This is a genomic window from Streptomyces sp. CA-179760, assembly GCF_050937045.1.
Taxonomy (GTDB): domain Bacteria; phylum Actinomycetota; class Actinomycetes; order Streptomycetales; family Streptomycetaceae; genus Streptomyces.
In genome coordinates this window covers 5,119,915-5,571,593 of the sequence record NZ_JBNJLZ010000001.1, presented here as the reverse complement: position 1 = coordinate 5,571,593, position 451,679 = coordinate 5,119,915, and the positions used below count along the sequence as shown (strand labels likewise).

Below are 451,679 nucleotides of genomic sequence, written 5' to 3'. Positions count from 1 at the left end.
TGAGCTTCAGAGCCAGTTCGCCGGCCTCCCGCCCCATGTCCGACGGTGACTGCGCGACCGTGGACAGGTCGAACCAGTCCGCCAGCGGCTGGTCGTCGAAGCCGAGGACGGAGATGCGCTCGGGCACGGGGATCTGCGACTTGCGCAGGTTCCAGATGAGGGCGACGGCGACCTCGTCCTGCTCGGCGAAGACGGCGGTAGGCGGTTCGCGCAGGCTCAGCAGCGTGCCGATCACCTCGGCTGCTGCGCGCTTGTCGCCGACCCGGGTGGAGACCACCAGGTCGTCGTCGAGCGGGACACCGGCCTCGGTGAGCGCCTGCTGGTAGCCCAGCAGGCGCTCGTTGGAGCTGAAGGCGAAGCCGCTCGCGCCCTGGGTCTGGACGAAGGCGATCCGGCGGTGGCCGAGGTTGAGCAGGTGCCGGGTGCCGTGCAGGGCACCGGCGACATCATCGACGTAGACGCTCGGACGTCCGTCGACGTGCTGACTGACGTAGATGACGGGCATGCCGAGGTCGTCCAGCCGGGCCGTCTCCTCGTCGGTGAGGTCGAAGGAGAACACCAGGAGCGCGTCGGCGTTGCGGCGCGCCGGGAGGTGTTCGAAGAAGTCGGTGCGCTCGGCCAGGTCCGGGATCTCGTAGACGTTCAACTGCAGGCCCGACGCGCGCAGCAGCGGGGCCAGGCTGGACAGGGCGGCCCCCATGAACCACGAGTCGAGCGTCGGGACCATCACCGCGACCGTCCCGGTCCGGCCCGTGACCAAGCTCGCGGCCTGCCGTGAAACGGCGAAGTTCAGTTCGCGCGCGGCCTTCTCCACCCGGGCGCGCACCTCCGGCGACACCGTGGACAGGCCGCGCAGCGTGCGCGAGACGGTGGAGGCGGAGACCCCGGCCCGTTCGGCGACGTCGGCCATCGTGGGGTGCCGCTGAGCTGGAGGCATGGGCCGGACGTTAGCACAGGGATTCGCTCTTCTGGCTCTGACCGTGACAGCGCTTTCATGGGAGTGAAGCCCAAGCAGTCAGCCGATTACCGTCGCGTAACGCATTGACTTCGGCAAATGGCACCCCTAGCTTGCAAGCGTTGCCCAAGCGACCCTGAAAAGGGCTCCTCAAGGCCCACCAGCAGCGTTCTGACCTGCATATCTTCTTCATTCATTCCATGACAACGCAGTCTCAGCAGGAGTGGCATGACGACCAGAACCACCACCAGAGCCACCGCGCTCGCCGCCACCGGGCTTCTCCTCACCGCCTGCGGCAGCGGCTCCGGGCAGGCCGGGCCACCGTCGTTCGAAGGGCGCGGGCCCATCACATACGTGGCCGGCAAGGACACCACGGGCACCGTCCAGCCGATGCTCGACCGCTGGAACAGGGCGCACCCGAAGGAGAAGGTCACCTTCATCCAGCTGCCGACGGACCCGGACGCGCAGCGCCGGCAGATGATCCAGAACGCGGAGACGAAGTCCGACGCCTACACGGTGCTGTCCCTCGACGCCGTGTGGACCTCGGAGTTCGCCGCCCACCGGTGGATCGACCCGTTGCCCGAGAAGCGGTTCCCGCTGGGCAGGATGCTGAAGCCGGTGGTGGAGACCTCCCGGTACCGCGGCGGTCTGTACGCGGTACCGGGCAGCTCGGACGGCGGCCTGCTCTACTACCGCACCGACCTGCTGAAGAAGGCGGGTGTCGCCCAACCGCCCACCACCTGGGCCCAGATGACCGCCGCCTGCGCCGAGGTGCGGAAGCTGCCCGAGGCGAAGAGCATGTCCTGCTACGCCGGGCAGTTCCAGAAGTACGAGGGCCTCACGGTGAACTTCGCCGAGGCCGTGAACTCCGCGGGCGGCACCGTCACCGACCCCAGCGGCAGGCCGGACGTCGACACCCCCGAGGCCCGGAAGGCCCTGGACTTCCTCGCCGGCTCCTTCAAGGACGGGACGATCCCCGAGAAGGCCATCACCTTCCTGGAGGAGGACGGCCGCCAGGCCTTCCAGTCCGGCAAGCTCGTCTTCCTGCGCAACTGGCCGTACGCGTACTCGCTGGCCCAGAAGAGCGGCGTCAAGGGCAAGTTCGCCACCGCTCCCCTGCCCGGTCTGAACGGGCCCGGCTCCTCCAGCCTCGGCGGCCACAACATGGCCGTCTCCTCCTCCGCCCAGAACAAGGCGACGGCCCTGGACTTCATCAGGTTCATGAGCAGCGAGGAGAACACCAGGACCTTCCTCGAGGACGCCTCCGTCGCCCCGCCGTACGCCTCGCTGTACGACGACAAGGCGCTCATCGCGCGGTACCCGTATCTGCCGGTGCTCAAGGAGTCCATCCTGCGGGCCGTGCCCCGCCCCGGGTGGTGCAGTACGGCGATGTGACCTCGGCGGTCCAGCAGGAGACGTACGCCGCCCTGACCGGGGAGAAGAGCAGCGCGCGGGCGTTGAAGGATCTGCAGAAGGCGCTGCGGAAGGCCGTGGCGCGGTGAGGGCCGGGGTCATGACCAGGACTCCGGCAGAGGCCGATGTCCGTACGGAACCCCGGCGGGCGCCGAAGCCGGGCCGGGCGACCGCCGGTTCCGGGCGGCTGGCCGCGCTGCTGGTCTCGCCGACGCTGCTGGTGCTGACGATCGTCGTGCTCTACCCGACGCTCATGGCGCTGAAGGAGTCGCTGTACGGGCCGAAGGAGCTGGACCCGAGGACCGGGTTCATCAGCGACACCGAGCCGTTCGTCGGGCTCCAGAACTACGTGGAGATCTTCGGTGAGGCCGGGGCGCGCTTCTGGAACGCCTTCTGGAACACCACGTTCTTCACCGTCGTCACGGTCGGCCTGGAGACGGTCGTCGGCGTGGCCATGGCGCTGATCATGCACAAGGCGTTCCGGGGCCGGGCCCTGGTGCGGGCCGGGATCCTGGTGCCCTGGGCGGTGCCGACGGCCATCTCCGGACTGCTGTGGCGGTGGATCTTCAACAGCGACGGCGTGGCCAACGCGCTGCTCGGGCAGCAGATCCTGTGGACCACCGAGGGCTTCCACGCCAAGGTCGCCGTCATCGTCGCCGAGGTGTGGAAGACGGCACCTTTCATCGGGCTGCTGGTGCTCGCCGGACTCCAGGTCATCCCCAAAGAGGTCTACGAGGCCGCCCGCATGGACGGGGCCCGCCCGGTGCGCCGGTTCTGGCACATCACCCTGCCGCTGGTGAAGCCCGCGCTGCTGGTGGCGGTGCTGTTCCGCTGCATGGACGCGCTGCGGATGTTCGACCTGCCCTACATCCTCGTCGGCGCGCAGAAGCACTCGGTGGAGACCCTGTCGATGCTCGCGCAGAACGAGGCGGCCAACGTCCGCTTCGGGCCCGCCTCCGCCTACGCGGTGATCCTCTTCCTGTACGTGTTCCTGATCGCGCTCGCCTTCGTGCGGCTGCTCGGCGCCGACCTCATCGGGGGCGACAGCAGGAGAAGGCGCCGTCGTACGGAGGTGGCGGCATGACCCACACGGCCAAGTGGCGGCAGTGGCTGCCGTATCTGGGGATCGCCGCGGTGGTGGCCTACTGTCTGGCGCCGTTCTACTGGATGCTGGTCTCCAGCCTCCGCCGCACCGAGGACATCTTCGACACCTCGCTCGTCCCGGCCCCGCTGTCCTTCGAGAACTACCGGGCCGTGTTCGACCCCACGCAGGGGTTCGGGCACGCGCTGCTCAACAGTCTCGTCGTCGCCGGGATCACGACCGCCGCGGCGCTGCTGCTCGCCACGTTCACCGCCTACGCGATGGCCCGGCTGGAGTTCCGCTTCAAGCGGCTGATCCTCACGCTGATCATCGCCACCTCGATGTTCCCGGTCGTCTCGATCGTGGTGCCGTTGCTGAAGCTGTTCACGGACATCGGGTGGATCAACACCTACCAGTCGATGATCGTGCCCAGCATGTCCTTCGCGCTGCCGCTGGCCGTGTGGAACCTGACCACGTTCTTCCGGCAGATGCCGGACGAGCTGGAACACGCCGCGATGGTCGACGGCTGCACCCGCGGCCAGGCCTTCCGCAGGGTCATCGTGCCGCTCGCCGCCCCGGGCATCTTCACCACGGCGATCATCACCTTCATCTGCGCCTGGAACGAGTTCCTCATCGCCCTGTCGATGACCAACAAGCCCGGCATGCAGACCGCGACCGTCGCCATCTCCAAGTTCACCGGCGCCACGACCTACGAGACACCGTTCGGCAGCCAGATGGCCGCCGGTGTCCTCGTCACGGTCCCGCTGGTGGTCATGGTGCTGCTCTTCCAGCGCCGTATCGTCGCCGGGCTCACCGCCGGCGCCGCCAAGTAGACCCGCCCCGCATCAGAAGGAGCCTCGTGTCCCCCACCGCCCCTGGTGGCGCAGCGCCGTCATCTACCAGGTCTACATCCGCAGCTTCGCCGACGGGAACGGCGACGGCGTCGGTGACATCGCCGGCCTCCGCTCGCGCCTGCCCTATCTGAAGTCCCTCGGCGTGGACGCCGTCTGGATCAACCCCTGGTACGAGTCGCCCATGGCCGACCACGGCTACGACGTCGCCGACTTCCGCACCATCGACCCGCTGTTCGGCACCCTGGCCGACGCCGAGCGGTTCATCGAGGAGGCGCACGCGCACGGGATCCGGGTGATCCCCGACATCGTGCCCAACCACACCTCCGACCAGCACGCCTGGTTCCGGGCGGCCCTGGCCGCCGGGCCGGGCAGCGCGGAACGCGAGCGCTACGTCTTCCGGCCCGGGCGCGGACCCGACGGCGCGCAGCCGCCGAACGACTGGGTGTCCTGCTTCGGCGGCCCGGCCTGGACCCGGCTGCCCGACGGGGAGTGGTACCTGCACCTGTTCGCACCCGAGCAGCCCGACCTCAACTGGCAGCACCCCGAGGTGCGGGCCGAGTTCGAGTCGATCCTGCGCTTCTGGTTCGGCCGGGGCGTCGACGGCTTCCGTATCGACGTCGCCCACGGTCTGATCAAGCACCCGGAGCTGCCGGATCTGCCACCGCGCAGGGACCCGGACGCCGGGCTGCCCTCGCGACACGTGGACCACCCGCACTGGGACCGCGACGAGGTGCACGAGGTATACCGCTCCTGGCGCAAGGTCGCCGACGAGTTCCCCGGCGACCGTTCCTTCGTCGCCGAGGCCTGGGCCGACACACCCGAACGGCTGGCGGCGTACGTCCGCCGGGACGGCCTGCACACCGCCTTCAACTTCGACTTCCTCATGTCGAGCTGGGACCCGAAGGACCTGCGCACCGTCATCGACGACTCCCTCGCCATGCTCGGCGCGGTGGACGCACCGGCCACCTGGGTCCTCTCCAACCACGATGTGATGCGCCACCCGAGCCGCTACGGACGCCGCACCGCCAAGCGCTGGGTGGCCAACGAGAGCTACCGCCCCGAAGGCCCCCTGGACCTCGAACTCGGCACCCGGCGCGCCCGCGCCGCCGCCCTGCTGATGCTCGCCCTGCCCGGCGGCGCCTACGTCTACCAGGGCGAGGAACTCGGCCTGCCCGAGGTCGAGGACCTGCCCGAGGACCTCCTCCAGGACCCGACCTGGGAACGCTCCGGCCACACCGACCGGGGCCGCGACGGCTGCCGCGTCCCCATCCCCTGGTCCGGCCACACCGCCCCCTACGGCTTCAGCCCCGACGGCGCCACGGCCGATCCCTGGCTGCCCCAGCCCGCCCGCTGGGCCGAGCACACCGTCGAGAGCCAGACCGGCGACCCGGCGTCCATGCTTGAGCTCTACCGTGCGGCGCTGCGCATCCGCCGCGACCGTCCCGCCCTGGGCGACGGCACGCTGACCTGGCTGGACACACCGGACGGGGTGCTGGCCTTCACCCGCGATCCGGGCTTCGTGTGCGTGGTCAACCTCTCCGCCGAGCCGTACGAGCTGCCCGGCCACTCCGGGCTCCTCCTGTCCAGTGGCCCGCTGGAGAACGGCCGGCTGGGGCCGGACCAGGCGGTGTGGCTGGCGGTGTAGGGCACCGGCGAAAAGGAGTTGACCGCTCCCCGCTGTCCACGGGCACGATCACGGTTCCGGTTCCGTCCTCCGTACGCGTGAAGGAGTTCCGTCCGTGCCCTCAGCACTCTTCCCCGACCTGTCCGCCCCCGGCACATGGGTGATCGGCACCCGGTATGCCGACGGCCCCGACCGGCAACAGGCGCTCGCAGAGGAGGAGTCGGCCTTACTGGAGCCACCGCCGGTCGGCCTCGCCGCCGTGAGCTGGTTCCTGAGCACGGACGGGGAGACCGTGCTGACGCTCGCGCGGTGGGACGACGACGCCGGGGTTCCGCCCGTCGGCCCGCCCCGCTATCGCCTCTACCGCAGCCTGGCCGAGGAGCGGGAGACCCGCGTCCCGGGCTGTCTCATCACCGCCGCGTTCGACGTCGACGGGCCCGAGCGGCAGCGATCGTTCACCGACGCGGTGATCGCGGCCCAGCCCCGGGAGGGCGGCCACCCCGGGGCGGTCTCGGCCCACTTCCTGCACAGCGTCGACGGCAGCCGGGTGCTGCTGTACACGGAGTGGACCAGCGCCGAGGCCCATCAGGAGGCCGCCGAGGACGGTGATCACGACCAGGGGCACGAGCTGTTCTCGGGGACGCCCGGGGTGCGGCTCACGCATGGTGGGCGGTTTCGGCTGTATCGCAACCTGCGCTGACCTCAGCGCGCCCAGGTGCGGGGCACGCGCCCAGGTTGCGGGTCACCCCAGGTGCGGGTCACCCCATGTGCGGGTCAGTCGGGCCCGTCGCCCGCCGGGAACCCGCCCACCGTGAACCCGATCACCGTCCCGCCCCCCTCCCGCCGGACCGCGAACGGCGCTCCCCCGTGCGCGAGAGCCACCTCGCGGACGATGGACAGGCCAAGGCCCGAGCCCGGCAGGGAGCGGGCGTCGGCGGCGCGGTAGAAGCGGTCGAAGACGCGGGCGAGGTCGCGGTCGGTGATGCCGGGGCCGCGGTCGAGGACCTCGACCCGGATCGTGCCGGGCCGGGCGGGCCCGGCGACGACGATCTCGACGGGGGCCGTGCCGCGCTGGTCGAACTTCACGGCGTTCTCGACGAGGTTGGACAGCGCCCGGGTCAGCATCCCGGGCCGCCCGTCGGTCGTGGTGTCGCCGCTCGCGCGGAGCGTGATCTCCCGGCCGCTGCGGCGCCGGGCCAGACCGGCCACCTCCTCCGCGAGGCCGGCGACGTCGACCCGCCGGGGCGGCTCGGAGTCGGACTGCCCGGCCGCGAGGTCGACGAGCTCGTTGACCAGGTCGGTCAGCTCACGGGCCTCCTGGCCGAGGTCGGCGACCAGTTCCTCACGGGTCTCCGGCGGCAGCTCGTCGATCCGGCGGAGCATCGAGATGTTCGTCCGCAGCGAGGTCAGCGGTGTCCGCAGCTCATGGCCCGCGTCCTGGACCAGCCGGCGCTGGTCCTCCTCGGACTGGGCGAGCCGCCCCAGCATGCGGTCGAAGGCCCGGCCGAGCCGGCCCACCTCGTCATGGCCGGCGACCGGCACCTGGATGCCCAGACGGCGGGTCCGGGCCACGTCCTCGGCGGCGTCGGTCAGGACGACCAGCCGCCGGGTGATGCGCCGGGCGAGCCACCAGCCGAACAGGCCGGCGGCGATCACCACGGCGGCCATCAGCAGCAGCGTCCGCCGCTGGAGCGCACGCAGCAGGTCCTCGACGTCGCTGAACTCCTGCGCGACCTGCACCGCTCCCCGCCCGCCGCCGAGGGACACGGTCGCGACGCGGTACACGTCGTTGCCCACGTCGACGTCCCTGTGCTCGACCACCCGCCCGGACAGGGACGCGGCGGCGATCCGCACATCGGCCCCCGTCACCGGCAGCCCCGGCCGGCCCGCGTCGACGACCCGGCCGTCCGGGCCGAGCACCTGCACATCGGTACGGGCGGGCCGCACCAGGTCGTGGCCGGGTGCGGCGGAGGAGAAGTCGCCGGGCGTCATCCGGTTCTCCCGGACCTCGTCCCGCAGGTCCTGCACGACCTCGTCGAACACCGTCTGCTGGTCCACCCGCACCAGCCGGGCCGCGGCGCTGTAGGACAGGATGCCGACCAGGACCGTCACGGCCGCGGTCACCGCCGCGAAGGACACGGCGAGCGTCGTGCGCAACGAGACCAGCTTCGGCCGCCGCCCGCTCAGCAGCCGGCGGAGGCGGCCCACTCAGTCCTCCCGCAGCACGTAACCCACGCCCCGCACCGTGTGGATCAGCTGCGGCCCGTCCGGGTCGTCGAGCTTGCGGCGCAGATAGCCGACGTAGACGGCGAGGTTCTTCGAGCCGGGGCCGAAGTCGTAGCCCCAGATACGGTCGTAGATCGTCGAGTGGTCGAGGACGATCCCCGCGTTGCGGACCAGCAGTTCCAGCAGCTCGAACTCGGTGCGGGTCAGTTCCAGCTCGCGCGCGCCCCGCCACGCCCGGCGCGCCTGCGGGTCCATGCGGATGCCGGCGGCCTCGATGAACCGCTCGGGGAACTGGTACCTGGGCGGCTCGGGCACGGGCGGGCTGCCGAGGGGTGCGGCACCGGCCGGTGCGCCGCCGAGGGGCTCGCCCACCCCCACCGGGCTGCTGGTGCGCCGCAGCAGGGCGCGCAGCCGGGCGAACACCTCCTCCACGTCGAAGGGCTTCACCACGTAGTCGTCGGCGCCCGCGTCCAGGCCGGCGATCCGGTCGGCGGTCTCCACGAGGGCCGTCAGCATCAGGACCGGCGTCCGGTCGCCCTCGGCCCGCAGCACCCGGCACACCTGGAGCCCGTCGATGCCGGGCATCATCACGTCCAGGACGAGCACGTCCGGACGGTTGCGGTGGGCCTGCGCCAGTGCCTCGACACCGTCGGCGACCGCCATGACCTGGTAACCCTCCAGGGTCAGGGCGCGCTCCAGGGCGTTGCGGATGGCGCGGTCGTCTTCGGCGAGCAGCACGGTGTGGGGCACGCGTCCAGTGTGCCTGGCGACCGGCACCCCGGGACCGGATGCGCCGCGCCGGAGCGTCCTTCTTACTCCCCTCTCACCCCCGGGCCCGCGCGAGCCGGGCCGCGTGCGTCGGCGCCTCCGGCACGTCCGCCGGGCGGTCCACGGCGAACTCCTTGCGCAGCACCGGTACGACCTCCTCGCCCAGCAGGTCGATCTGCTCCAGCACGGTCTTCAGCGGCAGCCCGGCGTGGTCCACCAGGAACAGCTGCCGCTGGTAGTCGCCCGCGTACTCCCGGAAGGCCAGCGTCTTCTCGATGACCTGCTGCGGGCTGCCGACGGTCAGCGGCGTCTGCGCCGTGAAGTCCTCCAGCGACGGCCCGTTCCCGTACACCGGCGCGACGTCGAAGTAGGGCCGGAACTCGCGCACCGCGTCCTGCGAGTTCCGCCGCATGAACACATGCCCGCCGAGCCCGACGATCGCCTGCTCGGGCGTGCCGTGCCCGTAGTGGGCGTACCGGGCCCGGTACAGCTCGACCATGCGCTTGGTGTGGTCGGCCGGCCAGAAGATGTTGTTGTGGAAGAAGCCGTCGCCGTAGAACGCGGCCTGCTCGGCGATCTCCGGCGAGCGGATCGACCCGTGCCAGACGAAGGGCGGTACGCCGTCCAGCGGGCGGGGCGTCGCCGTGAAGCCCTCCAGCGGCGTACGGAACTTCCCCTCCCAGTCGACGCCCTCCTCGCGCCACAGCCGGTGCAGCAGGGCGTAGTTCTCGACGGCGAGCGGGATGCCCTGCCGGATGTCCTGCCCGAACCAGGGGTACACCGGCGCGGTGTTCCCGCGGCCCAGCATCAGATCCACCCGGCCGTCGGCCAGGTGCTGGAGCATCGCGAAGTCCTCGGCGATCTTCACCGGGTCGCTGGTGGTGATGAGGGTGGTGGCCGTGGAGAGGACCAGCCGCTCGGTGCGGGCGGCGATGTAGCCGAGCATCGTGGTCGGGGAGGAGGGCACGAACGGCGGATTGTGGTGCTCGCCGGTCGCGAAGACGTCGAGCCCGGCCTCCTCCGCCTTGAGCGCGATGGCGACCATGGCCTTGATCCGCTCGCGCTCGGTCGGTGTCCGGCCCGTGGTCGGGTCGGGCGTGACGTCGCCGACACTGAAGATCCCGAACTGCATGGTCGCTCACCCTCCAGGTTGTTTATCCTTCAACCGCACCTGGGGGAACGACAGCGGGCGCGGTGGCATTCCAGGAGGGATCCCTGCCGGTCCGCCCGAGCAGTCGCTCGAAGGCCGACGCACCCTCCGCCACCGGCACCGGCTCCCCGAACACCCCCATATTCCTGGCCGTCGGCGCCAGCTCGTCCACCGCGCCGGACAGCTCCGCCACGACCGCCTCGTCGGCACCCGGGTACTCCTGGCCCGTCGCCCGCGCCAGGTCCCACACGTGCACCGTCAGATCGAGCAGCGCCATCGAGCCGACCAGCCGCGCCGGCATGTTCATCCCGCCCGTCGTGCCCTCCTCGGCACCCGGCGCCGACCAGGCCGCCACCAGCCGGTCCGCCTCCTGGGCGAGCCGCTCACGCCACTCGGGACTCCCGGCGACCGGCTCGGGCGTCCCGCCGAACTCCGACGCCTCCTTCGCGGCCAGCCGCTGGAACTGCGTGATCACCTGGAAGAGGTGATCGACCAGCGCCCGCACGTCGTACTCGGCACAGGGCGTGGGCGCGGCGAGCACCGCGTCGTCGATGCCCCGCACCACCGGTACCGCCCGCTCCCGCGCCAGGCCCAGCAGCTCACCGATGCCGTACGTCTTCACAGGGTTCGTGTCCATGCTCGTGTCCATGCTCCGACCGTAGGGACGGCCACGACCGCCCATCTTGAAGAAACGCGACGTACGATCCGGCCATGGAGGCCCCCCGCCACGACACCCGCGGGATCGTCGACCCGTCCGGGCTGCTGAACCGCGTGCGCTTCCGCCGCCACGAGCCCGCCGAGCCGCTGCGCCGGTACGTCGAGTGGTACTGGCTCATCGACTGGGACCTGCCCGAGCCGTACGCCTCCCACGTCGTCCCGCACCCCTCGGTCAACCTCACCTTCCAGTGGGACGGGGCCGACGAGGAGGACGCTCCGCCCTACGGCGAAGTCACCGGCGTCGCGCTCGGCCTCTACACCAGGAAGCTGACCGGGCGGGGCCGGGTCTGCGGGGCGAAGTTCCGCCCCGGCGGCTTCCGGCCGTACGCCCCCGAGGAGCCGGTCTCCCGCTGGACGGGCCGCACCCTGCCCGCCCAGGAGGTGTTCCCGCAGGTCACCGCCGACACCGCCCGCACGGTCGTCACCCCCGCCGGCGACCACGCCCGGGTCGCCGCCCTCGACGCCTTCCTGCTCTCCCTGCCCCGCGCCCCGGACCCGCAGGCGGACCTCGCGGTCGACCTCGTCGAACGCATCCGCGCGGATCGCGCCGTACGCCGCGTCGGCGACTTCGCCCACGCGCGGGGCCTGTCGGTACGGGCGTTGCAACGGCTCTTCTCAGCCCAGGTCGGCGTCAGCCCCAAGTGGGTCCTCCTCCGCTACCGCATCCACGAGGCCCTCGAACAGGCCGGCCACCGCGACGACGTCGACTGGGCCGCCCTCGCCGCCGACCTCGGCTACGCCGACCAGGCCCACCTCGTACGGGACTTCACGACGACGGTGGGAGTACCTCCGACGGCGTACGCGGCGGAGGCCCGGCGCCCGGCGCCGTCACACGGGTGCGAAGGCCCGGGCGAGGGCATGCGAAGCTGACCACCATGTTCGTGGTCCGCTCCGCCGCCCTCTTCGTCGTCGCGGCCCTCTTCGAGATCGGCGGCGCCTGGCTGGTCTGGCAGGGCGTGCGCGAGAACCGGGGCTGGCTGTGGGCGGCCGGCGGCGTCCTCGCGCTCGGCGCGTACGGCTTCGTCGCGACGTTCCAGCCCGACGCCCACTTCGGACGCGTGCTCGCCGCGTACGGCGGGATCTTCGTCGCCGGTTCGATCCTGTGGGGCGTGGTCGCGGACGGCTACCGCCCGGACCGCTGGGACATCACGGGCGCACTGATCTGCCTCGCGGGCATGGCGGTCATCATGTACGCCCCGCGAGGAGACTGACCGACCCTTCGGCCCGGCTCGGAGAAGCTCAGAGCGCCTCAGAACGGCTCGTCGGGCGGCAGCAGCCCCAACTGCCCCAGGAAATCCATCTCGTCGAAGTACAGCCGGTAGTCGACGATCCGCCCCTCCCGCACGGTGGCGATGTCCACCCCGCGGATCCTGATCTCCTTCTGCGTCGGCGGGAGCGTCTCACCGTTGGGCAGCTCCAGCGGCCCGGTGTTGCGCCCGCTGAAGACCCCCTCGTCGATGGCCGTGTCGCCCACCTCGTAGGAGTGCAACGCCTGGAACGACCCGTCGGGAACCGCGTCGGTCATCGTCCGCCAGTACTCGACGATGTTGTCGCGCCCGTGCAGCTCACCCTCGTCAGGGGTGAGGGCGACCGCGTCCTCGGCGTACAGCTCGCCGATGACCTTCAGATCGGCGTGCGTGGTGATCGCGTCCGTGAGCCGGTCCATGACCGCACGTGCCTCGCCCATGATCCACCTCCAGGGAAGACCGGAATCCAGGGCACCACCCGCCCTCATTCTCCCACCGCGGGGCCGACCTATCCTGACCGGAAGCCGGTACGCAGAAGTCGGTCCACACCACGCCCGAGGAGCTCCCATGGCCACCGCCGCCCCGTCCGCAGCCTCCCGCATCGCCGTCGTCACCGGTGCGAGCAGCGGAATCGGCGCCGCCACGGCCCGGCAGCTCGCCGCGGCGGGCTACCGCGTCGTCCTCACCGCGCGCCGCAAGGACCGCGTCGAGGCGCTGGCGGAGGAGATCAACAAGGCGGGCCACCAGGCCACGGCCTACGCCCTCGACGTCACGGACCGCGCGGCGGTCGACGAGTTCGCCACGGCCTTCAAGACCATCGGCGTCCTGGTCAACAACGCGGGCGGCGCGCTCGGCGCCGACCCGGTCGCGACCGGCGACCCGGCCGACTGGCGCCAGATGTACGAGACGAACGTCATCGGCACGCTCCACCTCACCCAGGCCCTGCTGCCCAAGCTGGACGCGAGCGGCGACGGCACGGTCGTGGTCGTCTCCTCCACCGCCGGCCACGGCACCTACGAGGGCGGCGCGGGCTACGTCGCCGCCAAGCACGGCGCGCACGTCCTCGCCGAGACCCTGCGCCTGGAGATCGTCGGCCGCCCGGTCCGCGTCATCGAGATCGCCCCCGGCATGGTCAAGACGGACGAGTTCGCCCTGACCCGCTTCTCCGGCGACACCGCGAAGGCCGAGAAGGTCTACGAGGGCGTGGCCGAGCCCCTCACGGCCGACGACGTCGCCGACACCATCACCTGGGCCATCACCCGCCCCAGCCACGTCAACGTCGACCTCCTGGTCCTCCGCCCCCGCGCCCAGGCCTCGAACACGAAGGTCCACCGGGAGTCGTGACGGCGGCGGGGACACACCCACAGCCGTGAAAGCGGAGGCATGGAGCCGGGGTGGCCCATAGGGTCGCCCTTCGTGGACATCGACAGACACATAGCGTTCGACGCCCTGCACAACTTCCGTGACCTGGGCGGCTGCACCACCGCGGACGGCAACCGCGTCCGCCGGGCCCGCGTCTACCGCGCCGACTCCCTGGGCAAGCTCACCCAGGGCACGGATGACTGGACGCGCTTCCTCTCCCTCGGCATCCGCACGGTCATCGACCTCCGCTACCCCTGGGAGATCGACTCCCGGGGCCGCGTCCCGGACGACCCGACCTTCACGTACCACAACCTCAGCATCGAGCACCGCCCCTACAACCAGGCGGCCCTCACCCCCGACATCGCCCCCGGCCCCTACCTGGCCGAGCGCTACATGGAAGTGGCGCAGGACGGCACCAAGGAAATCCGCCGGGCCCTGGAACTGGTGACACAGGCGGCGCGGGCCGACGAGCCGCTCGCATTCCACTGCGCCTCGGGCAAGGACCGCACAGGCCTGATCGCGGCCCTGGTCCTGGAGCTCCTCGACGTCCCGCGACCCACCATCGTCGAGGACTTCGCCCTCACGGACCTGGCGGCCCCCGCCCTCCTCGCCGACTGGACGTCCCGCAACGACGGCCGCTCCCCCACCTGGCCGTCGTTCGGCCGCGCCCCCGCCGAGGTCATGCACCTGTTCCTGACAGACCTGACGAACCGCTACGGCTCGACAGCCGGCTATGTGACCAACGCCTTGGAGCTCGACGCGTCAGCCCTCTCGGCGGCCCTCCGGGAGGGCCTCCTGGAGTGAGCCGGCGCGTCAGCCCTTCACGCAGACGACCTGCTTCAGCTTCGCCACGACCTCCACCAAGTCCCGCTGCTGGTCGATGACCTGCTCGATCGGCTTGTAGGCACTCGGGATCTCGTCCACGACGCCGGAGTCCTTGCGGCACTCCACGCCCCGGGTCTGCTCCTCCAGGTCCTTCGTCGAGAACCGGCGCTTGGCCGCGTTGCGGCTCATGCGCCGGCCCGCGCCGTGCGAGGCCGAGTTGAAGGACTTGTCGTTGCCGAGGCCCTTCACGATGTACGAACCCGTGCCCATGGAGCCGGGGATGATCCCGTACTCGCCGGAGCCGGCCCGGATCGCGCCCTTGCGGGTCACGAGCAGGTCCATCCCGTCGTAGCGCTCCTCGGCCACGTAGTTGTGGTGCGCGCTGATCTCCGGCTCGAATGTCGGCTTGGCCTTCTTGAACTCCTTGCGGACCACGTCCTTGAGGAGCGCCATCATGATCGAGCGGTTGTACTTCGCGTACTCCTGCGCCCAGAACAGGTCGTTGCGGTACGCCGCCATCTGCGGGGTGTCCGCCACGAAGACGGCGAGGTCGCGGTCGACCAGGCCCTGGTTGTGCGGGAGCTTCTGAGCGATGCCGATGTGGTGCTCGGCCAGCTCCTTGCCGATGTTCCGGGAACCGGAATGCAGCATCAGCCAGACAGATCCGGTCGTATCCGTGCAGATTTCGACAAAGTGGTTCCCCCGCCGAGCGTTCCCATCTGCTTGGTGGCGCGTTCCGCGCGGAACTTGACCGCCTCGGCGACCCCGTCGAACCGCCCCCAGAAGTCGTCCCACCCGGCGGTAGCCATCCCGTGAAACCGCCCCGGGTCGACGGCGTCGGCATGCATCCCCCGCCCCACCGGAATCACCTGCTCGATCCGCGACCGCAGCCGCGACAGATCCCCGGGCAGGTCGCTCGACGTCAGGGACGTCCGCACGGCCGACATCCCGCAGCCGATGTCGACTCCCACCGCCGCCGGGCACACCGCACCCTGCATGGCGATGACCGAGCCGACCGTCGCGCCCTTGCCGTAGTGCACGTCGGGCATGACGGCGAGGCCCTTGATCCACGGCAGCGTCGCGACATTCCGGAGTTGCTGGAGCGCGCCCTCCTCGACCGAGGCGGGGTCGGCCCACATCCGGATCGGCACTTTCGCACCAGGTACCTCTACATACGACATAACGTCCTCAATCCCCCGTAAGCGAACAGAAGTCTTCAAGAGCAAATACCGGAGCCAAGGTCTACGAAAGGGAATCCGGACCGGCGTTCACGGCAGTGCGTGCGATACACATTGTGTTCATCGGCTGCCCGGCGACGGCAAGCCAATATCCGCCCGAGAGGAGCCACCACGTGCAACGGAAGGCGTACGCACCCGGTATCGCCGCGCTCCTCGCGGCCCTGCTGGCCGGCTGCACCGGCAGCTCGGGCGACAGCGGCCCGACGGACGACTCCAACCCCGGGGACACCGGCACCGCTTCGCCCGCCGCCGAGCCGGGCCGCTACCGCACGCTCCCCGAGCCCTGCACCGCGGTCGGGCAGAGCACGCTCGACGAACTCCTGCCCGGCATCCGGCAGATCACCGACCGCGAGCAGCGCGAGAAGGCCTACGAGGGCGAGCCGACGGTCACGTTCGACACCGACCGCAAGGTCGGCTGCCAGTGGAAGGTCGACGGCACGCAGGCCACCGACCATCTGCTCATCGACTTCGAGCGGGTCGTCTCCTACGACAACGCCGTCAGCGACGACAACCAGGCCGAGCAGCTCTTCGCGGAGCGGGAGGCCGCGGCCCACCTCCCCGAGCCGACGGCCACCGAGTCGGCCGCCACGGAGTCCCCCGCCGCCGGCAGCACCCCGGCCGGCGGTTCCGCCCCCGCCCCGAGCGACTCCCCCGGCTCGGCCTCCTCTCCCTCCGGCACCTCGTCGCCTTCGGCGTCCACCTCCGCCACCCCGACCGAGCTCCAGCCCCGCGTGCTGGAGGATTTCGGCGACGAGGCCTTCATCGACGACGAACTGAGCAGCTCCGGCTCGACGGCCAAGCAGCGGACGGTGACTGTGGCGTTCCGCACGTCCAACGTCATCGTGACCATCGAGTACGCCGAACAGCCGGCCACCGTCGGCGTCGTCCCGGACAGCAAGGAATTGCAGGACAGGGCCCAGAAACTGGCCTCCCAGCTGGCCGATTCGCTGAGCGACTGAGGCCCCTTCACGCCCCCTTCACGCACACCCGCAAAGCACGCGAAGGAAGGCCACACCTCCGCCGCACCGCGTACGGTGACCACTCGGCCCCGTTCCGACCGCAGGGAACCACGAGCGTCATGAGTGAAGGAACCATGCAGCGACGAGCACAGCGAGACCAGCAGGATCAGCGAGCGAAGCGACTCAACCGCGTCCTTGTCTGCGCGGCCGCCGTCCCCGTGATGCTGGTCGCCGCCGGCTGCTCCTCGGACTCCGGCTCCGGCGACACCACGGACAAGGCCGCGAACGCGGCGGCTTCGGCGTCCGCGAGCCCGTCCCCGACCGTCGAGGCGGCGGCGTACGGCAAGCTTCCGGAGTCCTGCAAGGCACTGTCGAGGAAGACGCTGAAGGACCTCGTTCCGAAGAGCAAGTCCGGCAAGGAGGGCAAGTCGGACGATGTCTCCACGCGCGGCAGCTGCTCCTGGAACAGCCTCGACAACAACGGCGTGAAGGGCTCGCAGTTCCGCTGGCTGAACGTGTCGATGCTGCGCTTCGAGTCGGACACCACGCGCGGCTCGGGCGAGAAGCTGGCCCAGCAGTACTACGAGAAGCAGGTCCAGGACGTCCAGGCCGCCGAGGGCGCCAAGGGCGTCAAGTCGGAGCCGGTGCCCGGCACGGGCGACCAGGCGACGGCCGTGCGCTACGACCTGAAGAAGAAGGAAGGCACCTTCAAGCAGCAGACGGTCGTGGCACGCGTCGAGAACGTCGTCGTCACGCTGGACTACAACGGCGCGGGCCTGGCCGGCGACAAGTCCCCGAGCGCCGACGACCTGGCGAAGGACGCGAAGAAGGCCGCGAAGGAAGCGGTGGCCGCGGTGTCCGAGGCGAACGGCGCGGGCGGCGGCAAGGCCGGTGGCGACCCGTCGAAGCCGGCGTCGAAGTCCCCGTCCGAGAAGCCCTCGAAGGGCGCTTCGAAGGAAGCCTCGAAGGACTCCTCCGCGTCGCCGTCGAAGTCGCCCGCCAAGAAGAGCTGAACGCCACCGACCGGAACCGGCCACCCGTCCTCCGCACACATGTGCCACCCTGTTGCGCGCAACAACACGCAAGGGGAGGGGAAGACGGGTGGCCGTGCCACAACTGACTCGGACGCACCGCGTTCTCATCGGCGTGGTCGTGGCCGGTGCCGTGATCATCGCCGGTATCGGCTTCGCCGGTTCGTACGCGGCGGTCCGCGAGTTGGCCCTGAAGAAGGGCTTCGGGAACTTCTCCTACGTCTTCCCGATCGGCATCGACGCGGGCATCTGCGTCCTGCTGGCCCTGGACCTGCTCCTCACCTGGATCAGGATCCCCTTCCCCCTGCTCCGCCAGACGGCCTGGCTCCTGACCATGGCGACGATCGCCTTCAACGGCGCGGCCGCCTGGCCGGATCCGCTCGGCGTCGGCATGCACGCGGTGATCCCGGTCCTGTTCGTGGTCTCGGTCGAGGCGGCCCGCCACGCGATCGGCCGGATCGCCGACATCACGGCCGACAAGCACATGGAGGGCGTCCGCCTCACCCGCTGGCTGCTCTCCCCCGTCCCCACGTTCCTCCTCTGGCGCCGCATGAAGCTCTGGGAGCTCCGCTCCTACGACCAGGTCATCAAGCTGGAGCAGGAACGTCTCGTCTATCAGGCCCGCCTGCGCTCCCGCTACGGCCGCGGCTGGCGCCGCAAGGCTCCGGTGGAGTCCCTGATGCCGCTGAGGCTGGCGCGCTACGGCGTCCCGCTCGCGGAGACGGCCCCGGCGGGCCTGGCGGCGGCAGGCATCGAACCGGCCTTGATCCCACCGCCACCACAGCAGCAGCACCAGTCGGCGCTGGAGGCCGACCCACAGAGAGCGGCACGTCACAGCGAGCAGCGCCTGGAGCTCGACGGCCGCCCCCGCGCCGAGTACGTGGACGACGCACCCGAAGCGGACCAGAGCCCGTGGTTCAACTCCCAGCGCGAGGTCGACTACCAGGGCGGCTACGACCCGGCGTACGACGCCGAGCAGTACGAGCCCCCGTACGAACCTCCATACGAGCCCCCGTACGAGCCCCCTGCCGAACAGGCACCCACCCCGGAAGACACCGGCAGCTTCCCCATCCCGGTAGGCCCCAACCGCACCCGCGAACTCGGCGACGGCGGCGGCCCACCGGAACCGACCGAGGAGGACTACTACCGGGCCTTCCGCGAGTCGACGAAGGGCGGCAACGGAGCCCCACCCCCCGTGGATTCATCGCCGACGTCGAGGCGACCTACGGCATCACCCTGGAAGAGGCCGAATCCAAGCGCATGGTGAACCGCTTCTCCAACCGCCTCAACGCGGAGATGACGGACGAGCACATCGCATGAGAAAAGGGGCCCTGAAAACAGGGCCCCCTCTCACACCGGCGGCTACTCCCCGAGCAGCGCCCGAACCCGTTCCTGCCCCACCGCCAGCAGCAGCGTGGGCAGCCGCGGCCCGGTGTCCCGCCCGACCAGCAGGTGGTAGAGCAGGGCGAAGAACGACCGCTGGGCCGTCTTGATCTCCGGCGGCAGTTCCTTCGGCGTCGCGTCGGCCGAGAACCCGGCCCGCACCTTCGGCACGCCGTAGACGAGATGCGTCAGCCCGTCGAGCGACCAGTGCTCGGCGAGCCCGTCGAGCAGCAGCCGCAGCGACTGCCGGGAGGCCTCGTCGAGGGACTTGAGCAGCTCGGCGTCGGCCTCGTCCCGCACGATCGTCCGCTGGTCGGCGGGCACGTGCGTGTTGATCCAGGCCTCGGCCTTGTCGTACCGCGGCCGCGCCTCGTCCAGCGAGGTCAGCGGCTGCTCCGGGTCCAGCTCGCTGAGGATGCGCAGCGCCTGGTCCTCGTGCCCGGCGGTGATGTCCGCGACGGACGCCAGCGTCCGGTACGGCAGCGGCCGGGCCGTCCGCGGCAGCTCACCGGCGGCCGTACCCACCGCACGCGCGTGCGCGGCGGCGTCGGCCGGCAGGACGCTGCCGTCGGTGACCTTGGCGTCCAGCCGGTCCCACTCGTCGTACAGCCGCTGGATCTCCTGGTCGAAGGCGACCTTGAAGGACTGGTTGGGCCTGCGCCGGGCGTACAGCCAGCGCAGCAGCTGCGGTTCCATGATCTTCAGGGCGTCCGCCGGGGTCGGCACGCCACCCCGCGAGGACGACATCTTCGCCATGCCGCTGATGCCGACGAACGCGTACATCGGCCCGATGGGCTGCTGCCCGCCGAAGATCCCGACGATCTGCCCGCCGACCTGGAACGACGACCCGGGAGACGAATGATCGACACCACTCGGCTCGAAGACGACGCCCTCGTACGCCCATCGCATGGGCCAGTCGACCTTCCAGACCAGCTTGCCGCGGTTGAACTCGTTCAGCCGGACCGTCTCCGAGAAGCCGCACGCGGTGCAGGCGTAAGTCAGCTCGGTGGAGTCGTCGTCGTAGGACGTGACGGTGGTGAGGTCCTTCTCGCAGTTGCCGCAGTACGGCTTGTACGGGAAGTAGCCGGCGGCGGTGGAGCTGCCGTCGTCCTCACCGGCCGCGCCGGAGCCCTCGGCGGCCTCCAGCTCGGCCTCGTCGACCGCCTTCTGCTGCTGCTTCTTGGCCGGGGCCTTCTTCGTCCGGTACTGGCCGAGGATCGCGTCGATGTCGCCACGGTGCTTGATGGCGTGCAGGATCTGCTCGCGGTACACCCCGGAGGTGTACTGCGCGGTCTGGCTGATCCCGTCGAACTCCACACCCAGCTCGGCCAGCGACTCGACCATCGCGGCCTTGAAGTGCTCGGCCCAGTTCGGGTGGGACGACCCCTTGGGCGCCGGGACGGAGGTCAGCGGCTTGCCGATGTGCTCGGCCCACGACTCGTCGACGCCGGCGATCCCGGCCGGGACCTTGCGGTACCGGTCGTAGTCGTCCCAGGAGATCAGGTGCCGCACCTGATGACCCCGGCGGCGGATCTCGTCGGCGACGAGGTGCGGGGTCATGACCTCGCGCAGGTTCCCGAGGTGGATGGGGCCGGACGGTGAGAGTCCGGACGCGACGACGACGGGTTTGCCCGGGGCCCGACGCTCCGACTCCTCGATGACCTCATCCGCGAAACGGGAGACCCAGTCGGTGGTCTCGGTGCTCAGAGCCACGATCGGCACGTCCTTCTTTCTCCAGGGCAGCCGTACGGTCAACGGCCGGTGCCCATTCTCCCAGACGGCATCCCGCCCGGGAAAACCGCTTTTCCCCCCGTGGGATACTGAGCGTGTCTATCGATCCACGAGGAGAACGGCATCCATCCCATGACCTCGGTCACGTCGCTCACCGATCAAGTCCAGCAGCGTCTCGCGAACGCCCTGTCGGCCACCCGGCCGGAGGCCGACGCCGACCCGCTGCTGCGACGTAGCGACCGGGCCGACTTCCAGGCCAACGGGATCCTGGCCCTCGCCAAGAAGGCCAAGTCGAACCCCCGGGACCTGGCGACGGAGGTCGTCGGCAACATCGTCACCGGTGACGTGATCAAGGACGTGGAGGTCTCCGGCCCCGGCTTCCTCAACATCACGATCGCCGACCGGGCGATCACCGAGAACCTCGCCGCGCGGCACGCGGACGGGGAGCGTCTCGGCGTGCCGCTGAAGGAGAACGCGGGCATCACGGTCGTCGACTACGCCCAGCCGAACGTGGCGAAGGAGATGCACGTCGGTCACCTGCGGTCGGCGGTCATCGGCGACGCCCTGCGCGGCATGCTCGACTTCACCGGCGAGCAGACGATCGGCCGGCACCACATCGGCGACTGGGGCACCCAGTTCGGCATGCTCATCCAGTACCTGTTCGAGCACCCCGGCGAGCTGGCCCCCGCGGCCGACGTCGACGGCGAGCAGGCGATGAGCAACCTGAACCGGGTGTACAAGGCGTCGCGTGCGCTCTTCGACGCGGACGAGGCGTTCAAGGAGCGGGCCCGGGGGCGGGTCGTCGCCCTGCAGTCCGGTGACAAGGAGACGCTCGAGCTGTGGCAGCAGTTCGTGGACGAGTCGAAGGTCTACTTCTACTCCGTCTTCGAGAAGCTCGACATGGAGATCCGCGACGAGGAGATCGTCGGCGAGTCCGCCTACAACGAGGGCATGCCCGAGACCGCCCGCCTCCTGGAGGAGATGGGCGTCGCGGTCCGCTCCGAAGGCGCCCTGGTCGTCTTCTTCGACGAGATCCGCGGCAAGGACGACCAGCCGGTCCCGCTGATCGTGCAGAAGGCCGACGGCGGCTTCGGCTACGCGGCCTCCGACCTGACGGCGATCCGCAACCGTGTCCAGGACCTGCACGCCTCGTCCCTGCTCTACGTCGTGGACGTCCGTCAGTCGCTGCACTTCAAGATGGTCTTCGAGACGGCTCGCCGGGCGGGCTGGCTGAGCGACGGCGTCACCGCGCACAACATGGGCTACGGCACGGTGCTCGGCGCGGACGGCAAGCCGTTCAAGACGCGTGAGGGCGAGACCGTACGGCTGGAGGACCTGCTGGACGAGGCGGTGCAGCGGGCCGCCGAGGTCGTGCGGGAGAAGGCGCAGGACCTCACCGAGGACGAGATCCAGGAGCGGGCCGCACAGGTCGGCATCGGCGCGGTGAAGTACGCGGACCTGTCGACGTCGCCGAGCCGGGACTACAAGTTCGACCTGGACCAGATGGTGTCGCTGAACGGCGACACGTCCGTCTACCTCCAGTACGCGTACGCCCGGATCCAGTCGATCCTGCGCAAGGCGGGCGAGACCCGGCCGACCGCGCACCCGAAGCTGGAACTGCACGCGGCGGAGCGGGCGCTCGGCCTGCACCTGGACGCGTTCGGCGACACGGTCTTCGAAGCCGCCGCCGAGTACGCCCCGCACAAGCTGGCGGCGTATCTGTACCAGTTGGCGTCGCTGTACACGTCGTTCTACGACAAGTGCCCGGTGCTGAAGGCCGAGACGCCCCAGCAGGTGGAGAACCGTCTGTTCCTGTGCGACGTGACGGCCCGGACACTGCACCAGGGCATGGGCCTGCTGGGCATCCGGACGCCCGAGCGGCTCTGAACCGGGCCGAACGGCCGAACCGGCCCTGACGACAGGCCGAGGGCGGCACTCCCCCGTGGAGTGCCGCCCTCGGGCGTTGTGGCGGGCCGCCGGTCAGCGGCAGTTGACCCACGTGTTGGACTTCATGTAGCGGCTCGTGCCGCCGGTCTCCTTGTACCCCCTCGGGACAACCCCGCTGGACCCGCCGTGGTTCTTCTCCGAGTACCACTTGAAGTCGCAGGACGCGCCGTGGTTGTACCAGGACTTGAAGCTCTGGAACACGGGGTACTGGGTCAGGTCGCTGTTGGTCCCGGCGACCTTCTGCATGCGTCCGGTGTAGTTCTGCCCGGCCCATACGCAGAACCAGCCCGACGGACAGTCCGACGCCGCCTGCGGCGAGGCCTCCGCCGCACCGGCCGTACCCGCGTTGCCGGCCAGCAGACCACCGGTCAGCGCGATCCCCCCGGCCATGACGGCGAGCTTCCTGGTCACACGCATTGTGTTTGCCCCCTTCGTGTGGGCCGACCGCACCGGCCGGCTCGACAACGAGACTGCGGGCCGGGGACAGGGATCCACCACAGTCGCCGCAGAAGTGACGCACTCACGGGACGTCCCACCCCCTGACCTGCCCGGACACCACCCGCCGGGACGGTACGGCGGGACGCTCGCGGCCTGCGGTGGCCGAATCGGTAGGGGGCGGCAGGGGGATCGGAACCGATGTATGGGGGACCGCGTGGATGCTGATGCAGAATGCGGCGGTAAGGGGACCGCTGACCACGGTCCGCGAACGCGAATGGGGGGAACATGTCGCGTTGGAAAGGGCTGCCCGAAGAACTTGACCCGCGTGTGCGGCAGTTGGTGGTGCGATTACGCCGGGGCAAGGACCACAGCGGACTGAGTCTGCGCGGGCTCGCGGCGAAGACGGGCTACAGCGCGTCGTCGTGGGAGCGCTACCTCGCCGGCCGGTCGCTCCCGCCGAGGGAGGCCGTCGAGGCGATGGCCCGGCTCGGCGGTGACGATCCGACCCGGCTGCTCGCGCTGCACGAGGTCGCCGCCGAGGCCTGGGGCACGGCGGCCGAGCACCGCGGACCACCCGCCGGGCCCGGCACCGGCACACCCCGCCCGCACGGCCGGGCGCTGCGCATCACCCTCATCGCCGGGTCGGTGGCCCTGGTGCTGGCGGTCGCCGCCGCGGTCCTGCTGGCCGTACGGCTCACGGACGGCGAGGGCAGGGCGGCCGCGGCTCCCCCCACCACGTCCGCGGCCGCGCAGCCACCGGGGTCGCCGCAGCAGTCGGAGCGCGAACGTCCCACGTACACCTGCCGGGCGGAGCGGATCGACGGACTCTGGTACGCGGGCAACAGCCGCACCCGGAAGGCCATCCTTGCGAAGGGCCACGCAGGACCGGAGGTCGCCGAGGCGCAGTGCCTGCTGCGCGAGGCGGGCCTGACGCCGGGAGCCGTGGACGGCATCTTCGGCCCGCACACCCAACGCGCGGTCAAGGACCTGCAGAAGCGTTCCGGCCTGGTCGTGGACGGCATCATCGGCCCGCACACCTGGAAGGCCTTGCGGCAATGACGCGGGTCCCGCAGCCCGAACTGCCGCCAGAACGCGCCCGACTGGCCGCCTCGCTGAGGGAGCTGAGGACCGGTACGGGCCTGAGCCTGGCGGCCCTCGCGACGAAGACCACCTTCAGCAAGTCGTCCTGGGAGCGCTACCTCAACGGCAAGACGCTTCCGCCCGGCCAGGCGGTACGGGAGCTGTGCCGTCTGGCCGGCGAACCGGAAGGCCGCTGCCTGGCGCTGTGGGAGCTGGCGGAGTCGGAATGGAGCGGCCGGGCAGCGGCTCAGCCCACGGACGCGCCGGGGCCTGAGGACTCCCCGGGCGGGGACGCCCTGCGTCCCGCCGGCGGCAGGGGCACGTTCATGGCGATCCTCGCCTCGGTCTGCGCGCTGGCGGCCGGTGGTCTCTCGGTCGCCCTGGTCCTCGTCGCGGGCCACACCGGCGACAGCCGCCCCTCCGCACCGCCTTCCTCCGCAGCGACGCCCCGCTGCCTGGGAGCCACCTGCGAGGGCCAGGACCCGATGCCCATGAAGTGCGGCACCCACCCGCTCACCCTCGCCTCGCACCGCACGTCCACCGGAGCCCACCTCGAACTGCGCTACAGCACGGAGTGCGGGGCGAGTTGGGTGAGGATGTGGAGCACCCGCATCGGCGACCGCCTGGAGATGGACCCGGCCGGCGAAGCCACGGGCCGCCCGCACACCGCGAAGATCACGGACGGCATCGCCGCGCAGTCGTACGTCTACACCCCCATGACCGAGGCGAGACCGGGCGCGACCGTGCGGGCCTGCTTCCGCCCGGTGACGGGAGGCAGCCGCGAGTGCTTCGAAGCCCGCGTCTGACGATCGCCGTCTGCGATCGGCCCCCTCCCCGTCTCAGCGCTGAGCCGTGCTGTTCGCGCCGTCCAGTGCCTCCCGGATCATGTCCGCGTGCCCGGCGTGCTGGGCCGTCTCCCGGATCAGATGCAGCAGGATCCGGCGCGCCGACCAGTACTCGCGCTCCGGCGGCGACCAGGGCGTCATCGGCAGGGGCACGCAGTGGTCCAGGTCCGGCAGCCCTGCCAGGGCCTCGTCGGTCGCCCGCGCGGCCGCGGTGTACGCCGCCAGCAGCCCGTCGAGCGTGTCGTCCTCGGCCATGCGGTACTGCCCCATGTCGAGCATGCCGTCCGGTAGTTCGCCGTCACCCTCGACCATGATCCGCGTCCACGCCGCCTCGCCCCGGGCGAGATGCTTCACGATCCCGCCCAGGGTCAGCTCACTCACGGTCGTACGCCGGGCGGCCCGCGCGTCGTCGAGGCCGCGCACGGTGATCAGCAGCAACTCCCGCTGCTCGGCGAGCGCGTACGCCAGGTCGGTCTTCTCCGGGGAACCAGTCATGGCAGGACCGTACGGGGCAAAGAGGTCAGCCGGTGTCCGCTGGTGTCCCCTTGTCAGTGGTCGGATTTACAGTCGCACCATGGCGACACTTCCGAATCCGCTCCCGACCCTGGCGGCAGACCCGAGCGGCCGCGCGCTGGGGCTTGAGCTCCCCGCCGGGACCCTGCTCGACACCACCGACGAGGGCCCCTGGCACGAGCCGTTGCTGTGGTGCGCGCAGGAGCGGGCCCTGCCGGGCGGCTGGACGGCGCTGGAGCCGACGCGGCGGGTCGGGCTGCTGCCGGTCGTGCTCGATGTGGGCGGCGGGCACGGCGGGCCGGACAGCTGGGAGTTGATACCCGGCGAGGTGTCCTACCCCGGGGACCACGACGCCGAGGAGGTGCTGGCGGAGTACTGGGAGGAGTGCGCGGCGGAGGGCGACGCATGGCCCGGGACGGCCGCCCCGGTCGCCCGCGACCAGGACCCTGAGGCGGTCGCCACGGCCGGCGCGGACTCGCTGCTCGAAGCCGGCGGTCCGCTCAAGGACCCCCGCCTCGCACTGGTCCCGGCGCGCCGCAGCGCCGACATCCCGACGGCGATCGGCTGGACGGGCCCGGCGAACCACGAGGGCGACACGGCCCGCGTCAGCGCCGTGCTGCGCTCCTGGGAGGACCGCTTCGGCATACGGGTCGTGGCCCTCGGCTTCGACCACCTGCTGGTGTCGGTCGCCGCCCCGCCCACCACCCTGGCGGAGGCGGAGGCCATCGCCGCCGAGCACTTCGCGTTCTGCCCGGACAACATCCTTCAGAGCACCGACCCCACTCTGCGGGCCTACGCCGAGCGCCAGGTCATGAATCAGCCGACCTGGCACTTCTGGTGGGACTGAGCCCTCCGGCGGTCCAGGCTCAGCCCTTGGCCCCGATCCCCGCGTAGACGTTGATGTCCGCGTCCGTGACGTCGTTGATGTCGCGGTAGCGGACCTTCTCGATGTCGTCGAGGCCGGCGAGGAAGGACTCCTCCGGCTGTTCGGGGACGGGGGCCGCGTGGTCGGGCCGCCAGCGGTGCGCCGGGACGACGCCCGGGTCGGCGATCTCCAGGAAGCTCTCCGTGAAGAAGCGCTCGACATCCGCCCGGGACCGCAGCACGAAGGTGAACCCCCGCTCGGTGTACGTCCGCTGGACCGCGCGGATGTTCTCGGGGTTGAGGTCCTCGGTGAGATGGCTGAGCACCAGCCGGCTGCCGACGGGCAGCGCGTCGAGCAGCTCGCGCACCAGCGGATACGCCTCGCCGTCCTCGACGAAGTGCAGGATCGCGACCAGGCACAGCGCGACGGGCTGGTCGAAGTCCAGTGTCTTCGCGGCCTGTTCGAGGATCCGGGCCGGGTCCCGCAGATCGGCGTCGATGTAGTCCGTACGCCCCTCGGGCCCACTGGTCAGCAGGGCCCGCGCGTGCGCGAGCACGACCGGGTCGTTGTCGACGTACACGACCCGCGACTCGGGTGCGACGCGCTGCGCGATCTGGTGCACGTTCTCGGCGGTCGGCAGCCCCGTACCGATGTCGAGGAACTGCCGGATGCCGTCCTGCTCCACCAGCGTGGTCACCGCGCGGCGCAGGAAGTCGCGATTGTGCCGGACGTCGAGGTACCCGCGCGGATTGGCTGCGAGCCCGGCGGCGGCCGCGTCCCGGTCGGCGGGGTAGTGGTCCTTGCCCCCGAGGAAGACGTCGTAGACCCGCGCCGGGTGCGCCTTGCTGCTGTCGATCCTCCTCTGCAGCTCGGCGGGATCCTGGCTGAGCGCGTCACCGGACATGGACGTCTCCCTGAAGAGTAGGTGGTTCAATCAGCAACCACTCCGACGGTCAACAACCTAACGCCTCAAGTGATTTGATGGTGCCCGTGGAGACCAGCGAGCGAGCGACGACGACCCTGTGGCGTCCCACCGGCCCCAAGGAACTCGACCTGGTGCGGGAGCTCGACTGGCGGGCCTGGCCGCCCCGGCTCCCCGAGCAGCCGATCTTCTACCCGGTTCTCGACGAGGACTACGCCGTCAAGATCGCGCGCGATTGGAATGTCAAGCACGACGGCGCCGGCTACGTCACCCGGTTCGAGGTCGGCTCCGACTTCCTGAGCCGCTACCCGGTCCGGCAGGCGGGCGGGCGGACGATCCTCGAACTTTGGGTCCCGGCCGAGGAACTCGACGAGTTCAACGCCCACATCGTCGGAAAGATCGAACTGGTCCACGAGTTCCGCTGAGAGCCGGCCGGTCACTCAGTGGTTCCGGCCTCGACCCACTTGTCACCGCCCAGCGGGAACTCGTACGCCGGACGCCCGTTGTTCCCGCTCGTGCGGAAGGGCCGGCCCTTGTCGTCCACCGTCAGCGTGCCGCTTCGGCTGCCGCTGGACCAGCTCAGCTCCAGGTACCAGCTGACGTCGTAGGCGGAGGCGTCGGCCCGGATGTAGTAGACCTCCGGATCGGACTGGCTCACCGAGAACGGGAAGTCGTCATGGCCCGCCTCGGGGACGACGGAGGGACGCGCGGCGTCCAGGGCGACCGTGAAGAAGCGCGTCGGGACGCCGCCGCCGCAGCCCACGCCCGGATAGCCCATGGCGTAGTCGTTCCAGGCGAGCGGCGTCCGCTTGCCCGCCATACGGACCGTCAGCCCGTCGACGACCACCGTCTTCTTCCCGGTGCCCTGCACGGTGAGCTTCAGGAACTGCTGCCCCGACGGAACGGCCCCGTTCGCCGCCACCCAGGCGGGCGCGTCCTGCTCCAGCGGCGGCGGCCCGACCTGTCCCGGCGGACGGTTCACCAAGTAGCGCTGGGAACAAGGGTCTTCCCAAGCGTGCGGAGTGGTGTTCACGGTGAGGGGGACAGCGCCGGCGGCGGGGGCGCCGGTACGACCGGGCCGGCCGCTGGTGCCGCCGGCGGCGGGGGCGCGCGAGGCTGTCGCGGAGCCGGACGCCTTCCCCGGGCCCTTGTCCTTGTCCTTGCCCTTGTCCCTGTCCTTCTCCTTGCCGCTGCCGAGGGAGGCACTGCCCGAGGGCGACGCCGAGGCGACGGACCCGTCGGCAGGCGTCCGGCCGCCGTCGGACACCGCGGCAGCACCGCGACGCCCGTCGTCAGCCCCGCCGGAGGGAACGGCCACGGCGAGCCCGACCCCGCCCAGGACGACAGCAGCGGCGATACCGGCGAGGAGGGCGGGCCGAGGACGTCGTGACCGGGACTTCTGCGCGGGCACCGCCTCCGAAGCCGGAGCGTCGGCAACCGGGGCCGGCCCGTCAGCAATCGCAGCCTCTGCCTCTGCCTCTGCCTCTGCCGGCTCGGCCGAGCCCCCGCCCCCCTTGCGCCCCCGCCCTGCATCCGCCAGCACCCACCGCCGATGCAGCTCGACGAGTTCCCCGGGCGACGCCTTGCACAGCCGGGCGAGCCTCTCCACCGGCGCGTAGTCGGCGGGCACGGCATCCCCGTTGCAGTACCGGTGCAGCGTCGACGTACTCATGTGGAGCCGCTTGGCGAGCACCCCGTAGCTCAGCCCGGAGCGCTCCTTCAACTCCCCCAGCAGCGCGGCGAACTCCGCTGCAGCCGTGCCTTCCGACACCCTTCCTCCATCCCCCGTGTCCCGTTCACCCGTTCCAGGGCAGGGACGTTTCCCCAGGTCAAGGCATGTACGGGCGTTCCAGCATCCCTGATGCTCCGCCGGGTGTGGCGGCCGGGACGGATGACCGCACAAGCTCTGGTCATCCAAGCACGCCGCTCCCGGCCGACCGGTCGGCGGCTCGCTCGGTCGTTCTCGCCAACCGCCTTTGTCCGAAAGGGAACCCACTCATGCGCAAGTACCACGCCCTCCCCGTAGCCCTCCTGGCCGCGCTCGCCCTCACGGCGTGCGAGGACGGCACGGGCGCGAAGGACGAGGGCGCGGCCAAGCCCCAGGTGACGTCATCGACGACGGCGGCCACCGCACCCCAGCAGACGGCCACCGACGCGAAGGGCGCGCGTTCCGGGACGACCGGCAAGGCGAACGGCGGGAACTCCGGGGCGGCCAAGCCCACCGACCCCGCCGACCCGGCCAACCGCGTCTCCTGCAACGGCACCAACACCACCGTCACCGCTCAGCCGGTCCGCCGCCCGCTCAACCACATGCTGATCACGGTCAAGAACACCGGCTCGAAGTACTGCGACCTCACCTACTACCCGGTGCTGCGCTTCGACGAGATGCAGTGGGCCCCGCGGCCGATCGAGGACTCCAAGCCGCAGGCGGTCACGACCCTGGCCCCCGGCGAGTCCGGCTACGCGGGCGTAGCGCTCTCGGCGGCCGACGGCAGCGGCGACGGCGGCACCACCGCCCGCAAGCTCACGGTCGGCTTCCAGGGCCGCACGCCGAACAGCAGCGGCGGCCCCTCGGCGCTCCCGCCCCTCCCGGCCAAGGGCGTGTACTACGACAGCTCGCTGACGGCCACGTACTGGCTGCGAGACATGGACGAGGCCCTGACCTACTGAGTAGGCCCTGACCTACTGAGTCCTGCTGAGCCCTACTGATCCTTGAGCTTCTGGGCCGCTTCGGTGGCCCAGTAGGTGAGGATGTTCCGCGCACCGGCCCGCCGGATGCCGGTCAGGGCCTCCATGATCGCCCGGTCCCGGTCGATCCAGCCCCGCTCGGCGGCGGCCTCGATCATCGAGTACTCGCCGGAGATCTGATACGCGGCGACGGGCACGTCCACGGCGTCCGCGACCCGGGCGAGGATGTCCAGGTAGGGCCCGGCCGGCTTGACCATCACCATGTCGGCGCCCTCCTCGAGATCGAGGGCCAGCTCCCGCATGGAATCACGCACGTTCGCGGGGTCCTGCTGATACGTCTTCCGGTCCCCCCGCAGGGACGAGCCGACGGCCTCCCGGAACGGCCCGTAGAAGGCCGAGGCGTACTTGGCGGTGTAGGCGAGGATGGCGACATCCTCCCGCCCGATCTGGTCGAGGGCGTCACGGACGACCCCGATCTGCCCGTCCATCATCCCGCTGGGCCCGACCACATGGGCCCCGGCATCGGCCTGCACCTGGGCCATCTCGGCGTACCGCTCCAGGGTCGCGTCGTTGTCGACCCGCCCCTCGGAGTCCAGCACCCCGCAATGCCCGTGGTCGGTCGTCTCGTCGAGGCACAGATCGGACATGACCAGCAGGTCGTCCCCCACCTCGGCCCGCACGTCCCGGAGGGCGACCTGCAGAATCCCGTCCGGATCGGTTCCCGGCGTCCCGAGGGCGTCCTTCTTCGACTCTTCGGGCACGCCGAACAGCATGATCCCGGAAACCCCCGCCGCGACCGCCTCCGCGGCGGCCTTCTTCAGACTGTCCCGCGTGTGCTGCACGACCCCGGGCATGGCCCCGATCGGCACCGGCTCACTGACGCCCTCGCGCACGAAGGCCGGAAGAATGAAATCGGCGGGGTGCAGCCGAGTCTCGGCAACCATCCGACGCATGACGGGGTTACTCCGCAAACGCCGCGGCCGAGTACCGGGAAAAGATCCGTACGTCGTCATACCCCAACGCTACGCCCGCCCGAAACCTACCGATGCCGACGGGATGTCGGGCGAAGCCGCTCAGCCGCGGGCATGCGGGGCGGCACAGGTGGGCGGTGGGGGTCCCCCCGAAGCCCACAGCCCCACAATGCGCCCCCACCCGCCCAGGTCCATCCTGAAACAGCAAGGACAAGGACCCCGACGGCCGGTCCCACACCCCCGCCGCCGCCGTCCCTCCGTACGCCCATCCACGGAGGACGCGATGACCGCCCCCCACCACACCCCCGACCTCTTCGCCCTCTCAGAAATCAACGGCCCGGTGCTACGCCCCGGCGACCCCGCCTACGCCGACGAAGTCACCGGCTTCAACCTGGCGGCCCTCCACACCCCGGACGTCGTCATCGGGGCCACCGGCCCGGACGACATCGTCACCGCCATGCGCTGGGCGAGGGCCACCGACACCCCCGTAGCCGTCCAGGCGACCGGCCACGGCGCCAACTTCCCCATCGAACAGGGCCTGTTGATCAACACGTCCCGCATGACGGACGTCCACACAGACCCCACCGCCCGCACCGCCACCATCGCCGCGGGCGCGAAGTGGAGCCACGTCATGGCCTCGGCCGCCCCGCACGGCCTGGCCGGCCTCAGCGGCACCTCCACGGACGCGGGCGTCATCGGCTACACCCTCGGCGGCGGACTCCCGGTCCTCGGCCGCGCCTACGGCTACGCCGCCGACCTGGTCCGCTCCTTCCAGGTCGTCACCACGGACGGCATACTGCGCGAGACAGACGCCCAGCACGAACCGGAACTGTTCTGGGCCCTGCGCGGCGGCAAGGGCAACGTAGGCGTCGTCACCTCACTCGTGACCGACCTGCTCCCCCTCCCGCGCCTCTACGGCGGCGGCATCTACACCCCGGGCGAAAACACCGAAACCCTCCTACGGGCCTGGACCGACTGGACCCGCACCGTCCCGGACGAGATGTGCAGCGCGTTCACGATCCTGCGCCTGCCACCGATCCCCCAGATCCCGGAACCCCTGCGGGGCGGCTTCTGGGCCCGCGTGGCAATCGCCTGGCCCGGCCTCCCGGCCGAGGGCGAGTCTCTGATCGCCCCACTGCGCGCAGCCGTCCCCGTGGCCGTCGACACGGTCGAGGTCATGGACCACGCGGCCCTGGACCGTATCCACATGGAACCGCAGGACCCGCTGCCCGCGAGGGAGGCCTGTCTGCTGCTGCGCGACCTGACCCCCGACGCCATCGGCACGTTCCTGGAGCAGGCCGGCCCCACGGCCGGCGCCGACTACCCCCTGCTGATGGTCGAGGTGCGCCACATGGGCGGCGCGATGGCCCGCCCGTCCGCCGTCGAGGACGCGGTCTGCTCCCGCGACGCCCAGTACTTCATCGACTCGGTCGGCATCCTGGCCGCTCCACCCGCCGCCGAGGCCCTCGAACAGGCGACGGCCCGGCTCTACACCGCGATGGCCCCCTACGGCACGGGCCACACCATGGTCAACATCCACGGCACCCCGGGCGACGAACAGGACATCGCCCGCGCCTGGACCCCGGAGGTCTACGACCGCCTACGCCACGACAAGGCCACCTACGACCCGGCGAACCTGCTGCGCTACGGCCACGCGGTGACTCCCGCGTAGCCGCAGCCCACATCCTCGATCCGCCGACGCCCTACCGGCTCAGGTCGTCGAACGCCGCCGCCGAGCCCCCGGCCGCCGCTCGCTCGGCCGGGTGACCGCGTCCCCGGCCTCGACAGCGGCAGCTCTCCGCTTCGCGCCGAAGTCGGCCAGCGCCTCTGCCAGCTTGTGCACGGACGGCTCGGGCGCCATGACGTCCACCCGGAGCCCGTGCTCCTCGGCGGTCTTCGCCGTGGCCGGGCCGATACACGCGATCACGGTCACGTTGTGCGGCTTGCCGGCGATACCGACCAGGTTCCGCACGGTCGACGACGACGTGAACAGCACGGCGTCGAACCCGCCGCCCTTGATCGCCTCACGTGTCTCCGCCGGCGGCGGCGAGGCCCGCACGGTCCGGTAGGCCGTGACGTCGTCGACCTCCCAGCCCAGCTCGATCAACCCGGCGACCAGCGTCTCCGTGGCGATGTCGGCACGCGGCAGGAACACCCGGTCGATCGGGTCGAAGACCGGGTCGTACGGCGGCCAGTCCTCCAGCAGACCGGCGGCGCTCTGCTCCCCGCTCGGCACCAGGTCCGGCTTCACACCGAAGGCGATCAGCGCGTTGGCCGTCTGCTCGCCCACCGCCGCGACCTTGATCCCGGCGAAGGCCCGGGCGTCGAGCCCGTACTCCTCGAACTTCTCCCGCACGGCCTTGACCGCGTTCACCGAGGTGAAGGCGATCCACTCGTAGCGGCCCGTCACGAGCCCCTTGACCGCCCGCTCCATCTGCTGGGGCGTGCGCGGCGGCTCTACGGCGATGGTCGGCACCTCGTGCGGTACGGCCCCGTACGAGCGCAACTGGTCGGAGAGCGACGCCGCCTGCTCCTTGGTGCGCGGCACGAGCACCTTCCAGCCGAACATCGGCTTGGACTCGAACCACGCGAGCTGGTCGCGCTGGGCGGCGGCGGAACGATCACCGACCACGGCTATCACCGGCCGGCCGCCGTCCGGCGAGGGCAGCACCTTCGCCTGCTTCAGCGTCTGCGCGATCGTGCCGAGCGTGGCGGTCCAGGTGCGCTGCCGGGTGGTGGTACCGGCGACGGTGACCGTCATCGGTGTGTCCGGCTTGCGGCCCGCGGAGACCAGCTCGCCGGCCGCCGCGGCGACGGAGTCCAGCGTGGTGGACACGACCACCGTGCCGTCCGACGCCCCGACCTCCGTCCAGCACCGGTCCGACGCCGTCCGCGCGTCCACGAACCGCACGTCCGCGCCCTGCGCGTCCCGCAGCGGCACACCGGCGTACGCGGGCACACCGACGGCGCTCGCGATACCGGGGACGACCTCGAAGGGCACCCCGGCGGCGGCGCACGCCAGCATCTCCTCGGCGGCGTACGTGTCGAGGCCCGGGTCACCGGACACCGCACGCACGACCCGCCTGCCGCCCCGCGCGGCCTCCATGACAAGATGTGCGGCATCCCGCACCGCGGGGACTGCGGCGGTGGTTGACGTGCCGTCAACTACCGTCAGCTGGGGCGTTCCTGTGACCGGAGCCGGCTCCTGGGAAGGATCCGAGTCCGTGTGCACTTCGGAGACGCCCTGCCTGGCGTGCTGACGTACGACGTCGAGCACCTCGTGCTCGGCGACGAGAACGTCCGCGCTCGCCAGCGCCTCTACGGCGCGCAGAGTCAGTAGTCCCGGATCTCCGGGTCCGGCACCCAGGAAGGTGACGTGCCCGTGTTCAGGACCGGCGGAAAGGGTGGTGGGGCTCAATGTGCTCGCTCCCCCATCAGACCGGCCGCGCCCTGGGCGAGCATCTCGGCCGCGAGTTCGCGACCGAGCGCCATTGCCCCGTCGTGCGTCTCGGGCACGGGACCGGTGGTGGACAGCTGCACCATGCGCGTGCCGTCGGTCGTACCGACGACGGCGCGCAGGCGCATTTCCTTGACAATCTGCCCGTCGGCCAGCAAGTCGGCCAGCGCGCCCACAGGGGCACTGCAACCGGCTTCCAGGGCGGCGAGCAGTGATCGCTCGGCCGTCACGGCGACCCGCGTGAACGGGTCGTCGAGTTCGGCGAGCGCGGCGACGAGGTCCGCATTGCCTGCGGCACACTCGATCGCCAGGGCCCCCTGGCCGGGGGCGGGCAAAACCGTGTCGACCGACAGGAAGTCGGTCACCTCGTCACCGCGACCGATGCGGTTCAGTCCGGCGGCGGCCAGCACGACGGCGTCGAGTTCGCCGCTGCGCACGTATCCGATCCGGGTGTCGACGTTGCCGCGGATCGGGACCGCCGTTATGTCCAGTCCGTGGCTGCGGGCGTACGAGTTGAGCTGGGCCATGCGGCGCGGCGAACCCGTACCGATGCGGGCCCCGCTCGGCAGGTCGGTGAACTTCAGCGCGTCCCGGGCGACGATCACGTCCCGCGGGTCCTCCCGCACGGGTACGGCCGCCACGACCAGGTCGTCGGGCTGCGCGGTCGGCAGGTCCTTCAGCGAGTGCACCGCGAAGTCGACCTCGCCCTTGAGCAGCGCGTCGCGCAGGGCGGTGACGAACACGCCGGTGCCGCCGATCTGGGCGAGCTGCTCGCGCGAGGTGTCGCCGTACGTGGTGATCTCGACGAGCTCCACGGGCCGCCCGGTCACCCGGGTCACGGCCTCGGCCACCTGCCCGGACTGGGCCATGGCGAGCCTGCTCCGGCGGGTTCCGAGCCGCAGGGCCCCTGTCTCGTTCGCTCGCCGCGTGTCGTTCATGCCGACCCTCGGTTCTTCTCGGTAGTGCTGTCCTCGGCGCGGGAGACGGCGGCCACCGTCTCGGGGTCGAGGTCGAACAGGGTCCGCAGCGCGTCCGCGTACCCGGCGCCGCCGGGCTCGGCAGCGAGCTGCTTGACCCGTACGGTCGGCGCGTGCAGCAGTTTGTCGACCACGCGCCGCACGGTCTGGGTGATCTCCGCGCGGTGCTTGTCGTCGAGGCCGGGGAGCCGTCCGTCGAGCCGGGCGATCTCGCCTGCCACGACATCGGCGGCCATGGTGCGCAGGGCGACCACGGTCGGCGTGATGTGCGCGGCCCGCAGTGCTGCCCCGAAGGCCGCGACCTCGTCGGAGACGATACGCCGAACCTGGTCCACATCGGCAGCCATCGGAGCACCCGCGGAGGCTTCGGCCAGCGATTCGATGTCCACCAGCCGCACCCCGGCCAGTCGGTGCACGGCCGCGTCTATGTCGCGCGGCATCGCCAGGTCCAGCAGGAAGAGCACGGGCTGCGGCCGCTGCGGCTCCTCGACGGGCTCGGGCCGGCGCCGCTCGGGGATCCGCCCGACGGTGGCCGCGGTCGCGGCGAGCGCGGCGATGGCGTCGGCGTCCGGGGCGGGGTCGAGCGGGTCGATCGTCCCGGGCCTGGCCGCACGCTGGGCGCCGCCGCCCACCGCGCCGTTGTCCACCCACGCCGCGTGCTGCTCCAGATCGGCGGCGGCCATCCCGGCCACGGCCGCCTCGCCCAGCACGGAGAATCCCGCGGTGCCCTGCACCGAGGTCAGGTCCAGCGGACAGCCGTCCTCGTTGCCGAGGCTGGTGGCCGGCAGGTCGTCCCGCTCTGCGCCCGGCCCGGACGAACGATCCGGCTCGCCCTCGGCCACGGACCAGGGCGCGGCCGTACGGCCCACCGCGGCTGCGGCGGCGACCGCCTCGGCCGTCAGGACCAGGCCGGTCGCGCCGGTACAGGAGACGGCGACGTCGGCACGTGTCAGCTCGGCCGGCACCGATTCCATCGGTACCGCGCGGGCCGCCACGTCCGTGTCGTCGCCCTCCATGAGTATCTGGGCGAGGCGCTCGGCCCGGTCGAAGGTCCGGTTGGCGACGACGATTTCGGCGACACCGGCACGCGCGAGCGTCGCCGCTGCCAGGGAGGACATCGACCCGGCCCCGATGACCAGGGCCTTCTTGCCCCGGGCCCAGGTCTCCACATCTCCGCCGGCAGCCATCTGCTCCAGGCCGAAGGTGACCAGGGACTGGCCCGCGCGGTCGATGCCGGTCTCGGAGTGGGCGCGCTTGCCGACCCGCAGGGCCTGCTGGAACAGGTCGTTCAGCAGCCGGCCCGCGGAGTGCAGGTCCTGCGCCCGGGCCAGGGAGTCCTTGATCTGGCCGAGGATCTGTCCCTCGCCGACGACCATCGAGTCCAGCCCGCAGGCCACCGAGAACAGGTGGTGGACGGCCCGGTCCTCGTAGTGCACGTAGAGATAGGGGGTGAGCTCCTCGAGACCGACCCCGCTGTGCTGGGCGAGCAGCGTGGACAGCTCGGCGACACCCGCGTGGAACTTGTCCACGTCGGCGTAGAGCTCGATGCGGTTGCAGGTGGCGAGCACCGCGGCCTCGGCGGCCGGCTCGGCGGCGACCGTGTCCTGGAGCAGCTTGACCTGGGCGTCCGCGTTCAGCGAGGCCCGTTCCAGGACGCTGACCGGGGCGCTGCGGTGGCTGAGTCCGACGACGAGGAGGCTCATGCGGGCATCACGGCGGGCATGTCCCCGTCAGGCCCCTGGTCGGCGGACTCGTTGCGGGCGGCGGCCGGGACGCCCCCGTCGGAGGCGGCGGCCCCCTCGCCGGCCTTGCGCTGCTCGTGGAAGGCGAGGATCTGCAGCTCGATGGAGAGGTCGACCTTGCGTACGTCGACGCCGTCCGGGACGGTCAGGACGGTCGGCGCGAAGTTCAGGATGGAGGTGACACCGGCGGCCACGAGCCGCTCGCAGACCGCCTGGGCGGCTCCGGCGGGGGTGGCGATGACACCGATCGACACGCCGTTGTCCTGGATGATCTTCTCCAGGTCGTCGGAGTGCTGCACGGGGATCCCGGCGACGGGCTTTCCGGCCATGGCGGGGTCGGCGTCGATGAGCGCGGCGACCCGGAAACCGCGGGAGGCGAACCCGCCGTAGTTGGCGAGGGCGGCGCCGAGGTTGCCGATACCGACGATCACAACCGGCCAGTCCTGGGTGAGGCCCAGTTCGCGGGAGATCTGGTAGACGAGATACTCGACGTCGTAGCCGACACCCCGGGTCCCGTAGGAGCCGAGGTAGGAGAAGTCCTTGCGCAGCTTCGCCGAGTTGACCCCCGCGGCGGCCGCGAGCTCCTCGGAGGAGACCGTGGGTACCGAGCGCTCCGACAGCGCGGTCAGAGCACGGAGATACAGCGGAAGCCGGGCGACGGTGGCCTCGGGAATCCCTCGGCTGCGGGTCGCCGGTCGGTGAGTTCGGCCAGTTGCCACGGTGCTCCTGCGGGTAGAGCGGGGCTGTAGGCGGCCATACGTCCCTACATGACCGCCCCGTCGAAAGCAGGCTATGTCTTTGTGAACGCGTGCACAAAGATGGTGTCCGTTTTGCCCGCCCAACGTGACCGGGCTCACGCGCCCCCGGCGCACTCCCGGGGAACCGGCGCACAAGCACCGCCGTTCCTTCGCTTCTGGGGGCAAAACCGCACACTCTCCTCTGTGTATCCCGCCCCCGAGACCAGTCACCCTCGATCCTAAGCGACCCTTACGGCCACTTTGGACTGCTCGGTCAGTCGCCCGAGGGCCGGACTCAGTCGGTCAGGGCCTTGCGCAGCCGCCCCTCGTTCACGCGCCAGAACGTGTGCTGCCTGCCGTCCACCAGCACGACCGGGATCTGCTCCCAGTACAGATCGTGCAGTTCCCGGTCCTCGGTGATGTCCTTCTGCTCCCAGGGGACTCCGAGATCACCGCACACCTTCTCCACAACGACCTGTGCGTCATCACACAGATGACACCCGGGCTTCCGGATCAGGGTGACGAGCCGGTCCCGAGGGGGCGTACGGCGAAAGAGGGGACTCATGTCGGCCATTGTCGCGCGCCCGGGACACGCCGGTCCCTACTCCTCCGGCGGCATCTTTAACGACACGCTCGCCGAGAGTTCACAGGCTCCGAACCTCTCGGCTCCGGAACCCCCGAACAAACTGGCTATGCTCACGCCATGGCCGCTCTCGGATGGCTCACTCCCCGTAGGCGCTCCGCCACGGCGCGGAGCGTTTTGGCAGGCGAGGCCTCGGCGGAGGCAGCCCGCAAATCCACGCAGGAAGCTTCCGGCACGACCGAGGAACCGCAGTTCCCGGTCCACGGCGACGACCGGGCCGCCGCCTTCTTCGACCTGGACAACACCGTCATGCAGGGCGCCGCGCTCTTCCATTTCGGGCGGGGCCTGTACAAGCGGAAGTTCTTCGAGACCCGCGACCTCGCGAAGTTCGCCTGGCAGCAGGCGTGGTTCCGGCTGGCCGGCGTCGAGGACCCCGAGCACATGCAGGAGGCCCGCGACTCCGCCCTGTCGATCGTCAAGGGCCACCGCGTCGCCGAGCTCCAGTCGATCGGCGAGGAGATCTACGACGAGTACATGGCCGAGCGCATCTGGCCCGGCACCCGCGCCCTCGCCGAGGCCCATCTGGACGCGGGCCAGAAGGTCTGGCTGGTGACGGCGGCCCCCGTCGAGATCGCCCAGGTCATCGCCCGCCGCCTGGGCCTGACCGGTGCCCTGGGCACGGTCGCCGAGTCGGTCGACGGCGTCTACACGGGCAAGCTCGTCGGCGAACCGCTGCACGGCCCCGCGAAGGCCGAGGCCCTCCGCGCGCTGGCCACGGCGGAGGGCCTGGACCTGACCCGCTGCGCCGCCTACAGCGACTCGCACAACGACATCCCGATGCTGTCCCTGGTCGGCCACCCCTACGCCATCAACCCGGACTCCAAGCTGCGCAGGCACGCCCGCCAGCTGGACTGGCGCCTGCGCGACTACCGCACGGGCCGCAAGGCGGCCAAGGTCGGCATCCCCGCGGCGGCCGGTGTGGGTGCCGTGGCCGGCGGCACGGCGGCGGCGATCGCCCTGCACCGCCGTCGCCGCTGACGACTCGATCAATCCGGGACACCGGCGTTTGCGGGATGACAACCCCCGTAAATCCAACTGGCGTACCCCCAAAACCCCGTATCCAGTCCTCTTGGCTGCACACGGCCACAACACGCCCTGCACTCAGCAGCAAACCGAACCTTCCCGGTCAACAACCGTTCACAATTCGGCACTTGATCCGGCGTCAATCGGTTACGGAAGCGACGTAATCGATGATTTGAGCAACTCGGTGTAGCAGAGCCTGCACGAAGCGTTATTCTCCTCAGACGCAAACCGGTACCCCTCCGTCGCTACGACGGGTGAAAGGTCCCGCACTGCACGTGATGGAAGCTCTGCCTCTGGGAGTCCCGTGTACCCACACGTCGGGGTTGACGCCTCGGGCCTGGCTACGCTGCGCGCAACGGTCCTCGACCTGCTGCGTGGCCTCGTCCCCACCGCGTACACCGTCCCCGCATTCACCACCGCCGCACCCGTAGGCCCTTGCTACGCACTGGCCGACGGCAGCGCCGCGGTCGGCAGACGAGGGCGCCCGTCCGGGGGGGCCACCGCCCGACGACCCGCGGCGGACAGCGACAGCGCCCGCATGATGGACCTCGTGGAGCGCGCCCAGGCCGGCGAGGCCGACGCCTTCGGCCGTCTCTACGACCAGTACAGCGACACCGTGTACAGATACATCTACTACCGGGTCGGAGGAAAGGCGACCGCCGAGGACCTCACCAGCGAGACCTTTCTGCGGGCCCTGCGCCGCATCGGCACCTTCACCTGGCAGGGCCGCGACTTCGGCGCCTGGCTGGTCACGATCGCCCGCAACCTCGTCGCGGACCACTTCAAGTCCAGCCGCTTCCGCCTCGAGGTCACGACCGGCGAGATGCTCGACGCCAACGAGGTCGAGCGCTCCCCCGAGGACTCCGTCCTGGAGTCCCTCTCCAACGCCGCCCTGCTCGACGCCGTACGGCGGCTCAACCCCCAGCAGCAGGAGTGCGTGACACTCCGCTTCCTCCAGGGCCTCTCCGTCGCCGAGACCGCCCGCGTGATGGGCAAGAACGAGGGCGCCATCAAGACCCTCCAGTACCGGGCCGTCCGCACCCTCGCCCGGCTCCTCCCGGAAGACGCCCGCTGACCGGGCCGCACGCTCGGCGACTCTCAACTCACGTTTCGTGACAGTCCGTTGGCTTCGGCATCCGATCGGCCGGTGTCCGTAACCCAAGTGCCGCGCCGCTCGTTGTGAGGGATGCAGGCTCCCTGTGGTCACCCCCTGGCCGACCCCGATCACTCGATCGTGTGGTTGTGGTCAGGGTGTGCAACCCTCAGGACCCCCTGGGGAGTCGACCGTCATGACGAGAGGAGGTGCCGCCTGTGATCGCGAACGTATCGGCACACCGGCGGGCGAACGCCTTCGCCCAGGCCCTGGAGGAGCAGTCCGAGCAGGGCACGGCGGCCGAGCAGTCCGAAGGTTCGGCACCAGCCCCGGCACCCGCGGAACAGACCGAACCGGCCCGCCTGACGGCGATCGCCTCCGGTCTCGACGCGCTGCCCAAGCCGGAGCTCGACCCGGAGGTCAAGGTCGTCCAGCGGGCCCAGCTGGTGGCCGCCTTCGAGGCCATGCTCCAGGAGGGCACCGCGGGAGGCGGGGCGACGGACCGAGCGGTCCCCGGGCAGCGCTCCCGTGGTGCCCACCGCGCCGGCTCACTGAAGAAACTCCGGCCGCGTTCCCGGCTCGCCAAGGGCCTCACCGCGGGCGGACTCAGCGTCGGCGTGGCCGCGAGCGCCTTCGGCGGAGTCTCCGCCGCCAGCTCCGACGCCCTGCCGGGCGATTCGCTCTACGGCCTCAAGCGCGGCATCGAGGACGTGAAGCTCGGCCTCGCCGACAGTGCCGACGAGCGCGGCCGGGTCTACCTCGACCACGCCTCCACCCGGCTCAGCGAAGCCCGTCGCCTGATGGAGCGCGGCCGCAGCGGCCCCCTGGACCACGAGTCCCTCGGCGAGATCCGCCGCGCCCTGTCCGGCATGCGGCACGACGCGTCGGAAGGCCACCGGCTGCTGAGCGAGGCCTACGCGCACGACCCGGACTCCCTGGGCCCCATCCAGGCCCTGTCGGCGTTCTCCCGCTCCCACCGCGAGGCCTGGGGTGAACTGCGCGAGCGGCTCCCCGTGCAGCTAGGGGACGTCAGTGAGCAGGTGTCGTCGGTGTTCGACGCCATAGAGGAGGACGTCGCCCCGCTGCGCTCCCTGCTCCCCGAGCCCCCGGCCGGGAACGGCGGCGAAGGCAAGCGTCAGGGCGCCTCCGAGTCGGCCTCCACCGGCTCCTCCGCCACCGACCGGTCGGCCCAGCCCGACAAGAGCGGCGGCGGGCGCACCGACAAGGGCGGCACCGGCGGGAGCAGCGGAAGCCCCAGCCGCTCGGCCGGCTCCGGCAGCGACAGCGACGGCCTGCTCGGTGGCAGCACCGGCGGCCTGCTCGACCCGCCGAAGGACAGCGAGGCGAGCACCTCCCCGTCCACGGAAGGCAGCCCAGCCGTCCCCAAGCCGGACGTCACGCTCCCGCCGCTCCTGCCCGGCCTGCTGCCCGGCCTGGGCATCGACGGCGAGGACGCGCGCTAGACGACGCTGGGCGCCCCTGTGCGGGGCGCCCAGCGTCATATGCGAAGCATCAGAAGAAGACCGACCGCCGCTGCACCAGCAGCTTGGTCCCTCCTGTCCGCTGCCCTCGCATTGCTTCGCAAGCTTCGGACAGCTACACCGGACTCCGTCCGGCGACTCCGTGCGAGAGGCATCTGGAGATGTCGGGCAGCCGCCCCCAGCGACATCCGCCGATGTGTGGCCCACCTGTCAGGGCCGGTCGGCGTCAGAAGAACACCGACCGCCGCTGCACCAGCAGCTTGTACAGCGTGTGCTGGATCTGCTCCCTGACCTGATCGGTCAGGTTGAACATCAGCATCGGGTCCTCGGCCGCCTCCGGCGGATAGCCGTCCGTGGGGATCGGCTCGCCGAACTGGATCGTCCACTTGGTGGGCAGCGGAATCGCGCCGAGCGGCCCGAGCCAGGGGAACGTGGGCGTCACCGGGAAGTACGGAAAGCCCAGCAGACGCGCGACCGTCTTGGCGTTGCCGATCATCGGGTAGATCTCCTCGGCCCCGACGATCGAGCAGGGCACGATCGGCGTCCCGGCGCGCAAGGCCGTCGAGACGAACCCCCCGCGGCCGAAGCGCTGCAGCTTGTACCTGTCCGCGAAGGGCTTGCCGAGGCCCTTGAAGCCCTCCGGCATCACCCCGACCAGTTCGCCCTGCTCCAGCAGCCGGGCCGCGTCCTCGGCACAGGCCAGGGTGTGCCCGAGCTTGCGGGCCAGTTCGTTGACCACCGGCAGCATGAACACCAGGTCGGCTGCGAGCAGGCGCAGATGCCGTCCCGCCGGATGGTTGTCATGCACGGCGACCTGCATCATCAGGCCGTCCATCGGCAGCGTGCCGGAGTGGTTCGCGACGATCAACGCCCCGCCCTCGGACGGGATGTTCTCGATGCCCTTCACCTCGACCCGGAAGTACGTGTCGTACAACGGGCGCAGCAGGGACATCAGGACCTGGTCGGTGAGCTCCTCGTCGTAGCCGAAGTCGTCGACCTCGTAGTCCCCGGTGAGGCGGCGGCGCAGGAAAGCGAGCCCGCCCGCGATCCGCCGTTCCAGACCGCCGTCGCCGTCCCGGGACCGCTCCGGCGGCTGTTCCTCAGAAGTCACAGGAACATCATCCTGCGGAACAGCCCTGGTGGGCAGGGGCTGCACCTCACGGACCGGCGCCGACTCCGTGCCCGAGCGGCGGTTCCCCCCGCTCCGGCGCCGCTGGGGGCGCTGCACGGCGCTTCCGCGGGACCGGTCGTCGTCGAACGGAATGACCTTGGCATCCGCCATCGTTGATGCGCTCCTCAGTTGGCGCTCTGCGTCGGGGGGTGGCCGTCGCCCGCGAGGGGCATTGCGGCGATCCGGTCGACGGCCCCCGCGAGGGCCTCCGGCGGAAGAAGTCCGGGTCCCTGGCTGCGGGCGAAGTCCGCGAACGTTTCCGCGGTCGTGTATTTGGGCTGGAATCCCAGCGTTTCGCGCATCTGACCCGTGGCGACGACCCGGCCGTGGGTGAGCAGCCGGATCTGCTCGGGCGAGAAGTCCGTCATCCCCAGCGTACGCACCAGCGAGCCCGCCCAGGTGACGGCCGGGAGCGGCAGGGGCACGGTGGGGCGGCCGAGGCGCCGGGAGCACTGGGAGAGCAGCAGGACGCCGTCGCCGGCGATGTTGAAGGTGCCGCTGTTGAGCGTGCCCCGCCTGGGCTCGTGGCAGGCGATCCGCAGCACCTCGATCACATCGTCCTCGTGCACGAACTGCAGCCTGGGGTCGTAGCCGAACACGGTCGGCAGGACCGGCAGTGCGAAGTAGGAGGCGAGCGGGGTGTCCGCGGTCGGGCCCAGGATGTTGGCGAACCGCGGCACGCACACGGCCACGTCGGGCCGGCGGCGCGCGAAGCCGCGGACGTAGCCCTCGACCTCCACCGTGTCCTTGGCGAAGCCGCCGCTCGGCAGGGACTTGGGCGGGGTCGTCTCGGTGAAGACGGCCGGGTCGCGGGGCGCGGAGCCGTAGACGTTGGTGCTGGACTTCACGACCAGCCGCTGCACGGTCGGGGACTTCTGGCAGGCACCGAGCAGCTGCATGGTGCCGATGACGTTGGTCTCCTTCAGGGAGGCCCGGTTGCCGCTGCCCAGCGGTGTGCCCGTCACGTCCAGGTGGACGATCGTGTCGGCGGCCGTCTCGGCGAGCACCCGGGCGATCGTGGGCTGCCGGATGTCGGCCTGGATGAAGTCCGCGCCGCCCAGATGGTGCTCGGGCGGCACCGCGTCCACGGCGATCACCCGGTCCACCTCGGGGTCCCGCTGGATCCGCCTCACGAACCGGCCCCCCAGCTGGCGGGCCACTCCGGTCACGAGCACGACCTTGCCCAAGATCAGCGCCTTCCTTCCACAGCCTCTTGTCTCCGCCGCGTTCCCCCGTGGGGCCAACTTAGCGGGTCGGTGTTGCGCTGTGATGACCGCCCGATGCGCGAAGTGACGGAACACCGACGGGAAACAGCCGGACGCACATGGCGATACACGTGTGGCCCCCCACCGTTGAGTGGGGGGCCACAACGACGCTCTCGCGGCGTCCGCGTCGCGAACTTACTTCTTGTTGCGACGCTGAACGCGCGTGCGCTTGAGCAGCTTGCGGTGCTTCTTCTTGGCCATCCGCTTGCGCCGCTTCTTGATAACAGAGCCCACGACTACCCTCGCTCACTTCTCATCACTCGGTGCTGGGCGCCATGGGCCCATACGACCTACGAGGGGCTAGCCTACCCGCCCGAGCGCTGAGGTCGTAATCGAGGGGGCCAGGGTGATCCCGAGTGCCCTGTGAGGGATCACCCCGCCCCAGCCGTCAGGCGGTTTCCACCCCCACGTAACTCTCGCGGAGGTACTCGTGAACCGCTTGCTCCGGGACGCGGAAAGACCGCCCCACACGGATCGCGGGCAGATGACCGCTGTGCACCAGCCGGTACACGGTCATCTTCGACACTCGCATCACCGAGGCGACTTCCGCCACGGTAAGGAACTGAACCTCGTTCAGAGGCCTCTCGCCAGCTGCAGCCATGACACACCTGAACCTTCCGCACTCGACGGCCACCGGCTTCCCCTTCCGGTGACTCTTCGTCGCTGCGTGCTCACTCCCCAATGTAGGTGCCAGTGATGCGAGTGGGGAAGAGGTGCACCCATCAACGGCCTACTGTGACAGACACGCCCGATTGAGTACGTAGCGGGTAAGCGGCAGGTAGTAATCAGATCGCACGCCGTCATCAAGTGGAACGACGACGGACACATGCCCCTCCGCCTGCCCGACGAACGGGGCGGGGTCGTCCGTATCGGCCGGCCCGATGACCTCGAACCCCAGCTGACCTGCCCCGCAGACCCACCCGTGGTCCCCGATCACCAGCCCGGGAAGCGGCCCGCCGGCCTCCGCCGCGGCGGCCAGCGCGGTACGAACCGGGAGCGGCGAGTGTGTATGTGCGCCGGGCTCACAACCGGGGCGTTCCACCCCGGCCGCCCGCACCAGCGCGACTCCTCGTACGTAGTCGAGGTTGTACGTACGTAGGCCGAACCGGGTCGTTATGTCGACACAGCGACCCTGCGCGGGGGTGAGAACCGCACACCCCGCCGCCGACAGCGCGTCTGCCAGAGCGGCGTAGAAGCCGAGCAACCGGTGCGGGTGCCCTGTACCGAGAAGCACCGGAGCACCACGCTGGGCGACATCGGCGAGACGGTCCGCGAAGGCGTCCAGCGCCGCCACGGTCCGCTGCGGATCGATCACATCCTGGCCGGAAGTACACCGGGAATCGGCCGAAACCCCGCATCGGTCCGCCATCAGCTCGAGCAATTCCCGCTGGTTCCAAGCCCTTTCGGGATCGATGCCGAGCAGCACACGGGGGTCCCGGGCGGCGAAGAGCCGGTAGCTGCGCAGGCTCTCCTCACGCGATGTGGCCACGGTACCGGCGAGACGCGCACCCACCAGGTGCGTACGCAGGACTTCGGGGGTCAACACCAGAAGATCGTCCGCGACCAGGTCCTCACCTGTCCCGGGAACCGGCGAACACCGCTCGGTCGGCCTACCAGGCCTACCCGGCCAACCAGGCCCACCAGGGGCGCCTCATCACCCCGGCAGCAGCCCCCGAAGCGGGAACACCGCCCGCCGGGCCGCCAGCACCGCCTGGTCCAGCCGGTCCGCCGGGTCGTACCCCGCCTCCCAGCCGGTCCACTCCACCGGCCAGCGCCCGTCCGTCATCCGCGCCGGGGCCAACTGCCGCGTCCGCGCGAACACTTCCTGCCGCCACCCCTCGGGGATCACCGCCTCCGGCTCCACCTCCCGGTGCGCCGCGATCGCGACCAGATGCGTCCACGACCTCGGTACGACGTCCACCACCGCGTAGCCGCCCCCGCCCAGGGCCACCCACCGACCGTCGGCGTACTCGTGCGCCAGGTCGTGACACGCCACCTGCACCGCCCGCTGCGCGTCCAGCGACACCGCCAGATGCGCGAGCGGATCCTCGAAATGCGTGTCGGCCCCGTGCTGCGTCACCAGCACCTGCGGCCGGAAGTCGGCGATCAGCTCCGGCACCACGGAATGGAACGCCCGCAGCCACCCGGCATCCCCGGTCCCGGCCGGCAGCGCCACGTTCACCGCCGAGCCCTCCGCGGAGTCCGCCCCGGTCTCCTCCGGCCACCCGGTCTGCGGGAACAGCGTCCGGGGATGCTCGTGCAGCGAAATCGTCAGCACCCTCGGGTCGTCCCAGAACGCCGCCTGCACCCCGTCGCCGTGATGCACGTCGACGTCGATGTAGGCGACCCGCTCGGCCCCGAGCTCCAGCAGCCGGGCGATCGCCAGCGACGCGTCGTTGTAGATACAGAACCCGGACGCACCGCCCGGCATCGCGTGATGCAGCCCGCCCGCGAAGTTCACCGCGTGCGACGTCTCCCCGCGCCACACGGCCTCCGCCGCCCCCACCGACTGCCCGGCGATCAGCGACGACACCTCGTGCATCCCCGCGAAGGCCGGATCATCCATAGTCCCCAGCCCGTACGACTGATCCGCCGCCCCGGGCTCCGCCGACGCGGCCTTCACCGCCTCGATGTAGTCCTCCCGGTGGACGAGCCGCAGCGTCGACTCCCCGGCCGCCTTCGCGGCGACCACCTCCACCTCACGGTCCAGCCCGAAGGCGTCGACCAGTCTCCGGGTCAGCGCGAGCCGGACCGGGTCCATCGGATGCCCGGGACCGAAGTCATAGCCCGTTACTGCCTCGTCCCACATCAGCTGTGCGCGGCCGCTCATGACCGCCACCGTATCGGTCCGGTTGAGCGGCGAACGACCGGGCGTACACCAGCGTCACCAGCACCAACACCATCGGCACCAGCATGGCCCCGCGGTAGCTCCACAGATCCCCGAGCGCACCCACCAACGGCGAACCGATCAAGAACCCCACATAGTTGAAGATGTTCAGCCGCGCCACGGCCGCATCCGAAGCCCCCGGGAACAACCTGCCGGCCGCAGCGAACGTCTGCGGCACCAGCACACACAACCCCAGCCCCAGCAGCGTGAACCCCAGCATCCCGACCCACGCCCCGGGCGCCCCCGCCACCACGGCGAACCCAGCCGCCGCGACCAGCGCCCCGGCCCGCACCACAGCCACAGCCCCGAACCGCCGCACGCCGAAGTCCCCCAACGTCCGCCCCACCAGCGTGGTGACCATGTACACGTTGTACGGCACCGTCGCCATCTGCTCCGAGCTGCCGAGCACGTCCTGCAGATACTTCGCGCTCCAGTTGGAGACCGTCGAGTCCCCGATGTACGCGACGGTCATCACCAGACACAGCGGCAACAGCAACTTGAACGCGAGGGCCTGCCCCTCGCCCGCCTTCTCCCCCGCCCCGGATTCCGCCACCGGCCCGGTATCACCGCCGTCGACATACCACCGGCTCCCCACCAGCACAGCCGGCAACAGCACCACCACGACCGGCAGATACGAGACCCACAGCGCCAGATCCCAGTGCGCTCCCACCCACGCCAGCGAGGCCCCGACGATCCCGCCCAGGCTGTAGGCCGCGTGAAAACTGAGCATGATGCTGCGCCCGTACGACCGCTGCAGGCTCACCCCGAGCATGTTCATCGACGCGTCCAGCACCCCGACGGCGAGCCCGAACGCCGCGAGCGCCACCCCCAGCTCCACCATCCGCTCCCCGGCCCCGACCCCGAGCAGCGCCAGCAGCACCACAGGCTGGGACCACCGCAGCAGCCGGCTCGGCGGCACCCTCTTCACCAGCCGCTCGGTGCTGACGCTCCCCACCCCGGCAAGGATCGGCACGGCGGCCAGAAAGGCGGGCAGCAGCGCGTCGGAAACCCCGTACCGGTCCTGGATGGCCGGGATCCGCGTCACGAGCAGAGCGAAGGCGACCCCCTGCACCAAGAAGCTGAACGTCAAAGAGCCCCTGCCGCGCCGCAGCACATCAGTCATGGCGGCGAGCGTAGGGCCCCGGCCTACCCGTGGGTAGATCCAGCCAAAGATGAGTTTGCCTCATCTTCCACGGGCTGACATTCCAGGGGCTCACACCAGCAGATCGGCCAGCTCCCCCATGTCGGAGAAGAGCCGGGTGGCGCCGGCGAGCTTCTCAGCCGGAGTCATGGCGGTGAACCCGTACACGTCCATCCCGGCCGCGACCGCCGCCCGCACCCCCAGCGGACTGTCCTCGACGACGACACACCGCTCCGGAGCGACCCCCATCCGCTCCGCGGCATACAGGAACAGATCGGGAGCCGGCTTCCCCCGCCCGACATCCTGCGAGCTGAAGATCCGCTCCTCGTCGAACCACTGGCTGAGCCCGGTCGTCCGATGCCCCACCCGAATCCGCTCATGACTCCCGGACGATGCCACGCAGTACGGCACCCCGTCCGCGGCGAGCTTCTCCAGGACGCCGGAGACCCCGCCCACAGCGACCAGTTCCTGCTCGAAGGCCGCGAACACCCGCGCGTGAAAGACGTCGTCAAAGCTCTCCGGCAGTCGTTGTCCCGTCCGCTCGAGAACCAGCTCATGAATCCGGTGCATCGCCGAGCCCATGTAGTCCCGGATGGACTCCTCGTACGAGGTCGGGTGCCCGAGTTCGGTGAGATACGCAGCCAGCAACCGGTTGGAAATGGGCTCACTGTCGACGAGGACACCGTCGTTGTCGAAGATGACGAGATCGTAGTTCATGTAACGACCTTAAACGCAGAAAACCCCGTGCCGAATGGCACGGGGTTTTCTTTGAATGATTGTTCGGCGGCGTCCTACTCTCCCACAGGGTCCCCCCTGCAGTACCATCGGCGCTGAAAGGCTTAGCTTCCGGGTTCGGAATGTAACCGGGCGTTTCCCTAACGCTAAAACCACCGAAACACTATGAAACTGTTGAACTGCCGCACCACACCATCACCTGGCATGGGGCTGTTCGTGGTTTCAGAACCAACACAGTGGACGCGAGCAACTGAGGACAAGCCCTCGGCCTATTAGTACCGGTCAACTCCACACGTTACCGTGCTTCCATATCCGGCCTATCAACCCAGTCGTCTACTGGGAGCCTTACCCTCTCAAGGAGGTGGGAATACTCATCTCGAAGCAGGCTTCCCGCTTAGATGCTTTCAGCGGTTATCCCTCCCGAACGTAGCCAACCAGCCATGCCCTTGGCAGAACAACTGGCACACCAGAGGTTCGTCCGTCCCGGTCCTCTCGTACTAGGGACAGCCCTTCTCAATATTCCTACGCGCACAGCGGATAGGGACCGAACTGTCTCACGACGTTCTAAACCCAGCTCGCGTACCGCTTTAATGGGCGAACAGCCCAACCCTTGGGACCGACTCCAGCCCCAGGATGCGACGAGCCGACATCGAGGTGCCAAACCATCCCGTCGATATGGACTCTTGGGGAAGATCAGCCTGTTATCCCCGGGGTACCTTTTATCCGTTGAGCGACGGCGCTTCCACAAGCCACCGCCGGATCACTAGTCCCGACTTTCGTCCCTGCTCGACCCGTCGGTCTCACAGTCAAGCTCCCTTGTGCACTTACACTCAACACCTGATTGCCAACCAGGCTGAGGGAACCTTTGGGCGCCTCCGTTACTCTTTAGGAGGCAACCGCCCCAGTTAAACTACCCATCAGACACTGTCCCTGATCCGGATCACGGACCCAGGTTAGACATCCAGCACGACCAGACTGGTATTTCAACGACGACTCCACCCACACTGGCGTGCGAGTTTCAAAGTCTCCCAGCTATCCTACACAAGCCGAACCGAACACCAATATCAAACTGTAGTAAAGGTCCCGGGGTCTTTCCGTCCTGCTGCGCGAAACGAGCATCTTTACTCGTAGTGCAATTTCACCGGGCCTATGGTTGAGACAGTCGAGAAGTCGTTACGCCATTCGTGCAGGTCGGAACTTACCCGACAAGGAATTTCGCTACCTTAGGATGGTTATAGTTACCACCGCCGTTTACTGGCGCTTAAGTTCTCAGCTTCGCCAAGACGAATCTTGACTAACCGGTCCCCTTAACGTTCCAGCACCGGGCAGGCGTCAGTCCGTATACATCGCCTTACGGCTTCGCACGGACCTGTGTTTTTAGTAAACAGTCGCTTCTCGCTGGTCTCTGCGGCCACCCCCAGCTCACCGAGTAAATCGGATCACCGGACGTGGCCCCCCTTCTCCCGAAGTTACGGGGGCATTTTGCCGAGTTCCTTAACCATAGTTCACCCGAACGCCTCGGTATTCTCTACCTGACCACCTGAGTCGGTTTAGGGTACGGGCCGCCATGAAACTCGCTAGAGGCTTTTCTCGACAGCATAGGATCATCCACTTCACCACAATCGGCTCGGCATCAGGTCTCAGCCACAAGTGATCCGGATTTACCTAGACCACGGCCTACACCCTTACCCCGGGACAACCACCGCCCGGGATGGACTACCTTCCTGCGTCACCCCATCACTCACCTACTAACCGCTTGGTTCGGCGGCTCCACCACTTTCCTTTCCCCGAAGGGTCCGGAACGGCTTCACGGCCTTAGCATCACGATGCTCGATGTTTGACGCTTCACAGCGGGTACCGGAATATCAACCGGTTATCCATCGATTACGCCTGTCGGCCTCGCCTTAGGTCCCGACTTACCCTGGGCAGATCAGCTTGACCCAGGAACCCTTAGTCAATCGGCGCACACGTTTCTCACGTGTGAATCGCTACTCATGCCTGCATTCTCACTCGTCAACCGTCCACAACTCGCTTACGCGGCTGCTTCACCCGGCAGACGACGCTCCCCTACCCATCACGATCCCCGTTGGGGGTATATATCGCAATGACACGACTTCGGCGGTACGCTTGAGCCCCGCTACATTGTCGGCGCGGAATCACTAGACCAGTGAGCTATTACGCACTCTTTCAAGGGTGGCTGCTTCTAAGCCAACCTCCTGGTTGTCTCTGCGACTCCACATCCTTTCCCACTTAGCGTACGCTTAGGGGCCTTAGTCGATGCTCTGGGCTGTTTCCCTCTCGACCATGGAGCTTATCCCCCACAGTCTCACTGCCGCGCTCTCACTTACCGGCATTCGGAGTTTGGCTAAGGTCAGTAACCCGGTAGGGCCCATCGCCTATCCAGTGCTCTACCTCCGGCAAGAAACACACGACGCTGCACCTAAATGCATTTCGGGGAGAACCAGCTATCACGGAGTTTGATTGGCCTTTCACCCCTAACCACAGGTCATCCCCCAGGTTTTCAACCCTGGTGGGTTCGGTCCTCCACGAAGTCTTACCTCCGCTTCAACCTGCCCATGGCTAGATCACTCCGCTTCGGGTCTTGAGCGTGCTACTGAAACGCCCTGTTCGGACTCGCTTTCGCTACGGCTTCCCCACCCGGGTTAACCTCGCAACACACCGCAAACTCGCAGGCTCATTCTTCAAAAGGCACGCAGTCACGAGATGGAAGCAAGCTTCCATCCGACGCTCCCACGGCTTGTAGGCACACGGTTTCAGGTACTATTTCACTCCGCTCCCGCGGTACTTTTCACCATTCCCTCACGGTACTATCCGCTATCGGTCACCAGGGAATATTTAGGCTTAGCGGGTGGTCCCGCCAGATTCACACGGGATTTCTCGGGCCCCGTGCTACTTGGGTGTCTCTCAAACGAGCCGTTGACGTTTCGACTACGGGGGTCTTACCCTCTACGCCGGACCTTTCGCATGTCCTTCGCCTACATCAACGGTTTCTGACTCGTCTCACGGCCGGCAGACCGTAAAAGAGAGATCCCACAACCCCGTATACGCAACCCCTGCCGGGTCTCACACGCATACGGTTTGGCCTCATCCGGTTTCGCTCGCCACTACTCCCGGAATCACGGTTGTTTTCTCTTCCTGCGGGTACTGAGATGTTTCACTTCCCCGCGTTCCCTCCACTTGCCCTATGTGTTCAGGCAAGGGTGACAGCCCATGACGACTGCCGGGTTTCCCCATTCGGAAACCCCCGGATCAAAGCCTGGTTGACGACTCCCCGGGGACTATCGTGGCCTCCCACGTCCTTCATCGGTTCCTGGTGCCAAGGCATCCACCGTGCGCCCTTAAAAACTTGGCCACAGATGCTCGCGTCCACTGTGCAGTTCTCAAACAACGACCAGCCACCCATCACCCCACCCTTACCAGGTGAGTGCACTGGGGCCGGCGACTGAGGAAAAATTCGTTCCCTCAGACACCCAACAGCGTGCCCGGCCAGCTCCCGTCCGAAGATCAGCGTTCCACGCCCCGAAGAGCAGTACTAGCAGCCTCCGACCCGAGACCCTGGCCGAATAGTCAACGTTCCACCCATGAGCAACCAGCATCAGACATTCGCTGATGTACTGGCCTCTGACCTCACCCCGGAGGGGATCGGTAAGAAGTGCTCCTTAGAAAGGAGGTGATCCAGCCGCACCTTCCGGTACGGCTACCTTGTTACGACTTCGTCCCAATCGCCAGTCCCACCTTCGACAGCTCCCTCCCACAAGGGGTTGGGCCACCGGCTTCGGGTGTTACCGACTTTCGTGACGTGACGGGCGGTGTGTACAAGGCCCGGGAACGTATTCACCGCAGCAATGCTGATCTGCGATTACTAGCGACTCCGACTTCATGGGGTCGAGTTGCAGACCCCAATCCGAACTGAGACCGGCTTTTTGAGATTCGCTCCACCTCGCGGTATCGCAGCTCATTGTACCGGCCATTGTAGCACGTGTGCAGCCCAAGACATAAGGGGCATGATGACTTGACGTCGTCCCCACCTTCCTCCGAGTTGACCCCGGCGGTCTCCCGTGAGTCCCCAACACCCCCGAAGGGGCTTGCTGGCAACACGGGACAAGGGTTGCGCTCGTTGCGGGACTTAACCCAACATCTCACGACACGAGCTGACGACAGCCATGCACCACCTGTACACCGACCACAAGGGGGCGCCTGTCTCCAGACGTTTCCGGTGTATGTCAAGCCTTGGTAAGGTTCTTCGCGTTGCGTCGAATTAAGCCACATGCTCCGCCGCTTGTGCGGGCCCCCGTCAATTCCTTTGAGTTTTAGCCTTGCGGCCGTACTCCCCAGGCGGGGCACTTAATGCGTTAGCTGCGGCACGGACAACGTGGAATGTTGCCCACACCTAGTGCCCACCGTTTACGGCGTGGACTACCAGGGTATCTAATCCTGTTCGCTCCCCACGCTTTCGCTCCTCAGCGTCAGTATCGGCCCAGAGATCCGCCTTCGCCACCGGTGTTCCTCCTGATATCTGCGCATTTCACCGCTACACCAGGAATTCCGATCTCCCCTACCGAACTCTAGCCTGCCCGTATCGACTGCAGACCCGGGGTTAAGCCCCGGGCTTTCACAACCGACGTGACAAGCCGCCTACGAGCTCTTTACGCCCAATAATTCCGGACAACGCTCGCGCCCTACGTATTACCGCGGCTGCTGGCACGTAGTTAGCCGGCGCTTCTTCTGCAGGTACCGTCACTTTCGCTTCTTCCCTGCTGAAAGAGGTTTACAACCCGAAGGCCGTCATCCCTCACGCGGCGTCGCTGCATCAGGCTTTCGCCCATTGTGCAATATTCCCCACTGCTGCCTCCCGTAGGAGTCTGGGCCGTGTCTCAGTCCCAGTGTGGCCGGTCGCCCTCTCAGGCCGGCTACCCGTCGTCGCCTTGGTGAGCCATTACCTCACCAACAAGCTGATAGGCCGCGGGCTCATCCTTCACCGCCGGAGCTTTTAACCTCCACTCAGGAGAGTGGAAGTGTTATCCGGTATTAGACCCCGTTTCCAGGGCTTGTCCCAGAGTGAAGGGCAGATTGCCCACGTGTTACTCACCCGTTCGCCACTAATCCACCCCGAAGGGCTTCATCGTTCGACTTGCATGTGTTAAGCACGCCGCCAGCGTTCGTCCTGAGCCAGGATCAAACTCTCCGTGAATGTGTACCGGTAATCCGGTGCCACAGCACGAGAGCGGAACAGTCAGGCGGAATAGGCCCGACCGTTCACAGCGTCCTCGCTGTGTTTTTTCAAAGGAACCTCGTCCCAGCCTGACGGCCGGAGACGGGGTATCAACATATCTGGCGTTGACTTTTGGCACGCTGTTGAGTTCTCAAGGAACGGTTGCTTCCTTTGTACTCACCCTCTCGGGCTTTCCTCCGGGCGCTTCCCTTCGGTCTTGCGTTTCCGACTCTATCAGATCTTTCCGATCCGATTTCCTCGGTGCTTTCCAGGTTCCCGCTTCCGCGTTTCCCTTTCCGGCGGTTCCGACTCTATCAGATCCTTTCGGGCCTGATTCCCAGTCAGCGGGAGTTGTCTTTGCGGCTGTTGGGCCGTTCCGACGAGTGAGACTTTAGCGGATTCCCTGGCTCCCGAGCGAATCGGGGGCCGCGCCCTTTCGAACGCAGATTCCTCATTCCGTAAATACGCATACCAATGAAACGACGACAGGTGTACTGCGCGTCGAAGAGTGGTTGGTACTTCCAGAGTGGCTGCCCGGGGACCGACCGGAGTCGGCGCTCACGTCGGGCAACTCGGAGAACACTACGGATGGGGGTTGGGCGTGTCAACTCGGGGGCGGGCGGCACCCCAGGGGCGTAGTCTGCGATGCATGACGACGCGTACGTGCACCCAACTGTGGTGGGCCGCCTGACGGCGGCCGCTCTCGCGTATGCATTCAACGGCCGCCGCTTCGGCGGCCGTTCTTGTTTCTCCCTCCGGAACCACTGAGGGACGGCCGCCCGGGGCGGCGGTCCCGGCCAGGAGGTGGAGGAGAGATGACACGGGTCTTCAGCGGGGTCAAGCCGACGGGGCATCTGACTCTGGGGAACTACTTGGGAGCCATGCGGCGGTGGGCCGCCGTCGACCAGCACGAGGCCGATGCCTTGTTCTGCGTCGTCGATCTGCATGCGCTGACCGTGGAGCACGATCCGGCGCGGGTGCGCCGGCTGAGTCGGCAGGCGGCGACGTTGCTGCTGGCGTCCGGGCTGGATCCGGAAGTGTGCACGGTGTTCGTGCAGAGTCATGTGGACGAACACGCTCGGCTCTCGTACGTGCTGGAGTGCGTCGCCACCGACGGTGAGATGCGGCGGATGATCCAGTACAAGGAGAAGGCCGCGCGGGAGCAGCGGCGGGGTGGGAGTGTGCGGCTGTCGCTGCTGACCTACCCCGTGCTGATGGCGGCGGACATCCTGGCGTACGGGGCCGGTGAGGTGCCGGTGGGGGACGATCAGCGGCAGCATGTGGAGCTCGCGCGGGATGTAGCCGTGCGGTTCAACCAGCGGTACGGGCATACGTTCGTGGTGCCTCGGGCCACGCGTCCCGAGGTCGCTGCCCGGGTGATGAATCTGCAGGATCCGATGTCGAAGATGGGCAAGAGCGACGACGTCGGGCCAGGGATTGTCTATCTGCTGGACGAGCCGGACGTGGTGCGGAAGAAGGTCATGCGTGCGGTGACCGACAGCGGGCGGGAGGTCGTGTACGACCGGGAGGAGCGGCCGGGGCTCGCGAATCTGCTGGAGATTCTCGCCGCGTGCTCGGGTGGGAGTCCGCAGGAGCTGGCCGGGGCGTATCGGTCGTACGGGGATCTGAAGAAGGATGCCGCCGAGGCCGTGGTCGAGGTGTTGCGGCCCGTGCAGGAGCGGCACAAGGAGTTGTGTGCGGATCCCGGGTATGTGGAGCGCGTGCTGCGGGACGGGGCGGAGCGGGCGCGGGGGATGGCCCGGCCGACCGTGGATGCCGCCTATCGCGCGATCGGGTTGCTGCCGGCCGTGTCGGAGGTGGCTGAGGCCGGTGCTGTGCTGACCGTGTGAGGCGGTGGGGGCGGGTGTCCGGCCCGCCCCCGGTGCTCAGCTGTTCTTGCCGGAGGCCAGGGCGCGGCTGCGGTCGCGGGCGGCTTCGAGGGCGGCGATGAGGGCGGCTCGTACGCCGTGGCTCTCGAGTTCGCGGATGGCGTTGATCGTCGTGCCCGCGGGGGACGTGACGTTCTCGCGGAGCTTGACCGGGTGCTCGCCGCTGTCGCGCAGCATCGTCGCGGCGCCGATGGCGGACTGGACGATCAGGTCGTGGGCCTTGTCGCGGGGCAGACCGAGGAGGATGCCGGCGTCGGTCATGGCTTCGACCAGGTAGAAGAAGTAGGCCGGGCCGGAGCCGGAGAGCGCGGTGCAGGCGTCCTGCTGGGACTCGGGGACGCGGAGCGTCTTGCCGACGCCGCCGAAGATCTCCTCGGTGTGGGCGAGGTGATCGGCGGTGGCGTGGGTGCCGGCGGAGATGACGGACATCGCCTCGTCGACCAGGGCGGGAGTGTTCGTCATGACGCGGACGACCGGGGTGCCGGCGGCGAGGCGTTCCTCGAAGTACGCCGTGGGGATGCCGGCGGCGCCGCTGATGACCAGGCGGTCGGCGGGGACGTGGGGGGCGAGTTCGTCGAGGAGCGTGCCCATGTCCTGCGGTTTGACCGTGAGGATCAGGGTGTCGGCGGTCTTCGCGGCTTCCGGGTTGGTGACCGGGGTGACGCCGTAGCGGTTGCGGAGTTCTTCGGCTCGTTCCTGGCGGCGGGCGGTGACCAGGAGGTCGGCCGGGTTCCAGCCGGCGCGGATCATTCCGCTGAGCAGGGCTTCGCCGATCTTGCCGGTGCCGAGGACTGCGACTTTCTGGGTCATGGCTGGGGTGTCCTCCGGAGGGTGCGCGTCGTCCGGTTCATCCTCGCACTCGGGGGCGGTGGGGCGGGGGTCGTGTCCGGTGGACGGGATGTCGGGGGCGTCGTCGGCTCATGCCGTCCGGCGTCGTAGCGTCGCCGCGCCCAGGGTCAGGACCAGGAGGGCGCAGCCCGCCACGATCAGGGCGTCCCGGATGAAGGTGGTGGTCATGTCGGTGTGGTGGAGGACCTCGTTCATGCCGTCCACCGCGTACGACATGGGGAGGACGTCGGAGATGGTCTCCAGGGCCGGGTGCATGGCGTCGCGCGGGGTGAACAGGCCGCAGAGGAGGAGCTGGGGGAAGATCACCGCCGGCATGAACTGGACCGCCTGGAATTCCGATGCCGCGAAGGCCGAGACGAAGAGGCCGAGCGCGGTGCCGAGGAGGGCGTCCAGGAGGGCCACCAGGAGGAGGAGCCAGGGGCTGCCGGTGACGTCGAGGCCCAGGAACCAGACCGCGAGGCCTGTGGCCAGGGCGGACTGGATGATCGCGAGGGTGCCGAAGGCGAGGGCGTAGCCGGCGATCAGGTCGCCCTTGCCGAGGGGCATGGCGAGGAGGCGTTCGAGGGTGCCCGAGGTGCGTTCGCGCAGGGTGGCGATGGAGGTCACCAGGAACATCGTGATCAGCGGGAAGATCCCGAGGAGGGACGCGCCGATGCTGTCGAAGGTGCGGGGGTTGCCGTCGAAGACGTAGCGGAGCAGGAGCAGCATCACGCAGGGGATGAGGAGCAGGAGCGCGATCGTGCGGGGGTCGTGGGTGAGCTGGCGCAGGACACGGGTGGTGGTGGCCGTGGTGCGGGCGATGCTCAGGGCTTTCGGTGGGGTGGTGGCTGTGGTCGTGGTGGTTGTGGTGTGGGTGGCGGTTGTGGTGCGGGGGGTTGTCATCGTGTCGTCTCCTTCGGGCGGGATGCCGCCTTCGCTTCGTCCACCAGGTGCAGGAAGGCCTCCTCGACCGTCTCGGCGCCGGTGGCGGTGCGCAGGGCGTCGGGGGTGTCGTCGGCGAGGAGTTCGCCCTCGCGCATGAGGAGGAGGCGGTGGCAGCGCTCGGCCTCGTCCATGACGTGGGAGGAGACGAGGAGGGTCGCGCCGCGGCTTGCCGCGATGTCGTGGAAGAGGTTCCAGAGGTCGCGGCGCAGGACCGGGTCGAGGCCGACGGTCGGTTCGTCGAGGACCAGGAGTTCGGGGGTGCCGAGGAGGGCGACGGCCAGGGAGACGCGGTTGCGCTGGCCGCCGGAGAGGTTGCCGGCCAGGGCGTCGGTGTGGGTGGTGAGGTCGACGTCGGCGATCGCGCGGGTGACGTTCTCCTGGCGGCGGTCGGCCGCGGATCGGCCGGGGTCGAGGATCGCGGCGAAGTAGTCGAGGTTCTGGCGGACGGTCAGGTCGTCGTAGACCGACGGGGCCTGGGTGACGTAGCCGATGCGGGTGCGCAGGGCGGGGTGGCCTGCGGGGTGGCCGAGGACGTCGAGGGTGCCGGTGATCTTGGCCTGGGTGCCGACGATGGAGCGCATGAGGGTCGACTTGCCGCAGCCGGAGGGGCCGAGGAGGCCGGTGATCTGGCCTCGGGGGACGGTGAAGCCGAGGTTGTGGAGGACCGTGCGGGGGCCTCGGGTGACGGTGAGGTGGTCGGCGTGTACGGCCGTGGGGTCTGTTGTCGGGTTCGCGCCGGGGCGTGGTCGGCCGGGAGCGTTATTCATCATGTGATGAATAATGCTCCCGGTGGTGGGGTGCGTCAAGCACGGAGTCGGGGTGGGGTCAGGCTGTGGCCTTCGCGAGCAGGAGGACTACCTCGTAGACCTCCTCGACGAAACCGTCGGGGAAGGCGCTGAGCAGGTGCTCGCGCTCCGCGGCGAGGAAGGCCGCGGTGTGTTCCTCGTCGTTGACCAGGAAGACCGAGTGGCTGGCGAGGTTGGCCAGGTGGGTGTCGACCGGGACGCGGCGACTCCAGCGGACGATGCGGCGGGTGAAGTCGAGGCGGCCCGTGGGGTCGGCGGCGCGGGCGTTGACGTTCCGCTTCTCGGCGGGGACGTTGATGCCGAAGTGGCGCCCTGTCCGGGCGGCGGCCTCGGCGATCCAGGGCACGTCGAGGGCGTCTGTGTTCCACCAGAGGGCGAGGGCGCCACCGGGGCGCAGGACGCGGAGGGCCTCCGGGACGGCGCGTGCGGGATCGGTCCAGTGCCAGGCCTGGGCGTAGGTGACGAAGTCGAGGGAGGCGGTGGCGAGGGGGAGGTCGTCGCCGGTGCCGCGGATGATCGGGACGGCGGGGAGGGTGCGGCGGAATTGCGCTGCCATGGCGTCGCCGGGTTCCACCGCGATGACGTCCGCGCCTCGGGCGCTCAGGAGAGCGGTCGCTATGCCGGTGCCTGCGCCGATGTCTGCGACGCGGGAGCCGGGGAGGGGGTGGCCGGCCAGGTCTTCTATCGCGTCGAAGAGGGCTGGGGGGTAGGAGGGGCGGTTGGCCGCGTAATGGGCTGCGACGGTGTTGAAGGAGTGGGCTCGGGCGGTTCGGGTGGGCGCGGGTTCGGTGGTGGGTCGTTCCGTGGTGGTGTCGGCTCCGGTGGGGTGGTGGGGGAGGGAGGTGTGGTCATACGGCCATGGTGGCCGGGGGTGAGGTGGGGGGCGGTGAGATTTCGGTGAGAGGCGGCGGCCTATGCGCGGCGGCGCTTCTTCCCCGAGCGGCGGGTGGTGCTCTTCTCGTGTCGCTTGCGGGCTGCCTCGTACTCCTCGCGGTGGAGCTTCTCGCCGGGGGCCTCGGTGAGGGAGCGGAAGAAGTACGCGAGGAGGGAGCCGACGAAGCCGATGGCCAGGAGGCCGCGGAGGGATGCCTGGCGGTCGGGGTCGGGGCGGCGGATGAAGCCGTCCCAGGTGTGGCGGAATGCCATCGCGCTGCAGATCGCGAACATCACGATCATGAGGAGCGAGACGAAGCCGCCGATCGCGGCGATCTGGAGGCCCTGGTAGGCGAGGCGAAGGACCAGGCAGGCCGCGGCCGCGGTGGCCAGGGAGCCGACGGCTGCGGCGATGCGGCGGGGGGTGTAGCCGTTGTCGTGGTTCAGCCAGGTCGTGCCGAAGAAGCGGATGGGTTCGGGGGCCGGGCCGGGGGGTGGGGTGCCGTTTTCTACGCTCACGGGGTGATTATCGCGCGGGGGGTGCGGGGTGCCTGCGGCGCCTGTGCGGGTGTGGTGGGGGTGGGCGTAGCGCCTTCGCGGTGGTGGGTCGGGGCCGCGTCGGAGGGTGTCCGTCCTCGGGACGTCGCGAGGGGGTTGCGTGCCGACTGACTGTTCGTTGACGCGACAACCGCTGCGGGCGGACACCCCCCGACACGTCCCCTTCCGTGCATCGGCGGGTGCGGGCGCGTCGTGGCTCAGGCCCTTCGCACCAGCCGTGGGCGGCCCGCAGTGGGGGTGGGCCGCCCGTGGCCGGGTGCGGGTCAGGAGCAGCGGGGGCGGATGTAGCCGTCGCTGCCTGTGTTCACGTAGGCGTCCGAGATGTACTGGCCGCTCGCGATGTTGTCCCAGATGCTGGTCGTGCCGTACGGGCCCGTGACGCGGGTGCCGGGCGTCTGGCAGTGGATGGCCACCCGGGCGCCTTCCGTCAGGGTCCTGACGATCGGGTAGCCGGTGCCGGGGCCGCCGCGGACGTTGAGGCGGACGCCGGGTGCGACCGAGTAGTACGTGGCCGCGGCGGCCAGTGTGGTGACCACCGGCATGCCGGTACTGGGATTGACCTGTTCGACAGACATGAAAAACCTCCCCCGTTGACCCCATGGCAGCCATGGGGTCCCGTTGATTCCCCTGTATCACGCCATCAAACACTTGTGCGTGATTCGCCAGCGGAGGCTAGCAAGCCGCCTCTGACTCGTACGAGTCATCGACTAGGCTCCGTGCGTCGCGCGCGCGAACGAACAGCACGGGGGTGGTTCCATGGCGGCGCAGGGAAACGCCGGAGCGGGCCCGGAAGCGGAACTTCCTGGACATGCCGGTCACTACCGGCTCGAGGAGTGTCTGGGTTCGGGCGGCATGGGTGTCGTGCATCTGGCCCGGAGCACCTCCGGGATGAAGCTGGCCGTGAAGGTGGTGCACGGGCGGTTCGCCGAGGACCCCGAGTTCAGGGGGCGTTTCCGGCAGGAGGTGGGGGCGGCCCGGCGGGTCAGTGGGGCCTTCACCGCGCCCGTTGTGGATGCCGACCCCGAAGCCGTACGGCCTTGGATGGCCACGCTGTTCATCCCGGGCCCGACGCTGGCCGAAGAGGTGAAGCGGAACGGGCCCATGCCCCCTGCGCAGTTGCGTCGGGTGATGGCGGGGCTCGCGGAGGCGCTGCGCGACATCCATCGGGTCGGGGTCGTGCACCGGGACCTGAAGCCGAGCAACGTCCTGCTCGCCGAGGACGGGCCGAAGGTCATCGACTTCGGCATTTCCCGGCCGAAGGACAGCGAGTTGCGGACCGAGACCGGGAAGCTGATCGGTACGCCGCCCTTCATGGCACCCGAGCAGTTCCGGCGGCCCAGGGAAGTGGGGCCCGCCGCCGATGTGTTCGCCCTCGGGTCCGTGATGGTGCATGCGGCTACCGGGCGGGGGCCGTTCGATTCCGACAGTCCCTACATCGTCGCGTACCAGGTGGTGCATGACGAGCCCGATCTGACCGGCGTACCGGAACAGCTGGCGCCGCTCGTGCTGCGGTGTCTCGCCAAGGAGCCCGAGGACCGGCCCTCGCCCGACGAGTTGATGCGAGAACTGCGGTCGGTGGCGGCGTCGTACGACACGCAGGTGTTCCTGCCGGCGCAGCGGGTGAACGAGGCGCCGAGTGCGGGTGAGCCGTCGGCCGTGGCGCCGTCCGTCGCGTCCCCGCGACGGTTCGGGCTGCGCCTCGGCAAGCGGGCCGCTCTGGGGGCCGGTGCCCTTGGGCTGGCCGTCGTCGGGGGGTTCGCTGTGGTGCCCCTGCTCGGGGGCGGTCCCGCTCCGGCGCCCGCGGTCAGCGCACCGCGGACCACGGCTGCCGCCTTCACGGCGTGGACGGCGACGCCGTTGTCCCGGACGGGTGGCACCCCTCTGTGCTCTTACGCGGCCGGGAAGTTGGTCTGCGCGCAGAGCGGGCTGGTCTTCGCTCTCGATCCGGCCGACGGGCGGCTGCTGTGGAAGTACCCGCTGAAGGGGATCGCCGCCGAAGGGCCGCCGAGTGGGACTCCGGTCGTGTCGGGTGGTCTGGTGCTGGCCGGGCTCGGTCACGGGGAGCGGCTGACCGCGCTCGATCCGGAGTCGGGTGATGTGGTGCGGCGGCAGGCCATGTCCATGTCGGGTGGGGTGCAGGCGGTGGGAGGGATGGTGCTGCTCACCGCGGCCGACGGCACGGTGACGGGTGTGGACAGTGCCTCCGGCGACGTGAAGTGGAGCCAGCCGATTCCGGGGCAGGAGGTGCCGTACTTCACGGCGTTCCCCGGGGATCCGCTGGCGTATGCGGCGACCGTGTCCAGCGATGGGGCCACGACGAAGGTGACGGCGGTGGATCCCCGCACCGGCGAGGTGCGGTGGGACGCGCGGCTTGAGGGGGCGTTGGAGCCGATCGGGGCAGTGGGCGGGTCGGTCGTGTTCCTCTCCGAGGATGCTGTGCGCGGCGAGGCGCGGGCCGTGGTCCGGTACAGCCCAAAGGGGCGGACGAGCGAGCGCGTGCCGTTGCGTATCCCGTTGCAGGGCGTGCAGGGCAGTGTGCGTGGGGACGTCGTCCACCTGATGGCGGAGAGCGGGGGGCTGGTCGCCGTCGACCTGGAGGCGCGCAAGCAGCTGTGGAGTCTGCAGACCGGTGTGGCCCGGGGGTCCGTGCCGGCCGCCGGTGATCAGTACGTGTACGTCACCACGCCGGACGGGCGGTTGCTCGCCGTCGACGGGCGGCGCGGGAGGCTCGTCGGGCAGACGTCTCCCCGGCTTGGGGATCAGTCGGACCGGGTTCCGGCCACGCTGCCCACGCCCGTGGTCGTGGACGACCATGTCTTCGCCGGTGCTCCGGACGGCACCGTCTTCGGCGTGGACGGGCGTGATCCGGCCGGCTGGTAGGGGCCGCCGCCTCGCGGGGCGGCCCCGGGGTGTTCAGCCGAGCTTCGACACGTCCCGGACGGCGCCCTTGTCCGCGCTGGTCGCCATCGCGGCGTAGGCGCGCAGGGCGGCGGAGACCTTGCGGTCGCGGTTCTTCGGGGCGTAGACGCCGTTCAGCGCCTGCTCGCGGCGGGCCAGTTCGGCGTCGTCGACGAGGAGCTCGATGGTGCGGTTCGGGATGTCGATGCGGATGCGGTCGCCGTCCTCGACGAGGGCGATGGTGCCGCCGCCGGCCGCCTCTGGCGAGGCGTGCCCGATGGACAGGCCGGAGGTGCCGCCGGAGAAGCGGCCGTCGGTGACCAGGGCGCAGGCCTTACCGAGGCCGCGGCCCTTCAGGTACGAGGTCGGGTAGAGCATCTCCTGCATGCCGGGGCCGCCCTTGGGGCCCTCGTAGCGGATGACGACTACGTCGCCCTCCTTGATCTGCTTCAGCAGGATCTTCTCGACGGCCTCCTCCTGCGACTCGCAGACGACCGCCGGTCCCTCGAAGGTCCAGATCGACTCGTCGACGCCGGCCGTCTTCACGACGCAGCCGTCGACCGCGAGGTTGCCCTTGAGGACCGCGAGGCCGCCGTCCTTGGAGTACGCGTGCTCGACGGAGCGGATGCAGCCGCCCTCAGCGTCCTCGTCGAGGGCCTCCCAGCGCTCGGACTGGGAGAAGGCCTCGGCGGAGCGGACGCAGCCGGGGGCCGCGTGCCACAGCTCGAGGGCCTCGGGGACGGGGAGCCGCCGCGCACGTCCCAGGTCTTCAGCCAGCCGGCCAGGGTCGGGCTGTGGACCGAGTGCACGTCCTCGTTGAGCAGGCCGCCGCGGTGCAGCTCGCCGAGGAGGGCGGGGATGCCGCCGGCGCGGTGCACGTCCTCCATGTAATACGTGCGGTTCTTCGCGACGTTCGGGGCGACCTTGGCGAGGCAGGGGACGCGGCGGGAGACCTCGTTGATCTCCTCCAGGCCGAAGGGGACGCCGGCCTCCTGGGCCGCGGCCAGCAGGTGCAGGATCGTGTTGGTCGAGCCGCCCATGGCGATGTCGAGGGCCATCGCGTTCTCGAACGCCGCGACGGTGGCGACGTTGCGCGGCAGGACCGTGTCGTCGTCCTGCTCGTAGTAGCGGCGGGTGATGTCCATGACCGTGTTCGCCGCGTCGACGTAGAGCTGCTTGCGCGCGGTGTGCGTGGCCAGGACCGAGCCGTTGCCGGGGAGGGAGAGGCCGATGGCCTCGGTGAGGCAGTTCATCGAGTTGGCGGTGAACATGCCGGAACACGAGCCGCAGGTCGGACAGGCGTTCTCCTCGATGCGGAGGATGTCCTCGTCCGAGATCTTGTCGTTCACGGCGTCGGAGATCGCGTCGACCAGGTCCAGGGTGCGGACCGTGCCGTCGACCAGGGTGGCTCGGCCGGACTCCATCGGGCCGCCGGAGACGAAGACCGTGGGGATGTTGAGGCGCAGGGCCGCGTTCAGCATGCCCGGGGTGATCTTGTCGCAGTTGGAGATGCAGATCAGGGCGTCTGCGCAGTGGGCCTCGACCATGTACTCGACCGAGTCCGCGATGAGGTCTCGGGAGGGGAGGCTGTACAGCATGCCGCCGTGGCCCATGGCGATGCCGTCGTCCACCGCGATGGTGTTGAACTCGCGCGGGATGCCGCCGGCCTCGACGATCGCCTCGCTGACGATCCGGCCGACCGGCTGCAGGTGGGTGTGGCCCGGCACGAACTCGGTGAAGCTGTTGGCGACCGCGATGATCGGCTTGCGGCCGATGTCCGCACCCGGTACACCGGAGGCCCGCATAAGGGCGCGGGCGCCCGCCATGTTGCGGCCGTGGGTGACTGTGCGGGACCTCAGCTCGGGCATCGTCGCTCGCTCCTTCAGAGACTGCGTCAGAGGATTCGGAGACTTCTGACTGCTATCGAGCGTACGCCGGTCATCCAGAGGGCGGGACGGAGTGTCCGTAATGCGGGATGCACTGTCTCGTCGGCAGCGGTCGTGGGCCGCTCAGGGGCCGGTGAGATGTCCCTGTACGACCGGGGCCAGGCGCGCGATGATCTGCTCCGGGTCCGCCGAGGCCAGGGGCTCGACCTTGATGACGTAGCGCAGCATGGCCGTGCCCACGAGCTGGGCGGCGGCCAGCTCGGCGCGCAGTTCGGCGTCCGGCAGATCCAGGCGGCCCGCGATACGGCGCAGTACCTGGGTGGCGACGATGCGGCGGAAGACGGCGGCGGCCGTTTCGTTGGTGACGGCGGAGCGGACGATGGCGAGCAGGGGCGCGCGGGTCGCCGGGTTCTCCCAGACGCCGAAGAAGAAGCGGACCAGGCGCTCCCCCACGGCGTCGAGCGGGCCCTCCTCGATGGCTTTCGGTGCCTCCAAGGCGGGGGCGAAGGACTGGGTGACCGCCGCCTCGAAGACCTGTTCCTTTGTCCCGAAGTAGTGGTGCACGAGCGCCGGGTCGACCCCGGCCTCCTTGGCGATGCCGCGCACGGACGTCTTCTCGTAGCCGCGCTCGGAGAACTCCTCGCGGGCGGCGGTCAGGATGCGGTCCTGGGTGTCGGCCGACTCCGCGCGCGGGGGGCGGCCACGGCGGCGGGGGGTGGTGGTGCCCGGTCCGGTGCCGGTGGCGGGTCCGGTGGTGCCGGGTCCGGTGCCCGTGCCGCTGCCGGGTCCGGTTGGGCCGGTGCCGGTGCCGGTGCCGGTGCCGGTGCCGGTGCCGGTGCCGGTGCCCGTGCCGGGCCTGGCCGAGGGCCGGTTGTTCATCGTCGTGGCACCTTCGCCGCCGAGGCCAGGTGCAGGCGTGTGAAGGCCAGGGCCTCCGCCAGGTCGGCTTCCCGCTCCGCGCTCGACATGGCGCGGCGGGTGTTGACCTCGATGACGACATGGCCGTCGAAGCCGGTGAGGGCGAGCCGCTCCAGCACCTCGGCGCAGGGCTGGTTGCCTCGGCCGGGCACCAGGTGCTCGTCCTTGGCCGATCCCCTGCCGTCGGCGAGGTGGACGTGGCCGAGGCGGTCCCCATGCGGTCGACCATGTCGAGCGCGTCGGAGCGGGCCGTCGCGGTGTGGCTGAGGTCGATCGTGAAGTGGCGGTAGTCGTCCTTCGTCACGTCCCAGTCGGGGGCGTACGCCAGCATCTCGCGGTCGCGGTAGCGCCAGGGGTACATGTTCTCGACGGCGAATCGCACATCCGTCTCGTTCGCCATGCGCCAGATCCCGGCGACGAAGTCCCTGGCGTACTGACGCTGCCAGCGGAAGGGCGGGTGCACGACGACGGCGCTCGCGTCGAGCTTCTCGGCCGCCGCGCGGGCCCGCTGGAGCTTGGTCCAGGGGTCGGTGGACCAGACGCGCTGCGTGATGAGCAGGCAGGGGGCGTGGACGGCCAGGACGGGGATCTGGTGGTAGTCGCTGAGTCTGCGCAGGGCCTCGATGTCCTGGCTCACGGGGTCCGTCCAGACCATGACCTCGACCCCGTCGTAGCCGAGGCGCGCGGCGATCTCGAAGGCCGTGGCCGTCGACTCCGGGTAGACCGAGGCCGTCGACAGGGCGACCTTCGCGTCCGGGATCTTTACGGCTGGCTCTGCCATGCAGGACAGATTACGGGGTGTGGTCGGGGCGGGGCGGGGGGCCTCTTCGCCGTTGTGGTGTTTGCCACGGCGGGGGTGACGGCGGGGGTGCATGTCCTTCGCAGCTCTCTTACGCGGACTCCATGCTCTCTTACGCGGACTCCATGTGGTCCAGGCGCCGCAGGATCACACCCTCCCGCAGCGCCCACGGGCAGATCTCCACGCGCTCGACGCCGAACAGGTCCATCGCGCCCTCGGCGACCAGGGCACCGGCCAGCAGCTGGTTCGCCCGGCCCTCCGAGACGCCCGGCAGCTCGGACCGCTCCTTCTCCGTCATACCGGCCAGCCTCGGGACCCAGGCCTCCAGGGACTCCCGCTTGAGCTCGCGCTGGACGTAGGGGCCCTCGGCGGAGCGGGCGGCGCCGGCGATGCGGGCCAGCTGCTTGAAGGTCTTCGACGTGGCCACGACATGGTCGGGGGAGCCGATGCGGCTGAACTCGCCGACGGTGCGGGCGATCTCGGTGCGCACATGGCGGCGCAGGGCGCGGACGTCGTCCGGGGAGGGCGGGTCGCCGGGCAGCCAGCCGGAGGTGAGGCGGCCGGCGCCGAGCGGCAGCGAGACGGCCGCGTCGGGCTCCTCGTCGATGCCGTAGGCGACCTCCAGGGAGCCGCCGCCGATGTCCAGGACCAGCAGTTTTCCGGCCGACCAGCCGAACCAGCGGCGGGCGGCGAGGAAGGTGAGGCGGGCTTCCTCCTCGCCGGTGAGGACCTGGAGCTCGACGCCGGTCTCGGCGCGCACGCGCGCGAGGACGTCATCGGCGTTGCGGGCCTCGCGCACGGCGGAGGTGGCGAACGGCAGCAGGTCCACTACGCCCTTGTCCTCGGCGGCCTGGAGCGCCTCCTGGACGACCGAGACCAGCTGGTCGACGCCGTGCGGGCCGATCGCGCCGTCGTCGTCGAGGAGCTGGGCGAGGCGCAGTTCCGCCTTGTGCGAGTGCGCGGGCAACGGGCACGCGCCGGGATGCGCGTCCACCACGAGCAGATGCACCGTGTTCGATCCCACGTCGAGGACACCGAGTCTCATGTACGGAACGCTACTGCCAGCCGAACCGTCCGCCGTCCTCGGTGTGGGCACAAGGCCCGTACCCTGGTCATGTGCCAAAGACGAAAAAGGCGAAGCGCGACAAATCGAAGCGCGAAGAGTCATCGGGTGCCGCGGTGTCCGACGAGAAGGGCCTGGACTTCGCCCGCGCGTGGGTGGAGTTTCCTGATCCGGCGGACGACGAGCAGGTCTTCCGCTGCGATCTGACATGGCTGACCTCTCGCTGGAACTGCATCTTCGGCAGCGGCTGCCAGGGCATCCAGGCCGGCCGCGCGGACGACGGGTGCTGCACGTTGGGTGCCCACTTCTCCGACGAGGACGACGAGAAGCGGGTCGCCGGGCATGTGGCGAGGCTCACGCCGGACATCTGGCAGAACCACGCCGAGGGCACGAGCAGCGGCTGGATCTCCGAGGACGAGGACGGCGACCGGCAGACGCGCCCCTTCCAGGGGTCGTGCATCTTCCAGAACCGGCCCGGTTTCCCGGGCGGCGCGGGCTGCTCGCTGCACATCCTCGCCCTGAAGGAGGGCCGCGAGCCGCTGGAGACCAAGCCGGACGTGTGCTGGCAGCTGCCGGTGCGGCGGACGTACGAGTGGATCGACCGGCCCGACGACACGCGGGTGCTGCAGGTGTCGATCGGTGAGTACGACCGACGCGGCTGGGGTCCGGGTGGGCATGACCTGCACTGGTGGTGCACGTCGGCGACCTCGGCGCACGGCGCGGGCGACCCGGTGTACGTGTCCTACCGGCCGGAGCTGATCGAGCTGATGGGCAAGGCGGGTTACGACCGGCTGGTCGAGCTGTGCGAGGAGCGGCTGGCCTCGCAGCTGCCGTTGCTGGCGCCGCATCCGGCGGATCCGGCGGACTGACGACCGTCCCTAGGACGTGGACGGACTCGGGTCGTCGCCCTCCGAGGGCGGGGGTGTCGAGTCCGTCGGGTCGGTCGGGTCCGGGTCCGGGGCCGTTTGCGTCGGGTCCGGGTCGGGTGACGGGGGCGGGGTGGTCGGCGTCGGGTCGGGGTCGGGCGCCGAGGTCGTGGGCGTCGGGTCCGGCTGGTGCGGGGGCGGGTCGCTGGGGTGGGGGTCCGGGCCGGGGCCGGGATCGGCGGGGGTGGGCGCGGTGCCGAAGCCCTCGATGTGGACGACGGCGCCGACGGGTGCCACCGCCACCTGCGCGTGCCAGGGGCCGGCGGGCTCCCGCAGATGGTCGACGTACACCTTGATCGTCAACGACTCGCCGGGCCGGAGCGTTCCCGAGGACTGGCTGAGGTAGAGCCAGTGGGCTCCCGTGGAGGCGGACCAGCGGACCGGGGACGGGCCCGTGGCGGTAAGAGTGATCAGGGTTGTGTCGCCCGTGTTGTCCGCCGTGACGTCCAGAGTGCTCGCGCGGCCGGCGACGGCGACGCCGATGACCTCCACGGACACGTCGGCCTTGCCGTTCTTGCCGAAGCGGGGGCCGGGTCTGGTGCTGGCGTTGCCGGTGTTCTCGTAGCCGCCGCCCGCCATCTCGCCGTCGAGGCCCAGCGGATCGTCCACCTCGAGCGCGGAGGCGGAGCGGCCGTCCTGGGCCTCGCCCACGGGAGTGCCCCGGTAGGCGGCCCACAGGGCGAGGACGGGGGCGGCCACGACGGTGGCGACGACGGTCGTGGTGACGGCACGCGCGCGGAGACGGTCCCGTCGGGCGGCGCGGTCCTTGGGGTCCATCGGGTAGCCGCGCCGGTCGAAGCGGGGGGCCGCTCCACGCGCGCGTGGAGGGTGGGCCATGGCCACGTGCAGGGCCGCGAGGGGTGCGGGCAGGACGGGCAGCGCGGCGGGCGTGACGCTGGTGCCGGGCCAGCGGCCGGGGATGGCGCGCTCGGCGGTGCGGCGGCAGCGCGGGCAGTCGTCGACGTGCCGGACGAGCTCGCGGCGCAGGGCGGTGCCGAGCACGAGCCGGTCGTCGCCGACGAGGTGGGCGACGCTCGGGCACGCCCCGGTCTCGACCACGGCGAGGGCGGCACGCGTGCGTTCGACCTCGCAGGCGGCGGAGGCGAGCAGGTCGCGGGTGGCGGCGAGGTCCATGCCGAGGACGGCGGCGACCTCGTGGGCGGCGAGGTGGTGGCGCACGGCCAGTTCGAGCGCCTCGCGCTGCTCCGGGGTGGTGCCGGCTGCCTCCGGCCAGGCCAGCAGGGCGAGTTCGCCGCGGCGCCGCTCCTGGACCTCCTCGGAGACGGCCGGGACGGCCGGGGGATCGGGGCGCTGTGCACGGCCCGCGGCGTGGCTGCTCGTACGTTTCTGCTTGGCCTCGGCCAGCCCTCGCAGGCATGCCCAGCGGGCCAGCGCGTACAGCCAGGCCCTGCGGTCCGCGGGCGCCTCGGGGACATGCCGGCCTCGGCGTTCGGCGAGGGCGAGGACGTCGCCCAGGGCGGCGGTCGCGGCGTCGTGGTCGCACAGCACGGAGAGGCAGTAGGTGAACAGGCCGTCCAGGTAGGGCTCGTAGCGCGCGGGCGGCCGCTGCACCAGCGTGCGCGCCGCACCGCGGTCACGCGCTTCCCGGTGCGCCCGGTGGGCGCCGGCCGAGCGGGTCGAGATCTCCGGCGTACTGCTCGTCATTCGGCGACCGTAGGGGGCCGGGAGTGTTACGTTCCGGCGGCTTGAGCACATTTAATCCGTACGGGTGAAACGATCCCTCAATAGGGGACAGGAACCAGTTGTTCCGCCGCTGGCGCGGGGTGGCGGGGCCCTGGCGCGCAGCCGGCCGCGCCCTCCGGTCCCCGCGCTGTCAGTGCCTGCGGCTACGGTTTCGTCCATGGCTGCCCGTACGAAGACCACCAAGGACCGTCCGTCCTACCGCTGCACGGAGTGCGGGTGGCAGACGGCGAAGTGGCTCGGCCGCTGCCCCGAGTGCCAGGCCTGGGGGACGGTCGAGGAGTACGGCGCGCCCGCGGTCCGTACGACGGCTCCGGGCAGGGTCACCACCTCCGCCCTGCCCATCGGCCAGGTGGACGTCCGCCGGGCGACGGCCCGCTCCACCGGCGTGCCCGAGCTGGACCGGGTGCTCGGCGGCGGACTGGTCCCCGGCGCGGTGGTGCTGGTCGCGGGCGAGCCGGGCGTCGGCAAGTCGACGCTCCTGCTCGACGTGGCGGCCAAGTCGGCGAGCGACGAGCACCGCACGCTGTACGTCACGGGCGAGGAGTCGGCCAGCCAGGTCCGGCTGCGCGCCGACCGCATCAAAGCCATCGACGACCATCTGTACCTGGCCGCCGAGACGGATCTGGCGGCGGTGCTGGGCCACTTGGACGCGGTGAAGCCGTCGCTGCTGATCCTGGACTCGGTGCAGACGGTGGCCTCCCCGGAGATCGACGGCGCGCCCGGCGGCATGGCCCAGGTGCGGGAGGTCGCAGGGGCCCTGATCCGGGCGTCGAAGGAACGCGGCATGTCCACCCTGCTCGTGGGCCATGTCACCAAGGACGGCGCCATCGCCGGACCGCGCCTGCTGGAACACCTCGTGGACGTGGTCCTGCACTTCGAGGGCGACCGGCACGCCCGCCTCCGCCTGGTACGAGGCGTCAAGAACCGCTACGGCACCACCGACGAGGTCGGCTGCTTCGAACTGCACGACGAGGGCATCACGGGCCTCGCGGACCCGAGCGGACTCTTCCTGACGCGTCGCGCCGAACCAGTCCCGGGCACCTGCCTGACCGTCACCCTGGAGGGCCGCCGCCCGCTGGTCGCCGAGGTCCAGGCGCTCACGGTCGACTCGCAGATCCCCTCCCCGCGCCGCACCACCTCGGGCCTGGAGACCTCCCGGGTCTCGATGATGCTGGCGGTGCTGGAACAGCGCGGCCGGATCAGCGCCCTGGGCAAGCGGGACATCTACTCCGCGACGGTCGGCGGCGTGAAGCTCTCGGAGCCCGCGGCGGACCTGGCCGTCGCCCTCGCCCTGGCGAGCGCCGCGAGTGACACACCTCTCCCCAAGAACCTGGTCGCGATCGGGGAAGTCGGCCTCGCGGGCGAGGTGAGACGGGTCACGGGCGTGCAGCGCAGGCTGGCGGAAGCCCACCGTCTGGGCTTCACACACGCCCTGGTACCGGGCGACCCGGGCAAGATCCCCGCGGGTATGAAGGTTCTGGAAGTCTCGGACATAGGGGACGCGCTGCGGGTCCTTCCCCGGTCCCGTCGCCGAGAGGCCCCACAGGACGAGGAGGGTCGCCGGTAGACTTTGCCCAGGTCTCGCCCGTCCGTGCGAACCAAGTGTGCGACACGGGGCGCCCCAGAACCTGCGACCGGAGGAGTGCAGTGGCAGCCAACGACCGGGCAGCAGCTCCCGGAAAATCCGGTGGGAGTGCCGGTACCGATGGCCTGATGCGCGCTTCACTGAGCGCCGTGGCACCGGGAACCGCCCTGCGTGACGGCCTGGAGCGCGTGCTCCGGGGCAACACCGGCGGTCTCATCGTGCTGGGCTCCGACAAGACGGTCGAGGCCCTGTGCAGCGGCGGTTTCGTGCTGGACGTCGAGTTCACCGCGACCCGCCTGCGCGAGCTGTGCAAGCTGGACGGCGGCATCGTGCTGTCCTCGGACCTGTCGAAGATCCTGCGCGCGGGCGTGCAGCTGGTCCCGGACCCGACGATCCCCACGGAGGAGACCGGCACCCGGCACCGCACCGCGGACCGCGTCAGCAGGCAGGTCGGCTTCCCGGTCGTCTCGGTCTCCCAGTCGATGCGGCTGATCGCCCTGTACGTCGACGGCCAGCGCCGCGTCCTGGAGGACTCGGCGGCGATCCTGTCCCGCGCCAACCAGGCCCTCGCCACCCTGGAGCGCTACAAGCTCCGCCTCGACGAGGTCGCGGGCACGCTGTCGGCCCTGGAGATCGAGGACCTGGTGACCGTCCGGGACGTCTCGGCGGTGGCCCAGCGCCTGGAGATGGTGCGCCGCATCGCGACGGAGATCGCCGAGTACGTGGTGGAGCTGGGCACGGACGGGCGCCTGCTGGCCCTCCAGCTCGACGAGCTGATCGCCGGCGTGGAGCCCGAGCGCGAGCTGGTCGTCCGGGACTACGTCCCCGAGCCGACCGCCAAGCGGTCCCGCACGGTCGACGAGGCCCTGGCCGAGCTCGACGCCCTGACCCACGCCGAGCTGCTGGAACTGCCCATCGTGGCGCGGGCCTTGGGTTACACGGGCTCGCCCGAGACGCTGGACTCGGCGGTGTCCCCGCGCGGCTTCCGCCTCCTCGCCAAGGTGCCCCGGCTCCCCGGCGCGATCATCGACCGCCTCGTGGAGCACTTCGGCGGCCTGCAGAAGCTGCTCGCCGCGAGCGTCGACGACCTCCAGACGGTGGACGGCGTGGGCGAGGCCCGGGCGCGCAGCGTGCGGGAAGGCCTGTCGCGGCTGGCGGAGTCGTCGATCCTGGAGCGGTACGTCTAGCCTTCGGCGCCGCTGACGCGTGAGGGGGGTGTTCCCGGTCGGGAACACCCCCCTCACGCATGAAGGTCACGCGGCCGGCTGAACGACAAGCGGCTAATCGTTCTTCAGCACGAACGAGGTCTGCACCTTCGCGTAGCCCGGAGCCTTGGCTTCCACCAGGTACGTCCCCGCCCCGGCCGACCCGGAGGGAGGCGTGGCGCACTCGGGGGCGCTGGGCCCCGGTCCCACTTCAGCGCGTAGGTAATGCCGCTGCCCGCGGGAACGCGGTAGAGCCGGCTGCCTGCGACCCTGGGGCAGTCCTTGGAGGACCAGTAATCGTCGTCGGCGCTCGCCTCGGTGATGGTGAACACGGCGTTCTTCGGCCCGAGATCGATCTTGCAGTCGTGGCCGGAGACGTTCCGCGCGGTCAGCAGGAACGTGGGTGTCTGCTCGGGGTCGTAGCTGTTGTGCTGGCTGCGCAGGCTGAACTTGACCATGCTCGCGGTGCAGTTGGGGAGCATGGAACCGGCCGGCAGCGTGTCGCCCGCGCCGACGCCGCCCACCGTGGTACCGCCGTCATAGCCACCGGCACCGCCGGAGAGGCCCGACCCGATCGATCCCTCGGACCCGCCTGAGCCGGAACCACCGCCGGAACCACCGCCGGAACCCGTGCCGGAACCGTCTGCGGCTCCCCCGCCCGTACCGTCACCGGAACCGCCGCCTGCCCCTGCCCCGGACCCGGACGACGAGCCGCCGGAGCCCTCGTCGCCCGACTCGTCGCGTCCGCCGGGCGCTTGGCTGATCGCCGGGCCCGAGTTCGACGGGCCGGGAGTGATGGAGGGCGCGGGATTCTTGCCGTTGGCGCCGTTGTCGCGGTCGTTGCCGCCATCGCCGCCCATGGTCACGAGCCAGGTGGTCAGCAGCGCCAACAGGGCAGCCACGGACACCAGTACGACCCTCCGACGCCAGTAGATGGAGGAGGGAAGCGGCCCGACCGGATTGCGCAGAGATCCCACGGCGCAAACCTTACGAGAGATCGGCACGTTCGCCGGTCCCACCCGCCGCTCAGGCTCACAACTTTTCCGGATCATCATGCCGGAGGCAGCCGCCTCACCCCTGTCTTTCGTCAGGTACGGCACCCGACGATCGCTGGGTGTGACGAGATCGTGTCGTCACTTACCGTCCGTGAGCATGGACTTCGAGGACAGCGCGCTCTACCGCGACATCACCGACTTCGCCGACGGCTCACCGATGTGGATACAGCACGGGGCCGGGTTATGGACGGAGGCCGGACTGCTGGTCTTCGCCCTGCTGTTCGCCGCCGCCTGGTGGCGTGCCCGCCGCGACACCTCCCGCGCGTTCGCGATCGCGGCCCTTGCACCTCTGGCCACGGCTGTGGCGTATGTGTGCAGTGAGGTGCTCAAGTCCGCTGTCACGCAGGAGCGTCCGTGCCGGGCGGTCGCCGGGGCGGCGGTGTCCCTGGCCGAGTGTCCGCCGCACGGCGACTGGTCCTTCCCGTCCAACCACGCCACGATCGCGGGCGCCGCGGCCGTCGCCCTGGCCCTGGTCCGGCGGGCACTCCTGTGGCTGACGGCCCCGCTTGCCCTGCTGATGGCCTTCTCCCGGGTCTTCGTCGGCGTGCACTATCCGCACGACGTGGTCGCGGGGCTGGGCCTCGGCATACTCGTCGCCCTCGTCGCCGTACGGCTGGGCACGGGTCCGATGACCCGGCTGGCCGGGGCGATGCGCGGCTCGCCGGCACCGGCCGCGCGGTGGGTCACCGGACCGGGCCCGGCGCCCGTACCGTCGTACGGGAAGCACGCGCGGCCCTGAACCGACGGGGCGTCACGGTTCCACCAGTCCCGCCTCGTACGCCACGATCGCCGCCTGCACGCGGTTGCGCACCTCCAGCCGGTCCAGGACCGCGCTGACATACGCCTTCACCGTGCCCTCGACGAGATGCAGCCGGATGGCGATCTCCGGGTTGGACAGGCCGGCGCCGACCAGGCCGAGCACCTGGCGTTCGCGGGGGCTCAGGGCGGATACGCGGGCGCGCGCCCGCGCCTCGCGGGTGAGCCGGCCGCCGCCGAGGCCCTCGTCGATGACGTACCGGGCCACCTTCGGCGACAGGAACGCGGCGCCCGCGGCCACCGCCCGTACACCGGCGATCAGTTCGTACGGGTCCCCGGACTTCAGCAGGAACCCGGTGGCTCCGCCGCCGAGGGCGCGGGTGACATAGGCACCCTCGGAGAAGGTGGTGAGCATCGCGACGGCCGTGCCGGGCACGGTCCGCACGATCTCGTCCGCCGCCGTGAGGCCGTCCAGGCGCGGCATGCGGATGTCGAGCAGGGCCACGTCCGGGCGGTGGGCGCGGGCCAGCTCGACTGCCTCGCGGCCGTCGCCCGCCTCGGCGACGACCTCCGTCTCGCCGCCGCTGCCCAGGATGGCGCGCACCCCGGCCCGCACCATCGCCTCGTCGTCGGCCAGCAGCACACGGATCACTGTGGGAACTCCTTGTGTTCTTCCCGTCCTTCGCCGGACTGGCCGGCACGCGGGACCACGTCCTTGACGACGAGCCGCCCGGCGTCGAAACACAGTCTGAAGTGGTCGACGGAGACGAACAGCTCACCGCTCGCCCGGTAGTAACGGCAGTCGGCGCCCTCCGGTGCCGGTGTCGCGGCCCGCTCGGCGGGCGGGTCGCGCACGTCCCGTTCGGGCAGCACGCGCCTGACTTCGGCGGCCGGGGCGCCCAGGCGCAGTTTCGCGTACGCGGCGGGGGCGAGCACCGAGTGCTTCTCCACGTACGCGTACCAGCCGAAGGCGGCGCTGACGAGGACGGCGCCCAGACCGGCCGCGGTCCAGAGGGCGGTGGCGACCCGGCGGCGGGCGTGGGTGAACGGAGCTGGGTCGGGGCGTACCGGACTGGTCGCGTGCTGGGCGGGGACGTACGCCCTGACGCGGAAGCCCTCCCCCTGCGGGCCCGCCTCGAACTCCCCGCCGACGGCGGTCACGGCGGTCCGCAGCCCGAGCAGGCCCGTGCCGCCTCCAGAGGGCCGGGAACTGCGCTCGGTGGACGGGCCGTTGGTGAGAGTGACGGACGTCCCCCCGGCCAGGCCGGTCACCGCCACGACCACGGGGGCGCCCGGTGCGTGCCGTGCGGCGTTGGTCAGCGCCTCCCGGGCCACGCGGTACAGCAGCCGTTCGGCGAGCCCGCCGGCCGCCGCGGCCGTGCCCTGCCCCGCGGGCTGCTCCCAGCGCACCTGGAGTCCGGACTCCGCGGCGCGGGCGACGAGTTGCTCCAGGGTCTCGCCCGCGGGGGTCAGCGGCACCGGCTCGTCGTCGTCCTCCCGCAGGACGCCGATGACGCGGTGCAGCCGGTCCGTGGCGTCGGCGGCGGCCGCGCGCAGTTCGGCCGCCGCCGTCCGGTGCTCGCCGGCGAGGCCGGGGGCGACCTGGAGGGCGCCCGCGCGCAGGGCGATGAGGCTGAGCTCGTGGCCGAGGGAGTCGTGCATGTCCTGGGCGATCCGCGACCGCTCGCGCAGCCGGGCGCGCTCCTCGGCGAGGCGCTGCTCGTCCTCCAGCCGGGCCGCCCGCAGCCAGCCCTCCGCGGCCAGCTCGCGGCTCTGCCGCCAGTAGCGCCCGCCGAGCCAGGGGAAGACACAGCCGAAGAGCAGCGTGCCCGTCATGACCAGCCACTCGGGGGCCGGATCGACCCCGGCGAGCACGATCCGCGCGGTGCCCGCACAGCCGATGGCGGCGAAGCACAGCGCCGCGGGGCGGGCCCGGGCCGCCCTCAGCCCGAGGAGCAGCGCGAACACGCCGAGGGCCGCGCCGTAGGAGACGGTGAACAGGGCCGGGGCGGCCACCAGGCTCAGGGCGGCGGTCAGCCCGAAGGCGGCGGGCGGCAGCCGCCGCGACAGGCCGACGGCCGCGGCCAGCACCACCACCCCGGCGGCCTGCTGCCAGGCCGTGCGCGGCTCGTTCAGCCCGATCCGGTCCGCCGTGAGCGCGGGAAGGGCGAGGGCGGCCCAGAGGAGGGCGCCCCGGGCGAGCCGCGCCGAACGAGGTCGTTCCATTCGGCCGACGCTATCGGCGGACGGCGGGGCGGCACTGCTGCCGATCGTCAGGTACCTCGCCCTCTCGGGTGGCGGTGTGCCCGATTCGCGGCTCCCGCGTGGCAGGATCGAATGGCCATGACTGCTCCCACGAACACCCCGCGCACCAGCCCCGGCCCCACCGACACCGCGTCCGGCCCGCCCCCGGGCGATGACCTGCACTCCCCCGTCATCGACTGGTTCGACGACAACGCCCGCGACCTGCCGTGGCGGCGCCCCGAGGCCGGGGCGTGGGGCGTGATGGTCAGTGAGTTCATGCTCCAGCAGACGCCGGTGAACCGCGTCCTGCCCGTCTACGAGCAGTGGCTGGCCCGCTGGCCGCGCCCCGCCGACCTGGCCAAGGAGGCGCCCGGCGAGGCCGTCCGCGCCTGGGGCCGGCTCGGCTACCCGCGCCGCGCGCTGCGGCTGCACGGCGCCGCCGTCGCCATAACGGAACGGCACGGCGGCGACGTACCGGCCGACCACGCCCAGCTGCTGGCACTGCCCGGCATCGGCGAGTACACGGCCGCCGCCGTCGCCTCCTTCGCGTACGGGCAGCGGCACCCGGTGCTGGACACCAACGTGCGCCGGGTCTTCGCCCGCGCGGTCACCGGCGTGCAGTACCCGCCGAACGCCACCACCGCCGCCGAGCGCAAACTGGCCCGCGCGCTCCTCCCCGAGGACGATCCGACCGCTGCGCGCTGGGCCGCCGCCTCCATGGAGCTGGGCGCGCTCGTGTGCACGGCGAAGAGCGAGTCGTGCCACCGCTGCCCGATCGCGGCGCAGTGTGCGTGGCGGCTGGCGGGCAAGCCGGAGCACGACGGGCCGCCGCGCCGGGGCCAGACCTACGCGGGCACCGACCGGCAGGTCCGCGGGCGGCTGCTGGCCGTGCTGCGGGAGGCCCATGCCCCGGTTCCGCAGGCGGCGCTCGACCGCGTCTGGCACGAGCCGGTGCAGCGGGCCCGCGCCCTGGACGGCCTGGTCGCCGACGGCTTGGTGGAGCCGCTGGCGGGCGGTATGTACCGGCTGCCGCTGAGCTGACGTACAGGCAGATCACAGCCATGGGTCTCCCGCAACGGAGACGCAGAGTGGACAAATCGCCCCATAGTCACCCCAACACCCCCACCACTGTTCCCCGTTCCGACGGCCGTTACACAACCGACGGACAGCCGAGTGCTAGCCGAAGGCTGCTTCGGACAGCGCCGTGACAACGCCTCCGTACCTTCAAATGCGTTCCCGGAAGACACGGGACGACCAAGGAACACAGGCAGTGCACGGGCGGCGGGGAGCCGGCCCGAACGGGGAAACGGGAGGCGGTTCACCATGGCGCAGGGCGAGGTGCTCGAGTTCGAGGAGTACGTCCGCACCCGGCAGGACGCGCTGCTGCGCAGTGCTCGCCGCCTGGTCCCGGACCCGACGGACGCACAGGATCTGCTGCAGACGGCGCTGGTCCGGACCTACGGCCGCTGGGAGACCATCGAGGACAAGCGTCTGGCGGACGCCTACCTGCGCCGGGTGATGATCAACACGCGTACCGAGTGGTGGCGGGCGCGGAAGCTGGAGGAGGTCCCGACCGAGCAGCTCCCGGACGCCTCGGTCGACGACGCCACCGAGCAGCACGCGGACCGCGCCCTGCTGATGGACATACTGAAGGTCCTCGCCCCGAAGCAGCGCAGTGTCGTGGTGCTGCGACACTGGGAGCAGATGTCCACGGAGGAGACGGCCGCCGCCCTCGGCATGTCGGCCGGAACGGTCAAGAGCACGCTGCACCGGGCGCTCGCCCGGCTCCGTGAGGAGCTGGAGTCCCGCGATCTGGACGCACGCGCGCTGGAGCGTGAGGAGCGGGAGCGGTGCGCGGCCTGACCGGCGAGGGGTCTGCACGGACCCGGGGCAACATCCAGGCGGTGAGCACGGCATCGGCCGTGGTCACCGCCCTCGCCCTTTTCGTGTCCGGGTGCGGCGCCGGCGGCACCGGCGCCCGTGACGAGGGCCCGGCGCACGCCGACGCGGTGGCGGGCGCCTCCGCCGCCACGCCCTCCGCCTCCCCGTCCAAGACGCCCGACACCGTGAACGCGGTCCGGCTCGTCAAGGACGACCCCGAGGTCTCGCCCGAGGTGAAGCGCGAGCTGAAGCCGTGCGTGGCCGACGAGTATCCCGTCGACGTGTCCTACGGCAAGCTGACCGGCGGGTCGGCCGACGACGTCGTCGTGAACGTGCTGACCTGCGGTGACGCGGTGGGTGTGGGCAGTTATGTGTATCGCGAGCGGGACGGCTCGTACGAGAATGTGTTCAAGGCCGAGGAACCACCGGTCTACGCGGAGATCGACCGCGGCGACCTGGTGGTGACCAAGCAGGTGTACGACAAGGGCGACCCGGTGTCGAGCCCCTCCGGGGAGAACGTGATCACGTACAGATGGGCTTCCGGCCGGTTCAGCGAGAAGTACCGCACGCACAACGACTACGGCAAGGTCGTCGGCGACAGCCCGTCGCCGGTGCCCGCGAGCTGACGCGGGCGCGGCGTGCGTGAACCGATCGGGCCACTCGGACCGATCTCTGGGTGAACGCGATGCATGGACCGTGCGTCCACTGAGAGGACGGACCATGCGTCACGTGAGAAGTACGCACCCCCACGACCCACACGAGGACTGAGAGCACCGGGATGGCAGACCAGACCCACGTCCTGTTCGTCGAGGACGACGACGTCATCCGCGAGGCCACACAGCTCGCCCTGGAACGGGACGGCTTCGTGGTCACCGCGATGCCCGACGGCTTGTCGGGCCTGGAGGCGTTCCGCACGGACCGCCCCGACATCGCGCTGCTGGACGTCATGGTCCCCGGCCTCGACGGGGTCAGCCTGTGCCGCCGGATCCGGGACGAGTCGACCGTGCCGGTCATCATGCTGTCGGCGCGGGCCGACTCCATCGACGTGGTGCTGGGCCTGGAGGCGGGTGCCGACGACTATGTGACCAAGCCGTTCGACGGGGCCGTGCTGGTCGCCCGGATCCGCGCCGTGCTGCGCCGCTTCGGGCACGCGGGCGGCGGCCGGGCCGAGGAGCCGGACTCCCCCGCGAGCGGCGGGATGCTGGCCTTCGGGGAGCTGGAGGTCGACACCGAGGGCATGGAGGTCCGCCGGGCCGGACAGCCGGTGGCGCTGACGCCGACCGAGATGCGGCTGCTGCTGGAGTTCTCATCGGCGCCGGGCACGGTGCTCTCCCGCGACAAGCTGCTGGAGCGGGTGTGGGACTACGGCTGGGGCGGGGACACCCGAGTCGTCGACGTGCATGTGCAGCGGCTGCGACAGAAGATCGGCCAGGACCGTATCGAGACGGTCCGTGGTTTCGGCTACAAGTTGAAGGCCTGAGCAGGGGTTATGAGGGGGCATTTCCGGCGCCTGGTCGCCACGGGCTTGGAGCGTGCGGGGATCCGTACGGGCCTGAGATGGAAGCTGAGCGCGGCCATCGCGCTGGTCGGCGCGCTGGTGGCGATCGCGCTGAGCCTGGTCGTGCACAACGCCGCGCGGGTGTCGATGCTGGACAACGCGCGCGACCTCGCCGACGAGCGCATCATGATCGCCCAGCGCAACTTCGAGCTGTCCGGGCGGATGAACTTCCCCAACACCAAGCTCGACGACCCGGATCTGCCGGAGGCGCTGCGGGACCGGGTCGAGGTGGGCCAGCGGGCGACCTACGTGGCGGACCGGCCGGGCGGCTCGCCGGACATATGGGCCGCCGTGCCGCTGAAGAACGGGCATGTGATGTCCCAGCACTCGGGCTTCACCGACCGCAGCTCGGACATCCTGGACGACCTCGACCAGGCCCTGCTCATCGGGTCCATCGCGGTCGTCCTCGGTGGCAGCGCGCTCGGTGTGCTCATCGGCGGGCATCTGTCGCGGCGGCTGCGCAAGGCGGCCGTCGCGGCGCACCAGCTCGCGGGCGGCGAGACGGACGTGCGGGTGCGGGACGCCATGGGCGGGGTCGTCCGGGACGAGACCGACGACCTGGCGAGCGCGGTGGACGCCATGGCGGACACGCTGCGGCAGCGCATAGAGGCGGAGCGCCGGGTCACCGCCGACATCGCGCACGAGCTGCGCACTCCGGTGACCGGGCTGCTGACCGCGGCCGAGCTGCTGCCGCCGGGGCGCCCCACCGAGCTGGTGCTGGACCGGGCGAAGGCCATGCGCACGCTCGTGGAGGACGTACTGGAGGTGGCCCGGCTGGACGGGGCCTCGGAGCGGGCGGAGCTGCAGGACCTCATGCTGGGCGAGTTCGTCGCCCGCCGGGTGACGGCCAAGGACCCGGCGATCGAGGTGCGGGTCGTGCACGAGTCGGAGGTCACGACCGACCCGCGGCGCCTGGAGCGGGTCCTGTTCAATCTCCTGGCCAACGCGGCCCGGCACGGCAAGCCGCCCATCGAGGTCTCCGTCGAGGGCCGGGTCATCCGGGTCCGCGACCACGGCCCGGGCTTCCCCGAGGACCTGCTCGCCGAGGGGCCGAGCCGCTTCCGCACCGGCAGCACGGACCGGGCCGGTCACGGCCACGGCCTCGGCCTGACCATCGCGGCCGGCCAGTCCCGGGTCCTGGGCGCCCGCCTGACCTTCCGCAACGTCCGCACGCCCGGGACACCGGAGCATCTGCCCGCCGAGGGCGCGGTGGCTGTCCTGTGGCTGCCGGAGCACGCGCCGACGAACACGGGGAGTTATCCGATGCTGCCCGGGGCGGGGTCGTAGGGCCGGTTCTCGCGGACCGGTCTTCGTGGATCAGCAGGACCAGTCCTGGTCCATGTCGAGTCCGCCTTCGCGGGGCTGGGTGAAGGAGAACCAGTTGCCGGAGTCGTCGCGGAACAGCGCCTCCGTGCCGTACGGGCGCTCCTGCGGCTCCTGGAGGAACTCCACGCCGCGGTCCTTGAGCTTCTTGTAGTCGCCGTGGATGTCGTCCGTGGTCAGCACGCCGGCGCCGAGCGCTCCCTTCGCGACGAGCTTCCTGACCATCTCGGCGGACTCGGGGTCCATCGCGGGACCGCCGGGCACCATCAGGGTGAGCTCGACGTCGGGCTGGTCCGGCGAGCCGACCGTGAGCCAGCGCATGCCGCCCTCGCCCATGGTCATGTCCGTACGGACCTCCAGGCCCAGTTTCTGGGTGTAGAACTCCCTGGCCCGGTCCTGGTCGAGGACCCAGACGGTCGAGATGGCGAGACCCTTGATCATGGCGTGCTCCTGCTGCTCGGCGACCGGTTCGTGTGTGCCCTGCCACGGTAGGCAGCGGGGATGTCAGCCCGCTTCTCCGGAATTGCGCTCCTTGCCCGCGCCGGGCGCGGCGCGGAAGCCGCCTGCCCAGAGCATGGCGTAGCAGCCGGGGATGAGGGCGGCTCCCCTGCCGACGTGCTTGGTGCGGTACTCGCTGGGAGTGAGGCCCGTCCAGGTCTTGAAGCGGGCTGAGAACGTGCCGACGCTGCTGAAGCCGACCAGGTGGCAGATCTCCGTGACCGACAGGTTCGCCGTGCGCAGCAGGTCCTCGGCGCGTTCGATGCGGCGGTGGGTGAGGTACTGGCCGGGGGTCTCGCCGTAGGCCTCCTTGAAGGCGCGGATGAAGTGGTACCGCGAGTACCCGGCGTGCGCGGCGACGGTGTCCAGGTCCAGGCCGGGATCGGCCCAGTCCCGGTCCATGGCGTCCTTGGCGAGCCTCAGCTGCCGCGTCTTGTCCATGACGTCGATGGTGGCACGGGGGTCCGACAGCGGCACCGGCCTCGCTCCGCGGCAAGGCGAAGGCCCCGGTCGGGTGTCCGTCCGGGGCCTTGGTCAGGAGTTGGAGCAGTCAGAAGGAACTCGGCGCGAGTCAGACCGCCTCGACGACCGGCGTCTGCGCGGCCGGGCCGTCCGCCTTGTCGTCGTCCGACGCCTTCGGTCCCGCTCCCTTCAGCGGTACCTCCTTCACGAACACGGCCGCCGCGAGCGCGACCACCGCCACCACGGCTCCGAGCAGGAACGCCGAGTGGATGCCGGCGGAGACCGCGTGCTGGTAGGCCTCGCGGACCGGCGCCGGCAGCTTCGCGAGGCTTGCCCAGTCCAGCTGCGCCGACTGCTCGGTCACCTTGGAGCCCAGCGCGCCGCCCCGCTCGGCCATGACGTCCTGGACGCGGTTGTTGAACAGCGCGCCCATGATCGCGACGCCGAAGGAGGAGCCGAGGGTGCGGAAGAGCGTGGTGGACGAGGACGCGACGCCCATGTCCTTCATCTCGACGCTGTTCTGCGCGACCAGCATGGTGATCTGCATCAGACAGCCCATGCCGAGCCCGACCACGGCCATGAAGACACCGGAGGTGACGCGGGAGGTGCCTGTGTCCATCGTGGAGAGCAGGTAGAGGCCGACGATCATCAGGACGCTGCCGAGGACCGGGAAGATCTTGTACTTTCCGGTGTTCGTGGTGACCCGCCCGGCGACCATCGAGGTGACGAGCATCGCACCGAGCATCGGCAGGAGCAGCAGTCCGGAGTTCGTGGCGGAAGCACCCTGCACGGACTGCTGGTACAGCGGCAGGAAGAGTGTGGCCCCGAACATCACGAAGCCGGTGATGAAGCCGATGACCGACATCAGCGTGAAGTTGCGGCTGCGGAAGATGTGCAGCGGCACGATCGGCTCCGCGGCCTTCGTCTGCCAGAACACGAACCCGACGAGCGCGGCGACCCCGATGCCGATCAGCTCCATGATCCGCGCGGAGCTCCAGGCGTACTCGGTGCCGCCCCAGGTGGTGACGAGCACGATCGCGGTGATGCCGACGGTCAGCAGCGCGGCGCCCAGGTAGTCGATCCGCGCCTCGGAGCGCTTCTTCGGCAGGTGCAGGACGACACTGACGGCGGCCAGCGCTACGACGCCGAGCGGCAGGTTGATGTAGAACGCCCAGCGCCAGCCCCAGTTGTCGGTGATGGTGCCGCCGACCAGCGGGCCGCCGATCATCGCCAGCGCCATGACGCCGGCCATCATGCCCTGGTACTTGCCGCGCTCCCGGGGCGGGATCAGATCACCGATGATCGCCATGACGCCGACCATCAGACCGCCGGCGCCGAGGCCCTGGACGGCACGGAAGCCGATCAGCTCGCCCATGTTCTGGGCCATGCCGCTGAGCGCCGAGCCGATCAGGAAGATGACGATGGGCGTCATGAACGTGCCCTTGCGGCCGTACATGTCGCCGAGCTTGCCCCACAGCGGGGTGGAGGCCGCGGTCGCGAGCGTGTAGGCGGTGACGACCCAGGAGAGGTGTTCGAGCCCGCCCAGCTCACCGACGATCGTCGGCATCGCCGTACCGATGATCATGTTGTCGAGCATCGCGAGCATCATCGCGATCATCAGCGCGAGCAGCACGACCCGCACGCTCTTCGGCTGTTTCTCCCCGCTGCCGGCGCCGACCGCCGGTGTGTCCGTCGTGTCCGCCATCGCTTCCCACTCCCCCAGCTACCGCTACTGATGTGCAGCTACCGCTACTTACTTGCCGACCGGCTAGTGACTACACTCGGAAGTTAGCCCCGGAACTAGCCGGGCGTCAAGTAAGTTTTATGGAAAGCGGGCGGCGTAGGAGGATGGGCGGCACCATGGACGGCACCAGGCAGCGGCGCCGCGGGAACACCCGCCAGCGCATCCAGGACGTGGCCCTCGGACTCTTCGCGGAGCAGGGCTACGAGAAGACATCCCTCCGCGAGATCGCCGAGCGCCTGGACGTCACCAAGGCGGCGCTCTACTACCACTTCAAGACGAAGGAAGAGATCCTCGTCAGCATCTTCGAGGACCTCACCCAGCCGATCGAGGACCTGATCGAGTGGGGCCGGCAGCAGCCGCACACCCTCGCCACCAAGCAGGAGATCGTCCGCCGCTACGCCGGCACGCTCGCCCAGGCGGCACCGCTGTTCCGCTTCATGCACGAGAACCAGGCGACGGTCCGGGAACTGCAGGTCGGCGACTCCTTCAAGGCGCGCATCCACAGGCTGCGCGACATCATCGTCGACCCGGACGCGGACCTGATCGACCAGGTCCGCTGCGCCAGCGCGCTCTTCACGCTGCACGCCGGGATGTTCCTGCTCCAGGACCTCGAAGGCGACCCCGAGGAGAAGGACAAAGCCGTCCTCGAGGTCGCCACTGAGCTGGTGACCCGGGCCCACCTGGGAGCCGGGGGCTCCTAAAGCCCCTGCCGGGTCAGAGGGGGGGCGTCAGACCGTCACGCCCTTGGCGCGCAGGAACTTCACCGGGTCGACGGCCGAACCGTAGTTCGCGGTCGTACGGATCTCGAAGTGCAGGTGCGGACCGCTCGAGTTACCCGTGCTGCCGGACTTGGCGATCTCCTGACCGGTCTTGACGATCTGGCCGATGTTCACGGTGACCTTCGACAGGTGGGCGTACTGGGAGTACGTGCCGTTGCCGTGCTTGATCACAACGGCGTTGCCGTAGGCGGGGCCGTCACCGGCGCCGTTGCCGCCGGCCTTGACCACGGTGCCGCCGTGGGCGGCGACGACCTGGGTACCGCTCGGCACGGCGAAGTCCTGGCCGCTGTGGGTGGACTGCCACATGCCGCCGTTCTGGGCGAAGCTCGCGGAGAGCTTGTACTTCTTCACCGGGTCGACCCAGGACGGCTTGGCCTTCTTGGCGGCCGCCTTCTTGGCAGCGGCCTTCTTCTCGGCCGCCTTCTTCGCGGCGGCGGCCTTGGCGGCCTTCTCGGCCTTCACCGCCTCGGCCTTGGCGTGCTTGGCCTGGGCGGCGGCCTGCGCCTGGACGGCACTGGCGGCGCCGGACGCGGACGTGGTGTCGGCGGCGGACGCGACCCCGGCTCCCAGTGCGACCGAGACGCCAAGGCCGGCGGCCAGCACGGTCGCACGGGTGCGGAGCTGGGACGTACGGGAAGAACGGGACGTGACGCGCTGGGACATCGAAACCTCGTATGGAAGGGGACGGAGAAACCACCCGGCGCACAGACGCTCGCCGAATGGCCATCCCTTGGTAACCCGAAGTCCGACAAACCCCAAAAAGCGTGATCTACGACTGAAGTTAGTAATTTGGTTCAGTGTTCTACGTCTCTTGACACAGCAGTCATACGGGACGAATCGGCCCACTGCACCGCACTTTCCCCCACCCTGCGGGGCAAAAGTCCCTTTCCTCACGACCCATCGGCAACTATTCCATCTAGTAACGGACATATCTCCTGTGCGCCATGTCACCGGGGGCCCTCTTCAGCCATTCCGGAAATGTGGCGCACGCCTCTAGGCACCTACCGTTCGGTAACCTTACGGTTCCCCTCGCGCCACCCTCGCGCACGAACATGCACACGACATGTTGCAGCGTCATTGACGTGAGAGGACCCCCACGACATGCAGACCCGACGCCCCTGGTTGCGCCGCGCATCGGTGACCGCCGTATCGGCGGCCGCCCTGGTGGCGATGGCCGCACCGGCCGACGCCACCACCGCCACCCGTGCCTCCACGTCCGCCACCGCCGCCGCCACGGCAGCCGCGGCGGACGTCGACTACACCACCTGGCAGAAGGACTGCCAGGCGGTGATGGCCCAGGCGCTGCCCTATCTGAAGCAGCGGATCGCGGCCGCCAAGCCGGGTGAGAAGCAGGCCATCGTCTTCGACATCGACAACACCACGCTGGAGACCGACTTCGGCTTCAGCTACCCGCAGCCGGCCAACAAGCCGGTCCTGGAGGCCGCCAGATACGCCCAGGAGCACGGCGTCGCCCTGTTCTTCGTGACCGCCCGCCCGGACATCATCTACTCGGCCACCGAGTACAACCTGAAGCAGGCCGGCTACCAGGTCTCCGGCCTCTACGTCCGGAACTTCATCGACCTCTTCAAGAACGTCGCCGAGTACAAGACGGCCCAGCGCGTGAACGTCGAGAAGAAGGGCTACACGATCATCGCGAACATAGGCAACAGCGCCACCGATCTCTCGGGCGGCCATGCCGAGAAGACGTACAAGCTGCCGGATTACGACGGGCAGCTGTCGTAGAGCGCGGCGCCTGCCCGGCCGCCGGGCATGCGAGAAGGGCCGGTGCCATTCAGCACCGGCCCTTCTCGCTCAGTCGTGACGCTTACGCGTCCTTGCTCAGATTCGGCCCGGATCCACCGGCCGCCTGCTCGATCGGCGGAGCGTCCGGCAGGGCCGCCTTCTCCTCACCCCGGAAGGTGAAGGTCTTGGCATCGCCCTCGCCCTCCGTGTCCACGACCACGATGTGACCGGGACGCAGCTCGCCGAAGAGGATCTTCTCCGACAGCGAGTCCTCGATCTCACGCTGGATGGTGCGACGCAGGGGACGCGCACCCAGCACCGGGTCGTAGCCCCGCTGGGACAGCAGCTCCTTGGCGGACTGGGAGAGCTCGATGCCCATGTCCCGGTCCTTCAGGCGCTCGTCCACCTTGCCGATCATCAGGTCGACGATCTTGAGGATGTCGTCCTGGGTCAGCTGCGGGAAGACGACCACGTCGTCGACGCGGTTGAGGAACTCGGGACGGAAGTGCTGCTTGAGCTCGTCCGACACCTTGTTCTTCATGCGCTCATAGTTGGACTTCTTGTCACCCGAGGCCGCGAAGCCCAGGTTGAAGCCCTTGGAGATGTCCCGGGTGCCGAGGTTGGTCGTCATGATGATGACCGTGTTCTTGAAGTCCACGACCCGGCCCTGGGAGTCGGTCAGGCGACCGTCCTCCAGGATCTGCAGCAGCGAGTTGAAGATGTCCGGGTGGGCCTTCTCGACCTCGTCGAAGAGGACCACCGAGAACGGCTTGCGGCGGACCTTCTCGGTCAGTTGGCCGCCCTCTTCGTAGCCCACGTAGCCGGGGGGCGAACCGAAGAGCCGCGAGACCGTGTGCTTCTCGCTGAACTCCGACATGTCGAGGGAGATCAGCGCGTCCTCGTCGCCGAAGAGGAACTCGGCGAGCGCCTTGGACAGCTCGGTCTTACCGACACCGGACGGGCCGGCGAAGATGAACGAGCCACCGGGACGCTTCGGGTCCTTCAGACCGGCACGCGTACGGCGGATCGCCTTCGACAGCGCCTTGACGGCGTCGACCTGGCCGATGACCCGCTTGTGGAGCTCGTCCTCCATGCGCAGCAGACGCGAGGACTCCTCCTCGGTCAGCTTGAAGACCGGGATGCCGGTGGCGGTCGCGAGGACCTCGGCGATCAGCTCGCCGTCGACCTCGGCGACGACGTCCATGTCGCCGGCCTTCCACTCCTTCTCCCGCTTGGCCTTGCCGGCCAGGAGCTGCTTCTCCTTGTCGCGGAGGGAGGCGGCCTTCTCGAAGTCCTGCGAGTCGATCGCGGACTCCTTGTCCCGGCGGACATCGGCGATCTTCTCGTCGAACTCGCGCAGGTCCGGCGGCGCGGTCATCCGGCGGATGCGCATCCGGGAACCGGCCTCGTCGATCAGGTCGATCGCCTTGTCCGGCAGGAAGCGGTCCGAGATGTAGCGGTCGGCCAGCGTGGCGGCCTGGACCAGCGCCTCGTCGGTGATCGAGACGCGGTGGTGGGCCTCGTACCGGTCACGGAGACCCTTGAGGATCTCGATCGTGTGCGGCAGGGACGGCTCCGCGACCTGGATGGGCTGGAAACGGCGCTCGAGGGCCGCGTCCTTCTCCAGGTGCTTGCGGTACTCGTCCAGCGTGGTGGCACCGATGGTCTGCAGCTCACCGCGGGCCAGCATCGGCTTCAGGATGGAAGCCGCGTCGATGGCGCCCTCGGCGGCACCCGCACCGACCAGCGTGTGCAGCTCGTCGATGAACAGGATGATGTCGCCGCGGGTGCGGATCTCCTTGAGCACCTTCTTCAGGCGCTCCTCGAAGTCACCGCGGTAGCGGGAGCCGGCGACCAGCGCGCCGAGGTCCAGGGTGTAGAGGTGCTTGTCCTTGAGGGTCTCGGGCACCTCGCCCTTGACGATGGCCTGGGCGAGGCCCTCGACGACGGCGGTCTTGCCGACGCCGGGCTCACCGATCAGGACCGGGTTGTTCTTCGTACGGCGGGACAGCACCTGCATGACCCGCTCGATCTCCTTCTCGCGCCCGATGACCGGGTCGAGCTTGGACTCACGAGCGGCCTGGGTGAGGTTCCGGCCGAACTGGTCGAGGACCAGGGACGTCGAGGGGGTGCCCTCGGCAGGACCGCCACTGGCGCCGGCGGTCTCCTTGCCCTGGTAACCGGAGAGCAGCTGGATGACCTGCTGCCGCACGCGGTTGAGATCTGCGCCCAGCTTGACGAGGACCTGGGCGGCGACGCCCTCGCCCTCGCGGATCAGGCCGAGCAGGATGTGCTCCGTGCCGATGTAGTTGTGGCCCAGCTGAAGGGCCTCGCGGAGCGACAGCTCCAGGACCTTCTTGGCACGGGGGGTGAAGGGGATGTGCCCGGACGGGGCCTGCTGCCCCTGCCCGATGATCTCCTCCACCTGCTGGCGGACCGCCTCGAGCGAAATCCCGAGGCTCTCAAGGGCCTTGGCGGCGACACCTTCACCCTCGTGGATCAGGCCCAGGAGGATGTGCTCAGTGCCGATGTAGTTGTGGTTGAGCATCCGGGCTTCTTCCTGAGCCAGGACGACAACCCGCCGCGCGCGGTCGGTGAACCTCTCGAACATCGTTAATCGCTCCTCAGAGCGGTCAGGCAGTGGGGGGAACTTCCCCTCCCTGTCCTTCCGCAGCTTAGTCCCGCAAGCGGGGACCGCTCATTCCAACTGCCGACACCGTCGATGGCCTCCTGACCCCGAACGCCGACATCTGCTCCAACCCGATGGTGCGAGACGATGTTCCCGCAGGCCAGGCAGTTACCCCCATCGCCAGTACGCCGATGGCGAACGTGAGACGGCCTTTCCTGCGTGTCGCCCCCTCCCACAAGGGATGTCTTACCCGTAGAGCCCGGATGTCCATGCCGGGTGCCCCGGTTCCCTCCGCTACGGGCGAACAACCTTGCGCCTCCCGGTCCCCCCCACCCGCCCCTGATTCGCCACTCTGTGCGCCCGTGACGACACCCAGCGTAACTCGCACGTCCTTCCGGCGGTTGCACTTGGCATGTTCGGCGCCCCGCACCCCGTGACCGCGTCCGCGTCCCCGCTCGTCCCGCTCCCCCGCCGCCCGCTCGACGAGGGCTGTCAGGTCCGGCGGTGGTACGAGAGGGAACTGGGCTGGCCGACGGTGCCCGGGGATCCGGTGCGGCTGACGGTGGGCGCCCGCTTCGACGTCCTGGACGTGCCGGCCGAGGCCGGGCTCGTGGCGTTGCGGCGGCTGGGGCCGGGGTCTCCCGTGGCCCTGCGGGGCGACCGTGTGCGGCTGCTGGTGGCCTCGGGCAGCGCGGAGGAGTTGCCCGGGCTGCTGGAGTGGCTGGAGTGGGGGGCACTGGTGCCCGACCTGATCGCGATCGGGTCGGGGGGCTTCATCGAGGCGCCGGTGCCGCCCGGAGCGGCTGTGGCGGAGGCGGCGTCCTCGGACAGGGACGCGCCGTGGTCCCCCGGAGCCGTGACCGGTTCGCTGCCCCTGGGCCCGGTCGGTTCCCAGGGGGCCGCCGTGTGGCTGCGGCCCCCCGAGCCGGGATGCGAGGTCGAGGCCTCGCTGCCGACGCTGTCGGCCTTGGGGGCGGTGGGAGTGCCCCCGATCTCGTACGGCTGGTGGACACGGTGGCCACGCACTGCCACCGGGTCCGGCTGCGGCGCGCGTGTGCCCGCCCGCCGGCCCCGCGTACGCAAGGTCGGTAGTGCCGCTGTTCAGCCGTTGGCCTTCTCGTAGGCTTCGCGGATGGTCGCGGGGACACGGCCGCGGTCGTTGACCTCGTAGCCGTTCTCCTTCGCCCAGGCGCGGATGGCCGCGGTGTCCTGGCTGCCGCTCGAAGCCGCGCGCGCCTTTCCGCGCCCGCCCGAAGCACGGCCTCCGGTACGCCGACCGCCCTTCACGTAAGCCTCGAGAAGGCCACGGAGCTTGTCCGCATTGGCGGTGGTGAGATCGATCTCGTACGTCTTGCCGTCCAGCGCAAACGTCACGGTCTCGTCCGCCTCGCCACCGTCGAGGTCGTCGACAAGAAGGACCTGAACCTTCTGTGCCACCGGATTTCCTTTCATCGATATCTTCAGGGCCGGGGAGTGTGCCGGCGTCCGCCGTATCGCCGTCCCCTGTTATATGCAGTACTGCAGTACGTCGGAAAGCAAACCGCTTTTGCCGGAAAAACACAAACCCTCGGCAGAGACCGGGAGCCCTGGCTCCGTCCGGAAACGTGCGCGTTTCGGACATAGGGCACCGGGGCAGGTGTCGATCCCCAATCGCCGACGATCACAGATGCAGAAGCATCCGGCTGTTGCCCAAGGTGTTCGGTTTCACTCGTTCGAGACCGAGGAACTCCGCGACACCCTCGTCATAGGAACGCAGCAGCTCCGCGTAGACATCCGTGTCGACCGGCGTCTCGCCGATCTCGACGAAGCCGTGCTTGACGAAGAAGTCGACTTCGAAGGTCAGACAGAAAACGCGTCGAACACCGAGCCAGCGGGCGGTGTGCAGCAACTTCTCCAGCAACTGGTGTCCGACACCCGCGCCCTTCAGTCCGGGCTTCACCGCGAGAGTCCGGACTTCCGCGAGGTCTTCCCACATCACGTGCAGGGCGCCACAGCCGACGACCTCCGCGTTGTCGTCCCGTTCCGCGACCCAGAACTCCTGGATGTCCTCGTAAAGCGTCACCGTCGCTTTGTCGAGCAGGTTGCCGCCGCGGACGTAGGCGTCAAGGAGACGGCGCACCGCCGGGACATCGCTGGTGCGGGCCCGTCGGACGGTGATGGCTTTTGCGGTGGCTTCGGGGCTCTTCGCGGACATGGGCGGACGCTATCGCCCGCCGTGGTCCTGGGCGGAGGCGGGGTTCTCGAGGTTCTCGGGGGCGGGGTTCTCGGGGGCGGCTTCGGTTGAATCAGACGCTTCGGTCGGTTCCTGGGTTTCCGGGACCTGGACGATGCGTACGGCGTCACGGAGAGCCTGTCGCTGTTCCTCGCTCATCATGCCGAAGAAGGCGACGAGAGCCGCGGCGGGGTTGTCGCTCTGCGACCAGGCGTCGTTCATCAGGGCGGCGGCGTAGGCGGCGCGCGTGGAGACCGCCTCATATCGATAGGCACGGCCTTCCGCCTCGCGGCGCACCCAGCCCTTCTGATGGAGATTGTCCAAAACGGTCATCACCGTGGTGTAGGCGATGGACCGCTCCTTCTGAAGATCTTCCAGGACTTCTCGAACGGTCACCGGGCGGTTCCACTTCCACACCCGCGACATGACCGCGTCTTCGAGTTCTCCCAATGGGCGAGGCACAGCTCAGAACAATAGTGGGAGATCTCGGTAATGGCGTGGCGGACGTGCGCTTCGGTGGCGAAAAGGAACAAAAAGGGCGTACGACTCGCAGGGCGGGCCTCGCGGAGTCGTACGCCGGGTGGGGCGGGCTGGTCAGGCCTTCGGGGTGCTCGTGGAGGACTGCTGGGCGCCCTCCACGCGCGCGAGGGCGGCGTCCACGGCCGCGTCCTCCTTGGCCTTGTTGGCGCCGCCCTGCGTCTTCACGATCACCCGGATCACGCCGATGAAGAAGACGGCCATGACGACCGGGGGCAGAAGCGCGGAGACATAGTCCATGGAGCCAGGGTAGCCACGTCAGCCCGCGGCGAGCTGCTGGGGGTTCGCGGGGGCGGTGGGGTGGGCTTGCGGCGCGGGAAGACCTCGCCCGGGGTGGGGATCGGGCGGCTGGGCTTCGGGGCGCCCGGGGCGGGGGGTGACGCCGGGGCGGGCTTGGGGGCCGGTTTGGGGGCCGGGGCTTTGCGTGCGGGCTTCTTTTCGGGCTGCCGGCCGGGGGTGTCCTTGGCGGACTCGCCGGGGGCGGAGAGACCTGCGGAGAGGCCTGCGGAGCGGCCTCCGGGAAGGGCGTGGAGGCGGGTGCGGGCGGCGGGGACGGTGGGAGCGGGTGCGGGTGTGGTGGGGGGCATCCGGGTGACCGGGGAGTGCTGCGGGCGGCAGCGCTCCAGGAGGGCGGCGGCGGCGGGGTTGCCGCACAGGGCGCGGAGGGCGGTGAGGTCGTGGGGGTGAGGGCGGTATCCGGCGCCCAGGGCCTCGTCCAGGAGGGTGAGGTACCCGGCGGCGGTGCCGGGCAGGGCGGCGCGGTACCGGCCGAGATCGGCCACGAGGAAGGCACGCAGCCTGGCTCCCTCCCGTGTGGCCTCGTCGAGCGACTCCGCTAGGCGGAGGCAGTCCTGGACGTCGTCGGACGAGGCGGAGGTGGGGTGGAGGGCGAGGGCGAGAGCGCGGCGGAGCACACGCAGCTCCTCCACGCCGAACGCCATGCCGCCGCGGGATCCGTATGGCGTGGGCATGCGGCGACGATACGCGCTAATCAGACAAATTCCACATAGGGGGCGTGGGTGTGGCGTGGGGGACCACTCGGGTGGGTGGGATGCCTGCGGCGGCCCGCGCCAGTGGGGTGGGGGTGCGCATAGCGCCTGGTGCCGGGTGGTGGGTGGTGGGTCGGGGCCGCGCCGGGGGGCGTCCGTCCTCGAACGTCGCGACGTGGCGATGCGCGAGGTCGCCCGCCGGACCGGCCCCGACCTCATGCTCGCCGCCGGGGGTTGCGAACCGGCTGACCGTCCCTTGACGCGACAGCCGCTGCGGGCGGCCACCTCCCTAAACGTCCCCTTCCGTGAGCAGGCGGGCGCGGGCGCGTACCGGCTGAGCTGCCGCCGTAGCCGCCCCTGGCTGCGGGCATGCGTGCCTCCCCCGGTGCCTCAAGGGCCTGGGAGGTGTCCCCAGGCCCCGGCACCGACGCCGAGCGCCGGGTCACATGCGCGACACGTTCCGCTCGTACACCAGGCGCAGGCCGATCAGGGTCAGCCATGGCTCGTGCTCGTCTATGACCGACGACTCGCCCAGGACCATCGGTGCGAGGCCGCCCGTCGCGATGACGGTGACGTCCTCCGGGTCCTCCGACAGCTCGCGGGCCATCCGGTTGACGACGCCGTCGACCTGGCCGGCGAAGCCGTAGATGACGCCCGACTGCATCGCCTCGACCGTGTTCTTGCCGATGACGCTGCGGGGGCGGGCCACCTCGATCTTGCGGAGCTGGGCGCCGCGGACGCCGAGGGCCTCGACGGAGATCTCGATGCCGGGCGAGATGACGCCGCCGACGTACTCGCCGCGCGCGCTGATCGCGTCGAACGTCGTCGCCGTGCCGAAGTCGACGACGATGGCGGGACCGCCGTAGAGCTCGACCGCCGCCACCGCGTTGATGATGCGGTCGGCGCCGACCTCCTTGGGGTTGTCCATGAGGATCGGGACGCCCGTCTTGACGCCCGGTTCGACGAGGATGGCCGGCACGTCGCCGTAGTAGCGGCGGGTCACCTCGCGGAGTTCGTGCAGGACCGAGGGGACGGTCGCGCAGATGGCGATGCCGTCGATGCCGTCGCCCAGGTCGTCGCCGAGGAGCGGGTGCATGCCCATCAGGCCCTGGAGGAGGACCGCGAGTTCGTCGGCGGTGCGGCGCGCGTCCGTGGAGATGCGCCAGTGTTCGACGATGTCCTCGCCGTCGAACAGGCCGAGGACGGTGTGGGTGTTTCCTACGTCGATCGTGAGCAGCATGGTCCTTACCCGCTCCCCTACTCCGCCGGCCGCAGGTCGAGGCCGATGTCCAGGATCGGCGAGGAGTGGGTGAGGGCTCCTACGGCCAGGTAGTCGACCCCGGTGTCCGCGTAGGCCTTGGCGTTGCCGAGGGTCAGACGGCCCGAGGCCTCCAGGGCGGCGCGGCCCTGGACGAGGGCGACCGCCTCCTCGCACTCGCCCGGCGTGAAGTTGTCCAGGAGGATCAGGTCCGCTCCGGCGTCCAGGACCTCGCGGAGCTGGTGCAGGGTGTCGACCTCGACCTCGATGGGGACGTCGGGGAAGCGGTCGCGGACCGCCTGGAAGGCTTGGGCGACGCCGCCCGCGGCGACGACGTGGTTGTCCTTGACCAGAGCCGCGTCCGAGAGGGACATGCGGTGGTTGACGCCGCCGCCGCAGCGGACCGCGTACTTTTCGAGGGCGCGCAGGCCGGGGGTCGTCTTGCGGGTGTCGCGGACCTTGGCCTTGGTGCCGTCGAGCGTGTCCGCCCACGCGCGCGTGGCCGTGGCGATGCCCGACAGGCGGCACAGGATGTTCAGCGCGCTGCGTTCCGCAGTGAGGAGGTCGCGGGTGCGGGTGGTGACCGAGAGGAGCTTCTGGCCCGCCTCCACGCGGTCGCCGTCCTCCGCGTGGCGTTCGATCTCCAGTTCCTCTTCGCAGACGACCGAGATGACGGCTTCCGCGACCCGGAGGCCGGCCACGACGCCTGCCTCGCGTGCGGTGAAGTCGGCGGTGGCCACGGCGTCCTCGGGGATCGTCGCGACCGTCGTCACGTCCACGCCGTTGGCCAGGTCCTCCTGGAGGGCCACGTTGGCGATGTCCTCGACCTCGACCGGGTCGAGGCCCGCTTCGGCCAGGAGCTGTGCGAGTGCGGGGTCCAGGCCGCACTCCAGGTACGCCTGCTCGTCCGCGCCGCAGGCACAGCCGTCGCCGCAGCCTCCGGACGAGGCGAGGGGAAGGTCGGGGGTGGTCACGTCGGTCACTGCTCCTGGGGGGCCTGGGTGGGGAGGGTCGGAGGGAAGTGTGTGGTGTCCGTGGTGTGCACGGCCAGCGAGCGGTCCGGGTTCAGGCGTACGACGATGTGGCGCCGCCAGGCCGGGTCGTCGCGCTCGGGACGGTCCTCGCGCCAGTGGCAGCCCCGGGTCTCCTCGCGGAGCCGGGCGGCGGCGACCAGGACACGGGCCACGCACAGGAGGTTGGTGGCCTCCCAGGTGTCGACGCCGGGCTCGGCGGTCTTGCCGTTCTCGGCGAGGGCGTCGCGGGCGTCGGTGTGCAGCCGCTGGAGCTGGTCGGCGGCCTTGGCCAGGGAACCGGCCGAGCGGAGCACGCCAGCGCCGTCGGTCATGATCCGCTGGATGGTGAAGCGGGCCTCGGCGGTGAGCAGGGGGTGCTCGGGGGTCTCCGGGTACGGGAGCGGCCGGGGCACGCGCGTGAGGAGGCCGTTCTCCGCGTGGCTCGCGGCGATGTCGGCCGCGATGCGCTCCGCGTAGACCAGGCCTTCGAGGAGGGAGTTGGAGGCCAGGCGGTTGGCGCCGTGCACGCCGGTGCAGGCGACCTCGCCGCACGCGTACAGGCCGGGGACGGTCGTACGGCCCTGTGAGTCGGTGCGGACGCCGCCGGAGGCGTAGTGGGCGGCCGGGGCGACCGGGATGGGGCTGGTGACCGGGTCGATGCCGTGGGCGCGGCAGGCGGCGAGGATCGTCGGGAAGCGGTGTTCCCACATCTCGGCGCCGAAGTGCCGGGCGTCGAGGAACATGTGCTCGGCGTCCTGCTCCTGCATGCGGCGCGTGATGCCCTTGGCGACGATGTCCCGCGGGGCCAGTTCGGCGAGCTCGTGCTGTCCCACCATGAAGCGCACGCCCTCGGCGTCGACCAGGTGGGCGCCCTCGCCGCGCACCGCCTCGGAGACCAGGGGCTGCTGGCCCTCCGCGTCCGGGCCCAGGAAGAGGACGGTCGGGTGGAACTGGACGAACTCCAGGTCGCTGACCTCGGCGCCCGCGCGGAGCGCCAGGGCCACGCCGTCGCCTGTGGACACGGACGGGTTGGTGGTCGCGGAGAAGACCTGGCCCATGCCGCCGGTCGCCAGGACCACGGCGGGTGCGTGGACGGCGCCCACGCCGTCGTGCTGGCCCTCTCCCATGACGTGCAGGGTGACGCCCGCGGTGTGGCCCTCGGCGTCCGTGAGGAGGTCAAGGACGAGCGCGTTCTCGACCGTGCGCACGCCACGCGCGCGTACCGCGTCGACCAGGGCGCGGGAGATCTCCGCGCCGGTGGCGTCGCCGCCCGCGTGGGCGATGCGGCGGCGGTGGTGGCCGCCCTCACGGGTGAGTTCCAGCCGGCCCTCGGAGGACTCGTCGAAGCGGGCGCCGGTCTCGATGAGGCGGCGTACGGCGTCGGGGCCCTCCGTGACGAGGATGCGGACCGCTTCCTCGTCGCACACGCCCGCGCCCGCGACCAGGGTGTCGTCGAGGTGCTGTTCGGGGGTGTCGCCCTCGCCGAGGGCCGCGGCGATGCCGCCCTGGGCCCAGCGGGTGGAGCCGTCGTCGAGGCGGGCCTTGGTGACGACGACGGTCTGGAGGCCCGCGGCCTCGCAGCGCAGGGCCGCCGTCAGGCCGGCGACGCCGGAGCCGACGACGACCACGTCCGCGTCGATGGACCACCCGGCCTCAGGCGCGTGCAGTCGTATGCCTGTGCTGGTCACGAGGCGGCTCCGAAGGTTCCGAAGGTGAGGGGGAGATTGTCGATCAGCCGGGTCGCCCCGACCCGGGCGGCCACGGCGAGGACCGCCTCGCCGGTGAAGTCGTGCCCGATCTCGGTGAAGTCGGACGGGTCGACCAGCGCGAGGTAGTCCAGGGTCAGCGGCGGATCGAGGCGGGCCGCCTCGTCGAGGACCTGGCGGGCGGCCGCGCGGACGGCCGCCGGGCCGCCCGGGACGGCCGTCGCCACGGCGTGCGCGTCGGCCGCCGCGCGGGACTCGCCGATGGCGCTGAGCGCCTCGGCACGCGCGCGCGTGGCGGGCACCTCACGGGCCCGGGCCCGCAGCGCCTCCTGCGCGGCATGCCGGTCCTGGCCCGCGAACAGGGCGCTGGACAGGGCGAGGGCGGTGCGCCGCTCGGCGGGCGAGAGGTAGCGGTTGCGGCTTGACAGGGCCAGGCCGTCGTCCTCGCGGACGGTGGGGACGCCGACGATCTCCACGCCGAAGTTCAGGTCCCGAACCATGCGGCGGATCAGGGCGAGCTGCTGGGCGTCCTTCTGGCCGTACAGGGCGACGTCGGGGCGGGTCAGGTGCAGCAGCTTGGCGACGACCGTGAGCATGCCGTCGAAGTGGCCCGGGCGGGCGGAGCCCTCCAGGCGCTCGCCCATGGGGCCCGCGGTGATGCGGACCTGGGGCTCGCCACCGGGGTACACCTCGTCCACGGCGGGGGCGAACACGACGTCCGCGCCGGACTCGCCGGCGAGCTCGATGTCGGCGTCCAGGGTGCGCGGATAGCGGTCGAGGTCCTCGCCCTGGCCGAACTGCAGCGGGTTGACGAAGACGGTGACGACGACCTCGCCGTCCCGGCCCGCGATGCCGCGCGCGGTGCGGATCAGCGTGGCGTGGCCCTCGTGCAGAGCTCCCATGGTCATCACCACGGCGCGGCGGCCCGCCCGCGCGCGTGCGTGCAGTTCGCCGGCTGTGCTCAGCAGGCTGGTGGTCATCGGGCGTCCCCTTCGGTGCCGTCGGTGCCATCCGTGCCGTCCGTCCCGTCGGCGAGTACCCCGAGGAGGTCCTCGGCGAGCTCCGGTTTCAGCAGGCCGTGGGCCAGGGCCCGGTCGGCGGTCGCGCGGGCCATCGCCAGATAGCCGGCGACGGTCTGCGGGGCGTGCCGGCGCAGCTCGGTGACATGGGCCGCGACGGTGCCCGCGTCGCCGCGCGCGACGGGGCCGGTGAGGGCCGCGTCGCCGGAGCGCAGGGCGTTGTCCAGGGCCGCGCCGAGCAGCGGGCCGAGCATCCGGTCGGGGGCGGCGACCCCGGCCGCGCGCAGCAGCTCCAGGGACTGGGCGACCAGGGTGACCAGGTGGTTGGCGCCCAGGGCGAGCGCCGCGTGGTAGAGCGGCCGGTTCTCCTCGGCGATCCACTCCGGCTCGCCGCCCATCTCGATGACGAGGGCCTCGGCGGCCAGCCGCAGTTCCTCGGGCGCGGTGACGCCGAAGGAGCAGCCGGCCAGCCGCTGGACGTCCACGGGCGTGCCGGTGAAGGTCATCGCGGGGTGCAGGGCGAGCGGCAGGGCGCCCGCGCGCAGGGCGGGGTCGAGCACCTGCGCGCCGTAGCGGCCGGAGGTGTGGACGAGGAGCTGGCCCGGCCGTACGGACCCGGTGTCGGCGAGTCCGGCGACCAGGTCGGGCAGGGCGTCGTCCGGGACGGTCAGCAGGACCAGGTCGGAGCGCTGGAGGACCTCGGCGGGCGGCAGCACGGGCACGTCGGGCAGCAGTTGCGCGGCGCGGCGCCGGGAGGTGTCGGAGACCGCGGAGACGGCGACCGGGCGGTGCCCGGCGAGCTGCAGGGCGGCGGCCAGTGCGGGTCCCACGCGGCCGGCGCCGACGACGCCGACGGTGAGCCGCGCGGGGCGGTCCTTGGGGTCTGGCTGTGGGGTTGTGTTCACTCGACGGCGGCCTTCCCGTTCCAGTCCGCTCCGGGTACCGGACGATTTCTCGTCATGTTAACGCGATCGGTTCGAGGGGTGTTCGGCCGTCCACAGGGTGTGCGGAAACGCCGTCCACAGGGCGAGCGGGAAAGCCGACCACAGGGCGGGCGGGAAATGCGGGTGCCCGGACGCACGCGCGCGGGGCAGGATCCGGGGCATGACTGACACGGCGGAACAGGACGATCGGGCGACCGGGCAGTTGTCGGACCGGGAGCGGCACGCAGGGCTCCGTGAGCGGCGGCTGGCCGCCCATCGCGGCGCGCGGCGGGTGCTCGCGCGCTTCGCCTTCCACAAGACGCTCCGGGAGCGCCTGGCGGAGCTGGCCGGGGTGGAGGACCTGTACGACCTGGACGAGCTGTCCGACGCGTACGGTAACGGGGTAGTCGAGGTGCTGGAGGCGAAGGTCGCCGGGCTGCTCGGCACCGAGGCGGCCGCGTTCTTCCCGACGGGCACGATGGCCCAGCAGGTGGCCCTGCGCTGCTGGGCGGGCCGCACCGGCAATCCGACCGTCGCCCTGCACGCGCTCGGCCATCCCGAGGTGCACGAGCGGAACGCGTTCAGCGAGGTCGGCGGTCTGCGCCCGGTGCGTGTGACGGACGAGCCGCGGCTGCCCTCGGCCGTTGAGGTGCGCGACTTCGAGGAGCCCTTCGGGGCGCTGATGCTGGAACTGCCCCTCAGGGACGCCGGTTTCGTGCTGCCCTCGTGGGAGGAGCTCACGGAGGTGGTGGAGGCCGCGCGGGAGCGGGACGCGGTGGTGCACTTCGACGGGGCGCGGCTGTGGGAGTCCACCGTCCACCTCGGCCGGTCCCTGGAGGAGATCGCGGGCCTGGCGGACAGCGTCTACGTGTCGTTCTACAAGTCCCTGGAGGGGTTCGGTGGTGCGGCGCTCGCCGGCCCGAGGGAGCTGGTGGAGGAGGCGAAGGCCTGGCGGCACCGGTACGGCGGCCTGGTCTTCCAGCAGTTCCCCACGGCCCTGTCGGCGCTGGCCGGACTGGAGCGGGAGCTGCCCCGGCTGCCGGAGTACGTCGCCCACGCGCGCGTGGTGGCCGCCGCCCTGCGTGAGGGGTTCGCGGCGGCCGGGCTGCCGTGGGCCCGCGTGTACCCGGAGGTGCCGCACACCCACGACTTCCAGGTCTGGCTGCCCTGCGAGGCGGACGTGGCCGGGGAGGCGGCGGTCAGGACGGCCGAGGAGACGGGTGTCTTCCTGTTCGCCGCCGCCTGGGTCCGGGGCGGCCCGGGCCTGGCCCGCACGGAGGTGAGCGTACGGGCCCCCGGGCTGGAGTGGACCGCCGAGGACGTGAAGACGGCGGTGGCGGAGTTCGTCGCCCGGTTGCCCGGGCAGGGCGGCAGGTAGTCGGGAACGGACAGCAGGCCGCCGGCCGTGCACGGAAGCGGTCGGCCGCCGGCCGTGCACGGAAGCGGTCGGCCGCCGGCCGTGCACAGGTGCGGTCGGCCGCCGGCCCGGGCGGTCAGCCGGTAGAGCGGCTTCGAGGGTGCAGCCACCGGCCCAGGGCGTTCCGGATCCGCGTCCGGCCGCCGGCCGGGCGGCCGGCCAGGACCGCGCGGAACCGGCGTTCGTCGCGCCACTCGCGGACGACCCGGCGGTCGTGTGTGCCGGGCGCGGGCGGGGCGGGCTCGCCGTGCTGCTGGGCACGGTAGAGGTCGAGGAGGTGCTGCTGCGTGATGCTCATGAGGAATCGCCTCGGCAGGTCGGGGTGATGGAGGTCCGAAGGCTCCGCGGCTGCCCCGGTGCTCCAACCCTGCGCCCGCTCCCGGGGCGAAGTCGCGCCGATTGACGACGACCGTCAATCGGCGGGGGCGTTGTCAGTGGCGGGGTGCACGATGAAGACATGAGCGTGCACATCGACATCGCGGGGCTGCGGCCGGAGGAGATCGCCGTCGTGCCCTCCCCCTTGGCCGAACTCGGCATGGCGCTGCACGCGCTGTCCGAGCCGGGTCACCACCCGGGCCTCCAGGGCTGGGTGACCGGCGTGACCGCCCGGCTCGACCCGCATCTGGCCGACCGGATGTGCGAGGCCGACTTCCTGTGGCGGTCGACGTTCTCGGACCTGTTCATGCCCTTCGCCGGCGTCCCGGGCCGGAGCACCCTCCCGGGCGGCACGCTCGCCGAGGAGCTGGACCTGCTCGACAAGCTGTCGGACGAACAGTTCGTGGACGCGGCACTGGAGTTCACCTGTGCCCTCGGGTACGGCTCGTGCGGGCCCACCGCGCTGTCCGACCCCGAGGTGCGCCGCAGGGCGCTGGACCTGGCCGCCGCGCGTGGGCCCCAGCAGCTGCGGTTCAGCCGGCGGCTGCTGGGCGACCCGCCCTCGATCCGGGCCTGGCTGCGGCAGTTCCTCCAGGACTGCGACGAGGCGTTCTTCGCGGAGGCCTGGTCCCGGTTGCGCCATCAGCTCGCGGCCGACGCGCGGCTGAAGACGGACCTCTTCCGGCACAAGGGCATGGCCGAGGCGCTGGCCGCGGTGTCCCCGGCGATCACACTCGACGAGACGGCCGCCCGGATCACGGTCGACAAACTGGGCGGCGACGACGGTACGTCCACGGGCGACGGCGGCCTGCTGCTCGTCCCGACGAGCCTGGGCTGGCCGCATCTGATGGTCCTGCACCGGTACGGCTGGCAGCCGGTGCTGCACTACCCGGTCGGCTCCCCCGAGCTCGCCGCCCCGCCCAATCTCGAACAGCTGGCCCTGCGCATGACCGCGCTGTCCCACCCCGTGCGGATGCGGATGTGCCGCAATCTGGCCCGCAGCGCGTACACCACGGGCGAGCTGGCGCAGGTGCACGGCATGACGGCTCCGGAGATATCCCGGCACCTGGCCGTGCTGAAGAAGGCGGGCCTGCTCACCACGCGCCGCCGCGGGCGCTACGTCCTGCACCAGCTGGATGTGTCGGTGGTGGCCCGGCTCGGCAGCGAGTTCCTGGAGGGGATCCTCAGATAGCCGACCGGAGCCGGACCGGTCGCCGCCCGGCTCAGCCGTGCCCGCCGGCCCGTACCAGCCCGGTCTCGTAGGCCAGCACCACGACCTGCACCCGGTCCCTGAGGCCCAGCTTGGTCAGGATGCGGCCCACGTGCGTCTTCACGGTCGCCTCGGACAGCACGAGGCGGGCCGCGATCTCGCCGTTGGACAGGCCCTGTGCGACCAGCACCATGACCTCGCGCTCGCGGCCCGTGAGCCGCTCCAGCTGCTCGTGCTGGGGCTGCTTCGCGGTGCCCGGCAGCATCGGAGCGAAGCGGTCCAGGAGCCGACGGGTGGTGGAGGGCGCGACGACCGCGTCGCCGCTGTGCACGGCGCGGATCGCTGCGAGCAGCTCACCGGGCGGCACGTCCTTGAGCATGAAGCCGGAGGCGCCCGCCTTCAGCCCGGAGAAGGCGTACTCGTCGAGGTCGAAGGTGGTCAGGATGAGCACCTTCGGCGGGTCGGTGTCGGCGCAGATCCGGCGGGTCGTCTCCACACCGTCCAGCTTCGGCATGCGGACGTCCATCAGCACCACGTCGACCTCGGTCGACCGCAGCACCTGGAGGGCCTCGACCCCGTCACCCGCCTCCGCCACGACCTCCATGTCCGGCTGGGCGGCGAGCACCATCCGGAACCCGGTGCGCAGCAGCACCTGGTCGTCGACGAGCATCACGCGGATCGTCATCGGGGCCTCTTCCAAGTCTCTTTTACGGTGGGAGCATTGCCGGTGAAAGCGTTACAGGTGTCAGCGCTGTAGGTGTGCCGGCGTCAGCCGGCGGGTTTGAGCGGCAGCAGGGCACTGATGCGGAATCCTCCGCCGGGGCGCGGTCCGGCGTCCAGGGTGCCGCCGACCATGCCGATCCGCTCGCGCATGCCGATGAGGCCGTGGCCCTGGCCGTCGAAACCGCCCTCCTCGTACAGCTCGTGCGGGGCTCCCTTGCCGTCGTCCTCGACGAGCAGTCCGAGACCGTCGTCGAAGTACACCAGGCGCACGCTCGCGCCCGCCTTGGGCCCGCCGTGCTTACGGGTGTTGGTGAGCGCTTCCTGCACGATGCGGTACGCGGTGAGCTCGACGCCGCTGGGCAGCGGCCGGGGGGTGCCCTCGACCTTGAAGTCGACGGGCAGTCCGGAAGCGCGGCACTGCTCGACGAGGTCCTCGATCTGCTGGACGTCGGGCTGCGGCACGTACTCGCCGGCCTCCTGGTGCTCCCCGGTGCGCAGCACCCCGAGCAGGCGGCGCATCTCGGCGAGGGCCTGGCGGCCGGTGGAGGAGATGGTCTCCAGGGCCTTCTTCGCCTGGTCGGGAGCGGCGTCGAGGACGTAGGCGGCGCCGTCGGCCTGGACCACCATCACCGAGACGTTGTGCGCGACGACGTCGTGCAACTCGCGTGCGATCCGGGCGCGTTCGGCGGCGACGGCGACCTTCGACTGGGCCTCGCGCTCCTTCTCCAGGCGGGCGGCCCGCTCCTCCAGCTGCGCGAAGTAGGCGCGGCGGGTGCGGATGGAGTCGCCGAGCACCCAGGCGAGGGCGAAGGGCACGGCCATGAAGACCGTCAGGGCGATGTTGCCCGCGACGTTCGTGTGGTCGCTCGGCCAGCGCAGCTGGGACACGGGGGCCGCGCACAGACCGGCGCCGAGCGCGAAGCGGGAGGCCCAGCGCGCGCCCTCCGCAGCGACCGTGTAGACGATCACCAGCAGGGCGAAGTCGGCCGGACCCCGCTCCACGTCGGTGATCAGCTGGGCCACCCCGACCGCGGTCGCGAGCAGCAGCATCTTCTCCAGCAGGCGGCGGCGCAGCGCGACCACCAGGCACAGCAGAATCGTGAGTGGAACGGCGGCGGCCGGTGAGCCGTATCCGCCCGCCACTCCGCCGACGAGGGAAATCCCGAGGAGGACCACGGCCCAGGAGCCGTCGACCCACATCGGGTGCCTGCGGAGGAAGTCATAGAGGCGCTGCACGTAACCCAGCGTAGGGAAGCGCGATAGGTGCAGGGGTCAACCGGAGGACCGATCCGCACCGGGCGCACGTACTCCGCAAGGTGGAGTTGCGTTCGTTGTGTGCGCTTAGCCTGGCCCGGTGACACCAGGTACGGGAGCCGAGTTGCACGAGTTGCACGAGTGGCGTGGGTGGCGGGCCGCGACGGCGGAGGCGCTGTACGGGCCGGGTGGGTTCTACCGGCGGGACGAGGGGCCCGCCGGACACTTCCGTACGTCCGTGCACGCTTCGTCGCTGTTCGCAGGGGCCGTGGCGCGGCTGCTGTGCCGGGTCGACGAGGCGCTGGGGCGGCCCGCGGTACTGGACTTCGTGGACATGGGGGCCGGGCGGGGGGAGCTGGCCGACGGGGTGCTCGCAACGCTCCCGGCGGAGGTGGCGGCCCGCACGCGCGCGTACGCCGTCGAGGTCGCCGGGCGGCCCGCCGGGCTCGATCACCGGATCGAGTGGCGGGCCACGCCCCCGGAGGGGATCACCGGGCTGCTGTTGGCCAACGAGTGGCTGGACAACGTACCCGTGGAGGTAGCGGAGGTGGACTCCACGGGCACGGCCCGGCTGGTGCTGGTCCGGGAGGACGGGAGCGAACGGCTCGGGGAGCCGCTCGACGGGGATCAGGCGCGGTGGCTGCGGCGGTGGTGGCCGCTGGCCGGAGAGGCGGGGCTGCGGGCCGAGATCGGCCTGACCAGGGACGAGGCCTGGGCCTCGGCGGTCGCCACGCTGGACCGGGGGCTCGCCGTCGCCGTGGACTACGCGCACACGGCGGATGCGCGGCCGCCGTTCGGGACGCTCACCGGGTTCCGGGAGGGCCGGGAGACCGCCGCCGTACCGGACGGCTCCTGCGACATCACCGCGCATGTGGCCCTGGACGCGTGCGCGCTGCCCGGCGGGCGCCTGCTCCCGCAGCGCGAGGCGCTGCGCACCCTGGGCGTGACCGGCGCACGGCCCCCGCTCACGCTCGCGTCCACGGACCCCACCGCCTATGTACGCGCCCTCGCCGACGCCGGAGAGGCCGCCGAGCTCACGGCCGCGGGCGGGCTGGGCGACTTCGGGTGGCTGGTCCAGCCGGTCGGGATCCCGGACCCGCTCCGGGAATGAGCCCCTACTTGTCGATGTCCCCGACCACGAAGAACATCGACCCCAGGATCGCCACCATGTCCGCGACCAGCGTCCCCGGCAGCAGCTCCGTCAGCGCCTGGATGTTGTTGTACGAGGCCGAGCGCAGCTTCAGCCGGTACGGGGTCTTCTCGCCCTTGCTGACCAGGTAGTAGCCGTTGATGCCGAGGGGGTTCTCGGTCCAGGCGTAGGTGTGGCCCTCGGGTGCCTTCAGGACCTTCGGGAGCCGCTGGTTGACCGGCCCGGGCGGCAGCCCGGCGAGCCGGTCGAGGCAGGCGTCGGCCAGGTCGAGCGCGTTGTGCGTCTGCTCCAGGAGGCACTCGAAGCGGGCCAGGCAGTCGCCCTCCTGCCGGGTCACCACCTTCAGGACGTCGCCCAGCTCGCCGTAGGCCAGGTACGGCTCGTCGCGGCGCAGGTCGAAGTCGACGCCCGAGGCACGCCCGAGCGGCCCGCTGACCCCGTAGGCGTGCACGGCCTCCGGCGAGAGCCTGCCGACGCCCCGGGTGCGGCCCCGGAAGATCTCGTTGCCGAGGACCAGGTCGTCGAACCGGTCCATCCGGGAGCGCACGTCGGCGACGGCGCCACGCGCGCGTGTGGTCCACCCGGCCGGCAGGTCCTCCTTGAGGCCGCCCACACGGTTGAACATGTAGTGCATCCGCCCGCCGGAGACCTCCTCCATGACGTGCTGGAGCTCCTCGCGCTCCCGGAAGGCGTAGAAGATCGGGGTGATCCCGCCGAGCTCCAGCGGGTAGGAGCCGAGGAACATCAGGTGGTTGAGCACCCGGTTCAGCTCGGCGAGCAGCGTGCGCAGCCACACCGCGCGCTCGGGGACCTCCATCCCGAGCATCCGCTCCACGGCGAGGACCACGCCCAGCTCGTTGGAGAACGCCGACAGCCAGTCGTGGCGGTTGGCCAGCATGATGATCTGGCGGTAGTCGCGCGCCTCGAACAGCTTCTCCGCGCCGCGGTGCATATAGCCGATCACCGGCTCCGCGTGCGTGATGCGCTCGCCGTCCAGAACCAGCTTCAGCCGCAGCACGCCGTGCGTGGAGGGATGCTGGGGTCCGATGTTGAGCACCATGTCGGTGCTCTCCGCGGCGCCGCCGATTCCGACCATGGTCTCCGTCGTAGGAGTCATGGACACAGTCTCTCCTACGTACGCTGGCCTCATGGATACGGGGAGTGCGCGGGAGACGGAGCCGACGGCGGCCGTCGAGGGCACGGTGGGGGCGGCGGACGGGGACGGGCCGGTGTGGATCGCGCTGCCGCCCGGGCTGCTGAGGATGCGGCGGTTGCTGCTGGTGGTGTGGCTGGGGCTGATCGCGCTGGCCGCCGGGCTGCTGCCGGGCCTGCTGGCCGGGCCCGCCTGGGCCGCCTTCGCCGTGCTGCCGCTGGCGCTGATGGCCTGGGGCTGGGTGATGATCGACCGCAACTGGCGCTCCTGGCGGTACGCCGAGCGCGCCGACGACCTGCTGATCAGCCGGGGCGTGCTCTGGCGCGAGGAGACGGTCGTGCCGTACGGGCGGATGCAGCTGGTCGAGGTCACCTCCGGCCCCGTCGAGCGGTACTTCGGGCTGGCCAGCGTGCAGTTGCACACGGCCGCCGCGGCCACCGACGCGACCATCCCCGGCCTGGACCCCGCCGAGGCGGAACGGCTGCGCGACCGGCTCACCGAGCTGGGCGAGGCCCGATCGGCGGGGCTGTGACGACGCCCGAGGCCGCGGGGGCCGGCGGCGAGGTGACTGACGGGGGCAGCGGGACGGACGGCGGCGAGCCGACCGGCCGGGGCGGAGTGAGCGTCGGCCAGGGGCTGACCGACACCGGCGGACCGGCCGAGGGCGGCGGGCAGGCCGGCGGAGGCGCGGGGTCCGAGGGAGACGCGGGGTCCGAGGGAGACGCGAGGCCCGAGGGAGACGCGAGGCCCGAGGGAGACGCGAGGCCCGAGGGAGACGCGAGGCCCGAGGGAGACGCGAGGCCCGAGGGAGACGCGAGGCCCGAGGGAGACGCGAGGCCCGAGGGAGACGCGAGGCCCGAGGGAGACGCGAGGCCCGAGGGAGACGCGAGGCCCGAGGGAGACCGCGTGGCCGAGCGGCGGCTGCACCCCGTCACACCGCTGCGGCGCGCCTGGGCACCGGTCGCCGTGGTCATCGGCTGGGCCGTGCACGACCCCGACGGGGCGCAGCGCCATCTGACCCGGCTGACCACGACCACGCTGCTGATCGGCCTCGCCGTGATCGTCCCGGCCGCCGCCCTCTACGGATTCTGCTCCTGGTGGTTCACGCACTTCGCGGTGACGGACACCGAACTGCGCATCCGCACCGGCCTGGTGTTCCGGCGCACCGCGCACATCCGGCTGGAGCGCATCCAGGCCATCGACATCACACAGCCGCTGCTCGCCCGGGTCGCGGGCGTCGCCAAGCTGAAACTCGACGTCATAGGGACCGACAAGAAGGACGAACTGGCCTTCCTGGGCGCGGACGAAGCACGGACCCTGCGGGCCGAACTGCTCGCCCGGGCGGCCGGTTTCGCGCCCGAGACCGCGCACGAGGTCGGTGAGGCGCCGTCCCGGCAGCTGCTGCGGGTGCCGCCCGGTGTCCTCGCCGTGTCGCTGGTGCTGACGGGCGCGACCTGGGGGTCGCTGGCGGCGGCGCTCGTCGTTCCGCCGGTGCTGTGGCTGGTCACCCACAGCCTGTGGACGGTCCTCGCGGTCGCCCTGCCACTGCTGGGCGCGGCGGGCGCGAGCAGTGTGGGGCGGTTCGTCGCCGAGTACGACTGGACGGTGGGCGAGTCGCCCGACGGGCTGCGCATCGACCACGGCCTGCTGGACCGGGCCCACGAGACGGTGCCGCCGGGGCGGGTGCAGACCGTGCGGATCGTGGAGCCGCTGTTGTGGCGGCGGCGCGGCTGGGTGCGCGTGGAGCTCGATGTGGCGGGCTCGTCCAACTCCGTGCTGGTGCCGGTCGCCCCGCGCGAACTCGCGGAGACCGTCGTCGCGCTGGTGCTGCCCGGAGTGACCGTGCCGGAGCCCGCGGCCCTGTCGCCGTCGCCGCGCCGCGCCCGGTGGTGCGTGCCGGTGTGGTGGCGGGGGTACGGACTCGCCGTCACCGACGCGGTGTTCGCGGCGCGCTCCGGCCTGCTGGCGCGGAGTCTGGCGCTGGTGCCGCACGCCAAGGTGCAGAGCGTACGGATGACCCAGGGGCCCTGGGAGCGGGCCCGGGGCGTGGCCGACGTGTGTGTGGACACCGGCGCGAACAAGGTGGTGCGGGCGCGGCTGCGGGACGCGGACGAGGCGCGGGAGTTGCTGGCCCGGCAGGCGGAGCGGTCACGCACCGGGCGCAGGGACGCGCGGCCGGACCGCTGGATGGCCGGACCGGACTGAAACCGGAAGGCTGCCGGAACGAAAAGGCGACCGGACCGCTGGATGGCGCGACCGGACTGAAACCGGAAGGCAGCCGGACCACTGGAGGACGCGACCGGACTGAAACCAGAAGGCAGCCGGACCGGAAAGGCAGCCGGAACCCGAAGCCGCCCCGTCAGGACACCGCGCTGCGCAGCCCCTGCACGTCGATCTGTTCCGTCTCGTCGTGCGCAGTCAGGTCGATGACCTGGCCGATCCCGCGCGACTCCTCGTCCGCGGGCTTGTACCGGGCCTCCGCCTCGGCCTTGTGCAGGGCGAGGGCCTCCTGGCCGACGACATCCGCCAGGTCCTCGTTCTGCACGGCCTCCAGGGCGGCGCGGGACGTCTCCTGCTTCGTACCGAAGAAGTCGAATCCGCCCCCGGTCCGCGGGCGCCGCGCCGGCGTCTGCGGGGCGACGGCCACGGCGGTCGGCACGGCGTAGTGACCGGGTGAGGCGGGCTGCGAAGGTCGCTCGGACTCGGCCCTGGCGGAGGTGTCGTCCTGGGCGGACGTTCCGACGGCCGCGCGCTCGTGGGCGTCGGCCGCCTCGGACCGCTCCTGCGGCTCGCCCTCGCGCGACGGCTCCCGCCGGTCCGGCTGTTCGTCCTTCGCCTCCTGCGCGGGCTCGTCCTCGTCGTCCGGGGCGCCGTCACCGTCGCCGTCCGGGCCGCCGTCCGGGTCCGGGGCCCTGTCGCCGTCGAACCGGGCGAGCGCGGCCGCCGCACGCAGGAACAGCCGGGATCCCTCCGGCGAGAAGACGGCGGGAACGGCCGGCTTCTCCTCGACGGCCAGATCCTCGGCCTCCGCGGCAGCTGCCTCCGCCGGCTCCGCCGAACCGTCCGCCGTCTTCGCCGCCCCGGCGGTCAGCGCGGCGCGCACCGGAACCGTCGCCTCGATCTCCAGCATCCGCCGGTCTTCCAGGACGCTCGCGCGCTCGGTCTCGGACGTGGCGTACCGGCGCAGCAGCGCGGCGTGTTCGTTGCGCAGCCCGGCCAGTTCAGTGCGCTTGGCGCGCAGCCGCTGCTCGAGCTTCACGCGCAGCTCGCGGGACTCCTCGAGGTCGCCCTCCAGTTCGGCGACGCGCTCCTCGAAACGCCACTCGTCGCTCGCGCGCCCGCGCGTGAGGTCGGCGACGCGCTTGCCCGCCTGGGCGTCCCAGCGGCGCAGCACGACCGCGCCGACGACCGCCGTGACCGCGGCGGCCGCGGCCAGACCGCGGAGCGCCATCGGCTCCGTGAACACCCAGGGCCCCAGGGCGCAGACGAGGGAGACGCCTGCGATCGCCGACGGGGGGAGCAGCCTGTGCAGGGGCGGGGAATGGCGGTGACGTCCACGTGGCATGGCCAGAAACTTACCGCGCGTAGGCGAATCATGGTGAGCCACCCCGCAAAACAAAGCCATACCGAAGTGTTCACACCGCATCAGAACTCGGCACGAAGCGGAATCTACCCTTCAATCAATTCTCAAGATCATTCCCAATGGTCCCCGAACGGCCGTCGAGTCGCCCGCTGATCCACTCCAGCGTGGCCGGAATCTCGCGCCGCCAGGTGTTGAAGTTGTGACCGCCGCTTTCGAGGACGATCGACGAGATCCGCGTCCGCCCGGTGTTCTTCACCCGCTCGATGAACCGCAGTGTGTCCTTGAAGTTGGACTCCCCCTCCTTGCTGCTGGTGACCAGCAGCGACGTATCGGGAGCGGGCCGGTGCCTCAGGTACCACCACAGGTCGGCGCGATTCCGCAGTCCCTTGTCGCCCTGGAAGAGATCACCGGTCGTGGCGTCGATCGGCGCCTTGTAGTACGCGGAGAGACCCGCCCCCGCGGCATACACATCGGGATGGTGCATGGCGATCTTCAAGGCGCAGTAGCCGCCCGTGGAGTTGCCGATGATGCCCAGCCGGCCCGGCTTTCCGGTGACCCTGAACTGCGAACGCAACGCGTCGGGCAGATCCCTGGCGAAGAACGACTCGGTCTGCGGTCCGCCCGGGATGTCCACGCACTCCGTGTCCCGGGGCGGCGCCACCGTCGGCCGCAGCATCACGAGGATCGTCGGCCGCATCCGGCCCGCCCGGGCCAGTTCCAGGGCCGTACGCGGGTAGTGGAGCTTCTCCACCAGTGCCGACGCCGTACCCGGGTAGCCGGTCAGCACCACGGCCGCGGGGAACGAACGGGCGCGGTACCGCGGCTGGAAGTACTCCGGCGGCAGATAGACATACGCGGGAGTGGCGATGTGGGTCGTCCGGCCGACGATCTCGACCTCCTGGATCCGGCCGCCGGCCTGGGGCTGCGCGCCACCCGCCCCCGGCACCCGCCGTGTGGCGACCACCTCCAGCGGACCCTCGCCCCGCGCGTGGTCGACCACCACGCCCTGATCCCTCTCCTGCCCGAACAGGTCCGCCCAGCTCGCGTAGAACCCGAAGGCCTGGTTGGCGGCGAGACCCACCGCCGCGAACAGCGCCAACTGGGTGGCCAGCAGCAGGCCGACGCGCCCGCCCACCATCCGCCAGCCGCGCCGGGCCAGCCGTGGCCACAGCCAGACCGTGCCGGCGAACAGCAGCACGGCCGACAGCACCGCCAGCAGCAGCACCTTGTTGCTCGTGAGACCCATGGGTTGGTTACCTGTCCGCGCTCTCCGTCCGGCCGCCCCCGCGACCACACCTTCGCGAGGGCTTGTCCCGGACTTTCCTTGGCCTTTGAAACAGCTTTGCGGTGGGGAGTGAACCTCTCCCCTCGAGACACCGTCCTAGAGGGCGCAATGTCGCCGGATGCCCGAATCGGCACCGGATCCAAGGTCTCTCGCAGAACTACGGGATGCGATGTCTGTCAGGACAGATGAGGAAATGTCGGTCGGGGTTCCGAGTCGCAGAAGCGACACGGCTCCCAGAAGCGACGCGGCTCCCACGGGCCGGGTGAACCGGGTGCGCCAACTGCTGCGCGGACCGCGCCCCGAGGCCGTCCCCGTCCTGGTCGGCAGAGCATGCGCGCTCGTGGGTGTCCTGGACATCGCCGCGGGCGTCTTCCCCCGCTTCCGCCACAGCCGCATGCACGCCATCGCCGAGGTACTGCCCGGCGCGCTCGGCCCCTTCGCGGCCGCCCTGTCGCTCAGCACCGGCGTGCTGTTGCTGCTGCTCGCCCACGGCCTCAAGCGCGGCAAGCGCCGGGCCTGGCGGGCCGCCGTCGCCCTGCTGCCCGCCGGTGCCGTCGCGCAGTTCACGTACCGCCACTCACTGGTCGGCGTACTGATCTCCCTGGCCCTGCTGGCACCGCTGCTGCTCCACCGCGACCAGTTCGACGCCCTGCCCGACCCGCGCAGCCGCTGGCGTGCCCTCGCCAACTTCGTGCTCATGAGCGCCGGTTCCCTGATGCTCGGCCTGCTCATCGTCAGCGTCCACTCCGAGCGCATCATCGGCGACCCGAGCCTGGCCGACCGCATCGCCCACGTCATCTACGGCCTGTTCGGCTTCGAGGGTCCCGTCGAGTACCAGGGCGACACATCCTGGACAGTGGCCTTCTCACTCGGCGCCCTCGGCCTGCTCACCGCCGTCACCACCGTCTACCTGGCCTTCCGCCCCGAACACCCGGCCGCCCGGCTCACCGAGGAGGACGAGACCCGGCTGCGCGCGCTGCTGGAGAAGCACGGCCACCGCGACTCCCTCGGCCACTTCGCGCTCCGCCGCGACAAGGCCGTCGTCTTCTCCCCCAGCGGCAAGGCCGCCGTGACCTACCGCGTGGTCTCCGGCGTGATGCTCGCCAGCGGCGACCCGATCGGCGACGTCGAGGCCTGGCCCGGCGCCATCGAACAGTTCATGGACGAGGCCAAGGCCCACTCCTGGACCCCCGCCGTCATGGGCTGCTCCGAGACCGGCGGCGAGGTGTGGACCCGCGAGACCGGGCTCGACGCCCTCGAACTGGGTGACGAGGCGGTGGTGGACGTCAAGGATTTCTCCCTCGCCGGCCGCGCGATGCGCAACGTGCGCCAGATGGTCAAGCGCATCGAGCGCGCCGGTTACGAAACCCGGGTACGACGTGTCCGTGACCTCGGCGAGGCCGAGCTGGAGCGCATCCGCCGCGCCGCCGACGACTGGCGCGGCACCGACACCGAACGCGGCTTCTCCATGGCGCTCGGCCGGATCGGCGACCCCGCCGACGGCGACTGCCTCATCGCCACCGCACACAAACAGGACGACCACCCCGGCCCCTACGGCGACCTCAAGGCGATCCTGCACTTCGTGCCCTGGGGCACCGACGGCGCCTCCCTGGACCTGATGCGCCGCGACCGCTCCGCCGACCCCGGCATGAACGAACTGCTCATCGTCGCCGCCCTCCAGGCCGCCCCCAAGCTCGGCATCGACCGCGTCTCCCTCAACTTCGCCATGTTCCGCGCGGCACTGGCCCGCGGCGAGAAGATCGGTGCCGGCCCGGTGCTGCGCGCCTGGCGCGGGCTGCTGGTCTTCCTCTCCCGCTGGTTCCAGATCGAGTCCCTGTACAAGTTCAACGCCAAGTTCCAGCCGCGCTGGGAGCCCCGCTTCGTCGTCTACCGCGCCTCCGCCGACCTGCCCCGCATCGGATTCGCCGCCATGCAGGCCGAGGGCTTCGTCAGCCTCGCCCTGCCCCTGCCGCGCGTCCTGCGCCGCCGCGGCCCGGCGGGCCGCCGCCCCTGCGCCCACGGCACCACGACCGAACGCAACGTGCGGGCGGCATGACCGAGCCCCCACACGGGGCCGTCACTTGGGCCGCAGCCCCTGACGGCCCCCGCCTGGGCCTACGCTGAACATATGAGCAACCAGAGCGGACGCGGGCGCGTGGCGGGCCTACCGGATTGGGACCGCTGCGCGGTGATGGGAGTCGTGAACGTCACCCCCGACTCCTTCTCCGACGGCGGCCGCTTCTTCGACACCACGACCGCCGTCAAGCACGGCATCGACCTCGTCACCGAGGGCGCGGACCTGGTCGACGTCGGCGGCGAGTCCACTCGCCCCGGCGCCGCCCGCGTGGACGAGGCCGAGGAACTCCGCCGCGTCATCCCCGTCGTCCGCGGCCTGGCCTCCGAAGGCGTCACCGTCTCCGTCGACACCATGCGCGCCTCCGTCGCCGAACGGGCCCTCGCCGCGGGCGCCGCCCTCGTCAACGACGTCAGCGGCGGCCTCGCCGACCCCCGGATGATCCCGGCCGTCGCCGCCGCCGGCGCCCCCTTCGTCGTCATGCACTGGCGCGGCTTCCTCCAGGGCGGCAACGTCAAGGGCGAGTACGCCGACGTCGTCGGCGAGGTCGTGGACGAGCTGCACGCGCGCGTGGACGCCGTCCTGGCCGGCGGCATCGCCCCCGACCGCGTCGTCGTCGACCCCGGGCTCGGCTTCTCCAAGGACGCCGAGCACGACCTCGCGCTCCTCGCCGGCCTCGACCGGGTCCTGCGCCTCGGCCACCCGCTGCTCGTCGCCGCCTCCCGCAAGCGCTTCCTCGGCCGCGTCCTCGCCGGCCCCGACGGCCCGCCCCCGCCCGCACGCGAACGCGACGCCGCCACCGCCGCCGTCTCCGCCCTCGCCGCCCACGCAGGCGCCTGGGCCGTCCGCGTGCACGAGGTACGCGCCACCGCCGACGCGGTACGGGTCGCCCACGCCATCGAAGGGGCGCGTACGACGGACACCGGCGCAGAAGGAGCCCGGTGAGCGCCCCGCACACCGACGTCGAACAGGTCGAGGCCGCCAACACCGCCTTCTACGAGGCACTGGAACGGGGCGACTTCGAGGAACTGGCGTCGCTCTGGCTGACCCCCTCCGACCTGGGCGTCGACGAGTCCTACCACGACCCGGCCGACACCGGCGTGGTCTCCTGCGTGCACCCCGGCTGGCCCGTGCTCACCGGCCGCGGCGAGGTCCTCCGGTCGTACGCGCTGATCATGGCCAACACCGACTACATCCAGTTCTTCCTGACCGATGTGCACGTCTCGGTCACGGGCGACACCGCCCTGGTGAACTGCACGGAGAACATCCTCAGCGGCGGCCCCGCCCCCGAGGGCGACGAGGAGCTCGGCCCGCTCGTCGGCCAGCTCGTGGTCGCCACCAACGTGTTCCGGCGCACGCCCCAGGGGTGGAAACTCTGGTCGCACCACGCTTCCCCCGTTCTGGCCGAAACCGACGAGGACGAGGGCGAGGAGACCCCCTCCTGAGTGGGTAGGCGGCTCACAAGGGCCGGACGCGGGACGACGACGTGGTTGGAATCACGGACCCCCGGGTATGGGCGGCTACCAACCCATGAGCCGCCGGGTTCGCCAGGGGAAACGCTGGATGAACCCTCCACGGCCCGGCCCGGGCGACCACCCCCGTGGCCCGGCCCCGTCCGGGCTCGCAGGTAGATTCGACTGAGGCCGGTGTGCCGCCCGCACACGGCACGGACCGGCCGTGACCGACGATTGCAGGAGTGATTCGCGTGGATCGTGTCGCGCTGCGCGGCCTGAAGGCCCGTGGGCACCACGGTGTGTTCCCCGAGGAACGTGAGGAGGGCCAGACCTTCGTCGTGGACCTCGTCCTCGGCCTGGACACCCGCCCGGCCGCGGCCGACGACGACCTGGCGAAGACCGTTCACTACGGCATCGTGGCCGAGGAGGTCGTGGCCGTCGTCGAGGGCGAGCCCGTCAACCTCATCGAGACGCTCGCCGAGCGGATAGCCCAGGTATGTCTGAAGCACGAGGGGGTCGAGGAGGTCGAGGTACGCGTCCACAAGCCGGACGCCCCGATCACCGTCCCCTTCGACGACGTGACCGTCACCATCACCCGGAGCCGAGTATGACTGCACCCTTCATCAAGGGCCCCAGCGACCCGACCGTACAGCCGGTACCCGCCTCCGTCGTCGACAAGGTCGACGCCGCCGACACCACGCTCAGCAATCCCAAATGGGCCGTGGTCGCCCTCGGCTCCAACCTCGGCAACCGCCTGGAGACCCTCCAGGGAGCCGTCGACGCCCTCGAGGACACCCCCGGACTGCGCATCAAGGGCGTCTCCCCGGTCTACGAGACCGAGCCCTGGGGCGTGGAGCCCGGCAGCCAGCCCGCCTACTTCAACGCGGTCGTCGTCCTGAAGACCACCCTTCCGCCCTCCTCGCTCCTGGAGCGCGCGCACGCGGTCGAGGAGGCCTTCCACCGCGTCCGGGACGAGCACTGGGGCCCCCGCACCCTCGACGTCGACATCGTGTCCTACGCCGACGTCGTCACCGACGACCCGCAGCTCACCCTTCCCCACCCCCGCGCCCACGAGCGGGCCTTCGTCTTGGCCCCCTGGCACGACCTGGACCCCGAGGCGCAGCTGCCCGGCCGCGGCCAGGTGGCCGGTCTGCTGGACGCCGTCACCCGGGACGGCGTGACACCCCGCAAGGACCTGGAACTCCGGCTGCCCGAGTAGCCGTTAAGGTCAAGACGGCCGCGGAACGGGGCCACCGCCGGGGGAATGAAGGGACACCGTGAGAGAGCTGCGCATCAGGGTGCTGGTCGGCGTCTTCGTCGTGGCCGGAGTGCTGTCCTGGGCCGGGGCCCGCCTGTGGAACTCGGTCGGCACCCTTCCGAGCGTCCCCCTGGCCGCCCCATCGTCCTCGCCCTGATCGCCGTGGTCCTCCTGGCCACGGCGCTCTCGCTCCGCGCCCGGCTGAAGGCCCAGCGCGAGCGGCAGCCCGACGCCAAGGGCGTCGACCCCATGATGGCGGCCCGCGCGGTCGTTTTCGGTCATGCCAGCGCCCTGGTCGCCGCCCTCGTCTCCGGCATGTACGGCGGCACCGGCGTCTTCCTGCTGGAGTCCCTCGACATCCCCGCCCGCCGCGACCAAGCCATCTACGCCGGCCTCTCCGTCGTCGCGGGCATCGCCGTCATAGCGACCGCCATCTTCCTGGAACGCGTCTGCAAACTCCCGGAAGACGACGAGAACGACGGCACGGGCGCGGCCCCGACGACGTGACGACACCCAGGCATCGCCGTATTCGGCCGCGAAGTGCTCCTCGTTGACGACGAGCGACACGCAGTTCTCGCCGACCGTCCCGTCAGGGCACGTGACACCGACGACGTGACCGAACTCACGGCCGGATCGGATCTGCGGCCGCTCCCGGCACAGCTTCCGCGCATGGGTCCGGGCAAGCACGCCGCCCGCCACCTCGGCAGCGGTCATCCACTCTCTCGCTGATCAACGACGGTGTCGGGCATCGCCGACCATCAGGTCAGCGCGCCATGATCAGGCTCATGGCCTCATTGCGGGTCGCGGAATCGCGAAGCTGGCCGCGGACCGCCGAGGTGATGGTCTTGGCGCCTGGCTTTCGGACCCCACGCATCGACATGCACATGTGCTCGCACTCGACAACGACGATCACACCGCGCGGCTCCAGGATCTGCATCAGGGAGTCAGCGATCTGCGTGGTCAGGCGCTCCTGCACCTGCGGACGCCGTGCGTACACGTCGACGAGCCGCGCCAGCTTGGAAAGGCCTGTGATCTTCCCTTCAACGGACGGGATATAGCCAACATGGGCAACGCCGACAAATGGTACGAGGTGATGTTCACACGAGCTCAGGACTTCGATGTCCTTCACCAGCACCATCTCGTCATGCCCGAGATCGAACGTCGTCGTCAGAACATCCTCAGGCTTCTGCCACAGCCCGCCGAATATCTCCTTGTACGCCCGCGCGACCCGCGCCGGTGTCTCCCGAAGCCCCTCGCGGTCGGGGTCCTCGCCGACCGCGATCAGCAGTTCCCGAACGGCGTTCTCGGCTCTCTTCTCGTCGAATTCGCCGAGCTGGCCCTCGCCGGCCAGCGTCACGGGGTCGGTCATCTGGGTGCCTCGTTCCTGTGTCCTTCGGGGCGGCCTGCGGAAATGGCGAAAAGCCGCGCCCCCCAGGCTAAAACCTGGGGGGCGCGGCATCCATTCCGGGCCCGGGGCCGCGGGGAGAGCGGTGATCAGCTCTCGGGGCGGTCCTCCGGGGTCCGCTCGGGCGCCGGGGCGGGTTCCGCCGCAGTGCTCTTCGCGGTGGAGATGGCCGGCGTCGCGCCGTTCGTCCCGTTCGTCAGGGCCAGCTCCTTGGGGGAGAGGACCGGCGGGCGGGTGGACGGCGTACGGCGGGAGGAGCCGGTCCAGGCGGGCCGCGGCGGGCGCTTGACGATCGGCGCGAAGATCTCGGCGATCTCCTCCTTGCCCAGCGTCTCCTTCTCGAGGAGGGCCAGGACCAGGTTGTCCAGCACGTCGCGGTTCTCGACCAGCATCTCCCACGCCTCGTTGTGCGCGGTCTCGATGAGCTTCTTGACCTCTTCGTCGACCAGCGCGGCGATCTCTTCCGAGTAGTCGCGCTGGTGACCCATCTCACGTCCGAGGAACGGCTCGGTGTTGTCTCCACCGAACTTGATCGCACCGAGACGCTCGGTCATGCCGTACTGCGTGACCATCGCGCGGGCCAGGCCGGTGGCCTTCTCGATGTCGTTGGCGGCACCCGTCGTCGGGTCGTGGAAGACGAGCTCCTCGGCCGCGCGGCCGCCCAGCATGTAGGCGAGCTGGTCGAGCATCTCGTTGCGTGTGGTCGAGTACTTGTCCTCGTCCGGCAGCACCATCGTGTAGCCGAGGGCGCGGCCTCTGGAGAGGATCGTGATCTTGTGGACGGGATCGGCGTTCGGCGAAGCCGCCGCGACCAGGGCATGACCGCCCTCGTGGTACGCGGTGATCTTCTTCTCCTTGTCCGACATGATCCGGGTCCGCTTCTGCGGGCCCGCGACCACACGGTCGATCGCCTCGTCCAGCATGTGGTTGTCGATCAGCTTCTGGTCGCTGCGGGCCGTCAGCAGGGCGGCCTCGTTCAGCACGTTGGCGAGATCGGCACCCGTCATGCCGGGCGTACGGCGGGAGACCGCCGACAGGTCGACGTCGGGCGCGACCGGCTTGCCCTTCTGGTGGACCTTGAGGATCTCCAGACGGCCCTGCATGTCCGGGCGGTCGACCGCGATCTGGCGGTCGAAGCGGCCGGGGCGCAGGAGGGCCGGGTCGAGGATGTCCGGGCGGTTCGTGGCGGCGATCAGGATGACGCCGCCCTTGACGTCGAAGCCATCCATCTCGACGAGCAGCTGGTTCAGGGTCTGCTCACGCTCGTCGTGGCCACCGCCGAGGCCGGCGCCGCGGTGGCGGCCGACCGCGTCGATCTCGTCGACGAAGACGATCGCCGGGGCGTTCGCCTTGGCCTGCTCGAACAGGTCACGGACTCGGGAGGCACCGACACCGACGAACATCTCGACGAAGTCGGAACCGGAGATCGAGTAGAACGGCACGCCCGCCTCACCGGCGACGGCCCGCGCGAGCAGGGTCTTGCCGGTGCCGGGCGGGCCGTACAGCAGCACGCCCTTGGGGATCTTGGCGCCGACGGCCTGGAACTTGGCGGGCTCCTGGAGGAACTCCTTGATCTCGTGGAGTTCCTCGACGGCCTCGTCCGAGCCGGCGACGTCCGAGAACGTCGTCTTGGGGGTGTCCTTGGTGATGAGCTTGGCCTTGGACTTCCCGAAGTTCATGACCCGGGAGCCGCCGCCCTGCATCTGGTTCATCAGGAACAGGAAGATGACCACGATGAGGACCAGGGGCAGCAGGAAGGAGATCAGCATCCCGATGAACGGGTTCTGCTTGGACGGCGAGATGGTGTAGCCGTCCGAGATCTGCTTGTCCTGGTACTTGTTCTGCAGCGTGTTGGCGATGTCCACGCCCTGGTCGCCGATGTAGCTCGCCTGGATCTTCGAGCTGCCCTCGACCTTTACGCCGTCTTTGAGCGTGACCTTGATGGTCTGCTCGTCACCGGTGGTCAGCTTGGCCGACTCCACCTTGTTCTGGTTGATCGCCTGGACGACCTGGCCGGTGTCCACCGTCTTGTAGCCGCCGGACGAGCCGACGACCTGCATCAACACGACCACGGCAAGGACGGCCAGCACGATCCACATGACCGGCCCACGGAAGTATCGCTTCACGTCCATCCATACGGAGCGGTGCCGCCCCGTCCCTCCTGCCATAGTGAGTTTGATAAAGGCTGTTCTTCGGACGGTACCCCAGCATTGTCACCTGAAGCTGCGCGGGACGACTGGCGATCCGTCTACGCATGCTCCAACGGCGGGAAGTCCGCTGGGGTTCCCGATCACCGTCACGGCACCCCGGCCGGGATTCAGCCGCCGTACACGTGGGGCGCGAGCGTACCGACGAACGGGAGGTTGCGGTACTTCTCGGCGTAGTCCAAGCCGTAGCCGACGACGAATTCGTTGGGGATGTCGAATCCGACCCATTCCACGTCGATGGCGACCTTCGCGGCCTCGGGCTTGCGCAGCAGGGTGCACACCTTGAGGGAGGCGGGCTCGCGCGAGCCGAGGTTGGAGAGCAGCCAGGACAGGGTCAGGCCGGAGTCGATGATGTCTTCGACGATGAGGACGTGCTTGCCCTTGATGTCGGTGTCGAGGTCCTTGAGGATCCGCACCACACCGGAGGACTGGGTGCCCGCCCCGTACGAGGATACGGCCATCCAGTCCATGGTGAGGGGGGTGGACAGCGCCCGGGCGAGGTCGGCCATGACCATCACCGCGCCCTTGAGGACTCCGACGATCAGCAGGTCCTTGCCCGCGTACTCCGCGTCGATCTTCGCGGCCAGCTCGGCGAGCTTGGCGTCGATCTCTTCTTTGGTGATGAGCACCTGCTGGAGGTCGGCACCCATGTCTTTCGCGTCCACCCGCATCACTTTCGGTCGTCCCACCGGCTGAGCGGCCGGCCCCTCCACGGATTGCCCGGAGGGGTCGTGGTTCAGCCTTGCCGAATCACCAGTCTGCCACCCTGCCGCTGGGCCACGACCTTGCCGGGGAGGTTGATGGCTCCCTGGCCGCGCCAGCCGGTGATGAGCCGGTCGACTTCTTCGATGTGGCGGGCGAACAGCGAGCCGGCCGGCGCACCGGCCGCGATGGCGGCCCGGCGCAGGACGCGGCGGCGTACGGCGGGGGGCAGGGCGTAGAGCTTCGCGCACTCCAGCAGCCCGGTGGCGTCGCGGACGGTGGCCTCGGCCCGGCCGGCCCAGGCGTCGAGGGCGTCGGCGTCGTCGCGGGAGAGCTGTGCCGTACGGGCGAGGGCCTCGACGACGCCCTTGCCGAGGGCCTTCTCCAGGGCGGGCAGGCCTTCGTGGCGCAGCCGGGAGCGGGTGTAGGCCGGGTCGGCGTTGTGGGGGTCGTCCCAGACGGGCAGGGACTGGACCATGCAGGCCTTGCGGGCGGTCTGCCGGTCGAGTTCCAGGAAGGGGCGCCGGTAGCGGCCGCCGGCCCCCGAGACCGCGGCCATGCCGGACAGGGAGCGGGTGCCGGAGCCCCGGGCCAGGCCCAGGAGGACGGTTTCGGCCTGGTCGTCGCGGGTGTGGCCGAGCAGGACCGCGGAGGCGCCGTGGCGTTCGGCCGCGGTGTCGAGGGCGGCGTAGCGGGCGTCTCGGGCGGCGGCCTCGGGTCCGCCGGTGCGGCCGACGGTCACGGCGACGGAGTCGACCGGGTCGAGGCCGAGTTCGCGCAGGCGCTGGACGACGTCCGCGGCGCGTGCGTCGGAGCCGGGCTGGAGGCCGTGGTCGACGGTCACCCCGCCGGCTCTGATGCCGAGTTTGGGGGACTCGAAGGCGAGGGCGGAGGCCAGGGCCATGGAGTCGGCGCCGCCGGAGCATGCCACGAGCACGAGCGGCGGGGATGTGGGTACCTCCCGGCTCGCGCGCGGCCGAGGGCTCGGGGGAGGTTCGTGCGAGGGGGCGTGCGGGAGCGCGGCGGTGGCGCTGTGGTGTTCGGTGAGGAGGTCGTGGAGGACGCGGCGGACCGCCAGGCGTATCGCCGCGACCGCAGGATGGGGACCCATGTCCGGTTCCCTTCATGAAGTTGTCGGGGGGTGAGCCCGAGGCTCGGTCACGCAGAGTGTGTAGATGGTGACAGAACCGGGCCGTTCCCCGAGCATTGCACGCCTACCCCTGCCTCACGGTCCCTCGGACGGGTGATTGGAGGGGCGTTCGCCTGCCGTCCGCCGGTTTCCTTTCACGACCTTGCCGCGATGTTCACTACTCGGCCCTGCGATGCACCCGCGCGATCCAGTCCGCCGGTTTGGCGATCTCCGTCTTGGTGGGGAGGGTGTTGGGCGAGGTCCACACGCGGTTGAAGCCGTCCATGCCGACCTCGTCGACGACGGCCCGTACGAAGCGTTCGCCGTCGCGGTACTGGCGGAGCTTGGCGTCCAGGCCGAGGAGCTTGCGCAGGGCCAGGTCCAGGCGGGAGGCGCCCTTGGCGCGGCGCTGCTGGAACTTCTCGCGGATCTCTCCGACGGTCGGTACGACGTCCGGGCCGACGCCGTCCATCACGAAGTCGGCGTGGCCCTCCAGCAGGGACATCACGGCTGTGAGGCGGCCGAGGATCTCCCGCTGGGCGGGGGTCTGCACGATCTCGACGAGGGAGCGGCCCCCGTCGTCCTCCTCCGCCTCGGGACGTCCTCCCGCCAGGGTCTGGGCGGCTTCGCGTACGCGTTCCAGGACGGTCATGGGGTCGACGTCCGTCTCGCCCAGGAACGACTGGATCTCGCCCTCGAGGTGGTCCCGCAGCCAGGGCACGGCGGTGAACTGAGTGCGGTGGGTCTCCTCGTGGAGGCAGACCCAGAGGCGGAAGTCGTGGGGTTCGACGTCGAGTTCGCGCTCCACGTGCACGATGTTCGGGGCGACGAGCAGGAGCCGGCCGCCGCCGTTATCCGCGGCCGGGAGCCCGGCGGTGGCGGGGGCGAAGGTCTCGTACTGGCCGAGGACGCGGGAGGCCAGGAAGGACAGCAGCATGCCCAGCTCGACGCCGGTGACCTTGCCGCCGACCGCGCTCATCACCGCGCCGCCGGGGGTGTTGCCGCGCCGGTCCTGCATCTTGTCGAGCAGGGGCTTGAGGAGTTCCCGGAAGCCGGCGACGTTCGCGCGGATCCAGCCGGGGCGGTCGACGACGAGGACGGGGGTGTCGTGGCCCTCCTCGGTGCCCAGGCGGGTGAAGCCGCGGACGTGTTCCTCCGAGGCCTTGGCGTGCCGACGCAGTTCCGCGACGACGGCGCGGGCCTCGTCCCGGCTGACGTCGGGGCCCGGCCGTACGAGCCGGGTCGCGGTCGCGACCGCGAGATTCCAGTCGACCATGCCGGTTGAAGCACCACCGATGCTCGTCATGCGTCAACCGTACGTGAGCGCTGGCCGCTGGGGCAGGGCGGCGAGGGTGGGTGACGCCGAGGGTGGTTTGCGGGAGCTCGGCGTTCGCGGGGTCGGCAAGGTCCGGGGTTCCTTGGCCGGTGCTCGGCGTTGCAGGCTGTGCCCACCCGTCCCGCCCATGGGGGTACCTCCCAGGCCCTCAAGGCTCTGGGGGAGGAACGACTGCCCACAGCGAGGCGGAGCAGCGGTCGACTGCCCGCAGCGCGGAACAGCGGTCGGCTGCCCACGGCGAGGCGAAACGGCGGCCGGCTGCCCACGGCCAGGCGGCGGGCCGGCCGGCCGCGGGTCGGGGGGCGGTTATCCGCAGCCGCACCGGGCCAGTGTCGTCGCCGCTCTGTCCAGGGCCTTCTGGGCTGCTTCCGGGTTGGTCGTGTCGTTGGCCATGAACGCGAAGGCGAGGAGGCGGCCGTCCTGGTCGACCAGGGTGCCCGCGAGGGTGTTGACGCCGGTCAGGGTGCCGGTCTTGGCGCGTACGACGCCGGCTGCTCCGTCCGTGTAGCGGCTGGTCAGGGTGCCGGTGAAGCCGGCGACGGGGAGGCCGGTGAGGGCGGGGCGGAGTTCGGGGCGGTCGGGGTCGGCCGCCTTGGCGAGGAGGGCGGTGAGGAGGTCCGCCGTGAGCCGGTCGGCGCGGTCGAGGCCGCTGCCGTCCTTGAAGGCGGCGCCCTTCACGGGGAGGCCGAGCTTGCGCAGCTGGGCGCCGACCGCCCGGTCGGCGCCGGCGAAGTCGGCGCGCTCGCCGGTGGCGAGGGCCGTCTGGCGGGCGAGGGCCTCGGCGATGTCGTTGTCGCTGTTGGTCAGCATGCGTTCGACGAGGGCGGAGAGCGGGGGCGAGGAGACCGTGGCAAGGGTCTCGGCCCGGGTGGTGGCCTTGGACGGGCCGGGGGCCGTGGTCTTGATGCCGTGGGACTTCAGGAGGTCGCCGAAGCGGCGGGCCGCGTCGTCCGACGGGTCGGGGACCCGGGCGACCGGGCCGCGCGTCGAGTCGTCGGTGCGGCCCTCGTCGGCCATCAGGGGGCTGACGAGGGCGAGGTTGGGGTTGACCCCGATCGGGTGCTTTTCGTCGCCCGCGTAGAGCGTCGTGTCGTAGGACAGCGTCACCTCGCGGACGCCCCGCTCGGCGAGGGCGCCGGCCGTGTCGGCGGCCAGGTCCCGCAGGCTCGCCGAGCCGGCGGAGTCCTCGTGGGCGGTGAGCGTGGGGTCGCCACCGCCGACCAGGACGACTTCCTTCGTGTCGGGTTCCAGCGCGGCGCGGGTGGTGACGCGGTGGTCGGCGCCCATGGCGGACAGCGCTGCCACGGCCGTGGCGATCTTGGTCGTCGAGGCCGGGGTGAGCGCGGCGTCGGAGCCCGTGCCGTACAGGCGCCTGCCGCTCGTGACGTCCACGACCGTGGCGGCCGGCCGGGGACCGAGTGCGGGGTCCTTCAGCAGGGGCGTGAGGGCGTCCGCGAGGGCCTGGCCGTCAGGGGCGGACTTCACCTTGCTGATGCCGCCGAGCCCGGTCAGCACCGGGGCGGCGCTGGGGGCGGGCCGGGGCCGGCCGGGGGCACCGGAGGTGCCGCCGTGATCTGTGCCACCCGGGCGGTTCAGGGCGGCGGCCCGGTCCCGCTCGGCCGTACGCTGACCCGAGGAGTCCCAGGGACCGGCGGCGGTCACCACACCGGCGGCCAGTGCGAGACCGGCGGTGGCGGCACCCGCGGTGTACTGCCAGGTCTTCGGCCGCGTGAGCCGCGCGACCTGCGGTTTCCCGGCCCGTGCAAGCCGCGCGACCCGTGGTTTCGCGGCCGCCGCGGCCCGGGCCAGGCGCGGTCGTACGGCGCCCGCGATCCGCACCATGTGCGGTCTCGCGGACCGCCATGGCCTCAGCTCTGGCACGAACACCAGCCCCTTTCGCGATCACACACCTGCGTGAGGGACACTTAACCACCAGAACTATGTGTTGATCATGGAGGAGCCACCGGTGGAGTTCGACGTCACGATCGAGATTCCGAAGGGTTCGCGCAACAAGTACGAGGTGGACCACGAGACCGGTCGTATCCGCCTGGACCGGCGACTCTTCACCTCGACCGCCTACCCGACCGACTACGGCTTCGTCGAGAACACCCTCGGCGAGGACGGCGACCCGCTGGACGCGCTGGTCATCCTGGACGAGCCGACCTTCCCGGGCTGTCTCATCAAGTGCCGTGCGATCGGCATGTTCCGTATGACGGACGAGGCGGGTGGCGACGACAAGCTGCTGTGCGTGCCGGCGACGGACCCGCGTGTGGAGCACCTGCGGGACATCCACCACGTGTCGGAGTTCGACCGCCTGGAGATCCAGCACTTCTTCGAGGTCTACAAGGACCTGGAGCCCGGCAAGTCGGTCGAGGGCGCCGACTGGGTGGGCCGTACGGACGCCGAGGTCGAGATCGAGCGGTCCTACAAGCGTTTCAAGGAGCAGGGCGGGCACTGACCCCTCCCTGGTTTCCTCGGGCCGCACGCCCTGCGCGTGCGGCCCGTTCGTCCGTCTGTGCGCATACTGAAGCTGTGGGGGGTACGAGGCTGACGTGTCGTACAGGGAGCGCCAGGCAGTGACGGACGCGAAGGACCGCAAGCCGAAGTCGGACGAGGCGAGGAGTGGTTTCTCGCCTCCCGGTGGGGCCGCCGTCGACGGGGAGATGTCGACGACGTCGGAGTTCGCGATCCCGGAAGGGCTGGCCGTCCACCGGACGCCCGGTGCGGAGGCCGAGACGACGTCCGAGTTCTCCCTGCCGGAGGGGATGGGCGTCCCGCAGGCGCCCTCGGCGGAGCCCGAGGGGTCGGCGTTCACCACGCCGAGCACCTACAGCGCGAAACAGGCCCCCACGGCGTTCACCCCGCCGAGCGGGATCCCCGTGGTCAGTCTGACCAAGGACGTGCCCTGGCAGGACCGGATGCGCACCATGCTGCGCATGCCGGTGGCGGAGCGGCCCGCGCCGGAACCGAGCCAGCGCAGTACCGACGAGTCGGGGCCCGCCGTGCCGCGCGTGCTCGACCTGACGCTGCGTATCGGCGAGTTGCTGCTGGCGGGCGGTGAGGGCGCCGAGGACGTGGAGGCGGCCATGTTCGCCGTCTGCCGGTCGTACGGTCTCGACCGCTGCGAGCCGAACGTCACCTTCACGCTGCTGGCGATCTCCTACCAGCCGTCGCTCGTCGACGACCCGGTCACGGCGTCGCGGACCGTGCGCCGCAGAGGCACCGACTACACGCGGCTGGCGGCCGTGTACCAGCTGGTGGACGACCTCAGCGACGACGAGACGGCGGTCTCCCTGGAGGAGGCCTACCGGCGGCTGGCGGAGATCCGCCGTAACCGGCACCCCTACCCCGGCTGGGCCCTGACCGGCGCGAGCGGGCTGCTGGCCGGTGCGGCATCCGTGCTCGTCGGCGGTGATCTGCTCGTCTTCGTCGCGGCCGCGCTCGGCGCGATGCTCGGTGACCGGCTGGCGTGGCTGTGCGCGGGGCGCGGGCTGCCGGAGTTCTACCAGTTCACGGTGGCCGCGATGCCGCCGGCCGCGATCGGGGTCGCGCTCACGCTCGTCCATGCGGATGTGAACGCCTCCGCGGTCATCACCGGTGGGCTGTTCGCGCTGCTGCCCGGACGGGCACTGGTGGCGGGGGTGCAGGACGGGCTGACCGGCTTCTACATCACCGCGTCCGCGCGTCTGCTGGAGGTCCTGTACTTCTTCGTGGGCATCGTCGCGGGTGTGCTGCTGGTGCTGTACTTCGGGGTGCAGCTCGGGGCGCGGCTGAACCCCGACGGGGCGCTCGGGATCTCCGACCAGCCGGTGCTGCTGATCGGGGCGTCGATGCTGTTGTCGCTGGCGTTCGCCGTGCTGCTCCAGCAGGAACGATCCACCGTGGTGTGGGTGACGCTGAACGGCGGTGTCGCGTGGGTCGTGTACGGCGCGATGCACCTTGCCGGGGAGATCTCGCCGGTGGCGTCCACGGCCGCGGCCGCGGGGCTGGTGGGGCTGTTCGGGCAGTTGTTGTCGCGGTATCAGTTCGCTTCGGCTCTGCCGTACACGACTGCCGCGATCGGGCCGCTGCTGCCGGGTTCCGCGACGTACTTCGGACTGCTGGCGATCGCGCAGAACGAGATCGACGAGGGGCTGGTGTCGCTGTCCAAGGCGGTGGCGCTGGCCATGGCGATCGCCATCGGGGTGAATCTGGGGTCCGAGATCTCGCGGATGTTCCTGCGGATCGGGTCTGCGGAGAAGCGGCGGGCCGCCAAGCGGACCAGGGGTTTCTAGTGCCGTTGGCGGCCGCGGGCCGGTGGGGTTGTTCGCGCCCCCACGGCGGAGCCGCACATGGATGCAGCCCCGCGCCCCCGAACTGGTCGGCTCAGTAGCCCCCGTTGTAAGGCTGCTGGTTCCCCTGCTGCTGTTGCTGGCCGTAGCCCGGGGCCTGGGGGTACTGGTTGTAGTACTGCTGGTCGTTGTAGCCGTTCTGGTTGCCGTAGGGCTGCTGCTGGTGCGGGGGCTGGTCGTCCGGGGTGATGCGGCGGAGCTGGGTCGTGGCGTCGTCCATGGCGGGCAGCTGGGACTGGGGGGCCTGCGGTGTGGCCGCCGCGCGCTTCTTCTTGGAGCGCTCGCGCAGGTACTCGATGATGATCGGGACGAGGGAGAGCAGGACGATCAGGACGAGGATCGGCTCGATGTTCTTCTTGATGAAGCCGATCTGGCCGAGCCAGTAGCCCGCGAGGGTGACGCCGGTGCCCCAGGCGATGCCACCGATCACGTTGTACGTGAGGAAGGTGCGGTACTTCATGCGGCCGGCGCCGGCCACGATGGGGGCGAAGGTGCGCACGATCGGGACGAAGCGGGCCAGGACGATCGCCTTGGGGCCGTACTTCTCCATGAACTCGTGTGCCTTTTCCAGGTTCTCCTGCTTGAAGAGCTTGGAGTTGGGCCGGTTGAAGAGCTTCGGGCCCAGGAACTTGCCGATCATGTAGCCCACTTGGTCACCGACGACGGCGGCGATCACGATCAGCGTGCAGACCAGCCACAGCGGCTGGGTGATGTAGGTGCCCTCGGCCACGAAGAGGCCGGCCGTGAACAGCAGGGAGTCGCCAGGCAGGAACGCGAAGAGTCCGGACTCCGCGAAGACGATGAGCAGGATGCCGGGCAGGCTGAACGTGGAGATCAGATAGTCCGGGCTGAGCCACTCGGGGCCGAGCGCAAGCGTGGTCACGGGGATGTGGCTCCTGCTGCTGGGGGATACGGGCTGGGGCTGACTGCCTCAAAGTATCAACGCGGCCGTCATGGCCCAGGTTCCATGGGCGTACTCAGGATGCACTGTGAGCGCTCCCGGTCAAAGCTGTGAACCATGGGCATCGACGAATACGGCGGCGGACAGGGCCCTCAGCCCGACGTCCTCGTCGTCACCACGAACGACGTACCCGGCTACCGCGTGCAGGAGGTGCTCGGCGAGGTCTTCGGCCTGACGGTGCGCTCCCGGCACCTGGGGAGCCAGATCGGCGCCGGGCTGAAGTCGATGGTCGGCGGCGAGCTGCGCGGGCTCACCAAGACGCTCGTGCAGACCCGCAACCAGGCCATGGAGCGGCTCGTCGAGCAGGCACGCGCGCGTGGTGCCAACGCTGTGCTCGCGTTCCGCTTCGATGTGACGGAGGCGGCGGACGTGGGTACGGAGGTGTGCGCGTACGGCACGGCCGTGGTGGTCGAGGCCGATCACACAGGGTGATCGAAGCCTCTCCAGTGGTAGCCGCACGCCGTCGGTGTCACCCCTCGTTCCGCGCCTTTCCGGCCAGCTCCGCGCGTTCGTCCCGCTGGGCGAAGACGTAGAGGAGCGCCGGGTGCGTGGCACCGAACGCCAGTACGAAGCGGTTGAGGCCCATGAACTGCCCGATTCCCAGATGGAACAGCGTCATGGAGCCGAGGTAGGCCTTCGCCGCGGGCCTGGGCAGGACGAAGACCAGCGGGAAGGAGACCTCCGCGGCGATCGTCCCCCAGGTCACGAGCTTTCCCACCGTCGGGTACTTGTGCACGAGCCGGTAGACGCGCTGGTCGCCGTAGTTGCGCGTACGGATGACGCCGCTGAACGCCTCTCCGCTGAGCCACACCGGGGACACGAGCTTGACCACACCGGACGCGACATAGGAGATGCTCGTCTCCAGCGCCAGCGCGCGCATCGCGACGTCGCGGGCCTTGTCGCCGTCCTTGAAGGTGCCGGTCGAGGCGAGGGCGATGTTGATCACTTGCTGGAGCTGGTCGGCGCCGTCCCCGCCGAAGGGGGAGCGCAGTCGTCCGGCCGCGCCCGTCGCCGCCAGGACGGCACTGCCCGCCGTGCGCACTCCGCGCTTGTGGCCCCAGATCAGCGTGGCGGCGGAAGCACCCGCCTGTATCCCGTACAGGGCGACCGCCGCCTGCTTGGACTCAAGGGCGCGGGTCAGCCGGGGAAAGCGCTTGGCGAACCTGGGGCGCATGTTCGCCAACTGCCCGCTCAGCATTTCGCCTTCTTCGAACTTACGCGTCTGGCTCAGCATTTCGAGTGCGGAGACCAGCGTACCCAGCGAAGCCACTCTGCGTGCCGTGACCTCGGGCGGAGCGCTGAGGAACATGGATAGGTGCTCCCGTTGGTGTGATGCGAGTACGGTGGATACGAAAAGCGGCGGCACGGTATGCGTATCGGGCGTACCGTGCCGCCGCGTCTTTCATCGGACGGAGCTAGCGATGCCGGTCAGCGTCGCCCGCCGGCCGGCTGTTCAGCCCGCGAGGTCGTTCGTGACCTCGTTGAGGGCGTAAGCGGTCGCGGCGGTCACGGCGACACCCTCGGGGGTCGCGATGGTGGCCGTCGGGGTGAGCATGGTCGGGGTCGCCTCGTTGCCGATACGGCCCGGGGTCACGTCCGCCAGCTCGGTGTTGGCGAAGTCGGCCACAACAGACATTGTTGTCCTCTTTCTCTCAGAAAAGCTCGGAGCGAGTTCTCCAGCCGTTCGGCGGGAGGGCGCGGACTCACGCGGCACGAGGGTGCCGAGTGAGCTCGCGGCTTCCAGTCGAGGGGGTTGATCGACTCGCTATGCGGCTATCCGCGAAGGCGCGTCAGCCGGGGTGACGTCTCCCTCCAGAGGGAATTCCATGGAGACGAAGACGGGTTCGATGTTCCGGTCTTCCGGGCTGGTGGGATACGAGTGCAGCAGCATGAACTGGCTGTGCGAGGCGCCCTCGGCATGCGGCAGATGGAGCTGGATGTAGCGCGCCAGCAGCCGGTACCCGGTCGCCGTCGTCACCGGAAGCACCTCGGATCCGAAGGCGACCGCATGGGTCAGGGCGTGCTGAGTGGCGTCGAACAGGGCCTTCGGGCTCCGGTTGCGGGCGTTCCAGGCCAGCGCGTACCACGGCCGGTCCTGGACGATCGGGACCTCTGTCCACTCACCGGGCTTGCCGTCGTCAAGGTCACGGTAGAGGAGATGGTTGTCCTTGACGCCGGGGTTCGGCCCGAAGAAGCGCCAGTTCGGGGTCGGTATGCGCAGCCTCCCGCGGCTCAGGAGGCCGTCGAAGCGCTGCTCGGGGATCTGGGCCACGGCCGTCGCGACCAGCCATACGGCGAGCGACGTCGTGACGGCGGCGACCTTCACGCGTTCGGCGTTCGGAATCATGGTCATGCCAATTCCTCCTCCCGCTCCGCAGCGCCGTCAACGGCCCGGAGTCCCTTGGTGGACGGCCGCCACGACGTCCCGAGCGGCTCGGAGGGCGGTTCGCCGGCGATCAGCTCCGCCACCTCTTCGGCGTGCGGCCGCACGGAGAGCAGCGACTCGTGATCGGAGCCGGTGACGAAGTGGTGCCGGGCCCGCTGGGAGATGACGGCCAGTCTGGCCTGGATACCGGCGTGCAGGGTGTTGTCGCCGATGTTGTTCTCCGCCGTGATGACCGTCAGCGGGCAGTCGAGATCCGTCAGTTGCGGATAGGTCATCGCGTCCCGGTACTCCCGATGGGCCGTGGCCCAGGTGCGGGGAGTCGTCTGGAAGGCCCGGTAGCTCCGGTTGACGTCCGGGCGGTACTGCTGGTTCCGGTTCATGGCGGGGCGGAAGACCGACAGACCCGTACCGGCGAACACCTGCTCCATCACCATCCGCTGGTTGGACCAGCGGTCGACGTCGGTTCGGCGGGCGTGGCGCAGGCTGACCACTTCGGTGGCGTCGATCATGACCACGTGAGTCACGCCCTCGGCCGCGTCCGGATGCAGCGCGGCATAGGCCGCGACGAGGTATCCGCCCAGGGAATGGCCTGCCAGGACGACCGGAAGGCCGGCCAGGTAGGTGTCCCGCAGTTCCTGCAACAGCTCGAAGTGCGGGTCCAGGCCGTACCGGGAGTCCGGCGTGCTGAGCCCGTAGCCGGGGCGGTTGAACCGCACGTACGCCATGTCCGCGGGAAGTGCGCCACAGACCCAGTCCCAGTATTCCTGAGGCGCACCCATACCGTTGTCGAGCAGAACGGCGCGCTGTGCCTGCGGAGGAATATGGACGTCAACCTCGACGAGACTGCCGTCCGGTCTCTCGTGCAGCTGGTAGCGACGCGCACGCTCGCGTTTGCCAGTGAATCGCGTTACCGCACCGGCCAGCAGGCTAGCGCCGGCCAATCCAGAAATGCCGACGGCAAACTGGCGCTCCAAAGACGCCACATTCCCTCCCCCGTGATGTGAAGTGACTGTCTGCCCGGAAGGCTAACACGCAATCCCGGTCTCAATTTATGAGTTAATTGACGAGCCGACCCGGGCGGGTTCCTTCACGTCGCTGCGGCGGGCGTAGGGCCGTGCTCCGGCCGTACTTCCGCAGTTCCATGTAGAGTTCGCCGATCGTCACCTTGAGCATGGCGTTTTCTTTTGCCATCTCGGCCATTCGGGACGCTTCCTCGGTGGGTTTTCCACCCTCGCCGGCCAGGCCACTGCGGCCGCCCTCAATAAACTGCCGGCGCCAGTTCGATACCGACTGCTCGGACACCCCTGCTTCCCGTGCGGCTTCGGCCGCTGTCAGTTCACCGCTCATCACTCGGACCACCAGGCCGAGTTTCTTGTCTACCGGAAGTACTGGCGGACGCCCCACGTACAACCCCCTTGTAGCCAAACGTGTGTTGTGTGCAGTGCGCTCAGGGTTTGACGTAGGAGCACATGAACATGGGCGCCTCTTGGCTGTAAGGGGTGCCGTCCCATCGGGACATGTGGGCCTCGGGCTCCAGACCAGCCGCGCGGGCGTAGCCGTCGACGTCCTCCGGGGTCGTCAGCCGGGTGAGTTCACTGCCCACCCGGGTGGTGCCGTCGGCCTGGTACAGGATGTGCGAGCAGCGCCACAGACCGCCGTCGAGCAGGGTGGAGTGGGTCTGCACACCCGTCCCGGGCTCCGGGTAGGGGACGAAGTAGGTGGTGCGGTTCCGGCCCTCGTGAAGTTCCAGGATCGGCGGCTTGTTGTGCGTCTCGATGACCAGCCGTCCACCGGGAACCAGCAGGTCGGCCGCGCGTCGCACGGCCCGTTGCTGATCCTCGGGAGTGGTCAGGCACGACAAGGTCGCGCAGACGCAGTACACCATCCCGTAGCGGGAGTCCGAGGTGTAGGTGCGTATGTCCCCGTGCACCGGGGTGACGTCCCCGCCGTCCTCGAGCTTGACGCGCAGCGCGTCCAGCATCTCCGGAGAGGAGTCCACGCCGGTCACCTGGCCGACGCTCCGGGACAGTGGAATGGCGATCCGCCCGGTACCGACACCGAATTCAAGGGTCCCCGCCTCTGGAGCGGGGTGGCGCGCCTGCAACCCCTTTACAGCCTCGGCGGTAATCCTGTCATCCGGGATCAGCCGGTCGTACCACCCTTCGAACTGTCTGCCGTAGCCTATGTCTTCAACTCCGGTTACCACAGAACTTCCCCGTTCATGATGTCCCCACTGCCATACCGATGGGAGCGTCATGAAGCCGAGGAGTTGGAGCCGGGCAAGACGTGAGATGCCGGCTACAGCGGTTGCGGAAAGCTCCGCGACCGCCCGCGTGAATAGTCAGACAGCACGGTAACGCCTCAACGGAGCTTGTGGGGAGCTTCGTTGGCACCACCGTACCAAAGCGATATGGCCAGTTCCATGGATTTTGCGCGCCAATCCCGGAGGGGCGCGCCGCGCATTTATCTGGGATGCCGGAATGCAAGTGGTGCCGAATCGGGCGCCAAGTCGGGTACCTCGCATATCCCGAAACAATGCCGGAGTGCGGAAAGGGCAGCCAGGTATCCAGACATTCCGTGCACACTGGGACCCGGAGGAGTGGACGAGGAGCACAGGAAGACTCCGGGCAGCGGGGTCCGGTAGGGGTCGAGGCGCGGGAGGGGCCGCGCGATGCTCTGATAGAGCGTCATCGCCCCGGAACCGATGTCCCCGCCCACGTAGTTGGGGTTGTAGGCCTCGTACGCGGCGGCGGCGACGGAGCGGTGGGCGACGACGGTGTCCCCGAACCCGGGGGCGTAGCGCTCGATCCGCGCCCGGACCAGGTCGTAGGGGTCGGTGGGGTCACCGTTCGGCACATGCGCGTACGCCCACACCGGGCGCTTGCCGGGCAGGGCCCGCCCGGGGTCGGCCACCGCAGGGTCGACCACGAGGACGAACGGCTCCCCGGTACGCACTCCGCGGGCGTTCGCCGTCTCCTGGCGCACCATCTCGGCGTGTGTGCCGCCCAGATGCACGGTTCCGGCGCGGCCCACCGCCGGGTCGGCCCAGGGGATCGGCCCGGAGACCAGGAAGTCGACCTTGGCGGCGCCCGGGCCGTAGCGGAACCGCTCCAGACCGCGCGCGTAGGCACGGGGCAGCCGGCCGCCCGCGAGGGCCAGCAGACCCTTGGGGCTGGTGTCGAGCAGCACCGCGCGGGCGCCGCGCAGTTCGGCCAGGTCCGTCACGTGGTGTCCGGTGTGGAAGACGCCGCCGTGTGCCGTGATGTCCTCGGCCAGCGCCTGTGCGATGCGTCCGCTGCCACCGCGCGGCAGCGGCCACCCCGTCCCGTGCGCCAGATGGCCCAGCAGCATGGCCACCCCGGCGGACGCCAGGCTCGGCAGCTTGCCGACCGCGTGCGCGGCGACACCGGTGAGCAGGGCGGGCGCCTCCTCGCCGCGGAACAGCGCCGCGCCGAGCCCGCTGCCGTGGACCGCCGCCCGGCTCGCCAGCAGCAGGGCCGCCGCCGAGGTCCGCGGCAGGGTGCGCGGTCCGGACAGGACGAGGTCGACGACCTCTTCGCTGCGCTGGAGCAGCGGGCCCATGAGCCGGCGCCAGCCGGGGCCGTCGGCGCCCAGGTGTTCGCACGTCTTCGCCAGTGAGCGGTAGGCCAGGGCGGCACGGCCCCCGTCCAGCGGATGGGCGTAACCGATCTCGGGCTGCAGGAGTTCGACCCCACGGGCCGGCAGGTCGAACGCGCGGAAGAACGGAGAGGCGGCGGCCATGGGGTGGACGGCGGAGCAGAGGTCGTGCACCACCCCGGAGTCGAAGAGCGAAGCGGTGCGCAGTCCTCCCCCGATGCTCTCGGCCGCCTCGTGGAGCTCCACGCGCAGACCGGCACGGGCCAGGACCACGCCGGCCGCGAGGCCGTTGGGTCCGGTGCCCACGATGGCGACGTCGGCGGTACTCACCAGTGCTCCTCACTCTTGATGGGCCGAAGCTGCATCGTCTGCTCGGCGAGTCCGGCGTACGACGGCCAGCCGACCGCGATGGAGGGCGGGGGCGTCCACGGTTCCACCGGTACCGGGCGGGCCGCCGGGGCGGCGAGGCCGGGCTCGGCGTGCAGTTGCGAGCCGGCGAGGCGCCGGTAGAGCTCGTCACGCTCCATCAGGTCCTGGTGCACTCCGGTGGCCCGGACTCGGCCCGCTTCCATCACCACGATCTGGTCGGCGTCTATCACCGTGGAGATCCGGTGGGCGATGGCGATGACCGCGCACCGCCGGGAGACGCGGCGCAGCACCTCGCGGAAGTCCCGCTCCGAGTCGGAGTCCAGGTTGGAGGTGGCCTCGTCCAGCAGCATGACCGCGGGCTGCTGCAGCAGGGTGCGGGCGATGCACAGGCGCTGCCGCTGTCCGCCGGACAACCCGGTGCCCTGGTCGCCGAGTTCGGTGTCCAGGCCGTGCGGGAGATGGGCGATCACCGAAGTGAGGCCCGCCATCGCCACCGCCTCCCGGATGGCGTCGTCACCGGCGTGGGGATGGGCGTAGGTCAGGTTCTCCCGGATGGTGCCGCGCATGGCCGCACTGTCCTGCTGGACGTAGCCCACCAGCCCGCGGACCGTGTCGAGGGGCAGCGCCTCGACGTTCTGCCCGCCGAGCCGGACGAGGCCGCCGTCCACCCGGTAGAAGCGTTCGAGCAGCTGGAACATGGTGGTCTTGCCCGCGCCCGAAGGCCCGACCACCGCCGTCAGCCCCGGGTCGGCACGCTGAACGAGACGCCGTCGAGGACCTGCGTCCTCTCCGCCTGCTTCCCTCGCCGGTAGGCGAAGCGCACATCGTGGAACTCGACCGCCGGCCAGTGCGGGGCCAGGTGCCCCAAGGTCGCGGAGCCCGCCGCGCCGGCCGTACCGTCGCCCTCCTGGGGCAGGCGGGCGAGTTCGTCCACCCGCTGGATGGCGGCGCGGCCCTGGACGAACTGGCCCACCCCCATGAAGAGCATGACCAGCGGCGACACCAGTTGGAACAGGTACATGATGAACGTGGTCAGACTGGCCATGTCCATCTCGCCGCGAGCCACCCAGGCCATCCCGAAACCCACGACGACGGCCAGGGCGCCTTGCGTGCCGACGTTCATGGAGGGCGTCAGCAACGCGTTGTAGGCGTTGACCCGGATGCCCGAGCGCCGCGTCTTCTCGGCCAGTTCGCCGATGCGGGCTGCCTCACGGGCCTCGGCGCGGGACGCCTTCACCGTGGGCAGCGCGGAGAGCACGCGCTGGATGCCGCCGGCGAAGGCACCGGTGTCGTCCCGGTTCCGCAGAGCGGCCTTGCGCAGCTTCCGGGCGAGCGTGACGGAGATGATGCTGGCGGTTCCCAGGCAGCTCATGGTGATGACCATCAGCCACAGATCGATGAGGAACATCAGCACGATGCCGCCGATGACCGTGGCGCCGCTGACGATCAGCTGGGCGAGGCTCTGCGCGAGGGCAATTCTCGCCAGCGAGGTATCGGTGACCGTGCGGGTGAAGATATCGCCCTGCGACTCTTTCGCGAACGCGGTGAGATCGGCGCGCAGAAGCCGTCCGACCAGGATCCGCCGAACGTCGAGGACGATATTCTCCCCGGCCCGCCCGATGACATAGGCCTGGAGCGAGGAGAACAGCGCGCCCGCGCAGAAGAGGCCGACGAGCTGGGCGACGGGGCCGGTCATCGAGTCTCGCCCGGCCGCGGCCTCGATCAGGTTGCCGATGGCCCAGGGCTGGGCGAGCGAGGCGCCCACCCCCAGCAGACCGAGCAGCACACCTGTGAGCAGCAGCCCGGTGTGCGCTCTGGCGACGCCCGCCACCGACTCCGCGCCGTTCGGGCCCCTCGCTTCAGGGCTCGCGTTTTTCACATGACTCGCCACAAGCGCTCCCCCGCTTTGTTCGAAGCTAACACGCCCCTTCCGGCCTAAAGTTATGAGTAGATTGAGCGATGGGCGGGCGGTCGTCGCATTACCTGAAGCGGCAAGAGGACTCGCGCAAATTAAGCGCTCTCCTTTTTTGCGTGCTTCTTACCCGGCGTGGTGGCGGTCCGCGTTCGCCGCGATCGCGTCCCTCAGGTGCTCGGCGAGGCCCGGGCGCATGGAGTCGTAGAACGCCTTGAAGCGCTCGTCGGCGACGTACATCTCGCCGAGGCAGCGGTGCACGTCGTACGAGCACTCGTAGAACCAGCCGCAGATGTGCTGCCGGTGTTCCTCGGCCATGTCCATGGCCGTCTCTCCGGTCGCGGGCTCACCGGCGTCCATCAGGGCGTTGTAGCGCTCGCCCCAGTCGGCCACCTCGGCCTGCATGCGTTTCCAGTCCTCCTTGGTGTAGCTCGCGGCCCGGCGCTGCGACTCGGCGTAGGAGTCGGTGCCGCCCCAGCGCCGCTCGGCCTCCTCGGCGTACTGTTCGGGGTCCTTGTCGCCGAAGACCTCGAAGCGTTCCTCGGGGGTCAGGTTGATGCCCATCGTGCGTGCCTCCATGGCGTGCTCCACGGCCGCGGCCATCTTGCTCAGCTTCTCGATCCGGGCGGTCAGCAGTTCGTGCTGCCGGCGCAGGTGGGCGCGCGGGTCCGCTGCCGGGTCGTCGAGCAGGGCGGCGACCTCGTCCAGGGGGAAGCCGAGCTCGCGGTAGAACAGGATCTGCTGCAGCCGGTCGAGGTCGGCGTCGCTGTACCGCCGGTGGCCCGCGTGGCTGCGTTCGCTCGGGACGAGCAGGCCGATGTCGTCGTAGTGGTGCAGCGTGCGCACCGTGACGCCGGCGAGGCCCGCGACCCGTCCCACCGAGTAGCTCACTTCCGCTCCCTTCTTCCTTCCGTGCTTCGTGCTTCGTGCTTCGTGCTTCGTGCTTCACGGTCGGGCCTCACGCCACGTGAGGTGCAAGCGTGTTTCCGGTTTGTTCCGTTTGATCCGTTTATCGTGTGCCCGTGGTCCAGGACTCCGAGCGGCAGGCGCCTTCCGTCACCCCCGCGACCCCCGCCCGTACGCTGCTGCCGTCGATCCTGCCCGCACTGGCCGTGGGGGTGATCTCCAGCCTGCTCCTGGTGGGGGTGGAGGTCGCCGCCGAGCAGCTCGAGGACGTGCTGTGGCAGACCGTGCCGGACGCGCTGGGGATCGGCCGGTACTCCGTTGCGTGGATGTTCGTGATGCTGTTCGCGACCGGTGTCGCGGTCGGTCTTGTGGTGTGGAAGGTGCCGGGGCACGCGGGCCCCGATCCCGCCACCCTCGGCCTGGACGCCCCGGTCCTGCCGCCCGTCGTGCTGCCGGGGCTGCTGCTGGCGACCGCGCTGATGCTGGCCGGCGGGCCGAGCCTCGGCCCGGAGAACCCGATCATCGCCGCGAACGTCGGCCTGGCGGTCTGGCTGGGCGGCCGGGCCCTGCCCCGGGTGCCGGGCCGGATCTGGCCCGCGCTGGCGGAGGCGGCGACGCTCGGCGCGCTGTTCGGCACACCTGTGGCGGCGGCCCTCGTCATCTCCGAGGTGCTGGCCCGGCAGGAGACGCGCGGCATGCTGTGGGACAACCTCTTCGCGCCGCTGACCGCCGCGGCCGCCGGCTCCCTGACCGTCTCCCTCGTCGACCATCCCAGCTTCGACCTGAACCTGCCGTCCTTCGGCCGGCCGGGCTGGTCCGACCTGCTGGCGTCGGTCGTGGTCGCCTCGGTGGGCGCGCTGCTCGGCATGTGCGCCGTGCGCGCCTTCCCGTACGTCCACGCGGCCTTCCGCCGGATGCGGCACCCGATGCTGATGCTCCCGGCGGGCGGGGTCGTGCTGGGCGGCCTCGCCGCGCTGGGCGGCCATCTGACGCTGTTCAAGGGACTCGACGAGATCGCCACGCTGGCGCACGACCCGGACGGCCGGTCGGCCGGGGAGTTCGCCGTCATGACCATGGTGAAGCTCGCCGCGCTGGTCGTCGCCGCGTCCTGCGGGTTCCGCGGCGGACGGATCTTCCCCGCCGTGTTCGTCGGCACCGCCCTCGGGCTGTGCGCACACGCCCTGGTGTCCGGGGTGCATCCCTCGGTGGGTGTGTCCGCCGGTGTGCTCGGGGTGCTGCTGGCCATCACGCGGCAGGGCTGGATCAGCCTGTTCGTCGCCGCGGTGCTGGTCGCCTCGCCGGGGATCATCTCCCTGCTCTGCGTCGCCTCGCTGCCGGCCTGGCTGCTCGTGACGGGACGGCCCCAGATGCAGCTGCGCCAGGACGGGACGTCGATCCGCTGACCCCGCTCCCCCACCCACCCTGGAGGCTCCCTTGCCGCTCAACGAAGGCCCCCGTCAGTCCGGCGAACACCGCCTGTCCGTCAACCCCTTCTACGGCCCCGCCAACCCGCTCGGCGACATGGCCGAGGCCCCGCCCACGCACCGGCTCCCGGACCAGCCCGTGGCACCGGCGACCGCCCATCAACTGGTGCGCGACGAGCTGATGCTCGACGGCAACGCGCGGCTGAACCTCGCCACCTTCGTCACCACCTGGATGGAGCCGGAGGCCGGGCTGCTGATGGCGGAGTGCCGGGACAAGAACATGATCGACAAGGACGAGTACCCGCGCACGGCCGAGCTGGAGCGGCGGTGTGTGGCGATGCTCGCCGACCTGTGGCACGCGCCCGATCCGGCGGCGGCCGTGGGGTGTTCGACGACCGGGTCGAGCGAGGCGTGCATGCTCGCCGGGATGGCGCTGAAGCGGCGCTGGGCCAAGCGCAACGCCGACCGGTACCCGGCGGCGCGGCCCAACCTGGTGATGGGCGTGAACGTGCAGGTCTGCTGGGAGAAGTTCTGTAACTTCTGGGAGGTGGAGGCCCGTCTCGTGCCCATGGAGGGCGAGCGGTTCCATCTGGACCCGCAGGCCGCCGCCGAACTGTGCGACGAGAACACCATCGGGGTCGTGGGGATCCTGGGCTCGACCTTCGACGGGTCCTACGAGCCGGTCGCCGAGCTGTGCGCGGCGCTGGACGCGGTGCAGGAGCGGACCGGGCTCGACATCCCCGTGCACGTCGACGGGGCGTCCGGTGCCATGGTCGCGCCGTTCCTCGACGAGGACCTGGTGTGGGACTTCCGGCTGCCGAGGGTGGCGTCGATCAACACCTCGGGGCACAAGTACGGGCTGGTCTACCCGGGTGTCGGCTGGGCGCTGTGGCGGGACGCCGAGGCACTACCGGAGGAGTTGGTGTTCCGGGTGAACTACCTGGGCGGCGACATGCCGACCTTCGCGCTGAACTTCTCCCGGCCCGGCGCACAGGTCGTGGCGCAGTACTACACGTTCCTGCGGCTGGGCCGGGACGGCTACCGGGCCGTGCAGCAGGCCGCGCGGGACGTGGCCACGGGCATGGCCGCACGGATCGAGGCCCTCGGCGACTTCCGGCTGCTGACCCGGGGCGACGAGCTGCCGGTGTTCGCCTTCACGACCACGCCGGACGTGACGGCGTACGACGTCTTCGACGTCTCCCGGCGGCTGCGCGAGAGTGGCTGGCTGGTGCCCGCGTACACCTTCCCGCCGCACCGGGAGGACCTGTCCGTGCTGCGCGTGGTGTGCCGCAACGGCTTCTCCGCGGACCTCGCCGAGCTGCTCACCCAGGACCTGGAACGGCTGCTCCCGGAACTGCGCCGGCAGCCGGGGCCCCTGACCCGCGACAAGCAGGCGGCCACCGGGTTCCACCACTAGCGGGTGTCGTCGTCCGGGAGTACGCCGACGAAGGGGGCGCCCTCGCCCGCGAAGGTGTAGGCGCCGGCGCGGATGCGTTCGATGAGGTCGCGGGTCCACTGCGCGCCCGTGTCGGCCGAGTGGACCCAGAAGTTCATGATCTCGCCGATGTGGCCGAGCTGCTGCGGGCCGTCCTCGGGCAGGTAGTCCTCGACGACGGTCGCGCGCCACTCCTCGATGGACCGCACCCGCTGCTCCAGGAGGCCCAGGGCCTCCTCGCGGCCGAGGTCGACCATGAAGCCGAGCGCGGTGGTGAGCACGTCCGGCTTCTGGTCGTAGGCGGTGAGCGACTGCCGGAGCAGCTTGAAGTACTCCTCGGTGCCCTGCTCGGTGATCTCGTACTCCGTGCGCGGCGGGCCCCCGGCCGTGGACGGGGCGATCTCGTGCGCCACCAGCAGCCCCTGCTTCGCCAACTGCTTCAGGGCGTGGTAGATCGAGCCGGGCTTGGCGTTGGACCACTCGTGAGCGCCCCAGTACTCCAGGTCGCCCCGTACCTGGTAGCCGTGGGCCCGCCCGTGCTGGCGGACCGCGCCGAGCACGAGCAGGCGGATCGCTGACATGGGCTCCAGGTTAGGACCCGGCCGTCTCCCGCTCTGCCTCGGCCACCAGCTCGAAGGCCGTCCTGCCGTCCAGCGACTCGCGGATGATGTCGGCATGGCCTGCGTGCCGGGCCGTCTCGCGGATCAGGTGGAGGCACAGCCAGCGCATCGACAGCCACTCGTCCTTCGGGTTCCAGGACGTCCTCGGCAGCTCGAAGGTGTCGTCGAGGCTGGGCACCGCGCGGATGAACGCCTCCGTCTCGGCCGCCACGTTCTCGTAGTACGCGAGCTGCGACTCCACGTCCTCGTCGCCGACCAGCACGAAACACTCGTGCCAGTTCGACTCGTCGCGGTGCACGGCCGGCGGCTCGCCCTTGGCCCGGGCGATCCAGCCCTGCTCGGCCTCGGCGACGTGCTTGAGCAGACCGGCCAGGGACAGCTCACTGGCGCTGGGGCGGGACGAGGCCTGCTCCTCCGTCAGGCCGAGCAGGGCCCGCCGGATGCCGCCGCGCTGCTCGGCGATGAAGGACAGGAGCGCTCCGCGCTCGTCGCCGGGTGCCTCGGGTCCCACGTGCTTCACCATGGACGGCCGCCTCTCGTCGGTTGGCCTGCTGTCTGACGCCTGCTGCCTGACGCCGATTGCCTGACAAGGACGAAACTACGGACCCTTGCGGTCAGGTTCTGTCCGCAAAGGGCCGGGCCCTGGACGGCCGCGGGAGCCCGTGAGGGCCGCCTAGGGCCTGTCGTTTGGATCAGGTCGCAGGAAACTGACGGTTCCTGGAAATCGCCGGTGAGCGGGGTCTGGTGCGTGCAGCTGCAAGGCGGAGGAGGGCGGCGATGCGGAGCATCGGCAACCGACGACAACGCGGCAGATGCGCGTGCCGGACCCCGCGTCTGCGGCGTGATCCGAACGACAGGCCCTAGTAGTGCTTCGTTAGGTTCTGGGCTGTCTGTGGCTTCTTCGGGGGTTGGGCAGGGGGCGTCCGCAGGTGGTGCAGGTACCGGTCCAGCACCTGAGCAGGTCCTGAAGAATGTCGAGGACCTGGTAGAGGGTCAGGCCGGTGTGCGGACTTTTGGGTCGAGCCGCCTGAGGGTGAGGAAGGCCTGGGCGGCGGTGACGAGGGTGACGTGGTGGTGCCAGCCGCGCCAGGTGCGGCCCTCGAAGTGGTCCAGTCCCAGGCCATGCTTGAGCTCGCGGTAATCGTGCTCGATCCGCCAGCGCATCTTCGCCCACCGCACCAGGTCAGCGGCCGGTGTGGTGGCGGGCAGATTCGATATCCAGTAGTCCGTCGGAGTGTCCTGGCCCTCCGGCCATTCAACGAGGAGTGTCTGGACGGGCAGGACACCGTCCCACTGGTTGCGGCCGCCGCCCGCCGCCTGGGCTGCGGCGAGGGACTGCTTGCCCGCGGGCCGCACGCTCAGCACCGCGAACCGTGAGGTCATCGCGCCTTTGCTGCCCTGCCGCCAGGTCACCTCGGTGAACCGCTCCGCACCCGCCTCCGCTGCGAGGACGCAGACGGCTCGTGGTGGGGTGCGATAGCGGGCAAGGGTGGGCGGCCCGAGCCCACCGTAAGCAGGCTGGTGCGGCTCGGTATTCTCCGGGTGAGCGACTTCCTTCCCGTTCAGGGCCAGGACATAGGACAGCCCTCGCTCCTCAAGGCCGAGCCGGAAGGGGGTGCTGACGCCGTATCCGGCGTCGGCGACCACGACCGGCGCCTTCAACCGCCAGTCGGCGAGCGTGTCCAGCAGGCCGAGCGCGAGACGCCACTTCTCCTGGTGCACCACGTCGTCGGGGACTCCTGCTCTGCGGCATCGGTCCGGCTCATCCGTCCACTCACGCGGCAGATACAACTGCCACTGCAACGGGCACGAGGCGGTGTCGGTGGCGGCATGGACACTGACCGCGACCTGGCAGTTCGCCCGTTTGCCGAGTGCTCCGCAGTACTGGCGGGCCACTCCGGCCGACGCCTTGCCGCACTTGGGGAACGACACGTCGTCGATCACCCACACCTCAGGTGTGATCACCTCGGACAGCCGCTCGGCGATCCGCTGCCTGACCGGCAGCGGATCCCACGGCGACTGGTTCACGAACTGCTGCAGGGCCTGCATGTTCCCGTCCGGCAGACGCTCGGCCATCGGCTGGACCGACTTGCGCCGGCCATCGAGCATCAGGCCCCGCAGATAACACTCGCCCCACCGCCGCTGATCCCGCCGCGGCAACGACCCGAACACATCGGCAACGAACTCCGCCAACTCACCCCGGAGCCGTTCCACCTCCCCCAACCTCACCCCGGGAAGCTGCCCACAATCAACCGAGATCACTCAACGTAACGAAGCACTACTAGTTCTCCAGGTACAGGCTCAGGTGCCGGCCGGTGTGCGAGTGGGCCGCCTTCGCCAGTTCGGCGGGCGTGCCCGTGAAGACGATCTCGCCGCCGGTGTTGCCGCCCTCCGGCCCGAGGTCGATGACCCAGTCGGCCTGGGAGATCACGGCCAGGTCGTGCTCGATGACGATGACGGTGTTGCCCCGGTCGACGATCCCGTTCAGCAGTCCGACGAGGTTGTCGATGTCGGACAGGTGCAGGCCGGTGGTCGGCTCGTCGAGGATGTAGACCGTGCCCGAGCCGGAGAGCCGGTCGGCGAGCTTGAGTCGCTGGCGTTCACCGCCGGACAGTGTGGCCAGCGACTGGCCGAGACCGAGGTAGCCGATGCCGGTCTCGATCAGGGCCTTGGTCTTCGCGCGCAGCGGGCCCGAGAGGAAGAACTCCCCCGCTTCCTCGGCGCGCCGCAGTCCCTGTCCGGTCAGCGTGTCGCTGGTGCGGAGTGCGTCGTAGGCGCCTTCGAAGACGATCGTGCCGCCGTGCACGCCGGCCCGCGGCCCGATCTCGACGACGTGGTCGGCGACCGCCATGACGTCGGGGTCGTGCTCCACGACGAGGACCGTGTTGCCCTTGTCGCGCAGTGCCCGCAACAGGTCGTTGAGCCGGCTGACGTCGCGCGGGTGCAGGCCGACGCTGGGCTCGTCGAAGATGTAGGTCAGGCCGGTCAGTTCGCTGCCGAGGTGGTTGACGAGCTTGAGCCGCTGGCCCTCGCCGCCGGAGAGCGAGGTGGTGGACCGGTCGAGGGTGAGGTAGCCGAGGCCGATGGCCTGGATCTGCTCCAGCTTCTCGATGATGGTGGTGACGAGCGGGGTGTCGAGCCGCTCCCGGAGCGTGGCGACCACGCCGATGAGGTCGCTGACCTGCATCTGGGACCAGTCGGAGATGTTGTGGCCGTCGATGCGGGTGGCGAGCGCCTTCTGGTTGAGCCGGGCACCCTCGCAGGTGGGGCAGACGCCGTCGGTGAAGAACTCGGCCGCCTTGTCACGGGCCGCCTTGCTCATGCCGCCGGTGTCCCGCTTGAGGTGGCGTCGGACGAAGCCGTCCACCAGGCCCTCGTAGCGCAGTGCCAGCACGTTGCCGTTGGGGTAGGTCACCTCGACCGTGCCGCTGCTGCCGTGCAGCAGGGTGTGCGTCTCCTCGTCGGTGTAGTCCGCGAGCTTCTTGTCGGCGTCCAGGTGCTCGTAGTTGGCGTAGAACTGCCAGTTGGCGCTGCCGACGGTGCAGCCGGGCAGGAGGATGGCGCCCTCGGCGATCGACTTGCCGGGGTCGGTCATCAGCTCGGGGCTGGGGCGCCGGGCGCGGCCGAGGCCCTCGCACTCGGGGCACATGCCCTTGGGGTCGTTGAAGGAGTAGAGCCAGGTCTGGCCGAGTCCGTCGTTGCCGTGGTTGGCGAAGAGCACGCGCATCACGGTGTAGACGTCGGTGACGGTGCCGACGGTGGAGCGGGCGTTGCCGCCGAGGGGGCGCTGGTCGACCACGACCGGGGTGGTCAGCCGGGTGACCGCGTCCACGTGCGGCCGTTCGAACTTGGGCAGGTCGTGCCGGATGTTCCAGGGGAAGGTGGCGTTGAGCTGCCGCTGGGCCTCCACGGCGACGGTGTCGAAGACCAGGGAGGACTTTCCGGAGCCGGAGACGCCGACGAAGACCGAGATCCGGTTCTTGGGGATGACGAGGGAGACGTCCTTCAGGTTGTTCTCTCGGGCACCTACGACCTGGATGCCCTCGTCGGTTGCGGTAACCGGCGTCTGGTTCACAACTCATCCTTTCCGCATGGGACTCACTGCACTTGCGTCTGCGCGCGGACGGCGCGCAGCAGTTCGGGGTCCTGCGGGTCGACCGTGGGGCCGAACCGGGCCACGGGTTCGCCGGTGGGCGAGACGAGGAACTTCTCGAAGTTCCAGCGCACGTCGCCGGTGTGGCCCTCCGTGTCGGCCAAGGGGGGCAGGGCGGCGTAGAGGGGGTTGCGGTCCGCTCCGTTGACGGCGGTCTTCTCGGTGAGCGGGAACGAGATCTGAGCCGGCCAGGGCGACGTCCCGTCGGGGGAGGGCGGTGGACAAGCCGGGGAGGGATGTGAGCCGGCCCGGTGGACTGGCCGGCTCACATCCCCGGTTCAGGGTGGGGTCACCGGCTCAGGGAGCGGTACTTGCGGACGGCCAGCGGGAAGAAGACCGCGAAGATCGCGAGCGGCCAGACGAAGGACATGAGCATGGCGTGCTCGGCGATCCAGGAGGTGCCGCCGACCCCGGGGTTGCCGAACAGTTCCCGGGTGGCGTGGGCGGTGGACGACAGGGGGTTCCACTCGGCGATGGTCGCCAGCCAGCCCGGCATCATCTCCGGGGAGGCGAAGGTGTTGGCGACGATGCCCAGCGGGAAGAGCAGGGTGTAGACGGCGGAGGCCGCCTCCGGGGTCTTGATGATCAGGCCGAGGTAGATGCCGACCCAGAGCAGGGCGAAGCGCAGCAGGAGCAGGAGCGCGAAGGCGCCGAGCGCCTGCATGAACCCGTCGCTCCAGCTCCACCCGGCGATGGCCCCGCAGCCCACGAGGATCATCAGGACGACGGTGCTGTAGAGCATGTTGACGATGCTCTGCCCGATGACGACCGAGGCGGCCGACATGGGCATGGAGCGGAACCGGTCGGTGACGCCCTTGGAGGCGTCGGCGGTGACGCCGGCCATGGTCTCGCCGATGCCGAAGGCCATCGACATGACGAACATGCCGGGCATCAGGAAGTCCATGTAGTCCCCGCCGCCCTCGACCTGCATCCCGCTGCCGAAGATGCCGCCGAAGAGCAGCACCATGAGGATCGGGAAGGCGAGGCCTGCGAGGATCTGGGTGGGGTTGCGGGCCCAGTGGGACAGTCCGCGGAGCGTGAGCGTCCAGGAGTCCGCGAGGACCCAGCCCAGTCTGGCCAGCGGGTTCCTGGGCAGTTCGGGCGCGATGATCGCGGTGGTCATGACTGGGCGACCTCCTTGAGGCTCTGCTCGGCGGACGTGGCCGACCCGTTGCCGGTCAGGTTCAGGAACACCTCGTCGAGTGTGGGCCTGCGCAGGGCGATGTCCTCGGCCTCGATGCCGGCGTCGTCGAGCTCCCGGGTGACCGCGGTGAGGGCGGCGACCCGGTTGGCGACGACGACGCTGACGCGCCGGTCGTCGGCGTCCGTCTCGGGCTCGGCCCGCAGCAGCGCGCCGATCATGCGCCCGGCCCGTTCGAGGTCGTGGGCCCGGCGGAGCACAACGTCGATCCGGTCTCCACCGATCTTGTTCTTGAGCTGGTCCGGAGTGCCGGACTCGACGACCCGCCCGTTGTCGATCAGGGCGATCTCATCGGCCAGCTGGTCGGCCTCTTCGAGGTACTGGGTGGTCAGCATGACCGTGCGGCCCTCGGAGACCAGGCCGCGGACGGACTCCCAGACGTCGTTGCGGCCCCGCGGGTCGAGCCCGGTGGTGGGCTCGTCGAGGAACAGCACGGACGGGGCCAGGATGAGGCTGGCGGCGAGGTCGAGCCGCCGTCGCATACCGCCGGAGTACTGCTTGGCCGGCTTTCCGGCGGCCTCGGTCAGGCCGAAGCGCTCCAGCAGTTCGTCTGCTCGGCTCTGCGCTGTGCGCTTGCCGATGTGGTACAAGCGCCCGAACATCACGAGGTTCTGACGGCCGCTCAGGTCCTCGTCCACCGCGGCGTGCTGGCCGAGGAGTCCGATGCTGTAGCGGACCTCGGCCGACTGGGTGGCGACGTCGTAGCCGGCGACCCGGGCGGTGCCCTCGTCGTACTTCAGCAGGGTGGAGAGGATGCGGACCGCGGTGGTCTTTCCGGCGCCGTTCGGGCCGAGAAGGCCGTAGACGACGCCTCGGGGTACCTCCAGGTCGAGTCCCGCGAGGGCCTCCTTGTCGCCGTACTTCTTCTTCAGAGCTTCGGTCTGGATCGCTAAATCGGCGCCGCCCATGCCCGCCCCTTCTTTCGGGTGCTCAAATTTGGGTACCCGGCGAGCTTAGAGGAGGGCGGCCCGGTTATTCAAGTTTTAGTACCCCTGGTGTGCCCCCTGTCGGCACCCCTCGGGTGCCCCTTGTCGGCGCCCTCCTCCCGGACGTCCCAGTGGTCGCGGTGGGCGGCGTACCACTCGACTGTCTCGCGCAGTCCGTCCTTCAGCGACCAGCGCGGCGCGTAGCCCAGTTCGCGGCGGATCTTGGAGTCGTCCACCGCGTAGCGGAAGTCGTGTCCCTTGCGGTCCACGACCCGCCGGACCAGGTCCCAGTCACGCCCGCAGAGCGCGAGGAGACGGGCGGTCATCTCCTTGCCCTGGGTCGGCCAGCACTCCACCGATCCCGATCAAGGGCCGGAAGGACTCCCCGTCAGGCGCCGTTCCGCTCCCCCGCCATGAGGTAGGCGCCCGCCTTCAGACGCTCGATCAGCGCCTCGGCCCAGGCGGACTGACTGGCGGCACCGTGCTCCCAGAGGCCGAGGAGCTCACGGATATGGGCCCGCTGCGGCCGCTCGCCGGCCGCCTCGTCAACCTTGGCGATCAGCTCCGACTGTTCGGCCGAGAGTGACGCGATGCGCTCGCGCAGCAGACCGATGGCCTCCTCGCGGCTGAGCGCGGGCAGCAGAACGAGCGCCGCGCCCAGCGTGTCCGCCCGGTTGTTCCCCTGGCGCAGCGCGTCACGCAGCAGCCGGAAGAACTCCTCGTCGCCCGGCGGCGCCATTTCGTAGTCGACCCGGCCCGGCCAGTCCGGGATTTCGGTCGACTTCAGCAGCCCGTCCTTGGCCAGCTGCCGGAGGGCGTGATAGATCGAACCGAACTTGATGTTCGCCCATTCGTCAGCACCCCAGGACACCAGCTCGGAACGGACCAGATAGCCGTGCGCCCGGCCGTGCATGCGCACGACTCCCAGGACGAGCAATCTCGTGGCAGACATCGTCTCCCTGCTGAATCTCCCTCACGGCACGGACCAGCGACCAGTGCTCCGCCCCTCGCCGGACCCCGCCGACTGGTCCCACGGTAGTACATGACCTGCTGTTCTCCGCGATCGCGGAAGGGACGGACAGCGCGAGAGGGACGGACAGCACGTCTCGCCCCGGACCTGCCGAACGGCACGCGGGACACGGGCTTCGCCGGCCCTGCCGTACCCGAGTACTACCCGGACGCCAGACCAAGCGGTGCGGAAGAGGGAGCTCATCGTTCCAGCAGGCCGAGCAGCCGATTGCCGCCGCCCGGCACCGCGAAGTACGCGTACCGGGTGCGCGGCCGGGCCCCCGCCGACGCGCACTCCCCCGAGCATCGCCGTGGCCGCCTCCTCACCGGAGGCGTCGGACTCCCCTCAGTCCTGTGCGGGCTGCTGTGGCTCCAGCACGATGACGGGGATCTTCCGGTCGGTCTTCTTCCGGTAGCTCTTGAATTGCGGAAAAATCGCGGTCATCGCCTCCCACAGGCGATCCTGTTCCCCCTCTTCCGCCTCCCTGGCGACCGCCTCGAACGTGTCCGCGCCCACCTGCACCCGCACCCGCGGCTCCGCCAGCAGGTTGAGATACCAGTGAGGATGGCGGTCGGATCCGCCGTTGGACCCGACGACGACGTAGTTGCCCTGATCCTCCCCGTAGATCAGTCCGGTCCGCCGCAGCACCCCGGAGCTGCGGCCCCGTGTGGTCAGCAGCAACGTCGGCTTTCCGTACCAGATGTGCCCCTTCGAACCCTCGCTGGCCACGTATCGACGCACATGTGTGGCGACCCAGCCGGTCGGGCTGTCGAGCACCTCGTCCTGTTCGTCCATGCACTCACTCCGTCCGTCGGTGGGCACAACGTACCACCGGGTACTCCAATTTGAGTATTGACCAGCACTTCCCCTCAAACCACTTGGTTCAAGGGGGAGTTGAGCTGATCCACTGCTTCCGGCTGCCCTGACGGACCCGGTAAGAGCATGCTGGGGCCTTGCTGTGGGTGTGCTCCAGGCGGGTGTGCTCTAGAAGGGGAACCCGCTGCGCCCGTGCTGCACCGAGATCCACTTGGTCGTGGTGAACGAGTCGAGCATCGTCTCGCCGTTGAGCCGGCCGATGCCCGAGTGCTTCTCGCCGCCGAAGGGGACGATCGGCTCGTCGTGGACGGTGCCGTCGTTCACGTGGAACATGCCCGTGTCGATCTGCTTGGCGAACGCGACGCCCCGCTCGATGTTCCCGGTGTGGACGGCGCCGCTCAGACCGTACGGCGTGTCGTTGACGAGGCGTACGGCCTCCTCCTCGCCGTCGAACGGGACGAGGAACGCGACCGGGCCGAAGACCTCCTGCTTCAGCAGGGCCGAGTCGGCGGGGACGCCGGTCAGCACGGACGGCTCGACGAGGTTGTCGGTCCGCGCGCCGCGCACCAGGGCGGTGGCCCCCTCGGCGAGGGCCTGCTCGACCACGCCGGAGACGGCGTCCGCCTGGGAGGAGTTGATGACCGGGCCGATGACGGTCTCCGGGTCACGCGGGTCGCCCGCCTTGAGGGTCTTCACCTTGGCGACGAACTTCTCGGTGAACTCGTCCGCGACCGACCGGTCCACCAGGACTCGGTTGGCGGCCATGCAGACCTGGCCCTGATGGACGTACCGGCTGAAGACGGCCGCGTCCACCGCGTAGTCGATGTCGGCGTCGTCGAGGACCACCAGCGCGCTGTTGCCGCCCAGTTCGAGGACCGAGCGCTTGAACAGCCCGGCGCAGACGGTCGCCACGTGCCGGCCGACCGCGTCGGAGCCGGTGAAGGAGATGACCTTGGGGACCGGGTGCTCGATGAAGGCGTCGCCGATCTCCGCGATGTCGGTGATGACGACGTTCAGCAGACCGCCGGGCAGCCCCGCGTCCTCGAAGATCTTCGCGACCAGGGAGCCGCCGACGATGGGCGTGTTCTGGTGCGGCTTCAGCACCACGGCGTTGCCGAGCGCGAGCGCCGGGGCGACGGACTTCAGCGACAGCAGGAAGGGGAAGTTGAAGGGGCTGATCACGCCCACCACGCCGACCGGCACGCGGTAGACGCGGTTCTCCTTGCCGTCCACCGGCGAGGGAATGATCCGGCCCTCGGGGCGCAGCGCCAGATGGACCGCCTCGCGCAGGAACTCCTTGGCGAGGTGCAGCTCGAAGGCGGCCTTCAGCCGGGTGCCGCCGAGCTCGGCGATGATGGCCTCGGAGATCTCCGCCTCGCGCTCCTCGATCAGGCGCAGGGCCTTCTCGAAGACGGCGCGGCGGGCGTACGGATTGGTCGCCGCCCACTGCTTCTGGGCACGGGCCGCGGCCTGGTACGCCTGATCGACCTCGTCGACCGTGGCTATGGTGATCGACGCCAGCTTCTCGTCGTCGTACGGATTGAAGTCGATGATGTCCCAGGAGCCGGTACCCGGGCGCCATTCACCGTCGATGTACTGCTGTGCAAGGTCGGTGAAGTAGGACGACGACATGTGATCCCTCGATCCCTAAGCAGACCTCTGATCGCTTCTTCACGATCTGATCACACGTCATCGTACTTGCGTTTGAGGCGAGTTGGAGGGGTCCTTCAGGAGAGCTGGGGGGCCTCTTCAGGAAAGCTGGAGAAGCCCCCGGAGAAGATCCCGGCTCTCGGAGGGACCCGGACTGTCGCTCTGCAGTTCCTTGAGCGCCTTCTCGTACTGGGCGACGTCCTCCGCCTTGTCGAGGTACAGCGCGCTGGTGAGCTGCTCCAGATAGACGACGTCCGAGAGGTCGGACTCCGGGAAGCTGAGGATCGTGAACGCGCCACTTTCGCCGGAGTGGCCGCCGAGGCTGAACGGCACGACCTGGAGCCGCACATTGGGCCGCTCGGAGATCTCGATGAGGTGCTGGAGCTGACCGCGCATCACCTCGCGGTCGCCGTAAGGGCGGCGCAGGGCGGCCTCGTCCAGGATGATGTGGAAGTCGGGCGCCCGCTCGTCGAAGAGGTACTTCTGCCGCTCAAGACGCAGCGCCACCCGCCGTTCGACGTCGGCTGCGCTCGCGCTCTGCATGCCCCGCCGGACCACCGCGTGCGCGTACGCCTCGGTCTGCAGCAGGCCGTGCACGAACTGCACCTCGTACGCCCGGATCAGCGAGGCGGCGCCCTCCAGACCGACGTAGGTCGGGAACCAGCTGGGCAGCACGTCCGAGTAACTGTGCCACCAGCCCGCGACATTGGCCTCCTTGGCCAGGGACAGCAGGGAGGCGCGCTCCTGCTCGTCCGTGATGCCGTACAGCGTGAGCAGGTCCTCGACGTCCCTCGTCTTGAAGCTCACCCGGCCCAGCTCCATCCGGCTGATCTTCGACTCGGAGGCTCGGATCGAGTAGCCCGCCGCCTCGCGCGTGATGCCCCGCGCCTCACGCAGACGCCTGAGTTGTGATCCGAGCAGCATGCGCCGCACCACCGATCCCGGCTCTCCCGCGCTCACGTTCGCCAGCCTCCCCAACGTCTTCAGGGGCCGAAGTCTGCCACTAAAACACTCCGAGCAGTACTCGTCCGGTTACGGAAACGGAATCGCATCGGAGAACGCACGCGCGCGAATGCAAGAAGGAGGCATGCGAACGGCCGGAGCAGGACGCGAAGATGACGGAAAAATTGACCAACAAGCGGTACGGGACGGCTCATTCCGGTCACGTGCACGTGCATCTGCCCTTGCATCTGCTGAACGCATCCGAAACCATGGTCCCGCACCACCGCCGCATCGCACCGACCGCGAATTCCCGGGAGTGCCTCGCATGGGGACGAATGGATCAACCATGCTCGAGCCGTTACGGCAGGGCCTTCCGCCGCTTGATCCAGCGGCCGTGTCCGACGCCGCCTCCTGCGCTCTGCCCGCCCGCTACGAAGCGGTGCGCGACGCACGGCGGTTCACCCGCGGCACCCTCGACCAGTGGGACATGGGCGACCGCTTCGACGACGTCTGCCTGGTGGTCTCGGAACTCGTCACCAACGCCCTGCGGCACGGCCTGCCGGCCAACACCCCGTGCGCCGCGGGCCGGGAGCCTCCGGTGCGGCTGCACCTGATGCGCTGGACCGAGCGCCTGGTGTGCGCCGTGCGCGACCCCAGCCACGACAGCCCCGTCGCCCGGGAGACCGACGACTTCTCGGCCGAGTCGGGCCGCGGACTGTTCCTCGTCGACTCCTTCGCCGACAGCTGGGGCTGGCAGCCGCTTGCGGGCGCGCTCAGCGGCAAGGTGGTCTGGGCTTTGTTCCGGCTGCCGCGAGCCGGCAGCGAATAAGAAACCGCGGCGCTTCCTGGCGTCGCGGTTCTACGCGCGTTACAGCGCGTAGATTTCCGATTACCCCCGGTTTGCAGGGGGTTTGCCGACGCGTCAGCCGCCCACCAGGTGGTCGAACTCGCCGTCCTTCACACCCAGCAGCATCGCCTCGATCTCCGCACGGGTGTAGACCAGCGCGGGTCCGTCGGGGAAGCGCGAGTTGCGTACGGCCACCTCCCCGCCCGGGAGCCGGGCGAACTCCACGCACGAACCCTGCGAGTTGCTGTGCCGGCTCTTCTGCCAGGCCACGCCGTTCAGCCCGGCGGCCGCCATCCCGTTGTACACGTCGTGGTCCACAGGTCGCTCCCCGGTGGTGCACTGGCTTATGTGGCCATTGATGCAGTGGTCAACTGACCCGGATCATAGCCCTGTTCATGTGCGGATGCATGAGCAGATGCACGTGCACGCGGGGTGGTCCTGCGGTTACAGCTTTGCCGACCGCTGTGCCGAAGCTCTTGCCTGTTTGACGGCCCTGCCTGCTCTCTCGTTCCCGGAGGCGGACGGGGAAGTCGGCGGGTTCGGCGGAGGTCCGGTGGAGGCGGAGCATCCACTCGGCGGCGGGGACGGGGTCCCCGGCGGGGGCGGCGGCCGAGAAGAGGGAGCTGGCGGCGGGCGGCCCGGAGACCGGGCGGCAGCGGGCCGGGCTCGATGCGGAAGACGACCGTGACCTGCGGGAGCAGGGAGAAATGGGCCGCTCGCAGGACCGGGACGTCGTCCTGCGGGCCGGTGTCCCGCTCGCACGATCGGCGGACACGCGGTCGGCCACCCGGCCCTGGCGGTCCACCCTGCGTGCGCCCGATGAAGGCCCGGAACGCAGGCATGAGGTCCCCCGCACGTCAAGCGTGGGGAACCTCACCCGGGTCCTCTCAGCGGGAGGCGTAGGGCAGCAGCGCCATCTCGCGCGCGTTCTTGATCGCCTTGGCCAGCTGCCGCTGCTGCTGCGCCGACACCCGGGTGACCCTGCGGCTGCGGATCTTGCCCCGGTCGGAGATGAACCTCCGCAGCAGGTCGGTGTCCTTGTAGTCGATGTAGGTGATCCCGGCCTGGTCCAGCGGATTGGGACGGTTCTTGGCGGGGAGCTTGCGGTCGGGCTTGCGGGGCATCGGGGATCAGACCTCCAGGAGGGTGTCGAAGGCGTGCGGCAGCCGCTGCCAGGCGTCTCGCCCGGCGGCGTACTCGGCGTCGGTCAGCAGGCAGGACTCCAGCAGCCGCTCCAGGCCGTCCCGGTCGAGGCCGGGCGAGGTGAAGACGAGGTGCTGGCCGCGGTCACCGTGCTCGGGGTGCCAGTCCAGCGCGGCGGCGGCGCGGCGCACCGGCGGGACCATCTCCCAGGCCGCGTCCGGCAGGGAGGCGAGCCAGGGCCCCGCGCTCTCCACGCACAGGGCCCCGCCCGCGGCGTCCCAGTGGAACAGCGTGTCGGTCTTGTCGGCGAGCCAGAAGCGGCCCCGGCTGCGGGCCGCCGCGCAGGTCAGGTCCTCCAGGGCGGCGTAGAGCCGCTCGGGGTGGAAGGGGCGGTACCGGTGCCAGACCAGGGTGGAGACGCCGTGCGCGTCGGCCTCGGCGGGCAGCAGGGCGCAGGCCGGATGCTGGGCGGCCGCGGCGGCCTCCACGTCGAAGCCGGCCAGGGCCGCCTCGGCCAGCGGCGTCAGCGCTCGCCGGCGCGGGGCCGGCACCGTCAGTCCGTCGTCGGCCGGCCTGTCCGCCAGGTCGCCCTGGCCGATCGGGACCTGGCGGGCCGTCGGGTGCAGCTGCGCGAGCAGCTCGCGGTCCTCGTCGTCGGCCTCCGGGGAGTCGGCGAGCGCGAGGACGGGGGCGTACTCCAGCTGGCGCGCGAAGGTGTCGGCGACCGTGCGCTGGTCGGTCGCGGCGGCTGCGAGACCGCCGTCGGCCAGGTCGTCGCCGTTGGCGAGGTACGGCAGGACCAGGGCCGGGTCGACGGCGGTGAGCACGCCGGTGACGGTGAGCCCGCCGGCCGTGACGACCTCGGCCATCGCCTTGGGCTCGACGGAGTCCCACAGCTCGACGACGGCCAGCGGCGTCCGCCCGGCATCGGCGAGTCGCTCCAGCTCCGGGACCAGGTCCTCGCGCAGGGCGCAGCAGGCACAGTCGTTGACGAGCGGCGCCTCCCCCGCGTCGAGGAGGCCGGTGGCGTCCCGGACGGTCCGTACGACCGTGCCGGCTGCGGCCGTGGCGAGGTCGTGATGGAGGGCGACACTGCCGGGCACGTCGGCGAGCAGGCGTGCCACGGCGGCCCTGCGGGCGTCGGCGTGCAGCCCGCCGACGATGACGACAGACATGCCGGTGGGTCCGGTGGGGCCGGTGGGTCCGGAAGGGGCAGTCACCGGGTCAGCCCTTCTTTCCGTACCGGCGCTCGAAGCGCTCCACACGCCCCGCCGTGTCCAGGACGCGGGCGGTGCCGGTGTAGAAGGGGTGGCTGACGTCGGAGATCTCGACGTCGACGACCGGGTAGGTGGAGCCGTCCTCCCACTCGATCGTCTTCTCGCCCGCCCTGGCCGAGAGGGTCGAGCGGGTGAGGAAGGCGTAGTTCGCGGCACGGTCGCGGAAGACGACGGGGCCGTACTCCGGGTGGATTCCCTCGCGCATGGTCAGCGCTCCTCTCGGAAGTCGACGTGGCGGCCGGCGACCGGATCGAACTTGCGCAGGGTCATGCGGTCCGGGTCGTTGCGGCGGTTCTTGCGGGTCACGTAGGTGTAGCCGGTTCCGGCGGTGGACCGGAGCTTGATGACCGGCCGGAGTTCGTTGCGTGCCATGCCGCTACACTACTGAAAATGAATTCCATTTGCATCACCTGAGTCAGAGAGGTACATCACCCACCATGTCCGCGCACTGCATGCTGACCGGCGCCCAGCCCGGCTTCGGCAACCGGATCTCGCACTCCCACCGGCGCACGTCCCGCCGGTTCGACCCCAACATCCAGTCCAAGCGCTACTGGCTGCCGAGCGAGGGCCGGCACGTCCGCCTCCGGCTGAGCGCCAGGGCGGTCAAGACCATCGACACGATCGGAGTCGAGGCGGCCGTCGCCCGGATCCGCGCCCGGGGAGTGAAGGTCTGATGGCGAAGAAGAGCAAGATCGCGAAGAACGACAAGCGCCAGGAGGTCGTCGCGCGCTACGCCGCGCGGCGGGCCGAGCTGAAGGAGATCATCCGCCGTCCGTCGTCGACGGAGGCCGAGCGCCTCGCCGCCCAGGCGGAGTTGCGCAGGCAGCCGCGCGACGCGAGCGCCACACGGGTCCGCAACCGCGACCAGGTGGACGGGCGCCCGCGCGGCTACTTCCGGGCGTTCGGGCTGTCCCGGGTGAGTCTGCGGGGGCAGGCGCATGCCGGGTATCTGCCGGGGGTGCGGAAGTCGTCGTGGTGAGGCGGGGCCGGGGCCCTGCGGGTCGACCGTCCTGGTGAGGGCCGGACGGCCGGAGGACTTCCGCGAGGTGGCCGCCCCAGGGAGAGCCGGACACCAGGAACGCCCCCGGCCGGCCGCCCGCCCCGGAGAGGTCACCCGGCCGCCCCTGCCACCCCTGGCCGCCCTGCCGTCCCGGGCCGGCCCGTGCCGCCCGGGCCGCCTGGTCGCCGGCACCCAGGGCGCCCCTCGTGGGCGGACGGCCCGGTAGGCCAGGCTGCGGGAGGCGCACCCGTAGGCCGGCCGGTGGAGGCCGAGCGGGGTCGTCCTCCGAGCCGCTTGACGGGCCCTGGTAGCTTGCTTCGGTCGTTCCGGCACAGAGGTCGGCCGGGTTGCGTCCGGGCCGGCCGGCTACAGCTTGGGGGCTGCAGTGACTTCGGTGATCTTCTCGCGTCGCACGGGAGCGCGTCGACGGCTGCGGGTCGCGGCGGCGGCCGCGGGGCTGGCCGGTGTGCTCGCACTGTCCGCGTGCAGCAGTGACAGCGGCTCCGGGGACGATTCCGCGTCCAGCCCGGCCCCGTCCGCCTCAGCGTCCGCCGACACGGACGGCGGCTCGGGCGGCTCCGGCTCCGGCTCCGGCTCCGGCTCCGGCTCCGGCTCCGGCACGCTGTCGGGCAGCTGGCTCGCGACGACCGACGGCAAGGCCGTGGCCCTGGTGATCACCGGCAAGCAGGCCGCGCTCTTCGCCACCGGCGGGAGCGTGTGCAGCGGCACCGCTGGCGAGGAGTCCGGCATGCGGATGATCCGCCTCAAGTGCACGGGCGGCGACAAGGAACGAACGACCGCCATGGTCGACTCCGTGAACAAGAGCAGCCTGAAGGTCACCTGGGAGGGCGGCCTCGGCGCGGAGACCTACACCAGGGCCGAGGGCGGCAAGCTGCCGACCGGGCTGCCCACGGCGGGCCTCGGGTAGGAGTGCGACTCCGGAGAACGGCCTGCCCGGGTGCGTGACGGTCCCTCCGTCCGAGATGATCCATCCACTGGAACCGCTCACCGCCATCACGCACCAGAGGTCCCCATGCGCACCCTTCCTCCCCTCGCCCTGGCCACCGCCCTCGCCGGGACGCTCCTGCTGACCGCCTGCGACGACGACGGCGCCGGCGCCGACGACGTCAAGAACGCGGACCGGCCGACCGCTTCGGCCTGCGCGCTCGGCGACATGGGCGTGAAGGTCGGGGCCGGCGCCGCCCCGGCCGCCGGGGACACCGGCACCGTCACCGTGACGCTCACGAACAAGGGCGCGCAGTGCACCCTGAAGGGCTTCCCCGCAGTGGACCTGGTGGCCGAGGACAGCACGACGTCCGTGCCCCCGGACCAGGGCGTGAAGGCCCGGCCGCTCACGCTCGGCAAGGGCGGCACCACGTCCTTCACCATCACCTACGTCCGGGGCGAGGCGGGCTCCGCCAAGAGTCTCCCCGTGCGGAGGGCGTCCTTCACCCTGCCCGGCGCCACCGAGGACGCGCACACCCTGACGTGGTCGTACGGAGAGGTCGCCCGGAGGGACGGGGCAAGCGGCGCGGCCGAGGCCTCGGTGAGCGGCTTCGAGTCCTCCGGCGACTGACGGCGGTTCAGCACAGCGGCGGCCGGTGCCCGACCTGGGCCCGGTCGGCCGCCTGCGCGCCCTCCGTCCAGCCCGCCGCGTCGCGCACGCCGCGCAGGCGGGTGGTGGTCGTCTCCGGGAACATACGGTCCAGCCGTCCGGTGACCGCGACGTCGCGGGAGGCGAGAACCGGAAGCAGGTCGTCGCTCACCTGGGCCTGGGCCACTTCTCCCAACCGGGTGCCGATGCGGTGGGCGTAGGCCGCGAGGAAGGACTGCCGGAACGTCTTGGTGCGCTTGCGGCCCCCCGCGCGCTGGGCGGCTTCCGCCTTCGTCATCGCGGTCGTGGCCTGCACGAGGAGCGAGGTGTAGAGGAGTTCGACCGCCTCCAGGTCCGTTTCGAAGCCGACGACGGTGGAGAAGGCGAGGGGCTCGTTCCACACCGCCCGGCAGTGATTGGCGGAGGCGACGGCGTCCAGCAACACCGCCTTGGCCTGCTCGTACGGCGGTTCCACACCGATCCGGCAAGCGCCTGGAGTGTCGGGCGAGGGTGCCCGCGCCGCGAGCAGCGCCTCGTCGACACTGTGCCGGGCCATCAGCTCCTGCGCCTTGGCGCTGAGCGCCTCGGCCTCCTCCGGGAACCCGGTGGCCTCCGCCTTGGCGAGCAGGGCGCGGATACGGGTGAGCATGCGGGACTCGTCCCTGGCGCCGGCGGTCGCCCCACCGGCCGCCTCCCCGGACGTCTCGTCGAGGGGTTCGAGGGCGGGCAGCCGCAGCAGCAGGCGGTACAGCTCCAGCACGGCCGTGGCGTGCGAGAAGCGGTCGGTACGGGGCGGGGCGTCGGCGGGGAGTTCCGCGAGCTGCGCGCTCCAGCGGCGGCCGCGGGGCCGGTCGCCGGGCGCCTGTGCCCGGATCAGCCCGGCCACGAGCAGCACGTGGACGTCCTCCAGTTCGCTCCGGACGATCCGTACGACGTCGGCGGGCTGCCAGCCGCGCCGCCAGGACGCCGCCACGAACTCCTCGCCACGCCGGGCGAGTTCGGTATCCGCCGCCGGGTCGGAGGCGAGCAGGGAGGCGCCGGTGTCGAGGGTCGTCTCGCCGGTCGCGTACAGGGCCGCTTCGAACGCGCGGTCGACGGTGGGGGACGTACTCACGGGCCGATGGTGCCACGCGCCCAGGTGTCAACTCGCGGTTGACACCCACAGGAGCGCAACCTACGGTTGACAGCATGACGAAGAACCCCGACATCACGTCATCCGTGCGCCTCGACGACCTGATCGCGGCGATCAAGAAGGTTCATCAGGAACCCCTCGAACAGCTCCAGGACGCGGTGATCGCCGCCGATCACCTCGGCGAGGTGGCCGACCATCTGATCGGCCACTTCGTGGACCAGGCCCGGCGTTCGGGCGCCTCCTGGACGGACATCGGCAGGAGCATGGGCGTCACCCGGCAGGCCGCGCAGAAGCGCTTCGTGCCGAAGGAGTCGGCGGACCTCGACCCGAACCAGGGCTTCGACCGCTACACGCCCCGCGCCCGCAACACGGTGATGGCCGCCCACAACGAGGCCAGGTCCGCGCGCAACGCCGAGGGCCTGCCCGAGCACCTCGTCCTCGGCCTGCTGGCCGAGCCGGAGGCACTCGCCGCGAAGGCGATCACCTTCCAGGGCGTGACCCTCGACGCGGTGCGCGAGGCGGCCACGGCGGCGCTTCCGCCCGCCGTCGAGGAGGCCCCGGAGCTCGTGCCGTACGGCCAGGCCGCCAAGAAGGTCCTGGAACTCACCTTCCGCGAGGCCCTGCGCCTCGGCCACAACTACATCGGCACCGAGCACATCCTGCTGGCCCTGCTGGAGCACGAGAACGGCGAGGGCGTCCTCAACGGCCTCGGCATCGGCAAGGAGCGGACCGAGCGGTACGTGGTGACGGTGCTGGAGAAGATCGTGCGGGCGCAGCAGGAGACACCGGACGAGTCGTGACACCGTCGTAGCGGCGGCGACGGCGACGGCGACGGCGATCGAGGGGGCGTTGAAGCTCCTATAGATCGTCAAGCTGGTCGTGCCAGGACCGGGACGTCGGTGGCTTTGATGTGCCTGTAGACCTCGCGGGCGACGAACCGTTTCAGGCACCGCATGACGTCCTTGGTGGTCATGCCTTCGGCGGTGCGTCTGGCGACGTAATCCCTGGTCCGTGCGTCGTGTTGCATGCGAACCAGGACGATGGTGTAGCGGGCGCTGTTGGCGTGCCGGTCGCCGCCGCGGTTGATGCGGTGGCGGTCGGTGCGGCCTGAGGAAGCGGGAATCGGGGCGGCCGCGCACAGGTGCGCGAAAGAGGCTTCGGACCGGAGCCGGTCTGGGTTGTCTCCGGCGGTGATCAGAAGCTGTCCGGCCGTCTCGATGCCGACTCCGGGCAGGGCGACGAGGCTGGGGGCCGCACGTGTCACGAGGGGGGCGAGGTCGGCGTCGGCCTCTTTGATCTCCTGCTGAAGGGCCTGGTAGCGGCGGGCGAGGCGGCGCAAGGCCGTCCTGGCCGCCACTGCGGGGTCGGTCAGGTCCCCGGTGGGCCGGGTCCGGGCGAGGGTGTCGATGAGCACGGCGGTGGGCAGTCCCCGCAGCTTCTCCCGCAGGGCGGAGGGCGCGGTGACCGTCAAAGAGCGGATCTGGTTGATGGTCTGGGTGCGGGCCTTGACCGCGCTCTTGCGGACCACGCGCAGCGCGCGGATGGCCTCCACGATCCCGTCGCGGCTCTTCGGCGTTCCGCTCGCGCGGCCGGAGAGGACGGCGGTGGCCGCCGCGTAGGCGTCGATCAGGTCGGACTTGCCGTGGGCTCGTCTGGCCCTGCGGTCTGGGCGGTCGACCTCCACGACTGTGATGTCGTTGGCGGTCAGGAACCGGGCGAGTTCGGCGCCGTAGGCTCCGGTGCCCTCCATTCCGACGGCGATGACGTCGCCCTGGGTCCGGAGCCAGGCCAGCAGCTGTTCGTAGCCGGCCGCCGTCGTCTCGAACGACCGCGTGTCCAAGTGGCGGCCGACCGAGTCGATCACTGCGGCTTGGTGGATGTCCGTGTGGGTATCGACTCCGCCGATCACTGCTATCCCGGGCGCGCTCATGCCTGCTCTGCCGTCCTTCGTACGAGGCGTGGTGGAACAGCGTGCGCTGCCCGGGCAGACGGACGAGACAGTGAAGAGGCCCGACGGCCAAGCTCCTATGAGGTCACGGACACCCGCGAGCACACGCAGTGACACCACCCGCGGGCCGACGATTCAACACACAGGCAGCCGAAGCGCCAGTCAGACCCAGAGTCAGACCCCCGAGCGATGCCGCCCACATCCTCACTGTCAGACCCCCCTGTCAGACTCACGGCATGACCGACCGGTGGGCGCTCGCTCCGGCCGAGGACGGTGGCGTGGACGTCGCCCCCCTCGGTCCGGACGGACTGCCCGCCGGGCCGGTGCGGCGGGAGGCGGATCCCGCCGAGGCCGTGAGAAGCCGTCCCGGCGTCACGCGGTGGGTGTGGCGGTCCACCGCCGAGGTCTACCCGCGCCTGCTCGCCACGGGGGTGCGAGTCGAGCGGTGCTACGACCTCGAGGCGGCCGAGACACTCCTCCTCGGTCACGAGGGGCGGTACGGGGAACCCCGCTCGGCCGCGGCCGCCCTGGCGCGGCTGCGCGGCGGCCCCGTACCGCCCGATCCGCCCCAGCGCTCCGCCGAGCCGGGCTCGCAGTCCTCGCTGTTCGAGCCGCAGGGCGTCCCGCTGCCCCTGCCGGACCTCCTCGCGGTCTACGCCGAGCAGCAGCGGCGGCACGAGAGCGCCGAGCACCCCGGCCGCATGCGGCTGCTCACGGCCGCCGAGTCGGCGGGCATGCTGGTGGCCGCCGAGATGAACCGCGCCGGGCTGCCCTGGAGCGCCGAGGTGCACCGGGCCGTCCTGCACGACCTGCTGGGCGACCGGTACGCGGGCGGCGGCGAGCCCCGCCGGCTGGCCGAACTGGCGGACGAGGTGTCCACGGCGTTCGGCCGCCGGGTCCGCCCCGACCTGCCGGCCGACGTCATCAAGGCCTTCGCGCAGGCCGGCATCAAGGTCTCCTCGACCCGCCGCTGGGAGATCGAGACCGTCGACCACCCAGCCGTGAAACCCCTGATCGAGTACAAGAAGCTGTACCGCGTCTGGGTCGCCCACGGCTGGTCCTGGCTCCAGGACTGGGTGCGCGAGGGGCGGTTCAGACCCGAGTTCCTGGCGGGCGGGACGGTGACCGGGCGCTGGGTGACCAACGGCGGGGGCGGGCTCCAGATCCCCAAGGTGATCCGGCGGGCCGTGGTGGCCGACCCCGGCTGGCGGCTCGTCGTCGCCGACGCCGACCAGATGGAGCCGCGCGTCCTCGCCGCGATCTCCCGCGACCCCGGCCTGATGGAGGTGGCGGGCCGGGAGACCGACCTGTACCAGTCCGTCTCCGACCGCGCCTTCTCCGGCGACCGCACCCAGGCCAAACTCGCCGTGCTCGGCGCGGTCTACGGCCAGACCTCCGGCGACGGCCTGAAGAACCTCGCCGCGCTCAGACGCCGCTTCCCCAGGGCGGTGGCGTACGTCGACGACGCGGCCCGCGCCGGCGAGGAGGGCCGGCTCGTGCGGACCTGGCTCGGCCGGACCTGCCCACCCGCGATGCGGGGGACGGACGACGGGACGGAGGAAGCCGGCATCCCGGTCGCCGACGACGCCCACCCCGACGCCGCCGCGCCCTGGGTGCCCGGCTACGCCTCCACCAACGCCCGCGCCCGCGGCCGCTTCGCCCGCAACTTCGTCGTCCAGGGCAGCGCCGCCGACTGGGCCCTGCTCCTGCTCGCCGCACTGCGCCGGTCCTGCGCGGACCTCGCCGCCGAGCTGGTCTTCTTCCAGCATGACGAGGTGATCGTGCACTGCCCCGAGGCGGAGACGGAGGCGGTCGTGACGGCGATCCGCGAGGCGGCGGCCCTGGCCGGACAGCTGACCTTCGGCCGGACACCGGTGCGCTTTCCGTTCACCACGGCGGTGGTGGAGTGCTACGCGGATGCCAAATGAGGGGCCAGGGTCGGCCCGGGGAGGACCGCGCATCGGCCGCGCAACCGTCAGAGAAGGCCGGTCCCGGCCCGCCCTTCTCCAGCGTGCCAGGACCGGCCGGTTTCCGGCTGCCGGGAACCGGCCGCGGACCGGCAGGCGCGCACCCCCTCGGGGCGGCCGGAGAACGGCGTGCCGGGACCGGCCGGTCGATCAGTCGGCCGGGGCCAGCAGTTCGCGAAGTTCCGTGACCACCGTCCGCTCGTCCGTCCCGTCCAGCGCCGCGAGCGCCGAGCGCCACTCCTCGTGCGCCGCCTCGGGCCGCCCCCGCTCCCGCAGCAGCAGCCCGCGCTGGTGGCGGGCGAGGCCGCCGGTGTAGCGGTCGGCGCGGGCATCGGCCCGGTCCAGCAGCTCGGCGCACTCGCGGGCGGCCCGCCCGGTGCGGCCCAGCAGACGCAGGGCCCGGACCAGCCCGAGCCGGGTCTGGGCCTCGCCGTGCCAGTCGCCCTGGCCGCCGAGGATGCGCAGGCTCTCCTCGAAGTGCGGAAGGGCCGCGGCCGGTTCGCCGAGCCGCAGATGGGCGTAGCCGATGTTGCAGTGCGCGGAGTGCCGGAGGATGACGGCGCCGATCTCCTCCCCGATGGCCAGCGAACGCCGGTGCTGCTCGATGGCCGCCCGCGCGTCGGTGTGCTCGTAGAGGTTGCCGAGGTGGCTGTGGGTGACGGCCTCGCCGTACGGATCGTCCAGCTGCCGGGCGTACTCCAGGCTCAACAGCAGCGCCTCACCCGCCTCGGCGTGCCGGCCGAGCCCGTCGAGCAGCAGGCCGCGATTGCTGAGGCAGCGGCGGATCCAGGACGGGTGGTCCAACCGCCGCCAGAGGGCGAGCGCGCGGTCGTTGAGGGCGAGCGCCTCGTTGTGCCGGCCGGTCAGGAAGTGCAGTCCGGCGAGGTCGACCAGCGCGCACGCCTCCGCCGCCCGGTCACCGAGCCGCCGCGCCACACGGAGACCGGCCCGCCCGAGCACCTCCATCTCGGCGACGCGCCCCCTGCGGTGCGCGTAGGGAAGGATCAGCCGTACGACAGCGGAGACCAGGCCCGCCCGCCGCCGGCAAGGATCGTCCGCATGCCGCCCGACCAGGGTGACGAGGTTCGCCAGCTCCCGGTCTCCCCAGGCGAAGGCCTCCTCGGCGCTGCGGAAGGGGGCGACGGTGCCGGCAGGCCCACCCCCACCCCCGTGCCCGTTCGGCTGCCCCGTGGTGGGCCGGCGACGGTCGTCCTGGTCGGGCCCGGGCTCGACGATCGCGCTGAGAACGCGCTCGGCGACGGCGGCGTACCACCGCAGGGCCGTCTCGACGGCGTCACTGCCGACCTCGCCGCCGGCCACCTCACCGGCCCGTTCCCGCGCGAAGTCGCGCACCAGGTCGTGCGGCTCGTACCGGCCGTAGGCCGTCTCCTCCAGCAGGGCGACGTCCACGAGCCGGTCGAGGGCGGCCTCGGCACGCCGTTCGCCCGTACCGATGAGGCGGGCGAGCAGTGGGACGCCGTACGTGGGCAGGTCGAGCGCGCCGACGCGGCACAGGGCGAGGGCCGCGTCCCGGTCGGCCTCGCGTTCGGAGGCGGCGAGCGCGTCGTGCGCCACGGCCAGGGACCGGCGGACGCTCAGGTCGTCGTACTCCAGGTGATGCAACCGCTCGTCCGCGGCGGCCAGTTGACCGGCGAGGACGTCCGGGGTGAGGGCCTGCCGGGCCGCGAGCCTAGCGGCGACGACACGCAGGGCCAGCGGGAGCCTGCCGGTGAGGGCGACGAGAGGGTGACGGGCGTCGAGAGTGGCCGGCTCAGAGCCCCGCGGATGACACCGCTCGGCCCGGCCCGAGGCCCTGCGCAGGAGTTCGGCACTCTCCTCGTCCGTGAGCGGGGCGAGCGGGAAACGGGTCACGCCGTCCAGGGCGGTCAGCGGCGAACGTCCGGTCACGATCACCGCGCACCGCGCACCGCCCGGCAGCAACGGCCGTACCTGCGCGGCGCTCGCGGCATCGTCCAGCACCAGGAGCGTGCGGGTCGGCGCCAGCAGGGACCGCAGCAACGCCGAGGCCGCGTCAGGGTGTTCGGGGACACGGCAGGGCTCGACGCCCAGGTCACGCAGCAGGGCGGTGAGCGCCTGACCGGGAGTGAGGGGGGTCATGCCCGGGGTGGCACCGTGCAGATTGAGGTAGAGCTGCCCATCGGAGAAACGCTCCGCCACCTCGTGCGCGACGTGCAGCGCGAGGGCGCTCTTGCCGACACCGGCCATGCCGCTGAGGACGGCGGTGGGATGGGGCCCTGGCGTCGTGAGAGCACGGCGCAGGGAGTCGCGTACGCCGGTGCGTCCCGTGAAATGCGGTGGTGGCGGCGGCAGTTGAGCCGGCGAAGGCGCCGCGGCGACGGAACTCCCTGGGGCGCGCGCGGAGGAAGGGAGGCCCTCGCCACCACCATCCTCGGGAGCGCTGGTCCCCGGACCAGTGCTCCCCACGGCCCCCCGCAACACCTCCACATGCGCCTCACGCACCCCCGGCCCCGGCTCGATGCCGAGCCGGTCGACGAGGCGGGTGCGCAGCTCGTGATGGACGGCCAGAGCCTCGGCCTGACGGCCGGTGCGGTGCAGGGCGAGCATGAGCTGCCGGTGGAACACCTCCCGCAGCGGATACTCGGCGGCCAACGCCGACAGCTCCGGCACGAGCCCGTCGACCCGGGAGCCGCCCAGGGCCAACTCGGCGTCGTGGCGCCACTCCAGGAGCAGCAGCCGTGCCTCGCGCAGCCGCCGCACGAAGGCGTAGCCGCCCACCTCGGACGGCAGCCCGGCGAGCGGTGCGCCCCGCCACAGCGCGAGCGCGGCAGCGCACTCGTGGACGACCCGCTCCCAGTCCCGTCCGGTGTGCGCGGCACGCGCCGCGGCGACCCGGGCGTCGAACACGTGGATGTCCAGCTCGCCCTCGTCGACACGCAGCACATACCCGGACGGCACGGTCCGCAGCCGCTCGGGGTCGTCGAGCAACCGCCGTAGCCGGGCTACGTGATTGTGCAGCGAGGCCTGGGCGGAAGCGGGCGGAGCCCCGCCCCACAGCGCGTCCTTGAGCGACGCGGCGGAGACGACGCGCCCCGCGTCGAGGAGCAACGCGGCGAGCAGCACCCGCACCTTGGGGCTCGCGATGCCGCGCGCCTCGCTCCGCCCGCCTCCACCGGCGTCGTAGAGCCCCGGCGGCCCGAGCAACCCGAACCGCAGCGCGCACCGTCCCCCGGAACCTGTCGCGCTCTCGTCACGGCCCGAGCAGAGAGACGCCGCCATCGCTCCCCCGCCTTCCCATGTCACCGCCCTCGACGAATTTCCGCCCCCTGGCCCACTATTGGCTATATGTTAGCGATCCGTTGGCTCAACCTGATGTGATCACTACGTCGGATCTGGTCCGGCGGCGTGCGCGTCTCGACGCGCCACTCGGGGGAGTGTCGACGCCGTGGCCGGTTCCGGGTCCCGGTCGGCGGAGGTGATCGGCCGGGGCCCACTCAATTCCCTTCCCACCACCGCGGCTTCAGCCGTCAGATGACGGGCGGTCGCCCCAGCCGCGTGAGCCGCCACACCGTGCGCCAGCGCATGGGCCGCCGCTCCCCCGCCGACTCGCGTACGCCTTCCACGAAACCGCCGAACCACGCGCGCAACCCGGCACCGGACCTGTTCCGCGCGAGGGTGAGCAGCACCCACACGCCCAGATGGACGGGGACGAGCGCGACGGGCAGCCGGCGCCGGGCCAGCCAGACCCGGTTGCGGGCGTTCACGCGGTAGTAGATGGCATGCCGGGCGGGCGAGGTCTTCGGGTGCTGGAGCAGCAGTTCGGGCGCGTAGAGGATGTGCCAGCCCGCGTCGGCCGCGCGCCAGGCCAGGTCGGTCTCCTCATGGGCGAAGAAGAACTCGGCGGGCCAGTCGCCGACCTCGTCGAGCATGGCCATCCGCAGCGCGTGCCCGCCGCCGAGGAACCCGGTGACGTAGCCGCCCCGCATGGGGTCCGAGCCGCCGATCCGGGGCACGTGCCGCTGCTGCGTCTCGCCGAGTTCGTCGGCGATGCGGAACCCTACGATGCCGAGCCGTTCGTCGGCGGTGTACAGCTCCCGCACGCGGCGCAGCACATCGGCGTCCACGAGCAGCCCGTCGTCGTCCAGATCGATGACGACGTCGACATCACCGAACTCCCGCAGCCGCGCCAGTGCCGCGTTCCGCCCGCCGGGGCACCCCCGGTTCTCGTCCAGCTCGATGGGGGTGACCTCACCGGGCAGCGACAGCCGCCGGGCGAACTCGGGCAGCGGGCAGCCGTTGCCGACGATCACGATCCGCTCGGGCGGCACGTCCTGCTTGGCCACGGACCGGAGCAGCGCGTCGACCTCCTCGGGCCGATTGCCCATCGTCACCACGGCGACGGCGATCCTGGGCGCCCCCATGTCCTCACCTCTTCACGGTCGGCAACTGACGGGTCGACGGGCGATGCTAGCCGTTCACGGTAAGGCCCCCTTAAATACGCCTGCCGGACGACGGTCCGCCTGACTCGTTCGGCGGAACCGGCACCCGACCCGATCGGGCACAGGATGTCGGGTCCGGCAGGGGACGCCCTCCCTAGCGTGGTGAACACCAAAGAGGCACGGAAAGGAAGGAACCGGGCGTGCTGGAGCGACTCAACCAGGCCATGGACCACATCGAGCGCCACCTCGACGACTCGGTGGACGCCGTGGAACTCGCGCGGATCGCGGCCACCTCGGAGTACCACCTGCGCCGCATGTTCTCCGCACTGGCAGGCATGCCCCTGTCGGAGTACATCCGGCGCCGGAGGCTCACCGTCGCGGGCGCTCAGGTGCTCGCGGGCAGCGAGACGCTGCTGGAGATCGCGGTGCGCTACGGCTACGGCTCCGGCGAGGCGTTCGCACGGGCGTTCCGCACGATGCACGGCGTGGGCCCGGGCGAGGCCCGGCGCACCGGCGCCGCACTCGTCTCCCAGCCCCGGCTGGCCTTCCGCCTCACCGTCGAAGGGAGCAGCAGCATGCACTACCGAGTGGTGAACCGCCCGGCCTTCACCGTCACCGGCTTCAAGACCCGGATCCCTCTGGTCCACTCAGGCCCCAACGAGTCGATCATCAACTTCGTCCGCGGCCTCGACAAGCAGGCCCTGGAACACCTGCGGCAACTCTCCGACCAGGACCCCCAGGGCATCATCGCGGTCTGCGACGACCTGGACCCGAGCCGCGCGGAGGGCACGGAACTCGACTACTACCACGGCGTGATCACTTCGGCCCCGGCCTCGTCCGCGCCCCCCGAAGGCACCACCACCCTGCCTGTCGCACCCGGCACCTGGGCAGTCTTCACCACCTCGGGGCCCGCCCCGCGGGCCATCCAGGAGCTCTGGCGGGACGTGTTCACCGAGTGGTTCCCGTCCAACCCCTACCGCACCCGCCCCGGCCCGGAGATCCTCCGCACCCAACTGTCCCCGACGGCCAGGAGGCGGACGCCGAACTGTGGCTCCCGGTGGAGCGTGAGACCACGCGCTGAGACACACGAGACGGCCGGCGACCGCAGTGCTCCGTCCTTCAGTTGCGGGGCTACCGTAAAGCGGACCAATGCCGTGAATTGAGCGACACAAGGGCCGCACTGACATGTCCGGAACGCAGTTTACTTCGCCTTCCTTTTCGCGACCATTGCACGTGCGGCCCTTCCAATTCCCCCCTGCGTGAGGCTTGGGGGCAATGAGGAAGTCGGCAGCGGAGGGGGACCAGCGTGCTCAAGGAGATCGGCGTCGGGATGGGTGCGGAACGCGCCTACCGCGCTCTGCTGAGGCAGCCGGGCGAGAGCCCGCAGGACATGGCGGAGCAGCTCGGATGGCCGCTCGACCGGACCACTGGCGCTCTCGGCGAGCTCGCCGAACTGGCTCTGGTGCAGTCGTCGCAGGAACACCGCGGAGGCGCGCGGGCGGTCGATCCGGAACTGGGTCTGAGGTCGCTCGTGCAGTCCCAGGAGCGGGAATTACTCAAACTCCAGCTGTCTCTCTCCGAGAGTAGAATGGCGGCCGAAAAACTCATCTCCGAATACCGGCGCGGAGCCCGTATCGAAGAAATCGACTCGGTACAGATGGCCCAGGATCCCGATGACGATCCAGGCGTGCATCGAAAAGGTGAGCCAGGAGTGCCGCGAGGAGGCCGAAGCGCTGCTGCCCGGCGGTGCGCAGCCGGCCGACCGGTTGCACGCGGCGAGGCCGCTCGACCGGATGCTTCTGGAGCGGTCCGTGCGGGTGCGGTGCGTCTACGCGCACAGCATCCGCAACGACCGGCCGACCACCGAGTACGCGCAATGGCTGAGCGAGCAGGGCGGGCAAGTCAGGACCGCGCCGCAGCTCCCGCTCAGGGTGGTGATCTGGGACCGGAGCAAGGCCCTGGTGTCGCTCGACCCGGACCAGCCCGACCGGGGTGTGTTGCTGCTGTCGAGCCCTGGGCCGGTGGCCGCGCTGCGCGCCCTGTTCGAGCAGGTGTGGCGGCAGGCGTCCCAGTTCGGGCAGGAACGGCCGCAGGGCCGGACGCGGGAGCTGAGCGACGAGGAGAGCGCGGTGCTCGGTCTCATGGTGGGCGGGCTCACCGACGAGGTGATCGCCCGCAAGCTCGGGGTCTCCGTACGCACGAGCCGGCGGATCACCGCCGAGCTGATGACCAAGTTGGGCGCTCGCAGCCGCTTCCAGCTCGGGGCCGTCGCGGCGCAGCGCGGCCTGCTGACGGTCTAGACGGTCCCAGCGACCCGGGCCGGCCCCACACGGCCCGGGGCACATGGGACGCCCGGGCCCTGGACCCGGGCCGGCCCCACACGGCCCGGGGCACATGCGAGGCCCGGGCCCAGGCACTCCAAGGGTCCAGCGGGCCTGGGCGACCCAAGCGGGCCAGGGAGCCCAGCAGCACAAGCGGCCCAAGGAACCCAGGCCGCCCAAGGAACCCAGGCCGCCCAGGGAGCCCAGGCGACCCAGCCGGACCAGGCGACCCAGCGGGCCCAGGCCGCCGAAGCGGGCCAGCGGGCCTGGGCGGCCCAGAGGGCCACGGGGCGCCGTCCGAGCGGGCCTAAGCGGTGTCCACTCCCGGCCGGCCGCGCAGATACGCGAGGACAGCGAGGACCCGGCGGTTGGTCGTGTCGTCGAGGGAGAGGTCGAGCTTGGTGAGGATGGAGCCGAAGTGCTTGCTGACGGTGCCCTCGCTCACCACCATGGCCGCGGCGATCGACGCGTTGGACTTGCCTTCCGCCATCAGTGCCAGCACCTCCTGCTCCCGCGCGGTGAGCCGGGCCAGCGGGTCGCGCCGGTGCCTGATCAGCTGGCGCACCACCTCGGGGTCGACGACGGTGCCGCCCTCCGCGACCCGGTGCACCGCGTCGACGAACTCCTCGACGTTGCCGATCCGTTCCTTGAGGAGATAGCCCACCCCGGTGCCGTCGGAGGAGTCGAGCAGGTCCTCGGCGTAGGACCGCTGGATGTACTGGCTGACAACCAGGATCGGCAGTCCGGGCCGGCGGCGGCGCAGGGCGATGGCGGCACGCAGGCCCTCGTCGGAGAAGCCGGGCGGCATCCGTACGTCGGTCACCACGATGTCGGGCTCGTGCGCGGCGACCGCCTCGGTGAGTTCGTCCGCGGCACCCACCGCTGCGACCACCTGGTGCCCGAAGCGCTCCATGAGGCCGACGAGTCCTTCGCGGAGCAGGACGCTGTCCTCGGCCAGCACGATGCGCAGCATCAGTTCCTCAATCATGCGGTCGGATCAGGCAGTTGAGCAGGGTACCAGCAGGCGGAACACGGTGGGGCCGCCGCGCGGGGAGGACACCAGCAGGCGGCCGTCGAGGACCGAGACGCGATCGGCGACGCCCTGCAGGCCCATCCCCCGCCCGGTGTCCGCGCCCCCGTGACCGTCGTCCTCGACCTCCACGGTCAGCTGCCCCCCGTCCAGACCACCCCGTACCACGGCCCTGCTCGCGCCGCTGTGCTTGGCGACGTTGGCGAGCGCCTCGCTGACCGCGAAGTACACGGCCGTCTCGATCGCCTCCGGGGGCCGGACCGGCAGGTCGAGGTCCACGTCGACGGGGATCGTCGAGCGATCCGCGAGATCCTCCACGGCCGCCACCAGGCCTCTGTCGGTGAGGACTTGGGGGTGGATGCCGCGGATCAGCTCCCTGATCTCGACGAGTGCGGTGGCCGCCTCGTCCTGCGCCTTGGCGAGCAGCGGGCCGAGCGGCCCGTCCGACGCGTCGAGGCGGGCCAGGCCGAGGGTCATGGACAGGGCGACGAGCCGCTGCTGCGCCCCGTCGTGCAGATCGCGCTCGATGCGGCGCCGCTCCGCCTCGAAGGCGTCCACGAGGCGGACGCGGGAGCGGCCCAGCTCCTTGATCTTCGAGTTCAGTTCGCCGGTCGGCGAGGCCAGCAGGAAGCGGGTCAGGGCGGCCCGGCCCGCGGCGATCGCGCCGAGCGGGTAGGCGAAGACGGGCAGCAGCATCAGCCCGGCCAGCGCCGCCCCGAGCGCCCCGGGCCAGCTGTCCACGATCCACATCTTGAGGACCCGCGCCTCCTCGCCGTCGACCGCCAGCATCACCGGCACCGCGAGCAGCCCGCCGCACACGAGGAGGACCGAGCCCACGACCAGCGCTTCGAGGGGCCACAGCAGGAAGCCGAAGAGCACCGCGTAGCCCAGCTCGCGCCAGGTGGCGCGTTCCTGGAGCCGGGTACGCAGCCAGGCGGTCAGTCCGGTGCGGTCGGGTTCGCGGTGCGGATCGGCGAGCGGCTCGCTGTCGATCAGACGCAGCCGGCGTCGCTCGACCGAGGCCAGCGGCACCCCGGTGAGGACGAGCACGAGCAGCAGCGGAAGGCCGACGACGACCACGGTCAGCACGCTGCCCGCGACGGCGAACAGCACGAGCGTGAGCAGGGTGATGATGCCGAGGACCGCGCTGCTGAGCAGGTACAGCGCCGCGCGCCAGGGCCAGCCGCTGCGTACGTAGTGGCGCAGATGGAGCCGGGTCCAGATCGTCGGGGGGTGCATGCGCCGCACGTTATGAGACCTTTCCGGCCCGGACCACCCAGCTAGCTCCACCATCGGGGTGGGCATCGGCTACCGGACAGGACTGGGCCCAGCTGCGATGTGCCGGAATGCCCCCGCGCGGTCTGCTGTAAGGGCTCCGGACGGCGGGGCGACGGCACTGCGAGAGGACCGAAATGGGCTGGACCCAGGAACAGTTGGCGGCTGTGCCCGTGTGGCTGACGCTGCTGATCGTCTTCCTGCTTCCCATGGCGGAGCCCGCGCTCCCTCTGCTCGGCATGCTGTTCCCTTCGCAGACCGCCTTGATGGCGAGCGGCGTCCTCGCGCACCACGGCGCGCTGCCGCTGCCCGCCGCGATCGCGATGGCGGTGCTCGGCGCGCTGGCGGGCAATGTGATCGGTCATCTGGTGGGGCGCCGGTGGGGTCTCAGGCTCGCCGCGAACCTGCCGGCCCGTGTGACCGGCTCGCCCGGCTACCGCGCGGCACTGCACACCGTCGGCGCCTACAGCGCGCGGGCGGTGCTGCTCGGCCGGTTCAACGCGGTGCTGCGCACGCTGGTGCCGGTGATGTGCGGCGCCGTCGGCGTGCCCTGGACCCGCTTCCTGGGCCTGTCCCTGCTCGGCAGCCTGCTGTGGGCGCCGGGTTGTGTCGCGGTCGGGCTGCTCGCGGGCGGCTCCTGGCAGAAGTGGGGCGGCTCGGGGGTGCTCGCCGCCGGCGGCGCCGTGCTGCTGCTGACCAGTTCCCTGCCGATGCTGCTCTCGTACCTCAGCAGCAGGAAGGCTGAGGCGAACGCCGCGCTCACCACCGCTGGTTGAGATACGTCAAGAGTCGCGCCTCGTTCGGTACGAGGTAGAAGTGGTCGCCGGGAAGACCTGGTGCTCGTACGTGGACGTGGTCAGGGGACGCCAGGACAGCAGGTCGGCCAGGGTGCAGCCCGGGTCGTCCACACCGCCGACCGCGGTGACCGGGGCGCGCAGGGGCGCCGGCTCGGCGGGCCGGTAGGACTCGATGAGGCGGAAGTCGCCGCGCAGCGAGGGCAGCAGCAGCGGGCGCAGGTCGGGGTCGTCGTAGACGGCGGAGCCGAGGTCCCCCAGGCCCCGGGCCGAGGCGATCAGACTGTCGTCGTCGAGGAGGTGGAGGGCGCCGCCGCGTTCGGTGTGCGGGGCGCCGCGCCCGGAGACGACGACGCGCTCGGGCACGATGCCGTGCCGCTCGTCGAGGCGGCGCGCCACCTCGTAGGCGACGGCCGAGCCGAGGCTGTGCCCGAACAGGGCGAGGGGGGCGCCGAGTCCGGGCCCGAGGACGTCTTCGAGGGCGTCGGTGATGCGGTCGGCGAGTTCCGCCATGGACTCGGCGCAGGGCTCGGCGAGCCGCTCCTGACGGCCGGGGTACTGGGTGGCGAGCAGTTCCACACCGCGCGGCAGGCGGCCCGCCCAGCCGTGGAAGAGGGTCGCCGTGCCGCCCGCGTGCGGGAAGCCGACGAGGCGCAGCCGGACGCTCCCGTCCGTGGCCGGGTAGCGCCGGAACCAACGGCTCCTGATCCCCGCCCCCACAACGCCCCCTGCTCCTGCGACGCCCATACGAATCCACCCTCGCCCTCTCGTGGCACGGCCCCTGACGGGCCCCGGTCCCGCCATGATCCGTCGCGCGCGGGCCCGCGGGCGGGGCGGGCTCGGGCAGGACGCTGCCGGTGCAGCTTCTTGCAGCCCTGTGCTCTGCCTTTCCGTGCCAGGTGCAGCCATCGTGCACAGGAGGGTGGAGCTACCTCCACCCCCAAGACTCCGTCCCGCTGCGATGTCACCGTCGAGCGGGCCCGATTGAGTGGACACCATGACTCAAGCAGCCGTCCGGCTCCGCTCCGTGACCCGGTCCTACGGGACAGGCGACAACGCGGTCACCGCCCTCGACCAGGTCAGCCTCGACATCCCGCGGGGGACCTTCACCGCCGTCATGGGCCCCTCGGGCTCCGGCAAGTCGACCCTGTTGCAGTGCACGGCGGGGCTCGACCGGCCGACCGGGGGCCAGGTCTTCCTCGGGGAGACCGACCTGACCCGGCTGAGCGAGAAGAAGCTGACGCTGCTGCGCCGGCGGCGCATCGGGTTCGTCTTCCAGGCCTTCAACCTGCTGCCCGCGCTGACCGCCGAGCAGAACGTCGGGCTGCCGCTGCGGCTCGCGGGCCGCCGCCCCAGGCGGTCCGAGGTCCTGAACGTCCTGGAGCAGGTCGGCCTGCGCGAGCGCGCCGGGCACCGGCCCAGCGAGATGTCGGGCGGCCAGCAGCAGCGCGTGGCGCTCGCCCGCGCCCTGGTCACCAAGCCGGAGGTGCTGTTCGGCGACGAGCCGACGGGCGCCCTGGACTCCACCACGAGCCGCGAGGTGCTGACGCTGCTGCGGACGATGGTCGACCGCGGCCAGACGGTGATCATGGTGACGCACGACCCGGTCGCCGCCTCCTACGCGGACCGGGTGCTCTTTCTCGCCGACGGCACGGTCCAGGGCGAGCTGTACACGCCGACTGCGGAGCAGGTCGCCGAGCGGATGACCGCCATGAGCGCCGTCCCGGCCAAGGCCTCGGCGGTGGCGTCGTGCTGAGTCTCGCGCTGCGCGGGATGCGCACCCGCTGGGTCACGTTCGTCGGTTCGTTCGTCGCGCTCGCGCTCGGGGTCGGCCTCATCGCCACCACGGGCCTCGCGCTCGCGGCGACGTTCGACGCGCCGGAGCGGGGCACCGAACGGTTCGCCGAGGCGCGGGTCGTGGTGCAGGGCACGGACGAGGTGAAGGCCGACACCCCGATCGGGGTGCGGACGTCGACGCTGACCAACCCCCGTGCGGTGCCGGAGAGGCTGGCCGCCGAGCTGGCCACGGTGGGCCCCGTCGCCGAGGACCGTACGTTCCCGGTCTCGGTGCCCGACGCGGACCGGCGGATCGGTGCGGACACCTCGCTCGTGGGCCACTCGTGGGCCGTCGCCGCGGCCACGCCGTACCGCCTCACCTCCGGACGCGCCCCCACGTCGCCCGGCGAAGTCGTCGTCACGACCGGGCCCGGCGCGCAGGTGCGCGCCGGGAACCGGATCCAGGTCGTCACGCCCGAGGGCGCCGGCACCCGCACCGTGGTCGGCACGGTGCCGGCGGCCGGCTTCGAGTCGGCGGTGTTCTTCACCGCCGCCGAGGCCGCGCGCCTGTCCCCGCGCATCGAGCGGGTGACGGTGGACGCCGACCCGGCCGCCGTCCGCGCGGCGCTCGGCACCGGCTCGGGCATGACCGTCCTGGCCGGCGACGACCGGCGGCGCGCCGACCCCGACCCGGACCGCGACAAGGAGGCCCTGGTCTCCGTGAACGCCCTGCTCGGCACCGCGGCCGGCATCACGGCGTTCGTGTCGGTGTTCGTGGTCGCCTCGACGTTCACCTTCGCGGTGGCGCAGCGCAGGCGGGAGTTCGGACTCCTGCGGATGGCGGGCGCGACCCCCGGTCAGGTGCGGCGCATGGTCTACGCGGAGGCCCTGGTCATCGGAGTGTTCGCATCGGGCGCGGGGTGCTGGCTGGGCCGGTGGGCCGCGCCGCGGCTCGCCTCGTGGATGTCGGGAGAGGGCCTCGCCCCGACCTGGTTCCGGATCGGTGAGCAGGCCTGGCCGCTCCATGTCGCCTTCTGGACCGGCCTGACGGTGGCCCTGTGCGGCGTCGTCGTGGCGTCCTTCCGCGCGGGCCGGACCGGCCCGACGGCGGCGCTGCGGGAGTCCGCCGTCGACAGCAGCACCATGCCGTGGAGCCGCCTCCTGGTGGCCGCCGCCGTGCTGCTCACCGGCCTCGGCCTGCTCGTCATGGCGCTGGTGGACAACCCCGGCGACGTGCTGAAGCGCAAGACGTACATCACCCAGCCGATGCTGCTCATCGTGGCGATGGCCCTGCTCGCGCCGCTGTTGGTGCGGCCGCTGACCCGGCTGCTGACCTGGCTGCCCGCCCGGCTGCCGGGCGCCGTGGGCATGCTGGCGCGGGAGAACGCGGCGGCGGGGGTGCGCCGGACGGCGGCCGTGGCCGCGCCGGTCCTCATCACCGTGGCGCTCGCCTGCTCCCTGATGGGCACGACCGCGACCATCAACGAGGCCAAGGCCGCCGAGGCCCGCACCCAGACGCAGGCCGACTACGTGGTCTCGTCCGGCGGCGCCGGCCGGGCGCTGCCCGACGCGTTCGTCCGGGCGGCCCGTGACGTCCCCGGCGTCACGGTCAGCACGTCCCGCTCGACCGGGGTGACCGTCCTGGAGGAGGGCACCGCCCTCGTCCGCTCCGAGGCCCGCGCCGTCGACAGCGGCACGGACCTGTCTGTTTTGTCCCAACTCCCCGTCGTAGCGGGCAAGCTGGCCGACCTCGACGACGACAGCATCGTCGTCAACGAGGAATGGCTGACCACCCGCCTCGGCGACCGGGTCCCCGTCTGGCTGGGCGACGGCCGCAAGGTGAACCTCAGGATCGCCGCGGTCCTCGGGATCGGCACCGGCAACAACGGCGTGTACCTCACGGCGCGCAACGCCGCCGGCGCGGGCGTCGACCGCGTCGACGTCAAGGTCGCCGCCGACGCGGACCGGGCCGCCGTCGACCGGCGGCTGCGCGCGGCGGGCGAGGCGAGCGGCGTCGAGGTGCTCGGCGCCGGGCAGTGGATCGACGAGCACTACCCGCGCTCCAGCGAGTCCACCCGGCTCGGCCTGCTGATGATCCTGGCCATCGCCCTGGTCTACACGGGCATCGCACTGGCCAACACGCTGGTCATGGCCACCACGGACCGGGTCCGCGACCTCGCCGCGCTGCGCCTGACGGGCGCGACGAAGACCCAGGTGCTGCGCCTGGTCGCCGTCGAGTCGGTGATGGTCGTGGTGGTCGGCGCGGTGCTGGGCGCGGCCGTCTCGGCGGTGAACCTGCTCGGCGTCCGCACCGCCCTCGGCCTGCTCGACGTGAGCTCCGCGATCGTCGTTCCCTGGCCTACGGTGGGTGTGGTGATCGCCGCGAGCGCCGTCCTCGCGGTCCTCGCGGCCACCCTGCCCGCGTCGTTCGCCCTACGCACCCGGCCGGTGGAGCTGGCGGGCATGCGCGAGTAGCCCCGCCGTCGACGCACCGGCCGATCCACCGATCCCTACGAGCCCGAGAGGCACAGAAGTTGACGAGTGAGACCGCCGCACCCGGGTCGTTGTTCAGAGAGTTCCTGCGCGATCCCCGGCAGGTCGGTGCCATGGCTCCCAGCTCGCGCCGGCTGGCCACCGAGGTGACCCTGCCCGTGCCCGAGTCCGGCGACCCGGTGGTCGTCGAACTCGGGCCCGGCACCGGGGCGTTCACCGGACTGATCCAGGAGCTCCTCGGCGGTCGCGGCCATCACCTGGCCGTGGAGATCAACCCCCGGCTCGCGTCGTCGCTCGCCGAGCGCTTCCCGCGCGTGCGGATCCTGAACGACGAGGCGGCCGCGCTGCCGCGGCTGCTCGCCGAGCGCGGGCTGGGCGCGGCGGACGCCGTCGTCAGCGGGCTGCCCTGGGCCAGCCTGGACCCAACGACGCAGCGCACGACGCTCGACTCCGTACGCCGGGTCCTCGCACCGCAGGGGGCGTTCACGACCTTCGGCTATGTGCACGCGACGTACCTGTCGTCCGCCCGGCGCTTCCGGCGCATGCTCGGCTCGTCCTTCGAAGAGGTGGTGCCGGGCCGCACGGTGTGGGGCAATCTGCCGCCGGCGTTCGTCTATCACGCACGGCGTCCACGCCGCCGCCTGGCGCCCGCGACCCTCGATCTCCTCGTCGCGCAGGTCGGTGCGCGTGCCGCGGCGAGCTCAGGCATGCGCTTCTGAATCCCCCCGGGAGGCGCATGAGTCCGCCGCCGTACCCCCGCCTGGCCAGCCGAGCCACCTTGCGAGGGGGTGTTGACCTCGTCCTCGAGCAGCTTGTCCGGGCCTGATACAGGTACGGCGGCGGATCCGTGTCGGGGCGGGCTCCCACCCGCGTCGACGAAGCCCTCCTGGAACAGCACGAGTTCCGTCCGGTTGCCGAGGACCGGCCCGGCCGTGACGTGGTCAGCTGCGGCAGGGCCGAGGAGTACACGGTACGGATCGTCGATCCGGCCACCCGCGAGGTGCTGCCCGCGGGCCGGGTCGGCGAGATCTGGCTGCGCGGGCCCAGCGTCGCGCAGGGCTACTGGGACCGCGAGGAGGCCACCGCCGAGGCGTTCGGCGTCAGCACCCTCGACGGCGACACCGGATACGTCCGCACCGGCGACCTGGGCACGCTCCACGACGGCGAGATCTACGTCACCGGCCGTCTCAAGGAGATGCTGATCCTGCGCGGCCGCAACATCTACCCGCAGGACGTGGAGCACGGCCTGCGGCACCTGCACCCTGAGCTGGTGGGACTGTTCGGTGCCGCGTTCGCCGTCCCGGTGGCCGGCGCCGACGGCGCCGACGGCGCCACCGAGGAGCAGCTCGTCGTCGTGCACGAGGTGCGCGGCTCGGTCGGCGCCGACGAACTCCCCCGCCTCGCCGCCCGGGTCAGGGGCGGCATCGCCCGTGACTTCAGCGTCCGGCCGGCGGCGGTGGCCCTGGTCAGGCGCGGGGCGGTGCTGGGCACCACCAGCGGCAAGATCCAACGCGCCGCGATGCGCGCGCAGTACCTGGACGGCCTCATGGAGAGCCGTCACCTGGACGGCCCGCCGGCTGCGTAGCCCGAGAGCACGGACCCGAAGAGAACAGGAAACCCCAGGTCACGCCTAATGTGACCTGGGGTTCCAGTGGAGCCGCCTTCGGGATTCGAACCCGAGACCTACGCATTACGAGTGCGTTGCTCTGGCCATCTGAGCTAAGGCGGCGCGCTGTACACACTATGGTGCGATCAGCAACGACGGTAAGTCTACACAGTTTCGAAGGGTGCTCCGTACCGGCCCCGGAGGTGCGCCCTCCGGGGCCCGGGGCTGCGGTTATGAGCAGCGCTTTCCGTCCTCGGGCGGGGTGCCGCGGAGGAGGTAGGCGTTGATCGTGCGGTCGATGCAGGCGCTGCCGCGGCCGTAGGCGGTGTGGCCGTCGCCCTCGTAGGTGAGGAGGCGGGCCGAGGAGAGCTGGCCGGCCAGGGCCCGCGCCCAGCGGTACGGCGTCGCCGGGTCGCGGGTGGTGCCGACCACCACGATGGGGGCCGCGCCCTTCGCCTCGATGCGGCGCGGCTCGCCCGTGGCGTGCACCGGCCAGTACGCGCAGTTCAACGAGGCCCAGGCGAGGCCTTCGCCGAAGACGGGGGACGCCTTCTCGAAGTCCGGCAGCGCCCCGCGCACCTGCTCGGGGGTGTCGAAGGCGGGCGGCAGGTCCAGGCAGTTCACCGCCGCGTTGGCGAACATCAGGTTGCTGTAGGCGCCGTCGGTGTCCCGCTCGTAGTAGCCGTCGGACAGGACGAGGAGCCCGGCGCCGTCGTTCTCCTTCATCGCGGAGGTCAGCGCCTCGCGCAGCTGCGGCCAGGCACCCTCGTCGTACATGGCCGCGATCACACCGGTCGTGGCGAGCGACTCGGTGAGGCGGCGGCCGTCGGGGTCGCCGGTGGGGACGGGCTGGTCGTCCAGTTCCTCGAAGAACGCCTTCAGGTTCTTGCCCACCCGCTCTGGCGAGGTGCCCGAGCCGCCCAGCGGGCAGTCGGCCTGCCGTACGCAGTCCCGCGCGAACGACCGGAACGCCGTCTCGAAGCCCGCCGTCTGCTCCAGGTTCAGCCGTCGCGCGGGCAGCGACGGGTCCATCGCGCCGTCCAGCACCAGCCGGCCCGCCCGGTCCGGGAAGAGCCCGGCGTACGTCGCCCCGAGGAACGTCCCGTAGGAGGCGCCGACGTAGTTCAGCTTCTTGTCGCCCAGCGCCGCCCGCACGATGTCCATGTCCCGGGCCGCCTCCACGGTGGACACATGACGCAGCAGCCTGGGCGAGTCCGCGCCGCAGCCCTCGGCGAACGTCCGGTACGCCGCGACCAGCCCGTCGCCCTCCTTCCCGTCATCGGGCGTGATGTCCGTCTGCGTGTACGTGTCCATTTCCGGCCCGTCCAGACACTCGACGGGCTCGCTGCGGGCCACGCCGCGCGGGTCGACCGCCACCATGTCGTAGCGGGCCCGGACCTCGGCCGGGTAGCCGATTCCGGCGTACGACTCCATGTAGCCGATCGCCGAACCGCCCGGCCCTCCGGGGTTCACGAGCAGTGAGCCCAGCCGGTCGCCCGTGGCCTTCTTGCGGGCGACGGCGAGCCGGACGTCACCGGCGGACGGCCTGGCGTAGTCGAGCGGCGCCTTGACGGTGGCGCACTCGAAGCCGGGGACGCCGCAGCCGCGCCAGTCCGGCTTCTGCGCGTAGTACGGCGTGAGCGCCGCGGGGACGGACTTCGGCAGCGCGGCCAGCGCCGCCGGCTCCGCCGCCGCCGAGGCCGCGGACGTCGTCGGGCTCCCCGAGGAACACGCGGAGACCAGCAGCGCGGCCGTGGCGAGGAGGCCGACAGCGGTCCTGCCTCCGCCACGAGCCCTGCGGTGGGCGCCGCCGGAGCCCGCGCGGCGGGAAGCGGGGGTGGAGGCGGAGCGGAGGGCCGAGCGGGAGGCGGTGCGGGGAGTGCGCCTTGTGTGCATTCAGCGAGCGTAACTCTGCGCGACGAATTGAGTGCCGTGCGTGCGTGTCGTGCCTCGTACGAGTTACAACCTCAATCTCCGATGTCCCTCCGCGTCCCTCCGCGTCCCTCCGCGTCCCTCCACGTCCCCCGCGTCCCCCGGCCTCGCCGGGTGTCAGCCCGCTCTGAGCGCCATCGTCATCGCCTCCACGGCGAGCAGCGGCGCCACGTTGCGGTCGAGCGCGTCACGGCAGCCGGCGATCGCCTCGATGCGGCGGAGCGTGGACTCCGGGGAGCTGCCACGGGCCAGGCGCTCCAAGGCGTCCTCGGCGTCCGCGTTGGCGATGGCCACGCGGGAGCCGAGCTGGAGGGCGAGGACATCGCGGTAGAAGGCCGTGAGGTCGGTCAGGGCGAGGTCCAGGCTGTCGCGCTGCGTGCGCGTTCTGCGGCGCTTCTGCTTGTCCTCCAGGTCCTTCATCACGCCGGCCGTGCCACGCGGCATCCGGCCGCCCTGGGCCGCGCCGAGAGCGGCCTTCAGCTCCTCGGTCTCCTTGGCGTCCATCTCCTCGGCGAGCTGCTTGGCGTCCTCGGCGGCCGCGTCGACCAGCTCCTGGGCGGCCTTCAGCGCGCCGCCGACCTCCTCCACGCGCAGCGGCATCCGCAGCACGGCGGCACGGCGTTCGCGGGCGGCCGGGTCGGTGGCCAGGCGGCGGGCCCGGTCGACGTGGCCCTGGGTCGCGCGGGCCGCCGCGGCGGCGGCGGCCGGCTCGATGCCCTCGCGTCGTACGAGCATGTCGGCGACGGCGTCGACCGACGGCGTGCTCAGGTTCAGGTGGCGGCAGCGGGAGCGGATGGTCGGCAGGACGTCCTCGATGGAGGGGGCGCACAGCAGCCAGACCGTGCGGGGGGCGGGCTCCTCCACCGCCTTGAGGACGGCGTTGGCCGACTTCTCGTTCAGCCGCTCGGCGTCCTCGACGAGGATGATCTGCCAGCGGCCGTTCGCCGGCGAGGTGAACGACTTGCGGACGGTGTCGCGCATGTCGTCGGCGAGGATCTGTGCGCCGACCGCGGCCACGGTGGTGACGTCGGCGTGCGTGCCCACCAGTGCCGTGTGACATCCGTCGCAGAAGCCGCAGCCCGGGGAGCCGCCGAGGGCACGGTCGGGGCTGACGCACTGCAGCGCCGCCGCGAAGGCCCGAGCCGCCTGGTTCCGCCCGGCTCCGGGCGGGCCCGTGAAGAGCCACGCGTGGGTCATCTTCGACGCCTCGGGCGGAGGGGTGTCGGCCGTGGCCGCGGTGACCAGGGCGTCGGCGTCCCTGGCGGCGGCGCCCAGCTGCTCGCTCACCCTCTCCTGCCCGACGAGGTCGTCCCACACGGTCATGGGTCACGCCACCTTTCCGTCACGTCCACGTCCACGGACCGTACTGCCGCGCCGCGGATCGTTCTGCCGCGCCACGAACCGTTCTTCAGCGTCCGCGGATCGTTCTGCCGCTGCGAGATCCATTGTGGGGGCGACCACTGACAACCGGCCGCGGCCCTCTGAGGGCCGCGGCCGGTGATCTTGCCAACTGCCTGCCGGGCAGGGCCTCAGCGGCCCCGGCCCCTCCCCCGGCGCCCACGGCCCTCGTCCGGGTCGTCGTCGTGCGGTCCGAGCAGCTCGTCCGCGAGGGAGGGCAGGTCGTCCAGCGGCGTCTCCTCGGCCCAGTCGGACCGGCGGCGGCGTGGCTCGCCCTCGGCGTCGACCTGGGGCAGCTCACGCGTACGGTCCTCGGTCCCGTCGGGACGGGAGACCGGGGAGTCGTCCCGGAAGTACCCGGGCGGAACCCGGTCCGCCGGTTCTTCCCCGCGTACGGGCGATTCGTCCCCGCGTACGGGCGGCAGTACGGCCGTCTCGTCCCCTGCCCAGGTGGGCGTCTCCTCGGCCCCGGGGCGAACCGCGGGCAGCACCTCGGTCTCGTCGCCCGCCCGGGGAGAAACCGGCGGCAGCACCTCCGTCTCCTCACCCGCCGTCGGCGGCACCGGCGGCTTGGGCAGCTCGGCCGTCACCTCGGCGTCGTCCCGCACGCGGCGCAGCACCGTCGTCTCGTCGACGGAGCCGGAACCGGTGCCGGCACCCGCCCCTGACCCGGACCCAGCCCCGCCCGGGGCGTTCTCCGGTGTCACCACGGGCGTCGGCACGGTCGCCGCGTCCCGACCGGCCGACGTACGAGAAGCGCCCTGCGGAGCGGAACCCTGGGCAGAGCCCTGAGGGGAACTCTTCGGCCCCGCCTCCGCCGCCGCGGCCGCCGCCTCCGCAAGCCGTCGCGCCTCCTCGGCCCGCAGCAGAGCCGCCTCGGCCTTGCGCTGCTTCTCCAGGCGGAGCGCCTCCGCCTCGGCACGCAGCCGGGCCTCTTCCTCGGCCTGCTTGCGGCGCCGGTCCTCCTCGGCCTTGCGGCGGGCCTCTTCCTCGGCCCGGGCCTTCTCCTCCGCGAGGAGCCTCGCCCGCTCCTCCTCGGCCTTCTTCTGCGCTTCCTCGGCCCGTCGCCGGGCCTCCTCCGCCTGCCGTTCGGCCTCGCGCCGCTGCGCCTCCTCCAGCTCGCGCCGCTTGCGCTCCTCCTCCTCGGCGCGCAGCTTGGCGAGCTGCTCCTGGCGCTCGCGCTCCAGGCGCTCCTCCTCGGCCTTGCGGGCGGCCTCTTCCTCGGCCTTGCGGCGCGCCTCCTCCTCGGCCTTCTTCCGCGCCTCCTCCTGGGCCTTGATCTCGGCCTCGGACAGCGGCAGCACCTGGTCGAGCCGGTGCCGGATGACGGTGGTGACGGACTCGGGCTCCTGGCCGGCGTCCACCACCAGGTACCGCCCGGCGTCGGCCGCGGCCAGGGTCAGGAAACCGGAGCGCACGCGTGCGTGGAACTCGGCGGGCTCCGACTCCAGCCGGTCGGGCGCCTCGGTGAACCGCTCGCGCGCGGTCTCCGGCGCGACGTCCAGCAGGACGGTCAGATGCGGCACGAGCCCGTTCGTCGCCCAGCGGTTGATCCGGGCGATCTCGGTCGGCGACAGGTCGCGGCCCGCGCCCTGGTAGGCCACGGACGAGTCGATGTACCGGTCTGAGATGACGACAGCGCCGCGCTCCAGGGCGGGCCGTACGACGGTGTCGATGTGCTCGGCCCGGTCCGCCGCGTACAGCAGCGCCTCCGCGCGGTGCGAGAGGCCCTCGCTGGACACGTCCAGCAGGATCGACCGCAGCCGCTTGCCCACCGGCGTCGCCCCCGGCTCGCGCGTCAGCACGACCTCGTGGCCCTTGCCGCGGATCCACTCGGCGAGCGCCTCGGCCTGCGTGGACTTGCCGGCCCCGTCGCCGCCCTCCAGCGCGATGAAGAATCCGGAGGTCGCGGGCGCCTGGTCCGGGTCGTCGCCGCCTAGCAGCGCGTCCCGCAGGTCCTGCCGCAGCGGCACGCCGGAGCGGTCGTCGACCTTGGCCAGCACCAGCGCGGCGACCGGCAGCAGCAGGGCGCCGGCGAGCATCAGTGTGAAGGCCGCGCCGCCGTGCGCGAAGACGAACTTGCCGCTCTCCAGCCGGTGCGGCCCGATCGCCGCCGCCACCAGTGGGGCGATCACCGCGGCGAGCGCCACGCAGACCCGGACGACCGCGTGCAGGTGCTCGGTCGTACGGGGCCGCCGGTACTCCTCGGTCTCCTGGTCGAGCAGCGTGTGCCCGATGTTGGCGGAGATGCCCGCGCCGACACCGGCCAGGGCGAGGATCAGCAGCACGGTGGTGACGTCCGGGACCAGCCCGGCGGCCAGCAGCGCGATCCCGGTGAAGGCGATCACCAGCGCGAGCATCCGGCGGCGCGACAGGGCGGGCAGCAGGGCGGGCGCCGTACGGATGCCGGCGACGACACCGCCGGTGAGCACGCCCACGAACAGGCCGTACAGCACCGGGCCGCCGCCCAGGTCCTTGGCGTGCAGCACGGCCACGGCTACGGCGGCGGACACCGCGGCGGCGACGGCGGCGCAGGCCAGCACCAGCAGCGGCATCGCGCCCGTGCGCCCCTTGTCGGTGCCGGTTCCGGTCTTCGGACGGCGCAGCCCCTCGAGTGGCGACCGCGCGCGCGGGGTGCGCGTGGCGGGCAGTTCGAGGAAGGTGAGCACGGAGAGGGACGCGGCGAACAGCCCGGCCGCCACGTACGAGGCGAGGGCCGCCTGGTGCTGGCCGAACCAGTCGATGCCGACGCCCAGCAGATTGTTGAACAGGGCCGCGACGACGAGCACGACGGCCGCGAGCGGGATCGCGACGAAACCGGTGCGCAGCGAGAGCCGGCGCAGGGCGTCCAGGTGGTCGGGCAGCGGCCGGACCGTGGCGCCTTCCGGCGGCGGTGCGGGCAGCAGCGCGGGGGCCGCACTCTCGCGGCACACCGTCCAGAAGCGCTCGGCGACTCCGGTCACGAAGGCCGTGACGAGGAGCATGGCCAGCGCGTCCTCGGGCATCCAGTCGATCCACAACGGCGCGACGATGAGCAGCGCGGCGCGCAGCCCGTCCGCGCCGACCATGGTCCAGCGGCGGTCGAGCGGGCCGTCCTGGGAGGTGAGCGCCGTGAGCGGACCGAGGAGCACGGCGCCGAAGAGGAGCGTCGCGAGGACGCGCACCCCGAAAACGGTCGCCACTGCGAACGCCACGCCTCGATAGCCGCCTCCGAACGCACCCTCGGCGACAGCCGCCTGGAGGGTGAGCAGGACCAGCACGAGAAGCGCCAGGGTGTCGCCCACACCGCTCACGAGCTGTGCGCTCCAGAGCCGCTTCAACTGCGGACGGCGCAGCAGGGCTCGGACGGCGCGCTCGCGGGAATCCGCGACCAGGGCATCGTCGGGGGCCGGCGGAGAGGCCGTGGGGTGCTCGGCTCGCGTCATGCGTTCAGCCTATCGGGAGCCACCGACACCCTGGAGGGCCCGGTCTGGCATGCGCACGCCCCGACACCGAAGTGTGCCGGGGCGTTCGCTTTTCGAACCCTGGGCGAAGATCCGGACCTTGCTGGTCCGGATCCCGGACAGGTCCTGAAAGGACCTCAGTCCTCCGCCGGCTTCGAGGCGGTCACCGTCTTGGCCGCCGTCTTGGCCGTCGTCTTCTTCGCCGTAGTGGTCTTCTTGGCCGTCGTCTTCTTCGCGGTCGTGGTCTTCTTCGCCACGGTCTTCTTGGCCGTCGTCTTCTTCGCCGGGGCCTTCTTGGCCGCCTTCTTGGCGGTCTTCTTCGCCGGCCCCTTGGCACGCTTCTCGGCGAGCAGCTCGAAACCGCGCTCCTGGGTGATCGTCTCGACGCTGTCACCCGAGCGCAGGGTCGCGTTGGTCTCCCCGTCGGTGACGTACGGCCCGAAGCGGCCGTCCTTGACGACGACCGGCTTCTCGCTCACCGGGTCGGTGCCCAGTTCCTTCAGCGGCGGCTTGGCGGCCGCCCGGCCCCGCTGCTTCGGCTGGGCGTAGATCGCCAGCGCCTCTTCCAGCGTGATCGTGAAGAGCTGCTCCTCGGCCTGGAGCGAGCGCGAGTCCGTGCCCTTCTTCAGGTACGGGCCGTAGCGGCCGTTCTGCGCGGTGATCTCCTGGCCCTCGGCGTCGGCGCCGACGACACGCGGCAGCGACATCAGCTTCAGGGCTTCGTCGAGCGTCACCGTGTCCAGGGACATCGTCTTGAAGAGGGAGGCCGTACGCGGCTTGACCGCGTTCTTGCCGGTCTTCGGGGTGCCCTCGGGGAGGATCTCCGTCACGTACGGGCCGTAGCGGCCGTCCTTGGCGACGATCGTGTGGCCGGTGGCCGGGTCGGGGCCCAGTTCCCAGTCGCCGCTCGGCTTGGCGAGCAGTTCCTCGGCGAGGTCGACGGAGAGCTCGTCCGGCGCCATGTCGTCCGGGATGTCGGCGCGCTGGTGCTGTTCGGTGTCCTTCTCGCCGCGCTCGATGTACGGCCCGTAGCGGCCGACCCGCAGCACGATGTCGTTGCCCACGGGGAACGACGACACCTCACGCGCGTCGATCGCGCCCAGGTCGGTCACCAGCTCCTTGAGACCGCCGAGGTGGTCCCCGTCGCCGTTGCCGGCGTCGGCGGCACCGCCCTCGACGCCCGCGGCGGAGCCGCTGTCGGACGCTGTCTCACCGAAGTAGAACCGCTTCAGCCACGGCACGGCCCGCGCCTCACCGCGGGCGATGCGGTCGAGGTCGTCCTCCATGCTGGCGGTGAAGCTGTAGTCGACGAGCCGCCCGAAGTGCTTCTCCAGGAGGTTGACCACGGCGAAGGACAGGAAGGACGGGACGAGTGCCGTGCCCTTCTTGAACACATAGCCGCGGTCGAGGATCGTGCCGATGATCGACGCGTACGTCGACGGGCGGCCGATCTCGCGCTCCTCCAGCTCCTTGACCAGGGAGGCCTCGGTGTAGCGGGCCGGGGGCTTGGTGGCGTGCCCGTCGACCGTGATCTCCTCGGCGCTCAGGGCGTCGCCCTCGGAGACCTGGGGCAGCCGGCGCTCGCGGTCGTCCAGCTCGGCGTTCGGGTCGTCGGCACCCTCGACGTAGGCCTTCAGGAAGCCGTGGAAGGTGATCGTCTTGCCGGACGCGCTGAACTCGACGTCCCGGCCGTCGGACGCCGCGCCGCCGATCTTCACCGTGACGCTGTTACCGGTCGCGTCCTTCATCTGGGAGGCGACGGTGCGCTTCCAGATCAGCTCGTAGAGCTTGAACTGGTCGCCGGTCAGTCCGGTCTCGGCGGGAGTGCGGAAGCGATCACCCGACGGGCGGATCGCCTCGTGCGCCTCCTGCGCGTTCTTGACCTTCCCGGCGTACGTCCTCGGCTGCGGCGGCAGGTAGTCGGCGCCGTACAGCTGCGTGACCTGGGCACGGGCCGCGGCGACCGCGGTGTCGCTCAGCGTCGTGGAGTCCGTACGCATGTAGGTGATGTAGCCGTTCTCGTACAGCTTCTGCGCGACCTGCATGGTGGCCTTCGCGCCGAAGCCGAGCTTGCGGCTGGCCTCCTGCTGCATCGTCGTCGTACGGAACGGGGCGTACGGCGAGCGGCGGTAGGGCTTGGACTCGACGGACCGGACGGCGAACCGGGTCTGCTCCAGCGCGGCGGCGAGTGCGCGGGCGTTCACCTCGTCGAGGTGGAGGGTGTTCGCGCTCTTCAGCTGTCCCAGGGAGTCGAAGTCGCGGCCCTGCGCGACCCGCCTGCCGTCGACGGTCTGCAGGCGCGCGACCAGCGACGACGGGTCCGACGAGTCTCCGGCGCGGCCGGTAGCGAAGGTGCCCGTCAGGTCCCAGTACTCAGCCGAACGGAAGGCGATGCGCTCGCGTTCCCGCTCCACCACGAGCCGGGTGGCGACCGACTGGACACGGCCCGCGGACAGCCGCGGCATGACCTTCTTCCACAGGACCGGCGAGACCTCGTAGCCGTAGAGGCGGTCGAGGATGCGGCGGGTCTCCTGGGCGTCGACGAGCTTCTGGTTGAGCTGGCGCGGGTTGGCCACGGCGGCCTGGATCGCGGCCTTGGTGATCTCGTGGAAGACCATCCGCTTGACCGGGACCTTGGGCTTCAGGACTTCCTGGAGGTGCCAGGCGATGGCCTCGCCCTCGCGGTCCTCATCGGTGGCGAGGAAGAGTTCGTCGGACTCCTTCAGCAGGTCCTTGAGCTTCTTGACCTGTGCCTTCTTGTCGGCGTTGACCACATAGATCGGCTGGAAGTCGTGTTCGACGTCCACACCGAGGCGGCGGACCTCGCCGGTGTACTTCTCGGGCACCTCGGCGGCGCCGTTGGGAAGGTCGCGGATGTGCCCGACGCTCGCCTCGACGATGTATCCGGGGCCGAGATAGCCCTTGATCGTCTTCGCCTTGGCGGGCGACTCGACGATGACGAGTCGGCGGCCGCCCTCTGCGGTCTCGCTGGTCGGGGACAACTTCGCTCTTCTCTCCGGTCGACGCTGGGGCCTCCCCGGAGCCGATGGCCCGGGGCTGGGTCGTGGTGACGCTGCGGAGTGTGACGGTACAGCCCGCCCCCGTGTCAAACGGGAAAAGCCCGCAACGGCCACTCGAACGGTAACCCGACTACCACCATTCCTGCCGCCCGGAGTGCCCGTACCCGGCCCGGCCCTATGCGGAGCGCGACCTCTCGATTACCGGCGGGCGCGACGCCGACTCGGGCTTCACAGGCGGGTGAAGCACCAGGATCCGACCGCCAGGGCGAGCACCGCGACAACGCTCGCGAGGGTCGCAGATGCGACGGGCCTCACACCCTCGGCGACGGGCCGCTGCTGACGTACGCGCGCCACGGTCCACGCCAGCAGTCCGCCTCCGAACAGGGAGAACACCGCTCCCGCGAAGATCGCCGGTTCGCTCTCCATGGCCCCCGCGCCCCTTCTCCCCAGTCTGCGACTCTCCAGCCCGGGGAGGCTGACACGCGTGGGCGGCGGGCAGGCGAACCGTAGGTGAACGCCGGGGCGACGCGGCTGTGGACCGGGGAGGACCGGGCCCTCGGGACCCGTTCGGGACGAGGTGTCCAAATCGACTCGAAATTTATTGGCGGGCCCCTTCTCCAGGCCCCTTCCCGGGCCCTTTCCCCAGGCCTCTCAGCTTCTCCGGGCCCCTCGGCGCGCCGCCCCGCCGGGTTCCCTCAGCGGACCGGCTCCAGGAACCCCTGCTCCACGAGCAGCCGGATCTGCGCCGGTGTGCGGTCGCGCAGCAGCACCGGGTCCTCGCCGATCAGCTGGGCGATGGCGTCGAGGATGCGGCCCGCGCTCATCGTGCCGTCGCAGACGCCCGCGAAGCCCGCGCCGACCGTGTCCACCCGGGTCGCCCGGCGCATACCGCGGTTCTGGCGCAGCACGACATGCTCGGGGTCCTCGGCGCCGGGCAGCCCGACCTGTTCCTGCACGACCTCGGCGGCGAGCCGGAAGTGCCCTTCGAGCAGGGCGGCGTCGTCGTGGCCGCGGAGGTGGTCGAGCCGGTCGAAGTGGGCCCTGATGGTGTCCCCGAGCGGCTGCTCGACCGGATGCGGCCATTCCTCCACCGTGAGGGAGGGCACGGCGGCGCCCGTCCTGCGCAGGGTGATCCAGCCGAAGCCGACGGCCTTCACCTTGCGCGCCTCGAACTCGTCGAGCCATGCGTCGTACCGCGCCTGGTACTCCGCCGCGTCGCCCTCGTGGTCGCCCGCGTCCCGCAGCCACAGCTCGGCGTACTGGTTGATGTCCTGTAGCTCGCGCTGCACGATCCACGCGTCGCAGCCCCGGGGCACCCATGACCGGAGCCGGTCCTGCCAGTCCTCCCCTTCCACGTGCTGCCAGTTGGCGAGGAACTGCGCGAACCCGCCCTCGTTCAGCCGCTCCCCCGCCTCAGAAACGAGCGTGCGGCACAGATCGTCCCCGCCCATGCCGCCGTCGCGATAGGTGAGCCGGGCACCGGGAGAGATCACGAACGGCGGGTTCGAGACGATCAGGTCGTACGTCTCGTCGTCCCGGACCGGAGTGAAGAGGGAGCCCTCGCGCAGCTCGGCGGCCGGGGCACCGGACAGAGCCAGCGTGAGACCGGTGATGTGCAGCGCGCGCGGGTTGAGGTCGGTGGCCGTCACGCGGGTGGCGTGCCGGGCCGCGTGCAGCGCCTGGATGCCGGAACCGGTGCCGAGGTCGAGGGCGGCGCCCACGGGCGTACGGACGGTGATGCCGGCGAGGGTCGTGGAGGCGCCGCCGACGCCCAGGACGACTCCCTCGTCGCGCCGGCCGATCCCGCCGGCGCCGCCGACCGCGCAGCCCAGGTCCGACACGATGAACCAGTCCTCGCCGCCGGGCCCGCCGTACGGCCGCACGTCCACCGTGGCGGCGAGCTCGTCCGCACCGGCGCGCTTGAGCCAGCCGCTCTCCAGGCAGGCGTCGACGGGCAGGGCGTCCGCCACGCGCGCGTGCGGCACGGGCTGCTGCAGCAGGAACAGCCGGACGAGCATCTCCAGCGGCGTGTCCCCGCGGGTCGCCCGGAGCGCGGGAACGGTCTCGCTCCGGGCCAGCGCCGCGTACGCGGGGGCGCCGAGCAGTTCGAGCAGTCCGTCGGCGGTGAAGGAGGCCCCGAGCAGGGCGTCCCGGAGCCGGGCGGCGGCCTCGGGGCGGTCGGGGGCGGGCAGCGGGGACAGGGGTGACTGGCTGGCGTTACTCACGCCCCCCATTGTGGCCGCAGGCTCGGGTGACGCACGTGCCCGTGCCGGGTATCGCGCAGGCCGGTGCGGCTCGTCTCAGCCATCACTCCCGGCTGAGCCGTCACTCCCGGTTCAGCCATCACTCCCAGCTGAGCCGTCACTCCCGGTTCAGCCATCACTCCCAGCTGAGCCGTCACTCCCGGTTCAGCCGTCGCAGCCCCCTCGCCAACGGCCGGCTCAGGTCGCCGACGCCGGTCCCGTCGCCGCCTTGCAGCTCGACTGCCGGGCCATCGCCTGGCCGACCTCGCCCTCCTCCAGGTTGCTGAGCGCGTCGTTGCCGCTCTTGCTCAGCTTGTCCAGCTCGGTGGCGATGTCCTTGAGACCGTCGGCGAACTTGCCCTGGTCCTTCGTGTCGAGCCCGTCGACCTGCTTCTTCAGCGAGGCGTACGACGCGGAGATCGTGTTGAGCTCCTTGACCGCGTCCTTCTGCTTCGTCTCGCCGTTCTCGACGTCCGGAGCGCCGGCCTTGTTCACCGCGGTCCCGATCGCCTTGTAGGCGTCGGACATGTCCTGGAAGGCCTGTGCGTCGGTCTTCTGGACGTCCTCCGGTGTGCTGTTGTCCGAGGTCTCCTTCTGGATCGAGGCATTGGCCGACTCGATCTTCTTGGCCTGCGGCTGTACGGCGTCGCAGACGTCCTTGGCCCAGGAGTCCAGCTTCTCGTTCTCGTCGCCGCCGCAGCCCGACAGCGCCAGTACCAGTACCGCACCGCCGGACAGTGCGGCCGCGAGCTTCTTGTTCACCGGTTTGGTCCCTTCCATGGCTCTCGGCCCCGGAACATACACGCCAGGGGCACGGCAACCGCACGCCGAGAGCCTATTAAGACCTTTTTGTTACCTTTTGATCCGAGCGAGACAAGGCTCACGATGAGGCGTGCGGACACATAGGGCGGGCGGGCGACGCGCCAACGCGCGCCGCCCGCCCGCACCTTGAGCTGGGGCTTGACGGACCTCGCTACGAAACCACCGCCGGATCCGGAGACTTGGGTTCCGGTTCGGCGTTGTCTTCGTCACCTACGGCGATGCCGCGCCGCTTTGACACATAGACCGCCCCGGCGATCACGGCGAACGCGAGCGCCGCGATCAGAATCCGCATGCCGATGCTCTTGTCCGGACCGTAGGAGAACTTGATCACCGCGGGCGCGATCAGCAGCGACACCAGGTTCATGACCTTGAGCAGCGGGTTGATCGCGGGGCCGGCGGTGTCCTTGAACGGGTCGCCGACGGTGTCGCCGATCACGGTCGCCGCGTGGGCCTCGCTGCCCTTGCCTCCGTGATGACCGTCCTCGACGAGCTTCTTGGCGTTGTCCCAGGCGCCGCCGGAGTTGGCCAGGAACACCGCCATCAGCGTGCCCGCGCCGATCGCGCCCGCCAGGAACGCGCCGAGCGGGCCGACGCCGAGCGTGAACCCGATGAAGATCGGCGCCAGCACGGCCAGCAGGCCGGGCGTGGCGAGCTCGCGCAACGCGTCCTTGGTGCAGATGTCGACGACCTTGCCGTACTCCGGCTCCTCGCTGTAGTCCATGATCCCGGGCTTCTCGCGGAACTGCCTCCGCACCTCGAAGACCACGGAACCCGCCGACCGCGACACGGCATTGACCGCCAGCCCCGAGAAGAGGAAGACGACCGCCGCGCCCGCGATGAGACCCACGAGGTTGTTGGGCTGCGAGATGTCCATCATCAGGCTCATCGGGGCACCTTCGCCCCCGAGCTTCTCGCCCACGTCCCGAGCTCCGGTGATGATCGCGTCGCGGTACGACCCGAACAGTGCCGCCGCCGCGAGCACGGCCGTGGCGATCGCGATGCCCTTGGTGATCGCCTTGGTCGTGTTGCCGACCGCGTCCAGGTTGGTCAGCACCTGCGCGCCCGCGCCCTCGACGTCACCGGACATCTCCGCGATGCCCTGCGCGTTGTCGGAGACCGGCCCGAAGGTGTCCATCGCGACGATCACGCCGACCGTGGTGAGCAGGCCGGTGCCGGCCAGCGCCACCGCGAACAGTGCCAGCATGATCGACGTACCGCCGAGCAGGAACGCCCCGTACACGCCGAGGCCGATCAACAGGGCGGTGTAGACGGCGGATTCGAGACCGACCGAGATACCGGCGAGGACGACGGTGGCCGGCCCCGTGAGCGAGGTCTTGCCGATGTCCCTGACGGGGCGGCGGGTGGTCTCGGTGAAGTAGCCCGTCAGTTGCTGGATCAGGGCGGCGAGCACGATGCCGATGGCCACCGCGACGAGCGCGAGGATCCGCGGATCGCCGTCCTTGCCCAGTACGGCGGCATCGGTGACGCCGTCGAGCTCCGAGTACTTCCCCGGCAGGTAGACGAACACGGCCACCGCGACCAGTACGAGCGAGATCACCGCGGAGATGAAGAACCCGCGGTTGATGGCACTCATACCGCTGCGGTCGGCACGCCGGGGCGCCACCGCGAAGATGCCGATCATCGCGGTGATCACACCGATCGCCGGCACCAGCAGCGGGAAGCCGAGCCCGGCGTCGCCGAAGGCCGCCGAGCCCAGGATCAGCGCGGCGACCAGGGTGACGGCGTACGACTCGAAGAGGTCGGCCGCCATGCCCGCGCAGTCGCCGACGTTGTCGCCCACGTTGTCGGCGATGGTCGCGGCATTGCGCGGATCGTCCTCCGGAATGCCCTGTTCGACCTTGCCGACCAGGTCGGCGCCGACGTCGGCGGCCTTGGTGAAGATGCCGCCGCCGACACGCATGAACATCGCGATCAGCGCGGCCCCGAGGCCGAAGCCCTCGAGCACCTTCGGCGCGTCGGCCGCGTACACCAGCACGACGCACGAGGCGCCCAGCAGGCCGAGGCCCACCGTGAACATGCCGACCACGCCGCCCGTGCGGAAAGCGATCTTCATCGCTTTGTGCGAGACGGCGGTCAGATCTTTTTCCGGCTCGCCTGCCGCCGGGGTGGCTTCACGCGCCGCCGCGGCGACACGCACATTACTGCGTACGGCGAGCCACATGCCGATATAGCCGGTGGCTGCCGAGAACGCCGCTCCGATCAGGAAGAACACCGAACGTCCGGCACGCTGATTCCAGTCGTCAGCGGGCAGCAGCATGAGCAGGAAGAACACGACCACGGCGAATACGCCGAGCGTGCGCAGCTGCCGTGCCAGGTAGGCGTTCGCGCCTTCCTGGACCGCTGCTGCGATCTTCTTCATGCTGTCGGTGCCCTCGCCGGCCGCGAGTACCTGGCGCACCAGGACCCCCGCGACCGCGAGTGCCGCCAGTGCGACGACCGCGATGACCACGATGAGGACGCGGTTGCCATCGGTCAGTACGGCGGCTGCGAGGTCTGTGGGATGGCCCGACTGTGGTGAGTTGAAAAGCCCCGCCATTCGTCCTCCTTGACGCTTGGGCTGAGCTCAAGATGTGGACGGGATTGTAGGTACCGGAACCTGATCAAAACAGAGCGCGATAAACGGAATTGGACTTCCGAGGTAATGCCTTGAAAGCATTCTGAGGCGTCCATGGAGCACGCGAATGATCGTGAACGAATTCACGCGATGAACGGCACAGGAACTACTGTAAAGGCGATCACTGACAGCCGCACATGACGAAGGGCCCCACGGGTGGGACCCTTCGTCAGGAACAGCGTGTGGCGTGGCCGGTTCAGACCAGAATCGTCGGCGGCGGCGTGGTCGGCCACGTCATCTTGATCAATCCGCCGTGCTCCCCCGCGCTGACCTCGACGTCGTCGACGAGTCCGCTGATGACCGCGAGGCCCATCTCGTCCTCGTCGGCTTCCCCGTCGGGGTCGCCGGGGCCGGGCGCGTGCTCACCCGGGACCGCGTGCGGGGCCTCGTCGCCGACCTCGATGGAGAACTGCTTCTCCTCCTCGATCAGCAGCACCTTCACCGGTGCCGAGATCCCTACGGTCTGGTGCAGCCCGACGGCGCGGGTGCACGCCTCGCCGACGGCGAGCCTGACCTCGTCGAGGACGGCCTCATCCACTCCGGCCCTGCGCGCCACCGCTGCCGCCACCAGTCGGGCGGTCCTGACGTGCTCGGGCAGCGCGCTGAAGCGGAGCTCAACGGTGGCCATGCATCCCCCTCGCAACTACGGGCGTGCTGTGGGGAGGCTCCGGGCCGCCGAAAGCCCGGGCCCCCTCGGTCTTCACTTCTTCCGAACTTCTGCCGTGCTTCGGCCGGCCCGGGCACAAGGCCCGGGTCCGGTGTCAGTCGGTGGCCGCAACCGCTTCCTCGACCGAGGTGTGAATCGGGAACACCTTGGTGAGGCCGGTGATACGGAAGATCTTCAGAATGCGCTCCTGGTTGCAGACCAGGCGCAGGGAGCCCTCATGGGCTCGCACGCGCTTCAGGCCGCCGACCAGTACGCCGAGTCCGGTGGAGTCGAGGAAGTCCACGCCCTCCATGTCGACGACAAGGTGGAAACTGCCGTCGTTCACCAGCTCGACCAACTGCTCGCGCAGCTTGGGCGCGGTATATACGTCGATTTCGCCACCGACCCTGACGATCGTGCGATCGCCCATGGTCTCGGTCGACAGGGACAGGTCCACGGATCCTCCAGCACCTTGCTATCGAGCGGTCGCCCTTGGGGCACTCGGCTTCAGCCCTTGGACGCTTCGCCAGCCGCGATGGCATTCAATCACTTACCGGCAGGCGTGCACGACGCCTTGGCTCCATTGTCCGTCACGCCAGTGACACACTCGGTGCCGATGGCCAAGAATCACCGATCCGATCGAACCCCGACGGACCCCGCCTCCCGACCCGCGCCGGGCGTGGTCCTGGACCGGCTCGCATCCGGTCCGAGCAGGGCTTCGCGCATTACTCATACGGAGCACTTGCCCCCGCGCGCGGGTCGGCATGCCGTCTGGCCGGACCGGATCCGCGCGGAGGTCGTCGCCGCCGTGCGCGCCGCGGGCATCGAACACCCCTGGGCACATCAGGCCCGTGCGGCCGAGCACGCGCTGGACGGCGAGTCGGTCGTCGTCGCGACGGGCACGGCCTCCGGCAAGTCCCTGGCGTACCTCGTGCCGGTCCTGTCCGCCCTTCTGGACGGCGCCGAGGCCCCGAACGGCCGTGGCGCGACCACCCTCTACCTGGCTCCCACCAAGGCTCTTGCGGCGGACCAGTGCCGTTCGGTGAAGGAACTTTCACATCCGCTGGGCCATTCGGTGCGCGCGGCCGTCTACGACGGCGACACTCCGTTCGAGGAACGCGAATGGATCCGCCAGTACGGCAACTACGTCCTGACCAACCCGGACATGCTGCATCGCGGCATACTCCCGTCCCACCCTCGCTGGTCCTCCTTCCTGAAATCGCTGAAGTACGTCGTGATCGACGAGTGCCACACCTACCGCGGCGTGTTCGGCTCGCACGTCGCCCAGGTGCTGCGCCGACTGCGCCGGCTGTGCGCCCGCTACGGGGCCTCGCCCGTGTTCCTGCTGGCCTCCGCCACCGCCGCCGAGCCCTCGGTGGCGGCCGGCCGTCTCACCGGTCTACCAGTGCTGGAGGTCGCCGACGACGCCTCTCCACGCGGCGAACTGGTGTTCGCCCTGTGGGAGCCGCCGCTGACCGAGCTGCACGGCGAGAAGGGCGCCCCCGTCCGCCGCACGGCCACCGCGGAGGCCGCCGACCTGCTGACCGACCTCACCGTGCAGGGCGTGCGCTCGGTCGCCTTCGTGCGCTCCCGGCGCGGCGCCGAGCTGATCTCGGTCATCTCCCAGGAACGTCTGGCCGAGGTCGACCGGTCACTGGCCCGGCGTGTCGCGGCGTACCGGGGCGGCTATCTCCCGGAAGAACGCCGCGCACTCGAACATGCCCTCCATTCGGGTGAACTCCTGGGCCTCGCCGCGACGAACGCCCTCGAACTCGGCATCGACATCTCCGGCCTGGACGCGGTCGTCATCGCCGGCTACCCCGGCACCCGCGCCTCCCTCTGGCAGCAGGCGGGCCGGGCCGGACGGTCCGGGCAGGGGGCGCTGGCCGTCCTGGTGGCCCGCGACGACCCGCTGGACACGTTCCTGGTCCACCACCCGGAGGCCCTGTTCGACCAGCCCGTCGAGTCCACGGTCCTCGACCCGGACAACCCCTATGTGCTGGCCCCGCACCTGTGCGCGGCCGCGGCGGAACTGCCCCTGACGGACGAGGACCTCGACCTGTTCGGCCCGGCGTGTGAGGGCCTGCTGCCGCAGCTGGAGGCCGCTAAGCTGCTGCGCCGCCGCACCAAGGCCTGGCACTGGACGCGCCGCGAGCGCGCCGCCGACCTGACCGACATCCGCGGTGAGGGCGGACGCCCGGTCCAGGTCGTCGAGACCGGCACGGGCCGGCTGCTCGGCACGGTCGACGCCGGCGCCGCGCACTCGACGGTGCACGAGGGCGCGGTCCACCTCCACCAGGGCCGCACCTACCTGGTGCGCTCCCTGGACATGAACGACTCCGTCGCCCTCGTCGAGGAGGCCGCACCGCCGTACTCCACGGTCGCCCGCGACACGACGTCGATCTCCGTCCTGGAGACGGACACCGAGATCCCCTGGGGCGACGGCCGCCTCTGCTACGGCTCCGTCGAAGTCACCAACCAGGTCGTCTCCTTCCTCCGCAGACGCCTCATCACCGGTGAAGTGCTGGGCGAGACGAAACTCGACCTCCCTCCTCGTACCCTGCGCACCCGGGCCGTGTGGTGGACCGTCACCGAGGACCAGCTGGACCGGGCCCGGATCAACCCGGAGATCCTCGGGGGCTCCCTGCACGCCGCCGAGCACGCCTCGATCGGCCTGCTGCCCCTCTTCGCGACCTGCGACCGCTGGGACATCGGCGGCGTGTCGACCCCGCTCCACCCCGACACGCTGCTGCCCACGGTCTTCGTCTACGACGGCCACCCCGGGGGCGCGGGCTTCGCGGAGCGCGCCTTCCACACCGCCCGCACCTGGCTGACCGCCACCCGCCAGGCCATCGCCTCCTGCGAGTGCGACGCCGGCTGCCCGTCCTGCATCCAGTCCCCCAAGTGCGGCAACGGCAACGACCCGCTGCACAAGAGAGGGGCGGTGCGGCTGCTCACGGTGCTGCTGGAGGGCGCACCCGAGGAGCAGGAAGCGGCGGAGAGCGTGGCGGCCGGGCAGCCGACCGGAGGCCCGGGGGAGCCGCTGGAGAACCGGCCGGCGCACTCCCCACCGCCGACGGGAGGCCCGGAGAAGCCGCTGAAGGGCCGGCCCACGTCTTCCCCACCGCCGACGGGAGCTCCCGGGGAGTCGTCGGAGGCCCCGCCCTCGCTCTGACCTCCGACGTGAACGGCCCGCGTCCCGACGCCGCCGTCACGTCCGAGATCTCGCCGACGACCTCGCACCGCACGAGCCGCACGCCCTGTGCCCGGGCCACCCGGCCGGCGCGGGCGCAGGCCGCCGTACCGCCCTCGGCCCAGTGGTCCGCCGCCGCGAGCGCCGCGAGATCCGCGCCTCCCGCCGCCCGGTGCCGGATCGCGACGGCCTGTCCCAGCGCGAGGACGACGCCGAAGACCACACACAGGACGGCGATCGCCCCGACACTCCAGACGGTGGCGGAGCCCCGGTCCGGGGAGTCGCGCGTCATACTCGGGCGTCTCATGTGCCCACCGCTTCCTCCACCGATGCCACGGCCTCCTCGCGCACGGCGAAGGACAGCCCGCGCAGCACCGGTGGTTCGGCCACGACGGTCACCCGGACCTGTTCCGCCTCCCGGCTGACGGTCACCTTCGCGCCGGGCGGCGCCGCCTCACGGGTCAGCCGCACGACCGCGTCGGGCGGGTCCTGTCGGGCCGCGGCACGAGCGCCCGTCCGTGCCGCGTCCACGCACTGGATCTGCGCGGCCACGGCCAGCAGACCGCACACCAGCGCCATTGCGAACATCACCAGCACGGGCAGCACCACGGCCGACTCCGCCGTGACGAACCCCCGGTCCGAACCCCGCTCACATCCGCGCATTGAGGGCTTCCGTCACGATGCTCTGCAGTTCCCCACTGACCGCGCCGCTGGTGACGACCTTGTAGAGCACGACCGCGAACGCCACCGCCGCGACGATTCCCATCGCGTACTCGGACGTGACTATCCCCTCGTCCCTCCGCGCCGCACGCATTCCGCACACCAGGGCACGCAGCCGCGCCCGTACCGCCTGACACATCTCAACCTCCGTGAAAAAGTCCGAACTTCTGTCGGTGTCGCTGACTTCTGTCGGTGTCGTTGGCCTCTGCCGGGTCGCGCCGACCTCTCTCGGGTCGCGCTGACTTCCCCGGCCCGTATCCGCGTCATCCACCACCCCCGCCGAGCACCCCGCCCGCAAGCCCGATCACCACGGGCAGCACGCCGACCGCGATGAACGCGGGCAGGAAGCACAGCCCGACCGGTGCGCTGACCATCACGCCCGCCCGGCGGGCCCTGGCCGTCGCGGCGCGACCCCAGTCGGCTCGGGCCTCCGCGGCGAGCCGTGCGACCGGTGCGGCGGCGGGCAGTCCGGACACTCCGGCCCGCTCGAGCAGCCGGGCCAGGCCTCCGGCGCCCGGGACGGCGGCCAGCCTCCGCCAGGCCGCACCCGGTTCACCGCCCAGCCGGACCTCCGCCGCGCCACGCGCCAGGGCGTCGCCCACAGGACCGCCCAGGGCCTCGCCCACCGCCTGCGCCGCGATCACCGGGCCGGCACCTGCAGCGATGCAGGCCGCCAGCAGGTCGGCCGCGAGGGGCAGTTGCCGCGCCGCCTCGGCGGGACCGGGTGCCCGCGCGTCCGTACCCGCCGCCTCCTGCCGAAGCCGCCAGCGCCACATCCCCACCGCTCCGGCCAGTCCCGCGGCGGCACCGGCGAGGCCGCCGACCAGTACCCATCCGGCGCACGCCACACCCACGGGAGGCAGCCAAGTCCGAGCAGCGGCCCGGCATAAGGCGAGGCGCGCGACGGGAGCGGTCGCCTCCCGGGGCGACAGCTCGGCCAGCCGCCGCCGTATCCTCCGCCGACGCCGCGCCTCCGTCAGACACCTCACCGACCACCCGAGGGCCAGCACGATCCCCACCGCCACCCCCAGCCTGTGGACAACTTCCCCGCTCATGCCGCCGCCTCCGCGCCCCGCACGATGCGCAGCACCCACCACAGCCCCACGCCCTCCAGCGCACCGCCTACCACCAGACAGCCCAGGCCGGCCCCTGTGTGCAGCAGGACACGGAGGGGGTCGGCGCCGAGCGCGGTGCCGATGAGGAGCCCCAGGGCGGGCAGGCAGGCGAGCATCACCGCCGTGGCCCGGGCGCCCGCCAACTGGGCGCGAAGATCGGAACGTTGGTCCCGCTCGGCCCGCAGGGCGGCGGCGAGCCGGTCGAGTCCGGCCGCGAGCCCCGCGCCCTGGTCCACGGCTACCCGCCAGCACGCCGCGAGCCCCCGCAGGCCCTCACCTCCCGGTTGCCGGGCCGCCGCTTCGAGCGCGCCCGGCACGTCTCCACCGAAGCGCGCCGCCGCCAGAACCGTCGCCTGCGCGTCCACCAGTCCGCCGCAGTCCCGCGCGGCCCGCAACAGCGCCTCACCCGGCTGGCGTCCGGCCCGCACCTCGCCGGCGAGTGCCCCGCACAACGCGATCACCGCATCCGCCCGGCGCTCCCGGTCCCGCCCGCCCGGCCGGCCAGCCGGACCCGCCGCAGCAACGGCACCCCGGCCGCTCCCAGCAGAACCGGCAGCACCGACGCCCCGAGCACCGCCAGCACCAGCCCGGCCACCGGTGACCACCACTCGGCCCGCAACCGCCCTCGGACCCGCCGCAGCCCACCGGTCGCCCGTCGCCACCCGGGCGGCACACTCCCGACCGCTCCGCCACCCGCGAGCAGCAATCGCGCCCGACGCGCCACCGAGTCCCGCTCCCCCAACAGCCAGACCGCCGCCCCCATAGACGCCACGGCCACCCCCATCGACATCTCAGCCGTACCCGTCATCACTCGGCCTCTTCAGTCCCTGTCATCGCTCAGCCCTTCAGTCCCTGTCATCACTCGGCGCTTCAGTCCCCGTCATCACTCGGTCCCTTCGAACCCCGTCATCACTCGGCCCTTCCGTACCGGCCATCGCTCAGCCCTCCCGGTGCCCGTCATCACTCGCCCCCCTGAGCCCTCGCCGTCACTCGCCCACCGCTGCCACCAGCGCACCGTCGGCCTCACCCGGCCCGCTGTCACAGCCCTCTCCGCCCTCACCACTCAGCAGCCCCCGCAGCCGCCCCCACCCCCGTTCGCGCACGAAGGCCTCCGCTCCCCACCGCAGCGCCGGCACCGTCCGCACCAGCCCCGACGGATCCCGCTCCAGCACGTGCACCTCGGCGATCCGCCGCCGCCCGGCCCGGTCGCGTACGAGGTGCAGCACCACGGAGAGGGCGGCCGCCACCTGGCTGTGCAGTGCGGCCCGGTCGAGCCCGGCGGCCGTGCCGAGCGCCTCCAGCCGGGCAGGTACATCGGCGGCGGCATTGGCGTGCACGGTTCCGCACCCGCCCTCATGGCCGGTGTTCAACGCGGCCAGCAGATGCACCACTTCGGGCCCGCGCACTTCGCCTACGACCAGCCGGTCGGGCCGCATCCGCAGTGCCTGGCGCACCAGGTCCTCGAGGGTGACGAGGCCCGCGCCCTCCTGATTGGCGGGTCTGGTCTCCAGCCGCACCACATGCGGATGATCCGGCCGCAGTTCCGCCGAGTCCTCGGCGAGGACGATCCGCTCTTCCGGTCCCACCAGCCCCAGCAGGGCGCTCAACAGCGTCGTCTTGCCCGAGCCCGTGCCCCCGCTGACCAGGAAGGACAGCCGTGCGTCGAGCAGCGCGCGCAGCACACCGTCCCCGCCCGGCGGCACCGTGCCCGCCGCGACCAGCTCGCCCAGGGTGAAGGCACGCGGCCGTACGACACGCAGCGACAGACAGGCACAGCCCACGGCCACCGGTGGCAGCACCGCGTGCAGCCGGGTTCCGTCGGGCAGCCGGGCGTCGGCCCAGGGCCGGGCGTCGTCGAGGCGGCGTCCGGCCACGGCGGCGAGGCGCTGGGCGAGGCGTCGTACGGCCGCCGCGTCCGCGAAACGCACCGACGTCAGCTCCAGTCCGCCGCCCCGGTCCACCCAGACCCGGTCCGGGGCCGACACCAGCACATCCGTCACCGACGGGTCTGCGAGCAGCGGCTCCAGCGGCCCGCTGCCGACAAGCTCGGACCGCAACTGTGCGGCGGCACCCAGGACTTCGGCGTCTCCGAGCACCCGCCCCTGTTCCCGCAGGGCCTGGGCCACGCGCGCGGGGGTCGGCTCGGCCCCGCTTTCGGCCAGCCACCGCCGCACCCCGTCGAGCAGCCCGGTGCCGTCGGATCCGGACACTGCTTCGGTCACCACACTCACGGGGCACCCGCCTCGACGAGCGCCCGCTCCCAGAACCCCTTGCAGAACCGGGCGAGCGGTCCGCGCGGGGCGCCACCCGGTGGTGCCGTGCCCTCGTCCGGGCGCAGCAGCCCGGGCTCGACCGGCACCTCGCCGGCCAGGGGCAGTCCGAGCAGCCGGGCCACCTCCCGGTCGTCGAGGCCCGGCGGGTACGGCCCGCGGACCGCCACCCGCAGGTCGCGCAGGACCATGCCGACAGCGGACGCCACGCGCCCGGCGGCCGCCACGGCCCGCAGCTCGGCGGGCACCACCAGTACACCGACGTCCAGCTGGCTGAGCACCTCGGCGACCCCGTCGTCGATGCGGCGTGGCAGGTCGACCACGACCGTGCCGCCCCGGCGCCGGGCCGCCGCGAGCACCGCGCGCACCGCCTGGGGCGGGACGGCGATCCGGTCGCCGCGGTCCCAGCTGAGCACCCGCAGCGAGTGCAGCTCGGGCAGCGACTCCTCCAGGGCGCCCCCGCCGACCCGCCCGCGGGAGGAGGCGAACGCGGGCCACCTCAGTCCTTCGGCCGTCTCACCGCCGAGGAGTACGTCGAGGCCGCCGCCCAGCGGATCGGCGTCCACGAGGAGCGTGCGCAGCCCCTCCCGCGCGGAGGTGACGGCCAGCGCGCACGCGAGCGTGGACGCTCCGGCCCCGCCCCGGCCGCCGATGACTCCCACGGTGAGGGCGGGCCTGCCGACGCCCTCGGCCACGTCGGCGATGCGGTCCACGAGCCACTGCTCGCCGTCGGGCAGCATCAGGACGTGCTCGGCGCCGATCTCGACGGCTCGCCGCCACACTCCCGGGTCGTCCTGGTCCCGGCCGACGAGGACGACACCCCTTCTGTGCGCGACCCCGCTTACGCGCCGCGCGGCGTCGTCACCCACAAGGACGAGCGGCGCGGCCTCCCAGCTGCCTCTGCGCTCCGGCACCCCGTGGTGCACCGCGGGCGTGGCGCCCGCCGCCGCGCACAGGCGCAGCAGGTCGTCGAGGAGGTCGGTGTCCTCGGTGACGATCAGTGGTCCGCCCTGCCGCCCTCCGGCGGCCGGTGGCGGGTCGTGTGTGACGGCTCCGGCCACGGTCATCCCCTTCACTGCTTGGCTCGCGCGGCCCTGTGGCCCCGCGATTCCCGAACGTGGGAAGAACCGACAAGGCGGCCTCCCTTTGAACGGCCGACAGAAACCGGCCAAACGCCCCCGGCAATCGGAACCGGCCATGAACTCGCCGCGAGCGGGGTGCGTGGGAATCACGGTGCAGCGATCCCGGAAATCGTGTGGATCTTGGTGGATAACTGTGGACGCTTCGACAGTTGTGAATATCGCCGTCACCCATACCGGTGACCCACGCAGGCCCTCTGTACGACTTCCACAGAGCAGTCCGACGGCTACGTAACGTGATGAGTCATGCGCATGACAACATTGCCGCCGGAACCTCAACAGAGCGGCGATCAGGCCGTGCGAAGAAGGAGAAAACCCACCCGGACATGCGACGACCCCCGCCGGGGGGAGAGCGGGGGTCGTCCCCACGGCCGACTCGGGGGGGAGGAGTCGGGCCGGGTTAGCACGGTCGCGAACGATCCGTGACTTCCATGGTGTACCCGAGAGCCCTCTCAGGCAAACCCACGCGCCCCACCTTACGCCGAATGGGCTGCCCCTATGCTCAGGGGCGTGGAAAACCACTCCTTGCCCCGCACAGCGGCCTTCTTTGACCTGGACAAGACGGTCATTGCGAAGTCGAGCACGCTCACGTTCAGCAAGTCGTTCTACCAAGGCGGCCTGATCAACCGCAGGGCTGTCTTGCGTACCGCATATGCCCAGTTCGTCTTCCTGGCCGGCGGCGCCGACCACGACCAGATGGAGCGTATGCGCGCCTACTTGTCCGCGCTGTGCCGCGGCTGGAACGTGCAGCAGGTGAAGGAGATCGTCGCCGAGACGCTGCACGATCTGATCGACCCGATCATCTACGACGAGGCCGCCTCCCTCATCGAGGAACACCACACCGCCGGCCGCGACGTCGTCATCGTGTCCACGTCGGGCGCGGAGGTGGTCGAGCCGATCGGTGAACTCCTCGGCGCGGACCGCGTGGTGGCGACCCGCATGGTCGTGGGCGACGACGGCTGCTTCACCGGCGAGGTGGAGTACTACGCGTACGGCCCGACCAAGGCCGAGGCCATCAGGGAGCTGGCCGCGTCCGAGGGATACGACCTCGGCCGCTGCTACGCCTACAGCGACTCGGCGACCGATGTCCCGATGCTGGAGTCCGTGGGCCACCCTCATGCCGTGAACCCGGACCGCGCGCTGCGCCGCGAGGCCCTCGCGCGCGGGTGGCCGATCCTCGATTTCCACCGCCCGGTCCGGCTCAAGCAGCGCATCCCCGCGTTCTCCGTACCACCGCGGCCGGCGCTCGTCGCGGTCGCCGCGATAGGCGCCGCGGCGGCCACCGCGGGACTCGTCTGGTACGCCAACCGGCGCCGGGCGACGGTCGCCTGACCGGAGTCGACCCGAAGTCCTATTTGAACCCAAAAGTAAAGAAGTGCAGCCTGGACTTCCGCTTACTCCGGGGCAGGAGTACAAAGGACTCAACGGCCCGCGAGACCAAGGACATCCGAGAGGATCACCTTAAATACGCATTTGGCCCCACGGACCGCGCATGAACACCGGGCACCCACGCGACGTCGACCCGTCGAATACGGGCCAGCCGCACCAGGTGACGGGCAAAGTTCCCGACCTGATGGGCATATACCGAGGACGCTTGGTAACCCGATGCTCATGCCAGCGGCGGTACGAGTTTCTCGTACCGCCGCATCTCTTTCCGGCCCTTCTTGTTCCGGCCCTTCCTGTTCCGCCCCTTCCGGACGGGTGTCACGCCGCTCCGCGCTGCAGCGCCTCGCACACCGCCGTCGACTCGCGTGCCCCCAGTTCGACCGCCCTGCCGCAGTGGGCGATCCAGGCGGCCACACCCTCCGGCGTACCGGAGACGTACCCGTCCAGAGCTTCCAGGTAGGCGCCGCGGCCCAGCTCGGCGTGGCCGACCTCGGCCGGGCAGACCGACTTCGGGTCCAGGCCGCTGCCGACCAGGACGATGCGCTCGGCCGTGCGCGCTACCAGGCCGTTGTGGGACGTGAACGGGCGCAGCGCGAGGAGTTCGCCGTGCACGACGGCGGCCGTCACCAGCGCCGGTGCGGTACCGCCCGCGATGATCAGCCCGGCCAGCCCGTCCAGCCGGCCGTGTGCCTCGGCCGCGCTCGGCAGCGGCAGCGCGACCAGCGGCTCGTCGACCGGCTCGCCCTCCTGCCGGGGCCGTCCGACCTGGTCGGCCTGGTCGGCGGCCGCGACCAGGTGCAGTCGGGCCAGCACCCTCAGGGGTGACTGCCGCCAGATCGACAGCAACTGGCCCGCCTCCGCGGTGAGCCGCAGCGCGGCACCCACGGTGTGCGCCTCGTCGTCACCGCCGAAGTCCGTACGGCGGCGCACCTCCTCCAGGGCCCAGTCCGCGCCGGACAGCGCCGCCGAGCCGCGGGCGCCGCGCAGGGCCGCCTCGGAGGTGACCGCGTTGCTGCGCCGCCGCATGATCCGGTGCCCGTAGACCCGGTCCACGGCCTTGCGTACGGACTCCACGGACTCGGCCACACCGGGCAGCGCCCCCAGGGTCGCCAGGGGATCGGCGGTCGCACCTGCTGTACTCATGAGTACGACCCTACGCACCCCGGGAGCCGGCCCCACGGCCAAGTGGTCTTCCTCACTGCGCTACCGCTTCGCCGCCGGAGCCCCGGGCACGCCCTTCGGGGCCGGGGCCGGGTCACCCGCGAGGAAGGACGCCCAGCCCTGCTTCGGCTTCTCGCCGACCTTCAGGGAGCGCAGCTTCTCCAGCGTCGCCGGGTCCTGGGCGTCCAGCCAGTCCACAAGCCGGCGGAACGAGACACAGCGCACCTCCTCCTTGGTGCACACCGCCTCGATGACCTCCTCGACGGCCCGCATGTAGGTGCCGCCGTTCCAGGACTCGAAGTGGTTGCCGATGATCAGGGGCGCGCGATTGCCGTCGTACGCGCGGTGGAAGCCCTTGAGCAGGCCGTCACGCATCTGGTCGCCCCAGAAGTCGAACTTGTCGGAGTCGCCCTGGGTGGTGGTGCCCGACTGGTTGACCATGAAGTTGTAGTCCATGGTGAGCTGCTCGTAGGAGTGCCCGGGGAACGGCACGAGTTGCATGGACACGTCCCACAGGCCCTGCTTCCGCTTGGGCCAGACCTGGTCGTTGACGCCGCTGGTGTCGTAGCGGAAGCCCAGCTCGCGGGCGGCCTTCATGAAGTTCCGCTGGCCTTCGAGGCAGGGTGTGCGGGCGCCGATGAGCTCCTTGTCGTAGTCGAAGGGCAGCGGAGACGCGTTCCGCAGGCCGGTGTTGGTCTTCCAGGTCCGCACGAACTGCTTCGCCTGGGCGATCTCGTCCTTCCAGTCCTCCACCGACCACTCGCCGACCCCGCCGCCGCTGCCGCAGAAGTGGCCGTTGAAGTGCGTGCCGATCTCGTTGCCCTCCAGCCACGCCAGGCGCAGCTGTTCCGCGGTGGCGGCGATGCCGCGGCGGTCGTTGAAGCCGATGTCGGACCGGCCGGGGGAGTGCTGCGGCGGCCGGTAGAGGTCGCGTTTCTCGTCCGGCAGCATGTACACACCGCTCAGGAAGTACGTCATCGTCGCGTCGTTGGCCTTGGCGACCTCGCGGAAGTGGGAGAACAGCTTCTGGCTGTCCTCCCCCGCACCGTCCCAGGAGAAGACGACGAACTGCGGGGGCTTCTGGCCGGGCCGCAGCCGTTCGGGCCTGGGCAGGTGGGGCTGGGCGCCGGTGTAGGCGGTGGAGCCGTCTCCGATCAGCCGGACCGCGCTCTTCGGCGCCTGGGCCGGCTTCGCCGTCTGCGGGTCGTGATCTTCGTGCCGGGAGGTGCCGGTCGAGCAACCGGCGAGCGATGCGGCGCAGACCGCGGCGATCACGGAGGACGCGGCGATCCTGTGGGTGGCGGCCATGTGTCGCCCACCTTCTTCCTTCTCTCGGGTGCCGACAGCGCCGCCAAATTCGCACGGGACCGAGAAGGAATTAGTACGACAAGCCGATCAAATGGCCACTTCACTCGTCGGTGTGATTTATTCGCCCATTTGCCCGTAAAGTCTATGCTCGTCCTTTACTCTGCATTACGATCCGTTTACCGAGCGTTGATTCATCCCGCCGATTTACGCCGTGACCTACGGCCGCGACCGAACCCCGCCCCGAGCGGGAGCCCAGTTACGCGACCGCGCAGCCCCGGAGGAGACGGGAAACAATGTCTGCCTGCGTCCCCACACGCGCCGCCGACCCGAACAGGACCGAGCGCGCCCACCCGCCCCACAGCCCGCCGCCGACCGGCCCCCGCCGCTTCCGGATCGCGGGTGCCGACGTGTCGGCCTCGATCGCGGTCTTCCTGATCGCCCTGCCCCTGTCCCTTGGCATCGCCCTCGCCACCGGCGCCCCCTCCAGGCCGGCCTCGTCGCCGCCGCCGTGGGCGGACTGGTCGCCGGACGGCTCGGCGGCTCCCCGCTCCAGGTGAGCGGACCGGCCGCCGGACTCACGGTCGTCACCGCCGACCTCATCCTGCGCTACGGCTGGCGGACGACCTGCGCCATCACCGTCCTCGCCGGCTTCGCCCAACTCGGTCTGGGCTGCCTGCGCGTGGCCCGCGGCGCCCTCGCCGTCAGCCCCGCCATCGTGCACGGCATGCTCGCCGGCATCGGCGTCACCATCGCCGTCGCGCAGCTCCACATCGTGCTCGGCGGCACACCGCAGAGCTCCGTCCCCGACAACCTCCGCGCGCTGCCCGCCCAGTTGGCGCACATGCGCCCCGCGGCCATGTCGGTGAGCGCACTGACCCTGGTCCTGCTGCTGCTCTGGCCGAGACTGCCCGGCCGGGCCGGACGCCTGCTGCGCAAGATCCCGGCCGCGCTCATCGCCGTGGCCGGAGCCACCGCGGTCGCCGCCCTCGCCGGTCTGCGCCTGCCCAAGGTCGACCTGCCGTCCTGGAGCAACCACGCCCTGGCCGGGCTGCCCGAGGGCCCCGTGCTCGGCCTCGTCGCCGCGGTGCTTACCACCACGCTGGTGTGCAGCGTGCAGTCCCTGCTCGGTGCGGTCGCCGTGGACAAGCTGGTGGCGGGCCGCCCGGGCCTGTCCGCGCACGTCGGGCGTTCCCGCCTCGATCGCGAACTGCTCGGGCAGGGCGCCGCCAACATCGTCTCCGGATCGCTCGGCGGGCTGCCGATCGCCGGTGTGGCCGTGCGCAGTTCGGCGAATGTGCACGCGGGTGCGGTGAGCCGGAACTCCACGATGCTGCACGGCGTTCTCGTAGTGATCGCCGCACTGCTGATGGTCCCGCTCCTGGAGCTCATCCCGCTCGCCTCGCTCGCCGCCCTGGTGATGGCCGTCGGCATCCAGATGGTGTCCCTGAACCACATCCGCACGGTGACGCGCCACCGGGAAGTGTGGGTCTACGCCGTCACCACCCTGGGCGTCGTGTCCCTCGGCGTCCTGGAGGGCGTGGCGCTGGGCATCGCCATGGCCGTCGGCGTCGCCCTGCACCGCCTCACCCGCACCCGCATCACGCACGACGAGACGGCAGGAGTCCATTACGTACACGTCAGAGGACAGTTGACGTTCCTCGCGGTGCCACGGCTCAGCCGGACCCTGCATCTCGTACCCCACGGCGCCCACGCCGTCGTCGAGCTGGACGGGTCGTTCATGGACCACGCGGCGTACGAGACGCTGCAGGACTGGCAGAAGACGCACACCGCGCAGGGCGGCAGCGTGGAGGTCGCCGGCCGTCATCCCGGCACCCGCGTCTCCGAGCCCCAGGCCCTCACCGGCTGCCGTTGCCGGCCCTGGACACCCTGGCGCAACCACCAGTGCGACCGCCCCGAGTCCTCGCCCCACTCCGATCACGTCCCGGACGGGACGGACCGCCCCGAGCAGGACCCGTCGGGGCCCGGCGGAGCCAGCGGGCACGAACTGGCGCGTGGCATCAGCGCGTTCCAGCGCAACACCGCACCCCTGGTGCGCAGTGAACTGGCCCGGCTGGCGCGCGAGGGGCAGCGCCCTTCGCAGCTCTTCCTGACCTGCGCCGACTCACGACTGGTCACATCGATGATCACCTCCAGTGGTCCCGGTGACCTCTTCGTGGTGCGCAACGTGGGCAATCTCGTGCCGCTGCCCGGCGAGGAGAGCGGAGACGACTCGGTGGCCGCCGCGATCGAGTACGCGGTGGACGTGCTGAAGGTGCGGTCCATCACGGTGTGCGGGCACTCCGGGTGCGGAGCCATGCAGGCGCTGCTCAGCTCCGAACCCGGCGGCACCCGGACCCCGCTCGAGCGATGGCTGCGACACGGTCTGCCCAGTCTGGAGCGCGTGGCCGACGGCAGTCCGCCATGGGGCCGGCTGGCCGGACGGGCACCCGAGGGCACGGTCGAGCAGCTCTGCCTGACCAACGTGGTCCAGCAGTTGGAGCACCTGCGCGCCTACGACTCGGTCGCCCGCGCCCTGAAGGAGGGCGAGCTGGAGCTGCACGGCATGTACTTCCATGTGGGCGAAGCCCAGGCCTATCTGCTCACCGAGGTGGACGGGGACCGGGTGTTCGACCACGTAAGGGCGGCCGGCCTGCCGGCGTGAGCGCGGGGCCTCGCCGTACGGCAGCAGGCGGCGGGCAGTGGGCGGCGACCCCCGTACACCGCCTGCCACCCGCCCGCCTGCCACCCGCCCGCCTGCCACCGACGCCGCCGCCTGCGGCGCCTTCAGCGCTCAGCCCCGCCCTCAGCTCTCAGCTCTCAGCTCTCAGACTCCCGCTCGCACGGCGCGATCTTGCCCTTGATCGCATAGAACGACTCGGTGCTGAGCCCGGGTTCGCCGTCCTTGCGGCTGGTGTTCTCCATGCCCAGGGAGTCGCCCGGGTGCAGGGTGACCCGCCAGTTGCGGTGGAAGGCCGGGTCGGTCGGCCCGCCGACGGGGACGGTGCCTTCCTCGGGCGGCTTGCCGATGAACCCCCGTGTCACGCTGCCCACCAGCATCTCGCCGCGTGGCTGCGCGCATTGGTGACCGAAGGGAAGGTTGTCGATGGTCACGTGAATGCCCTCGGCACGCAGGCGTTCAGCCAGTCGGCGCTGGGCCTCCTGGCCGATCGTGATCTTCGTGAGGGTGAGCGTGACACTGCCGTCGCCGTGCCGCTCCACCGCGTACGCCGGGGATTCGGCCGGTGACCCCGGCACGAGCACCAGTACCAGTCCGGTCACGGCACAGGCCCCCGCGGCCAGGGCGAACCGCCGCCCCGTGAACACCCCCGTGAGCGGGGAGCGCCGCGGAGCGACCGCCCGGGCGGGAGCGGCGGCCTCGCGCACCTCGATCTCGCGCCGCAGCTCGGCCAGCAACCGGTCCTCGAACGTCGTCTTCGTGGTCATGCCTCTCCTCCGGTTTCTCCGGCTCCGCCGGTGACGTACGACAGGAATGCGCTGGGCGGTGCCCCCGGCACCGGATCCGCGTCCGCCCGCAGGGTCTTACGGGCCCGGTGCAGCCGCACCCGGGCCGTGACCTGGCGGATGCCGAGCGCGGCGGCGGCCTCGGTCACCGTGAGCTGGTCCACGGCGACGAGTTCGACGACGGCCCGTTCACCGTCCGGCAGCCGCTCCAGTGCGGCCAGCGCCCGGCGCCCGGGGCTCTCGGCGTCGAGCTTGTCCTCGAGGCGCGCGATGTCGTCGGGCTCCAGCAACCGCCGCCCCGAGATACGGCGGTCACGCGCCGTCTCACGGGCGACCCGGCGGCGCTCGGAGGAGACGATGTTGCGCGCGATGCCGTACAGCCAGGCCCGCTCGTCGCCCCGGCCGGGGCGGTAGGTGTGGGCGGAGTCGAGCGCCGCGAGGAAGACCTCGGCGGTCAGGTCCGCCACCGTGTGGACGTCGGCGACACGCCGGGCCACGAAAGACATCACGGCGTCGACATGGCGCCGGTAGAACTCTTCGAAGAGCTGGGGGTCGTGGGCCGCCGCCACGGGCCCGCCCCGTATGCCGTCCACTCGGCTGTCCTCTCTCTCGGTTCTCTCGGTGCGTCACCTGTAGTTGGGCCGGACTGTGAGAGGCGTTACAGAGGATGAACCCTGCCCGGTCGGCGTCCGTGGGTACGGATGACCCCCGCCGCCGATCGCAACCCACCAAGAGGTCTAAACCAATCGGCAGTCGGCCCTTGTCATCGCACCCTCGGGTCTGATGAGCTGTGGCCTGGGACACAACGGACACCCTGGGAAAGGCAGATGCCGTGAGCAACGAAAGCCTGGCCAACCTGCTGAAGGAAGAGCGCAGGTTCGCACCCCCCGCCGACCTGGCCGCGAACGCCAACGTCACCGCGGAGGCGTATGAGCAGGCCAAGGCTGACAGGCTCGGCTTCTGGGCCGAGCAGGCCCGTCGGCTGACCTGGGCCAAGGAGCCCACCGAGACCCTCGACTGGTCGAACCCGCCGTTCGCCAAGTGGTTCAAGGACGGCGAGCTCAACGTCGCCTACAACTGCGTCGACCGGCATGTGGAAGCCGGGCTCGGCGACCGGGTCGCCATCCACTTCGAGGGCGAGCCGGGCGACAGTCGCGCGATCACCTACGCCGAGCTCAAGGACGAGGTCTCCAAGGCTGCCAACGCCCTGCTGGAGCTGGGCGTTCAGGCCGGGGACCGGGTCGCCGTCTATATGCCGATGATCCCCGAGACGGCCGTCGCGATGCTGGCGTGCGCCCGGATCGGCGCCGCCCACTCGGTCGTCTTCGGCGGATTCTCCTCGGACGCGCTCGCCACCCGCATCCAGGACGCCGACGCGCGCGTGGTCATCACCTCCGACGGCGGCTACCGGCGCGGCAAGCCGTCCGCGCTCAAGCCGGCCGTGGACGAGGCGGTCGAGAAGGCGGGCATCGTCGAGCACGTGCTGGTCGTGCGCCGCACGGGCCAGGAGGTCGCCTTCACCGAGGGCCGTGACGTGTGGTGGCACGAGATCACCGACCGCCAGTCCGCGGAGCACACGCCGCAGGCGTTCAACGCCGAGCACCCGCTGTTCATCCTCTACACCTCGGGCACCACGGGTAAGCCGAAGGGCATCCTGCACACCTCCGGCGGCTACCTCACGCAGACCGCCTACACCCACCACGCCGTCTTCGACCTCAAGCCGGAGACGGACGTGTACTGGTGCACCGCCGACGTCGGCTGGGTCACCGGCCACTCGTACATCGTCTACGGCCCGCTCGCCAACGGTGCGACCCAGGTCATGTACGAGGGCACCCCGGACACCCCGCACCAGGGGCGCTTCTGGGAGATCGTGCAGAAGTACGGCGTGACGATCCTCTACACCGCGCCGACGGCGATCCGTACGTTCATGAAGTGGGGCGACGACATCCCCGCCAAGTTCGACCTGTCCAGCCTCAGGGTGCTGGGCTCGGTGGGCGAGCCGATCAACCCCGAGGCGTGGATCTGGTACCGCAAGAACATCGGCGGCGACCGCACCCCGGTCGTGGACACCTGGTGGCAGACCGAGACCGGCTCGATGATGATCACCCCGCTGCCGGGTGTGACCGCGACCAAGCCCGGCTCCGCGCAGACGCCGCTGCCCGGCATCTCCGCGACGGTCGTCGACGACGAGGCGCGCGAGGTGCCCGACGGCGGCGGCGGCTACCTGGTCCTCACCGAGCCGTGGCCGTCGATGCTGCGCACCATCTGGGGCGACGACCAGCGCTTCATCGACACCTACTGGTCGCGCTTCGAAGGCAAGTACTTCGCAGGTGACGGCGCCAAGAAGGACGACGACGGCGACATCTGGCTGCTCGGCCGGGTCGACGACGTCATGCTCGTCTCGGGGCACAACATCTCCACCACCGAGGTCGAGTCCGCGCTCGTCTCCCACCCCTCGGTCGCCGAGGCCGCCGTGGTCGGCGCGGCGGACGAGACGACCGGGCAGGCGATCGTCGCCTTCGTCATCCTGCGCGGCACAGCCGACGCCGATGACGAGGGTCTCGTCGCCGAGCTGCGCAACCACGTCGGCAACACCCTCGGCCCGATCGCCAAGCCCAAGCGGGTCCTGCCGGTGGCCGAGCTGCCCAAGACCCGCTCCGGCAAGATCATGCGCCGTCTGCTCCGGGACATCGCCGAGAACCGCCAGCTCGGAGACGTCACCACGCTGACCGACTCCACGGTCATGGACCTCATCCAGTCCAAGCTGCCCGCCGCGCCCAGCGAGGACTGATCAGGCGTAGCGGAACAGGCACAGGGCACCCGGCAGGCAGCACGCCGGGTGCCTGGTGGCGTCCGTGGTGAGAACGGTCGCGTGCGTTCAGCCCTGTATTTACCTAAACTAAGAAAAACAACTGCTTGATGGTGCGCCGGGAAGTCTGGTCGGCATGCGTTCAGCCCTGCCCACCGACCGGAGGTCTTCCCCGTGACCGCGCCCCGCTCCACCACACCTCGCAAGGTCCTCGGACGGCTCTCGCTGCCCGAACGGACCTACGTAGCGGACGCGCTGCGCACCGAGACCGTCGGCGGTGTGCTGCTGCTCGCCGCCGCGGTCGCCGCGCTGCTCTGGGCGAACATCCCCGCCCTGCACGACAGCTACGAGAGCGTCTCCCACTTCCACCTGGGCCCCGCCTCGCTCGGCCTCGATCTGTCGGTCGCGCACTGGGCCGCCGACGGGCTGCTGGCGATCTTCTTCTTCGTCGCCGGGATCGAGCTCAAGCGCGAACTTGTCGCGGGCGACCTGCGCGACCCGAGAGCCGCCGCGCTCCCGGTCGTCGCCGCCCTGTGCGGCATGGCCGTACCGGCGCTCGTCTACACCGTCACCAATGTCACCGGCGGCGGCTCCCTGGCCGGCTGGGCCGTGCCCACCGCCACCGACATCGCTTTCGCCCTCGCCGTGCTCGCGGTCATCGGCACCTCCCTGCCGAGCGCGCTGCGGGCCTTCCTGCTCACGCTCGCCGTCGTCGACGACCTCTTCGCGATCCTGATCATCGCCGTCTTCTTCACCGCCGACCTGAACTTCGCCGCGCTCGGCGGCGCCGTGGTGGGCCTGGCCGTCTTCTGGCTGCTGCTGCGCAAGGGCGTACGCGGCTGGTACGTGTATGTGCCGCTCGCGCTCGTGATCTGGGCGCTGATGTACAACAGCGGCGTCCACGCCACCGTCGCCGGCGTCGCCATGGGCCTGATGCTGCGCTGCCACCGCAAGGAGGGCGAGGCCCACTCCCCCGGCGAGCACATCGAGCACCTCGTACGGCCGCTGTCGGCAGGGCTGGCCGTACCGCTGTTCGCGCTCTTCAGCGCCGGTGTCGCCCTCTCCGGCGGCGCGCTCGCCGACGTGTTCGACCAGCCGGAGACCCTCGGCGTCGTCCTCGGGCTCGTGGTCGGCAAGACGCTCGGCATCTTCGGCGGGACCTGGCTGACGGCCCGTTTCACCAGGGCCTCACTCAGCGACGATCTCGCCTGGGCGGACGTGTTCGCGGTGGCGAGCCTCGCCGGCATCGGCTTCACGGTCTCACTGCTCATCGGCGAACTCGCCTTCGCCGGCGACGAGACGATGACGAACGAGGTCAAGGCCGCCGTGCTGCTGGGCTCGCTCATCGCCGCCATGCTGGCGACCGTCCTGCTGAAAATACGGAACGTCAAGTACCGCCGCCTGTGGGAGGACGAGGAGCGCGACGACGACCTCGACGGCATCCCGGACATCTACGAGGAGGACGACCCGGCGTACCACCTGCGCCTGGCCGCCCGCTACGAGGCCAAGGCCGCGGAACACCGCCGGATCGCCCAGGAGAAGGCAGCAGCGCGCCACGAGCTTGCCGAAGTACCGGGCGGGGCAGGCGAGGACCACGACGGTCCGGCATGATCTGACGAGACGGTACAAAAGACGGAGAGGGAGACACCGCGATGAGCGCACCCGACGGCAGCCCGGTCGGCGCCGAACGCAGCATCGGCCAGCTGTTCGCCTCGGCGACGGCGGAAATGTCGGCGCTGGTGCACGACGAGATCGCGCTGGCGAAGGCGCAGCTCAAGCAGGACGTCAAGCGCGGCGCGACGAGCGGCGGCGCCTTCTCGGCAGCCGGCGCGGTGCTGATCTTCTCCCTGCCGATGCTGAACTTCGCGCTGGCGTACGGCATCCGCACCTGGAGCGACTGGAACCTCGCGATCTGCTTCCTGCTGTCCTTCGCGGCGAACGTGCTGGTCGCGGTCGTGCTCGCGCTGATCGGCGTGACCTTCGCGAAGAAGGCCAAGAAGAGCAAGGGCCCGCAGAAGGTCGCCGCGTCCATGAAGGAGACCGCGGTCGTCCTGCAGAAGGCCAAGCCGCACCCCCGTCCGGAGCTCCCGCAGGACCGGGTCCACGAGGCCCTCGAGCCTGTGGCACGCTCGTCGTCATGACGGACCCCGCCACACCACCTTCGGCACAGCCGGCCTCGGCCGTTCTCCTCGACGTCCCCGGCGGGAGAAAGGTGAGCCATCGCGACGTCGCCGCCAACGGCGCCCGCTTCCACATCGCCGAGCTCGGCGACGGGCCGCTGGTGCTGCTGCTGCACGGCTTCCCGCAGTTCTGGTGGACCTGGCGGCACCAGCTGGTGGCGCTCGCCGACGCGGGCTTCCGCGCCGTCGCCATGGACCTGCGGGGCGTCGGGGGCAGCGACCGCACGCCGCGCGGCTACGACCCCGCCAACCTCGCGCTCGACGTCACCGGCGTCATCCGCTCACTCGGCGAGCCGGACGCCGCGCTGGTCGGCCACGACCTGGGCGGATACCTCGCGTGGACGGCGGCCGCGATGCGCCCCAAGCTGGTGCGGCGGCTGGCGGTCGCGTCGATGCCGCATCCGCGGCGCTGGCGCTCTGCCATGCTGCGAGACGTCAAGCAGACGCGCGCCGGTTCACACATCTGGGGGTTCCAGCGGCCCTGGATCCCGGAGCGGCAGCTCACCGCCGACGACGGGGCGCTCGTGGCCGAGCTGATCCAGGACTGGTCCGGGCCCCGCCCGCCGGAGGACGAGGTCCTGGAGACGTACCGCCGCGCCATGTGCATCCCCTCCGCCGCGCACTGCGCCGTCGAGCCGTACCGCTGGATGGTGCGCTCCCTGGCCCGCCCGGACGGCATCCAGTTCAACCGCCGCATGAAGCGGCCCGTGCGCGTGCCGACCCTCCATCTGCACGGCTCGCTCGACCCCGTGATGCGCACGCGCAGCGCGGCCGGCTCCGGCGAGTACGTCGAAGCCCCCTACCGCTGGCGCCTGTTCGACGGTCTCGGCCACTTCCCGCACGAGGAGGACCCGGTCGCCTTCTCCTCGGAGCTCATCAACTGGCTCAAGGATCCCGAACCCGATCGGTGACCGGACGACCCCGCCCGGTATCCGCACGTGAACGCTTGTCCGACGAACGGCCAATTGCCTGGCGCATAGGCCAATTGGGCGCCCCAGGAGCGGTTATCGACCATGCGGCGGGGGCACACGTCGGGGTATGGGCTGGACGCACGACTACAGTGACGCAAGCCGCAATCGCCGCTCGGCGGGCGGTGCGAACCCCCACCAGAGAAGCGGCGCACCGCAGATGGTGACCGCGGATCCCCGGGTCGGGATCCCGCGCATCCTCCGCCGCCGGGCCCGCTGGGTCTCCGTACGTCTGCGCCACACCCGCGACTGAGGCGCCACCCGCGCGAGTGACACCCCGACCACCCCACCGCGGGCCGCGGAGCCGCTCCTAGAGCGCGCAGCTGTCGCTGCCCACCTGCTGGTTGGCGGAGCGCCCCTTGGTGATGTCCTCCTGGATCTCGTCCACGGTCAGCGCGTACCCCGTCTCGGCGTCGTCGAGGGACTTGGCGAAGACGACCCCGTAGACCTTGCCGTCGGGGGTGAGCAGCGGGCCGCCGGAGTTGCCCTGACGGACGGTCGCGTAGAGGGAGTAGACGTCGCGGCGGACCGTGTCGCGGTGGTAGATGTCCGGTCCGTTGGCCGTGATACGGCCCCGCACGCGCGCGGCACGCACGTCGTACGCCCCGTTCTCCGGGAAGCCCGCGACGATCGCGCCGTCCCCGCTGGCCGCGTCCTTGGTGGTGAAGCGCAGCGCCGGCGCCTTGAGGTCCGGCACGTCGAGTACGGCGATGTCGCGCCGCCAGTCGTAGAGGACGACCGTGGCGTCGTACTTCCTGCCCTCGCCGCCTATCTGCACAGTCGGCTCGTCGACGCCGCCCACCACATGCGCGTTGGTCATCACACGGCGGTCGGAGAAGACGAAGCCGGTGCCCTCCAGGACCTTGCCGCAGCTCGGGGCCGTGCCCATGACCTTGACGATGGAGCGCTGGGCGCGGGTCGCCACGGGGCTGCTCGCCAGCGCGGGGTCCGGCGGCTGGACGTCGGTGATGGGCTCGTTCGAGAACGGGCTGAAGACCTGCGGGAAGCCGTTCTGCGCGAGGACGGAGGAGAAGTCCGCGAACCAGGTGGCGGCCTGGTCCGGCAGAGCCTGCGAGACACCCAGCAGCACCTTGGAGTTGCGGACCTCCTTGCCGAGCGTCGGCAGTGTGGTGCCCGCGAGGGCCGAGCCGATCAGCCAGGCGACCAGGAGCATCGCCAGGACGTTGACCAGGGCGCCGCCGGTGGCGTCGAGAGCCCGGGCCGGGGACCAGGTGATGTGCCGTCGCAGTTTGTTGCCGAGGTGGGTGGTGAGGGCCTGGCCGACGGAGGCGCAGACGATGACGACGACGACCGCGACGACGGCTGCGGTCGTGTTCACCTCCGCGTTGTCCGTGAGCGCGTCCCAGATGACGGGCAGTACGTAGACCGCGACGAGACCGCCGCCCAGGAAGCCGATCACCGACAGGATGCCGACGACGAATCCCTGGCGGTATCCGACGACCGCGAACCACACGGCGGCGACCAGCAACAAGATGTCCAGCACGTTCACGGAGGCCACCCTGTCATGCGCGCCAGTCGAGCGGGACCTGCTTCTCGCGGTCCCAGGGCCGCTCCCAGCCCGCGAAGTGCAGCAGCCGGTCGATGATTCCGGCCGTGAAACCCCACACAAGGGCTGATTCGACCAGAAATGCCGGACCTCGGTGGCCGCTGGGGTGGACGGTGGTGGCGCGGTGGGCGGGATCCGTGAGATCCACCACGGGGACCGTGAAGACCCTTGCGGTCTCGTTCGGATCGACGACCCCGACCGGGCTGGGTTCGCGCCACCAGCCCAGCACCGGGGTGACGACGAATCCGCTGACCGGGATGTACAGCCTGGGCAGGACGCCGAAGAGCTGGACGCCCGAGGGGTCGAGGCCGGTCTCCTCCTCCGCCTCGCGCAGGGCGGCCCGCAGCGGGCCGTCGCCGTGCGGGTCGCCGTCCTCCGGGTCGAGGGCGCCGCCGGGGAACGAGGGCTGGCCGGCATGCGAGCGCAGGGAACTCGCGCGCTCCATGAGCAGCAGCTCGGGCCCGCGCTCACCCTCCCCGAACAGGATCAGCACGGCGGACTGGCGCCCGGCGCCGTCCTTGGGCGGCAGGAAACGGCTGAGCTGCCGCGGCCTGACCGTCTCCACGGCACTCACCACCGGGTCCAGCCAGGCGGGCAGGCCCTCCTTGCTCGGCGTCAAAGGCCCACCCTGTGTGTTGCTCGCACGCGTCATCGCCACCCCCGTCGTCCTGCCGCTTCCAACGCGCGGCGGGTCCGAGATCGTTCCGCGAACGACCACGGTCCCCCGTTCGGGCAGCTCGATTCCCCGTTCGGGCAGCTCGATCCCACAGTCGGGCAGCTCATCCGGCCCCCAGCGGCGGCGCCGGCTTGCCGCCCGCGTCCAGATAGGCCTGCGGGGGCCGCAGACGCTGACCGGGGAAGCCGCCCTTCTCGTACTTGAGCAGCTTCTTCGCCTTCTCCGGGTCGGTCTCGCCCTCGCCGAACGCCGGGCAGAGCGGGGCGATCGGGCAGGCACCGCAGGCGGGCTTGCGGGCGTGGCAGATACGGCGGCCGTGCCAGATCACATGGTGCGAGAGGTCCGTCCAGTCACTCTTCGGGAAGAGCGCGCCGATGGCGGCCTCGATCTTGTCCGGGTCGGTCTCGCCGGTCCACTGCCAGCGGCGCACCAGGCGCTGGAAATGGGTGTCCACCGTGATGCCGGGCCGCCCAAAGGCGTTGCCGAGCACGACGAACGCGGTCTTGCGGCCTACGCCGGGCAGCTTGACCAGGTCCTCCAGCCGGCCCGGGACCTCGCCGCCGAAGTCCTCCACCAGGGCCTTGGACAGCCCTATGACCGACTTCGTCTTGGCCCGGAAGAAGCCGCACGGGCGGAGGATCTCCTCCACCTCCTCCGGGTTGGCGGCGGCCAGGTCCTCGGGGGTGGGGTACTTGGCGAAGAGGGCGGGTGTCGTCTGGTTGACGCGCAGGTCGGTGGTCTGGGCGGACAGGACCGTGGCGACGACCAGTTGGAAGGAGTTGTCGAAGTCCAGCTCGGGGTGGGCGTACGGGAAGACCTCGGCGAGCTCGCGGTTGATGCGGCGGGCTCTGCGGACCAGCGCGGTGCGCGACTCGTCACCCGGCGGATGGACGACGGCCTTTGCGGGCGCGGTGCCCTTGACGCGGGCGGTGGCCTTCTTGGGCGCGACGGTGACCTTCTTGGCGGCGGGAGCCTTCTTCACAGGGGCCGTCTTCTTCACGGATGCCGCCTTCTTCGCAGATGCCTTCTTGCTCGCAACCCCGGCCTTCTTGGCAGCGCCCTTCGTGGCGGCAGCCTTCTTGGCCGGCGTCGACCGACCTGAAGGCACCGCCCTCTCTGTCGCTTTCGCCGTTTTCCTACCGCCATCGGGGCTCTGTTCGCCCACAGCGGAATCGCGACGTACAACCACCCGCGCAGCCCCCTCGGCCTGTGCTCTCACCGGCGATTTGGACACCCGGCCAGCCTAAGGCGTGGCACCGACATCCGCCCCGGGCCCTGAAGATCGGCGTCCAATTGGACCCCTGCCGCGTACCCCGGGACACCTGTGCGGCATCCTTGTGACAGATCACACTGTTTGGACCGTCCGGCAAAACGGGCACCTCGGTGCCTTGATACAAGGGGGATCCAGGTCCCCTGAGCAGGTCGACAAGGAGAGAACTCGTGGACGACGTTCTGCGGCGCAACCCGCTCTTCGCGGCGCTCGATGACGAGCAGGCCTCGGAGCTCCGCGCCTCCATGAGTGAGGTGACCCTCGCGCGCGGCGACTCGCTGTTCCACGAGGGGGACCCCGGCGACCGCCTGTATGTGGTCACGGAGGGCAAGGTCAAGCTCCACCGCACGTCCCCGGACGGCCGCGAGAACATGCTGGCCGTGGTCGGCCCGAGCGAGCTCATCGGCGAGCTGTCGCTCTTCGACCCGGGCCCGCGCACCGCGACGGCCTCCGCACTGACCGAGGTCAAGCTGCTCGGTCTCGGCCACGGCGACCTCCAGCCCTGGCTGAACGCCCGCCCCGAGGTGGCCACGGCGCTGCTGCGCGCTGTCGCCCGCCGGCTGCGCAAGACCAACGACGCGATGTCCGACCTCGTCTTCTCGGACGTCCCGGGCCGGGTCGCCCGCGCTCTGCTGGACCTGTCCCGCAGGTTCGGCGTGCAGTCCGAGGAGGGCATCCACGTCGTGCACGACCTCACGCAGGAGGAGCTGGCCCAGCTGGTCGGCGCGTCCCGCGAGACGGTCAACAAGGCGCTGGCGGACTTCGCCCAGCGCGGCTGGCTGCGTCTGGAGGCCCGCGCGGTGATCCTGCTCGACGTGGAGCGCCTCGCCAAGCGCTCACGCTGACGCGCACACGCGCGTGCCGTACGTCATCGGGCCCTGTCTCCTCGCGAGACAGGGCCCGACGTCGTAGCAGGACACGTCGGCGGTCAGATGAGCCCGTGCTCCTCCAGGTAGTCCAACTGCGCCCGCACCGACAGTTCCGCCGCCGGCCACAGGGAGCGGTCCACGTCCGCGTAGACGTGGGCGACGACCTCGGTGGGAGTGCGGTAGCCGTCCTCCACGGCCGTCTCCACCTGCGCGAGGCGCTTGGCCCGGTGGGCGAGGTAGTACTCGACGGCGCCCTGGGCGTCCTCCAGCACCGGCCCGTGGCCCGGCAGCACCGTGTGGACGCCGTCGTCGACCGTGAGGGACCTCAGGCGCCGCAGGGAGTCCAGGTAGTCGCCGAGGCGGCCGTCGGGGTGGGCCACGACCGTCGTACCGCGGCCGAGGATCGTGTCGCCGGTCACGACCGCCTGGTCCGCCGGGAGGTGGAAGGAGAGGGAGTCGGCGGTGTGGCCGGGGGTCGGTACGACCTTCAGTTCCAGGCCGCCGACGGTGATCACGTCCCCGGCGGCCAGGCCCTCGTCACCCAGCCGGAGGGCCGGATCGAGCGCACGCACGCGCGTGCCGGTCAGTTCGGCGAACCGTCCGGCGCCCTCGGCGTGGTCGGGGTGGCCATGGGTCAGCAGCGTCAGGGCGACGCGCTTGCCGGCCTGCTCGGTCGTGGCGACGACATGGCGCAGGTGCCCGTCGTCGAGCGGGCCCGGGTCGACCACCACGGCCAGGTCCGAGCCGGGCTCGGAGAGGATCCAGGTGTTGGTGCCGTCCAGGGTCATCGCCGACGGGTTGGGCGCCAGGACGTTGACGGCCCGCGCGGTGGCCGGGCCCGTCAGGACACCGCCCCGGGGCTGGCCGGGAAGGGCTGCTGCGTCCGTCATGCGCTGGCTCCACCGGTCGGAGAGGTCGGGAGGGTGGGGATGTGCTTGGTGAACTCGTCGTGGCCCGGCCAGGAGAGCACGATCTCGCCGCCCACGAGGCGGGCGGTGGCCAGCACGGGCGTGAGGTCACGCCCCGGGGCGTCCGCGAGCGCCCGGGCGGCCGTGTCGTACGGCGTCAGCTGGCGCAGGGTCGCGAGGGTCGGCGGCATCATCAGCAGCTCGCCCTTGTCGTAGCCGGCCGCCGCCTCGCCCGGGGCGATCCACACCGTGCGGTCCGCTTCGGTGGAGGCGTTGCGGGTGCGCTGCCCCTCGGGAAGGGCGGCCACGAAGAACCAGGTGTCGTAGCGGCGGGCCTCGAACTCCGGGGTGATCCAGCGGGTCCAGGCGCCGAGCAGGTCGGAGCGCAGGACCAGGCCGCGGCGGTCCAGGAACTCCGCGAAGGACAGGTCCCGGGCGACCAGGGCGGCACGGTCCGCCTCCCAGTCGGCCCCGGTGGTGTCGCCGACGACCGAGTCGGGCGCCGGTCCGGCGAGCAGGACGCCCGCCTCCTCGTACGTCTCCCGGACGGCCGCGCAGACGATCGCCTGGGCTTCCGTCTCGTCGACGCCGAGCCGGTCCGCCCACCACGCGCGCGTGGGGCCCGCCCAGCGGACCTGGTGGTCGTCGTCCCGAGGGTCGACGCCGCCGCCCGGATACGCGTACGCGCCCCCGGCGAAGGCCATGGAGGCGCGTCTGCGCAGCATGTGGACGACCGGGCCGGTGCCCGTGTCCTTCAGGAGCATGACGGTGGCCGCGCGCTTCGGGGTGACCGGCGTGAGCGTGCCGGCCGCCAGTGCGCGGATGCGGTCCGGCCACTCCGGGGGATACCACTGACCGTTCGCCATGGGCGCGAGGCTATCCCGTGACGGGCTGATGTTCGAGTGGCCCCAGAGGGGGCCGGTGTCCTCTCGCGGGGACGCTACGCCAGCTCCACCTGGATCTCGACCTCCACCGGGGCGTCCAGCGGCAGCACCGCCACGCCCACCGCGCTGCGCGCGTGCACGCCCTTGTCGCCGAGGACCGCGCCGAGCAGCTCGCTCGCGCCGTTCAGCACCGCGGGCTGGCCCGTGAAGTCCGAGGCCGAGGCGACGAAGCCGACGACCTTCACCACGCGCGCGATGCGGTCCAGGTCACCGGCGACGGACTTGACGGCGGCCAGGGCGTTCAGCGCGCACGTACGCGCCAGCTCCTTGGCCTCCTCCGGGGTGACCTCCGCGCCGACCTTGCCGGTGACCGGAAGCTTGCCGTCCACCATCGGCAGCTGACCGGCGGTGTAGACGTACGGGCCGGTCTGCACGGCCGGCTGGTACGCGGCCAGCGGCGGGACGACGTCGGGCAGGGTCAGACCGAGCTCGGCCAGCTTCGCCTCGACGGCGCCCATTACTGCTTCTCCCGCTTCAGGTAGGCAACGAGCTGCTCGGGGTTGTTCGGCCCGGGAACGACCTGGACGAGCTCCCAGCCGTCCTCGCCCCAGGTGTCCAGAATCTGCTTCGTGGCGTGGACGAGCAGCGGCACGGTTGAGTATTCCCACTTGGTCATGCGGCCGACTCTAGCCCCTGGCGGACAGGGGCAGGCGGCCGACCACGGCGCGGGTTATCCACAGCCTCCGGAGTAGCCCGGGCGCGGACTGGTTAGGCTCGAATACGTGAGCAGGCTCCAGGTCGTCAGCGGCAAGGGCGGTACCGGCAAGACCACGGTGGCCGCGGCCCTAGCGCTGGCCTTGGCCACGCAGGGGAAGCGGACACTTCTCGTCGAGGTCGAAGGCCGCCAGGGCATCGCGCAGCTCTTCGAGACCGAAGCGCTGCCTTATGAGGAGCGGAAGATCGCCGTCGCTCCCGGGGGCGGGGAGGTGTACGCGCTGGCCATCGACCCCGAACTGGCCCTTCTGGACTACCTCCAGATGTTCTACAAGCTGGGCAGCGCCGGACGGGCCCTGAAAAAGCTCGGCGCGATCGACTTCGCCACCACCATCGCGCCGGGCTTGAGGGACGTACTCCTCACCGGCAAGGCGTGCGAGGCGGTGCGGCGCAAGGAGCGCAGCGGGCGGTTCACCTACGACTACGTCGTGATGGACGCGCCGCCCACCGGGCGCATCACCCGTTTCCTCAATGTCAACGACGAGGTCGCGGGCCTCGCCAAGATCGGACCGATACACAATCAGGCGCAGGCCGTGATGCGGGTGCTGAAGTCGCCGGAGACGGCCGTGCACCTGGTGACGCTGCTGGAGGAGATGCCCGTCCAGGAGACCGTGGACGGCATCGCCGAGTTGCGGTCGGCGCGGCTGCCGGTCGGGCGGATCATCGTGAACATGGTGCGCCCGGAGGTGTTGGACGAGACCGATCTGGAACTCGTCCGGACGGCCACGCGTTCCACTGTCGCGCGGTCGCTGTCGTCCGCCGGGCTCGGCGGGGCACGGCGCGGCGGGCACGCCGAGCGGCTGGTGGACCCGCTGCTCACCCAGGCCGAGGAGTACGGCGAGCGGTACGCGCTGGAGCACGAGCAGCGTGCGGTGCTCTCCGAGCTGGGCCTGCCGCTGCACGAACTGCCGTTGTTCGCCGAGGGCATGGACCTGGCGGGGCTGTACGCGCTGGCCCGCGAGTTGCGCGGGCAGGGCGTGTCATGAGCCAGGACACACAGGCAAGGCCCGTCATGAGTCGGAAGCAGGGGATGTCATGAGTCGTCCGGACCCGGCCCACACACACGACCCGGCCCGCCCCCGCATGTCCCCCGCTCGCCTGCTCGACGTCGATCCGCTGCTGGCGGACCCGAAGACCCGGATCGTGGTGTGCTGCGGCTCGGGCGGGGTCGGCAAGACCACGACCGCTGCGGCCCTGGGCCTGCGCGCGGCCGAGCGGGGCCGCAAGGTGGTCGTCCTCACGATCGACCCGGCCCGCCGGCTCGCCCAGTCCATGGGCATCGACTCGCTCGACAACACCCCGCGCCGGGTCAAGGGCATCGACGACTCCGCGGGCGGTGAGCTGCACGCGATGATGCTCGACATGAAGCGCACCTTCGACGAGATCGTCGAGGTGCACGCGGACGCCGAGCGGGCGGCCGCGATCCTGGGCAACCCCTTCTACCAGTCGCTCTCGGCGGGCTTCGCGGGCACGCAGGAGTACATGGCGATGGAGAAGCTCGGGCAGCTGCGGGCCCGGGACGAGTGGGACCTGATCATCGTCGACACCCCGCCGTCCCGCTCGGCCCTGGACTTCCTGGACGCGCCCAAGCGGCTCGGGTCGTTCCTGGACGGGCGGCTGATCCGGCTGCTGACGGCGCCGGCGAAGCTGGGCGGGCGCGCCGGGATGAAGTTCCTGAACGTCGGGATGTCGATGATGACCGGCACCCTCGGCAAGCTGCTCGGCGGTCAGCTCCTCAAGGACGTCCAGACGTTCGTGTCCGCGATGGACACGACGTTCGGAGGGTTCCGTACGCGCGCGGACGCGACGTACAAGCTGCTCCAGGCTCCCGGGACGGCGTTCCTCGTGGTCGCGGCCCCGGAGCGGGACGCGCTGCGCGAGGCCGCGTACTTCGTGGAGCGCCTGGCCGCGGAGGACATGCCGCTCGCCGGTCTTGTGCTCAACCGGGTGCACGGCAGCGGCGCCGACCGGCTGTCGGCCGAGCGGGCGCTCGCCGCGGCGGAAAATCTTGAAGAGCCCCGCATTGTGGATCAGGAGGGCGGGAAAGCTGGACTTCGTAACTCCCCCGACGCATACGGAAGTTCAGCCTCTCCCACGTCCGAAACCCCAGCTCAGAACCCAGATCAGTCCCCGGCTCAGACATCGGCCCCGGCATCGGCATCGGCTCCCGAAGGTGGCTCCCCCACCGAGGACGCAGAAGACGCCGGGAACGCCGAGGACACCGGGCGGTCAGTCGACCAGCTCACGGCAGGCCTGCTGAGGTTGCACGCCGAGCGCATGCAGCTGCTCTCCCGCGAGCAGCGCACGCGTGACCGCTTCACCGCGCTCCACCCCGAGGTGGCCGTGACGGAAGTGGCCGCACTGCCCGGCGATGTGCACGACCTCGCGGGACTGCGCGACATCGGCGACCGGCTCGCGGCGAACGAGCGCGAGCTTCCCGACCCTGCCGAGCCGGACTCGCCCGGCCGTGATGCCTGAGGGCCCGCACACGGGCCCTCGACCGGACATGAACGCCGAAGAGCCCCCGTAGAGTCCCCGGAGGGAACTCCTCAGCTCACCGCGGCGTAGTTCTCGTAGATCTCGTCGTCGTCGAGGGACACGACACCCGTGCCACGCTCGTACTCGCTGCGCGCCGTCTCCAGCAGCCGGCGCCAGGACGTCACCGTGGGACGCCTGCGCAGCAGTGCGCGGCGCTCCCGCTCCGTCATGCCTCCCCACACGCCGAACTCGACGCGATTGTCGAGCGCGTCGGCCAGGCACTCCGTACGCACCGGACATCCGGTGCACACCGCCTTGGCCCTGTTCTGCGCTGCTCCTTGAACGAACAGTTCGTCCGGATCGGTAGTGCGGCAGGCCGCCTGCGCACTCCAGTCGACTACCCAGCCCATACCGGCGCCGTCCTCTCCCGAATCGAGGCTCCCCCACGGCGGCAGCGGCATATTCACCGCCGCCAGTTGAGGACGTTACGGAAGGTGGGCACAGCGCAACACCCCCTTCGGGCCCAATCTTGAATGGCCCGAACGGACTATGGGTAAGCGGCAGATCACCCGGGGGAGTGAGCTGGCGACATACGTAACTTTCCAGGCAAACCAGGACAGTTCAGTTGCGTCACAACGGACGCCGTATGACACACAAGGCGGATTCGGACACGACCCCAACAAAAAAGTTGGGGAACACCCAGAACGATTCGGGGTCGCCGGACGTATTGATACGTGGCCTCACTGCTGTGACAGTTGAGAGCAGCTTAGGCCAAGGCCTATACGCCTGTCCGGCGAATGAGAACGTAGGCTGCCCTCATGCCAAAGAAGAGCTCGGGCGGTGGTCTGTCTCCTGCGCAGCAGGCCGCCAAGTTCCTCGGTGTCAGTGTCCTCGCGGGAGCCGTACTGGCCGGTATCGCGCTGCCCGCGGTGGGCGCGCTGGGGCTCGCGGCGAAGGGCTCGGTCGAGAGCTTCGACGAGCTCCCCGCCAACATGAAGACACCGCCGCTGAGTCAGCGCACCACGATCCTCGACGCCGACGGCGGCCAGATCGCCACGGTCTACTCGCGCGACCGCACGGTGGTCCCGCTCAAGGACGTCTCGCCGTACATGCAGAAGGCGATCGTCGCGATCGAGGACTCGCGCTTCTACCAGCACGGCGCGGTCGACCTGAAGGGCGTCCTGCGCGCCCTCAACAAGAACGCGCGCAGCGGTGAGGTCTCTCAGGGCGCTTCGACCCTGACGCAGCAGTACGTGAAGAACGTTTTCGTCGAGGAGGCGGGCGACGACCCGACGAAGGTCGCGCAGGCCACCCAGCAGACCATCGGCCGCAAGATCCGCGAGCTGAAGTACGCGATCCAGGTCGAGGAAGAGCTCGGGAAGAAGAAGATCCTCGAGAACTACCTGAACATCACGTTCTTCGGCCAGCAGGCCTACGGGGTCGAGGCCGCGGCCCAGCGCTACTTCTCGAAGTCCGCCAAGGACCTCAGCATCCAGGAGTCGGCCCTCCTCGCCGGCATCGTCCAGTCGCCCAGCCGGTACGACCCGGTCAACGACGAGGCTGAGGCCACCAAGCGCCGCAACATCGTGCTCCAGCGCATGGCCGCCGTCGGCGACATCTCCCGGCCGCAGGCCGCCGAGGCGATGAAGGCCCCGCTCGGCCTCAAGGTCAGCAAGCCCAAGAACGGCTGCATCACGGCGGTCAAGGGCGCGGGCTTCTTCTGTGACTACGTGCGCGAGGTCTTCCTGAACGACAAGGTCTTCGGCAAGACGAAGGAGGCCAGGGCGAAGGTCTGGAACCAGGGCGGCCTCACCATCCGCACCACCATGGACCCGGGGGCCCAGGACTCGGCCCAGCGGTCCATCAAGGACCACGTCTACAGGAGCGACGAGGTGGCCACCGCCGCCAGCATCGTCCAGCCCGGCACCGGCAAGATCCTCGCCATGGGCCAGTCGCGTCCGTACGGCGTCGACATCAAGAAGGCCGAGACGACCCTCAATCTGTCCGTCGACGACGGCATGGGCGGCGGCATGGGCTACCAGCCCGGTTCGACGTTCAAGCCGATCGTGGCGGCGGCGGCCCTCGAGGACGGCATGCCGGCGAACAAGGTGTACTCCTCGCCGTACCAGATGGCCTACCCGAGCCCCGTCTCGGCTTGTGACGGCAAGCGGTGGGCGAACGACCGCGCCAACCCCGCCAAGCTCGAGAACGAGAACAGCTCGGAGGTCGGCCCGTACGACATGAAGGAAGCGACCGCCAAGTCGGTCAACACCTACTACGTCCAGATGATCAGCGACATCGGCATCTGCCCGGTGACGACGATGGCGAAGAAGATGGGCGTCGAGCGGGCCGACGGCGACAAGATGCCGCAGGTGCCGTCCATCGCCCTGGGCACCCAGGAGGTGTCCCCGCTGACCATGGCGAACGGGTACGCGACCTTCGCCGCGCGCGGCATGCACTGCACGCCGGTCGCCATCGAGTCGGTCAGCCAGCGGGTCGGTGACAAGACCAAGTCGCTTCAGGTCCCGAAGTCGACCTGCTCGCGCGCGATGTCGGAGAAGACCGCCGACACGATCAACGCGCTGCTCAAGGGCGTCGTCGAGGACGGTACGGGTTCGAAGGCCGGCCTCAGCGGCCGTCCCAGCGCGGGCAAGACCGGTACGACCGACGAGCGTTACGCGGCCTGGTTCGTGGGCTACACCCCGAACATGGCCGGCGCGGTGTGGGTCGGCGACCCCGCGCACAAGCGGAAGATGTCCGGCATCACCATCGGCGGCCGGTCGTACGGCAAGGTCTTCGGTGGTGAGGTCCCCGGTCCGATCTGGCGCGACATGATGTCGGGCGCGCTGGAGGGCAAGCCCGTCGAGCAGTTCAACGACGTCCACATCCCGGACGGCAACCACAAGGGCCGCGGCGACGAGGACGAGGACGACCGCGACGACGGTGACAACGGCAACGGCAACGGCAACGGCAACGGCGGCTTCATCGGCGGCCTGGTCGGCGGCAACAACAACGGCGGCGGGGGCGGCGAGCCCTTCCCGACGCCTTCGTTCTCGATCCCGGAGGGTTTCTTCCGCGGCCAGGACAACGGCGGGGGCAACGGCAACGGCGGGCGGTTCGGCTGAGCCGGCACGGCCCGGGCCGGTGACAGACCCGTTCCCGGGCCGGTGACAACGACAGGCGGCCCCCTCTTTCCAGTACGGGAGGAGGGGGCCGCCTGTCGTTCGGCTGGTGATCAGCCGGCCAGCAGCTTCTTCACCGTGGCGGCGACCCGGCCGCCCTCCGCCTGCCCGGCCACCTTCGGGTTCACGATCTTCATGACGGCACCCATGGCCCGGGGCCCCTCGGCACCCGCGGCCTTCGCCTCCTCGACGGCCTGGGCGACGATCGCGTCCAGCTCCTCGTCGGAGAGCTGCTTGGGCAGGTAGGCGGCGAGCACCTCGCCCTCCGCCTTCTCCCGCTCGGCGCTCTCGGCACGACCGCCCTGGGCGAAGGCGTCGGCGGCCTCGCGACGCTTCTTCGCCTCGCGGGTGATCACCTTCTGCACTTCGTCGTCGGAGAGCTCGCGCTTCGTCTTGCCCGCGACCTCCTCCTTGGTGATCGCGGCGAGCGTCAGCCGGAGCGTCGAGGAGCGGAGCTCGTCGCGCTCCTTGATCGCAACGTTGAGGTCATCCTGCAGCTTCGACTTGAGCGTGGTCATGGGGCTGATTGTCGCAGGTGCGGGAGAAGGGACGCCCCCTGTTTTGCGGGGCGAGGGCGCCATGGTGGCGGGGCGGCGGATCGAAGCGCCGGTGCCGCGAGGGGATTTCGGGCAGCGCCCGGGCAGGGTCGACGTCCGGGGTCTGAGACGATGGTCGTATGCGCGCGCGATACGGAGTCCCCCTGGGAATCGCGGCGGCTGGTGCCGCCGGTCTGTTGTACTCCGCGGGTTTCGAAGCCCGCTCCTTCCGCCTCCGACGGGTCACCGTCCCGGTCCTGCCCCCCGGAATGCGCCCACTGCGCGTGCTGCAGGTCTCCGACATCCACATGGTCGGCGGCCAGTACAAGAAGCAGCGCTGGCTGCGGTCCCTGGCGGGCCTGCGCCCCGACTTCGTGATCAACACGGGCGACAACCTCTCCGACCCGGAGGGCGTCCCAGAGGTCCTGGATTCGCTCGGCCCCCTGATGGAGTTCCCGGGCGCGTACGTCTTCGGCTCCAACGACTACTACGGCCCCACCCTGCGCAACCCCGCCCGCTACCTGCTGGAGAGGGCCCAGGGCCGCCACGGCCTCAACGGCAACGCCCCGGCCGTGGGCGTGGTGCACAACCCGTGGGAGGACCTGCGGGACGGTTTCGACGCGGCGGGCTGGCTCAACCTGACCAACACCCGCGGCACGCTCAAGATCGAGGGCGTCTCGCTGGAGCTGACGGGCCTGGACGACCCGCACATCAAGCGGGACCGCTACGCGCAGGTGTCCGGCGGCCCGTCCGACTCCGCCGACTTCTCGATGGGCGTCGTCCACGCCCCCTACCTGCGCACCCTGGACGCCTTCACGGCCGACGGCTACCCCCTCGTCCTGGCCGGACACACCCACGGCGGCCAGCTGTGCATCCCCTTCTACGGCGCCCTGGTCACCAACTGCGACCTGGACACGGACCGGGTGAAGGGTCTGTCGACGCACACGGTGGAGGACCGTACGTCGTATCTGCACGTGTCGGCGGGCTGCGGTACGAGCCGCTACACGCCGGTACGGTTCGCGTGCCCGCCGGAGGCGACACTGCTGACGCTGGTGGGCCGGGAGTAGCGCGGCATAGCGGGAAGCGGCCGGAGCAGCGGGAGCTGCGAGACAGGCGGGGCCGGCGGTCGGATCGACGAGCTACGCGGCCGGATCGACGAGGTACGCGGCCGGATCGACGAGGTAACGGGCGGATCGACGAGGTAACGGGCGACTAACCCACACAGCCCCGCCCGCATCGCCCCCTATGTCCGTTTCTGTCAGCGTGAGGGCATGACCGCCCCCATACCCAGGGACATCCCGGACCTGCCCGCGATACCGGGCAGGCCCGCGCTGAAGCCCTCCCCCGTCCCGGCCACGGCCGTCGTCAGCCCGGTCCGCCGCCCCGCGGCCGCGGCCTTCCGCCTGCTGGTCGCCGTCGCGGCGGCCGTCGGCGTGACACTCGAACTGCTCCTCGGCGACCCGACCCGAACCCTGGGCCACTTCGCGATCCAGAGCAACATCCTGCTGGCGCTGGTCATGGCCCTCTCGGCCCGCCGCGCCTGGACGGCCGGCCGACCCCTGCCGGGGTCGGTACTGGGCGCGACGACCCTCTACGTCGTCATCGCGGCCCTGGCACACCACCTGCTCCTGGCGAACGAGGCCAGCCCCTTCTCCCTCACGGGCGACGCGGCCCACCCGACGGGGTGGCAGGCCCTGACCCACTACACCCTCCACACGGTGACCCCCATCGCGGCCGTACTGGACTGGCTCCTGCTCACGCCCCCGGGCCGCCTGCACCTGCGCCAGGCCAGCACCTGGCTGCTCTACCCCCTGGCCTACCTGGCCTTCTCCCTCATCCGAGGCGAACTGCTCCTCCCGGGCTCGTCCGGCCGCTACCTCTACCCCTTCCTCGACGTCGACCAGGACGGCTACAAGAAGGTCCTCGGCAACGCCCTCCTCCTCGGCCTCTCCTGCTACGCCTTGGCGGTCCTCCTCGTGGCCCTGGACCACGCCCGCCCGAACCCCCTCCGGCATCCCTGGAAAAACGGATTTCGTCTCTAGCCACCGGTGGGCTAAAGTAAACGACGTCGCCGCGACAGCAGCGACATCGGGGTGTAGCGCAGCTTGGCAGCGCGCTTCGTTCGGGACGAAGAGGTCGTGGGTTCAAATCCCGCCACCCCGACAGTGAAACACCAGGTCAGGGGCCTGATCCGCTTAGCGGGTCAGGCCCCTGAGTGGTTTTGATGAGAGCCCGCCTCATTCGAGGACGCCGTCGGCAGTGTCCGGTTGAGTCGTCGCTGATCCAGACGCTCGAGAGCACCGCCCTTCAGGAGCGGCGCTCTTCGACTCGGATTCCTCCCTCTACAGGGCGGCGGGGGGCCTTCTTGTGCCAGCCGGCGATAACGCCCACGAGGTGGACGATGTTCTGCGTCCGCATGATCGGCGCCGAAGCGTTCGGTTCGAAGTCGGCGTTGGCCGCGGTGGTACGCCATATGCTGGTCTCGGAGACCGGCGCGGCCATGTGGGGGTCGAGACGCTTGAAGAAGTCGGTGACGTCGTCGAGTTCGACCGGATTCTCACCCGCCCGCAGCTCTCGGAACACGCCACCGAGAACGCGGAGCATGCCCACCGAGCCGAGGAGCGAGGACCGGCGTACCTCCTGGGCCATGGTGAGTTCCCCTGGCTGACGCTCCGCCTCCGGGTCGTCCTCGGCGAGGGAGGCGAAGTCGGTGAATGCGTTGGAGATAACGTCGAGGAAGTCCTTGACCTGCTCGATCACCTCTCCGTCAGTGAGAGTCTGTTCGGCCTTTTTGCTGATCCGGCCGCCGGCACCGGCGATGACGGCGCGGGTGAGGTCGGCGACGTGCTTGGCACCCATGAAATTGGGGTTCTTGAGCATGGAGGCGCTCGCCGCCGTGCTCGCCGAGTCGATGACGATCCCGGACGCTGAACGCGATGAGCTTCAACGGCGGCGCCACGCCCCCATCGAGGCGGGCAAGAAGAGCGCGAGTACCGGCACGAGGTCTACCGATCCGACTGCGTCCAAGGCCATGGCCTCCGATGCCGAGTAGGCCCGAGCCGATTGACCCGCTGGTGGCCTGGGCCGGAAGGCCGGCAGCCACCGTGTGATCATCAGAGGTGCCGTCGCTACGATCACGGGCCATGGATTGGTTGGACCGGACCGCGAAGCTGCGGCAGTGGAGTCGGGACGGAGTGCGTGCGCCGCACAAGCCGTTGCTGCTGCTGTACGCACTGGCCCGTTTCCAGGCGGATTCCGAGGGCGGGTTACGGTACAGCGCGGTGGAGGCCGATCTGAAGCAGCTGCTGGCCGAGTACGGTCCGGCGCGTGGGACCACTCCCGCCTATCCCTTCCACCATCTGGTCAGCGACGACATGTGGGAGGTACGGACCGATCGCGGAACCGGCAGCCCCGGCACCGGAGTTCGGGAACTGCGGGCCAGCGGGGCCACCGGGCGGCTGAACCCGGACCTGCGGGTGGCTCTCGGGCGGGAGCCGTCGCTGTTGGGGCGCATGGCAAGGGTGCTTCTGGACCTGCACTTCCCGCCGTCGCTGCACCAGGACCTGTGCGAGGCGGTGGGCCTCGAACTGGAGCTTGCGGAGACGGACTCCCTGGCAGCGCCCGAAAGACGGCGGCGCGACCCTCGGATGCGGGACGTGGTGCTGACCGCCTATGAGTACCGGTGCGCCTTCTGTGGCTACGACGGCATGCTCGGCACCATGCCCGTCGGGCTGGAGGCCGCGCACGTGCGCTGGTGGGCGTTCGACGGCCCGGATGACGTCGACAACGGGCTGTGCCTGTGCTCCCTGCATCACAAACTCTTCGACAGGGGCGTCCCCGGCATAGGCGACGGCCACCGCATCCTGGTCTCGCAGCGCTTCGTCGGCCGCAGCCCCGCCGCCCGCGAACACGTCACCTCACTCGCCGGCCGTCCTCTCATCGGCCCGCAACCCGGCATCCGGTCCATCGCCACGGCCCATCGCTCCTGGCACCTCGCCGAGGTCTTTCGAGGCGCACCCCGCCCCAGCACAACCTGACGCCGTCGTGTGAGTTGAAAGCGCGTGCACCGCCGTCACTGAGGTAGCCGGGCCTCGGCCGCCGTCCGCGTCGCGGGCTCACCGGGCCCTTGTTCGCGAGGGTCCGGCGGGTCGCTGACCTCCTGAAAGAACCGGGGGAAAGAACTACCCACCCGCCCGGTCGTGCCACCCTTCAAGACCTGCGACGGATGCGAGCGGGCGTTCCGCGCGCCGGAACCCGGACACTGCCGGGAGTGCCGGTCCAGGGAATCCGGGGACCGTCTCGGTGTGGCCTGCTGAGCCGTCGGCAGCAGAACCTCCGCAGGGTTCAAAAGCCGTTTTGTCCACTCTGGGCCGGGCACTCGGCATCGACAGGAAGGCTGATCGGAGCGCATGCGCGACCATCGGACCATGCCCGTGCGTCGGCCTTCGTGGGAGAACGGCCATGGCAAAGATCCTCGCGGTGCTCTATCCGGATCCCGTTGACGGCTACCCGCCCAGGTATGCCCGGGGTGAGATACCCGTCATCAGCAACTATCCCGGAGGGCAGACGACGCCCACCCCCCAGAGCCTCGGCTTCGACCCGGGTGAGCTGGTCGGCTGCGTCTCCGGCGGACTCGGTCTGCGTCCTTTCCTGGAAGACCGGGGGCACACGCTGGTCGTCACCTCCGACAAGGAGGGGCCCGATTCCGCGCTGGACCGTGAACTCTCTGACGCCGACGTGGTGATCTCGCAGCCGTTCTGGCCCGCCTATCTCACCCCTGACCGGATGCGGCGCGCGGCCCGCCTGAAGCTGTCGATCACGGCCGGGATCGGTTCGGACCACGTCGACCTTCCGGGCGCCATCGAGCACGACATCACCGTCGCGGAGGTCACCTACAGCAACAGCATCAGCGTGTCGGAACACGCGGTGATGTACATCCTCGCCCTTGTCCACGACTATCTGCCCGCCCACCAGTGGGTCACCGCCCGCCGAGGCTGGAACGTGGCCGACAGCGTCTCGCGGAACTACGACGTGGAGGGCATGGACGTGGGCGTTCTCGGCGCCGGACGGATCGGCCTGGCGGTGCTTCGCCGGCTGAAGCCGTTCGATGTGAAGCTGCACTACAACGACGTGCACAGGTTGCCACCCGATCTCGAGCGTGAGCTGGGGCTGACCTGGCACGCCGAGGTCCGCTCCTTGGCGGCTGCCGTCGACGTGCTCTCCATCCACGCGCCGCTGCACGCCAGGACGGTGAACCTCTTCGACGAGGAGATGCTCGCGACGATGAAGCGCGGGTCGTACATCGTCAACACAGCCCGCGCGCTGATCGTCGACCGGGACGCGGTGGTACACGCTCTGGAACGGGGCCAGCTGGCGGGCTACGCCGGTGACGTCTGGTATCCGGAGCCGCCGGAGGAGGACCACCCGTGGCGCGTGATGCCGCACGAGGGCATGACACCGCACGTGGCCGGCGCGACGCTTTCCGCGCAGGCCAGGTACGCGGCGGGCGTCCGGGAAATCCTGGAGTGCTGGTTCGACAGCCGCCCGATCCGCGAGGAGTACCTCATCGTCGAGGGCGGCAGGCTTGCCGGGACCGGAGCTCGCTCGTACACGGTCTGACGCGCCAGGAGCCGACGGGGTCGCCGAGCACGCCGGGACTTCGCGGACACGGCCTAGGACAGCATCCCGGCCAGCGTCCCCGCCAGGGTCAGCGTGAGGAAGGCCGCGCCCCAGGCCATCGCATGGCGTATGCGGCGGTGTTTGAGCCAGGCGGTGCGGGACAGGGTCTCCGGCCGGGTTTCGTCGCCCGTGCCCGGTCGGGGCCTCGCGGCCAGGCTCAGGAGAACGAGGGACGGGGCACAGGCAGCGCAGCCGGTCCATACGAGGAGCTGGGGGATCACGGCGTACTGAGCGGGCGTGATGACGCCGACGGTGATCGCGCCGAGGAGGGCGGTCAGGGCCGCACCGAGTACGGCCAGGGTCAGTCCGCCCCGGCTGTCGGCCTTCGCGAGTTCCTCACGGGCCTCGGTCAGCAGCGTCCGACTCGGTCCCGCCGCCGCGCGCTCACTTTCGAGTGTGGTCATGCGTCCCCCTCCCCCTCGCTGATCAGCGGCTTTCCCGAGTACCCGGAAAGAGCTGGGTCACGCCGTACGTCACGTGTTCCACGTCTCGTCGTACGGATCGTGCGGCGTCGGGACCGGCTTGGCCATGGTGACCTCGAGGTACGGGATCGGGCCGTTGTTGACCGGGTCCTTGGTCCGGCGCGGGGTGTAGCGGCCGGTGATCTCCAGCCAGGTGTCCGGGCTCAGGACCGGGGGGACGTCGCCGGTCAGGGCGATCTTGACCGGCTGGGCGTCCGCCGCGCAGCAGTTGAGGCCCATGCGCACCAGGTACGGGGAGCCGGCCCGGTCCAGGGTGACGAAGCCGGTGATCTTCAGTTCGCGGTCGCGGAGGGAGCGGCCGTTGCCGTAGACCGCTCGGCCCGCGTAGTCGGCCACGCCCAGGCGGAGGGGGCCCTCGGACGGAAGGTCCGCGAAGCCGAACGGCTTCTGGAGGGCCGTGCCGGTGTGGGACGCGCTGTAGGAGCCCAGGGCCGGCGGGGCGACCAGGATCAGGGCCAGTACGGGGAGCGTGAGGAGCCAGGTGATGCGGGGTTCGTGGTGGTGATCGTGATCGTGATCGTGGCCGTGTTCGCCGTCGCCGCCGCCGTCGTCATCGTCATCGTCATCGTCCTGGTGCTTGTGCCCGGCGCCTCGGCGGTCGTACCAGAGTGTCGCCGCCGCCGTCGCGATCAGTACCGCGCCCGCGAGGAGGACCAGTGGGCGTAGGCCCGCCTTGACGTAGCGCAGGTAGAGGTCGGTCATGCCGGAGTGCAGAAGCGTGGCGCCGAGGAGGAAGAGGAGGGCGCTCTGGGCCAGGCGGTTCACAGCAGGACCGTTCCGGTCAGGGCCGACACCACGACGGCCAGGGCGAAGGTCGCGGGCGCGAAGCGCAGGGCGAAGGCGCGGCCGAAGGTGCCCGCCTGCATCGCGAAGAGCTTCAGGTCGATCATGGGACCGACGACGAGGAACGTCAGACGGGCCGTCAGGGAGAACTGGGTCAGGGACGCCGCCACGAAGGCGTCCGCCTCCGAGCAGATGGAGAGCAGGACGGCCAGGAACGCGAGGGCCAGGACCGACAGGACCGGATGACCGGCCGCCGCGCGCAGCCACTCCGCCGGTACCACCGCCTTCAGCGTCGCCGCGGCCATCGCGCCGACCACCAGGTAGCCGCCCGCGTGCGTCACGTCGTGGCGCACCGAGCCCCAGAAGGCCGCCCCCTTGCTCTTGCCCTCGTACGACGCCCTGGCCGGGGGGCGCAGCCAGTCCGTGCGGCCGAGACGGTGCCAGAGCCAGCCCATCGCGCAGGCCACCAGCAGGCTCGCGACGAAACGGGCCAGGACCATCTCCGGGTTGCCGGGGAAGGCCACGGCCGTCGCCGTCAGCACGATCGGGTTGATGGCGGGCGCGGAGAGGAGGAACGCCAGCGCCGCCGCGGGGGTGACGCCCCTGCGTACCAGCGCTCCGGCGACCGGCACCGAGGCGCACTCGCAGCCCGGCAGTACCGCGCCCGCCGCGCCCGCGACCGGAACCGCGAGGGCCGGGCGCTTCGGCAGGGCCCGGGCGAAGAACGACGGCGGCACGAACACCGCGATCGCCGCCGACAGCAGCACGCCGAGCACCAGGAACGGCAGCGCCTGGACCATGACCGCCACGAACACGGTCATCCAGCTCTGCATCACCGGCGCGGCCAGGGCCCCGCGGATCGAGTCCTGGAACATCACGGCCGTGACCAGCAGAAGGGTCAGCAGGAGGGCGGAATTGAAGTGTCTGCCCTCGTCCCGGGCTTTCCGGTCTTCCCGGGCTTCTCGGGCTTTCCGATCTTCCCGGGCTGCCCGGTCTTCCCCGCCCTTCCGGGCTCGGGCCGTCTTGATGTCCCCGTGCTCGCCGCTCTCCCTCGGGACGGTCTTCGTGGTGGCCACGGGCCCGGTACCTCCGGTGGTGCGCATGGGCATGCATTGCCTCCCCTTCGGTACGGACGGACGGGCCCGGGCGTTCACGCACCTCGGTTCCCTTCTGGAACCAGCCGTCCCGGTGAGGCAGTCTTCTCCCTGTGGGGAGCGTTCCGAATCAAGGTCAGCCGGGTGAACCGGCCACGCACATGGTCGTATGCGGTGACGACGGGCTCGCCCATCGGCTGGCCGCCGAACTCCGGGGCGTCTACGGCGAACAGGTCACGCTCGTCGTGCCGCCGTCGGGGCGCCGGGTGCGACAGCCGGTGGTCGGGCGGGCCCGGGCCGCGTCGGCCGCCCTGCTCGACCGGGTCAGCGCTGCCGTCAACCGGGCGGGCACGGGCGGTGCCGAACCGGCCGCGGCCGAACAGGTCGTGGAGGCCGCCGAGATCACCGAGGCCGTGCTCACCGAGGTGGGCGCCGACCGGGCGGCGGCTCTGGCGCTCGTGTACGACGACGACGAGACCAACATCCGCGCCGCGCTCACCGCCCGCCGGGTCAACCCCAGCCTGAGACTCGTACTGCGGCTCTACAACCGGCGGTTGGGGCAGCACATCGAGGAACTGCTCGACCAGACGGCGGCCGTGGCCTCCGGGACGGGGCCGGGCAGCGGCTCGGGCCTCGACGCGTCGACGACCGTGCTGTCCGACGCCGACACGGCCGCGCCCGCGCTGGCCGCCACCGCCCTCGTCGGCACCAGCAAGGTCGTCCAGACGGAAGGGCTCGTCCTGCGCGCCGTGGAGCGGCAGCCGCCGCGGCCGGGCGAGGTGGCCGACCCCGGGCTGTGCACCCTGGCGCTGCTGTCCGCGACGAGCAACGACCCGGCCGGCGCCGACGGTTCCGAGAGCAGCGGGGAGCACGGGCCTCAACTGCTGCCGGACGAGATGGCGGTGGCGTCGGCGACCGGCCGCGGGACCGTCGTCCTGGAGCAGGTGTCGTACTCCGGGCCCTCCCTGCCCTCCGGGCGGGGCGGCGTGCCGCCGTTCGCCTCGCTGTTCTCGCGTCGGCTGCGGTGGTCGTTGGCGGGGTTGACCGGGTGTGTGCTCGCGCTCGCCGTCGCGTTCATGCTCGTGACCGGCGAGCATCCGCTGTACGCCACGTACGTCACGCTCCTCGATCTCTTCGGCATCAACGATCCCGCGTACCACGAGTCGATCGGGCGGCAGGTCCTGCAACTGCTGTCCGGGCTGGTCGGATTGCTGCTGCTTCCGGTGCTGCTGGCCGCGGTGCTGGAGGCCCTGGGCACCTTCCGCAGCGCCTCCACCCTGCGCAAGCCGCCGCGGGGGCTCAGCGGGCACGTGGTGCTGCTCGGACTCGGCAAGATCGGGACGCGGGTGCTGACGCGGTTGCGTGAGCTGCACATTCCCGTGGTGTGCGTCGAGTCCGATCCGGAGGCCAGGGGGATGGCCACGGCGCGACGGCTGCGGGTGCCGGTGGTACTCGGGGATGTCACGCAGGAAGGGGTACTGGAGGCCGCCAAGATCCACCGGGCGCACGCGCTGCTGGCGCTGACCAGTGCGGACACGACGAATCTGGAGGCCTCGCTGTACGCGCGGTCCGTGCGGCCCGATCTGCGGGTCGTGCTGCGGCTGTACGACGACGACTTCGCGACCGCCGTGTACCGGACCCTGCGGGCCGCGCATCCCCTCGCCCTCACCCGGAGCCGGAGTGTGTCCCATCTGGCCGCGCCCGCGTTCGCCGGGGCGATGATGGGGCGGCAGATCCTGGGGGCGATTCCGGTGGAGCGGCGGGTGCTGCTGTTCGCGGAGGTGGAGGTGGCCGGGCATCCGCAGCTGGAGGGCAGGACGGTGGCGGAGGCGTTCCGGGGCGGGGCCTGGCGGGTGCTGGCGCTCAACACGTCACCTCCTGGGGGGCGGCGGAGTGAAGGGGAGGGTGCCGAGGAGGAGGGTGCGCCGGCCTCGGGGCTGGTGTGGGATCTGCCTCCTACGTATGTGCTGGGAGCCGGGGACCGGGTGGTGCTGGCGGCGACTCGGCGGGGGTTGGCGGAGTTGCTGGGGCGTAGACGGCGGGAGCGGGCGGGGGCGTAGACGGGGGAACGAGCGGGGGCGTAGACGGCGGTTCGCTGCACGGCTCGGCGTTACAAGGTGCCCGGCATCGGTGCTGGGGCCGGGTGGGTCGCGCGACCCGGCGCAGCGGGGTGCCGTCCGCGCCCACCCGTGCCGCCCTGGGGGTATCTCCCAGGCCCTTGAGGCACTGGGGGAGGCACGACTGCCCGCGGTGCGCGCGGCAACCTCAGGGGCGCGGGGAACCGCGCGACCGGCCACGGCACACCCGCAGCCGCCACACCGCCCGCGCCGCCGAGCTACCGGGCGCTTCCCCGCCCCTTCAGGTGCCTCTCCGCGAACTCCAGTTCCAGCCGCACCTGCTTGATCCGTTCGTCCACCACCAAGGACCCATGCCCGGCGTCGTAGCGGTACACCTCGTGGATCGCGTTTCGCTTCTCCAGGCGCTTGACGTAGTTCTCGATCTGGCGGATCGGGCAGCGGGGGTCGTTGACGCCGGCCGAGATGTAGACCGGGGCCTTGACCTGGTCGACGTAGGTCAGAGGAGAGGACGCCTCGAAGCGGTCGGGGACCTCCTCGGGCGTGCCGCCGAGGAGGGTGCGGTCCATCGCCTTCAGCGCCTCCATCTCGTCGTGGTACGCCGTGACGTAGTCGGCGACGGGGACCGCCGCGATGCCCACCGTCCACGCGTCGGGCTGGACGCCGAGGCCGAGGAGGGTGAGGTAGCCGCCCCAGGAGCCGCCGGTGAGGACGATGCGGTCGGGGTCGGCGAGGCCGGAGGTGACGGCCCATTCGCGGACCGCGGCGATGTCCTCCAGTTCGATGAGGCCCACGCGGTGCTTCAGGGCGTCGGTCCAGGCACGGCCGTAGCCCGTCGAGCCGCGGTAGTTGACGCGGACCACCGCGTAGCCGTGGTCGACCCAGGCCGCCGGGCCCGCCGCGAAGGAGTCGTTGTCGTGCCAGGTCGGGCCGCCGTGGATGTCGAAGACCGTGGGGAGCGGGCCGGTGGTGCCCTCCGGCTTCTGGACCAGGGCGTGGATGCGGCCGCCGGGGCCCTCCACCCACACGTCCTCCACCGGCACCGAGCCGGGTGACTTCATGCCGGGCGGGTCGAGCACGACACCGCCCGTCGTGGAGCGGAGCGCCGACGGTTCGGCGGCCGAGGACCACAGGTATTCCACGCTGCCGTCGGGCCGGGCCGTGGCACCGGAGACCGTGCCGGGCGGGGTCGGGATCTCCGTCAGGGCGCGGCTCGCGAGGTCGTAGCGGAACAGCTCGCTGCGGGCCTCGAAGCCGTGCACGATGAGCAGGCCGGTGCCGTCCGGGTACCACTCGGCGCTGACGTCGCCGGGCAACTCCAGCGCCAGGTCGGTCTCCTGGCCCGTGGCCACGTCCCACACCAAGGGCTCCCAGCGGCCGCGTCGCTGGTGGCCGATGAGGAGCCGGGTGTCGCCGTCGACGGGGGCGAAGCCGAGGACCTCCAGGCCGAGCTCGCGTGTACCGCCCTCGGTGTCGTCGAGGTCGGCGACGGGGGTGCCGTCGGGGCGCAGGACGCGCAGGGCCGAGTGCATCGCGTCGCCGTGCTCGGTGTGCTCGACGGCGACGAGCGAACCGTCGTGGGCGAGGTCGCCGACGCCGGCGGACTCGCGGTGCCGGTAGATCTCCACCGGCTCCTCGCCGGTGCGGACGAGGTGGATCGTCGTACCGTCCTCGTCCGTCGAGCGGCCCACGACCGCCGTGCGCCCGTCGCGGCCGAGTGCGAGACCGGCCGGGTAGGAGGCCTCAAGACCCGCGGCGGCCGGTTCGTCCTCGCCGCCGGTGAAGGGCTGGCGGCGCCATACGCCGAACTCGTCGCCGTCCTTGTCGTCGAACCACCAGATCCACGCGCCGTCCGGCGACAGCACGCCGTCCGTCGTGCCGTTCGGCCGGTTCGTCACCTGGCGCTGGTCGCCCGTCGACCTGTCCCACGCGTACAGCTCGTACGTCCCTGTCGCGTTCGACACGAACAGGGAGCGGTCCGGAGCGTCCTCCGCCCAGTCGGGCAGGGACACCCGGGGCGCCCGAAAGCGCTTCTCCCAGTCCGGCATCCGCTCCTGCTGTCCCGCCTGTACCACTTGTTCGTGCTGGTCCCGCGGGTCCCGCTGGTCCCGCGCATCGGACGCGTTGCTCTCAGTCATGGCCCCATACTGCCCGCCTGGACCGACATCGCGCTGCCGAGGCCCCCAGCCTGTGGATAACCTCCACCGATTCCCCCTTCCCGGCAGGTCAGGGTGGATTGTCAGTGGCGCCGTGCACACTGCTCGGCATGACCGATCTGCGCAAGACCGTCGAGAGGTTCTGGGCCGCGGCCGAGGCCCGGGAGTGGGCCGCGTTCGCCGGCACCCTGTCGGAGGACGTCGTCTACACGCTGCCCCAGACGCGCGAACGTATCAGCGGCCGGGAGCGGTTCGTCCAGTTCAACCGCGAGTACCCGGGCGACTGGCACCTGCGCGTCGAGCGCGTCGTCGCCGAGCCGGGACAGGTCGCCAGCTGGATCCACGTCAGGGTGGGGGTCGAGGAGATGTACGCGCTCTCCTTCTTCACGGGTGACGGAGAAGGCCGCATATCCGCCATCACCGATTTCTGGCCCGAGCCGTACGAACCCCCGGCGGGCCGGGAGCACCTGGCCGAGCGGTACTGAGCGGCGCCCACCCCGCAGACCGGGCCCGCCCGGCCGCCCCGTACCGTAAGGGTGTGTACCGGTTTCTGCTGACGCCCCGATGGTGGGGGATCAACGTCTTCGTGCTGTTGTCCATCCCCTTCTGCATCTTCATGGGGTCCTGGCAGCTGGGCCGGTTCGAGGACCGTGTGCAGGACCACCGCACCGCGACCGAGCAGGTCGCCGAGGCGCGGCACGAGGCGCCCCGGCCGCTCGCGAAGATGCTGCCGGTGACCAAGGCGACGTCCGGCAAGCAGGTCACCGCGACCGGCCGCTACGGCAAGCAGCTGCTCGTGCCGGGCCGGGAGCTCGACGACAAGCAGGGCTTCTACGTCCTGACGCTGCTGCGCACCGCCTCGGGCGAGGCGCTGCCGGTCGTACGCGGCTGGCTGCCCGGCCCCCCGGACGCGGCCGAGGCCCCCGCCCCGCCGCCCGGTGAGGTCACTGTCACCGGTGCGCTCCAGGCGTCCGAGAGCCCGGGTGACAACGGGGTCAGCGCGCAGGGCGGTCTGCCGTCCGGGCAGACCGGGGCCATCAGCGCGGCGTCACTGATCAACCTGGTGCCGTACGACGTGTACGACGCGTGGGTCACGCTCGCCAAGGGCGACTCGGGGATGAAGGCGGTGCCCGCGAGTGCCCCGCCGGACTCGGGGCTGGACCTGAAGGCGTTCCAGAATCTCGGCTACACCGCCGAGTGGTTCGCCTTCGTCGGGTTCGTGATCTTCATGTGGTTCCGGTTGCTGCGGCGCGAGGTGGAGTTCGCCCGGGACGCTCGGCTGGGCCTGGTCCAGGAGGAAGAAGAGCGCGTGGTCGCCTGAGGGCGACCACCCGCTACCGGGCCCGCCGGGCCTGGGCCCTGTCCGGCTTACACGCCCGGCAGCACGCCCGTCCAGTACACGGTCCCCGCGCACGCGTTGGACACCGTGACCGAGCTCGCGCCAGAGCCGGTACCCGGCGTGTACGTCACTGCCACGCTGCCGTCGGTCGTGCCGTCCTCCGTGGCCAGCTGCGGGGCCGCGCCCGTGTCGCCGCCGGTGGAGGTGCCGCCCGTCTCCGTCGTGTCGCCCGTCGGGGTGGGGTCGGGGCTGGGGTCGCCGGGGCCGCCGACGCTGCCGCCGGGGGTGGGGCAGGTCTCCGTGGGGACCCAGGCGAACTTCACGTCGTAGGCCGCTCCGGGCGCCAGCACCAGCTGGGCGGCCTCCAGGGACGGGTCGGGCAGGCCCGCCGCCGCGTCCCCGGCCGCGTGCCGGGCCGTGCTGACCTTGCTGATGTCGGCCGTGCCCTGCGGCAGCGCGCTCACCGAGCCGGGGCCGGTGACCGTACAGCTCGCCGCGGAGACGTTGGTGACGCGGAAGGAACCGTAGACCGCGCCCGTGGAGTCGGGGGCGGTGCTGCTTCCTGAGGCGGGGCCGAGCTGGGCCGCGGTGCACGCCGCGATGCCGGCGGCGGTGCTGGAGGAGGGGTCGGCGCCCTGCGTCGCGCCGGTGGCGGCGCCGCCGGCGCCCTTGCCCTTGTCCTCCTTCTTCTTGTCCCCCTTGTCCTTGCCCTCGGTCTTGCCGGAGGAGCTGCCCGTACTGCTCTCCCCGCCGTCCGGGCCCTTGCCCTCGCTCGCGCCGCCCTGGGTCTCGGAGGCATGGCCGATGGCGGACGGGTTGGCGTCGGAGCCGGTGGAGTTGGAGACGTGCACGAGCGCGGGGACGGCCGTGCCGATGAAGAGGCAGGCGGCGGCCATGCCGACGACGGCCTGCCGCTTGCGGGTCCGCCGCTGGGGCACCGCCTTGCGGAGATACTCCAGCGTGCCGTCGCGCGGTTCCACCTCCTGCACCACCTGGTGCAGCATCGAGCGCAGGTCCAGCTCGTCCGAGTCGAACCCCTCGGGGCTCTGGTCGTCGGGGCCGTGGTTCACAGTTGCGTTCCCAGCGTGCGATTGCTTCGGATCTTGCCTGTGCGGCCTGGCCGGCTCGTGCCGGCCGGGCCCGTCACGGCCCGCGCCGTCCGCGGCGCTCATGCCGGGGCCTCCATGGCCAGCCGGAGCGCCGCGATGCCGCGCGAGCCGTACGCCTTGACCGAGCCCAGCGATATGCCGAGGGCCTCGGCGACCTGCGCCTCGGTCATGTCCGCGAAGTAGCGCAGCACCAGCACCTCGCGCTGTCGGCGCTGCAGCCCCTTCATCGCCTTGATGAGGGAGTCACGCTCCAGCTGGTCGTAGGCGCCTTCCTCGGCACTGGCCATGTCGGGCATGGGCTTCGACAGCAGCTTCAGGCCGAGTATGCGGCGGCGCAGCGCGGAACGCGAGAGGTTGACGACCGTCTGCCGCAGGTAGGCAAGGGTCTTCTCGGGGTCGCGGACCCGCTTGCGGGCGGAGTGGACCCGGATGAAGGCCTCCTGGACGACGTCCTCGCAGGAGGCGGTGTCGTCGAGGAGGAGGGCGGCGAGACCCAGCAGCGAGCGGTAGTGCGCTCGGTAGGTCTCGGTGAGGTGGTCGACGGTGGTGCCGGCCGCCGCTTCGTCCTCGGCGCCGTCACGCTGATTCGGTATGCGGGCCGGCCGCGCCGCGGGCACGGGCGCGATCACCGGCATGCCACCGGGCGTACCGGCCATGCGGGGTCGTAGAGCCGCCGGACGGGGCGGTCGTAGGACCGTGCCGCGTGCCGCGCTGAAGTCGAGTACCTCTGCCACGCCTGTTGGACACGCTCACCCCGGTGAGGGTTGTACGTGCCGGGCGTCACTTTCACGCCGACCGTCGCCGTCGACGGTCTACCCGCGTCAGGCAGCACAACAGATGGTGCGTCAAATGCCCTCATGCGTCCCGCTCTTCCCCTATGTCCAATTGTGAACGGACGTCCCCACGCCCGGTTCCAGGCGTCCCCACGCCTGATGAAGCGCTTGCACGGTCGAAGGGCGACCGCAAAGACGCTCCCCGCCCTCCGCACGGTTGCGGGGGACGGGGAGATAAATCCTCTGATGCCGAAGCGCCCCGGACAAGTGGTCCGGACCATCGATCAGCTCACATGTCGTACACAGATCCTACAAACCGTCTACGACAACGACAGCTCGGCCGCCACCACCTCGGCGATCTGCGCGGTGTTGAGCGCGGAGCCCTTGCGCAGGTTGTCCCCGCACACGAAGAGTTCGAGCGCCGTGGGGTCGTCCAGCGCCCGCCGCACCCGCCCGACCCAGGTCGGGTCGGTGCCGACGACATCGGCGGGGGTCGGGAACTCCCCGGCGGCCGGGTTGTCGAACAGCACGACACCGGGCGCCGTGGCGAGGATCTCGCGGGCCTTGTCGACGGTGACCTCGCCCTCGAAGCGGGCGTGCACGGTCAGCGAGTGCGTGGTGATCACCGGCACCCGGACACAGGTGACGGCCACGGGCAGATCGGGCAGGCCGAGGATCTTGCGGGACTCGTCCCGGACCTTCAGCTCCTCGGAGGACCAGCCGTCCTCGCGCGCCGAACCGGCCCAGGGCACGACGTTCAGCGCGACCGGCTCCGGGAACGGTCCGGTGTCGTCACCGACGGCCCGCCGTACGTCACCGGGGCTGGTGCCCAGTTCCGTGCCGGCGACGAGAGACACCTGCCGCCGCAGGGTGGCCACGCCCTCACGCCCGGCGCCGCTGACCGCCTGGTACGAGGAGGCGACGAGCTCGCGCAGCCCGAACTCGGCGTGCAGCGCGCCCAGGGCCACGATCATGGAGAGCGTCGTGCAGCTGGGGTTGGCGATGATCCCGCGCGGCCGCATCCGCACGGCGTGCGGATTGACCTCGGGCACGACGAGCGGCACGTCCGGGTCCATCCGGAAGGTGCCGGAGTTGTCGACCACGACCGCGCCCTTGGCGACCGCCAGGGGCGCCCACCGCTCGGCGACCTCGTCGGGGACGTCGAACATGGCGACGTCGACCCCGTCGAAGGCCTCCTCGGTGAGCGCCATGACCTCGGTCTCCTCGCCGCGCACGGCCAGCTTGCGGCCGGCCGAGCGGGGGGAGGCGATCAGCCGGATCTCGCCCCAGACGTCGGCCCGCTGGGACAGGATCTGGCGCATGACCGTGCCGACGGCTCCGGTCGCGCCCACCACGGCAAGCGTCGGACGCCCGGACCTGCCGGTCCGGGCGTCCTGTCGGAGGTGGGCCATCAGCGGCCGGTGCCTCCGTAGACGACGGCCTCGTCGCTGTCGGAGTCGAGCCCGAAGGCGGAGTGCACGGCGCGGACGGCCTCGGGCACGTCGTCGGCGCGCGTGACGACCGAGATGCGGATCTCGGAGGTCGAGATCAGCTCGATGTTCACACCGGCGTCGGACAGCGCGCCGAAGAAGTCGGCCGTGACACCCGGGTTCGTCTTCATGCCGGCGCCGACCAGGGAGATCTTGCCGATCTGGTCGTCGTAGCGCAGCGAGTCGAAGCCGATGCCGGCCTTGTTCTTCTCCAGCGCGTCGATGGCCTTGCGGCCGTCGGTCTTCGGCAGCGTGAAGGAGATGTCCGTCAGGCCCGTGGAGGCCGCGGACACGTTCTGCACGACCATGTCGATGTTGAGCTCGGCGTCGGCGATCGTGCGGAAGATCGAAGCCGCCTCGCCCGGCTTGTCGGGCACACCGACGACCGTGACCTTGGCCTCGGAGGTGTCGTGCGCGACACCGGAGATGAGAGCCTGCTCCACCTGCTTTTCCCCTTGCGCTTGCGTCTTCTGGACAATCGGCTCGCTGCTGACCCAGGTGCCCTGGAGTCCGCTGAAGCTGGACCGGACGTGGATCGGGATGTTGTACCGGCGGGCGTACTCCACGCAGCGGTGGAGCAGCACCTTCGACCCGGACGCCGCCAGTTCGAGCATGTCCTCGAAGGAGATCCAGTCGATCTTCCGGGCCTTCTTCACCACACGCGGGTCGGCGGTGAACACGCCGTCGACGTCCGTGTAGATCTCGCACACGTCGGCGTCGAGGGCGGCGGCGAGAGCCACCGCCGTGGTGTCGGAGCCGCCGCGGCCGAGGGTGGTGATGTCCTTGGTGTCCTGGCTGACGCCCTGGAAACCGGCCACGATCGCGATGTTGCCCTCGTCCACCGAGGTCTTGAGCCGGCCCGGCGTGACATCGATGATGCGCGCTTTGTTGTGGACCGAGTCGGTGATGACACCTGCCTGGCTGCCGGTGAACGACTGGGCCTCGTGGCCCAGCTTTTTGATCGCCATGGCCAGCAACGCCATGGAGATCCGCTCTCCGGCGGTCAGCAGCATGTCGAGCTCGCGCCCGGCAGGCATCGGGGATACCTGCTCGGCGAGATCGATCAGCTCGTCCGTCGTGTCGCCCATCGCGGAAACCACGGCCACCACCTGGTGGCCGTTCTGCTTCGCTTCCACGATTCGCTTGGCGACGCGCTTGATGCCCTCGGCATCGGCTACGGAGGAGCCTCCGTACTTCTGCACGACAAGGCCCACGTGCGCTCCTCGCTCAATCCGTCTCTATCCGCTCATACGCATTCGTACCGCGGTCGGCTCAGTCTAACGAGCGTCCGAAAATCCCCTCCGCGATATCGCATGGTGAGATTTCCGGGGTACTCGTTCAGAGCTGCTCATGCCCACCTGGGCACAGGCCACGCGAGAAAGTGCCCGGCGTCACAATCGCCGCTCGGCCGACTCCGGTAAGCCAACTTTCAAGCACTAGGGTTCGGCTGTGCGCGTACTCCTGGTGGAAGACGATGAACCGGTCGCCGAATCCCTGCGCCGTGGCCTGAAGCGCTACGGCTTCGAGGTCGAGTGGGTGACCACGGGCGCGGCGGCGCTGCGGCACGAGGGCCCCTACGACGTCGTCCTGCTGGATCTCGGTCTGCCCGACACCGACGGCCTCGACGTCTGCAAGGCGCTGCGCGGGCGCGGCGACATCCCGATCATCGTGATCAGCGCCCGCAGCGACGAGACGGACCGGGTGGTGGGCCTGGAGCTCGGCGCGGACGACTACGTCTCCAAGCCGTTCGGCGTCCGGGAGGTCATCGCCCGGATACGAGCGGTCATGCGCCGCACGCAGGCCCGTACGCCCGGGACGGGCGCCCCCGCGACCGGCCCCGACCGCTACGGCACGCGCCTGACGATCGACCGCAAGGCGGCCCGGGTGCGCCTCGACGGCGAGGAGGTGGCCCTCGCGCCCAAGGAGTACGACCTGCTGGCCTTCCTCACCGAGGAGCCCGGGGCGCTGATGTCGCGCGAGCAGATCATGGAGGCGGTCTGGGACGCGAACTGGTTCGGGCCGACCAAGACGCTGGACGTGCACGTGGCGGCGCTGCGGCGCAAGCTCGCCGGGGCGATCGCGATCGAGGCGGTGCGCGGGGTCGGCTTCCGGCTGGAGATCGTCAAGGACGACGGGGCTTCATGAACCGGCAGCTCATCCGGAGTTACATCCTCCTGGTCGCGGTGGCCATCTTCCTGTTCACGGTGCCGGTCGCGTTCACCCTCACCAAGCAGCTGCGGGACGACACGAAGCAGTCCGTCCTGCGCGAGGCGAACACGATGGCGCTGCTGCTGAGCAACGGCACCGGCGCCTCGTGCGAGGCCCTGACCGAGGTGGCCAGGGCGTACGGCGACGTACAGGCGACGCCCACCGCCTCCTGTGACCCGAAGCTGCCGGAGCCCGCCGCGGACGAGGCGCTGACCCGGGCCACGGAGCAGAACGAGGTGACCACGGACTGGGGTTCCGACTTCGTCTGGGGCGAGCACCTGGAGGTCACCGTCCCCGCGCGGGACGACGCGGCCGTGCGGATCGTCTACTCGACCTCGGACATGACCAACCGGCTCTGGCAGATCTGGGGCTTCCGGGCCGGGCTCGCGGCGGCCGTGCTCGCGGCGGCCGCCGCGATCGGCGCGTTCGCCGCCCGCCGTATCACCCGGCCGCTGCGCCAGCTCAACGACATGGCCAGCAAGTTCAGTGACGGCGACCTGACGGCTCGCTCCCCGGTGACCGGGCCGGCGGAGACCCAGACCCTCGCCCGCACCCTCAACCAGGGCGCGGAACGCCTGGACACCCTGATCGCGGCCCAGCGCATCTTCGTGGCGGACGCGTCCCATCAGCTGCGCACCCCCCTCACCGCGCTGCGGCTGTCCCTGGACAACATCGCGGACGGCGTGGACGACGAGTTCGTACGCGAGGACGTGGAGCAGGCGACGGCCGAGGTGGTGCGCATGAGCCGCCTGGTCAACGGCCTGCTGGTGCTGGCCCGTGCCGAGGCCAAGGTGGCGGCGGCGGAGCCGCTCCCGCTGATGGACCTCGTGCGGGAGCGGCTCGCCGTGTGGAGACCGGCCGCCGACGAGCGCGGAGTCACCATCGCGCTCAGGGGGAGTATCGACGGCCGGCCGTCTGTGCTGGCCAGCCCCGGTCATCTGGACCAGATGCTGGACAACGTGCTCTCCAACGCCCTGGAGGTGTCACCGGACGGCGGGACGATCACCGTGCGCGTGGACCCCCGGGGCGATGTGGTGGGGGTGTCGGTCCTGGACGAAGGGCCCGGCATGTCGGACGCCGAGAAGTCCCGTGCCTTCGACCGCTTCTGGCGGGGCCAGGGCCTGACCGGGAAGTCGGGCTCGGGCCTGGGTCTCGCCGTCGTCCGGCAACTGGCGACGGACGACGGCGGGACCGTGGCGCTGACGGACGCCCCGGGCGGCGGCCTGTGCGTGACGATCACGCTACGGGCGGCGCCCCACCGGGGCGGCGGCTGAGGCCCCTTCAGGTGCTCACCCCTCGGGCATCTTCGAGGAGTGGTGGTTCACGATCAGCCAGGTGCCGTTCGGCTGCTTCTCGTAGGCGTACGTGTAGCGCGCCTTGACGTCGCTCTTCTCGCCCGACTTCGGGTCGGTGAGCGCGAACTCGTACACGCCGGTGTCGATCACGGTGTCCCGGTCGAGGACGTTGACGACGGACTCGATCTTCTTCCCGTGCGGCTTGTTCCGCAGGAAGTGCTCGAAGTAGTCGACGATCTCGGCTCTGTCGGTACGGACGTTGTCGGAGACGGTCGGCAGCAGGACCGCGTCCTTGGCGTACAGGTCGGCGACATTCTCCGGGTCACCCGTCAGCAGCGCGGCGTTCCAGGTGTCGAACAGCCCGAGCACCTGCGTCCTGGTCACCGTCTTGGCGGACTTCTTCGCGTGCCCGTCACGCGAGTCGGCTCCGGCGACCCCCGCGCCGGCGGCGAAGGTTCCGGCGGCGAGAACGGCCACACCGGTGACGACGGCGACGCGCTTGCGTATGGAGGTGGCTGCGGGGCGGCGGGTCATCGTCATCTCCGGTGAGGTCGAGTGGAGTTGCTGAAGTGACTCCAGACTCGCGTCTCACCGGTAAGGGGCCGTGCAGCGGACGTACAGGGGAGGTGCAAGGAGGGCCCAAATCACGCAGTGTGACCCTGGGGCCAGGCGCTACCGTCTGCGCATGGAGATATTGCGCTACGTGGCGTTCAGCACGGATCCCCAGGGCGGAAATCCGGCAGGTGTGGTGCTCGACGCCGCCGGGGCCGACGACGCGGCGATGCTGGCGACGGCGGCCGAAGTCGGTTACTCCGAGACGGCGTTCGTGGTGGCGTCCGACGACGGCACCCTGGACGTGCGGTACTTCAGCCCGCTCGCCGAGGTGCCGTTCTGCGGCCACGCGACGATCGCCACGGCCGTGGCCCACGCGGAGCGGCACGGCACCGGGCGTCTGCTGCTGCGCACCGCGGCGGGCCCGGTCACCGTCACCACCGACCGGTCGGCGGACGGCACCCTGGTGGCGACCCTGGTGAGCGTCGTCCCTCGTACGGCACCGATCGAGGAGGGCGACCTGGCCGAGCTGCTGGCGATCCTGGGCTGGTCCGAGGCGGACCTGGACCCGGCGCTGCCTCCCCGGGCGGCCTTCGCCGGAGCCTGGCACCCGGTCCTCGCCGCCGCGAGCCGGGAGCGGCTGGCCCGCCTGGACTACGACATGGAGGAACTCGGCACGCTCATGGCCCGCAGGGGCTGGACCACGGTCGACCTGGTCCGGCGTGAGTCCCCCACCGTCTTCCACGCCCGCAACCCGTTCCCGCCGGGCGGTGTGCCGGAGGACCCGGCCACGGGGGCGGCGGCGGCCGCGTTCGGCGGCTACCTGCGGGAACTCGGCCTCGTACCGGCCCCGGCCATCCTGACGGTCCACCAGGGAGCGGACATGGGGCGGCCGAGCACGATCACGGTGACGGTACCGGCGGAGACGGACACCGGAATCGCCGTGACCGGCCCGGCCGTACGGCTCTGACGCGGACCTCTACGTGGCCGGGCGCATGCCCAGGGGACCGCCGATCTCCTCCGCCATGACCCTGCCCGCCTCGAATTCCAGCGTGTCGTCGCCCATGCCCTGGTCGGTGTCCAGGCCGTCGAGTTCGGCGAGGGGCTGGTTGAGGCGGACGTGGGCGAGGACCGACTGGAGGGCGCGGAGGGTCGCGGAGGCGGTGGAGCCCCAGTTGGAGAAGTAGGAGAACTGCCACCACCACAGGGCCTCCGTGGTGCGGCCCGCACGGTAGTGGACCATGCCGTGGCGCAGGTCGGTGATGACGTCCGTGAGGTCGTCGGAGATCCGGGCCGGGACCGGGGCCTTGCGGGGCTCGTAGGGGTCGAAGACCTCGGAGTAGATGTCGATCGGGTCGAGGAGGCGGGCCAGGTTCTCCCGGAGTTCGTCGACGTCCGGCTCGGGGCCCGGGTCGGGCTCGTAGCGCTCGTCCGGCACGATGTCCTCGTGCGCGCCGAGCCGGCCGCCGGCCAGGAGGAGCTGGGAGACCTCCAGGAGGAGGAAGGGCACGGCCGATTCCGGCTCGTCGCCCTTCGCGACCTCGGTGACGGCGACCAGGAAACTCTCGACCTGGTCCGCGATCTGGACCGCGAAGTCGTCCGGGCTCTGGTCGGTCGCGTGCAGCGTGGCGTCAGACATCTAGGAGTCGTCTCCCCTCGAAGGCGCGGCCGAGAGTGACCTCGTCCGCGTATTCCAGGTCGCCACCCACCGGGAGGCCGCTGGCCAGGCGGGTGACCTTCAGGCCCATGGGCTTGATCATGCGGGCGAGGTACGTGGCGGTCGCCTCGCCTTCGAGATTGGGGTCCGTCGCCAGGATCAGCTCCGTGACCGTGCCGTCCGCCAGGCGGGCCAGCAGCTCACGGATCCGCAGGTCGTCCGGCCCCACCCCGTCGATCGGGCTGATCGCGCCGCCGAGGACGTGGTACCGGCCCCGGAACTCACGCGTGCGCTCGATCGCCACGACGTCCTTCGGCTCCTCGACCACGCAGATGACGGCGGGGTCGCGCCGGGTGTCGCGGCAGATGTTGCACAGCTCCTCCTGCGCGACGTTGCCGCAGGTCGCGCAGAAGCGGACCTTCGCCTTGACCTCCATGAGGGCCTGGGCGAGGCGCCGTACGTCCGTCGGTTCGGCCTGGAGGATGTGGAAGGCGATCCGCTGGGCGCTCTTGGGACCGACGCCGGGCAGCCGCCCCAGCTCGTCGATCAGGTCCTGGACCACGCCTTCGTACAACGGACTGCCCTTCCTGGGACTTCGAGTTCATCGGGGTCGTTCGTCGCGTACGGCCTTTCCGTACGTACGGTAGTTGTCCGCCGCCCGTCCGAGGAAGGCGGCGGGCGTCTCAGAACGGCAGACCGGGGATGCCGCCGCCGCCCAGGCCCTGCGCGAGCGGGCCCAGCTTCTGCTGCTGGAGCGCCTGCGCGTTCTCGTTGGCCGCCTGGACCGCCGCCACGACCAGATCGGCCAGCGTCTCGGTGTCGTCGGGGTCGACCGCCTTCGGGTCGATCTTCAGGGCGCGCAGTTCGCCGGCGCCGGTGACGGTCGCGGTCACCAGGCCGCCGCCCGCCTGCCCGTCGACCTCCGTCTGCGCCAGTTCCTCCTGTGCCTGCGCCAGGTCCTGTTGCATCTTCTGGGCCTGCTGGAGCAACTGCTGCATATTGGGCTGGCCACCACCGGGGATCACGATCAGCTCCTTGCTCGGTACGGGTTTTCCCGTTCGGCACGAGCCTACGTGGTCAGGCCTGCCGTCGCCCCAGCACTCTTTCGAGTGAGTCCCCCTCGCGCCCTATACCGGATCAAGGAATACTTCCGGGCGGAAAAGTGGCGAAAGCTGCGTCTTCGCCACCCATTGGGGGGTAGGAAGGGTCCGGCGCGTCAGGTGGATCGTTCGTCGCGCAGTGTGAGTCGGCGTGGACCGCGCGTGGTCGCTCGTGGTCAGTAGGGAGTGCCGGGTGGGTCAGCCGGAGATGCAGCCCGAGGTGCCGCCTCAGGACGGACGGGGCGAGGGGGCGTCCCGGCCGCGGCCGGGTGATCTGACCGGGCGGGCCTTTCCGCTCGGGGACTGGGGCGAGCCGGCGGTCCGGCTGGACGAGCTGTACCGGTGGGTGGAGCGCGGGGCGCTGCGGACGGCGGCCTGGTACCTCGAGGACCGGGTGTGGAAGCGGCGGTGCGCGCGGGTGCTGCGCTGCGGGGCCGCGGCGGGGGCGGTCACCGGCGTCGCGCTGCCCCTGCTGGATCTGACCGGGGCCGCGGGCGGAATCGCGCCCTGGGGGTGCCTGGCGCTGCTGCTGGCAGTGGCGTGTGTGGCCGCCGACCGGTACTTCGGGGTGACGTCGGGCTGGATGCGGGACGTGGCCACCGCGCAGGCCGTGCAGCGGCGGCTGCAGGCGCTGCAGTTCGACTGGGCGGCGGAGAGCGTACGGGAGGTGCTCGGGCCCGCCGAGGGGACGGCCGCCGAGGCCGCCGAGCGGTGTCTCGGGGTGCTGCGGAGGTTCACCGAGGACATGAGTGAGCTGGTCCGGGTGGAGACCGGGGACTGGATGGGCGAGTTCCGGGCCGGGGGCGCCCCGGTGGGGATGCAGGCGGTGGTGTTGTCCGGTGGGGGGCGGGGGGCTGAGGTGAGCGGTGTGAACGGGCGCTTCTCCGTGCCGCCGCCGGGGGGCGCGAGGCCGAACATGCCCCGGCAGCGGCCGCCGGAACCCAGGTGAGAGGGCGGGGTCAGTTCTCGTCGCCCTGCGCGCACAGGACGAGACCCTCCGGTGTCCAGCACGGCACGTGGCCGTGTGTGCGGGTGACGTCCTGGCCGTTGCCGCGGGAGAGGTACGTCAGGAAGCTCGACGCCAGGGAGTCCGCCGGGGGCCGGCCGTAGGTGTAGGCGTACTCGATCTCGCGGTACGGGTAGGCGCTCCTGCCGTGTTCGATGGCGTCGACGGAGGCGGGGTCGCCGTCCAGGCGCAGTGAGTGCAGGCCCTTGGCGCGGGCGGCCAGGTTGAGTTCGCTGTAGCCGACGGCGCCCGGGAGGCCGGCGACCGTGGTCAGCACCTGTTCCGTGGAGTCGAGTTCGCAGCGGATGACGGCCGCCGTCGGGTCGTCCTTGTGGACGCAGTCGACGGAGGAGTTGGCGATCTCGCCCCGGCCCAGCACCCGGCGTTGGAAGACCTGCCGCGTCCCGGAGCCCGCGTCCCGGCTGACCAGGTGCACAGGCAGGTCCGGGCCGCCGAGCTGCTTCCAGTTGCGGATCTCGCCCCGGTAGAGGCGCCGTACGTCCGCCGTGGACAGGTCCTTCAGGCCCACGTCGTCGTTGACGACCAGCGCGAAGACGGACACCGCCACCCGGTTCTCGCGCAGTTCGGGCAGGCCGGCCGGCTTGGGGCCGTCCGAAAGGGCCACCAAGGGCGGGGAGCCCCGCCCGTCCCGTGACGCCTCGGCGCCGGCCGCCGCGAGCTCCCGGATCCCGGCAGTCGAGCCGTGGGTGTCCACCTCGATGGCCGGGTCGCCGCCGCAGTCCCGCTCGTACTTGCGGGCCACCTCGCGCAGGACGGGCGCGAAGGCGGTCGAGCCGGTGAGGGTGAGGGTGCCGCTCGCGCAGCCGATCGGGGGCGGGGTGTCGTCCTGTACGACGACGATCGCCGCCAGGGTGACCACGCTCACCGTGAGCGCGATGGTGATCAGCCGCGCCGCCCGGCTGAACAGCGGCGGCTTGTCGTCCGGCGTGGCACTGCGGTTGGGGTGCACCTCGCCGTCGCGCAGGCCGCCGACCAGCCGGATCTCGTCGCCGACATCGCCGCCGGCGAGCAGCACGAGCAGCTTGAAGTGGTCGCCGCGGTTGAGCGGGACGCGGGGGATGCGCAGGGTGTTGCCGTCGTAGGCGAAGCCGCGGGCCGCGGTGAAGTGGTCCATGAGGTGGTCGGTGTCCGACGGCTGGGTCACCGAGACGCCCCGGACGGTGCGGCCGGCGAACACCGCGGTCAGACCGTGCAGTTCGGGGCCGGTGTAGTCGTCGCGGTCGATGCCCTGCGAGCCGTCGTTCTCGATGCGCAGCAGGACCAGGGTCGCGTCGGACATGTCCGGGGCCTCGTCGAACAGGCCGAGTCGGCGGTTGGCGCGGCCCGAGCGCACGTCGTCGCCGATGGGGTTGTCCATCTGCACGCGGTAGCCGACGCGTTTGCGGCGCGGCACCCGGCGCTCGTACCAGACCATGACGCCCGAGGCGATGATGCCGAGGAGGGCCGTCGCCACGGCCACGAGGTTCTCCGCGCTCAGCCACTCCATCGTGCGTGCCCCCGCCGCCGCCCGGACGAAATCGATCGTCTGGTCACCGTACGGCTGTACGAGCTGGTATCCGGATTTCTTCGGCTTGAATTCGCCGTACGTTCAACGACGTCGCTCAACGACCTCGTCGGCACCGGGAGTTGGTCACTGCTTCGAGTACGTCAGCCGCTCCCCGCTGCTCGTGTTCACGCGCTCGAGCGTGTAGTCCGTCAGGAGGGTGACCTCGGTGGCCTCGCCCGGTGTGCAGGCGGTGCGCGGCTGCCCGACGGTCACGGCGGACGGGCCGATCTTCAACGGGCCGTCGGAGCCGGGGTCGTCGGTCAGCTCGCCCTCGAACACGCAGTGGTAGGTGCCGCCTCCCTTGGTGGGGCCGTCCGCCACGAGGGACAGGACCGTGTCACCCTGCTCGCCCTGCCGGATGGTCAGGGAGCGGGTGTGCTGCCCGTCGGCGTTGTCGATGGTGGTGGTCCAGGTGCCGAGGTACGCCGTGGGGATCGCGCCGTCCGCCGGGGAGGCGGTGGTGTCCGGCCGCGAGGCCTCCGAGGAGGAACCGGAGTCCGTGGGGGCGCCGGTGTCCTGTGTGGGGGTGGAGCGGTCATCGGCCCGGTCGCCCTCACCGCCGCCCTGCATCAGCGCGTACACCGAGCCGCCCGCGGCCAGCGCGACGACCAGGGCGATCACGACGAGCAGCGCGGTGGAACGGCCGTTCCGGGACGGCTCCTGCGGGGGACCGTAGGGCGGGGGTGTGCCGTAGGGCGGTGGGCCGTAGGGCGGTGGGCCGTAGGGCGGGGTGGAGCCGAGGCCGCCGCCGTGGGCGGAGTACGCGGGTGCCGGGCCGTGGCCGGGCTGGGGGTGTTGCTGGGGGTAGCCATAACCCGGTGCCGGGTACGGGGGCGAGGGTGCATGTGGGCCGGGCGGTACGCCCTGGCTCGCGACCATGGTGGGCAGGTGGTTCAGCGGTGGGCCCTCGCCCGGTTGGCCCGGCGGGGGCGGAGCGGGGGGCGCGGTGGGTGCGGGGGTGCCTGTGGCACGGGGTTCGGTGACGATTCGTCGGCGGCCGGGGCATGTTCGGGGGTGGCGTCGGCTCCGATTTCCGGCTGCGGGCCGGTGGGAGCTGGTCGCGCCGACGCGGCGGAGCCGCCCATGTCACTGCCCCGCGCCCCTTGAGTCTCCGGATCCTCTGTTTCCAGCAATCGCACCGCGTGCCGCCCGAGTTGGGCCACCAGCGCGCTCGGCAGCCACGGGTCGAGGGCGCGGCCGTCGGAGACGGTTTCGTCCGCGCCCGTGCGTTCCAGGACGCGGTCGAGACTCGGGCGGGCGGCGGGGTCCTTGCGCAGACAGTCGCGGACCAGGTCGGCGATGCCCTCGGGGACGCCCGTCAGGTCCGGTTCCTCCTGGGCGATGCGGAACATCAGCGCGTGCACACCGCTGTTGGCCGTGCCGAAGGGCAGCGCGCCGGTCGCGGCGTAGGCGAGGACGGAGCCGAGGCAGAAGACGTCGCAGGCCGGGGTGATGCGGTCGCCCCGCACCTGCTCGGGCGCCATGAAGCCGGGCGATCCGACGAGCGCGCCGGTGCGTGTGAGCCCGCCGTCCGTCACGGTCTCCAGGGCGCGTGCGATGCCGAAGTCGATGACGCGCGGGCCGTCGATGGTGACCAGCACGTTGGACGGCTTGAGGTCGCGGTGGACGATGCCGGCGGCGTGGATGTCCTTCAGCGCGTGCGCGAGCCCGGCCGCGAGGATGCGGACCGTCCGCTCGGGCAGGGCACCGTGGTCGTGCCCGACGACCTGCTGGAGACTCGGCCCGGCGACGTACCCGGTGGCGACCCACGGCACGGTCGCCTCGGTGTCCGCGTCCAGCACCGGCGCCGTCCAGTGCCCGCCGACCCGCCGCGCGGCCCGCACCTCCTGCCGGAACCGCTCCCGGAACTCCTCCCGCGCGGCCAGTTCCTCGCGCACGAGTTTCACGGCGACCGTACGGCCCCGCTCCGAGCGCGCCAGATACACCTGCCCCATGCCGCCCGCGCCGAGCCGCGCCAGCAGCCGGTACGCACCGATCCGAGGCGGATCCCCGGGCCCCAGTTTCTCCATCGCTCAGCCGCCTTCCCCCCACACGTGAGCAACAGATCGAGAATAGTGCGGGGCCGGGGCGGGGTGACCTGGGCTACGTCTACGGTTCCGTAACAGGCGGACCCAGCTGGTCGAGCACGGTGGACAGGCGTTCCAGCAGCCGCACCGCCTCCGCCAGTTCCGCCTCCCCGAACGCCTCGGCCAGCCGGTCGGCGAAGGCCCCGTGTCCGGGGTCGATCCGGGCGATCGCCGCGCGCCCCTCCTCGGTCGGCGCGAGGAGCTTGGCGCGGCGGTGCGCGGGGTTGGGCCGGTACTCGGCGAGGCCGCGCTCCACGAGCAGGTCGGCGATGCGCTGCACGCTCTGGCGGGTGATGCCCATGGCGCGGGCGATGCCGGAGACGGGCAGCGGCTCGCCGAGGACCGCGCCGAGCACCTGCCACCAGGCGGCGGTGAGCCCGGCGGGCCGGGCCAGTTCCTCCGCGACGGCGAGGAACTGGCCGTTGAGCCTGAAGACACCGAGGGCGCTGCGGCTGAACAGGTCCTGACGCTCCCGGCTCACAGGGCGCCGGCCTTCTCCAGCACCGTGTACGCCGCCGGGTCGGAGTCGTGGAACAGCCGGTACCAGGCGTCGAGCACCTCACCCTCGTAGACCCCGAGCAGCCGGAGGATCTCCCGGGCGAAGGCGACGGGCTCGGTCGGGCCGGCCGTGACCAGGGGCCCGTCGGTGACGGCGTCGGTCTCGACGTAGCGCTCGCCGCCCGCGTAGCCGGTCGCGGCCAGGTAGAAGGAGACGGCGCTGGTGTGGTCACGGTCGTCGAGCAGGCCCTCCCGGGCCAGTCCGGCGGTGGCCCCGCAGATCGCGGCGACCGGCACGCCCGCTTCCAGGAAGGCCCGGGCCTTGCGGGCGAAGGGCGCGAGGTCGTCCGACGTGTCCCAGAGGTCGGCGCCCGGAAGGATCAGCAGGGCGCTGTCCTCGGGCCGTACGTCGTCCAGGGCCGCGTCGGGCTGGATGCGCAGTCCGCCGGTGCTGGTGACCGGGGCGGTGGTCGGGCCGACCGTGCGGACCGGGTGGCCGGCGCGGGCGAGCTGGACCGTGGCATGGCCGGTCTCCCAGTCGGCGAGGGTGTCGTAGACGGCGAGATGGACGGGCTTGGCGGTCATGACTCCTCCTGGAGTTCCAAGTATGACAACATACTGTCTAATCGACAGCATGTTGTCAATAGTCCCTGCACGACACCTCCCCGTCGACAACCTGTCGCGGAAACCCCCAGACCTCACACACGACGCCGATTTCCCGCCCGCGCCCCGCGTGCCTACGCTCGCCCGCATGACCCCTCAGCCGAACCCCGAAGCCGGTGCCGCCGTCAAGGCCGCCGACCGTGACCATGTGTTCCACTCCTGGTCCGCCCAGGAGCTCATCGACCCGCTCGCCGTCGCCGGCGCGGAGGGGTCGCACTTCTGGGACTACGACGGCAACCGCTACCTGGACTTCTCCAGTGGGCTCGTCTATACGAACATCGGCTACCAGCACCCCAAGGTCGTCGCCGCGATCCAGGAGCAGGCGGCGAAGATGACGACCTTCGCGCCCGCGTTCGCGATCGAGGCCCGCTCGGAGGCGGCACGGCTGATCGCCGAGCGGACCCCCGGCGACCTGGACAAGATCTTCTTCACCAACGGCGGCGCCGACGCCGTCGAGCACGCCATCCGCATGGCCCGTCTGCACACGGGCCGCCCCAAGGTGCTCTCGGCGTACCGCTCGTACCACGGCGGCACGCAGCAGGCCGTGAACCTCACCGGCGACCCGCGCCGCTGGGCCTCCGACAGCGGCACGGCCGGGGTCGCGCGCTTCTGGGCGCCCTACCTCTACCGCACGCGCTTCTACGCCGAGACCGAGGAGCAGGAGTGCGCGCGGGCGCTGGAGCACCTGGAGACGACGATCGCCTTCGAGGGGCCCTCGACCGTCGCGGCGATCATCCTGGAGACGATCCCGGGCACGGCCGGGATCATGCTCCCGCCGCCCGGCTACCTCGCCGGGGTGCGCGAGATCTGCGACAAGTACGGGATCGTCTTCGTCCTGGACGAGGTCATGGCCGGGTTCGGACGGACCGGTGAGTGGTTCGCGGCCGACCTGTTCGACGTGACGCCCGACCTGCTGACCTTCGCGAAGGGCGTGAACAGCGGATACGTGCCGCTGGGCGGTGTCGCGATCTCCGGTGCGATCGCGGAGACGTTCGGGAAGCGGCCGTACCCCGGCGGTCTGACCTACTCCGGGCACCCGCTGGCGTGCGCCGCCGCCGTCGCGACGATCAATGTCATGGCGGAGGAGGGCATCGTCGAGAACGCGGCCCGGCTGGGCGCCTCCGTCGTCGGGCCGGAGCTGCGCGCGCTCGCCGAGCGGCACCCGAGCGTCGGCGAGGTGCGCGGCGCCGGCATGTTCTGGGCGCTGGAGCTGGTGCGGAACAAGGAGACGCGCGAGCCGCTGGTGCCGTACAACGCGGCGGGGGAGGCGAACGCGCCGATGGCCGCCTTCGCGGCCGCCGCGAAGGGCGGCGGGCTGTGGCCGTTCGTGAACATGAACCGGACGCATGTGGTGCCGCCCTGCAACATCAGCGAGGCGGAGCTGAAGGAGGGCCTCGCGGTGCTGGACACAGCGCTGTCGGTGGCCGACGAGTACACCGTGTAAACAACTGTAAACCCGTCAGTAACCGACAACCTCGGGCGTCATTCGAACGCGTAAGGTGGCGTGCTCGTAGACATATACGTGCACGCCACCCGAACGCGACGAGGGAGACGCCCTGACCATGCCCGGCAGTACCGGCAACGGCGCCGTGACGCGCAGCACCCTGCGCCAGCAGATCGCGGACGCGCTTCGTGACGAGGTGCTGGCCGGACGGCTCCAGCCGGGGCAGGAGTTCACGGTCAAGGAGATCGCCCAGCAGTACGGGGTGTCCGCGACGCCGGTGCGCGAGGCCCTGGTCGACCTCTCCGCGCAGGGGCTCCTCGACGCCGACCAGCACCGCGGCTTCCGGGTCCACGAGTACTCGGCCGAGGACTTCCGCGGCATGATCGAGGCCCGCGACCTGGTCATCGAGGGGATGTTCCACGCCCTGACCTCCGGGCAGCGGGACTCCCTCCAGCCCGACCATCCCCGGGTCGCCGCCGTGCTCGCCGGGGTCCGGCGGCGCGGCGAGGAGGCCCAGCGGGCCGCCGCGGCCGGTGACCTCACCGTCCTCATCGGTTACGACCTGCGCTACTGGCGCGAGCTCGCGGCCCTCTTCGGCAACTCGTACCTGGGCGACTTCCTGCACCGGCTGCGCGTCCAGACCTGGGTGGGCGCGGTGCAGCATCTGCGCCGGCTCCCCGATCTGCGCGGCGAGCTGTGGGCCGGTCACACCGCTCTGGCCGACGCCCTGGCCGCCCAGGACACCGGCACCGCCCGGGCGATCATCGCCGGCTACAACGCGCACTCACTCGCGCTGATCGAGCGGCTCGCCTCCTAGGGACTCCAGACAGGCCCTCCCGGCCTGCGTCGCATCTGTTCGTATGGGTATGGGACATGCACGGCAGGAGCCTCTGCCGTGCCGCACCGATACCCTTCCCTGACCACCGTGCTACCCGACGCCACCCGACCGCTGAGCTGATCGAGGAGCCTTCTTTGGCCTGTGACCTGTGGCTGGTACCGCTTGTCGACGTCTTGTGCCACACGCCGGACAACCCGTTCGCCGAGGAACTCGCGCAATACAACAAGGTGCTCGCCGAGGCCGGGTTGCCGCCGGTGCCGGTGTACCAGTACATGCCGGGCCTGTCCGGCGAGGTCGCCCCGGTCGCGGGCTTCGACTACGACGCGCTGCACTTCCTGCGCCGCGCCTATCTGCTCCAGGTGTGCGGCCTGCCGGTGACGCCCGTGGGCGAACTGGGCGGAGACTACGAGCAGTTGCTGGAGATGTTCGAGTCGACGGCCCAGCAGTCGCACCTCGTGTGGCACTACGACCACGCGGGAGCGTACGTCCCCGTCGACTTCCCCAGCCCGCTCGCCGACGACGATCTCCTCGCGGGCGGCGGCCCGCTGGGCTCCTCGCACGCCCTGCTGCGCGAGCTGGAGACGGTCGCCCCCGCGCTCGGCATCGACCCGGCCAACCCACCGGCGGCCCCCCAGGCACCGCTGGCTCCCACGGAACTGGAGGAACCCGCCGTCCCCGCGCCGTACGACCCCAGCCCGTTCGCCCGCGAACGGCACGTCTGGCTCGGGCTGCACGCGGCGGTCACCCGGAGTCTGGCGCAGGGGTCGATGATCGTCTTCAGCTGATGACCGCCTTCGGCTGATGAGCGTCTTCGGCTGATGAGCGTCTTCGGCTGAGGTCGGCGCAGCCGGGACGGCTCCTTCTCGAGGTCGTCGCTGTTCTTGATCTGACAGACCGGGTTTGCGGTAAACATCCGTTTGCCGCTCCCGTCAGGGGACGCCGGGACGCCACCGGCAGCCCATCGGTCGCAAGAGGGCCGTTCGCCGAATTTCCATGGCATGTAAGTTCACATGTGCATACGGATGTTGAAGGTGCACAGGTGACGGGGGTTGCGGTATGGCGGGGCACAGGCCGGCGGATTGGCATGTCCTGGACTTGGACAAGGATCCGACCCCTGGTGATCCGCAGCGGGTGCGTTCGCTTGCGAAGCAGTTGCATGACTTCGCCGACGATGTCTCCGACGCGTTGCGTCTGGTCAAGGGCATGGCGGGGGAGGGCACACTTCTGGAGTGGGCGGGCAAGTCCGCGGATGTGTTCAAGGAGGACTTCGCGGATGTCCCGAAGAACCTGAAGAAGCTGAAGAAGTCGTACGAGATGTGCGGTGACGCGCTCTCTGATTTCTGGCCGAAGCTGGAGCGGGCTCAGTCGCTGGCGGACAAGGCGCTACGCAAGGGCCGTGAGGCCCGTGACAGCCTCTCCTCGGCTCAGTCGAAACTGACCTCGGCCGACTCGTGGGTGACGCGGGCCGGCAAGGAGGCGGACAAGTACAAGGACGACCCCACCGGCAGCAAGTCCGACGCGGACAAGCCGGACGAGGCCAAGGTCCGTGCCGCCACCCGTGACGTCCAGCACGCCGAATCGGCTCAGTCGAAGGCGCAGTCGGATGTATCCGATGCCCAGGACGCTCTGGCCGCGGCGAAGAAGATGGCCGCGGATGCCCGCACGATGCGTGATGAGGCGGCGCGCGAGGCGAAGTCGAAGATCGACGAAGCGTCCGACGCGGGTATTCAGAACCGGTCGTGGTGGGAGGAGGCCGGCGACTGGTTCGTCGACAACTGGGACACCATCGTCGCGGTGTGCAAGGTCGTGGTCGCCGTGGTCGGCATCGTGGCGATGATCATCGGAGGGCCGATCCTGGGCGCGATCGTGTTGGTCGCCGCGCTCGTCGTGCTCGCCGACACGCTCTACAAATATTCCAAGGGACAGGCGTCTCTATGGGACGTGGGGTTCGCGGCCCTGGACTGCATACCCGGCATGAAAGGCCTGACCACCCTCGGCGGACTCGCCAAGGGCCTCAAGGGCGGAATGGCCGCGATGAAGGGCCTCAGGGGCGGTCTGAAGGGGATGGGGCTCGCCGTGCGCGGGCTGGGCAAGAACGCCCGGGGCATGATCACCGACGGCGCGAAGGGCGCGTACAACCGGCTCAAGAGCGTCGTCCGTTCCGACGGCAGCGACCCAGTGGACATGGCCACCGGAACCATGTTCCTGCCGGTCACCGACGTCACCCTCCCAGGAGTGCTGCCGCTGGCCTTCACTCGTCGAGTGGCCTCGGACTACCGGTGCGGGTGGTGGTTCGGTCCCACCTGGGTCTCCACCATCGACCAGCGACTGGAGATCGACGAGGAGGGCATCGTCTTCGTCACCGAGGACGGCATGCTCCTTGAGTACCCGCACCCGGAGGGGGCGGGTGAGTCCGTGTCTCCTACGGCGGGCCCGCATTGGCCGCTCACCCGGCAGGACGACGGCGGCTACCGCGTCGAGGACCGGCTCGCCGGACACACTCGCCACTTCCTGCCTCCGCATCATGGCATCGCTCTGCTCGGCCGGCTGTCGGACCGCAACAGCAACACCGTCACCTTCGACTACGACGAGTACGGCGCCCCTCTAGCCGTCCGGCACTCGGGCGGCTACCGCCTCAACCTCGCCACCGACGACGATCGCGTCACAGCCCTCAGCCTGGCCGACGCCGCCGAGGACGGCTCCGACGTCGTCATCAAGCGGTACGAGTACTCGGACGGCAGCCTCACCGGTACGGTCAACTCGTCCGGTCTGCCGTTGCGGTTCACGTACGACGAACGGTTGCGGGTCACATCCTGGACCGACACCAACAACAGCCGCTACTCGTACAGCTACGACGACAAGGACCGCTGCGTCGCAGAGGGCGGCGAGGCCGGCCACATCGCGATCACCCTCGACTACGACGGAGCCGACCCCGCCTGGCCCGGCTGCCGCATCACCACCCTCACCACGGCAGAGGGTGCTGTCACGCGCTTCGTCGTCAACTCCATCTGCCAGGTGGTCGCCCGGGTGGACCCCCTGGGGAACACCACCCGGACGACCTATGGCGAACGCCATCAGGAGGAGTCGGTCACCGACGCGCTCCACCGGACCACGCACTATCTCCGCAACGAGCTGGGACAGCCCCTCACCATCACGTATCCGGACGGGGCCACGGCCGGTTTCCGCTACGACCACAACGGCAGAGCCACCTCATCTGTTCACGCGGACGGAAGCACCTGGCGACGGGAGTACGACGAGAGGGGCAACTGCGTATCGGTCACGGAACCCACCGGTTCCACGATCCAGTACAGCTACGACCACGCCGGGCACCTGAGGTCGGTGACCGACCCCCTGGGAAACACGACCGGGATCGAGACCAACGCTGCCGGCCTGACCACCCGGCTGGCCGATGCGCGGGGCGGGGTCGAGTGGCGCCGCTATGACGCTTTCGGCCGGGTCGCCGCGGTCGGAGACTCCACGGGCAGCGAGGCCCGTCTGTGGTGGACGGTGGAGGGGGGCGTCGCGCGGTGGCAAGGGCCTGGCGGAGCCCAGGAGTCCTGGGAGTACGACGGCGAGGGCAACTGCGTACGACACACCGACGCCTGCGGCGGATCCACTTCGTACGAGTACACGCACTTCGACCTCCTCGCGGCCAGGACCGGACCTGACGGAGGGCGGTACACCTACGAACACGACACCTCCCTGCGCCTGACCGAGGTCGTCAACCCCCAAGGGCTGACCTGGAGGTACACGTACGACGCGGCCGGGCAGATCGTGTCGGAGTCCGACTTCGACGGTCGCACGGTCGACTACGAATACGACGCCGCCGGCCGGATCGCCGCCAGGGAGAACGCACTCGGGCAGCGCGTCACCTACGAGCGGGACGTGCTCGGACAAGTGGTGGCGAAGAACGCCGACGGAGCCATCACCCGGTACGAACACGACACCATGGGGCGCTTGCTGAGTGCCGCAGGACCTGACTCATCCGTGTCCCTGGAACGCGATGCTTGGAGCAGGATCGTCGCGGAGCGTGTCGACGGCCGTGCTCTGACCTTTGCCTACGATGCCCTCGGCCGACGGACCCGGCGTGTGACACCGGCGGGTGAGGTGTCCGAGTACGCCTACGATCCGTATGGGCGTAGGGCCGCGCTGAACACCGGCGGACACACACTGCGGTTCGGCCACGACATCACCGGACGGGAGATCGCCCGTGAGGTGGACGGGGCGCTCGCCGTCCACACCCGGTGGAACTCGGCCGGTCTGCCCGCCGAACAGACCGCCGTGACACCCCACGGAACACTCCAGAGCCATCGCTACGTCCGACGCGCCGACGGCCACGTCGTAGGGGTGGAGGATCCGCAGAACGGGGCGCGCCGGATCGACCTGGACCCGGTGGGCCGCGTCGTAGAGGTGAGCGCGGCGAACTGGAGCGAAACGTACGCCTACGACGCTGCCGGGAACCAGACCGACGCCGCCTGGCCGGATAGCCATCCGGCCCCGGAGGCGCGCGGCTTCCGCACCCACACGGGCACCCGCGTCACCCGGGCGGGCGGGATGCGCTATGAGTACGACGCCGCCGGCCGGATGGTGGCCCGACACCGCAAGCGCTTGTCTCGACGGCCCGAGACGTGGCGTTACGCCTGGGACGCGGAGGACCGGCTGACCTCCGTCGTGACACCCGACGGTGTGGTCTGGCGCTATCGGTACGACGTCTTCGGGCGCCGCCTCGCCAAGCAGCGAATGGCGGAAGACGGCACGTCCATCGCCGAGGAGACCCGGTTCACCTGGGACGGCGACACTCTCGTCGAGCAAACCGCCACTGGCGGAGGGTTGCCGCACACCGTCACCCTGGCCTGGCACTACGAAGGGCTGCAGCCGGTCGCGCAGACGGAACGTCTGACGAACGCGGCGACCCAGGAGGAGATCGACTCCCGGTTCTTCGCCATCGTCACGGATCTCGTGGGTACGCCGACGGAACTGGTGGACGAGCAGGGGAACGTCGCGTGGCGCGCCCGGTCCACGCTGTGGGGCGGCGCCTCCTGGCCACGGCAGAGCACCGCCTATACACCCCTGCGTTTCCCCGGCCAGTACCACGACACCGAAACCGGGCTGCACTACAACCAGCAGCGGTACTACGACCCCAGCGTCGGCCGCTACATCTCGCCCGACCCCCTGGGGCTGAGCGCTGCGCCGCATCCCACGGCCTATGTGCCGAACCCCTGGGCAGGTACGGACCCGCTGGGGCTGGCGCCCTACGAGGCCTTCTACCGGGTGATGTCGGAGAAGGAGTTCTCGCGGCTCGGCCCGAAGGGAGAGATCACTCCCCGGGGAGAGAACTTCGTGACGCAGGAGTCCGACTACGTCACCGGGATCGCGGAACGGTTCGCCCGACGTGGGGGCCGGAACGCGCAGAAGTACACCCATCTCGTGCGGTACGAGATGGAGCCCGGAACACGGGACGCGCTCATAGCCGCGGGACGCGGTTCGGGGGACAACATCGCCGCGATCCGCGAAAGCTTCGGTATCCATCTCGACGAGATCGGCGAGAGCACCCAGTTCGTCCATGTGAAGCTGGAGCGGGGCGGGCTGAACTTCGGCCTCCGTGAGGGATCCGCCCATGTGTTCAACTCGAACATTCTGAGAATGACGCACGAACTGCTGTGACCGCGCACCAGCGCTCAACGGGGTTGCCCGAACCGGAATCAGGAGAACGACACAGATGTCAGGTGACGCGGTGGAAGCGAACACGCCGATGGAGCGGGCGGACTCGGTCATCGTCGGCCGTGGGTATGTCGGGCGGGAGCGCGCCGAGGAGGTCGCTGTCGCGGTCCCCGAGGCGCGTACTGACATCCTCGGCTGGCTGCGGACCGTATCGGAAGCAGGGGACTGGCGGCGGTTCGAACGGCTGGCGGGCGTGGCGGTCCACCTGCACCCCGAGGGCCTCGCCCCTCTGCTGGCTTCCGCACTCACCTCGCCGGCCGCTGGGATGAACAGCGAGGACCTGGTCGACATGCTCGGTGAGCTGCGGGCTCCGGAGGGGGTGGAGCCGATCTCCTCACTCGTTCAGGAGAAGAGGGACGTGGACGGGCCCTTCTTCTCCTTTTGCGTCAAGGGCATCCAGGCGCTCGGGGAGATCGGCGGTGCCGACGCCGAGCGGTTTCTGAGGAGCATCGCCATGAGTGAGCCGGGCTCATGGCCCGACACTCTGCGCTGGCACGCGGCGGAGGAACTGGGCATCGAGGACGAACTCGGTTTCGACGAGGACGACATGCTCGGCGGTGCGTAGGCCCCCGGCCCCACCGTCCCGGGGGTGCGCGGAACCGTCGGCGGCCGGGTCTCGCAGGAGAGCCGGCCGCCGGTGGATGCGGGTCGAGGTCGGGCTACAGGAACGAGTTGATCTCGATCGTCTCGTCCCGGCCCGGGCCCACGCCGATCGCGGAGATCGGGGCGCCCGACATCTCCTCCAGCGCCTTGACGTACGCCTGGGCGTTCTTCGGCAGGTCGGAGAAGGACTTGGCCTTGCTGATGTCCTCGCTCCAGCCCGGCAGCATCTCGTAGACCGGCTTCGCGTGGTGGAAGTCGGTCTGGGAGTACGGGAGCTCCTCGACGCGCCTGCCGTCGATCTCGTACGCCACGCAGACCGGGATCTGCTCCCAGCCGGTGAGGACGTCGAGCTTGGTAAGGAAGAAGTCGGTCAGGCCGTTGACGCGGGTGGCGTACCGGGCGATGACGGCGTCGAACCAGCCGCAGCGCCGGTCACGACCCGTCGTCACACCCCGCTCGCCGCCGATGCGGCGCAGTGCCTCGCCGTCCTCGTCGAAGAGCTCCGTCGGGAACGGACCCGCGCCGACGCGGGTCGTGTAGGCCTTGAGGATGCCGATGACCCGGCTGATCTTCGTCGGGCCCACGCCGGCGCCGGTGCAGGCGCCGCCCGCGGTCGGGTTCGAGGAGGTGACGAAGGGGTACGTGCCGTGATCGATGTCGAGGAGCGTGCCCTGGCCGCCCTCGAAGAGGACCACCTTGTCCTCCTCCAGGGCCTGGTTGAGGACCAGGACGGTGTCGGAGACGTACGGCCGGAGCTTGTCGGCGTAGGTCAGCAGCTCCTCGACCACCTGGTCGACGGCGATCGCGCGCCGGTTGTAGAGCTTGGTGAGGACCTGGTTCTTGATGTCGAGGGCCGCCTCGACCTTCTGCGTCAGGATCGACTCGTCGTAGAGGTCCTGCACACGGATACCGACACGGTTGATCTTGTCCGCGTAGGTCGGGCCGATGCCGCGCCCGGTCGTGCCGATCTTGCGCTTTCCGAGGAAGCGCTCCGTCACCTTGTCGACGGTGACGTTGTACGGCGTGATGATGTGCGCGTTGCCGCTGAGGAGGAGCTTGGAGGTGTCGACACCACGCTCGTTCAGACCGCTCAGCTCGGAGAGCAGGACCGACGGGTCGACGACGACACCGTTACCGATGACCGGCGTGCAGCCGGGAGACAGGATTCCGGAAGGGAGGAGGTGCAGTGCGTACTTCTGGTCACCCACGACCACCGTGTGGCCGGCGTTGTTGCCGCCCTGGTAGCGCACTACATAGTCCACGGATCCACCGAGCAGGTCGGTGGCCTTTCCCTTGCCTTCGTCACCCCACTGAGCACCGAGCAGCACAAGTGCGGGCACGCGCGTACACCCCTTCCGGGCGGGGCATGTCCATGGTCGAGGGCGAACGCGGCGGTGTACCACCGCGTGCACCGCGACCGCCGTTGGCCGCCAACCGTCGGACCGGATGCCCCGGAATAGACGAAGCCCCTGGCGCAATAGCGCAAGGGGCTCTTGCACAAAGATGCTACCCGAGGAAGCGAGGCATGGCCGAGGTGGCGACTTCTCCGACGTCCGAGCAGCTGCTGGTGGTCATAGACCCGGTCGCCCGCCGGACGGACAACGAGTCCGTACTGATCGCGAAAGACGTGCTCAGCGGGGGTGCCGGCACGAAGGTGTGCCTGCCGGAGGGGCCGGAGGAGTTCGCCCGGGCGCTCGCCCGGCGAGGCTCGCGGCGCCCCGTGGTGGTGGGCGACGACCGGGCCCTGATCCGCGCGGTGTCGCTGCTGCACCGGCATCGGGAGCTGACGGGGTGCACGCTGTCGGTGGTACCGGTCGGTGGTGTGCAGTCCCTCGCACGCTCGCTGGGGGTGCCGACGGGGACGGTGGCCGCGGCGCGGGCGGTGCTCGACGGGGTCGAGCGGCGGATGGACCTGATGGTCGACGACAGCGACGGGGTGGTGCTCGGCGCGTTGCGCATACCGCCGCTCTCGCCCTTCCCGGCGGCCGAGGGCCCGGAGACCGAGGATCCTGAGGACGCCACGGGCCGCCCGTGGCTGCGGACCTGCCAGTCCCTGGTACGGACCCTGGTGCCGGCCGGCCGCCCGTCCCGGCTCACCACCGGGCCGGAGCCCGGGCCGTCCCGGCTGCGGGTCGAGGTGGACGGGGAGACCCTCGTCGACCTGAACCAGCCGGTGGAGGCGGTGTCGGTGTCCCCCACGGCCTCCGGGACGGCCTCGGTGGAGGTCCGCCCCGTGTCCGTGGGCGCCGAGGCCTCTCCCCTGCTCGCCCAGGGCCGCACGGTGACCGTCTCGGGAGCGCACTTCCGCTACCGGGCGGACACGGTGGTGTCGGGGCCGGTGCGGACCCGGACGTGGAGGGTGCAGGAGGGGGCTTGGGGGCTGACGGTGCCGGCGGTGTCGTGAGTCAGCTCTCGGGAGTCTGGAAGCCGGCGGTGTCGAGGGTGCAGCCGAACGGGTCCGGGATGTCGAGCTTCTCACCGAAGGGCTTGGAGAGCCGGAGCTCGTATCCCTTCGCCGACGGGGACCCGTAGACGATGGCCTGCTGCTCCTGCATGTCGAGGACCAGGTAGACGGGGACACCGGCCCTGCCGTAGACCTCGGCCTTGTCGGTGAGGTCGTCGGTCCGGGTGGAGGGGGAGGTCAGCTCGGCGACGAAGGACAGGCTCTCGCCGTCCAACTGGTTGCTCTCCGTCTCGAAGACGCGCTCATGGGCCGCATGGATGTCCGGCCCGAAGGCCCGCTCGCGCCCTGGAAAGACATACAGGAACGGCGAACGCTCGATCACATGCCGCTCGGGCAGATGCGGCTCCAGTTGGCTGCACACCTGACGCATGACGCGCCAGTAGTACCCCTTCGACCACGGCGACACGACGATGCTCCCCCTGACGATCTCGGCCTTGAAGCCGTCGGGCACGTTCAGCTCGTCGAGAAGGTCAAGAAGTTCCTCGAAGTCGCTGCGGGGCCTGGTGCCGCTCATCACCGGTCGCTCTGCCATGAGTGTCATGATGCGCCCTCCCCTTCGACACGGACCAGACGCCACTCAGTGTAGTCGGATGGTCACTCCGGCCCGAACGTCTTCTCCCGGTGCACCCGCCAGCGCTCCATCATCGACTCGACCTCGCCTTGCAGGAACTCGAAGAACGCGAGCGTCTCGGAGAGGCGGCGGCCGGCCGGGGTGGTGGCGCCGAGGCTGGTGACGCCCTCACGCAGAGCCTCTTCCCAGCGCTTGAGGACGGCCTCGCGGTTGGTCAGGGCCTCGTACCACTGGTCGCCGCGCACCCGGTAGCGCTCCCGGCGCGAACCGGGCTCCCGTTCGCGGGAGACCATGTGCGTCTGGGCGAGGTAGCGCACCGCCCCGGACACCGCCGCGGGGCTGATGCGCAGCTGGTCGCCCAGTTCGGCGGAGGTCAGCGAACCCTCGTCGGAGGCGAGCAGCGCGGCGAAGACCCGGGCGGGCATCCGCGGCATGCCGGCCTCGACGAGCTGCGCCGCGAAGGACTCCACGAACCTCGACACGGCCTCCGCGTCCCGCGTGTCCCCGGCTGATTCCGTCATGGGTTCACCCTATCCGTGATTCATACGGTTCCTTAACTTCACAAATTTCTGAAGGAAGCGTACGTTCTGAAACATGACGAAGGCCATCACCGTCTCCGGACTGCACAAGTCCTTCGGGCGGACGCACGCTCTCGACGGGCTCGATCTGGAGGTCGCCTCCGGCGAGGTCCACGGCTTCCTCGGCCCCAACGGCGCCGGAAAGTCCACCACCATCCGCGTCCTGCTCGGCCTGCTGCGCGCAGACTCGGGCGCCGCGCAGGTGCTCGGCCGCGACCCGTGGACGGACGCGGTCGAGGCGCACCGCCGGATCGCCTACGTCCCCGGCGACGTGACCCTGTGGCGCAACCTCTCCGGCGGCGAGGTCATCGACCTCTACGGCCGGCTGCGCGGAGGGCTCGACGCCCGGCGCCGGGCGGAACTGATCGAGCGCTTCGAGCTCGACCCCACCAAGAAGGGCCGTACGTACTCCAAGGGCAACCGGCAGAAGGTCGCCCTGGTCGCCGCGTTCGCCTCGGACGTCGACCTGCTGATCCTGGACGAGCCGACCTCGGGCCTGGACCCGCTGATGGAGGAGGTCTTCCAGCGGTGCGTCGCCGAGGAGCGCGACCGGGGCCGCACGATCCTGCTCTCCTCCCACATCCTCAGCGAGGTGGAGGAGCTGTGCGACCGGGTGAGCATCATCCGCAAGGGCCGTACGGTCGAGAGCGGGTCGCTCGCCGAGCTGCGGCATCTGACCCGCACCAGCGTCCTCGCCGAACTCGCGGGCCCGCCCAACGGGCTCGCGGAGCTGCCCGGCGTCCACGACCTCGACGTGCGGGGGCACCACGTCCGGCTCCAGGTCGACACCGACCGGCTGGACGGCGTACTGCGGTCGCTGAGCGAGTCGGGGGTGCGGTCGCTGACGTCGACGCCGCCGACGCTGGAGGAGCTCTTCCTGCGGCACTACCAGAACGAGGCGGACGAGGCGGCGGCCCGATGACGGCCTTCGCGGTGCGGCCCGGCACCTCACGCCAACTGGCCGGGACGGGCACGCTGCTGCGGTTCGCGTTGCGCCGCGACCGGCTGATGATCCCGGTGTGGATCGGGGTGAACGCCCTGATGGTCCTCTCCATGCCGAACACGCTGGAGGGCCTGTACGGCACGGCGGCCGAACGCGCCGACCTGATCCGGCAGATGGCCACCAACTCCTCGCTGCGCGCGATGATCGGCCCGGTCTTCGACGACTCGCTCGGCGCCCTGACGGCCTGGCGGGTCGGCGTCTACGCGGGCGCCCTGGCCGCCGTGACGAGCCTGCTGGTCGTCGTACGGCACACCCGGGACGAGGAGGAGAGCGGCCGTCAGGAGCTGGTGGCGTCCGGGATGGTGGGCCGCCGGGCCTCCCTGACGTCGGCCCTGCTGGCGGCGGCGGTCGCGAACGCCGCACTGGCGCTGCTGGTGACGGCCGGACTGGCCGGGCAGGGTGTGGCGGGTGCGCTGGCCCTGGGCCTCGGGATCGCCGGAGCCGGGATGGTCTTCGCCACCATGGCGGCGATCGTCGCCCAGCTGACGGAGAGCGCGCGGCTGGCCCGAGGGCTGACGGCGGCGGTGCTGGGCGCCGCGTTCCTGCTGCGCGCGGCGGGCGACTCGGCCACGGATGACGGCTCATCGATCCTGACGTGGGTGTCGCCGCTCGGGTGGCTGGAGAACCTGCGGCCGTACGCGGACGAACGCTGGTGGGTGCTGGCGCTGCTCGCCGGGGCGGTCCTGCTCCAGGGCGCGGTGGCCTACGCCCTGGCCGGCCGCCGGGACATCGGCATGAGCTTCCTGCCCACCCGGCCAGGTCCCGCGACCGGCCGCCTGGGCAGCGCGGGCGCACTGGCCTGGCGGTTGCAGCGGGGCGGTGTGCTCGGCTGGAGCATCGGTTTCCTCCTCGCCGGGGTCGTCTACGGCGGCATGACCGAGGGCGCGGCCGACCTGGTCGGCGACAACGCCGGGGCCCGGCGGATCTTCGAGCGGATGGGCGGGCACTCCGGACTGACGGACGCGTTCCTGGCATCGATGGTCGGCATGCTCGGCCTGGTCGCGGCCCTGTACATCGTGGCGTCGGTGCTGCGTCTGCACGGCGAGGAGACGTCGGGCCGCGCGGAACCGGTCCTGGCGAACGCGGTCGGGCGGCTGCGGTGGGCCGCCGGGCATCTGGTGATCGCCTTCGGCGGTGCGGCACTCCTGATGCTGCTGGCCGGCCTGGGCTTCGCCCTCGGCTACGGCAGGGAGACCGGCCCGGTCATCGGCGCCTGCCTCGTGCAACTCCCGGCGATCTGGGTGATCGGCGGCCTCACGGTCCTGCTGATCGGCGTACTGCCCCGGGCGGCCGCGGCGGCCTGGGGCATCGCGGGAGCGGTGCTGCTGATCGGCTGGGTCGGACCGGCGCTGGACGTACCGCAGGCGGTGCTGGACCTGTCTCCCTTCGGCCATCTGCCCAAGTTGCCCGGCGGGGAGATGGAGTGGGGGCCGGTGCTGGTCCTGCTGGGGCTGGCGGTGGTGCTGGTGGGCACCGGCCTGGCCGGCCTGCGGCGCCGGGACATGACGACCTGAGCAGTGGCGGCGGGAACTGCGAAGCGGCCCGCGTACGTCCATGCCGGGCATGGGACAACGTACGCAGGCCGCGGCAGGATGTCTGACCGCGGCGGTCGGCGCGGGCGCGGGACTCGCGGTGTGGGCCGTCGGCGTCCGGGAGCGCCTCTGGCGGTTCGAGGCGGCCCCGGACTGGAGCGTGCTCTACGCCGAACTGCCGCTGGCGGTCCTCGGCGGCATCGCCGCCGCCCTGGCGGCCTGGGCCCTGCTCCGGCGTCTCAGACCGCGACGCTGAGCCCTTCCAGACCCCGGATCACGAAGTTCGGCTTGCGATCGGGCTCGGCGGCCAGTCGCAGGGTCGGGGCCTTCTCCAGCAACGCCCCCATCGATGCCGCCAGTTCGAGGCGGGCCAGGGGTGCGCCGATGCAGTAGTGGATGCCCGCGCTGAAGGAGATGTGGGGGTTGTCCTTGCGGGTCAGGTCGAGGCGGGCCGGGTCGGAGAAGACCCCGGGGTCGTGGTTGGCGGAGCCGAAGAGGAGGGCGATCTCCGCGCCGCGTGGGATCGTCGTGCCGGCGAGTTCGATGTCGTCCAGGACCCAGCGTTCGAAGAGCTGCAGCGGGGTGTCGTAGCGCATCAGTTCCTCGACGGCGGTGGGGACGAGGCTGTGGTCGGCGCGCAGGGCCGCCAGCTGGGGCTCGTTGCGGAACAGGGCGTACCAGCCGTTGACCGTGGAGTTCACCGTGGCCTCGTGGCCGGCGTTCAGCAGGAGGACCGCCGTCGAGATCATCTCCTGCTCGGTGAGGCGGTCGCCCTCGTCGTGTGCCTCGATGAGGCCCGAGATGAGGTCGTCGCCCGGTTCCTTGCGGCGGGCCGCGATCAGTTCGCGCAGGTAGCCGGAGAACTCGATGGAGGCCCGGACCGCCTTCGCCGCCGTCTCCTCGGACGGGTTCAGTTCGTACATCCCGCAGATGTCCGCCGACCAGGGGCGCAGTGGGGCCCGGTCGGACTCCGGGATGCCGAGCATCTCGGCGATCACCGCGACGGGGAGGGGTTCCGCCACGTCCTTGAGCAGATCCCCGCCGCCGGCCGCCACCAGCGCCGACGTCAGGTCGTCGGCCAGGGCCCGCACATACGGCTTCAGCCGCTCCACCGTGCGCGGTGTGAACGCCTTCGACACCAGGCGCCGGATCCGGGTGTGGTCCGGCGGCTCCAGGTCGAGCATCCCGTGGTCGTTGAGCGTGTGGAACGGCTCGTGCTCCCCCGGCGGCGGGGTGCGGCCGAACTCCTCGTGCGTGAAACGGTGCTGGTACGTCCGGCCGAGGCGCCGGTCGCGCAGCAGGGCCGAGACATCCGCGTGGTGCGGGACGAGCCACTGGTTCGTGGGCTCGTAGTAGTGCACGCGGCCCCTGGCCCGCAGCTCGGCATAGGCGGGGTACGGGTCGGCGAGGAAGGCCGGGTCCCACGGGTCGAACGCGAAGTCGAAAGCAGCTGCCATGGACGGACGCTAGCCCGGATCCCCGTCTCCGACCAGGGGTGTTCCGACCCGAACGGCCCCTGCCCCCGGCTAGCCGGGCGTCACCAGCCGCGCCTCGTACGCGAACACCGCCGCCTGGGTGCGGTCCCTGAGGCCCAGCTTCACCAGGATCCGGCTGACATGCGTCTTGATCGTCGACTCGGCTACCACCAGCCGCTCGGCGATCTCCGCGTTCGACAGCCCCTGCGCGATCAGGACCAGCACCTCCGTCTCCCGATCGGTGAGGTCCCCGTACGCCGCCTGCGCGGAGGGCATGAGGCGCGGGGTCTCGGAGAGCTTGGAGAACTCGGTGATCAGGCGCCTGGTCACCGAGGGGGCCAGGAGGGCCTCCCCGGCGGCCACGATGCGCACCCCGTCGGCGAGCTGCCGGGCCGAGGCGTCCTTGAGGAGGAAGCCCGAGGCTCCCGCACGCAGCGCCTGGTACACGTACTCGTCGAGGTCGAAGGTGGTGAGCACCAGCACCTTCGCCTCGCTGTCGGCGGCGACGATCTCGCGGGTCGCCTCGATGCCGTTCAGCTCGGGCATGCGGATGTCCATCAGCACGACGTCCGGGGCGAGCTCGCGGACCTTCGCGACGGCCTCCCGGCCGTTCACCGCCTCGCCGACGACCTCGATCTCCGGCATCGCGTTCAGCAGGACCGAGAAGCCCTCGCGCACCATCATCTGGTCGTCCGCGATCAGTACGCGAATGGTCATGCGTCACCCTCGTCCGGCAGTGCGTCCGGCAGTGCGACCGGCAGGAACACCGCCACCTCGTAGCCTTCGTCGTCCGTGCGGCCCGCCGTCATCTCGCCGCCCAGCATCGACACCCGCTCCCGCATGCCGGTGATGCCGTGTCCGGCGCCGGGCGAGGGCTTGATCAGGCTGGGGTTCGGCGGCGGGCCGTTGACTATGCGCAGCCCCAGCCCGCCGAGCACATAGCCGATCTCGACGCGGGCGGTCGCGCCCGGTGCGTGCCGCAGGGTGTTGCTCAGCGCCTCCTGCACGATGCGGTACGCCGACAGCTCCACGCCCTGGGGGAGTTCGCGCACCGCCCCCGTCACCGCCTTGTCCACGGCCAGCCCGGCGTCCCGCACATTGGCCAGCAGCCCGTCCAGGTCGGCGAGCGTGGGCTGCGGGGCGTCCGGGGCCTCGTAGTCCTCGGCGCGGACGACGCCCAGGACGCGGCGCAGTTCGGTCAGGGCCGCCACCGCGTTCTCCCGGATCGTGGCGAAGGCCTTCTCCAGCTCCGGCGGCGGGTTCTCCACCCGGTAGGGCGCGGCCTCCGCCTGGATGGCGACCACCGACATGTGGTGGGCGACGACGTCGTGCAGCTCGCGGGCGATCGTCGTGCGCTCCTCCAGCAGGGTGCGGCGGGACCGCTCGTGCGCGGTGACCGTCTGCTGGGCGGTGACCTCCTGCACGGCGTCCCGGCGGATGTGCCGGACGGTGACGCAGAGCAGGACCAGCGCCGAGATGATCATCATGGCGCCGGAGTTGCTGCCGTACATGTAGGTCGGGCCGATGCCGCTGTCCGCGACGAGGGCGTACAGCGCCGTCAGCGCCCACATCCACCCGGCCGTGCGCGGCCTGGTGCGCATCGCCACCACCGTCAGCACGGTCAGATGGCTGACGAAGCTGCCGGCCGCCCACGGCCATTCGAACCAGCGGCTGCCGACCACGGCCACGACCGGGGTGGAGACCATGGAGGCCCAGAAGGCCCCCACCGGCCGCACCATGGTCAGCAGCACCGGAACCGCGCAGAACAGCCCCATCAGCGCGGCGGGTCCGCCGGAGTCGACGGTGGCGAAGGCCACGGAGATCAGGGCCGCCGCGACGATCAGGGCGTGCGGGGCCCAGGCCGCGTACTCCCGCAGGCGGCCTGGCAGCCGCCGGGCGAACCGCCCGTCCGTGCGCCGGCCGGGCAGCGGCCGGTAGGCGAAGGCGTCATGGATGAGGTCCTGCCGCAGCCCGCGCAGGGAGTCCACCGCCACCCGGTACTCCGGGCTGCGCGGCTCGGCCCCGGCCCCCGGTGGCGTGCTCTGGATGTGAGTCGTCTCGGTCACGTACAGAAAGGTAGGCCTCCCCCCGGGTCCCGGTCGTCCCCAGTGAGAGGGGTTCCTCAGCCTCCCTCTCAGGTACTACGGGGGCGGCGGACCCCAGGGGCGGTGGCTCTCAGTACCCCGACGGCCGCACCAGCCCCGACTCGTACGCGAACACCGCCGCCTGCGTCCGGTCCCTGAGCCCCAGCTTCACCAGGATCCGGCCCACATGGGTCTTCACCGTCTGCTCGGCGACGAACAGGTGCCGGGCGATCTCCCCGTTCGACAGGCCCTGCGCGATCAGGGCGAGCACCTCCGTCTCCCGCTCGGTCAGATCGCCGACCCGTTCCTTGAGCGGGGAGCGGGGCCGGTCGTCCAGCCGGGAGAACTCGGCGATCAGCTTGCGCGTGATGACCGGGGCGAGCAGGGCCTCCCCGGCCGCCACCACCCGGACCGCCTCGGCGAGCTGCTCCGACGAGGCGTCCTTCAGCAGGAACCCGGAAGCCCCGGCGCGCAGCGCGTCGTACACGTACTCGTCGAGATCGAAGGTGGTGAGCACCAGCACCTTGATGTCCGGGTGCGCGGCCGTGATCAGCTCGGTGGCCTCGATACCGCCGACCCCGGGCATGCGGATGTCCATCAGGACGACGTCCGGGGCGGTCTCGGCGGCCTTCGCGACGGCTTCCGCCCCCTCCTTCGCCTCGCCGACGACCTCTATGTCGGGCTGGACGCCGAGCAGCACGGTGAAGCCCTGCCGGACCATCGCCTGGTCGTCGACGATGAGGACCCGGATGGGATGGCCTGTGCCGCTCGTCATGGGGTTCCTGCCTCGGGGTCGGGGTCGGGAAAGTGGTAGGTGATCTGGTCGGTGCCCGGCGTCGGGTCGGCGGGCGGGGTCTCCGGGAGGAACGCGGTGACCTTGAAGCCGTCCCAGTGCCACGGGTGCGCCGTCATGGTGCCGCCGAGCATGGCGACCCGCTCCCGCATGCCGAGCAGTCCGTGCCCCGCTCCCGTCGAGGGCGACGCGGGCCCGGTCGGCCGGGAGTTGACTATCTCCACCTCCAGACCGTCCGGCTGGTACGTGAGACGGACCTTGGCGCTCGCGCCGGGCGCGTGCCGCAGGACGTTGCTCAGGGCCTCCTGCACGATCCGGTACGCCGACAGCTCCACGCCGGGCGGCAGTGGGCGCCGCTCGCCGATGATCTCGACGGTGACCTCGCGGCCGGCGGCCCGGGTGTTCTCCACCAGCGCGTCGAGCCGGTCGAGGGTGGGCTGCGGGGCGTGGTCGGCGGTGTCGCCGCCCGGGCCGACGAGGCTCTTCCCCGGCCCGGGGTGCTCCGAGCGCAGCACGCCCAGCACCCGGCGCAGCTCGGTCAGCGCCTCCACCGCGTTCTGCCGGATGCCCGCGAGGTTCTCCTTGAGCTCGTCGGACGGGTCCTCGACGAGGTGCGGGGCGACCTGCGCCTGGATGGAGATGACCGACATGTGGTGGGCCACCACGTCGTGCAGCTCCCGCGCGATACGGCTGCGCTCCTCCAGCAGGGTGCGCCGGGTGCGCTCCTCGGCGGTGAGCGTGGTCTGCTCGACGAGTTCCGCGCGGGCCTCGCGGCGGCCGCGCAGGGCGGTGCCGACGAGCACGACGATGGCGGACAGCGGGACCGCGATCAGGCTGGTGGCGTCGTAGCGCACACCGGCCGACCACCAGCCCTGGAGGACGTAGGTGAGCACCACCGTCACGGCCAGCGCTCCCACCGCCGCGCGGGTGCGCACGCGCAGCGCGAGCAGCAGCAGCACGAACAGGTGGGAGATGATCCCGGCCGCCGTCCAGGGCCAGGTGTAGGTGTCGTCGTCGGAGCCCAGCCGGCCGTGCAGCGCGGCGGCGCCCAGCACCCAGCTCACCGTGGACAGCCACCACCCCGGGACCGGCCGCCACATCCCGAGGATCATGGCGCCGGCCTGCCCGCACGCGACCAGGAATGCCGCTCCGGGGTTCAGGTGGCCGTTGTCCACCATGTCGCCCATGGCTCCGACCAGGACGCCGAACCCGGCCAGGCACACCAGCCCGTGCGGCAGCCAGCGCAGCCAGGTGGAGGGCGGCAGCGGGTCGACCCGGGCCGTCCACAGGTCCTCGCGCAGCGCCCGCAGCCAGCCCCTGACGCGCGCTCGCAGCGCGCGGCCCACCCCCGTGTCCGTCACGCGGCCCAGCCTAGACATGGCGGGCCTTCGCCGCTGTCCGCCGGCCGGCCGGCCGGTGCGCCCGCACCACCCGCGGCCGACGGCCCGGGTCGCCACCCCGTTCGAAGGAACGGAACGCGGCGCAGCAGATCGCCAGGGCCAGGACGAACACGGGAAGCCACAGGAGCCGGGCCCCCACCCAGTCGAGCCCGTCGGGCCGCGTGTGCAGGCCGGGGAGCCGGCCCGCGAGGAGGCCGGTGGCCGTCGTGGCCATCAGGGCCGTCTGGTGCCACAGGAAGACGGTCATCGCCGACAGGTTGACGAACGCCACCGCCGCCCAGGCCACGGGCCGGCGCATCGCGCGGCGCAGCCGCTCGCGCAGCAGCAGGGCGAGACCGCACTGGGCCAGCCCGAAGGTGACGACGGCCAGCGTCGGCGGGTCCAGGTTGGACATGCCCTCGCCCGGGACGCCGACCATCGACGCCGGGTAGCCGGCGAAGGCGACGAGCACGGCGGTCGCCACCGCACCACAGCCGAGCAGTACCCAGCCCGCGCGCCGGCCCTCCAGCTCGCCCCGGGTCCAGGCCGCGCCCAGGGTGTAGGGCACCATCCAGCCCGCCGCCACATTCACCCAGCCCAGCCAGGCGGGGCCGCCCAGGCCGAACCGCACAAGGTCCACATGCAGTACGACGGCCAGCGGCCACAGCGGGTTCAGCCGGGTCAGCAACGGAGTCGCCGCCGTCAGCACGGCGAACACCACGAGGAACCACAGCGGGGACAGGGCCAGCTTCACGAGCGTGCGGACCGTCCCGAACTCGGCGCCGGACAGCAACAGCGCGAGCGCGGCGACCGTCCACAGGCCGAGGACGGCCGCGACCGGCTTGAACAACCGCGTCAGACGGCCCGTCAGCCAGCGGTGGTACGGGACGCCCCGGGCCCGGGCCGAGGCGTACCCGCGCGTGGCGACATGGCCGCCGACCAGGAAGAACACGGCGAGTGTCTGGAACAGCCAGGAGACGGGCGTCAGCCAGGGCATGTCCCTGAGCGGACTCGCCGTGCGCAGGGCGCGGCCGTCGGAGACCAGGGCGGTGACCAGCCAGTGGCCGAGGACGACACCGAGCACCGCGGCGGCGCGCAGGGCGTCCACGGCCCGGTCCCGGCCGGCCGGGGTGGCCCTGCCGACGCGGTCGGCGCCACGGAGCACCGCATGCCGGACACCTCGTACGCCGATGCCGGTCGTCCGTACGCCGACGTCAGTCATGGGTCACCGCCTTGGTCTCGCCCAGGACGATCCGGGTCAGGTTGGTCAGGGAGTCCGTGCCGGGCCTGAAGTAGTCGCTGTGGCCGCCGTCGCCGGCCTCGAAGACCCGGGCGCCGAAGGCCGGGGAGACGGGGTCGGTGCCGAAGCCGACGGTGGTGCCGAACAGGTCCGTGCTGACATGCGGGACGTTCGCCACCCAGTCGTCGCCGCCGCGGGCCGCCCAGACGCGGGCGCGGGTACGCAGGCCGGCGGCGGAGTCCGCGCCGGTGCCGGGGCTGCCGACGAGCGCGACGTCCTCGACGGCGAGCCCGGCGGCGGCCCGCCCGCAGACGACCGAGCCGTACGAGTGGCACAGCAGCGAGATACGCGCCCCGTCGCCCGCGATGGCGCGCAGGCCGGAGACCAGGGCGCGCAGCCGCGGGGCCGCCTGCTCCGCCCTGCCGGTCGTGGTGACCGTCGTGCTGACCGTGCCCGGCGTCTCGTAGCCCAGCCAGGCCACCACCGCGGTGCGCGTGCCCGCCGGGGCCTGCCGGACGAGCTGCCCGTGCAGCGCGGCGGCGGCCGCGTGGAAACGGCCGTAGGTGTCGAGGCTCGTGTCGGAGCCGGGGACCAGGACGGCTATCCGGTCGGCCCGGGCGAGGTCGCCCAGGACTTCCGTGACCTGCCCGGAGCCGCGGCCGTCGAAGGCGAGGAGGTGCCGGGCCGGGGCGGCCAGGGAACGGTCGGTCGCGGCACGGGCCCGGTCGTGACGGCCCGCGGCCATGCGGGACGCTTCGGCTGCGTTGGCACGGTTGGCCGCGTACGCCTCGTCCAGCGTCGACGCGCTGAGCGGAGCGAGAGTGGCGGGTGCGGGCGCGGGGATCTCCGGCCGCACCGCCCCGGAAAGAGGGAGAACCACCGCCCCCGTGACGAGAGCGGCGAGCGCGCCACGACGCCATCTGCCGCTGCGGCGCCGCGCACCAGGTCCGTCGCCGTCGCCCCGGCCCCCGCTACGGCGGTACCTCGATGCGGACCCCATGGTCGTCCCCCTCCAGCGCACCCGGCCATCGGGTCTGCACGGAAGGGAAGTTACGGAGCGGGACTCGTCGTCCGCGTCCCACCGGGGAACTCACCTGCGGAGTAGCTCTCAGGTACTACGGGTATGCCCGGGGACCCACCCAAGGGTCCCCCGGGGAAGGCCTCTCACCAGGCCAGTTGCTCGATCTCCTGAGCCACCACGGCACACGCGTCCGCCGCGGGGTCGATGAGCGGGAAGTGCCCGACGTCCTCCAGCAGCGTCACCCCCACCATCTCCCCGGCCTTCGCCGCCGCCTCCGCGTACGACTCGGCGACCATCTGCGGCACATCGAGGTCCGCGCGCCCCTGGACGAGGGTGGTGGCGATGCCGGTCGGCAGCAGCAGCGCCGGGTCCGCGTACGGCTGCCGCTCGGCGAAGTGCTCGTCCCCGCCCAGGAGTTGGCGTACGGCACCCCCGCACACGTCAAGTTTGTCGGCGACCGCGAAGTCCGCGATCGGCGCGAGGGCGACCACACCCCGCAGCGCCGCCGAACCGCCACTGCGCCAGGGCGAGCCGGGCGGCAGGACGTGCCGGGCAGCGCCCCACAGCGCGAGGTGCCCGCCCGCCGAGTGGCCGGTGAGGACCGTCCGGCGCGGGTCGGCCTGCGGCAGCAGATCCCGTACCAGCGCCGGAAGGGCGTCCAGCGCGGCGGCCACGTCGTCGAAGGTGTCGGGCCAGCGGCCCGCGAGGGAGTCGTCGTCGCCACCGCACCGGTACTCGGCACTGGCCACGGCCATTCCGCGACGGGCGAGGAAGTCCGCGAACGGGCTGATGTGACGCCGGTCGTACGGCGCCCGCCAGGCACCGCCGTGCAGCACGAGGACGACCGGGGCGGGCCCGCCCGGCCCGGCCTCCGCGCGCGGGGCGTAGAAGTCGATCACCTGGTCGGGGTGGTCGCCGTAGGCGGCGGTGGCGTCGGGACCGACGGGCTCGTGGGAGAACACCGACTTCTCCTCGGCAGCGGCCCGTGCTGCTGCGACGTCGTCCGTCATGCTCCAACCTTCCAGCGAAACGAGCGAGAACCTACGGGCGGACCAGGTCAGAAGTCGGCCGTTGGCCGGGACGGTACCAGGCAGGTGACATGCGCGGACACGTGGATGTCACGCTGGGTGAAGATCGGACGGTTCAGCCGTTTCCTTGCGTCTGAGGCGAGTTGATGACGAACGGCGGGTCGGGAACGGACGGCCCCCGCATCGGCAGGGTCCGTCCGTCACGGGCGACTCACGTGAGGGACAGCGTCTCCGCCAGCACCCGCGCCGCCCGCTCCACGTCGGCGAAGCCCACGTACAGCGGCGTGAACCCGAAGCGCAGCACGTCCGGCGCCCGGAAGTCGCCGACCACTCCCCGCTCGATCAGCCGTTTCATCACCTCTCCGGCGATGGGGGCACCTCCCTGCTCGAACGAAGTTGAGAGCTTGGGGGAGCAGCGCAGGGCGATCTGGCTGCCCCGCTCCGCGTGCGCCACCGGCGTCAGGCACTCGGCCCTGCCCTCGGGCACATACTCCGCCACGCACTGGAGGAAGAAGTCCGTCAGCGCGAGGGACTTGGCCCGCACCGCCTCGACCGGCACCCCGTCCCACACCTCCAGGGCCGCCTCAAGAGCGAGCATGGAGAGGATGTCCGGCGTACCGACCCGGCCACGCGGCGCACCGGAGGCCGGTTCATAGGCAGGACGCATGCCGAACGGCTCGGCGTGGGAGTTCCAGCCGGGCAGCGGGGAGTCGAAGCGGTCCTGCAGCTCCCGGCGTACGTACAGGTACGCCGGTGACCCCGGGCCGCCGTTCAGGTACTTGTAGGTACAGCCGACGGCCAGGTCCACCCCGTGCTCGTCGAGCCCGACCGGCAGGGCGCCCGCGCTGTGGCACAGGTCCCAGACGGCGAGCGCGCCCGCCTCGTGCACGGCGGCCGTCAGCGCCGGCAGGTCGTGCAGCCGGCCGGTGCGGTAGTCGACGTGGTTGAGAAGGACGGCGGCGGTACGGCCGGACAGCGCGCCCGGCACCTGAGCCGGTGTCACCGGCCGCAGGATGCGGCCGGTCATCCGCGCAGCCGACTCCGCGATGTACCCGTCGGTCGGGAAGGTCGTCGCGTCGACGAGGATCTCGTCGCGGTCCTCCCCGGCGAGGCGCACCGCCCCCACAAGTGCCTTGAACACATTGACACTTGTCGAGTCGCCCACCACGACCTGCCCGGGCGCCGCCCCGACCAGCGGGGCGATCCGGTCACCGATCCGCTCGGGCGCCGTCCACCAGCCGCTCTCCTCCCAGGACCGGATGCGCAGCTCGCCCCACTGACGGCGTACGACGTCCTCGACCCGTCCGGGCACTACGGCCGGCAGCGCGCCGAGCGAGTTGCCGTCGAGGTAGACGACCTCGTCGAGGACGAATCCGTCGCGCTTGCCGCGCAGTTCGTCGGCGGCGTCCAGCTTCTCGGCCCTCATCGCCAGTTCAGACATAGGACCGCGCCGTCCACAGCTCGGGGAAGACGTTCTTCTGCGCCCGCTTCTCCAGCCAGGCCACCCCGGCGGAGCCGCCCGTGCCGGTCTTGGAGCCCATCGCGCGGCGGGTGGCGACCAGGTGGTCGTTGCGCCAGCGCCACACCAGCTCGGCGACATCGCTCAGCGCCTCACCCAGCCGGGCGAGGCCGTCGCTCTCGTCACCCGAGTAGACGGCCGTCCAGGCCGCCTCCACCTCCGGCGCCGGCTCGTAGCGCTTCGCCACGTCCCGCCCCAGCACGGCCTCCGGGATGTCGTAACCGCGCCGCGCGAGCAGCCGTACGACCTCGTCGTAGAGGCTCGGCTCGTGCAGCGCCTTCTCCAGCTCGGCGTGCACACGCGCCGCGCCCCGGTGCGGGACGAGCATCGACGCGGACTTCTCGCCGAGCAGGAACTCCATCCGCCGGTACATCGCCGACTGGAAGCCGGAACCCTCGCCGAGGGCGCTGCGGTACGAGTTGAACTGGGCGGGCGTGAGCTGGGCGAGCGGCTTCCAGGAGGCGTTGAGGGCCTCCAGCTCGCGCACGGACCGCTTCAGCGCGGCGGTCGCGGTCGGAATGTCGTCGCCGCGCAGCGCCCGGGCCGCCGTCTCCCACTCGTGGACGATGACGGTGAACCACAGCTCCATCACCTGGGTCGTCACCAGGAAGACCATCTCTCCCGGATCGTCCGAGAGGGTGTGCTGGAGGTGGGTGAGCACGTCCGCCTTGACGTAGTCCTCGTACGGCGTCGTGCCTTGGAAATCGAGATGCGGGGTCTCGGGCTCGTGAGCCTCAAGGGACATCGCTGTCTCCTGCGTATTACTCCGGGTAGCGGTCCGCCCCTGCCGAATCCGACACGGGGGCCCCGGTCCCCACGGGCATACTCCGCAATAGTCCCCCGAAACCGCAAGGCCCGCCCGCCGACCGGACGGGCCTCGCGTACCCGCACCGCTGTCGTCAGCCCAGGACCTGCGCCGCCGTCGGCGAGGAGTCCTTGAGGAACTGGGAGCAGCGCTCGTACTCCTCCTGCTCGCCGATCGTCTGCGCTGCGCGGGCGAGGGCGTGCAGGGCGCGCAGGAAGCCGCGGTTCGGCTCGTGCTCCCACGGCACCGGGCCGTGGCCCTTCCAGCCGCTGCGGCGCAGGGCGTCCAGGCCGCGGTGGTAGCCCGTGCGGGCGTACGCGTACGACTCGACGGCCGCGCCCCGCTCGAACGCCTCGTCGGCGAGCTGGGCCCAGGCGAGCGAGGAGGTGGGGTGCGCGGCGGCGACGTCGACGGGTGCCGTACCCGAAGCGAGCATCTCCCGTGGCCCGGGGTCGTCGGGGAGGTGGGTCGGGGGCGGGCCCCCGAGAAGGTTCTCGTGAATGGACATGCCTCAAGTCTGAGGCATCCCGCTGCGCCGCGGGCATCCGTGTCTCCCCCGGTGCTCGCCGCTACCCCAGCCGCTTGCGCACCGGCTCCCCCTCCAGCGGTGGGGACGTCACGCCGCCGTACGTCCGGCACTCCGGCCGCCTGCAGTCCGGTGGCGGTCTGCGGACCACCGCCGCCGCGAGCACCGCCCCGACGACCAGCGCCCCCGCGCACCACCCCATCGCCCGCCCGAACGCCGCGTCGAAGGCGCTCGGCTCCCGGTACGCCTCCTCCCCCATTCCGGCCAGCAGCGGCAGCGCCGCCACCGCCATCAGGCCCGCCGCCCGGGCCGCCGCGTTGTTGATCCCGCTGGCCAGCCCGGCCCGGACCACGCTCACCGAGCCCAGCACCGTCGCCGTCAGGGGTGCCACCAGCGTGACCAGGCCCAGCCCGAGCACCACCAGAGCGGGCAGCACATCGGTCAGGTACGACGCCCCCGGCCCGACCCGCAGCATCAGCAGCATCCCGGCCGCGCACAGCAGCGGCCCCACCGTCAGCGGGATCCGCGGCCCGATCCGGTCGGCCAGCTCGCCCGACCGCGCCGACAGCAGCAGCATCAGCACGGTCGTGGGCAGCAGCGCCGTACCGGCCGCGAGGGCCGAGTAGCCGACGACGACCTGGAGCTGGAGCGCGGCGAGGAAGAAGAAGCCCCCGAGGGCGGCGTACACGCACAGCGTGACCAGGTTGACGGCCGTGAACTGCCGGGACGCGAAGATGTCAGGCGGCATCATCGGGTCGGGCCGGCGCCGTTCGACGACGACGAACGCGACGGCCGCGATCAGCCCGGCACCCGCCGAGACCGCCACCACCCAGCCGCCCTCACCGGCCTCGATCAGCGCATACGTCACCAGCGCGAGCGCCAGCGCCCCCAGCGCGGCCCCGAGCACGTCGAACCGCCCGTGGGCCCTCGGGTCCCGCGATTCGGGCACGTGCCGCAGGGCCACCGGCACGCACACCAGCGCCAGCGGCACGTTCAGCAGGAACACCCACCGCCAGCCCGGCCCGTCCACCAGCCAGCCGCCGACGAACGGCCCGACCGCCGCCCCGACCCCGCCGAAGCCGGACCACAGGCCCACGGCCCGCCCCCGGTCGTCGGGATGGAAGGACGCCTGGATCAGCGCCAGCGACCCGGGCGTGAGCAGCGCACCGCCCACCCCCTGCAACGCCCGCGCGGCGATCAGCGTCCCCGCGTCCGGCGCGATCCCGCACAGCAGGGACGCCACCGCGAACCACACCACACCGACGACGAACACCTTCCGCCGCCCGAACCGGTCCCCCAGCGCCCCGCCCAGCAGGATCAGCCCGGCCAGCGTGACCATGTAGGCGTTGACGGTCCACTGCAGGGCCGACAGGTTCGCGTCGAGGTCACGGCCGATGCGCGGCAGCGCGACATTGACGACGGTCGAGTCCAGCAGGGCCATGCTGGAACCGAGGACGGTGGTGAGCAGGATCCATCGGCCCTGCGGGGAGGCCAGCCGGACATCGGGCATGCAGGGAGCATACGGAAGAGCCCGGCACCACAGGAGGTGCCGGGCTCGAACCGCAGGAAAGCCGCGGAAGAACGGGGCCTTACTTGATCTTGGTGCCGGTGGAGCGGAGGTTGCCGCAGGCCTCGAGGACGCGCTTGGCCATGGACGCCTCGGCCAGCTTGCCCCAGGTGCGCGGGTCGTAGGTCTTCTTGTTGCCGACCTCGCCGTCGACCTTCAGGACACCGTCGTAGTTGCGGAACATGTGGTCCGCGACCGGGCGGGTGAAGGCGTACTGGGTGTCCGTGTCGAGGTTCATCTTCACGACGCCGTTGTCCAGCGCGGTGGCGATCTCCTCGGCGGTGGAGCCGGAGCCGCCGTGGAAGACGAAGTCGAACGGGGACTGCTTGCCGAACTTGGCGGCGACGCCCTCGTTCAGCTCCTTCAGCAGCTCGGGACGGAGGACGACGTTGCCCGGCTTGTACACGCCGTGCACGTTGCCGAAGGACGCGGCCAGCAGGTAGCGGCCCTTCTCGCCCAGGCCCAGGGCCTCGACCGTGCGGATCGCGTCGTCGACCGTGGTGTACAGGGAGTCGTTGATCTCGTGCGAGACGCCGTCCTCCTCGCCACCGGTCGGGGTGATCTCCACCTCGAGGATGATCTTGGCGGCGCGGGCGAGCTCCAGCAGCTCCTGCGCGATGGACAGGTTGTCGGCCAGGGTCTCGGCGGAGCCGTCCCACATGTGGGACTGGAACAGCGGGTTCAGACCGGCCTCGACGCGCTTCTGGGAGAGCGCCAGCAGCGGACGTACGTACCCGTCGAGCTTGTCCTTCGGGCAGTGGTCCGTGTGCAGCGCGATGTTCACCGGGTACTTCTCGGCGACGATGTGCGCGAACTCGGCCAGGGCGACCGAACCGGTCACCATGTCCTTGTTGAACTGACCGCCCAGGAACTCGGCACCACCCGTGGAGATCTGGACGATGCCGTCGCTCTCCGCCTCAGCGAAACCGCGCAGGGCCGCGTGCAGGGTCTGGGTGGAGGTCACGTTGATGGCCGGGTAGGCGAACTTTCCTGCCTTCGCCCGGTCCAGCATCTCGTTGTAGACCTCGGGAGTTGCGATGGGCATGCGTCCGCTCCTTGTATCTGCGGGTTGGGGTACTGCGCTCTTTACGGCCCTGACCTAGACCTTGGGATGCGACGTCATCGTCGGCCCCATCTTTCCAGACTTGGCCGGAAGGTCCAGGCCACCGTCCACGCCCTGGTCGGGTCCCGGTCAGTCCAGCCCGAGCTCGTCCTTCGAGAAGGCGAAGAGGTACGGCACCCCCGCGCCCTCCTGGATCTTCTCCGCCGCGCCGGTCGCCCGGTCGACGATCGTCGCGACGGCGACGACCTCGGCCCCGGCCTCGCGCACGGCCTCGACGGCGGTGAGCGGGGAGCCGCCGGTGGTGGAGGTGTCCTCGACGACCAGCACACGGCGGCCCGCGATGTCCGGGCCCTCGACGCGACGCTGCAGCCCGTGGGCCTTCGCGGCCTTGCGGACGACGAAGGCGTCCAGGCGCCTCCCGCGCGCGGCGGCGGCGTGCAGCATGGCGGCGGCGACGGGGTCGGCGCCCATGGTGAGCCCGCCGACGGCGTCGAAGTCCAGCTCCGCGGTCAGGTCCAGCAGCACCTGCCCGACCAGCGGGGCGGCCTCGCCGTCCAGGGTGACGCGGCGCAGGTCGACGTAGTAGTCGGCCTCCAGACCCGACGACAGGGTCACCTTGCCGTGCACCACGGCCTTGTCCTTGATCTGCTGCAGCAGCGCGCCGCGTGTGTCCGTCATGGCGCCCAGCTTAGAGGCGGCGCCAGCTCCAGGTCGTGGTGGCCTCCAGCGGCTCCAGGGGCGTGACCAGGTGCGGCATCGTGTTGAGCCCGTTGGGCGGACCGGTCTGCGGCTCCACGCACACGGCGGCCTCCTGCTCGTCGTAGACCACGACCCACTCCTCGCGGCTCGCCACCTTCAGCTCCAGCTGCCCGGGCCAGGTCAGGGTGACGTCGACGCCGCCGGGCATCCCGAAGCAGTCGTCCCAGGGGCCGGGCTTCGGGTCGAGACGGTTGCCGGTGGGCAGGTGGTCGTCGCCGCGCTCCTCCTGCCAGGCGGGTTCGAAGTCGAGACGGACGTCCTGGGCGCCCTCGCCGCCCAGGTTCCGGTTGAACCACGGGTGCCAGCCGATCTGTGCCGGGAAGGAGGAGTCGTACGTCTCGACGGACATGGTGAGCGTCAGGGCGTCCTCGGCGAGGGCGACGACCTGGGTGACACGGCCCGGGTGGGGCCAGGGGTCGACGAGTTCGTACGTGATGACGGCCTCGTCCGTGCTCGTGCGGGCCGTGCGCCAGGCGTGGTCACGGACGGTGCCGTGGATGGCGTGGGGCGGGGCGTTGAGGGGCATCTGCCGCACGGCGGCGCCGTCCAGGAACCGACCGTCGCGGACCCGGCCGCACCACGGCACCATCGGGAAGCAGCCGAAGCGGTCCCCCTGCCGCAGTACCTCCACGCCGCCGATCCGCAGCCCTCCGACCCGGCCGCCGTTGCCCGGCTGCACGGTCACCTCCGCGTCGCCCGCGGTCAGCGTGATGTCTTCGTCGCTCACGGGACGACCCTACTGCGGTGATCAAGAGGGCACTGTGCTGTGCGGGCCGTTTCAACGCCGCCGGCGCAGGGCCCGCACCGCGACGATGGCAGACGCCACGGCCAGCGCCGCGGCAGGTGCCGCCCAGCGCAGCGGGGCCGTGGGCGTCACGGTCTGCGGCGCGGGCACCGGCGCGTACCGCCCGCGCGGCGGGGCGTGATCGACCTCCTCGGCACTCCGCCCGATCATCGTCCGCCGCGCATGCGCCGCCTCGGCGAGGGACTCGGCGTCCTCGTCCCCTTCGGCGGACCGCCCGACGGGGGCCGGCGGAATGACGGGGGGTTCGGGGGCGGGGGCTGGTCGTCGGGGGCGGGGGGCTGGTCGTCGGCGGCACCGGGGGTGGGGCTCTCGCCGCCGGGGCCGGCGGCCGGGTCCTCGCCGCCAGGGCCGGAGGCGGGGCTCTCACCACCAGGACCGGAGGCCGGACCCTCACCGCCAAGGCCGGAGGCCGAAGGCTTCCCGGTGGTCCCCGAAGGCCCGGCGCCCTCGTCGTCCCCGGCCGCTGCCGTACCCGGCCCAGCCGCCGCACTCCCGTCGGCAGCCGCCGCGCTCCCGTCGGCAGCCGCCGCGCTCCCGTCGGCAGCCGCCGTGTCCTCGTCGGCCCTCACCGGCGGTGGAGCCTCGTCGTCCGCGTCCGGGGTCGTTTCGTGGTCGGTCGTCGCCCGGGGTTCGAAGTCCTGGGTGGCGACGGACGTGGTCGTTTCCGGTGCCGCCCCGGCCAGGTGTTCCGCGAAGCGGTCCAGCAGCCGGACGATGGCATGCCGCACCGCGTCGGCCGGCAGGTCCTTGATCCGTCCGTCCGCCGAGGCCGTGCCGTCGAACACGACGGTGCAGCCGTCCTCCGCCTCCCGCAGGCCGATCCGCAGCGCGAGCTCGACCGAGCCGCTGCCGCGCGACTCCTCCGCCTCGCCCTCCACGGCGTACGCCCCGTCGTTCCGCCGGGAGACCCGTACGGCACCCCGGTAGGTGACGGAGTGACTGCCGACCCGGATCTTCAGCCGCCCGGTGACGGGCTCGGCGCCGGCGTCCTGCTGGAGCCCGGGAACCACCCGGGCGACCCGCGCGGGGTCGTCCAGCACCTCCCTGAGCCGCTCGGCCGGAACCGGAACGAACACCTCGTGCTCCATGTGGACGGACTCTACCCAGCACACGCACAAACGCACCCCCACCTCCGGGATTCGCCCCGGATCCGGGTCCGCCCGGCGTATCCTCCGCTGCCCCGGCCCCTCAGTACCGCGGATGCGGCAGCGTCGACGCCGGCAGCCCCGCGATCCGCGTTCCCCGCGCGGCCCGCGCCCCCGCCGTGAGGGACGCGTCCGTGAGGATCCGCGGGCGCGGGCCGTCCGGGGCGAGGCGTAGTCGTGGTTCCGTGCGGGCGGCCAGGACGAAGCCCCAGTCGCGGGGGGCGCGGGAGCGGTCGGTGAGGGTGCGGTCGGGGCCCGTGGCGAAGCCGGCGCGGCGGCCGCCCGTGGCGTACGGGGCGGTGCGGAAGCCGGCGGCGCGCAGGGTGGCGTCCACCGTCCAGTACACGCGGGGGCCGGCCGCGACCGGCCCGGCGTGCACCACGAGCCGGCCGCCGGGGGCCAGCACGCGTCGCGCGAGGCCGTAGAACTCCTGGGAGTACAGCTTCGTACTCGCCGTGATCCCCGGGTCCGGCAGGTCCGAGACGACCACGTCGTACGCCGCCGGGGGCGCTTCGCGCAGCCGGCCGAAGGCGTCCTGGATCGTCACGTGCACGCGCGGGTCGCCGTAGGCGTGCCGGTTCAGCGCGGACAGGCCCGGGTCGGTGCGGGCCAGCCGTACCACCTCTGCGTCGAGTTCGACGACGTCGACCCGGTCCACTCCGGGGTGGCGCAGCACCTCGCGGGCGGCCAGGCCGTCGCCGCCGCCGAGGATCAGCACGCGCGCGTGCGGCCCGGTCATGGCGGGGTGGACGAGGGCCTCGTGGTAGCGGAGTTCGTCGCGTCCGCTGACCCGGAGCCGGCCGTCGAGGAAGAGGGCGAGGGGCCGGCCGTGCGTGCCGCCGGAGAGGACGACTTCCTGGACGCCGGTCCGGAGCGCGACGCGGACGTCCCTGCCGTACATCGCCTGCCGGGCGGCCCGCTCGAAGTCGTCGACGAGGACGGCGGCCGAGGCGAGGACCGCGAGCACGAGGCCGTTGGCGAGCAGCAGCAGCCAGCGGGCGCGCCGGGTCAGGTCCCGGCGGAACAGCCCGAGCACCAGCGCGCCGCCGACGACGGCGTTGACGGCGCCGGTGAGCAGCGCGCCGGTGAGCTGGCCGAGGAACGGCAGCAGGAGGAAGGGGAAGGCGAGCCCGCCGACGAGGGCGCCGACGTAGTCCGCGGCGGACAGGTCGGCCACGGCGCCGCCCGCGTCCTGGCGGCGGATGCGCTGGATCAGCTCCATCAGCAGCGGGACCTCGGCGCCGATGAGCAGTCCGGTGGCGAGGGAGAAGGCGACCAGGAGGCAGCGGGGGCCGCTCGCCTCCATGCCGCCCCAGTCGCCACCCCAGTCACCGCCCCAGGCGAACACGGCGTACAGGGCCATCGCGCTGCATCCGCCGACGAGCGCGAGCGTGGCCTCGACGGCGCCGAATCCGGCCGCGGCGAGCCCGCGCAGCCGCTTCGCGGCGAGGGAGCCGATGCCCATCGCGAAGACCATGACGGACAGCACGACGGACGCCTGCGTGACGGAGTCGCCCATCAAGTAGGAGGCGAGGGCGAGAAGTTCGAGTTCGTACACGAGTCCGCAGGCCGCGCAGACGAACACGCCCGCGAGGACCAGGAACCGTCCGGTGCCCGGCCGGACGGGCAGCGGCGCCGGGCCGTCGGGGCCGCTCGGGGCGCTCCAGGGCGGCGGGGAACCGGGCGGGGCGGGCACGTGCGGCTCGATCACGCTGCGACGTTACGTCACGTCTCGACTGCGGTCCGTCACCCACACGTGTGATGCTGGTTTACAGAGGTCCGGTATCGGTACGGGGAAGGGGTTCGCCTCATGCGGCGCCGGCCCGGCCTTCAGTTGGCGGTGGCCGCCACCGGCATCCGTACGCCGACTCTCGTACGGGTCGCCACCAACTGGCCGTCCTGCGGGTACGCGTGCCAGGTCCGCCAGTGCACCTGCCCCTCGTGGTGCTGGGCCAGCAGTGCCGTGAAGGCGTGCGGGCTGCCGGGGAAGATGCCCGCGAGGCCGTGCGGGTGGTCGGAGACGAGGGCCAGCAACTCCTGGGCGCGGCCCTCGAAGGAGCCGGGTGAGAGGACCTCGACCCGGGCGGCGAACTCGTACTCCCAGTCGCCCACCCGCTTGGCGACGCCGAGCGGAAGCGGAGTGCTGCTGCCCGGAATGCACGCCACCGTCTCCGAGCAGATGCCCCTTTCCTCCTCCAGCAGGACCTGGTGGGACGCACCGAGGAGCCGCAACTGCATTTTCGCGCCCGTCAGTTCGAGGTCCAGTGCGGCCAGTGCGGGAAGCGGCTCGCGCCCCAGCGCCCATGCGAGATCGGTCGCGCGCGTGTCGGTGTAGGAGGTGTTCAGGGTCGTGAGCATGGATCGGCTCCGCAAGCACACAAGGAGAGGGAGATGGGCCCGCTGCGCCCCGGTCGCCTCGGGGGTCACGGCCCGGATCAACCCGGTCGGCCGGTTTCAGAAGGGTGTCCGCAGGGCGTCCGAGGGGCTGCGTTGGTGTTCTAGAGGGAATCATGAACTGCGGCGCCGCCACAGCGTTTTTACCCAAGTTCGTAGGGTTTCCATCCCTCAGAGGGCTCTACAGCTCAATTGTTCAACTACGGCGTGCGCCGGTGCCGGGGAGGCGTACGCCGTTGCGCCGGGGCTCCCGCCCGGAGCCCGGACGAACGGGCGCCCGGATCCGGAAGGCGCCCGCGAAATGCCCCTTTGACAGGCGCAGTTGCCGGAGTCACGTCCGAGTACGCCGTCCCATGGACGCGTCTGTCCTACAGGCATGCGACGTTGTCTGAGACCTCACTCAGTTGCCCAACAGATGTTCGACGGCTCCGCCGCACGGGAACTCCGGGATCCCCCGGCACGGAAACGCGGGGCCCGCCCCAGATGCGGACCCCGCGTTCGGTGAGTGCGGCTTCCCCGTGGGGAAGGCAGGCGCTGCCGTCAGCTGCCTCCGCCGCCGCCGCAGCCACCGCCACCACCACCGCCCCCGCCGCAGGACGACCCGCCCCCGCAGGACGAGCCGCTGCTGCAGGACGAACCACCGGACGAGCCGGAGTCTCCCCCGCCGGCCCACCAGCTACCACCGCTGCTCGCCGAACCGGAGGACGTCCCCATCCCGCGCCGCGACGTCCGCCCGGAACCGCCCCTGCGCACCCCGGACACCAGCGCCGCGATCAGGATGACTGCGAACACCACCAGGATGATGCCGATAACCATGGCGTCACCCTCCTTTCGTTTCCCCCGAAGCGGCCCCCCGTGGGCGCCTCGCTCTTGCGTGAACAGGGGATGCCCGGCCCTCGGACGCCCCAAAGCAGAGTTGAGGAAGTCCAGAGCTTCGGCGGAGGATGACCGGCATGACCTCCAGCGCGCGCCCCCTCCTCAATCGCCGGCTCGCCGAGTTCGGCACGACGATCTTCGCCGAGATGTCCGCCCTGGCCCTGAGCACCGGTGCCATCAACCTCGGCCAGGGCTTCCCCGACACCGACGGCCCCGAGGAGATCAGGGAGGCCGCCGTACGGGCCCTGCGGGACGGGCGCGGCAACCAGTACCCGCCGGGGCCCGGCGTCCCCGAGCTGCGCACCGCGATCACCGCCCACCAGCTGCGGCACTACGGCCTCTCCTACGACCCCGACACGGAGGTCCTGGTCACCGCCGGGGCCACGGAGGCCATCGCGGCCTCGCTGCTGGCGCTGGTGGAGCCCGGCGACGAGGTGATCGCCCTGGAGCCGTACTACGACTCGTACGCGGCGTGCATCGCGATGGCGGGCGGGCGCCGGGTGCCGGTCACCCTGCGGGCGCACGAGGACGAGGGGCGCTTCCGCCTCGACCTGGACGAGCTGCGCGACGCCGTCACCGACCGCACCCGCCTGCTGCTGATCAACACCCCGCACAACCCCACCGGCACGGTCCTCACCCGCGAGGAGCTGGCCGCGATCGCCGAGCTGGCGGTGGAGCGCGATCTGCTGGTGGTGACGGACGAGGTGTACGAGCACCTGGTCTTCGACGAGGCCGAGCACGTGCCGCTGGCGACGTTCCCGGGGATGCGCGAGCGCACGGTGACCATTTCGAGCAGCGGCAAGACGTTCTCGTTCACCGGCTGGAAGGTCGGCTGGGTGACGGCGGCCCCGGAGCTGGTCACGGCGGTGCGTTCGGCGAAGCAGTACCTGACGTATGTCTCGGCGGGGCCGTTCCAGTACGCGGTCGCCGAGGCGCTCGCCCTCCCGGACAGCTACTTCACCGCCTTCCGCGACGACATGCTCGCCAAGCGGGACCTGCTGTCGGCCGGTCTGACCGCCGCCGGCTTCGCGGTCTACCGGCCGGCGGGCACCTACTTCATCACCACCGACATCCGCCCCCTCGGCGAGAGCGACGGCTTCGCCTTCTGCCGCGCGCTGCCCGAGCGCGCGGGCGTCGTCGCCATCCCGAACGCGGTCTTCTACGACCACCGGGAGGCGGGCGCGCCCTTCGTGCGGTTCGCTTTCTGCAAGCGCACAGAGGTCCTGGCGGACGCGGCAGACCGGCTCCGCAAGGCATTCGTACGCTGACCCCACCGCCCCATGGGGCCAGTCGTCGGCTGCTGTGGCGTCCCGTCCGAAGCGGGCCGCATGGCCGGATGACAGGTTCTTCAAGAGTTCTTCATCACCTCCGGCCTACGGTCGGGACGCTCGCCGCGCTCGCGGTCGGGCGGGACGGGAGGCGGGAGAACCGATGAGGACTAACCGGGTGCTGATGGCCGTGGTGACGGTGTCGGTCATGGCGATCACCCTGGCCGGCTGCGGAGGCGAGGGCGACACCCCGAAGGTCCCGACGGCGGGCGGCGGCAAGGCGTCCGGCAAGACGACCGCGCCGAGTGTCGGCGACGACGTGGCCGCGTATGTGAACGCCCAGCGCGAGTGGGTGAAATGCCTGCGGAAGAACGGGGTCGACGCCCCCGACCCGGACACCAAGGGGCAGGTCGACTTCGGCGACAACGCGGCGCTGAAGAAGGACACGAAGTTCCTGGACGCCTCCGAGAAGTGCGCCTCGCTCAAGGCGGCCGTCCCCGAGAGCCTCGAGAACGCCAACCAGCCCAAGCTCACCCCCGAGCAGATCAAGGTCAAGCGCGACTACGCCGACTGCATGCAGAAGAACGGCGCCCCCGACTTCCCCGATCCCGGCCCCGACGGGACCGCGCAGGGCTCCGATTGGAACCAGACGTCGGCGGGAGCCAAGCGTGCCACCCGTGTCTGCGCTCCGATCATCGGCGACCCGGCGGACCAGCCCGCGGGCAAGGGCTGACGATGGCGGAGACGGTTGTGCAGACCGATCACGAGCGCGGGGCGGCTCCCGCGCCGCCGCCGCACGGTCGGCGCGGGCGGCGTACGGTCCTGGCGGCCTCGGCTCTGGTCGTCGTGGCGGCCGTCGCCGTGGTCGGTGCGCTGGGCCTCGGCGGAGGAGGGGCGGAGGAGGGCTCCTCCGCCCCTCCCCGCTCAGGCTCCACCGTCCCGGTCACCCGGACCACACTGACCGAACGCACCACGGTGGACGGCCAGTTGGGCTACGGCACCGAGATACCGCTGCCGGTCAAGGCGACCGGCACGGTGACCTGGCTGCCCAAGGAGGGCACGACCGTGGAGCGCGGCGGCACGCTGCTGCGCGTCGACGACCGGCCGGTGGTACTGCTGTACGGGACGCTGCCGATGTACCGGGAGCTGGGCCTGACCGCGGGCCCCCAGCAGGGCACCCGGCAGGACACTCAGCAGGGCACACAGCAGGACGCCGGGGCCAAGGGGGACATCCAGGGCTCGGGTGACCAGGGCCGCACGGCCGAGGCCCCCGGGGCTCCGGACCCCTCCGGATCGCCGACGCCGGGGGGCGCCGGGGCCGGGGCGGCGGCCGGAGGGACCGGGGGCACGCTGCGCGGGATGGACGTCCTGCAGTTCGAGAGCGATCTCGCCGCTCTCGGCTACACCGGCTTCACGGTCGACGAGGAGTTCACCGACCTCACCGCCCGCGCGGTCAAGCGCTGGCAGAAGTCCCTCGGGCTCCCCCAGACCGGCACGGTCGGCATCGGGGACGTCGTCTACTCCGCCGGCAAGGTACGCATCGGCCACGCGAGTGTCCGGCTCGGCTCGCCGGCCACCGATGACGTTCTCACGTACACCGGTACGTCTCGGAAGGTCGTCGTCAACGCCTCGGCGGCGGAGGACTCCTGGGCCGTGCGCGGCGCCGCCGTCACGATCGGGCTGCCCGACGGGAAATCGGTGAAGGGCGAGGTGGCCTCGGTAGGGAAGAGCGCGACCGCGCCCGAGGAGGGCGGCGGGGAGGGTGACTCCGCGACACCGACGGTTCCGGTGACCCTCACCATCAAGGACCAGAAATCCGTGGGACGGCTGGAGAGCGCGCCGGTCACCGTCGAGTACGTGGGGCGGGAACGGGCGGACGTCCTCACCGTCCCGGTCGCCGCCCTGGTCGCCCTGGCCGAGGGCGGCCACGGCCTGGAGACCGCGGACGGCCGGTTCGTCGCGGTGAAGACCGGGCTCTTCGCGGACGGCCGGGTGGAAGTGAGCGGAAGCGCCGTTCGCGAGGGCATGAACGTGAGGATCCCGGAGTGAGCGGAGCATCGGCCGTCGTGGAGTTCGACGCGGTCTCCAAGACGTACCCCGGCGGTGTGGCGGCGGTACGGGACGTGAACCTGAGCATCGGGCGCGGCGAACTCGTCGCGGTCGTCGGCCCGTCGGGCTCGGGCAAGTCCAGCATGCTGAACCTCATGGGCAGCCTCGATCGGCCCTCCGCCGGGCGGGTGCTGGTCGACGGCCACGACGTGGCGAAGCTGACGGACCGTGAGGTATCGGCGCTTCGGGCCACCCGGATCGGCTTCGTCTTCCAGCAGTTCCATCTGGCGGTAGGCGTTCCGGTCCTGGACTCCGTGGCCGACGGGCTGCTGTACGCCGGAGTACCGCTGCGCCGCCGCCGGGCCGGCGCGGCGGTGGCGCTGGAACGGGTCGGCCTCAGCCACCGCGTCCACCACCTCCCGCACCAGTTGTCCGGCGGTGAGCGCCAGCGGGTGGCGGTGGCCCGGGCGGTGACCGGCGAACCGGCGGTCCTGCTGGCGGACGAGCCGACCGGCAACCTGGACTCCGCTTCCGGGGAGGCCGTACTCGGTCTGCTGCGCGGGCTGAACGCCGCCGGGACCACGGTCGTGATCATCACCCACGACCGGGAGATCGCGGCCGGGCTGCCCCGCCGTATCGAGATGCGCGACGGCCGCGTGGTGGCGGACACCGCGACCGGTGCCGCGCCGGGCGAGGCGGTCCGATGACCGACGACACGACGAACGGCCCGCCCGGGGACGACGCCCCACCGGCCCTGCCGTCCGGCCCCCGCGGGGGCGACGGACGTGGCCGCGGACGAGTGCGCGGTGACGTCGGTGACGTCGGTGACGTCGGTGACGTCGGTGACGTCGGTGACGTCGGTGTCACGGGCGGCCGGCTTCGGGCCGCCCGCCTCGGTCCTCAGGACATCGTGCGGCTCGGCGGGACCGGGCTGCGGACCCGTCCCCTGCGGATCTTCCTCTCCGCGCTCGGGATCGCGATCGGCGTCGCCGCCATGATCGCGGTGGTCGGAATCTCCGGCTCCGGCCGGGCGGAGGTGGACCGCCGACTCGACGCGCTCGGCACCAACCTGCTGCGGGTCGCCCCCAGCGACTCGCTCGACGGCACCGAGGCCAAGCTGCCCCACGAGGCCGTCGCGATGATCGGCCGTATCCCGCCCGTGCGGCAGGTCGCCGCCACCGGCGCGACCAGCGCACACATCTACCGCAATGAGCACATCGCCATCGGACGCACCGGCTCCCTCGAGGTCCTCGCGGCCGACCGGCACCTGCTCCCGGCCGTCGGCGGTCACATCCGCCGGGGCCGCTGGCTGGATTCCGCGACCGAGCAGTACCCGGCGGTCGTGCTCGGCTCCACGGCCGCGGGCCGGCTCGACGTGTACACACCGGGCACCCGGGTCTGGCTCGGCGACCGCTGGTTCTCCCTCGTCGGCGTCCTCGATCCCGTACCGCTCGCGCCGGAGCTCGACAGCGCGGCGCTGGTCGGCTGGCCGGCGGCCCGGACGTACCTGCGCTTCGACGGCCATCCGTCGACGGTCTACGTCCGCTCCGAGGACAGCCAGATCGCGGAGGTGCGGGGCGTGCTGCCGGCCACGGCGTACCCCGAGAAACCGGGACAGGTCCGGATCTCCCGGCCCTCCGACGCGCTCGCCGCCCGCGAGGCCACCGAGTCGGCGCTCACCGGGCTGCTGCTCGGCCTCGGTGGCGTGGCGCTGCTCGTCGGGGGCGTCGGGGTCGGCAACACGATGGTCATCTCGGTCCTGGAGCGGCGCCCCGAGATCGGCCTGCGCCGGGCGCTGGGGGCGACCCGCGGCCAGATCCGGACCCAGTTCGTGACGGAGTCGCTGCTGCTGTCGCTCATCGGCGGCCTCGGCGGGACGGTGCTGGGGACGGCGATCACGGCGGCCTACGCCCTCAGCCGCGACTGGCCGACGGTCGTCCCGGTGTGGGCGAGTGCGGCGGGGATCGGCTGCACTCTGCTCATCGGCATGCTCGCCGGGCTGTATCCGGCGGTACGGGCGAGCCGGCTGTCACCTACGGAGGCCCTGTCCGGCTCCTGAGCGGCCGGTCCGTCGTACGGGTCAGGGGCGGCCTCGGCGAGACCGCCCCTGACGCACCATCAGTCCCGCTTGCCCGGCGCTCCTGCCGGAGCGCCGGCGGGTGTACTAGAAGCCGCAGTAGATGAGGCTGCCGCCGTCGCTCAGCAGGTCGTCGCGGACCCAGCCGGACCTACCGGTGTTGTCGTTGCGGAGGTACGTCCAGGTCTCGCTGGTGTCGCCTATGCGCGTGTAACAGTGGTAGTCGAGGCGGTGGGTGTTGTAGGCGATGCCGTTGCTGGCACAGCCGGTGCTGGATCCGCTTCTCTCGTTGGCGCCGTTGGCCGTCCTGTTCCAGGCGCTGCTGTCCATGTCGGAGGCGGTCCTGCCGCAAGACGCGGCCGCGGTGGCCGGGGTGGAGAGGGCGAGCGGGACGGCCATGGCCACCGCCGCCAGGGCGGGTACGACAGCCGCGATTCGACGCTTCACTTTTGAACCCCCATAAATGCGTTCTCCGTTGGAGCTGCTTCCCCAGGTAGTTGGATGACACCTGAGCGAATCAGCGACCACTGCATCAATCGGTGTGCAAGTGCGTCAGTACGATCACAGTCGAAAAGATATTGAAGAAAGCATTCCGCCCCCAACCGTCCAATTACTACCCATGAGCGACCGAAAACACTGGAAGAGGAAATGCGCCACTCCACATTCCTTTCGGCCGGAAACAGACGGGGTGGCACGCGATGAGCTTCCGGCTCCGGGTACTCGGCCTGCTGATGCTGGTCGCGATGGCCGCCACCGCCGCCACCGCCTGGTTGACCCTGCGTCAGGCGAATCTCCAGGTCCGGGAGAGTGTCACCGCGGGACGGCAGGAGGTCTCCCGGATCACCGGCGATCTGCGCGCGTACGGGTTCGCGCACGGCACCTGGGAGGGCCTCTCGCCGACGGTGAGCCGCCTGGCCGAGGACACCGGCCAGCGCATCCGGGTCGCCACCGAGAACGACGTCCTGCTCGCCGATTCCGACGCGCTCGAGGGCCGTGCCCCCGCCCGGTGAGCAACCAGCCGCCCGTGCTGGTCGACCCGCGTCCCCTCCTGCGCATCCCCGCGGGACAGCTGCCGCGGACCTCGATGAAGCTGACGGCGACCGCGATCGCCCAGTACCGCGCCGAAGCGGCGTACGCGGCCTGTCTGACCCGGGCGGGGGCCGAGGTGACGGCGCCGCCGGACGACACCGGCGTGCCGCGGATCAGCACGGAGCGCCGGCCGGGACAGTGCGAGGAGCCGGAAGGCGAACCGGACCCACGGACCGCGCAGGACCTCGAGGTGATCCGGACCTGCGAGTCGGAGCAGCAGTTCACCACCTGCCTGCAGCGGGTGTTCAACGAGCGCGTGGGCTCCGCCGCCCCGCCGCGCCTGGTGATCCGTCTCGGCGTCCGGGACGAGTCCCCGCCCACCCTGGCCGCGGCGCCCACGATGGCCGTCGCAGGGGGCGTCGCCCTCGCCGCCGTGGTCGGCGCGCTGCTCCTGAGCCGGGCGGTGCTGCGCCCGGTCCGTGCCATGACCCTGGCCGCCGGGGGGCTGGGCGAGGGAGACCTGGGGCGGCGGGTCCCCGTCTCCGGCCGGGACGAGATCGCCCAACTCGGCCGTGCCTTCAACCGGATGGCGGAGTCCATACAGGCCGTCGAGGAACGCCAGCGCCGCCTCACCGGTGACATCGCCCACGAGCTGCGCACCCCGCTGGCCAATCTGCGCGGCTATCTGGAGGCCCTGCGGGACGGGGTCGTCGAGCCGACCCCCGAACTGCTCGACTCCCTCCACGAGGAGGCGCTGCTGCAGCAGCGGATCGTCGACGACCTACAGGATCTCGCGCTGGCCGAGGCCGGTGCGCTCACCTACCACCCGGTGCGCGTCGATCTGCGCGAGCTCCTCGAAGCCGCCGGTACGGCTCACCGTGCCCAGGCCGACGCGGCGGGAGTCGCTCTGCGGCTGGATGCGCCGCGACCCGTGGACGTCATCGCCGACGCCGACCGACTGCGCCAGGTCGTCGGCAATCTGGTCGGCAACGCGCTGCGGGCCACGGCACCCGGTGGCACGGTGACCCTGGCCCTGGCCCAGGCCGAGGACGGCGAACTCGTGTTCCTTCAGGTGCGGGACACCGGAAAGGGAATACCCGCCGAGGATCTGCCGCATCTCTTCGACCGCTTCTGGCGGGCGGATGCGGCGCGGGGCCGCGCCACCGGGGGCAGTGGCCTGGGGCTGTCCATCGCCCGCCAGATCGTGACCGACCACCAGGGGACGATCGCCGTGGAGAGCACCGTCGGCGTCGGCACGGTTTTCACCGTCACGCTCGCCACGACCGGGCCGACGCCGGATGACGCCGGATGATCGACCCCGGTCAGGACCCCGCGGGCGCTCGGGTGGGCGCCGCGCCGTCCACCAGGCGGTATCCCCGGCCGTACACGGTCTCCAGATGGCGCGGCCGAGCGGGGTCGTCCCCCAGTTTCCGGCGCAGGTTGCGCACATGGGCGTCCACCGTGCGCTCGAGTACGTCGCTGTCGAAGCCGAAGGCGCGCTCGATGATCTGGGCCCGGGTGAACACCCGACCCGGCTCGCGGGCCAGAGCCTCCAGTATCGAGAACTCCTTGGAGGTCAGCGCCACCGGGCGGCCTGCCACCCGGACCTCGAAGCGGGCGGTGTCCAGTTCGACCGCGCCGACCCGCAGCACCTCGGTGCCGGCCGCGCCGCCTTTCCTGGAGCGCCGCAGCAGCGCCCGTACCCGCGCGGTGAGTTCGCGGGGACTGTACGGCTTGGTGAGGTAGTCGTCCGCCCCCAGGTCGAGGCCGAGGAGCATGTCCTCCTCGGTGCTGCGCGCGGTCAGCAGCAGAATCGGCACCTCGCAGGCCTCGGCACGCAGAATGCGGCATACGTCGAGTCCGTCGACGAGCGGCAGCATCACATCGAGAACGATGAGATCCAGCCCCGTCGAACGCGCCCGCTCCAGCGCTGCCCGGCCGTCGGCCACGACCTGCACGGCGTTGCCTTCCCGTTCCAGATAAATCCGGATGAGACGAGACTGTTTTTCGTCATCTTCGGCGACCAGGATGCGCGCGCTCAACGATTCTCCTCGGCTGGGCCCTGCACGATTCCAGCACCGTTGATATCAACGCGCCTCCGGAATTCCCACCTCCGGAAAATCCCACCTCCGGAAAACCCTCATGAGCGGGCGTCTGCCTCGGGCTCCGGGCGCGGGAGTTCGTCGAGGTCGAGGGTGAAGGTGCGGCCGTCGGCCAGAGGGATGGGGAGCTTGCCCGTGCCGTACTTGTGCGTGTGCGCCGCGATGTAACCGGTGGCGGTCGGCTGGGTGTGCAGGACGACTTCCTGCGCGTACGGGTCCACGACCAGGTAGATCGGGATGCCGTAACGGCCGTACTTCGCGGTGCAGTCGTCATAGTCCTTGCGCGTGGAGGAGGTCGAGACGACCTCGGAGATCAGCAGGACGTCCTCGAAGCTGTAGCGCTTGCCCTCCTTGCGTGCGTCCTCCCTCAGGATCGCGAGGTCGGGCGCGGAGTTCTCGTCGGCGGGGAAGTCGATGTAGACATCGGAGGTGACCTTCGCATGACGGCCGAGGGCGAGAGCGGAGTCGATCTGCATCGACCTGATGGTGCTCGAGTGCTCTTCGCTCTGCGGAGTCATGATCACCTTTCCGTCGGCCCCGAACAGGACCGTGTATCCCCTGGGGAACTCGGTGTGCACGATCGCGTCGACGCTCATGGACGGCTCCTTCCCGTGTGCGGTCAGGATACGGCGGACAGCACGGCGGTACGGCTGTGGAAGCAGTCCAGACAGGTTCTGTGGCCGTCACGAACGCCCTGACCAGCGACAAGTGACCTTGGTGACCTGGCGTTGCCCGACACGTGTTTCTCCGCCTTCCGGCAGGGACATGACCCGTGAGCGACGAGGCTCTGCGACCTCGGCGGCCCAGTCGTGGGCGTCGGTCAGGCGGCGGCCGGGAGGCCACTGGCGCGTCGTCGGCAGTCTCCGCAGTGGCCGGGCTCGGGTGCGCGGAAGGCTCGCTCGCAACCGTCGCAGGTCTGGAAGGGCAGGACGGCCGGGCGCTCGTCCGGCGCGGGAAGCGGTGCCCGGGGCGGCACGGACAGCGGCGTTTCCCGCAGCCGGAAGGCGAGGACGCTTGCCGGTCGGGCGCGGAAGCGGTCGGGGAGTCCTGTGGTCAGCAGCTCGGTGATCTCGCGGGGTCCGACACCGGCCGCCAGCCACTCGGCGACGGCCGGAGCCAGGCGGGCGGCCTCCTGCGCTGACAGGACGAGGCGGGGGTCGATGCGGCGCAGGGCGGTCAGTACGGCGACCGCCTCGGGGTTCGCATCGGCGAGTGCGGGCGCCGGGCTGCCGGACTCCCCAGGTGTGGGAGCGGGAGTGGGAGCGGGCGCTGCACTTTCCTGTCGGGGCGCGGGCCGGGGGCGGGGCGGCTTCGGCGGTTCGTCGTCGGAGGTGTCGCCGGGTACGTCGTAGAAGTATGTGCGGGTGCGGACCTGGCCGGTGGGCGTCCGTTCGCGGCGGCGTTCCAGGTGTCCGGCAGCTTCGAGTTCCCTGAGCGCTCGCGAGATGAGGATCTCGCCCTCGCTGAAGTGCTCGCACAGGGCGGCGATGCTCACGGGGGAGCCGTCGGGCAGGGAGGAGATGTACGCCGCGACGCCGATCGTGACCGCGCTGCCGCGTCGCTGGGCGAGGGCGTTGGAGATCACCGTGAAGTCGGCCGTCAGCCGGGTGTGTACGTGGATCACGCCGGAGGTCGGAAGTCCGGCCTCGGCGCGCAGGCGCGCGTTAGACTGCGAGTCATCCATCGGGAAGGCGTTCACTTCCTGATCGGTCAGGCCCTCGATCGGGATTGCCGTCCCGGCCGGGGGCCGTATCTGTTTGCGGTTGTCGCGGCGAACGTAACGGTCCGTTACCCGTCGCTGCAAGCCGGTCACTCGGACGGGTGACGCCCGCCTCCCGGCGTGGGGAGGGTGGGTGGGCGGGTAGTTCTTTCCCCCGGTTCTTTCAGGAGGTCAGCGGCCCGCCGGACCCTCGTGGACAAGGGCCCGGTGAGCCCGCAAGACGGACGGCGACCGGAAACCGGCTGCCTCAGGAACGGTCGCGCCCGGCCTTCAACTCGCCTATGAAGGTGGCCCAGGCAGCGGCTTCGAAGCACAGCGCCGGACCCTGCGGGGCCTTGCTGTCACGGACCGGGACGACGGCCCGGAACCCGTCGGCCACCTCCACGCAGTTGCCGCCCTCCTGATTGCTGTAGCTGCTCTTGCGCCAGACGGCGCCGTTCAGATCGGGACGGGAGGTTCGCTCCACGGTGGTTGTCCTCCATCACGGATCGGATCATGTCGAGCGACATGAGCGGGGGCAGAGCTGCCGCCCGCAGCCGATCGTAAGTCAGCGCGAAGTCCCTGACCTCGTCCGGATCCTCGATGAGTTGGCCGTAGTGCGCGCCCTCCGTGTAGGCGACCTCAGAGCCGTCGGGCATGGTGAGCACCGTGAGCGAACCGCCCATGACCTCGTGCTCGCCCTGGTCGAACGGCAGTACCTGCACGGTGACGTGGGGTTCCGCCCTGGTCCTGAGCAGTCGCTCCAACTGCTCACGCATCACCGCCCGGCCGCCGACCGGTCGCCGGAGCACCGCCTCGTCGAGGACCACCCACAGTTCGGGCCGACCGGGCATGCCGAGACGCTCCTGCCGCCCCAGGCGAAGGGCGACCCGTTCCTCCAACTGCGCTTCGCTGCCGAGGGTCCGGCCGACGCTCAGCACCGCACGCGCGTAGTCCCCGGTCTGCAGCAAGCCGGGCACCACATGAGCCGCGTACTCGCGGATGGCCACCGCCCGCTCCGAGTACTCCATGAACCTCCGCGACCAGTCCGGAAACGCCTCCCGGTACACGTGCGGCCAGAGCTCCACCAGCAACTCGTCCGCGCCGAGGGCCGCGTCCAGCGCACGCGCCAGCCCCAGCGTCGGCTTCGCTCCGGACGCCCGCTCGACCTGGGTGATCCGCGTGCTCACCACATGCGTTCGGTCGCCCAGTTCGGCCTGGGTCAGTCCCGCCGCCGTCCGGAGCCTGCGCACCCGCACACCGAACAGGGCGGCCATCGACGCACTGGGGTCAATTCCGTTGGCCAAGGCATCACTTCCGTTCCTTACCGCCTCAAAAGTAAGGCTGCACCACCTGTCGAGCGTAGGACGATCCGTCGATCCTTGAGCACGGAACGTGACGACTCATATGCGTCGTGATACATCCTCGCTCGACGGAAAGGGACGAACAGGCCGTGCTGACAGAAACCGCGACCCCGGGGGCGAGCATGAACTCCAGCCGCTCGCCCTGCAGTTCCCCTCCTCCCCGCATGGTGCGCAGCTCGCCCGGCGTCACGCCGTCCGATGGATGGAGGAACGGGGCTACCCGTCGGCGTCGGACGCCTCCTGCGCGGTCGCCCTCGTCGTCGGGGAACTCGCGGCGAACGCCGTGCGGCACGGCCGTGTCCCCGGCCGGGACTTCGGTCTCCGGCTCGCCCTCGACCGGGGGGCGGACCTGCTGCGTATCGAGGTCGCGGACGCCGCCTCCGCGAAGCGGCTGCCCGCGGCTGCGCCCTCGTCGTATCCCGAGGGCGAGTCCGGCCGGGGGCTGCTCCTGGTGGACGCCCTGGCCGTGCGCTGGGGGTCGGCGCCGCGCCGCCCGGTGGGCAAGACGGTGTGGGCGGAGCTGCGCCTTGAAGCCTGAGCAGCGGAGAGCGGCGTCAGGCCTGGCGGACCGCGCCCTTGATCGCCGACTGCCCGGCGAGGAACACCGACTCCTCACGGATGAGTGCTCCGGGGCCCGGGGCGTGGATCATCATCCCGTCGCCGATCCAGATGCCGACGTGAGTGGGGTCGTCATGGAAGAAGACCAGGTCTCCGGCCTGGGCGTCAGCGAGCGGGACCTGCGTTCCCGCTCCCCACTGGGCCTGGACGGTCCGGGGAAGCGTGACACCGGCGGCCTTCCACGCGGCCTGGGTGAGACCGGGGGCGTCGTACGATCCCGGCCCGACCGCGCCCCATACGCAGGGCCTGCCGATCTGCTCCCGGGCGAAGGCGATCACTCGCTCGGCGCGGGTGCGGTGGCCGCCGCTGTCCGGCGACGGCCATGATCCGCCGTAGGGGGCGGGGGTGAAGCCGTTGGAGGGGGTGGGTGCGGTAACCGGCTCGGTGACCGGCTCGGTGGGGGCTGCCGGAGCGAGAGCGGGGGCAGGAGTTGCCAGGGCAGGCGTCCAGAACTCCGGGAGGCCGGTGTCGTAGGCCGTACCCGCGGTGGGGTCCGGGACGGTGGGCAGCGTCATGGTGAGCTGCGGGCCGGACAAAGGGCTGGGCTCCGGGGTGGGCACCGGCACGGGAGCCGGTACGGGCTCGTACAGCGGCCATGCCGCCGCGTCGCCGCCGAGGACCGGTAGTGCGTCACCCGGCCAGGCGGTCTCGTCCCTGCGGGACTCGCCCGGCAGAGCCGGTGCGACGCGCTGGGCCGGGATTTCCGGGAGGCCGCCCGTCAGCTCCCGTGCGACACCGGTGAGCGGCTTGGGTTGCTTGGGCGGCCTGGGCGGCATGGGCGCTTCGAGGGCCAGGGGCTCCGCGGGACGTTCCGCCTGGCGCGCGGGGCGTACGGACTCGGGTGCGCGCTCGGGACGGGCCGGCGGCCTCCTGTCCGGCAGCGTCGCCGGCACGATCGGGCCCAACGCGGCACGGGCGGAGTCGAACCACTTGCGGGCGAAGGTTCCGGCCGCGGGCTCCGTGTCCTCCTGGGACCGGCCACGCGTGACCGCGTCCCGCTGGCGTGGGAGCGAAGCGGCGCGGGTCGCGTTGTATCTGCCCGTGTCGCTCTCGGCCCGGTCGTAGAGCCTGTTGACCCACCGCTGGACCTCGTCAGGGCTCGGGCCCTCGCCCTCACGTTCCGACGCCATGTGAAGGGCGCTCCTTCCGTCCGAAAGCGTACGAGAGCACCTGCTTTTCGGTGGAAGTCGCGCACGCAGCGGTCAACTTAGCAAACTTGTGAACCTTCCGTGAAGATCGGGTCTTGGGGGCAGACCGGCCCGGGTGTCACTCGTCGGCCAGGTGCCAGCCCTGGAGGCCGGGCTGCAACAGGATGTCGGCGGCGGTCCGGGTGGCCTCGGACGTGGTGGTTCCGGGCGGGGCCGTGAGGTGGAGGCGGGCGAGATTCTCCTGGAACCCGTCGACCTCGGCATGCCATCCGGCCGGGAGCAGAGATACGAAACGGATCGCTGCCGTCTCTGGCGGCGCCCCGGACGGACCGGTGATCGACACCTGATGGAGGGAGTTCATGGACAGCTCCGCGGAAGAAGGAGAGGGCTGGCGGTGTGAGCCGGGGCCGGCCTGTTCGGCAGGGCCGGCCGGCCCCGGACACGGTCGAGGGTCCGTCAGTCGGAGGAGCCGCTCTTGGCGAGCCGGGCCACCACCACGAGGATCGCGACGGCGAGAGCGGCACCGACGCCGTAGCGGACGCCGTCGGCGGTGTCGCTGGCGAACAGCGCCACCTCGGCGCCGGCGAGGACGGCCAGCAGGGCGGCGAGGGTGGTGGTGGAGCGGGAGGCGGTCATGGGATTTCCTTCCGGTGGGGGGTTGCGTTTCTGGCTGTGCCGGCGGGTGTGACCGGCGGTTCCGCTGGTGCGGGAAGGTCAGTCCGTCAGCTTCATGGCCTGGCGGAACGAGAGCTTGCGGTCGGTCTGGAGGAGCGCCCTGCGGTACACGCGGCTGCTCACCCCGACGATGAAGACCGCTGCGGCGAGGGACAGGACGAGCGCGGCGGCCGGCTCCCACCAGGCGGTCTCTCCCGCCAGGACACGCGCAGGCATGGTGACGGTCGAGGTCAGCGGGAGGAACGAGAGGATCTCCCGCACCCCTCCGGACACGGTGACGCCGAGGATGAACACGAGCGCGGTGATCGCGTTCACCGGCGTCGTGGTGGACTGGATGTCCTCGCTCCGGGTGGCGAGCGCGCCCGCGGCCGCGAACAGGCAGGCCAGGACCGCGATGCCCACGACGTAGAAGACGAGGAACCAGCCGAGGCCGGAGCTGATGTCGGCGAGGAACTCCTGCTCGCCCGTGGCCATCAGGCCGCCGACGCCGACCAGGCAGAACAGCGCCATCTGGGCGAGCGCCAGCAGGGTGGAGCCGACGATCTTGCCGACGAGCAGGGACCGCAGCGGCACGGAGCTGGCGATGAGCTCGACGATGCGGTTCTGCTTCTCCTCCACGACGCTGGTCGCCAGCGCGGCACCGAGCAGGACCGCGGCCAGGTAGAAGAGGAAGCCGAAGAAGTACGTCGTCATCCGGACCGCGCCCTCGGGCGTCTTGTCGGCCGAGAGCAGGACGTGCTTGACCTCCGCCCCCTCGCTGAGGGCGCCCAGGCTGGTGCCCGCTTCCTGCGCGTTCCGGTCGAGGGCGTTCGTCTGCACCGCGGCGCCGATCCAGGTGGCGGCGATGTCGTTCTGCCCGGTGTCGCCGAGCAGGACCCAGCGGCCCCCTCGAACAGCAGCCCGGCGTCGGCCTCACCGGACCGTACGGTCTCACGCACCTGGCCGGCGGACGGCTGCTGCCGGACGGTGATCTCGACGTCCTGGTCGGCCCGGACGGCCAGCGCCTCGGCCTGGCCGGCGATCCGCCCGGCCTGCTGGTCGGCCACCGCGACGGTGATCTTCCCCATCGAGTCGGCCAGGTAGAGCTGGAGCCCGAGCGCGCCCACGATCAGGGCGAGCGTGACCAGCGTCGACGCCAGGAAGCCGCGGTTGGTGAGCTTCACCGAGATCTCGCGGGCGGCGACGATCCGCCAGGAGGCCTGCGTGGCCGTGCGGGACGGGGTTCCGGGAGCCGCGGGCGTGCCCTTCGGGCCGGGCGACGGCTCGGCCCGGTGTTCGGGGTTCGAGGTCACGGTGCTCATGCGGAGGTCATCTCCCGGTAGACGTCGGCGATGCTGGGAACGAGGGGGTGAAGGCGTGCACGGCCCCCGGCTGAGGGCCCGGGTCAGGAGCTCGCCGGGATCGGCGTCGGCGGCCAGCTCGACGCGGGCTCCGTCGGGGAGTTCCTCGACGTCGGTGACGCCGGGGATGTCGCGGGCCCAGCCGGCGGGCGCGCCGGTGACCAGGTGGTAGCGGGGCCGGTCGCGGTGCCGGAGCTCGTCCGCGGTGCCCTTGCCGACGACGTGGCCGGAGGCCATGATCACCAGGTCGTCGCAGAGCCGCTCGACCAGGTCGAGCTGGTGGGAGGAGAACAGCACCGGGATGCCGGCGGTGGCGTACTCGCGCAGCAGGTCGGCCATCGTGTCGACGGCGTGCGGGTCGAGTCCGGAGAAGGGCTCGTCGAGGACGAGCAGCTTGGGGGAACCGAGCAGGGCGGCCGCGATCTGCACGCGCTGCTGGTTGCCCAGGGACAGGGACTCCAGCCGGGCCTGGCTCTTCTCGGCGAGCCCGAGGCGTTCGAGCAGTTCGAGGGTGTGGCGGCGGGCCTCGGCGGTGCCCTCGCCACGGAGCCGGGCCAGATAGACGAGCTGGCCGAGGACGGTCTGCTTGGGGTAGAGGCCCCGCTCCTCCGGCATGTAGCCGAAGTCCCTGCGGTCGGCGGCGGTGACGGGGGCGCCGTCCCAGCGGATCTCGCCGCCGTTCGTGGCCAGTACGCCCATGATCATGCGCATGGTGGTGGTCTTGCCCGCGCCGTTCCCGCCGACGAACCCGGTCAACCGGCCTCTGGACACCGTGAAGGACACCTGGTCGACGGCACGGTGATCGCCGAAGTCTCGTACGAGTTCTTCCAGTTCCAGCATCTGTGTCTTCTCTCAGCTCGGTTGATCGGTGGTTCACGGTGGGGGGAACGAGCGGCGGCGGACCACCGCCGGGTCAGGGCAAGGGGTGCGGGGCCGCTTCCCGCGGGTCGTCCAGGCGGGCGGGGCAGCCGGTCCGTTCGGCCGCCGAGGCCAGCCGGGGCAGGTGCCGGCTCCAGCGATGCGTCTCGTCCATCCGCAGGTTCTGGTAGCCGGGGGCCAGCACCTTGACGACGTGCCAGCCCATGGCGGCGACGGCCTGCGGAAGGCGCGGGGTGAGGTCGACGGCGAGGAGGCCCGCGCCGTCGGCGGTCAGGGCCCGCCGGATCTCCTCCGCGCCCAGGTCCCGCGCGGGCGGCGGAGCCGGCAGCGTGCCCGGCTCCTGGAAACCCTCGACCCAGTCGCGTACGGCCTCGTAGGCGGGCCGGGTCAGCATGTGGGAGAGCCGGTCGTGCTCCGTCACGATCGGGCCGAGGTGTCCGGTCTCGCCCTGCGCGCTCAGCGCCCGCAGCGCGGCCCGTACCTGCCACGCCTCCTGGAACGCCTTGGCGGCGGCCTCGCCCGGCCGGGTCGACGCCTTCATGCCGACGGTGGCCAGGGCGCGAGGGCCCTCCGGGTCGAGCAGGCAGGCGGTCATGCACCAGAGGCCGGGTACGGCGGTGGGGATGCGGGCCAGGACGGGGGTGAGCCCGGCCGCGCGTGCCCGCTCCCACACCGCCAGGAGCGCGGTGTCGGCGGGTGACGGGGTGTACGTCGGCAGCCGCAGCCGGCGGTCCCAGGCGACGGTGAGGGCGTCCCGCTCCGTCACCTCGGTCATCGCTGCGGCGAGAGCGGTCTCGTGGCTCGCGCCGGCCGCCGCGCCCGACGGGCTCGGGTCGAACAGGTCGGCCCGGCGGGCGGGCCAGTCGACGAGGTCCGCCGGGACGAGGACGGGGGTGTCCGAGTCCAGGGCGCGGGCCTCGTACCAGGACAGGTCGGCCGCCTCGGCGTCCGGGTGGGACAGGGCGTGGCCCGGGTGGTACGCGTACAGCGTCGTGCCGTCCAGGCCGGCCGCGGTGCCCGTGCGGGCGGGGTACGCGGCCGAGGGGTGCAGAGCGCGCCGCTCCACGGCCTCGCCCGCTCCGCGCAGCAGCGCATCGACCCGGGAGGTACCGCTGGCCCCGGCGAACCGGGAGGACAGCGGGGGGTCCAGGTCCAGGAGGGCGGTACCCGGGCGGGCGGGGGCGGTGGCAGCGGAGCCTGCCGAACCCGCCGGGCCCGGGGCCCCGGCCGAGACCCCAGACCCCGCAGAACCCACCGTGCCCGTGAAGCCCTCCACCGGCTGGAGTTCGACCGCGCTGCTCCACAGCGGGTCGCCGTCGTGCGGAGGCGTCACCGCGTAGCGCAGGGCGACGCCCGACGCGGGGGCGAGGGTGGCCGGGATGTCGATCATCGTCGGGCCTCGATGCCCGCGGGGGTGAGGAAGGGCAGGGCCGGGGTGCCGTCCCGCAGGGCGGTGAGGGCCAGGAGGACACCCGCCGAGCCGGTGCCCAGGTCCGTGGAGAGGCGGTAGCCGTAGTTGCCGAGGAAATCGACGCGACCGGGTTCGGCGGCGATCGCCTCCCAGCCGAGGGCTTCGAGGTGGAAGCCCAGGACGTCCCGCTCGGCCGCGCTGCCGCCGTCCTCGAGGGCGAGGATCTCGCCCGCGCGTCCGTGCAGCAGGCCGCACGACGTGGCGAAGCCGCCCCGCCGCAGGTTGACGAGCCGCTTCACCGCGGTGCGCAGCCGCTCGTCGTCGGGGGTGTGCCGGAGCGCGGCCCGCAGCGCGAGCACGATGCCTGCGGAACCCTCCAGCCCGGGGCTGAGGAAACGGTCGTCGAAGTCGGCCCGCTCGATGAGCTCCAGTTCCGCGTGGAGTTCGGCCACGGCCCGCTTCAACAGGTCGCCGCAGCCCGTGTGTTCGTAGAGGCGCAGCAGCAGGAGGGCGCTGCCGCAGCGGCCGTGCAGCAGCCCGATGCGCTGGGGCGCCGGGGCGTCGGGCAGCCGGTCGGCGAGCTGGAGCGCCTGGCGCAGGCCCTGGTCGTCCCCCCGCCGGGCGGCCAGGTGCAGTGCCGTCAGTCCGAGGCCCGAGAGGCCGGTCGCCAGGGTCGTCGCCACATTGGCGTCGCATCCGGCGAAGGCACGCTCCATGACGGCGTCGGCGGCGCCGGGGTGACCGAGTTCGTCCAGGGTGTACGCGATGCCGGCGAGGCCGGTGAAGAAGCCGGGGCCGTCGCCGGTGACCTGCCCGGCCTGGCCGAGCAGCCACTCGACGTGCTCGGCGGGCACCTCGGCACCGGCGCGGTGGAGCGCCCAGAGCACGCCGGCCGCCCCGTACGAGAAGGTCACGCCCCCGTCGGCGACGATGAACTGCGAGACGTCACCCGGGTAGAGGCGGTCGGTGCGCTCGGGGGTGGCCGCCTCGACGATGGAAGCGGCGATGTTCGCGATCAGGTTCCCGGTCTCCTCCCCGGCGGCGGGCCAGCGCACGCCGAACTCCGTCCGCGCGCCCAGGACATCGTCGCCGAGACCGCGCTCGATCTGCTGGGCGAAGGACTCGGGGAGGGGAAAGTCACGGACCGCCGTGTCGATCAGGGTGCGGATCTTCTCCGTGCCCCACGGCACGACATGCGGCATGGGGACGAACATCGTCAGCCGGAGCACGTCCAGCGCGAACAGGTCGACGGCGGGGCCCCGGAGGTGGTCGGGCGCCCGGAAGCCGAGGGAGCCCATGGCCTGCGCGCGCATCTCCTCGGCGGGGGTGGCGGTCTCCATGTCGATGAAGGCGACGGTGTCGTCGGAGTCCACGAGGATGTTGCCCGGGTGCAGGTCGCCGAAGACCACACCGCGTTCGTGCATGGCGGCCACGGCCTCGGCGACCTGGTCGATGATGCGCAGCGCCCAGTCCGCGTACTCCGCCCTGGCCCGAGGCGTGTTGTCGGTGCTGCCGTAGGGGTGGCGCAGGCGTACGAGCTCCGTGAGCGGGGTGCCGTCGACGAAGTCACGGGCCAGGAAGTGGTGTTCGTTCCCCTTGCGTACGTCCCTCAGCGCGGGCACGGACGGGAGCCCGGCGAGCCGGGACAGCGCCCACTGCTCGCGGTCGAGGCGGGCCACGGCGTCGTCCCCGGCCGCGTCGAGGCCGGCGAACGGGCGGGCCTCCTTGAGCAGGACCTCGCTGCCGTCCCGCTTGTCGACGGCACGGTAGACGCCGCCGCCGTTGGAGAAGTGCAGGGCCTTGTAGACGCGGAAGGGGAAGTCGCCGAGGGTGCGGGCGCGCCGTTCGGCGAGTGCCTCCTGGAGGAACGAGGGGATCGCGACCCAGGAGGGGGTGTGGAACCCGGGGCGCCGCTCGTCGGGGACGAGTTCGCCGTCCGGGGTGGTGATCGCGGGAGTGAGGGTGCCGTCCTTGAGCCGGGTGGTCTTCAGTACGAAGCCCCCGTAGCGCACGTGGAGCGGGCCCTCCCGCCAGCGCAGATCGCTCAGGATCGAGGGGGCACGGGTGCCGCCGACGAGCTGCTCCAGGCCGTCCAGGGCCTGCTTCAGCTCCGTCTCGTCGGCGGGGTAGATGGTGATGAACTTGCCGCTGGCGCTGCGGTCCCCGTACTTGCTGCCGCGGCGGGCGAGGGTCTCCGGGTCGGATATGTACTTGTACATGAGCCCGTGCTCGACGCAGTACGGTGCGACGGTGTCGAGGAGTCCGGCCGCGTTGTCGGGGGACGCCGCGACGTGGATCTTCCATCCCTGGTCGGGGACGCGGGAGTCGGGTGGGACGCAGACCGTCCACTCCCGTCCCCGGGTGGCCGTCCAGCCCTCGGGCAGGTTCCGGCCCTCGTGGAAGTCCGCGCCGACGGACTCGGTGGCGGGGGCGTCGTAGAAGAGCGAGTCCGCGCGGCAGAAGTTGATGAACCGGGTGTCGAGCACGGTGTCTCCAGGGTCAGAAGGGCAGGAACGGAAGCACGTAGGTGCGGTGCAGGGACTTCCACAGGGGCACGCTGCCGAGCTCGACCTCGGCGGTGCCGGTGGCCGGCGCGGGGGTACGGGCGAGGTCCAGTGGGTAGGCGGTCGAGTTCATGAGCACGGTGTCTCCCACGTCCACGGGGAAGTAGGCGGAGACCGGGACCTCGGTCTCGCCGGACGGGGCTGATCCCACCCGGGCGGTGGCGACGGGGTCGTTCAGCACCAGGCCGTTCGTCCGCAGTGTCACCTGCTGCCCGGGACGTATCCCCTCGGTCGCGGAGCCCTCCGGCAGGACCAGTCGGGTGCCGCCGGCGTCGGTGACGTAGGCGGCGGCCGCCGTCTGACGGACCGGCAGGAACAGCGCGGCGCACGCGAGAGCGGCCAGCAGGGTGCAGACGGCTCCGACCCGGACCGGGCGGACGCCGGCGGCCTTCACCTCGGTGGAGAGCCTCAGGGCGCCGCGGATCACGATCCACGCGAGGTACGACAGTCCGGAGGCGGCCATCAGGAGCCCCACCCAGCCGACCCGCTGGAGGGTGCCGAGCCAGGTGTGGAGGGCGGCGCTCAGGAAGTACACGGGGAAGGCGAGGCAGGCGAAGCCGTACGCGATGGTCCAGCGGGTGGGCAGTTCGCGCTGGTAGGTGCCGCCGAAGAGGAACCGGGCGAGCGTGCGGCGGGCGTCGGCCATGGCGCGGTCACGCAGGTAGGGGACGTCCACGTGGCTCATGAGGGCGATGTAGCCGTCGAGTTTGATGAACGGCGTCAGGTTGAGCAGGGCCGTTCCGTAGCTGGTGACCGCGAAGAAGAGCAGGCAGGTCTTGGCGGTGCCGTCGTCGAGGGGCCAGGCCGCGAGGGCCGAGGCGGCCGCCAGGGACGTCTGGACCGCCGGGCCGGCGAGGGCCGTGTGGACCCGCTGCCGGCGGGCCGGAAGGCGCCAGGCGTCGGAGACGTCGCAGAAGAACGCCGGCATCAGGTAGAAGAGCATGACGCCGATGCGTGAGGGGCGGCCCCCGTAGCGGATGAGCACGGCGGCGTGGCCCAGCTCGTGGATGGACACGCCGAGCAGCAGGGCGAAGAGCACTCCGGCGAACGTGCCCGCGGACAGAGGGCTGTTCAGCGTCACCGCGACCGCGTCCCACTGGGCGGCGAGGGCGCCGACACCGAGCAGGACACAGAGCAGGGCGGCCGCCACCGCGCCCCGGGAGAAGAGGCGGGCGAACAGCGGGCCCAGGGCCTGCATGGTGCGTCCCGGCCGCAGCAGCGTGAGCTGGAGCGTCATGGGCGGGACGATCTGGAAGCGGGGGGCGAGCGCGGGTGCCGGGGTCTCGCCGTCGTCGAGCAGCTTGAGCGAGTCGAGCCGCGAGATCGCGCTGCCCACCCGCTCGGTGTTCCAGGCACCGCCCAGCCGGGCGGCGAGGGTCTCGTGGTCGCGCTCCCCGTCCAGTTCCTGGACGAGATCCGCGACCTTCTCGTTGATCCTTACGTAGCGTGCGCCGTGCTGGAGGACCCAGTCGCCCTGGCCGTCGGCCGGCGAGTGGACCTCGGCGCTCGGGGCGAGGCGGGGGCGCCGCGCATGGGCCGGGACGGTGGGGGGCGGTGGACTCGTGACAGCGCTCATGGAGTTTCCTATCGGGACGGCTGCGGGGAGTGGGAGAGCGCGGTGCACCCTTGCGGGGGTCCGGCCGGACGGGCCGGCCGGACCACCGCAGATCCTCGGTGTCGCCCGAGGGGGCTCCAGCTCGCGGAAGGGAACCGGCTACTCCGTCTCCCGTCGCGTCAGTGCGCTCGCCGGTGTCGCTCTCAGGTGAGGGTGATGGAGGTGGCGACGGAGGCGCTGATGGCCGTGCCGACGGAGACGCCGGTCCAGAATCCGGGGGCCTCCAGGGCCTCCAGCTCCTGCATCTCCAGCTCGCCGAGCTCGGCGTGCTCGATGTTCTCGACGGTGCCCAGGTTCTCGCTCATGTCAGTTGCCTCTCTGCGGAGTTCTGTGAGGGGTGCTGCGGATGGTGTGCGTGGGCGCCGGTCAGGTCAGGGTGACCGAGACGCCCACCGAGACGCCGGTGGAGAAGGCGACGCTGAAGGTGCCCCAGCCCGGAGCCTCCAGAGCCTCCAGCTCCTGCATCTCCAGCTCGACGGGCTCGGCGTTCTCGAAGTTCTCGACGGTGCCCAGGTTCTCGCTCATGTCAGTTGCCTCTCTGCGGAGTTCTGTGAGGGGTGCTGCGGATGGTGTGCGTGGGCGCCGGTCAGGTCAGGGTGACCGAGACGCCGACCGAGACACCGGTGGAGAAGGCGACGCTGAAGGTGCCCCAGCCCGGAGCCTCCAGAGCCTCCAGCTCCTGCATCTCCAGCTCGACGGGCTCGGCGTTCTCGAAGTTCTCGACGGTGCCCAGGTTCTCGCTCATGTCAGTTGCCTCTCTGCGGAGTTCTGTGGATGTGGTGGATCGGGCCGGCGGGACCGGCTCGGTCAGGTGAGGCTCCAGGCGACGGAGACGATCGAGATGCCGACGCTGACGCCGGCGCTGGTGGCCCAGCCCGGGGCCTCCAGGGTCTCCAGCTCCTGCATCTCCAGCTCGGTGCCGAGCTCCTGCAGCTCCTGCTCGACCGAGTTGTTGTGCGCCATGGTGTTCTCCTTGTGTTGTCGGTTCGGTGGTGCGGATTCGTGCGGTGGTGCGGGTGGTGCTGGTTCTCCTCCCGGTCAGGCGCTCAGGCCGCCGGGAGGGGTTCGGGGGAGCCGGCCGTGGAGGCGGTCGGCTCGGTGGCCTCGGCGAGGAGCGCGACGATGTCGTCGGCGCTCAACCCGGCGAGGGTGGGAAGTCCGGCGCCCCAGGCGCGCACGCTGCGCAGGGCGATGGGGTGGCGCAGGTGCGGGGCGAGGTGCACGGTGCGGTCGATCCGCCAGCGCGCCATGAGCTGTTGGAGACCGTCGTCGGGCCGCGGCGCGAGCCAGGGAGCTCCCTGCCGCAGGCGCTCCCACAGCCTGTGGACGCGGTCGGCGCTGCCGAAGCGGGTGTCTCCCCGCAGGGCCTGCCGCCACACGACCGGCCACAGTGCGGACACCGCGCGCATCTTGGCCATGCCCAGCGTGGTGGAGAGCTCGTTGGCGAGGGCCCAGCACTTCACCGCGTACGGGTTGCGGCCGATGTTGATGGTTCCGCGCTGGCTCTCGGCGCTGAGCCGGGCGGCCCGCAGCCTCTCGGCCGCGGGGGCCGGCAGGCCGGCGGCGACGCACCGGGCCAGTTCGTCGCCGACCGTGAGCAGGCGGCCCGCCAAGTCCTCCACGGCGGCGTCCTGTTCGGGAAGGTCGAGGGTGTCGCTGCTGTACGGGATGACGGTCCTGAAGACCGCTTCGAGTACGCCGTCCATGACGAGGTGCCCCGGGAGGGTCTCGGTGGCCTCGGGCACCCGGAGGGCGGCGCGGGGGCGCAGGCACTCCCCCATGGCGATGCGTTTGCCGTCCTGGTGGGGGAAGCAGGCCACGGGTCCCGCCTCGCTGCCGGTGCCGAGAGTGGTGGGAACCGCGAGGACCTCGGCGTGTTCTCCCCACGGCAGCGGGAGCGCCACCAGTCCGCTGCGCTGCCCGGAGGTCAGGTAGGGCAGGAGTTCGGGGCGGCGTCCGACGGCGGCGGTGAGCTTCGCGAAGTCGAGGGTGCTGCCCCCGCCGACACCGACGACCAGCTCACCGGGAGAGAGCCGGGAGGCGGCGGCCTCGACGGCCGGCATTCCCGCGTCCGCCGGGGTGAGAGCCCGGGTGGGCGTGAACCCGGCGCGGACGGTCTCGGCGAGGATCCTCCGGGTGACGGCGTGGTCGGCCACGGCCGGGTCGGCCAGGACGGTCACGCCGGTGGGGCGCAGTTCCCGCAGCAGTACGGGAATCCGGTCGTAGGTGTCGAGGGAGACGGGCACGGTGTCAGCTCCTCGCGGCCAGGGAGGGCGCCGGCAGCAGGCTGTCGAGCCCTTCCTCCACGCAGGTCATGAGCTCGGCGACCTCGGCGCGGCTGTAGGTCAGGGAGGGCACGAGCTGGATGCCGGAGGGTCCGGGGTGGACGATGGCGCCCGCGTGCCGGATGCGGGTGACTAGGTCGGCGACGTCCGTCCCGGCCAGGGCGCGGCCGTCCGGGTGGGTCATGTGCAGGGTGCGGAAGCAGCCGACGCCGGTGAGGTGGGTGGCGAGGGGTGCCGCTCGACCAGTTCCGCGAGTCCCTGCTGGAGCCAGGCGGCGACGTCGCGGCCCGCCGTGACCGCGTCGAGGCGCTCCATCTCGGAGATCGTGGCGCTGATGGCGGCGCACGCGAGGGCGGTCGCGCCCTGGGTCTCGGCGTGGGCGAACATCGTGTCGTGCTCGACCAGGGCCCGGGTCACCCGGTGGGACATCACCAGGGCGGCGGCGGGGCAGGCCCCGTTGGTCAGGCCCTTGGAGGTGACGAGTACGTCGGGCAGGCCCGGCCAGCTCTCGGAGGCGAACCAGCTTCCGGTGCGGCCGAAGCCGGTGGCGACCTCGTCGGCGACCAGGAGGAAGCCGTGCTCGTCGCGCAGGCGGCCCAGTTCGGCCACGAACGACGCGTCGAGCGGGAGGGTGCCGGTGCCGAGGACGGGTTCCACGACGACCGCGGCGACCTGGCTGCCGAGGGCGGCCATCAGCCGGCCGAGTTCGGCGGTGTCGTTCGGGGTGACGTGGCGGATCAGCCGCTGGTCCACTCCGTAGACCCGCTGGCCCAGGTCCTCCCCGGTCAGGGCGAACCCGCCGAAGGTCAGTCCGTGGAAGCTGCCCCGCAGGGCGACCACCAGGTTGCGGCCGGGCTGCCCCTGTACGGCGTGGTGGATCCGCGCCAGTTTCATGACCGCGTCGTTGGCGACTCCGCCACCGGTGGAGAAGAGCACCCGGTCGTAGTGCTCGGGCCCGCAGACCCGCAGCAGGTCCTCGGCGGCGCGGCGGGCGTAGCTGTTCTCGAAGCGGAAGGCCCCGAGGTAGGAGGCGTGCTGGGCGACTTCGGCGATGGCCTCGGCGATGCGCGGGTTGCCGTAGCCGAGGTTCACGTTCCACAGCCCGCTGTCGGCGTCGAGTGCGGTGCTGCCGTCCGCGAAGGTGACGCGGTGTCCGGCGGCGCCGACGGCGCAGAGGCTGTCGTCACCGTGGCTGGAGGGCGGTATGAGGTAGGGCCAGAGCGCGGTCATCGGGAGGCTTCCGTGGTCAGGAGCGTCACGCGGTGACGCTCGCCGGGCGGGGAGAGGAGCTGGCGGGAGGTGATGGTCAGGCCGGACGTGGTGAGCTCTTCCTCCAGGCGCGGCAGGTCGAGGACGGCCACGCGGTCCGTGCAGACCGGGACGGGGCTGTCGCCTCGCGGCGGGTCGGCGGGGAGCAGGGTGACCGTGCGGCTGTCGGCGCCGGCGGGCCAGTGCTCGTACAGCTCGTAGACGGTGCCGCCGGCTCCGGTGACCCGGACGGCCGTCTCGTCGGGTGCGTCGCAGTCGCCCCGCTCCAGGACGGTCAGCAGGAACCGGCCGCCTTCGGCCAGGTGTGCGAGGACCCCGCGGTACAGGCCCGCGCGGCCGTCCTCGTCCAGGAGCGAGAGCGAGGTGGTGCCGAGCAGGATGTGCGGGAACCGCTGTCCGAGTGCGAAGCGGGACATGTCGCCCCGCACCACGGTGCAGCGCTCTCGCATCGACGCCGGAGCCCGGTCCAGTGCGGTCCGCAGCAGCGCCAGCATGTCGGTGGACAGGTCGAGGGCGGTGACCTGCCGGCCGATGGCGAGCAGCGGCAGCGTGAACCGCCCCGACCCGGCCGCGAGATCGAGCACGGCACCGGGCGTCGCCCGCACCGCGGTCAGCAGGGCCCGGGTCTCCGGGTCGTCGTAGGTGGCGAGGTCGTGGTACATCGGGGCACCGAGGGCGTCGTACAGACCGCAGACCCGGGCCCTGTCGCCGAGCTCGGCGATCCGGCGGGCGGCGAGGGTGAGTGCGTGGGCCGACGCGGCCTCGTGGTGCGCGGGCCCGTCGCCCGACGCGGTCTCGTGGCCGGACGCGGACTCGTGGCCCGACGCGGACTCGTGGCCCGACGCGGTCTCGTCGGCCGCCAGAGTCTCGCGGGCCGCCTCAGACCCGTCGACCTCCGCGGTCACGCTGCTCTGCGAGAACCCGCCGGCCTCCGCGGTCACGCTGCTCGCCGAGAACCCGCCGGCCTCCGCGGTCTCACAAAGCGCCGTAGGCCCTTCGGCCGCCGCGCTCGCGCGGCCCGCCGTCGTCCGGTCGGCCACCGCGGTCTCGCGGGCCCGCGTCGTCTCATGGCCCGTCGCCGCGTCGCGGACCGTCGCCGCGTCGCGGACCGTCGTCGCATCGGTCGTCGTGACGGGCATCGTCGGGGCGCTCATCGTGCGGCCGCCGGGACGCGCATCGCCACGGGCAGCGGCAGGTCGTGCCGGGAGAACAGGTCGACCAGCTGGTCCAGCTCGGCGGCGGGGACGAGGTCGCCGGTTTCTCCGGAGGTCGCGAGGAGGCACTCCAGGGCTTGTGCGGCCCGTCGGTCGACGGCGAACAGGCGGTTGCCGGCCACGATGTACGCCTCCCCCTCGCCGCCCGGGTCCGAGTCCGCGTACAGCACGATCGGCAGGGCCGGGTCCGCCAGGTCGGCGCCGGCGCCGGACTCGGCGAGGCCGGGCGTCAGCCGGGAGCCGAACCCGGAGACCCGCAGACCGGTGGCTCCGCGTGCCATGAGGCTGCGCAGCGCGCCGACGGCTTCGAGGTAGCGGGCCAGGAAGGGGCGTGCGCGCAGGGCCTCGGCCCGCGCCCCGGCCGGCAGGGCCGCGTCCAGTGCGGCGGCGCCGGATCCGGTCCGGGCGAAGCGTTCGGTGAGGATGTCGAGGCTCTCGTCGACCGTGCCGAGCACCGCTCCCGTGGGGCTGATGGACAGCTGCCCGTTCCGGTCGGCGTAGAGGCGCAGGGCCGGTCCGTCCGCCGGGTCGGAAGCACCGCTCAGGGCGGCCGGGTCGGCCAGCAGCACCGAGGAGGTGATGAGGAACTCGGGGAAGACGCCTTCGGCGAGCGCCCGGTCGGCGTCGGCGAGGAAGGCCTCGAAGTCGTGCCGGTCGAAGACGCGTATGACGGTCGGGCCGAAGACGGTCATGAAGGGGCTGGCGGCGTAGGCGTGGGTCTGCAGGAAGAAGTCCTGGCCGTTGGAGAACTCGTCGCCGGGCTCCGTGAGGCTGCCCTGGTAGCCGACGGCGGGGGCGAGGTCGCCGGTGCCGTCGTCGGGCGCCAGCAGCAGGGTGCGGGGGCCGACGAGTCCGGCGGCCGTGACAGCGGGGATGTGCGCCGCGTCGGCCAGGACGAGCGTGCCGACGCCGGCGCCGGCGGGCCCGGCGAGCGGGGCGGCGGTGGCCCAGGAGATGAGGTGCTGCTTCAGACGTGCACGAGCTGTCATGTTCATGCCAGATTGGTCCTTTACTGGTCTGCTTCCCCCTCTGCGTCCGGGCAGCAGGGAATCGGGTTCGAGCGGTCGGCCACGAGCGGGCACCGAGCGATCGGTCAGTGCGGTGCCGTCACCGACCGCAGGATCGCCGACAGGTCCGCGAGCGACTCCTGGGCGCCGAAGAGCTTGTGCACGGCGGTGGTGTTCAGGACGATCTCGTCCACCCCCACCTCTTCGTAGGCCCGGAGCGCCTTGACCACCTGCGGCAGATCGCCACCCGCGAACGCGCCGGTCTCCACGACACCGCGCGCCACGTCCTCGATCCGCCCCGAGCCGACGTCCACACCGGCCCGGCCGAGCATGTCCAGATAGTGCGGGGCCTGCATGTGCGGCGCGTTGCCCGCCAGAGCCAGCCGTTCGGGCCCGGCGCCCTCACGCCCCTCCTTCTCCAGCCCCGCGGGAACCATGGCGACGACACGGGGCGGTGACGTCCGTCCCGCCCGCGCCGCGCCCTCGGCCACCGCGGGCAGGATCACGTCCCGCAGATATCCGGGCGGCGTCAGCCAGGTGATCACGACGTCCGCCACCTCCCCCGCCAGCCGGGCCATGCCCGGCCGCAGCACGCCCAGGCCCACGTCGACCCTGGGTGCCGCGGCCGGGGCCAGCTGGCCCCGGAAGGTGAAGTGCGGGCCGTCCATGGCGACCGTCTCGCCGTCGAGCAGCCGGCGCACCGCCGTCACGTACTGGCGAGCCACCTGGAGCGGCTTCTCGTACGGCGCTCCGAGGATGTTCTCCTGGAAGGCCCTGGCTCCCGGGCCGAAGCCCGCGATCACCGGTTCCCCGGTGGCCAGGGCCACGGACCGCGCTTGCAGAGCCGCCTCGTACGGGTGACGCAGGGGCATCAGCGTGACGCCGAAGCCGGTCGGGACCCGGAACCCGGCCCCGGCCAGACCGGTGAAGGTCTGGTGGGGCTCCATCACCATGGCCTGTCCCTGCCAGAGGCGCCTCGCCCCGGTCCACCGGACCAGTCCGGCGAAGGGGAGTGCCTGCTCCAGACGGCGGGGTACGCAAGGGAGGAGCACGGAGTAGTCGGTCATGGCGTCGGGTTCTCCTGGGTCGTGATGTCGGGCCGGCCGCTGCCGCTGACTACTTCCAGTCGTTGTTGTTCTTCGGCAGCTGGACCGGGCCGGGCAGCAGGTCGCCGATGAGCTGGAGCCACGCGCGGGGGTCGGCCCCCGGGAAGAACGCCGTACCGTTCCCGTTCCCGTTCCCGTTCCCGTTCCCGCGCTCCGCCGCCGCCACGGACACCGACGCCGTGACCGTCTCCGTCGCCGCCACCGACTCCGCCACCGTCCGGCTGCCCGCCGGCTGCTCGGCGGCGAAGGCCGTTCCCTGGCCGCCCAGGGCGATCATCCCTGCGGTCAGCAGACCGACGACGACGTGTCCACGGCGGCGGAACGACTGCGTGCTGCGGGACGTGGCGCGGTTCACGGATGTCTCCTCGATGCTGGATGCGGCGTTTTCGTTCTGCGCTGTTCGTGCTTCCTTGCGAGAACGACTCTGCCGTCTGGCGAGGGCCGTCACGAGGCCATTTGCGCGCAGCTTGCTGCACCTGCGGATTCCTCAAGCTGCAGCGGCGGGCCCTCACGCCCTGCCCGCTCGCCGTCACCGAATTGGCTGTCCGATACCAGAACTAAGGGACATATGTTGATAATCCGTCATTGACAGTCGAGTGCGGGCGCTCAAGGATTCCAGGGACCGCATGTGTGATCGATCATCAACAGGGGGAGACACATGGGCAATCCGCTTGCATTCCTGGGCGTGAACGAGGAAGAGGAACGGCTGTACCGCGCACTTTTGAGACGCGGCTCGTCTTCGCCCGCGTCCGGCGCCCAGGAGCCCGGTCCGGACTCGCACACGCCGTTCGAGGAGTCAGCTCTGGACCGGCTGGTGGCGTTGGGGATCGCCACCCGGAACACCCAGGGCGCGGTCCGCCCGGTCCCTCCGCCCCGGGCCGTGGACACGTTGATCGACGGCCGGCTGCGCCGCCTGCGGGAGGAGCTGGAGAGCGAGGCCACGCGGCACTCGGTCATCGAGTCCCTGTTCCTGGAGCGTCTGACCACCCCCTCCTCGCCCCGCGCGGACGCCGCCGACGGCGGCCAGATGATCACGCAGTTGCACGGGATCGAGGCGGTCAGGGAAGCCATCGACGAGCTGACCTTCTTCGCCCGGACCGAGGACCTGACCACGGAGCCGACCGGCATCCTGACCGAGGAGTCGATCGCCGTCTCGCATCCGATCAACATGCGGTTGCTGCGCCGTGGCGTGCGGATGCGCATGATCATGGGGTCCGCGATCATGCAGGACGACACCACCCTCACCTATATGCGTGAGCTGGTCTCACACGGCGCCGAGGTGCGGATCTCCCACCACCCCATCGAGCGCGTGATCATCGTCGACCGGTCGGCCGCGCTGACCCCCATCAACCCCGCGCACACCTCGGTGGGGGCGCTGCTGGTACGTGAAGCCGGACTGGTGGCCACGCTGGTCACGCTCTTCGAGCGCATGTGGGAGGCCGCGGAGGAACTCCCCGGCGAGGACGCGGACATGCCGTCCGACATCGAACGCGAGATCCTCGCCATGCTCAGGGAAGCCGACAAGGACGAGACCGCGGCGCGCCGCCTCGGGGTGTCCGTACGCACCTACCGCAAGCACCTGGCCACGATCATGCGCCGTCTCGGCGCCGCGAACCGGGTGGAGGCCGCGCTGCTCGCTCACGAGAAGGGCTGGCTGAGCTGAGAAAAAGGCGTACGGCGCGTACAGCACGTACCTGTCGTGCTCGTACGCGCCGACGCGCCGCTGGGGCAGGGCCTCGCTGGGCCTACTCTTCGTCTTCGGGCTTCTCCGCCTCGTTGATCTCCTCTTCGAGACCGAGCTGCTCGATGAGCCACTTGTCGAACTCGATCGCGGCGCGCACCCAGCTGACCGTCGAGGAGACGAAGTGCTCCAGGCTGACACCCATGCCGATCAGCATCTGGGCCTCGCCGATCAGGCGGACCGTGCCGTCGTCGTGGGTGTGGCTGTAGACCTTGGGCCACAGGGTGCGGCGGTTCCAGTCGTCGATGGACTCCAGGATCTGCGGCTTCGCCTCGATCTCATGGGGCCGGTCGTAGAACGTCCGCACGGAGAAGACCTGCTGGTCTTCCTCACCCCGGAACATGAAGTAGGTGCGGAACTGCTCCCACGGCGCCGCGAGGTCTCCCTCGTCGTCGACGACGTACTTGAGCTCCATCTGGTCGAGGAGCTGCTTCACGAGGTCCTGATCCGGGACGACGGGGCCGGCCGGGCCGCCGGACTGCGGCTCGGGCTGGCCCCCGAAGTTCGGAATCGAGGACGGGTCGATGGTCACCGTGAATTTCCCTTCGTACGGATTCCGCCATCCTCCCCCATGCGGGGAGGGGGGTGGCAAGCCCGGACAGACCCTGTCAGCCCTCGGCTGACACGATCCGGACAAGCGCAACCTCCAAGTACCCGGACCCGTCCTCCTCACCGGCGGACACGGAGGAGGCGATCACCTTGGCGGCAGCGGACAACCAGCCGGAAACGGGCAGCGGGCACACCCGGTGGGGAGTGGTCCTGCCGATCCTGGCCCTGCCCGTGCTCGTCCTCGGTTTCCTGATCATCGGCCTGTTCGCGTGGGCTCTGTCGGACGAGGACGACCCGCGCGCGGGCGACCCGTCGAAGGTGCCGTGCGCCGAGGCGCTGGCCTTCGGCGGCGCCGAGCGCCCCGCGAACGCCCGGCCCGGCCGCTGCACCGTGCAGCACGGCATCGACACCGCGTACACGGCGGTGCTGCGGATGCCGCGCGAGGACGTACGCGCCTGGCTGCGCGAGACGTATCCGAACGCGCCGGGGATCCGCACGGGCGACCCCTGCGGCGCCCTCTGTCTCGAGGTGAGCCACGAGGACGGGCTGCCCGCCTCGGCCGAGGCACATGTGGTGCAGGTGCGGGTGGACCACGAGAACGCCGAGACCGCGCTGGTGCGGTTCTCGGCGTTCACGATGTGACCCTCTAGAGCGTCTTGCCCGTCGCCGGGCCCACGATCAGGCCCCCCTCGAAGCGGTCCACCCGGACCGTGTCGCCGTCCTTGATCTCGCCGGAGAGGATCTCCTTGGCGAGGCGGTCGCCGATGGCGGACTGGACGAGGCGGCGCAGCGGGCGGGCGCCGTACGCCGGATCCATGCCCTCCTCGGCGAGCCAGGCCAGGGCCCCGGGCGTGATGTCCAGGGTGAGGCGCCGCTCGGCGAGACGCTTGGCCAGTCGGTCCAGCTGGAGCTCGGCGATGCGCTCCAGCTCCGGCTTGGTCAGCGCGGCGAAGACGACCAGGTCGTCCAGGCGGTTGAGGAACTCCGGCTTGAAGGAGGTCCGCACCACCTCAAGGACCTGCTCCTTCTTCTCCTCCTCGCTGGTCACCGGGTCGACCAGGTACTGGCTGCCCAGGTTCGACGTCAGCACGAGGATCGTGTTGCGGAAGTCGACCGTGCGGCCCTGGCCGTCGGTGAGCCGGCCGTCGTCCAGGACCTGGAGCAGGATGTCGAAGACCTCGGGGTGGGCCTTCTCCACCTCGTCCAGCAGGACCACGGAGTACGGCCGTCGGCGGACCGCCTCGGTGAGCTGGCCGCCCTCCTCGTAGCCGACGTATCCGGGCGGGGCTCCTACCAGGCGGGCCACGCTGTGCTTCTCGCTGTACTCCGACATGTCGATGCGGACCATCGCCCGCTCGTCGTCGAAGAGGAAGTCGGCGAGGGCCTTGGCCAGTTCGGTCTTGCCCACGCCCGTCGGGCCGAGGAAGAGGAAGGAGCCGGTGGGCCGGTCGGGGTCGGAGATGCCGGCGCGGGAGCGCCGTACGGCGTCGGACACCGCCCGCACCGCCTCGGTCTGCCCGATGAGGCGCTTGCCGAGCTCGTCCTCCATGCGCAGCAGCTTCTGCGTCTCGCCCTCCAGCAGGCGCCCGGCCGGGATGCCGGTCCAGGAGGCGACGACGTCGGCGATGTCGTCGGAGCCGACCTCCTCCTTGACCATGGTGTCCTTGGCGACCTCTTCTTCGGCCTCGGAGGCGGCCTCCAGCTCCTTCTCCAGGGCCGGGATCTCGCCGTAGAGCAGCTTGGAGGCGGTGTCGAAGTCGCCGTCGCGCTGGGCGCGTTCGGCCTGGCCGCGCACCTCGTCGAGGCGTTCCTTCAGCTCACCGACGCGGTTGAGGGACTGCTTCTCCTTCTCCCAGCGGGCGGTGAGGCCGCGCAGCTCCTCCTCCTTGTCGGCGAGGTCGCGGCGCAGCTTGTCCAGCCGCTCACGGGAGGCGGCGTCGGTCTCCTTGCCGATCGCCAGCTCCTCCATCTTCAACCGGTCGACGGCGCGCTGGAGTTCGTCGATCTCGACCGGGGACGAGTCGATCTCCATACGGAGCCGGGAGGCCGCCTCGTCGACCAGGTCGATGGCCTTGTCGGGCAGGAAGCGGGAGGTGATGTACCGGTCGGAGAGCGACGCGGCGGCGACCAGCGCGCTGTCCGCGATCTGCACCTTGTGGTGGGCCTCGTAGCGCCCCTTGAGCCCGCGCAGGATCGCGATGGAGTCCTCGACGGTCGGCTCGGCGACCAGCACCTGCTGGAAGCGCCGCTCCAGGGCGGGGTCCTTCTCGATGCGCTCCCGGTACTCGTCGAGGGTCGTGGCACCGACCATGCGCAGCTCGCCGCGCGCCAGCATCGGCTTCAGCATGTTCCCGGCGTCCATGGCGGAGTCACCGCCCGCACCGGCCCCGACGACCGTGTGCAGCTCGTCGATGAAGGTGATGATCTGCCCGTCCGAGTCCTTGATCTCGGCCAGGACGGTCTTCAGCCGCTCCTCGAACTCGCCCCGGTACTTCGCCCCGGCGACCATCGCGCCCAGGTCGAGCGCGACGAGCCGCTTGTCCTTCAGCGACTCGGGCACATCGCCCTTCACGATCCGCTGGGCGAGCCCCTCGACGACGGCGGTCTTGCCGACCCCGGGCTCGCCGATGAGGACCGGGTTGTTCTTGGTCCGCCGCGACAGCACCTGCACCACGCGCCGGATTTCCTGGTCCCGCCCGATGACGGGATCGAGCTTCCCCTCCCGCGCGGCGGCGGTGAAGTCGGTGCCGAACTTCTCCAGGGCCTTGTACTGGCCCTCGGGGTCGGCCGTGGTGACCCGCCGCTGTCCCCGCGTCTTCTGGAAGGCGGCCTGCAGCTTCTTGGCGTCGGCGCCCTGCTGGGCCAGCACCTCGCCGGCCGCGCCGCCCTTGGCGGCAATGCCGATGAGCAGGTGCTCGGTGGAGAGGTACTCGTCCCCCAGCTCCTTGGCGCGGGCCTGCGCGTCGGCGACGACGGCGAGCATCTCGCGGTTGGGCTGGGGCGGCGCCACGGTGGAGCCGGTCACACTGGGCAGCCCGGCGAGCACGCGCTCGGCTCCGGCCCGTACGGCCGCCTGGTCGGTGTCGACCGTCGCGAGCAGATCGGTGATGTTCTCGTTGTCCTGGCCTTGAAGCAGCGAGAGCAGCAGATGGGCGGGGGTGAGGTCGGGGTGCCCCTCGGTCACGGCCCGGTTGCTGGCCGCGTTGATCGCGTCCCGGCTCCGGTTGGTCAGCTCGGCGTCCACGTTCGCGTTCTCCTCCTCCTCGCACTGACCCGATCAGCGCACTGACTCCATGCACTGACTCAATCAGCGTACATAAAGTTGAGTCTATTCCACTCAAGGCCGGATCCGGGAGTACGTGAGCGGCTATGTTCCGGGGCATGGCCACCAAGTACTCCGTCGATCCGGGTGCCCCCGACCAGCCGTACCTCGCCTTCTGGCGGGAGCGGCACGTCTGCACCCTGACGACTCCCCGCCCGGACGGCACTCCGCACGTGGTACCCGTCGGTGTCACATACGATCCCGAGGCCCGTCTGGCTCGGGTGATCGCGAACAAGGCGAGCGCCAAGGTGCGCCACGTGCTGGCCGCCGGCGAGCGGGGGGCGGCCGTCGCGGTGTGCCAGCTGGAGGGCAAGCGGTGGGCCACGCTGGAGGGCCGGGCCTTCGTCCATGGCGAGCCCGACCGGGTCGCGGAGGCGGAACGCCGCTACGCCGAGCGCTACGGCCGGACCCCGTCGCCCAACCCGGCGCGCGTGGTGATCGAGATCGAGCTGACGCGAGCGATGGGGCGAGGGTGACCGGAAGTTGAGCGGAGTGAAAATCCACACCGGTGATCGATTGCTTCCGGCCACCGCGTGACCTGGTCGATTCCAGGCCGATTCCAGGAAATGTCCCCCAAAAACTGCAGCGGCGTCACCGTGTTCAGGTCACGGTGACGCCGCTGCGGGGGGAAGCACCTGAGCGATCTTTTTACGACGGGGGAATCGCGTCAGGCACTGCGGGGGTGGCAGAGATGGTCCTCGGGGCAGGGGATTCGGCATCCACCTGCTCGTGGTCCCTTTGGTCCAGGTTCACAAAGATCATTCCGTACCGTACGGCACATCGCACGGGCTGCGGCGCCCCCCGAGGCCGCCGCAGACACCGGTAAGCCCGCACGTCCTCGTCCTCGTCCCGCGTGACGACCACCGGCTCGCCGAACACGGTCACCATCAACGAGTCACCGCTGTGGGGGATGGCGGTGACCAGGTCGATGAAGTGCCAGCCGGAGCGGTAGGCGGTGGCCATCTCACGGCGGAAGGAGCGGTCGTCGGGTGGAGTGGTCACGGTCAGCTCCCGGATTCCGCTGCCCCGGAACTCGGCCAACTGCTGTTACTCGCGCCGTTGGTGTTCACGGCAACAGACGGCCAGCTGCTGTTCGCCCGAACATCGTCCTTCGCATCGGAGAAGCCACTCAGGGTGCCGAGGGCCACAACGGCGGAGAAGGCGGCGACAAGCACCGAGCGAAGCATTCTGTTACGCATAGTCGGCTTCGTCCTCACTTGAAGGTCCCCTTTTCCCCCGTCAGGTACGACGATGGCTCATTCGGGCACGTCATGGCCACACAATCGATGCATCATGTTCCTGCATGTTCAGGACCCTGGGGGGTGGAGATTTGGCAGCGAATCGGACTAAGGCGACACATCCCCATGCGATGACCGAGTGGTGTGAGGAGGGCGGCCGTCTGTATGCCGCCGCACTGCGCGCCGGACGCATCGCTCGCGCGGATGCGGAGCCGGCCCCCTGCCTGGTGGAGTTCGCCCTGCTTCATCCCGATCCGGACGACCCGAACTGGCTGCGCCCGGTGCCCCCGGCGGTCGCCCTGTCCCGGCAGCTCAACCCGCTGGAGCAGGAGATAGCCGACCGCCGGCGCCTGGCAACCGGCCTCGCGGAGACCTTTCAGCCGTTCATGGCCCTGGGTACCCAGCTGGCCGCCACCAGTGACGCCATCACAGTGCTCGAAGGCGGCGAACGTATCAACGCCGCGCTCAACATGGCCACCTTCCAGTGCCAGGCGGAGATGCTCACCGTCCAGCCGAGCGACCGGATGTCCGAACGCAGCCTGCTGCGCGGGCTGGAGCGTGACAGGCCGCTGATCGAGCGCGGCGTGCGCATCCGCACCCTGTACCAGCACACCGCCCACTACAACCCCGAGCAGCTGGCCTACGCCGCCCAGCTCTCCAACGGCAAGGCGGAGTACCGCACCATCGACGAACTCGTCGAGCGCCTGATCATCTGCGACGAGTCGGTTGCCTTCATCCCCGCCCGCGACGACCAGCAGGTCGCGCTGGAGCTGCGCCACCCCGGCCTGGTCCGCTACCTCCTCAAGCTCTTCGAGTACCTGTGGGACCGCTCGGTGCCGCTGAACACGGGCACCCCGTACGAGACCGCCCGCGGCGGCATCACGGACATCCAGTACTCCATAGCCAAGCTCCTGGTCGAGGGCCACGTGGACGAGGCCATCGCACGCCGTCTGGGCATGAACGTACGCACCTGCCGTGCCCACATAGCCAAGCTGGCCTCGGCCCTGGGCAGCGGCAGCCGGGCCCAACTCGGCTATCTCATAGCGCAGTCGGGGATCCTGCAGCAGGACCACTGAGAAGGAGGAAGCCCCGAGTGACCTCGGCGCCCCACCCCACGCACGACGCGGAAGAACTGTGCCCTGCCGGGAGGGAGTTGTACGAACGAGCTCTGCGCGAGGGGCACGTACCCGCCGAAGCGGCCCGCGCCACGCCCTGTCTGCTGGACTTCGGCCTGCTGCACCCCGCCGTGGACAACCTCCACCGGCTGGAGCCCGTGGTGCCGGCCGTCGCCCTGCAGCGTCTGCTGCGGATCTCCGGGGAACGCATCGCGAGCGAGCGGCGACGTGAGGAACGGCTGGCCGAGGCGTTCGGGCCGCTCCTGGCCGCCGAAGGGCACGACCCGGCCGCGGCCGGCACCCCGACGCTGACGCTCCTGAGCGGAAAGGAGCGGATCAACCAGGCCATCACGGAGGCCATGGCGGACGCGTCCCGGGAGCTGCTGACCATCCAGCCCCGCCCCAGGATCACCAGGGAGCGAATCGAGGCGGCCTATGCCGTCGCCACCCGCCGCGACCAGGCGCTGCTGGACCGCGGCGGACGCATCCGCACCCTCTACCAGCAGACCCTCCGGCACTCCCCCCTGACCGTCGCGCACCAGGAACGGCTGACGGGCGACATCGAGGCGCGTGCGCTGGACGAGGTCACCGACCGGCTCATCGTCGTCGACCGGGCGGTCGCCTTCGTCCCCGCCGACGGCGACGGCGGCCTCGCGCTGGAGATCCGCCATCCGGCCATCGTCGGCTACCTGGCCACCGCCTTCGACCGCCTCTGGCGCCTCGCCACCCCGGTGTTCCCGGACGCGGCCCCCCAGCCCTCCCTCAACGGCGTCACCCCCCGCCAGCGCGCCATCGCCACCCTCCTCGTCGAGGGCCACACCGACGCCGTCATAGCCGACCGGCTCGGGATGAACGTCCGTACCGCCCGCGTCCACATCGCCAAGCTCGCGGCGACGCTGGGCAGTCAGAGCCGAGCGCAGCTCGGGTTCCTCATCGGACGCTCGGGGATTCTTGACCGGGAACCCTGAGGGACGCCGGGGAGCGCGGTGGGCCGTCCAGGCCCGCCTGGGCGATGCGCACGCCGAGCTGCGTACGGCTCGCCGCGCCCAGCGTCTCCGACAGCCGCGCGATATGGGCCCGGCACGTCCGGACGCTTATCCCCAGCCGCTCCGCGATCACCGCGTCCTGGTGCCCCTCCGCCAGCAGGGCGGCGATGGACTGCTCCCGGTGGGAGATGCCCTCGATGCCCGTGTCGGGGAGCGGGGCCGTGAGGGGGATGGCGAGGCGCCACAGTCGCTCGAACACCGTGACCAGGTACTCGATGAGCGCCGGGTGCCGTAGCTCCAAGGCCATCGTGCGGTCGGTGTTGGCGGGGATGAACGCCACCGTCCGGTCGAAGAGGATCAGCCGGTCGATGACCTCGTCCAGCGTGCGGGCCTCCACCGCGTCGCCCATCAGCTCCAGATACGTGAGCAGCCCCTGCCCGTGCCGGGCGACATGCGTGTACAGGTCCCGCATCCGCACCCCGCGGCCGCGCAGCGCCATCGCCCGGTGCAGCCCCTCGGAGAGTTCCGCCTCGCGCCGGATGCCGCCGGGCTGGACCGTGAGCACCTCGCTCGTGCAGGCCTGGGTCGCCTCGTCCATCGCGGCCTGGATCCGGGCGAGTCCGTCCAGCACCCGGATCGCCGGGCCCTCACCCGCCGGTGAGGCCGTCCGCACCCGGCGGCCGAGACCGGCGTACCACTCGACGGCGGCCACAGCCGAACCCACCCGCCGCTGACTGGCGCTGACCTCGTCGTACATCCCGCGCAGCAACCGGGTCATGACCTCCTGCGGGGCGGTCGGCACGAGCCAGTCCATGTCGTCGGGGTCCGGGTGCAGCAGGGCGAGTTCCAGCAAACAGGGCACCGGTTCGGCGTCCCCGCGCGGCACGCGGCCCCGCCGTACGGCCCGGGAATACACGCGATCCCCGGTCTCGCACAGTCGGTCGGCACCGTGAGGATGCTCTTCCGCCCCGTGCCCGGCCATCGCCCGTCCCACCCCCGGTTCGCCGTCTTCCGCAGCGCAACTATGCGCGGACGGGACCTGCTCCGCAACACGGCTCCGCCCGTCCCATGGCCTGAAACGTTCCACAACACCCCGATATGCGGACCCCCCGCTTGCGCGCTATGCAACAAGCTGAAGGTAGCGGTGAAGTGAACATGCTGTGCATGCTGAGCGATGCGGGAGTCGACCGCTTCCGCATGTCAGTGGGCGTCCGTACCGACCACTTCGACATGGCTGACCGGGGGTGCCGCCCCACGTGTGCCTTCGGCCTGCCGTATACACAGGGGGAGCACAGAGACTTGATACGTGTAGGCATACTCGGCGGACCATCGCTCGAACGGGCAGGCGTCAGACGCATCCTGGAGGAAGACGGCCGGGTCCGGATCGTCGGCGAGGCGACGGGCGACCAGGCGCCGCACATGGTGCGGTCGGCGCGGCCGGACGTCCTCGTCTCCAGCCATCAGGAGCCGGACGAGGCGCTGAGCGCGCTGAGGTCACGCCCCCTTTCGGAACCCGCGCGTGTCGTGCTGGTCAGCCGGCTGACGGAGCACTCCACGCGCATGCTGCTCCGGCTCGGAGCCCGCGGCGTGCTGCTGCGCGGCGAATGTGTGGAGCATCTGCCGTGGGCGGCCCAGGCCGCGGCTGCAGGCAGTGTCGCGCTGGCGCCGACCGCGGCCGGGTTCGTGGTCGACCAGTACGTATGGCCGGGACAGTTGGCCGAAGAGGTCGTCGCCGCGCGGAAGCTGCTGGCCTCGCTCAGCCCTCGCGAGCGCGAGATACTCGAACTGGTGAGCGATGGCGCATCCAATTCGGTCGTGGCCACGAAGCTGAGCATCAGCGGCCACACGGTCAAGGACCACATCCGCGCGATCTACGCCAAGCTTCTCGTCAACAACCGCATCCAGGCGGCCCGCATCCTGTGGCAGGCCCGGAGCCGGCCCGGCCGGAAGCTCTCGGCCCCGGACCCGGAGCACACCCACGGCACCTCGGACTACGCCGAGTACGCGGGATCGGTGCCCGAGGCGCGCCGCCGGCTTCCGGACCCCGTACCGGCCCCGCCGGTACCGCGGGCGGTGCACATCCCCCAACAGTGCTGACGCCGACGGGCGACATGCCGCGACGCCGGCCGGCCGCGTGGGCCGGCCGGCGTCGCGGGACCGGGCGTTCAGTCGTTGCGCGGCCGCCAGACCGACCCCGCGGACGAGGCGGTCCGCGCTCCCCACCACGCGATCACGGACGCGCAGAGCAGGCCGGCGGCGCCCACCGCGGACAGGGCCGACAGCCTGCTACCGGAGTCGGCCTCCAGCGGAGTGGTCACGTACCAGGTCACCAGGACCGCCGCGCAGACCGCGAAAACGGTCGGCGCCAGCAGGGACCACCCGGAGACGGCGTAGTAGACCCGCCCATTGCCGGTCAGCACCGACACCGGACCCAACTCCCGCCCCGTGCGGATGAACTGGGCCACCGACCCGATTCCGGCCACCACCACGATCACCAGCACTCCGGTCACGGAGAGCAGCTCCAGCCACCGCTGGGCGGCGATGCCCTCACCGCTCCCGCCCAGCGTGCCGGTCATGGCGAACACCCCGACCTTCGTGGCCATGGCGAGGTGGGTGTTGGCGGCGCCGTGCACCTTCGACAGCGAAAGCTGCCGCCCGTCCCCCGCCAGGACCATCAGCGAGGCCTCGTCCGAACTGCGCAGCGTCTCGGCGGCGTCGCCGGTCCGGGCGTACATGCGCACCCCGACCGACCGCTGGAGCCCGACGGCCTGGGCCAGACCGGCGTGCCCGGTGCGCTGCAGTTCGGTGGCCCGGTCGCCCGGGCAGGGTGCGCCGAGTTCGCGCCAGGCCGCGCAGTCGCCGACGAGGTCCAGCCGGCCGCCCTCGGAACTCACCGTCACGGCCAGGGCGTATGTCCCCGGCCCCAGCTGCCGTTCGAAAGCCGCCACGTCCGCGTGGGTCGTCGACAGCGTCGTCGAGACCCGCAGCACGCTGGTGCCCAACTGGCGCTCCACGGCGTGCACTCGGTCGCTCATCTCGGTGAACAGGCTGATGGCGATCTGGCCCTGGGCGGCCAGCCCGATCGCGATCACCACAGCGGCGACCAGCCGGGCCACCGGCCGCGCACCGGCCGCCAGGCGCCGCCCGGCGATCAGCATCCCGACCCGGCCCCGCGCCACCCCGGCCTTGGCCAGAGCGGGGCCGGTGGCGGCCACCACGGCCCCGACCACGACCGGCAGCAGGGCGATGGTCAGCACACTGCCGCCCGCGAGCACGGGAAGCCGCAGATCGTACGGGGCCAGGTCGACGCCCTTGACCGTGCCGAACAGGGCGACGGGGAACAGCCACATCATCCATTCCCGGTTCCGCTTCCGGGCGGTCGGCCGGGTCGAGCGGCCGGGCCGGTACGGCGGCTGCAGCAGCAGCACCGCCGCCAGCACGGCCAGCGGCACGCCGAGCACCGCGCCCAGGAGCGCGGGGAGCGCGGCCCGGGCATCAGGGGTGTACGACACGAACTCGACCACGGGCAGCGGAATGTCGACTACGAGCACCGGAGCCAGGAGCACCGTCCCCGCCAGGGCGCCCAGCGCCACCGGGACGATCGCCTCGCCCACCGTGAACCAGGCCCGCGCACCGCTCGAGGCGCCCAGCGCCGCGAGCACGGCGGTACGCCGGTCCCGTCCGGCGGCACCGACCCGGGCCGCGATCACGACGAACAGTCCGGCGGGCAGCCCGACCATCGCGAGGTAGGCCCAACGGAACTCTGTGGCGCCGAAGTTGTACAGATGCTCACCGAGCGGAGGGGACCACGGGACGCCGAAACCGGACGCCTTGGTCATGCCCTTCGTGTCCAGCCGCTCCGCGGTGGGCCGCACATAGGCGAAGTACTCGCTCGGCGACTCCAGGCCGTCCTCGGCGATCGTGCCGACGGCCCTGCCGTACTCCGCGCGCACCTCGGACCCGGCGTCCCTGAGGGCGGGCGACAGCACGGCCTCGCCGCGCTCGGGCCAGCGGCTCAGTCCGGGCGGCAGAGGGGCGTCCGCCGTGAGCGGCTCGATGTAGACGACGTCGTACTGCCGTTCCCCGATGGTCGCGACCGTCGGCCGCCACAACACCCTGGCATCCGCGGTGTCACTCACCTGCGGCCAGCGGGTCGCGCTGCGCTCCGTGCGTCCGTCGAAGGAGGAAAGGGCGAGCAGGAAGCCGGCGACCGCGAGAACCGCCACGGCGGTCGCGGCGAGCAGCGCGTAGAACCGGATACGCCCGGCCTCCGCCGCCCCGGACGCCGCCCGGCCCATGCGCAGCAGTCGCCGGCGCAGTCCACCGCCGTTCATCGCGCCTCCTGCACCTGGACCAACTGCCCCTCGTGAAGGTGCAGTCGAACGTCTGCCCGACCGGCCACCGTGGGGTCGTGGGTCACCACGACCAGGGCGCACCCGTGTTCGCGCGGCGTGCCGAACAACAGGTCCGCCACGGCCTCGCGCTGCTCCCCGTCCAGGGCTCCGGTCGGCTCGTCGGCGAGCAGCAGTCCGGGCGTGTTCACCAGCGCGCGGGCCACGGCGACCCGCTGCCGTTCGCCTCCGGACAGGTCCTGCGTCGCCGCGGCCTCGGGCACCCCGAGAGCGGTGAGCAGGCTCTCCGCCCGGGAGCGGGAGTCGTCGACGGCGTCACCGGCCAGCAGGCTCGCGATCATCACGTTCTCCACCGGGGTCAGTTCGGGAAGGAGTTCGCCGAACTGGAAGACCATGCCGATGTGCCTGCGCCGGTGGGCGGCGAGGCCTCGCGCCGACAGCCGTGTGATGTCCTCGCCCGCCACTTCGACGCGGCCCGACCGGGGCCGGATCAGCCCCATGAGGCACATCAGCAGCGTGGACTTGCCGCTGCCCGAGGGCCCCATGACGGAGACGGACTGTCCGGCCCGCACGGTGAGGTCGACGCCGTCGAGCAGGCGTCGGCCGGAGACGCCGTAGACCACGTCGCTGAGGCACAGCACGGGCGGTGCGGGGGGTGGGGTCACGCGGGGCTCCCTCGGTCGAGACGGAATGACAACCGCACGGAAAGGAGCGGCGGTTCGTCGAGGCGCGGTGGGCGAGGCGGGGCGGAAAGAGGACACGCCTGACCGGGAGGGGCGCTCGGCCCCTCCCGGTCAGGCTGCGGGCCCGTCTCCGATGCGCACCGGTACACATCGGTTCAGGCCGGACCTACGCGTGCGTCACCGTCAGTCCGTGTACCAGCTGGTGTGCCAGTCCGGCAGGTTGTTGCGGGACACAGTGCCGCGGGCCTTGAAGATCTCGGAGGCCTTGCTGCTCTCGACGGTGCCGATGTTGCCGTCGTTGTCCCTGGGACCGTTCGGGCCGTCCTTGTTCCACAGGGTCAGCTTGTCGTCCGGGTGGGCGACGCGGTAGTACTCCGCCTTGACCCAGTGGTCGCTGCCCGTGTCCTTGATGTTCATGATCGAGCGGTCCGGGCTGCCCTCGGTCCAGAACCGGAGCTCCCCGTCGTAGGAGTGCGGTCCGATCTCGTACGCGATGGCGGGCGTCGCCGTCCCGAGCGCCAGGGCCGCGATGAACCCGACCCCCACACGTCGTGCGATTCTCACGTTCACGATGGTGCTTCCCCTCTCCCTGATGGTTGTCCCGTCCGCCGCGCGGTTCGGAAGGGACGGGAGCGCACTGCTGAAAGCGGTGCGGCCCCTGTTCCTCCAGACTGCCGGTCGGTGATCACCGGGAGAATCCACCCATCGGGGGGTATGCCACCCGAGCCCCGCCCGCACGGGGGCCGCCCGGTCGGGGGCCGCCCGGTCGGGGGGGGAGAGCCGGAAGGATCCTAGAGGCCAGGGAGCAGGGCGGGGGCCCTACTTGCGGAGGCCGATCGCCCGGCAAGCCGTCTCGTACTTGGCCGTGCAGATGTCCGACAGCTTGTAGATGTCGTCCGCGACCACCGTGTCCTCGATGTTCTTCTTCGTCAGCGCGACCACGGGCACCAGCTGGGCCGGGATGCCCTTGTGGGTGGGGCTGTCGACCTTGTCGCGGGTGAGGGCGGCGAACTGGATGTCCCGGCCCTGGACCTTCGCCACGGCCATCTCCGCCGCGTTCTCGGCCTCCTGCGGATACGACTTGTACACGCTCATGTACTGCTCGCCCGCGATGATCCGCTGCACCGCCTGGAGCTCCGCGTCCTGCCCGGTGATCGGCGGCAGGTCGCTCACGCCCGCGGCCTCCAGCGCCTTGATGATGCCGCCGGCCATGCCGTCGTTGGCGGAGTAGACCGCGTCGATGTTGTCCTTGCCGATCTTCTCGATCGCCTCGGCCATGTTGGCCTCGGCGTTCTCCGGCTTCCAGTCCTTGGTGTCGAAGGACTCGGCGATCGTCACCTTGCCGTTCAGCTCGGACATCGCACCCGCCTTGAACTGCTTGGCGTTCGGGTCGGTCGACGAGCCGTTCATCATGACGATCTTGTCGGAGAGGTTCGCGTCCTCGCCGATGGCCTCCAGCAGGGTGCGCCCCTGGACCTCGCCGACCAGCTCGTTGTCGAAGGAGATGTACGCCTCGATCGGGCCCTCGGCCAGCCGGTCGTAGGCGATGACCGGGATGCCGGCCTCCTTGGCCTTCTTGACGCCGCTCGCGATGGCCTGCGAGTCGACCGCGTCCAGCAGGACCACGTCGACCCGGTCGTCGATCATCTTCTGCAGCTGGCCCGCCTGCGTGTCGGCGTCCGCCTCGGCGTTGGCGTACTCGACGCGGCCCTTGTTGTCGGTGAGGGACTCGACCTTCGTCTTGATGATCGGGTAGTCGAAGTTCTCGTACCGGGTGTTCGCCTTCTCCGGGAGCAGCAGGCCCACCGTGATGTCGTTGCCCTTGGCCGGGCTCGCGTCGTCACTGCTCCCCGTCGCGTTGAGCGCGCCGCACCCGGCGAGCGTGACGGACATCGCGGCCGCGGCCACGGATATGGAGATACGACGACGCATGTCGGGAGCCCACTTCACGTGTGATTCGGACGTGGGCACAGCTTTGTGGCCCATGTGACTGAAAAGCCAACGCGGACGCGGCCCCCAGCGTCAAGCGGAAGCACTTAACGAGATGACAACACCACGCTCCGCGATCGTTGTGAAGACTCTGCGGAATCATCTCCAGGTTCCCCGCACGGGCCACCCATCGATGGGAGACCCAGCGAAACCGGGCCAAGACACACGAAAGGGGCCGGGAGTCGCCTCCCGGCCCCTTCCACAGACTGTGGACAGGCATTCAGTCCGGCAGTCAGTCCGACTGCTGCCGCTTCGGCCGCCACACCACCAGCGCGCTGCTCTGCTGGACCTCCTGGTACGGCACCAGGTCCCGGCGGTACGACGCGTGCACCGCCGCCTCGCGCTGGCGCATCGCCGCCGCCGCGCCGTCGAGCGCGTTCTGCAGCTCGGCCGCCCGGGCCTGGAGCGCGGCGACCTGGTTCTCCAGTTCGATGATGCGCTTGATACCGGCCAGGTTGATGCCCTCGTCCTGCGACAACTGCTGGACAGTGCGCAGCAGTTGGATGTCACGGGCCGAGTAGCGCCGGCCCCGGCCCGCGGTGCGGTCCGGAGACACCAGACCCAGGCGGTCGTACTGGCGCAGGGTCTGCGGGTGCAGGCCGGACAGCTGGGCCGCCACCGAGATGACGTAGACCGGGGTTTCCTCGGTCAGTTCATACGGATTGCGCCGACGACCGTCCATCTGCCTCATGCTCCCTTCGCGGCCTGGAACAGATCCGCCCGCGGATCCTCACCCGAAGTCGCCTCGCGATACGCCTCGAGTGCGTCACGAGCCTTCCCCGTCAGGTCCGTCGGAACACTCACTTCGACGGTGACCAGCAGGTCCCCGCGGGTGCCGTCCTTGCGGACCGCGCCCTTGCCCCGGGCGCGCATGGTGCGGCCGTTGGGCGTGCCCGGCGGGAGCTTCAGCGTGACGGGCGGGCCGCCCAGCGTGGGCACCCGCACCTCGCCGCCGAGGGCCGCCTCGGTGAAGGTCACCGGGACGGTGACGGTGAGGTTGTCGTCCTTGCGGCCGAACACCGGATGGGCGTCGACATGCACGACCACGTACAGGTCGCCCGCCGGGCCGCCCCGCTCACCGGGCGCGCCCTTGCCGCGCAGCCGGATCCGCTGGCTGTCGCTGACGCCGGCGGGGATGCGCACCTGCATGGTCCGTGAGGACTTGGCCCGGCCGCTGCCCTTGCAGACCTCGCAGGCGTGCTCCGCGATCAGGCCGCGGCCCTTGCAGTCCGGGCAGGGGTCGGTGAGGGAGAAGCCCCCGCCGCTGCCCCGGGCGACCTGCCCGGTGCCGACGCAGGTCGGGCACACGCGCGGTGTGCCGTTCTTGTCGCCGGTGCCCGAACAGGCCTTGCAGGGTGACTGCGAGGACATCCGCAGCGGGACCGTCGCGCCCTCGATCGCCTCGGTGAAGCTGAGCGTGACCTCGGACTCGATGTCCTGGCCGCGCCGCGGGTGCGTGCGCGTCCCCGCGCCCGTACCGCCGCGGTTGAACAGGCCCCCGAAGACGTCACCGATCCCGCCGCCGAAGCCGCCGGCTCCCTGGCCCCCGCCCTGGGCGCCGCCTCCGAAGAGGTCGCCCAGGTCGAAGTTGAAGTTGCCGCCGCCCGCGCCGCCCGGCCCCGGGCGGAAGCCACCGCCCGCGAAGAGGGCGCGTGCCTCGTCGTACTCCTTGCGCTTCTTGGGGTCGCCGAGAATGTCGTTGGCCTCGGAGATCTCCTTGAAGCGCTCCTCCGCCTTGACGTTTCCCGTGTTGGCGTCCGGGTGGTTCTCGCGGGCGAGCTTCCGGTACGCCTTCTTGATCTCGGCCTCGGTGGCGTCCTTGGGGACGCCGAGGACCTTGTAGTAGTCCTTCTCGATGAAGTCCTTGGTGCTCATCCTCGACGCCCCTCCTTCCTGTCGTCCGATATGACGTCAGCCCTCGTCCGGGCCACCGCTCTCCTTGTCGTCGGCGTCGGCGGACTCGTCCGCCTTGACCGTCTGTGCCCCCGGCTGGGGTTCGGCCACAGCCACCCGCGCGGGGCGGATGGTGCGCTCGCCGATCCGGTACCCGGGCTGCAGAATCGCCACGCACGTCGTCTCGGTGACGTCCGGTGCGTAACTGTGCATCAGGGCTTCGTGGATCGTCGGGTCGAAGGGCTCGCCCTCCTTGCCGAACTGCTGCAGGCCCATCTTCGCCGCGGTGCCCTCCAGCGACTCGGCGACGGACTTGAAGCCGCCGACCAGTTCGCCGTGCTCCCGCGCGCGGCCGATGTCGTCGAGCACGGGCAGGAGCTCGGTCAGGAGGTTCGCGATGGCGATCTCCTTGACCGCGATCCGGTCGCGCTCGACCCGGCGGCGGTAGTTCTGGAACTCGGCCTGGAGGCGCTGGAGGTCGCCCGTGCGCTCGCCCAGCGCCGTGCGGGCCTGGTCCAGCTGGGCCACCAGGGCCACGTCCTGGCCCGTGTCCCCGGCCGGGGCCGCTCCCTCCTCGGAGGAGGCGGCCTTCGGCTCGGCGTCATCGGAGGTGGCGCCGGAAGGGACGTCGGGCTGCTGCTCGTCGAAGCCCGGGGTCTCCTCCGTCACGCGGCACCATCCTTCCGGTCCTCGTCGACGATCTCGGCGTCGACGACGTCGTCGTCGGCCTTGGCGTCACCGGCACCGGCACCCGCGCCGGCTCCGGCGGCGCCGTCGGCCTGCGCGGCGTTCGCGTCGGCGTACATGGCCTGGCCGAGCTTCTGCGAGACGGCCGCGACCTTCTCCGTGGCGGTGCGGATCTCGGCCGAGTCCTCGCCCTTGAGCTTCTCCTTCAGCTCATTGACGGCTTCCTCGACCTCGGTCTTGATCTCGCCCGGGACCTTGTCCTCGTTGTCCTTGAGGAACTTCTCGGTCTGGTAGACGAGCTGCTCGCCCTGGTTGCGGGACTCGGCGGCCTCGCGGCGCTTGTGGTCCTCCTCCGCGTACTGCTCGGCCTCCTGGCGCATGCGGTCGACCTCGTCCTTCGGCAGCGAGGAGCCGCCGGTGACGGTCATCTTCTGCTCCTTGCCGGTGCCGAGGTCCTTCGCCGTGACGTGCATGATGCCGTTGGCGTCGATGTCGAAGGACACCTCGATCTGCGGGACGCCGCGGGGCGCCGGGGGCAGACCGGTCAGCTCGAACATCCCGAGCTTCTTGTTGTACGCCGCGATCTCGCGCTCGCCCTGGTAGACCTGGATCTGCACGGAGGGCTGGTTGTCCTCGGCGGTGGTGAAGATCTCGGACCGCTTGGTCGGGATCGTCGTGTTCCGCTCGATGAGCTTGGTCATGATGCCGCCCTTGGTCTCGATACCGAGGGACAGCGGGGTGACGTCGAGGAGCAGGACGTCCTTGACCTCGCCCTTGAGGACACCGGCCTGCAGGGCGGCGCCGATGGCGACGACCTCGTCCGGGTTGACGCCCTTGTTGGCGTCCTTGCCGCCGGTCAGGTCCTTGACCAGCTCGGCGACGGCGGGCATACGCGTGGAGCCACCGACGAGAACGACGTGGTCGATCTCGGAGAGGTTGATCCCGGCGTCCTTGATGACGTTGTGGAACGGCGTCTTGCAGCGCTCCAGCAGGTCCGCGGTCAGCTGCTGGAACTGGGCGCGGGTGAGCTTCTCGTCGAGGTGCAGGGGGCCCTCGGCGGAGGCGGTGATGTAGGGCAGGTTGATCGAGGTCTCGGTGGACGAGGACAGCTCGATCTTCGCCTTCTCGGCGGCCTCGCGCAGACGCTGCAGGGCCATCTTGTCCTTGCCCAGGTCCACGCCGTGGCCGGACTGGAACTGCTGGACCAGGTAGTCGACGACGCGCTGGTCCCAGTCGTCACCACCGAGGTGGTTGTCACCGTTGGTGGCCTTCACCTCGACGACGCCGTCGCCGATCTCCAGCAGCGAGACGTCGAACGTACCGCCACCGAGGTCGAAGACCAGGATGGTCTGGTCGTCCTTGTCGAGGCCGTACGCCAGAGCGGCCGCGGTGGGCTCGTTGACGATGCGCAGGACGTTGAGGCCCGCGATCTCGCCGGCCTCCTTCGTGGCCTGGCGCTCGGAGTCGTTGAAGTACGCCGGGACGGTGATGACCGCGTCGGTCACCTTCTCGCCCAGGTAGGACTCGGCGTCCCGCTTCAGCTTCTGGAGCACGAAGGCGCTGATCTGCTGCGGGTTGAAGGGCTTCCCGTCGAGCTCGATCTTCCAGTCCGTGCCCATGTGCCGCTTGACGGAGCGGATGGTCCGGTCCACGTTCGTGACCGCCTGGCGCTTGGCCACCTCTCCGACGAGCACTTCACCGTTCTTGGCGAAGGCGACGACGGACGGCGTGGTCCTGGCGCCCTCGGCGTTGGTGATGACGGTGGGCTCGCCGCCCTCCAGAACGCTGACGACGGAGTTAGTCGTGCCCAGGTCGATGCCGACCGCACGTGCCATGGTTGATTCCTCCAGCTGACTTGAGTGGAACGGACTCAAGTGTGCACGACGGCCCCCGACCGGTCAACAGAGCTGAGTCGACCGGACTCAAGTCTTATCCGTTCCTTACACGCAACGGCGCTCTGACCTGCGGCGACATCTCACGCCGAGGAGCCTTGGGACCTCGGGAGGGGTACACCGAGACGCGTGACACAGCGAGGACGACGACGAGCGCCGCCCCCGCCACCCACCACATCGCGTCGTCGCCGACCCAGCCGGCGTGCGCGAGTACCCCGACGGCCACCCCGGACAACGCCCCGGCCCCCAGCAGCAGACTCGCCCCCGGCGCGGTCAGCCCGAGCCGCCGCAGCCGGTGCGCGAGATGGTCGGGGCCGCCGCGCAGAACGGCCCGCCCGGCCATCCGCCGCGACAGCAGCACCAGCCCGGCGTCGGCGCACACCAGGGCGGTCAGCGCGAACAGCACCCCCGCGCTCTCCCCGATCCCGGACCCGGCCCGCGCGTACACGGCCCCCAGGGCGATCACGAACCCCGCGGGCATGGCCCCGCACGCCCCGAGCCCGACCCGGGCCGGATGCCAGTTGTGCATGAGGAACCCGGTCAGCGCGGCGGCCAGCACGCTCATCAGCACGGCGATCCCGTCCATCACCTCGACCGCCGCGCAGACCCCCACCCCGAAGGCGGTCACGACCCCCACGGTCCCGGCGAGCCCGTCGGCGTGATCGACCCCCCGGAACCCGAGGGACATCCCCGCGACCCACACGACGGCCAGCAGCCCGGTCCCCACCCCCGTCTCCCCGTACGGCACGACGCACGCGGCCGCCGCGGCCGTACCGGCGAAGAGCACCCGCCGCCGGAGCCGCCACACGTCGTCGACCAGCCCGAGCAGGGCGACCACACCCCCGGCGACGAGCAGTTCCCGCACCTCTCCCCCGGTCGGCACCCCCTCCACCCACCCGTAGCCCCACACCACCACCCCGGTGACCACCACGACGGCCACACCCCCGGACAGCGGCACCTCCCGCTGCCGCCGCCGGTCGACCAGACGCGACCAGCGCGCGGGCACCCGGAGGAGGGCGGCGAGCAGGGCGGTGAGCAGAAGGGCGATGGCGGCGGCAGCGATCCCATAGAGCACGGATCTAAATTAGGCGGGACTATGACAATTCGGTACGACTAACACGACGGATTACCCGACCGGATTCCGACCGGGTCCTGGCTGGATCCGTACGAGTTCTGAGGCAACCCTCAGCGATTCAGATCACCCCCCACCCGGCTACAGTGCGGCGGAGGATAGGGGTAGTCTCAGACGACTGCATAAGTTACCGCTTAGTAATCTCGGGAACCCTCTGAAACGGAGAGGGTCCCGACAGAAACCCCTCGCAGGCCCGAGGAGCCCCCATGCAACTCGCCGCGATCATCGTGTCGCTGGTTCTGACCGTGGTCGGCGTCGCGCTGCTCGCACGCGCGATCGGCCAGTTCGTCCGGTACTTCAAGCTGGGCCAGCCGGTCCCCGCCGGTACCCGGACCGACAACCCCTACCAGCGCAGCGTGACCCTGGTGAAGGAGTTCCTCGGCCACACGCGCATGAACCGGTGGGGCATCGTCGGTGTCGCCCACTGGTTCGTCGCCGTCGGCTTCCTGACCCTGCCGCCGACCCTCGCCCAGGCCTTCGGCCAGCTGTTCAAGGCCGACTGGGTGCTGCCGGTCATCGGCGGCTTCCTGCCGTTCGAGCTGTACATCGAGTTCATCGGTGTGATGACGGTCCTGGGTATCGCCGTCCTGATGGTCATCCGGCTGCTGAGCCTGCCGTCGCGGGCCGGCCGCAAGTCCCGCTTCGCGGGCTCCAAGGCCGGTCAGGCGTACTTCGTCGAGTACGTCATCCTCACCATCGGCCTTGCCATCTACGTGCTGCGCGGCCTGGAGGGCGCGCTGCACCACGTGGAGGGCTACGAGGCGGCGTACTTCGCGTCGTACCCGCTGGTCCTGGCCTTCAAGGGACTGAGCGTCGCGGCGCTGCAGAACCTGGTGTACCTGGTCGCGACGATCAAGATCGGCACCTCGTTCGTCTGGATGATCGTGGTCAGCCTGAACACCAACATGGGTGTGGCCTGGCACCGCTTCCTCGCCTTCCCGAACATCTGGTTCAAGCGCGAGGCCACGGGCGGCACGGCCCTCGGCGCCCTGCAGCCGATGACGTCCGGCGGCAAGCCGATCGACTTCACCGACCCGGGCGACGACGACGTCTTCGGCGTCTCCCAGGTCGAGCAGTACTCGTGGAAGGGCCTGCTGGACTTCTCCACCTGCACCGAGTGCGGCCGCTGCCAGTCGCAGTGCCCCGCCTGGAACACGGGCAAGCCCCTCTCCCCCAAGCTGCTGATCATGTCCCTGCGGGACCACGCGCACGCCAAGGCGCCGTACCTGCTGGCCGGCGGCGGCAAGGACATGGAGGGCAACGAGAAGGCGACGCCCGAGCAGCTGAAGGACGTCCCCGCGGCCGCCCTCGCGGAGGCCGAGCGCCCGCTGATCGGCACCGCCGAGGCTGTATCTGATGGCGGCTTCGCCGCGGGCGGCGTCATCGACCCGGACGTCCTGTGGTCCTGCACCACCTGCGGCGCCTGTGTCGAGCAGTGCCCCGTCGACATCGAGCATGTCGACCACATCGTCGACATGCGCCGCTACCAGGTGATGATCGAGAGCTCCTTCCCGTCCGAGGCGGGCACGATGCTCAAGAACCTGGAGAAGAAGGGCAACCCCTGGGGCCTGGCGAAGAAGCAGCGCCTGGAGTGGCTCAAGGAGCTGGACTTCGAGGTCCCGGTCGTCGGCAAGGACATCGAGGACCTGTCCGAGGTCGAGTACCTGTACTGGGTCGGCTGCGCCGGCGCCCTGGAGGACCGCGCCAAGAAGACCACCAAAGCCTTCGCCGAACTCCTGAACATCGCGGGCGTCAAGTTCGCCATCATGGGCGGCGACGAGAAGTGCACGGGTGACTCCGCCCGCCGCCTGGGCAACGAGCCGCTGTTCCAGGAACTCGGCATGGAGAACGTCATGTCCCTCAACGCCGCCTTCGGCGAGGAGATGGACGACGAGGGCAAGGTCACCGACGAGTCCCGCAAGCCGAAGTCGGCCAAGAAGATCGTCGCGACCTGCCCGCACTGCCTCAACACGCTCGGCAACGAGTACCCGCAGCTCGGCGGCGACTACGAGGTCATCCACCACACCCAGCTGCTCCAGCACCTCGTCGACGAGGGCAAGCTGGTCCCGGTCACCCCGGTCGAGGGCATCATCACCTACCACGACCCGTGCTACCTGGGCCGCCACAACAAGATCTACACGCCCCCGCGCGAGATCATCGCCAGCGTCCCGGGCATCCGCAACGAGGAGATGCACCGCCACAAGGAGCGCGGCTTCTGCTGCGGTGCGGGTGGTGCCCGGATGTGGATGGAAGAGCGCATCGGCAAGCGCATCAACAACGAGCGGGTGGATGAGGCCCTCTCGCTGAACCCCGACATCGTGTCGACGGCCTGCCCGTTCTGCCTCGTCATGCTGACCGACTCGGTCAACGGCAAGAAGAACGACGGCAAGGCCAAGGAGTCCATCACCGTCGTGGACGTGGCCCAGCTGCTGCTGGACTCCGTCAAGACGCCGGCCTCCGCGGAGAGCGCCGACGGCGATGGCGATGGCGATGGCGATGGCGATGGCGAGAACGGCGGCGAGCCGCCGGCGGGCACGTCGGACTCTCCGAGCGCACCGGAGCCGGAGCCGGTGAAGTAGGCGCCTGTCGCAGTTGCTTCTGATGCCCCCTGTCCGAGTCATCGGGTAGGGGGCATCGGCGTCTCAGGGCGTCAGCCGTGCGCCCAGGGCCGAAGCGCGCAGACGTCCCAGGAGAAGCTGCGCAGTCGAGCCTGCTCGACGAGCGTGGCCGTTTCGCCGTATGTGAGGTTGAGGTGCCGGCCGAGGACGACGATGGCCACGCTGCCCGCGCCCGCCTTCAGGGCCGCAGCCGCGGATTGGGCGTGGTGGCCCGTCGTCCAGGTGTCGTCGACGAGCAGCACGTTCTCACCCCAGAGCGCCAAGGAGATGTAGCGTGACGAGGAGCCCGTACGGCCGAGGGCGCACGCCTCCGATGTCGGGGTGAGCAGGTCACGGTAGCGGCCGCGTGTGGCGCCGACCATGTCCGCGACCATGGTGCGCAGGGGATGAATCTCCCGGCCACTGGTGCTGGGTACGGTGGTGACGGCACTGAAGCCGGGTACGGCGCAATGGGCTGCGATGCAGGCCTCGTGGAGCGCGAGAAACCGCCACAGGACCGCGGCCAGGCCCGTGCGGAAGTAATGCTGCTGTGCCCCCGTGGTGTTCTTGTAGCGCCACAGTTCGTTCGCGTACTGCTCGCTCTTCAGGGCCAGGCTCACCGGAACCACGGCATCGCCGACCCCCGGGCCTAAGATCCTCCTGGCCTCCTGGCACTGCCAGCAGGTGGGATAGCCAGGGTTCGCCGTGCCCCGGCAGACCTGGCAGACGCCTGCTCCCGGTAATAACGGGTGGACGAGGAAGTTGGCGTAGCGGGCGGACAGCTCGGAAACGGATGCCACGCGGTCCGCCGTCTATGCCCAGGAGAGCTCGCCCGAAGTGGGGACGAGCGAGTCGAGTCGGCTGAAGACGTCGTCAGGACCGTCAATGACGGTGGTGTTGGGTCGGCTCGCGTATTCCCTCGCCCATTCGTGAACCATGAGGGAACGCATGAGGAATACGCGGCGTCCGTGTTCGAGTGCCAGTCGGGCCTGCATACGGGCGCCGCTGCGGTAAGCCGCCTCCACCACGACGGTGGCAAGGCTGTATCCGCTCATCACTGCGTTGCGCATGGGGAACGACGCCTTCGAGGGCGGTGCGTCCGGCCAGAACTGGGAGACCACCAGCCCTCGCTCGACGATGTTCCTCTGCAGGTCGGCGTTCTGCGCCGGGTAGGTCCGCCGGAGGCCGGTGCCGACGACCGCGACCGTGCGCCCGCCGACAGCGAGGGCTGCGCCATGTGCGGCGGTGTCGATGCCGGCGGCGAGGCCACTGACCACTGTGACTCCGCGCTCGGCGAGCCCGCCTGCGAGGGCACGGGCATGGGCGATGCCTTCGGGGGTGGGGGCACGCGTACCGACGACGGCGACCCGGAGCTCGTCCTCTACCGACGTTCCCCGCAGGAACAGGAACGGCGGACGCTGGTGGACGAGCCGCAGGTAGAGCGGGTACTCGTCGTCCAGGATCGTCACCAGGCGCATGCCCTCGTGTTCCCAGGCGGAGATCTCGGCGGCGACGGCGTCCAGGTCCACGGCCGGCTCGGTCTCGAAGAGTGCGCTCTGCCCCGAGGCGTCAAGAGCGTTCTCGAGGATGTCCCGCGCGCTACCGAGCGATTCCAACTGGTCGGTCAGCTCGGACCATGGCCGGTCGCCGCGCCGCAGCAATGCGACGAGGGCGGCTCGCTCCAGCTCGTGGTCCATGCCGCAAGTATAGGAAGAACGCCTGTGACGGCTGGTCTCCCGCGGATATTCGTGGGACGGTCGCCGCTCTCCGCGACGAGGTTGTGGACGTACTGCCAGTCGTGGACCGTGGCGTCGCCGCCGTCCACCTTGCCTATGCGTAGGCGAGACATCGGGTCAGCCAACCCGCGGTGGCAACAGACCTCGTCAACCGGGATCTCGGGATTTCGGGAGGCGCTCGACGGGAGTTGGCATGGGGCGTACAGCCCAGACCCCCCATCGGGTGACTCATAGAACATCTGCCCGGTGAACCCGCGCAGCCATATGGCTCATCCGTTCGAGCCGATCCCCTCGATCGAGGTACGCGCAATCGATTCTGCGATGCGTGATCAAAAACCTCAGGCGAGCCGTGCTCGCTGCCGTACTCGTTGTCCTTCCCCTTCTGGCATCCGCTCCGGCCCAGGCGCACGGCCGCGCCGCCGAGCCGAGCACGCTCCCCATCGCGAACGCGGTCGGCGTCCTCCCCCTCGCGGACGAGGTGCGGGAGGGCTACCAGCGCACGAGCTTCCGGCACTGGAACGCGGGCCAGAACCCCACCGACGGCTGCAACACGCGCGCGGAGGTGCTCATCTCCGAGGCGGTCGACCCGCCCGAGGTCCTCGCGGGCTGCAGGCTCTCCGGAGGGCGGTGGTGGTCGTACTACGACGCCCGGTGGGTGACCGCGGCCTCCGGCCTGGACGTCGACCACATGGTGCCGCTCGCCGAGGCGTGGGACTCCGGGGCGTCGCGGTGGACCGCCCAGCGGCGTGAGGCGTACGCCAACGACCTCGGCGCCCTGACCTCCCTCATCGCCGTCACCGCGGCCTCCAACCGCAGCAAGGCCGACAAGGATCCGGCCGAGTGGCTGCCGCCGGCCGAAGGCGTCACCTGCCGGTACATCTCGGAGTGGGTCGGGACCAAGCTCCGCTGGAGCCTCAGCGCCGACGCCGTCGAGTTCGAGGCACTCACCCGGCTCGCGCAGTCCTGCCCCGACACCAGCGTGACGTACGATCCCGCGCCTTGAAGTGCTCTCCCGGCTGAAGCCGGGAGATTCCTGCTTACCTTGCGGTAGCGGGCTTGACGCGCTTGGCGCGCCTGACGACTGCCCTCCCGGCAGCCGGGATGAGCGCGTGGCCCATCCGGTACAGGTGCAAGACGTTGCGGGCTGCGTTGTGGTCGGCGTTGCCCGACCAGCCGCAGTCGGGGCTCTTGCACACGAACACGGCCTGGGACTCCCGGCTGCCGGGCGTGGTGCAACCGCACGCCGAGCAGCGCCGGGAGGTGCCGGGGGCGGGGACCTTGACCAGGGTGCCGCCGAGCTGAGCGGTCTTGTACGCCAGCATGGTGACCGTGCGGCCCCATGCCTCCTGGCTGATGGAGCGGTTCAGCCCGGACTTCTGGGCGACGTTCTTCCCCGGCTCCTCGATCGTTCCCCTGGCGGACTTGACCATGTTCGTGATGGTGAGTGCTTCGACCACGACGGTGCCGTAGGTGCGGGCGATGGTGGTGGTCGTCTGGTGCTGCCAGTTAAGGGCCCGGCGCTTGGCTTTCGCGCGGAGCCCTGCGATCTGGTCGTAGGTGTGCTGCAGCCGGCGGCTGGTGCGCTCGCCGGGCTTGCGGTGCCGCTTACGCTGCGCGGCGCGCTGCTCCAGGTGGAGGAGCCTCTCCTTCTCCTTGCCGGTCAGCCATTCGCCGTGCTCGTACGTTTCGCCGTCTGAGAGGGCGATAGGTACGGTGACGCCCACGTCGATGCCGATGTCCGGCCCCTGGTGGGGATCGGGTTCGCCATGAAGGGTCTGGACACGGAAGGTGATGTGCCAGCCGAGTGCGCCCTTGATCAGCCGGGCCCCGGTGATCCGGTTCTGGGTGTCTGCACGCTTGCCTACCGGAAGGTCTTTGGTCCACCGGAACCGGACACGGCCCACCTTGGGAATGTTGACCATGCCCCACCGGCGGTGCACGCGGACGATGTTCAGGTCCCGGCCCTGCGGGATGTCCACGGACATCACCGTGCGGAACCGGCCCTTGAAGTTCGGGGCGTCGGAGCGGCCGTCCCAGCAGTTCTTCCACGCCTGGAAGTACGTCTTGAGTACCGCTTGCGCTGCCTGCGCGGGCAGGACGGCGAGAAAGCCGATGTCCTCGCGGGCCTGGCGGATCGCGGCGTCCGCGTTCGCAAGAGTCCGCTCTTGCTTCGGCATCATCTGCCACCAGGCGTGCAGCAGGTTCCACATGGTGCGGGCCGCGTGCGCCTGATCATCCGCTGCGCGAACCCCGGCAGGCGACAGTGCAAGCCGGGCACGGTGCCCGAACTGCCGCTTGACCAGGGTGCCTTGACTCACAATCGAGACCCTAGCGTTGGTTTATGTCACCGCGCTGGAACCCTAATCCCGATGTCAGAACCGGTCGCCATGTTGTCTACAACCTGCATGTTCACTTGGTTTTCGTCACTAAATACAGGCGGAAGGCGTTCACTGACGCCATGCTGACCCGCACCGAAGAGATCATGCGGGAGGTCTGCGACGACTTCGAGGCTGAGCTGAAGCAGTTCAACGGAGAACAGGACCACGTCCACCTGCTCGTGCACTACCCGCCGAAAGTCCAGTTGTCCAAGCTGGTCAACTCCCTCAAGGGCGTCAGCTCCCGGCGGCTCCGCCAGGAGTACGACAGCCATGTCCGCCGGTACCTGTGGGGTGGACACTTCTGGTCCGGTTCCTACTTCGCCGGATCCTGCGGCGGGGCACCCCTGAGCGTTGTCAAGCAGTACATCGAGAACCAGCAGCGCCCCGTCTGATCGTCACCACGGAGGCGCAGAGCCCTCCGGCGCTTCGCGCCTCCGGCCCAAGGATGGCCTTCACCCCCGCCCTGAAGGGCGGAGCACTGGCCAAGATCAGAGGTAGAACAGAACCGTGGTCCCGACTCGGCCCCCGGGCTGCTACGGCCCTGGAGCGGGCGGTACGTCTCCGCCCGGCGGGGTCGGGGTGACGCCGCCCGGGACGCCGTAGGGGTGACCGGGCACGGCCCCGTACGGCATGGGATACGGCGGGTACGGGGCGGGCGGCGGAGGGGGCACCGGCATCGGCGGGGCGAGGCGCTGCGGCTGGTGGCGGCGGGCCAGCCACAGGACGAGCGCCGCGTACAACAGGGTCGTCGCCACGTCCGCGAGGGCGAGCGGCCAGGGCGAGTCGGCCGCGGTCTCGTCGGACGTCAGCCCGTCGACGATCGCGGCGGCGGCTCCGAAGGCGACCAGGTTGTTCAGGACGTGCAGCGCGATGGCTGCCTCCAGGCCACCGGTACGGATGGTCAGCCAGCCCGCCACCACACCGAAGACCAGCAGTCCGATGAAGCCCCACGTGGTGCCCCAGCCGTGGGCGGCGGCGAACAGCGCGGCCTGCGGGAGTACGACGATCCACGGAGAGCGGACGAAGGAACCGACCGCCTGTGTCAGCCAGCCCCGGAAGACGTACTCCTCGGCCGCGGCCTGCACCGGGACGAAGACCGCCAGCACCGCCAGGGACGTGAGGAACGACCCCCAGCCCACCCACACCGCGGACTCCCCCGAGCCGGTCTCGCCCTCGGGCAGGAGGAAGGCGGTCCCTGTCAGCACGGCCACCGGCAGCACCGCCGCCAGCAGACACCACCCCAGCCAGCGCCACCGCACCCGTCCGGCGACCGACGACACCGTGCCGGCCCGCCGCCGCCCCGGCCACAACACGGCCAGTAGCACCAGCGGCAGGGCGATCGCGATGGACGTCAGCTCCATCGCCGTGTTGGCGAGCGGACCGAAGTCGGGTCCTCCTTCGGGGAGTTCGGGGGTGTCGGCCAGCGCACCGAAGACGTAGGTGACGGCTATGAGTAAGAGGACGACCACGAGATAGGCGACGGAGAACAGCAGAGTCCCGACCAAGGGCCGCCACCAGCGGTGACGGCCTGTGCGGCGGTCCATGCGGTGGAAGGGGAAACCGGTGGGGCCGGGCGGCGGCGGCAGGGGTGCGGTCATGATCGACAGCTTCCCAAGGACACACCGCCCCGGGCGTCCGCCCGCAGCAGGAGTGGCCATTCGGTCTCAGGGTGGATGCTCCCGTGCCACCGGGCCAACGGACGCCGATCGTGAAGGCAATCGGATGGGTCAGTGCGTCGTCTCGGCCGACCCTTTCGAACGGCACGTCGTCGATAGGGAGTTCCGTCGAAGGTGCGCGAAGTATGTCCAGTAAGCGGTGCAACGACCTACGATGCGCTGAACCTGCGAGTGATGTGGTGATGGTCGGGGCCAGGGGGATATATGCGCCATGGGAGCTTATTCGATGCCGAGTCGTGGGACGGGAGATTCCGGGCCGGCGGCGAAGGACGCGGGGCAGCGCTCGACCGGGCGGGAGTGAGCCGTCGTACGACGCTCCGGTGGGGAGCGGCGGCCGCGGTCACGGCGAGCACCATCGGCCTCAGCTCGTGCACGGCTGCGGCCAGGGCCACCGTCTTCAACCCGGCAACCAAGGACTGGCTCACCGATCTGGCTCGCTCCATAGCGGCGATCCAGATAGAAAAGGCCCTTGACAAGGGACTCAATGGAATATGGCAGGCCTGGTCGGGAAACACCGAGGAGACCATCGACAAGGCTGCCGGCGGGGAGAAGTACTGGTACAGCACCTGGGCCCACCCCGTCCCCCCGGTGGTCATGATCTCCGTGAGTGCGACGAAGCAGGGTGATCCCATGCGGGACCGCCTCGTGGCCTGCGTCAACGGCGGAAAGCAGGGCGTCGTTTTCGAAGCCTGGGCCTGGCAGGCGCTGTCGATGTTCTTGCACGAACTCACTCAGGACAAGGCAGGCGCCGACCTCGCCATGGTTCAGTCGCTCTGCCTCCTCACCCTGGTGCCGTCGGGCGTGACTCCGAAATCAGGCGGCAGCCCTGCGGGAACCGTGAACTGGATGGCCTATCAGGCCCGCAACGGGGAGGTGGAGATCACGAGAATCGTGGAGCCGGACGGGTCCGCGAGCGCCATCGTCACGGCCGAGGGCATTCCCGACGCGGACCAGAACCCCGTGAAGAAGAAGTTCACCCTGCCGACCGAGGCGGCCGGCGCTTGAAGCTCGTCGCACGTTCCTGAACCGGCTTTCCCTTCTCAGGGCCAGCGACCAATGGGTGGGGTTGCTCGCCGGGGACGACCGTCGGGTCTCGGTGAGCGTGCGGTGCCGGCCCGCCCCTGTCGCATCCCCGGCATCCCCGGCACCCCCGGCCTCAGAAAGTAACCGAACTCACGTACAACCCTTACATCCCGCCACGGGTCTCCTGATCGCCGACCCGCCGTGAACCGCCGGACAGCTCCCGGCGAACACGGAAGGTCCGGCTCCCTTCCCAGCCCCCGGAGCCCCGCCTTGCGCACCCGCACCCTCCTCCTGGCCGCCGGCCTCACCACCGGCCTCCTCACCACCGCCCTGCCCGCCGGCACGGCCGCCGCCGCGCCCTCCGGGCTCGCCGGCGACTTCAACGGCGACGGATACCGGGACGTGGCCGTCGGCGCGATGAGCGCCGACGTCGGCTCGGTGCAGAACGCCGGTGCCGTCGTCGTGCTGTACGGCTCGGCGTCCGGCGTCTCGGCGGCGAAGAAGACCGTGATCACGCAGAACTCCGCGGGCGTCCCCGGCACCGCCGAGTACGGCGACCGCTTCGGCAACAGCCTCGCCGCCGGTGACCTGGACCGCGACGGCTACTCCGACCTGGTCGTCGGCGCCCAGTACGAGGCCATCGGCGACCGGGACGGCGTCGGCTCGGCCACCGTCATCTGGGGCGGCAAGTCGGGTCTGTCCGGCGGCAAGGGCCTGCCCCAGCCGTCCACCCTCTCCGAGAACGGCGGCTTCTCCTCCGGCATCGCGACCGGCGACTTCGACGGTGACGGCGCGACGGACGTGACGCTCACCGGCCAGAGCCACACCCGCCTCTACAAGGGCCCCTTCAGCCGTACGAACGGCCCCGCGAGCCACATCGGCATCAGCGAGTTCGGGTCGACGTACGAGGTGTTCGCGGGTGACATGAGCGGGGACGGGGCCGCCGAGCGCGTCTACCCCTTCCTCGTCACCGGCGACGAGGGCGGCGAGATCAGCTACCACCGATGGACCGGCACCAAGTACGCCCGCACCTACCTGCCACACGCCGACGGCGAGAAGGGCACCATCGCCGACGTCAACGGCGACGGCTACGGCGACCTGGTCCTCGGCGACTACCAGGACCCGCGCCCCGAGCGGCCCGGCGTCCACAAGGGCGGCCAGATCACCGTCTGGTACGGCGGCCCCACCGGGCCCGACCCGGCGCAGACGCCCACCGTGATCCACCAGGACACCGCGGGCGTCCCCGGCTCCGGCGAGTACGGCGACCTGTTCGGCTCGGCGGTCGGCGCGGGCGACGTCAACGGCGACGGCTACGCCGACATCGCGGTCGGCGCCTGGGCCGAGGACATCGGCACGGTCGAGGACGCCGGCTCGGTGACCCTCCTGTTCGGCTCGGCGTCCGGCCTGAGCGGCAAGGGCGCCAAGTCCTACACCCAGGACACCGCCGGAGTCCCCGGCAGCAACGAGACGATGGACGCCTTCGGCATGTCGGTGCGCCTGGTCGACCTCGACAAGAACGGCAAGGCCGACCTGGTCAGCGGCGCCGGCTACGAGAACGGCTACGGCGCCGTCACCGTCCTGCGCGGCGCCGCCTCCGGTCTGACCACCACCGGGGCGAAGTTCCTCTCGGCCCGCGACGCGACCCTCAAGGGCGAGGCCAACTTCGCCTGGGCCATCGCCCAGTGACAGCCCGCCAGCTTCCTCGTCCGGCAAGGAAACCCATGCGTCTGCGCAGCGCCGCTCTCCTGATGGCGGCCCTCACCCCGCTCGCGGCGGCCCTCACCGCACCCGCCGCCCACGCCGCACCCGCTGCCGCCGCCCCGTACGACTTCAACGGCGACGGCCGCAGAGACCTGGCGATCGGCGCCCCGGGCGCCACGGTCGCCGGGAAGGCGAAGGCGGGCGCCGTGTCCGTCGTCTACGGGAGCAGCAGCGGGCCGAAGAGCTCCACCCGCACGCTCCTCACCCAGGACACCGCCGGGATGCCGGGTGCCGCCGAGGCCGACGACGCCTTCGGCTCGGCCCTCGCCTCCGCGGACCTGAACACCGACGGCTACGCCGACCTGCTGATCGGCACACCCGGCGAGGACGGCAGCGACACCAACGACGGCACCGTCACCATCGTCTGGGGCGCCAAGTCCGGTCTGTCCGGAGCCCGTTCGCTGTTCAGCTTCTTCAGCACCGACTACGACCGCTACGGCCAGACCCTCGCCGCGGGCGACTTCGACGCCGACGGCGACATCGACGTCGCGGTCGGCTCCACCGGACCGATCACCCTGTCCCTCGTCAGCGGCCCGATCACCAAGAGCGGTGCGTCCAACGGCGGTTCGGGCTCGCGCAACGACTGGTGGTCCACCTCGTACGGCATCACCCACCTCTCCTCCGGCCGCGTCACCGGCAGTGGCGGCCACCCCTGGGTGGTCCTGCACGGCCGCACCAAGGGCACCGACGACGCCACCACCGCCCTGGCCGACATGAAGATCGGCAACTACAACGACTGGCTGCAGGACCTGCCCGCCGGCTACGTCTCCGCCGTCGCGGACATCGACAAGGACGGCTACGCGGACATCGCCGTCGGCAACGACCGCGAGACCTCCGCCGACCCGGCGGGCGCCCTCGGCGGCAAGGTCACCGTCGTCTACGGCGGACCGGACGGCCGGGACACCGGCCGCGCCCCGCTCGTCCTCACCCAGGACACCGCCGGAGTGCCCGGCGCCGCCGAGAAGGGCGACCGCTTCGGCAGCGGCGTATCGCTCGGCGACGTCAACGGCGACGGGTACGCCGACCTGGCCGTGGGCACCGCGGGCGAGAACTCCGCCGCCGGTGCCGTCACCGTGCTGTACGGCTCGGCGACCGGCCTGACCACCAAGGGCGCGACGTCGTACACCCAGAACACCGCGGGCGTGCCCGGCGGTTCCGAGAAGGGCGACCGTTTCGGCGAGCGCGTCACGCTCACCGACCACACCGGCGACCGCCGCGCCGACCTGTCCGTATCCGCACCCGGCGAGAACTCCGGCGACGGCGCGGTCTGGTCCCTGCGCGGCACGACGAACGGCGTCACCGCCACCGGCTCGACGAGCTTCGGCCCGGGCACGACGGGCATCTCGACGGCCGGCGCACCGGCGTACGGCACGGCCCTCAACTCCTGACCACCGCTCCACACCGCAGCACTCCACACCACACCGATAACGGGGACTTCGATGCGCAAGCGCACCCTCCTCCTGGCCACCGCCCTCACCACCGGCCTGCTCACCGCCCTGACCCTGCCCACGACGACGGCCACCGCCGCGCCCTCCGGCCTCTCCGGCGACTTCAACGGCGACGGCCACCGCGACCTCGCGATCGCCGCCCCGCTCGGCAAGATCGGCGGCAAGACGGGGGCCGGCTACGTCGCCGTCGTCTACGGCACGGCGAACGGCCTCGACAGCTCCAAGCGCCAGATCATCAGCCAGGCCACCGACGGCGTCCCGGGCGTCCCGGAGACGCAGGACTACTTCGGCGACCGCATGACCACCGGCGACCTGGACGACGACGGCTACACGGACCTGATCGTGGGCGTGCACGCCGAGCACATCGGCTCCACCGACGACTCGGGCGTGCTCACCGTCGTCTGGGGCGGCGCGAGCGGTCTGAAGACCGCGACCGATCTGTCCGCCCCGCTCCCGGAGAACCGCAACGAGCTGGGCTGGTCCGTCGCCACCGGCGACTTCGACGGCGACGGCGACACCGACCTGGCCGCCGCCAACATCGCCTACCCCGAGCTGAACGTCTTCGAGGGCCCCGTCTCGCGCACCGGCAAGGCCACCGAGCTCGTCGGCATCGACACCTCCACCCGGACCGGCATCAACACCGACAAGCTCGTCTCGGGCGACGTGACCGGTGACGGCAAGGCGGACCTGCTGGTCATGGGCCAGGAGGAGAGAAGCGGCGGCTACCGCACCCGCAGCGTGCTGTACAAGGGCTCCGCCACCGGCCTGACACCCGGGGGCAAGGTCGCGGGTGGCTACGCGGCCGTCATCGCGGACGTGAACAAGGACGGCTACGGCGACATCGTCACCGGCAACTTCATGGAGAAGTCGACGGACGAGCCGAACGGCGGCCCAGGCGGCGCGGTCACCGTGACCTACGGCGCCTCCGGAGGCCTGAGCACCCGCACTCCCGTCCGCATCACCCAGGACACCGCGGGCGTGCCCGGCTCCGCCGAGAAGAACGACCGCTTGGGCTGGAGCCTGTCGGCCGGCGACACCAACGGCGACGGCTACGCCGACATCGCGGTCGGCGCCCCGTACGAGGCCATCGGCTCGAAGAAGCAGGCCGGCACGGTCACGGTCCTGCGCGGCTCGGCGTCCGGCCTGACCGGCAGCGGTGCCAAGTCCTTCTCCCAGGACACCGCGGGCGTCCCCGGAGCCGTCGAGGCGTACGACTCCTTCGGCTACGCCGTGCAGCTCACCGACGCGAGCGGCGACGGCCGCGCGGAGCTGGTGGCGAGCGCCTCCGGCGAGAACACCGGTGACGGCGCGGTCTGGCTGCTGAAGTCCACCGCTTCCGGCATCACGGCCACCGGGTCCAAGTCCTTCGGCGCCGCGACCGTGGGCGGTCCGGCGGGCGATGCGAACTTCGGTGACGTGCTCGCGGGCTGACCTGACCCCCAGACGTATCCCCCACCCCCTCACCAGGAGGAACAACCGCATGCGCAGGCACACCGCGGCCACCCTCAGCGCCGCCGCCCTGCTGGCCGCCGGCCTCACCCCGCTCACCCTGGCCGGCCCCGCCTCCGCGGCGCCCGCGAAGTTCGCCGACGACTTCAACGGCGACGGCTACCGCGACCTCGCCGCCGCCGCGCCCTACACCCCGGTCGGCGGCAAGAGGGACGCGGGCGCCGTCGTCATCACCTACGGCTCCGCGAACGGCATCAGCGCCGCCCGCCGTACCGTCCTCACCCAGGACACGGCCGGCATCCCCGGCACCGCCGAGGAGGGCGACCGCTTCGGCAGGGCCCTCACCTCCGGCGACCTGAACAGCGACGGATACGCCGACCTGGTGATCGGCAGCACCGGCGAGGACGTCGGCTCCGATGCCGACGGCGGCTCCGTCACCGTCGTCTGGGGCGGCAAGAGCGGCCTGTCCGGCGGCCGGGGCATCCCCGACCCTGCCGTGGCGGCCCACGACGAGTACGGCATGTCCCTCGCCGTCGGCGACTTCACCGGGGACGGCCGGGCCGACCTCGCCGTCGGCAGCACCGGCAGCGACATCTGGATCCACGAGGGCATCGCCAAGACCTCCGGCTCGGGCTCCCACCACGAGCTCGCCAGCGGCCTGAGAGGCGGTGCCGGCCTCGCCGGTGCCCAGAGCCTCACCGCCGGCGACATCGACGGCGACGGCACCGACGACCTGGTGGCCACCGGCAGCGAGGAGTCCACATACGAGGACGGCGCCATGGTCTACCTCGGCTCCGCCTCCGCCCTGACCCGCCAGACGTTCCTGAAGAGCGGCGGCTGGGAGCTGGCCGCCGTCGGCGACCTGAACGGCGACGGCTACGACGATGTCGTCACGGCGGACTACGGCGGCGACGCCAAGAGCCTCGGCGGCTCGGTCAGCGCCTGGCTCGGCAGCGCCACCGGCGTCCGCACCAGCCCCCAGACGACGATCGACCAGGACACCCCCGGCGTCCCCGGCGCGGACGAGGAGGACGACTGGTTCGGCAACGACCTCTCCATCGCCGACGTCAACGGCGACGGCTACGGCGACCTGGCCGTCGGCACGATCCACGAGGACGTCGGCACCGCGAACATCGCCGGCAGCGTCACCGTGCTGCGCGGCACGGCATCCGGCCTGACCACCAAGGGCGCGACGTCGTACACCCAGAACACGGAGGGCGTCCCCGGCACCGCCGAGTCCGCCGACCGCTTCGGCGCGTCCGTACGCCTGTCCGACCTCACCGGCGACGGCAAGGCGGACCTCTCCGTGGGCTCCGACGGCGAGAACCACCCCTCCGGCTCCCTCTACAGCCTGCGCGGCTCGGCCGCGGGCGTGATCACGAAGAACGCGATCAGCTTCGGCCCGGGCTCCCTGGGCATGTCGACGACGGACTATCTGAGGCTGGGCCAGGACATGCTGCGCTGACCCCGCGGTGCGGGGCCCCGGGGGCCCTGGGGCAGAACCCTGACAACCCATGAGTTCCTGAAGGGGCTTACCCCTTAAGGGATGTCACAGCTCGGCCGCAAAGCCGGGCCCGGAACCCCGGGCCCGGCCCGCCACCGCCCGGGACCAGGTACGTTCGAAGACGTGGCTGGATTCAGGATCGGACGCGGCCGGAACAACGGCGCTCCTCAGACGCGACCGCATAACCCCCCGCACGGGCAGCAGCAGACGCCACAGGGACCGTCGTACGGTTACCCGCCGGCGCCTCAGCCGTACCCGCAGCAGCAGCCGTACGGCAACGGCGGCGGCCCCACCTGGCCGCAGGCGAACGCCGGGCCCGGCGGCGGCCCCGGCGGCCCCGGTGGCGGCTACGGCGGCCAGGGCGAGCCGGAGTACTTCGGCGACGGCGCGTACCCGCCCGGCCCCCAGGGCCCGCCGGACCCGTACGCGGCGAACAACCCGGGCCACACCCAGGCCTTCTCGGTCGGCGAGGACCCCTACAACCAGGGCGACATCTACCGCGCCGGCGCGGCGCCCGCGCCGTCCGGCCCGGTCGGCCCGCGCCTGCACTGGAAGGCCCTGCTGCGGGGGATCGTCCTCTCCCCCAACCAGACGTTCCTCCAGATGCGCGACTACTCGATGTGGGGCCCGGCCCTCATCGTCACGCTCCTCTACGGCCTGCTCGCGGTCTTCGGCTTCGACGGCGCCCGCGCGGACGCCATAAACGCCACACTGTCGAACGCGGTCCCGATCGTCCTGACCACGGCCGTCGCGATGGCGCTCAGCGCGTTCGTCCTGGGCGTGGTCACCCACACCCTGGCCCGCCAGCTCGGCGGCGACGGCGCCTGGCAGCCCACGGTCGGCCTGTCCATGCTGATCATGTCCCTCACGGACGCGCCCCGCCTGGTCTTCGCGATGTTCGCCGGCGGCGACGCGACGTTCGTACAGCTCCTGGGCTGGGCCACCTGGATCGCGGGCGGCGCCCTCCTGACCCTCATGGTCAGCCGCTCCCACGACCTGCCCTGGCCGAAGGCGCTCGGCGCGTCGGCGATCCAGCTGATCGCACTGCTGTCGATCGTGAAGCTGGGCACGGTCTGAGGTTCCGCGCGCATGAGAAAGGGGCTCCCGGAGGAGCCCCTTTTTGCCGCCCGTCAGGCGTCGAGGATCTGCTGCCCGTCAGGCGTCGAGGATCTGCCCGGCCCGCCGCACCACCGGTGGCTCAACGGACCAGGCTGACTTGACCGAATGATGATAGTAGTCTGACCCTGCTCAGAAGGCAGGGGGAGGCCGCTTGTGGCACGCAAGGTAGGGGTCTACACCCGGATCTCACGGGACGACGAGGGCGAGGCCCTGGGCGTCGCCCGGCAGCAGAAGGACTGCGAGCGCCTCGCGGATCTCCGGTCGTGGCAGGTCGTGAAGTCCTACGAGGACAACGACGTGTCCGCGTTCAAGCGCAACGTGGTGCGTGACGAGTTCGAGCTGATGTTGACGGACCTCCGCGCCGGCCTGATTGACGGCATCGTGGCCTACGACCTGGACCGGCTTGCCCGGCAGCCCCGGGACCTGGAACGCCTCATCGAGATCTTCGACGACCGCCCCCGCCTGGAGTTCGCCACCGTCACGAACGACATCAACATTGGATCACCGGACGGCCGCACCATGGCCCGGATCATGGTGGCGTTCGCCAACAAGTCGTCGCATGACTCCTCACGCCGGATCAAGCGCAAGCACCTGGAGCTGGCACAGCAGGGCAGGGACAGCGGCGGGCCAGCGCCGTACGGATGGCAGAAGGATGACCGGACCAAGGTCGACCCCAAGGCAGCCGAGGCCATCCGCGACGCACAGCGCGAGATCCTTGCCGGAGTCCGCATCGGAACCATCCGGAGCCGGTGGCAGGAGCAGGGCCTGGGCAACCCGCGGGCAGGTACGAAGCGCATGGCCCACCACCACGTGGAGCACATCCTGACGAGCCCGAGACTGGTCGGCTACCGGACCTATCACGGCGAGATCCTGCAGGGGGACGACGGCCAGCCGATCAAGGGGGACTGGGAGCCGATCAACACCCTGGAGGAGTGGGAAGCAGTCTGCGCGGCGGTCGCCGAGCGGAAGCAGCAACGCCCCGGTAGGTCACTCGCGCGCAAGTACCTGCTCTCTGGCATCGCTCGCTGCGGGCTATGCAAGACCAAGATCCGAGGACAGAACAACCCACAGTGGGAGCCAGGGTCGAAGGCCTCCCGGTACAAGTACCAGTGCTCAGTGGTGAACGGCGGCTGCGGCAAGGTCGCCCGCGTCGGCGAACCGGTCGACAGGCTGATAGCTCAGCTCGTACTGGAAGAGCAGCGTGCACGTGCGGCGGTCACAGCGGTCCCGCTTGAGCAACGGTGGCCGAAGGAAGACGAGTTGGAGCAGGTCACCCAGGACATTGCTCAACTCGTGGAGGCCGAGCGCGCCAAGCAGATCACGGTAGCGACCCTCTTGCAGCTCCTGCCGGCCAAGGAGCGGTCGCGCGACGAGCTGAAACTAGAGCGGGCCCGCTTCTACAAGGAGCAGAAGCAGGCCGAGGCCAAGGGTGAGGCAGCGAACCTCTCCGTCGAAGAGTTCTTCGCGCTGCCGATTGAGCGTCAGCAGGAGATCGTGTTGCACAGCCTCTCCGCTGTCATCATCCATCCGGCCGGGCGCGGTCGACGGAAGTTCGATCCCAGCCTCATCGAACCTGTCTGGCCTTGACGATCAGGCCCGCCCCTGCAACACGAGCGCACGACGTACCCACTCTGTATCCCGCTCTGGGGCACGGCGAAGGTGCAGCCGAAGCCATTCGTCCGTGGTCATCACCTCACGCTTGGCCGTCGCCTTACGGGACTGCGGGCTAGCGGTCTGACTCATCAAAGGCACCTCCTGCCAGTTCTTCGCGGGCGATTTCGCGGTTGTGTTGGATGTCACGGCGGATGTTGGCGGCGAGCCAGGATTCGCCGGGGGTGTGGCCGTGGCCGGCGTAGGTCCAGTGGGCGAGGGTGAGGGTGGTTGCCTCTTCGTCGTCGGGGTCGGGCAGGCCGAGGGCTTCGCGTTGCTGGGTGGCGCGGTAGTCGGCGCGGGTCTGGCGCAGGGCGCCGAGGGTGGTGGAGTACTGGCGGGACTTCGTGGAGAAGTGACCGCGAAAGCCGAGCATGTGAGCCCAGTCCCGGAGCTTGCGGTCCGGGTAGAGCGGGTGCAGATCCAGGCAGGCTTCGATGAGCCGGCGGGGGTGGTCGGGCACGCCGAGCAGGACGAGGGCTTCCTTGTTGCCGATGCGGCGGTCGACGGTGCCGGTGGTCTCGGCTGCCTTTGTGGCGTACTTGGCGACGTAGGAGGCGACGGCCTGTTCGGTGATCTCCTCGCCATCGCCGAAGGCGCCGATCGGCTGGACGTCGAGTTGTGTGCCCCATCGCAGGACGCGGGCGGGTCGAGTGTGGGCCGGTTCTTCGGGGATCGGCTGGTATGAAGCCGCGGGGACGTCGACCGCTACTCGAGCAGCGGCGGCATGGATGGAGTCGGTGAGTAGGTCGAGGGTGGCCCAGGCCGGCGGCGGGTCATCTGGCCCGTCGGGTCCGTCGAATCGGATCACGGCATGGAAGTGGACGGCTCCGCGCTTCTGGTACTCGGCGACCTTGCCGAAGGAGACGCGGGACTGTTCCTTTGCTGCCTTCTGGGTGAGTCCGGCCCGCTTGGCGATCTCGCGGCGCAGGTAGATCGTGAAGTAGCGCCACAGCTCGGAGGCGTGGTTGTTCCACAGCACGGCGCCGGCGTAGTCGTACGTCGTGGGGTCGAGGGGGGTGCCGAGTTCGGGGGCGTCCTCGCCGTGGTGTTGGCCGCAGCGGCAGGGCCGGTTGCCGGGGCGGTTGTGGACCGGGCCGAACGAGGGTGCGGTCAGGGTGGCGAAGACGCGGGGGTGATCGCGGATGGTGTGCGGGGTGCCCTTGGCGGGGTCGCCGACGAGTCCGGCGCGGATGAGGTGGTAGGTGTCTCCGGCGTAGGTCCAGGCGCAGGCCGGGCAGCGGGAGGCACGGCGGTTGCCGCAGGCGAGGCGGAGTCGGCCGCCGGGTTCGGTGTCGGTGGAGTAGGAGTGCAGGACCTGCCCGGTAGCAGCGTCGCGGGTGACGGTGGCGCCTTGCAGGTGGATGGGGTCGGAGCAGCCGCCGGTGCGGCGGATCTGGTCTTGGATGCGGTCGAAGCCGGGAGACCCGGCCACCCTCAGCACGTCGGCGAGGGTGGCCGGGTCCAGGCCCGCCATGGTGGCGGTGTCGGTCACGCGTCCTCCTCCTGGACGGTGTGGCGGTCGATCCAGTCCTCCGCGCAGACCTTGTGCACGGGCTTGCCCCGGTCGGAGCGCAGCGGGGTGGGCTTGGTGCAGATCACGCACGGCTTGTCGCCGCTGTGGTCGAAGTGCTCGGGCGAGCGCCAGTCGAGGAGAGCCATGACGGTCACCTCCCGGCCCGCGCGAGGGCGGAGGAGAGGCGGTAGCCGGTGCCCTTGCAGATCGGGCAGGTGACGCGGAGGGTGACGCGGGTGCCGTCGGGGTGGCGTCCGCCGGTGGTGATGGCAGCGGTGGCGAAGCCGTCGCAGTCTCGGCAGAGCGGCGTGTTCTGGGCGTGTTGGGGCATGATGGGGCTTCCCTTTCGGGTCCATTGGATCTGGATGGGTGGAGCCGTCCGGGGCGGCGGATACTTGGCGGTAGAGGCCGCCCCGGGCGGGCGTTACTTGCGGCGGTTGCGTCCGCGCGGGATGGGCGGGATGGAGTCGTAGCCCTCGCGGCCCTGCTCGAACGAGGCACGGTCGCTGTCGCTCATGCCGGACGTACCGATCTGGCGGTTGATGCGGTTGACGGTCCTGCGGTCGCCGTGGCGCTTGGCGATGGCGTACTCGCGGCCCAGTTCGGCCATCTCAGGGCTGGACGGGGTGTCGTTGTTCTTCCGGCTGAAGATGCGCATGTCAGCGGTTCCTTTCGGCGTTGAGGATCGAGCGGAGGACGACCGCGCACACGGCCACGGAGGTGGCGGTGATGGCGACCGCGAGGAGCATGGAGACCAGGACCGCGCCGACGACGAGGACCACGGCGCCACCGCCGGCGGCGAGGGCGAGCGCGCTGCCGGGGGTGAGCTGGACCGTCGGGCGGTTCGAGGCGGCGGGAGCGACCTGGACCGGGACCGGGGCTGTGCGCTGAACGGGCGCCGGGGTGTGGGTGGTCGGGGCGGTGGCCGTGCTCGGGGGTGCGGTGTCCTGGGGCGGGTACTTCGGCGTGAACACGGGGCGGTTTCCTTCTACTTGAGGACGGTTCCGAGGGCGGGGGCGAGGAAGCTGTCGGCGACGAGGTAGCCGCCGATCAGGAGCACGGCGACCAGCCACCACGGCGGGCGGGCGAGCTTGACGCCGAGCCATCCGACGATGAGCAGGGCGAGCCAGAGCGGTACGTCCATGGCGATCTCCCTCAGGCCTTGCAGCGGTGGGTGCGGGCGGCGAGTTCGGCGCCGGCGCGGGTGTCGTAGTCGGCGGCGAAGCCGCAGCCGGGGGCGGTGCAGGCGGCGGTGTGCTTGTCGCGGCCACGGCCGTCGTAGGCGGTGGCGACCTGCACGGGGCCGATGCGGATCACGTTGCGGAAGCGGCGGTTGGCGGTCACGGGCGGTTTCTCCCTTCTGGTCAGGTGAGTTGGAGTTCGGCGGCGATGGCGTCAGTCATCGAGGCGGGCAGTTGGAGCCGGGCGGACATGGCTTCGGCGGGCATCGGAGTCCCGGTGGCGGCCCGGTGGGCGTCAGCGATCTTTCGGGCGTGGTCGAGCAGCGCGGCCGGAACCGCGGGGGTGCTGACTGCGGGCGGTGGCGGGCTGGGAGCCAGCTCCGGCACGGTCGCGGCGTGGTCCGGTTCGGGGGCGGGGTCGTCGGTGCGGTGCATCTCGACTTCCGGAGCCGCCACCTCGTCCACAGCCTGTGCAGGAGTGGCCGGTTCGGTCGGCGAGTGGACCAGGAGGGTTCCGCCGAGGAAGGCCAGCGCGGGCCAGCCGGCGACGAGGATGCGCAGCCAGGCGGGCACGTGGGTCAGGTCGAGGAGTCCGGCAGTGGCGATGTTCGCGCCGAGTGAGGCGGTCAGGGCGATGACGAACCAGGTCCAGGCGGAGCGGTCGCGGCGAGCCGTGCGCAGCCGACGCCAGGCGGCGACAAGCAGCAGGTCGACACTGACCGGGTAGGCCCATGCCTTCCAGCCGGACTGTCCGGCGGCTTCGGCCAGGTCGTGCAGATGGGCGAAGGACAGCGCGCCGGCGATGACGGCCTGTACGAGTACGGCATCCGGGCGGATCGAGCGGGACACGGGGGCACCTCCCTTCAGGAGTCGGGCCAGGGGCGGGCGGCGAGAGCGGTGTCCGGCCGCCCGACCCGGCGGGTTCTAGTCGGGGGCCTGGCCGGAGCCCAGGCAGTTAAGGCAGAGGCCGGACTGTTCGCCGACGACGCGGCGCTTGCGGCCGACGCGGACGGTGCGGGAGACCTCCCCCGAGCCCTTGCACGTCGGGCACTTCGCGGGTTCCTGCGGGGCGGCCTTTGGCGTCACCATGGCGGTCACTCGCCCCCGGTGGCGGGGTCGCGGACGTAGTCGTCGGCGTGGTCGACCAGCCACGTTTCGATCTCGCGGTGCTCGTCGAAGTCGGCGGTCCGGAACACCGCTTCAGCGGTCTCGACAGCCTCAACGAACCGGGTCTGTCGAGTCAGTTCGGCCGAGCGCTCCAAGGCCCGGCGGGTGGAGTCACGCATGGGGATCACTCCGTTTTCGGCATGGCGGGGGTAGGGACATGGCGCGATGTGGTCGCGCCGACCGTGGCGGAGACGGGGGTGTTACTCGGTGACCGGACGGGGCTTGACCAGCGACTGACCAGCCGCCGGAGCGGGAGCGGGCACGTAGGGGCGGAACGGGTCGAGGAACGACAGGGCCGGGACCAGGTGGGCGAACTCCCAGCAGGTGGCGACCACTTCGTCCCGCGAGGTCTCTGGAGTGCGGATCTTCGACCAACCGCCGGAAGAGTCCGCCGCGACAGCGGTCCCGGGACGGTTCATCGGGATCAGACTCGCGGCCGGAACTGCATCCGGGGCAACGTCTGCGAGGCCCATTTCGGCGGTCTGCTTGTCGTTGACGCGGTGCACCACACGGCCGGTGAGCTGAGCACGGAGCATGGTGGCGCCCTTGCCCAGGTCGGAGCCGAAGCGCTGCCCGCAGATCTCCAGGTAGATACCGATCGCACGGGCCATCTGCGCCAGCCTGATCAGCGCGGTGACGATCCGCTCCCTGCGCTCCTCATCCTTCCTGGAGGAGATCAAGAACAGTTCCGCCACCTCGTCGACCAGGACGACCACCGGCACCGGCCGCACCTCATCGGGCAGTTCCCACAGGTCCGAGACGCCGTGACGACTCAGCAGGTCGAAGCGATCTTCCATCTCCGCGACCAGGATGCCGAGCAGGGAGGCGGCATCGTCCGGGGTAGTGACCAGCGCCGACAGGCGGGGCGCGAAGGCGGACTGTTCCACCCCGCGCTTGCAGTCGACCCCGACCAGGGCCACCGGCAGTTGCGCAAGCCCCTTGATCAGGTTGCGCTGATACATCGACTTACCGGAGTGGTTCGCCCCCAGAGTGAGAGCCATCGGGGCCTTGCGGTAGTCCCGCTCGAATGCGGTCCCGTCCTCGCGAACCGCGACCGGAACGGCCATGCCGTGCGGGCGGGCCTTGCGGGGCATGCGCACCCGGCGCAGCACGTCATAGCCGGTCATCCGCAGTTCCACGAAACCGGGCTTCGTCTCGATAACGGTCACCGAGTGGGCGCCCCATGCGTGCCGGAGCCGCTCCGAGGAAGCCATCACGTCGGCAGGCTCCAGGCCGGCCGGAAGCCGCAGGGTGACCCGCAGCCCCGTCGACGTGCCGCGTACCCGGCGGATCTTCGGCGGGACCGGCTGCACCTCACGGCGAGCGACGTTGCGAGTCATGAACGCCCGAAGACCCGACGGGTGCACCGTCAGCCCACACACGTCCATCGTCGAGCGGTACGAGAGGATGAACCGACCCCAGGTGACCGGCATCCCGACCAGCGACCAGTACACGCGCGGGGCGCGGTACTTCGCGTAGCCGAGACCACCGGCACCGGCTAAGGCTCCCGTGGCCTCCAGGGCCATCGTCAGGTCGGTCATGGTCAGGCCACCGGGGTGATCGCGACCGCGCGGAACGAGATCCCGTGCTTCTTCTGGCCGTTGAACTCGTTCTCCCAGTCACGCGCCTTCAGGCCGGTGACCTTGACCGGCATGCCCGGCGCCAGACCCTCCGGGTAACCCGTCTCCGGGACGGTCACCTGGTACAGGTTCCCCTCCCCCTCATCCGAGACCAGCAGACCCACCGTGGACAGACCCACGGCCGGGTTCTCCCGGTCCATGGCCCGCTCACCGGTCTTCTTGTTGATCAGCTTCGGCTCCGGCGCAGTCGCGACGAACACCACAGCGGTCGAAGTGTCGATCTTGAAGGACGGCATAGTCATCCCCTTGAACAGGTCAGCGTTAGGCCCATTGGACCTCTTGCTCAACTTGTTGGTACAAGCCGATACCTAGAGATTGCCCCACTGGATGTGAGCCGTCAAGCACTTTGCGCGAGCATGTACCAACAAGTTGAGCGAGTGAGTCATGATGGGTTCATGAGCAAGCAGCCGAAGTACCAGCAAGTGGCCGATGCGCTGCGGCGCGAGATCGACAAGGGCATCTACGGGCCAGGCGCACGGCTGCCATCGGAGGCTGAGCTTGCGGTTCGCTTCGAAGCTTCGCGGAACACCGTCCGGTCTGGTCTGAGCCTGCTCGTGAGCCAAGGACTCATCACGTCGAGCCAGGGCCTGGGCTACGAGGTGCGGAAGCACGAAGTCTTCGAGCTGAATGCTTCGCGTTTCGAGAACCTGACCTTCCCGCAGAACGGCGACGCTTACTCGACTGACGTCACGAACTCTGGGCGCAGGCCGCACCAGACGTTTCGAGTCGAGCTGACCACGGCCCCCGAGTACATCGCCCAGCGGTTGAAGGTGGAGACGGACTCACACTCCGTGCTTCGGTTCTGCCACCGCTTTGTCGATGATGTGCCGTGGTCGACGCAGGCGACGCACTACCCCCATTGGCTGATCCAGGAGGCGCCCCGTCTGTCCGAGCCGGGCGATGTCGCGGAGGGGACCACGCGGTACCTCGCCAGCCTAGGCATCGAGCAGATTGGGTATGCAGACGAGATCGCCACCCGGATGCCCACACCAGAGGAGGCGCACCTTCTGGAGATCGGCCCTGGAGTACCCGTTCTGCTCTGGACCCGCACGGGATACACCGCAGAGCGCCCGGTGCGCTGCACGATCACCACTTTCCGAGGCGACCTGAACCGCATGAACTACGAGATCGGCGACTTGTCCGCCCGGAATGAGAACGACGTCAAGTGAAAATCACCACCGCAACCCCTGCCGATCTGGATCAGTTGCTTGCCTTCCGTGAGGAGGCAGCCTCGTGGATCAGCGCGCTGGGCAGCGATCAATGGAGTCGGCCCTACCCGGCAGACCGCCTGTTGGTCACGATCGAGGCTGGGACTGTCTTCATGCTGAGGGACGGGGGGCGTACGGCCGGCACGGTCACCCTCACCCCGGAGGTCGAAGAGGGGTTGTGGTCGGATGAGGAGCTCGCCGAGCCCTCGATGTTCATCAACAAGTTGACTGTCGCCCGCGATTACGCAGGGCGAGACCTTGGCAGCAGGCTATTGGACTGGGCCGGCGACCGAGCGTACCGATCAGCAGCCAAGTGGATACGACTCGACGCTTGGACGACCAACCAGCGGCTCCAGCGGTACTACCTGGACCAAGGCTTCCAGCACATGAGGACCGTCCTCGAAGGCTCTGCCGTTAACGGAGGCCCGCGTGTATCGGGCTGGCTTGCCCAGCGCCCCGCCCGGCTGGCCGATCATGGCTTTGCCGACGAGACACCGAGTCCTGAACCGCTCTGGGCCTGAGCTGTTACAGGTTTCTCTACCTCATCAAGTGCCCGCGCAAGGCGCGGGCTGGCCCTGGGGGCGGCCCCCACACGCCTGCGGCGCAGGGGGCCGCCCCCTGGGCCGCAGCGAACTACGGCCCATGAGTCGATCACCGCAGAGGACGCCCCGCGGTCAAGACAATGCCTCCGGCGGGGGATCGGCCGGCACCGGGATGGAGGGGGGCGCCGTTCCCGACTGCGGGCCCGTAGTGGCGTGCGCGGGGAGCTCCCATCCCGTACGCCATCGACCCAGGCAGAGCCGAGCAGACGCGGCCCATGGCGTCCAGGTCGTTCGTACAGTGGCGCGCTCCACCTGGACGCCATGAACCACGCCCGCTCCACGGTGTGTGGGTCGACGGCGTACGGGATGGGAGCTGGGGATGTGGTGGGTTGCGGTGAGAGGGATCTATCTACACCAATCGAAGATTGGGACGGGATGAAGCGGGTGCCCCTTCCCTCTCACCCTCAAGGGCCAACGGAACCAACCCAAAGACATGCCTATTCAATTCATCAACGGTAATGTCCAGGTCATCGGCAATCTTCAACGACGAAAATCCGCCGGCCCGCAGCGCAGAGAATACCTTACTTAGAAGCTGCGAAGTCTCACGCATAATTCCGTTCGGCTCGCTACGGCGATATCCCATTTGCGAGAGCTGCTTAACGGTAGTGCGATACCCCCAATCAGTGACAAGCCCCAGATCCTTCAACCTATAGGCGAGAGCCACTGCCGCCACTTTCCACTTCTTCTTCGCGCTCAGAACTCTTTTAGTGTCTGCGCCATGGAGCATCTGAGCATAGATACCCGATCGCGGCATCAAGAAGGCAGAAGCGAATTGCTGCGCTTCCTGTTCCGCCTCTGCACCATGAGGAACTCGGTGCGCGGCATGCAAGACGAGGTGACCTAGCTCATGAGCCGCGTCGAAGCGCCCCCGCTCGCCGCTTTTTTCGAGATTGAGGAAGACGAATGGGGTTTTCTCCTTCCACCTCATCGAGAACGCATCCACAGCGGCACAATCAGCAGCCAGCGAGAACACCCGCACTCCATGCGACTCCAGCAGGTGAACCATATTTGGGATAGGCGCCTCGCCAAGCCCCCAGAGTGCGCGCACTCGTTCTGCCGCATCTTCTGGGGTGAGGTGAGGGAGTGTTGGGACGTCGGGCCCTGGCAGGGTGAACCGATCTTCCATCCACTGATTGATCTCGACCGCCAGTCGCCCGGCACTGCGCGCGGCATCCCTGTCCAACGCACTCATCTTTGAGAGTGCGCGAAAAGATAGAGCGTCCACTTCGATCTCTTCAACTTCTGACGCCGCGAAGAATGAAAGCGGTACTTCGAGAGCAGCCGCCAAGGAATCCAGAGTTTCAGGCGACGGCTGCTTGTGGCCATTCTCGAAGGCCGTAAGACTGCGCACTGAAACCCCGGATTCCTGCGCCAGCCGAGATAGCGTCATCCGCCTTCGCTTTCGCGCAAGAACTAGCCGCGAGGAAGTCAACATGACAACCATCTCCATAGGTAGTGCGGGTTAAATGGCTCCCTTGAACTCCACCGGGACCTCGACGGCCACATCTTCAACGACCTCATCCAGTCGCTTGATGTCGAACTCCGGCCCACGGAAGGGGTTTTCCGGGAGGATGATGCGCTCACGCCAGGTGTCGACGTACTTCCCATGCATCTGGACGGGCATGGAAAGCTCGAAGGAGAGGCCTTCTTTCGTCGACTTGTAGAGGAGGAACCATGTAGGCAACTCGTTCACGTCAGGAACCTCGACCCGCTGACCAGGAATCGGGAACAGCGCAAGCTGCTCCTCATTCCGCTGAACGAGCCGAGCCATGGCAGGGCCCTTGGGGTTTTTAGTTCGAATGGCACCCGACCAAGAGGCGTTCTCGTCACCCACGGGACCGGAAGCACTGACGGCCGTGATAGCGAATCGCTCAGTCGGATGAAGGCACCGAAGGATCTGCTGAGAGTTGCTGTACCCCCAACCAGCCTTCTCCTGCATCTGCTCCCGGAAGAACCGGTTGCAGCGCGACCAGAACGTGTAGCCGGCCATGCCGGGTGAGTCCAGCTCCGTAGCGAGCCGGGCCTCGGCCGACGCCTTACCCAACGGCGTGTAAATGTCGTTGGGTGCGAGCCCGAGGGTGTGCAGCCGCTGGACTGCATCATCACCGACGTGGCACACGGCTTCCATAGAGTCCTCCCCGATCATCGTTCCAAAAATTCTACCTCACTTGAGGGCGGAATTTTGGAACCGGGCTTAGTCGAACCTTAGTTCGACACGAGGCTACCGTCAAGTAACAAGGCCTCTCTTCCACCAGATTGACGCGCCGGACATGCGCATGGGCCCCGGCTCGAACCGAGGCCCAGTCACATGATTACAGGCGACGCATGGAGAATGTGTGCAGGTCAGAGCGCTTCTTTAGAAGGAGTGATCGGTTGCCCCAACTTACGTACTGGAGGCAAGACACTCCACGGGAAGTTGATCCACTCATCGGTCCGCTTCCACACGTACTCGCACTTCACCAGCGACTGGGACTTCTCGTAGACCACGGCGCTGCGTACCTCGGCGACGGTGTCGAGGCAGAAGTCGCGCACCAGCTTGAGCGTCTTGCCGGTGTCGGCGACGTCGTCGGTGATCAGCACCTTCTTCTCGGAGAAGTCGATCACGTTGGGGACGGGGGCGAGCATGACAGGCATCTCGAGGGTCGTCCCCACGCCGGTATAGAACTCCACATTCACCAGATGGATGTTCTTGCAGTCCAGGGCGTAGGCGAGCCCGCCGGCCACGAAGACACCGCCGCGGGCGATGCTGAGCACGACGTCGGGCTCGTACCCGTCGTCGGCGATGACCTGCGCGAGCTCGCGTACGGCGACCCCGAACCGCTCGTAGGTGAGATTCTCCCGCTCACCGCTCATGCTCGTGTCACTCATGCCGGGGTCGCTCATGCTGCGGTCGCTCACACCTCGGTCCGATGGAAATTGAGGAAGGACCGGGAGGCCGTCGGCCCTCGCTGCCCCTGGTACCGCGACCCGTACCGCTCGCTCCCGTAGGGGAACTCGGCGGGCGAGCTGAGCTTGAACATGCACAGCTGCCCGATCTTCATCCCCGGCCAGAGCTTGATCGGCAGGGTGGCGAGGTTGGACAGCTCCAGGGTCACATGACCGCTGAAGCCGGGGTCGATGAACCCCGCGGTGGAATGCGTCACCAGCCCCAGCCGCCCCAGCGAGCTCTTGCCCTCCAGCCGGGAGGCGAGATCGTCGGGCAGCGTGATGACCTCGTACGTACTGGCGAGGACGAACTCCCCCGGGTGCAGGATGAACGGCTCGTCACCCTCCGGCTCCACGAGCCGCGTCAGATCGCTCTGCTCGACGGAGGGGTCGATGTGGGGGTACCGGTGGTTCTCGAACACCCGGAAGTAGCGGTCCAGCCGCACATCGATGCTCGACGGCTGCACCATCGCGTCGTCAAACGGATCGATACGTACTCGTCCGGCGTCGATCTCGGCCCGGATGTCCTTGTCTGAGAGAAGCACGCCCCGAGGATACGCAAGGCGCGCGGAGCGACCACAACCGGACGACTCCGCGCGCCTTATGCCCTTTGGCTATGTCTTTGTCCGCTGTTCGCTCTGCTCGTTACCGCTCGCAGCCGCTAGCTACCGCTTCTGATAGCTGACGGGCACGACGCTCCGGAGCCGCGTACACCGCGGGCACCGGAGCAGCCGGCCGGGACCGAGTCGCTCGGCCTGCTGCATCGGGAACGAAGCGGTGGTGAACACGTGCCCATCGGCACAACGGACGACGGTGCGCTCCATCAAGTCCAAGAGTCCCTTCCCCAAGAGCCGCGTCTGGCTGGTGCTTGCCTGACGACAAAAGCCACAGTACGGGATGAAAGAGACAGCCTTCGAGGCGGCACTCCGGTCCCGCCCGGACCCTCGCCCACACCCCCACCGTACGCCCCAACTCCGGTGACCCGCAGCCGCATCCCACCCCTGAAGCGCCCTCAGGCCCCGCGGCATCAACACCGAGGGCCTGGCATGAGGTAAAGTGACGAGCGTTCGCACACCGACTCCGTCGGCGTCTTACGCGGGTGTAGTTTAATGGTAGAACATCAGCTTCCCAAGCTGAGAGCGCGAGTTCGATTCTCGTCACCCGCTCCACGAAGAAGGCCCAGGTCAGAGACCTGGGCCGTTTTGCTGTCAACCAGACTGGCGACAACTGAAACGTCAGCACAGGATCGGCCTGAAGCCCACGCTGGGCGGCCGACGAAGGCCCGACCGTCCACGAGGTCGACCTGACGAGGCGCTGAGCCGCAACCAGCTGGCCCGCGCCATCCTGACGACCGCCACCCTGGACGAGGCAGAAGCACACAGCCGCGAGATCTGCGGCTACTCGGAAATCGACTACGAGCGCAACAAGGCCGCATGGCTCAAGGACCAGCCACCAGTGCAGAACCGCGGAGTCACCCACACGACATTCCGCCGCATCACCGAGGCCCTGAACCTCACCGGCTCCCTGCGCGAAGATCTGCGCCAACTGCTCATCAACAGCCGCCTGAGCAGTACGACGCACCCCTGTGGCGCATCACATCCACGACTGGATAACAACCTTCTTCACGGGTTCAAGTGCGGCGCGCTACGTGCATGCGGGCAGAAGCAAGGAAGTCATACGCGGGCCAAGAACACGCCTCCGGCGGGGGCACTCAGGCTCCGAGATGGAGGGGGCGCCGTTCGCGGGTGCCGGCGGAGTTGTGGCGTGCGCGGGGAGCTCCCATCCCGTCTGCCATCGACCCAGGCAGACGGGATGGGAGCTGGGGTGAGTGCTCTGGCACCCACAGGTGCCACTGAACGCCGGGCTCAGGTGCTGGCAGGAGCGCGGGACAGGGCGGTGCGTAGCGCGAAGGCGCCGAGCAGGCCGCCTGCCGTGAACCGCTGGGCGGTCATGGCGCGGGGCCGGGTGGCCAGAAACCCCGACACCCGCGCTGCGCCCAGCATGATCAGAGCGTTCACGGAGAGCCCCACGATGATCTGCACACCACCAAGCTGGAGCAGTTGCCCCCAGGCCGGACCTGCATGCGGGTCCATGAACTGGGGCAGTAGGGCGGCGTACATCAGAGCGATCTTGGGGTTGAGCAGGTTGGTCAGCAACCCCATCGAGAACAGGCGGGCGTCTGAGACCGGAGGCAGATCCTGGGCCGGGGCGAACGGCGAGCTGCCGCCGGGCTTGAGCATGCCCCAGGCGAGGTAGGCCAAGTAGGCGGCCCCGGCAAGCTTGACCACCATGAACGCCACCGGCACGGCGGCGAACAGCGCGGACAGGCCCGCAGCCGCGGCCAACAGGTAGCACACGAAACCCACGGCGGTTCCACTGAGACTGACCAGGCCCGCTCTGCGGCCTTGAGTGATCGCGCGGGAGGCGAGGTGAATCATGTTCGGTCCCGGAGTCAGGGCCATGCCCAGTTCGACCAGGGCCACTCCTCCGACTGCGGTCAGAGTGATCACCGGTCAACCTCCTGGTGGTTCGTCGGGCACCTGATACGGAATGGGTCGCCCAATTGCGACGGACGGCTACGACGCATCAGCAGCGCCCGTCTCGCCTGCTGCAGAATACGGTTTTGCCGCTGGGTGTCTTCATGCACCCCGGCACTGCCCTTGCCCGCCGACGGCATCAAGTGCTGAGCCGACGCCACCCTGGTCACGCGAACCCCTGACGTCATCTGTCCGGTGTCTCCGCAAGATCGGGTAGAGGCCCTGTGCAAGGGGACCTTCGTCAGCGCCTCGGCCGGGAGGTACGGGGCCCAGGTCGCGTTCCGCGAAGGAGCGTCGGTCTGCGACGGGCGGGCTGTGCTCAGGTGGGCCGGGTGGGGGCCCGTAGTCCGATGTTGTATCCGCCCTGTGGGGTGGGTTCGGCGGTGAGGGTGCCGTCGAGCAGTTCGGCGCGTTCTCTCAGGCCGATCAGGCCGTGCCGGGCGCTGGGCAGGGCGACGGAGGGGCGGGTGGGGGCGGTGTTGGCGACGGTGACGCCGAAGTGCTGCGCGTCGTGCCACAGGCGCACCTCGGCGCGGGCGCCGGGGGCGTGCTTGCGTACGTTCGTGAGGGCTTCCTGGACCGTGCGGTAGACGGTGCGCTGGGCGGTTGTGCTGATGCCGGGCGGGAGCCCGCCGGTCAGGGTGGTCTCGATGCCGCTGTTGGCGATCAACTGCTGGAGGTCGGCGAGGGTGGGCTGCGGCGTGAGTTCGGTGTCCTTGCCACCGGAGGCGCGCAGCAGGGTGACCATGTGGCGGAGTTCGTCGAGGGTGTTCACGCTCAGAGTGCGGATGGTGCGGGCGGCGTCGCGGGCGTCGGGGTCCTTGGCGGCGACCTGCAGGGCTCCGGCCTGTACGGCGATGAGGCTGACCTGGTGGGAGACGACGTCGTGCATCTCGCGGGCCAGTTGGGCGCGTTCGCGGGCGAGGACGGTCTGGGCGTACAGGGCGCGTTCGTGTTCGCGGGCCACTTGGACCTCGACGAGTTGGCGGGCCACGTCGCGTCTGGCCTGCACGAGCTGGCCGCACAGGATCGGGGCGAAGGCCATGGCCAGCGTGTAGACGAACTCGATGAGCGTCCAGGTCCGGTCGCCGGGAAACGTGTCGCCGGAAAACGTGTCGGACAGGGGCCAGGCGAGGGTGGTGGCCGCCGCGTTCAGCAGGGCGCAGCCGGCCAGCAGGGGGCGGTTGCGGGTGCGCGCGGCCAGTGTGTACAGGGCGGTGATCGGTGCGACTGCCACGTCCATGATCAGGGTCATGGGCAGTGTCAGCAGGAAGACGGCCAGTGGAAAGCGCCTGCGCAGGAGCAGTCCGGCGCAGCCGAGGGCGGCGCAGGCCCACATGAACGTCGTCGCCTCGCCGTAAAGGTTGATCCAGGCGTCGAGCGCGGCGAGCACGACGAGGCCCGCGTCGACCGCCCAGGGCGGCACCCGCCGCCGCAGTGCCTGCCCCGTGCTCATCATCCGTTGCTCCGTGCCGTGTCGGCGCCGTCGTCGCTGAGCAGTCCGGCCCGCTCCGCGAGGAGCGCCGCCTGGACGCGGCTGGAGACCCTCAGCTTGGTCAGGATCGAGCTGACGTGGTCCTTGACGGTGCCCGCGCTCAGATGGATGCGGATGCCGATGTCGGCGTTGGAGAGTCCTTCCGCGATCAGGACGAGGACGTCACGTTCGCGGTCGCTGAGCCGTTTCACGCGCGCCACGTCCGCGTCCTGGGGCGCGCCGGCCCCCGGATGGCCGCGCAGCAGGACCCGCGAGGCTTTCGGGGACATCACCACCCCTCCCGCGGCCAGAGTGCGTACGAGCTGGGCGAGTTGTTCGGGCTCGGTGTCCTTGAGCAGGAAGCCCGCGGCTCCCGAGCGCAGCGCGGTCAGGATGTACTCGTCGGTGTCGAAGGTGGTCAGCATGGCCACCGCCGGCGGCTCGGGCAGCGTCTGGATCTCCCTCAGGACGGTCAGGCCGTCCACGTCCGGCATGCGGATGTCGAGGAGCACGACGTCCGGGTCCTCGCGCCGGATCACGTCGGCTGCCTGCGCTCCTTCCGCGGTCGCCACGACCTGGATGCCGTCAGAGAGGTTCAGGATCAGCTCGAACCCGGACCGCACCAGCGCCTCGTCGTCCACCACCACTACCCGGATCACCGGCGTTCCGCCTCACACTCGTCTGCTCTGTCCAGCTTCTCGGCGCCCCGTGCACTCCGCATCGGACCGTCCACGTTCCCGTACGGTGATCGCCTGCTTTCGACAGTACGTCCGGCACGGCGCGCGACGATGCGGCCGTTGTGAACACCCGCCACCCGGCAGACCGGTTCCAGCCGGTCGGGGGGAGCGCTCCGGCCCGTCGGCGGGCGGGTGGGCGAGGCTCGGCGGATGGTGTCCGTGGTTCTCGTCCGGTGGGATCGATCCGTGGGCCCGCCCGAGTCTGCGGACCGCAGTCGATTTTCCCGTACCGTCAGAGGATCACCCAGCCATGCCCCGCCTGTCCCTGCGTCGGCCTGTCCGTGCTCTGCGCCGCTGTGCGGCGCGGCCCCATGTGCTGTTCGGGGGCGTGTACGGGGCGGTACTGGCCAGCTCCATGGTCGCCGCCCTGACGGAACAGGGTGAGACTGCGCCCGCCGACCGGCTCAGCAGCGCCCAGTGGCTCCTGGTCACGGCCGTCGCATCGGCCTTGGCGCACGGTTACGCACATCTGATCGCCCTGCGCGGCGACCGGACCCATCACGGTGTGCGCGCCGCGGTGCGGCTGTTGCTGTCCGAGTGGCCGTTGGTGGTGGCGACGGGGCCGACACTGCTCCTGTTGCTCGGCGCGGCCTGGGGGTGGTGGCCCTCGGCGGGCATCGAGTACGCGGCCTTCGCCCTGAACGTGGTGCTGCTGTTCGCCTGGGGCCTGCTCGCGGCCCGTGCCGCAGGTCGCACGTGGGGCTCCGCCTTGAAGATCGGCACAGTGGACGCGTTGCTCGGGCTTGCGGTCGTGGCGGCCAACGCCGTTATCAAATAGGGCAGTTGGCCGTCCGGGCCCCCGACCGGCCGGCGCGGCGCTGTTCCGCCGGTCGGCGGGGCGGTCCCGGCCGGTCGGCGGGGGTGTCACCGACGCCTGCCGGGTGGTCTGCCCCCTGACATCCACGCGAGATTCTCCGCATGACACAGATACAGCCGCCGCAGGAGACACCGGCTCCGCCGCCCCGGACCTCGCCCGAGTCCGCCGGGCAGGCCCCCGGCCACCCCTCGATGGGACGCCTGGTCGGGGTGGACCTGGCCCGTGCGCTGGCGGTGTTCGGCATGTACGTCGTGCACATCGGCCCCCCGCTGTCCGCCACGACCGGCGTCGCCAGCTGGATCCGGTACATATCGGACGGCCACTCGTCGGTCCTGTTCGCCACCCTCGCAGGGTTCTCACTGATGCTGCTCGCCGGCCGACGCGAGCCCAAGACCGGCTTGGCCGGCCGGCAGGCGAAAGCCCGCATCGCGATCCGCGCCGTGGTCCTGCTGGCCCTGGGCACCGTGATGGCGATCGAGTACGGGGGAGTGATCATCCTCGGCTTCTACGGGGTCTACTTCCTGCTCGCCCTGCCCCTGGCGCGCCTGCGCGCCAGGACCCTCGCGATCATCGCGGCCGCGTTCGCCCTCGTCACACCGCAGCTGGCGTTCGCCCTCACCTCGCTGCTGACTCCCTCGGTCCAGCAGAGCATCAACACCTACGACCCGCTCCGCCACCTCAGCGAGGTGGGAGTGCTCGATCTGCTGCTCACCGGCTTCTACCCGGCGCTCACCTGGATGTCCTTCGTGATCGCCGGCATGGCACTGGGCCGCCTCGACCTGTCCTCCCGCACTGTCCAGAAGCGCCTCGCCGCGCTCGGCGCCACCCTCACCGTGACCGCGTACGGCATGTCCCTGCTGCTCGCCGGCAAGGACGCGTTGCGGAGCCTCGCGGAAGGCGGGTCGTCGTCCGGCGGCTCCGGGTCGATGCCGATCGACAGCGGATCGATGCCCCCCGATGCGGGGTCGTTCCCCGATATGCCGGCGTCGTCGCTCCTGGCGGCCGGTCCGCACAGCGGCACCACGTTCGACATCATCGGCAGCGTCGGAGTCGCGATCCTCGTGATCGTGGGCGCGACGATGGCGATGGACCGCCTGCCGCGACTGCGCCGCCTGGCCAAGCCGGTCATCGCCGTGGGCACCATGTCCCTGACCGCCTACGTCGGCCACTTCGTCGCACAGTCCGCGCTGTCCACGCCCGCCGGAACCGGCACCCAGCAGTCCTGGCTGCCCCTGATCATGTACGTCCTCGGGGCGATCGTGTTCGCCACCATCTGGTCCCGTTTCTTCCGCCGCGGCCCCCTGGAATACCTGCTCAACGCCGCCACCAAGCCCGCCAAGTACATCCGATGACACCCGGCCGGGGTGGCTCGGCTTCATGCCCCATCCCGGCCTGGACGGCCTGCCCGGCCCGCAAGGGGATCGCCCTTGCGGGCTTCGGCTGTGGTCCTGGCCGACTGATTTCAGCTCCGCCTGGCAGGGCCACCACCGTTGGCCGGTATGCCGGGTGCCTGCGGCGCCGAGCGGTGCGGGGATCGTGCGCGCGTGCTCAGCCCATGGCGCTCGATGGCCTGGAGGAGGCCGGCGAAGGTGGTGCAGGTCGCCGGTTCACCGATGTCCTCCGCCATCAGGCCGGTGATGTGCTCGATGGACTCGTCCGGGTGGGTGGGTTCTCGGCGAACAGCGCGTCGAGGAACCGGCCGTGGCCGTACAGCACGGCGAAGGTACCGAGGCGGCCACGGTGGTGAAGCCCGAGCACGCCGCGCAGTCCGGGGCGCGGAGCGGACTGCCGGCCGATGCCCATGCGCGTCAGGTTGAACCGGCGGCCGTCCGGCCTGCTCAGCGAGCCCTGCCGGCCCTTGGCCATGAGTACGGGTATGGGGACTCCAGGGTGAGGGACGGACTGGGCGCGGGGGGAGCGAACCGTCTGGTGACGCAGGCACTGCCCTCAGCCTCACGAGTCGTGTGGTGCGCCGGTATCCCGAGGATGTACGGCGACCACCTCGCCACCTGGCCCGGCTGCCCCCGCCGCACGGGAGGGGGCAGCCGACGGCCGACGGCACCGGCGAGCCCATGGGCCAGGCCCGTCTCACCCGCGGGGGCGTCCCGCCGAGGTCAGGAGCTGCGTCGCCGCGAGCTGCGCGTACAACTCGTCCCGCTCCACCAACTCCTCATGGGTGCCGACCGCGCGGACCCTGCCCGCGTCCATGACGACGATGCGGTCGGCGTCCGTGACCGTCGACAGGCGATGGGCCACGACCAGCACCGTGGTTCCACGTGCCGTCTCGGCGATGGCGTCACGCAGTGCCAGCTCGTTGACGGCGTCGAGCTGCGAGGTCGCCTCGTCCAGGAGCAGCAGCCGGGGCCTGCGCAGCAGCGCGCGGGCGATCGCGATGCGCTGGCGTTCGCCGCCGGACAGTTTCGAGCCGCGGTGCCCGACCAGGGTGTCCAGGCCGTGCGGGAGACCCTCGGCGAGTGCGTCGAGACTGGTCCGGGAGAGGACCTCGCGAATCTCGTCGTCGGTCGCGCCGGGCGCGGCGAAGACCAGGTTCTCCCGCAGCGTGCCGGCCAGCACCGGCGCGTCCTGCTCGACGTACCCGATGACGGACCGCAGCTCGGACAGCGGCCACTGCGTTATGTCCTTGCCGTCGACCAGGACGCGGCCGCCGGTTGCCTCGTAGAACCGCTCGACGAGCGCGAAGACCGTCGACTTGCCCGCGCCCGAGGGGCCGACGAAGGCCGTCATCCCGCCGCCCGGCACCTCGAAGTCCACCCGCTGATGGATGTCCGGCAGCCCGGGCCCGTACCGGAAGGACACCTCCTCGAAGCGGACCGACGCCGGACGCGGCGGCACCGCGTCCGGCGCCGCCGGACGCACCGGCCGGCACCGGTCCTGCGGCTCCGTCGCCAGGCCGTCCACCTGCGCGATCCGGGCTATCGCGGCCGCGCCCTCCTGGTAGTGGGACGCTGCCTCGACCAGCTTGTACACCGGCTCCATCAGGTAGAAGAGGTACAGCAGGAACGCGATGAGCGTGGACACGGGCACGTCCCCGGACGCCACGCGAGCCCCGCCGACGGCGAGCACCGCGAGGAACGCCAGCTCCACGGCGAGGTTGTCCGCCGAACCCAGCACGGCCTCCCACTTCGCGCTGCGCACGCCATGGCGCCACGCCCTGCGCGCCGCCGCCTCGACGCGAGCGGTCTCCCGCTCCTCGGCGCCGGACGCCTTCACCGTACGGAACGCGCCGAAGACCCGCTCCAGACCGGTGGACATCTCCCCGACAGCCGCCTGGGAGCGCTCGGCGGCCTGCCCGATCTTCGGCATCACCAGGGCGGCACCCGCTCCGACGACCGCGACCACGCCGAGCGTGACGCTCAGCAGGACGGCATCGAGGAACGCCATCACCACGACCGCCGCGACCAGCGTCACCGCCCCTGTCGCCGCGGAGACCACCGCCTGGGTGCTGACCGCCCGCAGCAGCGTGGTGTCGGAGGTCACCCGGGACATCAGATCGCCCGGCTGCATCCGGTCCACCTCCGCCAGCCGCAGCCGCAGCAGCCGTCCGATGAGGCTGCGGCGGGCGGCGAGCACCACCGACTCCGCCGTCCGCTCCAGCACATAGGCACCGAACGCCTCGGCCACCATGCTCAGCAGGACCAGAACGGTCATGGCCAGCAGGACGGTGCCGATCGTGACACCGGACGAGAGCCGGTCGACCAGCGTCTTCGTGGCCAGCGGCTGCACCAGCCCCCCGGCGGCCCCGGCCAGCGCACACAGCAGACCGAGCGCGACGGCCCACCGGTGCGGACGGACGTACCCGTACAGCGCCCTGAGCGTCTCGCGGGCGCGAAGCGACTCGGCACCCGTCGCCTTTGGGGCGGATGCGGTGTTCACAGGGTTCCTTTCCTACGTGGTCGGCCTCGCATCGCGTCAGCGGCTGCGGGCACCGGCCCGCGCGGGGGCCTTGGGGGTCGGCTCAACGGGCCAGTTCGACGGCGCTCGTGGCGAGCGTGTGCACAACGTCATCGCGGAGTTCAGGGCGTACGACGGCCAAGCAGAGGCCGCTCGCCACCAACGCCATGCCGAGGAACTCCCAGAGCTCGCTCCTGCGTCGCCCGGCGTCACCACGACCCGCCGCATCGGCCGGTGGCCGGCGGGTGGTGTCGAGCTCCCTCTCGTGCGCGCGGTGTGTCATGCCGCCAGCTTGGAAGCCCGGGCCTTCCGTAGGCCATCCGGCGGTCGTCGGGTGCACCCCCGCCGAGTGGCTGGAGCCGCGTGCACACACCCCGCGGCTTCATCGGCATCAAGGACAGTGCCGCCACCTGCGAACCCCTCAGGGACCCCGGTCAGAGGCGGCGGGCCGCGCGCAGCCCCTGTGCGTAGTAGCCGTCCCCGTCGACCCGTGAGGTGCCGCCCTTGTCACCCATGGTGGGGCCGCCCGCGTTCTTCCGGCTGGAGATGAAGCGCGGGTGGTCGGCGGTGTCCAGGCCGAGGTAGATACCGATGTGGCCGATCCGTCCGCCGGGCAGCTCCTGTGTCCTGAAGAAGACCAGGTCGCCGGGCTGGAGCTGCTGGATGACAGCGGGGCGGCGGTCGGTGAGGGGGATCACTGGTACGCCCAGCCGCCCGTGGGCGATCGCGTCGGGGGTCCGCTGCAGCCCGCTGCCCGCCGCGCTGTCCCTGCTGTTCAGCGGGAACCCCGAGCGGTAGCCGTACACCAGCCGGACATAGCCGGAGCTGTCGACGGAGCGCGCGCGGTCCTTCTCGGGACGGCGGGTGACCGTGTCGGGGAAGGTCCAGGGGATGCCCAGGTAATCGTAGAAGTCCGAACCCGTGCGCGGCTTCGACTTCCCTGGCCCGGCACGCCCGGAGTCGCCGGGGGTGCTGGGCGTGTAGCGGGCGGCACCGCTGTACTTGACTCCCGCTGCCGTCGTCCGGGCCGGGGCACCTGCGATGTAGTCGAAGGCCGTGGCGAGGATGTCGGGATCGCGGCTGCCGAGCCGGGACCTGAGCCAGGTCCTGAACCAGCCGCTCCGCTCCGCGCCACGGGTCCATGTCTTGGGCAGCAGCCGCACCCAGCTCTTGGAGACGACTTCGACATCCGTCGTACGCGGCTCCGCGAAGGTCCTGCTGGGCCCTGTCAGTACGGCCGTACGGGCGCCGTCGGTGAACGTGGCGATGACGGTGCCGCGCCGGTCGCGGGCGACCGTGCGGGCGGGGTTGCCGATCCGCTCGAAGCGCAGCGGGCCGGTCCTGCCCCGGATTCCGGCACCCGTTGATGCCAGTGATGCCTGTGATGCCTGTGATGCCTGTGATATCGGCGATGCCGCCGGACTGTCGGTGCGGTGCCTGAGCTGCAGGGTCAGCCCGTAGCTCGCCGCGAGCAGGACGGCTGTCACCAGGAACAGGGCCGCGTTCTTCGTCAGAGGGAACCTACGGATTCCGGGCAGGAGGCGTTTCACTGGTCAACTCCGATGGGGGGAAGGAGAGATGGCGCCGCTTGTCGGGGAGGGGGCGGCTCACGTCGTGGGCAGGGCGCCCAGCAGCAGCCCGGACACCAAGATCACGTAGGTGGCGAAAGTGACCGCGGCGGTGGAGAGGACCGTCGCGGTCTTGGGCTGCCTCTCGAGCTGGTAGGCGATGAGCCCGGGGACGATGAACCCGAGGGCCTGATGGGCGAACAGCAGGGGGAACTGTTGCTGGAGCAACAGGGAGAGCCCGGCCTGGAGCAGGACGCCGATGAGTACGACGGCGGCGAACAGCCGCTTGCCGTAGAGGATGACGAAGCGCTGCAGCAGCTTGGTCAGCAGGTAGGTCAGGGCCGCCACGCCCGCGACCATGGCGGCGCGCCGCAGATCGCCGACGAGGGTGAGGGCGAGCCAACCGGGGGTGATCATGCCGCCCGGTGAGAGGTTCGTGGTCAGGTAGCACAGGAGGGAGAACACCAGACCGAGTGCGATGCCGATGGCGGCGATCTGGGGGGTGACTACTGCGGGGATCAACGGGATTCTCCATGCGAGGAGTTGTGGTGGGCGACGAGTGAGGTGGGGGCGTCGCTCGGGTCGGCGAGGTCTGCGGCGGCGTCGGGGTGTTCGGGCGCGAGTGCCGCGAGCCGCTCCAGGAAGAGTTCGCCCTGGCCGTGGATGTTGCCGATGGCGACGAGGGAGGAGTCCGGCCCCAGGTGAGCCAGCAGATCCGTGGTGAGCCGGTCGGGGTCGCGGCGGTCGCCGCCGAGATCGACGACGTTCCCGGTCCAGTGGGCGGGTATGGCGTCGGCAGCCGACTTGGTGGGGTGGCCGATGAGGAACACCGTCTCCGGGTCGAGCTGGGGGATGAGCGCGCCCATCTGCCCGTTGCGCTCCACACGGTCGGGACGGCAGTTGATGACGACGTGCAACGGACGGTGGATCGCGCCCAGTTCGAGCAGTTGCTGGATGTTCATCAGCGTCGACTCGGGGTCGTTGGCGGCGAAGACGTTCGCGAAGCGCAGCCGCTTTCCGTCAGGGGTGCGGTACCGCTCTACGGACAGCACACCCGGGTCCGGTGGCGCCTCGTACATTCCCTTCAGCGCGGCCGCGCGGTCGACGCCGAGCAGTTCGGCGACCGCGAGGGCGATGGCGACGTTCTCCTTGAAGGTGAACCAGCTGAAGCCGCGCAGTTCCTCGTCGGTGACGGTTTCCGGGTCGGCGTAGACCAGCTCGCAGTTCCGGGCGTCGGCCTCCTCCTGGAGGATGTGGAAGCGCTCCTTCTCCGCGGTGACACAGACGCCGCCCTCCGGCAGGGACCGGCACAGGGAGCGGGCCACGTCGTCCAACGTCGGGCCCATCTCGGCGAGATGGTCCTCGCGGACGTTGCAGAGCACGCCGATGGTGGAGCGGATCAGCTTGGACTGGTTGATCTCCTGGAGTGCGGGCATGACGGCCATGCACTCCATGACCAGGACATCGGGTCGGTAGGCGGCGGCCCGCCGGACGATGCCGATCTGCTCCACGACGTTGGCGATGCCGAACTTGCGGTAGACCGGCTCCTCGGTGGCATCGGGGTGGATGAACCGGGCCGCGGTGCCCGTGGTCTTGGCGACGGTCACCAGGCCGCTGCCGCGCAGCGCGCCCGCGCACAGCCGGGTGATGGAGGACTTGCCGCGAATGCCGTTGACCAGCACTCGGGTGGGTATGGCGGCGAGATTCGCGTCATGGCGGCGCTGTTCGACGATGCCTGCGACGAGCAGGCCGGCGCAGCACGTCGCGAGGACGCAGTACAGGAAGAGCACGGCGGGTCAGCTCCTGGGACCGGGACCGGACGGGGAAGTGGAGGGGGTGGGCACGCTGTCCGCGGAACCGGGCGCGGGCGGTGTGTCGGTGCGGCGGAGTCGCTGTCTGATCAGTTCGAGGCTGCGGGCGAGGGATCCCACCTCGTCGTGGTAGCGCGGGTAGAGCACCGTTCCGCGGTCCCCGGCCGCCAACGACTCGGCGCCCTGGGCGATTTCACGCAGCGGACGTACGACGACGAGGTACATCCAGCCGATGCAGAGGGCACCCGTGGTCACCCCCAGCAGACCGACGAGCATGATCCGCCGCTGTGCCTCGTACTCGGGCAGGCCGATCCAGAACACCGGCCTGATCGAGGCGACCTTCCAGCCGAGTGCGCCCGCGACGCCCAGCTTGGCGTTGAACGGCGCCACCGCGGCGACCGCCGGATCCCTCCAGCCGAGCAGCAGTTCGGCGGCGCCCTTGGTCGTGTGAACGGCCTTCAGCTGGTCCCGCAGCCGGCCGTCGGAGACCCGGCCGAAGGCCACGAACCCCTTGTTGGACGCGATGACCCGATGCGCGGAGTCCACCAGCCACACCGAGCCGAGACCGGGTCGGTTGAGGATGCCGGTCAGGTACTGGACCTTGAACTCACCCACGACATACCGGCGTCCGGACCTCGCCGGCCCACCCTTGACCGGCTGAGCGGCCACGGCGGCGAGCACCGGTTCCGCGCCGGAGGTGTTCGTCTGCATGACCCCGGGGCTGATGCGGGCCTTCTTCGGGGTACGGGGTCCATCGCCGGCGCGGACGAGGATCCTGCCGGCGCCGTCGACGACGTACAGGGACCGGTATCGGCCGTGCTGCTCCAGGGATCTGTCGAGGACCGTGCGCGCCTCCTCCGACCGGGAAGCGTCGATCACGGTGGCGAGATGGGAGAGATCCGCGTATCCGTCGTTGATCCCCCTGCGGACGCGATCCGCCGTCGTCTCGGTGCGTTGCCGCTGGTCGTCGGAGATCAGCCGCGGTACGACCGCGGCCGGGTGCGGCAAGGTGCTGCCGAGCGTCAGCAGCATCGACGCGGGCCAGGCCAGCAGAGCGAACGCGCACACCGCCAGGACGGTGCGCAGTCCGAGCCGACGCCGGCCCTTGCCCGTCCCGCGCGGAACACGCCCCTTGGCCGGTGGCCGCGCGACCGTCTCCTGCGACGGCCCGCCCCTGCCACGGAGTTGACGGCGCAGTGCCTCCAGCGCGGCGCCGACCCGGGCAGGTTCCCCGAAGCGGGGCACGCGGACGGGAGCCGTGAGGTCACCCGAGCCGAGCCTCCGCGCGTCGCGGTGCAACCGCAGCAGAGGCCGCTGCACCACCAGGTGGAGGGCGGCGGTGACCCCGGCCGCGAGGGCCAGGAGCACGGCCGCGGCGAGGAGGGCGAGACGAAGGTCACCGGTCCCGGCCCCATGACTGTTGGTTCGCACCGTCGTGACGACCGTCAGTCCGAGTTCGTTGCTCGGACTCTCTTTCGAGGCAAGCGCCCGGGCCACTGAGGCATACCCGACGGCGGTACGGGTGTTGCCGTCCGCGGCCCCGACGAGACTGCCGCTCGGACCGGTGAAGCCGCCGGCAGCGGCGGTGTCCGACGGTCCCTTGCTCTGCGCCTGGCGGGCGGCGGTGCGGGCCAGCGCCTTGGCCCGGTCGGTGCCGGATCCCGGCCCGGCCGAGGTGAGGGTGGCCCCGTCACGGTCCACGACGTTGAGCGTGTGCTTCCTGCCGACGGAGATGCCCGGCAGCTTCAGGCTCTGGGAGGCGACGAGCAACTCCTGCCTGCCGCCTTGCGACAGCGTCGCGAAAGCCAGCAGCCGGGTGACACCCGAGTCGTCCCGCACCAGTTTCGGAGGCGGGTTCGCCGGCAGTCCACGAAGGTTCACCTTCCCGAGCGGTACGGCCTCGCCCTGCGCGGCGAGCAGCCGGCCGGTGGACACGTCGACGACGGCGGCACCGCGCCACTTGCGGTAGGTCCGGTCGAGGCGGGTCAGCATCGCGTCCGCCGGTACGGACTTGGAGCCACCGAAGTCCGCGGCCGCTGTCCGCAGATCGGTGACGCTCTGGTCGACGGCGCCCTGCAGCGCGACCGCCCCGTCCTCGGCGATGTGCTGCTGGGAGCTGAGGACGGCCTCGGGAACGCCCCGTTCGGCATCGCTCCCGACGGCGAACACCGTCAGGCCCGCGACGAGCGCCAACAGAACCGGCAGGACCGCCAGTGGCGGCCGCACACCTCCCAACAGAGCCATGTCCGCCCGACGCCGAGCCCGGCCGGGCGTGGATATCGGGGATCGAGTGGTGGTCAAGAAGAATCCTTTCCGAGCTCTCCGGATGCCGCGTGAAGCAACGAGCAGAATTTCTTGACCTGTCTGACGACGGGAATACTTCGCCGGTTTATCGGGGAGGTGTGACGGTACTCACTAAACTCGCCTGACCTGCTAGTTTGCCGCATATTGAGAATGGTGAATTTAGTCTTCACGGAATGCGAACAAATTGCGATGGGTCGCCTGCGGGCGAGACGAAAATTGCCCGCAAGGATTATTTTGCATTTCTTCTGCCTTGCCCATCCCGCAGTCGGCTGTTTCACCCCCGCCGATCGGCGGGGGTGCGGCAGTCGTAGAGGCCGAAGTTGCCTCTGGTGCGCCAGCCGTAGGCCCCGGAGCGGACGCGCTCGCAGTGGGATTTCACCCAAGTCGTGGCGGAGGTCGTGGGCCGCAGGTGAGTGAGCAGCACGTAGCGGAGTTGGTGAGTGGCGATCAGGTTGCCGAGCCGCGGGGCACTGGGGAAGGGGGCCTTCCCGGTGAATCCGCCCATGACGAGCACGGGTTGGGCCTGAGCGCGCAGCAGACGTACCGCGGGGTAGGCGGCCTGGGTCGCGAGCAGGTACTTCTCGCCCTTGCGGTGCGCGGTGAGGTAGTCCAGCAGGGCGGTGTCGCGGGCGCTGGGCCGGTCGAGTTCGGCCCGGCGGAGAGCGGACGGGTCGTGGAGAGCCCGGTGGTGGAACTCGCCGACCGGACCGGCCGTCGGGGACGTGGAGGCGCCCGCGTAGCGCGGGTCGAGGGACGAGACGGCCCAGCCGGCGGGTACGAGCAGAGTGGCCGCGATTCCGGCGGCCAGAGAGCCTTGCACCAGCCTCTGGGAGGCGCGTGACCCGCTGGACCACAGGCCGAACGTCCCGCACACCGCGAAGATCACGGCGAACACCAGCAGCCGGGAGACGAACCAGGTCGGCCCGTCGAGTACGAGCGCCCAGGCCACCGTCAGCACGATCGCCGACGGCAGCCACAGCCGTCGCCGGCCGCCGGACTCGTACGCCGGCCGGAAGAGCGCGAGCCCGCCTCCGGCGAGCGCGGCGATCGCCGGTGCGAGCACGGCCGTGTAGTACACGTGATTGCCGTTGGAGACGCTGAACACCACGGCATGGATGGCGAGCCAACCGCCCCAGAGGAGGAAACCCGCACGCAGCGGGTCGGTCCGTGGCTCGCGGGCGCGCCAGATGAGGGCCGTCACGGCGGCGAGCACGGCGAGCGGCAGGAACCAGGCGATCTGCGGGCCGACGGTGTGGTTGACGAGCATCCCCCAGCCGGTGTTTCCGGAGATACGGCTGGCGGCGGTGGCCGGGACGGCGCCGAACGCGGTGCCGTCGTCGCTGAAGCGACTGATGCCGTTGTAGCCGAAGACCAGGCTGAAGGGGTTGTTGTTCGACGTGGCGTCGACATACGGGCGGTTGCCTGCGGGAGTCACCCACGCGATCAGCGCCCACGAGCAGGAGACGGCCAGCGTGACCGCACCGCTCAGCAGGAGGCGCAGCGCCCTCCGCAACGGCGAGGTGATCGCGGTGAGTTGATAGACCACGGCGAAGACCGGCAGTACGAGCCAGGCCTGCAGCATCTTCGTCTGGAAGGCGAGCCCGACCCAGACGCCACACATGATCAGCGGGAGCAGCCGCCCGGTTCGTGCCGCCTTCTGCAGGGCTCCGGCGGCTGCCACCAGCAGCAGGGTGAGGGCGGTGTCCGGGATGGTGGCCCTGTTCAGTACCACGGTGACCGGAGTGAAGGTGAGCGTCAGCGCGGCGATCAGTGCGGCGAACGGCCCGGCCCACGCCCGTACGATCCGGTGCAGCAGCCATACGGTGAGCACACCCTCGATCACATGGGGCAGCGCGGCCGCCCACGTGTGCGGCCCGAAGATCCATACGGAGACGGCATCGGGCCAGAAGGCGCCCGGCAACTTGTCGAGGGTGATCGAACCGCTCGTGTCGAGACCGCCGAAGAAGAAGGCCCGCCAACTGGTGGCCATCGACCGTATCGCCGCGCTGTAGTAGGGGTGGATCGCGGCGTGCCCCATGCCCCAGGCGTACAGCAGTGCGGCGACGCCCAGCACCGCGGCCAGCGCCGGGCGTTCCCAGCGTGCTGGAGCCCCCGGCCGGTCGGTGCGGCGGTGCGATTCTCTGCGGAGGCCATGAAAGCCGGTGCTCCGGGCGGTGGGGATGGTGGCCATGGCGAAGGTCCCTGGATCAGTGTTCGGGCGAAACGGCAGGTGAGAGGCGGAGGGCCGCGCGGGAGCCGCGGGCACCGCACGTGCGTGCCGTCCGGCGGTACGCCGACCGTCAGACCGTCAGACCGGCGACGCGCGTCGAAGGGCTACGGCTTCCGGCGCCCGCACGCCGGAGGCCGACTCACGCTGCCGCTCGGAGTGCCCGTCCGAGGCTCAGCGGACGTGACGCGCCAGTTTGGTGGCGTTGTTGAGCAGGTACTCCAGCGGTCCGCGGCGGAAGAAGCGGGACCAGATCGCCGCGAACAGGGTGGCGCCGAGGATGAAGCAGAGCAGCAGCGCGGCGGAGGCGGACTGCGGCGGGGTGGCCGCTTCGCCGGGCAGGGCGAGGATCACCAGGATGTGGCCGACGTAGAGGGTCAGCGACATGGTGCCGACGGCGATGACCGGAGTTGCCAGCCGGCGTAGCCACGGCAGCCGGTCCATCGCGACGGTCAGGCACAGGAGCGCGGTGATGGCGATCCCGATGCTGCCGATGAGGTCGAACGTGGAACCGCTGTGCGGCTCGGCTGCCAGCAACCTCCATGCGTCGGGGCCCCACAGCCCACCACCGACCGGCGTGTCGAAGGACCCCGATGCCATGCCGGGGTCCTTCATGGCACCGAGGTCCTTCATGGCAGGCATCCCGGCCGTGATCTTCTGAGCGCCGCCGGACAACCGGAGCACCAGCCACGAGACGCCGTAGCCGAACGCGATCAGCGCGGGACCGACCACGGCCAGCCGCCGCCGCACCGCACCGGAGGCCAGATCCAGCCGACCCAACGCCATGCCGGTGACCACGAACGTCATCCAGGTGATCGCCGGGTAGAGGCCGAGGAGCAGGAGATCGAGCACGCCCACCCCGGAGAGTCGCGCGATCGGGTCGTACGCGTCGATGCTGTTCACGATCGACTCGTTGAGCAGCGCCCGGATCACGTACGCCAGCTGCGGCATGACGACCGCGAGCGTGACCGCGATGATCGCGAGCGTCCTGGCCCGCAGCCGCAGCAGGGGCAGGGCCAGCAGGAAGTACACCGCGTAGAAGTTGAGGATCCCGGCGCCGCCGAAGTTGGTCATCGCCAGCGCGCTGCCCAGCACCAGCAGGATCACGGCCCGGATCACGATCCGGGCCCTCGCCTGCCGGCCGGCCAGTCCGGTCTTCGGCTCGAGGCGGCCGGCGATCAGCATCAACGAGAACCCGGCAAGGGTGGCGAACAGCGCCGACGCCCGGCCGCTCGCCAGCTCCAGGAACCAGTCGCCGACGCCGCCCCCGGGCGTGGCGAGGGGGCCGACGTGCACGGCGAACATTCCGAACACGGCCAGGGCACGGGCGAGGTCCACCCCGACCAACCGCGCCATCGGCGCGGCGCTCTTCGTCGCCGTGGCGGACTCGGGTGCGGGTGAGTGGCTCGCAGGCGTCTTCTCGGCGCTTTCGATCTCGGTCACCGGGACAACCCTGCCGAAGCACGGACGCCGCCAACCATCCGACAGCCTGCGGGAGTTGCCCCGCCGGTCGGCCCCCACCACCCCGCCGATCGGCGGGGTTCGGTCAGGGCAGCAGTCGGGCAGGCCTGCCCGGAGAAGGAGTTGATCCGCGCGGCCCACGGCAGCGGGCGAGCCACAGGACGGCGGCGGCCCATCAGGCGATGTCGTGGACGTTGCGCTCGAGCAGGTCGCACGCGGGCCGGGCAACGGCACGGTGGTCGGCACGCGTCCGGAGGAGAGTCAGACCGTGTTGGGCGGCGGTGGCGGCGATGACGAGGTCCACGGTCTGAGACCTGGGCCTTCTTTTTTGTGCGTGGTGATCAGTCAGCCTCAGCCTTCTCGGAAGACTGCCGCCGCGCGGACCATCGTGTCCTTGAGGGTGGCGCCCGAGCGCGTGGACAGGGTGTGTCCGGTGTGCCGAAGGTCGTAGAACCGGAAGCCCTTGGGCACGCCGACGATCTCACGCGCCCTCCGCCGCTTCCGTCCGAGGGTTCGTCGGGAGAAGGGAGCTCCCTTCTCCCGACGAAGAGACGTCCATCAGGGCCTGGCTCGGGATGTCGTGTCCGTAATTCCTGCTTCGTGTCCGTATCTCTTACGCCCGCCTCCGCAGCGTCATCGCTGTGACCGCGATCCCGGCCAGGACGGCCGCCAGCAGGGTGCCGATGATGGCGGTCGCGAGGGTGCCGGTGCTCAGGTGCAGGCCCACGTCGGACGAGGTGGCCTCGGAGAGGCCGGCTGCCATGCCCGCCAGCGGGGGCAGCGTCACCAGGACGCCGAGGGCGGCGCCGACGGCGATGACCAGGGCGGTTTCGCCCGCTGAGGTGAACAGGAGCTGGCGGACGGTGCCGCCGGCGGACTTCATCACCCCGAAGTCGCGGCGTCGGCCGTGGGCGGCCATGGCCATGCTGTTGACGACGGCGATGACGCTGTAGCCGACGGCGATCACGATGAGCATGCCGGCGAGGCTGTCGGTGAGCTTGGCGTCGGTGTTGTAGTCGGCCAGCGCGTACTCCGCGGCGTCGTGCAGAGCGGTGCCGGGGACGGAGTCGGTGGCCTCGGCGTCAGCGGGGACGAAGATGTCGTCGGTGAGCGCGGCCGGGTCGTGGGCTCGGACCAGATCACGGGCGACCACGAAGTCACCGCGGGCCGGGTCGTCGGGCAGGACCGCGCCGACGCGCAGGGGGACTGTGGTGCCGTCGGCGAACCGGACCGGGACGTTCTGTCCCTCGCCGAGCCCCAGGGCCTTGGCGGTGCGCTCGCCGAGCACGGCCTCCCCCGGCTTGTTCCATCGATCGTCCCGGGTGCCCAGGACGTCCAGGACCGTGGCGACGGCTGAGTTCCGCGGGTTCTTCGCGTTCTTCGTCACGAACGCGCGGGTCGGCAGGGCGGCCTTGCCCACCGGGTTGGCGGCGACCACCTCGTCGGTGTTGCCGGGCGTGCCGGCCGGGGTGACGATCGTCTGGCCCGAGACCTTGAGGGCCTCGCCCGCCGGATAGGCCACCCGCATGGTCTCCACCACGCCGCTGAGCAGAACCGCGAAACCGACGGCGGCGATCACCGGGGCGACCAGGGAGGCGGCGCGGCGGGGTTCGGCGACCAGTTCGGCCCGGATCAGGACCGGACCGGCCGAGCCGCCGCGCTGGAACGGAGCGGTCAGCAAGCGGCCGACGGGGCCGATGAACACGGGAGCCAGCAGAGCCGCCGCGACGATCAGGGTCATGGTGGCGAGGATCGCCATGGTGATGCGGTTGTCGGCGCTGGAGGTGGCAGTGCCGATGGCGAGCAGCGCACCCATGCCGAGGACGGCCAGGCCGACGATCCCATGGCCGCGGCCCATGCCCTTGTCGACGGAACGGCTGTCGAGGAGGGCCTCGATGGGGGCCACCCGGGCGGCTTTGCGACCTGCGGTCCAGGCGCCGATCACACTGACGCCGACACCGACCACGGAGGCCGTGAGCAGCGGCCAGGCAGCGACGGTGATCTCCATGTCCGGCGGGGCCACGTCCAGGCCATCGAGGATGTTCCGCAGCAGCGGTGTGGCGGCCACGCCGGCCACGCAGCCGACGATCGAGCCGAGCAGGCCGACCACGGCGGCCTCGCCGAGGATCATGCGGCGGATCTGCTGGGGGGCGGCTCCGATGGTGCGCAGCAGGCCGATCTCCCGGCGGCGCATCCCGGTCGCCAGGACCAGCATGGACGCAACCACGAACGCCGTGGTGAACAGTCCGAGGAGGGCCATGGCGCTGATGAGCTGGACTCCCAGGAAACGCCTGTGCTCGATGTACTGGGGCTGGAGTTCCGCGCGGCCGTCACCGGAGACCACGCTGCCCTTGTCTCCCAGCACCTTCTGGGCGGCGGTGACGATCGAGCCGGTGGCCGCCCTTTTGTCGGCGACCAGGGCGATGACGTGAACACCGGGCTGCTGATGCGCGGCGAACTCGTCGCTGAAGTAGTAGCCGGAGCCGTCCACCGTGCCGACGACGGTGAACTGCTTGCGGCCCTCGGTGACGTTGACGGTCAGGTCGCTGCCCACGGCCGCCCCCAGGGCGCGGTCCACCACGACCTCGTTCTCGCCGCTCGGGGCCCGGCCGGAGACCAGCCGGTAGGGCGCCAACCGCGCGCTGCCCCAGCCGTGGCCGGACTCCAGGGCACCCTCGTCGGTGACGGGCTTGCCGCCGCGGATCGCCTGGGCGTAGAAGGAGCGGTCCACCACCACGTCGGTCACGCCCGGAACCTTGTCGAGTCCGGCGAGCAGCGGCGCGGCCTCGTCCTTGCTCCACGGCATACGGTCCTCGGGGCTGCCGTCGGCGTCGACGGCCTGCTCGGGCAGTGCCAGAGCGGCGGTGCCGGTGTACCGGGGCTGGACCTTGGCCCGGGCGGAGTCGTAGATGACCAGAGTGGTGGTGATGAGGGCCACGCCGATCAGGACGGCGACGAAGGCCCCGAGGAATCCGGACCAGCGTTCGCGTACGTTCGCGAGGATCAGCATCACGCCTCCAGCCGGGTCATGTGGGTGGCGATCGCGGCGGCGTTGTTGCCGCCGGAGTGACGGTCGAGCGGGATGCGGTCGGCGATCCGGCCGTCCTTGAGGAAGACCACGACGTCGGCCATGGCCGCCGCCACCGGGTCGTGCGTGACCATGAGGGTGGTCTGGCCCTCCTGGTCCACCAGCATCCGCATCGTCCGCAGCACCTCGCGGGAGGTGCCGGTGTCCAGGGCGCCGGTGGGCTCGTCCGCGAAGAGGACGTCGGGACGTGTGACCAAGGCCCGCGCGAGGGCGACGCGCTGCTGTTGACCGCCGGAGAGCTCACTGGGGCGGTGTTCGGCGCGCTCGGCCAGACCGACCGCGCCAAGCGCGTTCGCGACCTGCTCGCGGCTGACCTTGCGGCCGGCGAACCGGGACGGCAGCTCGACGTTCTGCGCGGCCGTCAGGGACTCGACCAGATTGAATGCCTGGAAGACGAATCCGACGTGGTCACGGCGGAGCCGGGTGCGCTCCTTCTCGTTCTGCCGGCCGATGTCCGCTCCGGCGAGGATGATCCGACCGTCGGTCGGCTGCTCCAGCCCTGCCGCGCACTGCAGCAAGGTCGACTTCCCGGAACCGGAGGGGCCCATGATGGCGGTGAAGGTACCGCGGGGGAAGCCGAGGGAGACGCCGTCCAGCGCGGTCACCTGGCGTCCGCCGGTGCCGTGGACCTTGCGCACACCGTGGAGTTCGACCGCGTCCTGTACGGGGGTTTGCCTCGTCGTCGTCATGCGTCGATTCCACTGCACGGGGTGGGCCGGGGCACTGATCCGCTCTCTACCTCTGAGGTAGAGGCAGCTCTACCTCAGGTGGTCCGAGGGGACCGCCGCAGGGAACCCTTCACCAAATCCCGTACGTCCCGGTTACGTTGATCGCATGCCTCCCACAACGGCCTGGCAGGCCATGGCTCAGCGTCCCCTGAGCTTTCTGACCTCGAGCTGGCCCTGGCGGTCACTGGCCTATCTGAGCGGCGGCGTTGTGGTCGGCGCCGCGGCCTTGCTGGTCTTCGGCCTCGGGCTGGCCGCCGGGCTCGCCCTGCTGGTCGTGCTGATCGGTGTCGCTCCCCTGGTCGGCCTGGTGCTGGCCTCCACCGTGGTGGCCACGGTGGAACGCAGTCGGCTGCGCCTTGTGGACCTCGACCAGCTACCCGACCCGCACCGGGCCCCCGACGGCCCCGGCCTGCGCACCTGGATGGCCACCCGGCTCAAGGAGCGGGCGACGTGGCGGGAGTTGATGTTCACGCTGCTGTCGACGGCGTCCCTGTGGTGGCTGGACCTGCTGGTCCTCGGCTTCTCCTTCGGGGTGCCCGCCGTGACCATCGCCTCGGCCGATGGCGACACCTGGCCCTGGGCGGTGTTCGGAGCGATCGTGCTGCTCGCCTCGCCGTACACGGTGACCTCGTGGGCGGGGGCACGCGCCTCCATGGCTCGCACCTTCCTTGCTCCGCGCGACCGGGAGCTCGGGGAGGAGCTGCGTGAGGTGCGCGCCTCCCAGTCGCGGCTGCTCGACTCCTTCGACGCCGAACGCGTGCGCATCGAGCGCGATCTGCACGACGGGGCGCAGCAGCGCCTCGTCTCACTGGGGATGACCCTGGGGCTGATGCGTCTGGAGATCCCGGAGGGCACCCCGCAGGCCGAGCTGCTGACCCAGGTGGAGAACCAGCTCTCCGCCGCCCACCAGGAGTTGCGGGCCCTGATACGAGGGCTGAACCCACCGGTGCTCGCCGATCACGGCCTGGTCGCGGCGATCGAGGACTACGCCGGCCGGTTCCCGATCCCCGTGACCGTGGATCTGCGACTGCCCGAGCGACTGCCCAGGAAACTCGAGACGACGATGTACTACCTGATCAACGAGGCCATGACGAACATCGCCAAGCACAGTGGGGCCACGACCGCCCAGGTACGGGGTCGCTACCATTCCGATCTGTTGATCCTCGACATCACGGACGACGGCAGGGGCGGGCTCGATCCCGAGGCCGGCAGCGGCGTGACAGGGCTCGCGGACCGGGTCACGGCGCTCGACGGCCGGATGCGGGTGTCGAGTCCGGTCGGTGGTCCCACCCTGCTGCATGTGGAGGTTCCGTGTCGCTTCGCCTGATCGTCGCCGAGGACGCCGTTCTGTTACGCGAGGGCCTGGTCGGGCTCCTCGAGCGGGTCGGCCACGAGGTGGTGGCCGCGGTCGGGGACGCCGACGCCCTCGTCGAGGTGGTACGCGGCGACCGGCCGGATCTGATCGTCACCGACGTACGGATGCCGCCCTCGCTCAGCGACGACGGGCTGCGATCCGCGGTGGCGCTGCGCGAGGAGTTCCCCGGCCTGCCCGTGCTCGTCCTCAGCCAGTACGTGGAACGCTCCTACGCGCTGCGCCTGCTGGACTCGGGCGGCGGCGCCGGGGTGGGCTACCTGCTCAAGGAACGGGTCGGCGCGGTGGCCGACTTCACGGCCGCGATCGAACGGGTCGCCGCAGGCGGGACGGTGGTGGACCCGGAGGTGATCCACCAGCTGGTCCGGCTGCGCCAGGATCCGCTGGAGCGGCTGAGCCCCCGCGAGCGCGAGGTGCTCGGACTGATCGCGGAGGGCCGCACCAACGCCGGCCTCGCCAAGCACCTGTTCATCAGCGAGGCGGCCGTGAACAAACACATCGGCAATATCTTCAACAAGCTGGATCTGCCGGTGGACACCGAGGGCCACCGGCGGGTGCTGGCGGTCCTCGCCTTCCTGCGGGCGTAACGCACCGGCCGGTCTCCCCAGGCGCGAGCACGGACTGCCGGCGGTCACGGCGTCGGCGGAAGCAGACCCACACGATCGACGCGGTGCTGACCGGATTCATCACCAGAGCATCGCCGTACCGCCCGACGAGGACCTTCCGCGGACCACCGAGCGGGCCTGCTCCTGCTCGGCCACACGGTCAGGGCAGCCCTCGAACCCGCCGACCGGCCGACCAGGACCGGCGTCCGCGCGGCCGCTCAGCATGTTCTCGCCGCACTGGCCGACGCGCGCAGTGCGGCCGACTCGCGCTCGGCATCCCTGCGAGAGCCTCGCTCCGGACAGCGACTGCGACAAGATCGTTCATGCAACGTCACCTGTCTACGCGCCGCCGAACCCGCATGCGTTACGGCTCCCCGAGGAAGTGACAGTGCATCAAGCGACTCAGGCGAGGTCCGTGCCCTGTCCGTGCCCGTAGTAGCGGACAACCACGGTCAACAATGGTGCGATCGAGCCTTCGCGCCACACCGACACGCGCGGAGTCGGTCACCGTGCCGCGTACGGCGCCCTTGTCCGTGCGTACCAACGAGGCGTCAGTCCGGTTCGCCGCACGGGTCGGATCGGGGGCGGCCACCGCTCCTGTGGCTCCTGTGGCTCCTGTGGTGACCGCAGCGCCCAAGCCGAGAGCACCGGCAATGACTGCTTGTACTGTCCGCTTCAACATGTAGACGAGCGTATGAACTTGGCGATCTCGTGAGGAGCCGGTCAGCCACCGGCCGTCGGGTCGGGTCAGCCCCACCCTCGGCTGAGCGAAGAAGACGTCGAGACCCCACTGTCGCCAAGCGCGAGCAGGAAGGGCGCGATGCGCTTGCCCTGCTGTCTTACGAAACCCTTACGCACCCGCCCGGTATGAGGGCCCGCGCCTACGCTCACCGCGTGACGACCTCTCTCATGACGACCTCCATACGGATCGCCCTTGTCACCGCCGCGCCCCTGGCGTTGGCCGCAGCGGGCCTCGCACACCCCACGGGCTGTCGAAGTCGACGGCGGCGGACTGGACAGACCTGCACGTCCTGCTGCTGCCCCTCTTTCCGCTGCTCACCATCGGCCTCCTGGTCCCGCTGTGGCACCGTCCCCGGCCTGGCATCGAAGCCGCTGCCACGGTGGCGGCCTGGACAGGTGCCTTCGTCTACTCGGCCTTCTACACCGGGCTCGACGCCGTCGCCGGCATCGCGGCCGGAACGACGGTCGAGCACGCTGCCGCGGGCACGAGCCCGGGGCCGTTGAAACGCCCGCTCTACGACGTGGGTGAGTCCCTCGGACAGGTCGGCGCCTACGCCCTGATCTGCGCGGTCATGGCCGCCGCGGTAGCGCTGTGGCCACGGCACGGCGCCCGCGTCCTGCCGGGCACAGCCATTCTGCTCGTGGCCGGCTGGTCCTTCGTCGACAGCCACATCTTCTGGCCACGCGGGGTCTGGACGATGTGTGGCTTCGCCCTTGGCTTCGCCCTGCTCGCCTGGACCACCAGGTCCCACAGCCGGGGCCGGCCGCGGGCAGAGGGCTGAAGGCAAACGGCAAACGCTTGTGCCGTGCGATGTGCCGTCGCAGGCCCGACCGGGCGGGCCCGGCAGGTAGCCGTGCCTCTGCCTCTCGTCGCTGCCCCGGCGCAATGGGGGAAGTTCGCACCGGCCTCCACGGCCCGCCGGTTCATGTGCCGACGCTGCGACAAGTGCTGGATGTACGTGCCGGCCGCTGACACTGCCGGTCAGCGCATGCGCCGAACGTTCGCCCGGGGCAGAGCAAGTGCTTACGAGAGTCTGACGCGGAGCTCGTTCCCTCTCCTCCCACCCCACCCACTGGTCACTCTTGTCCCGTCCGCAGATACGGATGACGGATCCGGTGCCCATGGACAACGAAGCTGAAGGAGACGGAACATGAGCGTGCACAGCGGTCACGGTGATCAGTATCGACAGAGCCGCCAGGACGGAGCGGGCCGCCGCCACCGGGGGAAGTCCAGGACGCGGCGCATCGTGATCGGCGGCGGAGCCCTCGCCATCGCCGGGGCGGCGACAGTCGCCGTGTCCCTGGCCTCTGCCAGTCAGTACTCCGGGAGCGCCGGTGCCGACCACGCCGTCTTCGTCCAGGGCAACGAGCTGGACGGCAACACCATCCATGTGTTCGCGCGGGACGACGACGGCAAGCTCGAACCCGCGGGGACCCACGAGACCGGCGGCAAGGGCGGTGACCAGGTCGACGCCCCCACCGACTCGCTCGCCTCCCAGGGTTCGCTGGTCTACGACGACGCCTCGGGGATGCTGCTGGCGGTCAACGCGGGCAGCGGCACGGTGACCTCGTTCCGCGTCGAGGGACGGGAACTGAAGGACCGCCAAGTCGTTGACTCCGGCGGGGAGTTCCCGGCCGGCATCGCGGTACACGGCAAGGTCGCGTACGTCATGAACGCGGGCGGTGAGGGCTCCGTCCAAGGCTTCGGGATCACCAGCAAGGGGCTCGAGCCGCTACAGGGCTCCCACCGCTCGCTGGGCCTGAACAACGAGGACGTACCGCGCTTCGACACCTCACCCGGCGAGGTCGAGATCACCCCGGACGGCCGCAATCTGGTGGTCACCACCAAGGCGGCCAACACGGTCGAGGTCTTTCCGCTGAAGAAGAACGGCCTCCCGGCCGTCGACGAACCGGTCGTCAACCAGTCCGCGGGCGGTGTCCCGTTCGCGATCAGCTTCGACAGCACCGGGAAGCGGATGCTGGTCGCCGAGGCCGAGAAGTCCACGGTCACCACCTACAAGGTGAAGCACGACGGCAAGCTGAAGGTCCTTCAGGAGCCGCTCGCCAACGGGCAGGAGGTCCTGTGCTGGCTGGAGCGCGCGGGCAACTACTTCTACGGCGGCAACACCGGCAACTCCACCGTCAGCGGCTACCGCATGGACGAGCAGGGCAAGCTCTCCCTGACCAACGACGTCGGCGTGGCCACGCCGCCCTCCGCGAACTCGCAGGGCGTGATCGACCTCGCGGTGACGGAGGACGAGAAGTTCGTCTACGTCCAGAACGCCGTCTCCGGCACCGTGGACGGCTTCCGCGTCGAGTCCGACGGCGCTCTCACGAAGGTCACCACGGCTGAGGGGCTGCCTGCCTTCGACGAGTCGGGCATGGAAGGGATCGCCGCGGTGTGACACGCCGCGCGGTCGCGACGACCACACTCTGCTGCCCTGCGGGTCGGAGTCGCTCTCGGTCACCAGGGACCAACAGGCGCCCTGAGCTCCCTCCTCGGGGCGCCATGCCCATAGCGTGCCCATAAGACCGGACAACCACGGTGGACAGCGGTGCGATCCGGCCCCGACGATCAGCCAACGGAACGGTGCGGGTCAGAGGCGTGGAGCCCACCCAAGCGCCGTCGCTTCCCAAGCTGAGAGCGCGAGTTCGGTTCTCGTCGGTCGATCTGATCAAGGTTTGCAGGAGGACTGAGCCCATCCCCCGGCCGCGGGCTCCAGGGTGGACCTACACCGAGTGGTGGACCTACACCGAGTGTTCGACCACGCCGGCATACGCGCACCGATGCGAACTGTGCCTGTGGGACTCATGCTTGGCTCGCCGGGGCGATCTCGTCGACCAGGCCGTGGATGCGCTTCTCGATCTCGTCGCGGATCGGGCGAACCGCTTCTACGCCCTGACCGGCAGGGTCGGGGAGTTCCCAGTCGAGGTAGCGCTTGCCGGGGAAGACGGGGCAGGTGTCCCCGCAGCCCATGGTGATGACGACGTCGGACGCCTGGACCGCTTCCACCGTGAGCACCTTGGGCACCTCGGCCGCGATGTCGATGCCCGCCTCAGCCATGGCCTCGACTACGGCCGGGTTGACGGTGTCGGCGGGGGCGGAGCCTGCGGAGCGGACCTGGACGCGGTCGCCTGCGAGGTGAGTGAGGAAGGCGGCGGCCATCTGTGAGCGTCCGGCGTTGTGGACGCAGACGAACAGGACGGACGGGGTGGTGGTGTCAGGCATGGGCTGCGTCTTCCTGAGGTGCGGGGGCGGCGGCCGGGGCGGTGAAGTAGCGGCGCGCGTACAGGGCGACGTACACCAGGCCGATGAGTGCGGGCACTTCGATGAGGGGGCCCACGACGCCGGCGAGTGCCTGGCCGGAGGTGGCTCCGAAGGTGGCGATGGCGACGGCGATGGCCAGCTCGAAGTTGTTGCCCGCAGCGGTGAAGGCCAGCGTTGTGGCGCGCGGGTAGTCCAGACCCACGACGCGGCCCAGGGCCATGGACCCGGCCCACATGACGGCGAAGTAGACCAGCAGCGGCAGGGCGATGCGGGCGACGTCCAGCGGCTGTGAGGTGATCGCGTCGCCTTGCAGGGCGAAGAGGACGACGATGGTGAAGAGGAGCCCGTAGAGGGCGAAGGGGCCGATGCGCGGGATGAGCTTGGCTTCGTACCAGGTGCGGCCCTTGGCCTTCTCACCGATGCGGCGGGTGAGGTAACCGGCCGCGAGCGGAATACCGAGGAAGATGAGCACGCTGCGGGCGATCTCCCACACCGACACGTTCAGGCCGGTCTGTTCCAGGCCGAGCCAGCCGGGCAGGGCGGAGAGATAGAACCAGCCCAGCGCCGAGAAGGCGATCACCTGGAAGACGGAGTTCAGGGCGACCAGGACGGCGGCGGCTTCGCGGTGTCCGCAGGCCAGGTCGTTCCAGATGATGACCATGGCGATGCAGCGGGCCAGGCCGACGATGATCAGGCCCGTGCGGTAGGCGGGCAGGTCCGGCAGGAACAGCCAGGCCAGGGCGAACATGAGTGCCGGGCCGACGACCCAGTTCAGCAAAAGGGACGGGAGCAACAGGCGGCGATCGCTGGTGACTGTGTCGAGGCGGTCGTAGCGGACCTTGGCCAGCACCGGGTACATCATCACGAGCAGGCCCAGGGCGATCGGCAGGGACACGCCCGTCACCGTCACCTTGGCCAGAGCGTCGCCCAGGCCCGGGACCAGTCGCCCCAGACCGAGCCCCACGGCCATGGCCACGAGGATCCAGACAGCCAGGTAGCGATCGACGAAGGACAAGCGTCCCGCCACGTTCCCTTCAGCAGCCGCAGTGCTCACGAAGCGGCCCCGGCAGGCGCCGTGCGGTCGGGCAGTGATTCTCCTGCCGGACGGGTCAGGATCGCGGCAAGCCGGTCGGTCATCTCCGGGACCAGCCAGTAGTAGACCCAGGTCCCGCGCCGCTCGCAGTCGATCAGCCCGGCCTGCCGGAGCAGCTTGAGGTGATGGGAGATCGTCGGCTGGGACAGGTCGAAGGCCGGGGTCAGGTCACATACACAGACCTCGCCACCCGCACGTGAGGCGATCATCGACAGCAGACGCAGCCGCACTGGATCACCCAAGGCCTTGAACACCTTGGCCAGCTCTACCGCCTGGCCCTCGTCCAAGGGGGTCGTGAGCAGCGCCGGGCAGCAGCTGCCGGCCGCATCGTCCTGACCCAGCACAACGAACTCTTGATTCGACATTTCTCTATGTTGACATCCTTCGATTCAGAGCGCAATGTTGTATCGACAGACATCAATGCAACCCGTTGGGAGTCGTGCCATGTCTCGCGCTCAGCTCGCCCTTCGCGTCAGCGACCTCGAAGCGTCGATCACCTTCTACTCGAAGCTGTTCGGCACCGAACCGGCCAAGCGTCGCGAGGGCTACGCCAACTTCGCCATCACCGAGCCCCCGCTCAAGCTCGTCCTGATCGAGGGGCAGCCCGGCGAGGAAACGCGCCTGGACCACCTCGGCGTCGAGGTCGAGTCCACCGACCAGGTCAACGCCGCCACCACCCGGCTCAAGGACGCCGGTCTGGCCACCTTCGAGGAGAACGACACCTCCTGCTGCTACGCCCTCCAGGACAAGGTGTGGGTCCACGGCCCCGGCAAGGAACCCTGGGAGGTCTACGTCGTGAAGGCCGACGCCGACAACCTCGGCAAGAGCGCCGACCCCGACGCCACCGGGGACGCCTGCTGCACCAGCCAGGCGACCGAGGAGGCCCCGGTGGCCGCTGGATGTGCATGCGGTCAGTGATTCGAACGGCCTGATCCGCCGAGTGCCGGTCCGTCTCAGTCAGCGACGGCCACCACCGTTCATGCGCGTCCATCCATCGAGTCACGCAGAACGCGCGGACCGCCATGAACGCAGGTGAACGCACTGGCACGAGGCACTCCGGGCCGCCAACACAGTTGGAAAGGCTCTGTCGATGACCACTCACGTACGTGCGGTGACCGACCGCACCACCGAAAGCTTCACGTGGGAGGAGGGCGCGCGCATCGAGGTCCGCAACCTAGTGCTGTGCCCGTATGCGTTCACCGGGTTGAGGATCCTTGACGCCAGGAGCTGAGCTGCTGTCGTGGACGGCTTGTACTCTGCGCTCATTCGACGATCGGACGATCACGAACACGGGCCTGCGAGCACGGGGCGGGCGTCCAGGGGCGGGAGCGCGGGGATTTCAATGAGTGACGCACATCCGATACGAAGCCGCAGACCGGGCCTCTCGGTCGGTGCACTGATCATCGCCGGGGTCGTCCTCGTCGCGATCGGGGCCGTCGGCGCCTGGCTCCAGCACGACGCTCCCGGCCGGAGTGCGGAGCCACGTACGGAGTTCACCGCGTCCAACCCGCCAGCCGGTCTGCCCACCGCGCTCACCACCGGCCAGCGCCTCCACTGGTCCCGCTGCACCTCGCCGCCCACCGCGCGCACTGGCTACGACTGCGCCGTCATGAAGACCCCCCTCGACTACCGGAAACCAGACGGCAGGACGATCGACGTCGCCCTGATCCGCCGCAAGGCCACCGGCCCGAACGCCCGGCGCATCGGCTCGCTCGTCCTCAACTTCGGTGGCCCCGGCGTGTCCGGCGTGAGCGGATTACCCGAACGACTCAACCAGTACAAGCCGCTCCTCGACCGCTACGACCTGGTCTCCTTCGACCCGCGCGGCGTTGGCGCGACCATCCCCGTGCGCTGCGGAAAGACCGCGGACGACACCGGCTACGACGGGGCCGACGCCTGCGCCGAGCACTCCGGGGCGCTCCTCCCGTACGTCGGCACCTCGCACACCGCGCGCGACCTCGACCTGATGCGCTACCTCCTCGGCGACGAGCGGCTGCACTACTTCGGGGTCTCGTACGGAACGGCGCTCGGCGCGGTCTACGCCCACCTGTACCCGTCGCACGTCGGGCGGCTCGTCCTCGAAGCGCCCGTCGATCCGACCGAGGACCTCAGCGAGGAGCAGGTGTCGCAGGTCAAGGCGGTCCAGGCGGCGTTCGACCGGTTCGCTGCGCACTGCGCGGCCCGTATCCGCCACTGCCCGACCGGTGACGGGCCCGAGGAGGCCGCACGACGCATGGCGCGCCTGGCCGACCGCCTGGAGAAAAAGCCCGCCCCGGCCGGCGGCGGAAGGAACCTGGACGCCGACGACCTCGCGCACAGCGTCAGCGACCATCTCGACCTCGGCAAGGACGGCTGGTCGCCGCTCGCCAAGGCGCTCACCACGCTGATCGACCACAACGACGGCGGTCCGCTGAGCAACGGCGCGGACGACATGGGTTCCGCCGACCGCGCGGCGACCCCGCCCGACAGCAGCCGCGTCGCCCGGACCGCGATCACCTGCGCGGACTCCAGCCTGCGCCCCGACTTCGAACGCCTCGACCGGGACGAGGCCCGCGTCAAGGCCGCCTCGCCCGTCTTCGGCGCCGCCTGGTCCACCGGCGTCTACCTCTGTTACGACTGGCCGTTCGACGGCGAACGCGTCACGCCCCAGGTGAACGCCGACGGCGCGGCCCCCGTCCTGGTGGTCGGCGGCACCGGCGACCCGACCACCCCGTATCCCGGCGCCCGCAACATGGCCCGCGCCCTGGGCGACGGTGTCGGCGTGCTCCTGACGGCCGAGGAGGAGGGCCACGGCACATACCCGCAGAACCGCTGCGTCACGGAGGCCGTCAACCAGTACCTCCGCACGGGCCGCACCCCGGCCACGGGAACGGTGTGCCGGGGCACCATGTCCTGAGGCCCGTACGGATCCGCCGGGCGGCCGTCAGCACACCGGGCTGCTCGAACGGTGAAGGCCACGCCCTCGAAGACCCTTGAGTCTCCCGATGGCCGGGGAAGGGCGCGCGCTCATCCCGCTCCGCCGTCGAGCAGCCTGCTGCAGCGCAGCCGTAACGCCCGCTCGGTGCTGGCTGACGCCGTGACAAGGCCGAGTGCGATGTTGCCCCACTTCGGCAGATCGACGGGCGAGGTGAACGTTCCGGTGTGCTGGGCGATGCCCTCGGGCCGGGTGAGCTGTTCGGCGGCTTGCGGGAGGAGGAGGGCCATGGCGGCGACCAGCACGCACAGCGAGAGGAGACCGATCGCGCGGCTCAGCGCGGGGTGTTCGCGTTCGACACGCGCGCGGCGCCCCTCGGCGGACCGGGGATCCGGGACGAGCGGGTACTCGGCCCCCTGGTCGGTGACGTAGTGGCAGCGCTTGATCCCGAAGGCACTCATCCTCACCTCGACGGTGCCGCCCGGGACGGGGAAGACGGCGGGGATCGGACATGATGTGCTGCCTGCCGTCGGCGTACAGGTGAGCCTTGAGACTGTCGGACGCGTGGTTCTGCCAATGCCTGATGTCGACGGCGTAGACCGTGTGCCGGCCGTCGTCGCTCGTCAGCCGAAGATGGAACAGCGCGCGGAAGGGCACATGCCACCAGCGGAAACGCTCCAGTGCTCGCCCGTCTCCGGGCTTGACCCGCCGCACGGCCCGACGCCGACGCCACTCTTTGATCATACTTTCGCTCCCGCCACTTGACCGGCTCGGCCGCGCGGGTGAACTCCCGCGGTGGGCACCGTCCGGCGGTGTCGTGCAGAACTGACTGGCCGCTGGAACACGCACGGTCCGAGGCTCGCCCAGAAGCCGTCTGCCCTTGAGTACCGCTGCCGTCGACCGCGGCAGCGCGCTGACACTCCCCCGCCTTCCACGGTCACGAGGTGAGTCTCCACAGACCTGATCTCCACAGACCTACTGGTGATGGATGTGGCGGAGCGGACCAGCGGTGGAGCGTCCGCTCCGCAGCCGGCTCTGGAGATCAGCCGGCGTGGCAGAGCATGTCTTTTCCGGGCGTCCTGCCTTCGACGAGGTAGCGCGTGGTCGTGTTCAGCGCGCAGGGGTTGTCGCCGAGGACGTAGGCGCCGTGCCCGCTGTCGTCGACACTGAGCAGCCGGGATCGGTCCGCGAATTTCTGACGCAGAATCTTCCCGCCGAGGTGGGGCGTCGCCGGGTCGCGCAGGTTCTGTACGAGCAGCACGTTCCGGGGTCCGTCGTCGTTGACCGCGACCGGCGGCTCGGCAGGGGCGTACGGCCAGAAGGCGCAGGGCGTGATGTTGGCGGTGGCGGCGCCGAACAGCGGGTAACGCGTGCGGTCCTCGGCGACGCCCTTCCGGTAGGTGTCGACATTCTCGGGCCACTTGATGTCGTTGCAGGTCACGGCGGCGAACACCGCCAAGGGGTTGTCGATCGACGACGAAGCCTTGCCCGCGGTGGCGTTCTGCGACGGCATGCGGTGGGCCGCCGTGTCGTCGCCGTCTGCCAGCGCCTGCCACTGCTGAGCCAGCTTGGGGTACTGCAGCTTCTTGAACAGGAGACCGAAGGTGTACTGCCGCAGCAGGTTGCCGTCGAAGCCTGCCACCGGAGCCTTGTCGAGGCGTTCGGCGAGGGTGAGGTAGGTCTTCTGGACCTGCGCGGGAGTGCGGCCCAGCCCGTAGCTGTCGTGCCGTGCGGCCGCCCACTTCGCGAAGTCGGGGAAGGCCTGTTCCATCCCGAGGGCGTAGCGGCGCAGGCCGTCGCGGTCGAGGTGGGTGTCACCGATGTTGCTGTCGAGCACGATCCGGTCCGAGCGCTCGGGGAACATCGACGCGTAGGCGGCGCCCAGTGCCGTGCCGTAGGAGTAGCCCAGGTAGCTGGTCTTCTCCTCGCCGAGCGCGGCCCGGATGCGGTCCAGGTCGCGGGCGGTGTTCGCCGTGGTCAGGTGGCGCAGCCGCCCGTCGCGGTCCTGGCGCGCGCACTGCCCGGCCACCTGCTCGGCGGTCTTCGCCTGTTCGGTGACCGCCGCGTCGTCGGCCGCGTAGGGAGGAATGTTGGAGGTGTAGGGGCCGTCGAGCGTGAACCCGCACGTGACCGGTGCCGAGTGCCCGATGCCGCGGGTGTCCATGCCGATCAGGTCGTAGCCGGCCAGGACGCCGGCGGGAAGACCCCGGGCCACCAGCAGCGCGGGCAGTGCCAGTCCGGACCCTCCTGGGCCACCCGGATTGAGCATGAGCGTGCCGCGCCGCTTGTCTGGGTTCGTGCTGGCCAGCCGGGAGATCATGAGGTCGATCCGAGCGCCGCCGGGATCTGCGTAGTCCACCGGCACGGGCACGGTCGCGCACTGCAGCTCGGTCGGAGCCGCTTCGGCCACGACGTCGTCGGGACAGGTGCCCCACCGCACCTGCGGCGCCCGGGGCGCTTCCGCGACGGCGGGCACCGAGACCAGCGAGCCTCCGAGGCCGAGGACGACCGCCAGGGCGGAACTCCGGCCGATACTGCGATGTCGTTTCATGTCCAGTCCCCAAAAGCCGGTTGCGCGGTTGCGGTCGCCACCCATCGCACTCCGTGCCCTTGGGGCATGGTCAACACCGTCTCGCCGACGTGAAGGGAGCGGCGCGGTCCGGGGGTTGACCATGCCCCAAGGGCACGGTCTTGAATGGATCGTGTCCCGGGGACGGTCTCGCCGACCGGCAGGGCACCGACGGCGACGGGGAACGGGGCACCTCAGGAAAGGGTCTTGCGGTGGCGTGGAGCACAAGTCAGCTGGCCGAACTCGCCGGCACGACGCTGAAGACCGTCCGGCCCTATCACCGGGTCGGCTTGCTGGACGAGCCGGAACGAGCAGCCAACGGCTACAAGCGGTACGGCATCCATCACCTGGTCCGCCTGCTGCGCATCCGAAGGCTGGTCGACCTCGGCGTGCCGCTGTCGGACATCCCCTCAGCCGAAACCGCCGACGAGGGGGAAAGCAGATCCTGCGTGCCCTGGACGCAGAACTCGAGGCGAGCATCGAGCGCCTGCAGCGGATGCGACGGGAACTGGCGGCGGTCCTGGACGACAGGGCCTCGGTCGACGTGCCGGCACATTTCGAGGAGCTCGCCGACGACCTGCCCGAGGCTCAGAGATCCCTCATGGTGGCGTACTCCAGCATTCTCACCCCTTCGGCGATGTCCGCTCTTGAGGAGCAGCTCTCAGCGCCTCGCAGTGACGTCGGCACGGAGTTCGAGGCCCTCCCCGAGAACGCACCCGAGGATGTTCGCCGGCAGCTCGCGCGACGCCTTGCGCCTGAAGTCCGCAACCAGCAGAAGGACCACCCGGTCCTGCGGGACCTGGAAGCCTCCTCCCGCAGGGGAAGGGCGATCACCCAGTCGGTAGTCGTGCAGGCAATGGTCGAGTTCTACAACGAGGCCCAGCTCGACGTCCTGCAACGCGTTCACGCATTGCTTTGCGAGGACGACGCTGCCGGAACGTGACAACGCTGCGCGGCTCGGGCCCGGGATGGCGCTGCTTCACCCACGGCTTGCTGCACATGTCCCGGTAGGGCTCGGTGAGTTCGTCCGGAGCAGGCGTCGAGTGTCACGGCGGGATCGAAGTGGGCTCCGGAGGCCGGGCCGAACAGCACGATGAGCACGGCGTGGGACGTCAGGGCCCGTGAAGCCCGGGCCGAAGACGGTCGCCAGCGAGTCGGCCGGCAGTCGCACACCGACGTCTCGCGACAGCTCGGTGGCCTGGATGCCGGAACCCGACCACGACCGCGACCAGCGCCGCCGAGCCGACGGCCTCGGCCAGGGCACGGCGGGGCGAGCGAGCGAGGCACTCACGCGAGCGCCTCGGCCGCGGCCGACGGGCCTCAGGAACACGGCGAGCCGGTCCAGGGCGCCGGGCAGCACCCAGTAGTGCACCCAGGTGCCCTGTCGCTCGCAGTCGATGAGACCGGCCCGGCGCAGGAGCTTGAGGTGGTGGGAGATCTGCCACGGCCGGAGTCCCCCCCTTCGCCGTCCATCGGCCCCGCGGGGCTTCTGCACCGGCCCCGCGCCGCGGAGCACGGGGCCCCGCGCCGCAGAGCACGACAGGAGGAGCGCGTCCGCGAGGGCCGTCGCCGCCGTCACGGCCGTGTGCGGCCCATTTCCTCGGTGAAGGACACCGGGTCTGTGTCGAAGCCCCGGATCATCTCGCGCATCTCCCAGGCTCCGGACGCGTTCCTGGTGAACTCGGCGAACGTGGCCGCCGTGGCGTCGGCGATGCCGGTGAAGTCGTCCGCCAGCATTTCCCGATACCCCTCCACGACGAGCACTCCCGCGTTGGACATGTCACCGAACGTACGGGGGCCGCCGTCCTGGTGGATGACCACACCGACCACCACCCGTCCGTAGGCCGATGCCAGCCGCTCGAACTCCAGCACCATCACCTCGACGAACCCGAGGCCCATGCCCGTCCGGCTGTGCCGGCTCATGTTGATGGTGCCGTCCGGCGACCTGCTGTCGTAGTGCACCACATACGCGGGTTTCCCGTAGGGGGCGTCCGCCGTGTACGTCGCCGCGACGATGTCGAGGTGCCGGTCCGGCTCCCCGTACGGACTCGGATCCCACCGAAGCCGCACCTCGACCTTGCCCAGCCCTTGCTTCCCACCACTCATGTCCCAGCTCCCGGCCAAGTCGGCGCCTGCGAGACCCTCCCGCTTGATCAAGTATGTTCTGGACGGGGGCGCTTGATGCGTCCGCGGCCGATCCGCTCCCCGAGGCCCGGATCGGCCACGACGGGCGCGCCAACCACAACTACGACCTCACCGACTTCGACGCCGCACTCAAGGCCGGCAACCTCCCCGCGGTGAGCTTCCTGAAGGCCGGCGAGTACCAGGACGGCCACGCAGGCTACTCCGACCCGGTCGACGAGCAGCACTTCCTGGTCAAGGAGATCAACGCCCTCCAGCAGTCCCCGGACTGGAAGGACACGGCGGTCGTGGTCGCCTACGACGACTCCGACGGCTGGTACGACCACGTCACGTCCAGGGTCCTGAACGGCTCGAAGGACTCCACCCTCGGCTCCAACGGCAAGGCCGTCGACGGCCCCGCCTGCCAGTCCGGCCCGGCCGCCGCGCGCGGCTACCAGGACCGCTGCGGTCCCGGCACCCGCCAGCCGCTGCTGGTCATCTCCCCCTACAGCAAGGTGAACTCGATCGACCACACGGCCACCGTGCAGGCGTCGGTCACGAAGTTCATCGAGGACAACTGGCACACGGGCCGCGTCGGCGACGCCTCCTTCGACCAGCGCGCCGGCACCCTGACCCACATGTTCGACTTCCGGCACCCCAACGACAAGCAGGTGCTGCTGAACTCGGACGGCTCGGTCAAGTCCGTGAAGCGGATACCGCACCACACCCCGTCGGCCCTGTCCGCGTCGGCCAAGGGGCCGTACGCCCCGTACGTGGCGGACCTCAAGGCCCAGAACGTCGCCGACGCCGGCACCACCTCCCCGGCCCTGCCGGTCGCCCTGGCCGCCGGCCTCGTCGCCGCCGGCACGGTGACCACCGCGTTCGTCCTGCGCCGCCGCAGGGCCCGGACGGCATCGCGGTAGCCGGACTCGGGCCCCACCGGCCGCACAGCCGTCCTTACCCAACATTGGCACCATGCAAATATGGCAGAAATCAATCGACGCACTCGAACCGCCTTTTCGGCCGTGACCTGCGCCCTCCTCGTCACCCTGGTCGCGGGATGCGCGCCCGACGGCCCAGCCGCCACCCCCTCCGACCGGCGCTCCCCCGGCACGGCCGCCGCCCGGCCGGCGGGCGCGTCCGGCGGGGCCCAGGTCCGGGCCGAGGGAGTCGACCTGACCGTCACGCGTGCCGTTGCCCACCTCGACCACGCGGGCAACGGCACGCTCACCATGACGGTGCGCAACGACGACGGTGTTCCGGAGCATCTCGGGATGGTCGCCACGCCGGACGGCGGGCGCGGCACGCTCAGGGGCGGGAAGACGGCCGAGGGCGACGGATCGATGGACACCTCGGGCATCCTGCTCACCTCCGGGACGACCGTCACCTTCGGCGGGGACGGGCCACGCGTACTGCTCCATGGCGTGCGGGGCGTCTCCGCCCGGCACACGCTGCCCGTCGTGCTTCAGTTCGGCGTGGCGGGGCTGGTCCGCCTCCAGGCGCGGGTCGTCAGGAGCTGAGTCCGGCCCCGCGCCGAGGTCCCCTTGACACGTTTTGCATAATGCAAAAGTGAGGAAGGGGAAGAGATGAGCGCTACCCGGGCGGTCGGACGGAGCGAGCAAGTCAGCACCGCGGAGGACACACTCACGCCCGCCCGCGGAGCGGCAGGGCCGCGTCTGCGTACCGCGCCCTGGGGCCTGATGGTGCTCGCCGTGATGGTCGGAGCCGGAGCCGGCGTGGGGTCCGTCGTCTTCCGCTGGTGCATCACGGCCTTCACCCACCTCTTCTCCGGACACGCCGACTACGCGGCCTCGCCCGGCGCGGACAACCCGCACGCGCCGTGGCTCGGGCCGTACTTCGTGCTGCTCGCCCCCGTCCTCGGCGGCCTGCTGTACGGGCCGCTGGTCCACCGTTTCGCCAAGGATGCGCGTGGTCACGGTGTGCCCGAGGTGATGCTGGCGGTCGCTCAGCGGGGCGGCCGGATCAGCCCGAAGGTCGCGGTGGTCAAGACGCTGGCCTCCGCCCTCACCATCGGCTCGGGCGGGTCGGTGGGCCGAGAAGGGCCGATCGTGCAGATCGGTTCCGCCCTCGGCTCCACCTTGGGGCGGATCACCAAGGTGACCGAGCACCGGATGAAGCTGCTGGTCGCCTGCGGCGCGGCGGGCGGCATCGCCGCGACCTTCAACGCTCCCCTGGCCGGGGTCTTCTTCGCCATGGAGCTGATCCTGGGCACCTTCTCCACGGAGGCGTTCGGCGCGACCGTCCTGGCCAGTGTCACCGCGAGCGTGATCGGCCGGGCGGCCTTCGGTGACGTCGCCTTCCTGACCTTGCCGGCCTTCCATGTCGCCCATCTCGCGCAGTACGGCCTCTTCGCCCTGCTCGGCGTCCTCGCCGCGGTGGTCGGTGTCGGCTTCGCCCGGGTGCTGTATCTGATCGAGGACGCCTGCGACTGGGCCTGGCGCGGCCCTGAATGGCTGCGTCCAGCGGCCGGTGGACTGGCTCTCGGGCTGGTGCTGCTCGCCCTGCCTCAGATGTACGGGGTCGGCTATCCCGTACTGGAGAAGGCCACGGTGGGCGGGTACGCGGTCGGGTTCCTGCTGCTGCTGCTCGTGGGCAAGATGCTGGCGACCAGCCTGACCATCGGGATCGGCGGTTCGGGCGGCGTGTTCGCGCCCAGCCTGTTCATCGGGGCCATGCTCGGGTCCGCCTACGGGGCGGGCGTCCACCATCTGCTGCCCGGGACGGCCGGCTCGGTGGGAGCGTACGCACTGGTCGGCATGGGGGCCGTGTTCGCCGGCGCCGCGCGGGCGCCGATCACCGCCGTGGTGATCCTGTTCGAGCTGACGGGCCAGTACTCGATCATCCTGCCGCTGATGCTGGCCATCGTGCTGGCCACCGCCACGAGCCGGCTGCTGGCCCGCGACACCGTCTACACACTCAAACTGCGCCGTCGCGGCATCGCCCTCGAAGGCCCCGCACCGGGGGCCCGGATCGGCTCCCAGCGGGTGGGCTCGGTCATGGATCCGCTGCCCTCACCGTTGCCCGCGTCCACCGAACTCACTGACGCCGCCGACCTGTTGAGCCTGTCCGGGTACGGAGCGCTGCCCGTGGTCGACGCCGATGGCCGCTACGTCGGCGTCGTCACTGCCCGGGCGATCGCCGAGGCCCTGACGGAGCAGCCGGACGCGGCGCCGACGGCGGTGGGCCGGCTCGCCACGCTGCCGGCCCCCGTCACCGCGGACCAGCCCCTGGCACAGGCCGTGCACACCCTGCTCTCGGCGGCGGGCACCGGAGTTCCGGTCCTCGACGCCGCGCAGGGCAGACCGATCGGCTGGCTCAGCCACCAGTGCGCTCTCCGGGCGGTGCACGCCCCGGGGTGAGCGGCTCCAGCCGCACACCGCTCCGCTCCGGCCGCCGAGGGCATTGCTCGGATCGGGTCATTTTGCATCATGCAAACGAGCGTGTCTCCCGGGGGCCGTGGGACGCGCGGAGTAGTCGTCGATATGTCCGCGCCCGACCCGCCCACCGCGGAGGACCCCGATGGATAGACGCTTCGAACGGCTCACCACCCGCAAGACCCTGCTCGGCACGGCGGCTGTCGCCGTCCTCGTCACCGTCAACGCCCCCGCCGTGGCGGACTTCACCCGGCACGTGCATCACCGCTGGGAAATCAACCGGCCCGAGTACAAGGCCAGGTACGGTCACTGGTCCCTCGCCGCCCTGCCGGAGAAGTACCAGCTCAACTCCATCCATGCGATCCTTCTGCACACCGGCAAAGTGCTGCTGATCGCCGGCTCCGGCAACAACGTCAAGCAGTTCGACGGGGGCGTCTTCAAGAGCACCCTGTGGGACCCGGCCACCGACATCTTCAAGAAGATCGACACCCCGGCCGACCTCTTCTGCGGCGGTCACGCCCAACTCCCGGACGGCAAGGTCCTCGTCGCCGGCGGCACCGCCCGCTACGAGGTCCTCGAAGGAGACGTGAAACGGGCCGGCGGCGCGATGCTCGTCAAGAACGAGGACCCCGACCGCGCCCGCTCCTTCCCCAAGGGCACACTCTTCCGGTCCCCGTCCGGCGTCGAATACCGCTCGCAGTTCGCCGTGCGCGTGCCCGCAGCGAGGAAGACGCCCACCGGGCGGGGCGGCAGCGTGAAGGTCACCGCGAGCGAGGCCCGCGTCTTCGTCGAGGCCGTCGAGGAGGGAGCGCTCGGCATCACCAACACCACCGAGCAGTACGCGATCGGCGGTCTCAGGGGCAAGGACACGGGCAACCTCTACGGCATCGCCAACAAACTCGGCCTCGACAAGAAGGACTTCCAAGGTCTCAAGGACGCCTACGAGTTCGACCCCGTGGCCGAGAAGTACACCAAGGTCGCCTCGATGAACGAGGCCCGCTGGTACCCGACCCTGACAGCTCTGCCCGACGGCCGTGTGCTGGCCGTCTCCGGCCTCGACGACATCGGCCAGGTCGTCCCCGGCAAGAACGAGATCTACGACCCGCGGACGAAGACCTGGTCGAAGGCCCCGACCCGCTACTTCCCCACCTACCCTTCCTTCTTCCTGACCGGCGAGGGGAAGATCTTCTACTCCGGCTCCAACGCCGGATACGGTCCCGCCGACAAGGGCCGCACACCGGGACTGTGGGACCTGGGGACCAACACCTTCACCCCGGTCGACGGCCTCAAGGACCCGAAGATCCTGGAGACTTCCTCCTCTGTCCTCCTGCCTCCGGCGCAGGAGAGGAAGGTGATGGTGCTCGGGGGCGGAGGCGTCGGCGAGTCGCGCGCGGCAACCTCCCGCACGGCGATCGTTGACCTCGACGCCGAGCGTCCCTCCTTCACGACCGGCCCGAGCCTTCCGGGGAACACCCGGTATCTCAACAGCGTGATCCTGCCGGACGACACCGTCTTCACCACCGGCGGCAGCCAGGGCTACCGCGGCAAGGGCGCCAGCGACATCCTCGAGTCCCGCATCTACGACCCGGCCAGGAACGCCTTCACCCGCGCGGCGGCTCCCACCGTCGGGCGCAACTACCACTCCGAGGCCCTACTGCTCCCCGACGGCCGTGTCGCGGTCTTCGGGTCCGACCCACTCTTCTCCGACAAGGCCGACTCCCGCCCCGGCCACTTCGAACAGCGCGTCGAGGTCTTCTCTCCGCCCTACCTCCACCAAGGCCACCGCCCGAAGTTGGCCCACGGCGGTAAGACGAAGGTGGAGCACAGCGACGAGATCGTCCTGCGCACCGCCGACCCGGCCCACGTCAGCCGGGTGCGACTGCTGCGCCCGGGTTCCGCCACTCACGCCACGGACTTCGACCAGCGCTCCGTGGCCCTGGACATCACCCGGCGCGGAGACGGGAAGGTGGCCGCCCGTGTGCCGGAAGACGCCGCTCTCGTCCCGCCCGGCTGGTACATGGCCGTGGTCGTCGATGAAGAGGGCGTTCCTTCCCCCGCCGTGTGGGTCCACGTGAATGTGTGACACGCCCGGCGGAACCGGAGTTCGGCCCCGCGGCCGGCCTCAGGGCGTCGCAGGAGCCGCTCGATCGGGAAGGGAGAGCCGGTGGGACCGCACGACGGCGACCACAGACGCGGACAGGAGCCCGGCCAGCCAGCCGCCGAGTCCGCTCAGGGCGTCGAGGGCGGACCCTCCTCCCTCCGCACCACGCGGCAGCACCGATCCCCTCACGTCGTACACGACGGCGATCGCGTCACCAGGCCGGGTGGTCTGCTCGCAGCCGCGCCAGATACGGACCTTCATGGGAACGCCGTTCCGGTCGATCACCGAGCAGAGGTAGCGGCCACGGCCGGAGACCTCCGCTGAGGCGCCATCGACCGAGGTCACCACCACGGACTCCACACGCCCCCGCTCCGCCAGCACGAAACCCGCCGCGGACTGGGGCGCCTGGAGAGCGAGGCAGACCGCGAGCACCGCGACGACACCGACCAGGGCACGTCCTGCCCGCACCCCGCACAGGTACAGGACGAGCAGGGCGGCGCACACCAGGCCGCCCTCGCCGGCGGCCAGTCCGGGGATCCCGTACCAGGCACCGGCGACCGCGGTCCCGACGATCGCACCCGCCGCCAGACCTCCCGCGAGGAAGCCCTTCGCGGTCAGCCGGAGCGGCGGCGGCCCGACGAACTCGGCCGGCCCCCACACCATGCTGCGCAGAAGCACCGTCAGATGCGGTTCCGCCGCGAAGGCGGAGTGTCGTACACGCCGCATGTGTGTCGCCCCTTTCCGCCTCGCTTCCGCCTCCGCCATCGTGATGGGCGCGGGAACGCCGCGCATCGCCCGGCCCCGGACAGGCACGCAGGGTCCGCGTTGCCGGGATCCGGCAGCGGGGCTGGCTCCCTTCACGATTCCCTTGCATTATGCAAAACGGACCGCGGGTGGAGAAGGCCGGGCCGAGCGCGCGTCAGGCGTCGGGAACGTCCATCGCCCACCCCAGCGGGTGGGATTCCGTGTCGTCCTGGGCCGGGGCGGGAGGCTCGCCCCCCGCTTCGTTGAAGGCTGCCAGCGCCTCGATGAGGGCCAGTCGCTGCGTCGGGGTGAGCCGCTCCACGATCTCGGCGATCGCGGCCCGACGACGGCCGGTGACGTCCGCGACCGTGCGGCGGCCTTCCTCCGTGAGCTGGAGCAGCGTCTCTCGGCGGTTGCCGGGGTTGGACTGGCGGTCGGCGAGCCCGGCGGCGATCAGCCGGTCGACCATCCGCATGGCGGTGGACGGGGCGACCCGGAGCAGGTCGGCGAGCGTCACGAGCTTGGTGGCGCCGCGGGTGGACAGCACCACGAGCATTCTGAACTGCGGCAGCGTCACCCGTTCCTCGACAGCGGCGAGGGATCGCGCGGAGACTCCCACCAGCAGGCGGGACGCGGTCAGCACCGACCGGGTCACCAGGTCCACGTCGTCCATCGTCCCCGCGGGGGTCTCACGCTCCGGCATGCGTCCTTTCTACCGTGCGGAAGTGGCTGCTCACTCACGCGGTGGGAGCAGATTTTCCTTCCCCATGACCGTCCCCATGACCGTGGTAGCGCAGCAGGAGCATCGCGGCGTCGTCGTGCGGCGGGCCGACGGAGTGCTGGGCGAGATCCTCCCGCAGGGCCTCCAGGGCCCGGTGCGCGTCCGGGTCCTTCAGCACGTGCGCCCGCTCACCGACGGGATAGAAGCGGCCGTCCTCGTCGCGGGCCTCGGTGACGCCGTCGGTGTACAGCAGCAGCTGCTCACCCGGGGCGAAGCCCACCCGATAGGGCTTCGGGCCCTCGCTTCCGTGCGCCCCGAGGCCCAACGGCAGCGCGAAGGAATCAGGTTGCGGGAAGTGGACCGTGCCGTCCCCGCGCACGATCATCGGGGCCGGATGCCCGTAGTTGAGGAAGACCGCCTCGTGAGCCGTGCCGATCTCGGCGAGGATCGCGGTGACGAACTTCTCCCCCTCCAGTTCCCGGGCGACGCTGCGCTCCAAGCGCTCGCCGAGCCCCGGCAGATCGGCCTCGTCGTACGCCGCCTCCCGGAAGGCACCCAGCACCACGGCCGCCGTCTCCACCGCGGCCAGACCCTTGCCCTGGACGTCTCCGACGATGACCCGCACCCCGTGCGGGGAGGACACCACCTCGTACAGGTCCCCGCCGATCCGCGCCTCGGCGACCGCCGACGTGTACGACACAGCCGCCTGCAGCGGACCCGCGGTCAACGGCACGGGCCGCAGCAGCACCCGCTGGGCGACCTCCGCGATCGAACGCACGCTGGCCAGCTCCGCCTCCCGGCGCGAGCGCATCACCGCGGCCGCGACGCCCACACCGGTGACACCGGCCACGGAGGCCAGCGCGGTGAAGCCCCGGCGCCCGTCGAACAGCCCGTCGTACAGCCCGAGCGCGACGCACAACACGAGGGCCGCGAGCCCGAACCAGGCCGTGCGGCGCCACCCTCCGACCAGCCCGGCGAAGGCCGGCCCGAGAGAGACCAGCGGCAGGAACCCGACACCGGGCCCTGCCACGATGTCCGTCACCGCGACCACCGCCATCACCAGGACCGGCATGCGGGACAGCAGCGTCCAGCTCGACGGCGGCTTCCGGTCGGTCATGCGGCACTCCTGCGATGTCGCGGCTGTCGAGAGCCGCCGCTCTTCCCCGCAGGCGCCCCTCCCCCACCTTTAGACTATGCAAAGGTGGCTTCCGCGACACGACTCCTGCTCCGGGTCCTTTACCCAATCGAGTCCGAGAGACGACATTCCCGACACGCGGAAGGCCCGACCATGGCCGACAGAGGCGCCGCGCCCCGCCCGCGGCTTCCCAGCGGGTGGCGACGCCTGGCCCTGCGACTGCCGATCCTGCTCTACCGCGCGGGGCTCGGCCCTCTCTTCGGGAAGCGGCTCCTTCTGCTGCACCACACCGGCCGGGTCTCCGACCGCGATCGCATGACGGTCCTCGAGGTCGTGTCCTACGACCCGGCGGAGCCGAGTTGGACGGTCGCCTCCGGCTTCGGCCCGCGGGCCGACTGGTACCTGAACCTGCGCGCCCAGCCCAAGACCCTGATCTGGTTCGGAAACCGCCCGCACGCGGTCACCGCGCACTTCCTGCCCTCCGAGGACGGCGCCGAGATCATGGCCGGCTACGCGCGCCGGCGCCCTCGCACCGCCCGCCGACTGTGCGCGTTCATGGGACTCCCCGTTGACGGCGGCGAGGCGTCGTTCCGCGAGGCAGGACAGGCCGTTCCCTTCGTGCGACTCGAAGCCTCCAGCGGGTACGGCCGGGCCGGGCACGGGCACCCGTGACTCGGGAAAATCACGCAAGAACACTGGCGATCATATTTTGCACTGTGCAATGATCGGGGCTGGGGGCTGGCCGAAGGCCGTTCGGCACAGGACAACCCTCCGGCCGTCGGCCGGCCCCTGACAGGATGCGGCGGCCGCCGGCCACGCGACCCTTCCCAGGAGGAAAAGGGTGTGATCACCCCAGATCCAGACAGACAAGGAACACCGGATGACCCGGACGCCACACCGTCCGGCGCCGGTGACGTCTGGCTGAAGTTCCTGGCGGACAACGAGCGCGCCATCCGCGAGTCCGCCCCCAAGGAGCCCTCCGCACAGGAACGGGCAACCGCTCGACCATCTCGTCGTCCCGATGCCGACCGGCAGAACCGGCGCCGTCCGCGTCCCGGTCACACACCGGACGACAGGACGCAGGCCGTGGGTGACCTGTGGCAGCCCGACGGTCCGCGACCGCCCTGGCGAGAACTCGACGGCCCCGCCAGGCTCCGCCGCGCCGGCCGCGTGATCGCGGCGGTCGTGGCCATCGGCCTGGCCCTTGGAGCCTGGTCCGCACTGTCCACCACGGCGGGCACACCTCACGACGGGCCGGGCGGCAGTACGGTCCAGGAAGTGGAGGAGGCGCCGGACGCCATCCCCACGACCAGCCCCGGGTCCACGGCCGTCGAACCGACACCGACCGTCCCCATCGGGTGAAGGTGCCTCGTCCCTTCCGGAACCCGGCAGCCAACGGCGTGTCAGGATGCACGCCAAGAACATGTCAATGACGCGTCAAGGACGTGTAAGGTTCCCAGCGGTGTGCCGGGAAGTCTGGTCGGCGGTCTGAGGACAACTCTCTTCGCCGATCGGGGGTTCTGGTCATGGTGCTCATCGTGGTCTTCGGGGTGGCGCTGCTCATAGCGGTGCTGTTGTCGGGGCTCGCCGCCCGGACCGTGCTGTCCACGTCCTTCCTCTTCCTCGTCGGTGGGGCCCTCGTCAGTGACGGGTTCCTCGGGCTCATCCACATCACGCCGGACAGCGGAATCGTGTCCGTCACGGCCGACCTGGCGCTGTTCGCGGTGCTGTTCACCGACGGCATGCACGTCTCCTTCCCCAAGCTGCGTGAGAACTGGCGCAACCCGGCCCGCGCGCTCGGTCTCGGCATGCCGCTGGCGTTCGTCGGAATGGCGCTGATCACACACTTCCTGGTGGGCCTGGACTGGACGACGTCCTTCCTGGTCGGTGCCGTGCTCGCGCCCACCGACCCGGTGTTCGCGTCGGCCATCGTCGGCCGCAAGGAAGTCCCTTCGAAGCTGCGGCAGTTGCTCAACGTGGAGAGCGGCATCAACGACGGCCTCGCCCTGCCGGTGGTCCTCGTCCTCATCGCAGCAGCGGGGCCGACCTCCGGGCACGCGGAGTCGTCGCTCGGGAAGATCGCGCTGGAGCTGGTGCTCGGCCTCGTCTTCGGTGTGGTCCTGCCCTACGTGGTGATCGAGCTCGTACGGTTCAGGCTGCTGGGCGCCGAGCCCAAGCTGCAGCCGCTGCTACCCCTGGCCATCGGCGTGATCCTGTACGCCCTGTGCCACCTCACGCACGCCAACCCCTACCTCGCCGCGTTCTCCGCGGGCGCGGTCCTCACCGCGCGGTCGCTGGAGGCGAAGGAGTCGTTCGAACCGCTCGGCGAGATGCTGGCGGAGCTGGCCAAGTTCGCCGCGCTGCTGGTGTTCGGGGCGCTGCTGACGCCGCAGCTGTTCGGCGACCTGTCCTTCGGCGGCTACGTCGCCGTCGTGCTCGCGATCGTGCTGATCAGGCCGGCCTCGCTGCTGCTGTCCCTGCTCGGCACCCGGTTCACCCGGCAGGAGAAGCTGGTCGCCGCCTGGTTCGGGCCGAAGGGCTTCGCCTCTGTCGTGTATGGCCTGCTGGTGCTCCAGGCCGGGATCCCGCAGAGCCAGGAGGCGTTCACCCTCATCGCCGTGTGCATCGCCTTCTCGATCGTCGCCCACAGCTCCACCGATGTGCCGATCGCCCGTCTCTTCAAGGTCGAGGACATCGCCGGCATTCCTGGCGACGAACCGGCTCCTGCCACCGCCCGTGACACCCGCTGAATCGTCGGCCCGGTCGGCTGACTTCGAGGAACCCGCAGGTAGCCGCACACGGCAAGCTGAGCCGGATCCACGCACCTCTATTCCGCCGCCCGGGCGCCGATCGAGTCCAGGGCGGCGGTCACCGTCTTGCCCAGCGCCGCGGCATCCGCACCGGCACGGGAGCGCAGGTTGACGCCATAGGCGAGCAGCGCCAGCAGATCCGCGGAAGCTCCGGGATCGGCGCCGGGGGCGAGCTGCCCCTCGCGGTCGGCGGTGACGAGCGCGGCGTACATCGCCTCGCGCAGCTCGCGGTGGTGCTGGTCCAGGACAGCGCGTACTTCAGGATCGTTGTTCTCGGCCCCGGCGTGCGCGTTGGAGACCATGCATCCCCAGCGGGCGTACTCGCCCGAGCAACGTGCCTCGATCAGGCCGTCGAAGAACTCGGAGATTGCGGGCAGGCCCCGCTCGTCCTCGGCCAGGCGCCGGAACATCGGCTGGGACCGCTGCTCCATGTAACGGCGCAGCGCAGCGAGGTAGAGCTCCTGCTTGCCGCCGAACGTGGCGTACAGGCTGGAACGGTTGAGCCCGGTCGCGGTCACCACGTCCTGGATCCCGGTCGAGGCCACGCCCTGCCGCCAGAACAGCCGCACCACGGTCTCCAAGGTGGCATCCGGATCGAAGTGCTTGATGTCCGGCATGCTTCACCCCGCCATCTTGAAATAGGGATTCCAAGATACTTCCGGTTCAGCACGCCGCAAAGGCGCTGGAAGATGCAGAGCGGGGCAGGTCACCCACCAGCGCGAAGGCGTCCGGCTTCGTCCACGATCCGCCCGCTGGGCATCCGGCGCCACGACCATGCCCCATGCGTCGCATACCAGCTCTCCGGGCCGCCGCATACGGGTCGCGGTCACTCCGCCTCCGCCGCTTCGTCGCCCGCCGCGTAACCCATCTCGGCGCCTTCATCCGGGTTCTCGCCCTGACCGATCACCGCCCCTTCGCCAGCCTCTGACGCATCGACACCTCCGCACGGCTGGCGCGGGACCACACATCCCCTTATCTTGGAACGAACGTTTCAAGATCTCCTCGCCGGTGCCGCACGGACGCTTCGTCGCGGCCGGTCCCGCTCCAGTCGCCAACCAGGAGGACAAGCACCATGACCACCCTCAACGCCGAACTGCGCACCTTCTACGAAGCGCGTCAGCAGCAGATCCCCGCCGAGATCCGGGAGATCATGCAGCGGGCCGGGCAGGACCTCGCCGATTCCGGCCAGGCCGACCGCGCCCTGGCAACGGGCGACAAGGCCCCGCGCTTCAGCCTCCCCTCCGCGACCGGCCAGACGCTGTCCCTGGACGCCCTGCTCGCCGAGGGCCCGGTGGTTCTGACCTTCTACCGCGGTGCCTGGTGTCCGTACTGCAACATCGCCCTGCGCTCCCTCCAGCAGCACCACGACGTCATCACAGCACGCGGCGCCCGCCTGGTGGCCGTCTCCCCGCAGATCCCCGACGAGTCCCTCCCTCTCACCGAGAAGCACGGCCTCGCCTTCGACGTCCTCAGCGACATCGGCTCCGACACCGCCAAGCAGTACGGCCTCGCCTTCGACCTCCCCGACGACCTCGCCGCCGTCTACGACAAGCTCGGCTTCGACCTTCAGCGCGTCAACGCCGGCCACCCGCGCACCCTGCCGCTGCCCGCCACCTACGTCATCGACCGCGACGGCGTGATCCGCTGGGCCTTCGTCGACACCGACTACACCACCCGTGCCGAACCGGCCGACATCCTCGCCGCGCTCGACGCGCTGGCCTGAAGCAGGAAGCCCGACCCGTGCCAGTGCTGTCAGTGGCTGTCAGGCACGGGCGAGTTCGGCAGCACCGAAGGAGACGTCGAACCGGTCACACCAGATGCTGACGCTGCTGAACCGGGCCGGATCGACGTCTTCGGGCACGACGTAGTCGCGGCTGCTCTTGTCGCCCTTCGGCTTGCCGAGGTTGACGTACTCGCCGTCGTCGAAGCCCCCCAGCCGGCCCGGCCGTCCCTCACCGGCGCGCCCGTCAGCCACACCCGCAGAGCCGGCCCGTTGCCGGTGTCGAGATCCTCCAACCGCACGACATGGGAGCCGTTGGCCAGCCGCACGAGCCTGACCGTGCCCGACGGCGCATGCTCATGACTGATGAGCTCACCGCTCGCCGGCGTCACGGGTCCGGTCGGGGGCGACGCGGAGGGCTCGCCGGAAGGCGCCTGAGCGGGTTGCTTGCAGGTGAAAGGATCGTCGCCCTCCTCGACCTCACCACCAGACAACGCCCGGTTCAGGCACCGGTGGATCGCACCGAGCGGAGTGGAGCGCGCAGGGCAGGCACCTGGGCGCAGTCTTCAGGTTCGGCCAGACCTTCGCGCAGGGCCAGGAGCGAAAGGAGCTGCAGAGCCTGCGGGGCCCGCCCGAATGGATCATCACGGACCGGCCGTACGGGAGGTCGCGGGTCGGCATCGTCCTCTGGACTCACCATGCATGGATTCAGATATAATCGATGGCACTGTTGATATCCATGGAGGTGCAGTCGATGAGCCGAACCGTGATCGACCTCGACGATCAGCTGGTCGCGGACGTGGCCAAGGCCCTCGGTACCAGCACCAAGAAGGAGACGGTCAACACCGCGCTGCGCGAGGTGCTGGAGAACCGGCGGCGGGCCTTGGCACTCACCCGTCTGCGGGCGTCGGCGGAAGAGGGCGCCTTCGACCTCGACCTCTTCGAGGACAAGGGGAACTACCGCCGGTGAACGCCGCGCAGTACCTGATCGACACGAGCGCGCTCGCCCGCATGCTGCGCGGCGACGCCGAGCAGTACGGATGGGACCAGGCGGCGGCCGCCGGGCTCATCGCCACCTGCCCCGTCACCGAGCTGGAGTTCTTCTACAGCGCCCGTTCCGCCGCAGACCGCGCACAAGGTATCGAAGACATGCGCCTGCTCTTCGGCTGGGTACCAGTCGACGACCGTGCCTACGACCGTGCCTGGCGGGTCCAGGAGGTCCTCACCCAGCGCGGACAGCACCGCAGCGCCGGGGCCGTCGACCTCGTGGTGGCAGCCACGGCCGAGTTGCAGGGACTGACGCTGCTCCACCGCGACCGGGACTTCGAGTGCATCGCCGCAGTCACCGGCCAGGCGCTCCAGTGGTACGGCCCCGAACCCGGCAAATGAACCAAGGGTGAGGTCGGCCGTTCCGAGCAAGCCGCGGCCATCGGCTTTGCGGCGTGAAGGTCCGCGAATGTCGTGCCGGAGGACGCTCCTGGCACAGGTCCGGCAGGAATACCAGCGCGGTCAAGGCGGCCACCAGGGCCGGTGCCGTGACCAGGAAGCTTCCCCGGAGAGGGCACCGAGTGCGAGAGGAAGGGCTGTCACAACGGCCATCGCAGTCGCCGCCGTGCGGGCCCGTCTTCGGGCGACCCCGGTGGCCGGCGCACCCGGGAGCGGGTGGACACGCCGCATCTCAGTCCCCGCCACCGCCCGGCCCCGGCCGTGCGGCGTGCCGGGCCGTGGGATTCATGACCAGATGTCGTGGGTCGCTCGCCCGGTTGATCGCCGACTCGACGGCTGCGATCCGGTCGGCCAGGAGCCCGAGGGCGGAGACGGCTCGGGCGAGTTGATCGCCCTCGGGTCCTCCGAGGGACTGGGCTCGGACGTGGGCCGCCTTCAGCTCGGTCCAGCGCGCCGCCTGCTCGGCGGTGAGGGTGCCGCGCAGCTCGGCCAGCTTGAGGAGGTTGGCCTCGGCTCCGGTGGTGAGGGTCTGGGCCTCGGCCCGGTAGTGGTCCTCGATCAGCGCGGCCAGTTCGACGTCGTTCATGACGGGCTGGACGCGCTGGGCGATCTTGTTCATGGTGCGGTAGGAGCCCTGGAGCCGGAAGGGCGGTTCCGTGCGGGTCGTGTCCGACTGGGCCGCCGAGGCGATGTACGCCGCGTTCACGGTCAGAACCGTCTCCCGGGCGGTGAGCAGGTGACGGAGCACGGCCAGGATCCGCTCCAGCTCCGCGGGGCGTAGGGATGCGTCAGGCGGTCCGCGCGAGCCGCCGGGTCGTCCTGGGCGAGGCGGATCAGCTGGTCGAGGTCGGCGCGGTCGCGGCCGGCGAGCGGGGCGAGGTCCTGGTTGGCGGTGAGGGCGTTCTCGATGAAGCTGAGCGCGAAGGCGTCGTCCTTGCCGGTCAGGACGTCGCCGAGGTTCCACGCGTCGGCGCGGTTGGCGAGCATGTCGGGCACCTGGAAGCGGCTGCCGGACTCGGTGTAGGGGTTGCCGGCCATGCAGACGGCGAAGCGTTTGCCGCGCAGGTCGTAGGTGCGCGGTTCGCCGTCCCGCACGCCCTCGACGCGGCGGGTGGCGTCGCAGAGGGGGATGAACTTCTGGAGCAGTTCGGGGGAGGTGTGCTGGATGTCGTCGAGATAGAGGAGGGTGTTGTTGCCCGCCGCCAAGGCGAAGTTGATCTTCTCGACCTCCTGGCGGGCGGTGGCGTTCGGGGCCTCGGCCGGGTCGAGCGAGGTGACGGCGTGGCCGAGTGCCGGGCCGTCGACCCTCACCAGGAACATCCCGAGCCGGTCCGCGACGTACTCCATGAGGGTCGTCTTGCCGTAGCCCGGCGGGGAGATGAGCAGGAGCAGACCGCCGGTGTCGGTGCGCTTGGACTCGCCCGTCGTGCCGAGCTGCTTGGCGAGGCTGTCGCCGATGAGCGGCAGGTACACCTCGTCGATGAGCCTGCTGCGTACGAACGCGGACAGCACGCGGGGCCGGTGGTCGTCCAGGTGGAGGCGGGTACGTTCGGCGTCCACCAGGGCGGTGCGGCGGTGCAGGTAGTCGCGGTGGCCGGACGCGTCGCGGGTCCGGAACCACCGGGTGCGGGCGAGGAGTTCGTCGATGCGGACCGTGAGAGCGCGGCCGGTGACGCGGGGGTGGGTGCCGAGCAGGCCGGTGACGGTCTCCGTGAGCGGCGCGTCGGACTCGTAGCGGGTCAGGGCGGGGCAGAGTTCGGCGGCCACCGCCTCGGCCAGGTCGCCGGGGGTGAGGTCGGTGCCCGTGGCGGTGGTGTACGCCGTCAGCCATGCCTCGACCAGTTGCTCGCGGGCGGCCGGGTCGGTGAGGGCGGTGAGATCGTCGTCGTAGGCCGATGTGCCCACGGTGCGGCGGAACTTGTCGAGCAGGGTGCGGGTGCCGGCGCTGATGACGAAGCCGGGCGGGCCGCTGGTCAGTTCCTCGAAGAGGTAGGCGGCCGCCGCTTCTCCGCCCGCGACGTCCGCCAGCTCCCGTCGCAGGTCGGCGATGGCGGGTGCCAGGCCGAAGGTGTCCCGGGCCCGGGCGAGGGACACCGCGCGCCGGGTCCAGCTCTGCCGCTCATCGGTCGTCGTGCCGTGCGCCCAGAACCGCTGGGCGGCTGCTCGTGCGGCCGGTTCGTGGCGCAGCGGACCGGCGCCTTCGTGCAGGCGCAGGAGCGCGGTGAGGATCGCGGTCGCGTCGTGGTCGTGCACGCCGCGCTCGTAGCCCTCGTCGTACGCCCTCCCGGCGGCCTGCCGCACGAGGGCGGACAGGTCGGCCTCCGCCAGGGCCTCGGGGCCGTGCTCGTCCAGCAGGCGGGCGGCGAGGTGCTCGGCGCGGTAGACCTCGGGCGACTCCGAGGGCAGGGGGCGGTCCCAGTACGGGCGGGTGGCGGTGAAGTCGGGGTCGGAGACCGGGGAGCGGTAGTCGGTGCCGGTCAGGGCGAAGGCGAGAGTGTCGCCGTGCGGGACGAGGGTCAGGTCGAGGGGCTGGGTGTTGACGGCGAAGCGGTGGGTGCCGAGCCGGATCGTGCGGCCGTCGTCGGTGTACAGGTCGGTGCGGTCGCGCAGGGCGCGGAACGCTTCCTGGCGGGCGGCCTTGAGGCCGCCGTCCAGTTCCTCGGCCCGCACCTGGTCGCCGAGGTCGCGCAGTTCACCGGCGATGCGGCGGACCTTGGCGGGCAGCGGGTCGGAGGTGAAGAACGTGGCGACGGCGTCCGCGTCCGGCCGGTCGGCGGCCCGGCGGGCGACGGTCCGCAGGATGCGGGAAGCCGAGTCGGCCAGGCGTTCGGCCCGCCGGGCACGGGCGTCGGCCAGGGTCTGCTTGCGGGCGGAAAGCGCCTCGTGGATCTCGTCGCGCTTGTCGGCGAGGGTGGCGAGGAAGTCGTCGAACTCGGCGAACCGGGACTCCAGGTTCTCCACCTGCACGAGCAGGCGGGCGAGCTGCTCATCGCACGCCTCGGGGCTGTCCGCGGCGGCGAGCGCGCCGGTGACGGACTGGCCGAGCAGGGCTAACTCCGCGGCGAACTCGGCTCGTCCCTCCCGGTCGAGGAGTTCACGGCGCCGGCCGTCGAGGGCGGCGCGGGCGCGGTTGACGCCGCCCAGGACCTCGGCGATGCGCTCCAGGATCGCGGTGCGGACCGTGGCGTCGGCGATGTCGAGGCCGGTGACGACCTCCGTCACCGTGCGCAGTCCGTCGGCGAGTTCGTCCATGCGGGCGGCGACGGGCGCCGCCTCGGCCACGGTGGGGATCGCCTCGGCATCGGCGACGAGCCGCTCGACGTCCGCGTGGTGGTGGGAGAAGGCGTCCTCGCGGGCGAGGTGGGCCACGGCGCGCCGGCCGAAGGCGGCGAGGTCGGACTCGGCGTCGGCGGCGAGTTCGTCGAGGCGGGCGGTGTCCGCGTACCGCATGTCCTTGAGGGTGAGCAGATGCCCCTGCGCGTGGCGCAGTTCGGTCAGACCGGTGACCCAGTCGGCCGCGCTGCGCGCGGACTCGCCCCGCAGCCGTCGTACGACCTCGGCGACCCGCGCGGCGGCTTCGGTGAGCGCGTCCTCGGCCTGCCGGGTGAGGGCCTGGACGGTCTCGAACTCGGCCAGGACCTGCTGTGCCGTGTCGCGCAGTTGCGCCAGCGGGGTGCGGAGGTCGCCGAGTTCGGGGTCGCCCAGCCAGTGGTGGGTGTCCGCGGCCCGGGCGCAGGCGGCCAGCAGCGCCTCGTACACCTCGCTCGTGGGGGTCGTACCGGCGACGGCTCCGGTGATGAAGAGGCAGTCGGAGATGCCGCGCACGAGGTCGGCGTTGCCGATGCGTGCCAGGGGGCCGGTACCGACCGGCTGGGCGGCGGCGTAGGTGTCCGAGACGTACGGGGAGGACCAGAGCTGCACGGGGTGGACGCGCCGCGGTTCGCCGGTGTCGGCCCGGAGGATCACGAGCGCGCCGTCGTCGAAGAGCGCCCAGCCGTGGCAGGGCAGGGGGCCCGCCATCTCTTTGCGGATCGTGTTGTACGGCAGCAGGAGGCTGCGCCCCTCCGCGCGCGCGTGGAAGGCGTAGAGCACGTCCTCGCCGTTCGGGGAGCGGATCTCCCGCTCGAACTCCAGCTCCGTCGTGTCGAGTTCGTACGTCTTGTGGGTGCCGGTGGCCAGGCAGTAGCCGCCGGGGAAGACGATCCCCTGGTCCTCGGGCAGGCGGCGGCACGCCCGGCCGATGCCTTCGAGGCGGACGACGGCCTTGGTGAGGGTGTTGAACACCAGGTGGCGGTCGGTGTCCTCCTTGTAGGGACGGACGCGCAGCAGGATCAGCGCGCCGACGCGCGCGTGGGCGATGTCCGCGTCCGCCAGGGACTGCAGCGGCTCGTCGACGGGCTCGGTGTGGACGCCCGCTGCCGTCTCGGTGTCGTCGTCGGTCTTGACGGTGAGGACCCCGCCGGCCGTGGAGACGAAGACCTCGCCGCCGATGGAGATGTGCGGGTGACGGCCGAGGACGTGGTCCTCGCGCGTGCTGTCGGTCCATTCGACGTCGTGGGACGGCGGCAGGACGTGGTCGCGCTCGCCCCGCGCGTCGAGGAACGCGGCCTGTCCGTCGTCGGACAGAGCCCAGCGCAGCACCCGTGTGTCGTCCGCCTTCTCGCCGGTCTGGAAGACGGCGAGCAGCCTGCCTTCGGTACGCCGGAGCCGGAGCAGGCGGGCCTGACGGTAGTAGCGGTGCAGGGCGCCGAACTCGCGGACGAAGGCGGGGTCGTCGAGCAGGCCGGGCACGGCGTCGTCGGGCAGCCGGTTCAGGTCGCGGTCGTACAGGGCCAGGACGTCGCCGACGCTCGTGTCGGCCGCGCGGCCCGGGACGGCGTTGCTGCCGGAGAGCAGCACATCGCCCACGGCCACGATGTCCCGGGGCACCGCGGCGTGCTCGGTGCGCAGTCGTCCGGTGCCCCCGAGTTCGAGCCGCGTCGAGCCGAACTCCTCGCCACGGCGGGCGTTGAGCGCCTCGGCGCGGCGGGCGAGTTCGGCGGCCTGCGCGGTGAGGCGGTCGCGCAGCACCTCGTACGTGCCCGTGTCCACCGGGTCGTACGTGCCGGTGTCCGGGCTGTCCACAGGGTCGTGCGTGTGGGTGTCCGGGCCGGTCGTCATGGCGTGCCTCTCGGGAGGTCGAGGAACTCGGTCCGGAGCCGCCGTCCCCTGTGCGGCGGCTCCGGAGCGAAGGGGCGGGTCAGGCGTGGGCGACGGCGCCGTTCAGGGAGGTGAGCGGCTTGTCCGCCAGGCCCAGTTCGCCGGCCCGGTCGAGCAGCTGCTTGAGCTGCCCCGAGTCGGACCCGCCGGTCTTCATCAGCTTCAGCAGCAGCGCCGAGACGGTCAGGTTCTGCACGTCGGCCGTGGAGGCCGAGCCGAGGATGCGGCCCAGGTCGTCGGTGAAGCTGGAGGTGCCGTCCAGCCAGGGCCGGGCCAGTGCCTGTGCGGTCTCGGAGTGCTGGACGAAGCCGTCGATGCCCTTGCCGAGCGCGATCGAGGACATCAGCCGGTCGAAGAAGACCGAGTCGCCGCCGACGATGTTGATGTCGGCGCTCTCCAGGCCGGTGGCGAGCACCGTCGCCTGGGCCTCGGCGACCTGCCGCTGCACGTCGAGCCCGGCGAGGCGGATCTCCTTGTCCGCTTGCACGCGCAGCCGGTACTCCTCGTGGCCCCGTGAGGCGTCGTCGAGGGCGGCCATGGCGGCGGCCTTCTGGGTCAGCCCCTCGGCTTCGGCCTTGAGCTTCTCGCCGATGGCCGCGGCCTCCGCCAGGGCCTGGGCCTGCGCGCCTTCCGCCTCGGCCCGGAGTCGGGCCTCGGTGGCGGCGGCCTCCGCGCGGCCGGACTTCTCGATGACGTCGGCTTCCTTGTCCCGGACCTGGAGGGCGGCGAGCCCTTCGGCGGCCGCCTCGGCCTGGATGCCCTCGGCGAGGCGGAGCTTGGCCCGCGCGTCGAGATCGGCCGTCTTCAACCGGGCCTCGGCCAGCGTCAGTTCCTCGGAGGCGCGGTGCGTGGCGGCCTGTTCGGCGGCCTCGGCGGCCTTGATGTCCTTGACCAGCTTCTCCTGCGCCTCGGCTTCGGCCGCGATGATCACGGCCTGCCGCTGCCGCTCCGCCTCCTCCACGGCCCGCAGCTTCTTGATGGACTCCTCCTGCTCGGCGACCGTGCGGTCCACGGCGACGCGCTCGCGGATGACCTCGGCGATGTCCCGCTTCTCCGCCTCGACCTCCTTCTCGGCGGCGATCCGGGTCAGCTGCGTCTCCCTTTCCCGGCCGATGACCTCGAGGAGCCGGTCCTTCTCGATGCGCTCGCTCTCGACGGCGATGACCCGCTCACGGTTCTTCGCGGCGACGGCGATCTCGCGGGCCTGGTTCTCGCGCTGCACGCCGAGCTTCTCCTCGGTGGCCAGGAAGGCGCCCTGGGCGCGCAGCCGCTCCTCCTCCACCACCCGCGCCGTCTCGGCCTCCTCCCGGGCCCGTACGGTCGCGATCTCGCGCTTCTGCTTGGTCTCCGCGTCGGCCTGCCGGCGCTCCAGCTCCAGGATGGCCTCGCGGGCGTCGACGTTCTGCCGGGTGATCTCCTTCTCCTCGGTGCGCTGCGCCTCGTTGGTGCGCACGTGCTCCACGGCCGTCAGCTCGGTGATCTTGCGGATGCCCTGGGCGTCGAGGACGTTGGCCGGGTCGAGCTGGACGAGCGGTGTCTGCTCCAGGTAGTCGATCGCCGCGTCCTCCAGGTGGTATCCGCTGAGGTCGACGCCGATGACCTCGATGATCCGGTACCGCAGCTCCTCGCGCTTGGTGTAGAGGTCGGTGAAGTCCAGTTGCTTGCCGACGGTCTTCAGCGCCTCGGAGAACTTCGCGTGGAACAGCTCCTGCAGCGTGTCCCGGTCACTCGCCCGCGCGGTGCCGACGGCCTGCGCGACCTTGATGACGTCCTCGACGGTCTTGTTGACCTTCACGAAGAACGTGATCCGGATGTCGGCCCGGATGTTGTCCTGGCAGATCAGACCGTCCTTGCCGGTCCGTGTGATCTCGATGGCCTTCACCGAGATGTCCATCACCTCGGCCTTGTGCAGCACGGGCAGCACGACCTGCCCGGTGAAGGTCACGTCGACCTTCCGCAGCTTGGAGACGATCAGCGCCTTGCCCTGCTCCACCTTGCGGAACAGCCGGGAGACGACCAGTACGGCGAGCAGGGAGACGGCGACGAGCACGCCGGCGCCCAGGAGGATGACATTCATGGCAAACGTCCTTGAGGCGTGAAGGAGTCGAAGCGTGAAAGGGCCCGCGGCGAGTCCGGCGGGGCACTGCTCAGGCGGCGTGGTCCACGTGGTCCCGTGCCTCGCCACGTTCGGGCGGGCCGGGTTCGTCGGGGAAGAGGCGGTGCAGGGGGCGTACGAACAGGCAGGTCAGCCGCCATGCGACCGGCAGGGCCGCGAGGGGCAGGACCAGGCGCAGCAGCCCGGTGGCGGGACACGGCGGCGCGCACGCGGCCAGCAGGAGAACGCCCCCGACGCTCAGGAACCAGGCCACGGCCGTCAGCGTGGAGACGGCTACCGCGACGGGTACGCCGTCCATGCCCCAGGCACGGAGGTTCGCGTCCGCGTCGAAACTGCCGGCCGAGGTGAGGCCCGCGGCGACGAGGAGCCAGAAGCACAGCACCACGACGAGGGCGGTGGTCAGGAGGATCGTGGGCGGGCCGGTGGCTGCCGAGAGCAACGTCCGCATGCCCATCCCCCCGTCCCGTCCGCACTGCCCGTCAACCGTGCTCGGCGGCGCACTGTTCGCTGCGGGTTCCGGTGCCGGACACCTGCCGGTGTCCGGCACCGAAATCCCCCGTGGTGCCCCCGCGACCCATCGTGCATCGCCGACGCGCGACCGCGCATTGCCGGTTCCCGGCAATGTTGTCTAGGGTCTCCATGCCGGGCGGCCGCTAAGAAACCGTCAGTGGAGCATCAAGAACTCGGGGGCTACATGGCGGAGTTGGAGATTCCAGGGGAGTATCTGGCGGGTTATGCCCGGATACTGGCCGAGGTCGCGGCCACCGGCCGGCGTCTCACCCGGGAGGAACTCGCCTCCCGTCGGGCGCTCGGGGAACAGGCGGCCGACGCCGGCCACGGACTGCGGGCCCTGGTCAGCGCCCATCTGACCGCCACCCGCGCGGCCTGGCCGGCCGGCCCCGCGTCGGCCGACAGCGTCCTGGCCGCCGTGCATCAGGTGACGGACGCCTTCGCCGAGGGCTTCGAGCGGGCCCAACGCCAGGCCGTACGGCAGGAGGAGGCCGCACGCCGCGAGTTCATCGACGACCTCCTCTACGGCCGCAGCGACCTCGGGCGCCTCGCCGAACGTGCCGAACGCTTCGGTCTGCGCCTCTCGCACGCCCATGCCGTCGCCGTCGCCGAGGGCCCGACCGCCTACGAGGAGGGCGATCCCGTGCCCCGCCAGGTGGAACGCGCCCTCATCTCCCGCTTCGGCGACCGCAGCATCCTGCTCACCACCAAGGACGGCCGGCTGCTGTGCATCGCCCCCGGCCCCCAGGACGAGGTCCTCGCCCACTTCGCGAAGCAGGCCCACGCGGCCACCGACGGCGGCCGGGTCGCCATCGGCCGCCCCCAGTCCGGCCCCGGCGGGGTCGTCCACTCCTACGAGGAGGCGCTCAACGCCCTGGAACTCGCCGAGCGTCTGGAGCTGGACGACCCGGTCCTGCGCGCCGCCGACCTGCTCGTCTACCCGGTCCTCACCCGCGACCGGCAGGCCATGGCCGAACTCGTCCTCGCCGCCCTCGGCCCGCTCACCACGGCCCGCGGCGGCGCCCAGCCGCTCCTGGACACCCTCGCCGCCTACTTCGACTCCGGCTGTGTGGCCGCCGAGGCGGCCCGCCGCCTCAGCCTCAGCGTGCGGGCCCTGACCTACCGGCTGGAACGCATCCACAAGCTCACCGGCGCCAACCCGGCCGATCCGGCTCACCGTTACATGCTGCAGACGGCGGTGATCGGCGCGCGGCTGCTGGACTGGCCCGCCGAGGAGCTCTGACGCGCCCCGGCGGAGAACGTCAGGAGCGCGCGAGTGCGGCCGCTCCGAAGGACACGTCGAAGCGGTCGCACCAGATGCTCACGCTGGTGTACCGGGAGGGGTCGACGTCGGCGGGCACGGTGTAGTTCTGACTCCCCTTGTTGCCCTTGAGCTTGCCGAGGCTGACGTACGCGCCGTCGTCGAAGACATGCCAGCCGGCCCGTCCCTCCTTCACCGGCGCGTCGGTCAGCCATACGCGCAGATCCGGGCCGTTGCTGGTGTCGAGGCCCTCCAGCCGTACGACATGGGAGCCGTCGGCGAGCCGTACCAGCTTCACACTGCCCGAGGTGGCGTGCTCGTGGCTGATCAGTTCGCCGCCCGCCAGCGTCCGGGGCTGAGGGGCGGGGGACGGCGACGAGGAAGGCGCTCCGGCCGGAGGGGCTGCCGGAGCCGCAGGGGCCACGGCACCGGGCAGGGCCTCCTGCACGGTCTCGTCCTGCCACAGCTTCCACGGCTGGAACCAGTACAAGCCCAAGCCGACGCCGGTGACCGCCACCACCAGCACTCCGATGGTCAACCGCCTGCCCCGCGTCTTCCGTCCACGCCCCATGCCCGCCTCGATTCCTGAGTGCTTCCTCCGCTCTATTCAACGGGCCGCGCGGGCGGCGTGTACCCCGGCGCGGATGACGGAAGTCTTACGCCGCGGTGGCAGCCGTGAGGTCGGCCGTCCTCTCGGTAGGTGTCCGATGAACAGATCTCGGACTCCATATAACGGTCCGATTTCGCTCGCTGGCACTTTCGACTGTAACTGCGCGTCATGTGACTTGGGTCACTAAAGACATGGCAAAGGTCGTGGTAGAACTGCGCAACTCCGCAGGTGGAACCGCTCAACACCACAGCGCGGAGCGGTCGGCATGCGCAGGCAGGCACGACCCGGGTGATCACTATCCGCATCCACGGACAGCCCACCCAGCGTCGCCGATCGGACAACGGCGTTCGTTCAGAGACCGCACATCGACCGGCGGCACTTCCCCGTGCCCCGGGCTCGCACCATCGAGGTAGCCACTTTGTCACTCGACTCCGTCACCCAAAACGTCGACGAAGCCGTCAGCGATTTCTTCGAACCGATAGCCAAGTGGCTCGGAGACGTCGTCTTCTACGCGGTTCCCGTCGGCGGCACGGAACTCCCCCTCATCGTCGCCTGGCTCGTCGTCGCCGGTCTGGTCTTCACCGGCTGGTTCGGGTTTTTGCAGGTCCGTAAGTTCAGACTCGCGCTCGACGTGGTGCGCGGGAAGTACGACGAGAAGGGATCCGCCGGCGAGGTCAACCACTTCCAGGCCCTGACCGCCGCCGTCTCCGGCACGGTCGGCCTCGGCAACATCGCGGGCGTGGCCGTCGCCGTCTCCATCGGCGGCCCCGGCGCCACGTTCTGGATGATCCTGTGCGGCCTGCTCGGCATGGCCACCAAGTTCGTCGAGGTCACCCTCGGCGTGAAGTACCGCGAGGTGCACGCCGACGGGACGGTCTCCGGCGGCCCGATGCACTACCTGCCCAAGGGGCTCGCGGAGCGCTTCGGCAGCGGCGGCGCCAAGCTCGGCAAGGTGCTCGCCGTCCTCGCCTCGATCATGGTCCTCTTCTTCGGCCTGTTCGGCGGCAACCTGTTCCAGACCAACCAGAGCTACGCCCAGGTCGCCTCGACCTTCGGCGGCGAGGACGGCTTCCTGGCCTCCTCCGCCGGTGCCGTGCTCTTCGGCCTGGTCGTCGCCGCGCTGGTCGGTCTCGTGCTGCTCGGCGGCATCCGCTCCATCGCCTCGGTCACCAGCCGGCTGGTGCCCGCGATGGCCGGTATCTACATCGTGGCCTGCCTGGTCGTCATCCTGGGCAACGTCACCCATGTGCCGGACGCCTTCCAGACCATCCTGCAGGGCGCCTTCGAGGCCGACGGCGTAGCGGGCGGTGTGATCGGTGCCCTGATCATCGGCTTCCAGCGCGCCGGGTTCTCCAACGAAGCCGGTCTCGGCTCCGCCCCGATCGCCCACTCCGCGGTGAAGACCAACCACCCCGCGAGCGAGGGCCTGGTCGCCCTGCTGGAGCCGTTCATCGACACGGTCGTCATCTGCACCATGACCGCGCTGACCATCGTCATCGCCGACCCGGACAGCTGGGCCGAAGCCCGCGCCGGCGAGAGCATCGGCGGCATCACCATCACCTCCGACGCCTTCGAGACCGTGCTGCCCTGGTTCCCGGTCGTGCTCACCGTCGCGGTGCTGCTGTTCGCCTTCTCCACGATCCTGACCTGGGGCTACTACGGCCTCAAGGCCTGGTCGTACCTGTTCGGCAAGAGCAAGGCCAGCGAGACCGTCTTCAAGGTCGTCTGGAGCGTGTTCGTGGTCCTGGGCGCCCTGATGTCCCTCGACTCGCTGATCAGCCTCGCCGACTCCGCGCTCTTCCTGCTGTCGGTCTTCAACATCATCGGCCTGTACCTGCTCGCCCCGGTCGTCAAGCGCGAACTCGGCTCCTTCCTGGAGTTCGTCCGCGCCCGCAAGGCCGGTGAGATCAGCGACGACGGCGGCGACGAAGACCAGGAGTCGGTGAAGACCACCGTCTGACCGCCCCCCGGCGGCCCGGCTCCGGTACGGGCCCGTGCTCACCTCCGCGCCTTGGTGAGTACGGGCCCGTACGCCTGTGCCGCCTACGACCGGCCGGCGGGCTCCGCCCCCTCGCGCCGCCGGTCCAGGTAGCCGATGGCCGGGGTCGCCATGACCCCGTGCAGCACCACCGAGATCACCACGGTGAGGGCCACGACCGCCCACAGCTCCCGTCCCAGCCCGCCGAAGGAGTCCTGCCCCAGCGCGTAGGACAGGTAGAACAGCGAACCGATGCCCCGGATCCCGAACACGGCGACCACGGCACGCTCCTTCTTCCCCACGGCGGTCCCCGCCTGTGCGAGCCACCCGGTCAGCGGCCGTACGACCAGCAGCAAGAGGACGGCGACCACCGCGCCCATCAGCGTCAGGGCGGACAGGGCGCCGGCCACCAGATAGCCGCCGAGCAGGAACAGCAGCACGGCCGTGAGCAACCGCTCGATCTGCTCGGTGAACTCGTGCAGCACTTTGTGATAGCCGTGGCTTCGCTCGGCGGCCCGGATGACGCAGGCCGTCACGAACACGGACAAGAAGCCATAGCCGTGCAGCACCTCCGCGATGCCGTACGACACGAAGGTCGCTCCCAGCGCCACGAAGCCCTCCATGTGCTCGGACAGCCGCAGCGCCGACGCGCGCACCCGGAAGAACATCCACCCCAGCAACCAGCCGACACCACCTCCGACGGCCAGCCCCACAGCGCACTTTCCCAGCAGGTCGGTCAGCGCCCACGAACCGATCCAGTCCGCCGACCAGCCCGTCCCCGCCGCCGCTGCGAGGGCGATCGCCGCGTAGACGAACGGAAAGGCGAGTCCGTCGTTCAGCCCGGCCTCACTGGTCAGGGAGAACCGCACCTCGTCCTCGTCGCGCTCGGTACCGAGCGGCTCGCCCACGCGCACCTCACCGGCCAGCACGGGATCCGTGGGCGCGAGCACGGCCCCCAGCAGCAGAGCGGCGGCGGGCGGCCAGTCGAGCAGCCCCCAGGCCAGCAGGGCGACGACCGCCACGGTCAGCGGCATCGTGATGCCCAGCAACCGCCACGTGCTTGACCACCGACGCCATCCGAAGGGCCGGTCGATGGCGAGCCCCGCGCCCATCAGCGACACGATCACACACACCTCGGTGGTGTGCTCGACCCACAGGCGCTCATGAACGGGATCCACGGCCGGCACACCCACCGGCAGCAACTCGATCAGAACCCCCGCGGCGAGGAAGACCATGGGCAGGGACAACGGCCGCCTGGACACCACCCTGGGCAGCACAGCCGCACCCAGCGCCCCCAGGCCGAGACAGACGTAGACCACGTCCGAAAGCGTCACTGCGACCTCCTGCCCGGCATGATCACTCCAGGCCAGGTGTGTACCCCGTCCGCACCGGTGCCTCGCCCGAGGACGTCACCGAGCTCGCTGCCGGCCCGTTCATGGCGGACGAGGTGGGGGTGGGCCGACGGACCTGCTGCGGTTAGGGTGTAAAGAACGCGTCAAGCAGGGCGCGGGGTGTGCCGGGAAGTCTGGTCGGCGTCCGTAGGGCCGTGTGCCCGTTTCGCCGACACCCCGGAGGTTCGCCGCCTTGGCCGCCACCCCGCCCCGCACCCCGTTCCTCGGTCTTCCCTCCTGGCCCGAACGACAGGCAGTGGCCCGGGCCCTGCGGACCGAGACGGTGGGCGGACTCGTCCTGCTGGCCGCCGCGGTGGTCGCGCTGGTGTGGGCGAACACCCCGCTCAGCGACGCGTACACCACCCTTCGCGACTTCCACTTCGGGATACCCGCACTGGGACTGGACCTCTCGGTCGGCCACTGGACATCCGACGGCCTGTTGACCGTCTTCTTCCTGGTCGCCGGGATCGAGCTGAAGCGGGAACTGGTCGTCGGCTCACTGCGCACCCCGGCAACGGCGGCGCTGCCCGTCATCGCCGCCGTGTGCGGCATGGCCGTACCCGCCGCCTTCTACGCCGTCACGGTCACGGCCGGCGGCGGCAGCATGGACGGCTGGGCGGTGCCGATGGCCACCGACATCGCCTTCGCCCTGGCGGTCCTGGCCGTCATCTCCACCCACCTGCCGACCGCCCTGCGGGCCTTCCTGCTGACCCTCGCCGTCGTCGACGACCTCGGCGCGATCCTGATCATCGCCCTGTTCTTCACCTCGAACCTCAACTACTGGGCGCTGGCTGGGGCGTTCGCCGGGCTGGTCGTCTTCTACGTCCTGCAGCGGCAAAGGGTGCGGGGCTGGTGGTGGTACGTGCCGCTCGGGGTGGCGATCTGGGCGCTGCTCTACAACGGCGGCATCCACGCCACCGTCGCGGGAGTCGCCATGGGCCTGATCCTGCGCACGGTCCGTGACCCGGAGGAAGCGGAGTCGCCCGCAGAACGCACGGGTCATCTGCTGCACCCCCTTTCCGCCGGCGTGTGCGTGCCGCTGTTCGCGCTGTTCGCCGCCGGGGTCAGCGTCTCCGGCGACGCGCTGGGCAAGGTGTTCACCACCCCCGAACCCCTCGGCGTGATCGCCGGGCTGGTCGCGGGCAAGATCCTCGGGATCTTCGCCGGGACCTACCTCGCCGCCCGCTTCACCCGGGCGCGGCTCAATCCGGACCTGGCCTGGGCCGACGTCTTCGCCCTGGCGACCCTGGCCGGGATCGGCTTCACGGTCGCCCTGCTCATCGGCGAACTGGCCTTCCCCGGCACGGCCGTCGGCGAACACGTCAAGGCGGCCGTCCTGATCGCCTCGCTCACCGCCGCCCTGCTGGCCGCCCTGCTCCTGCGCCGCAGGAACGCCATCTACCGGCGCCTGTACGAGGAGGAGAACCTCGACGAGGACGCCGACGGCATCCCCGACATCTACCAGCGCACGGGATCCGGCAGCACATGACCCGGCCGCCGCCGCGCGGTCACCTGCTCACCGCTCGGGCGGTACCGCTGATCTGCGTTCCGGTCCTCGCCGGTCCGCCGTGAGAGTCTCTTCCCCCCACCCCGGTGAGCGAGAACGCCCCCAGTCGCATGGTTCTCCGTCCCGCCGCACACCGGGTGGTGACCACGGTGGAGGAGACAGAGGCTGAGGCCAACTCCCCGGGCATCGTCCCGGTCGGAACGGCCACGGTCGGCACCGGCCGTGCCGACAGGTACGGACGCTTCCTGCGAAGGCCGGGCAGCCGGCTCCGGACCGTACTCCCCCATCAGCGTCATGAGGACGTGGGCGGTCCGGCGGAGGTACTCGCTGAAGGAAGAAGCCCTACTCGTTGTGCAGCACCTTGGCGATAGTGAGCCGCGCTGCCGACCTTGCCGGGATCAGCGCGCCGAGGACGGCGATCGTTGCGCCCGCCAGAACGAGGGCGGCCAGCTGCGGCAGGTGCCAGACCTGCTTCATGGATTCCGGGAACGAGATCACCCCCACGTGGTCCACGACCAGCCGGTGCGCGACGATCCCCATGGGGATCCCCAGCAACCCGCCGGCCACTCCCAGAGCCGCAACCGACGACACGGTCATCACCATGACCTGCCGCGGCGTCATCCCGATTGACTTGAGCATGCCCAGGTCGCGGCGCCGCTCCCGGATGTTGAGCAGGACGGTGTTGAAGACGCCCAGCGCGGCTACGACGGACAGCAGCACGGTGAACACCGAGGCGAAGCCGACGACGGCTGTGGTGGCGGTGTTGTCCGAGTGCCTCAGGGCGGGGCGGAGGGACGGATCGGCCGCCTTGACCGCTTTGATGTATCGCTGAGCGTCGGCGTCGCGAGCGAGCCGGATCGTGTACTCGGCAGCCTGTGTTGTCGGGGCGAGGTGGGTCAGTGTCTGCCAGTTGGAGTCCACTGCCTGGGCGTTGCCTTCCATGAGCTCACCCACGATGGTGACGGGCAGTTGCCTGCCGTTCAGCTGGATGGTGACCCGGTCGCCCACCGACAACCCGTGCCGGTTGAGGAACGCCGGACCGGCGGCTGCCTCGCCGGCCTCGGTGGGCCAGTGTCCCTTGACGATCTCGGAGGCGCGGTCCTGGGTGTCCCCGCGGTAGAAGTCGGCGAATACGGTCTGTGTGTACCCGGCGAGGCTCGCCTTGCGGGAAACGGGCACTTGACCGCGGAGGAGCCCGCGTCAGAGGGGGAGGTCGTCGGGGAGCACCCGGAACGCCTTGTGGCGGCCCAACGGGCGTACGGCCCGGAAGTCTCGTCGGTCGAGGGTCAGGATCGCGTCCGTGTCGTAGTCGGCGGCAAGCGCCACGTTCACCGCGTCGGCGAGGTCGAGGTCCAGCGCGCTGTAGCGGACGCGGACGGACTGGGCGGCGCCCAGGTGGTCCTCCGTGATCTCCGGCATGACGACACGCCCCCGGGTCATCCAGCGCCGCAGGTCGTCGACCGCGCTGAGGGCAGCATCCCTGCCGAGCTCATGCGTCGCCACGTGATCCAGTTCGGCCAGCAAGAGCGGGGACATGACCAGCAGGCCGGCCGCCATGATCGCCTCGTTCGCCGCCCGGTGTTCCGGATGAGCCGAGTCCAGGGCTGCCAGAAGGCCGGACGTATCGGCGATGACGATGATCACGCGGCGGAACCGGAACCCGAGCCGGTCTCACGCCGGACGGCCTCGGTGACCGTGTCGCGGACCTCCGACTTGGACAGTGTGTGCCCAGGCCCCTCGAAGGTGCGTGAGAACAGCGGCTCGTCCCAGACCCGGTTCGCCATGGCCGCAAGGTGGATGCCCTGGCGGATGATCTCGGCCTCGCTTATACCTCGGCGCTTGGCGGCCTCCTTGATGATGGCCAGGTCCTCGGGGTCGGCGTAGACGTTGGTGCGCTTCATGGACATGTACCAAGGGTAGTCCATGTACCAGATTGATGTATTAGTGCGCCCCGGTAACCGGCTTCGAGTGCGGCCTCCACCGCCTGCTGGGTCTGGTCGTCGGGAATCTGGAAGACGCCGAATCCGAGGATCGGCATCTGTACGCCGTTGTGGAGGGACACGTGGGGGATCCGGCCGGTCATGGACCGAGCTCTTTCCGGCTGGTGGGGTCGGTCGTCGGCCGTGCGACAGCCACTGCTCAGCGGTGCCTGACACCGGCCTGGGCGGCGGGGGCGAGGGTGGGCTCGGTGACGGGGACATCGCCGAGGGCCTGGTCGACGGCGGCCAGCAGATCGTCGGACAACTCCACCCCGGAGGCGGCGGTGTTGGCGTGGACCTGCTCGGGGCGGGAGGCGCCGGTGATCGCGGATGCGACCTCGCCCCGGCGCAGCACCCAGGCCAGCGCCAGGGTGGCCATGCTCATCCCCGCCTCCTCGGCGATGGGAACCACGCGCTGCACGGCCTCCAACGTGGCGTCGCTGTAGACGAGGTCCTGCGACACCGCCATCTCCGCGCTGGCGAACCGGCTCCCTGCCGGGACGGGTTGTCCGGGCGTGTATTTGCCGGTGAGGACGCCCTGGGCGAGCGGTGACCAGACGATCTGGGAGATGCCGTTCGCGGTGCACTGGCCGAACACCTCGGCCTCGGGGGCCTGCCACAGCATGGAGTACTGCGGCTGGGAGGAGGCGAACAGGTCGGGGCCGGCGATGTCGATCGCGGCCTGGATCTGTTCGGGGGTCCACTCGCTGAAGCCGAGGTGGCGGGCCTTGCCCTGCTCGACGACCTTCTGCAGCGCCTCGATGGTGTCCTCGATCGGGACGGTGGGGTCGAAGCGGTGCGCCTGGTACAGGTCGACGTAGTCGGTCTTGAGGCGGGTGAGGGAGGCGTCTATCTGCCGGGCGATCTGCGCCGGGGACAGGCCCTGGTCGGCCGGGTCGTCCGACATGGGGAAGTAGACCTTGGTGGCCAGGATGTAGGAGTCGCGGGGGCGGGAGGAGAGGATCTCGCCCCAGGCCGTCTCGGCGGCGCCCTGGCCGTAGACGTTGGCGGTGTCGAAGAAGTTGATGCCCGCGTCGAACGCCGCCTCGGTGCAGGCACGGGTCTGGTCGGCCTCGATGCCGCCGGAGTAGGTGAGCCAGGATCCGAGGGAGATCTCCGAGACCTGAAGGTCCGAACTGCCGAGTGTGCGGTACCGCATGGTTGCTCCTCTGGGAACGGGTGTGTGCTCAGCGCCGCCTGGCCGCCGGGGCGAGAGCGGGGTTGACGAAGCTGGTGTCGGCCGGGTTGATGACCGTGCCGGGGGTGACGATCTCGTCGATGCGGTCCAGGACCGCCGGGTCCAGGATGACGTCGGCTGCGGGCAGTTGTGTCTGGAGGTGGTCCAGGGTGCGCGGGCCGATGAGGACCGAGGCGACCGAGGGATGGTTGAGCGCGAACGCGATGGCCATCTCTATCAGCGTCATTCCGTTGTCCTCGGCCAGGTGGGCGAGGGCTTCGGCCGCCTCGAGCTTGCGCTGGTTGACCGGCAGGGACATGTCGAAGCGGTCGGCGAGGCGCTGCCGGGCCGGGGAGGGGGTGGGCAGCTCGGTGTCCTGGCGCCAGCGTCCCGAGAGCCAGCCGCCGGCGAGGGGGCTGTAGGTGATCACACCCATGCCGTGGCGGGCCGCGGTGGGCAGCACGTCGGCCTCGATGCCACGCACGAGCATGGAGTACGGCGCCTGCTCGCAGACGAACCGCTCCAGGCGCCGGTCGTGAGCGGCCCACTGGGCTTCGACGATCTGGCTGCCGGGGAAGGTGGACGAGCCCAGGTAGCGGACCTTGCCCTGGCGCACCAGGTCCGTCAGGGCGCTGAGGGTTTCCTCGATGCCGGTGTCGGGCGAGGGACGGTGCACCTGGTAGAGGTCGATGTAGTCGGTTCCCAGCCGGCGCAGCGAGTCCTCCACGGCGCGCATGATCCAGCGCCGGGAGTTGCCGCGCTGGTTGAGGTCCTCGCCCATCGGGTTGTGGAACTTGGTGGCCAGCACCACGTGGTCCCGGCGGTCCTTGATCGCGCGGCCGACTATCTCTTCGGACTCGCCGCCCGAGTAGACATCGGCGGTGTCGATGAAGTTGACGCCGGCGTCCAGCGCGCGGTGGATGATCCGGGTGGCTTCGTCGTGGTCGGGGTTGCCCCAGGGGCCGAACATCATCGCGCCGAGGCACATCTCGCTGACGGACAGGCCGGTGCGGCCGAGCAGACGGTGTTCCACGAGGTCTCCAAGGGTCGTGTACGGAGAGGTGTCCAGGGGTGTCGGACGGGGATGTCGGGCAGGGGTGTCGGGCGGGGAGCGCCCGGTCTCCCCGCCCGGTGTCAGTGCTGCGCTGACTCCGTCTTGTGACGGGGGGCGGCCAACAGGCCGAGGGGAAGCAGGGCCGCGAGGGCGAGGGCGCAGCCGGCCAGGGACGGGCCCTTGAGGCCCAGGGCGGAGGTGAGGGCGAGGCCGCCGAGCCAGGAGCCGACGGCGATGCCGACCTGGAACGCCGAAGTGGCCAGGGCCATGGGCAGGGCGCGGCCGGAACCGGCGATGCGGACGACTTCGCCGACCAGGATCGGGTTGGTCGCGATGCCGGCGGCGCCGAGCAGCACCACCAGGGCCACCGCCGCGACGCTGTTGGTCGCCCACAGGGTGATGGCGGCCAGGAGCGCGGCGGTGACCGCGGCGGCCGGGATCAGCGTGCCGTAGGGCCGGCGGTCGCCGAGGCGTCCGCCGAGGGAGGTGCCGGCCAGAGCGCCGACGCCGTAGCCGAGCATCGCCAGCGGCACCACCGCCGCCGCGAGGTGGGCCCGCTCGGTCAGCAGCGGGGCGACGTAGCTGTAGGCGGCCATCATGCCGCCCTGGACGAACGCGATGGCCAGGTAGACCAGCCACAGGCGCGGGTGCCTGAGCGAACTCAGTTCGCCGCGCACGGAGCTGTCGCCACCGCCGCTGTCGGCGGGCAGCCGACGGGCGATCACCGCGGCGGCGGCCAGGGCGAGCACAGCGAGAACCCAGAAGGGGCCCTGCCAGCCGCCCAGTTGGCCGGCCGCCGTGCCGAGCGGGACGCCGACGATGTTGGCGAGCGTCACGCCCCCGACCATCACACCCATGGCGCGGGTACTGGCCGCAGGTCCGGCGGCGGCGGTGGCGACCACCGCGCCCACGGCCCAGAACGTGCCGTTGCCCAGCGCCGCGGCGAACCGGCCCACCAGCGCGAGCGGCAGACTGGAGCTGAGTGCGCCGACCACGTGACCGGCCGCGAAGACGAGCAGCGCGGCGATCATCGCGGAGCGGCGCGGCAGCCGCAGGGTCGCCATGGACATCGCGGGCGCGCCGACCATCATGCCGACCGCGAAGACGGTGATCAGCAGGCCGGCACTGGACACGCTCACATCGAGGGCGCCGGAGATCTCCGGCAGCAGCCCGGCGACGATCAGCTCGCTGGTGCCCATGATGAAGGCGACGGCACCCAGCAGCCACACCACCGGCGGCAGCTTGGCCTTCCCGGCAGGCACCTCCGCACCGCCGTCGCATGCGAGGGGTGCGGCGGCCGAGGTATCCGGCTCTGTGGATGAAGGGGAACTCACTGACAGACCTTTCAAAGGGGGACGGCGCGGGCCCGGTCATCGAAGGCGTTCCGGCAAGCGGCTACGCCTGTGCGCCGAGGGGGTGTGCGAGCGAAAGCCCTTCAGGGCCCGCCGCACTCCACGAAACCAGCAGCCGCGCCCCGCAGACAGGCACGCTTGTGAGGGGTAACGGCAGGGACCCCCTGATGGCGAAGACGTGTGTGAGCCCTGCGCGAGAAGGGGCACCGAGGCCGGACGGGCCTGAGCGGATGTGTCCGGTACCGGCGCCCGCCGGGCTCGGCGTCAGCGTTCGGGGTCGGCCTGTGAGGCGGCCGCGCCCTGATCTTGGCTCGCCGCCCAGCCGGCGAGCAGCTTCAGGGCGTCCGCGGCCGGGGTGTCGGGATCGGCGCTGTAGACGATGAGGGACAGCCCCTCGTCGCCGGGCAGAGACAGCGTCTCGTGGACCAGCTTCATCTCGCCCACCGCCGGATGGTGGAACCGCTTGGTCCCCTCGGTGAAGACGTGCACGTCGTGTGTGCCCCACATGGTGCGAAAGGCGTCACTACGGGTGGACAGCTCACCGATCAGGTGGTGCAGCTCACGGTCGTAGGGGTTCTTGGCGACCTCCACGCGCAGCACGCCCACGCCTTCGCGGGCCACACGCTCCCAGTCGGGATACAGGCGCGTGGCCCGCGGGTCGAGGAAGACGAACCGGCAGGTGTTGACCGGCTCCAGCTCGAACACCTCGCTGTGCAGGGCGCGGGCGAGCGGATTGGCCGCCAGGATGTCCATGCGGTTGTTGCGCACGTACGCCGGCTGGTCCTGCAGGCCCTCGATGATGCGCAGCACACTCGGCCGCACGGTCGTCTTCTTCGGGCGGCGCCGAACCCGCGCCGGGCTGGTGCCGGCCGCCCGGGACAGGGCGTAGAGGTGGTCCCGCTCGGTGTCGTCCAGGCGCAGGGCCTGGGCAAGGGCGTCCAGAACGCTGTCGGAGACCCCGCCGAGACTGCCGCGCTCCAGACGCGTGTAGTACTCGACGCTCACCCCGGCCAGCATCGCCACCTCACCGCGGCGCAGCCCGGGCACCCGCCGCTGCCCGTACACCGGCAGTCCCGCCCGCTCCGGCGTGATCTTGGCGCGGCGGGACTTGAGGAATGCGCTCACTTCGGCCCGATTGTCCATGGATCCCAGCGTAGGAAGGTGAGGCGATCAGTGGCGGTCCCTGTCAGTACCCCTCACAGCAACAGACCCCCAGGACCGGGCGGAGCGGATCTCCCACCGATCGCCCCACCCCGCGCATCCAGGCCGAGGGGTGACGCCACAGCAGCGAGTCAGACACGGTCCTGCTCACGCATCCGCACCTTGCACTCATCGAATATTGGTGGTGACTGTGCAGCTGGTTCATGGAAGGCGCGTCACGATCCGCAGGCTTGAAGCGGCGCCGGCAGCGGGCCGCACCGCGACCGGGACTTCGAGCACATCGCCGCCGTCACCGGCCAGGTGCTCCAGTGGTGTGTCGTCCGGTCATGTACGCGGGGCAGGCCAGGAGTTGAGGGGGAGCGGGCCGCGGTCGATGACGGTGCGGATGCAGAAGGTGCTGCGGGCGTCGCGAACGGGGCCGATGGTGAGGATCTGGTCGGTGAGCACCTTTTCGAAGGTGCGCAGGTCCGGCACGGCGAGCTCGACGAAGAAGTCGGCGTCGCCGGAGACCACATGGCAGGCGACCACGTGGTCGATCGCCTTCAGCGCTTCTTCGACCACCTGGGAGGTGGTGCGGGAGTGCTCGACCTTGAGGGAGAGGAACACCGTCAGCCCGAGGCCGAGGCGCTCGCGGTCCAGATCGGCCCGGTAGCCGGCCAGGACCCCGTCCTCCTCCAGCGCCTTGGTGCGGCGCAGGCAGGACGAGGGTGACAGGCGTACGGCCTCGGCGAGGTCGACGTTGGGGGTGCGTCCGTGGCGCTGGAGGTGGTCCAGGATCGCCCGGTCGATGCGGTCGTACAGGGGGCGTGGCATGAAATGCAGCGTAGTGGCCGGATTGGCGAACAATCCTGCGCTGCGGCGCCGCAGCTGCGCTCGCTACGCCATCGTATGCCGCTCTTCTCGGCGCATTCTGGTCACGCGCCCCGGCCGGTACCCCGGCCCCGGCGCCTCTGTACCCCCCTCTCACCGTCATCGGACTGCCTCATGCACCTCTTCCCTCTGGAACCCGACCGCGCCTCGATGACCGAAATGGGCCGTCTCGTCCTGGACCGTGTCGTCGATCGCACCGAGAACCTCGCGGCACGCCCCGCGAGCAGCCCCCTGTCCCCGCGGGCCGAATCCGAGCTCGTGGAGTCCTTCCTGGCGCCGCCGCCCGCCCGGGGCGGTGATCTGAAGGCTCTGCTCGCGCGTCTGGACGAGGCCGCCGACTGCGCTCTGGAGACCGCCGGGCCCGGCCACCTCGCATACATCCCGGGCAGCGGTCTGTACTCGGCCGCGCTCGCCGAGTTCTACAACCGCGCCGTCAACCGCTACGGCGGCCTGGCCTCGGTCGCCCCGGCCTTCGCCGCTCTGGAGGAGAGTGTGATCCGCTGGATGGCCCGCGATGTGTGCGGCCTCCCGGGGGCAGCGGCGGCCTGTTGACCAGCGGCGGCTCGATGGCCACCTTCTCCGCGACGGTCGCCGCCCGCCACGACCGGCTCGGCGAGGATCTCGCCGGCGGCACCGTCTACACCACCGCCTTCGCCCACCACTCCGTCGCCAAGGCCGCCCGCCTGGCCGGCATCCGCGCGGCTCACATACGTACCGTGCCGCATACCCCTGACCTGCGGATGGACCCCGGCGCCGCAGCCGCGATGATCCGCGCCGACCGGGACGCCGGGCTGCGGCCGTTCCTGCTGGTGGCCACCGCAGGCACCACCGACACCGGCACCGTCGACCCGCTGCCCCAGCTGGCCGACCTGGCCCGCCGCGAGGACGTGTGGTTCCACGTCGACGCGGCCTACGGAGGCTTCTTCCGGCTCACCGCACGCGGCGGGGAACGCCTCGCCGGTATGGAGGAGGCCGACTCGATCACCCTCGACCCGCACAAGACCCTGTTCATGCCGTTCGGCACCGGTGCCCTGGTCGTCCGCGACCTCGCCGCCCTGCACGCCGCGCACGACGGCACCGGCAGCTACCTCCAGGACATGGGGGCGGCGGGGAGCGTCCCGGACTCCGGTCACCTCGGGCCCGAGCTGACCCACGAGATCCGCGGTGTGCGGGCCTGGCTTCCCCTGCACCTGCACGGGGTGGACGCCTTCCGCGAGGCTCTGGACGAGAAGCTCGACCTGGCCGAACACGTCCACGGCACGCTGTCCGGCGTCGCGGAGCTGGAGGTCCCGCAGCGCCCGGACCTGTCCACCGTGGTCTTCCGCGTCCGCCCCGCCGAGGGCAGCCGGGCCGCGGCCGAGCGGGCCGATGAGGCGAGTCGCCGGCTGCTGGAGCGGATCAACGGCCACCGGCGGATCGTGCTCTCCAGCACGGTCGTCGACGGCCGCTACACCCTGCGCGTCTGCGTGGTCTCCCACCGCACCCACCACGACCGTGTCGCCGAGGCGCTGAAGATCATCACTGCCGAAGCCGGGAACGTCCTCGCCGGGTAGCCGGGGACGGCCCTGGACCCGGGTGGTGTCCACCTGAGGGACGCCTCCGTCGAATCACTCACACCAGGAGGACTTCATGACCAACCATTCCGAATCCCTTCCCGCCGGGGGAACAGCCCTCGTGACCGGTGCCTCCTCGGGTATCGGTGCGGCCTACGCACGCCGGCTCGCCGCGGACGGTCACGACCTGGTGCTGGTGGCGCGTCGCGCGGAGCGTCTGCGCGCACTCGCCGCGGAGCTGACCGGGCGGCACGACGTACGAGCGGAAAGCGTCGTCGCCGATCTGGGCGATGCCGACGACCTGGACCTGGTCGCCCGGCGAACCGCCGAGGACGACGTCGGGCTGCTGGTGAACAACGCGGGCATCAACGGCTACGGCCCCTTCGCCGAGACCGATACAGCACTGCTGGAGAAGGTGATGGCCGTGAACGTGGTGGCGCTCACCCGGCTCGCTCGCGCAGCCGTGCCGGGCATGCTGGCACGCGGCCGCGGCGCCGTGGTGAATGTGGCTTCCACCCTCGCCTTCGCCGGTTCGCTTCCGCCGGGCCCGCTGCCGGTGCGAGCGGTCTACGGAGGGACCAAGGGGTACGTGGTCACCTTCAGCCGAACCCTCGCCGCGGAGCTGGACGGTGCGCCGGTTCGTGTCCAGGTGCTGTGCCCGGGGCTGACGGCAACCGAGTTCCATCTCGCTCAGGGCCAGGATCCGGTGGCCGGTGATGTGGCACGAGTGCACGACGACGGAGGCATGCCCGTCGAGGACGTGGTGACCGCTTCGCTGCGAGCTTTGGAGACCGGCGAGGTCGTGTGCGTACCCGGACTGGTCGACGGCGAGGCGGTGGATCGCGTCGCCGCGGCGGAATTCGGGCTCCGCTCCTCGTCCACCAGCACACTCGCCCCGCGATACCGGAACCCCGCCCCATGAGTCCCCGGCCGCTCTGAAACGAGGCGCCGCCGGACCGGCTCGTGCTCGTCGGCGGCCAGGACTCGGCACTTCCCCGGCGGGCACACGGACCGGCCACGCACCCCGCCGGGTTCGGCGTTCAACCGCCCGGCGTCTGCCCCCGGCGCGGTGTCTGAGGTGACTTCGCGGCCTCGGCCTCGGCCTTGGCGTCGTTCACCGCGGCGGCGGCCTGCCTCCCCGCCTCGTCAGCGGCCGCGGCGGCATCGAGCGAAACCGAAACCCCCGGGCCCGTGCCCAGCTCCGGAGTCCGGCTCTCGTACGACGTGTCGCCAGGTTCGGCCGTGGCTGCCTCCCCAAGGTGCTCGGGGTGCTCGGATCGAGGCGGGCCCGCTGTCGACTGGTCGCCGAACGCGGTGGTGACCGTCCGGATCGCCTCGGTCAGCTCCCCGGGGATCACCCAGAAGGTGTTGTTGTCGCTGTTCGCCAGGTGCGGGAGCGTCTCCAGGTACTTGTAGGCCAGGATCTTCGCGTCGGCGTTGTTGCGGTGGACGGCCTGGAAGACGAGCTCCACCGCCTTCGCCTCACCGTCCGCCCGAAGGATCATGGCCTGTTGCGTGCCCTGCGCCTCCAGGATGTCCTTCTGCTTGGTGCCTTCCGCGGTGAGGATCTTGGCTTGCCGCTCCCCCTCGGCGTGCAGGATGGCCGCGCGCTTGTCACGCTCGGCCCGCATCTGCTTCTCCATCGCCTCCTTGATGGTGTGCGGTGGATCGATGGCCTTGATCTCGACCCGGTTGACCCGGATGCCCCACTTGCCGGTGGCGTCGTCGAGGACGGCGCGCAGCCGGGAGTTGATCTCCTCGCGCGACGTGAGCGTCTCCTCCAGGTCCATGCTGCCGATGACGTTCCGCAGCGTGGTCACGGTGAGCTGATCGATCGCCTGCAGGTAGTCGGCGACCTCGTAGGCCGCCGCCCTCGGGTCGGTGATCTGGTAGTAGAGCACGGTGTCGATGTTCACCACGAGGTTGTCCTCGGTGATCACCGGCCTGGGGTCGGACGAGTAGACCTGCTCGCGCACGTCGAGTTTGGTGTTGATGCGGTCCGCCACCGGCACGACCAGGTTCAGCCCGGGCTGCAGCGTCCGGCGGTACCGGCCGAACCGCTCGACGTTGTAGCGGCGCGCCTGGGGGACGATCCGCACGCTGGAGGCCACGAGGAAGACGACGACGAGGACCGTCACAAGAAGGGGGATGACAACTGGATCCACAGTGCCTCCGTTGCTGGGTGTTCAGCCGTTCACGGAAGGAGTTCGCGGGGGTAGACGACGGCCGTGGCGCCTTCGATCTCCATGACGTCCACCAGCGCTCCCACCGGGATCACCAGGCTTTCGTCGAAGGCGCGGGCGGACCACTCCTCGCCGGAGAGTTTGATCAGACCGCGGGTCGCGGTGACCTCCTGCATGACCTCGGCCCGCTTGCCGATCAGCGCATCGCTGCCGTCGCGGATGAGGGGCTGCTGTGCCATCTGCCGCAGCACGACGGGACGGACGAGGACCAGGCCCGCTGCCGCTGCTGCCACCAGGGCCAGGAGCTGGCCGAGCAGGCCGATGCCCACACCGGCGACCACGGCGGCGACCAACGCGGCACCCGCGAGCAACCCGAAGACCAGGGTCAGGGTGAAGAACTCCGCGGCACCCAGTGCCGCGGCGGCGAGCAGCCATACGAACCACGGCATCGGATCGCCCTCCTTCACGGGCCCTCTCCACCAAGCTACCGCCCGGACACGCCGGGCAGAACAGACACGGCAGCCGCGGTTCCTCGCCGCCCGAATTCCGGTGAAGGCCACGATCTGCCCAGCAGCAGGTGGCCGGCGGTGTCGCCCTCAAGCGCTGCACTCCTTACGTCCGCCAGGGCCGGCCCGCCGTCAACGGTGCTCGGGGTTGTCCGCACCCGGGTGGCAGCCGGCGTCCCACTGCGAGCGCTGGTTGCCGTGAGCGGGGACGCCTCCGGCGCGCTTCAGCAGGGCGGCGAGGTGCATCAGGTTCCAGGTCATGAAGCTGGTGTTGCGGTTGGTGAAGTCGTTCTCCGGGCCGCCCGATCCCGGGTCGAGGTACGACGGGCCGGGGCCGGCCGTGCCGATCCAGCCGGCGTCGGCCTGCGGCGGGATCGTGTAGCCGAGGTGCTGGAGGCTGTACAGGACGTTCATCGCGCAGTGCTTCACGCCGTCCTCGTTGCCGGTGATCAGACAGCCGCCGACGCGGCCGTAGTAGGCGTACTGCCCCTGTGCGTTGAGGAGGCTGGA

General features: G+C 70.8%; 411 protein-coding genes, 3 tRNA genes, 3 rRNA genes and 19 pseudogenes (2 of these 436 only partly in view). 156 read left to right on the top strand and 280 right to left on the bottom strand.

The genetic code is table 11. The features are described from left to right. On the bottom strand, positions 1-910 hold the 5' portion of the coding sequence (locus ACQEV8_RS25310) for a LacI family DNA-binding transcriptional regulator (protein ID WP_432972978.1). The gene continues 110 nt to the left of window position 1, outside the view; 910 of the gene's 1,020 nt are visible here — the first part of the coding sequence; the start codon lies at positions 908-910; its stop codon lies beyond the left edge, outside the window. 273 nt (positions 911-1,183) lie between these two features. On the opposite strand from ACQEV8_RS25310, the gene ACQEV8_RS25305 reads away from it, so the two are divergent. From ACQEV8_RS25305 to ACQEV8_RS25285, 5 genes are all read left to right on the top strand, one after another. Continuing rightward, positions 1,184-2,350, top strand: a complete 1,167-nt coding sequence (locus tag ACQEV8_RS25305) for an ABC transporter substrate-binding protein (protein ID WP_432964258.1) — start codon at positions 1,184-1,186, stop codon at positions 2,348-2,350. A 118-nt stretch (positions 2,351-2,468) separates the two neighbouring features. Continuing rightward, entirely contained in the window at positions 2,469-3,452 is a 984-nt protein-coding gene (locus ACQEV8_RS25300; protein WP_432964255.1) for a carbohydrate ABC transporter permease, read from the top strand. Next, positions 3,449-4,282 carry a carbohydrate ABC transporter permease gene (locus ACQEV8_RS25295; protein ID WP_432964252.1) on the top strand — a complete coding sequence of 278 codons (834 nt, stop codon included), beginning with the start codon at positions 3,449-3,451 and terminating at the stop codon, positions 4,280-4,282. Before ACQEV8_RS25300 ends, ACQEV8_RS25295 begins: the two co-directional genes overlap by 4 nt. Before the next feature lie 61 nt (positions 4,283-4,343). Further along, entirely contained in the window at positions 4,344-5,948 is a 1,605-nt protein-coding gene (locus ACQEV8_RS25290) for a glycoside hydrolase family 13 protein (protein WP_432972975.1), read from the top strand. Between the two features lie 94 nt (positions 5,949-6,042). After that, the gene (locus ACQEV8_RS25285; RefSeq protein ID WP_432964249.1) at positions 6,043-6,627 is read left to right on the top strand and encodes an antibiotic biosynthesis monooxygenase family protein; all 585 of its coding nucleotides are present in this window, start codon (positions 6,043-6,045) and stop codon (positions 6,625-6,627) included. A gap of 74 nt (positions 6,628-6,701) precedes the next feature. On the opposite strand, the gene ACQEV8_RS25280 is transcribed toward ACQEV8_RS25285, so the two are convergent. The 4 genes from ACQEV8_RS25280 to ACQEV8_RS25265 all read right to left on the bottom strand — a co-directional run bounded on the left by ACQEV8_RS25280 (position 6,702) and on the right by ACQEV8_RS25265 (position 10,720). Continuing rightward, the gene (locus ACQEV8_RS25280) at positions 6,702-8,135 is read right to left on the bottom strand and encodes an ATP-binding protein (protein WP_432964246.1); all 1,434 of its coding nucleotides are present in this window, start codon (positions 8,133-8,135) and stop codon (positions 6,702-6,704) included. After that, positions 8,136-8,903: a response regulator transcription factor gene (locus ACQEV8_RS25275; protein ID WP_432964243.1), complete on the bottom strand. Its 768-nt coding sequence runs from the start codon at positions 8,901-8,903 to the stop codon at positions 8,136-8,138. A gap of 73 nt (positions 8,904-8,976) precedes the next feature. Further along, positions 8,977-10,053: an LLM class flavin-dependent oxidoreductase gene (locus ACQEV8_RS25270; protein ID WP_432964240.1), complete on the bottom strand. Its 1,077-nt coding sequence runs from the start codon at positions 10,051-10,053 to the stop codon at positions 8,977-8,979. 22 nt (positions 10,054-10,075) lie between these two features. Beyond that, positions 10,076-10,720: a TIGR03086 family metal-binding protein gene (locus ACQEV8_RS25265; protein ID WP_432964237.1), complete on the bottom strand. Its 645-nt coding sequence runs from the start codon at positions 10,718-10,720 to the stop codon at positions 10,076-10,078. A gap of 62 nt (positions 10,721-10,782) precedes the next feature. Between ACQEV8_RS25265 and ACQEV8_RS25260 the strand changes: the two genes are divergently transcribed. Both ACQEV8_RS25260 and ACQEV8_RS25255 read left to right on the top strand, forming a co-directional pair. After that, positions 10,783-11,658 carry an AraC family transcriptional regulator gene (locus tag ACQEV8_RS25260; protein ID WP_432964234.1) on the top strand — a complete coding sequence of 292 codons (876 nt, stop codon included), beginning with the start codon at positions 10,783-10,785 and terminating at the stop codon, positions 11,656-11,658. A gap of 5 nt (positions 11,659-11,663) precedes the next feature. Continuing rightward, positions 11,664-11,999, top strand: coding sequence for a YnfA family protein (locus ACQEV8_RS25255; RefSeq protein WP_432964231.1), 336 nt, complete (start codon positions 11,664-11,666; stop codon positions 11,997-11,999). 38 nt (positions 12,000-12,037) lie between these two features. Here ACQEV8_RS25255 and ACQEV8_RS25250 read toward each other — a convergent pair whose 3' ends face one another. Continuing rightward, the gene (locus ACQEV8_RS25250) at positions 12,038-12,475 is read right to left on the bottom strand and encodes an ester cyclase (RefSeq protein ID WP_432964228.1); all 438 of its coding nucleotides are present in this window, start codon (positions 12,473-12,475) and stop codon (positions 12,038-12,040) included. Between the two features lie 127 nt (positions 12,476-12,602). Here ACQEV8_RS25250 and ACQEV8_RS25245 point away from each other — a divergent pair, with 127 nt between their 5' ends. Further along, positions 12,603-13,379 (top strand): SDR family NAD(P)-dependent oxidoreductase, encoded by a 777-nt coding sequence (locus tag ACQEV8_RS25245; RefSeq protein ID WP_432964225.1) that lies wholly within the window; start codon positions 12,603-12,605, stop codon positions 13,377-13,379. 72 nt (positions 13,380-13,451) lie between these two features. Continuing rightward, complete coding sequence (locus ACQEV8_RS25240; RefSeq protein WP_432964222.1) at positions 13,452-14,201, top strand: tyrosine-protein phosphatase; 750 nt, start codon at positions 13,452-13,454, stop codon at positions 14,199-14,201. A 9-nt stretch (positions 14,202-14,210) separates the two neighbouring features. Here the strand turns inward: ACQEV8_RS25240 and ACQEV8_RS25235 are convergent. Next, a pseudogene (locus ACQEV8_RS25235) lies at positions 14,211-15,403 on the bottom strand (RtcB family protein). A gap of 170 nt (positions 15,404-15,573) precedes the next feature. On the opposite strand from ACQEV8_RS25235, the gene ACQEV8_RS25230 reads away from it, so the two are divergent. The 3 genes from ACQEV8_RS25230 to ACQEV8_RS25220 all read left to right on the top strand — a co-directional run bounded on the left by ACQEV8_RS25230 (position 15,574) and on the right by ACQEV8_RS25220 (position 18,717). Continuing rightward, entirely contained in the window at positions 15,574-16,419 is an 846-nt protein-coding gene (locus tag ACQEV8_RS25230) for a DUF3558 domain-containing protein (protein ID WP_432964219.1), read from the top strand. A 119-nt stretch (positions 16,420-16,538) separates the two neighbouring features. Further along, positions 16,539-17,432, top strand: a complete 894-nt coding sequence (locus ACQEV8_RS25225) for a DUF3558 family protein (protein ID WP_432964216.1) — start codon at positions 16,539-16,541, stop codon at positions 17,430-17,432. A gap of 88 nt (positions 17,433-17,520) precedes the next feature. Beyond that, positions 17,521-18,717 carry a DUF2637 domain-containing protein gene (locus ACQEV8_RS25220; RefSeq protein ID WP_432964213.1) on the top strand — a complete coding sequence of 399 codons (1,197 nt, stop codon included), beginning with the start codon at positions 17,521-17,523 and terminating at the stop codon, positions 18,715-18,717. 95 nt (positions 18,718-18,812) lie between these two features. Here ACQEV8_RS25220 and lysS read toward each other — a convergent pair whose 3' ends face one another. Next, complete coding sequence (lysS, locus tag ACQEV8_RS25215) at positions 18,813-20,555, bottom strand: lysine--tRNA ligase (protein ID WP_432964210.1); 1,743 nt, start codon at positions 20,553-20,555, stop codon at positions 18,813-18,815. Between the two features lie 141 nt (positions 20,556-20,696). Here lysS and argS point away from each other — a divergent pair, with 141 nt between their 5' ends. Further along, positions 20,697-22,451 (top strand): arginine--tRNA ligase, encoded by a 1,755-nt coding sequence (gene argS, locus ACQEV8_RS25210; protein ID WP_432964207.1) that lies wholly within the window; start codon positions 20,697-20,699, stop codon positions 22,449-22,451. Positions 22,452-22,544: 93 nt separating this feature from the next. Here the strand turns inward: argS and ACQEV8_RS25205 are convergent, their stop codons facing one another. Next, positions 22,545-22,928: a peptidase inhibitor family I36 protein gene (locus tag ACQEV8_RS25205; protein ID WP_432964204.1), complete on the bottom strand. Its 384-nt coding sequence runs from the start codon at positions 22,926-22,928 to the stop codon at positions 22,545-22,547. Positions 22,929-23,234: 306 nt separating this feature from the next. Here ACQEV8_RS25205 and ACQEV8_RS25200 point away from each other — a divergent pair, with 306 nt between their 5' ends. Together ACQEV8_RS25200 and ACQEV8_RS25195 are read left to right on the top strand one after the other, a co-directional pair. Then, positions 23,235-24,008: a peptidoglycan-binding protein gene (locus ACQEV8_RS25200; protein ID WP_432964201.1), complete on the top strand. Its 774-nt coding sequence runs from the start codon at positions 23,235-23,237 to the stop codon at positions 24,006-24,008. Next, a complete protein-coding gene (locus ACQEV8_RS25195) occupies positions 24,005-24,835 on the top strand; it encodes a DUF2690 domain-containing protein (protein ID WP_432964198.1) in 831 nt (276 codons plus the stop codon). The genes ACQEV8_RS25200 and ACQEV8_RS25195 overlap by 4 nt, the downstream gene beginning before the upstream one ends. 33 nt (positions 24,836-24,868) lie before the next feature. Here the strand turns inward: ACQEV8_RS25195 and ACQEV8_RS25190 are convergent, their stop codons facing one another. Further along, complete coding sequence (locus tag ACQEV8_RS25190) at positions 24,869-25,369, bottom strand: DinB family protein (protein WP_432964195.1); 501 nt, start codon at positions 25,367-25,369, stop codon at positions 24,869-24,871. Between the two features lie 79 nt (positions 25,370-25,448). Here ACQEV8_RS25190 and ACQEV8_RS25185 point away from each other — a divergent pair, with 79 nt between their 5' ends. Beyond that, positions 25,449-26,234 carry a DUF4253 domain-containing protein gene (locus ACQEV8_RS25185; protein WP_432964192.1) on the top strand — a complete coding sequence of 262 codons (786 nt, stop codon included), beginning with the start codon at positions 25,449-25,451 and terminating at the stop codon, positions 26,232-26,234. Between the two features lie 19 nt (positions 26,235-26,253). On the opposite strand, the gene ACQEV8_RS25180 is transcribed toward ACQEV8_RS25185, so the two are convergent. Then, positions 26,254-27,156 (bottom strand): SAM-dependent methyltransferase, encoded by a 903-nt coding sequence (locus ACQEV8_RS25180; RefSeq protein WP_432964189.1) that lies wholly within the window; start codon positions 27,154-27,156, stop codon positions 26,254-26,256. Positions 27,157-27,242: 86 nt separating this feature from the next. Here ACQEV8_RS25180 and ACQEV8_RS25175 point away from each other — a divergent pair, with 86 nt between their 5' ends. Then, a complete protein-coding gene (locus ACQEV8_RS25175; RefSeq protein ID WP_432964186.1) occupies positions 27,243-27,599 on the top strand; it encodes a hypothetical protein in 357 nt (118 codons plus the stop codon). 11 nt (positions 27,600-27,610) lie between these two features. Here ACQEV8_RS25175 and ACQEV8_RS25170 read toward each other — a convergent pair whose 3' ends face one another. Further along, positions 27,611-28,945 carry a helix-turn-helix domain-containing protein gene (locus ACQEV8_RS25170; RefSeq protein WP_432964183.1) on the bottom strand — a complete coding sequence of 445 codons (1,335 nt, stop codon included), beginning with the start codon at positions 28,943-28,945 and terminating at the stop codon, positions 27,611-27,613. Between the two features lie 227 nt (positions 28,946-29,172). Here ACQEV8_RS25170 and ACQEV8_RS25165 point away from each other — a divergent pair, with 227 nt between their 5' ends. Next, entirely contained in the window at positions 29,173-29,844 is a 672-nt protein-coding gene (locus ACQEV8_RS25165) for a DUF4232 domain-containing protein (protein ID WP_432964180.1), read from the top strand. A gap of 32 nt (positions 29,845-29,876) precedes the next feature. Here ACQEV8_RS25165 and hemB read toward each other — a convergent pair whose 3' ends face one another. Then, the gene (gene hemB / locus ACQEV8_RS25160) at positions 29,877-30,875 is read right to left on the bottom strand and encodes a porphobilinogen synthase (protein WP_432964177.1); all 999 of its coding nucleotides are present in this window, start codon (positions 30,873-30,875) and stop codon (positions 29,877-29,879) included. A gap of 241 nt (positions 30,876-31,116) precedes the next feature. Here hemB and ACQEV8_RS25155 point away from each other — a divergent pair, with 241 nt between their 5' ends. Further along, positions 31,117-32,505, top strand: coding sequence for an FAD-binding oxidoreductase (locus ACQEV8_RS25155; RefSeq protein ID WP_432964174.1), 1,389 nt, complete (start codon positions 31,117-31,119; stop codon positions 32,503-32,505). A 39-nt stretch (positions 32,506-32,544) separates the two neighbouring features. Here the strand turns inward: ACQEV8_RS25155 and ACQEV8_RS25150 are convergent, their stop codons facing one another. The 5 genes from ACQEV8_RS25150 to ACQEV8_RS25130 all read right to left on the bottom strand — a co-directional run bounded on the left by ACQEV8_RS25150 (position 32,545) and on the right by ACQEV8_RS25130 (position 38,320). Further along, complete coding sequence (locus ACQEV8_RS25150) at positions 32,545-34,251, bottom strand: uroporphyrinogen-III synthase (protein WP_432964171.1); 1,707 nt, start codon at positions 34,249-34,251, stop codon at positions 32,545-32,547. Beyond that, positions 34,248-35,228: a hydroxymethylbilane synthase gene (hemC, locus tag ACQEV8_RS25145; protein ID WP_432964168.1), complete on the bottom strand. Its 981-nt coding sequence runs from the start codon at positions 35,226-35,228 to the stop codon at positions 34,248-34,250. Before hemC ends, ACQEV8_RS25150 begins: the two co-directional genes overlap by 4 nt. After that, entirely contained in the window at positions 35,225-36,970 is a 1,746-nt protein-coding gene (locus ACQEV8_RS25140) for a glutamyl-tRNA reductase (protein ID WP_432964165.1), read from the bottom strand. The genes hemC and ACQEV8_RS25140 overlap by 4 nt, the downstream gene beginning before the upstream one ends. Further along, positions 36,967-37,728 (bottom strand): redox-sensing transcriptional repressor Rex, encoded by a 762-nt coding sequence (locus tag ACQEV8_RS25135; protein ID WP_432964162.1) that lies wholly within the window; start codon positions 37,726-37,728, stop codon positions 36,967-36,969. The genes ACQEV8_RS25140 and ACQEV8_RS25135 overlap by 4 nt, the downstream gene beginning before the upstream one ends. 313 nt (positions 37,729-38,041) lie before the next feature. Next, the gene (locus ACQEV8_RS25130) at positions 38,042-38,320 is read right to left on the bottom strand and encodes a glutaredoxin family protein (protein WP_432964159.1); all 279 of its coding nucleotides are present in this window, start codon (positions 38,318-38,320) and stop codon (positions 38,042-38,044) included. A gap of 129 nt (positions 38,321-38,449) precedes the next feature. On the opposite strand from ACQEV8_RS25130, the gene ACQEV8_RS25125 reads away from it, so the two are divergent. The 3 genes from ACQEV8_RS25125 to ACQEV8_RS25115 all read left to right on the top strand — a co-directional run bounded on the left by ACQEV8_RS25125 (position 38,450) and on the right by ACQEV8_RS25115 (position 41,968). Continuing rightward, a complete protein-coding gene (locus ACQEV8_RS25125) occupies positions 38,450-39,367 on the top strand; it encodes an HAD family hydrolase (RefSeq protein ID WP_432964156.1) in 918 nt (305 codons plus the stop codon). Between the two features lie 349 nt (positions 39,368-39,716). After that, a complete protein-coding gene (locus ACQEV8_RS25120; RefSeq protein WP_432964153.1) occupies positions 39,717-40,487 on the top strand; it encodes an ECF subfamily RNA polymerase sigma factor, BldN family in 771 nt (256 codons plus the stop codon). 236 nt (positions 40,488-40,723) lie between these two features. Further along, entirely contained in the window at positions 40,724-41,968 is a 1,245-nt protein-coding gene (locus ACQEV8_RS25115) for a DUF5667 domain-containing protein (protein ID WP_432964150.1), read from the top strand. Positions 41,969-42,212: 244 nt separating this feature from the next. Here the strand turns inward: ACQEV8_RS25115 and ACQEV8_RS25110 are convergent, their stop codons facing one another. The 11 genes from ACQEV8_RS25110 to ACQEV8_RS25060 all read right to left on the bottom strand — a co-directional run bounded on the left by ACQEV8_RS25110 (position 42,213) and on the right by ACQEV8_RS25060 (position 54,397). Then, positions 42,213-43,268, bottom strand: coding sequence for a lysophospholipid acyltransferase family protein (locus tag ACQEV8_RS25110; RefSeq protein ID WP_432964147.1), 1,056 nt, complete (start codon positions 43,266-43,268; stop codon positions 42,213-42,215). Positions 43,269-43,282: 14 nt separating this feature from the next. Continuing rightward, on the bottom strand, positions 43,283-44,344 hold the full coding sequence (locus ACQEV8_RS25105; RefSeq protein ID WP_432964144.1) for an NAD-dependent epimerase/dehydratase family protein: 1,062 nt from the start codon (positions 44,342-44,344) through the stop codon (positions 43,283-43,285). Between the two features lie 213 nt (positions 44,345-44,557). Then, a complete protein-coding gene (locus tag ACQEV8_RS25100; RefSeq protein WP_003948845.1) occupies positions 44,558-44,656 on the bottom strand; it encodes a 30S ribosomal protein bS22 in 99 nt (32 codons plus the stop codon). Positions 44,657-44,810: 154 nt separating this feature from the next. Beyond that, positions 44,811-45,023 carry a helix-turn-helix domain-containing protein gene (locus ACQEV8_RS25095; RefSeq protein WP_004984898.1) on the bottom strand — a complete coding sequence of 71 codons (213 nt, stop codon included), beginning with the start codon at positions 45,021-45,023 and terminating at the stop codon, positions 44,811-44,813. 129 nt (positions 45,024-45,152) lie between these two features. Continuing rightward, positions 45,153-45,968 (bottom strand): phosphatase, encoded by an 816-nt coding sequence (locus ACQEV8_RS25090; protein WP_432964141.1) that lies wholly within the window; start codon positions 45,966-45,968, stop codon positions 45,153-45,155. 108 nt (positions 45,969-46,076) lie between these two features. Further along, positions 46,077-47,252, bottom strand: a complete 1,176-nt coding sequence (locus ACQEV8_RS25085) for an acetoin utilization protein AcuC (RefSeq protein ID WP_432964138.1) — start codon at positions 47,250-47,252, stop codon at positions 46,077-46,079. Then, a complete protein-coding gene (locus ACQEV8_RS25080) occupies positions 47,203-48,432 on the bottom strand; it encodes an MFS transporter (protein WP_432964135.1) in 1,230 nt (409 codons plus the stop codon). The genes ACQEV8_RS25085 and ACQEV8_RS25080 overlap by 50 nt, the downstream gene beginning before the upstream one ends. Positions 48,433-48,522: 90 nt before the next feature. Continuing rightward, entirely contained in the window at positions 48,523-49,167 is a 645-nt protein-coding gene (locus tag ACQEV8_RS25075) for an HAD family hydrolase (protein ID WP_432964132.1), read from the bottom strand. Between the two features lie 61 nt (positions 49,168-49,228). Further along, positions 49,229-49,345, bottom strand: a 5S ribosomal RNA gene (gene rrf / locus ACQEV8_RS25070). A 92-nt stretch (positions 49,346-49,437) separates the two neighbouring features. Continuing rightward, positions 49,438-52,558 (bottom strand): 23S ribosomal RNA (locus ACQEV8_RS25065). Between the two features lie 311 nt (positions 52,559-52,869). Then, a 16S ribosomal RNA gene (locus ACQEV8_RS25060) occupies positions 52,870-54,397 on the bottom strand. The 16S, 23S and 5S rRNA genes sit together here, the layout of an rRNA operon. Positions 54,398-55,233: 836 nt before the next feature. Here ACQEV8_RS25060 and trpS point away from each other — a divergent pair. Beyond that, the gene (gene trpS / locus ACQEV8_RS25055) at positions 55,234-56,268 is read left to right on the top strand and encodes a tryptophan--tRNA ligase (protein ID WP_432964129.1); all 1,035 of its coding nucleotides are present in this window, start codon (positions 55,234-55,236) and stop codon (positions 56,266-56,268) included. Positions 56,269-56,304: 36 nt separating this feature from the next. Here the strand turns inward: trpS and proC are convergent, their stop codons facing one another. The 6 genes and pseudogenes from proC to ACQEV8_RS25025 all read right to left on the bottom strand — a co-directional run bounded on the left by proC (position 56,305) and on the right by ACQEV8_RS25025 (position 60,892). Then, positions 56,305-57,117 carry a pyrroline-5-carboxylate reductase gene (gene proC / locus ACQEV8_RS25050; RefSeq protein WP_432964126.1) on the bottom strand — a complete coding sequence of 271 codons (813 nt, stop codon included), beginning with the start codon at positions 57,115-57,117 and terminating at the stop codon, positions 56,305-56,307. A 108-nt stretch (positions 57,118-57,225) separates the two neighbouring features. Next, complete coding sequence (locus ACQEV8_RS25045) at positions 57,226-58,038, bottom strand: ABC transporter permease (RefSeq protein WP_432964123.1); 813 nt, start codon at positions 58,036-58,038, stop codon at positions 57,226-57,228. Then, the gene (locus ACQEV8_RS25040; RefSeq protein ID WP_432964120.1) at positions 58,035-58,850 is read right to left on the bottom strand and encodes an ABC transporter ATP-binding protein; all 816 of its coding nucleotides are present in this window, start codon (positions 58,848-58,850) and stop codon (positions 58,035-58,037) included. Before ACQEV8_RS25040 ends, ACQEV8_RS25045 begins: the two co-directional genes overlap by 4 nt. 55 nt (positions 58,851-58,905) lie before the next feature. Then, positions 58,906-59,664: pseudogene (locus tag ACQEV8_RS25035) on the bottom strand (class I SAM-dependent methyltransferase); the annotation flags it as partial. 134 nt (positions 59,665-59,798) lie between these two features. After that, positions 59,799-60,278, bottom strand: a complete 480-nt coding sequence (locus ACQEV8_RS25030) for an EamA/RhaT family transporter (protein ID WP_432964117.1) — start codon at positions 60,276-60,278, stop codon at positions 59,799-59,801. A 302-nt stretch (positions 60,279-60,580) separates the two neighbouring features. Beyond that, positions 60,581-60,892, bottom strand: a complete 312-nt coding sequence (locus tag ACQEV8_RS25025) for an SH3 domain-containing protein (protein WP_432964114.1) — start codon at positions 60,890-60,892, stop codon at positions 60,581-60,583. Between the two features lie 181 nt (positions 60,893-61,073). Between ACQEV8_RS25025 and ACQEV8_RS25020 the strand changes: the two genes are divergently transcribed. Continuing rightward, positions 61,074-63,197, top strand: a complete 2,124-nt coding sequence (locus ACQEV8_RS25020; protein WP_432964111.1) for a protein kinase domain-containing protein — start codon at positions 61,074-61,076, stop codon at positions 63,195-63,197. Positions 63,198-63,230: 33 nt separating this feature from the next. Here the strand turns inward: ACQEV8_RS25020 and ilvD are convergent. The 4 genes and pseudogenes from ilvD to ACQEV8_RS25000 all read right to left on the bottom strand — a co-directional run bounded on the left by ilvD (position 63,231) and on the right by ACQEV8_RS25000 (position 67,863). Further along, a pseudogene (ilvD, locus tag ACQEV8_RS25015) lies at positions 63,231-65,083 on the bottom strand (dihydroxy-acid dehydratase). A gap of 141 nt (positions 65,084-65,224) precedes the next feature. Next, on the bottom strand, positions 65,225-65,980 hold the full coding sequence (locus tag ACQEV8_RS25010; RefSeq protein WP_432964108.1) for a TetR family transcriptional regulator: 756 nt from the start codon (positions 65,978-65,980) through the stop codon (positions 65,225-65,227). After that, positions 65,977-66,800, bottom strand: a pseudogene (locus ACQEV8_RS25005) (sugar phosphate isomerase/epimerase family protein). The gene ACQEV8_RS25010 and the pseudogene ACQEV8_RS25005 overlap by 4 nt, the downstream one beginning before the upstream one ends. A gap of 130 nt (positions 66,801-66,930) precedes the next feature. Further along, positions 66,931-67,863 carry a Ppx/GppA family phosphatase gene (locus tag ACQEV8_RS25000; protein ID WP_432964105.1) on the bottom strand — a complete coding sequence of 311 codons (933 nt, stop codon included), beginning with the start codon at positions 67,861-67,863 and terminating at the stop codon, positions 66,931-66,933. 71 nt (positions 67,864-67,934) lie between these two features. Here ACQEV8_RS25000 and ACQEV8_RS24995 point away from each other — a divergent pair, with 71 nt between their 5' ends. Then, a complete protein-coding gene (locus ACQEV8_RS24995) occupies positions 67,935-68,750 on the top strand; it encodes a hypothetical protein (RefSeq protein ID WP_432964102.1) in 816 nt (271 codons plus the stop codon). A gap of 9 nt (positions 68,751-68,759) precedes the next feature. Here the strand turns inward: ACQEV8_RS24995 and ACQEV8_RS24990 are convergent, their stop codons facing one another. Continuing rightward, complete coding sequence (locus tag ACQEV8_RS24990) at positions 68,760-70,472, bottom strand: BACON domain-containing protein (protein WP_432964099.1); 1,713 nt, start codon at positions 70,470-70,472, stop codon at positions 68,760-68,762. Between the two features lie 196 nt (positions 70,473-70,668). On the opposite strand from ACQEV8_RS24990, the gene radA reads away from it, so the two are divergent. Together radA and disA are read left to right on the top strand one after the other, a co-directional pair. Then, on the top strand, positions 70,669-72,078 hold the full coding sequence (gene radA / locus ACQEV8_RS24985; RefSeq protein ID WP_432964096.1) for a DNA repair protein RadA: 1,410 nt from the start codon (positions 70,669-70,671) through the stop codon (positions 72,076-72,078). 80 nt (positions 72,079-72,158) lie between these two features. Beyond that, positions 72,159-73,283 carry a DNA integrity scanning diadenylate cyclase DisA gene (disA, locus tag ACQEV8_RS24980; protein ID WP_215119785.1) on the top strand — a complete coding sequence of 375 codons (1,125 nt, stop codon included), beginning with the start codon at positions 72,159-72,161 and terminating at the stop codon, positions 73,281-73,283. Between the two features lie 93 nt (positions 73,284-73,376). Here the strand turns inward: disA and ACQEV8_RS24975 are convergent. Next, a pseudogene (locus ACQEV8_RS24975) lies at positions 73,377-74,278 on the bottom strand (hypothetical protein). A 175-nt stretch (positions 74,279-74,453) separates the two neighbouring features. On the opposite strand from ACQEV8_RS24975, the gene ACQEV8_RS24970 reads away from it, so the two are divergent. After that, entirely contained in the window at positions 74,454-75,095 is a 642-nt protein-coding gene (locus tag ACQEV8_RS24970; protein WP_432964091.1) for a phosphatase PAP2 family protein, read from the top strand. 12 nt (positions 75,096-75,107) lie between these two features. Here the strand turns inward: ACQEV8_RS24970 and ACQEV8_RS24965 are convergent, their stop codons facing one another. Continuing rightward, complete coding sequence (locus ACQEV8_RS24965) at positions 75,108-75,764, bottom strand: response regulator transcription factor (protein WP_432964088.1); 657 nt, start codon at positions 75,762-75,764, stop codon at positions 75,108-75,110. Continuing rightward, positions 75,761-77,338, bottom strand: a complete 1,578-nt coding sequence (locus tag ACQEV8_RS24960) for a sensor histidine kinase (RefSeq protein WP_432964085.1) — start codon at positions 77,336-77,338, stop codon at positions 75,761-75,763. Before ACQEV8_RS24960 ends, ACQEV8_RS24965 begins: the two co-directional genes overlap by 4 nt. 117 nt (positions 77,339-77,455) lie before the next feature. Here ACQEV8_RS24960 and ACQEV8_RS24955 point away from each other — a divergent pair, with 117 nt between their 5' ends. The 5 genes from ACQEV8_RS24955 (at position 77,456) to cseC (ending at position 82,082) form a co-directional block, all read left to right on the top strand. After that, positions 77,456-78,397: an A/G-specific adenine glycosylase gene (locus tag ACQEV8_RS24955; protein ID WP_432964082.1), complete on the top strand. Its 942-nt coding sequence runs from the start codon at positions 77,456-77,458 to the stop codon at positions 78,395-78,397. A 282-nt stretch (positions 78,398-78,679) separates the two neighbouring features. Then, the gene (locus ACQEV8_RS24950) at positions 78,680-79,219 is read left to right on the top strand and encodes a SigE family RNA polymerase sigma factor (RefSeq protein WP_030251439.1); all 540 of its coding nucleotides are present in this window, start codon (positions 78,680-78,682) and stop codon (positions 79,217-79,219) included. Beyond that, positions 79,207-79,863 carry a hypothetical protein gene (locus ACQEV8_RS24945; RefSeq protein ID WP_432964078.1) on the top strand — a complete coding sequence of 219 codons (657 nt, stop codon included), beginning with the start codon at positions 79,207-79,209 and terminating at the stop codon, positions 79,861-79,863. Before ACQEV8_RS24950 ends, ACQEV8_RS24945 begins: the two co-directional genes overlap by 13 nt. A 152-nt stretch (positions 79,864-80,015) precedes the next feature. Then, a complete protein-coding gene (cseB, locus tag ACQEV8_RS24940; protein WP_432964075.1) occupies positions 80,016-80,717 on the top strand; it encodes a two-component system response regulator CseB in 702 nt (233 codons plus the stop codon). A gap of 9 nt (positions 80,718-80,726) precedes the next feature. Continuing rightward, positions 80,727-82,082, top strand: a complete 1,356-nt coding sequence (gene cseC, locus ACQEV8_RS24935) for a two-component system sensor histidine kinase CseC (RefSeq protein ID WP_432964072.1) — start codon at positions 80,727-80,729, stop codon at positions 82,080-82,082. A 30-nt stretch (positions 82,083-82,112) separates the two neighbouring features. Here cseC and ACQEV8_RS24930 read toward each other — a convergent pair whose 3' ends face one another. The 3 genes from ACQEV8_RS24930 to ACQEV8_RS24920 form a co-directional block, all read right to left on the bottom strand. After that, a complete protein-coding gene (locus ACQEV8_RS24930; RefSeq protein ID WP_432964069.1) occupies positions 82,113-82,559 on the bottom strand; it encodes a VOC family protein in 447 nt (148 codons plus the stop codon). A 63-nt stretch (positions 82,560-82,622) separates the two neighbouring features. Beyond that, the gene (locus ACQEV8_RS24925) at positions 82,623-83,057 is read right to left on the bottom strand and encodes a helix-turn-helix transcriptional regulator (RefSeq protein WP_432964066.1); all 435 of its coding nucleotides are present in this window, start codon (positions 83,055-83,057) and stop codon (positions 82,623-82,625) included. Between the two features lie 130 nt (positions 83,058-83,187). Then, a complete protein-coding gene (locus tag ACQEV8_RS24920; RefSeq protein WP_432964063.1) occupies positions 83,188-84,783 on the bottom strand; it encodes an MDR family MFS transporter in 1,596 nt (531 codons plus the stop codon). Positions 84,784-84,926: 143 nt separating this feature from the next. Here ACQEV8_RS24920 and ACQEV8_RS24915 point away from each other — a divergent pair, with 143 nt between their 5' ends. After that, entirely contained in the window at positions 84,927-85,523 is a 597-nt protein-coding gene (locus tag ACQEV8_RS24915) for a TetR/AcrR family transcriptional regulator (RefSeq protein WP_432964060.1), read from the top strand. 27 nt (positions 85,524-85,550) lie between these two features. Here the strand turns inward: ACQEV8_RS24915 and ACQEV8_RS24910 are convergent, their stop codons facing one another. Beyond that, positions 85,551-86,264 (bottom strand): M23 family metallopeptidase, encoded by a 714-nt coding sequence (locus ACQEV8_RS24910; RefSeq protein ID WP_432964056.1) that lies wholly within the window; start codon positions 86,262-86,264, stop codon positions 85,551-85,553. Positions 86,265-86,702: 438 nt separating this feature from the next. Here ACQEV8_RS24910 and ACQEV8_RS24905 point away from each other — a divergent pair, with 438 nt between their 5' ends. Then, complete coding sequence (locus ACQEV8_RS24905; RefSeq protein ID WP_432964053.1) at positions 86,703-87,344, top strand: HAD family acid phosphatase; 642 nt, start codon at positions 86,703-86,705, stop codon at positions 87,342-87,344. 82 nt (positions 87,345-87,426) lie between these two features. On the opposite strand, the gene ACQEV8_RS24900 is transcribed toward ACQEV8_RS24905, so the two are convergent. Next, positions 87,427-89,955 (bottom strand): ATP-dependent Clp protease ATP-binding subunit, encoded by a 2,529-nt coding sequence (locus tag ACQEV8_RS24900; protein WP_432964050.1) that lies wholly within the window; start codon positions 89,953-89,955, stop codon positions 87,427-87,429. Between the two features lie 430 nt (positions 89,956-90,385). Here ACQEV8_RS24900 and ACQEV8_RS24895 point away from each other — a divergent pair. Further along, positions 90,386-91,065 (top strand): annotated as a pseudogene (locus tag ACQEV8_RS24895) (SCO3374 family protein). A gap of 9 nt (positions 91,066-91,074) precedes the next feature. On the opposite strand, the gene ACQEV8_RS24890 reads toward ACQEV8_RS24895, so the two are convergent. The 10 genes from ACQEV8_RS24890 to ACQEV8_RS24845 form a co-directional block, all read right to left on the bottom strand. After that, a complete protein-coding gene (locus ACQEV8_RS24890; protein WP_184594809.1) occupies positions 91,075-91,410 on the bottom strand; it encodes a histone-like nucleoid-structuring protein Lsr2 in 336 nt (111 codons plus the stop codon). Positions 91,411-91,633: 223 nt separating this feature from the next. After that, a complete protein-coding gene (locus ACQEV8_RS24885; protein ID WP_189725877.1) occupies positions 91,634-92,167 on the bottom strand; it encodes an amino-acid N-acetyltransferase in 534 nt (177 codons plus the stop codon). 9 nt (positions 92,168-92,176) lie between these two features. Next, the gene (locus tag ACQEV8_RS24880; RefSeq protein WP_432972972.1) at positions 92,177-92,611 is read right to left on the bottom strand and encodes a BlaI/MecI/CopY family transcriptional regulator; all 435 of its coding nucleotides are present in this window, start codon (positions 92,609-92,611) and stop codon (positions 92,177-92,179) included. A 168-nt stretch (positions 92,612-92,779) separates the two neighbouring features. After that, positions 92,780-92,962: a hypothetical protein gene (locus tag ACQEV8_RS24875; RefSeq protein WP_432964045.1), complete on the bottom strand. Its 183-nt coding sequence runs from the start codon at positions 92,960-92,962 to the stop codon at positions 92,780-92,782. Further along, on the bottom strand, positions 92,902-93,693 hold the full coding sequence (locus tag ACQEV8_RS24870; protein WP_432964042.1) for a hypothetical protein: 792 nt from the start codon (positions 93,691-93,693) through the stop codon (positions 92,902-92,904). Before ACQEV8_RS24870 ends, ACQEV8_RS24875 begins: the two co-directional genes overlap by 61 nt. A gap of 460 nt (positions 93,694-94,153) precedes the next feature. Further along, positions 94,154-94,951, bottom strand: a complete 798-nt coding sequence (locus ACQEV8_RS24865) for a type III pantothenate kinase (RefSeq protein WP_382490849.1) — start codon at positions 94,949-94,951, stop codon at positions 94,154-94,156. Between the two features lie 17 nt (positions 94,952-94,968). Then, complete coding sequence (nadC, locus tag ACQEV8_RS24860) at positions 94,969-95,943, bottom strand: carboxylating nicotinate-nucleotide diphosphorylase (RefSeq protein WP_432964038.1); 975 nt, start codon at positions 95,941-95,943, stop codon at positions 94,969-94,971. A 5-nt stretch (positions 95,944-95,948) separates the two neighbouring features. Continuing rightward, entirely contained in the window at positions 95,949-97,670 is a 1,722-nt protein-coding gene (locus ACQEV8_RS24855) for an L-aspartate oxidase (RefSeq protein WP_432964035.1), read from the bottom strand. After that, positions 97,667-98,668: a pantoate--beta-alanine ligase gene (panC, locus tag ACQEV8_RS24850; protein ID WP_432964032.1), complete on the bottom strand. Its 1,002-nt coding sequence runs from the start codon at positions 98,666-98,668 to the stop codon at positions 97,667-97,669. The genes ACQEV8_RS24855 and panC overlap by 4 nt, the downstream gene beginning before the upstream one ends. After that, positions 98,665-99,612 (bottom strand): Rossmann-like and DUF2520 domain-containing protein, encoded by a 948-nt coding sequence (locus ACQEV8_RS24845; protein ID WP_432964029.1) that lies wholly within the window; start codon positions 99,610-99,612, stop codon positions 98,665-98,667. The genes panC and ACQEV8_RS24845 overlap by 4 nt, the downstream gene beginning before the upstream one ends. Before the next feature lie 199 nt (positions 99,613-99,811). Between ACQEV8_RS24845 and ACQEV8_RS24840 the strand changes: the two genes are divergently transcribed. Then, complete coding sequence (locus ACQEV8_RS24840; RefSeq protein WP_432964026.1) at positions 99,812-101,008, top strand: threonine aldolase family protein; 1,197 nt, start codon at positions 99,812-99,814, stop codon at positions 101,006-101,008. 115 nt (positions 101,009-101,123) lie between these two features. Here the strand turns inward: ACQEV8_RS24840 and ACQEV8_RS24835 are convergent, their stop codons facing one another. After that, positions 101,124-101,345 (bottom strand): hypothetical protein, encoded by a 222-nt coding sequence (locus ACQEV8_RS24835; protein ID WP_432964023.1) that lies wholly within the window; start codon positions 101,343-101,345, stop codon positions 101,124-101,126. Between the two features lie 159 nt (positions 101,346-101,504). Here ACQEV8_RS24835 and ACQEV8_RS24830 point away from each other — a divergent pair, with 159 nt between their 5' ends. Continuing rightward, the gene (locus tag ACQEV8_RS24830) at positions 101,505-102,614 is read left to right on the top strand and encodes a DUF5937 family protein (RefSeq protein ID WP_432964020.1); all 1,110 of its coding nucleotides are present in this window, start codon (positions 101,505-101,507) and stop codon (positions 102,612-102,614) included. A gap of 31 nt (positions 102,615-102,645) precedes the next feature. On the opposite strand, the gene ACQEV8_RS24825 is transcribed toward ACQEV8_RS24830, so the two are convergent. Both ACQEV8_RS24825 and ACQEV8_RS24820 read right to left on the bottom strand, forming a co-directional pair. Beyond that, complete coding sequence (locus ACQEV8_RS24825) at positions 102,646-103,317, bottom strand: response regulator transcription factor (RefSeq protein WP_193483021.1); 672 nt, start codon at positions 103,315-103,317, stop codon at positions 102,646-102,648. An 83-nt stretch (positions 103,318-103,400) separates the two neighbouring features. After that, positions 103,401-104,591: a sensor histidine kinase gene (locus ACQEV8_RS24820; RefSeq protein ID WP_432964015.1), complete on the bottom strand. Its 1,191-nt coding sequence runs from the start codon at positions 104,589-104,591 to the stop codon at positions 103,401-103,403. A 118-nt stretch (positions 104,592-104,709) separates the two neighbouring features. Here ACQEV8_RS24820 and ACQEV8_RS24815 point away from each other — a divergent pair, with 118 nt between their 5' ends. Further along, positions 104,710-105,720, top strand: coding sequence for an SAM-dependent methyltransferase (locus tag ACQEV8_RS24815; protein ID WP_432964012.1), 1,011 nt, complete (start codon positions 104,710-104,712; stop codon positions 105,718-105,720). 4 nt (positions 105,721-105,724) lie between these two features. Here ACQEV8_RS24815 and ACQEV8_RS24810 read toward each other — a convergent pair whose 3' ends face one another. Next, a complete protein-coding gene (locus tag ACQEV8_RS24810; protein ID WP_432964009.1) occupies positions 105,725-106,876 on the bottom strand; it encodes an NADH-quinone oxidoreductase subunit D in 1,152 nt (383 codons plus the stop codon). Between the two features lie 31 nt (positions 106,877-106,907). On the opposite strand from ACQEV8_RS24810, the gene ACQEV8_RS24805 reads away from it, so the two are divergent. Both ACQEV8_RS24805 and ACQEV8_RS24800 read left to right on the top strand, forming a co-directional pair. Continuing rightward, on the top strand, positions 106,908-107,444 hold the full coding sequence (locus ACQEV8_RS24805) for a PH domain-containing protein (protein WP_432964006.1): 537 nt from the start codon (positions 106,908-106,910) through the stop codon (positions 107,442-107,444). Between the two features lie 374 nt (positions 107,445-107,818). Beyond that, complete coding sequence (locus ACQEV8_RS24800) at positions 107,819-109,117, top strand: PH domain-containing protein (RefSeq protein WP_432964003.1); 1,299 nt, start codon at positions 107,819-107,821, stop codon at positions 109,115-109,117. 154 nt (positions 109,118-109,271) lie between these two features. Here the strand turns inward: ACQEV8_RS24800 and ACQEV8_RS24795 are convergent, their stop codons facing one another. Next, a complete protein-coding gene (locus tag ACQEV8_RS24795; protein WP_432964000.1) occupies positions 109,272-110,477 on the bottom strand; it encodes a hypothetical protein in 1,206 nt (401 codons plus the stop codon). Between the two features lie 115 nt (positions 110,478-110,592). After that, positions 110,593-111,741: an alpha/beta hydrolase gene (locus tag ACQEV8_RS24790; protein WP_432963997.1), complete on the bottom strand. Its 1,149-nt coding sequence runs from the start codon at positions 111,739-111,741 to the stop codon at positions 110,593-110,595. Between the two features lie 301 nt (positions 111,742-112,042). Between ACQEV8_RS24790 and ACQEV8_RS24785 the strand changes: the two genes are divergently transcribed. From ACQEV8_RS24785 to ACQEV8_RS24760, 6 genes and pseudogenes are all read left to right on the top strand, one after another. Next, the gene (locus ACQEV8_RS24785; RefSeq protein WP_432963994.1) at positions 112,043-113,836 is read left to right on the top strand and encodes a phosphatidylglycerol lysyltransferase domain-containing protein; all 1,794 of its coding nucleotides are present in this window, start codon (positions 112,043-112,045) and stop codon (positions 113,834-113,836) included. Positions 113,837-113,908: 72 nt separating this feature from the next. Beyond that, positions 113,909-114,799 (top strand): dihydropteroate synthase, encoded by an 891-nt coding sequence (folP, locus tag ACQEV8_RS24780; RefSeq protein WP_432963991.1) that lies wholly within the window; start codon positions 113,909-113,911, stop codon positions 114,797-114,799. Beyond that, positions 114,796-115,299, top strand: coding sequence for a nuclear transport factor 2 family protein (locus ACQEV8_RS24775; protein ID WP_382592465.1), 504 nt, complete (start codon positions 114,796-114,798; stop codon positions 115,297-115,299). Before folP ends, ACQEV8_RS24775 begins: the two co-directional genes overlap by 4 nt. Positions 115,300-115,559: 260 nt before the next feature. Further along, on the top strand, positions 115,560-115,919 hold the full coding sequence (gene folB / locus ACQEV8_RS24770; protein ID WP_432963987.1) for a dihydroneopterin aldolase: 360 nt from the start codon (positions 115,560-115,562) through the stop codon (positions 115,917-115,919). After that, a complete protein-coding gene (gene folK, locus ACQEV8_RS24765; protein WP_432963984.1) occupies positions 115,916-116,527 on the top strand; it encodes a 2-amino-4-hydroxy-6-hydroxymethyldihydropteridine diphosphokinase in 612 nt (203 codons plus the stop codon). The genes folB and folK overlap by 4 nt, the downstream gene beginning before the upstream one ends. A gap of 58 nt (positions 116,528-116,585) precedes the next feature. Beyond that, positions 116,586-117,073 (top strand): annotated as a pseudogene (locus ACQEV8_RS24760) (DUF3180 domain-containing protein). A 256-nt stretch (positions 117,074-117,329) separates the two neighbouring features. Here the strand turns inward: ACQEV8_RS24760 and folE are convergent. From folE to dacB, 6 genes are all read right to left on the bottom strand, one after another. Beyond that, complete coding sequence (gene folE / locus ACQEV8_RS24755; RefSeq protein ID WP_382490906.1) at positions 117,330-117,935, bottom strand: GTP cyclohydrolase I FolE; 606 nt, start codon at positions 117,933-117,935, stop codon at positions 117,330-117,332. Positions 117,936-118,060: 125 nt separating this feature from the next. After that, positions 118,061-120,103, bottom strand: a complete 2,043-nt coding sequence (ftsH, locus tag ACQEV8_RS24750) for an ATP-dependent zinc metalloprotease FtsH (RefSeq protein ID WP_432963980.1) — start codon at positions 120,101-120,103, stop codon at positions 118,061-118,063. A gap of 185 nt (positions 120,104-120,288) precedes the next feature. Further along, on the bottom strand, positions 120,289-120,849 hold the full coding sequence (gene hpt, locus ACQEV8_RS24745; RefSeq protein WP_184594965.1) for a hypoxanthine phosphoribosyltransferase: 561 nt from the start codon (positions 120,847-120,849) through the stop codon (positions 120,289-120,291). A gap of 65 nt (positions 120,850-120,914) precedes the next feature. Continuing rightward, entirely contained in the window at positions 120,915-121,991 is a 1,077-nt protein-coding gene (tilS, locus tag ACQEV8_RS24740) for a tRNA lysidine(34) synthetase TilS (RefSeq protein ID WP_432963977.1), read from the bottom strand. Positions 121,992-122,187: 196 nt separating this feature from the next. Next, entirely contained in the window at positions 122,188-123,315 is a 1,128-nt protein-coding gene (locus ACQEV8_RS24735) for a zinc-dependent metalloprotease (protein WP_432963974.1), read from the bottom strand. Positions 123,316-123,651: 336 nt separating this feature from the next. Further along, positions 123,652-125,187, bottom strand: coding sequence for a D-alanyl-D-alanine carboxypeptidase/D-alanyl-D-alanine endopeptidase (dacB, locus tag ACQEV8_RS24730; RefSeq protein ID WP_432972969.1), 1,536 nt, complete (start codon positions 125,185-125,187; stop codon positions 123,652-123,654). Positions 125,188-125,311: 124 nt separating this feature from the next. On the opposite strand from dacB, the gene ACQEV8_RS24725 reads away from it, so the two are divergent. Continuing rightward, positions 125,312-125,803, top strand: coding sequence for an inorganic diphosphatase (locus tag ACQEV8_RS24725; protein WP_184594751.1), 492 nt, complete (start codon positions 125,312-125,314; stop codon positions 125,801-125,803). A gap of 118 nt (positions 125,804-125,921) precedes the next feature. Beyond that, on the top strand, positions 125,922-127,619 hold the full coding sequence (locus tag ACQEV8_RS24720; RefSeq protein WP_432963970.1) for a threonine/serine ThrE exporter family protein: 1,698 nt from the start codon (positions 125,922-125,924) through the stop codon (positions 127,617-127,619). Between the two features lie 91 nt (positions 127,620-127,710). Here the strand turns inward: ACQEV8_RS24720 and ACQEV8_RS24715 are convergent, their stop codons facing one another. Continuing rightward, positions 127,711-128,559, bottom strand: a complete 849-nt coding sequence (locus ACQEV8_RS24715) for a DedA family protein (RefSeq protein WP_432963967.1) — start codon at positions 128,557-128,559, stop codon at positions 127,711-127,713. A gap of 135 nt (positions 128,560-128,694) precedes the next feature. On the opposite strand from ACQEV8_RS24715, the gene ACQEV8_RS24710 reads away from it, so the two are divergent. After that, positions 128,695-129,069, top strand: a complete 375-nt coding sequence (locus tag ACQEV8_RS24710; protein WP_432963964.1) for a YbjQ family protein — start codon at positions 128,695-128,697, stop codon at positions 129,067-129,069. A 37-nt stretch (positions 129,070-129,106) separates the two neighbouring features. Here ACQEV8_RS24710 and ACQEV8_RS24705 read toward each other — a convergent pair whose 3' ends face one another. The 4 genes from ACQEV8_RS24705 to ACQEV8_RS24690 form a co-directional block, all read right to left on the bottom strand. Continuing rightward, complete coding sequence (locus ACQEV8_RS24705; protein ID WP_432963961.1) at positions 129,107-129,946, bottom strand: hypothetical protein; 840 nt, start codon at positions 129,944-129,946, stop codon at positions 129,107-129,109. Between the two features lie 144 nt (positions 129,947-130,090). Further along, the gene (locus ACQEV8_RS24700; protein WP_397693997.1) at positions 130,091-130,273 is read right to left on the bottom strand and encodes a linaridin family RiPP; all 183 of its coding nucleotides are present in this window, start codon (positions 130,271-130,273) and stop codon (positions 130,091-130,093) included. Between the two features lie 129 nt (positions 130,274-130,402). Next, positions 130,403-130,990 (bottom strand): hypothetical protein, encoded by a 588-nt coding sequence (locus ACQEV8_RS24695; protein ID WP_432963958.1) that lies wholly within the window; start codon positions 130,988-130,990, stop codon positions 130,403-130,405. Next, complete coding sequence (locus tag ACQEV8_RS24690) at positions 130,987-131,844, bottom strand: alpha/beta fold hydrolase (RefSeq protein ID WP_432972966.1); 858 nt, start codon at positions 131,842-131,844, stop codon at positions 130,987-130,989. The genes ACQEV8_RS24695 and ACQEV8_RS24690 overlap by 4 nt, the downstream gene beginning before the upstream one ends. Here ACQEV8_RS24690 and ACQEV8_RS24685 point away from each other — a divergent pair, their 5' ends adjacent. Next, positions 131,845-132,027: a hypothetical protein gene (locus ACQEV8_RS24685; protein WP_432973442.1), complete on the top strand. Its 183-nt coding sequence runs from the start codon at positions 131,845-131,847 to the stop codon at positions 132,025-132,027. 52 nt (positions 132,028-132,079) lie between these two features. On the opposite strand, the gene ACQEV8_RS24680 is transcribed toward ACQEV8_RS24685, so the two are convergent. The 6 genes from ACQEV8_RS24680 to ACQEV8_RS24655 all read right to left on the bottom strand — a co-directional run bounded on the left by ACQEV8_RS24680 (position 132,080) and on the right by ACQEV8_RS24655 (position 137,813). After that, on the bottom strand, positions 132,080-132,382 hold the full coding sequence (locus ACQEV8_RS24680; RefSeq protein ID WP_432972963.1) for a transposase: 303 nt from the start codon (positions 132,380-132,382) through the stop codon (positions 132,080-132,082). A gap of 88 nt (positions 132,383-132,470) precedes the next feature. Beyond that, positions 132,471-133,127 carry a class I SAM-dependent methyltransferase gene (locus ACQEV8_RS24675; protein WP_432963955.1) on the bottom strand — a complete coding sequence of 219 codons (657 nt, stop codon included), beginning with the start codon at positions 133,125-133,127 and terminating at the stop codon, positions 132,471-132,473. A gap of 359 nt (positions 133,128-133,486) precedes the next feature. Further along, positions 133,487-134,971 carry a phytoene desaturase family protein gene (locus ACQEV8_RS24670; protein ID WP_432963952.1) on the bottom strand — a complete coding sequence of 495 codons (1,485 nt, stop codon included), beginning with the start codon at positions 134,969-134,971 and terminating at the stop codon, positions 133,487-133,489. After that, on the bottom strand, positions 134,968-135,741 hold the full coding sequence (locus tag ACQEV8_RS24665) for an ABC transporter ATP-binding protein (RefSeq protein WP_432963949.1): 774 nt from the start codon (positions 135,739-135,741) through the stop codon (positions 134,968-134,970). Before ACQEV8_RS24665 ends, ACQEV8_RS24670 begins: the two co-directional genes overlap by 4 nt. A 5-nt stretch (positions 135,742-135,746) precedes the next feature. Then, a complete protein-coding gene (locus ACQEV8_RS24660; protein ID WP_432963946.1) occupies positions 135,747-136,841 on the bottom strand; it encodes an ABC transporter ATP-binding protein in 1,095 nt (364 codons plus the stop codon). Positions 136,842-137,048: 207 nt separating this feature from the next. After that, positions 137,049-137,813, bottom strand: coding sequence for a MerR family transcriptional regulator (locus ACQEV8_RS24655; protein WP_432963943.1), 765 nt, complete (start codon positions 137,811-137,813; stop codon positions 137,049-137,051). 131 nt (positions 137,814-137,944) lie between these two features. Here ACQEV8_RS24655 and ACQEV8_RS24650 point away from each other — a divergent pair, with 131 nt between their 5' ends. Further along, positions 137,945-139,231: an ion channel protein gene (locus tag ACQEV8_RS24650; RefSeq protein WP_432963940.1), complete on the top strand. Its 1,287-nt coding sequence runs from the start codon at positions 137,945-137,947 to the stop codon at positions 139,229-139,231. A 31-nt stretch (positions 139,232-139,262) separates the two neighbouring features. Beyond that, positions 139,263-140,669, top strand: coding sequence for a glutamate decarboxylase (locus tag ACQEV8_RS24645; RefSeq protein ID WP_432963937.1), 1,407 nt, complete (start codon positions 139,263-139,265; stop codon positions 140,667-140,669). Here the strand turns inward: ACQEV8_RS24645 and ACQEV8_RS24640 are convergent. From ACQEV8_RS24640 to ACQEV8_RS24585, 12 genes are all read right to left on the bottom strand, one after another. Next, on the bottom strand, positions 140,666-141,268 hold the full coding sequence (locus ACQEV8_RS24640) for a PadR family transcriptional regulator (RefSeq protein WP_432963934.1): 603 nt from the start codon (positions 141,266-141,268) through the stop codon (positions 140,666-140,668). The genes ACQEV8_RS24645 and ACQEV8_RS24640 overlap by 4 nt on opposite strands. A 10-nt stretch (positions 141,269-141,278) precedes the next feature. Beyond that, entirely contained in the window at positions 141,279-141,830 is a 552-nt protein-coding gene (locus ACQEV8_RS24635) for a DinB family protein (protein ID WP_432963931.1), read from the bottom strand. Between the two features lie 470 nt (positions 141,831-142,300). After that, positions 142,301-143,536 (bottom strand): IS701 family transposase, encoded by a 1,236-nt coding sequence (locus ACQEV8_RS24630; protein WP_432959887.1) that lies wholly within the window; start codon positions 143,534-143,536, stop codon positions 142,301-142,303. A gap of 52 nt (positions 143,537-143,588) precedes the next feature. Continuing rightward, a complete protein-coding gene (locus ACQEV8_RS24625) occupies positions 143,589-145,382 on the bottom strand; it encodes an ATP-binding cassette domain-containing protein (protein ID WP_432963928.1) in 1,794 nt (597 codons plus the stop codon). A gap of 23 nt (positions 145,383-145,405) precedes the next feature. Beyond that, a complete protein-coding gene (locus ACQEV8_RS24620) occupies positions 145,406-145,564 on the bottom strand; it encodes a hypothetical protein (RefSeq protein WP_432963925.1) in 159 nt (52 codons plus the stop codon). 185 nt (positions 145,565-145,749) lie between these two features. Continuing rightward, positions 145,750-146,583: an ABC transporter permease gene (locus ACQEV8_RS24615; RefSeq protein WP_432963922.1), complete on the bottom strand. Its 834-nt coding sequence runs from the start codon at positions 146,581-146,583 to the stop codon at positions 145,750-145,752. Next, entirely contained in the window at positions 146,580-147,569 is a 990-nt protein-coding gene (locus tag ACQEV8_RS24610; protein WP_432963919.1) for an ATP-binding cassette domain-containing protein, read from the bottom strand. Before ACQEV8_RS24610 ends, ACQEV8_RS24615 begins: the two co-directional genes overlap by 4 nt. Before the next feature lie 68 nt (positions 147,570-147,637). Then, complete coding sequence (locus tag ACQEV8_RS24605; protein WP_432963916.1) at positions 147,638-147,913, bottom strand: hypothetical protein; 276 nt, start codon at positions 147,911-147,913, stop codon at positions 147,638-147,640. 62 nt (positions 147,914-147,975) lie between these two features. Then, on the bottom strand, positions 147,976-148,539 hold the full coding sequence (locus tag ACQEV8_RS24600; RefSeq protein WP_432963913.1) for a PadR family transcriptional regulator: 564 nt from the start codon (positions 148,537-148,539) through the stop codon (positions 147,976-147,978). A gap of 402 nt (positions 148,540-148,941) precedes the next feature. Further along, entirely contained in the window at positions 148,942-149,391 is a 450-nt protein-coding gene (locus tag ACQEV8_RS24595) for a nitroreductase family deazaflavin-dependent oxidoreductase (protein ID WP_432963910.1), read from the bottom strand. Positions 149,392-149,580: 189 nt separating this feature from the next. After that, positions 149,581-151,044, bottom strand: coding sequence for an aldehyde dehydrogenase family protein (locus tag ACQEV8_RS24590; RefSeq protein ID WP_432963907.1), 1,464 nt, complete (start codon positions 151,042-151,044; stop codon positions 149,581-149,583). 117 nt (positions 151,045-151,161) lie between these two features. Continuing rightward, positions 151,162-151,986, bottom strand: a complete 825-nt coding sequence (locus tag ACQEV8_RS24585; RefSeq protein WP_432972960.1) for a helix-turn-helix domain-containing protein — start codon at positions 151,984-151,986, stop codon at positions 151,162-151,164. Between the two features lie 364 nt (positions 151,987-152,350). Between ACQEV8_RS24585 and ACQEV8_RS24580 the strand changes: the two genes are divergently transcribed. Then, positions 152,351-152,833, top strand: a complete 483-nt coding sequence (locus ACQEV8_RS24580; RefSeq protein ID WP_432963904.1) for an ATP-binding protein — start codon at positions 152,351-152,353, stop codon at positions 152,831-152,833. 93 nt (positions 152,834-152,926) lie between these two features. On the opposite strand, the gene ACQEV8_RS24575 is transcribed toward ACQEV8_RS24580, so the two are convergent. The 5 genes from ACQEV8_RS24575 to rpmG form a co-directional block, all read right to left on the bottom strand. Beyond that, on the bottom strand, positions 152,927-153,145 hold the full coding sequence (locus tag ACQEV8_RS24575) for a DUF397 domain-containing protein (RefSeq protein ID WP_221299255.1): 219 nt from the start codon (positions 153,143-153,145) through the stop codon (positions 152,927-152,929). A gap of 593 nt (positions 153,146-153,738) precedes the next feature. After that, positions 153,739-153,975 carry a 30S ribosomal protein S18 gene (rpsR, locus tag ACQEV8_RS24570; RefSeq protein ID WP_432963901.1) on the bottom strand — a complete coding sequence of 79 codons (237 nt, stop codon included), beginning with the start codon at positions 153,973-153,975 and terminating at the stop codon, positions 153,739-153,741. Between the two features lie 6 nt (positions 153,976-153,981). Then, positions 153,982-155,169: a CobW family GTP-binding protein gene (locus ACQEV8_RS24565; RefSeq protein WP_432963898.1), complete on the bottom strand. Its 1,188-nt coding sequence runs from the start codon at positions 155,167-155,169 to the stop codon at positions 153,982-153,984. A gap of 49 nt (positions 155,170-155,218) precedes the next feature. Further along, positions 155,219-155,476 (bottom strand): type B 50S ribosomal protein L31, encoded by a 258-nt coding sequence (locus ACQEV8_RS24560; protein WP_432963895.1) that lies wholly within the window; start codon positions 155,474-155,476, stop codon positions 155,219-155,221. Positions 155,477-155,478: 2 nt separating this feature from the next. Further along, entirely contained in the window at positions 155,479-155,643 is a 165-nt protein-coding gene (gene rpmG, locus ACQEV8_RS24555; protein WP_184594658.1) for a 50S ribosomal protein L33, read from the bottom strand. Positions 155,644-155,708: 65 nt separating this feature from the next. Between rpmG and rpmB the strand changes: the two genes are divergently transcribed. The 4 genes from rpmB to ACQEV8_RS24535 all read left to right on the top strand — a co-directional run bounded on the left by rpmB (position 155,709) and on the right by ACQEV8_RS24535 (position 157,847). Then, positions 155,709-155,945 carry a 50S ribosomal protein L28 gene (gene rpmB, locus ACQEV8_RS24550; protein ID WP_432963891.1) on the top strand — a complete coding sequence of 79 codons (237 nt, stop codon included), beginning with the start codon at positions 155,709-155,711 and terminating at the stop codon, positions 155,943-155,945. Further along, the gene (rpsN, locus tag ACQEV8_RS24545; protein ID WP_432963888.1) at positions 155,945-156,250 is read left to right on the top strand and encodes a 30S ribosomal protein S14; all 306 of its coding nucleotides are present in this window, start codon (positions 155,945-155,947) and stop codon (positions 156,248-156,250) included. Before rpmB ends, rpsN begins: the two co-directional genes overlap by 1 nt. 415 nt (positions 156,251-156,665) lie before the next feature. Then, positions 156,666-157,199 (top strand): hypothetical protein, encoded by a 534-nt coding sequence (locus tag ACQEV8_RS24540; RefSeq protein WP_432963885.1) that lies wholly within the window; start codon positions 156,666-156,668, stop codon positions 157,197-157,199. A 105-nt stretch (positions 157,200-157,304) separates the two neighbouring features. Then, positions 157,305-157,847 carry a DUF4232 domain-containing protein gene (locus ACQEV8_RS24535; protein WP_432963882.1) on the top strand — a complete coding sequence of 181 codons (543 nt, stop codon included), beginning with the start codon at positions 157,305-157,307 and terminating at the stop codon, positions 157,845-157,847. 7 nt (positions 157,848-157,854) lie between these two features. Here the strand turns inward: ACQEV8_RS24535 and ACQEV8_RS24530 are convergent, their stop codons facing one another. Then, positions 157,855-158,979 (bottom strand): DUF2786 domain-containing protein, encoded by a 1,125-nt coding sequence (locus tag ACQEV8_RS24530; RefSeq protein ID WP_432963879.1) that lies wholly within the window; start codon positions 158,977-158,979, stop codon positions 157,855-157,857. 74 nt (positions 158,980-159,053) lie between these two features. Between ACQEV8_RS24530 and ACQEV8_RS24525 the strand changes: the two genes are divergently transcribed. After that, the gene (locus ACQEV8_RS24525) at positions 159,054-159,797 is read left to right on the top strand and encodes a Clp protease N-terminal domain-containing protein (protein WP_432963876.1); all 744 of its coding nucleotides are present in this window, start codon (positions 159,054-159,056) and stop codon (positions 159,795-159,797) included. Between the two features lie 68 nt (positions 159,798-159,865). Here the strand turns inward: ACQEV8_RS24525 and ACQEV8_RS24520 are convergent, their stop codons facing one another. Beyond that, on the bottom strand, positions 159,866-160,927 hold the full coding sequence (locus ACQEV8_RS24520) for an IS110 family transposase (RefSeq protein WP_432963873.1): 1,062 nt from the start codon (positions 160,925-160,927) through the stop codon (positions 159,866-159,868). A 254-nt stretch (positions 160,928-161,181) separates the two neighbouring features. Here ACQEV8_RS24520 and ACQEV8_RS24515 point away from each other — a divergent pair, with 254 nt between their 5' ends. Further along, positions 161,182-162,873, top strand: coding sequence for a bifunctional 3'-5' exonuclease/DNA polymerase (locus tag ACQEV8_RS24515; RefSeq protein ID WP_432963870.1), 1,692 nt, complete (start codon positions 161,182-161,184; stop codon positions 162,871-162,873). Positions 162,874-163,062: 189 nt separating this feature from the next. Here ACQEV8_RS24515 and ACQEV8_RS24510 read toward each other — a convergent pair whose 3' ends face one another. Together ACQEV8_RS24510 and ACQEV8_RS24505 are read right to left on the bottom strand one after the other, a co-directional pair. After that, complete coding sequence (locus tag ACQEV8_RS24510) at positions 163,063-166,170, bottom strand: BTAD domain-containing putative transcriptional regulator (protein ID WP_432963867.1); 3,108 nt, start codon at positions 166,168-166,170, stop codon at positions 163,063-163,065. 248 nt (positions 166,171-166,418) lie between these two features. Further along, positions 166,419-167,312 (bottom strand): glycosyltransferase family 2 protein, encoded by an 894-nt coding sequence (locus ACQEV8_RS24505; protein ID WP_432963864.1) that lies wholly within the window; start codon positions 167,310-167,312, stop codon positions 166,419-166,421. A gap of 218 nt (positions 167,313-167,530) precedes the next feature. On the opposite strand from ACQEV8_RS24505, the pseudogene ACQEV8_RS24500 reads away from it, so the two are divergent. Next, a pseudogene (locus ACQEV8_RS24500) lies at positions 167,531-168,411 on the top strand (AraC family transcriptional regulator). Positions 168,412-169,003: 592 nt separating this feature from the next. After that, entirely contained in the window at positions 169,004-169,630 is a 627-nt protein-coding gene (locus ACQEV8_RS24495; protein WP_432963861.1) for a LuxR C-terminal-related transcriptional regulator, read from the top strand. A gap of 328 nt (positions 169,631-169,958) precedes the next feature. Here ACQEV8_RS24495 and ACQEV8_RS24490 read toward each other — a convergent pair whose 3' ends face one another. Both ACQEV8_RS24490 and ACQEV8_RS24485 read right to left on the bottom strand, forming a co-directional pair. Further along, entirely contained in the window at positions 169,959-170,624 is a 666-nt protein-coding gene (locus ACQEV8_RS24490; RefSeq protein ID WP_432972956.1) for a response regulator transcription factor, read from the bottom strand. Positions 170,625-170,648: 24 nt separating this feature from the next. Beyond that, on the bottom strand, positions 170,649-171,920 hold the full coding sequence (locus ACQEV8_RS24485; protein ID WP_432963858.1) for a sensor histidine kinase: 1,272 nt from the start codon (positions 171,918-171,920) through the stop codon (positions 170,649-170,651). Positions 171,921-172,093: 173 nt separating this feature from the next. Here ACQEV8_RS24485 and ACQEV8_RS24480 point away from each other — a divergent pair, with 173 nt between their 5' ends. Next, complete coding sequence (locus ACQEV8_RS24480) at positions 172,094-172,732, top strand: DedA family protein (RefSeq protein WP_432963855.1); 639 nt, start codon at positions 172,094-172,096, stop codon at positions 172,730-172,732. A gap of 6 nt (positions 172,733-172,738) precedes the next feature. Here ACQEV8_RS24480 and ACQEV8_RS24475 read toward each other — a convergent pair whose 3' ends face one another. After that, positions 172,739-173,497, bottom strand: coding sequence for a thioesterase II family protein (locus ACQEV8_RS24475; RefSeq protein ID WP_432963852.1), 759 nt, complete (start codon positions 173,495-173,497; stop codon positions 172,739-172,741). 250 nt (positions 173,498-173,747) lie between these two features. On the opposite strand from ACQEV8_RS24475, the gene ACQEV8_RS24470 reads away from it, so the two are divergent. The 4 genes from ACQEV8_RS24470 (at position 173,748) to ACQEV8_RS24455 (ending at position 178,604) form a co-directional block, all read left to right on the top strand. Beyond that, positions 173,748-174,506 (top strand): ABC transporter ATP-binding protein, encoded by a 759-nt coding sequence (locus ACQEV8_RS24470; protein ID WP_432963849.1) that lies wholly within the window; start codon positions 173,748-173,750, stop codon positions 174,504-174,506. Further along, entirely contained in the window at positions 174,500-177,001 is a 2,502-nt protein-coding gene (locus ACQEV8_RS24465) for an FtsX-like permease family protein (protein WP_432963846.1), read from the top strand. The genes ACQEV8_RS24470 and ACQEV8_RS24465 overlap by 7 nt, the downstream gene beginning before the upstream one ends. Before the next feature lie 131 nt (positions 177,002-177,132). Continuing rightward, complete coding sequence (locus tag ACQEV8_RS24460; protein WP_432963843.1) at positions 177,133-177,738, top strand: class I SAM-dependent methyltransferase; 606 nt, start codon at positions 177,133-177,135, stop codon at positions 177,736-177,738. Positions 177,739-177,866: 128 nt separating this feature from the next. Next, the gene (locus tag ACQEV8_RS24455; protein WP_432963840.1) at positions 177,867-178,604 is read left to right on the top strand and encodes an AMP-binding protein; all 738 of its coding nucleotides are present in this window, start codon (positions 177,867-177,869) and stop codon (positions 178,602-178,604) included. Positions 178,605-178,671: 67 nt separating this feature from the next. Here ACQEV8_RS24455 and ACQEV8_RS24450 read toward each other — a convergent pair. The 11 genes from ACQEV8_RS24450 to bldG form a co-directional block, all read right to left on the bottom strand. After that, positions 178,672-178,748 (bottom strand) — tRNA-Thr (locus ACQEV8_RS24450). Positions 178,749-178,856: 108 nt separating this feature from the next. Continuing rightward, positions 178,857-180,521: an alpha/beta hydrolase gene (locus ACQEV8_RS24445; protein WP_432963837.1), complete on the bottom strand. Its 1,665-nt coding sequence runs from the start codon at positions 180,519-180,521 to the stop codon at positions 178,857-178,859. Positions 180,522-180,674: 153 nt separating this feature from the next. After that, positions 180,675-181,880, bottom strand: coding sequence for a DNA polymerase III subunit delta' (locus ACQEV8_RS24440; RefSeq protein ID WP_432963834.1), 1,206 nt, complete (start codon positions 181,878-181,880; stop codon positions 180,675-180,677). 206 nt (positions 181,881-182,086) lie between these two features. Further along, complete coding sequence (tmk, locus tag ACQEV8_RS24435; protein ID WP_432963831.1) at positions 182,087-185,380, bottom strand: dTMP kinase; 3,294 nt, start codon at positions 185,378-185,380, stop codon at positions 182,087-182,089. A gap of 155 nt (positions 185,381-185,535) precedes the next feature. Next, entirely contained in the window at positions 185,536-188,400 is a 2,865-nt protein-coding gene (gene topA, locus ACQEV8_RS24430) for a type I DNA topoisomerase (RefSeq protein ID WP_432963828.1), read from the bottom strand. A gap of 246 nt (positions 188,401-188,646) precedes the next feature. Next, positions 188,647-188,844: a hypothetical protein gene (locus tag ACQEV8_RS24425; RefSeq protein ID WP_432963825.1), complete on the bottom strand. Its 198-nt coding sequence runs from the start codon at positions 188,842-188,844 to the stop codon at positions 188,647-188,649. A 269-nt stretch (positions 188,845-189,113) separates the two neighbouring features. Further along, complete coding sequence (locus ACQEV8_RS24420) at positions 189,114-190,652, bottom strand: DUF7059 domain-containing protein (RefSeq protein WP_432963822.1); 1,539 nt, start codon at positions 190,650-190,652, stop codon at positions 189,114-189,116. 207 nt (positions 190,653-190,859) lie between these two features. Further along, a complete protein-coding gene (locus ACQEV8_RS24415) occupies positions 190,860-191,441 on the bottom strand; it encodes a small secreted protein (RefSeq protein WP_432963819.1) in 582 nt (193 codons plus the stop codon). A gap of 193 nt (positions 191,442-191,634) precedes the next feature. Continuing rightward, the gene (locus ACQEV8_RS24410) at positions 191,635-194,040 is read right to left on the bottom strand and encodes a sodium-translocating pyrophosphatase (protein ID WP_432963816.1); all 2,406 of its coding nucleotides are present in this window, start codon (positions 194,038-194,040) and stop codon (positions 191,635-191,637) included. 274 nt (positions 194,041-194,314) lie between these two features. After that, positions 194,315-194,746, bottom strand: coding sequence for an ATP-binding protein (locus tag ACQEV8_RS24405; RefSeq protein WP_382491091.1), 432 nt, complete (start codon positions 194,744-194,746; stop codon positions 194,315-194,317). Between the two features lie 133 nt (positions 194,747-194,879). Beyond that, positions 194,880-195,221: an anti-sigma factor antagonist BldG gene (gene bldG / locus ACQEV8_RS24400; protein WP_003991900.1), complete on the bottom strand. Its 342-nt coding sequence runs from the start codon at positions 195,219-195,221 to the stop codon at positions 194,880-194,882. A gap of 78 nt (positions 195,222-195,299) precedes the next feature. Between bldG and ACQEV8_RS24395 the strand changes: the two genes are divergently transcribed. Beyond that, positions 195,300-197,939 carry a DEAD/DEAH box helicase gene (locus tag ACQEV8_RS24395; RefSeq protein WP_432963810.1) on the top strand — a complete coding sequence of 880 codons (2,640 nt, stop codon included), beginning with the start codon at positions 195,300-195,302 and terminating at the stop codon, positions 197,937-197,939. Positions 197,940-197,979: 40 nt separating this feature from the next. Here ACQEV8_RS24395 and ACQEV8_RS24390 read toward each other — a convergent pair. The 7 genes and pseudogenes from ACQEV8_RS24390 to ssd all read right to left on the bottom strand — a co-directional run. Further along, positions 197,980-198,249 (bottom strand): annotated as a pseudogene (locus tag ACQEV8_RS24390) (Rv3654c family TadE-like protein); the annotation flags it as partial. Positions 198,250-198,260: 11 nt separating this feature from the next. Continuing rightward, complete coding sequence (locus tag ACQEV8_RS24385; protein WP_432963807.1) at positions 198,261-198,620, bottom strand: TadE family type IV pilus minor pilin; 360 nt, start codon at positions 198,618-198,620, stop codon at positions 198,261-198,263. Beyond that, positions 198,607-198,816, bottom strand: a complete 210-nt coding sequence (locus ACQEV8_RS24380) for a DUF4244 domain-containing protein (RefSeq protein WP_432963804.1) — start codon at positions 198,814-198,816, stop codon at positions 198,607-198,609. The genes ACQEV8_RS24385 and ACQEV8_RS24380 overlap by 14 nt, the downstream gene beginning before the upstream one ends. Before the next feature lie 124 nt (positions 198,817-198,940). Then, positions 198,941-199,732: a type II secretion system F family protein gene (locus tag ACQEV8_RS24375; RefSeq protein WP_432963801.1), complete on the bottom strand. Its 792-nt coding sequence runs from the start codon at positions 199,730-199,732 to the stop codon at positions 198,941-198,943. Then, positions 199,729-200,600 (bottom strand): annotated as a pseudogene (locus ACQEV8_RS24370) (type II secretion system F family protein). The gene ACQEV8_RS24375 and the pseudogene ACQEV8_RS24370 overlap by 4 nt, the downstream one beginning before the upstream one ends. 178 nt (positions 200,601-200,778) lie before the next feature. Further along, positions 200,779-202,014: a TadA family conjugal transfer-associated ATPase gene (locus tag ACQEV8_RS24365; protein ID WP_432963798.1), complete on the bottom strand. Its 1,236-nt coding sequence runs from the start codon at positions 202,012-202,014 to the stop codon at positions 200,779-200,781. A gap of 5 nt (positions 202,015-202,019) precedes the next feature. Then, the gene (ssd, locus tag ACQEV8_RS24360; protein ID WP_432972953.1) at positions 202,020-203,123 is read right to left on the bottom strand and encodes a septum site-determining protein Ssd; all 1,104 of its coding nucleotides are present in this window, start codon (positions 203,121-203,123) and stop codon (positions 202,020-202,022) included. 576 nt (positions 203,124-203,699) lie between these two features. Between ssd and ACQEV8_RS24355 the strand changes: the two genes are divergently transcribed. After that, positions 203,700-204,533, top strand: coding sequence for an HAD family hydrolase (locus ACQEV8_RS24355; protein ID WP_432963795.1), 834 nt, complete (start codon positions 203,700-203,702; stop codon positions 204,531-204,533). 372 nt (positions 204,534-204,905) lie between these two features. On the opposite strand, the gene ACQEV8_RS24350 is transcribed toward ACQEV8_RS24355, so the two are convergent. Together ACQEV8_RS24350 and ACQEV8_RS24345 are read right to left on the bottom strand one after the other, a co-directional pair. After that, positions 204,906-205,730, bottom strand: coding sequence for an oxidoreductase (locus ACQEV8_RS24350; RefSeq protein WP_432963792.1), 825 nt, complete (start codon positions 205,728-205,730; stop codon positions 204,906-204,908). 60 nt (positions 205,731-205,790) lie between these two features. Then, a complete protein-coding gene (locus ACQEV8_RS24345; protein ID WP_432963789.1) occupies positions 205,791-207,056 on the bottom strand; it encodes a hypothetical protein in 1,266 nt (421 codons plus the stop codon). 293 nt (positions 207,057-207,349) lie between these two features. Between ACQEV8_RS24345 and ACQEV8_RS24340 the strand changes: the two genes are divergently transcribed. After that, on the top strand, positions 207,350-207,613 hold the full coding sequence (locus ACQEV8_RS24340; RefSeq protein WP_432963786.1) for a hypothetical protein: 264 nt from the start codon (positions 207,350-207,352) through the stop codon (positions 207,611-207,613). Next, entirely contained in the window at positions 207,565-209,718 is a 2,154-nt protein-coding gene (locus ACQEV8_RS24335) for a bifunctional SulP family inorganic anion transporter/carbonic anhydrase (RefSeq protein WP_432963783.1), read from the top strand. Before ACQEV8_RS24340 ends, ACQEV8_RS24335 begins: the two co-directional genes overlap by 49 nt. Positions 209,719-209,873: 155 nt before the next feature. Here the strand turns inward: ACQEV8_RS24335 and ACQEV8_RS24330 are convergent, their stop codons facing one another. Further along, positions 209,874-210,500, bottom strand: coding sequence for a hypothetical protein (locus ACQEV8_RS24330; protein ID WP_432963781.1), 627 nt, complete (start codon positions 210,498-210,500; stop codon positions 209,874-209,876). Next, the gene (locus ACQEV8_RS24325) at positions 210,497-211,111 is read right to left on the bottom strand and encodes an RNA polymerase sigma factor (RefSeq protein ID WP_432963778.1); all 615 of its coding nucleotides are present in this window, start codon (positions 211,109-211,111) and stop codon (positions 210,497-210,499) included. Before ACQEV8_RS24325 ends, ACQEV8_RS24330 begins: the two co-directional genes overlap by 4 nt. Positions 211,112-211,350: 239 nt before the next feature. Between ACQEV8_RS24325 and acs the strand changes: the two genes are divergently transcribed. The 5 genes from acs (at position 211,351) to ACQEV8_RS24300 (ending at position 216,728) form a co-directional block, all read left to right on the top strand. Next, positions 211,351-213,309: an acetate--CoA ligase gene (gene acs / locus ACQEV8_RS24320; RefSeq protein ID WP_432963775.1), complete on the top strand. Its 1,959-nt coding sequence runs from the start codon at positions 211,351-211,353 to the stop codon at positions 213,307-213,309. Positions 213,310-213,501: 192 nt separating this feature from the next. Beyond that, positions 213,502-214,938, top strand: a complete 1,437-nt coding sequence (gene nhaA / locus ACQEV8_RS24315) for a Na+/H+ antiporter NhaA (RefSeq protein ID WP_432963772.1) — start codon at positions 213,502-213,504, stop codon at positions 214,936-214,938. A 41-nt stretch (positions 214,939-214,979) separates the two neighbouring features. After that, positions 214,980-215,468, top strand: coding sequence for a phage holin family protein (locus tag ACQEV8_RS24310; protein WP_391101621.1), 489 nt, complete (start codon positions 214,980-214,982; stop codon positions 215,466-215,468). Then, on the top strand, positions 215,465-216,418 hold the full coding sequence (locus ACQEV8_RS24305) for an alpha/beta fold hydrolase (protein ID WP_432963767.1): 954 nt from the start codon (positions 215,465-215,467) through the stop codon (positions 216,416-216,418). Before ACQEV8_RS24310 ends, ACQEV8_RS24305 begins: the two co-directional genes overlap by 4 nt. A 127-nt stretch (positions 216,419-216,545) precedes the next feature. Next, on the top strand, positions 216,546-216,728 hold the full coding sequence (locus tag ACQEV8_RS24300) for a hypothetical protein (RefSeq protein ID WP_078506886.1): 183 nt from the start codon (positions 216,546-216,548) through the stop codon (positions 216,726-216,728). A 57-nt stretch (positions 216,729-216,785) separates the two neighbouring features. Here ACQEV8_RS24300 and ACQEV8_RS24295 read toward each other — a convergent pair whose 3' ends face one another. The 3 genes from ACQEV8_RS24295 to nth form a co-directional block, all read right to left on the bottom strand. Next, positions 216,786-217,985 carry a MarP family serine protease gene (locus ACQEV8_RS24295; RefSeq protein ID WP_432963764.1) on the bottom strand — a complete coding sequence of 400 codons (1,200 nt, stop codon included), beginning with the start codon at positions 217,983-217,985 and terminating at the stop codon, positions 216,786-216,788. A 13-nt stretch (positions 217,986-217,998) separates the two neighbouring features. Then, on the bottom strand, positions 217,999-218,694 hold the full coding sequence (locus ACQEV8_RS24290) for an NUDIX hydrolase (RefSeq protein ID WP_432963761.1): 696 nt from the start codon (positions 218,692-218,694) through the stop codon (positions 217,999-218,001). Between the two features lie 127 nt (positions 218,695-218,821). Then, complete coding sequence (gene nth, locus ACQEV8_RS24285) at positions 218,822-219,826, bottom strand: endonuclease III (RefSeq protein ID WP_432963758.1); 1,005 nt, start codon at positions 219,824-219,826, stop codon at positions 218,822-218,824. Between the two features lie 332 nt (positions 219,827-220,158). On the opposite strand from nth, the gene ACQEV8_RS24280 reads away from it, so the two are divergent. Continuing rightward, entirely contained in the window at positions 220,159-220,833 is a 675-nt protein-coding gene (locus ACQEV8_RS24280) for a Crp/Fnr family transcriptional regulator (RefSeq protein ID WP_328341651.1), read from the top strand. Positions 220,834-220,916: 83 nt separating this feature from the next. Here ACQEV8_RS24280 and ACQEV8_RS24275 read toward each other — a convergent pair whose 3' ends face one another. The 4 genes from ACQEV8_RS24275 to ACQEV8_RS24260 all read right to left on the bottom strand — a co-directional run bounded on the left by ACQEV8_RS24275 (position 220,917) and on the right by ACQEV8_RS24260 (position 223,325). Further along, a complete protein-coding gene (locus ACQEV8_RS24275) occupies positions 220,917-221,747 on the bottom strand; it encodes an MBL fold metallo-hydrolase (RefSeq protein ID WP_432963754.1) in 831 nt (276 codons plus the stop codon). Further along, on the bottom strand, positions 221,744-222,631 hold the full coding sequence (locus ACQEV8_RS24270) for an NUDIX hydrolase (RefSeq protein WP_432963751.1): 888 nt from the start codon (positions 222,629-222,631) through the stop codon (positions 221,744-221,746). The genes ACQEV8_RS24275 and ACQEV8_RS24270 overlap by 4 nt, the downstream gene beginning before the upstream one ends. 74 nt (positions 222,632-222,705) lie before the next feature. Further along, the gene (locus tag ACQEV8_RS24265; protein ID WP_189725766.1) at positions 222,706-223,167 is read right to left on the bottom strand and encodes a RidA family protein; all 462 of its coding nucleotides are present in this window, start codon (positions 223,165-223,167) and stop codon (positions 222,706-222,708) included. After that, positions 223,167-223,325: a DUF4177 domain-containing protein gene (locus tag ACQEV8_RS24260; RefSeq protein ID WP_097218487.1), complete on the bottom strand. Its 159-nt coding sequence runs from the start codon at positions 223,323-223,325 to the stop codon at positions 223,167-223,169. Before ACQEV8_RS24260 ends, ACQEV8_RS24265 begins: the two co-directional genes overlap by 1 nt. Before the next feature lie 106 nt (positions 223,326-223,431). Here ACQEV8_RS24260 and ACQEV8_RS24255 point away from each other — a divergent pair, with 106 nt between their 5' ends. Both ACQEV8_RS24255 and ACQEV8_RS24250 read left to right on the top strand, forming a co-directional pair. Continuing rightward, positions 223,432-224,409, top strand: coding sequence for an ArsA family ATPase (locus ACQEV8_RS24255; RefSeq protein ID WP_432963746.1), 978 nt, complete (start codon positions 223,432-223,434; stop codon positions 224,407-224,409). 49 nt (positions 224,410-224,458) lie between these two features. Then, positions 224,459-225,901, top strand: a complete 1,443-nt coding sequence (locus tag ACQEV8_RS24250; protein ID WP_432963743.1) for an ArsA family ATPase — start codon at positions 224,459-224,461, stop codon at positions 225,899-225,901. A gap of 71 nt (positions 225,902-225,972) precedes the next feature. Here the strand turns inward: ACQEV8_RS24250 and wblA are convergent, their stop codons facing one another. Further along, positions 225,973-226,311, bottom strand: a complete 339-nt coding sequence (gene wblA, locus ACQEV8_RS24245) for a transcriptional regulator WblA (RefSeq protein WP_184594573.1) — start codon at positions 226,309-226,311, stop codon at positions 225,973-225,975. 408 nt (positions 226,312-226,719) lie between these two features. On the opposite strand from wblA, the gene ACQEV8_RS24240 reads away from it, so the two are divergent. Further along, positions 226,720-229,026 carry a transglycosylase domain-containing protein gene (locus tag ACQEV8_RS24240; protein ID WP_432963739.1) on the top strand — a complete coding sequence of 769 codons (2,307 nt, stop codon included), beginning with the start codon at positions 226,720-226,722 and terminating at the stop codon, positions 229,024-229,026. Between the two features lie 110 nt (positions 229,027-229,136). Here ACQEV8_RS24240 and ACQEV8_RS24235 read toward each other — a convergent pair whose 3' ends face one another. Next, entirely contained in the window at positions 229,137-229,601 is a 465-nt protein-coding gene (locus tag ACQEV8_RS24235) for a GatB/YqeY domain-containing protein (RefSeq protein ID WP_432963736.1), read from the bottom strand. 158 nt (positions 229,602-229,759) lie between these two features. Here ACQEV8_RS24235 and ACQEV8_RS24230 point away from each other — a divergent pair, with 158 nt between their 5' ends. From ACQEV8_RS24230 to ACQEV8_RS24220, 3 genes are all read left to right on the top strand, one after another. After that, complete coding sequence (locus ACQEV8_RS24230; protein ID WP_432963733.1) at positions 229,760-230,686, top strand: metallophosphoesterase; 927 nt, start codon at positions 229,760-229,762, stop codon at positions 230,684-230,686. Positions 230,687-230,890: 204 nt separating this feature from the next. Beyond that, complete coding sequence (locus ACQEV8_RS24225) at positions 230,891-231,661, top strand: Pr6Pr family membrane protein (protein ID WP_432963730.1); 771 nt, start codon at positions 230,891-230,893, stop codon at positions 231,659-231,661. Positions 231,662-231,708: 47 nt separating this feature from the next. Further along, positions 231,709-231,782, top strand: a tRNA-Pro gene (locus ACQEV8_RS24220). A 144-nt stretch (positions 231,783-231,926) separates the two neighbouring features. Here ACQEV8_RS24220 and ACQEV8_RS24215 read toward each other — a convergent pair. Beyond that, the gene (locus ACQEV8_RS24215) at positions 231,927-232,478 is read right to left on the bottom strand and encodes a hypothetical protein (RefSeq protein ID WP_432963727.1); all 552 of its coding nucleotides are present in this window, start codon (positions 232,476-232,478) and stop codon (positions 231,927-231,929) included. Between the two features lie 19 nt (positions 232,479-232,497). Between ACQEV8_RS24215 and ACQEV8_RS24210 the strand changes: the two genes are divergently transcribed. The 3 genes from ACQEV8_RS24210 to ACQEV8_RS24200 all read left to right on the top strand — a co-directional run bounded on the left by ACQEV8_RS24210 (position 232,498) and on the right by ACQEV8_RS24200 (position 235,238). Then, on the top strand, positions 232,498-232,671 hold the full coding sequence (locus tag ACQEV8_RS24210) for a hypothetical protein (protein ID WP_432963724.1): 174 nt from the start codon (positions 232,498-232,500) through the stop codon (positions 232,669-232,671). A gap of 91 nt (positions 232,672-232,762) precedes the next feature. Then, complete coding sequence (locus tag ACQEV8_RS24205; protein WP_432963721.1) at positions 232,763-233,656, top strand: phosphorothioated DNA-binding restriction endonuclease; 894 nt, start codon at positions 232,763-232,765, stop codon at positions 233,654-233,656. Between the two features lie 424 nt (positions 233,657-234,080). Beyond that, positions 234,081-235,238, top strand: a complete 1,158-nt coding sequence (locus ACQEV8_RS24200; protein WP_432963718.1) for an NAD-dependent formate dehydrogenase — start codon at positions 234,081-234,083, stop codon at positions 235,236-235,238. A 53-nt stretch (positions 235,239-235,291) separates the two neighbouring features. Here the strand turns inward: ACQEV8_RS24200 and ACQEV8_RS24195 are convergent, their stop codons facing one another. From ACQEV8_RS24195 to ACQEV8_RS24185, 3 genes are all read right to left on the bottom strand, one after another. Continuing rightward, positions 235,292-235,702 (bottom strand): hypothetical protein, encoded by a 411-nt coding sequence (locus tag ACQEV8_RS24195; protein WP_432963715.1) that lies wholly within the window; start codon positions 235,700-235,702, stop codon positions 235,292-235,294. A 69-nt stretch (positions 235,703-235,771) separates the two neighbouring features. Next, the gene (locus ACQEV8_RS24190; protein WP_432963712.1) at positions 235,772-236,545 is read right to left on the bottom strand and encodes a TIGR03943 family putative permease subunit; all 774 of its coding nucleotides are present in this window, start codon (positions 236,543-236,545) and stop codon (positions 235,772-235,774) included. Further along, complete coding sequence (locus ACQEV8_RS24185; protein WP_432963709.1) at positions 236,542-237,672, bottom strand: permease; 1,131 nt, start codon at positions 237,670-237,672, stop codon at positions 236,542-236,544. The genes ACQEV8_RS24190 and ACQEV8_RS24185 overlap by 4 nt, the downstream gene beginning before the upstream one ends. Positions 237,673-237,818: 146 nt before the next feature. On the opposite strand from ACQEV8_RS24185, the gene ACQEV8_RS24180 reads away from it, so the two are divergent. Beyond that, the gene (locus tag ACQEV8_RS24180; protein WP_432963706.1) at positions 237,819-239,717 is read left to right on the top strand and encodes an NAD-binding protein; all 1,899 of its coding nucleotides are present in this window, start codon (positions 237,819-237,821) and stop codon (positions 239,715-239,717) included. A gap of 275 nt (positions 239,718-239,992) precedes the next feature. On the opposite strand, the gene ACQEV8_RS24175 is transcribed toward ACQEV8_RS24180, so the two are convergent. Then, the gene (locus ACQEV8_RS24175; RefSeq protein WP_432963703.1) at positions 239,993-241,870 is read right to left on the bottom strand and encodes a prolyl oligopeptidase family serine peptidase; all 1,878 of its coding nucleotides are present in this window, start codon (positions 241,868-241,870) and stop codon (positions 239,993-239,995) included. 128 nt (positions 241,871-241,998) lie between these two features. Here ACQEV8_RS24175 and ACQEV8_RS24170 point away from each other — a divergent pair, with 128 nt between their 5' ends. Together ACQEV8_RS24170 and ACQEV8_RS24165 are read left to right on the top strand one after the other, a co-directional pair. Then, complete coding sequence (locus tag ACQEV8_RS24170) at positions 241,999-242,373, top strand: nuclear transport factor 2 family protein (protein ID WP_432963700.1); 375 nt, start codon at positions 241,999-242,001, stop codon at positions 242,371-242,373. 53 nt (positions 242,374-242,426) lie between these two features. Next, the gene (locus ACQEV8_RS24165) at positions 242,427-243,209 is read left to right on the top strand and encodes an SURF1 family protein (protein ID WP_432963697.1); all 783 of its coding nucleotides are present in this window, start codon (positions 242,427-242,429) and stop codon (positions 243,207-243,209) included. A 47-nt stretch (positions 243,210-243,256) separates the two neighbouring features. Here the strand turns inward: ACQEV8_RS24165 and ACQEV8_RS24160 are convergent, their stop codons facing one another. The 4 genes from ACQEV8_RS24160 to ACQEV8_RS24145 all read right to left on the bottom strand — a co-directional run bounded on the left by ACQEV8_RS24160 (position 243,257) and on the right by ACQEV8_RS24145 (position 247,813). Then, positions 243,257-244,297, bottom strand: coding sequence for a hypothetical protein (locus ACQEV8_RS24160; RefSeq protein WP_432963694.1), 1,041 nt, complete (start codon positions 244,295-244,297; stop codon positions 243,257-243,259). A 98-nt stretch (positions 244,298-244,395) separates the two neighbouring features. Beyond that, the gene (locus tag ACQEV8_RS24155) at positions 244,396-244,971 is read right to left on the bottom strand and encodes a SigE family RNA polymerase sigma factor (protein ID WP_432972950.1); all 576 of its coding nucleotides are present in this window, start codon (positions 244,969-244,971) and stop codon (positions 244,396-244,398) included. Between the two features lie 458 nt (positions 244,972-245,429). Next, a complete protein-coding gene (locus tag ACQEV8_RS24150; RefSeq protein ID WP_432963691.1) occupies positions 245,430-246,521 on the bottom strand; it encodes an aspartate-semialdehyde dehydrogenase in 1,092 nt (363 codons plus the stop codon). Beyond that, on the bottom strand, positions 246,521-247,813 hold the full coding sequence (locus ACQEV8_RS24145; RefSeq protein WP_432963688.1) for an aspartate kinase: 1,293 nt from the start codon (positions 247,811-247,813) through the stop codon (positions 246,521-246,523). The genes ACQEV8_RS24150 and ACQEV8_RS24145 overlap by 1 nt, the downstream gene beginning before the upstream one ends. A gap of 235 nt (positions 247,814-248,048) precedes the next feature. On the opposite strand from ACQEV8_RS24145, the gene ACQEV8_RS24140 reads away from it, so the two are divergent. Both ACQEV8_RS24140 and ACQEV8_RS24135 read left to right on the top strand, forming a co-directional pair. Continuing rightward, entirely contained in the window at positions 248,049-248,744 is a 696-nt protein-coding gene (locus ACQEV8_RS24140) for a response regulator transcription factor (RefSeq protein WP_432963685.1), read from the top strand. After that, positions 248,741-250,081 carry a sensor histidine kinase gene (locus ACQEV8_RS24135; RefSeq protein WP_432963682.1) on the top strand — a complete coding sequence of 447 codons (1,341 nt, stop codon included), beginning with the start codon at positions 248,741-248,743 and terminating at the stop codon, positions 250,079-250,081. Before ACQEV8_RS24140 ends, ACQEV8_RS24135 begins: the two co-directional genes overlap by 4 nt. Before the next feature lie 15 nt (positions 250,082-250,096). Here the strand turns inward: ACQEV8_RS24135 and ACQEV8_RS24130 are convergent, their stop codons facing one another. After that, a complete protein-coding gene (locus tag ACQEV8_RS24130; RefSeq protein ID WP_432963679.1) occupies positions 250,097-250,636 on the bottom strand; it encodes an SgcJ/EcaC family oxidoreductase in 540 nt (179 codons plus the stop codon). Between the two features lie 151 nt (positions 250,637-250,787). On the opposite strand from ACQEV8_RS24130, the gene ACQEV8_RS24125 reads away from it, so the two are divergent. Further along, positions 250,788-251,624: a PhzF family phenazine biosynthesis protein gene (locus ACQEV8_RS24125; protein WP_432963676.1), complete on the top strand. Its 837-nt coding sequence runs from the start codon at positions 250,788-250,790 to the stop codon at positions 251,622-251,624. Between the two features lie 9 nt (positions 251,625-251,633). Here ACQEV8_RS24125 and ACQEV8_RS24120 read toward each other — a convergent pair whose 3' ends face one another. From ACQEV8_RS24120 to ACQEV8_RS24110, 3 genes are all read right to left on the bottom strand, one after another. Beyond that, positions 251,634-252,293 (bottom strand): DUF5063 domain-containing protein, encoded by a 660-nt coding sequence (locus tag ACQEV8_RS24120; protein WP_432963673.1) that lies wholly within the window; start codon positions 252,291-252,293, stop codon positions 251,634-251,636. After that, complete coding sequence (gene recR, locus ACQEV8_RS24115; RefSeq protein WP_003991835.1) at positions 252,286-252,885, bottom strand: recombination mediator RecR; 600 nt, start codon at positions 252,883-252,885, stop codon at positions 252,286-252,288. Before recR ends, ACQEV8_RS24120 begins: the two co-directional genes overlap by 8 nt. A 109-nt stretch (positions 252,886-252,994) precedes the next feature. Beyond that, positions 252,995-253,336: a YbaB/EbfC family nucleoid-associated protein gene (locus ACQEV8_RS24110; protein ID WP_078899404.1), complete on the bottom strand. Its 342-nt coding sequence runs from the start codon at positions 253,334-253,336 to the stop codon at positions 252,995-252,997. Between the two features lie 268 nt (positions 253,337-253,604). On the opposite strand from ACQEV8_RS24110, the gene ACQEV8_RS24105 reads away from it, so the two are divergent. Further along, entirely contained in the window at positions 253,605-254,360 is a 756-nt protein-coding gene (locus ACQEV8_RS24105; RefSeq protein ID WP_432963668.1) for an SLATT domain-containing protein, read from the top strand. Positions 254,361-254,370: 10 nt separating this feature from the next. Here the strand turns inward: ACQEV8_RS24105 and ACQEV8_RS24100 are convergent, their stop codons facing one another. The 4 genes and pseudogenes from ACQEV8_RS24100 to ACQEV8_RS24085 form a co-directional block, all read right to left on the bottom strand. Then, positions 254,371-255,924: a substrate-binding domain-containing protein gene (locus ACQEV8_RS24100; RefSeq protein WP_432963665.1), complete on the bottom strand. Its 1,554-nt coding sequence runs from the start codon at positions 255,922-255,924 to the stop codon at positions 254,371-254,373. Positions 255,925-256,068: 144 nt separating this feature from the next. Further along, positions 256,069-258,014 (bottom strand): annotated as a pseudogene (locus ACQEV8_RS24095) (serine/threonine-protein kinase). 79 nt (positions 258,015-258,093) lie between these two features. Then, positions 258,094-258,552: a MarR family winged helix-turn-helix transcriptional regulator gene (locus tag ACQEV8_RS24090; protein ID WP_432963662.1), complete on the bottom strand. Its 459-nt coding sequence runs from the start codon at positions 258,550-258,552 to the stop codon at positions 258,094-258,096. After that, complete coding sequence (locus tag ACQEV8_RS24085) at positions 258,549-259,154, bottom strand: type 1 glutamine amidotransferase family protein (RefSeq protein ID WP_432963659.1); 606 nt, start codon at positions 259,152-259,154, stop codon at positions 258,549-258,551. The genes ACQEV8_RS24090 and ACQEV8_RS24085 overlap by 4 nt, the downstream gene beginning before the upstream one ends. A 166-nt stretch (positions 259,155-259,320) precedes the next feature. On the opposite strand from ACQEV8_RS24085, the gene ACQEV8_RS24080 reads away from it, so the two are divergent. The 5 genes from ACQEV8_RS24080 to ACQEV8_RS24060 all read left to right on the top strand — a co-directional run bounded on the left by ACQEV8_RS24080 (position 259,321) and on the right by ACQEV8_RS24060 (position 267,800). Then, positions 259,321-260,676: an aspartate aminotransferase family protein gene (locus ACQEV8_RS24080; protein ID WP_432963656.1), complete on the top strand. Its 1,356-nt coding sequence runs from the start codon at positions 259,321-259,323 to the stop codon at positions 260,674-260,676. 118 nt (positions 260,677-260,794) lie between these two features. Beyond that, complete coding sequence (locus tag ACQEV8_RS24075) at positions 260,795-261,493, top strand: GntR family transcriptional regulator (protein WP_432963653.1); 699 nt, start codon at positions 260,795-260,797, stop codon at positions 261,491-261,493. Positions 261,494-261,648: 155 nt separating this feature from the next. Then, positions 261,649-262,299 (top strand): hypothetical protein, encoded by a 651-nt coding sequence (locus ACQEV8_RS24070; RefSeq protein ID WP_432963651.1) that lies wholly within the window; start codon positions 261,649-261,651, stop codon positions 262,297-262,299. A 271-nt stretch (positions 262,300-262,570) separates the two neighbouring features. Then, a complete protein-coding gene (locus ACQEV8_RS24065) occupies positions 262,571-267,178 on the top strand; it encodes an RHS repeat-associated core domain-containing protein (protein ID WP_432963648.1) in 4,608 nt (1,535 codons plus the stop codon). 55 nt (positions 267,179-267,233) lie between these two features. Continuing rightward, complete coding sequence (locus ACQEV8_RS24060; RefSeq protein WP_432963645.1) at positions 267,234-267,800, top strand: hypothetical protein; 567 nt, start codon at positions 267,234-267,236, stop codon at positions 267,798-267,800. A 94-nt stretch (positions 267,801-267,894) separates the two neighbouring features. On the opposite strand, the gene ACQEV8_RS24055 is transcribed toward ACQEV8_RS24060, so the two are convergent. Continuing rightward, positions 267,895-269,178 carry an adenylosuccinate synthase gene (locus tag ACQEV8_RS24055; protein WP_432963642.1) on the bottom strand — a complete coding sequence of 428 codons (1,284 nt, stop codon included), beginning with the start codon at positions 269,176-269,178 and terminating at the stop codon, positions 267,895-267,897. A 185-nt stretch (positions 269,179-269,363) separates the two neighbouring features. Between ACQEV8_RS24055 and ACQEV8_RS24050 the strand changes: the two genes are divergently transcribed. Then, complete coding sequence (locus tag ACQEV8_RS24050) at positions 269,364-270,242, top strand: diacylglycerol kinase family protein (protein ID WP_432963639.1); 879 nt, start codon at positions 269,364-269,366, stop codon at positions 270,240-270,242. Between the two features lies 1 nt (position 270,243). On the opposite strand, the gene ACQEV8_RS24045 is transcribed toward ACQEV8_RS24050, so the two are convergent. Continuing rightward, positions 270,244-270,843: a Uma2 family endonuclease gene (locus ACQEV8_RS24045; protein ID WP_432963636.1), complete on the bottom strand. Its 600-nt coding sequence runs from the start codon at positions 270,841-270,843 to the stop codon at positions 270,244-270,246. A gap of 53 nt (positions 270,844-270,896) precedes the next feature. Further along, positions 270,897-271,394 (bottom strand): GbsR/MarR family transcriptional regulator, encoded by a 498-nt coding sequence (locus ACQEV8_RS24040; RefSeq protein ID WP_432963633.1) that lies wholly within the window; start codon positions 271,392-271,394, stop codon positions 270,897-270,899. Positions 271,395-271,467: 73 nt separating this feature from the next. Between ACQEV8_RS24040 and ACQEV8_RS24035 the strand changes: the two genes are divergently transcribed. From ACQEV8_RS24035 to ACQEV8_RS24025, 3 genes are read left to right on the top strand one after another with little or no spacing between them, the layout of a single operon-like run. Continuing rightward, positions 271,468-272,373, top strand: coding sequence for an ABC transporter ATP-binding protein (locus ACQEV8_RS24035; RefSeq protein ID WP_432963630.1), 906 nt, complete (start codon positions 271,468-271,470; stop codon positions 272,371-272,373). After that, entirely contained in the window at positions 272,370-273,968 is a 1,599-nt protein-coding gene (locus tag ACQEV8_RS24030; RefSeq protein WP_432963627.1) for an ABC transporter permease, read from the top strand. Before ACQEV8_RS24035 ends, ACQEV8_RS24030 begins: the two co-directional genes overlap by 4 nt. Before the next feature lie 49 nt (positions 273,969-274,017). Beyond that, on the top strand, positions 274,018-274,242 hold the full coding sequence (locus tag ACQEV8_RS24025) for a hypothetical protein (RefSeq protein WP_432963624.1): 225 nt from the start codon (positions 274,018-274,020) through the stop codon (positions 274,240-274,242). Here the strand turns inward: ACQEV8_RS24025 and ACQEV8_RS24020 are convergent. From ACQEV8_RS24020 to ACQEV8_RS23925, 20 genes are all read right to left on the bottom strand, one after another. Then, positions 274,226-275,443: a cytochrome P450 gene (locus ACQEV8_RS24020; RefSeq protein WP_432963621.1), complete on the bottom strand. Its 1,218-nt coding sequence runs from the start codon at positions 275,441-275,443 to the stop codon at positions 274,226-274,228. The two genes, ACQEV8_RS24025 and ACQEV8_RS24020, sit on opposite strands and share 17 nt — an antisense overlap. A gap of 69 nt (positions 275,444-275,512) precedes the next feature. Beyond that, positions 275,513-276,178, bottom strand: coding sequence for a response regulator (locus ACQEV8_RS24015; RefSeq protein WP_432963618.1), 666 nt, complete (start codon positions 276,176-276,178; stop codon positions 275,513-275,515). Beyond that, the gene (locus tag ACQEV8_RS24010; protein ID WP_432963615.1) at positions 276,175-277,527 is read right to left on the bottom strand and encodes a sensor histidine kinase; all 1,353 of its coding nucleotides are present in this window, start codon (positions 277,525-277,527) and stop codon (positions 276,175-276,177) included. The genes ACQEV8_RS24015 and ACQEV8_RS24010 overlap by 4 nt, the downstream gene beginning before the upstream one ends. 109 nt (positions 277,528-277,636) lie before the next feature. Then, positions 277,637-278,320, bottom strand: coding sequence for a response regulator (locus ACQEV8_RS24005; protein WP_432963612.1), 684 nt, complete (start codon positions 278,318-278,320; stop codon positions 277,637-277,639). After that, complete coding sequence (locus tag ACQEV8_RS24000) at positions 278,317-279,717, bottom strand: sensor histidine kinase (protein ID WP_432963609.1); 1,401 nt, start codon at positions 279,715-279,717, stop codon at positions 278,317-278,319. Before ACQEV8_RS24000 ends, ACQEV8_RS24005 begins: the two co-directional genes overlap by 4 nt. Further along, positions 279,710-280,939, bottom strand: coding sequence for an acyltransferase family protein (locus tag ACQEV8_RS23995; RefSeq protein ID WP_432963606.1), 1,230 nt, complete (start codon positions 280,937-280,939; stop codon positions 279,710-279,712). Before ACQEV8_RS23995 ends, ACQEV8_RS24000 begins: the two co-directional genes overlap by 8 nt. Then, entirely contained in the window at positions 280,932-281,957 is a 1,026-nt protein-coding gene (locus ACQEV8_RS23990; protein WP_432963604.1) for an alpha/beta hydrolase, read from the bottom strand. The genes ACQEV8_RS23995 and ACQEV8_RS23990 overlap by 8 nt, the downstream gene beginning before the upstream one ends. A 164-nt stretch (positions 281,958-282,121) precedes the next feature. Further along, entirely contained in the window at positions 282,122-282,988 is an 867-nt protein-coding gene (locus tag ACQEV8_RS23985; RefSeq protein WP_432963601.1) for an alpha/beta hydrolase, read from the bottom strand. A 229-nt stretch (positions 282,989-283,217) separates the two neighbouring features. Next, positions 283,218-284,447, bottom strand: coding sequence for a kynureninase (gene kynU / locus ACQEV8_RS23980; RefSeq protein ID WP_432963598.1), 1,230 nt, complete (start codon positions 284,445-284,447; stop codon positions 283,218-283,220). Continuing rightward, entirely contained in the window at positions 284,440-285,270 is an 831-nt protein-coding gene (locus ACQEV8_RS23975) for a tryptophan 2,3-dioxygenase family protein (protein ID WP_432963595.1), read from the bottom strand. The genes kynU and ACQEV8_RS23975 overlap by 8 nt, the downstream gene beginning before the upstream one ends. Before the next feature lie 154 nt (positions 285,271-285,424). Beyond that, positions 285,425-285,838 carry a DUF3151 domain-containing protein gene (locus ACQEV8_RS23970; RefSeq protein ID WP_382593790.1) on the bottom strand — a complete coding sequence of 138 codons (414 nt, stop codon included), beginning with the start codon at positions 285,836-285,838 and terminating at the stop codon, positions 285,425-285,427. 61 nt (positions 285,839-285,899) lie between these two features. Next, positions 285,900-287,366 (bottom strand): MFS transporter, encoded by a 1,467-nt coding sequence (locus ACQEV8_RS23965; protein ID WP_432963591.1) that lies wholly within the window; start codon positions 287,364-287,366, stop codon positions 285,900-285,902. A gap of 79 nt (positions 287,367-287,445) precedes the next feature. Next, positions 287,446-288,468, bottom strand: coding sequence for a class II fructose-bisphosphate aldolase (fbaA, locus tag ACQEV8_RS23960; protein ID WP_432963588.1), 1,023 nt, complete (start codon positions 288,466-288,468; stop codon positions 287,446-287,448). A gap of 147 nt (positions 288,469-288,615) precedes the next feature. Next, positions 288,616-289,164 (bottom strand): orotate phosphoribosyltransferase, encoded by a 549-nt coding sequence (pyrE, locus tag ACQEV8_RS23955; protein ID WP_356654571.1) that lies wholly within the window; start codon positions 289,162-289,164, stop codon positions 288,616-288,618. 10 nt (positions 289,165-289,174) lie between these two features. Beyond that, complete coding sequence (locus ACQEV8_RS23950; RefSeq protein WP_432963585.1) at positions 289,175-289,972, bottom strand: aldose 1-epimerase; 798 nt, start codon at positions 289,970-289,972, stop codon at positions 289,175-289,177. Between the two features lie 51 nt (positions 289,973-290,023). Beyond that, on the bottom strand, positions 290,024-290,200 hold the full coding sequence (locus ACQEV8_RS23945) for a hypothetical protein (RefSeq protein WP_432963582.1): 177 nt from the start codon (positions 290,198-290,200) through the stop codon (positions 290,024-290,026). Then, positions 290,197-291,138 (bottom strand): SRPBCC family protein, encoded by a 942-nt coding sequence (locus tag ACQEV8_RS23940; protein ID WP_432963579.1) that lies wholly within the window; start codon positions 291,136-291,138, stop codon positions 290,197-290,199. Before ACQEV8_RS23940 ends, ACQEV8_RS23945 begins: the two co-directional genes overlap by 4 nt. A gap of 100 nt (positions 291,139-291,238) precedes the next feature. After that, complete coding sequence (locus tag ACQEV8_RS23935; protein ID WP_432963576.1) at positions 291,239-292,906, bottom strand: polyamine aminopropyltransferase; 1,668 nt, start codon at positions 292,904-292,906, stop codon at positions 291,239-291,241. A 119-nt stretch (positions 292,907-293,025) separates the two neighbouring features. Then, positions 293,026-293,553: a DUF2617 family protein gene (locus ACQEV8_RS23930; RefSeq protein WP_432963573.1), complete on the bottom strand. Its 528-nt coding sequence runs from the start codon at positions 293,551-293,553 to the stop codon at positions 293,026-293,028. A 576-nt stretch (positions 293,554-294,129) separates the two neighbouring features. After that, positions 294,130-294,405 (bottom strand): hypothetical protein, encoded by a 276-nt coding sequence (locus ACQEV8_RS23925; RefSeq protein ID WP_432963570.1) that lies wholly within the window; start codon positions 294,403-294,405, stop codon positions 294,130-294,132. Between the two features lie 128 nt (positions 294,406-294,533). Here ACQEV8_RS23925 and ACQEV8_RS23920 point away from each other — a divergent pair, with 128 nt between their 5' ends. From ACQEV8_RS23920 to ACQEV8_RS23900, 5 genes are all read left to right on the top strand, one after another. Further along, the gene (locus tag ACQEV8_RS23920; RefSeq protein ID WP_432963567.1) at positions 294,534-295,733 is read left to right on the top strand and encodes a pyridoxal phosphate-dependent aminotransferase; all 1,200 of its coding nucleotides are present in this window, start codon (positions 294,534-294,536) and stop codon (positions 295,731-295,733) included. Between the two features lie 163 nt (positions 295,734-295,896). Then, the gene (locus ACQEV8_RS23915) at positions 295,897-296,466 is read left to right on the top strand and encodes a hypothetical protein (protein WP_432963564.1); all 570 of its coding nucleotides are present in this window, start codon (positions 295,897-295,899) and stop codon (positions 296,464-296,466) included. 2 nt (positions 296,467-296,468) lie between these two features. Beyond that, entirely contained in the window at positions 296,469-297,782 is a 1,314-nt protein-coding gene (locus ACQEV8_RS23910; RefSeq protein WP_432963561.1) for a peptidoglycan-binding protein, read from the top strand. Next, a complete protein-coding gene (locus ACQEV8_RS23905) occupies positions 297,779-298,489 on the top strand; it encodes an ABC transporter ATP-binding protein (RefSeq protein WP_432963558.1) in 711 nt (236 codons plus the stop codon). Before ACQEV8_RS23910 ends, ACQEV8_RS23905 begins: the two co-directional genes overlap by 4 nt. Further along, positions 298,486-299,841, top strand: coding sequence for an ABC transporter permease (locus ACQEV8_RS23900; RefSeq protein ID WP_432963555.1), 1,356 nt, complete (start codon positions 298,486-298,488; stop codon positions 299,839-299,841). Before ACQEV8_RS23905 ends, ACQEV8_RS23900 begins: the two co-directional genes overlap by 4 nt. A gap of 105 nt (positions 299,842-299,946) precedes the next feature. On the opposite strand, the gene ACQEV8_RS23895 is transcribed toward ACQEV8_RS23900, so the two are convergent. Further along, on the bottom strand, positions 299,947-300,306 hold the full coding sequence (locus ACQEV8_RS23895) for an SH3 domain-containing protein (RefSeq protein WP_432963552.1): 360 nt from the start codon (positions 300,304-300,306) through the stop codon (positions 299,947-299,949). Positions 300,307-300,557: 251 nt separating this feature from the next. Here ACQEV8_RS23895 and ACQEV8_RS23890 point away from each other — a divergent pair, with 251 nt between their 5' ends. Both ACQEV8_RS23890 and ACQEV8_RS23885 read left to right on the top strand, forming a co-directional pair. Further along, complete coding sequence (locus tag ACQEV8_RS23890; RefSeq protein WP_432963549.1) at positions 300,558-300,869, top strand: hypothetical protein; 312 nt, start codon at positions 300,558-300,560, stop codon at positions 300,867-300,869. After that, positions 300,866-302,200 (top strand): sensor histidine kinase, encoded by a 1,335-nt coding sequence (locus tag ACQEV8_RS23885; protein ID WP_432963546.1) that lies wholly within the window; start codon positions 300,866-300,868, stop codon positions 302,198-302,200. The genes ACQEV8_RS23890 and ACQEV8_RS23885 overlap by 4 nt, the downstream gene beginning before the upstream one ends. A gap of 10 nt (positions 302,201-302,210) precedes the next feature. Here the strand turns inward: ACQEV8_RS23885 and ACQEV8_RS23880 are convergent, their stop codons facing one another. The 5 genes from ACQEV8_RS23880 to ACQEV8_RS23860 all read right to left on the bottom strand — a co-directional run bounded on the left by ACQEV8_RS23880 (position 302,211) and on the right by ACQEV8_RS23860 (position 305,966). Beyond that, the gene (locus tag ACQEV8_RS23880) at positions 302,211-302,930 is read right to left on the bottom strand and encodes a response regulator transcription factor (protein WP_382588089.1); all 720 of its coding nucleotides are present in this window, start codon (positions 302,928-302,930) and stop codon (positions 302,211-302,213) included. 98 nt (positions 302,931-303,028) lie between these two features. Next, positions 303,029-303,586, bottom strand: a complete 558-nt coding sequence (locus ACQEV8_RS23875) for a Uma2 family endonuclease (RefSeq protein WP_432963542.1) — start codon at positions 303,584-303,586, stop codon at positions 303,029-303,031. 224 nt (positions 303,587-303,810) lie between these two features. After that, positions 303,811-304,674: a hypothetical protein gene (locus ACQEV8_RS23870; protein ID WP_432963539.1), complete on the bottom strand. Its 864-nt coding sequence runs from the start codon at positions 304,672-304,674 to the stop codon at positions 303,811-303,813. 283 nt (positions 304,675-304,957) lie between these two features. Then, positions 304,958-305,089 (bottom strand): DUF397 domain-containing protein, encoded by a 132-nt coding sequence (locus ACQEV8_RS23865; protein ID WP_432972947.1) that lies wholly within the window; start codon positions 305,087-305,089, stop codon positions 304,958-304,960. Further along, a complete protein-coding gene (locus tag ACQEV8_RS23860; protein WP_432972944.1) occupies positions 305,052-305,966 on the bottom strand; it encodes a helix-turn-helix domain-containing protein in 915 nt (304 codons plus the stop codon). The genes ACQEV8_RS23865 and ACQEV8_RS23860 overlap by 38 nt, the downstream gene beginning before the upstream one ends. 130 nt (positions 305,967-306,096) lie before the next feature. Here ACQEV8_RS23860 and ACQEV8_RS23855 point away from each other — a divergent pair, with 130 nt between their 5' ends. Next, entirely contained in the window at positions 306,097-306,591 is a 495-nt protein-coding gene (locus tag ACQEV8_RS23855) for an ATP-binding protein (RefSeq protein ID WP_432963536.1), read from the top strand. Between the two features lie 16 nt (positions 306,592-306,607). Here ACQEV8_RS23855 and ACQEV8_RS23850 read toward each other — a convergent pair whose 3' ends face one another. From ACQEV8_RS23850 to ACQEV8_RS23760, 19 genes are all read right to left on the bottom strand, one after another. Beyond that, positions 306,608-307,801 carry a C40 family peptidase gene (locus tag ACQEV8_RS23850; RefSeq protein WP_432963533.1) on the bottom strand — a complete coding sequence of 398 codons (1,194 nt, stop codon included), beginning with the start codon at positions 307,799-307,801 and terminating at the stop codon, positions 306,608-306,610. A 136-nt stretch (positions 307,802-307,937) separates the two neighbouring features. Then, entirely contained in the window at positions 307,938-308,180 is a 243-nt protein-coding gene (locus ACQEV8_RS23845; RefSeq protein ID WP_432963530.1) for a hypothetical protein, read from the bottom strand. A gap of 95 nt (positions 308,181-308,275) precedes the next feature. Continuing rightward, positions 308,276-308,455 carry a hypothetical protein gene (locus tag ACQEV8_RS23840; protein WP_432963527.1) on the bottom strand — a complete coding sequence of 60 codons (180 nt, stop codon included), beginning with the start codon at positions 308,453-308,455 and terminating at the stop codon, positions 308,276-308,278. A gap of 78 nt (positions 308,456-308,533) precedes the next feature. After that, positions 308,534-309,265: an ABC transporter permease gene (locus ACQEV8_RS23835; RefSeq protein ID WP_432972941.1), complete on the bottom strand. Its 732-nt coding sequence runs from the start codon at positions 309,263-309,265 to the stop codon at positions 308,534-308,536. Further along, complete coding sequence (locus ACQEV8_RS23830; protein ID WP_432963524.1) at positions 309,184-310,674, bottom strand: ATP-binding cassette domain-containing protein; 1,491 nt, start codon at positions 310,672-310,674, stop codon at positions 309,184-309,186. Before ACQEV8_RS23830 ends, ACQEV8_RS23835 begins: the two co-directional genes overlap by 82 nt. 73 nt (positions 310,675-310,747) lie before the next feature. Then, positions 310,748-312,103, bottom strand: a complete 1,356-nt coding sequence (locus tag ACQEV8_RS23825; protein ID WP_432963521.1) for a YcaO-like family protein — start codon at positions 312,101-312,103, stop codon at positions 310,748-310,750. Beyond that, positions 312,100-314,610 (bottom strand): class III lanthionine synthetase LanKC, encoded by a 2,511-nt coding sequence (gene lanKC, locus ACQEV8_RS23820; RefSeq protein ID WP_432963518.1) that lies wholly within the window; start codon positions 314,608-314,610, stop codon positions 312,100-312,102. The genes ACQEV8_RS23825 and lanKC overlap by 4 nt, the downstream gene beginning before the upstream one ends. A gap of 13 nt (positions 314,611-314,623) precedes the next feature. After that, a complete protein-coding gene (mpaP, locus tag ACQEV8_RS23815; protein ID WP_432963515.1) occupies positions 314,624-316,264 on the bottom strand; it encodes a daptide biosynthesis intramembrane metalloprotease in 1,641 nt (546 codons plus the stop codon). Positions 316,265-316,446: 182 nt separating this feature from the next. Beyond that, positions 316,447-316,608 carry a daptide-type RiPP gene (locus ACQEV8_RS23810; RefSeq protein ID WP_389962443.1) on the bottom strand — a complete coding sequence of 54 codons (162 nt, stop codon included), beginning with the start codon at positions 316,606-316,608 and terminating at the stop codon, positions 316,447-316,449. Between the two features lie 61 nt (positions 316,609-316,669). After that, positions 316,670-316,828 (bottom strand): daptide-type RiPP, encoded by a 159-nt coding sequence (locus ACQEV8_RS23805; RefSeq protein WP_432963511.1) that lies wholly within the window; start codon positions 316,826-316,828, stop codon positions 316,670-316,672. A 61-nt stretch (positions 316,829-316,889) separates the two neighbouring features. Then, on the bottom strand, positions 316,890-317,048 hold the full coding sequence (locus ACQEV8_RS23800; protein WP_432963511.1) for a daptide-type RiPP: 159 nt from the start codon (positions 317,046-317,048) through the stop codon (positions 316,890-316,892). Between the two features lie 62 nt (positions 317,049-317,110). Continuing rightward, the gene (locus ACQEV8_RS23795) at positions 317,111-317,266 is read right to left on the bottom strand and encodes a daptide-type RiPP (RefSeq protein ID WP_215120020.1); all 156 of its coding nucleotides are present in this window, start codon (positions 317,264-317,266) and stop codon (positions 317,111-317,113) included. Positions 317,267-317,349: 83 nt separating this feature from the next. Beyond that, positions 317,350-318,549 carry a daptide-type RiPP biosynthesis dehydogenase gene (gene mpaC, locus ACQEV8_RS23790; RefSeq protein ID WP_432963507.1) on the bottom strand — a complete coding sequence of 400 codons (1,200 nt, stop codon included), beginning with the start codon at positions 318,547-318,549 and terminating at the stop codon, positions 317,350-317,352. Between the two features lie 4 nt (positions 318,550-318,553). Continuing rightward, positions 318,554-318,772 (bottom strand): hypothetical protein, encoded by a 219-nt coding sequence (locus tag ACQEV8_RS23785; protein ID WP_432963504.1) that lies wholly within the window; start codon positions 318,770-318,772, stop codon positions 318,554-318,556. Then, a complete protein-coding gene (gene mpaD / locus ACQEV8_RS23780) occupies positions 318,769-319,818 on the bottom strand; it encodes a daptide-type RiPP biosynthesis aminotransferase (RefSeq protein WP_432963501.1) in 1,050 nt (349 codons plus the stop codon). Before mpaD ends, ACQEV8_RS23785 begins: the two co-directional genes overlap by 4 nt. After that, positions 319,815-320,996 carry a daptide-type RiPP biosynthesis methyltransferase gene (mpaM, locus tag ACQEV8_RS23775; protein WP_432963498.1) on the bottom strand — a complete coding sequence of 394 codons (1,182 nt, stop codon included), beginning with the start codon at positions 320,994-320,996 and terminating at the stop codon, positions 319,815-319,817. The genes mpaD and mpaM overlap by 4 nt, the downstream gene beginning before the upstream one ends. Before the next feature lie 11 nt (positions 320,997-321,007). Then, entirely contained in the window at positions 321,008-322,066 is a 1,059-nt protein-coding gene (gene mpaB / locus ACQEV8_RS23770) for a daptide biosynthesis RiPP recognition protein (RefSeq protein ID WP_432963495.1), read from the bottom strand. 98 nt (positions 322,067-322,164) lie between these two features. Beyond that, positions 322,165-323,145 carry an LLM class flavin-dependent oxidoreductase gene (locus tag ACQEV8_RS23765; protein ID WP_432963492.1) on the bottom strand — a complete coding sequence of 327 codons (981 nt, stop codon included), beginning with the start codon at positions 323,143-323,145 and terminating at the stop codon, positions 322,165-322,167. Positions 323,146-323,194: 49 nt separating this feature from the next. Beyond that, positions 323,195-323,539, bottom strand: a complete 345-nt coding sequence (locus ACQEV8_RS23760) for a hypothetical protein (RefSeq protein WP_432963489.1) — start codon at positions 323,537-323,539, stop codon at positions 323,195-323,197. A gap of 303 nt (positions 323,540-323,842) precedes the next feature. Between ACQEV8_RS23760 and ACQEV8_RS23755 the strand changes: the two genes are divergently transcribed. Beyond that, complete coding sequence (locus ACQEV8_RS23755; RefSeq protein ID WP_432963486.1) at positions 323,843-324,847, top strand: helix-turn-helix transcriptional regulator; 1,005 nt, start codon at positions 323,843-323,845, stop codon at positions 324,845-324,847. An 82-nt stretch (positions 324,848-324,929) separates the two neighbouring features. Here ACQEV8_RS23755 and ACQEV8_RS23750 read toward each other — a convergent pair whose 3' ends face one another. Next, entirely contained in the window at positions 324,930-325,457 is a 528-nt protein-coding gene (locus ACQEV8_RS23750; RefSeq protein WP_432963483.1) for a YbjN domain-containing protein, read from the bottom strand. A gap of 167 nt (positions 325,458-325,624) precedes the next feature. Between ACQEV8_RS23750 and ACQEV8_RS23745 the strand changes: the two genes are divergently transcribed. After that, entirely contained in the window at positions 325,625-326,116 is a 492-nt protein-coding gene (locus ACQEV8_RS23745; protein ID WP_432963480.1) for a hypothetical protein, read from the top strand. A 4-nt stretch (positions 326,117-326,120) separates the two neighbouring features. Here the strand turns inward: ACQEV8_RS23745 and clpB are convergent, their stop codons facing one another. After that, the gene (clpB, locus tag ACQEV8_RS23740; protein WP_432963477.1) at positions 326,121-328,718 is read right to left on the bottom strand and encodes an ATP-dependent chaperone ClpB; all 2,598 of its coding nucleotides are present in this window, start codon (positions 328,716-328,718) and stop codon (positions 326,121-326,123) included. 137 nt (positions 328,719-328,855) lie between these two features. On the opposite strand from clpB, the gene ACQEV8_RS23735 reads away from it, so the two are divergent. Further along, the gene (locus ACQEV8_RS23735; protein ID WP_399027553.1) at positions 328,856-329,272 is read left to right on the top strand and encodes a pyridoxamine 5'-phosphate oxidase family protein; all 417 of its coding nucleotides are present in this window, start codon (positions 328,856-328,858) and stop codon (positions 329,270-329,272) included. Between the two features lie 172 nt (positions 329,273-329,444). On the opposite strand, the gene ACQEV8_RS23730 is transcribed toward ACQEV8_RS23735, so the two are convergent. Further along, positions 329,445-329,798: a hypothetical protein gene (locus ACQEV8_RS23730; protein ID WP_432963474.1), complete on the bottom strand. Its 354-nt coding sequence runs from the start codon at positions 329,796-329,798 to the stop codon at positions 329,445-329,447. 2 nt (positions 329,799-329,800) lie between these two features. Continuing rightward, complete coding sequence (locus tag ACQEV8_RS23725; protein ID WP_370869203.1) at positions 329,801-329,983, bottom strand: hypothetical protein; 183 nt, start codon at positions 329,981-329,983, stop codon at positions 329,801-329,803. A 182-nt stretch (positions 329,984-330,165) separates the two neighbouring features. Between ACQEV8_RS23725 and ACQEV8_RS23720 the strand changes: the two genes are divergently transcribed. After that, positions 330,166-331,110 (top strand): helix-turn-helix transcriptional regulator, encoded by a 945-nt coding sequence (locus ACQEV8_RS23720; RefSeq protein ID WP_432963471.1) that lies wholly within the window; start codon positions 330,166-330,168, stop codon positions 331,108-331,110. Between the two features lie 17 nt (positions 331,111-331,127). Further along, positions 331,128-332,117 carry a LuxR C-terminal-related transcriptional regulator gene (locus ACQEV8_RS23715; RefSeq protein WP_432963468.1) on the top strand — a complete coding sequence of 330 codons (990 nt, stop codon included), beginning with the start codon at positions 331,128-331,130 and terminating at the stop codon, positions 332,115-332,117. Here the strand turns inward: ACQEV8_RS23715 and ACQEV8_RS23710 are convergent. Then, the gene (locus ACQEV8_RS23710) at positions 332,080-333,117 is read right to left on the bottom strand and encodes a LuxR C-terminal-related transcriptional regulator (protein ID WP_432963465.1); all 1,038 of its coding nucleotides are present in this window, start codon (positions 333,115-333,117) and stop codon (positions 332,080-332,082) included. The genes ACQEV8_RS23715 and ACQEV8_RS23710 overlap by 38 nt on opposite strands. Before the next feature lie 317 nt (positions 333,118-333,434). On the opposite strand from ACQEV8_RS23710, the gene ACQEV8_RS23705 reads away from it, so the two are divergent. Continuing rightward, positions 333,435-334,232, top strand: coding sequence for a LuxR C-terminal-related transcriptional regulator (locus ACQEV8_RS23705; RefSeq protein ID WP_432963462.1), 798 nt, complete (start codon positions 333,435-333,437; stop codon positions 334,230-334,232). A 68-nt stretch (positions 334,233-334,300) separates the two neighbouring features. Here ACQEV8_RS23705 and ACQEV8_RS23700 read toward each other — a convergent pair whose 3' ends face one another. From ACQEV8_RS23700 to ACQEV8_RS23660, 9 genes are all read right to left on the bottom strand, one after another. After that, positions 334,301-336,469 (bottom strand): hypothetical protein, encoded by a 2,169-nt coding sequence (locus ACQEV8_RS23700; RefSeq protein ID WP_432963459.1) that lies wholly within the window; start codon positions 336,467-336,469, stop codon positions 334,301-334,303. Then, entirely contained in the window at positions 336,466-337,152 is a 687-nt protein-coding gene (locus ACQEV8_RS23695; protein ID WP_432963456.1) for an ABC transporter ATP-binding protein, read from the bottom strand. Before ACQEV8_RS23695 ends, ACQEV8_RS23700 begins: the two co-directional genes overlap by 4 nt. A gap of 201 nt (positions 337,153-337,353) precedes the next feature. After that, positions 337,354-337,734, bottom strand: coding sequence for a hypothetical protein (locus tag ACQEV8_RS23690; RefSeq protein ID WP_432963453.1), 381 nt, complete (start codon positions 337,732-337,734; stop codon positions 337,354-337,356). Between the two features lie 255 nt (positions 337,735-337,989). Then, complete coding sequence (locus tag ACQEV8_RS23685) at positions 337,990-339,102, bottom strand: substrate-binding domain-containing protein (protein ID WP_432963450.1); 1,113 nt, start codon at positions 339,100-339,102, stop codon at positions 337,990-337,992. A gap of 289 nt (positions 339,103-339,391) precedes the next feature. Continuing rightward, on the bottom strand, positions 339,392-339,841 hold the full coding sequence (locus ACQEV8_RS23680) for a heat shock protein transcriptional repressor HspR (protein ID WP_399027542.1): 450 nt from the start codon (positions 339,839-339,841) through the stop codon (positions 339,392-339,394). 5 nt (positions 339,842-339,846) lie between these two features. Beyond that, positions 339,847-341,034: a molecular chaperone DnaJ gene (dnaJ, locus tag ACQEV8_RS23675; RefSeq protein ID WP_432963447.1), complete on the bottom strand. Its 1,188-nt coding sequence runs from the start codon at positions 341,032-341,034 to the stop codon at positions 339,847-339,849. 36 nt (positions 341,035-341,070) lie between these two features. Continuing rightward, positions 341,071-341,721 carry a nucleotide exchange factor GrpE gene (gene grpE / locus ACQEV8_RS23670; RefSeq protein ID WP_432963444.1) on the bottom strand — a complete coding sequence of 217 codons (651 nt, stop codon included), beginning with the start codon at positions 341,719-341,721 and terminating at the stop codon, positions 341,071-341,073. Continuing rightward, complete coding sequence (dnaK, locus tag ACQEV8_RS23665) at positions 341,718-343,574, bottom strand: molecular chaperone DnaK (protein ID WP_432963441.1); 1,857 nt, start codon at positions 343,572-343,574, stop codon at positions 341,718-341,720. The genes grpE and dnaK overlap by 4 nt, the downstream gene beginning before the upstream one ends. Positions 343,575-343,668: 94 nt before the next feature. Continuing rightward, positions 343,669-344,706, bottom strand: coding sequence for an MraY family glycosyltransferase (locus ACQEV8_RS23660; protein WP_432963438.1), 1,038 nt, complete (start codon positions 344,704-344,706; stop codon positions 343,669-343,671). A gap of 263 nt (positions 344,707-344,969) precedes the next feature. Here ACQEV8_RS23660 and ACQEV8_RS23655 point away from each other — a divergent pair, with 263 nt between their 5' ends. Beyond that, entirely contained in the window at positions 344,970-347,342 is a 2,373-nt protein-coding gene (locus ACQEV8_RS23655) for a (Fe-S)-binding protein (RefSeq protein ID WP_432963434.1), read from the top strand. Positions 347,343-347,413: 71 nt separating this feature from the next. Here ACQEV8_RS23655 and ACQEV8_RS23650 read toward each other — a convergent pair whose 3' ends face one another. Both ACQEV8_RS23650 and ACQEV8_RS23645 read right to left on the bottom strand, forming a co-directional pair. Next, complete coding sequence (locus ACQEV8_RS23650; RefSeq protein WP_432963431.1) at positions 347,414-347,980, bottom strand: hypothetical protein; 567 nt, start codon at positions 347,978-347,980, stop codon at positions 347,414-347,416. Positions 347,981-348,172: 192 nt separating this feature from the next. Beyond that, the gene (locus ACQEV8_RS23645) at positions 348,173-349,057 is read right to left on the bottom strand and encodes a DNA-processing protein DprA (RefSeq protein ID WP_432963428.1); all 885 of its coding nucleotides are present in this window, start codon (positions 349,055-349,057) and stop codon (positions 348,173-348,175) included. A 364-nt stretch (positions 349,058-349,421) separates the two neighbouring features. On the opposite strand from ACQEV8_RS23645, the gene ACQEV8_RS23640 reads away from it, so the two are divergent. After that, entirely contained in the window at positions 349,422-350,099 is a 678-nt protein-coding gene (locus ACQEV8_RS23640; RefSeq protein ID WP_432963425.1) for an HNH endonuclease family protein, read from the top strand. Positions 350,100-350,133: 34 nt separating this feature from the next. On the opposite strand, the gene ACQEV8_RS23635 is transcribed toward ACQEV8_RS23640, so the two are convergent. Beyond that, entirely contained in the window at positions 350,134-351,414 is a 1,281-nt protein-coding gene (locus tag ACQEV8_RS23635; RefSeq protein ID WP_432963422.1) for an RNA-guided endonuclease InsQ/TnpB family protein, read from the bottom strand. A gap of 23 nt (positions 351,415-351,437) precedes the next feature. Here ACQEV8_RS23635 and tnpA point away from each other — a divergent pair, with 23 nt between their 5' ends. Then, on the top strand, positions 351,438-351,866 hold the full coding sequence (gene tnpA, locus ACQEV8_RS23630) for an IS200/IS605 family transposase (protein WP_432963419.1): 429 nt from the start codon (positions 351,438-351,440) through the stop codon (positions 351,864-351,866). Positions 351,867-352,007: 141 nt separating this feature from the next. Here tnpA and ACQEV8_RS23625 read toward each other — a convergent pair whose 3' ends face one another. Beyond that, positions 352,008-353,072 (bottom strand): lysostaphin resistance A-like protein, encoded by a 1,065-nt coding sequence (locus ACQEV8_RS23625; RefSeq protein ID WP_432963416.1) that lies wholly within the window; start codon positions 353,070-353,072, stop codon positions 352,008-352,010. Positions 353,073-353,447: 375 nt separating this feature from the next. On the opposite strand from ACQEV8_RS23625, the gene ACQEV8_RS23620 reads away from it, so the two are divergent. From ACQEV8_RS23620 to ACQEV8_RS23590, 7 genes are all read left to right on the top strand, one after another. Continuing rightward, positions 353,448-354,155 carry a hypothetical protein gene (locus ACQEV8_RS23620; protein ID WP_432963413.1) on the top strand — a complete coding sequence of 236 codons (708 nt, stop codon included), beginning with the start codon at positions 353,448-353,450 and terminating at the stop codon, positions 354,153-354,155. Positions 354,156-354,443: 288 nt separating this feature from the next. Then, positions 354,444-355,859, top strand: a complete 1,416-nt coding sequence (locus ACQEV8_RS23615) for an FG-GAP-like repeat-containing protein (protein ID WP_432963411.1) — start codon at positions 354,444-354,446, stop codon at positions 355,857-355,859. A gap of 35 nt (positions 355,860-355,894) precedes the next feature. Continuing rightward, a complete protein-coding gene (locus tag ACQEV8_RS23610) occupies positions 355,895-357,322 on the top strand; it encodes a hypothetical protein (protein WP_432963408.1) in 1,428 nt (475 codons plus the stop codon). 51 nt (positions 357,323-357,373) lie between these two features. Further along, positions 357,374-358,813, top strand: a complete 1,440-nt coding sequence (locus ACQEV8_RS23605) for an FG-GAP-like repeat-containing protein (protein ID WP_432963405.1) — start codon at positions 357,374-357,376, stop codon at positions 358,811-358,813. Positions 358,814-358,862: 49 nt separating this feature from the next. Further along, positions 358,863-360,296, top strand: a complete 1,434-nt coding sequence (locus ACQEV8_RS23600) for an FG-GAP-like repeat-containing protein (protein WP_432963402.1) — start codon at positions 358,863-358,865, stop codon at positions 360,294-360,296. 81 nt (positions 360,297-360,377) lie between these two features. Next, complete coding sequence (locus tag ACQEV8_RS23595) at positions 360,378-361,412, top strand: Yip1 family protein (protein ID WP_432963399.1); 1,035 nt, start codon at positions 360,378-360,380, stop codon at positions 361,410-361,412. Between the two features lie 195 nt (positions 361,413-361,607). Then, entirely contained in the window at positions 361,608-363,041 is a 1,434-nt protein-coding gene (locus ACQEV8_RS23590; RefSeq protein ID WP_432963396.1) for a recombinase family protein, read from the top strand. 139 nt (positions 363,042-363,180) lie between these two features. Here the strand turns inward: ACQEV8_RS23590 and repSA are convergent, their stop codons facing one another. The 12 genes from repSA to ACQEV8_RS23530 all read right to left on the bottom strand — a co-directional run bounded on the left by repSA (position 363,181) and on the right by ACQEV8_RS23530 (position 368,844). Continuing rightward, the gene (repSA, locus tag ACQEV8_RS23585; protein WP_432963393.1) at positions 363,181-364,599 is read right to left on the bottom strand and encodes a replication initiator protein RepSA; all 1,419 of its coding nucleotides are present in this window, start codon (positions 364,597-364,599) and stop codon (positions 363,181-363,183) included. Beyond that, positions 364,596-364,766 carry a hypothetical protein gene (locus ACQEV8_RS23580; RefSeq protein ID WP_388328401.1) on the bottom strand — a complete coding sequence of 57 codons (171 nt, stop codon included), beginning with the start codon at positions 364,764-364,766 and terminating at the stop codon, positions 364,596-364,598. The genes repSA and ACQEV8_RS23580 overlap by 4 nt, the downstream gene beginning before the upstream one ends. A gap of 5 nt (positions 364,767-364,771) precedes the next feature. Further along, positions 364,772-364,951 carry a hypothetical protein gene (locus ACQEV8_RS23575; RefSeq protein ID WP_432963390.1) on the bottom strand — a complete coding sequence of 60 codons (180 nt, stop codon included), beginning with the start codon at positions 364,949-364,951 and terminating at the stop codon, positions 364,772-364,774. Between the two features lie 93 nt (positions 364,952-365,044). Further along, the gene (locus ACQEV8_RS23570; RefSeq protein ID WP_432963387.1) at positions 365,045-365,278 is read right to left on the bottom strand and encodes a hypothetical protein; all 234 of its coding nucleotides are present in this window, start codon (positions 365,276-365,278) and stop codon (positions 365,045-365,047) included. A gap of 1 nt (position 365,279) precedes the next feature. Next, positions 365,280-365,594 carry a SpdD protein gene (locus ACQEV8_RS23565; RefSeq protein WP_432963384.1) on the bottom strand — a complete coding sequence of 105 codons (315 nt, stop codon included), beginning with the start codon at positions 365,592-365,594 and terminating at the stop codon, positions 365,280-365,282. Between the two features lie 14 nt (positions 365,595-365,608). Further along, the gene (locus tag ACQEV8_RS23560; protein ID WP_432963381.1) at positions 365,609-365,764 is read right to left on the bottom strand and encodes a hypothetical protein; all 156 of its coding nucleotides are present in this window, start codon (positions 365,762-365,764) and stop codon (positions 365,609-365,611) included. A gap of 11 nt (positions 365,765-365,775) precedes the next feature. Beyond that, on the bottom strand, positions 365,776-365,964 hold the full coding sequence (locus ACQEV8_RS23555) for a mobile element transfer protein (protein WP_382837576.1): 189 nt from the start codon (positions 365,962-365,964) through the stop codon (positions 365,776-365,778). Positions 365,965-365,984: 20 nt separating this feature from the next. Continuing rightward, positions 365,985-366,650, bottom strand: coding sequence for a DUF2637 domain-containing protein (locus tag ACQEV8_RS23550; RefSeq protein WP_432963377.1), 666 nt, complete (start codon positions 366,648-366,650; stop codon positions 365,985-365,987). Between the two features lie 75 nt (positions 366,651-366,725). After that, a complete protein-coding gene (locus ACQEV8_RS23545) occupies positions 366,726-366,890 on the bottom strand; it encodes a hypothetical protein (protein WP_432963374.1) in 165 nt (54 codons plus the stop codon). A gap of 5 nt (positions 366,891-366,895) precedes the next feature. Next, positions 366,896-367,087 (bottom strand): hypothetical protein, encoded by a 192-nt coding sequence (locus ACQEV8_RS23540; protein ID WP_432963371.1) that lies wholly within the window; start codon positions 367,085-367,087, stop codon positions 366,896-366,898. Positions 367,088-367,168: 81 nt separating this feature from the next. After that, a complete protein-coding gene (locus ACQEV8_RS23535) occupies positions 367,169-368,509 on the bottom strand; it encodes an FtsK/SpoIIIE domain-containing protein (RefSeq protein ID WP_432963368.1) in 1,341 nt (446 codons plus the stop codon). A gap of 2 nt (positions 368,510-368,511) precedes the next feature. Continuing rightward, positions 368,512-368,844 carry a hypothetical protein gene (locus ACQEV8_RS23530; RefSeq protein ID WP_432963365.1) on the bottom strand — a complete coding sequence of 111 codons (333 nt, stop codon included), beginning with the start codon at positions 368,842-368,844 and terminating at the stop codon, positions 368,512-368,514. Positions 368,845-369,003: 159 nt separating this feature from the next. Here ACQEV8_RS23530 and ACQEV8_RS23525 point away from each other — a divergent pair, with 159 nt between their 5' ends. Together ACQEV8_RS23525 and ACQEV8_RS23520 are read left to right on the top strand one after the other, a co-directional pair. Continuing rightward, positions 369,004-369,777 carry a GntR family transcriptional regulator gene (locus ACQEV8_RS23525; protein ID WP_432963362.1) on the top strand — a complete coding sequence of 258 codons (774 nt, stop codon included), beginning with the start codon at positions 369,004-369,006 and terminating at the stop codon, positions 369,775-369,777. Next, positions 369,774-370,337 carry a GNAT family N-acetyltransferase gene (locus tag ACQEV8_RS23520; protein ID WP_432963359.1) on the top strand — a complete coding sequence of 188 codons (564 nt, stop codon included), beginning with the start codon at positions 369,774-369,776 and terminating at the stop codon, positions 370,335-370,337. The genes ACQEV8_RS23525 and ACQEV8_RS23520 overlap by 4 nt, the downstream gene beginning before the upstream one ends. 430 nt (positions 370,338-370,767) lie before the next feature. Here ACQEV8_RS23520 and ACQEV8_RS23515 read toward each other — a convergent pair whose 3' ends face one another. From ACQEV8_RS23515 to dcd, 4 genes are all read right to left on the bottom strand, one after another. Further along, a complete protein-coding gene (locus tag ACQEV8_RS23515) occupies positions 370,768-371,853 on the bottom strand; it encodes a helix-turn-helix domain-containing protein (protein ID WP_432963356.1) in 1,086 nt (361 codons plus the stop codon). A 27-nt stretch (positions 371,854-371,880) separates the two neighbouring features. Beyond that, a complete protein-coding gene (locus tag ACQEV8_RS23510; RefSeq protein ID WP_432963353.1) occupies positions 371,881-372,564 on the bottom strand; it encodes a hypothetical protein in 684 nt (227 codons plus the stop codon). A 197-nt stretch (positions 372,565-372,761) separates the two neighbouring features. Next, positions 372,762-373,271, bottom strand: coding sequence for a phosphoribosyltransferase (locus ACQEV8_RS23505; RefSeq protein WP_432972937.1), 510 nt, complete (start codon positions 373,269-373,271; stop codon positions 372,762-372,764). 41 nt (positions 373,272-373,312) lie between these two features. Beyond that, on the bottom strand, positions 373,313-373,888 hold the full coding sequence (dcd, locus tag ACQEV8_RS23500; RefSeq protein WP_432963350.1) for a dCTP deaminase: 576 nt from the start codon (positions 373,886-373,888) through the stop codon (positions 373,313-373,315). A 550-nt stretch (positions 373,889-374,438) separates the two neighbouring features. Between dcd and ACQEV8_RS23495 the strand changes: the two genes are divergently transcribed. Beyond that, a tRNA-Gly gene (locus tag ACQEV8_RS23495) sits at positions 374,439-374,512 on the top strand. A gap of 104 nt (positions 374,513-374,616) precedes the next feature. Then, a pseudogene (locus ACQEV8_RS23490) lies at positions 374,617-374,956 on the top strand (DUF1152 domain-containing protein); the annotation flags it as partial. Between the two features lie 252 nt (positions 374,957-375,208). On the opposite strand, the gene ACQEV8_RS23485 reads toward ACQEV8_RS23490, so the two are convergent. The 3 genes from ACQEV8_RS23485 to ACQEV8_RS23475 form a co-directional block, all read right to left on the bottom strand. Further along, complete coding sequence (locus ACQEV8_RS23485) at positions 375,209-375,853, bottom strand: LysE family translocator (RefSeq protein ID WP_432963347.1); 645 nt, start codon at positions 375,851-375,853, stop codon at positions 375,209-375,211. Between the two features lie 346 nt (positions 375,854-376,199). Continuing rightward, positions 376,200-377,336, bottom strand: a complete 1,137-nt coding sequence (locus ACQEV8_RS23480; protein WP_432972934.1) for a sensor histidine kinase — start codon at positions 377,334-377,336, stop codon at positions 376,200-376,202. Then, the gene (locus tag ACQEV8_RS23475) at positions 377,336-378,001 is read right to left on the bottom strand and encodes a response regulator (RefSeq protein WP_432972931.1); all 666 of its coding nucleotides are present in this window, start codon (positions 377,999-378,001) and stop codon (positions 377,336-377,338) included. The genes ACQEV8_RS23480 and ACQEV8_RS23475 overlap by 1 nt, the downstream gene beginning before the upstream one ends. 340 nt (positions 378,002-378,341) lie before the next feature. On the opposite strand from ACQEV8_RS23475, the gene ACQEV8_RS23470 reads away from it, so the two are divergent. Together ACQEV8_RS23470 and ACQEV8_RS23465 are read left to right on the top strand one after the other, a co-directional pair. Next, positions 378,342-378,869, top strand: coding sequence for a hypothetical protein (locus ACQEV8_RS23470; RefSeq protein ID WP_432963344.1), 528 nt, complete (start codon positions 378,342-378,344; stop codon positions 378,867-378,869). 140 nt (positions 378,870-379,009) lie between these two features. Continuing rightward, the gene (locus ACQEV8_RS23465; protein WP_432963341.1) at positions 379,010-380,260 is read left to right on the top strand and encodes a DUF418 domain-containing protein; all 1,251 of its coding nucleotides are present in this window, start codon (positions 379,010-379,012) and stop codon (positions 380,258-380,260) included. 274 nt (positions 380,261-380,534) lie between these two features. Here the strand turns inward: ACQEV8_RS23465 and ACQEV8_RS23460 are convergent, their stop codons facing one another. From ACQEV8_RS23460 to ACQEV8_RS23400, 13 genes and pseudogenes are all read right to left on the bottom strand, one after another. Next, complete coding sequence (locus ACQEV8_RS23460; RefSeq protein ID WP_432963338.1) at positions 380,535-380,774, bottom strand: hypothetical protein; 240 nt, start codon at positions 380,772-380,774, stop codon at positions 380,535-380,537. Between the two features lie 222 nt (positions 380,775-380,996). Continuing rightward, positions 380,997-382,802, bottom strand: a complete 1,806-nt coding sequence (locus ACQEV8_RS23455) for an ABC transporter ATP-binding protein (RefSeq protein WP_432963335.1) — start codon at positions 382,800-382,802, stop codon at positions 380,997-380,999. An 82-nt stretch (positions 382,803-382,884) separates the two neighbouring features. Further along, positions 382,885-383,103 carry a hypothetical protein gene (locus tag ACQEV8_RS23450; protein ID WP_432963332.1) on the bottom strand — a complete coding sequence of 73 codons (219 nt, stop codon included), beginning with the start codon at positions 383,101-383,103 and terminating at the stop codon, positions 382,885-382,887. Between the two features lie 151 nt (positions 383,104-383,254). Beyond that, on the bottom strand, positions 383,255-384,370 hold the full coding sequence (locus tag ACQEV8_RS23445) for an NlpC/P60 family protein (RefSeq protein WP_432963329.1): 1,116 nt from the start codon (positions 384,368-384,370) through the stop codon (positions 383,255-383,257). Positions 384,371-384,427: 57 nt separating this feature from the next. Continuing rightward, complete coding sequence (locus tag ACQEV8_RS23440) at positions 384,428-384,910, bottom strand: poly-gamma-glutamate biosynthesis protein PgsC/CapC (RefSeq protein ID WP_432963326.1); 483 nt, start codon at positions 384,908-384,910, stop codon at positions 384,428-384,430. Then, positions 384,907-386,178: a poly-gamma-glutamate synthase PgsB gene (pgsB, locus tag ACQEV8_RS23435; protein ID WP_432963323.1), complete on the bottom strand. Its 1,272-nt coding sequence runs from the start codon at positions 386,176-386,178 to the stop codon at positions 384,907-384,909. The genes ACQEV8_RS23440 and pgsB overlap by 4 nt, the downstream gene beginning before the upstream one ends. A 6-nt stretch (positions 386,179-386,184) precedes the next feature. Next, complete coding sequence (locus ACQEV8_RS23430) at positions 386,185-388,443, bottom strand: HAMP domain-containing protein (protein ID WP_432963320.1); 2,259 nt, start codon at positions 388,441-388,443, stop codon at positions 386,185-386,187. A gap of 334 nt (positions 388,444-388,777) precedes the next feature. Continuing rightward, complete coding sequence (locus tag ACQEV8_RS23425) at positions 388,778-390,694, bottom strand: ArnT family glycosyltransferase (protein WP_432963317.1); 1,917 nt, start codon at positions 390,692-390,694, stop codon at positions 388,778-388,780. Between the two features lie 210 nt (positions 390,695-390,904). Further along, entirely contained in the window at positions 390,905-392,173 is a 1,269-nt protein-coding gene (locus ACQEV8_RS23420) for a DUF418 domain-containing protein (protein WP_432963314.1), read from the bottom strand. 193 nt (positions 392,174-392,366) lie between these two features. Continuing rightward, positions 392,367-392,495 carry a hypothetical protein gene (locus ACQEV8_RS23415; protein WP_432963311.1) on the bottom strand — a complete coding sequence of 43 codons (129 nt, stop codon included), beginning with the start codon at positions 392,493-392,495 and terminating at the stop codon, positions 392,367-392,369. Between the two features lie 49 nt (positions 392,496-392,544). Then, positions 392,545-392,769 (bottom strand): annotated as a pseudogene (locus tag ACQEV8_RS23410) (tyrosine-type recombinase/integrase); the annotation flags it as partial. Positions 392,770-392,804: 35 nt separating this feature from the next. After that, positions 392,805-395,201 (bottom strand): ABC transporter permease, encoded by a 2,397-nt coding sequence (locus tag ACQEV8_RS23405; protein WP_432963308.1) that lies wholly within the window; start codon positions 395,199-395,201, stop codon positions 392,805-392,807. Next, positions 395,201-395,968, bottom strand: a complete 768-nt coding sequence (locus ACQEV8_RS23400; RefSeq protein WP_432963305.1) for an ABC transporter ATP-binding protein — start codon at positions 395,966-395,968, stop codon at positions 395,201-395,203. The genes ACQEV8_RS23405 and ACQEV8_RS23400 overlap by 1 nt, the downstream gene beginning before the upstream one ends. A 145-nt stretch (positions 395,969-396,113) precedes the next feature. Here ACQEV8_RS23400 and ACQEV8_RS23395 point away from each other — a divergent pair, with 145 nt between their 5' ends. The 4 genes from ACQEV8_RS23395 (at position 396,114) to ACQEV8_RS23380 (ending at position 401,130) form a co-directional block, all read left to right on the top strand. Beyond that, positions 396,114-397,334 carry a sensor histidine kinase gene (locus tag ACQEV8_RS23395; RefSeq protein ID WP_432963302.1) on the top strand — a complete coding sequence of 407 codons (1,221 nt, stop codon included), beginning with the start codon at positions 396,114-396,116 and terminating at the stop codon, positions 397,332-397,334. Beyond that, complete coding sequence (locus ACQEV8_RS23390) at positions 397,334-397,966, top strand: response regulator (protein WP_432972929.1); 633 nt, start codon at positions 397,334-397,336, stop codon at positions 397,964-397,966. Before ACQEV8_RS23395 ends, ACQEV8_RS23390 begins: the two co-directional genes overlap by 1 nt. 1,139 nt (positions 397,967-399,105) lie before the next feature. Further along, complete coding sequence (locus ACQEV8_RS23385) at positions 399,106-399,507, top strand: hypothetical protein (protein ID WP_432963299.1); 402 nt, start codon at positions 399,106-399,108, stop codon at positions 399,505-399,507. Between the two features lie 369 nt (positions 399,508-399,876). Continuing rightward, positions 399,877-401,130 carry a lactonase family protein gene (locus ACQEV8_RS23380; protein WP_432963296.1) on the top strand — a complete coding sequence of 418 codons (1,254 nt, stop codon included), beginning with the start codon at positions 399,877-399,879 and terminating at the stop codon, positions 401,128-401,130. Between the two features lie 404 nt (positions 401,131-401,534). On the opposite strand, the gene ACQEV8_RS23375 is transcribed toward ACQEV8_RS23380, so the two are convergent. Genes ACQEV8_RS23375 through ACQEV8_RS23365 form a run of 3 tightly spaced genes read right to left on the bottom strand, consistent with a single transcriptional unit; the run spans position 401,535 to position 403,451 of the window. Next, complete coding sequence (locus ACQEV8_RS23375) at positions 401,535-401,954, bottom strand: arsenate reductase ArsC (protein WP_432963293.1); 420 nt, start codon at positions 401,952-401,954, stop codon at positions 401,535-401,537. Then, on the bottom strand, positions 401,947-403,047 hold the full coding sequence (gene arsB / locus ACQEV8_RS23370; protein WP_432963290.1) for an ACR3 family arsenite efflux transporter: 1,101 nt from the start codon (positions 403,045-403,047) through the stop codon (positions 401,947-401,949). The genes ACQEV8_RS23375 and arsB overlap by 8 nt, the downstream gene beginning before the upstream one ends. Then, positions 403,044-403,451: an ArsR/SmtB family transcription factor gene (locus ACQEV8_RS23365; RefSeq protein WP_432963287.1), complete on the bottom strand. Its 408-nt coding sequence runs from the start codon at positions 403,449-403,451 to the stop codon at positions 403,044-403,046. Before ACQEV8_RS23365 ends, arsB begins: the two co-directional genes overlap by 4 nt. A gap of 79 nt (positions 403,452-403,530) precedes the next feature. Here ACQEV8_RS23365 and ACQEV8_RS23360 point away from each other — a divergent pair, with 79 nt between their 5' ends. Together ACQEV8_RS23360 and ACQEV8_RS23355 are read left to right on the top strand one after the other, a co-directional pair. After that, positions 403,531-404,004, top strand: a complete 474-nt coding sequence (locus ACQEV8_RS23360; protein WP_432963284.1) for an ArsI/CadI family heavy metal resistance metalloenzyme — start codon at positions 403,531-403,533, stop codon at positions 404,002-404,004. Between the two features lie 424 nt (positions 404,005-404,428). After that, positions 404,429-405,982, top strand: coding sequence for an alpha/beta hydrolase (locus tag ACQEV8_RS23355; RefSeq protein ID WP_432963281.1), 1,554 nt, complete (start codon positions 404,429-404,431; stop codon positions 405,980-405,982). Positions 405,983-406,092: 110 nt separating this feature from the next. On the opposite strand, the gene ACQEV8_RS23350 is transcribed toward ACQEV8_RS23355, so the two are convergent. Together ACQEV8_RS23350 and ACQEV8_RS23345 are read right to left on the bottom strand one after the other, a co-directional pair. Further along, the gene (locus ACQEV8_RS23350) at positions 406,093-406,461 is read right to left on the bottom strand and encodes a hypothetical protein (protein ID WP_432963278.1); all 369 of its coding nucleotides are present in this window, start codon (positions 406,459-406,461) and stop codon (positions 406,093-406,095) included. A gap of 581 nt (positions 406,462-407,042) precedes the next feature. Further along, a complete protein-coding gene (locus tag ACQEV8_RS23345; protein ID WP_432963275.1) occupies positions 407,043-408,551 on the bottom strand; it encodes an alpha/beta hydrolase in 1,509 nt (502 codons plus the stop codon). Positions 408,552-408,781: 230 nt separating this feature from the next. On the opposite strand from ACQEV8_RS23345, the pseudogene ACQEV8_RS23340 reads away from it, so the two are divergent. Both ACQEV8_RS23340 and ACQEV8_RS23335 read left to right on the top strand, forming a co-directional pair. Further along, positions 408,782-408,916: pseudogene (locus ACQEV8_RS23340) on the top strand (MerR family DNA-binding transcriptional regulator); the annotation flags it as partial. A gap of 149 nt (positions 408,917-409,065) precedes the next feature. After that, positions 409,066-409,512, top strand: coding sequence for a hypothetical protein (locus tag ACQEV8_RS23335; RefSeq protein ID WP_432973439.1), 447 nt, complete (start codon positions 409,066-409,068; stop codon positions 409,510-409,512). Positions 409,513-409,890: 378 nt separating this feature from the next. Here ACQEV8_RS23335 and ACQEV8_RS23330 read toward each other — a convergent pair. Then, positions 409,891-410,007 (bottom strand): annotated as a pseudogene (locus ACQEV8_RS23330) (ArsR/SmtB family transcription factor); the annotation flags it as partial. Between the two features lie 137 nt (positions 410,008-410,144). Beyond that, positions 410,145-410,675, bottom strand: coding sequence for a TerD family protein (locus tag ACQEV8_RS23325; protein ID WP_432963272.1), 531 nt, complete (start codon positions 410,673-410,675; stop codon positions 410,145-410,147). A gap of 92 nt (positions 410,676-410,767) precedes the next feature. Between ACQEV8_RS23325 and ACQEV8_RS23320 the strand changes: the two are divergent. The 4 genes and pseudogenes from ACQEV8_RS23320 to ACQEV8_RS23305 form a co-directional block, all read left to right on the top strand. After that, positions 410,768-411,613, top strand: a pseudogene (locus ACQEV8_RS23320) (alkaline phosphatase family protein); the annotation flags it as partial. A 60-nt stretch (positions 411,614-411,673) separates the two neighbouring features. Continuing rightward, positions 411,674-412,210: a hypothetical protein gene (locus ACQEV8_RS23315; RefSeq protein WP_432963269.1), complete on the top strand. Its 537-nt coding sequence runs from the start codon at positions 411,674-411,676 to the stop codon at positions 412,208-412,210. Positions 412,211-412,390: 180 nt separating this feature from the next. Next, the gene (locus tag ACQEV8_RS23310; RefSeq protein ID WP_432972926.1) at positions 412,391-414,070 is read left to right on the top strand and encodes a chloride channel protein; all 1,680 of its coding nucleotides are present in this window, start codon (positions 412,391-412,393) and stop codon (positions 414,068-414,070) included. Between the two features lie 160 nt (positions 414,071-414,230). Beyond that, a complete protein-coding gene (locus ACQEV8_RS23305) occupies positions 414,231-416,168 on the top strand; it encodes a galactose oxidase-like domain-containing protein (protein WP_432963266.1) in 1,938 nt (645 codons plus the stop codon). A 39-nt stretch (positions 416,169-416,207) separates the two neighbouring features. Here ACQEV8_RS23305 and ACQEV8_RS23300 read toward each other — a convergent pair whose 3' ends face one another. The 3 genes from ACQEV8_RS23300 to ACQEV8_RS23290 form a co-directional block, all read right to left on the bottom strand. Further along, a complete protein-coding gene (locus ACQEV8_RS23300; RefSeq protein WP_432963263.1) occupies positions 416,208-416,912 on the bottom strand; it encodes a hypothetical protein in 705 nt (234 codons plus the stop codon). A 193-nt stretch (positions 416,913-417,105) separates the two neighbouring features. Beyond that, positions 417,106-417,633 carry a MarR family winged helix-turn-helix transcriptional regulator gene (locus ACQEV8_RS23295; protein ID WP_432963260.1) on the bottom strand — a complete coding sequence of 176 codons (528 nt, stop codon included), beginning with the start codon at positions 417,631-417,633 and terminating at the stop codon, positions 417,106-417,108. A 34-nt stretch (positions 417,634-417,667) separates the two neighbouring features. Next, positions 417,668-418,768: a PP2C family protein-serine/threonine phosphatase gene (locus ACQEV8_RS23290; RefSeq protein ID WP_432963257.1), complete on the bottom strand. Its 1,101-nt coding sequence runs from the start codon at positions 418,766-418,768 to the stop codon at positions 417,668-417,670. 171 nt (positions 418,769-418,939) lie between these two features. Here ACQEV8_RS23290 and ACQEV8_RS23285 point away from each other — a divergent pair, with 171 nt between their 5' ends. The 3 genes from ACQEV8_RS23285 (at position 418,940) to ACQEV8_RS23275 (ending at position 421,536) form a co-directional block, all read left to right on the top strand. Continuing rightward, on the top strand, positions 418,940-419,458 hold the full coding sequence (locus ACQEV8_RS23285) for a nitroreductase family deazaflavin-dependent oxidoreductase (RefSeq protein WP_432963254.1): 519 nt from the start codon (positions 418,940-418,942) through the stop codon (positions 419,456-419,458). A 171-nt stretch (positions 419,459-419,629) separates the two neighbouring features. After that, entirely contained in the window at positions 419,630-420,148 is a 519-nt protein-coding gene (locus ACQEV8_RS23280; protein WP_432963251.1) for a hypothetical protein, read from the top strand. Between the two features lie 164 nt (positions 420,149-420,312). Then, the gene (locus tag ACQEV8_RS23275; RefSeq protein ID WP_432963248.1) at positions 420,313-421,536 is read left to right on the top strand and encodes a cation:proton antiporter; all 1,224 of its coding nucleotides are present in this window, start codon (positions 420,313-420,315) and stop codon (positions 421,534-421,536) included. A 77-nt stretch (positions 421,537-421,613) separates the two neighbouring features. Here ACQEV8_RS23275 and ACQEV8_RS23270 read toward each other — a convergent pair whose 3' ends face one another. Next, positions 421,614-422,213: a TetR/AcrR family transcriptional regulator gene (locus ACQEV8_RS23270; RefSeq protein WP_432963245.1), complete on the bottom strand. Its 600-nt coding sequence runs from the start codon at positions 422,211-422,213 to the stop codon at positions 421,614-421,616. 455 nt (positions 422,214-422,668) lie between these two features. Here ACQEV8_RS23270 and ACQEV8_RS23265 point away from each other — a divergent pair, with 455 nt between their 5' ends. Beyond that, entirely contained in the window at positions 422,669-423,319 is a 651-nt protein-coding gene (locus tag ACQEV8_RS23265; protein WP_432963242.1) for a peroxiredoxin-like family protein, read from the top strand. A gap of 39 nt (positions 423,320-423,358) precedes the next feature. Here the strand turns inward: ACQEV8_RS23265 and ACQEV8_RS23260 are convergent. Next, a pseudogene (locus ACQEV8_RS23260) lies at positions 423,359-423,822 on the bottom strand (DM13 domain-containing protein). 248 nt (positions 423,823-424,070) lie between these two features. Here ACQEV8_RS23260 and ACQEV8_RS23255 point away from each other — a divergent pair. Next, positions 424,071-424,286 carry a type II toxin-antitoxin system VapB family antitoxin gene (locus ACQEV8_RS23255; RefSeq protein ID WP_020113663.1) on the top strand — a complete coding sequence of 72 codons (216 nt, stop codon included), beginning with the start codon at positions 424,071-424,073 and terminating at the stop codon, positions 424,284-424,286. Then, the gene (locus ACQEV8_RS23250) at positions 424,283-424,705 is read left to right on the top strand and encodes a PIN domain nuclease (RefSeq protein WP_432963239.1); all 423 of its coding nucleotides are present in this window, start codon (positions 424,283-424,285) and stop codon (positions 424,703-424,705) included. Before ACQEV8_RS23255 ends, ACQEV8_RS23250 begins: the two co-directional genes overlap by 4 nt. Before the next feature lie 289 nt (positions 424,706-424,994). Here ACQEV8_RS23250 and ACQEV8_RS23245 read toward each other — a convergent pair. The 3 genes and pseudogenes from ACQEV8_RS23245 to ACQEV8_RS23235 form a co-directional block, all read right to left on the bottom strand. After that, a pseudogene (locus tag ACQEV8_RS23245) lies at positions 424,995-429,922 on the bottom strand (DNA repair ATPase). A 79-nt stretch (positions 429,923-430,001) separates the two neighbouring features. Then, complete coding sequence (locus ACQEV8_RS23240) at positions 430,002-432,038, bottom strand: flotillin family protein (protein WP_432963236.1); 2,037 nt, start codon at positions 432,036-432,038, stop codon at positions 430,002-430,004. 70 nt (positions 432,039-432,108) lie between these two features. Next, positions 432,109-432,525, bottom strand: coding sequence for a hypothetical protein (locus ACQEV8_RS23235; RefSeq protein WP_432963233.1), 417 nt, complete (start codon positions 432,523-432,525; stop codon positions 432,109-432,111). Positions 432,526-432,771: 246 nt separating this feature from the next. Here ACQEV8_RS23235 and ACQEV8_RS23230 point away from each other — a divergent pair, with 246 nt between their 5' ends. Continuing rightward, positions 432,772-433,830, top strand: coding sequence for a PucR family transcriptional regulator (locus ACQEV8_RS23230; protein ID WP_432972921.1), 1,059 nt, complete (start codon positions 432,772-432,774; stop codon positions 433,828-433,830). A 19-nt stretch (positions 433,831-433,849) separates the two neighbouring features. On the opposite strand, the gene ACQEV8_RS23225 is transcribed toward ACQEV8_RS23230, so the two are convergent. Beyond that, a complete protein-coding gene (locus ACQEV8_RS23225; RefSeq protein ID WP_432963230.1) occupies positions 433,850-434,419 on the bottom strand; it encodes a DM13 domain-containing protein in 570 nt (189 codons plus the stop codon). 457 nt (positions 434,420-434,876) lie between these two features. Here ACQEV8_RS23225 and ACQEV8_RS23220 point away from each other — a divergent pair, with 457 nt between their 5' ends. After that, positions 434,877-436,418, top strand: coding sequence for an alanine/glycine:cation symporter family protein (locus ACQEV8_RS23220; protein ID WP_432963227.1), 1,542 nt, complete (start codon positions 434,877-434,879; stop codon positions 436,416-436,418). Positions 436,419-436,501: 83 nt separating this feature from the next. Here the strand turns inward: ACQEV8_RS23220 and ACQEV8_RS23215 are convergent, their stop codons facing one another. Further along, positions 436,502-437,770 (bottom strand): cation:proton antiporter, encoded by a 1,269-nt coding sequence (locus ACQEV8_RS23215; RefSeq protein ID WP_432963224.1) that lies wholly within the window; start codon positions 437,768-437,770, stop codon positions 436,502-436,504. A 250-nt stretch (positions 437,771-438,020) separates the two neighbouring features. On the opposite strand from ACQEV8_RS23215, the gene nhaA (ACQEV8_RS23210) reads away from it, so the two are divergent. Further along, a complete protein-coding gene (nhaA, locus tag ACQEV8_RS23210) occupies positions 438,021-439,316 on the top strand; it encodes a Na+/H+ antiporter NhaA (protein WP_432963221.1) in 1,296 nt (431 codons plus the stop codon). A gap of 360 nt (positions 439,317-439,676) precedes the next feature. Here the strand turns inward: nhaA (ACQEV8_RS23210) and ACQEV8_RS23205 are convergent, their stop codons facing one another. The 9 genes and pseudogenes from ACQEV8_RS23205 to ACQEV8_RS23165 form a co-directional block, all read right to left on the bottom strand. Continuing rightward, positions 439,677-440,513 (bottom strand): ABC transporter permease, encoded by an 837-nt coding sequence (locus tag ACQEV8_RS23205; protein WP_432963218.1) that lies wholly within the window; start codon positions 440,511-440,513, stop codon positions 439,677-439,679. A 21-nt stretch (positions 440,514-440,534) separates the two neighbouring features. After that, positions 440,535-440,978, bottom strand: coding sequence for a PIN domain-containing protein (locus ACQEV8_RS23200; protein ID WP_432963215.1), 444 nt, complete (start codon positions 440,976-440,978; stop codon positions 440,535-440,537). After that, positions 440,975-441,241: a CopG family transcriptional regulator gene (locus ACQEV8_RS23195; RefSeq protein ID WP_432963212.1), complete on the bottom strand. Its 267-nt coding sequence runs from the start codon at positions 441,239-441,241 to the stop codon at positions 440,975-440,977. Before ACQEV8_RS23195 ends, ACQEV8_RS23200 begins: the two co-directional genes overlap by 4 nt. Before the next feature lie 44 nt (positions 441,242-441,285). Next, positions 441,286-441,417 (bottom strand): annotated as a pseudogene (locus tag ACQEV8_RS23190) (aldo/keto reductase); the annotation flags it as partial. Positions 441,418-441,473: 56 nt separating this feature from the next. Continuing rightward, positions 441,474-442,472 (bottom strand): aldo/keto reductase family protein, encoded by a 999-nt coding sequence (locus tag ACQEV8_RS23185; RefSeq protein WP_432963209.1) that lies wholly within the window; start codon positions 442,470-442,472, stop codon positions 441,474-441,476. Positions 442,473-442,500: 28 nt separating this feature from the next. Further along, the gene (locus ACQEV8_RS23180; protein ID WP_432963206.1) at positions 442,501-443,523 is read right to left on the bottom strand and encodes an aldo/keto reductase; all 1,023 of its coding nucleotides are present in this window, start codon (positions 443,521-443,523) and stop codon (positions 442,501-442,503) included. Between the two features lie 101 nt (positions 443,524-443,624). Continuing rightward, a complete protein-coding gene (locus ACQEV8_RS23175) occupies positions 443,625-444,806 on the bottom strand; it encodes an MFS transporter (RefSeq protein ID WP_432963203.1) in 1,182 nt (393 codons plus the stop codon). 354 nt (positions 444,807-445,160) lie between these two features. Further along, positions 445,161-446,039: a helix-turn-helix transcriptional regulator gene (locus ACQEV8_RS23170; RefSeq protein WP_432963200.1), complete on the bottom strand. Its 879-nt coding sequence runs from the start codon at positions 446,037-446,039 to the stop codon at positions 445,161-445,163. A 342-nt stretch (positions 446,040-446,381) separates the two neighbouring features. After that, a complete protein-coding gene (locus tag ACQEV8_RS23165) occupies positions 446,382-446,870 on the bottom strand; it encodes an Lrp/AsnC family transcriptional regulator (RefSeq protein WP_432963197.1) in 489 nt (162 codons plus the stop codon). Between the two features lie 171 nt (positions 446,871-447,041). Between ACQEV8_RS23165 and ACQEV8_RS23160 the strand changes: the two genes are divergently transcribed. From ACQEV8_RS23160 to ACQEV8_RS23150, 3 genes are all read left to right on the top strand, one after another. Further along, on the top strand, positions 447,042-447,479 hold the full coding sequence (locus ACQEV8_RS23160) for a hypothetical protein (RefSeq protein ID WP_432963194.1): 438 nt from the start codon (positions 447,042-447,044) through the stop codon (positions 447,477-447,479). A gap of 14 nt (positions 447,480-447,493) precedes the next feature. Continuing rightward, positions 447,494-448,480 (top strand): pyridoxal phosphate-dependent decarboxylase family protein, encoded by a 987-nt coding sequence (locus ACQEV8_RS23155; protein WP_432963191.1) that lies wholly within the window; start codon positions 447,494-447,496, stop codon positions 448,478-448,480. 76 nt (positions 448,481-448,556) lie between these two features. Then, positions 448,557-449,402, top strand: coding sequence for an SDR family NAD(P)-dependent oxidoreductase (locus ACQEV8_RS23150; protein WP_432963188.1), 846 nt, complete (start codon positions 448,557-448,559; stop codon positions 449,400-449,402). Between the two features lie 118 nt (positions 449,403-449,520). On the opposite strand, the gene ACQEV8_RS23145 is transcribed toward ACQEV8_RS23150, so the two are convergent. The 3 genes from ACQEV8_RS23145 to ACQEV8_RS23135 form a co-directional block, all read right to left on the bottom strand. Beyond that, on the bottom strand, positions 449,521-450,645 hold the full coding sequence (locus ACQEV8_RS23145) for an SPFH domain-containing protein (protein WP_432963185.1): 1,125 nt from the start codon (positions 450,643-450,645) through the stop codon (positions 449,521-449,523). A 29-nt stretch (positions 450,646-450,674) separates the two neighbouring features. Then, the gene (locus ACQEV8_RS23140) at positions 450,675-451,112 is read right to left on the bottom strand and encodes an NfeD family protein (RefSeq protein ID WP_432963182.1); all 438 of its coding nucleotides are present in this window, start codon (positions 451,110-451,112) and stop codon (positions 450,675-450,677) included. A 189-nt stretch (positions 451,113-451,301) separates the two neighbouring features. Next, positions 451,302-451,679, bottom strand: the 3' portion of a protein-coding gene (locus ACQEV8_RS23135; protein ID WP_432963179.1) for a flavodoxin family protein. Its footprint extends 378 nt past the window's final position; only the last 378 of its 756 coding nucleotides appear in the window; its start codon lies off the right edge, out of view; the stop codon is at positions 451,302-451,304.

What these genes read in the sequence shown, in the direction of transcription:
- ACQEV8_RS25305 (WP_432964258.1), top strand. Translation starts at nt 1,184, where the DNA reads ATGACGACCAGAACCACCACCAGAGCCACCGCGCTCGCCGCCACCGGG.
- ACQEV8_RS25300 (WP_432964255.1), top strand. Translation starts at nt 2,469, where the DNA reads ATGACCAGGACTCCGGCAGAGGCCGATGTCCGTACGGAACCCCGGCGG.
- ACQEV8_RS25295 (WP_432964252.1), top strand. Translation starts at nt 3,449, where the DNA reads ATGACCCACACGGCCAAGTGGCGGCAGTGGCTGCCGTATCTGGGGATC.
- ACQEV8_RS25270 (WP_432964240.1), bottom strand. Translation starts at nt 10,053, where the DNA reads ATGCAGTTCGGGATCTTCAGTGTCGGCGACGTCACGCCCGACCCGACC.
- ACQEV8_RS25265 (WP_432964237.1), bottom strand. Translation starts at nt 10,720, where the DNA reads ATGGACACGAGCATGGACACGAACCCTGTGAAGACGTACGGCATCGGT.
- ACQEV8_RS25260 (WP_432964234.1), top strand. Translation starts at nt 10,783, where the DNA reads ATGGAGGCCCCCCGCCACGACACCCGCGGGATCGTCGACCCGTCCGGG.
- ACQEV8_RS25255 (WP_432964231.1), top strand. Translation starts at nt 11,664, where the DNA reads ATGTTCGTGGTCCGCTCCGCCGCCCTCTTCGTCGTCGCGGCCCTCTTC.
- ACQEV8_RS25250 (WP_432964228.1), bottom strand. Translation starts at nt 12,475, where the DNA reads ATGGGCGAGGCACGTGCGGTCATGGACCGGCTCACGGACGCGATCACC.
- ACQEV8_RS25245 (WP_432964225.1), top strand. Translation starts at nt 12,603, where the DNA reads ATGGCCACCGCCGCCCCGTCCGCAGCCTCCCGCATCGCCGTCGTCACC.
- ACQEV8_RS25225 (WP_432964216.1), top strand. Translation starts at nt 16,539, where the DNA reads ATGAGTGAAGGAACCATGCAGCGACGAGCACAGCGAGACCAGCAGGAT.
- argS (WP_432964207.1), top strand. Translation starts at nt 20,697, where the DNA reads ATGACCTCGGTCACGTCGCTCACCGATCAAGTCCAGCAGCGTCTCGCG.
- ACQEV8_RS25205 (WP_432964204.1), bottom strand. Translation starts at nt 22,928, where the DNA reads ATGCGTGTGACCAGGAAGCTCGCCGTCATGGCCGGGGGGATCGCGCTG.
- ACQEV8_RS25200 (WP_432964201.1), top strand. Translation starts at nt 23,235, where the DNA reads ATGTCGCGTTGGAAAGGGCTGCCCGAAGAACTTGACCCGCGTGTGCGG.
- ACQEV8_RS25195 (WP_432964198.1), top strand. Translation starts at nt 24,005, where the DNA reads ATGACGCGGGTCCCGCAGCCCGAACTGCCGCCAGAACGCGCCCGACTG.
- ACQEV8_RS25190 (WP_432964195.1), bottom strand. Translation starts at nt 25,369, where the DNA reads ATGACTGGTTCCCCGGAGAAGACCGACCTGGCGTACGCGCTCGCCGAG.
- ACQEV8_RS25185 (WP_432964192.1), top strand. Translation starts at nt 25,449, where the DNA reads ATGGCGACACTTCCGAATCCGCTCCCGACCCTGGCGGCAGACCCGAGC.
- ACQEV8_RS25180 (WP_432964189.1), bottom strand. Translation starts at nt 27,156, where the DNA reads ATGTCCGGTGACGCGCTCAGCCAGGATCCCGCCGAGCTGCAGAGGAGG.
- ACQEV8_RS25165 (WP_432964180.1), top strand. Translation starts at nt 29,173, where the DNA reads ATGCGCAAGTACCACGCCCTCCCCGTAGCCCTCCTGGCCGCGCTCGCC.
- hemB (WP_432964177.1), bottom strand. Translation starts at nt 30,875, where the DNA reads ATGACGACGTACGGATCTTTTCCCGGTACTCGGCCGCGGCGTTTGCGG.
- ACQEV8_RS25155 (WP_432964174.1), top strand. Translation starts at nt 31,117, where the DNA reads ATGACCGCCCCCCACCACACCCCCGACCTCTTCGCCCTCTCAGAAATC.
- hemC (WP_432964168.1), bottom strand. Translation starts at nt 35,228, where the DNA reads ATGAACGACACGCGGCGAGCGAACGAGACAGGGGCCCTGCGGCTCGGA.
- ACQEV8_RS25140 (WP_432964165.1), bottom strand. Translation starts at nt 36,970, where the DNA reads ATGAGCCTCCTCGTCGTCGGACTCAGCCACCGCAGCGCCCCGGTCAGC.
- ACQEV8_RS25130 (WP_432964159.1), bottom strand. Translation starts at nt 38,320, where the DNA reads ATGGCCGACATGAGTCCCCTCTTTCGCCGTACGCCCCCTCGGGACCGG.
- ACQEV8_RS25125 (WP_432964156.1), top strand. Translation starts at nt 38,450, where the DNA reads ATGGCCGCTCTCGGATGGCTCACTCCCCGTAGGCGCTCCGCCACGGCG.
- ACQEV8_RS25110 (WP_432964147.1), bottom strand. Translation starts at nt 43,268, where the DNA reads ATGGCGGATGCCAAGGTCATTCCGTTCGACGACGACCGGTCCCGCGGA.
- ACQEV8_RS25095 (WP_004984898.1), bottom strand. Translation starts at nt 45,023, where the DNA reads ATGGCTGCAGCTGGCGAGAGGCCTCTGAACGAGGTTCAGTTCCTTACC.
- ACQEV8_RS25085 (WP_432964138.1), bottom strand. Translation starts at nt 47,252, where the DNA reads ATGAGCGGCCGCGCACAGCTGATGTGGGACGAGGCAGTAACGGGCTAT.
- ACQEV8_RS25080 (WP_432964135.1), bottom strand. Translation starts at nt 48,432, where the DNA reads ATGACTGATGTGCTGCGGCGCGGCAGGGGCTCTTTGACGTTCAGCTTC.
- ACQEV8_RS25075 (WP_432964132.1), bottom strand. Translation starts at nt 49,167, where the DNA reads ATGAACTACGATCTCGTCATCTTCGACAACGACGGTGTCCTCGTCGAC.
- trpS (WP_432964129.1), top strand. Translation starts at nt 55,234, where the DNA reads ATGACACGGGTCTTCAGCGGGGTCAAGCCGACGGGGCATCTGACTCTG.
- proC (WP_432964126.1), bottom strand. Translation starts at nt 57,117, where the DNA reads ATGACCCAGAAAGTCGCAGTCCTCGGCACCGGCAAGATCGGCGAAGCC.
- ACQEV8_RS25045 (WP_432964123.1), bottom strand. Translation starts at nt 58,038, where the DNA reads ATGACAACCCCCCGCACCACAACCGCCACCCACACCACAACCACCACG.
- ACQEV8_RS25040 (WP_432964120.1), bottom strand. Translation starts at nt 58,850, where the DNA reads ATGATGAATAACGCTCCCGGCCGACCACGCCCCGGCGCGAACCCGACA.
- ACQEV8_RS25025 (WP_432964114.1), bottom strand. Translation starts at nt 60,892, where the DNA reads ATGTCTGTCGAACAGGTCAATCCCAGTACCGGCATGCCGGTGGTCACC.
- ACQEV8_RS25020 (WP_432964111.1), top strand. Translation starts at nt 61,074, where the DNA reads ATGGCGGCGCAGGGAAACGCCGGAGCGGGCCCGGAAGCGGAACTTCCT.
- ACQEV8_RS25010 (WP_432964108.1), bottom strand. Translation starts at nt 65,980, where the DNA reads ATGAACAACCGGCCCTCGGCCAGGCCCGGCACGGGCACCGGCACCGGC.
- ACQEV8_RS25000 (WP_432964105.1), bottom strand. Translation starts at nt 67,863, where the DNA reads ATGAGACTCGGTGTCCTCGACGTGGGATCGAACACGGTGCATCTGCTC.
- ACQEV8_RS24990 (WP_432964099.1), bottom strand. Translation starts at nt 70,472, where the DNA reads ATGACGAGCAGTACGCCGGAGATCTCGACCCGCTCGGCCGGCGCCCAC.
- radA (WP_432964096.1), top strand. Translation starts at nt 70,669, where the DNA reads ATGGCTGCCCGTACGAAGACCACCAAGGACCGTCCGTCCTACCGCTGC.
- ACQEV8_RS24970 (WP_432964091.1), top strand. Translation starts at nt 74,454, where the DNA reads ATGGACTTCGAGGACAGCGCGCTCTACCGCGACATCACCGACTTCGCC.
- ACQEV8_RS24960 (WP_432964085.1), bottom strand. Translation starts at nt 77,338, where the DNA reads ATGGAACGACCTCGTTCGGCGCGGCTCGCCCGGGGCGCCCTCCTCTGG.
- ACQEV8_RS24955 (WP_432964082.1), top strand. Translation starts at nt 77,456, where the DNA reads ATGACTGCTCCCACGAACACCCCGCGCACCAGCCCCGGCCCCACCGAC.
- ACQEV8_RS24950 (WP_030251439.1), top strand. Translation starts at nt 78,680, where the DNA reads ATGGCGCAGGGCGAGGTGCTCGAGTTCGAGGAGTACGTCCGCACCCGG.
- cseB (WP_432964075.1), top strand. Translation starts at nt 80,016, where the DNA reads ATGGCAGACCAGACCCACGTCCTGTTCGTCGAGGACGACGACGTCATC.
- cseC (WP_432964072.1), top strand. Translation starts at nt 80,727, where the DNA reads ATGAGGGGGCATTTCCGGCGCCTGGTCGCCACGGGCTTGGAGCGTGCG.
- ACQEV8_RS24930 (WP_432964069.1), bottom strand. Translation starts at nt 82,559, where the DNA reads ATGATCAAGGGTCTCGCCATCTCGACCGTCTGGGTCCTCGACCAGGAC.
- ACQEV8_RS24925 (WP_432964066.1), bottom strand. Translation starts at nt 83,057, where the DNA reads ATGGACAAGACGCGGCAGCTGAGGCTCGCCAAGGACGCCATGGACCGG.
- ACQEV8_RS24920 (WP_432964063.1), bottom strand. Translation starts at nt 84,783, where the DNA reads ATGGCGGACACGACGGACACACCGGCGGTCGGCGCCGGCAGCGGGGAG.
- ACQEV8_RS24915 (WP_432964060.1), top strand. Translation starts at nt 84,927, where the DNA reads ATGGGCGGCACCATGGACGGCACCAGGCAGCGGCGCCGCGGGAACACC.
- ACQEV8_RS24910 (WP_432964056.1), bottom strand. Translation starts at nt 86,264, where the DNA reads ATGTCCCAGCGCGTCACGTCCCGTTCTTCCCGTACGTCCCAGCTCCGC.
- ACQEV8_RS24905 (WP_432964053.1), top strand. Translation starts at nt 86,703, where the DNA reads ATGCAGACCCGACGCCCCTGGTTGCGCCGCGCATCGGTGACCGCCGTA.
- ACQEV8_RS24900 (WP_432964050.1), bottom strand. Translation starts at nt 89,955, where the DNA reads ATGTTCGAGAGGTTCACCGACCGCGCGCGGCGGGTTGTCGTCCTGGCT.
- ACQEV8_RS24885 (WP_189725877.1), bottom strand. Translation starts at nt 92,167, where the DNA reads ATGTCCGCGAAGAGCCCCGAAGCCACCGCAAAAGCCATCACCGTCCGA.
- ACQEV8_RS24880 (WP_432972972.1), bottom strand. Translation starts at nt 92,611, where the DNA reads ATGTCGCGGGTGTGGAAGTGGAACCGCCCGGTGACCGTTCGAGAAGTC.
- ACQEV8_RS24875 (WP_432964045.1), bottom strand. Translation starts at nt 92,962, where the DNA reads ATGGACTATGTCTCCGCGCTTCTGCCCCCGGTCGTCATGGCCGTCTTC.
- ACQEV8_RS24870 (WP_432964042.1), bottom strand. Translation starts at nt 93,693, where the DNA reads ATGCCCACGCCATACGGATCCCGCGGCGGCATGGCGTTCGGCGTGGAG.
- ACQEV8_RS24865 (WP_382490849.1), bottom strand. Translation starts at nt 94,951, where the DNA reads ATGCTGCTCACGATCGACGTAGGAAACACCCACACCGTCCTCGGCCTG.
- panC (WP_432964032.1), bottom strand. Translation starts at nt 98,668, where the DNA reads ATGACCACCAGCCTGCTGAGCACAGCCGGCGAACTGCACGCACGCGCG.
- ACQEV8_RS24840 (WP_432964026.1), top strand. Translation starts at nt 99,812, where the DNA reads ATGACTGACACGGCGGAACAGGACGATCGGGCGACCGGGCAGTTGTCG.
- ACQEV8_RS24835 (WP_432964023.1), bottom strand. Translation starts at nt 101,345, where the DNA reads ATGAGCATCACGCAGCAGCACCTCCTCGACCTCTACCGTGCCCAGCAG.
- ACQEV8_RS24830 (WP_432964020.1), top strand. Translation starts at nt 101,505, where the DNA reads ATGAGCGTGCACATCGACATCGCGGGGCTGCGGCCGGAGGAGATCGCC.
- ACQEV8_RS24825 (WP_193483021.1), bottom strand. Translation starts at nt 103,317, where the DNA reads ATGACGATCCGCGTGATGCTCGTCGACGACCAGGTGCTGCTGCGCACC.
- ACQEV8_RS24810 (WP_432964009.1), bottom strand. Translation starts at nt 106,876, where the DNA reads ATGACTCCTACGACGGAGACCATGGTCGGAATCGGCGGCGCCGCGGAG.
- ACQEV8_RS24805 (WP_432964006.1), top strand. Translation starts at nt 106,908, where the DNA reads ATGGATACGGGGAGTGCGCGGGAGACGGAGCCGACGGCGGCCGTCGAG.
- ACQEV8_RS24795 (WP_432964000.1), bottom strand. Translation starts at nt 110,477, where the DNA reads ATGCCACGTGGACGTCACCGCCATTCCCCGCCCCTGCACAGGCTGCTC.
- ACQEV8_RS24790 (WP_432963997.1), bottom strand. Translation starts at nt 111,741, where the DNA reads ATGGGTCTCACGAGCAACAAGGTGCTGCTGCTGGCGGTGCTGTCGGCC.
- folP (WP_432963991.1), top strand. Translation starts at nt 113,909, where the DNA reads ATGAGCAACCAGAGCGGACGCGGGCGCGTGGCGGGCCTACCGGATTGG.
- folK (WP_432963984.1), top strand. Translation starts at nt 115,916, where the DNA reads ATGACTGCACCCTTCATCAAGGGCCCCAGCGACCCGACCGTACAGCCG.
- folE (WP_382490906.1), bottom strand. Translation starts at nt 117,935, where the DNA reads ATGACCGACCCCGTGACGCTGGCCGGCGAGGGCCAGCTCGGCGAATTC.
- ftsH (WP_432963980.1), bottom strand. Translation starts at nt 120,103, where the DNA reads ATGGACGTGAAGCGATACTTCCGTGGGCCGGTCATGTGGATCGTGCTG.
- hpt (WP_184594965.1), bottom strand. Translation starts at nt 120,849, where the DNA reads ATGCGGGTGGACGCGAAAGACATGGGTGCCGACCTCCAGCAGGTGCTC.
- tilS (WP_432963977.1), bottom strand. Translation starts at nt 121,991, where the DNA reads ATGGGTCCCCATCCTGCGGTCGCGGCGATACGCCTGGCGGTCCGCCGC.
- ACQEV8_RS24735 (WP_432963974.1), bottom strand. Translation starts at nt 123,315, where the DNA reads ATGACGAGCATCGGTGGTGCTTCAACCGGCATGGTCGACTGGAATCTC.
- dacB (WP_432972969.1), bottom strand. Translation starts at nt 125,187, where the DNA reads ATGGTGCGGATCGCGGGCGCCGTACGACCGCGCCTGGCCCGGGCCGCG.
- ACQEV8_RS24710 (WP_432963964.1), top strand. Translation starts at nt 128,695, where the DNA reads ATGGGCATCGACGAATACGGCGGCGGACAGGGCCCTCAGCCCGACGTC.
- ACQEV8_RS24705 (WP_432963961.1), bottom strand. Translation starts at nt 129,946, where the DNA reads ATGTTCCTCAGCGCTCCGCCCGAGGTCACGGCACGCAGAGTGGCTTCG.
- ACQEV8_RS24700 (WP_397693997.1), bottom strand. Translation starts at nt 130,273, where the DNA reads ATGTCTGTTGTGGCCGACTTCGCCAACACCGAGCTGGCGGACGTGACC.
- ACQEV8_RS24695 (WP_432963958.1), bottom strand. Translation starts at nt 130,990, where the DNA reads ATGACCATGATTCCGAACGCCGAACGCGTGAAGGTCGCCGCCGTCACG.
- ACQEV8_RS24685 (WP_432973442.1), top strand. Translation starts at nt 131,845, where the DNA reads ATGGACGTCAACCTCGACGAGACTGCCGTCCGGTCTCTCGTGCAGCTG.
- ACQEV8_RS24640 (WP_432963934.1), bottom strand. Translation starts at nt 141,268, where the DNA reads ATGTCAGCGATCCGCCTGCTCGTGCTCGGCGCGGTCCGCCAGCACGGG.
- ACQEV8_RS24635 (WP_432963931.1), bottom strand. Translation starts at nt 141,830, where the DNA reads ATGGTGAAGCACGTGGGACCCGAGGCACCCGGCGACGAGCGCGGAGCG.
- ACQEV8_RS24615 (WP_432963922.1), bottom strand. Translation starts at nt 146,583, where the DNA reads ATGACCACCGCGATCATCGCGCCCGAACTGCCCAGGAACCCGCTGGCC.
- ACQEV8_RS24610 (WP_432963919.1), bottom strand. Translation starts at nt 147,569, where the DNA reads ATGGGCGGCGCCGATTTAGCGATCCAGACCGAAGCTCTGAAGAAGAAG.
- ACQEV8_RS24605 (WP_432963916.1), bottom strand. Translation starts at nt 147,913, where the DNA reads ATGACCGCCCGTCTCCTCGCGCTCTGCGGGCGTGACTGGGACCTGGTC.
- ACQEV8_RS24600 (WP_432963913.1), bottom strand. Translation starts at nt 148,539, where the DNA reads ATGTCTGCCACGAGATTGCTCGTCCTGGGAGTCGTGCGCATGCACGGC.
- ACQEV8_RS24595 (WP_432963910.1), bottom strand. Translation starts at nt 149,391, where the DNA reads ATGGACGAACAGGACGAGGTGCTCGACAGCCCGACCGGCTGGGTCGCC.
- ACQEV8_RS24590 (WP_432963907.1), bottom strand. Translation starts at nt 151,044, where the DNA reads ATGTCGTCGTCCTACTTCACCGACCTTGCACAGCAGTACATCGACGGT.
- ACQEV8_RS24585 (WP_432972960.1), bottom strand. Translation starts at nt 151,986, where the DNA reads ATGCTGCTCGGATCACAACTCAGGCGTCTGCGTGAGGCGCGGGGCATC.
- ACQEV8_RS24580 (WP_432963904.1), top strand. Translation starts at nt 152,351, where the DNA reads ATGCTCGAGCCGTTACGGCAGGGCCTTCCGCCGCTTGATCCAGCGGCC.
- ACQEV8_RS24575 (WP_221299255.1), bottom strand. Translation starts at nt 153,145, where the DNA reads ATGGCGGCCGCCGGGCTGAACGGCGTGGCCTGGCAGAAGAGCCGGCAC.
- rpsR (WP_432963901.1), bottom strand. Translation starts at nt 153,975, where the DNA reads ATGCCCCGCAAGCCCGACCGCAAGCTCCCCGCCAAGAACCGTCCCAAT.
- ACQEV8_RS24565 (WP_432963898.1), bottom strand. Translation starts at nt 155,169, where the DNA reads ATGTCTGTCGTCATCGTCGGCGGGCTGCACGCCGACGCCCGCAGGGCC.
- ACQEV8_RS24560 (WP_432963895.1), bottom strand. Translation starts at nt 155,476, where the DNA reads ATGCGCGAGGGAATCCACCCGGAGTACGGCCCCGTCGTCTTCCGCGAC.
- rpmG (WP_184594658.1), bottom strand. Translation starts at nt 155,643, where the DNA reads ATGGCACGCAACGAACTCCGGCCGGTCATCAAGCTCCGGTCCACCGCC.
- rpmB (WP_432963891.1), top strand. Translation starts at nt 155,709, where the DNA reads ATGTCCGCGCACTGCATGCTGACCGGCGCCCAGCCCGGCTTCGGCAAC.
- rpsN (WP_432963888.1), top strand. Translation starts at nt 155,945, where the DNA reads ATGGCGAAGAAGAGCAAGATCGCGAAGAACGACAAGCGCCAGGAGGTC.
- ACQEV8_RS24535 (WP_432963882.1), top strand. Translation starts at nt 157,305, where the DNA reads ATGCGCACCCTTCCTCCCCTCGCCCTGGCCACCGCCCTCGCCGGGACG.
- ACQEV8_RS24525 (WP_432963876.1), top strand. Translation starts at nt 159,054, where the DNA reads ATGACGAAGAACCCCGACATCACGTCATCCGTGCGCCTCGACGACCTG.
- ACQEV8_RS24520 (WP_432963873.1), bottom strand. Translation starts at nt 160,927, where the DNA reads ATGAGCGCGCCCGGGATAGCAGTGATCGGCGGAGTCGATACCCACACG.
- ACQEV8_RS24515 (WP_432963870.1), top strand. Translation starts at nt 161,182, where the DNA reads ATGACCGACCGGTGGGCGCTCGCTCCGGCCGAGGACGGTGGCGTGGAC.
- ACQEV8_RS24510 (WP_432963867.1), bottom strand. Translation starts at nt 166,170, where the DNA reads ATGGCGGCGTCTCTCTGCTCGGGCCGTGACGAGAGCGCGACAGGTTCC.
- ACQEV8_RS24505 (WP_432963864.1), bottom strand. Translation starts at nt 167,312, where the DNA reads ATGGGGGCGCCCAGGATCGCCGTCGCCGTGGTGACGATGGGCAATCGG.
- ACQEV8_RS24495 (WP_432963861.1), top strand. Translation starts at nt 169,004, where the DNA reads ATGACGATCCAGGCGTGCATCGAAAAGGTGAGCCAGGAGTGCCGCGAG.
- ACQEV8_RS24490 (WP_432972956.1), bottom strand. Translation starts at nt 170,624, where the DNA reads ATGCTGCGCATCGTGCTGGCCGAGGACAGCGTCCTGCTCCGCGAAGGA.
- ACQEV8_RS24485 (WP_432963858.1), bottom strand. Translation starts at nt 171,920, where the DNA reads ATGCACCCCCCGACGATCTGGACCCGGCTCCATCTGCGCCACTACGTA.
- ACQEV8_RS24480 (WP_432963855.1), top strand. Translation starts at nt 172,094, where the DNA reads ATGGGCTGGACCCAGGAACAGTTGGCGGCTGTGCCCGTGTGGCTGACG.
- ACQEV8_RS24475 (WP_432963852.1), bottom strand. Translation starts at nt 173,497, where the DNA reads ATGGGCGTCGCAGGAGCAGGGGGCGTTGTGGGGGCGGGGATCAGGAGC.
- ACQEV8_RS24470 (WP_432963849.1), top strand. Translation starts at nt 173,748, where the DNA reads ATGACTCAAGCAGCCGTCCGGCTCCGCTCCGTGACCCGGTCCTACGGG.
- ACQEV8_RS24460 (WP_432963843.1), top strand. Translation starts at nt 177,133, where the DNA reads ATGGCTCCCAGCTCGCGCCGGCTGGCCACCGAGGTGACCCTGCCCGTG.
- ACQEV8_RS24445 (WP_432963837.1), bottom strand. Translation starts at nt 180,521, where the DNA reads ATGCACACAAGGCGCACTCCCCGCACCGCCTCCCGCTCGGCCCTCCGC.
- ACQEV8_RS24440 (WP_432963834.1), bottom strand. Translation starts at nt 181,880, where the DNA reads ATGACCGTGTGGGACGACCTCGTCGGGCAGGAGAGGGTGAGCGAGCAG.
- tmk (WP_432963831.1), bottom strand. Translation starts at nt 185,380, where the DNA reads ATGACGCGAGCCGAGCACCCCACGGCCTCTCCGCCGGCCCCCGACGAT.
- ACQEV8_RS24425 (WP_432963825.1), bottom strand. Translation starts at nt 188,844, where the DNA reads ATGGAGAGCGAACCGGCGATCTTCGCGGGAGCGGTGTTCTCCCTGTTC.
- ACQEV8_RS24420 (WP_432963822.1), bottom strand. Translation starts at nt 190,652, where the DNA reads ATGGGGGGCGTGAGTAACGCCAGCCAGTCACCCCTGTCCCCGCTGCCC.
- ACQEV8_RS24415 (WP_432963819.1), bottom strand. Translation starts at nt 191,441, where the DNA reads ATGGAAGGGACCAAACCGGTGAACAAGAAGCTCGCGGCCGCACTGTCC.
- ACQEV8_RS24410 (WP_432963816.1), bottom strand. Translation starts at nt 194,040, where the DNA reads ATGGCGGGGCTTTTCAACTCACCACAGTCGGGCCATCCCACAGACCTC.
- ACQEV8_RS24405 (WP_382491091.1), bottom strand. Translation starts at nt 194,746, where the DNA reads ATGGCCACCGTTGAGCTCCGCTTCAGCGCGCTGCCCGAGCACGTCAGG.
- ACQEV8_RS24395 (WP_432963810.1), top strand. Translation starts at nt 195,300, where the DNA reads ATGGCATTCAATCACTTACCGGCAGGCGTGCACGACGCCTTGGCTCCA.
- ACQEV8_RS24385 (WP_432963807.1), bottom strand. Translation starts at nt 198,620, where the DNA reads ATGCGCGGATGTGAGCGGGGTTCGGACCGGGGGTTCGTCACGGCGGAG.
- ACQEV8_RS24380 (WP_432963804.1), bottom strand. Translation starts at nt 198,816, where the DNA reads ATGTGTCAGGCGGTACGGGCGCGGCTGCGTGCCCTGGTGTGCGGAATG.
- ACQEV8_RS24375 (WP_432963801.1), bottom strand. Translation starts at nt 199,732, where the DNA reads ATGAGCGGGGAAGTTGTCCACAGGCTGGGGGTGGCGGTGGGGATCGTG.
- ACQEV8_RS24355 (WP_432963795.1), top strand. Translation starts at nt 203,700, where the DNA reads ATGCTCAGGGGCGTGGAAAACCACTCCTTGCCCCGCACAGCGGCCTTC.
- ACQEV8_RS24350 (WP_432963792.1), bottom strand. Translation starts at nt 205,730, where the DNA reads ATGAGTACAGCAGGTGCGACCGCCGATCCCCTGGCGACCCTGGGGGCG.
- ACQEV8_RS24345 (WP_432963789.1), bottom strand. Translation starts at nt 207,056, where the DNA reads ATGGCCGCCACCCACAGGATCGCCGCGTCCTCCGTGATCGCCGCGGTC.
- ACQEV8_RS24340 (WP_432963786.1), top strand. Translation starts at nt 207,350, where the DNA reads ATGTCTGCCTGCGTCCCCACACGCGCCGCCGACCCGAACAGGACCGAG.
- ACQEV8_RS24330 (WP_432963781.1), bottom strand. Translation starts at nt 210,500, where the DNA reads ATGACCACGAAGACGACGTTCGAGGACCGGTTGCTGGCCGAGCTGCGG.
- ACQEV8_RS24310 (WP_391101621.1), top strand. Translation starts at nt 214,980, where the DNA reads ATGAGCGCACCCGACGGCAGCCCGGTCGGCGCCGAACGCAGCATCGGC.
- ACQEV8_RS24305 (WP_432963767.1), top strand. Translation starts at nt 215,465, where the DNA reads ATGACGGACCCCGCCACACCACCTTCGGCACAGCCGGCCTCGGCCGTT.
- ACQEV8_RS24300 (WP_078506886.1), top strand. Translation starts at nt 216,546, where the DNA reads ATGGGCTGGACGCACGACTACAGTGACGCAAGCCGCAATCGCCGCTCG.
- ACQEV8_RS24290 (WP_432963761.1), bottom strand. Translation starts at nt 218,694, where the DNA reads ATGACGCGTGCGAGCAACACACAGGGTGGGCCTTTGACGCCGAGCAAG.
- ACQEV8_RS24275 (WP_432963754.1), bottom strand. Translation starts at nt 221,747, where the DNA reads ATGACGGACGCAGCAGCCCTTCCCGGCCAGCCCCGGGGCGGTGTCCTG.
- ACQEV8_RS24270 (WP_432963751.1), bottom strand. Translation starts at nt 222,631, where the DNA reads ATGGCGAACGGTCAGTGGTATCCCCCGGAGTGGCCGGACCGCATCCGC.
- ACQEV8_RS24265 (WP_189725766.1), bottom strand. Translation starts at nt 223,167, where the DNA reads ATGGGCGCCGTCGAGGCGAAGCTGGCCGAGCTCGGTCTGACCCTGCCC.
- ACQEV8_RS24260 (WP_097218487.1), bottom strand. Translation starts at nt 223,325, where the DNA reads ATGACCAAGTGGGAATACTCAACCGTGCCGCTGCTCGTCCACGCCACG.
- ACQEV8_RS24250 (WP_432963743.1), top strand. Translation starts at nt 224,459, where the DNA reads ATGAGTCGTCCGGACCCGGCCCACACACACGACCCGGCCCGCCCCCGC.
- wblA (WP_184594573.1), bottom strand. Translation starts at nt 226,311, where the DNA reads ATGGGCTGGGTAGTCGACTGGAGTGCGCAGGCGGCCTGCCGCACTACC.
- ACQEV8_RS24240 (WP_432963739.1), top strand. Translation starts at nt 226,720, where the DNA reads ATGCCAAAGAAGAGCTCGGGCGGTGGTCTGTCTCCTGCGCAGCAGGCC.
- ACQEV8_RS24235 (WP_432963736.1), bottom strand. Translation starts at nt 229,601, where the DNA reads ATGACCACGCTCAAGTCGAAGCTGCAGGATGACCTCAACGTTGCGATC.
- ACQEV8_RS24230 (WP_432963733.1), top strand. Translation starts at nt 229,760, where the DNA reads ATGCGCGCGCGATACGGAGTCCCCCTGGGAATCGCGGCGGCTGGTGCC.
- ACQEV8_RS24225 (WP_432963730.1), top strand. Translation starts at nt 230,891, where the DNA reads ATGACCGCCCCCATACCCAGGGACATCCCGGACCTGCCCGCGATACCG.
- ACQEV8_RS24215 (WP_432963727.1), bottom strand. Translation starts at nt 232,478, where the DNA reads ATGGGTGCCAAGCACGTCGCCGACCTCACCCGCGCCGTCATCGCCGGT.
- ACQEV8_RS24210 (WP_432963724.1), top strand. Translation starts at nt 232,498, where the DNA reads ATGGAGGCGCTCGCCGCCGTGCTCGCCGAGTCGATGACGATCCCGGAC.
- ACQEV8_RS24205 (WP_432963721.1), top strand. Translation starts at nt 232,763, where the DNA reads ATGGATTGGTTGGACCGGACCGCGAAGCTGCGGCAGTGGAGTCGGGAC.
- ACQEV8_RS24200 (WP_432963718.1), top strand. Translation starts at nt 234,081, where the DNA reads ATGGCAAAGATCCTCGCGGTGCTCTATCCGGATCCCGTTGACGGCTAC.
- ACQEV8_RS24195 (WP_432963715.1), bottom strand. Translation starts at nt 235,702, where the DNA reads ATGACCACACTCGAAAGTGAGCGCGCGGCGGCGGGACCGAGTCGGACG.
- ACQEV8_RS24185 (WP_432963709.1), bottom strand. Translation starts at nt 237,672, where the DNA reads ATGCCCATGCGCACCACCGGAGGTACCGGGCCCGTGGCCACCACGAAG.
- ACQEV8_RS24180 (WP_432963706.1), top strand. Translation starts at nt 237,819, where the DNA reads ATGGTCGTATGCGGTGACGACGGGCTCGCCCATCGGCTGGCCGCCGAA.
- ACQEV8_RS24175 (WP_432963703.1), bottom strand. Translation starts at nt 241,870, where the DNA reads ATGACTGAGAGCAACGCGTCCGATGCGCGGGACCAGCGGGACCCGCGG.
- ACQEV8_RS24170 (WP_432963700.1), top strand. Translation starts at nt 241,999, where the DNA reads ATGACCGATCTGCGCAAGACCGTCGAGAGGTTCTGGGCCGCGGCCGAG.
- ACQEV8_RS24155 (WP_432972950.1), bottom strand. Translation starts at nt 244,971, where the DNA reads ATGCCGGTGATCGCGCCCGTGCCCGCGGCGCGGCCGGCCCGCATACCG.
- ACQEV8_RS24150 (WP_432963691.1), bottom strand. Translation starts at nt 246,521, where the DNA reads ATGGCCCACCTCCGACAGGACGCCCGGACCGGCAGGTCCGGGCGTCCG.
- ACQEV8_RS24135 (WP_432963682.1), top strand. Translation starts at nt 248,741, where the DNA reads ATGAACCGGCAGCTCATCCGGAGTTACATCCTCCTGGTCGCGGTGGCC.
- ACQEV8_RS24130 (WP_432963679.1), bottom strand. Translation starts at nt 250,636, where the DNA reads ATGACCCGCCGCCCCGCAGCCACCTCCATACGCAAGCGCGTCGCCGTC.
- ACQEV8_RS24125 (WP_432963676.1), top strand. Translation starts at nt 250,788, where the DNA reads ATGGAGATATTGCGCTACGTGGCGTTCAGCACGGATCCCCAGGGCGGA.
- ACQEV8_RS24120 (WP_432963673.1), bottom strand. Translation starts at nt 252,293, where the DNA reads ATGTCTGACGCCACGCTGCACGCGACCGACCAGAGCCCGGACGACTTC.
- ACQEV8_RS24100 (WP_432963665.1), bottom strand. Translation starts at nt 255,924, where the DNA reads ATGGAGTGGCTGAGCGCGGAGAACCTCGTGGCCGTGGCGACGGCCCTC.
- ACQEV8_RS24085 (WP_432963659.1), bottom strand. Translation starts at nt 259,154, where the DNA reads ATGACCGCCAAGCCCGTCCATCTCGCCGTCTACGACACCCTCGCCGAC.
- ACQEV8_RS24080 (WP_432963656.1), top strand. Translation starts at nt 259,321, where the DNA reads ATGACCCCTCAGCCGAACCCCGAAGCCGGTGCCGCCGTCAAGGCCGCC.
- ACQEV8_RS24075 (WP_432963653.1), top strand. Translation starts at nt 260,795, where the DNA reads ATGCCCGGCAGTACCGGCAACGGCGCCGTGACGCGCAGCACCCTGCGC.
- ACQEV8_RS24065 (WP_432963648.1), top strand. Translation starts at nt 262,571, where the DNA reads ATGGCGGGGCACAGGCCGGCGGATTGGCATGTCCTGGACTTGGACAAG.
- ACQEV8_RS24060 (WP_432963645.1), top strand. Translation starts at nt 267,234, where the DNA reads ATGTCAGGTGACGCGGTGGAAGCGAACACGCCGATGGAGCGGGCGGAC.
- ACQEV8_RS24050 (WP_432963639.1), top strand. Translation starts at nt 269,364, where the DNA reads ATGGCCGAGGTGGCGACTTCTCCGACGTCCGAGCAGCTGCTGGTGGTC.
- ACQEV8_RS24045 (WP_432963636.1), bottom strand. Translation starts at nt 270,843, where the DNA reads ATGACACTCATGGCAGAGCGACCGGTGATGAGCGGCACCAGGCCCCGC.
- ACQEV8_RS24040 (WP_432963633.1), bottom strand. Translation starts at nt 271,394, where the DNA reads ATGACGGAATCAGCCGGGGACACGCGGGACGCGGAGGCCGTGTCGAGG.
- ACQEV8_RS24035 (WP_432963630.1), top strand. Translation starts at nt 271,468, where the DNA reads ATGACGAAGGCCATCACCGTCTCCGGACTGCACAAGTCCTTCGGGCGG.
- ACQEV8_RS24030 (WP_432963627.1), top strand. Translation starts at nt 272,370, where the DNA reads ATGACGGCCTTCGCGGTGCGGCCCGGCACCTCACGCCAACTGGCCGGG.
- ACQEV8_RS24025 (WP_432963624.1), top strand. Translation starts at nt 274,018, where the DNA reads ATGGGACAACGTACGCAGGCCGCGGCAGGATGTCTGACCGCGGCGGTC.
- ACQEV8_RS24020 (WP_432963621.1), bottom strand. Translation starts at nt 275,443, where the DNA reads ATGGCAGCTGCTTTCGACTTCGCGTTCGACCCGTGGGACCCGGCCTTC.
- ACQEV8_RS24015 (WP_432963618.1), bottom strand. Translation starts at nt 276,178, where the DNA reads ATGACCATTCGCGTACTGATCGCGGACGACCAGATGATGGTGCGCGAG.
- ACQEV8_RS24005 (WP_432963612.1), bottom strand. Translation starts at nt 278,320, where the DNA reads ATGACGAGCGGCACAGGCCATCCCATCCGGGTCCTCATCGTCGACGAC.
- ACQEV8_RS24000 (WP_432963609.1), bottom strand. Translation starts at nt 279,717, where the DNA reads ATGTCTAGGCTGGGCCGCGTGACGGACACGGGGGTGGGCCGCGCGCTG.
- ACQEV8_RS23995 (WP_432963606.1), bottom strand. Translation starts at nt 280,939, where the DNA reads ATGACTGACGTCGGCGTACGGACGACCGGCATCGGCGTACGAGGTGTC.
- ACQEV8_RS23990 (WP_432963604.1), bottom strand. Translation starts at nt 281,957, where the DNA reads ATGGGGTCCGCATCGAGGTACCGCCGTAGCGGGGGCCGGGGCGACGGC.
- ACQEV8_RS23985 (WP_432963601.1), bottom strand. Translation starts at nt 282,988, where the DNA reads ATGACGGACGACGTCGCAGCAGCACGGGCCGCTGCCGAGGAGAAGTCG.
- kynU (WP_432963598.1), bottom strand. Translation starts at nt 284,447, where the DNA reads ATGTCTGAACTGGCGATGAGGGCCGAGAAGCTGGACGCCGCCGACGAA.
- ACQEV8_RS23975 (WP_432963595.1), bottom strand. Translation starts at nt 285,270, where the DNA reads ATGTCCCTTGAGGCTCACGAGCCCGAGACCCCGCATCTCGATTTCCAA.
- ACQEV8_RS23970 (WP_382593790.1), bottom strand. Translation starts at nt 285,838, where the DNA reads ATGTCCATTCACGAGAACCTTCTCGGGGGCCCGCCCCCGACCCACCTC.
- ACQEV8_RS23965 (WP_432963591.1), bottom strand. Translation starts at nt 287,366, where the DNA reads ATGCCCGATGTCCGGCTGGCCTCCCCGCAGGGCCGATGGATCCTGCTC.
- fbaA (WP_432963588.1), bottom strand. Translation starts at nt 288,468, where the DNA reads ATGCCCATCGCAACTCCCGAGGTCTACAACGAGATGCTGGACCGGGCG.
- pyrE (WP_356654571.1), bottom strand. Translation starts at nt 289,164, where the DNA reads ATGACGGACACACGCGGCGCGCTGCTGCAGCAGATCAAGGACAAGGCC.
- ACQEV8_RS23945 (WP_432963582.1), bottom strand. Translation starts at nt 290,200, where the DNA reads ATGATCGGGCGGAGTGCCGAGGAGGTCGATCACGCCCCGCCGCGCGGG.
- ACQEV8_RS23940 (WP_432963579.1), bottom strand. Translation starts at nt 291,138, where the DNA reads ATGGAGCACGAGGTGTTCGTTCCGGTTCCGGCCGAGCGGCTCAGGGAG.
- ACQEV8_RS23930 (WP_432963573.1), bottom strand. Translation starts at nt 293,553, where the DNA reads ATGCTCACGACCCTGAACACCTCCTACACCGACACGCGCGCGACCGAT.
- ACQEV8_RS23925 (WP_432963570.1), bottom strand. Translation starts at nt 294,405, where the DNA reads ATGGTTATCGGCATCATCCTGGTGGTGTTCGCAGTCATCCTGATCGCG.
- ACQEV8_RS23920 (WP_432963567.1), top strand. Translation starts at nt 294,534, where the DNA reads ATGACCGGCATGACCTCCAGCGCGCGCCCCCTCCTCAATCGCCGGCTC.
- ACQEV8_RS23915 (WP_432963564.1), top strand. Translation starts at nt 295,897, where the DNA reads ATGAGGACTAACCGGGTGCTGATGGCCGTGGTGACGGTGTCGGTCATG.
- ACQEV8_RS23910 (WP_432963561.1), top strand. Translation starts at nt 296,469, where the DNA reads ATGGCGGAGACGGTTGTGCAGACCGATCACGAGCGCGGGGCGGCTCCC.
- ACQEV8_RS23900 (WP_432963555.1), top strand. Translation starts at nt 298,486, where the DNA reads ATGACCGACGACACGACGAACGGCCCGCCCGGGGACGACGCCCCACCG.
- ACQEV8_RS23890 (WP_432963549.1), top strand. Translation starts at nt 300,558, where the DNA reads ATGAGCTTCCGGCTCCGGGTACTCGGCCTGCTGATGCTGGTCGCGATG.
- ACQEV8_RS23875 (WP_432963542.1), bottom strand. Translation starts at nt 303,586, where the DNA reads ATGAGCGTCGACGCGATCGTGCACACCGAGTTCCCCAGGGGATACACG.
- ACQEV8_RS23870 (WP_432963539.1), bottom strand. Translation starts at nt 304,674, where the DNA reads ATGGATGACTCGCAGTCTAACGCGCGCCTGCGCGCCGAGGCCGGACTT.
- ACQEV8_RS23860 (WP_432972944.1), bottom strand. Translation starts at nt 305,966, where the DNA reads ATGGCCGCCCTGTTCGGTGTGCGGGTGCGCAGGCTCCGGACGGCGGCG.
- ACQEV8_RS23855 (WP_432963536.1), top strand. Translation starts at nt 306,097, where the DNA reads ATGCGTCGTGATACATCCTCGCTCGACGGAAAGGGACGAACAGGCCGT.
- ACQEV8_RS23850 (WP_432963533.1), bottom strand. Translation starts at nt 307,801, where the DNA reads ATGGCGTCGGAACGTGAGGGCGAGGGCCCGAGCCCTGACGAGGTCCAG.
- ACQEV8_RS23845 (WP_432963530.1), bottom strand. Translation starts at nt 308,180, where the DNA reads ATGAACTCCCTCCATCAGGTGTCGATCACCGGTCCGTCCGGGGCGCCG.
- ACQEV8_RS23840 (WP_432963527.1), bottom strand. Translation starts at nt 308,455, where the DNA reads ATGACCGCCTCCCGCTCCACCACCACCCTCGCCGCCCTGCTGGCCGTC.
- ACQEV8_RS23830 (WP_432963524.1), bottom strand. Translation starts at nt 310,674, where the DNA reads ATGCTGGAACTGGAAGAACTCGTACGAGACTTCGGCGATCACCGTGCC.
- ACQEV8_RS23825 (WP_432963521.1), bottom strand. Translation starts at nt 312,103, where the DNA reads ATGATCGACATCCCGGCCACCCTCGCCCCCGCGTCGGGCGTCGCCCTG.
- mpaP (WP_432963515.1), bottom strand. Translation starts at nt 316,264, where the DNA reads ATGAGCGCTGTCACGAGTCCACCGCCCCCCACCGTCCCGGCCCATGCG.
- ACQEV8_RS23810 (WP_389962443.1), bottom strand. Translation starts at nt 316,608, where the DNA reads ATGAGCGAGAACCTGGGCACCGTCGAGAACATCGAGCACGCCGAGCTC.
- ACQEV8_RS23805 (WP_432963511.1), bottom strand. Translation starts at nt 316,828, where the DNA reads ATGAGCGAGAACCTGGGCACCGTCGAGAACTTCGAGAACGCCGAGCCC.
- ACQEV8_RS23800 (WP_432963511.1), bottom strand. Translation starts at nt 317,048, where the DNA reads ATGAGCGAGAACCTGGGCACCGTCGAGAACTTCGAGAACGCCGAGCCC.
- ACQEV8_RS23795 (WP_215120020.1), bottom strand. Translation starts at nt 317,266, where the DNA reads ATGGCGCACAACAACTCGGTCGAGCAGGAGCTGCAGGAGCTCGGCACC.
- ACQEV8_RS23785 (WP_432963504.1), bottom strand. Translation starts at nt 318,772, where the DNA reads ATGACCCACCCGGACGGCCGCGCCCTGGCCGGGACGGACGTCGCCGAC.
- mpaD (WP_432963501.1), bottom strand. Translation starts at nt 319,818, where the DNA reads ATGACCGCGCTCTGGCCCTACCTCATACCGCCCTCCAGCCACGGTGAC.
- mpaM (WP_432963498.1), bottom strand. Translation starts at nt 320,996, where the DNA reads ATGCCCGTCACGACGACCGATGCGACGACGGTCCGCGACGCGGCGACG.
- mpaB (WP_432963495.1), bottom strand. Translation starts at nt 322,066, where the DNA reads ATGAACATGACAGCTCGTGCACGTCTGAAGCAGCACCTCATCTCCTGG.
- ACQEV8_RS23765 (WP_432963492.1), bottom strand. Translation starts at nt 323,145, where the DNA reads ATGACCGACTACTCCGTGCTCCTCCCTTGCGTACCCCGCCGTCTGGAG.
- ACQEV8_RS23755 (WP_432963486.1), top strand. Translation starts at nt 323,843, where the DNA reads ATGGGCAATCCGCTTGCATTCCTGGGCGTGAACGAGGAAGAGGAACGG.
- ACQEV8_RS23735 (WP_399027553.1), top strand. Translation starts at nt 328,856, where the DNA reads ATGGCCACCAAGTACTCCGTCGATCCGGGTGCCCCCGACCAGCCGTAC.
- ACQEV8_RS23725 (WP_370869203.1), bottom strand. Translation starts at nt 329,983, where the DNA reads ATGCTTCGCTCGGTGCTTGTCGCCGCCTTCTCCGCCGTTGTGGCCCTC.
- ACQEV8_RS23720 (WP_432963471.1), top strand. Translation starts at nt 330,166, where the DNA reads ATGACCGAGTGGTGTGAGGAGGGCGGCCGTCTGTATGCCGCCGCACTG.
- ACQEV8_RS23710 (WP_432963465.1), bottom strand. Translation starts at nt 333,117, where the DNA reads ATGGCCGGGCACGGGGCGGAAGAGCATCCTCACGGTGCCGACCGACTG.
- ACQEV8_RS23700 (WP_432963459.1), bottom strand. Translation starts at nt 336,469, where the DNA reads ATGAACGGCGGTGGACTGCGCCGGCGACTGCTGCGCATGGGCCGGGCG.
- ACQEV8_RS23685 (WP_432963450.1), bottom strand. Translation starts at nt 339,102, where the DNA reads ATGCGTCGTCGTATCTCCATATCCGTGGCCGCGGCCGCGATGTCCGTC.
- ACQEV8_RS23680 (WP_399027542.1), bottom strand. Translation starts at nt 339,841, where the DNA reads ATGGACGGTCGTCGGCGCAATCCGTATGAACTGACCGAGGAAACCCCG.
- dnaJ (WP_432963447.1), bottom strand. Translation starts at nt 341,034, where the DNA reads ATGAGCACCAAGGACTTCATCGAGAAGGACTACTACAAGGTCCTCGGC.
- dnaK (WP_432963441.1), bottom strand. Translation starts at nt 343,574, where the DNA reads ATGGCACGTGCGGTCGGCATCGACCTGGGCACGACTAACTCCGTCGTC.
- ACQEV8_RS23655 (WP_432963434.1), top strand. Translation starts at nt 344,970, where the DNA reads ATGCAACTCGCCGCGATCATCGTGTCGCTGGTTCTGACCGTGGTCGGC.
- ACQEV8_RS23645 (WP_432963428.1), bottom strand. Translation starts at nt 349,057, where the DNA reads ATGGACCACGAGCTGGAGCGAGCCGCCCTCGTCGCATTGCTGCGGCGC.
- tnpA (WP_432963419.1), top strand. Translation starts at nt 351,438, where the DNA reads ATGTCACCGCGCTGGAACCCTAATCCCGATGTCAGAACCGGTCGCCAT.
- ACQEV8_RS23625 (WP_432963416.1), bottom strand. Translation starts at nt 353,072, where the DNA reads ATGACCGCACCCCTGCCGCCGCCGCCCGGCCCCACCGGTTTCCCCTTC.
- ACQEV8_RS23610 (WP_432963408.1), top strand. Translation starts at nt 355,895, where the DNA reads ATGCGTCTGCGCAGCGCCGCTCTCCTGATGGCGGCCCTCACCCCGCTC.
- ACQEV8_RS23605 (WP_432963405.1), top strand. Translation starts at nt 357,374, where the DNA reads ATGCGCAAGCGCACCCTCCTCCTGGCCACCGCCCTCACCACCGGCCTG.
- ACQEV8_RS23600 (WP_432963402.1), top strand. Translation starts at nt 358,863, where the DNA reads ATGCGCAGGCACACCGCGGCCACCCTCAGCGCCGCCGCCCTGCTGGCC.
- ACQEV8_RS23595 (WP_432963399.1), top strand. Translation starts at nt 360,378, where the DNA reads ATGTCACAGCTCGGCCGCAAAGCCGGGCCCGGAACCCCGGGCCCGGCC.
- ACQEV8_RS23580 (WP_388328401.1), bottom strand. Translation starts at nt 364,766, where the DNA reads ATGGCTCTCCTCGACTGGCGCTCGCCCGAGCACTTCGACCACAGCGGC.
- ACQEV8_RS23575 (WP_432963390.1), bottom strand. Translation starts at nt 364,951, where the DNA reads ATGCCCCAACACGCCCAGAACACGCCGCTCTGCCGAGACTGCGACGGC.
- ACQEV8_RS23570 (WP_432963387.1), bottom strand. Translation starts at nt 365,278, where the DNA reads ATGCGCATCTTCAGCCGGAAGAACAACGACACCCCGTCCAGCCCTGAG.
- ACQEV8_RS23560 (WP_432963381.1), bottom strand. Translation starts at nt 365,764, where the DNA reads ATGGACGTACCGCTCTGGCTCGCCCTGCTCATCGTCGGATGGCTCGGC.
- ACQEV8_RS23545 (WP_432963374.1), bottom strand. Translation starts at nt 366,890, where the DNA reads ATGGTGACGCCAAAGGCCGCCCCGCAGGAACCCGCGAAGTGCCCGACG.
- ACQEV8_RS23540 (WP_432963371.1), bottom strand. Translation starts at nt 367,087, where the DNA reads ATGCGTGACTCCACCCGCCGGGCCTTGGAGCGCTCGGCCGAACTGACT.
- ACQEV8_RS23535 (WP_432963368.1), bottom strand. Translation starts at nt 368,509, where the DNA reads ATGACCGACCTGACGATGGCCCTGGAGGCCACGGGAGCCTTAGCCGGT.
- ACQEV8_RS23530 (WP_432963365.1), bottom strand. Translation starts at nt 368,844, where the DNA reads ATGCCGTCCTTCAAGATCGACACTTCGACCGCTGTGGTGTTCGTCGCG.
- ACQEV8_RS23525 (WP_432963362.1), top strand. Translation starts at nt 369,004, where the DNA reads ATGAGCAAGCAGCCGAAGTACCAGCAAGTGGCCGATGCGCTGCGGCGC.
- ACQEV8_RS23515 (WP_432963356.1), bottom strand. Translation starts at nt 371,853, where the DNA reads ATGTTGACTTCCTCGCGGCTAGTTCTTGCGCGAAAGCGAAGGCGGATG.
- ACQEV8_RS23510 (WP_432963353.1), bottom strand. Translation starts at nt 372,564, where the DNA reads ATGATCGGGGAGGACTCTATGGAAGCCGTGTGCCACGTCGGTGATGAT.
- ACQEV8_RS23505 (WP_432972937.1), bottom strand. Translation starts at nt 373,271, where the DNA reads ATGAGCGGTGAGCGGGAGAATCTCACCTACGAGCGGTTCGGGGTCGCC.
- ACQEV8_RS23480 (WP_432972934.1), bottom strand. Translation starts at nt 377,336, where the DNA reads ATGAGCACGGGGCAGGCACTGCGGCGGCGGGTGCCGCCCTGGGCGGTC.
- ACQEV8_RS23470 (WP_432963344.1), top strand. Translation starts at nt 378,342, where the DNA reads ATGCCCCGCCTGTCCCTGCGTCGGCCTGTCCGTGCTCTGCGCCGCTGT.
- ACQEV8_RS23465 (WP_432963341.1), top strand. Translation starts at nt 379,010, where the DNA reads ATGACACAGATACAGCCGCCGCAGGAGACACCGGCTCCGCCGCCCCGG.
- ACQEV8_RS23460 (WP_432963338.1), bottom strand. Translation starts at nt 380,774, where the DNA reads ATGGCCAAGGGCCGGCAGGGCTCGCTGAGCAGGCCGGACGGCCGCCGG.
- ACQEV8_RS23450 (WP_432963332.1), bottom strand. Translation starts at nt 383,103, where the DNA reads ATGACACACCGCGCGCACGAGAGGGAGCTCGACACCACCCGCCGGCCA.
- ACQEV8_RS23430 (WP_432963320.1), bottom strand. Translation starts at nt 388,443, where the DNA reads ATGGCTCTGTTGGGAGGTGTGCGGCCGCCACTGGCGGTCCTGCCGGTT.
- ACQEV8_RS23425 (WP_432963317.1), bottom strand. Translation starts at nt 390,694, where the DNA reads ATGGCCACCATCCCCACCGCCCGGAGCACCGGCTTTCATGGCCTCCGC.
- ACQEV8_RS23405 (WP_432963308.1), bottom strand. Translation starts at nt 395,201, where the DNA reads ATGCTGATCCTCGCGAACGTACGCGAACGCTGGTCCGGATTCCTCGGG.
- ACQEV8_RS23400 (WP_432963305.1), bottom strand. Translation starts at nt 395,968, where the DNA reads ATGACGACGACGAGGCAAACCCCCGTACAGGACGCGGTCGAACTCCAC.
- ACQEV8_RS23395 (WP_432963302.1), top strand. Translation starts at nt 396,114, where the DNA reads ATGCCTCCCACAACGGCCTGGCAGGCCATGGCTCAGCGTCCCCTGAGC.
- ACQEV8_RS23380 (WP_432963296.1), top strand. Translation starts at nt 399,877, where the DNA reads ATGAGCGTGCACAGCGGTCACGGTGATCAGTATCGACAGAGCCGCCAG.
- ACQEV8_RS23375 (WP_432963293.1), bottom strand. Translation starts at nt 401,954, where the DNA reads ATGCCTGACACCACCACCCCGTCCGTCCTGTTCGTCTGCGTCCACAAC.
- ACQEV8_RS23365 (WP_432963287.1), bottom strand. Translation starts at nt 403,451, where the DNA reads ATGTCGAATCAAGAGTTCGTTGTGCTGGGTCAGGACGATGCGGCCGGC.
- ACQEV8_RS23360 (WP_432963284.1), top strand. Translation starts at nt 403,531, where the DNA reads ATGTCTCGCGCTCAGCTCGCCCTTCGCGTCAGCGACCTCGAAGCGTCG.
- ACQEV8_RS23355 (WP_432963281.1), top strand. Translation starts at nt 404,429, where the DNA reads ATGAGTGACGCACATCCGATACGAAGCCGCAGACCGGGCCTCTCGGTC.
- ACQEV8_RS23350 (WP_432963278.1), bottom strand. Translation starts at nt 406,461, where the DNA reads ATGAGTGCCTTCGGGATCAAGCGCTGCCACTACGTCACCGACCAGGGG.
- ACQEV8_RS23345 (WP_432963275.1), bottom strand. Translation starts at nt 408,551, where the DNA reads ATGAAACGACATCGCAGTATCGGCCGGAGTTCCGCCCTGGCGGTCGTC.
- ACQEV8_RS23335 (WP_432973439.1), top strand. Translation starts at nt 409,066, where the DNA reads ATGCGACGGGAACTGGCGGCGGTCCTGGACGACAGGGCCTCGGTCGAC.
- ACQEV8_RS23325 (WP_432963272.1), bottom strand. Translation starts at nt 410,675, where the DNA reads ATGAGTGGTGGGAAGCAAGGGCTGGGCAAGGTCGAGGTGCGGCTTCGG.
- ACQEV8_RS23315 (WP_432963269.1), top strand. Translation starts at nt 411,674, where the DNA reads ATGGCAGAAATCAATCGACGCACTCGAACCGCCTTTTCGGCCGTGACC.
- ACQEV8_RS23310 (WP_432972926.1), top strand. Translation starts at nt 412,391, where the DNA reads ATGGTGCTCGCCGTGATGGTCGGAGCCGGAGCCGGCGTGGGGTCCGTC.
- ACQEV8_RS23305 (WP_432963266.1), top strand. Translation starts at nt 414,231, where the DNA reads ATGGATAGACGCTTCGAACGGCTCACCACCCGCAAGACCCTGCTCGGC.
- ACQEV8_RS23300 (WP_432963263.1), bottom strand. Translation starts at nt 416,912, where the DNA reads ATGCGGCGTGTACGACACTCCGCCTTCGCGGCGGAACCGCATCTGACG.
- ACQEV8_RS23295 (WP_432963260.1), bottom strand. Translation starts at nt 417,633, where the DNA reads ATGCCGGAGCGTGAGACCCCCGCGGGGACGATGGACGACGTGGACCTG.
- ACQEV8_RS23290 (WP_432963257.1), bottom strand. Translation starts at nt 418,768, where the DNA reads ATGACCGACCGGAAGCCGCCGTCGAGCTGGACGCTGCTGTCCCGCATG.
- ACQEV8_RS23285 (WP_432963254.1), top strand. Translation starts at nt 418,940, where the DNA reads ATGGCCGACAGAGGCGCCGCGCCCCGCCCGCGGCTTCCCAGCGGGTGG.
- ACQEV8_RS23275 (WP_432963248.1), top strand. Translation starts at nt 420,313, where the DNA reads ATGGTGCTCATCGTGGTCTTCGGGGTGGCGCTGCTCATAGCGGTGCTG.
- ACQEV8_RS23270 (WP_432963245.1), bottom strand. Translation starts at nt 422,213, where the DNA reads ATGCCGGACATCAAGCACTTCGATCCGGATGCCACCTTGGAGACCGTG.
- ACQEV8_RS23265 (WP_432963242.1), top strand. Translation starts at nt 422,669, where the DNA reads ATGACCACCCTCAACGCCGAACTGCGCACCTTCTACGAAGCGCGTCAG.
- ACQEV8_RS23255 (WP_020113663.1), top strand. Translation starts at nt 424,071, where the DNA reads ATGAGCCGAACCGTGATCGACCTCGACGATCAGCTGGTCGCGGACGTG.
- ACQEV8_RS23240 (WP_432963236.1), bottom strand. Translation starts at nt 432,038, where the DNA reads ATGAATGTCATCCTCCTGGGCGCCGGCGTGCTCGTCGCCGTCTCCCTG.
- ACQEV8_RS23235 (WP_432963233.1), bottom strand. Translation starts at nt 432,525, where the DNA reads ATGCGGACGTTGCTCTCGGCAGCCACCGGCCCGCCCACGATCCTCCTG.
- ACQEV8_RS23230 (WP_432972921.1), top strand. Translation starts at nt 432,772, where the DNA reads ATGGCGGAGTTGGAGATTCCAGGGGAGTATCTGGCGGGTTATGCCCGG.
- ACQEV8_RS23225 (WP_432963230.1), bottom strand. Translation starts at nt 434,419, where the DNA reads ATGGGGCGTGGACGGAAGACGCGGGGCAGGCGGTTGACCATCGGAGTG.
- ACQEV8_RS23195 (WP_432963212.1), bottom strand. Translation starts at nt 441,241, where the DNA reads ATGTCCATGAAGCGCACCAACGTCTACGCCGACCCCGAGGACCTGGCC.
- ACQEV8_RS23185 (WP_432963209.1), bottom strand. Translation starts at nt 442,472, where the DNA reads ATGCGGTACCGCACACTCGGCAGTTCGGACCTTCAGGTCTCGGAGATC.
- ACQEV8_RS23170 (WP_432963200.1), bottom strand. Translation starts at nt 446,039, where the DNA reads ATGGACAATCGGGCCGAAGTGAGCGCATTCCTCAAGTCCCGCCGCGCC.
- ACQEV8_RS23165 (WP_432963197.1), bottom strand. Translation starts at nt 446,870, where the DNA reads ATGCCACGCCCCCTGTACGACCGCATCGACCGGGCGATCCTGGACCAC.
- ACQEV8_RS23160 (WP_432963194.1), top strand. Translation starts at nt 447,042, where the DNA reads ATGCACCTCTTCCCTCTGGAACCCGACCGCGCCTCGATGACCGAAATG.
- ACQEV8_RS23155 (WP_432963191.1), top strand. Translation starts at nt 447,494, where the DNA reads ATGGCCACCTTCTCCGCGACGGTCGCCGCCCGCCACGACCGGCTCGGC.
- ACQEV8_RS23150 (WP_432963188.1), top strand. Translation starts at nt 448,557, where the DNA reads ATGACCAACCATTCCGAATCCCTTCCCGCCGGGGGAACAGCCCTCGTG.
- ACQEV8_RS23140 (WP_432963182.1), bottom strand. Translation starts at nt 451,112, where the DNA reads ATGCCGTGGTTCGTATGGCTGCTCGCCGCCGCGGCACTGGGTGCCGCG.